403 protein-coding genes, 1 tRNA gene, 2 pseudogenes and 1 riboswitch (2 of these 407 only partly in view) are annotated in these 450,761 nt (G+C 66.4%); of the genes and pseudogenes, 187 read left to right on the top strand and 219 right to left on the bottom strand.

Going from position 1 to position 450,761, the window contains the following annotated elements; translation table 11 throughout:
• From I7X43_RS04170 to I7X43_RS04160, 3 genes are all read left to right on the top strand, one after another.
• On the top strand, positions 1-131 hold the 3' portion of the coding sequence (locus tag I7X43_RS04170) for a hypothetical protein (RefSeq protein ID WP_198099623.1). It extends 646 nt beyond the left edge of the window; only the last 131 of its 777 coding nucleotides appear in the window; the start codon falls outside the window, past its left edge; its stop codon occupies positions 129-131.
• A gap of 17 nt (positions 132-148) precedes the next feature.
• Positions 149-736 (top strand): DUF5655 domain-containing protein, encoded by a 588-nt coding sequence (locus I7X43_RS04165; RefSeq protein ID WP_198099622.1) that lies wholly within the window; start codon positions 149-151, stop codon positions 734-736.
• Positions 737-842: 106 nt separating this feature from the next.
• Entirely contained in the window at positions 843-2,375 is a 1,533-nt protein-coding gene (locus I7X43_RS04160; protein ID WP_198099621.1) for a methyl-accepting chemotaxis protein, read from the top strand.
• Here the strand turns inward: I7X43_RS04160 and mnmH are convergent.
• Positions 2,356-3,411, bottom strand: coding sequence for a tRNA 2-selenouridine(34) synthase MnmH (gene mnmH / locus I7X43_RS04155; RefSeq protein ID WP_198099620.1), 1,056 nt, complete (start codon positions 3,409-3,411; stop codon positions 2,356-2,358). The two genes, I7X43_RS04160 and mnmH, sit on opposite strands and share 20 nt — an antisense overlap.
• Positions 3,412-3,522: 111 nt before the next feature.
• Here mnmH and I7X43_RS04150 point away from each other — a divergent pair, with 111 nt between their 5' ends.
• Positions 3,523-4,314 (top strand): type 2 periplasmic-binding domain-containing protein, encoded by a 792-nt coding sequence (locus I7X43_RS04150; RefSeq protein ID WP_198099619.1) that lies wholly within the window; start codon positions 3,523-3,525, stop codon positions 4,312-4,314.
• Between the two features lie 56 nt (positions 4,315-4,370).
• Positions 4,371-6,602: a TonB-dependent receptor gene (locus tag I7X43_RS04145; protein WP_198099618.1), complete on the top strand. Its 2,232-nt coding sequence runs from the start codon at positions 4,371-4,373 to the stop codon at positions 6,600-6,602.
• 36 nt (positions 6,603-6,638) lie between these two features.
• Here the strand turns inward: I7X43_RS04145 and I7X43_RS04140 are convergent, their stop codons facing one another.
• The 13 genes from I7X43_RS04140 to I7X43_RS04080 all read right to left on the bottom strand — a co-directional run bounded on the left by I7X43_RS04140 (position 6,639) and on the right by I7X43_RS04080 (position 21,435).
• Positions 6,639-7,883: a DUF1501 domain-containing protein gene (locus I7X43_RS04140; RefSeq protein WP_198099617.1), complete on the bottom strand. Its 1,245-nt coding sequence runs from the start codon at positions 7,881-7,883 to the stop codon at positions 6,639-6,641.
• A 12-nt stretch (positions 7,884-7,895) separates the two neighbouring features.
• Complete coding sequence (locus tag I7X43_RS04135; RefSeq protein WP_198099616.1) at positions 7,896-9,350, bottom strand: DUF1800 domain-containing protein; 1,455 nt, start codon at positions 9,348-9,350, stop codon at positions 7,896-7,898.
• An 82-nt stretch (positions 9,351-9,432) separates the two neighbouring features.
• Entirely contained in the window at positions 9,433-10,404 is a 972-nt protein-coding gene (locus tag I7X43_RS04130; protein WP_198099615.1) for a hypothetical protein, read from the bottom strand.
• Positions 10,405-10,427: 23 nt separating this feature from the next.
• On the bottom strand, positions 10,428-11,009 hold the full coding sequence (locus I7X43_RS04125; protein WP_198099614.1) for a TMEM165/GDT1 family protein: 582 nt from the start codon (positions 11,007-11,009) through the stop codon (positions 10,428-10,430).
• A 12-nt stretch (positions 11,010-11,021) separates the two neighbouring features.
• Positions 11,022-11,196: riboswitch (yybP-ykoY riboswitch) on the bottom strand.
• Between the two features lie 32 nt (positions 11,197-11,228).
• Positions 11,229-11,684, bottom strand: a complete 456-nt coding sequence (locus I7X43_RS04120) for a hypothetical protein (RefSeq protein WP_198099613.1) — start codon at positions 11,682-11,684, stop codon at positions 11,229-11,231.
• Complete coding sequence (locus I7X43_RS04115; protein ID WP_198099612.1) at positions 11,681-12,088, bottom strand: alpha/beta hydrolase; 408 nt, start codon at positions 12,086-12,088, stop codon at positions 11,681-11,683. The genes I7X43_RS04120 and I7X43_RS04115 overlap by 4 nt, the downstream gene beginning before the upstream one ends.
• Before the next feature lie 12 nt (positions 12,089-12,100).
• Positions 12,101-13,306, bottom strand: coding sequence for an LTA synthase family protein (locus I7X43_RS04110; protein WP_198099611.1), 1,206 nt, complete (start codon positions 13,304-13,306; stop codon positions 12,101-12,103).
• Positions 13,307-13,831: 525 nt separating this feature from the next.
• On the bottom strand, positions 13,832-14,392 hold the full coding sequence (locus I7X43_RS04105) for a DUF6036 family nucleotidyltransferase (RefSeq protein ID WP_198099610.1): 561 nt from the start codon (positions 14,390-14,392) through the stop codon (positions 13,832-13,834).
• A complete protein-coding gene (locus tag I7X43_RS04100; RefSeq protein ID WP_198099609.1) occupies positions 14,389-15,090 on the bottom strand; it encodes a helix-turn-helix transcriptional regulator in 702 nt (233 codons plus the stop codon). Before I7X43_RS04100 ends, I7X43_RS04105 begins: the two co-directional genes overlap by 4 nt.
• Positions 15,091-15,169: 79 nt before the next feature.
• Positions 15,170-15,673 carry a DUF1697 domain-containing protein gene (locus tag I7X43_RS04095; protein ID WP_198099608.1) on the bottom strand — a complete coding sequence of 168 codons (504 nt, stop codon included), beginning with the start codon at positions 15,671-15,673 and terminating at the stop codon, positions 15,170-15,172.
• 184 nt (positions 15,674-15,857) lie between these two features.
• On the bottom strand, positions 15,858-17,723 hold the full coding sequence (locus tag I7X43_RS04090; RefSeq protein ID WP_198099607.1) for a M3 family oligoendopeptidase: 1,866 nt from the start codon (positions 17,721-17,723) through the stop codon (positions 15,858-15,860).
• A gap of 991 nt (positions 17,724-18,714) precedes the next feature.
• Positions 18,715-20,238 (bottom strand): hypothetical protein, encoded by a 1,524-nt coding sequence (locus tag I7X43_RS04085; RefSeq protein ID WP_198099606.1) that lies wholly within the window; start codon positions 20,236-20,238, stop codon positions 18,715-18,717.
• A gap of 3 nt (positions 20,239-20,241) precedes the next feature.
• Positions 20,242-21,435, bottom strand: coding sequence for an SPFH domain-containing protein (locus tag I7X43_RS04080; RefSeq protein ID WP_246480116.1), 1,194 nt, complete (start codon positions 21,433-21,435; stop codon positions 20,242-20,244).
• 147 nt (positions 21,436-21,582) lie between these two features.
• Between I7X43_RS04080 and I7X43_RS04075 the strand changes: the two genes are divergently transcribed.
• The gene (locus I7X43_RS04075) at positions 21,583-22,437 is read left to right on the top strand and encodes a DUF2071 domain-containing protein (protein WP_198099604.1); all 855 of its coding nucleotides are present in this window, start codon (positions 21,583-21,585) and stop codon (positions 22,435-22,437) included.
• A gap of 35 nt (positions 22,438-22,472) precedes the next feature.
• Here I7X43_RS04075 and I7X43_RS04070 read toward each other — a convergent pair whose 3' ends face one another.
• On the bottom strand, positions 22,473-23,798 hold the full coding sequence (locus I7X43_RS04070; protein ID WP_198099603.1) for an MFS transporter: 1,326 nt from the start codon (positions 23,796-23,798) through the stop codon (positions 22,473-22,475).
• A gap of 136 nt (positions 23,799-23,934) precedes the next feature.
• On the opposite strand from I7X43_RS04070, the gene I7X43_RS04065 reads away from it, so the two are divergent.
• Positions 23,935-24,630, top strand: coding sequence for a response regulator transcription factor (locus I7X43_RS04065; protein WP_198099602.1), 696 nt, complete (start codon positions 23,935-23,937; stop codon positions 24,628-24,630).
• Positions 24,627-26,714, top strand: a complete 2,088-nt coding sequence (locus I7X43_RS04060) for a sensor histidine kinase (RefSeq protein WP_198099601.1) — start codon at positions 24,627-24,629, stop codon at positions 26,712-26,714. Before I7X43_RS04065 ends, I7X43_RS04060 begins: the two co-directional genes overlap by 4 nt.
• Positions 26,715-26,735: 21 nt before the next feature.
• Here the strand turns inward: I7X43_RS04060 and I7X43_RS04055 are convergent, their stop codons facing one another.
• Positions 26,736-27,383 (bottom strand): energy transducer TonB, encoded by a 648-nt coding sequence (locus I7X43_RS04055; protein WP_198099600.1) that lies wholly within the window; start codon positions 27,381-27,383, stop codon positions 26,736-26,738.
• 124 nt (positions 27,384-27,507) lie between these two features.
• On the opposite strand from I7X43_RS04055, the gene I7X43_RS04050 reads away from it, so the two are divergent.
• Positions 27,508-28,275 carry a transporter substrate-binding domain-containing protein gene (locus I7X43_RS04050; RefSeq protein ID WP_198099599.1) on the top strand — a complete coding sequence of 256 codons (768 nt, stop codon included), beginning with the start codon at positions 27,508-27,510 and terminating at the stop codon, positions 28,273-28,275.
• A 107-nt stretch (positions 28,276-28,382) separates the two neighbouring features.
• Positions 28,383-29,198 (top strand): substrate-binding periplasmic protein, encoded by an 816-nt coding sequence (locus I7X43_RS04045; RefSeq protein WP_198099598.1) that lies wholly within the window; start codon positions 28,383-28,385, stop codon positions 29,196-29,198.
• A 16-nt stretch (positions 29,199-29,214) separates the two neighbouring features.
• On the opposite strand, the gene I7X43_RS04040 is transcribed toward I7X43_RS04045, so the two are convergent.
• Positions 29,215-30,273 carry an MBL fold metallo-hydrolase gene (locus tag I7X43_RS04040; protein ID WP_198099798.1) on the bottom strand — a complete coding sequence of 353 codons (1,059 nt, stop codon included), beginning with the start codon at positions 30,271-30,273 and terminating at the stop codon, positions 29,215-29,217.
• 90 nt (positions 30,274-30,363) lie between these two features.
• Between I7X43_RS04040 and I7X43_RS04035 the strand changes: the two genes are divergently transcribed.
• Positions 30,364-30,717: a hypothetical protein gene (locus I7X43_RS04035; protein WP_198099597.1), complete on the top strand. Its 354-nt coding sequence runs from the start codon at positions 30,364-30,366 to the stop codon at positions 30,715-30,717.
• Between the two features lie 7 nt (positions 30,718-30,724).
• On the opposite strand, the gene I7X43_RS04030 is transcribed toward I7X43_RS04035, so the two are convergent.
• The 5 genes from I7X43_RS04030 to I7X43_RS04010 form a co-directional block, all read right to left on the bottom strand.
• Positions 30,725-31,666 carry a hypothetical protein gene (locus I7X43_RS04030; protein ID WP_198099596.1) on the bottom strand — a complete coding sequence of 314 codons (942 nt, stop codon included), beginning with the start codon at positions 31,664-31,666 and terminating at the stop codon, positions 30,725-30,727.
• Positions 31,667-32,446, bottom strand: coding sequence for a hypothetical protein (locus tag I7X43_RS04025; protein WP_216860043.1), 780 nt, complete (start codon positions 32,444-32,446; stop codon positions 31,667-31,669).
• 148 nt (positions 32,447-32,594) lie between these two features.
• Entirely contained in the window at positions 32,595-32,798 is a 204-nt protein-coding gene (locus I7X43_RS16325; RefSeq protein WP_246480111.1) for a hypothetical protein, read from the bottom strand.
• A 149-nt stretch (positions 32,799-32,947) separates the two neighbouring features.
• Positions 32,948-33,994: a selenide, water dikinase SelD gene (selD, locus tag I7X43_RS04015; protein WP_198099594.1), complete on the bottom strand. Its 1,047-nt coding sequence runs from the start codon at positions 33,992-33,994 to the stop codon at positions 32,948-32,950.
• 34 nt (positions 33,995-34,028) lie between these two features.
• On the bottom strand, positions 34,029-35,975 hold the full coding sequence (locus I7X43_RS04010) for an alpha/beta hydrolase family protein (RefSeq protein ID WP_198099593.1): 1,947 nt from the start codon (positions 35,973-35,975) through the stop codon (positions 34,029-34,031).
• Positions 35,976-36,115: 140 nt separating this feature from the next.
• Between I7X43_RS04010 and I7X43_RS04005 the strand changes: the two genes are divergently transcribed.
• Positions 36,116-36,874 carry an MgtC/SapB family protein gene (locus I7X43_RS04005; RefSeq protein ID WP_198099592.1) on the top strand — a complete coding sequence of 253 codons (759 nt, stop codon included), beginning with the start codon at positions 36,116-36,118 and terminating at the stop codon, positions 36,872-36,874.
• Between the two features lie 12 nt (positions 36,875-36,886).
• Entirely contained in the window at positions 36,887-37,687 is an 801-nt protein-coding gene (locus I7X43_RS04000) for a substrate-binding periplasmic protein (RefSeq protein WP_198099591.1), read from the top strand.
• Between the two features lie 19 nt (positions 37,688-37,706).
• On the opposite strand, the gene I7X43_RS03995 is transcribed toward I7X43_RS04000, so the two are convergent.
• A complete protein-coding gene (locus I7X43_RS03995; RefSeq protein ID WP_198099590.1) occupies positions 37,707-38,486 on the bottom strand; it encodes a substrate-binding periplasmic protein in 780 nt (259 codons plus the stop codon).
• A 126-nt stretch (positions 38,487-38,612) separates the two neighbouring features.
• Between I7X43_RS03995 and I7X43_RS03990 the strand changes: the two genes are divergently transcribed.
• The 3 genes from I7X43_RS03990 (at position 38,613) to I7X43_RS03980 (ending at position 47,728) form a co-directional block, all read left to right on the top strand.
• A complete protein-coding gene (locus I7X43_RS03990; protein ID WP_198099589.1) occupies positions 38,613-39,014 on the top strand; it encodes a VOC family protein in 402 nt (133 codons plus the stop codon).
• Positions 39,015-39,605: 591 nt separating this feature from the next.
• Positions 39,606-45,470: a Calx-beta domain-containing protein gene (locus I7X43_RS03985; protein WP_216860042.1), complete on the top strand. Its 5,865-nt coding sequence runs from the start codon at positions 39,606-39,608 to the stop codon at positions 45,468-45,470.
• An 89-nt stretch (positions 45,471-45,559) separates the two neighbouring features.
• Positions 45,560-47,728, top strand: a complete 2,169-nt coding sequence (locus I7X43_RS03980; protein WP_198099587.1) for a S46 family peptidase — start codon at positions 45,560-45,562, stop codon at positions 47,726-47,728.
• Here I7X43_RS03980 and I7X43_RS03975 read toward each other — a convergent pair.
• A complete protein-coding gene (locus tag I7X43_RS03975) occupies positions 47,725-48,285 on the bottom strand; it encodes a HutD/Ves family protein (protein ID WP_198099586.1) in 561 nt (186 codons plus the stop codon). The genes I7X43_RS03980 and I7X43_RS03975 overlap by 4 nt on opposite strands.
• 108 nt (positions 48,286-48,393) lie before the next feature.
• Here I7X43_RS03975 and I7X43_RS03970 point away from each other — a divergent pair, with 108 nt between their 5' ends.
• Genes I7X43_RS03970 through queE form a run of 3 tightly spaced genes read left to right on the top strand, consistent with a single transcriptional unit; the run spans position 48,394 to position 51,217 of the window.
• A complete protein-coding gene (locus tag I7X43_RS03970; protein WP_198099585.1) occupies positions 48,394-49,434 on the top strand; it encodes an N-acetylmuramoyl-L-alanine amidase-like domain-containing protein in 1,041 nt (346 codons plus the stop codon).
• Between the two features lie 38 nt (positions 49,435-49,472).
• Positions 49,473-50,585: a 6-carboxytetrahydropterin synthase gene (locus I7X43_RS03965; RefSeq protein ID WP_198099584.1), complete on the top strand. Its 1,113-nt coding sequence runs from the start codon at positions 49,473-49,475 to the stop codon at positions 50,583-50,585.
• The gene (gene queE, locus I7X43_RS03960) at positions 50,582-51,217 is read left to right on the top strand and encodes a 7-carboxy-7-deazaguanine synthase (RefSeq protein WP_198099583.1); all 636 of its coding nucleotides are present in this window, start codon (positions 50,582-50,584) and stop codon (positions 51,215-51,217) included. Before I7X43_RS03965 ends, queE begins: the two co-directional genes overlap by 4 nt.
• Positions 51,218-51,227: 10 nt before the next feature.
• Here queE and I7X43_RS03955 read toward each other — a convergent pair whose 3' ends face one another.
• From I7X43_RS03955 to I7X43_RS03930, 6 genes are all read right to left on the bottom strand, one after another.
• Positions 51,228-51,530, bottom strand: a complete 303-nt coding sequence (locus I7X43_RS03955; protein WP_198099582.1) for a type II toxin-antitoxin system RelE/ParE family toxin — start codon at positions 51,528-51,530, stop codon at positions 51,228-51,230.
• A gap of 9 nt (positions 51,531-51,539) precedes the next feature.
• On the bottom strand, positions 51,540-51,797 hold the full coding sequence (locus I7X43_RS03950) for a ribbon-helix-helix protein, CopG family (protein ID WP_198099581.1): 258 nt from the start codon (positions 51,795-51,797) through the stop codon (positions 51,540-51,542).
• A 71-nt stretch (positions 51,798-51,868) separates the two neighbouring features.
• Positions 51,869-53,050 carry a DUF4382 domain-containing protein gene (locus I7X43_RS03945; RefSeq protein WP_198099580.1) on the bottom strand — a complete coding sequence of 394 codons (1,182 nt, stop codon included), beginning with the start codon at positions 53,048-53,050 and terminating at the stop codon, positions 51,869-51,871.
• A 116-nt stretch (positions 53,051-53,166) separates the two neighbouring features.
• Positions 53,167-55,209: a S9 family peptidase gene (locus tag I7X43_RS03940; RefSeq protein WP_198099579.1), complete on the bottom strand. Its 2,043-nt coding sequence runs from the start codon at positions 55,207-55,209 to the stop codon at positions 53,167-53,169.
• A 191-nt stretch (positions 55,210-55,400) separates the two neighbouring features.
• Entirely contained in the window at positions 55,401-57,470 is a 2,070-nt protein-coding gene (locus tag I7X43_RS03935; RefSeq protein WP_198099578.1) for a S9 family peptidase, read from the bottom strand.
• A gap of 59 nt (positions 57,471-57,529) precedes the next feature.
• Positions 57,530-58,009, bottom strand: a complete 480-nt coding sequence (locus tag I7X43_RS03930) for an OsmC family protein (RefSeq protein ID WP_198099577.1) — start codon at positions 58,007-58,009, stop codon at positions 57,530-57,532.
• Between the two features lie 148 nt (positions 58,010-58,157).
• On the opposite strand from I7X43_RS03930, the gene I7X43_RS03925 reads away from it, so the two are divergent.
• Positions 58,158-59,126 (top strand): catalase family protein, encoded by a 969-nt coding sequence (locus tag I7X43_RS03925; protein WP_198099576.1) that lies wholly within the window; start codon positions 58,158-58,160, stop codon positions 59,124-59,126.
• Here the strand turns inward: I7X43_RS03925 and I7X43_RS03920 are convergent.
• The 3 genes from I7X43_RS03920 to I7X43_RS03910 form a co-directional block, all read right to left on the bottom strand.
• The gene (locus I7X43_RS03920) at positions 59,123-60,235 is read right to left on the bottom strand and encodes an aromatic ring-hydroxylating oxygenase subunit alpha (RefSeq protein WP_198099575.1); all 1,113 of its coding nucleotides are present in this window, start codon (positions 60,233-60,235) and stop codon (positions 59,123-59,125) included. The two genes, I7X43_RS03925 and I7X43_RS03920, sit on opposite strands and share 4 nt — an antisense overlap.
• A gap of 44 nt (positions 60,236-60,279) precedes the next feature.
• Positions 60,280-60,990, bottom strand: coding sequence for a class I SAM-dependent methyltransferase (locus I7X43_RS03915; RefSeq protein ID WP_198099574.1), 711 nt, complete (start codon positions 60,988-60,990; stop codon positions 60,280-60,282).
• Positions 60,991-61,092: 102 nt separating this feature from the next.
• Positions 61,093-61,695, bottom strand: a complete 603-nt coding sequence (locus I7X43_RS03910; protein WP_198099573.1) for an OmpA family protein — start codon at positions 61,693-61,695, stop codon at positions 61,093-61,095.
• Positions 61,696-61,914: 219 nt separating this feature from the next.
• Between I7X43_RS03910 and udk the strand changes: the two genes are divergently transcribed.
• From udk to I7X43_RS03890, 4 genes are all read left to right on the top strand, one after another.
• Positions 61,915-62,550, top strand: coding sequence for a uridine kinase (gene udk, locus I7X43_RS03905; protein ID WP_198099572.1), 636 nt, complete (start codon positions 61,915-61,917; stop codon positions 62,548-62,550).
• 253 nt (positions 62,551-62,803) lie between these two features.
• Positions 62,804-64,936: a DUF1800 domain-containing protein gene (locus I7X43_RS03900; protein ID WP_198099571.1), complete on the top strand. Its 2,133-nt coding sequence runs from the start codon at positions 62,804-62,806 to the stop codon at positions 64,934-64,936.
• Between the two features lie 12 nt (positions 64,937-64,948).
• Positions 64,949-66,280 carry a DUF1501 domain-containing protein gene (locus I7X43_RS03895; protein ID WP_198099570.1) on the top strand — a complete coding sequence of 444 codons (1,332 nt, stop codon included), beginning with the start codon at positions 64,949-64,951 and terminating at the stop codon, positions 66,278-66,280.
• A gap of 519 nt (positions 66,281-66,799) precedes the next feature.
• Positions 66,800-67,771, top strand: coding sequence for a hypothetical protein (locus I7X43_RS03890; protein WP_198099569.1), 972 nt, complete (start codon positions 66,800-66,802; stop codon positions 67,769-67,771).
• A 199-nt stretch (positions 67,772-67,970) separates the two neighbouring features.
• On the opposite strand, the gene I7X43_RS03885 is transcribed toward I7X43_RS03890, so the two are convergent.
• The 8 genes from I7X43_RS03885 to I7X43_RS03850 form a co-directional block, all read right to left on the bottom strand.
• A complete protein-coding gene (locus tag I7X43_RS03885; protein ID WP_198099568.1) occupies positions 67,971-68,645 on the bottom strand; it encodes a class I SAM-dependent methyltransferase in 675 nt (224 codons plus the stop codon).
• Between the two features lie 95 nt (positions 68,646-68,740).
• Positions 68,741-69,805 (bottom strand): SPM autocatalytic domain-containing protein, encoded by a 1,065-nt coding sequence (locus I7X43_RS03880; protein WP_198099567.1) that lies wholly within the window; start codon positions 69,803-69,805, stop codon positions 68,741-68,743.
• Positions 69,806-69,890: 85 nt separating this feature from the next.
• Positions 69,891-71,036, bottom strand: a complete 1,146-nt coding sequence (locus I7X43_RS03875) for a GGDEF domain-containing protein (protein WP_198099566.1) — start codon at positions 71,034-71,036, stop codon at positions 69,891-69,893.
• 20 nt (positions 71,037-71,056) lie between these two features.
• Positions 71,057-71,443: a VOC family protein gene (locus tag I7X43_RS03870; RefSeq protein WP_198099565.1), complete on the bottom strand. Its 387-nt coding sequence runs from the start codon at positions 71,441-71,443 to the stop codon at positions 71,057-71,059.
• A 150-nt stretch (positions 71,444-71,593) separates the two neighbouring features.
• Positions 71,594-73,060 carry an endonuclease gene (locus I7X43_RS03865; protein ID WP_246480109.1) on the bottom strand — a complete coding sequence of 489 codons (1,467 nt, stop codon included), beginning with the start codon at positions 73,058-73,060 and terminating at the stop codon, positions 71,594-71,596.
• Between the two features lie 147 nt (positions 73,061-73,207).
• Positions 73,208-73,438 carry an RNA-binding S4 domain-containing protein gene (locus tag I7X43_RS03860; protein WP_198099563.1) on the bottom strand — a complete coding sequence of 77 codons (231 nt, stop codon included), beginning with the start codon at positions 73,436-73,438 and terminating at the stop codon, positions 73,208-73,210.
• 49 nt (positions 73,439-73,487) lie between these two features.
• Positions 73,488-73,973 carry a hypothetical protein gene (locus I7X43_RS03855; protein ID WP_198099562.1) on the bottom strand — a complete coding sequence of 162 codons (486 nt, stop codon included), beginning with the start codon at positions 73,971-73,973 and terminating at the stop codon, positions 73,488-73,490.
• Positions 73,974-74,082: 109 nt separating this feature from the next.
• On the bottom strand, positions 74,083-74,433 hold the full coding sequence (locus tag I7X43_RS03850; RefSeq protein ID WP_198099561.1) for a nuclear transport factor 2 family protein: 351 nt from the start codon (positions 74,431-74,433) through the stop codon (positions 74,083-74,085).
• A gap of 262 nt (positions 74,434-74,695) precedes the next feature.
• Between I7X43_RS03850 and I7X43_RS03845 the strand changes: the two genes are divergently transcribed.
• A complete protein-coding gene (locus tag I7X43_RS03845) occupies positions 74,696-76,303 on the top strand; it encodes an EAL domain-containing protein (protein WP_198099560.1) in 1,608 nt (535 codons plus the stop codon).
• Positions 76,290-80,090 (top strand): PAS domain-containing hybrid sensor histidine kinase/response regulator, encoded by a 3,801-nt coding sequence (locus tag I7X43_RS03840; RefSeq protein ID WP_198099559.1) that lies wholly within the window; start codon positions 76,290-76,292, stop codon positions 80,088-80,090. Before I7X43_RS03845 ends, I7X43_RS03840 begins: the two co-directional genes overlap by 14 nt.
• 10 nt (positions 80,091-80,100) lie before the next feature.
• On the opposite strand, the gene I7X43_RS03835 is transcribed toward I7X43_RS03840, so the two are convergent.
• The gene (locus tag I7X43_RS03835; RefSeq protein WP_198099558.1) at positions 80,101-81,252 is read right to left on the bottom strand and encodes a response regulator transcription factor; all 1,152 of its coding nucleotides are present in this window, start codon (positions 81,250-81,252) and stop codon (positions 80,101-80,103) included.
• A 126-nt stretch (positions 81,253-81,378) separates the two neighbouring features.
• Here I7X43_RS03835 and trhO point away from each other — a divergent pair, with 126 nt between their 5' ends.
• Positions 81,379-82,257 carry an oxygen-dependent tRNA uridine(34) hydroxylase TrhO gene (trhO, locus tag I7X43_RS03830; RefSeq protein WP_198099557.1) on the top strand — a complete coding sequence of 293 codons (879 nt, stop codon included), beginning with the start codon at positions 81,379-81,381 and terminating at the stop codon, positions 82,255-82,257.
• Complete coding sequence (locus tag I7X43_RS03825; protein WP_198099556.1) at positions 82,247-83,194, top strand: pseudouridine synthase; 948 nt, start codon at positions 82,247-82,249, stop codon at positions 83,192-83,194. The genes trhO and I7X43_RS03825 overlap by 11 nt, the downstream gene beginning before the upstream one ends.
• Positions 83,195-83,201: 7 nt before the next feature.
• On the opposite strand, the gene fic is transcribed toward I7X43_RS03825, so the two are convergent.
• Positions 83,202-84,296, bottom strand: a complete 1,095-nt coding sequence (fic, locus tag I7X43_RS03820) for a protein adenylyltransferase Fic (protein ID WP_198099555.1) — start codon at positions 84,294-84,296, stop codon at positions 83,202-83,204.
• A 108-nt stretch (positions 84,297-84,404) separates the two neighbouring features.
• On the opposite strand from fic, the gene I7X43_RS03815 reads away from it, so the two are divergent.
• Positions 84,405-84,644, top strand: coding sequence for a hypothetical protein (locus I7X43_RS03815; RefSeq protein WP_198099554.1), 240 nt, complete (start codon positions 84,405-84,407; stop codon positions 84,642-84,644).
• A gap of 1 nt (position 84,645) precedes the next feature.
• Here I7X43_RS03815 and I7X43_RS03810 read toward each other — a convergent pair whose 3' ends face one another.
• The 12 genes from I7X43_RS03810 to I7X43_RS03755 form a co-directional block, all read right to left on the bottom strand.
• Complete coding sequence (locus I7X43_RS03810; RefSeq protein WP_198099553.1) at positions 84,646-85,155, bottom strand: hypothetical protein; 510 nt, start codon at positions 85,153-85,155, stop codon at positions 84,646-84,648.
• A gap of 20 nt (positions 85,156-85,175) precedes the next feature.
• Positions 85,176-87,233, bottom strand: coding sequence for a phenylacetic acid degradation bifunctional protein PaaZ (paaZ, locus tag I7X43_RS03805; protein ID WP_198099552.1), 2,058 nt, complete (start codon positions 87,231-87,233; stop codon positions 85,176-85,178).
• A 589-nt stretch (positions 87,234-87,822) separates the two neighbouring features.
• On the bottom strand, positions 87,823-88,347 hold the full coding sequence (locus I7X43_RS03800; protein ID WP_198099551.1) for a GNAT family N-acetyltransferase: 525 nt from the start codon (positions 88,345-88,347) through the stop codon (positions 87,823-87,825).
• Positions 88,344-88,931 (bottom strand): TetR/AcrR family transcriptional regulator, encoded by a 588-nt coding sequence (locus I7X43_RS03795; RefSeq protein ID WP_198099550.1) that lies wholly within the window; start codon positions 88,929-88,931, stop codon positions 88,344-88,346. The genes I7X43_RS03800 and I7X43_RS03795 overlap by 4 nt, the downstream gene beginning before the upstream one ends.
• Positions 88,928-89,272, bottom strand: coding sequence for a hypothetical protein (locus I7X43_RS03790; RefSeq protein WP_198099549.1), 345 nt, complete (start codon positions 89,270-89,272; stop codon positions 88,928-88,930). Before I7X43_RS03790 ends, I7X43_RS03795 begins: the two co-directional genes overlap by 4 nt.
• Positions 89,273-89,406: 134 nt before the next feature.
• Entirely contained in the window at positions 89,407-90,486 is a 1,080-nt protein-coding gene (paaE, locus tag I7X43_RS03785; protein WP_198099548.1) for a 1,2-phenylacetyl-CoA epoxidase subunit PaaE, read from the bottom strand.
• Positions 90,487-90,503: 17 nt separating this feature from the next.
• The gene (paaD, locus tag I7X43_RS03780; protein WP_198099547.1) at positions 90,504-91,016 is read right to left on the bottom strand and encodes a 1,2-phenylacetyl-CoA epoxidase subunit PaaD; all 513 of its coding nucleotides are present in this window, start codon (positions 91,014-91,016) and stop codon (positions 90,504-90,506) included.
• On the bottom strand, positions 91,016-91,786 hold the full coding sequence (gene paaC, locus I7X43_RS03775; protein ID WP_198099546.1) for a 1,2-phenylacetyl-CoA epoxidase subunit PaaC: 771 nt from the start codon (positions 91,784-91,786) through the stop codon (positions 91,016-91,018). The genes paaD and paaC overlap by 1 nt, the downstream gene beginning before the upstream one ends.
• 11 nt (positions 91,787-91,797) lie before the next feature.
• Complete coding sequence (paaB, locus tag I7X43_RS03770) at positions 91,798-92,082, bottom strand: 1,2-phenylacetyl-CoA epoxidase subunit PaaB (protein ID WP_198099797.1); 285 nt, start codon at positions 92,080-92,082, stop codon at positions 91,798-91,800.
• 5 nt (positions 92,083-92,087) lie between these two features.
• Positions 92,088-93,092: a 1,2-phenylacetyl-CoA epoxidase subunit PaaA gene (gene paaA / locus I7X43_RS03765; protein WP_198099545.1), complete on the bottom strand. Its 1,005-nt coding sequence runs from the start codon at positions 93,090-93,092 to the stop codon at positions 92,088-92,090.
• On the bottom strand, positions 93,092-93,541 hold the full coding sequence (paaI, locus tag I7X43_RS03760; protein WP_198099544.1) for a hydroxyphenylacetyl-CoA thioesterase PaaI: 450 nt from the start codon (positions 93,539-93,541) through the stop codon (positions 93,092-93,094). The genes paaA and paaI overlap by 1 nt, the downstream gene beginning before the upstream one ends.
• A 17-nt stretch (positions 93,542-93,558) precedes the next feature.
• On the bottom strand, positions 93,559-94,362 hold the full coding sequence (locus I7X43_RS03755) for an enoyl-CoA hydratase-related protein (protein ID WP_198099543.1): 804 nt from the start codon (positions 94,360-94,362) through the stop codon (positions 93,559-93,561).
• 135 nt (positions 94,363-94,497) lie between these two features.
• Here I7X43_RS03755 and I7X43_RS03750 point away from each other — a divergent pair, with 135 nt between their 5' ends.
• The 4 genes from I7X43_RS03750 to I7X43_RS03735 all read left to right on the top strand — a co-directional run bounded on the left by I7X43_RS03750 (position 94,498) and on the right by I7X43_RS03735 (position 96,561).
• Positions 94,498-95,109, top strand: a complete 612-nt coding sequence (locus I7X43_RS03750) for a phenylacetic acid degradation protein PaaY (RefSeq protein ID WP_198099542.1) — start codon at positions 94,498-94,500, stop codon at positions 95,107-95,109.
• A gap of 204 nt (positions 95,110-95,313) precedes the next feature.
• Positions 95,314-95,628, top strand: a complete 315-nt coding sequence (locus I7X43_RS03745) for a nucleotide pyrophosphohydrolase (RefSeq protein ID WP_198099541.1) — start codon at positions 95,314-95,316, stop codon at positions 95,626-95,628.
• Complete coding sequence (locus tag I7X43_RS03740) at positions 95,625-96,290, top strand: 3'-5' exonuclease (RefSeq protein ID WP_310737510.1); 666 nt, start codon at positions 95,625-95,627, stop codon at positions 96,288-96,290. Before I7X43_RS03745 ends, I7X43_RS03740 begins: the two co-directional genes overlap by 4 nt.
• An 85-nt stretch (positions 96,291-96,375) precedes the next feature.
• The gene (locus I7X43_RS03735) at positions 96,376-96,561 is read left to right on the top strand and encodes a hypothetical protein (RefSeq protein WP_198099540.1); all 186 of its coding nucleotides are present in this window, start codon (positions 96,376-96,378) and stop codon (positions 96,559-96,561) included.
• A gap of 31 nt (positions 96,562-96,592) precedes the next feature.
• Here the strand turns inward: I7X43_RS03735 and I7X43_RS03730 are convergent, their stop codons facing one another.
• Positions 96,593-97,675 (bottom strand): hypothetical protein, encoded by a 1,083-nt coding sequence (locus tag I7X43_RS03730; RefSeq protein ID WP_198099539.1) that lies wholly within the window; start codon positions 97,673-97,675, stop codon positions 96,593-96,595.
• Between the two features lie 96 nt (positions 97,676-97,771).
• On the opposite strand from I7X43_RS03730, the gene I7X43_RS03725 reads away from it, so the two are divergent.
• Positions 97,772-98,752 (top strand): helix-turn-helix transcriptional regulator, encoded by a 981-nt coding sequence (locus I7X43_RS03725; protein WP_198099538.1) that lies wholly within the window; start codon positions 97,772-97,774, stop codon positions 98,750-98,752.
• On the opposite strand, the gene I7X43_RS03720 is transcribed toward I7X43_RS03725, so the two are convergent.
• Both I7X43_RS03720 and I7X43_RS03715 read right to left on the bottom strand, forming a co-directional pair.
• Positions 98,743-99,972: a DEAD/DEAH box helicase gene (locus I7X43_RS03720; RefSeq protein WP_198099537.1), complete on the bottom strand. Its 1,230-nt coding sequence runs from the start codon at positions 99,970-99,972 to the stop codon at positions 98,743-98,745. The genes I7X43_RS03725 and I7X43_RS03720 overlap by 10 nt on opposite strands.
• Positions 99,969-100,553 (bottom strand): cob(I)yrinic acid a,c-diamide adenosyltransferase, encoded by a 585-nt coding sequence (locus I7X43_RS03715; protein WP_198099536.1) that lies wholly within the window; start codon positions 100,551-100,553, stop codon positions 99,969-99,971. The genes I7X43_RS03720 and I7X43_RS03715 overlap by 4 nt, the downstream gene beginning before the upstream one ends.
• Positions 100,554-100,646: 93 nt before the next feature.
• Here I7X43_RS03715 and I7X43_RS03710 point away from each other — a divergent pair, with 93 nt between their 5' ends.
• Entirely contained in the window at positions 100,647-101,249 is a 603-nt protein-coding gene (locus tag I7X43_RS03710) for a lysophospholipid acyltransferase family protein (RefSeq protein WP_198099535.1), read from the top strand.
• Positions 101,250-101,408: 159 nt separating this feature from the next.
• On the opposite strand, the gene I7X43_RS03705 is transcribed toward I7X43_RS03710, so the two are convergent.
• Positions 101,409-101,780: a hypothetical protein gene (locus I7X43_RS03705; RefSeq protein WP_198099534.1), complete on the bottom strand. Its 372-nt coding sequence runs from the start codon at positions 101,778-101,780 to the stop codon at positions 101,409-101,411.
• A 290-nt stretch (positions 101,781-102,070) separates the two neighbouring features.
• Positions 102,071-102,328: a hypothetical protein gene (locus I7X43_RS03700; protein ID WP_198099533.1), complete on the bottom strand. Its 258-nt coding sequence runs from the start codon at positions 102,326-102,328 to the stop codon at positions 102,071-102,073.
• A gap of 98 nt (positions 102,329-102,426) precedes the next feature.
• Here I7X43_RS03700 and I7X43_RS03695 point away from each other — a divergent pair, with 98 nt between their 5' ends.
• The 4 genes from I7X43_RS03695 to I7X43_RS03680 are packed head-to-tail and all read left to right on the top strand — an operon-like array spanning position 102,427 to position 104,356.
• Entirely contained in the window at positions 102,427-102,594 is a 168-nt protein-coding gene (locus I7X43_RS03695) for a hypothetical protein (protein WP_198099532.1), read from the top strand.
• A 5-nt stretch (positions 102,595-102,599) separates the two neighbouring features.
• Positions 102,600-103,364, top strand: coding sequence for a chromate transporter (locus tag I7X43_RS03690; protein ID WP_198099531.1), 765 nt, complete (start codon positions 102,600-102,602; stop codon positions 103,362-103,364).
• A gap of 6 nt (positions 103,365-103,370) precedes the next feature.
• The gene (locus I7X43_RS03685) at positions 103,371-103,841 is read left to right on the top strand and encodes a chromate transporter (RefSeq protein ID WP_198099530.1); all 471 of its coding nucleotides are present in this window, start codon (positions 103,371-103,373) and stop codon (positions 103,839-103,841) included.
• 53 nt (positions 103,842-103,894) lie between these two features.
• The gene (locus I7X43_RS03680) at positions 103,895-104,356 is read left to right on the top strand and encodes a hypothetical protein (RefSeq protein ID WP_198099529.1); all 462 of its coding nucleotides are present in this window, start codon (positions 103,895-103,897) and stop codon (positions 104,354-104,356) included.
• A gap of 1 nt (position 104,357) precedes the next feature.
• Here I7X43_RS03680 and I7X43_RS03675 read toward each other — a convergent pair whose 3' ends face one another.
• The 7 genes from I7X43_RS03675 to I7X43_RS03645 form a co-directional block, all read right to left on the bottom strand.
• Positions 104,358-105,206 carry a bile acid:sodium symporter family protein gene (locus tag I7X43_RS03675; RefSeq protein WP_198099528.1) on the bottom strand — a complete coding sequence of 283 codons (849 nt, stop codon included), beginning with the start codon at positions 105,204-105,206 and terminating at the stop codon, positions 104,358-104,360.
• A 67-nt stretch (positions 105,207-105,273) separates the two neighbouring features.
• Positions 105,274-106,782 (bottom strand): SpoVR family protein, encoded by a 1,509-nt coding sequence (locus tag I7X43_RS03670; protein WP_246480181.1) that lies wholly within the window; start codon positions 106,780-106,782, stop codon positions 105,274-105,276.
• A 106-nt stretch (positions 106,783-106,888) separates the two neighbouring features.
• A complete protein-coding gene (locus tag I7X43_RS03665) occupies positions 106,889-108,142 on the bottom strand; it encodes a YeaH/YhbH family protein (protein ID WP_198099795.1) in 1,254 nt (417 codons plus the stop codon).
• Positions 108,143-108,165: 23 nt separating this feature from the next.
• Positions 108,166-110,088 (bottom strand): PrkA family serine protein kinase, encoded by a 1,923-nt coding sequence (locus I7X43_RS03660; RefSeq protein WP_198099526.1) that lies wholly within the window; start codon positions 110,086-110,088, stop codon positions 108,166-108,168.
• A 188-nt stretch (positions 110,089-110,276) separates the two neighbouring features.
• Positions 110,277-111,167: a ParB/RepB/Spo0J family partition protein gene (locus I7X43_RS03655; RefSeq protein ID WP_198099525.1), complete on the bottom strand. Its 891-nt coding sequence runs from the start codon at positions 111,165-111,167 to the stop codon at positions 110,277-110,279.
• 14 nt (positions 111,168-111,181) lie between these two features.
• A complete protein-coding gene (locus tag I7X43_RS03650; RefSeq protein ID WP_198099524.1) occupies positions 111,182-111,748 on the bottom strand; it encodes a hypothetical protein in 567 nt (188 codons plus the stop codon).
• Positions 111,745-112,329 (bottom strand): RBBP9/YdeN family alpha/beta hydrolase, encoded by a 585-nt coding sequence (locus tag I7X43_RS03645; protein WP_198099523.1) that lies wholly within the window; start codon positions 112,327-112,329, stop codon positions 111,745-111,747. Before I7X43_RS03645 ends, I7X43_RS03650 begins: the two co-directional genes overlap by 4 nt.
• Between I7X43_RS03645 and argC the strand changes: the two genes are divergently transcribed.
• The gene (gene argC / locus I7X43_RS03640) at positions 112,328-113,272 is read left to right on the top strand and encodes an N-acetyl-gamma-glutamyl-phosphate reductase (RefSeq protein ID WP_198099522.1); all 945 of its coding nucleotides are present in this window, start codon (positions 112,328-112,330) and stop codon (positions 113,270-113,272) included. The two genes, I7X43_RS03645 and argC, sit on opposite strands and share 2 nt — an antisense overlap.
• Before the next feature lie 15 nt (positions 113,273-113,287).
• Here the strand turns inward: argC and I7X43_RS03635 are convergent, their stop codons facing one another.
• The 8 genes from I7X43_RS03635 to mnmG all read right to left on the bottom strand — a co-directional run bounded on the left by I7X43_RS03635 (position 113,288) and on the right by mnmG (position 119,740).
• Entirely contained in the window at positions 113,288-114,082 is a 795-nt protein-coding gene (locus tag I7X43_RS03635) for a GNAT family N-acetyltransferase (protein ID WP_198099521.1), read from the bottom strand.
• Positions 114,082-114,441, bottom strand: a complete 360-nt coding sequence (locus I7X43_RS03630) for a HepT-like ribonuclease domain-containing protein (RefSeq protein ID WP_198099520.1) — start codon at positions 114,439-114,441, stop codon at positions 114,082-114,084. The genes I7X43_RS03635 and I7X43_RS03630 overlap by 1 nt, the downstream gene beginning before the upstream one ends.
• Positions 114,442-114,445: 4 nt before the next feature.
• Positions 114,446-114,736: a nucleotidyltransferase family protein gene (locus tag I7X43_RS03625; protein ID WP_198099519.1), complete on the bottom strand. Its 291-nt coding sequence runs from the start codon at positions 114,734-114,736 to the stop codon at positions 114,446-114,448.
• Between the two features lie 12 nt (positions 114,737-114,748).
• Positions 114,749-115,519 carry a ParA family protein gene (locus I7X43_RS03620; RefSeq protein ID WP_198099518.1) on the bottom strand — a complete coding sequence of 257 codons (771 nt, stop codon included), beginning with the start codon at positions 115,517-115,519 and terminating at the stop codon, positions 114,749-114,751.
• A gap of 52 nt (positions 115,520-115,571) precedes the next feature.
• Entirely contained in the window at positions 115,572-116,216 is a 645-nt protein-coding gene (rsmG, locus tag I7X43_RS03615) for a 16S rRNA (guanine(527)-N(7))-methyltransferase RsmG (protein ID WP_198099517.1), read from the bottom strand.
• Positions 116,213-116,734 carry a cysteine hydrolase family protein gene (locus tag I7X43_RS03610; RefSeq protein WP_198099516.1) on the bottom strand — a complete coding sequence of 174 codons (522 nt, stop codon included), beginning with the start codon at positions 116,732-116,734 and terminating at the stop codon, positions 116,213-116,215. Before I7X43_RS03610 ends, rsmG begins: the two co-directional genes overlap by 4 nt.
• Positions 116,731-117,222, bottom strand: a complete 492-nt coding sequence (locus I7X43_RS03605; protein ID WP_198099515.1) for a GNAT family N-acetyltransferase — start codon at positions 117,220-117,222, stop codon at positions 116,731-116,733. The genes I7X43_RS03610 and I7X43_RS03605 overlap by 4 nt, the downstream gene beginning before the upstream one ends.
• 559 nt (positions 117,223-117,781) lie before the next feature.
• Positions 117,782-119,740, bottom strand: a complete 1,959-nt coding sequence (gene mnmG, locus I7X43_RS03600) for a tRNA uridine-5-carboxymethylaminomethyl(34) synthesis enzyme MnmG (protein WP_198099514.1) — start codon at positions 119,738-119,740, stop codon at positions 117,782-117,784.
• 67 nt (positions 119,741-119,807) lie between these two features.
• On the opposite strand from mnmG, the gene I7X43_RS03595 reads away from it, so the two are divergent.
• The 5 genes from I7X43_RS03595 (at position 119,808) to I7X43_RS03575 (ending at position 122,310) form a co-directional block, all read left to right on the top strand.
• Positions 119,808-120,314 (top strand): DUF1993 domain-containing protein, encoded by a 507-nt coding sequence (locus I7X43_RS03595; RefSeq protein WP_198099513.1) that lies wholly within the window; start codon positions 119,808-119,810, stop codon positions 120,312-120,314.
• Positions 120,311-120,829, top strand: coding sequence for a GFA family protein (locus I7X43_RS03590; protein ID WP_445666938.1), 519 nt, complete (start codon positions 120,311-120,313; stop codon positions 120,827-120,829). Before I7X43_RS03595 ends, I7X43_RS03590 begins: the two co-directional genes overlap by 4 nt.
• A 3-nt stretch (positions 120,830-120,832) precedes the next feature.
• On the top strand, positions 120,833-121,246 hold the full coding sequence (locus I7X43_RS03585) for a PaaI family thioesterase (RefSeq protein ID WP_198099512.1): 414 nt from the start codon (positions 120,833-120,835) through the stop codon (positions 121,244-121,246).
• A gap of 163 nt (positions 121,247-121,409) precedes the next feature.
• The gene (locus I7X43_RS03580) at positions 121,410-122,042 is read left to right on the top strand and encodes a Crp/Fnr family transcriptional regulator (RefSeq protein ID WP_310737509.1); all 633 of its coding nucleotides are present in this window, start codon (positions 121,410-121,412) and stop codon (positions 122,040-122,042) included.
• Positions 122,043-122,115: 73 nt separating this feature from the next.
• A complete protein-coding gene (locus I7X43_RS03575; protein WP_198099510.1) occupies positions 122,116-122,310 on the top strand; it encodes a YgaP family membrane protein in 195 nt (64 codons plus the stop codon).
• Here I7X43_RS03575 and arsA read toward each other — a convergent pair.
• Positions 122,307-124,097, bottom strand: a complete 1,791-nt coding sequence (gene arsA, locus I7X43_RS03570) for an arsenical pump-driving ATPase (protein ID WP_198099509.1) — start codon at positions 124,095-124,097, stop codon at positions 122,307-122,309. The genes I7X43_RS03575 and arsA overlap by 4 nt on opposite strands.
• Positions 124,098-124,213: 116 nt before the next feature.
• Here arsA and I7X43_RS03565 point away from each other — a divergent pair, with 116 nt between their 5' ends.
• Genes I7X43_RS03565 through I7X43_RS03545 form a run of 5 tightly spaced genes read left to right on the top strand, consistent with a single transcriptional unit; the run spans position 124,214 to position 127,153 of the window.
• Positions 124,214-124,543, top strand: a complete 330-nt coding sequence (locus tag I7X43_RS03565; protein ID WP_198099508.1) for an ArsR/SmtB family transcription factor — start codon at positions 124,214-124,216, stop codon at positions 124,541-124,543.
• A 21-nt stretch (positions 124,544-124,564) separates the two neighbouring features.
• Positions 124,565-125,056, top strand: a complete 492-nt coding sequence (locus tag I7X43_RS03560; RefSeq protein WP_198099507.1) for an ArsI/CadI family heavy metal resistance metalloenzyme — start codon at positions 124,565-124,567, stop codon at positions 125,054-125,056.
• Positions 125,008-125,970: a sterol desaturase family protein gene (locus tag I7X43_RS03555; protein ID WP_198099506.1), complete on the top strand. Its 963-nt coding sequence runs from the start codon at positions 125,008-125,010 to the stop codon at positions 125,968-125,970. The genes I7X43_RS03560 and I7X43_RS03555 overlap by 49 nt, the downstream gene beginning before the upstream one ends.
• A 14-nt stretch (positions 125,971-125,984) precedes the next feature.
• Positions 125,985-126,491: an arsenate reductase ArsC gene (locus tag I7X43_RS03550; protein WP_198099505.1), complete on the top strand. Its 507-nt coding sequence runs from the start codon at positions 125,985-125,987 to the stop codon at positions 126,489-126,491.
• Positions 126,488-127,153, top strand: a complete 666-nt coding sequence (locus I7X43_RS03545; protein WP_198099504.1) for an aquaporin — start codon at positions 126,488-126,490, stop codon at positions 127,151-127,153. Before I7X43_RS03550 ends, I7X43_RS03545 begins: the two co-directional genes overlap by 4 nt.
• On the opposite strand, the gene I7X43_RS16495 is transcribed toward I7X43_RS03545, so the two are convergent.
• Positions 127,150-127,278, bottom strand: coding sequence for a hypothetical protein (locus I7X43_RS16495; protein ID WP_259373356.1), 129 nt, complete (start codon positions 127,276-127,278; stop codon positions 127,150-127,152). The genes I7X43_RS03545 and I7X43_RS16495 overlap by 4 nt on opposite strands.
• 180 nt (positions 127,279-127,458) lie before the next feature.
• Between I7X43_RS16495 and modA the strand changes: the two genes are divergently transcribed.
• From modA to I7X43_RS03530, 3 genes are read left to right on the top strand one after another with little or no spacing between them, the layout of a single operon-like run.
• Complete coding sequence (modA, locus tag I7X43_RS03540; protein WP_246480107.1) at positions 127,459-128,223, top strand: molybdate ABC transporter substrate-binding protein; 765 nt, start codon at positions 127,459-127,461, stop codon at positions 128,221-128,223.
• Positions 128,224-128,877, top strand: coding sequence for a molybdate ABC transporter permease subunit (gene modB, locus I7X43_RS03535; RefSeq protein ID WP_198099502.1), 654 nt, complete (start codon positions 128,224-128,226; stop codon positions 128,875-128,877).
• A complete protein-coding gene (locus I7X43_RS03530; protein ID WP_198099501.1) occupies positions 128,870-129,982 on the top strand; it encodes an ABC transporter ATP-binding protein in 1,113 nt (370 codons plus the stop codon). The genes modB and I7X43_RS03530 overlap by 8 nt, the downstream gene beginning before the upstream one ends.
• A 19-nt stretch (positions 129,983-130,001) precedes the next feature.
• On the opposite strand, the gene I7X43_RS03525 is transcribed toward I7X43_RS03530, so the two are convergent.
• The 10 genes from I7X43_RS03525 to I7X43_RS03480 all read right to left on the bottom strand — a co-directional run bounded on the left by I7X43_RS03525 (position 130,002) and on the right by I7X43_RS03480 (position 140,021).
• Positions 130,002-130,496: a GNAT family N-acetyltransferase gene (locus tag I7X43_RS03525; RefSeq protein WP_198099500.1), complete on the bottom strand. Its 495-nt coding sequence runs from the start codon at positions 130,494-130,496 to the stop codon at positions 130,002-130,004.
• Between the two features lie 14 nt (positions 130,497-130,510).
• Entirely contained in the window at positions 130,511-131,182 is a 672-nt protein-coding gene (locus I7X43_RS03520; protein WP_198099499.1) for a hypothetical protein, read from the bottom strand.
• A gap of 53 nt (positions 131,183-131,235) precedes the next feature.
• Positions 131,236-132,573, bottom strand: coding sequence for an ATP-binding protein (locus I7X43_RS03515; protein WP_198099498.1), 1,338 nt, complete (start codon positions 132,571-132,573; stop codon positions 131,236-131,238).
• Between the two features lie 100 nt (positions 132,574-132,673).
• On the bottom strand, positions 132,674-133,333 hold the full coding sequence (locus tag I7X43_RS03510; RefSeq protein WP_198099497.1) for a winged helix-turn-helix domain-containing protein: 660 nt from the start codon (positions 133,331-133,333) through the stop codon (positions 132,674-132,676).
• 13 nt (positions 133,334-133,346) lie between these two features.
• Complete coding sequence (locus I7X43_RS03505) at positions 133,347-134,165, bottom strand: cytochrome b/b6 domain-containing protein (RefSeq protein ID WP_198099496.1); 819 nt, start codon at positions 134,163-134,165, stop codon at positions 133,347-133,349.
• A gap of 39 nt (positions 134,166-134,204) precedes the next feature.
• The gene (locus tag I7X43_RS03500) at positions 134,205-136,175 is read right to left on the bottom strand and encodes a putative bifunctional diguanylate cyclase/phosphodiesterase (RefSeq protein ID WP_198099495.1); all 1,971 of its coding nucleotides are present in this window, start codon (positions 136,173-136,175) and stop codon (positions 134,205-134,207) included.
• A gap of 34 nt (positions 136,176-136,209) precedes the next feature.
• Positions 136,210-138,633, bottom strand: coding sequence for a putative bifunctional diguanylate cyclase/phosphodiesterase (locus tag I7X43_RS03495; RefSeq protein WP_198099494.1), 2,424 nt, complete (start codon positions 138,631-138,633; stop codon positions 136,210-136,212).
• Between the two features lie 3 nt (positions 138,634-138,636).
• Complete coding sequence (locus tag I7X43_RS03490; protein ID WP_198099493.1) at positions 138,637-139,275, bottom strand: methylamine utilization protein; 639 nt, start codon at positions 139,273-139,275, stop codon at positions 138,637-138,639.
• A gap of 102 nt (positions 139,276-139,377) precedes the next feature.
• A complete protein-coding gene (locus I7X43_RS03485; protein ID WP_198099492.1) occupies positions 139,378-139,755 on the bottom strand; it encodes a cupin domain-containing protein in 378 nt (125 codons plus the stop codon).
• A gap of 5 nt (positions 139,756-139,760) precedes the next feature.
• A complete protein-coding gene (locus I7X43_RS03480; protein WP_198099491.1) occupies positions 139,761-140,021 on the bottom strand; it encodes a DUF3297 family protein in 261 nt (86 codons plus the stop codon).
• A gap of 112 nt (positions 140,022-140,133) precedes the next feature.
• Between I7X43_RS03480 and I7X43_RS03475 the strand changes: the two genes are divergently transcribed.
• Genes I7X43_RS03475 through I7X43_RS03465 form a run of 3 tightly spaced genes read left to right on the top strand, consistent with a single transcriptional unit; the run spans position 140,134 to position 141,482 of the window.
• Positions 140,134-140,832: an aspartate/glutamate racemase family protein gene (locus I7X43_RS03475; protein WP_198099490.1), complete on the top strand. Its 699-nt coding sequence runs from the start codon at positions 140,134-140,136 to the stop codon at positions 140,830-140,832.
• A gap of 31 nt (positions 140,833-140,863) precedes the next feature.
• Positions 140,864-141,160: a type II toxin-antitoxin system prevent-host-death family antitoxin gene (locus tag I7X43_RS03470; protein WP_246480105.1), complete on the top strand. Its 297-nt coding sequence runs from the start codon at positions 140,864-140,866 to the stop codon at positions 141,158-141,160.
• A 7-nt stretch (positions 141,161-141,167) separates the two neighbouring features.
• The gene (locus I7X43_RS03465; RefSeq protein ID WP_198099489.1) at positions 141,168-141,482 is read left to right on the top strand and encodes a CcdB family protein; all 315 of its coding nucleotides are present in this window, start codon (positions 141,168-141,170) and stop codon (positions 141,480-141,482) included.
• Positions 141,483-141,705: 223 nt separating this feature from the next.
• Here I7X43_RS03465 and I7X43_RS03455 read toward each other — a convergent pair whose 3' ends face one another.
• Positions 141,706-142,020, bottom strand: coding sequence for a type II toxin-antitoxin system RelE/ParE family toxin (locus I7X43_RS03455; protein ID WP_198099488.1), 315 nt, complete (start codon positions 142,018-142,020; stop codon positions 141,706-141,708).
• On the bottom strand, positions 142,017-142,307 hold the full coding sequence (locus I7X43_RS03450; RefSeq protein ID WP_246480103.1) for a YlcI/YnfO family protein: 291 nt from the start codon (positions 142,305-142,307) through the stop codon (positions 142,017-142,019). Before I7X43_RS03450 ends, I7X43_RS03455 begins: the two co-directional genes overlap by 4 nt.
• Before the next feature lie 205 nt (positions 142,308-142,512).
• Between I7X43_RS03450 and I7X43_RS03445 the strand changes: the two genes are divergently transcribed.
• The 6 genes from I7X43_RS03445 (at position 142,513) to I7X43_RS03420 (ending at position 146,100) form a co-directional block, all read left to right on the top strand.
• A complete protein-coding gene (locus tag I7X43_RS03445) occupies positions 142,513-142,836 on the top strand; it encodes a hypothetical protein (protein WP_198099487.1) in 324 nt (107 codons plus the stop codon).
• A gap of 107 nt (positions 142,837-142,943) precedes the next feature.
• Complete coding sequence (locus tag I7X43_RS03440; RefSeq protein WP_198099486.1) at positions 142,944-143,978, top strand: asparaginase; 1,035 nt, start codon at positions 142,944-142,946, stop codon at positions 143,976-143,978.
• Positions 143,979-143,991: 13 nt separating this feature from the next.
• Entirely contained in the window at positions 143,992-144,471 is a 480-nt protein-coding gene (locus I7X43_RS03435; protein ID WP_198099485.1) for a GNAT family N-acetyltransferase, read from the top strand.
• A complete protein-coding gene (locus I7X43_RS03430) occupies positions 144,468-145,109 on the top strand; it encodes a class I SAM-dependent DNA methyltransferase (RefSeq protein ID WP_198099484.1) in 642 nt (213 codons plus the stop codon). The genes I7X43_RS03435 and I7X43_RS03430 overlap by 4 nt, the downstream gene beginning before the upstream one ends.
• A 42-nt stretch (positions 145,110-145,151) precedes the next feature.
• Positions 145,152-145,667: a GNAT family N-acetyltransferase gene (locus I7X43_RS03425; protein ID WP_198099483.1), complete on the top strand. Its 516-nt coding sequence runs from the start codon at positions 145,152-145,154 to the stop codon at positions 145,665-145,667.
• A 1-nt stretch (position 145,668) separates the two neighbouring features.
• A complete protein-coding gene (locus I7X43_RS03420; RefSeq protein WP_198099482.1) occupies positions 145,669-146,100 on the top strand; it encodes a VOC family protein in 432 nt (143 codons plus the stop codon).
• 80 nt (positions 146,101-146,180) lie between these two features.
• On the opposite strand, the gene I7X43_RS03415 is transcribed toward I7X43_RS03420, so the two are convergent.
• On the bottom strand, positions 146,181-146,462 hold the full coding sequence (locus I7X43_RS03415; RefSeq protein ID WP_198099790.1) for a helix-turn-helix domain-containing protein: 282 nt from the start codon (positions 146,460-146,462) through the stop codon (positions 146,181-146,183).
• Between the two features lie 481 nt (positions 146,463-146,943).
• On the opposite strand from I7X43_RS03415, the gene I7X43_RS03405 reads away from it, so the two are divergent.
• A complete protein-coding gene (locus tag I7X43_RS03405; RefSeq protein WP_198099481.1) occupies positions 146,944-147,429 on the top strand; it encodes a hypothetical protein in 486 nt (161 codons plus the stop codon).
• A gap of 131 nt (positions 147,430-147,560) precedes the next feature.
• Positions 147,561-148,649, top strand: coding sequence for a hypothetical protein (locus tag I7X43_RS03400; RefSeq protein WP_198099480.1), 1,089 nt, complete (start codon positions 147,561-147,563; stop codon positions 148,647-148,649).
• A 157-nt stretch (positions 148,650-148,806) separates the two neighbouring features.
• Here the strand turns inward: I7X43_RS03400 and I7X43_RS03395 are convergent, their stop codons facing one another.
• The gene (locus I7X43_RS03395; protein ID WP_198099479.1) at positions 148,807-149,217 is read right to left on the bottom strand and encodes a putative toxin-antitoxin system toxin component, PIN family; all 411 of its coding nucleotides are present in this window, start codon (positions 149,215-149,217) and stop codon (positions 148,807-148,809) included.
• A gap of 174 nt (positions 149,218-149,391) precedes the next feature.
• Here I7X43_RS03395 and I7X43_RS03390 point away from each other — a divergent pair, with 174 nt between their 5' ends.
• Positions 149,392-150,738 (top strand): IS5 family transposase, encoded by a 1,347-nt coding sequence (locus tag I7X43_RS03390; RefSeq protein WP_198099478.1) that lies wholly within the window; start codon positions 149,392-149,394, stop codon positions 150,736-150,738.
• 5 nt (positions 150,739-150,743) lie between these two features.
• Here I7X43_RS03390 and I7X43_RS03385 read toward each other — a convergent pair whose 3' ends face one another.
• Complete coding sequence (locus tag I7X43_RS03385) at positions 150,744-150,962, bottom strand: ribbon-helix-helix domain-containing protein (RefSeq protein WP_198099477.1); 219 nt, start codon at positions 150,960-150,962, stop codon at positions 150,744-150,746.
• 58 nt (positions 150,963-151,020) lie between these two features.
• Positions 151,021-152,001 carry a DMT family transporter gene (locus I7X43_RS03380; protein WP_198099789.1) on the bottom strand — a complete coding sequence of 327 codons (981 nt, stop codon included), beginning with the start codon at positions 151,999-152,001 and terminating at the stop codon, positions 151,021-151,023.
• Between the two features lies 1 nt (position 152,002).
• Here I7X43_RS03380 and I7X43_RS03375 point away from each other — a divergent pair, with 1 nt between their 5' ends.
• Complete coding sequence (locus tag I7X43_RS03375; RefSeq protein ID WP_246480101.1) at positions 152,003-153,001, top strand: AEC family transporter; 999 nt, start codon at positions 152,003-152,005, stop codon at positions 152,999-153,001.
• On the opposite strand, the gene I7X43_RS03370 is transcribed toward I7X43_RS03375, so the two are convergent.
• The 4 genes and pseudogenes from I7X43_RS03370 to mobB form a co-directional block, all read right to left on the bottom strand.
• Positions 152,969-153,556, bottom strand: a complete 588-nt coding sequence (locus I7X43_RS03370; protein ID WP_198099476.1) for a DUF2087 domain-containing protein — start codon at positions 153,554-153,556, stop codon at positions 152,969-152,971. The two genes, I7X43_RS03375 and I7X43_RS03370, sit on opposite strands and share 33 nt — an antisense overlap.
• Before the next feature lie 207 nt (positions 153,557-153,763).
• Positions 153,764-154,039 (bottom strand): BTH_I0359 family protein, encoded by a 276-nt coding sequence (locus tag I7X43_RS03365; protein ID WP_198099475.1) that lies wholly within the window; start codon positions 154,037-154,039, stop codon positions 153,764-153,766.
• Between the two features lie 152 nt (positions 154,040-154,191).
• Positions 154,192-154,881, bottom strand: a complete 690-nt coding sequence (locus I7X43_RS03360) for a DUF3108 domain-containing protein (protein ID WP_198099474.1) — start codon at positions 154,879-154,881, stop codon at positions 154,192-154,194.
• A 351-nt stretch (positions 154,882-155,232) separates the two neighbouring features.
• Positions 155,233-155,763, bottom strand: a pseudogene (gene mobB / locus I7X43_RS03355) (molybdopterin-guanine dinucleotide biosynthesis protein B); the annotation flags it as partial.
• 91 nt (positions 155,764-155,854) lie between these two features.
• Here mobB and I7X43_RS03350 point away from each other — a divergent pair.
• A complete protein-coding gene (locus I7X43_RS03350) occupies positions 155,855-156,310 on the top strand; it encodes a CBS domain-containing protein (protein WP_198099472.1) in 456 nt (151 codons plus the stop codon).
• A 30-nt stretch (positions 156,311-156,340) separates the two neighbouring features.
• Here the strand turns inward: I7X43_RS03350 and I7X43_RS03345 are convergent, their stop codons facing one another.
• The 3 genes from I7X43_RS03345 to I7X43_RS16535 form a co-directional block, all read right to left on the bottom strand.
• On the bottom strand, positions 156,341-158,317 hold the full coding sequence (locus tag I7X43_RS03345) for a peptidase U32 family protein (RefSeq protein ID WP_198099471.1): 1,977 nt from the start codon (positions 158,315-158,317) through the stop codon (positions 156,341-156,343).
• Between the two features lie 8 nt (positions 158,318-158,325).
• Positions 158,326-161,025, bottom strand: a complete 2,700-nt coding sequence (locus tag I7X43_RS03340; protein ID WP_198099470.1) for a serine/threonine-protein kinase — start codon at positions 161,023-161,025, stop codon at positions 158,326-158,328.
• A gap of 69 nt (positions 161,026-161,094) precedes the next feature.
• Positions 161,095-162,564 (bottom strand): hypothetical protein, encoded by a 1,470-nt coding sequence (locus tag I7X43_RS16535; RefSeq protein ID WP_198099469.1) that lies wholly within the window; start codon positions 162,562-162,564, stop codon positions 161,095-161,097.
• A gap of 115 nt (positions 162,565-162,679) precedes the next feature.
• Between I7X43_RS16535 and I7X43_RS03330 the strand changes: the two genes are divergently transcribed.
• Positions 162,680-163,279, top strand: a complete 600-nt coding sequence (locus I7X43_RS03330) for an ECF-type sigma factor (protein ID WP_198099468.1) — start codon at positions 162,680-162,682, stop codon at positions 163,277-163,279.
• 299 nt (positions 163,280-163,578) lie between these two features.
• On the opposite strand, the gene I7X43_RS03325 is transcribed toward I7X43_RS03330, so the two are convergent.
• Genes I7X43_RS03325 through I7X43_RS03315 form a run of 3 tightly spaced genes read right to left on the bottom strand, consistent with a single transcriptional unit; the run spans position 163,579 to position 167,923 of the window.
• Positions 163,579-167,079: a DUF748 domain-containing protein gene (locus tag I7X43_RS03325; RefSeq protein ID WP_198099467.1), complete on the bottom strand. Its 3,501-nt coding sequence runs from the start codon at positions 167,077-167,079 to the stop codon at positions 163,579-163,581.
• A 46-nt stretch (positions 167,080-167,125) separates the two neighbouring features.
• On the bottom strand, positions 167,126-167,548 hold the full coding sequence (locus tag I7X43_RS03320) for a YkgJ family cysteine cluster protein (RefSeq protein WP_198099466.1): 423 nt from the start codon (positions 167,546-167,548) through the stop codon (positions 167,126-167,128).
• A 9-nt stretch (positions 167,549-167,557) separates the two neighbouring features.
• Positions 167,558-167,923, bottom strand: coding sequence for an ArsR/SmtB family transcription factor (locus I7X43_RS03315; protein ID WP_198099465.1), 366 nt, complete (start codon positions 167,921-167,923; stop codon positions 167,558-167,560).
• 162 nt (positions 167,924-168,085) lie between these two features.
• Between I7X43_RS03315 and I7X43_RS03310 the strand changes: the two genes are divergently transcribed.
• The 7 genes from I7X43_RS03310 to I7X43_RS03280 are packed head-to-tail and all read left to right on the top strand — an operon-like array spanning position 168,086 to position 175,549.
• Positions 168,086-169,117 (top strand): efflux RND transporter periplasmic adaptor subunit, encoded by a 1,032-nt coding sequence (locus tag I7X43_RS03310; RefSeq protein ID WP_198099464.1) that lies wholly within the window; start codon positions 168,086-168,088, stop codon positions 169,115-169,117.
• Positions 169,118-169,119: 2 nt separating this feature from the next.
• Positions 169,120-172,335 (top strand): efflux RND transporter permease subunit, encoded by a 3,216-nt coding sequence (locus tag I7X43_RS03305; RefSeq protein WP_198099463.1) that lies wholly within the window; start codon positions 169,120-169,122, stop codon positions 172,333-172,335.
• A gap of 36 nt (positions 172,336-172,371) precedes the next feature.
• Positions 172,372-172,581 carry a YgaP family membrane protein gene (locus I7X43_RS03300; protein WP_198099462.1) on the top strand — a complete coding sequence of 70 codons (210 nt, stop codon included), beginning with the start codon at positions 172,372-172,374 and terminating at the stop codon, positions 172,579-172,581.
• 24 nt (positions 172,582-172,605) lie between these two features.
• On the top strand, positions 172,606-173,055 hold the full coding sequence (trxC, locus tag I7X43_RS03295) for a thioredoxin TrxC (RefSeq protein ID WP_198099461.1): 450 nt from the start codon (positions 172,606-172,608) through the stop codon (positions 173,053-173,055).
• Complete coding sequence (locus tag I7X43_RS03290; RefSeq protein WP_198099460.1) at positions 173,052-174,440, top strand: TolC family protein; 1,389 nt, start codon at positions 173,052-173,054, stop codon at positions 174,438-174,440. Before trxC ends, I7X43_RS03290 begins: the two co-directional genes overlap by 4 nt.
• Positions 174,441-174,447: 7 nt before the next feature.
• Positions 174,448-174,762: a rhodanese-like domain-containing protein gene (locus tag I7X43_RS03285; protein WP_198099459.1), complete on the top strand. Its 315-nt coding sequence runs from the start codon at positions 174,448-174,450 to the stop codon at positions 174,760-174,762.
• Entirely contained in the window at positions 174,752-175,549 is a 798-nt protein-coding gene (locus tag I7X43_RS03280) for a sulfite exporter TauE/SafE family protein (RefSeq protein WP_198099458.1), read from the top strand. The genes I7X43_RS03285 and I7X43_RS03280 overlap by 11 nt, the downstream gene beginning before the upstream one ends.
• Here the strand turns inward: I7X43_RS03280 and I7X43_RS03275 are convergent.
• The 3 genes from I7X43_RS03275 to I7X43_RS03265 all read right to left on the bottom strand — a co-directional run bounded on the left by I7X43_RS03275 (position 175,546) and on the right by I7X43_RS03265 (position 178,513).
• The gene (locus I7X43_RS03275) at positions 175,546-176,133 is read right to left on the bottom strand and encodes a lipocalin family protein (protein WP_198099457.1); all 588 of its coding nucleotides are present in this window, start codon (positions 176,131-176,133) and stop codon (positions 175,546-175,548) included. The genes I7X43_RS03280 and I7X43_RS03275 overlap by 4 nt on opposite strands.
• Positions 176,133-177,221: a calcium/sodium antiporter gene (locus I7X43_RS03270; protein WP_198099456.1), complete on the bottom strand. Its 1,089-nt coding sequence runs from the start codon at positions 177,219-177,221 to the stop codon at positions 176,133-176,135. The genes I7X43_RS03275 and I7X43_RS03270 overlap by 1 nt, the downstream gene beginning before the upstream one ends.
• A gap of 83 nt (positions 177,222-177,304) precedes the next feature.
• Positions 177,305-178,513: a CaiB/BaiF CoA transferase family protein gene (locus tag I7X43_RS03265; protein ID WP_198099455.1), complete on the bottom strand. Its 1,209-nt coding sequence runs from the start codon at positions 178,511-178,513 to the stop codon at positions 177,305-177,307.
• Between the two features lie 177 nt (positions 178,514-178,690).
• Between I7X43_RS03265 and I7X43_RS03260 the strand changes: the two genes are divergently transcribed.
• Positions 178,691-179,833, top strand: a complete 1,143-nt coding sequence (locus I7X43_RS03260) for an aminotransferase class V-fold PLP-dependent enzyme (protein WP_198099454.1) — start codon at positions 178,691-178,693, stop codon at positions 179,831-179,833.
• A 42-nt stretch (positions 179,834-179,875) separates the two neighbouring features.
• Here the strand turns inward: I7X43_RS03260 and I7X43_RS03255 are convergent, their stop codons facing one another.
• The 12 genes from I7X43_RS03255 to gatC form a co-directional block, all read right to left on the bottom strand.
• On the bottom strand, positions 179,876-181,621 hold the full coding sequence (locus tag I7X43_RS03255; protein ID WP_246480099.1) for a M14 family metallopeptidase: 1,746 nt from the start codon (positions 181,619-181,621) through the stop codon (positions 179,876-179,878).
• On the bottom strand, positions 181,590-182,798 hold the full coding sequence (locus tag I7X43_RS03250) for an alkane 1-monooxygenase (protein ID WP_198099453.1): 1,209 nt from the start codon (positions 182,796-182,798) through the stop codon (positions 181,590-181,592). The genes I7X43_RS03255 and I7X43_RS03250 overlap by 32 nt, the downstream gene beginning before the upstream one ends.
• A gap of 95 nt (positions 182,799-182,893) precedes the next feature.
• Complete coding sequence (locus I7X43_RS03245) at positions 182,894-183,250, bottom strand: 50S ribosome-binding protein YggL (protein WP_198099452.1); 357 nt, start codon at positions 183,248-183,250, stop codon at positions 182,894-182,896.
• A 44-nt stretch (positions 183,251-183,294) separates the two neighbouring features.
• Positions 183,295-185,502, bottom strand: a complete 2,208-nt coding sequence (locus I7X43_RS03240; RefSeq protein ID WP_198099451.1) for a helicase-related protein — start codon at positions 185,500-185,502, stop codon at positions 183,295-183,297.
• Positions 185,499-186,335: a helical backbone metal receptor gene (locus I7X43_RS03235; RefSeq protein WP_198099450.1), complete on the bottom strand. Its 837-nt coding sequence runs from the start codon at positions 186,333-186,335 to the stop codon at positions 185,499-185,501. Before I7X43_RS03235 ends, I7X43_RS03240 begins: the two co-directional genes overlap by 4 nt.
• Positions 186,336-186,348: 13 nt before the next feature.
• Complete coding sequence (locus tag I7X43_RS03230; protein WP_198099449.1) at positions 186,349-187,353, bottom strand: restriction endonuclease; 1,005 nt, start codon at positions 187,351-187,353, stop codon at positions 186,349-186,351.
• A gap of 139 nt (positions 187,354-187,492) precedes the next feature.
• Entirely contained in the window at positions 187,493-188,362 is an 870-nt protein-coding gene (locus I7X43_RS03225) for a DUF3800 domain-containing protein (RefSeq protein WP_198099448.1), read from the bottom strand.
• 22 nt (positions 188,363-188,384) lie between these two features.
• A complete protein-coding gene (gene gyrB, locus I7X43_RS03220; RefSeq protein WP_198099447.1) occupies positions 188,385-190,892 on the bottom strand; it encodes a DNA topoisomerase (ATP-hydrolyzing) subunit B in 2,508 nt (835 codons plus the stop codon).
• 71 nt (positions 190,893-190,963) lie between these two features.
• On the bottom strand, positions 190,964-192,082 hold the full coding sequence (gene dnaN / locus I7X43_RS03215; protein WP_198099446.1) for a DNA polymerase III subunit beta: 1,119 nt from the start codon (positions 192,080-192,082) through the stop codon (positions 190,964-190,966).
• Positions 192,083-192,187: 105 nt separating this feature from the next.
• Positions 192,188-193,636: an Asp-tRNA(Asn)/Glu-tRNA(Gln) amidotransferase subunit GatB gene (gene gatB / locus I7X43_RS03210; RefSeq protein ID WP_198099445.1), complete on the bottom strand. Its 1,449-nt coding sequence runs from the start codon at positions 193,634-193,636 to the stop codon at positions 192,188-192,190.
• Between the two features lie 2 nt (positions 193,637-193,638).
• Complete coding sequence (gene gatA / locus I7X43_RS03205; RefSeq protein WP_198099444.1) at positions 193,639-195,123, bottom strand: Asp-tRNA(Asn)/Glu-tRNA(Gln) amidotransferase subunit GatA; 1,485 nt, start codon at positions 195,121-195,123, stop codon at positions 193,639-193,641.
• Between the two features lie 8 nt (positions 195,124-195,131).
• Positions 195,132-195,431, bottom strand: coding sequence for an Asp-tRNA(Asn)/Glu-tRNA(Gln) amidotransferase subunit GatC (gene gatC, locus I7X43_RS03200; protein ID WP_198099443.1), 300 nt, complete (start codon positions 195,429-195,431; stop codon positions 195,132-195,134).
• A gap of 205 nt (positions 195,432-195,636) precedes the next feature.
• On the opposite strand from gatC, the gene I7X43_RS03195 reads away from it, so the two are divergent.
• Genes I7X43_RS03195 through rodA form a run of 5 tightly spaced genes read left to right on the top strand, consistent with a single transcriptional unit; the run spans position 195,637 to position 201,335 of the window.
• A complete protein-coding gene (locus I7X43_RS03195; RefSeq protein ID WP_198099442.1) occupies positions 195,637-196,680 on the top strand; it encodes a rod shape-determining protein in 1,044 nt (347 codons plus the stop codon).
• 18 nt (positions 196,681-196,698) lie between these two features.
• The gene (gene mreC / locus I7X43_RS03190; RefSeq protein WP_198099441.1) at positions 196,699-197,613 is read left to right on the top strand and encodes a rod shape-determining protein MreC; all 915 of its coding nucleotides are present in this window, start codon (positions 196,699-196,701) and stop codon (positions 197,611-197,613) included.
• On the top strand, positions 197,610-198,131 hold the full coding sequence (gene mreD, locus I7X43_RS03185; RefSeq protein WP_198099440.1) for a rod shape-determining protein MreD: 522 nt from the start codon (positions 197,610-197,612) through the stop codon (positions 198,129-198,131). The genes mreC and mreD overlap by 4 nt, the downstream gene beginning before the upstream one ends.
• 22 nt (positions 198,132-198,153) lie before the next feature.
• Positions 198,154-200,181 (top strand): penicillin-binding protein 2, encoded by a 2,028-nt coding sequence (gene mrdA / locus I7X43_RS03180; protein ID WP_198099439.1) that lies wholly within the window; start codon positions 198,154-198,156, stop codon positions 200,179-200,181.
• A complete protein-coding gene (gene rodA, locus I7X43_RS03175; protein WP_198099438.1) occupies positions 200,178-201,335 on the top strand; it encodes a rod shape-determining protein RodA in 1,158 nt (385 codons plus the stop codon). The genes mrdA and rodA overlap by 4 nt, the downstream gene beginning before the upstream one ends.
• Here the strand turns inward: rodA and I7X43_RS03170 are convergent.
• Entirely contained in the window at positions 201,322-202,773 is a 1,452-nt protein-coding gene (locus I7X43_RS03170) for a sensor histidine kinase (RefSeq protein ID WP_198099437.1), read from the bottom strand. The genes rodA and I7X43_RS03170 overlap by 14 nt on opposite strands.
• A gap of 6 nt (positions 202,774-202,779) precedes the next feature.
• Positions 202,780-203,457 (bottom strand): response regulator, encoded by a 678-nt coding sequence (locus tag I7X43_RS03165; protein WP_198099436.1) that lies wholly within the window; start codon positions 203,455-203,457, stop codon positions 202,780-202,782.
• Positions 203,458-203,692: 235 nt separating this feature from the next.
• Here I7X43_RS03165 and recA point away from each other — a divergent pair, with 235 nt between their 5' ends.
• The 15 genes from recA to I7X43_RS03090 all read left to right on the top strand — a co-directional run bounded on the left by recA (position 203,693) and on the right by I7X43_RS03090 (position 219,546).
• On the top strand, positions 203,693-204,733 hold the full coding sequence (gene recA / locus I7X43_RS03160; protein WP_198099435.1) for a recombinase RecA: 1,041 nt from the start codon (positions 203,693-203,695) through the stop codon (positions 204,731-204,733).
• Entirely contained in the window at positions 204,733-205,140 is a 408-nt protein-coding gene (locus I7X43_RS03155; RefSeq protein ID WP_198099434.1) for a nuclear transport factor 2 family protein, read from the top strand. The genes recA and I7X43_RS03155 overlap by 1 nt, the downstream gene beginning before the upstream one ends.
• Positions 205,141-205,148: 8 nt before the next feature.
• Positions 205,149-205,679: a regulatory protein RecX gene (locus I7X43_RS03150; protein ID WP_198099433.1), complete on the top strand. Its 531-nt coding sequence runs from the start codon at positions 205,149-205,151 to the stop codon at positions 205,677-205,679.
• A gap of 90 nt (positions 205,680-205,769) precedes the next feature.
• The gene (locus I7X43_RS03145; RefSeq protein ID WP_198099432.1) at positions 205,770-206,333 is read left to right on the top strand and encodes a DUF2889 domain-containing protein; all 564 of its coding nucleotides are present in this window, start codon (positions 205,770-205,772) and stop codon (positions 206,331-206,333) included.
• Positions 206,334-206,358: 25 nt separating this feature from the next.
• Complete coding sequence (sucC, locus tag I7X43_RS03140; protein WP_198099431.1) at positions 206,359-207,519, top strand: ADP-forming succinate--CoA ligase subunit beta; 1,161 nt, start codon at positions 206,359-206,361, stop codon at positions 207,517-207,519.
• A gap of 17 nt (positions 207,520-207,536) precedes the next feature.
• Positions 207,537-208,430 carry a succinate--CoA ligase subunit alpha gene (gene sucD / locus I7X43_RS03135; protein WP_198099430.1) on the top strand — a complete coding sequence of 298 codons (894 nt, stop codon included), beginning with the start codon at positions 207,537-207,539 and terminating at the stop codon, positions 208,428-208,430.
• A 66-nt stretch (positions 208,431-208,496) separates the two neighbouring features.
• Positions 208,497-209,198 carry a TerC family protein gene (locus I7X43_RS03130; protein ID WP_198099429.1) on the top strand — a complete coding sequence of 234 codons (702 nt, stop codon included), beginning with the start codon at positions 208,497-208,499 and terminating at the stop codon, positions 209,196-209,198.
• A 105-nt stretch (positions 209,199-209,303) separates the two neighbouring features.
• Positions 209,304-210,266, top strand: a complete 963-nt coding sequence (locus tag I7X43_RS03125; protein WP_246480098.1) for a serine/threonine-protein kinase — start codon at positions 209,304-209,306, stop codon at positions 210,264-210,266.
• Complete coding sequence (locus I7X43_RS03120; RefSeq protein ID WP_198099427.1) at positions 210,263-211,063, top strand: Stp1/IreP family PP2C-type Ser/Thr phosphatase; 801 nt, start codon at positions 210,263-210,265, stop codon at positions 211,061-211,063. Before I7X43_RS03125 ends, I7X43_RS03120 begins: the two co-directional genes overlap by 4 nt.
• Before the next feature lie 37 nt (positions 211,064-211,100).
• Positions 211,101-211,757, top strand: a complete 657-nt coding sequence (locus tag I7X43_RS03115; RefSeq protein WP_198099426.1) for an FHA domain-containing protein — start codon at positions 211,101-211,103, stop codon at positions 211,755-211,757.
• A 113-nt stretch (positions 211,758-211,870) separates the two neighbouring features.
• A complete protein-coding gene (locus tag I7X43_RS03110; protein WP_198099425.1) occupies positions 211,871-212,659 on the top strand; it encodes an MBL fold metallo-hydrolase in 789 nt (262 codons plus the stop codon).
• Positions 212,660-212,812: 153 nt separating this feature from the next.
• Complete coding sequence (locus I7X43_RS16530) at positions 212,813-213,178, top strand: pilin (protein ID WP_198099424.1); 366 nt, start codon at positions 212,813-212,815, stop codon at positions 213,176-213,178.
• A 136-nt stretch (positions 213,179-213,314) separates the two neighbouring features.
• Positions 213,315-217,034, top strand: a complete 3,720-nt coding sequence (locus I7X43_RS03100; RefSeq protein WP_198099423.1) for a phosphatase PAP2 family protein — start codon at positions 213,315-213,317, stop codon at positions 217,032-217,034.
• An 8-nt stretch (positions 217,035-217,042) separates the two neighbouring features.
• A complete protein-coding gene (locus I7X43_RS03095) occupies positions 217,043-217,819 on the top strand; it encodes a type VI secretion system membrane subunit TssM (RefSeq protein WP_198099422.1) in 777 nt (258 codons plus the stop codon).
• 68 nt (positions 217,820-217,887) lie between these two features.
• Positions 217,888-219,546, top strand: coding sequence for a PglL family O-oligosaccharyltransferase (locus I7X43_RS03090; protein ID WP_198099421.1), 1,659 nt, complete (start codon positions 217,888-217,890; stop codon positions 219,544-219,546).
• A 17-nt stretch (positions 219,547-219,563) separates the two neighbouring features.
• Here I7X43_RS03090 and moaC read toward each other — a convergent pair whose 3' ends face one another.
• Positions 219,564-220,046 carry a cyclic pyranopterin monophosphate synthase MoaC gene (moaC, locus tag I7X43_RS03085; RefSeq protein WP_198099420.1) on the bottom strand — a complete coding sequence of 161 codons (483 nt, stop codon included), beginning with the start codon at positions 220,044-220,046 and terminating at the stop codon, positions 219,564-219,566.
• 81 nt (positions 220,047-220,127) lie between these two features.
• On the opposite strand from moaC, the gene I7X43_RS03080 reads away from it, so the two are divergent.
• A complete protein-coding gene (locus I7X43_RS03080; protein WP_198099419.1) occupies positions 220,128-221,720 on the top strand; it encodes a M48 family metalloprotease in 1,593 nt (530 codons plus the stop codon).
• A gap of 3 nt (positions 221,721-221,723) precedes the next feature.
• Here I7X43_RS03080 and I7X43_RS03075 read toward each other — a convergent pair whose 3' ends face one another.
• The gene (locus I7X43_RS03075) at positions 221,724-222,059 is read right to left on the bottom strand and encodes a phage holin family protein (RefSeq protein ID WP_198099418.1); all 336 of its coding nucleotides are present in this window, start codon (positions 222,057-222,059) and stop codon (positions 221,724-221,726) included.
• Positions 222,060-222,305: 246 nt separating this feature from the next.
• On the opposite strand from I7X43_RS03075, the gene I7X43_RS03070 reads away from it, so the two are divergent.
• Both I7X43_RS03070 and I7X43_RS03065 read left to right on the top strand, forming a co-directional pair.
• Positions 222,306-222,731 (top strand): SWIB/MDM2 domain-containing protein, encoded by a 426-nt coding sequence (locus tag I7X43_RS03070; RefSeq protein ID WP_198099417.1) that lies wholly within the window; start codon positions 222,306-222,308, stop codon positions 222,729-222,731.
• Between the two features lie 150 nt (positions 222,732-222,881).
• A complete protein-coding gene (locus I7X43_RS03065; RefSeq protein WP_198099416.1) occupies positions 222,882-224,798 on the top strand; it encodes a TonB-dependent siderophore receptor in 1,917 nt (638 codons plus the stop codon).
• Positions 224,799-224,802: 4 nt separating this feature from the next.
• Here I7X43_RS03065 and I7X43_RS03060 read toward each other — a convergent pair whose 3' ends face one another.
• The 7 genes from I7X43_RS03060 to I7X43_RS03030 all read right to left on the bottom strand — a co-directional run bounded on the left by I7X43_RS03060 (position 224,803) and on the right by I7X43_RS03030 (position 231,061).
• A complete protein-coding gene (locus tag I7X43_RS03060) occupies positions 224,803-225,606 on the bottom strand; it encodes a hypothetical protein (RefSeq protein ID WP_198099415.1) in 804 nt (267 codons plus the stop codon).
• Positions 225,603-226,175 carry a GNAT family N-acetyltransferase gene (locus tag I7X43_RS03055; protein ID WP_198099414.1) on the bottom strand — a complete coding sequence of 191 codons (573 nt, stop codon included), beginning with the start codon at positions 226,173-226,175 and terminating at the stop codon, positions 225,603-225,605. The genes I7X43_RS03060 and I7X43_RS03055 overlap by 4 nt, the downstream gene beginning before the upstream one ends.
• Positions 226,172-228,028, bottom strand: coding sequence for an MFS transporter (locus tag I7X43_RS03050; RefSeq protein WP_198099786.1), 1,857 nt, complete (start codon positions 228,026-228,028; stop codon positions 226,172-226,174). Before I7X43_RS03050 ends, I7X43_RS03055 begins: the two co-directional genes overlap by 4 nt.
• A gap of 69 nt (positions 228,029-228,097) precedes the next feature.
• Positions 228,098-228,889, bottom strand: a complete 792-nt coding sequence (locus tag I7X43_RS03045; RefSeq protein ID WP_198099413.1) for a DUF2145 domain-containing protein — start codon at positions 228,887-228,889, stop codon at positions 228,098-228,100.
• The gene (locus I7X43_RS03040) at positions 228,886-229,308 is read right to left on the bottom strand and encodes a hypothetical protein (RefSeq protein WP_198099412.1); all 423 of its coding nucleotides are present in this window, start codon (positions 229,306-229,308) and stop codon (positions 228,886-228,888) included. The genes I7X43_RS03045 and I7X43_RS03040 overlap by 4 nt, the downstream gene beginning before the upstream one ends.
• A complete protein-coding gene (locus I7X43_RS03035) occupies positions 229,305-229,757 on the bottom strand; it encodes a YiaA/YiaB family inner membrane protein (RefSeq protein ID WP_198099411.1) in 453 nt (150 codons plus the stop codon). The genes I7X43_RS03040 and I7X43_RS03035 overlap by 4 nt, the downstream gene beginning before the upstream one ends.
• A gap of 53 nt (positions 229,758-229,810) precedes the next feature.
• Positions 229,811-231,061, bottom strand: coding sequence for an amidohydrolase family protein (locus I7X43_RS03030; protein ID WP_198099410.1), 1,251 nt, complete (start codon positions 231,059-231,061; stop codon positions 229,811-229,813).
• Between the two features lie 118 nt (positions 231,062-231,179).
• Between I7X43_RS03030 and I7X43_RS03025 the strand changes: the two genes are divergently transcribed.
• Positions 231,180-231,917 carry a helix-turn-helix domain-containing protein gene (locus I7X43_RS03025; protein WP_198099409.1) on the top strand — a complete coding sequence of 246 codons (738 nt, stop codon included), beginning with the start codon at positions 231,180-231,182 and terminating at the stop codon, positions 231,915-231,917.
• Between the two features lie 81 nt (positions 231,918-231,998).
• Positions 231,999-232,973, top strand: coding sequence for a potassium channel beta subunit family protein (locus I7X43_RS03020; RefSeq protein ID WP_198099408.1), 975 nt, complete (start codon positions 231,999-232,001; stop codon positions 232,971-232,973).
• Here the strand turns inward: I7X43_RS03020 and I7X43_RS03015 are convergent, their stop codons facing one another.
• The 3 genes from I7X43_RS03015 to I7X43_RS03005 all read right to left on the bottom strand — a co-directional run bounded on the left by I7X43_RS03015 (position 232,974) and on the right by I7X43_RS03005 (position 237,236).
• Complete coding sequence (locus I7X43_RS03015; RefSeq protein ID WP_198099407.1) at positions 232,974-234,110, bottom strand: GGDEF domain-containing protein; 1,137 nt, start codon at positions 234,108-234,110, stop codon at positions 232,974-232,976.
• Positions 234,111-234,179: 69 nt separating this feature from the next.
• Positions 234,180-236,510, bottom strand: coding sequence for a diguanylate cyclase (locus tag I7X43_RS03010; RefSeq protein WP_198099406.1), 2,331 nt, complete (start codon positions 236,508-236,510; stop codon positions 234,180-234,182).
• Complete coding sequence (locus I7X43_RS03005; protein WP_198099405.1) at positions 236,511-237,236, bottom strand: nucleotidyltransferase family protein; 726 nt, start codon at positions 237,234-237,236, stop codon at positions 236,511-236,513.
• 74 nt (positions 237,237-237,310) lie between these two features.
• On the opposite strand from I7X43_RS03005, the gene tkt reads away from it, so the two are divergent.
• The 3 genes from tkt to I7X43_RS02990 all read left to right on the top strand — a co-directional run bounded on the left by tkt (position 237,311) and on the right by I7X43_RS02990 (position 242,217).
• On the top strand, positions 237,311-239,329 hold the full coding sequence (gene tkt, locus I7X43_RS03000) for a transketolase (protein ID WP_246480097.1): 2,019 nt from the start codon (positions 237,311-237,313) through the stop codon (positions 239,327-239,329).
• A gap of 66 nt (positions 239,330-239,395) precedes the next feature.
• Positions 239,396-240,397, top strand: a complete 1,002-nt coding sequence (gene gap / locus I7X43_RS02995; protein ID WP_198099404.1) for a type I glyceraldehyde-3-phosphate dehydrogenase — start codon at positions 239,396-239,398, stop codon at positions 240,395-240,397.
• Between the two features lie 116 nt (positions 240,398-240,513).
• Complete coding sequence (locus tag I7X43_RS02990; RefSeq protein ID WP_198099403.1) at positions 240,514-242,217, top strand: S8 family peptidase; 1,704 nt, start codon at positions 240,514-240,516, stop codon at positions 242,215-242,217.
• Here the strand turns inward: I7X43_RS02990 and I7X43_RS02985 are convergent.
• Genes I7X43_RS02985 through I7X43_RS02970 form a run of 4 tightly spaced genes read right to left on the bottom strand, consistent with a single transcriptional unit; the run spans position 242,162 to position 244,919 of the window.
• On the bottom strand, positions 242,162-242,929 hold the full coding sequence (locus I7X43_RS02985) for a hypothetical protein (RefSeq protein ID WP_198099402.1): 768 nt from the start codon (positions 242,927-242,929) through the stop codon (positions 242,162-242,164). The genes I7X43_RS02990 and I7X43_RS02985 overlap by 56 nt on opposite strands.
• A 15-nt stretch (positions 242,930-242,944) precedes the next feature.
• A complete protein-coding gene (locus tag I7X43_RS02980) occupies positions 242,945-243,664 on the bottom strand; it encodes a hypothetical protein (RefSeq protein WP_198099401.1) in 720 nt (239 codons plus the stop codon).
• Positions 243,658-244,431, bottom strand: a complete 774-nt coding sequence (locus tag I7X43_RS02975) for a biotin--[acetyl-CoA-carboxylase] ligase (RefSeq protein WP_198099400.1) — start codon at positions 244,429-244,431, stop codon at positions 243,658-243,660. Before I7X43_RS02975 ends, I7X43_RS02980 begins: the two co-directional genes overlap by 7 nt.
• Positions 244,428-244,919 (bottom strand): SET domain-containing protein, encoded by a 492-nt coding sequence (locus tag I7X43_RS02970; protein WP_375140378.1) that lies wholly within the window; start codon positions 244,917-244,919, stop codon positions 244,428-244,430. The genes I7X43_RS02975 and I7X43_RS02970 overlap by 4 nt, the downstream gene beginning before the upstream one ends.
• A gap of 99 nt (positions 244,920-245,018) precedes the next feature.
• Between I7X43_RS02970 and I7X43_RS02965 the strand changes: the two genes are divergently transcribed.
• The 7 genes from I7X43_RS02965 (at position 245,019) to I7X43_RS02935 (ending at position 252,433) form a co-directional block, all read left to right on the top strand.
• Positions 245,019-247,553: a DNA topoisomerase III gene (locus I7X43_RS02965; protein WP_198099398.1), complete on the top strand. Its 2,535-nt coding sequence runs from the start codon at positions 245,019-245,021 to the stop codon at positions 247,551-247,553.
• Positions 247,554-249,398, top strand: a complete 1,845-nt coding sequence (locus I7X43_RS02960; RefSeq protein ID WP_198099397.1) for an ATP-binding protein — start codon at positions 247,554-247,556, stop codon at positions 249,396-249,398.
• A 30-nt stretch (positions 249,399-249,428) separates the two neighbouring features.
• A complete protein-coding gene (locus I7X43_RS02955) occupies positions 249,429-250,700 on the top strand; it encodes a glutamate-5-semialdehyde dehydrogenase (protein ID WP_198099396.1) in 1,272 nt (423 codons plus the stop codon).
• Positions 250,697-251,218, top strand: a complete 522-nt coding sequence (locus tag I7X43_RS02950) for a DUF6265 family protein (protein ID WP_198099395.1) — start codon at positions 250,697-250,699, stop codon at positions 251,216-251,218. Before I7X43_RS02955 ends, I7X43_RS02950 begins: the two co-directional genes overlap by 4 nt.
• A complete protein-coding gene (locus I7X43_RS02945) occupies positions 251,215-251,790 on the top strand; it encodes a GNAT family N-acetyltransferase (RefSeq protein WP_198099394.1) in 576 nt (191 codons plus the stop codon). The genes I7X43_RS02950 and I7X43_RS02945 overlap by 4 nt, the downstream gene beginning before the upstream one ends.
• A 65-nt stretch (positions 251,791-251,855) precedes the next feature.
• Positions 251,856-252,107 carry a type II toxin-antitoxin system ParD family antitoxin gene (locus tag I7X43_RS02940; protein WP_198099393.1) on the top strand — a complete coding sequence of 84 codons (252 nt, stop codon included), beginning with the start codon at positions 251,856-251,858 and terminating at the stop codon, positions 252,105-252,107.
• Positions 252,104-252,433: a type II toxin-antitoxin system RelE/ParE family toxin gene (locus I7X43_RS02935; RefSeq protein WP_198099392.1), complete on the top strand. Its 330-nt coding sequence runs from the start codon at positions 252,104-252,106 to the stop codon at positions 252,431-252,433. Before I7X43_RS02940 ends, I7X43_RS02935 begins: the two co-directional genes overlap by 4 nt.
• 89 nt (positions 252,434-252,522) lie before the next feature.
• Here I7X43_RS02935 and dinG read toward each other — a convergent pair whose 3' ends face one another.
• Positions 252,523-254,679 (bottom strand): ATP-dependent DNA helicase DinG, encoded by a 2,157-nt coding sequence (gene dinG, locus I7X43_RS02930; RefSeq protein WP_198099391.1) that lies wholly within the window; start codon positions 254,677-254,679, stop codon positions 252,523-252,525.
• Between the two features lie 52 nt (positions 254,680-254,731).
• On the opposite strand from dinG, the gene I7X43_RS02925 reads away from it, so the two are divergent.
• The 3 genes from I7X43_RS02925 (at position 254,732) to I7X43_RS02915 (ending at position 257,160) form a co-directional block, all read left to right on the top strand.
• Positions 254,732-255,694 (top strand): alpha/beta hydrolase family protein, encoded by a 963-nt coding sequence (locus I7X43_RS02925; RefSeq protein ID WP_198099390.1) that lies wholly within the window; start codon positions 254,732-254,734, stop codon positions 255,692-255,694.
• A 133-nt stretch (positions 255,695-255,827) separates the two neighbouring features.
• On the top strand, positions 255,828-256,427 hold the full coding sequence (locus I7X43_RS02920) for a DUF7010 family protein (protein ID WP_198099389.1): 600 nt from the start codon (positions 255,828-255,830) through the stop codon (positions 256,425-256,427).
• A gap of 4 nt (positions 256,428-256,431) precedes the next feature.
• Complete coding sequence (locus I7X43_RS02915) at positions 256,432-257,160, top strand: GNAT family N-acetyltransferase (protein ID WP_198099388.1); 729 nt, start codon at positions 256,432-256,434, stop codon at positions 257,158-257,160.
• Positions 257,161-257,185: 25 nt separating this feature from the next.
• Here the strand turns inward: I7X43_RS02915 and I7X43_RS02910 are convergent, their stop codons facing one another.
• From I7X43_RS02910 to I7X43_RS02895, 4 genes are read right to left on the bottom strand one after another with little or no spacing between them, the layout of a single operon-like run.
• Positions 257,186-257,806, bottom strand: coding sequence for a hypothetical protein (locus I7X43_RS02910; protein WP_198099387.1), 621 nt, complete (start codon positions 257,804-257,806; stop codon positions 257,186-257,188).
• Positions 257,803-258,510, bottom strand: coding sequence for an OmpA family protein (locus I7X43_RS02905; RefSeq protein ID WP_310737523.1), 708 nt, complete (start codon positions 258,508-258,510; stop codon positions 257,803-257,805). The genes I7X43_RS02910 and I7X43_RS02905 overlap by 4 nt, the downstream gene beginning before the upstream one ends.
• A gap of 9 nt (positions 258,511-258,519) precedes the next feature.
• Positions 258,520-260,895: a coiled-coil domain-containing protein gene (locus I7X43_RS02900; protein ID WP_198099386.1), complete on the bottom strand. Its 2,376-nt coding sequence runs from the start codon at positions 260,893-260,895 to the stop codon at positions 258,520-258,522.
• Positions 260,892-261,671 carry a DUF3348 family protein gene (locus I7X43_RS02895; protein ID WP_198099385.1) on the bottom strand — a complete coding sequence of 260 codons (780 nt, stop codon included), beginning with the start codon at positions 261,669-261,671 and terminating at the stop codon, positions 260,892-260,894. Before I7X43_RS02895 ends, I7X43_RS02900 begins: the two co-directional genes overlap by 4 nt.
• A gap of 118 nt (positions 261,672-261,789) precedes the next feature.
• On the opposite strand from I7X43_RS02895, the gene I7X43_RS02890 reads away from it, so the two are divergent.
• Both I7X43_RS02890 and I7X43_RS02885 read left to right on the top strand, forming a co-directional pair.
• Positions 261,790-262,920 carry a GNAT family N-acetyltransferase gene (locus I7X43_RS02890; RefSeq protein WP_198099384.1) on the top strand — a complete coding sequence of 377 codons (1,131 nt, stop codon included), beginning with the start codon at positions 261,790-261,792 and terminating at the stop codon, positions 262,918-262,920.
• Between the two features lie 27 nt (positions 262,921-262,947).
• Complete coding sequence (locus tag I7X43_RS02885; RefSeq protein WP_198099383.1) at positions 262,948-264,048, top strand: J domain-containing protein; 1,101 nt, start codon at positions 262,948-262,950, stop codon at positions 264,046-264,048.
• A gap of 13 nt (positions 264,049-264,061) precedes the next feature.
• Here I7X43_RS02885 and I7X43_RS02880 read toward each other — a convergent pair whose 3' ends face one another.
• From I7X43_RS02880 to I7X43_RS02870, 3 genes are all read right to left on the bottom strand, one after another.
• Entirely contained in the window at positions 264,062-265,495 is a 1,434-nt protein-coding gene (locus tag I7X43_RS02880) for a protein adenylyltransferase SelO (RefSeq protein WP_198099382.1), read from the bottom strand.
• 69 nt (positions 265,496-265,564) lie between these two features.
• Entirely contained in the window at positions 265,565-266,380 is an 816-nt protein-coding gene (locus tag I7X43_RS02875; RefSeq protein WP_198099381.1) for a substrate-binding periplasmic protein, read from the bottom strand.
• A complete protein-coding gene (locus I7X43_RS02870; RefSeq protein WP_198099380.1) occupies positions 266,377-268,272 on the bottom strand; it encodes a glucokinase in 1,896 nt (631 codons plus the stop codon). Before I7X43_RS02870 ends, I7X43_RS02875 begins: the two co-directional genes overlap by 4 nt.
• A 230-nt stretch (positions 268,273-268,502) precedes the next feature.
• Between I7X43_RS02870 and glk the strand changes: the two genes are divergently transcribed.
• The 4 genes from glk to I7X43_RS02850 all read left to right on the top strand — a co-directional run bounded on the left by glk (position 268,503) and on the right by I7X43_RS02850 (position 274,627).
• On the top strand, positions 268,503-269,510 hold the full coding sequence (glk, locus tag I7X43_RS02865) for a glucokinase (RefSeq protein ID WP_198099379.1): 1,008 nt from the start codon (positions 268,503-268,505) through the stop codon (positions 269,508-269,510).
• A gap of 232 nt (positions 269,511-269,742) precedes the next feature.
• Positions 269,743-272,469 carry a TonB-dependent receptor gene (locus tag I7X43_RS02860; protein WP_198099378.1) on the top strand — a complete coding sequence of 909 codons (2,727 nt, stop codon included), beginning with the start codon at positions 269,743-269,745 and terminating at the stop codon, positions 272,467-272,469.
• Between the two features lie 126 nt (positions 272,470-272,595).
• Positions 272,596-274,131: a tryptophan halogenase family protein gene (locus I7X43_RS02855; RefSeq protein WP_198099377.1), complete on the top strand. Its 1,536-nt coding sequence runs from the start codon at positions 272,596-272,598 to the stop codon at positions 274,129-274,131.
• A gap of 73 nt (positions 274,132-274,204) precedes the next feature.
• Complete coding sequence (locus I7X43_RS02850) at positions 274,205-274,627, top strand: PaaI family thioesterase (protein ID WP_198099376.1); 423 nt, start codon at positions 274,205-274,207, stop codon at positions 274,625-274,627.
• Between the two features lie 21 nt (positions 274,628-274,648).
• On the opposite strand, the gene I7X43_RS02845 is transcribed toward I7X43_RS02850, so the two are convergent.
• The 7 genes from I7X43_RS02845 to I7X43_RS02815 all read right to left on the bottom strand — a co-directional run bounded on the left by I7X43_RS02845 (position 274,649) and on the right by I7X43_RS02815 (position 284,303).
• The gene (locus I7X43_RS02845; protein ID WP_310737508.1) at positions 274,649-275,881 is read right to left on the bottom strand and encodes a cation:proton antiporter; all 1,233 of its coding nucleotides are present in this window, start codon (positions 275,879-275,881) and stop codon (positions 274,649-274,651) included.
• A gap of 73 nt (positions 275,882-275,954) precedes the next feature.
• The gene (locus I7X43_RS02840) at positions 275,955-276,878 is read right to left on the bottom strand and encodes an aldo/keto reductase (protein WP_198099374.1); all 924 of its coding nucleotides are present in this window, start codon (positions 276,876-276,878) and stop codon (positions 275,955-275,957) included.
• Complete coding sequence (locus I7X43_RS02835; RefSeq protein ID WP_198099373.1) at positions 276,875-279,283, bottom strand: glycoside hydrolase family 13 protein; 2,409 nt, start codon at positions 279,281-279,283, stop codon at positions 276,875-276,877. The genes I7X43_RS02840 and I7X43_RS02835 overlap by 4 nt, the downstream gene beginning before the upstream one ends.
• The gene (malG, locus tag I7X43_RS02830) at positions 279,280-280,170 is read right to left on the bottom strand and encodes a maltose ABC transporter permease MalG (protein ID WP_198099372.1); all 891 of its coding nucleotides are present in this window, start codon (positions 280,168-280,170) and stop codon (positions 279,280-279,282) included. The genes I7X43_RS02835 and malG overlap by 4 nt, the downstream gene beginning before the upstream one ends.
• A gap of 182 nt (positions 280,171-280,352) precedes the next feature.
• Positions 280,353-281,984, bottom strand: a complete 1,632-nt coding sequence (malF, locus tag I7X43_RS02825) for a maltose ABC transporter permease MalF (protein ID WP_246480096.1) — start codon at positions 281,982-281,984, stop codon at positions 280,353-280,355.
• A gap of 4 nt (positions 281,985-281,988) precedes the next feature.
• Complete coding sequence (gene malE, locus I7X43_RS02820; RefSeq protein ID WP_198099371.1) at positions 281,989-283,188, bottom strand: maltose/maltodextrin ABC transporter substrate-binding protein MalE; 1,200 nt, start codon at positions 283,186-283,188, stop codon at positions 281,989-281,991.
• Positions 283,185-284,303: an ABC transporter ATP-binding protein gene (locus tag I7X43_RS02815; protein ID WP_198099370.1), complete on the bottom strand. Its 1,119-nt coding sequence runs from the start codon at positions 284,301-284,303 to the stop codon at positions 283,185-283,187. Before I7X43_RS02815 ends, malE begins: the two co-directional genes overlap by 4 nt.
• A gap of 319 nt (positions 284,304-284,622) precedes the next feature.
• Here I7X43_RS02815 and I7X43_RS02810 point away from each other — a divergent pair, with 319 nt between their 5' ends.
• From I7X43_RS02810 to malQ, 4 genes are read left to right on the top strand one after another with little or no spacing between them, the layout of a single operon-like run.
• On the top strand, positions 284,623-287,100 hold the full coding sequence (locus tag I7X43_RS02810) for a glycogen/starch/alpha-glucan phosphorylase (protein ID WP_198099369.1): 2,478 nt from the start codon (positions 284,623-284,625) through the stop codon (positions 287,098-287,100).
• A gap of 17 nt (positions 287,101-287,117) precedes the next feature.
• Positions 287,118-289,268 carry a 1,4-alpha-glucan branching protein GlgB gene (gene glgB, locus I7X43_RS02805; RefSeq protein ID WP_198099368.1) on the top strand — a complete coding sequence of 717 codons (2,151 nt, stop codon included), beginning with the start codon at positions 287,118-287,120 and terminating at the stop codon, positions 289,266-289,268.
• Entirely contained in the window at positions 289,268-291,358 is a 2,091-nt protein-coding gene (glgX, locus tag I7X43_RS02800) for a glycogen debranching protein GlgX (protein ID WP_198099367.1), read from the top strand. The genes glgB and glgX overlap by 1 nt, the downstream gene beginning before the upstream one ends.
• A 2-nt stretch (positions 291,359-291,360) precedes the next feature.
• A complete protein-coding gene (gene malQ, locus I7X43_RS02795) occupies positions 291,361-292,875 on the top strand; it encodes a 4-alpha-glucanotransferase (RefSeq protein WP_198099366.1) in 1,515 nt (504 codons plus the stop codon).
• Positions 292,876-292,884: 9 nt separating this feature from the next.
• Here malQ and I7X43_RS02790 read toward each other — a convergent pair whose 3' ends face one another.
• The gene (locus I7X43_RS02790) at positions 292,885-294,744 is read right to left on the bottom strand and encodes a sensor histidine kinase (protein ID WP_198099365.1); all 1,860 of its coding nucleotides are present in this window, start codon (positions 294,742-294,744) and stop codon (positions 292,885-292,887) included.
• Between the two features lie 182 nt (positions 294,745-294,926).
• Complete coding sequence (locus tag I7X43_RS02785) at positions 294,927-296,198, bottom strand: Glu/Leu/Phe/Val family dehydrogenase (RefSeq protein ID WP_198099364.1); 1,272 nt, start codon at positions 296,196-296,198, stop codon at positions 294,927-294,929.
• Between the two features lie 204 nt (positions 296,199-296,402).
• Between I7X43_RS02785 and I7X43_RS02780 the strand changes: the two genes are divergently transcribed.
• On the top strand, positions 296,403-297,524 hold the full coding sequence (locus tag I7X43_RS02780; RefSeq protein ID WP_310737507.1) for a PilT/PilU family type 4a pilus ATPase: 1,122 nt from the start codon (positions 296,403-296,405) through the stop codon (positions 297,522-297,524).
• A 40-nt stretch (positions 297,525-297,564) separates the two neighbouring features.
• A complete protein-coding gene (locus I7X43_RS02775) occupies positions 297,565-299,550 on the top strand; it encodes a cation:proton antiporter (protein WP_198099363.1) in 1,986 nt (661 codons plus the stop codon).
• Positions 299,551-299,563: 13 nt separating this feature from the next.
• Here I7X43_RS02775 and I7X43_RS02770 read toward each other — a convergent pair whose 3' ends face one another.
• The 6 genes from I7X43_RS02770 to rpmH all read right to left on the bottom strand — a co-directional run bounded on the left by I7X43_RS02770 (position 299,564) and on the right by rpmH (position 308,383).
• A complete protein-coding gene (locus I7X43_RS02770) occupies positions 299,564-304,249 on the bottom strand; it encodes a PAS-domain containing protein (protein ID WP_198099362.1) in 4,686 nt (1,561 codons plus the stop codon).
• Between the two features lie 84 nt (positions 304,250-304,333).
• Positions 304,334-305,716, bottom strand: coding sequence for a tRNA uridine-5-carboxymethylaminomethyl(34) synthesis GTPase MnmE (gene mnmE / locus I7X43_RS02765; protein ID WP_198099361.1), 1,383 nt, complete (start codon positions 305,714-305,716; stop codon positions 304,334-304,336).
• Between the two features lie 54 nt (positions 305,717-305,770).
• Positions 305,771-307,414: a membrane protein insertase YidC gene (gene yidC / locus I7X43_RS02760; protein WP_198099360.1), complete on the bottom strand. Its 1,644-nt coding sequence runs from the start codon at positions 307,412-307,414 to the stop codon at positions 305,771-305,773.
• The gene (gene yidD / locus I7X43_RS02755) at positions 307,411-307,710 is read right to left on the bottom strand and encodes a membrane protein insertion efficiency factor YidD (RefSeq protein WP_198099359.1); all 300 of its coding nucleotides are present in this window, start codon (positions 307,708-307,710) and stop codon (positions 307,411-307,413) included. Before yidD ends, yidC begins: the two co-directional genes overlap by 4 nt.
• A complete protein-coding gene (locus I7X43_RS02750) occupies positions 307,707-308,204 on the bottom strand; it encodes a ribonuclease P protein component (protein ID WP_198099358.1) in 498 nt (165 codons plus the stop codon). Before I7X43_RS02750 ends, yidD begins: the two co-directional genes overlap by 4 nt.
• Positions 308,205-308,248: 44 nt before the next feature.
• Positions 308,249-308,383 (bottom strand): 50S ribosomal protein L34, encoded by a 135-nt coding sequence (gene rpmH / locus I7X43_RS02745; protein WP_198099357.1) that lies wholly within the window; start codon positions 308,381-308,383, stop codon positions 308,249-308,251.
• A gap of 344 nt (positions 308,384-308,727) precedes the next feature.
• Here rpmH and dnaA point away from each other — a divergent pair, with 344 nt between their 5' ends.
• Positions 308,728-310,215, top strand: a complete 1,488-nt coding sequence (gene dnaA, locus I7X43_RS02740; RefSeq protein WP_198099356.1) for a chromosomal replication initiator protein DnaA — start codon at positions 308,728-308,730, stop codon at positions 310,213-310,215.
• Between the two features lie 6 nt (positions 310,216-310,221).
• On the opposite strand, the gene I7X43_RS02735 is transcribed toward dnaA, so the two are convergent.
• The 3 genes from I7X43_RS02735 to uvrA are packed head-to-tail and all read right to left on the bottom strand — an operon-like array spanning position 310,222 to position 314,574.
• A complete protein-coding gene (locus tag I7X43_RS02735) occupies positions 310,222-310,950 on the bottom strand; it encodes a DUF4124 domain-containing protein (RefSeq protein WP_198099355.1) in 729 nt (242 codons plus the stop codon).
• Between the two features lie 5 nt (positions 310,951-310,955).
• Positions 310,956-311,612: an orotate phosphoribosyltransferase gene (gene pyrE / locus I7X43_RS02730; protein ID WP_198099354.1), complete on the bottom strand. Its 657-nt coding sequence runs from the start codon at positions 311,610-311,612 to the stop codon at positions 310,956-310,958.
• A gap of 46 nt (positions 311,613-311,658) precedes the next feature.
• A complete protein-coding gene (gene uvrA / locus I7X43_RS02725) occupies positions 311,659-314,574 on the bottom strand; it encodes an excinuclease ABC subunit UvrA (RefSeq protein ID WP_198099781.1) in 2,916 nt (971 codons plus the stop codon).
• A gap of 31 nt (positions 314,575-314,605) precedes the next feature.
• Here uvrA and I7X43_RS02720 point away from each other — a divergent pair, with 31 nt between their 5' ends.
• The 5 genes from I7X43_RS02720 to I7X43_RS02700 all read left to right on the top strand — a co-directional run bounded on the left by I7X43_RS02720 (position 314,606) and on the right by I7X43_RS02700 (position 321,668).
• Positions 314,606-316,540 (top strand): hypothetical protein, encoded by a 1,935-nt coding sequence (locus I7X43_RS02720; protein ID WP_198099353.1) that lies wholly within the window; start codon positions 314,606-314,608, stop codon positions 316,538-316,540.
• Positions 316,541-316,622: 82 nt separating this feature from the next.
• On the top strand, positions 316,623-318,617 hold the full coding sequence (locus tag I7X43_RS02715) for a putative bifunctional diguanylate cyclase/phosphodiesterase (protein ID WP_198099352.1): 1,995 nt from the start codon (positions 316,623-316,625) through the stop codon (positions 318,615-318,617).
• Positions 318,618-318,661: 44 nt separating this feature from the next.
• Entirely contained in the window at positions 318,662-319,474 is an 813-nt protein-coding gene (locus tag I7X43_RS02710; RefSeq protein ID WP_198099351.1) for an alpha/beta hydrolase, read from the top strand.
• A complete protein-coding gene (locus I7X43_RS02705) occupies positions 319,471-320,934 on the top strand; it encodes a M20/M25/M40 family metallo-hydrolase (protein ID WP_198099350.1) in 1,464 nt (487 codons plus the stop codon). The genes I7X43_RS02710 and I7X43_RS02705 overlap by 4 nt, the downstream gene beginning before the upstream one ends.
• Positions 320,934-321,668, top strand: coding sequence for an SDR family NAD(P)-dependent oxidoreductase (locus I7X43_RS02700; RefSeq protein WP_198099349.1), 735 nt, complete (start codon positions 320,934-320,936; stop codon positions 321,666-321,668). The genes I7X43_RS02705 and I7X43_RS02700 overlap by 1 nt, the downstream gene beginning before the upstream one ends.
• On the opposite strand, the gene I7X43_RS02695 is transcribed toward I7X43_RS02700, so the two are convergent.
• Positions 321,669-322,709 carry an aminoglycoside phosphotransferase family protein gene (locus tag I7X43_RS02695; RefSeq protein ID WP_198099348.1) on the bottom strand — a complete coding sequence of 347 codons (1,041 nt, stop codon included), beginning with the start codon at positions 322,707-322,709 and terminating at the stop codon, positions 321,669-321,671. It abuts the gene before it with no gap.
• A gap of 51 nt (positions 322,710-322,760) precedes the next feature.
• On the opposite strand from I7X43_RS02695, the gene I7X43_RS02690 reads away from it, so the two are divergent.
• The 3 genes from I7X43_RS02690 to rsmA are packed head-to-tail and all read left to right on the top strand — an operon-like array spanning position 322,761 to position 327,270.
• A complete protein-coding gene (locus tag I7X43_RS02690) occupies positions 322,761-325,109 on the top strand; it encodes an LPS-assembly protein LptD (RefSeq protein WP_198099347.1) in 2,349 nt (782 codons plus the stop codon).
• 8 nt (positions 325,110-325,117) lie between these two features.
• Positions 325,118-326,509 (top strand): peptidylprolyl isomerase, encoded by a 1,392-nt coding sequence (locus I7X43_RS02685; RefSeq protein ID WP_198099346.1) that lies wholly within the window; start codon positions 325,118-325,120, stop codon positions 326,507-326,509.
• 5 nt (positions 326,510-326,514) lie between these two features.
• The gene (gene rsmA / locus I7X43_RS02680) at positions 326,515-327,270 is read left to right on the top strand and encodes a 16S rRNA (adenine(1518)-N(6)/adenine(1519)-N(6))-dimethyltransferase RsmA (protein ID WP_198099345.1); all 756 of its coding nucleotides are present in this window, start codon (positions 326,515-326,517) and stop codon (positions 327,268-327,270) included.
• 249 nt (positions 327,271-327,519) lie between these two features.
• On the opposite strand, the pseudogene I7X43_RS02675 reads toward rsmA, so the two are convergent.
• The 3 genes and pseudogenes from I7X43_RS02675 to I7X43_RS02665 form a co-directional block, all read right to left on the bottom strand.
• Positions 327,520-327,906, bottom strand: a pseudogene (locus tag I7X43_RS02675) (barstar family protein); the annotation flags it as partial.
• Between the two features lie 54 nt (positions 327,907-327,960).
• Positions 327,961-328,377, bottom strand: coding sequence for a guanyl-specific ribonuclease (locus I7X43_RS02670; RefSeq protein ID WP_198099343.1), 417 nt, complete (start codon positions 328,375-328,377; stop codon positions 327,961-327,963).
• 189 nt (positions 328,378-328,566) lie between these two features.
• Positions 328,567-330,861 carry an NADP-dependent malic enzyme gene (locus tag I7X43_RS02665; protein ID WP_198099342.1) on the bottom strand — a complete coding sequence of 765 codons (2,295 nt, stop codon included), beginning with the start codon at positions 330,859-330,861 and terminating at the stop codon, positions 328,567-328,569.
• Positions 330,862-330,941: 80 nt separating this feature from the next.
• On the opposite strand from I7X43_RS02665, the gene thiL reads away from it, so the two are divergent.
• The 3 genes from thiL to I7X43_RS02650 are packed head-to-tail and all read left to right on the top strand — an operon-like array spanning position 330,942 to position 332,935.
• On the top strand, positions 330,942-331,910 hold the full coding sequence (gene thiL, locus I7X43_RS02660; RefSeq protein ID WP_198099341.1) for a thiamine-phosphate kinase: 969 nt from the start codon (positions 330,942-330,944) through the stop codon (positions 331,908-331,910).
• Entirely contained in the window at positions 331,907-332,425 is a 519-nt protein-coding gene (locus I7X43_RS02655) for a phosphatidylglycerophosphatase A family protein (RefSeq protein ID WP_198099340.1), read from the top strand. The genes thiL and I7X43_RS02655 overlap by 4 nt, the downstream gene beginning before the upstream one ends.
• A gap of 12 nt (positions 332,426-332,437) precedes the next feature.
• The gene (locus I7X43_RS02650; protein ID WP_198099339.1) at positions 332,438-332,935 is read left to right on the top strand and encodes a CinA family protein; all 498 of its coding nucleotides are present in this window, start codon (positions 332,438-332,440) and stop codon (positions 332,933-332,935) included.
• Positions 332,936-332,949: 14 nt separating this feature from the next.
• Here the strand turns inward: I7X43_RS02650 and holA are convergent, their stop codons facing one another.
• From holA to I7X43_RS02615, 7 genes are read right to left on the bottom strand one after another with little or no spacing between them, the layout of a single operon-like run.
• Positions 332,950-334,008 (bottom strand): DNA polymerase III subunit delta, encoded by a 1,059-nt coding sequence (gene holA, locus I7X43_RS02645; protein ID WP_198099338.1) that lies wholly within the window; start codon positions 334,006-334,008, stop codon positions 332,950-332,952.
• A 10-nt stretch (positions 334,009-334,018) separates the two neighbouring features.
• Positions 334,019-334,513 carry an LPS-assembly lipoprotein LptE gene (locus I7X43_RS02640; protein WP_198099337.1) on the bottom strand — a complete coding sequence of 165 codons (495 nt, stop codon included), beginning with the start codon at positions 334,511-334,513 and terminating at the stop codon, positions 334,019-334,021.
• On the bottom strand, positions 334,513-337,161 hold the full coding sequence (leuS, locus tag I7X43_RS02635; protein ID WP_198099336.1) for a leucine--tRNA ligase: 2,649 nt from the start codon (positions 337,159-337,161) through the stop codon (positions 334,513-334,515). The genes I7X43_RS02640 and leuS overlap by 1 nt, the downstream gene beginning before the upstream one ends.
• A gap of 31 nt (positions 337,162-337,192) precedes the next feature.
• Complete coding sequence (locus I7X43_RS02630) at positions 337,193-337,627, bottom strand: ExbD/TolR family protein (RefSeq protein ID WP_198099335.1); 435 nt, start codon at positions 337,625-337,627, stop codon at positions 337,193-337,195.
• The gene (locus I7X43_RS02625) at positions 337,624-338,277 is read right to left on the bottom strand and encodes a MotA/TolQ/ExbB proton channel family protein (RefSeq protein ID WP_198099334.1); all 654 of its coding nucleotides are present in this window, start codon (positions 338,275-338,277) and stop codon (positions 337,624-337,626) included. Before I7X43_RS02625 ends, I7X43_RS02630 begins: the two co-directional genes overlap by 4 nt.
• A gap of 3 nt (positions 338,278-338,280) precedes the next feature.
• Positions 338,281-339,081, bottom strand: a complete 801-nt coding sequence (gene dapB / locus I7X43_RS02620) for a 4-hydroxy-tetrahydrodipicolinate reductase (RefSeq protein WP_198099333.1) — start codon at positions 339,079-339,081, stop codon at positions 338,281-338,283.
• The gene (locus I7X43_RS02615; protein ID WP_198099332.1) at positions 339,078-339,614 is read right to left on the bottom strand and encodes an outer membrane protein assembly factor BamE; all 537 of its coding nucleotides are present in this window, start codon (positions 339,612-339,614) and stop codon (positions 339,078-339,080) included. Before I7X43_RS02615 ends, dapB begins: the two co-directional genes overlap by 4 nt.
• Before the next feature lie 113 nt (positions 339,615-339,727).
• On the opposite strand from I7X43_RS02615, the gene fur reads away from it, so the two are divergent.
• On the top strand, positions 339,728-340,156 hold the full coding sequence (gene fur / locus I7X43_RS02610) for a ferric iron uptake transcriptional regulator (RefSeq protein WP_198099331.1): 429 nt from the start codon (positions 339,728-339,730) through the stop codon (positions 340,154-340,156).
• A gap of 24 nt (positions 340,157-340,180) precedes the next feature.
• On the opposite strand, the gene hprK is transcribed toward fur, so the two are convergent.
• The 3 genes from hprK to hpf all read right to left on the bottom strand — a co-directional run bounded on the left by hprK (position 340,181) and on the right by hpf (position 342,098).
• Positions 340,181-341,143 (bottom strand): HPr(Ser) kinase/phosphatase, encoded by a 963-nt coding sequence (hprK, locus tag I7X43_RS02605; protein WP_198099330.1) that lies wholly within the window; start codon positions 341,141-341,143, stop codon positions 340,181-340,183.
• 19 nt (positions 341,144-341,162) lie between these two features.
• The gene (gene ptsN / locus I7X43_RS02600) at positions 341,163-341,633 is read right to left on the bottom strand and encodes a PTS IIA-like nitrogen regulatory protein PtsN (RefSeq protein ID WP_198099329.1); all 471 of its coding nucleotides are present in this window, start codon (positions 341,631-341,633) and stop codon (positions 341,163-341,165) included.
• Between the two features lie 120 nt (positions 341,634-341,753).
• Positions 341,754-342,098, bottom strand: a complete 345-nt coding sequence (gene hpf, locus I7X43_RS02595; protein ID WP_198099328.1) for a ribosome hibernation-promoting factor, HPF/YfiA family — start codon at positions 342,096-342,098, stop codon at positions 341,754-341,756.
• Positions 342,099-342,547: 449 nt separating this feature from the next.
• Between hpf and corA the strand changes: the two genes are divergently transcribed.
• Entirely contained in the window at positions 342,548-343,516 is a 969-nt protein-coding gene (gene corA, locus I7X43_RS02590) for a magnesium/cobalt transporter CorA (RefSeq protein WP_198099327.1), read from the top strand.
• A complete protein-coding gene (locus tag I7X43_RS02585; protein ID WP_198099326.1) occupies positions 343,513-344,214 on the top strand; it encodes an HAD family hydrolase in 702 nt (233 codons plus the stop codon). Before corA ends, I7X43_RS02585 begins: the two co-directional genes overlap by 4 nt.
• On the opposite strand, the gene I7X43_RS02580 is transcribed toward I7X43_RS02585, so the two are convergent.
• Together I7X43_RS02580 and I7X43_RS02575 are read right to left on the bottom strand one after the other, a co-directional pair.
• Positions 344,191-345,087: an EamA family transporter gene (locus I7X43_RS02580; protein ID WP_198099325.1), complete on the bottom strand. Its 897-nt coding sequence runs from the start codon at positions 345,085-345,087 to the stop codon at positions 344,191-344,193. The two genes, I7X43_RS02585 and I7X43_RS02580, sit on opposite strands and share 24 nt — an antisense overlap.
• Positions 345,084-346,007: a LysR family transcriptional regulator gene (locus I7X43_RS02575; RefSeq protein ID WP_198099324.1), complete on the bottom strand. Its 924-nt coding sequence runs from the start codon at positions 346,005-346,007 to the stop codon at positions 345,084-345,086. Before I7X43_RS02575 ends, I7X43_RS02580 begins: the two co-directional genes overlap by 4 nt.
• A 113-nt stretch (positions 346,008-346,120) precedes the next feature.
• Between I7X43_RS02575 and I7X43_RS02570 the strand changes: the two genes are divergently transcribed.
• From I7X43_RS02570 to I7X43_RS02550, 5 genes are read left to right on the top strand one after another with little or no spacing between them, the layout of a single operon-like run.
• Entirely contained in the window at positions 346,121-348,307 is a 2,187-nt protein-coding gene (locus I7X43_RS02570; RefSeq protein ID WP_198099323.1) for a malate synthase G, read from the top strand.
• A gap of 29 nt (positions 348,308-348,336) precedes the next feature.
• Complete coding sequence (locus tag I7X43_RS02565; RefSeq protein WP_198099322.1) at positions 348,337-349,305, top strand: class I SAM-dependent methyltransferase; 969 nt, start codon at positions 348,337-348,339, stop codon at positions 349,303-349,305.
• A gap of 53 nt (positions 349,306-349,358) precedes the next feature.
• Positions 349,359-351,389 (top strand): alpha/beta hydrolase family protein, encoded by a 2,031-nt coding sequence (locus I7X43_RS02560; RefSeq protein WP_198099321.1) that lies wholly within the window; start codon positions 349,359-349,361, stop codon positions 351,387-351,389.
• Between the two features lie 21 nt (positions 351,390-351,410).
• Positions 351,411-352,112 (top strand): hypothetical protein, encoded by a 702-nt coding sequence (locus I7X43_RS02555; protein ID WP_198099320.1) that lies wholly within the window; start codon positions 351,411-351,413, stop codon positions 352,110-352,112.
• Positions 352,113-352,133: 21 nt separating this feature from the next.
• Positions 352,134-353,435 (top strand): aspartyl/asparaginyl beta-hydroxylase domain-containing protein, encoded by a 1,302-nt coding sequence (locus I7X43_RS02550; RefSeq protein ID WP_198099319.1) that lies wholly within the window; start codon positions 352,134-352,136, stop codon positions 353,433-353,435.
• A 193-nt stretch (positions 353,436-353,628) separates the two neighbouring features.
• On the opposite strand, the gene I7X43_RS02545 is transcribed toward I7X43_RS02550, so the two are convergent.
• Entirely contained in the window at positions 353,629-356,145 is a 2,517-nt protein-coding gene (locus I7X43_RS02545; protein WP_198099318.1) for a TonB-dependent receptor plug domain-containing protein, read from the bottom strand.
• A 322-nt stretch (positions 356,146-356,467) separates the two neighbouring features.
• Here I7X43_RS02545 and I7X43_RS02540 point away from each other — a divergent pair, with 322 nt between their 5' ends.
• Positions 356,468-357,223, top strand: a complete 756-nt coding sequence (locus I7X43_RS02540; protein ID WP_198099317.1) for a class II glutamine amidotransferase — start codon at positions 356,468-356,470, stop codon at positions 357,221-357,223.
• Between the two features lie 31 nt (positions 357,224-357,254).
• Here I7X43_RS02540 and I7X43_RS02535 read toward each other — a convergent pair whose 3' ends face one another.
• From I7X43_RS02535 to I7X43_RS02525, 3 genes are all read right to left on the bottom strand, one after another.
• Complete coding sequence (locus I7X43_RS02535; RefSeq protein ID WP_198099316.1) at positions 357,255-357,872, bottom strand: hypothetical protein; 618 nt, start codon at positions 357,870-357,872, stop codon at positions 357,255-357,257.
• An 81-nt stretch (positions 357,873-357,953) separates the two neighbouring features.
• Positions 357,954-358,745 carry a carbon-nitrogen hydrolase family protein gene (locus I7X43_RS02530; RefSeq protein ID WP_198099315.1) on the bottom strand — a complete coding sequence of 264 codons (792 nt, stop codon included), beginning with the start codon at positions 358,743-358,745 and terminating at the stop codon, positions 357,954-357,956.
• Entirely contained in the window at positions 358,742-362,803 is a 4,062-nt protein-coding gene (locus I7X43_RS02525) for a YhdP family protein (protein ID WP_198099314.1), read from the bottom strand. The genes I7X43_RS02530 and I7X43_RS02525 overlap by 4 nt, the downstream gene beginning before the upstream one ends.
• On the opposite strand from I7X43_RS02525, the gene glnE reads away from it, so the two are divergent.
• Both glnE and I7X43_RS02515 read left to right on the top strand, forming a co-directional pair.
• Positions 362,802-365,561 (top strand): bifunctional [glutamate--ammonia ligase]-adenylyl-L-tyrosine phosphorylase/[glutamate--ammonia-ligase] adenylyltransferase, encoded by a 2,760-nt coding sequence (gene glnE, locus I7X43_RS02520; protein WP_198099313.1) that lies wholly within the window; start codon positions 362,802-362,804, stop codon positions 365,559-365,561. The genes I7X43_RS02525 and glnE overlap by 2 nt on opposite strands.
• Positions 365,558-366,154 carry a rhomboid family intramembrane serine protease gene (locus tag I7X43_RS02515; protein WP_198099312.1) on the top strand — a complete coding sequence of 199 codons (597 nt, stop codon included), beginning with the start codon at positions 365,558-365,560 and terminating at the stop codon, positions 366,152-366,154. The genes glnE and I7X43_RS02515 overlap by 4 nt, the downstream gene beginning before the upstream one ends.
• Positions 366,155-366,222: 68 nt before the next feature.
• Here I7X43_RS02515 and I7X43_RS02510 read toward each other — a convergent pair whose 3' ends face one another.
• From I7X43_RS02510 to I7X43_RS02490, 5 genes are read right to left on the bottom strand one after another with little or no spacing between them, the layout of a single operon-like run.
• Complete coding sequence (locus I7X43_RS02510) at positions 366,223-368,370, bottom strand: GH92 family glycosyl hydrolase (RefSeq protein ID WP_198099311.1); 2,148 nt, start codon at positions 368,368-368,370, stop codon at positions 366,223-366,225.
• On the bottom strand, positions 368,370-369,296 hold the full coding sequence (locus I7X43_RS02505; protein WP_198099310.1) for an alpha/beta hydrolase: 927 nt from the start codon (positions 369,294-369,296) through the stop codon (positions 368,370-368,372). Before I7X43_RS02505 ends, I7X43_RS02510 begins: the two co-directional genes overlap by 1 nt.
• Positions 369,293-370,180: an IolE/MocC family protein gene (locus I7X43_RS02500; protein WP_198099309.1), complete on the bottom strand. Its 888-nt coding sequence runs from the start codon at positions 370,178-370,180 to the stop codon at positions 369,293-369,295. Before I7X43_RS02500 ends, I7X43_RS02505 begins: the two co-directional genes overlap by 4 nt.
• 7 nt (positions 370,181-370,187) lie before the next feature.
• Entirely contained in the window at positions 370,188-370,994 is an 807-nt protein-coding gene (locus I7X43_RS02495) for a phytanoyl-CoA dioxygenase family protein (RefSeq protein ID WP_198099308.1), read from the bottom strand.
• A gap of 16 nt (positions 370,995-371,010) precedes the next feature.
• A complete protein-coding gene (locus tag I7X43_RS02490; protein WP_198099307.1) occupies positions 371,011-372,693 on the bottom strand; it encodes an alpha-amylase family glycosyl hydrolase in 1,683 nt (560 codons plus the stop codon).
• A gap of 95 nt (positions 372,694-372,788) precedes the next feature.
• On the opposite strand from I7X43_RS02490, the gene I7X43_RS02485 reads away from it, so the two are divergent.
• Complete coding sequence (locus I7X43_RS02485; protein ID WP_198099306.1) at positions 372,789-373,637, top strand: AraC family transcriptional regulator; 849 nt, start codon at positions 372,789-372,791, stop codon at positions 373,635-373,637.
• A gap of 33 nt (positions 373,638-373,670) precedes the next feature.
• Here I7X43_RS02485 and I7X43_RS02480 read toward each other — a convergent pair whose 3' ends face one another.
• Positions 373,671-374,156 carry a CreA family protein gene (locus I7X43_RS02480; protein ID WP_198099305.1) on the bottom strand — a complete coding sequence of 162 codons (486 nt, stop codon included), beginning with the start codon at positions 374,154-374,156 and terminating at the stop codon, positions 373,671-373,673.
• 27 nt (positions 374,157-374,183) lie between these two features.
• The gene (locus I7X43_RS02475) at positions 374,184-374,453 is read right to left on the bottom strand and encodes a hypothetical protein (protein ID WP_198099304.1); all 270 of its coding nucleotides are present in this window, start codon (positions 374,451-374,453) and stop codon (positions 374,184-374,186) included.
• Between the two features lie 155 nt (positions 374,454-374,608).
• Here I7X43_RS02475 and I7X43_RS02470 point away from each other — a divergent pair, with 155 nt between their 5' ends.
• From I7X43_RS02470 to I7X43_RS02460, 3 genes are read left to right on the top strand one after another with little or no spacing between them, the layout of a single operon-like run.
• Positions 374,609-374,962 (top strand): GntR family transcriptional regulator, encoded by a 354-nt coding sequence (locus tag I7X43_RS02470; protein WP_198099303.1) that lies wholly within the window; start codon positions 374,609-374,611, stop codon positions 374,960-374,962.
• Complete coding sequence (locus I7X43_RS02465) at positions 374,959-375,837, top strand: ABC transporter ATP-binding protein (protein WP_198099302.1); 879 nt, start codon at positions 374,959-374,961, stop codon at positions 375,835-375,837. The genes I7X43_RS02470 and I7X43_RS02465 overlap by 4 nt, the downstream gene beginning before the upstream one ends.
• Positions 375,838-375,854: 17 nt before the next feature.
• On the top strand, positions 375,855-376,736 hold the full coding sequence (locus tag I7X43_RS02460) for a hypothetical protein (protein ID WP_198099301.1): 882 nt from the start codon (positions 375,855-375,857) through the stop codon (positions 376,734-376,736).
• A 42-nt stretch (positions 376,737-376,778) separates the two neighbouring features.
• On the opposite strand, the gene I7X43_RS02455 is transcribed toward I7X43_RS02460, so the two are convergent.
• Positions 376,779-377,753 carry a MerR family transcriptional regulator gene (locus I7X43_RS02455; RefSeq protein WP_198099300.1) on the bottom strand — a complete coding sequence of 325 codons (975 nt, stop codon included), beginning with the start codon at positions 377,751-377,753 and terminating at the stop codon, positions 376,779-376,781.
• A 76-nt stretch (positions 377,754-377,829) separates the two neighbouring features.
• Here I7X43_RS02455 and I7X43_RS02450 point away from each other — a divergent pair, with 76 nt between their 5' ends.
• Genes I7X43_RS02450 through I7X43_RS02410 form a run of 9 tightly spaced genes read left to right on the top strand, consistent with a single transcriptional unit; the run spans position 377,830 to position 386,288 of the window.
• The gene (locus I7X43_RS02450; RefSeq protein WP_198099299.1) at positions 377,830-379,263 is read left to right on the top strand and encodes an NAD(P)/FAD-dependent oxidoreductase; all 1,434 of its coding nucleotides are present in this window, start codon (positions 377,830-377,832) and stop codon (positions 379,261-379,263) included.
• The gene (locus tag I7X43_RS02445) at positions 379,254-380,021 is read left to right on the top strand and encodes a DUF1365 domain-containing protein (protein ID WP_198099298.1); all 768 of its coding nucleotides are present in this window, start codon (positions 379,254-379,256) and stop codon (positions 380,019-380,021) included. Before I7X43_RS02450 ends, I7X43_RS02445 begins: the two co-directional genes overlap by 10 nt.
• Positions 380,021-381,244 (top strand): SAM-dependent methyltransferase, encoded by a 1,224-nt coding sequence (locus I7X43_RS02440; protein ID WP_198099297.1) that lies wholly within the window; start codon positions 380,021-380,023, stop codon positions 381,242-381,244. The genes I7X43_RS02445 and I7X43_RS02440 overlap by 1 nt, the downstream gene beginning before the upstream one ends.
• A gap of 10 nt (positions 381,245-381,254) precedes the next feature.
• Positions 381,255-381,734: a chalcone isomerase family protein gene (locus I7X43_RS02435; RefSeq protein ID WP_310737522.1), complete on the top strand. Its 480-nt coding sequence runs from the start codon at positions 381,255-381,257 to the stop codon at positions 381,732-381,734.
• Positions 381,731-382,960 carry an MFS transporter gene (locus tag I7X43_RS02430; RefSeq protein WP_198099295.1) on the top strand — a complete coding sequence of 410 codons (1,230 nt, stop codon included), beginning with the start codon at positions 381,731-381,733 and terminating at the stop codon, positions 382,958-382,960. The genes I7X43_RS02435 and I7X43_RS02430 overlap by 4 nt, the downstream gene beginning before the upstream one ends.
• Positions 382,957-383,487 carry a DUF3833 domain-containing protein gene (locus tag I7X43_RS02425; protein ID WP_198099294.1) on the top strand — a complete coding sequence of 177 codons (531 nt, stop codon included), beginning with the start codon at positions 382,957-382,959 and terminating at the stop codon, positions 383,485-383,487. Before I7X43_RS02430 ends, I7X43_RS02425 begins: the two co-directional genes overlap by 4 nt.
• A 16-nt stretch (positions 383,488-383,503) precedes the next feature.
• Complete coding sequence (locus tag I7X43_RS16525) at positions 383,504-385,069, top strand: methyl-accepting chemotaxis protein (protein ID WP_198099293.1); 1,566 nt, start codon at positions 383,504-383,506, stop codon at positions 385,067-385,069.
• Positions 385,069-385,854, top strand: a complete 786-nt coding sequence (locus tag I7X43_RS02415) for an SDR family NAD(P)-dependent oxidoreductase (RefSeq protein WP_198099292.1) — start codon at positions 385,069-385,071, stop codon at positions 385,852-385,854. Before I7X43_RS16525 ends, I7X43_RS02415 begins: the two co-directional genes overlap by 1 nt.
• Positions 385,851-386,288 carry a nuclear transport factor 2 family protein gene (locus tag I7X43_RS02410; RefSeq protein ID WP_198099291.1) on the top strand — a complete coding sequence of 146 codons (438 nt, stop codon included), beginning with the start codon at positions 385,851-385,853 and terminating at the stop codon, positions 386,286-386,288. The genes I7X43_RS02415 and I7X43_RS02410 overlap by 4 nt, the downstream gene beginning before the upstream one ends.
• On the opposite strand, the gene I7X43_RS02405 is transcribed toward I7X43_RS02410, so the two are convergent.
• The 4 genes from I7X43_RS02405 to I7X43_RS02390 all read right to left on the bottom strand — a co-directional run bounded on the left by I7X43_RS02405 (position 386,278) and on the right by I7X43_RS02390 (position 393,539).
• Positions 386,278-386,607, bottom strand: coding sequence for a hypothetical protein (locus I7X43_RS02405; RefSeq protein ID WP_198099290.1), 330 nt, complete (start codon positions 386,605-386,607; stop codon positions 386,278-386,280). The two genes, I7X43_RS02410 and I7X43_RS02405, sit on opposite strands and share 11 nt — an antisense overlap.
• Before the next feature lie 16 nt (positions 386,608-386,623).
• On the bottom strand, positions 386,624-389,890 hold the full coding sequence (locus tag I7X43_RS02400) for an ATP-binding protein (RefSeq protein WP_198099289.1): 3,267 nt from the start codon (positions 389,888-389,890) through the stop codon (positions 386,624-386,626).
• A gap of 103 nt (positions 389,891-389,993) precedes the next feature.
• Complete coding sequence (recQ, locus tag I7X43_RS02395; RefSeq protein ID WP_198099288.1) at positions 389,994-391,892, bottom strand: DNA helicase RecQ; 1,899 nt, start codon at positions 391,890-391,892, stop codon at positions 389,994-389,996.
• A 39-nt stretch (positions 391,893-391,931) separates the two neighbouring features.
• Positions 391,932-393,539, bottom strand: coding sequence for a DUF4139 domain-containing protein (locus I7X43_RS02390; RefSeq protein ID WP_198099287.1), 1,608 nt, complete (start codon positions 393,537-393,539; stop codon positions 391,932-391,934).
• A gap of 52 nt (positions 393,540-393,591) precedes the next feature.
• Here I7X43_RS02390 and queC point away from each other — a divergent pair, with 52 nt between their 5' ends.
• Together queC and I7X43_RS02380 are read left to right on the top strand one after the other, a co-directional pair.
• Positions 393,592-394,308 (top strand): 7-cyano-7-deazaguanine synthase QueC, encoded by a 717-nt coding sequence (gene queC, locus I7X43_RS02385; RefSeq protein ID WP_198099286.1) that lies wholly within the window; start codon positions 393,592-393,594, stop codon positions 394,306-394,308.
• Entirely contained in the window at positions 394,305-394,838 is a 534-nt protein-coding gene (locus I7X43_RS02380; RefSeq protein ID WP_198099285.1) for a LemA family protein, read from the top strand. The genes queC and I7X43_RS02380 overlap by 4 nt, the downstream gene beginning before the upstream one ends.
• 28 nt (positions 394,839-394,866) lie before the next feature.
• Here I7X43_RS02380 and I7X43_RS02375 read toward each other — a convergent pair whose 3' ends face one another.
• The 3 genes from I7X43_RS02375 to I7X43_RS02365 are packed head-to-tail and all read right to left on the bottom strand — an operon-like array spanning position 394,867 to position 397,267.
• Positions 394,867-395,283: a BLUF domain-containing protein gene (locus tag I7X43_RS02375; protein WP_198099284.1), complete on the bottom strand. Its 417-nt coding sequence runs from the start codon at positions 395,281-395,283 to the stop codon at positions 394,867-394,869.
• A gap of 26 nt (positions 395,284-395,309) precedes the next feature.
• Positions 395,310-396,020 (bottom strand): GTP cyclohydrolase I, encoded by a 711-nt coding sequence (folE, locus tag I7X43_RS02370; protein WP_198099283.1) that lies wholly within the window; start codon positions 396,018-396,020, stop codon positions 395,310-395,312.
• A gap of 32 nt (positions 396,021-396,052) precedes the next feature.
• Complete coding sequence (locus tag I7X43_RS02365) at positions 396,053-397,267, bottom strand: SLC13 family permease (protein WP_198099282.1); 1,215 nt, start codon at positions 397,265-397,267, stop codon at positions 396,053-396,055.
• A 107-nt stretch (positions 397,268-397,374) separates the two neighbouring features.
• Here I7X43_RS02365 and hemE point away from each other — a divergent pair, with 107 nt between their 5' ends.
• Together hemE and priA are read left to right on the top strand one after the other, a co-directional pair.
• Complete coding sequence (gene hemE, locus I7X43_RS02360) at positions 397,375-398,460, top strand: uroporphyrinogen decarboxylase (protein WP_198099281.1); 1,086 nt, start codon at positions 397,375-397,377, stop codon at positions 398,458-398,460.
• 272 nt (positions 398,461-398,732) lie between these two features.
• Positions 398,733-400,793 (top strand): replication restart helicase PriA, encoded by a 2,061-nt coding sequence (priA, locus tag I7X43_RS02355; protein WP_310737506.1) that lies wholly within the window; start codon positions 398,733-398,735, stop codon positions 400,791-400,793.
• Positions 400,794-400,857: 64 nt separating this feature from the next.
• Here the strand turns inward: priA and I7X43_RS02350 are convergent, their stop codons facing one another.
• On the bottom strand, positions 400,858-401,376 hold the full coding sequence (locus I7X43_RS02350; protein WP_198099279.1) for a c-type cytochrome: 519 nt from the start codon (positions 401,374-401,376) through the stop codon (positions 400,858-400,860).
• Between the two features lie 86 nt (positions 401,377-401,462).
• Between I7X43_RS02350 and I7X43_RS02345 the strand changes: the two genes are divergently transcribed.
• Positions 401,463-401,537: transfer RNA gene (locus I7X43_RS02345), tRNA-Arg, on the top strand.
• A 59-nt stretch (positions 401,538-401,596) separates the two neighbouring features.
• Here I7X43_RS02345 and I7X43_RS02340 read toward each other — a convergent pair.
• The 12 genes from I7X43_RS02340 to I7X43_RS02285 form a co-directional block, all read right to left on the bottom strand.
• Positions 401,597-402,736 carry a porin gene (locus tag I7X43_RS02340; RefSeq protein ID WP_198099278.1) on the bottom strand — a complete coding sequence of 380 codons (1,140 nt, stop codon included), beginning with the start codon at positions 402,734-402,736 and terminating at the stop codon, positions 401,597-401,599.
• A 22-nt stretch (positions 402,737-402,758) separates the two neighbouring features.
• The gene (locus I7X43_RS02335; RefSeq protein WP_198099277.1) at positions 402,759-403,214 is read right to left on the bottom strand and encodes a type 2 periplasmic-binding domain-containing protein; all 456 of its coding nucleotides are present in this window, start codon (positions 403,212-403,214) and stop codon (positions 402,759-402,761) included.
• A gap of 113 nt (positions 403,215-403,327) precedes the next feature.
• The gene (nadC, locus tag I7X43_RS02330; RefSeq protein ID WP_198099276.1) at positions 403,328-404,200 is read right to left on the bottom strand and encodes a carboxylating nicotinate-nucleotide diphosphorylase; all 873 of its coding nucleotides are present in this window, start codon (positions 404,198-404,200) and stop codon (positions 403,328-403,330) included.
• Between the two features lie 17 nt (positions 404,201-404,217).
• A complete protein-coding gene (locus I7X43_RS02325; protein WP_198099275.1) occupies positions 404,218-405,348 on the bottom strand; it encodes a GGDEF domain-containing protein in 1,131 nt (376 codons plus the stop codon).
• Positions 405,349-405,433: 85 nt separating this feature from the next.
• Positions 405,434-406,423, bottom strand: a complete 990-nt coding sequence (locus I7X43_RS02320; protein ID WP_198099274.1) for a sulfate ABC transporter substrate-binding protein — start codon at positions 406,421-406,423, stop codon at positions 405,434-405,436.
• A gap of 60 nt (positions 406,424-406,483) precedes the next feature.
• Positions 406,484-407,542 carry a sulfate/molybdate ABC transporter ATP-binding protein gene (locus I7X43_RS02315; RefSeq protein ID WP_198099273.1) on the bottom strand — a complete coding sequence of 353 codons (1,059 nt, stop codon included), beginning with the start codon at positions 407,540-407,542 and terminating at the stop codon, positions 406,484-406,486.
• Positions 407,539-408,420: a sulfate ABC transporter permease subunit CysW gene (gene cysW, locus I7X43_RS02310; protein ID WP_198099272.1), complete on the bottom strand. Its 882-nt coding sequence runs from the start codon at positions 408,418-408,420 to the stop codon at positions 407,539-407,541. The genes I7X43_RS02315 and cysW overlap by 4 nt, the downstream gene beginning before the upstream one ends.
• On the bottom strand, positions 408,417-409,253 hold the full coding sequence (gene cysT / locus I7X43_RS02305) for a sulfate ABC transporter permease subunit CysT (RefSeq protein ID WP_198099271.1): 837 nt from the start codon (positions 409,251-409,253) through the stop codon (positions 408,417-408,419). The genes cysW and cysT overlap by 4 nt, the downstream gene beginning before the upstream one ends.
• 21 nt (positions 409,254-409,274) lie before the next feature.
• Positions 409,275-410,294 (bottom strand): sulfate ABC transporter substrate-binding protein, encoded by a 1,020-nt coding sequence (locus tag I7X43_RS02300; protein WP_198099270.1) that lies wholly within the window; start codon positions 410,292-410,294, stop codon positions 409,275-409,277.
• 74 nt (positions 410,295-410,368) lie between these two features.
• On the bottom strand, positions 410,369-414,565 hold the full coding sequence (locus tag I7X43_RS02295) for a hypothetical protein (RefSeq protein WP_198099269.1): 4,197 nt from the start codon (positions 414,563-414,565) through the stop codon (positions 410,369-410,371).
• A 90-nt stretch (positions 414,566-414,655) separates the two neighbouring features.
• Positions 414,656-414,982, bottom strand: coding sequence for a PspC domain-containing protein (locus I7X43_RS02290; protein WP_198099268.1), 327 nt, complete (start codon positions 414,980-414,982; stop codon positions 414,656-414,658).
• Between the two features lie 61 nt (positions 414,983-415,043).
• On the bottom strand, positions 415,044-415,376 hold the full coding sequence (locus I7X43_RS02285) for a PspC domain-containing protein (RefSeq protein ID WP_198099267.1): 333 nt from the start codon (positions 415,374-415,376) through the stop codon (positions 415,044-415,046).
• A gap of 198 nt (positions 415,377-415,574) precedes the next feature.
• On the opposite strand from I7X43_RS02285, the gene I7X43_RS02280 reads away from it, so the two are divergent.
• Positions 415,575-416,321 carry a substrate-binding periplasmic protein gene (locus I7X43_RS02280; protein ID WP_198099266.1) on the top strand — a complete coding sequence of 249 codons (747 nt, stop codon included), beginning with the start codon at positions 415,575-415,577 and terminating at the stop codon, positions 416,319-416,321.
• Here the strand turns inward: I7X43_RS02280 and I7X43_RS02275 are convergent.
• Both I7X43_RS02275 and I7X43_RS02270 read right to left on the bottom strand, forming a co-directional pair.
• A complete protein-coding gene (locus I7X43_RS02275; protein ID WP_198099265.1) occupies positions 416,318-416,797 on the bottom strand; it encodes a GrpB family protein in 480 nt (159 codons plus the stop codon). The genes I7X43_RS02280 and I7X43_RS02275 overlap by 4 nt on opposite strands.
• Positions 416,798-416,928: 131 nt before the next feature.
• Positions 416,929-418,545 (bottom strand): peptide chain release factor 3, encoded by a 1,617-nt coding sequence (locus I7X43_RS02270; protein ID WP_198099264.1) that lies wholly within the window; start codon positions 418,543-418,545, stop codon positions 416,929-416,931.
• A 164-nt stretch (positions 418,546-418,709) separates the two neighbouring features.
• On the opposite strand from I7X43_RS02270, the gene I7X43_RS02265 reads away from it, so the two are divergent.
• Genes I7X43_RS02265 through I7X43_RS02230 form a run of 8 tightly spaced genes read left to right on the top strand, consistent with a single transcriptional unit; the run spans position 418,710 to position 427,072 of the window.
• Positions 418,710-420,518, top strand: a complete 1,809-nt coding sequence (locus tag I7X43_RS02265; RefSeq protein ID WP_246480094.1) for an OPT/YSL family transporter — start codon at positions 418,710-418,712, stop codon at positions 420,516-420,518.
• A gap of 2 nt (positions 420,519-420,520) precedes the next feature.
• The gene (locus I7X43_RS02260; RefSeq protein ID WP_198099263.1) at positions 420,521-421,414 is read left to right on the top strand and encodes a transporter substrate-binding domain-containing protein; all 894 of its coding nucleotides are present in this window, start codon (positions 420,521-420,523) and stop codon (positions 421,412-421,414) included.
• A 20-nt stretch (positions 421,415-421,434) separates the two neighbouring features.
• Entirely contained in the window at positions 421,435-422,292 is an 858-nt protein-coding gene (locus I7X43_RS02255) for a type 2 periplasmic-binding domain-containing protein (RefSeq protein WP_198099262.1), read from the top strand.
• Positions 422,293-422,345: 53 nt separating this feature from the next.
• The gene (locus I7X43_RS02250) at positions 422,346-423,134 is read left to right on the top strand and encodes a PhaM family polyhydroxyalkanoate granule multifunctional regulatory protein (protein WP_198099261.1); all 789 of its coding nucleotides are present in this window, start codon (positions 422,346-422,348) and stop codon (positions 423,132-423,134) included.
• Positions 423,135-423,147: 13 nt separating this feature from the next.
• On the top strand, positions 423,148-424,623 hold the full coding sequence (locus I7X43_RS02245) for an FAD-linked oxidase C-terminal domain-containing protein (protein WP_198099260.1): 1,476 nt from the start codon (positions 423,148-423,150) through the stop codon (positions 424,621-424,623).
• Positions 424,620-425,726 (top strand): glycolate oxidase subunit GlcE, encoded by a 1,107-nt coding sequence (glcE, locus tag I7X43_RS02240; protein ID WP_198099259.1) that lies wholly within the window; start codon positions 424,620-424,622, stop codon positions 425,724-425,726. Before I7X43_RS02245 ends, glcE begins: the two co-directional genes overlap by 4 nt.
• Before the next feature lie 24 nt (positions 425,727-425,750).
• Positions 425,751-426,689, top strand: coding sequence for a TraB/GumN family protein (locus I7X43_RS02235; RefSeq protein WP_198099258.1), 939 nt, complete (start codon positions 425,751-425,753; stop codon positions 426,687-426,689).
• Positions 426,689-427,072 (top strand): hypothetical protein, encoded by a 384-nt coding sequence (locus I7X43_RS02230; protein ID WP_198099257.1) that lies wholly within the window; start codon positions 426,689-426,691, stop codon positions 427,070-427,072. The genes I7X43_RS02235 and I7X43_RS02230 overlap by 1 nt, the downstream gene beginning before the upstream one ends.
• 75 nt (positions 427,073-427,147) lie before the next feature.
• Here I7X43_RS02230 and ssb read toward each other — a convergent pair whose 3' ends face one another.
• Both ssb and I7X43_RS02220 read right to left on the bottom strand, forming a co-directional pair.
• Positions 427,148-427,639, bottom strand: coding sequence for a single-stranded DNA-binding protein (gene ssb, locus I7X43_RS02225; RefSeq protein ID WP_198099256.1), 492 nt, complete (start codon positions 427,637-427,639; stop codon positions 427,148-427,150).
• 68 nt (positions 427,640-427,707) lie between these two features.
• Entirely contained in the window at positions 427,708-428,481 is a 774-nt protein-coding gene (locus tag I7X43_RS02220; RefSeq protein WP_198099255.1) for a hypothetical protein, read from the bottom strand.
• An 80-nt stretch (positions 428,482-428,561) separates the two neighbouring features.
• Here I7X43_RS02220 and I7X43_RS02215 point away from each other — a divergent pair, with 80 nt between their 5' ends.
• Entirely contained in the window at positions 428,562-429,464 is a 903-nt protein-coding gene (locus I7X43_RS02215; RefSeq protein ID WP_198099254.1) for a 4-hydroxybenzoate octaprenyltransferase, read from the top strand.
• Positions 429,465-429,468: 4 nt separating this feature from the next.
• On the opposite strand, the gene I7X43_RS02210 is transcribed toward I7X43_RS02215, so the two are convergent.
• Positions 429,469-430,974, bottom strand: a complete 1,506-nt coding sequence (locus I7X43_RS02210; protein WP_198099253.1) for a YifB family Mg chelatase-like AAA ATPase — start codon at positions 430,972-430,974, stop codon at positions 429,469-429,471.
• Positions 430,975-431,179: 205 nt separating this feature from the next.
• Here I7X43_RS02210 and I7X43_RS02205 point away from each other — a divergent pair, with 205 nt between their 5' ends.
• Genes I7X43_RS02205 through amt form a run of 3 tightly spaced genes read left to right on the top strand, consistent with a single transcriptional unit; the run spans position 431,180 to position 433,785 of the window.
• Positions 431,180-431,887: a TorF family putative porin gene (locus I7X43_RS02205; RefSeq protein WP_198099252.1), complete on the top strand. Its 708-nt coding sequence runs from the start codon at positions 431,180-431,182 to the stop codon at positions 431,885-431,887.
• Between the two features lie 18 nt (positions 431,888-431,905).
• Complete coding sequence (gene glnK / locus I7X43_RS02200) at positions 431,906-432,244, top strand: P-II family nitrogen regulator (protein WP_198099251.1); 339 nt, start codon at positions 431,906-431,908, stop codon at positions 432,242-432,244.
• Between the two features lie 14 nt (positions 432,245-432,258).
• Positions 432,259-433,785 (top strand): ammonium transporter, encoded by a 1,527-nt coding sequence (gene amt / locus I7X43_RS02195; RefSeq protein ID WP_198099779.1) that lies wholly within the window; start codon positions 432,259-432,261, stop codon positions 433,783-433,785.
• Positions 433,786-433,818: 33 nt separating this feature from the next.
• On the opposite strand, the gene I7X43_RS02190 is transcribed toward amt, so the two are convergent.
• On the bottom strand, positions 433,819-434,205 hold the full coding sequence (locus I7X43_RS02190) for a response regulator (RefSeq protein ID WP_198099250.1): 387 nt from the start codon (positions 434,203-434,205) through the stop codon (positions 433,819-433,821).
• A 79-nt stretch (positions 434,206-434,284) separates the two neighbouring features.
• On the opposite strand from I7X43_RS02190, the gene gshA reads away from it, so the two are divergent.
• Positions 434,285-435,592 (top strand): glutamate--cysteine ligase, encoded by a 1,308-nt coding sequence (gene gshA, locus I7X43_RS02185; RefSeq protein WP_198099249.1) that lies wholly within the window; start codon positions 434,285-434,287, stop codon positions 435,590-435,592.
• Between the two features lie 662 nt (positions 435,593-436,254).
• On the opposite strand, the gene I7X43_RS02180 is transcribed toward gshA, so the two are convergent.
• Complete coding sequence (locus I7X43_RS02180) at positions 436,255-437,295, bottom strand: LysR family transcriptional regulator (RefSeq protein WP_198099248.1); 1,041 nt, start codon at positions 437,293-437,295, stop codon at positions 436,255-436,257.
• A gap of 114 nt (positions 437,296-437,409) precedes the next feature.
• On the opposite strand from I7X43_RS02180, the gene I7X43_RS02175 reads away from it, so the two are divergent.
• The 6 genes from I7X43_RS02175 to feoB all read left to right on the top strand — a co-directional run bounded on the left by I7X43_RS02175 (position 437,410) and on the right by feoB (position 447,718).
• A complete protein-coding gene (locus I7X43_RS02175) occupies positions 437,410-440,373 on the top strand; it encodes a TonB-dependent receptor plug domain-containing protein (RefSeq protein ID WP_198099247.1) in 2,964 nt (987 codons plus the stop codon).
• An 82-nt stretch (positions 440,374-440,455) separates the two neighbouring features.
• Positions 440,456-442,435 carry a S9 family peptidase gene (locus I7X43_RS02170; protein WP_198099246.1) on the top strand — a complete coding sequence of 660 codons (1,980 nt, stop codon included), beginning with the start codon at positions 440,456-440,458 and terminating at the stop codon, positions 442,433-442,435.
• 73 nt (positions 442,436-442,508) lie between these two features.
• Positions 442,509-444,395 carry a potassium transporter Kup gene (locus I7X43_RS02165; RefSeq protein ID WP_198099245.1) on the top strand — a complete coding sequence of 629 codons (1,887 nt, stop codon included), beginning with the start codon at positions 442,509-442,511 and terminating at the stop codon, positions 444,393-444,395.
• Between the two features lie 4 nt (positions 444,396-444,399).
• Positions 444,400-445,560: a benzoate/H(+) symporter BenE family transporter gene (locus I7X43_RS02160; RefSeq protein WP_198099244.1), complete on the top strand. Its 1,161-nt coding sequence runs from the start codon at positions 444,400-444,402 to the stop codon at positions 445,558-445,560.
• Positions 445,561-445,628: 68 nt separating this feature from the next.
• The gene (locus tag I7X43_RS02155; RefSeq protein WP_198099243.1) at positions 445,629-445,871 is read left to right on the top strand and encodes a FeoA family protein; all 243 of its coding nucleotides are present in this window, start codon (positions 445,629-445,631) and stop codon (positions 445,869-445,871) included.
• Positions 445,871-447,718, top strand: coding sequence for a ferrous iron transporter B (feoB, locus tag I7X43_RS02150; RefSeq protein WP_198099242.1), 1,848 nt, complete (start codon positions 445,871-445,873; stop codon positions 447,716-447,718). Before I7X43_RS02155 ends, feoB begins: the two co-directional genes overlap by 1 nt.
• Positions 447,719-447,768: 50 nt before the next feature.
• Here feoB and I7X43_RS02145 read toward each other — a convergent pair whose 3' ends face one another.
• Both I7X43_RS02145 and I7X43_RS02140 read right to left on the bottom strand, forming a co-directional pair.
• Positions 447,769-450,567 (bottom strand): TonB-dependent receptor, encoded by a 2,799-nt coding sequence (locus tag I7X43_RS02145; protein WP_216860040.1) that lies wholly within the window; start codon positions 450,565-450,567, stop codon positions 447,769-447,771.
• 109 nt (positions 450,568-450,676) lie between these two features.
• A protein-coding gene (locus I7X43_RS02140; protein ID WP_198099240.1) for a phosphatase PAP2 family protein crosses the window boundary here: on the bottom strand, positions 450,677-450,761 show its end. It continues 671 nt past the right edge of the window; 85 of the gene's 756 nt are visible here — the last part of the coding sequence; its start codon lies off the right edge, out of view; its stop codon occupies positions 450,677-450,679.

Below are 450,761 nucleotides of genomic sequence, written 5' to 3'. Positions count from 1 at the left end.
TGGCAACGGTGCACTTTTTCGCGCCCGCCAGCCCTGCTTTGGCCCAGCAGCATCCGGAGTGGCTGCGTCAGTTCTGGCGGTCCTTGTGCGAAGCCGCCCGTGCTCCCCGCACCGTGCCCAGTTGCATGTAATCGTCCCGGAGACCCCCATGGCGGACCCCACAGCAGCCTTGCTCACGCAACTGAAGAACATCCAGACCAAGACCGGCCACAGCCTCGCCCAGTTGCATCAGCAGTTGCAGGGCTGCGGCCTGGCCAAGCACAGCGAAAAGCGCGCGTGGCTGATGGAGCGCTTCAGCCTGGGCTATGGCGATGCCAATACCGTGGTCACGCTGCAGGGCAAGCCGGTCCCGGCCGGCCTGGAGGGGGCGCCGACGTCGGCGCCCGAGACGGTCGCGGACGATCCGCTGGACGCCCTGTACAGCGGCAAAAAAGCGGCCCTGCGCCCCTTGCACGACGCGGTGATGGCCCAGATTCAAACCCTGGGTCCATTTGAAGTGGCACCCAAGAAGGCGTATCTCAGCCTGCGCCGCAGCAAACAGTTCGCCATGGTGGGCCCCGCCACCGTCAGCGAGGTGGAGATCGGTCTGAACTGCAAGACCCTGCCCGAACATCCTCGGCTCAAGGCGTTGCCCCCGGGCGGCATGTGCCAGGCGACCACCCGCATCCGCCACGTCGATGAGGTGGATGCCAACTTGTTGGCATGGATTCGCGCGGCGTTCGACGCCGCCGCCTGATCGGGGGCGATCCGGAGCCTCCACTCCCGGATCGCTGGCTATGCTCTGGCGCTGGCCGTGGACGCCCCCGGTCGTCCGTCTGCGTTGTTGCTCCTGGAGTTTGTGCATGCCCCCCCATTCCGTCACCGGCCGCGAAGCCCCGTACCCGCGTGGCCACACCCTGGTGTCGGTGACCAATCCGGAAGGGCGCATCACCTATGCGAACGCGGCCTTTGTGCAACTCAGTGGCCACGCCCGGAACGATCTGATCGGCCAGACCCATGCCGTTTTGCGCCACCCGGACATGCCCAGCCAGGCGTTTGCAGACCTGTGGCACACCTTGAAAAGTGGCAAGCCTTGGAGCGGCATCGTTAAGAACCGACGGGCCAACGGCGACCATGTGTGGATCCGGCTGAATGCGACGCCCATGCGCGAGGGCGAGCGCATCACCGGCTATTTGGCGGTGGCCACCGAACCCAGCCGCGAGTCCGTGCAGCACGCCGAGCCGCTCTATGCGCAGATGCGCCAGGGCGTCGGTCACCTGGCCTTGGTGGATGGCGAAATTCTGCGCACGGATGCGCTGGGCCGTTTGGGACGCTTGCTGCGCCCTGGTCCCGTGGGCCGGTTGCTGGCCTTGCAATCGCTGGCGTTTTTTCCTGCCCTGAGTGCGGCCCAAACCTGGGGCGTGCTGGCGTGGCCCACGGCCGTTGCCTTGCTGGGTGGTCTGGGCATCAGCACCTGGCTGCTGCAACGCCGCTTGCTGGGCCCCATTGCCCAGGTGGCACGGGACGCCGACCGCATCGCCGCCGGTGACCTCTCCTACAAAGTGGCGGTGAGTGCCGACAGCCCCGCCTTTGAAATCCAACTCGCGCTGCGCCGCGTGTCGGCCAACGTGCGTGCCGTCGTGATGGACACGCGGGCGGGCATCGACCAGGTGCAGCAGGCGGCCCAAGAAATTGCCAGCGGCAACCTGGACCTGTCCGCACGCACCGAGTCGCAGGCCGGCAGCTTGGCGCAAACCACAGCCTCGGTCGAGCACATCCAAGCCCGCGTGCACGAAACCGCCACGACTGCGGAAGCCGGGGCCCAGCGCGCCGACCAGACCGCGCTGCTCGCCGAGCGCAGCGACCACGCGGTGCACGCCGTGGTGGAGTCCGTGGCCCAAATCAACCAGACCTCCAAGCGCATCGCCGACATCATTCAAGTGGTCGAGGGCGTGGCCTTCCAAACCAACATCCTGGCCCTGAACGCTGCCGTTGAGGCCGCCCGGGCGGGCGAAGCCGGCCGCGGCTTTGCCGTGGTGGCCGCCGAAGTGCGGGCGTTGGCGCAGCGCACCACCGCCGCCGCGCGGGAAATCCGCAGCCACATCAACGCCTCGGTGGAGTGCGTGGAAGCCGGAACCTCGCGCACGCAGGATGCCCGCGATCGCATGGAGGAAGTGCTCAGCGCCGTGCGGGCCCTCAAAGCCCTCTTGGGCGACATCCGAACTGCAGCGTTGGAGCAAGAGGGCGGCATCGGCCAAATTCACAGCGCCGTGGCGCAGCTGGATGGCATCACCCAGCAAAACACCGCGATGGTCGAAGAGATCGCCGCCTCGGCGCAGGCGCTGCAGTCGCAGGTCGACGAGGTCAGCGGTTCGCTCAGGTTGTTCCGGCTGTAAATTCAGCGGTCAGCAGCGAGACCGCGGCGGCCTGCAAGCTGGCCGCATCCACCCCCGCCAAACAAAGCACCGTCGACCCCTGGTCGCGCCGCATGGAGCGCGCGTAGCAAGGGTCGTAGTGGCGCTCCATCACGCTGGCAAAGAGAGCCTCGCTCTGGCCCGTCTCGGCCAGCGAGCGCCAGAGCGCCAGGGTTTCGCCGCCGACCAAGGGTTTCAGGGGCTCCAGCCGCTGCACCAGCGCCAAAGGGTCCGCAGCGAAGTGCGCGTAGTCCTCACGGCACACCTGCACGCGGGCTTCGGGCGGGGCCTGCACCTGCCACGTGGGCGCGGCGCGCAGGGCGTCATGCAAGGCTGAAGGCAGCTGAACGTTGCCAATCTTCTTGCTCTCAGCCTCCACCCACACCGGTCGCGCGGGGTCGAACGCCAACAGGGAGCGGAGCAATTCGGAATCAAAGGTCTTTTGCGTCGGCTGAGGCTGCCCCGGTAGCGCCCCGAGCAGCGAGCCGCGGTGCTGAGCCAAACCCTCCAAGTCCAAGACCTGGGCCCCTTGCGCGCGCAGCGCCTGCAGTAACCGCGTCTTGCCACTGGCGGTACTGCCGCCCAGCACCCGCCAGTGAAAGCGCCCCGGCCAGTGAGTCAGCGACTCGCGCACCCAGGCCCGATACGCCTTCCACCCGCCGGGCAGCACATCGACGGCAAACCCAATGTTGCGCAGCGGCTCCGCCCAGGCGCGGCTGCGCTTCCCGCCGCGGAAACAATAGACGAGCAGGCGATCCTTCGGCGAATGGTGAGCCATCACCTCGCCGATGTGCCGCGCCACGTTGCGAAGGGCATATTGCGCGCCCACCACATAGGCCCGGTGGGGGTCCGTTCGGTGCAAGGTGCCCACCTCGGCAAACTCCGCCTGGCTCACGATGGGCAGGTTGGTGGCCCCCGGCACATGGTCTTCAGCAAACTCGCCCGGCGTGCGCGCATCGATGATGCGGGCGTAGTCGACGAAGGGGCGGATGCCGGGAGGGTGGCGGGTGGGCTGCATGGGGCGCGGGGCGGATGGGCTCAGGGATTGTCGGGGGCAAGACAAGCCTCGCCCTTGCTCTCACAATGTCTCGTCATGGCTGACCCCGCCCCGGGGCCGCGGAGAGTCCTGATGCGCTTGCGGTTCCGACACGGATGGGTTCTCTGCCTGAGCTTGATCGGGCTCCTCCTGCCGGTGGCAGCCCAACCTTGCCCCCCGGACCTCCGCATCGGCTTCAACGAAAAGGATTCGCCGCCCTATCTGCTGGGGGTTGGCGCTTCTTTCGCGCAGCCGGCCGGCCTGCTCGTGGAGTGGACCCAACAAGCGCTGCAGGACTTCAAGTGCCAGGGAGCGCGACTCAGTCGCGCGCCGGTGCGGCGTCTGGCTTTGGATGTGGAAACCGGGGCTCTGCACTTCGTGATGGGGTTCGCCCACACGCCAGAGCGGGCGCGGACGATGCGCTTTCCGCTCACGCCGTCAGGCGCCTTGAACGAATTGCGGCTCCTCGGTGAAGTCAATGTGCACCTGTTCGTGCTGCAGCAGGCCCCCGCCGCCCAGTGGGATGGGCGCGCCCTCACACCCCCGACGGCCACCGTGGGGGTGGTGGGGGGCGCCATCGACGAGAACTTGGCCCGTGCGCGCCAGTGGCCCCTGGATGTCGGGCTGAACTACAGCGCCAATTTGAAAAAGCTGCGCCAGGGCCGGGTGGCCGCGCTGCTTGCCCCGGAGCTGACCCTCAGCCCCGCCGATTTGCAAGCCGAACCGAGGGTGGCCCCCGTGGGACCGCCGCTCTGGCGTTCGCTGTATTTCGCCCCCGCGAATGCGGCCTTCTACGCCCAGCACCCGGCCTTTGTCGAGGCCTTCTGGCTGCGCCTGTGCGAGTTGGCGCAGCCTCATCGCCACACACCGTCGGCTTGCGGATAGTCAGGCCGGAACAGGCTGGCTAGAGTTGGCGCTCCCCAAAAATTCCGGAGCGCCCCATGATTCACCGCCCCACCGTCCTGACCTTGGCCCTGGCGGCCGTCCTGCCGGCCTTCGCCCAGCAGGCGTCCACCGACGAGAAGAAGGACAAGACCCAGCTGGAAACCGTGGTCATCACCGCCGAGCGGCGCGTGGAAAACATCCGCGACGTGCCCAACGCAGTGGCCAAGATCAGCGGGGAGAAGCTGGATGTGCTGGCCTCGGGCGGGCAGGACGTGCGGTTTTTGTCGGGCCGCGTGCCCAGCCTGAACATCGAGTCCAGCTACGGGCGGGCTTTTCCGCGCTTTTACATCCGCGGGTACGGCAACACCGACTTCCGCCTGAACGCCTCACAGCCGGTCTCGTTGGTGTACGACGATGTGATTCAGGAGAACCCCATCCTCAAGGGCTTTCCGGTCTTCGATGTGAGCAACGTGGAAGTGATTGCCGGCCCCCAGGGCACTTTGTTCGGGCGCAACACGCCCGCCGGGGTGGTGAAGTTCGAGTCGGTCCGCCCCAGCCACAAGAAAGATGGCTATGTGTCGGTGAGCGCCGGCTCGCAAGGCATGCTGAACCTGGAGGCGGCGGCCAACCTGCCGCTGGAGGGTGACTGGGCAGCCCGCCTCTCGGGGCAGGTGCAGCGCCGCAAAGACTGGGTGACCAACACCTTCGCCAACGCCGTCACGCCCAAGACCGAGGGCTACACCGACATCGGCCTGCGCGCCCAGGTGCTCTACGAGCCGCACAAGCAGTTCAGCGCGCTCTTCAACCTGCACCATCGCGACCTGGACGGCAGCCCGCGCCTCTTTCGCGCCAACATCATGAAGCCCGGCACCAGCGACTTGGTGGACGACTTCGACATCAACAAGGCCAGCTTTGATGGCGTCAACGAGCAAACCATCAAACAGACCGGCGGCAGCGCGCGGCTGAAATGGGCGCTGCCCGGTTTAAACGTCTATTCCATCACCGGCTACGAGTCGATCAAGCCCTTCTCGCGAGGGGACATTGACGGCGGGTATGGAGCGGATTTCGCCCGCCCCATGGGCCCTGGTTTCATCCCCTTCCCGGTCGAAACCTCGGATGGGATCTCAGGGCACCGCCAGCTGTCGCAGGAGGTTCGCCTGGAGTCCAGCGCCGCGGGCCCGATGCGCTGGCAGGCGGGGGTCTACCTGTTCGACGAAAAATTCCGTGTCGAATCCATCGACTACAACGCCTTCACCCACCAGCCGAACACCACGTCGCGCACCGAGCAAACCAACAAGGCCCAAGCGGTCTTCGGCGCGCTGAACTACGACGTCAGCAGCAGCTTCAAGCTGCGCGGGGGCCTGCGGTACACGCAGGACAAGAAGGACCTTTCCACCACCGGCCCGGTGGACACCAGCGCCGGCACCAGCGCCCACACGGACGACAGCAAGTGGAACTGGGACGCCTCCGCCACCTACGCGCTGGACAAGGGCGTCAACCTCTACACCCGCTACGCCACAGGCTTCCGCGCCAGTTCGATCCAGCCGGCCTCGGCCTTCGCACCGCAGAGCCAGGCCAAGCCCGAGGACGTCAAGTCCTTTGAGGTGGGCCTGAAGGGCGACTTCTGGAACCGCAAGGCGCGGCTGTCGGCCTCGCTGTTCCGCTACGAGGTCACCAACCAGCAACTCACGGCCGTGGGCGGCGGGGCCAATGCCAACCGCTTGATCAATGCCTCCAAAACCAACGGTTCCGGCTTTGAGCTCAACCTGGACTTGCTGCCCACCCCGGACCTGCTGATCACCGCCGGGGTCTCGCTGAACAACACGAAGTTCAACGACCCCAACCTCAAGGTCGATGCCTGCGGCTCGGGCTGCACCTTGGTGGACCCGATCCTGGTGCCCGCCAACCCGGCGCAATTCAAGTTCGCGCCCACCGTGGGCATCAACGGCAATCCGCTGCCGCAGGCCCCCAAGTGGACCGTCAACATGACGGCCCGCTGGAGCTTCCCGCTGGACAACGGGGATGAGATCTACGTCTACACCGATTGGGCCTACCGCTCCAAGATCAACTTCTTCCTCTACGAGGCGAAGGAGTACACCGGCAAGGCCCTGACCGAGGGCGGCCTGCGCGTGGGCTACCTGTGGAACGACGGCAAGTACGAGGTGGCGGGCTACGTGCGCAACCTCACGAACCAGATCCGTGCCACCGGTGGCATTGACTTCAACAACCTGACCGGCTTTGTGAACGAGCCGCGCTCCTACGGCGTGGCCTTCAAGGCGCAGTTCTAAAGGCGCAGTTCTAAAGGCGCGGGGATCGCACCCGGTTCAGCCGCGCACCCACGCGGTTTGAACCGGGCCGCGGTAGCCCGGGAAGAGCGCCGTCAGGCGCGCGTCGGCCAGGCCCAAGTGGCGGGCCGCCACGCCGGCCATCACGGCGCGGTAGTCGGTGGTGATGGCCAAGTCCCGCCCCTCAAAGCGGGCGCTGGGCTCCAGGCCCGGCCACTCGCCCCCGACGCGTCCACCCTGCACCGCCCCCCCAAGCAGCCACAGCGCATTGCCGTGGCCGTGGTCCGTGCCGCCGGTGCCGTTCTCGCGCACCGTGCGGCCGAATTCGCTGACCACCGTCACCACGGTGTCGCGCCACAGCGGGCCCAGCTCCCGCGCCAGCACCGCCAAGCCCTCCGCCAGCGCCCCCAACCGACCGGCCAAGGCCCCTTGCGCCGCGCCTTGGCGGGCGTGAGTGTCCCAGCCGCCCAACTCCGCCACGGCGAACTGCACCGAGGCATCGGCCCGCATCACCTGGGCCAGCCGCCGTGCCGTGGCCGGGAAGGTGCCCGCACCCGGGGCGCCGCGGTCGGCGGCCTGCATCTCGGCCGCCATCGCGTTCATGCCGCCCATGCCGGCCTCCAGCGCGGCGTTCACCTGCTCGCGCCCTTGACGGGCTTCAGCCCAGGCCTGGGCGTAGCGGGGGTCTTGCGCGTAGAGAAGGTCCAGCCCCTCGCGCAGGGTCTGGGCGCGCGGGTTGCCCGCTGCGGGCTGGGACGCCGGCCGCGGGCCTGGCAACGCGGCCACGGCACCCGCCCCGCCGGTCAACAACTTGGGGCGGGCCGGCGCGGTGTAGACCGCCCGCACGCGCCCGGCATCGCCCATCAAGCGCGCCATCCAGCCGGTGGCCGTGGTTTTGACCCCGGGCGTTCCAGCCTCCAATTCGTCCTGCGCCTCAAAGTGGCTGCGGCTGCTGGTGGGCGCCCCACAGGCGTGCACAAAACCCAGCTCGCCTTGGGCCCACAGGGGGGCCAGCGGCGCCAGGGCCGGGTGCAGGCCAAAGCGTCCGTCCAAGTCGATCAGCCCTTGGTCCTGACCCGGTGCGGGCAGGGCAATGCTGGGGCGATCGGCCGCGTAATGCGGGTCGCCATAAGGGGCGCAGACCGAGAGCCCATCCACGGCACCCCGCAGCAGCACAACCACCCAGCGCGGGGAAGCGGTCCCGGCCCGGGCCGGCGCGAACCCCGCCCCCAGGCTGCAGGCCGCGAAGCCGGCTCCCAGCCAATCCCGTCGTGTCAATGCCATGGCCGTGTCCTCTTAAGCGTTCTGAAAATCGGGGGACCCCAAAACCAGCGCGGCCTGCAACGGGGCGGGGGCCTTGACCACCGCCGCTCGCGTGGCCGGGCCCAGAGCGGGGCCCAGGGTGTCGAGCAGCGCGCTGGCCGCATCGGCCCCCAATTGCGCGCGCTGGCAGTACCGGGCCGCCAACTCGGCTCGGCGTGCCAGGGCTTCCGGGTCCAGCCAGGCCGCACGGGTGGCCTTGTAGCCATCTGGCGTGATGCACCCAAACAGCGGCTGACCCAGCTGGCGCAGGGCTTGCAGGAACGGCTGCCAGGCGTTGGGCCCCTCCCCGATCGACGCCGCCGTCGCTCCCGTGGCGCGCAGCATTGACAGCAACCAATGCTGCGGTGTCTTGAACTGCCCACCGAACTGCGCCGGGTCGCTGGCGGCGGGGTGCTGCAGGAGCGTCGTAACCGTCACGCGCAAATCGCCCTCGCTGCGCAAATAGGCCTGGGCCGTGGCCTGCACCAGGTCCGCCGGGGGGTCGTCCGCCACAAAGAACTGCGCCAGCTTGAAGGCCAGGCGCTGCGCCGTGCGCGGGTGGCGCGCCAGTTGGTCCAGCACCCACTCGCCCTGAGCCTGGCCACGGCCCGGAACGCGCTCGCCCAACCAGGTCTTGGGCTCGGCATCATGGCGCCGCGCGTCAAACACAAAGCGCCCCTGGCGCGGCACAAAGGTCCAGCCCGTGAGCACGCGCGCCAGCTCGGTGACATCGCGCTGGCTGTAGCCCGCGTCCACGCCCAGCGTGTGCAGCTCCATCAGCTCGCGGGCGTAGTTCTCGTTCAGCCCCCCGCGACGGCCGCCACCGCCCGGCCCCTGGAAGCCCGCGCGCGTGGAGAGATAGTTGTCCAGGTAGAACAACATGGCCGGGTGCTGAGCCACGGCGCCGAGCAGATCCCGGAAGCGGCCCCACACGTGCGGACGAATCGCACGGGCTTCGTAGTCCGCCACCATCATGCGGCACAGGCCCTTGTCCTGGAACACGTTGAAGTGGTTGAACCAAAAGGCCACCAGCCGCTCTTCGAGCTGGCGCGGGCTCTCCAGCGCGCGCACCAGCCGGGCCTCCACCGCATCGCGCTGTGCCTGCACCACCAGCGCCCGGCGCTCGGCGTTGTTCTCCCCCGGGTCGCGCTGCTGCGCCACGCGGTACGCCTCGATGCGCTCGCCCAGCGGCGCCTGCCGGGCCTCAATCGCCGCTAGGCGCGCCTGCAGCGCGGCCGGCACCTCGGGGCCCGCCAGCTGCTGCTCCAGCGCCTCGGCCCAGCCCGGGCCCCGGTTCAGGTCGCCAGGGCGTGGACCAAAGCCCAAGCGGTTGCAGGCGTGCAGGGCTTCGGCTGCGGAACCTGAACCCGCCACAGCCCCGTTCGCCCAACCGGGCAGCACAGTTGCGCCCAGCAGCGCGGGGCTCCAAAGGAGTGAGCGTCGTTTCATGGGGTTCAGCATGCCAGCCCCGCGACGCCACCCGCCTTGCTGGAATGCAAAGAACTTAAAAGACCGCTTGGCGACGGGGCGCTCAGCCACCACCACCGAGTTTGTCCAGAAATCGCTCGCTGCGTGAAACGAATTCCTGCCAATCGGGCAGGCTGCCCTTGAAGCCGAATTTCGGACCCAGGCCTTTATCTTGCTCATAGGATCTTGCAAGCTTGGCGGCAAGGGGCTCGTCGCCGCACAACCCTGTGGACCGACAAACACCCATCTGCCGCGCCTCCTCGTCACAATCCCCCCAGCGACGACAGGCTGCATCGGCCAGTGCACTGCTGATGGCACCGTAGGCGATGGGCCATTTCTTCTGCTCCTCCAGAGACAACAAGCCCGACTCGGCCATGAATTGGTTCTGTTCTTCGATGGTGCCGCCACTGAGGCGACTCATCAGAAGTGGCGAACTCTTTTGTTGCGCCGCATCACGGACGGCCGCAGCCGTGCTTCCCAGGTTGGCGTGCATGGCCCCGTTCTCGCCAAAAACAGCGTGCCGGGCAGCGAAAAAGGAGTGAATCAAGTTGCGGTCAAGACCCGTAATTGGACCGACCATGTGCGCACAGAAAGCGACAAAGCGGTCTCTTGCGCGACCGACCTTCGTCGTCGGATCTACACCAGCCAAGCGCGCCTGACCTTTATCTAGCTGGCCCTGCGTCGCACTAGCCGGCAGGCTTCCACACGATTCCAAGTAAAGCTTGGCCACTTCGAGCTCCAACGGGTCTTTGCTCCAAATGGCATGGTGCAGCAGCGCTGGAAAGCTCTCGCTACGATCGATGTACTTCTTGAAGATCTTGCGTGCGGCACTTTGCTCGGCGATTTGTCCGGTAGGCGCCGCCGTTGACGGGGCGTCATCGGCGCGGACTGCCTGCCAAGTCATTTCCATGGCAGCAGGCTGAGGCGTAGCAGGCGCCTGGGTCAGCTGAGGCTCTGCTGGATAAAACCAAAAGTAAGCGAGAAGGGACAAAGCCCCCATTGCAATCAGCCCATAGAACGTCGTCCGATTGGTCATGATTTAAGTCTTGTCCCCGAGAACTACCCGTCGATCAGTTTGCCCACGTTGAACCACGTCAGCACCGCCAGCAGCGCAAACAAGGCAGCGCTGAGGCCATGCACCAGGGTCATGGGAATGCGGCGGGAGAGGCGGTCGCCCACGAACACGGCGGGTACATTGGCCAGCATCATGCCCAGCGTGGTGCCCATCACCACCGCCACCAGGTCGGGGTAACGGGCCGCCAAGGCCACGGTGGCGATCTGGGTCTTGTCGCCCATCTCGGCCAGAAAGAAGGCCACCACCGTGGTGGCGAACACGCCCAGGCGGCGTTTGCTGCCCTCGGCCTCGTCGTCGTCCAGCCGGTCGGGGATCAGCATCCAGACGGCCATGGCCAGAAACGAGACGGCAATGACGCGCCGCAGCCAATCCGGCCCCAAGAGCGCCGCCACCCAGCTGCCCACGGCCCCGGCCAGGGCATGGTTGGCCACGGTGGCCACAAAGATGCCCGCCACGATGGCCCAGGGCTTGCGAAAGCGCGCGGCCAGCATCATGGCCAAGAGCTGCGTCTTGTCGCCCATTTCGCCGAGCGCGACGACGCCGGTTGAGACCCAGAAAGCTTCCACAGTGTTCACTCCAAGGGCCGGCGGCTGCCAATGACCCGAGCGCCTCCCGGCCCACGGCGGAAGCGCCCGGTCAAAGGTCTTGCCAGACAGGGACTCAACATCCCTCGCTTGCGCCAGGGCCCATCGAACCCAGTGTGTTGACGCAAGCCCCTGCGGCGCAGGGCGGCTACTCCCCCATGACGGGTTGCGGCGTCAGTGTAGCCAGATGGGCCACGGGGCTCAGCCGCGGCGCCATTCGTCTTGCGGACCCAAACCCGCTGGCGGTGCGGACAGCCGCACACGGGCCGCAGCGTCATCCATCAACTGCGCACGCCACCAGTCGGCGCTGACCGTCGAGATGAGGGCATGGTGACGGTCCGCCTGCTGGACCGCCGTGGCTGGGCGGCGGGCCGCCCAGGGACCGGTGATGGGGTTGCCGCCAAAGCTCATGTGGTCGGCCCCGTCCAGCCACAGTTCGGCCTTGTCACCGCTCGGAACCGCGTCATACACCGCACGTCGCCAAGCGCCCGACTGGCCCCGGGGGCTGCCCGGGTTCAGCGGGTCGGTGTCCAAGCTCCCCGTGAGGCACAGCAGCGGACGCCAAAGGTCTGAAAAGGCAGCCGGGCGAGGGCCCAAACGCTCGTCACCCGGCGAGGGACTGAAGGCTGCAAAGGCCCGCACGCGGGGATCGCTCATCTGGGGCGCCCGGCGCCCCGGGCCAGCAGTTGCTCCAAGTTGGCGGCCCGGCGCAGCGCCATGCCTCCTTCGCGGGCAACCGTGGTGTCGCTGCCGGGATGCTGCAGGTTCAAGGTGGCGATGCCCGCCGCCGCCCAGGCCTGCGCCCACAGCCGACCCGCCTCCACCGACCCCCCCAAGCCGTGGCTGAACAGCACCAGCGGGACGGGCTCTGCCGCCTCTGGCCGCCACAACCGCAACGGCAGCGTTCGTTGGCGGGTGTCATCCGTCCAAGCCCAATGGATCGAACCGGGATCGGGGAACGTCCGCCGCAGCGGCGCCACGCGTTCGCGCGGGACCTGGGCCCCCAGGGATGAAGCGGCGAAGGCCGGCGTCAGGGCCAGCAGGGTGCGGCGGTTCAGCATGGCCTCTTCCTTTCAGGATTCGACAAACCCATCTGGCTGCTGCCTCGCAAACCAAAGCTCCATAAATCGTGGCGAAGGGCAGACCAACTGTCGGTTCATTCGATCAAGCCCTTCGCGCTCAAGCAAAGTTGGCTGGGCTCGATCGGGCTGAAGGAGAGATACGCCCATCCCCAGCCTGTAAGCATCTGCACCCCAGGTCAGACCCAAGGCTTGGACCAGCGTCGGCAGGAGATCCAAGTGGCTAATTTGACGCTCTGGAACCGGGCGATCTGCTGGCTTGCGAATCGTGCCATCACCCTCTGCCTGCAGCAGCACGTGGAACAAGTCCCGCTGCTGAGCCTGGTCGAGATCGCCATCAAACAAGAGAGGTAACGGCGCCATGTGATCCCCCATCAGCCAGACCAACTTGGGCCGGCCATTCGTCTGCTGGAGAAACCGGCGGACCAATTGAGCAACGGCTGTATCGGTACAAGCCAGCGCCGCCCGATACAGGTCGTCGCGCTTGAGCGCAGTTTCCGCGGATTGGCCGCAGCCCACATCGGTTGTCCCGGAAGGTCCGTGGGTGTTCACTGTCAGCACGATGGACGCTTGAGGCGTCGCCGGGTCCTTCCGGGGACGCTGCATGTCCTGCCAGGCGCTCTCCACCAACTCCGCATCCAAGACGCCCCAGCCTTGCGCGGGCATGGAAACACCTCGAGCCTCCCACTCCTCGCGCCCAAAACGCCGCTTGACTCCATGCGCTGCAAGGAACTGACCCTTCCCAGCAAATTTCAGAGAAGCGCCGCCGTAGAAACTCAGCTCCCAGCCCTTTTGCGCCAACACATCGGTCAAGCAATGGCCGCCATCAAAGAAGTGGGTGGCGTATTCAAAGGCGTTGTGCCCCACAACCCCTACCGACTGCAAGGGCAATCCGCAAAGGGCGCTGAAAATGCCCCCCATGGTCCAGTTCGCACCTTGCAGGGTTTTGAGGTGACCGTACTGTGTTCCACGGGTTCGCAATTGACTCAATTCGGGCATCCACTGCGATTGCACCAATCGATCGTCCATCGATTCCATAAAGACCAAGAGCAGATCCGGTGCAGGGCCAACCTGCTGAAAGTCTTGCCTTCGAGGGTCGACATATTGCTGCCCCACAAAGTCGGTAGAGGCTGACTCACAGGGATCGTCCACGGTGGCCGCTACCGAAAACGCCGCGCCGGCCAGCAGCGTTCCCCACATTACGACCCTCCATAAGCGTGGCAGTCGGACCAGCATCCAACACAGCGCAGCACTCACAAGCACAACCCCTGCTGCGTAGCGAGCAGCCCGAGAGAGCAGGTGCGGATCTGCGTAGTCGAGCCCACCGTATTGAAGGTGGTACATGACCTGGGGCCAAGAGACCGGGCCGAAGTATTTGCGCAAGAAGAAGCCGGTGGCGATCAAACCCACCGTCGCACAAACTGCAGCCGTCTGCGCCGTCGCGCTTCCGACGTTCAAAAAAGGCTTAGCTGAGGGCAAAACAACGCATCAAGCAGTGAATTCGCCTTGCAGTCTCAAATGCCTCTGTTACTCGCGTTTGTGCTTGTGTGAAGAACTGTGCAACAGCGGTGAGCCCGTGTTGCGCATGGAAGCTTCGGTCAATCGCAACGCGCTTGCGTCAAGCCAGGGCCAGCAGGGTGCGGCGGTTCAGCATGGGGGGAGCTTCGCACGGCGGCGTCCAGGGTGGGTTGCGGGGATGCAAAGAAGGGTTTCGCAGCCCCCGCCCTAACCCTCGGGCACATCGTGACCGGCATCTCGCACGGCCTTGGCCCAGCGCCGGATCACGGCGCGCAAGGCGCGTTGCTGGTGGTCGTCGAGTGGCATGAGGGGCACCAGTTCCAACACACGCGCAGGCGTGAGGTGGCCATATTCGAACAAGGCCATGCAGAACTCACGGTCCTTCTCCCGCCCCGCAGCTGCCTTGGCCAAAAACAGGTCCAGCACATCCAGGCAGTACCCGACCCGATCGTTGGTGTTGGCGTTCTGGATCCGGTGCACGCGCTGCATCCAAGTGCTGGGCAAAAGGGCCGTGTCAGGCCCCACACCCTGGGCGTAATAGCCGTAGGTCTCGTGGAACTGCGACCCCTCACCGATCGCGCCATCGATCTTGTCTGCCAATTCGGGCGCCTGCAGCGGATAGATGTCCGCTTCCATGGACACCGTGAACACCGGCTCAGGATGGGGTACAGCGCCCAGCAGGGACTGGCTACCGACGATCACAAACTCGTATTGATCCGTGACGTCGCTGCTGGCCCGAATGATGTGTTCAAGCTCTTCCCGCGTCATGGCGCCTCCTGCATGGCGCCCGCCTCAGGCCGAGCGCTGTGCGTGCCCTCGATCACGATGCCAGTTTTGAGGTCTCGAACTTGCTTCAAGATGCGCTGGCGAGCCTCTTCGGGCAGGAGGGTGACCAGCGGTGAAGATTGGCGCAGGTGCTGGGCATGTCGCGTTCGACCCAGCACCTTGCGCCAGGTGCCCGTGGTGAGAATGTTTTGCCACTCTCGCCACAGGCTGACGGAGCGCACATCGCCTGTGGCGAGCCAACGCTTCAGGGTCTCCTGCGCGCGCAGCACCAGGGCCGGGTCCGACTTGACCTGCCGCACCGCTTCCTCATGCAAGGCGAGGCTCTGCAGATCTTGCAGCTTGTGATTCGCCGTTTCGGCCGAGACCCGCACCTGCACCACGGGGGCCGCACGATGCGAGCGCGCAGCAGCCGAACCCGGGGGCGGCGCTTGTAGCGTGTCCCCAGCCAAGAGAGCCAAATCGCCCCCAATGCCCAGCACCGACATGACGCGCAGATAGGTCCCGATGGAAGGCCCGGGATCCCCCGACTCGACGGCTCGCAGGGTGTTGCGGGTGATGCCCACACGTGCGGCCATCTCGACCGTGCCGAACCCTTGCGCCTTTCTCAGACGCTTGAGCCGGTCGCCCAGTTGCAGCAACAACTGGCGCTCTAGAACTGGGGTGATTTCCAGGTCGATCATTTGGTCATATTTTTAACCAAATAAAGACCTTTTGGTCAAATAGATGACCAATTGATCAAGCCATATCCAACCCAGAGACTCACCCCTGCGCCAACGCCAACACCGCCCGCAGCGTATTCAAGTTGCGCGCCGTACCGGCTTCAGCCTCGGCGATGCGCAATTTGGAGCGGCCTTGGCCACTGGGGTAGTGCACCCAGAGCTCGCGGCCCAGGAGCTGCCAGGCTTCGTCCTGCTGCCCCTTGGCCACCAGCGCTTGCGTGGGGGCATCGGGCAGCAGGGTGACGAGCAGGCGGTTGCCCTCGGCGGTGGGAAAGGGGTTGCGGGCGAGCAACTCCCGCAGCTCGGTGGCGCTGCGCATCAGCACCCCCACGGGCTGGCCCATCAGGCGGGCCAAGCCGGCATGCAGCTGCGCTTTCGCCTCGTCCGGCGCCAGCGACGACTCAAACACCAGGTTACCGCTGGCAATGTAGGTGCGCGGGCTTTGAAACCCCAGCTCGCTGGCCAAGGCCTTGAGATCGGCCATGGCCAGCTTGCCCGTGCCGCCGACGTTGACGGCCCGCAAGAAGGCGATATGAGTAGCCACTGTGCGAAGGAGTCTGATCAAGCAGACGCCGCGGAACCGGCTTTGCCGGGCCGCTGGCGGCGCCCCCTTGAGGGGCCGAGGTCGGACACAAATGGCCCTGTGGGCCGTATGTGCCGATCCGAGGAATCGAGGCTCTGGCTCGATGCGGCCTGCAAGGAGGCGCCGAAGGCGCTTCGGGGGTGGGTCATTTCGCGGCGAGCAGAACTTCCATCTCGTCCATGATGCTGTTCATCTTCGCCACCAGGGTTTGGTAGGGCGCGGGGCTGGCCATGTCCAGGCCGGCGCGCTTCAAAGCCTCGTACGGGGGCACGGACGAACCCAGGCGCAGCGTGTCCAGGAAGACCTTGGCGCTGGCCCCACTCGGGTCGGCCTGCACGCGCTCGGCGAAGTGCAGTGCAGCCGTGATGGAGGTGGCGTACTGGTAGACGTAGAACGGCCGGTAGAAGTGCGGGATGAAGGCCCACTCCTGGCAGTAGGCCGGGTCGATCTTCATCACCCCCTCGGCGTCACCGTGGTACTGCTTGAGCAGCTTGCAATACAGCTCGGTGAAGCGCTTGCCGTTCAGCGCCTCACCGCGCGCCGCCGCATCGTGCGTCTGCAGTTCGAACTCGCCAAACATGGCCTGGCGGAAGAAGGTGCCGCGCAGACGCTCCAGCGCGTAGCCCAGTTGGTAGAGCTTTTCTTCTTTGGTTTTGGCTTGCCGCTGCATGTGCTGCGAGAGCAGCAGCTCGTTAGCGGTGGAGGCGATCTCGGCCACAAAGAGCGCGTAGTTAGCCGTCTCGTACGGCTGGCCTTCGTTCACCAGCGCGGTGTGAATGCCATGGCCCCACTCGTGGGCAAAGGTGCTCACCGACTCGAAGTCGTCCTGGTGGTTCAGGAAGACGTAGGGCGTCTTGCCATACACACCCCACTGATACGCCCCGCCGCTCTTGCCCTCGGCCGGCTTCGCGTGCATGGTGTTGGCACCCAGCGCCGCCTTGAGCAGGCGCTGGTAGTCCGGGCCCAGCGGCTGGGTGGCCTCGAAAGTCAGCCGGGCCGCTTCATCCAGGCTGTAGGTTTTCTTCTGCTCGACCAGGGCCGGGTAGATGTCGTAGTAATGCAGGTCTGGCAGACCCAGCATTTTTTGGCGCAGCTTGAAGTAGCGGTGCAGCGTGGGCAGGCCCTTGTGCACCTCGGCCACCAGGGTGCGGTACACGGCCTCGGGCACTTCCTCTTGGCCCACGCTGGCGCCCACGGCGCTGGGCTGCTTGCGCAGGCGGGCCATCACCGTGCCGTCCTGCACGGTGTTGGCCAGGGTCACCCCAAAGGTGCTCTCGTATTGGCCCAGCGCGCCGAAGAACTTGTCAAACACCTGCTTGCGCACCGCCCGGTCGGGGTGTTGGCGCAAGAGGCCGTAGCGGGTGTCGTCCACGCGTTCGGTTTTGCCGTCCACCACGATCTCGGGCCAGCGCATGTCGGCGTTGACCAAGAGCGTGCGCACATCGCCCGTGGCGCCACGGATCGGGGCCAAGGCGGCGATGGCCGCCTCACTCTCCGCGCTGAGCGTGTGGGGCGCACGGCGCAGCACATTGCGCAGGCGCTCGGCATGCTTTTTTAGGCCCGGCTCGGCCTTGATGAAGGCCTGCACCTTGGCGGCGCCCAAGGCTTGAATCTCCGGGTCCACCCAGGCCACAGCGGCGGCGTACTGCCCCCCCAGCTGACCCACCAGGCCCGCGCGCTGCTGGAACTCGGCCTTGCGGTTGTCCGTGCTTTGCTGCAGGTACGCGTAGACCTGCACCTTTTCCCAAGCCTGGGCGGCTTGGCTCAAACGGTCCAAGCCCGCGCGCAAGCTCGCGGCGTTTTTTCCCAGCGTCCCCTTTAGGGCTTGCAGTTTGGGCAGGTCCGCCTGAACGGCTTGACGGGCGGCGTCCCAGTCGGCATCGCTGGCGAAGATGGGCTTCAGGTCCCACACCTCGGACAGCGGCGCAGCCAAAGCCGAGGGGGTGAAGGAAACACTGGCGGCCAGCGCAAGGGCCAGCGAGAGTGCGAGGGCGCGGGGTTTGGCAATCATGGTGGGGTTGAAGGCGAAGGCCGCGGTGCGGCAAAGGCCGGCAGTGTCCCCGAGTCCAACCGCCGTGCCGCTGGACACCCCGGGCAAACCCGGGGGGCAATCCGAAGCGGCCGGTCGACTGGGTTCACCGACTCGCTGGGAAGCCGTCGTTCAACGGCTGAGCTGAGCGCGCCACGCGCTATGAACAGGGCTTGGCACTTTATGGGTCACGGCTACGCGCGAGCGATGTGTCTGGCGACTTGCCCGCTGGGCTAACAGCGAAGCGCAGATCCTTACGGTAAATATCGAGCGTCAGATCACTGAAGGTGACTTCGCAGCGACGCCTCATGAGCAATCGCTGCGGAATGGAAGCAGTAAACATGCACTTGTGCTGAGTCTTCTGGCCCTCCGCAACCCAAGCAATTCCTGACACCTCGATGCCATCGCGCGTATCTCTAGCGTTCTCTGGGATGAATCCATCGCACCAAAACCCGGCCATCGATTTGTCTCCGCAAGTAGGGAACCAGCCAGACATGCCGAACTCGAGCATGAGCCAGAAATCCTTGTCTTGAAGAATCTCGTGCCGATTGTTCACAAGTCGCCTACCGAATGAAAGGGACTTCCCCGTCCCGAGCTAGCCGCCGTGAGCGGCAGACGGCAACAGGTGCCACGGTGGGGTAACGGAATCTCATCAACTCAATCTAAAAAAGAGAAGCCCATGGCCATTGTTATCGAACTGCCCTGGGACTTAATGACACGGTTCGCGGAACAGGTCGTTGGCGAACACGCCGATTCTGGCCGGCGTGGCCGCTTCACAGGCGCATGGCAGTGGCAGCAATCGCTGCAAAGCAAACTGACGGCGCGTGATGCGCGTGCGGCCAGCGCTCACCGCTTCCGTCGGACCCATTCGTTCAGTTTTCGACTGTGCAGTGCCTTGCGGCCGGGCGAGCGCTCTGCAAATCCTTGCCAGCCCATGACGCGAGTTTGCAGCTCCCTTTGCGCAGAACCGGCTTCACCGCGCCAGCGGGCTGCCGGCCTTCCACGCCGGGTCCGCGCCACGCTGAAAGGCGCCGAGCAGCTGGGCCTCGGGGCTCCAGCGCAGCGGCTGGAGCAAGTCGGCGCCCAGCACCTCAAAGCGGCGCAGCGCGCGCCCCTCGGCCCAGGCCTCACGCGCCACCAGCAACTGGCTGCCGCTCCAGCCCGCCCATTCCGCCACCCCCAGGCCGGGCTGGGCAGCGGCGGGGGGCAACACCTGCACGCTGCCGTCCGCCACTTGGATGCGCCAGAGTTCGGTCCAACCCTCCAGCGGCTGCACTGCCATCACCAGGCTTTGCCCATCGGGGCTGCGGCGCACGCTGTTGAGCCAGAAGCGGCCCTGGGTGCAACGGCGCAGGCGCTCCCCTTGGGCCGTTTGCAGCGCCACGCATTGCTGCCCGGCTAGTCCTGCCTCGCCTGCCACCCGGCGCAGGCGCAGCGCGCCCCAGCTCAGGCCCTCGGCAGGCTCGGGTTGCAAGGCCCAGCGCAGCGGGGCGATGCGCAGGGCCGCCTCGCGCTGGGCGGCGCTGTCGTCCTCACTCAACGCAGCCGGCACCAGGGCCATCCACGCGGCCCAGGCTTGCTCGGCTGCCGCCTGGGTGGCCGCGGTATCGGCGCGGCGCGCAAAGGCCAGGCTGGCCTGCACGCTGGCGCGGCGCAGCAAGAGGCGGTTGCGCACGTGGGGCGGCAGGGCGCTGGCCTCCACCTGCGCCAGCACCTCGACGCGCCAGGTGTCGTGTTGCAGGCGGGCGCTGGGCAGCAGGGTGGCTTCCACGCAATCGCCCTCGGTCAGGCGCAGCGCGGCATGGGCCCGCTGGGTGGGGCTGGCGGCCTTCAGGCCCAGCAGTTGGCGGTCGGCCTCGGGCTGGGCGCACAGGCGCTGGCTGCCATCGGGCTGGGCCAGGGCTTGCGGGGCCCAGCCATAGCGGCGGGCCAGCTCCAGTTGCGCCGCCAGCTGGCTTTGTTGCGCCGGCGTGCCCGCCGGGCGGTTGGCGCGCTCGGCCAAGCGGGCTTGGAGCTCCCCCAGCGTGTCCAACACCTCAGCCCCGGCGCTGCTGGCCAACCAATCGCCGTCGGCGCGTTCAATCAGGGCTGCCGCCAAGCCCAGGCCCAGGCCTTCGGCGCCGGGTTGCTGACGCACCAGTTGCAATTGCGCCCGCAAGCCCTCCAGCGCAGCCGCACCGTTGGGCAGCGGCAGCAGCGTGGCGGCCCGCACAAAGCCGCCGCGCTCGGCCGCGTGGTCCCACACCTGCCACCAATCGCCCTGGGCGCCGCGCAACTCCAGCGCCGCGCCGCGCGCCAACTGGGCGTGCAGGGGCGCGGCCTCGCGCGGGGCGGCGCGCAGGGCGGTGGCGTCTTGCACCACCAAGGCCGTGGGCAGCGGGGCTGCCGTTGGCGTGGCGGCGGGTGCGCTGTGCGTCAGACTCAGGGCGCTCAGCAGGGCCACGGCCATCAGGCTCAGCACGTGGGTGGCTTCTTTGACGTTCGTGAGGCTGCGCATGGCTTACTCCTGGCCCTCACCGCCAGTCACACCACTCAGCAGCTGACCCTTGGTTCCGGGGGGGGCCACGATGACGCGCACCTTGTCCCCGAGCTTGTCGGCCAGGGTCTTTTGGATCAGCAGCGGGTGCTTGCTGATCAAGGCGCCTTCGCGCGCCATCTGCTCGGCCTGCACCTTGCCGATCTCGCTCACGCGGTAGGCCTCGGCGTCGGCCAGCTTTTGGCGCGCCTTGGCTTCGCCTTCGGCCTCGATCTGGCGCGCTTGGGCCGCGCCCTCGGCCAGGCGCACGCGGGCTTGGCGCTCGGCCTCGGCTTCCAGTTGGCGCTGCTCGATTTGGCGCTGCTTGTACGGCAGCACGTGCTTCATCGCTTCTTCTTGGGCGCGGGCGGCGATGACCTGCTCGCGGGCGCTAGCCTCGGCCGCGATTTCGCGCTTCTCGCGCTCGGCCTGGGCCTCCAATGCCCCCTCTTTGACTTGCTTCTCGCGCAGCTCCAGCGTGTAGCGCATCTTCTCGGCGGCCAGGCCTTCGGCCAGCAGCGACTCCATGCCGCGGCGGTAGTCCTCCGGCAGGGTCAGGGCACCGAAGGACAGGCCTTTGAGGATCAGGCCATCTTGGGCCAGACGTTGGCGCAGTTGCAACAGCACCGCCTGTTCGATTTCGCGGCGCTGGCTGGAGAAGAGTTCACGCACCGTGCGCTGGGCGACCACCGGCAGCAGCACGGCGTCGAGTGCGGGTTGCACCAACTCGCGTTCAAAAGCCTCGGGCAGCTCGCGAGCCAGTTGCGGGTAACGCTGCGGGTCCAGTTGCACACGCAGCTGCACCTCCAAGCCCACGGCCAGGCCTTCCACGGTTTGCACTGGGCGCTTGGCGTCGCGCTGCAACAAGAGATCCCGCGCCGGCAGCCAGCGGGCCTCGTGCACCGCCGGCACGATCCAGACGCGGCCTTCGCGCAGCACCTGGGTGCCGCCCAAGCCCTGGCGCACCAGCACTTGCCCCGCCGGCACGCTGTGAATCTGGCTGGCCGCCCAGTGGGCCGCACCCGCCAGCGCCAGCAGGGCGGCGGCCGGCACCCACGCGCGGCGCAGCGGGGGCAGAAGCGTCTGGGCGGCTTGGCCCAGGGCACCCCAGACGCGCTCGCGGCGGGCGGCGTTCAGGGCTTGGGCATCGGTCGAGAGGGGGGCGGTGGTGTCGTTCATGGCGTTCTCCTGATGAGGTGTCGCCATGGTTCCGCCACACCCCAAGAGCGCGCCATGCCGGCGGCGGGAGGCTGTGCTCCGGGGGGCGGAAGAAACCTTCCGCGGGAACAGAAACAATGGCCACCATTCGAACCCCAATGTGTCGCTGTGGACCCCAATCGCTACCGCCACCCATTCCAAGGTCCTCTGGCATGTGTTGCAGACGCCGCCGCCAATAGCGTGCGCTGGGCCCGTCTGCGCCGGCTGGTATTTGGTCGATTGCCTTTCCCGGTTCTCGCCAGCGACGTGACGGACGTGGTGTACGTCACGTGGCTCGTGGACGTCACACAGGTTCGGTCCTTTGTGCCGCCTGAAGCGGTTCTCTGGGAACGGGAGGGCCTAACGCCCTTCACCGTACTGACCTATCGGCACGGACACTTCGGCCCGCGCGCATTGGGGCCGCTTCGGTGGTTGTGTCCTTCACCACAGCAGAGCAATTGGCGCCTCTATTTGGAAGCACCCCTACCCGGTGCGCCAAAGAGTCCCACAGTGGTGTTTGTCAAAAACATCTTGGACAGCACGATCTATGCACTGGGCACACGCCTGTTCAGCGATGCCCTTCCATCCCATCGGGCCGCAGCGATCTCGCTGACCGATCAGGAGCAGGTCATCGGTCTCCGCATCGATCCTGGCACAGGCAGTGCCCCCTCTCTCGCGGCGCAATTTGATCGCCACGCCGCCCCTGAACTTCCCGATACCTTCCGGCCATTTGCGAACTCTTGGGAACAGGCGATCGAACGACTTGCGACGCAAGAAGCGGCCGTCGCGCCAGTACCGTCCATCCAACGCACCGCCGTGGCGACCATCGACCTGCCGGTCGACATGCCATCCATTGAACCGCTCCGGCTGCAAACGGATTCACTGAGCTGTCCGTTTTTGAATCAACTCGGGGCCAGCAGCCCTGCGCTCGCATTTAGGCTGCCTCGGGTTCACTTTCAGGCGCTATCCGAACGACTGCTGTAACAGAAGGAAGTGAGCGCGCCGATACGGCGCACTTCTCAGCCGCGCACCCGCGCCACCGTCACCCACAAGCCCACTGCGGCCAGTGCCACCGTCCAAGCCAGCACCGCGCCATAGGCGTGCTGCTGCGCGAAGAAGGCGCCGGCCGCCGCCAGGGCGACGGTGGTGGTGAGGGCATCGGCCAACTGCAGCGCCGAGCTGTTGCGGCCTTGTTCGGCGGGCGCCGAGAGCGCCAGCGTCAGCACCGACAGCATGGGCCAGGCCAAGCCCACGCCCAGGCCCGCCACGGCCCAACCGACGACCACCCAGCCCGCAGGCCCACCCGCCAGCAGCGGCCCAGCGAGCAGCGCTTGGCCCGCCACCAGGAGCGCGAGCCCCACGCGCAGGCCGGTGCGGCGGGCAGGCTCGCCGTGCAAGCGGGCCTGGATGGCACTGCCGGTGCTCCAGGTCACCGCGGCCGCGCTGAGGGCGAGACCCCCTTCGGCCAGGCTCCAGCCCGCTTCTTGATTCAAGAACAGGGGGATGAAGGCCTCGGCACTGAAGAACGAGGCGGCCATCACGCCGCGCAGTGCAATGACGGCCGGTAAGCCGGGCTGGGCCGTCAAGCTGCCGGCGGGCAGCAAGCGTGCCGCCGCGGGCACCAAGGCCAAGAGGCCGAGCCAGGCCCAGGGCCCGATCTGCTCCATGCCATGCAGGGCCAGCGCGGAAAGGGCGGCCACCACGGCCCAGGGCAGGGCCACCGCCGCCCGCGCGCCTTCTTGCAGCACCGGGACGCGGCGCAGCGCGGGCAACAGCATCCAGGCCGTGGGCAGCAGCAGCAGCGCCACCCCCAGGAACACCGAACGCCAGCCCCAGAGCGACACCATCTGCGCCGCCACCCAGGGGCCGATCAGCCCTGGCACCACCCAGGCGGCCGCCAGTGCCGCGAAGAGCTTGGGGTGCAGCGCCGCCGGCAGCACCCGCCCCATGCCGGCATAAAGCGCCACGGCCAGCATGCCCACGCCCAAACCCTGCACCGCGCGCCCGGCGCTGAGCCAACCCATCTGCGGCGCCAGCCCAGCCACCAGCAGCCCGAGCGCGAACACCCCCAGGCCCACGCTGCACGCACGCCAGGGGCCATGGCGGTCACAGGCCGGCCCGGCCCACACCATGCCCAGGACCGACAAGGCCAGCGTGCCGCCGAAGGCCAGCGCGTATTGCGACAAACCGTCCAGCGCCGTGGCAATGGCCGGCATGGCCGCGGCGACGGCCACCGCCTCGAAGGCCAGCATCGACACGAGGGCCAGAGCGCCAACGGTGGCGGCACGCACGCCGGGGGCCCAGAGCGAGGTGGGCGCGGCGGTGGCGGAAGCAGGCTGGAGCATGAATGGGGTCAATGGAAGGGAACAGGGGCTGCACGGTACAAGCTCAAGTGCCCTTGAGGTCAAGCACCCCACGGCCCGCGCGCGGAAGAAAGCTTCCGCTGACCGTGGCCAGAGGGGCTTTCACAATGCGGCCATCATGACCGCACCCCACGCCCCCCACATCGCCGTCGTCGAAGACGATGGCCCGACCAGCCAGCAGCTGCAGCAGTGGTTGCGCGCTGCGCGCCCCGAGGCGCGGATCGACGCGTTTCAAACCCGCGAGGCGGCCGAGCAGGCGCTGACCACCCAGCGCTACGACCTGGTGACGCTGGACCTGGAGTTGGGGCGCGAGCGGCACGCCGGCATCGCCTTGATCAACGCGCTGAACAAGCGCGGCCTGGGCACGCCGGTGCTGGTGGTGAGCGCCATGCCCGCTGCGGTGTACCGCTCCATCATGAAGGCCCTGGACGCCTGGGACTATTTGCAGAAAACCCAGTTCGACGAGGCCGAGTTTATCGAGACCGTGCTGGCCCTGCTGCGCGCCAGCAAACCCACACCGACCCCGGCGGACGATGCGCCGACGCTGGACCCGCTGTGGCAGCGCAGCCCGCTGTGGCGCGGCCAGAAGCTCAACCTGCCGCTGACGGCGCAGCGCATCTTGGCGACCCTGCTGGAGCGGCGCGGCGAGGTGGTCAGCTACGAGGAGCTGTTTGAGGTGGTCAAGACCGGACGCAGCAAGGACAACGTGCGCAAGCACGTGGCCACGATCCGCGACGCGCTGCGCGAGGTCGACCCCGGCTTTGAGGGCCTGGAGAACGTGCCCATGCGCGGCTTTCGCTGGGCAGCGCGGTGAGCCTGCGTCCCCGCGTCATGGAGGGCAGGGTGGGCGACGTGGTTGGCGGGGTGATGGATCGCCTGCCGCGCCTGCCCTTGGCAGCTTTTGCGCGCCGGGTGCTGCTGCGCGCCGTCTTCCTGGCCTTGCTGGCCGGCAGTGCCGCCCTGGCGCTGCAGTTGCTGACCGAAGAAAAGCAGCGCCAGCGCGACGCCTATGAGGCCGGGTTTCGGGGGCAGCTGGAGGTCCTGGCCGAGCGGCTGCGGCACCCCAGCGGCCAACTGGCGCTACTGAACCCGAGCCCGCCCGCACCGGACGCCCAGGGCTGGGCCCCGCTGCGGCTGCCAGTCGGGGCCATCGACTTCGACGACGCCAGCAAGGCCGAACGCGTGATGGAGCTCAGCGGTTGTGCCACGCAGTGGGACGGCGGCCAGGCCCTGTGCCTGGGTGTGGGTCGGCGCGCCAGCGCCGGGGCCTTTGTGTACGCCATCGCGCGTGTGCCCAAGGTCGGTGAGCTCCGGGGCCGGGGGCGCGGCCAGCGTGACCTGACCGGCTTGCACCATGTGCAGCTGACTGTGCGTTCGACCGCAGGCGTGCAGGCCTGGCTGGCCCCGCTGGAGCTGCGCGACAGAACCCAAGGTCAGCTGCCCGGATTCGAGCGGCCTGCGGGCGACACGGAGCAAGGCCTGTTGTCGCCTCTGGCGCGCCCCGACCGCGACTTCCGCGGCTGGCTGTGGCGGCCCGCGTGTGGGCCCGACAGCGGGGGCGAACTGCAGGCTGATTGCCCCGCGCTCTTGAGCCTGCGCGTGCCCGTGGCCGCCTGGCGTGACACCGCCCGCAGCGGCCCCTGGCCGCCATCCGATCTGGACGCCGTGCGGGTGCAACTGCGCCTGCTGGGCCCCGAGGGTCAGACCCTGCTGGACACCCAGCAGCCCGACGCCCACGCCCCGCCCGACCTGCACAGCCTGCGCACCGCGCTGCGCCCGGGCGAGGTGCTGACGCTCACCCGAGCGGGTGCGGCACCCACGGTGCTGCGCGCTTCCGTGGGCGAGGAGCCCGCCTACCCCTGGCTCACGCGCCTGATCCGCCGGCTGCCTGCGGCACGCCTAGAAGGCCCACTGCAGGCCGAGCGCGAACTCCTCGCCAGCGAGGGGCGGCTGCACCTGCGGCTCACCGGCGACCTGCGCGCGCTCGACCGCGAACTGGCCGCCACGGCCACCCGCTATTTGCTGTATTTCGCACTGCTGGCCGGCGCCATTGCCCTGGCCTGGCTGATCGTGGAGCTGGGCTTGCTGCGCCGCATGGCGCTGCTCACGCGGCGCGCCAATGCGCTGACGCGCAGCCTGCAAGCCCAGCCCGACGAACTGCCCGCGCTCGACGTGGCCGACCTGCGCGGGCGTGACGAATTGGGGATCTTGGCCGGCTCCTTGTCCGAGCTGTTGGCGCGTTCTCGCGAGCACCTGCGCGGCGAGCAACGCCGCGCCGAGCAAGCGCATGAACAGTGGCACGCCGTGGGGCACGAGATCATGTCGCCCCTGCAATCGCTGCTGGCCTTGCATGCCGCGGCGGACGACCCCAGCCGCCGCTACCTGCTGCGCATGCAAGCGGCGCTCAACCTGTTGTACGGCCAAGCCTCGGTCGGCGAAGCGCTGGATCGCGCCAGCGCCCAGCGCGAGCGCCTCGACCTTGCCGCCTTTGCGCGCGAGGTGGCCGCCAATGCGCCCTATGCCGGCATCGCCGACGTGCACACGGAGGGGGCCACCGAGCCGCTCTGGGTCTGGGCCGACCCGCTGAAGCTGGAAGACGCGCTCACGCATGTGCTCACCAACGCCCAGCGCTACCGCACGCCGGGCAGCCCGATCACGCTGCGCCTGACGCACGGAGAGGAGGAGGCCACGCTGGCTGTGCACAACCACGGCCCGCTGATCGACGCGGAGCGCCTGCCCACCCTGTTTGAACTGGGCGCGGGCGATGCCGAAGGGCCCAGCCACCGCGGACAGGGCCTTTTCGTCGCGCGCAGCTATTTGGCCAAGATGGGCGGGCGCATCGGCGTGCACAACGAGGCCGATGGGCCCTGTTTCACGCTGGGGCTGGCGCGGGTGTGAAGCGCAGCGGAACCCACGGACTCAGCGCCGGCGCGGCATCTCAACCCCCTCGCGCCGAAGCAGCACGAAGGGCACCAAAGCGTCCAGCGCGATCGGCTGGCCGTTGATCCGAATCGGTTTGAACACCCAGCGCTTGCTGCTGTCGATGATGTAGCGCTGGAACGCCTCGGGCATGTCTTGCACACCCTCCACGGCGGGCTGCTCACACTCGCCGGCCGCCCCAACGCGACAGCGAACCAGTGCCCGCCCTTCCCACTCGGCGAAGTTGAGGTGGCGGACCGAAGGCGGATACGGTCGCATCGGCCGGTCCAGCACCACGGGCATCACGGCCAATCCGGTGATGCGGACCTGGGCCGCGCCCTCGGCACCCGCCGGATGCACCTGCACCCGCACCCGCAGCCCCGCTTCCATTTCCCCCGGCTGGCCATTGGCATCTCGCCCGGGATCCAGCTGACGGCCCAGGAGGTTGGCGCGCAGGGCCTGCAGGAACGCCGGGGGTTGCTTCTCGTCCGGTAGCGGCTGCCAGTCCAGCACCAGGCCTTGGGAATCCACGCGGGCCTCGCCCATCACGGTGACCGTGTAGGGCGCAGGTGCTTCGATCGCGTGCACACCCCACGCAGCAGCCCCCAAGGCCAGCGCCGCCCCAAACCGTTGAAACCCCTTCACCATGGAGACCTCCCGAAGATGCGAGCGGGGACTGTACCCACGCGAGCCTCGCTGCTCGTCGTTCACACGGGGCCTTGCAGTCGGCCGCCCTTCGTGGCAGCGTGCAGGGGTTCAACGCAGGGTGGTCATGAGCTCAATGTCTCGCCTATGGATGGCCTTTCGAGGGGTGTGCGGCCTGCTGCTGGCCAGCACCGGCCTGGGCGTGGGCCTCAGCGCGGCCGCCCCCGCCCCCACCCCTGAAACGCCGCCCCTGCGCGTGTGTTTGAACGAGCAGCCCCATTTGCCCTGGCGGTTCCCGGATGCCGATGGTCGGGTTCGAAAAGACGGCTTGGATTTCTTTGTGCTGGACGCACTGAGCCAGCGCGCCGCCGTGCCCATCACGGTGCACCTTAAGCCCTGGAAGCGCTGCTTGGCCGAGCTCAAAGTGGGCGAGCAAGACTTCATCCTGGGCATCAGCCACCTGCCCGAACGCGAGGAGTTTGCGGTGTACCCCGAACGCCAAGGGCGTCCCGACGAGAGCTTGGCCCTGCGCCACGAGCGTTACCACTGGTACGCGATGCGCGCCCTGCCCATTCAATGGGATGGCAAGCAGCTCAGTAGCGTGGCCACCGAGGCCTTGGTGGGGGTCCAGACCGGCTATTCCATCGCCAATGCGGTGCGCGAGCTGGGCCTCAAGATCGACGAGGGTGCGCGCACCGCCGAATCCAACTTGGAGAAGCTGGTACGCGGCCGGGTGGCCGTGGCGGCGTTGCAATCGAAGGAAGCGGATCGGGTGCTACTCGCCCGCCGGGACTTGAGCAGCCACGTACAGCGACTGGAGCCCCCCTGCAGGAACGCGCCTACTACGCGGCGTTTTCGCGCCCCTTCTGGAACGCCCACCCCACCCGGGTGCTGAAGCTGTGGCGCGAACTGGCCCGCATTCGCGACTCCGCGCCCTACAAACAAGCTGAAGCCGCCGCCCTGGCCCGCATGGCGGCCCCCTCACCCTGACCGGTTCGTTCCATGCACCGTTTGCGCTGTTCCTGGGTTCTCAGTCTGTGGCTCGTCATCGGGAGTGCCGTTCAGGCGGCCGAGCCCCCCTTGCGGGTGTGCCTGAATGACGTGCCCCACCCCCCCTGGCGCATGGCCAGCCCCGATGGACGCATTCAGCGCCAGGGCTTGGATTTCCTTTTCCTGGATCGGTTGGCACAGCGCAGTGGCCTGGCCATTGAAATCAGTCTGCTGCCCTGGAAACGGTGCCTGGCGGACCTCAAAAGCGGCGCCCAAGACGCCGTGCTCAGCTTGAGCTACCTGGCCGAGCGCGAAGAGTTTGTGGTCTACCCCACGCGCAAGGGCGAGCCCGACACGAGCATGGCCCTGCGACACAACCGCTACCACTGGTACGCCGCCCGCCCGCTGTCGCTGCGGTGGGACGGTGAAAAGCTCCGCGGCCTGCCCGCGGGCGCCGTGGTCGGGGTGCAAACCGGGTACTCCATCGGGACGGTGGTGCGTGACTTGGGCTTTACCGTCGACGAGGCGGCCCGCACCACGACGGCCAACCTTGAAAAGCTGGCGCGCGGTCGCGTCCAAGTCGTCGCCCTACAGGCCAAGGAGGCCGACGAGGTGTTGCGCCACCGCCCCGATCTGGGCCGGCGCATTCAACGCGTGGAGCCGGTGTTGCAGGAACGGGCTTACTACACCGCCTTCACGCGCAGCTACTGGAGCCAAAACCCGCAGCGGGTGCTCGGCTTGTGGCGCGACGTGGCGGCGATTCGCGACTCGGCCGAGTACCGGCAGGCCGAGGCCAAGGCCCTGGCCCAGACCCCCGCCGCGCCTTGATTCGCGGGCGGCGGCCTCAGTCCTCGCCGCCCTCGACCGCACCACCCTGGGCCCGCCAGCGCAGCAAGCCACCGGTGAGGTTGGCCACGCGGCCCCAGCCCGCGTTCATCAACTGCAAGGTTGCCTGGGCCGAACGCGCGCCCGAGCGGCACACCAGCACCACGGGGCGGTTCGGATCCAGCTCGTCCAGGCGGTTGCGCAGCTCCCCCAGCGGCACAAGCCGCGAGCCTGCCAAATGCCCCAGCGGGCCATTGAACTCGTGCGGCTCGCGCACATCCACGAGCTGCGGCCGTGTGGCCAGCTCTTCCAGCGCCTGCGGTTCGATCTCCCACAGGCCCGCAAAGGCCCAGGTCAGCGGAGCCCAGTCCGGCTCGGGCGGCGGCTCCGACTCGGGCTCCCCACAGCGCAGGTTGGCCGGCACGGCTTCCATCATGCGCTTGGGGTGGGGCAGGGCCAGGGCCGCCATGTGGCCGCAGAAATCTTCTGGGCTGCTGGCACCGCCAAAGCGTGGGTTGTAGCGGCGCTCCTCGCCCACGCTGGTCACGGTGAGGCCGCGGTAGTCGTGCCCGGGGTAGAGCAGCGTGGCGTCCGGCAGCGTCAACAGCTGCTCATGCACCGACTGGTACAGCCGCCGGGCATTGCCCTGCTGGAAGTCCGTGCGGCCACAGCCGCGGATGAGCAGGGCATCGCCCGTGAAGGCCAGGGTTTCGTCGTCCAGCACCAGGGTGATGCAGCCATCCGTGTGGCCGGGCGTGGCCCGCACGCTCAAGAATCGACCGCCAAAGGCGATGCGGTCGCCCGGCACCAGCGCGCGGTCCAGGCCTTGGGCCCCACCGGCCGCCGCGCCCATCACCTGGCAGCCCAGGCGACGGCGCAGCAGCGCCGCGCCGGTGATGTGGTCGGCGTGCACATGGGTCTCGACCGTCGCCACCAGGCGCAAGCCCAGCTCTCGCAGCAAGGCGGCGTCGCGCCGCACCTGCTCAAACACCGGGTCGATCAGCACCGCCTCTCCGCCTTCCGCCAGCAGGTAGGTGTAGGTGGACGACGCGGGGTCAAAGAGTTGGCGAAAGATCAGTGCACGGGAGACGGTCGATGCGGCAGTCATGGTGGCGTTCCTCTGCGGGCCCACTTGGCGTGGCTGGGGCCGGAATGCTAAGGTCAAGCCATGCGCTCGTCTCGCGTTCTCGCTGTCCTGTGGCTGGGCTTGCCCACCGCCGCCCTGGCTCATGGCGGGTCGGACTGGATGCTGGCCGTCACCGCCAGCTACTCCTCGGTGCTGCTCGGTGGCGCGGCCGGCGTGCTGGCCGCTTGGAAGCCCGCCCTCACCCTGCCCCGCTGGGTGCTGGTCTACGGCCTGCTGCTGGGGGCGCTAACTTGGGCCTGGCAGGTCACCGACACCGGCCTCGCCCTCACCGTGCTGGCCCTGGCCTGTGTACTCACCGCTGGCGCGTTTGGGGTGCTGCGCTGGGTGGCGCGGCGGGTGCGGAGCAGCCGAGCCCCCACACCGCCCGAATCCTAAATCGCGCTCAGTCTCGGAACGCCGCGCAATTCCCTGCAGCAACGGCGCTGGCCACCTGGCGGCTCACCGCCTCGATCACTGGCTGCCGCGCTGGATCGATCCCAGGGGTCAGCTTGACCAGCCCCTTCCAGACTGCTGACTTGCTGTCACCATCGCATTCCCCGCTTGATGCGCAAACACTCAATTGCGTCAGCGAAAGGCTTGCCCCTGTTCGGTCTTCCGGAGCAAGATACACGATGGCATAGGTCGACGCCATCTCCCACTCAGCCTTGGATTGGAGCCCGCCCCAAGGTTTAGCCTCAAACGCCTGTCCGCCGCGCGTATCCGACAACTGCATCAAGAAACGGTCCAGCCCCAAGCGCCCACCTTGGTAGAAGCTGCACCACTCATGTGCGGTGTACTCCGTCGGGTGGCTTGCCATCCGCGCAATCGCCTCGGCATCGGCATCGCCGGGTCGGGGCCCCGCCAAACGATGGTCCTGGAAAACCGGCTCACACCGGCGGCGTATTTCCTGTCGCGCCCCCTCGGGGGTTAGCCCTGCGATCGTGGGCGTCCGAGAGTCAGCCACACCTGCGCGCTCACCCTCCCACACGTTCATTATTGCACCACGACACATATTGACAGCCTCAATAACATTGGCGTGAGCATTAGGGCGGCCAGATTGCATAAGTTGAATCAACATTGGATAAAGATTAGGCGCAGATCCCAACCTATCACGTTGATTTTTTAAGGCCGTTTCGCGAATGTTATCTGCACCAAATTCAGATTTGGCCATCGCTCCATTTGTAGAATAATTTCTGGCAACCTCACGAGGTTCTTGACGTCGCCCTGATAAATCAACCCGCTCTAGCTCCTGATTTTGCCGAGAGGCTCTATTCGCAAGCGACACCAGACCAAGCAGGCCCAGCGTCGCCGCAAAAAATACAAGCAGCCTTTTCACCAAATGCAATCAACCAGCAACTGAACATTGGGGCTGATCCCCGCCGCCAGAATACTTATAATTCAAGAGAAACTGACTGGAGCCGACGCCAAGTTTTTCAACGCTAAACGTATGCACCCCATCACGATAGGAGATCTCAACCTCATCCTTGGCAACCAATGAAACCCCAGAATCCTTTACCGCCTGCACTGCCGCCAGATTAAATGGGTCATTTTTCATATTCAAATTCACTGTGAAACACCGCTTTATTTTCATGGCAACCAATTGGTCGACTTGCTCCTGGAACTCTTGGCGCTTGTCTGGGGAAAGGCCGTCCATCCTTTTATCAAGCAACGACCCATCAGCCACGGAGTAAATATTGCAGTCCTCCACCCAAGTCTCTTCCCCCTCCGCGCCAACCCAGAACCCACAGGAACGTTGTCCAAAGAGGACCACTTTCTCCAGGTGGACCTCAGTCACGAAATCAGTAAAAGTCCAGTTGAAATAGAAATCCTCGATTTCCACCTCAACTGCTCCACATTGATCCCAGGTCTCGCCATCCGACAAATTGCAACTGCCTGATAGAAGTGACATCGAAGTGGTTCGATTTTTCTTACCAAACGCCTTAAGAATTCTTCGTTTTTGCTCGACATTTGCTTTGGACAGCTGAATCTTCGATGACGACTTGGTGATGTTTTTCTGAGCAGCGGACAAATTCGCCGCCTGATTAACAGTACCAAGGCTAGTTGGCGATGCCTGCGCGCCAGCCGCCGCAATAAGACCCACTGTCAAAACATTGATCAATTTCACTGTCATTCCTCCCGATTGATTATTCCGAGACTTCGGAGCGGACAGCGTATCTCGATCAATTTACCCCCCCCCCATCAGCAATAACCCGAAAGTTTCAACGTAACCCACCTATCTGCGGGGGAACAAGGGCCTGTCCTGGCCTGCGTGCTCACCGCTGGGACATTTGGGGTGGTGCGGCGGGTGCGGAGCAGCCTAGCCCCCACGCCGCCCGAGCTTTGAGGCACTGCGAGTCGCCCGGGAGCACGCTGCGGCACGTGCTGGAGCGCTGGGCATAGAGGGTGCAAGCCACTTGCTCCCCCACGCGCCCCTGCAGCGCCACACAGCGAACGGGCTTGACTTTGGTGCCCGCCATGCAGCGATGCAAGGGGCCCAGGGGTCGCGACAGGGCGACCGGCACCGTGCCCCCGGGGGGCGTCGTCGGCCTCGGCCCAGTAAAAAGACACACGGTAGTGCGCGCAACAGGCGCCGCAAGTCTGGCAATCCCACACGGCAGGACCCCGATCAGCCGCCTTGCACCACCCGCAGCCCGCGGCCCGCGACCACCCGCCCGACCACCGCGGCGTCGGCAAAGCCGTGGGCGGCAAACACCGCCTGAACGGCCCCCAAGGCCTCGGGGGCGCAGCTGACCAGGAGGCCGCCGCTGGTTTGCGGATCGGTGAGCAGGGCGCGGTCGACGGTGGCGAAGCCCTCGGGCAGCTGCACCTCGGCGCCATAGGCGGCCCAGTTGCGGCCGCTGGCGCCAGTGACGCAGCCTTGCGCCGCCAGCTCGCGAACGCCGGGCAACAGGGGCACGGCGGGCCAGTCGATCTCCACGGCCGCCCCTGCGCCGCGCGCCAGCTCCAGGCCGTGGCCGGCGAGGCCGAAGCCGGTGACATCGGTCAGCGCATGCACACCCGCCACGGCCGCCAAATCGGGCCCGGGGGTGTTGAGCTGGGTGGTCGCGCCGATCAGGTGGGCATAGCCCTCGGCACCCAGTTGCTCCTTCTTGAGCGCCGCCGAGTACACGCCCACGCCCAGCGGCTTGCCCAGCACCAGCAAGTCACCCACGCGGGCGTCGGCATTGCGCTTGACCCGGCTGGGGTGCACCAGGCCCAGGGCCACCAGACCGTAGATGGGCTCGACCGAATCGATGGTGTGGCCACCGGCGATGGGGATGCCCGCCGCACGGCACACGCTGGCACCGCCCTCCAGGATGCGGCCGATGGTGGCGGTGGAGAGCTGAGCAACGGGCATGCCCACCAGGGCCAACGCCAGGATGGGCTTGCCGCCCATGGCGTAGACATCGCTGATGGCGTTGGTCGCCGCGATGCGCCCAAAGTCGAACGGGTCGTCAACGATGGGCATAAAAAAGTCGGTCGTCGCGATCAGCGCCTGCTCGTCGTTCAGGCGGTAGACCGCGGCGTCGTCCGAGGTCTCGATGCCCACGAGCAGTTCCGGCGGGATCGGGAAGCCCGTGCTGCCGCGCAGGATTTCGGACAGCAGGCCGGGAGCGATCTTGCAGCCGCAGCCACCGCCGTGGCTGAGGGCGGTGAGTCGGGGTTCGGTCATGGCGGGGGCTCCAGGGTGCGCCTCTTGTGCGACTTCAGCCCGCCGCACGCGGGGCCATGTGTTCGGCCAGGAATTTCTCGATGCGGGTCCAAAAGTCCCTCTTCGCGGCGGGGGCGTTGAAGCCGTGACCCTCGTCCGGGTAGAGCACCCATTCGTGCGGCTTGCCGGCGGCAGCCAGTGCGTCGCGCATGGCCAAACCGTTGACCAGAGGCACGCGCCGGTCGGTCCCACCGTAGGCCAACAACACCGGAGCTTGAATTTCAGCCACACGGCGCACGGGCGAGGTACGGCGCAATTGCTCCAAGTCCTTCACCGGGTCGCCCACCATGTGGGGCATGAGGTGCTCGGCAAAGTCACTGCCGGCGTAATCCACCCAACTGAAGAACTTGTGCTCGATGTCCGTTACGCCCACCCAATTGATGCCGCAGCGCCATAGCTCCGGGTTCTTGGCCAGCCCCATCATGGTCAGGTAGCCGCCGTAGCTAGCACCCATGATCGCCAAACGGTCGCGATCGGCCACGCCTTCTTTCACAAGCTGAAGAACGCCGTCGGTCACGTCGTCCTGCATGCCCAGGCCCCACTGCTTCCAGCCCGCCTTGTGGTGACGCCACCCCCAGCCCGTACTCATGCGAGGGGCCGGCATGAAGACGGCGTAGCCCCGGCTGGCCAGGAACTGCACCATGGGGTCAAAACCCCAAGCGATGGCGCGCACGTGCGGCCCGCCGTAGTGCAACACCAGCAGCGGGTGCTTCTCACCCGGCTTCGCGCCCGGCGGCAGCGTCAGCTGGGCCGGGATGGAGAGGCCATCGCGAGCGGTGTAGCGGAAGAAGCGGGTCTTGGCCAGGCGCTTGGGGTCCAGCCAGGGGCGGGAGGTGCCCACCAACTTGAGCGGCGCCCCCTCTTCGTAGAGGAAGTAGCGTCCTGGGTCGACATCGCTGCTCACGCTCACCAAGACGCGGCGCAGGGCCGCATCGGGGGAAAGGGTCACGGTGCTGTCCGGAAATTCCTTCTCCATGGCCGTTTGCAGGGCATCGAGCTTGGCATCGGCGTGCATCACCCGCGGGCGGTCGGCCTGAAAGAAGACCGAGCGGAGGTTCCCCTGGGTATCAAAACGCACCGCACCAGCGGTGACGTCGTAGCCTTGCAACGCGACCAGGGGCTCCGTCGCCCATTCCGCTTTACGCAGGTCGATACGGCCAAGCACCTGCTCATCCCGTCCCGCAGGGGTGTGCAGCACATAGAGCTGCTCATCGGCATCAATGCCCTCCAGGTCCACCCCCGGGTCGTGCACAGTCCAGTTGTGCAAGGCCTTCCATTCGCCATTGGGCTCGGGACGGATCCAGAACGTGGCGTTCATGTCTTTGGTCCGCGTGATGCAGGCGCGAGGCTGATCCTGGCGGTCCAGCGCCCAGGCTTCGACATGGCCTGGGGCCCCCGTGGAAAGCCGCTGGCGACGGCTGGTGAGCAGGTCCATGCGGAACAAGGCCTGGTGCCGCCCATCGCCCTCGGTCTCGGCCACGATGACCAGGTTCTTGTCAGCCTGGGCGCCGCGCGCCACAAACTGGACGCCGCTGTCAGTGTCCTTGGGGTCGCGCGGGTCGCTGCCGTCCTTGTTGACGGAGAAAAAGCCCCGGCGGGCAAATCCCACATCCGTGTTGCGAGAACCCAAGGTGTACAGGATGCGACTGTTGTTGATCCACCGCGCACCCGACACATCGACCTGGCGATAGCCCGTCAGCAATTTACTGGTTTGAGTTTGCAGGTCGATCACCACCAGGTTGCTGCGCCCTTCGACCGAACGCAGGGCCAGCAGGGCTGTGCCATCGGGAGAAAGCTGCACATTACCCAACTGACCGGGGCGCAAAAACAACTCCATTGCCAAGGGCCGGCTGTCCTGCGCTTGGGCGGAGAACGGCCAGGCGACCATGGCCGAAGCGGCCACCAAGCCCTGCAGCCCTTGACGGCGGGAAAGCTGAACCATGAAATGCCTCCGAAATTTGATGTAACCCGCGAGTCTAGGGGGCGCCCGCCTTCGGGTTTCAGCGGGGGCCGCGCCCTCTTGTCTGCAGGCATTTCCAAGGCAGGATGGGGGCCTGAATGATCCGCGCTCGCGGAGGCCGCATGAACACCCTGACCGACCTGCTGTACCGCTACTGGAATGTGAACGAGGTGCAATTGAACCTCGTCATCTTTGCCAACATCTTCGGCGCGCTGCTGTTGGGGCTGGTCGCCGGCTACGAGCGCACCTTCCACGGGCGGGCGGCGGGCATGCGCACCTATGGGCTGGTGTGCATGGCCAGTTGTGCGCTGACGGTGCTGGCCGGCTATCCCATGAACTGGTTTGGCGGGCAAACGGTGACGCACTTCACCACCGTCATGCCGGCCGACCCAACACGCGTGATTCAGGGCATCGTCACCGGCATCGGCTTCCTGGGTGCCGGCATGATCATGAAGGACGGCCTGAACATCACCGGGCTGACCTCGGCCGCCTCGCTGTGGTCCTCATCGGCCATTGGCATCCTGGTAGGCGTGGGCTTTTACGCGGCGGCGATTTTGCTGACCGTGCTCAGCGCCTCGCTAATGATGTTTGCGCAACGCTTGGAGCGCATGTTGCCGGCGCGGCCGGCCATCGCGCTGTCCCTGACCTATCGCCCAGGTTTTGAACCCAGCCGCTCGGCTTTGGATCGGGCAGCACGCGAACGGGGCTACCAAGTCGCTGGAGGGTCGTTCAACGTGCGCTACTCCGAGGGTCGACACATCTGGCGCTTCGTGTGCATTGAGGTGGACCGCAGCAAGGCCTTGCCCATCACGGGGCTCGGCAGCGAGCTCGCGCACCTCGAAGGCATTGAGGCCTTTGAAATCGGCCACGCTCGGAACTGATCGAGACGAGCGATGGTCCCTTTCTGGATTCGTTGGAGCGCGGCCCTGGCGTTGACGTTCGGTGCGGTGCCCGCGGTCCTGGCGGCGCGCGTGCCCGCAGGGCAAGAAGTCCGGGTCTGCGATGACGCCAACGAGTGGCCACCGTACACCGAAGCGCAGCGCCGGAACGGACAAATCACCGGCGAGGTGGGAGGGCGCTCCGTTGTCCTCCTGCAGCGCTTGGCGGCGCTGTATGGCTGGCGACTCCAAATCAAGCTGCTGCCGTGGAATCGCTGCCTGGCCCTGGTGCGGTCGGGCGAGCACTTCCACATGCTGCTGAATGCGCTGCCCACACCCGAGCGCGAGCGCAACTTCCTGTTCAGCGACGTGGTGCATGAAATCCACACCGACGTGTTGTGGAGCCGCCGGGTCCATCCGCAGGGCCTGAAGCTCAAACGCGCCGAAGACTTGCGCCCCTACCGGATGGGCGGCAACCTGGGCTACACCTATCCCACCCTCCAGCGCCTCAACATCCCCTTGAGCGCGGAGGCCCCGCACCCGGGCAGCTTGGTCCAGATGATGCACAGGAACCGAATCGACGCGGTCTTGGTGGCGCGCGAGGTGATGCCGACGCTGCGCGACTTGGAAGGGCGCCCGTTGCGCGACGACCCCGATTTGGGCCAGGCCCCCATGCCCGAGGCAGAGGTGTCTCGCTTTCGCATGATGTTCACGCGGGCAACGCCCCTGGGCGCGGCGCTGCAAGCGGATGTCAATGCGGGTTTGGCGCGCCTGCGGGCTTCGGGTGACCTGAGCCGCATCCTGGGCGGGGGTTGAACGGCCACGGGCGCGCGTCTCAGTTGCGCGTCGGGGGCAGCCAATTGCGACGACGGTAGTCGTCCACGATCGCCTGGGTGCTGCCGTCTCGCTTCATCGCTTCAAACTCGCGATCCAGGCGCTCACGCAGGCCCTGCCGGGCACGGCCCTTGGCCAGCGCCAGGAAGAAATCCTGTGTGTGAACCGGCGGCTGCAGGGCCACGACCTCACGACCGAGCCCTTCGCTCGCAATGACTTGCAGGCCGCCCAGGTGCGGCACGGCCGCCAAGTCGGCCCGTTTGGCCTGGACCATGCGAATCGCCGAGGCAAAACTGGTGGTTTCTTCACACTGCAGCCGGCCCTCCTGCACCGCGCGGTCGAACTCCGGTGCAAACAAGGCGCCGCGGAGCTTCACAAACTTCAGCGCGGCCACGTCCGCCAGGTGTCCGCGCCAGGGGATGTGGGCGTCGGCCCGCGCGAAAAACACCATGTCCGAGCGAAACACGGGCTGGGTCGGGAAGTCCAGCAGCGTCTCGCGCTCGGCACTGCGAATGGTGGGGATGAGGCCATCGGCACGACCTTCGGTGACTTCGGCATAGGCACGGGCCCAGGGCACGACCTTGATCACCACGGGGCGGTTCAGCCGTTGAAAAGCTTGCTGAACGGTTTCCACCACCACGCCCGCGGCCCCGTAGGGCGTGGCCATGATCAGCGGGGGCAGTTCCACCCCCAACACCGTGACCGGGGGTTCGCCTTTGGCCCAAACGCGCGGCCCCACAGCGGCCAGTGCAGCGGCGACGAGCTGTCGACGGTCGATCATGGGAGCCCCTGGTGAGCGCGGGATTCATTCATCCTAGGCCGCGGTGGGGCCGACAACAAGCCCACGCCCTGGGGAGAACCCCGCGAATGAAGGGGCATCATGCCCCTTTCGTCAGGACCCTCCACGATGGCCGCCACGCATTGCATCCTCTTCGTTGCCGACCCCGCCGCCGCGCGGGACTTTTACGCTGCGGTGCTGGCCCGCCCACCGCGACTGGACGTGCCGGGCATGTGCGAGTTCGACCTACCCGGCGGCGCCGTGCTGGGGCTGATGCCCGAGGCCGGCATCCGGCGCCTGCTCGGGGACGCCCTGCCGGACTCGGCTGCGGCCCGGGGGGCCTGCCGCAGCGAGCTCTACTGCCTGCTGGACGAGGACCCCGCACCCTGGGTTGAGCGCGCCGTGGCGGCGGGGGCACGCCTGCTCAGCCCCTTGAGCGTGCGCAACTGGGGCCACCGCGCCGCCTACCTGTTGGACCCCGAGGGGCATTTGCTGGCGCTGGCGCAGGCCACAACCGGGCGCCCCAAATAATCTTCGACCGCCTCAAGAGCTGCAATCCGCCTGGGATAAACCCCTGGATCGCATTCAAATAAAATCGGCGCAAAGGTTTTTCAGGCCTTGCGCGCAAAACATGATTTTCTGAATCGAGAAATTAAAATGCCTCTTTCCGGCTTCTACAAAGTTGATGGACTTCTCAGTCAGTACGATGCAATACATGCTGCATCGAGTAATGTGATTCGATTCTCCTTTGCGGCTCGAGCGGTACCGGATTCAACAAATATTACGAACCTCAATGAGCCTCAGCGAGAAATGGTTCGTCAGTTGCTTGCATACATCACACAGGTAACGGGTGTTCAATTCGTAGAAACAACTGACACGTTGTCTTCTAGGGTCATTTACTTCGGCGGCGGAAACCTTGGGGCCTTCTATGGAGGGCGGATCGAATTCAATGGAAATGCCAATTTCGACCTCGTTATAAATACGGTCGGACTTCCTGAACTGCTATCTGATTTCTCTCCTGGTGGATCCGCGTGGCAAGTGCTCCTGCATGAGATGGGACATGCGCTTGGCTTGGATCACCCCAATCTACCCGTGGATGAGAACAACACTGATTACACAGTGATGTCATATAACGCAGGCTTCAATGGCTATGCAACAACGTATGCACCCTACGATTTGCTTGCCCTCCAATGGATCTACGGCGGCGACGGTGTGGGCGGCACCCACGGCTACAACTCGACCAACGGGCCCTCGCTGCCGGCCGATGCCTGGCCGCCCGTCACCCACACCATTTCGGGCGGTCTGAGCGCTGCGGAATCCATCGGCTCTCTGACCTTCACCGTCACCCGTGAAGGCAACACCAACGTTGCTACGAGCGTTGCCTGGGCCCTCTCTGGCGCCGTCGATGGCGCGGACTTTGGGGGCAGCCTGCCGAGTGGCAGCGTCAGCTTTGCTGCCGGCGAAACCAGCAAGACCGTCACCCTGAGCCCATTTGATGACAGCGTCATCGAAGCCAATGAGGCCTTCACCGTCACCCTTGGGGCGGTCACTGGCAATGGCGCGCAGCTGGGGGCCACCACGAGCACCAGCTTCACCCTGATTGACGATGACACCCCGCCCGTCTTGGCGCTGCAAGCCGCGGCGACGGTGACCGAAGGCAACTTGGGCAGCACGGATCTGGTGTTCACCGTCACCCGCACCGGCTTGCTCTCCAAGGTCTCCACGGCAACCTGGGCCTTTGATGCAGGAACAACGGCGGCGAACGACTTCCTGGGCGGCGCCTTGCCCAGCGGCGGGCTGTTGACCTTCACCGCCGGTCAAACCACTGCCGAGATCCGGATCAGCGTCGCGGGCGACCTGACGCCCGAGCTGACCGAGACCTTCACCCTCACCCTGACGCCCGGCACCTTTGCGAGCATCGCCGGTGGCAGCGCCCAGGCTGTAGGCACACTCGCCAACGACGACATCAGCAACACCATCAGCGTGGCCGCCAATGCTGCCACCCTGCCCGAGGGACATTCAGGCACCGCGCAAACCGCGACCTTCACCATCACCCGCACCGGGGATGTGGCCCAAGCCGCGTCGGTCGATTGGACGCTGGGCGGGACCATTGACGTTTTGGACGTTGCCTTTGGGCCGGCCTGGACGGGCACCACCAGCTTTGCTGCCGGTGAAGCCAGCAAAACCATCAGCGTGCCGGTTCAGGGTGATTTGCGATATGAGGCAGACGAACTCATCAGTCTGACCCTCAGCAATGTTCAAGGTTTCACCGCGGCCCTGGGGGCCACGACTGTGGCCACGACCACGATCCAGAATGACGACAGCAAGGGCGTTGTCACCATCATGGTCGCGAGCGCCGCCCAGGTGAATGAGGGGGCCGCTGGAACCTCGCTGACGCACCGCTTCACCCTGAGCCGCACCGGTGACCTCACCGACCCGGCCACCCTGCCGTGGCAAGTCCAGGGCACGGTCAATCCCGCTGATTTCGGGACGGGCGGCTTCCTCACCCCGAACGGCTCGGTGACCTTTGCCGCCGGATCGGCCACTGCAACCCTGGAAATCCAGTCCACCGGCGACAACACGGCCGAATCCAACGAAACCCTAATCGTCCTGCTGGACGAAGGGGACCGGGTGACCCCGCATCCCACCCAAGGCACCGCCCAGGTGCTGCTGCTGAACGACGACATCTCCAACTGGTTCACCGTCCAGGCCGCTGCGGCTCAGGTTGCGGAAGGCAGCGACGGGGCCCCCAGCACGCTGCAGTTCACGATTTCCCGCACGGGTGACGCCAGCCTTGCGGCCACCGTGGACTGGGCTGTTGCGGGCTCGGTCAATGCCGCCGACTTCCAAGACGGTGTGGCCATTGCAGGCACCCTCAGCTTCGCCGCCGGCCAGACCTCCAAGACGGTCAGCTTGGCCCTGAACCCAGACGCCCGGTACGAGGCTGACGAAACCGCCACCCTGACCCTGAGCAACCCGCAGGGCGGCAATGCGGGGCTGAGCGGCACCGTCAATGCGACCATGACCGTCAGCAACGACGACGCCAAAGGCCTTGTGTCGGTTGCCCTCCAGACGCCGGAGGCCGTGGCGGAAGGCGCCGCTGGCAGCACCGTCACCCATCGCTTTGTGCTGACCCGCGGCGGTGACCTCAGCGACAGCGCCACGATGACCTGGAGCATTCAGGGCACGGTAGACGCAGCAGACTTTGCGGGCGGCACCCTGCCGAGCGGCACTGTGACCTTCGAGGCTGGTGCGGCCACGGCCACCGTCGAGGTTCAGTCCGCAGGCGACGCGGCCATTGAACCCAACGAATCCCTCAGTTTGGTTCTGGCCGAAGGGGACCGCGTGGGCCCGCACCCCTCCTTGGGCACGGCCACGGTGACGCTCCTGAGCGATGACACCAGCAACACCCTCAGCATTCAGGCCAATGAATTGCTGGTCAGTGAAGGCGATGCCTTTAGCGAGCGCACCATCCAATTCACCGTGACCCGCACTGGTGAGTTGACCGAGAGTGCAGCCGCGGACTGGGCCCTCTCCGGCACCGTGGACGCCTCCGATCTGGCCGCCGGCACCCCCATGTCAGGCACGGTCAACTTCACGGTCGGACAAGCCTCTCAAGTCATCAGCCTCGTGGTGCGTGGCGACACGCGCATTGAAGCCAACGAATCGGCCACCATCACCCTGAGCAATCCGCAAGGCCTCACCGTTGCTCTGGGGGCGGCCACCGCAGCCACGACCGTCATCACCAATGACGACGCCAAGGGGCTTGTGACGGTGGCCCTGGAAACCCCCGCCACCGTGGTCGAGGGCGCAGCCGGCGCCGTTACGCTCCACCGCTTTGTCCTGACCCGCAGCGGTGACTTGTCGGACGAGGCGACACAGCCCTGGTCCCTGATGGGGACGGCCGATGGCGCCGACTTTGACGCCGGCGACCTCCCCAGCGGCACGGTGACCTTTGCAGCGGGCTCGCCCACAGTCATCCTGGAAGTCCAGACCCACGACGATTCCCAGGCTGAGGCCGCCGAATCCTTCACCCTGGTGCTGGCCGAAGGCGATCGCGTCATCCCGCACGCCACACTGGCCACCGCAACGGTCACCGTTCAGGATGACGACATCACCAATTGGGTGGGCGTGAGCGCCGACACCGAGTTCCAGCCCGAGGGCGAGGCCGGATCGACGCAACTGGTGCAATTCACCCTCACCCGCTCTGGGGATCTGACGCAAGCCGCCAGCGTGCAATGGCATGTGTCGGGCGACGTGGACGCCGGTGACTGGGCGGAAGGGACCGCCTCTTCCGGCACCGTGACCTTTGCGGCGCATGAAGCCAGCCAGGTCATCACCCTGGTGCTGCATGGGGACTCGCGTTTCGAGGGCGATGAGGTGGCCACGCTGACCTTGAGCCAGCCCAGCGGCCTGGGTACAGCATTGGCCGAGACTGCGGCCGCCTCGACCCTGATCACCAACGACGACAGCAAGGGCTGGGTGTCGGTCGCGGTGCAATCCCCTGAGGCCATTGAAGAGGGGGTTGCCGGCTCGTTCCTCACGCACCGTTTCGTGCTGACCCGCTCGGGCGATCTGACGGATGGCGCCACACTGAGCTGGCGCCTGGCCGGCACCGTGGATGCCCAGGACTTTGGCGCGCAGCAGACCGAGTTGCCCAGCGGCAGTGTCAGCTTTGCGCCGGGTTCGGACACCGCCGTGGTGGAGGTGCAGACGGCGGGCGACCGCGTCATCGAGTCGAATGAAACGTTCACGCTGGTGTTGATCGAGGGGGATCGCGTGATGCCCCATCCGAGCACCGGCACGGCCAGCGTTCAACTCCTGAACGATGACCGCAAGAGTGAGGTGACCGTCAGCTTGATCACCCCGACCCAAGTGATCGAAGGGGCAGCGGGCACCATGACCACCCACCGCTTCCTGCTGACCCGGGTTGGCGAGACCACCGACAGCGCTTCTATGCCCTGGATCCTTCAAGGCACGGCCGATGGCTTTGACCTGGGCCTGGGCATCACCCAACTGCCCACGGGGACGGTGACCTTCGAGGCCGGCTCGGCCACGGCCGTGGTGGAAATCCAGACGCTGGGCGACAGCGCCATGGAAGGCGACGAGAGTCTGACCTTGGTCTTGAGCGCCGGCGACGCTGTCGTGCCGCATGCCAGCGGGGGCAGCGCCACCGTCACCCTCCAGAACGACGACCTCAAGGGCGTGGTTTCGGTGGCTGTAGTGACGCCGACCTCGGTGTCCGAGGGCAATGACGGGGATGTCAAATCCCATCGCTTCTTACTGACCCGCACCGGCGACCTGGCCCAAAGCGCGGACATCGCCTGGAGCCTCCAAGGAACGGTGGACGCCCAGGACTTTGGCGCCTCGGCTAAGGCCCTTCCTACGGGGACGGCCACCTTCGTGGCCGGCGCAGCAACGGTCGAAATCGAAATCGGCACCACGGGCGATGCGGTCCTGGAGAGCAACGAGGCCCTGGTCTTGACCCTGACCGAGTCCGACCACCTGGTGCCGAGCCTCACGCAAGGCACAGGCCAGGTCGTGCTGATCAATGACGACGTTCGCCCCGAAGTCAGCCTTCGCACGCTGACCCCGGCCCTGAACGAAGGTTCCGCGCCGAACGGCTCCACCCTGTTTCAGTTCGAGCTGCTGCGCGTGGGCGACCTGTCCGGTGTTGCGACGGTGTGGGTTCAAGTCCAGGGCAGCGGAAGCCAGCCGGCCGACAGCGCGGACTTTGTGGGCGGGCAGTTCCCCACATTGACCGTGACGCTGCCCGCGGGCCAGTCAAGCGCGGTGTTCAACATCCCCGTAATCCACGACAGCACGGTGGAAGGCCATGAGCAGTTCACGGTGAGCCTGAGCAACCCGCAGGGCATCGCCCTGTCTCCATCGCAAACCACGGCGGATGCCACCATCCTGACCGACGAAACCGCGCCCAAGGTGGCCTTCCAGACGGTGGCTTCGGCCCTGCTGACGCTGTCTGAAGGGCAGTTCGGCCTCAAGACCTACTCCTACACCCTGATCCGCACGGGCGACCTGAGCACCAACCTGGGTCAGGCCTTCTCGGTCGAGGTCAAGTTGTCGGGCACTGCGAATGCCAGCGATTTTTCTGCCGCTCAGCCCGCAAGCACGGTCATCAACTTTGCGGCCAACGAGACCAGCAAGGTCTTCACCTTGCAGGTGCAGGGCGATCTGGCAGTCGAGGCCGATGAGTCCATCCATCTGGAGTTGGTCAATCCCGTGGGTGCGACCCTGGACCTGAGTGGCCTCACAGCCCTGGACCTGATGCTGGCCAACGATGACCGGGCGGATCGGGTGGTGAACGGCACGGCCGCGCTGAACGAGAAGGCGATGCTCACGGGCCCGCGCTCGGAGTACCTCATCAACTTCGAGCCCGCGAGCGGTCTTGTGACGCTGATCGACACGATGGGCAACCGGGATGGACAAATCACGCTGTCCAACATCGAGGCCATCGAGTTCCAAGGGGGCCAACGCATCAAGGCGGCACCATCGGAAGCCGATCTGCAAATCCTGCGCCTGGGCCAAGCTTGCTTGGGAGCTCAGGGCTTGGATGTAGAGCAGTACCTGTTGTGCAAGACCTGGGTGGACAACAACGGCATGGCCAGCCTGGCGTCTTTCGCGGTGGACCTGCTGTTTGCCGGTCAAAGCCCGCAGCAAATGGCCCGCTCGGTGCTGGCCAACCTCAATCTGTCGGCCAGCACCCTGACCGGCTCTGATCCCGGTGCCAGCTATCAGGCCGTACTGGACTACCTGAGCATTTTGTTCACGGGGGACTCGATGGTGCGCGGTCAGAACCTCATCAATGTCACGGCCATCCTCGGGATGTTGGAAGGCATCGAGGTGTGGGGCGATGTGGCCGCCGATTTCAACGACCGCATCGGTGACGAGTGGCTGCAGGAGTTCGCAAACCTGGAAGTCTCCTTGACCGGTCTGACCGGCCCGTTGGTAGTGGTGCCGGCGATCTGATCGCTTGCGGGGGACGCCCCGTGACCATTGGCCGGCGGCAGGCGCTCAGCGAGACTGCGCGGTTTTGCTTTTCCAAGGCCGGTTTTTCCATGACGCTACGCCTCTCTCCCCTGGCCGCCGCCTTGGCGCTGGCCGCGCTCCCCGCCGCCCACGCCCTGGAGGGCATGTGGTTGCCCGAGCAACTGCCGCAGCTGCGCAAGGCCTTGCAGCCCGAGGGCTGGGCGGGGGCGAATTTGGCCGCGCTGGGCAACCGGGCCCAGGCGCCGGTGGCGGCCGTCGTCAGTTTGGGCGGTTGCTCCGCCTCCTTTGTGTCTCCGCAGGGGCTCGTGGTCACCAACCACCACTGCGCCTACGGCAGCATCCAGCACAACTCCACCCCGCAGCGCGACCTGCTGCGCAACGGCTTCCTGGCCGAACGCTTCGAGGACGAGCTGCCCGCCTCGCCCACGGCCCGCATCTACGTCAACGTGGAAGCGCGTGAGGTCACCGGCGAGGTGCTCACGCCCGCCACGCAAGCCTTGAGCGGCGCGGCGCGGCTGAAGGCCATCGAAGCGGCGCACAAGCACCTGGTCGCCGGCTGCGAGCAAGACGCCGGCCACCGCTGCCAAGTCGCTGTGAGCTACGGCGGCGCCCGCCATGAGCTGGTGAAGATGCTGGAGATCCGCGACGTGCGCCTGGTCCATGCCCCGGCCGACATGGTGGGGCGCTTCGGCGGTGACACCGACAACTGGATCTGGCCGCGCCACACGGGGGACTACAGCTTCTACCGCGCCTATGTGGGGCCGGACGGCAAGCCGGCGGACTTCAACCCCGCCAACAAGCCTTACCAACCCGCGCACCACTTGAAGCTGGCCCAGCAGCCGCTGAAAGAGGGCGACCCGGTGATGGTGGCCGGCTACCCGGGGCGCACCTCGCGCCTGCGCTTGCCCAGCGAAATGGCCTTCGCCTTCGATGTGCAACGCCCTCAGCAAATCGCCGCCTATGGCGCGCGGATTGACCTGTTGCAGCGCCTGACCCGCGGTCAACGCGAAGCTGAACTGCGCGTGGCGCCCACGGTGGCGGGCCTGTCCAACGCGCACAAGAACTGGGAAGGTCAGCAGGCGAGCTTTGAGCGCAGCGGCGACCTCGTCGCGCGAAAAACGGCCGAGTGGGCACCTGTGCGGGCCTGGGTAGAGGCGGACCCACAACGCCAAGCCCGCTGGAGTTCGGCCTTTTCGGCCATCGACGAGCTGCTTCAGATGCAGCACCTTCACGATCTCCAGTCGTTTTGGATGGAGCAAACCACACCTGCCGTCCTGAACCAGGCGCGTACCCTTTACCGCGCCGCCCAGCAACGCGCCTTGCCCGATGCGGAGCGCGAGCCCGGATTCCAGGCCCGCGACGCAGCACGCCATCAAGCCGCGCTGCGCACCTTTGAGCGCCGCTACGACGCAGCCACTGACTTGGCTGTGGCCCGCCAGTTCCTAGAGGGCGCCCTGGCCAATCCATCGGAGCTCCTACCCGCCCCCTTCATCGCGGCGCTCGGCTTGGAGCCTGGAACCAAAGGCCCCGCCATCCAGGCCCGCCTGCAGGCGCTGAACGAGAGCAGCGCGCTGGCGCGCGGCGGCAACCGCGAAGCCTGGCTCACCCGCCCGGCGGCGGACTTTGAAGCCAGCGACGACCCCTGGATTCGCGCCGCCGTGGCCCTGGCCCCGTTCGACGCCGAACGCCGCCGCAGCCAGCGCGAGCGCGCTGGCGCCATCGACCAGGCCCGCACCCAGGTCATGCAAGCGCGCCTGGCCCACGCCCAGGCCACCGGCCAGGCCCTGGCGCCGGACGCCAACGGCACGCTGCGCCTGAGTTTTGGTCAGGTCAAAGGCCGCCCCGGTGTCGACGGCAGCCGCTGGGAGGCCTTCACCACGCTGCGCGGCATCCTCGACAAGCACCAGGGCAAGGGGGATTTCGATGCCCCGGCGGCGCAGCGCGAAGCCATCCGCGCCGGCCGCTTCGACCGCTTTGCCGCGCCCGAACTCAGGTCGGTTCCCGTGAACTTCCTCGCCACCTTGGACACCACCGGGGGCAACTCCGGTTCCGCCGTGCTGAACGCCAAGGGCGAGCTGGTGGGCCTGCTGTTTGACGGCACGCTGGACGGCGTGATTGCCGAGTGGTCGTTCGACCCCACGCGCGTGCGCAGCATCTGCGTGGATGCCCGCTACATGCTGTGGCAGATGACGGTGGTGGACAAGGCGCAGCGCCTGCTGCGCGAAATGGGCGTTTAAGCGCCCATTTCCACGGCCTGCGCGGCGCCGAGCCAAAACGCTAGGCCGGTGCTCTGCACGCGCACAGGGCCCGGGGGCAGCGCCACCACGGCGCTGCGCGCGGGCAGCTCCAGCCTCTGGCCGTCGGCGGTGCTGAGGCGGGCAGCGTCCCAGGCCACCAGGGCACGCCACGGCCAGTCGGCCGCCCAGGGCTGGTCATCGGCCTGCAGCAAACAGCCTGCCACGCCGCGCAACATCAGGTTCAGGTCGCGCGTAGGGCCGGCCAGCAACCGGCAGTCTGGGCCTTCAGCCCCATCGAACACGCAAGGCGCCTGACCCACCTGTTGCGGCCGCCAGGGCCCGTCCGCCCAGCGCAGCGCCACGCCGCCCCCGGACAACACCGCGAAGTGGCGCTGCACGCCAGGGAAGGGTGAGAACGGCCCATCGCGGTCGATGTCGGCCACGCTCAGGCGCACGCGCCAGTCCGGCCCGGCAGGCCAGGCCAGCACTTCACGCGTGGCGCCGCCGCCGTTGCGCCAGGCTTGGGCGGGGAGGGAGTCGATGTCAAGGCACTGCATGGCACGAGCCTAACGCAGCCCGTCCGCCGCGGACCGCATGAGCGTGCGTTACCCGTGGCGCTTGAAACAGCATGCCCCACGCGCGCTGACCCTGACCACAATCCCACGATGGCCGCCTCCCGACTCCCTTCGCTGCACCCGTTCCGCTGGAGGCACTGCGCGGTGCTGCTCCTGATCGGGCTCTCTGGCTGCGTGCACGCACCCAAGCCCTGGACCGCCGACGAAACCCGTGCCTTGATGGCGAGCGGTCAATCGGCAGACCACATCGCGCCCCTGCGCGAGCGGCCCCTGCATCAAATGGACCCCACCGAGCTGGACCGCTACCTCGGTTACCTGCACGCTTGGCAGCCTCAGCTTCGCGACCGCATCGCCCACCTGGCGCGCAAGGCCATCGGTCAACCCTACGAGCTGTACCTGCTGGGCGAGTTTCCCTACGAGCTGCACGACCGTCAGCCGCTGTTCAACCTGGGGCAGAGCGACTGTGTGGTCTTCGCGGAGCACATCTACGCCATGGCGCTGAGCCAGTCGTGGGCCGAGTTTTTCTGGATGCTGCAGCGCCTTCGCTATCGCGATGGCGTCATTGGCGTCACCACCCGCAACCATTACACCGAGGCCGACTGGAACCCGAGCAACGCGTGGTTAGTGCACGACGTGACGCTGGAGCTGGGCGGAGCCGCCGTACGCCGCTACGAGCAAACCATCAACCGCGCCCGCTTCTTCCAGGACCGCTACCGCTTGGCCCACGCGGCCCCCGTTCAGCGCTGGGTGGACCACTACCTGCCCCTGGAGGCACTGCCCGCCGCCCTGGACCACCTGAAGACTGGTGACTTTGTCAACGTCATCACCGGGCGCGGCGACGCGGCCTGGGCCTCCCACGTGGGCCTGGTGATTCGGGATGGGGAAGACCCACCGCGCCTGATTCACTCCGCTGCACCCCAGGTGCGGGAAGAGAGCTTTGAGTCATTCATTCACACCCGCCAGTCCCGCGAAACGCCCTCTGACCCGCAGCGCCCGCGCCTCTTGGGGTTCAAGTTCCTGCGGCTGAACGAGCAGCCCATGCCGCCGCCCATGGCCCCCCAGCCTCGGCCCCCAGCGCCCTTGCGATTGCCCCCACCTGAGGCGCGACTCGCGCCCAGCGACAACCGCTAAGCACCCGCGGGCTTGCGGCGCGTCCGACAATCGCGCCCATGCTTCTGACCCTCCACAGCGCCGGCACCGGCTTCGAGTCGGCCTGCCACATCCCCGCCCTGCCCGAAGGCCACCGCGCCCGCGGTTTGCATGGGCACAGCTACTTCGCCCAGGCTCGCTGTGCCTTGCCCTCCGGCTGGGCGCCGTTTGCGGGGGGCGAAGTCAGCCGCCTGCGGGAGCGCCTGGAGCACGCGGCGGCACCGCTGGACCACGCACTGCTGAACGACCACCTGCCCAACCCCACGGACGAGAACCTGGCCCGCTGGCTGCAAAAGCGCCTGGCCGGTGGGGATGGTCAGCCGCCGCTGCCCGGGCTGCAGCAGCTCTCGGTCTACAGCACGGCCCACAGCGGCGTGGACTTGGACGGGCGCGGCCACGCCCATGTGTGGCGGCGCTATCGCTTTCAGAGCGCGCACTGGCTACCCCACGTGCCCGCCGGCCACAAGTGCGGGCGCCTGCACGGGCACGGCTTCGAGGTCATCCTGCACGCCAACCAGGACTTGGGGGAGCGCGACTACGCACTCGATTACGACCAGCTCGATGCGCTCTGGGCGCCGCTGCACTTCGAGCTCAACTACCGCTGCCTGAACGAACTGCCGGGGCTGGAGAACCCCACGAGCGAGATGCTCTCGCGCTGGATCTGGCAGCGCCTCAAACCCGAATTGCCCGAACTGAGCTGGGTCACCGTCTACGAGACGGGCTCCAGCGGCGCCAACTACGACGGCGCCCGCTTTCGCATCTGGAAAGAGTTCAAGCTCGACTCCGCCGTGCAGCTCAAGCGCGCCCCGCAGGACCACCCGCTCGCTGGCGTGCACGGCCACACCTTCACGCTGCGCCTGCACCTGCAGGCCGAACTGCACCAGCTTCTGGGCTGGGCGGTGGACTTTGGCGACGTCAAAGACCGCTTCAACCCCGTCTTCAAACGCCTGGACCACCACCCGCTGCACCTGGACCCGGCGCTGTCAGACGGCGACTGCGCCACGCTGGCCGCCCACCTCCTGCGCGAAGCCCGCGCCGTGCTGCCCGAGACCGACCGCGTGGACCTCTTTGAAACCCGCGGCTGCGGGGCCCTCGTCACCCTGGGCGACACGCAGGAGTTGATTCCGGTATGACCTACGCCGTCAAAGAATGCTTCTACACGCTGCAGGGCGAAGGGGCGCAAGCCGGCCGCGCGGCCGTCTTTCTGCGCTTTGCCGGCTGCAACCTCTGGAGCGGTCGTGAACAAGACCGCGCCCAGGCGGTCTGCAACTTTTGCGACACCGATTTCGTCGGGACCGACGGCGAAGGCGGCGGCAAGTTTGCGACGGCTGAGCTGCTCGCCGCGCATGTGGCGGCGCGCTGGCCCGATCTCCAACAGGGCCGTCCCTACGTCGTCTGCACGGGCGGCGAGCCGCTGCTGCAACTGGACGAACCCGCCATTCAAGCCCTGCACGCACAGGGCTTTGAGGTCGCGGTCGAAACCAACGGCACGCAGCCCGCACCCGCCGGGCTGGACTGGATCTGCGTCAGCCCCAAGGCCGATGCCGAGGTCGTGCTGACCCAGGGCCACGAGCTCAAGCTCGTCTACCCCCAGCCCCTGGCGCCCCCCGAGCGCTTTGCGAGCCTCGCCTTCGAGCACTTTTTCCTGCAGCCGATGGATGGCGTGTTCAAGACCCAAAACACCCGCGCCGCCATCGACTACTGCCTGCAGCACCCGCAGTGGCGGCTGAGCTTGCAGCAGCACAAGGTGCTCGGGATTCCCTGAGCGAGCTGGGCTACCGCCGGTAGCCCAGCTCCCGTTGGCTGCGGACCGCCAGCACCACCGCCACGTCCACTTCCGGCAGATACCGGTAGCGCGCCACATAGCCATTAGCCCCTCGGCCGATCACCAACTCGCGCTGCCCGTCTTGGACCGGACGGCCAATTTCGGGGCTGTGCGTCAGGATCCGCAAGCCCTCCAGAATGAACGCAACGCGCGGCTCGGCAGCGGTCGGGTCATACCCCGCCACGTGATCAAAGATGCGATCGAGGTCTTCGAGTATTTCGGGGGCCAGTTCGACCCGGGTTGCCCTGGTCATGCAAGCGCATCAGCCCTTGGTTTGAGCGCGGACCCGCTGCGCCAGATGCGCCTCGGCATCCGCCAAACTCAGCGAGGGCCCGCCCGCCACCAACGTGGCCCAACGCTGTTGCGCAACGTGGTGGAACGCAGCCTCCTGCTCGCAGCGCTCCACTTGCTGAGCCACCGCCTCCAGGATGAAGGCGTGCGCGGTTCGGCCGGTGCGCGCTGCGGCCGCGGTCAATCGCTGTTTGAAATCGTCGTCGAGACGAATCGTGGTGGTGGACATGGAGTCTCCTTGCGAAATCCCAATGTAGCGCTTTTGTGCTACATCCGCCTGCCGCAAATCACCCCTCGCGGTCAGAAGGTCCAATCCTTCGTCAGGTACCCCGTGAGGTTGATGTCGGCGGTTTGCGGTGTCGTCACGCCCAGCACGCTGGCCTCCAGGCGGAACTTGCCGGCTTCGCTGGGGCGCGGGGTCCAGGTGAAGGCGGTGGCATTGGCCAGGTAGGTCGTGCGCACGGGCGTGCCGGTGGGCAGGGTGAGGCGGTAGCGGCCCGTGGTGGCATCCGCCGCGCCGTAGCCGGCCTCGACGTTGGGGCCGCCGTTGAAGGTCAGCAGGGCGCGCACGGCGCCGCCGGTGTTGGCCACGCTGCCGCCCTTGCTGACGGTGCCCGAGACCTCGGCGCTCGCGCTGGTGGGGGGCACCAGGCGCAGGGTGTCGCTGCCCACGGTGGTGACGCTGGTGGCGGCCACGGGCACGCCCGTCATCACGGCCGTGGCGCGGCCGGTGGCGCTGAGGACCAGGTCGTACTCCCCCGCGGGCACGGGGTAGAGCACGAACTTGCCGGTGGCATCGGTGGGCGTGGTGCGCACCGGCTTGCCGGCCTGCTGGACCGACACCGTGGCCGCGCCATTGGCCAGGGCGGCATCCAAATAACCCACGACGCGCTGGCCGGTCTCACTCAGCAGCGGCAGCGCCTGCAGCACCGGCTTGAGCTGGTAGCGGCCCGAGTGGCCCGCCTGGACGATGGACTTGCAGGCGTCAAAGTCGATCGCCCAGTCCACGCGCTGCGTGGCGGTGACCGTGATGCCGGCGTTGATCTTGAGGCCGGACTGCAGCCCGCTCGGGGTCTCCAGCGCCACATCGGCCGTGGCACCGCTGGGCCGCACGGCATTGGCCATGGGATTGGCGCCGGTGCTCTCAGCCAGCACCAGGCGCAGCTGCTGGTAGCTGCCTGCGGGCAGCGTGGCTTGGCCCAGCGCCGCGAGCGTGCCGTTGGTCAGCGTCAGCAAGTCCACGCGCACCGGTGCCGGCGGGGTGATGTCCACCCACCCGGTGTCGGCATCACCCGCCGTGCTGCTGGTGTGCACCCGCACCTTCTCCACCGTCACAAAGACCTTGTCCATGCCACAGGCCGGCGCGTCGGCCAACCACAGGTTCAAGGTACCCAGGCCCAGCACGGGAGGGCCGCTGTCGCCCCCACCGCCGCCGCAGGCAGCCAAGGCAAGTGCGGACAGCAGGGCAAAGCGGGTGCGCATGGAAATCTCCTTCAGCGGGGGCTGAAGTCAGTTTAGGCAGCCCACCCAGAAGCCGCGTAAGCAATTGAAAAAAAGAGGCCCCGAAGGGCCCCAAGAAGCGCATTCAAAGGTACGGATCAGGGCTGCTTCGCCAGCGCGTCCTTCAAGCCCGGAACGTGCTCGGCACCCTGCATCACTTTGGCGGTAGACGCGCGCTGGGTGGCGCCCAAGGGCTCCACTCGGCCACCCAGGCATTGGCCCAGGAAGCTTTCAGCCACGGCGTTGAAGCCAATGCGGTTTTCCGGCTTGCGGAAGCCATGCCCCTCATCGGGGTAGAGCACATAGGTCACCGGGATGTTCTTGGCTTTCATGGCGTCGACGATCTGGTCGCTCTCGGCCTGCTTGACCCGCGGGTCGTTGGCGCCTTGGCCGATGAGCAGCGGGCGCACGATCTGGTCGGCCTTGTACAGCGGCGATGCGGCGCGCAGGATGGCCTTGCCCTCGTCCGTCGTCGGGTCGCCCATGCGGCTGTACATCTGCTTCTTGCCGGCCTCCCAGTACGGGGGAATGGTGCCCAGCAGGGTCTCCAAGTTGGAGGGGCCCACGATGTCCACCGCGCAGGCGAAGGTGGTGGGCGTGAAGGTCACGCCAGCCAGCGCGGCGTAGCCCCCGTAGCTGCCGCCCATGATGGCGACCTTGTCCTGGGTGGTCACCCCTTGCTTGACGGCCCACTCGACGGCGTCGAGCAAGTCGTTGTGCATGGCCAGGCCCCACTGCTTGTTGCCGGCATTGAGGAACTTCTTGCCAAAGCCCGTGGACGCGCGGAAGTTCACCGACAGCACGGCGTAGCCGCGGTTGGCCAACCACTGGTGATAGCTGTGGAAGCCATGCGTGTCCCGCGCCCACGGCCCGCCGTGCACAAAGAGCACCAGCGGCACGGCACGGTCGGCCTTGCCGTCGCCGTTGGCGTCGGCGGCCTGCGGCAGGCTGAGGTAGCTGGGCAGGGTCAGGCCATCGCGGGCCTTGATCTCGACCGGGTGCATGGGCACCAGGGGCGCGCCCTGCAGGGCCGGGCGGGCGGTGTACATCTCGGTCAGGCGCTTGGCCGTGCGGTCGTACAGGTAGGCCGTGGCCGGCTTGACCACCGGGTCCACCACCAACACCCATTTGTCGTCGGCCTGGGTGCGGCTGTTGACGTGGATTTCGCTTGGCCCGAATTGCTGGCGCAGCCAATCAAAGTCGGCCTTGAGCTTCTTGTCCAAGAAGTGCCATTCGGTGGTCAGGTAGTTGACGGCGTAGGCCTGGACCTTGCCCGTCTGCGGGTGGCGCAAGGTGGCCCCCAAATCGGCCCTTGCGTCTTCGGCCAGCAGCGTGCGCTGGCCCGTGGTGGTGTCTTCGGCAAACACCGCAGCGGTGTCGCGGTTGCGCGTGTCCAGCCAATAGAGCGTGCGGCCGTCGGCGCTAAAGCCCAGCGATCGGGTGGTGGTGTCTTCCAAGCCGGTGGTGAGCAGGGGCTTCTCGGCCACCACCCCGTTGTGGATGGCGTGGTAGTCGGTGCCGCCAGCCGCGTTGGGTTTGAACGCCAGGCGCAAGCGCAGGTCTTCGTCGGCTTCGAACTCCCCGATGCCGTCGCCCTTCATCACCAGCTTGAGCGCGCCGGTGCGCAGGTTCAGGCGGTGCACATCGTGCCAACGCGGGTCGCGGTTGTTGATGCCCACCAGCACCTCGTCGGGGTGCTTCATGGAGGTTGCGATCAGCTGCACCGCCACCTTGTCGAAGGGCGTGTAGTCGCGGGGCGCGCCCCCTTGGACGTTCACGCCGTAGAAGTGGTAGTTCTCGTCCCCGCCGTTGTCCTTGACGAACAGGATCTGCTCGCTGTTGCTGGCCCACGAGTAGAGCGGAATCGGGCGGTCCTTGGCGTCGGTGACGGGGCGGGCGGCCTCGGGCTTGTCCACGGGCGCCACCCACACATTCATCACGCCGTTGACGGGCGCCATCCAGGACAGCCATTTCCCGTTGGGACTGATCTGACCGGACACCTTGACCGGGTTGCCAAACAAGGCCTCGCGGGCAATCAGCGGAGTTTCAGCCGGCGCCGACACCGCAGCGTTGGCCGCGGCCGCCGTGGCAGTCCAAGCGAGGGTGAGTGCGGCGCCAACAACAAAAAGTGAACGGGTCATGACGGTCCCAGCGGTTGAAAAGCTGCGCAGCGTAGGCGCCTCCGTGCGCAGTCGCGTGCCCGTTTTGACAAGCCGTCGTTTTCTCTGGTTGAACTGCAGCCTCGTTCGACAGTCCGGCCGCCCGGCGTCGAGCGCCGATCAAAAAAAGAGGCCCCGAAGGGCCCCAAGAAGCGCATTCAAAAACGGACCGGTCAGGGCTTCTTGGCCACCGCGTCCTTCAGGCCCGGCACGTGCTCGGCACCGTGCACCACTTGCACGGTGGAGGCCCGCTGCGTCTCGCCCAGGGGTTCGACACGGCCACCCAGGCATTGGCCCAAGAAGGCTTCGGCCATGGCGTTGAAGCCAATGCGGTTGTTGGGCTTGGCGAAGCCGTGGCCTTCATCCGGGTACAGCGCATAGGTCACCGGGATGTTCTTGGCCTGCATGGCCGTCACGATCTGGTCGCTCTCGGCCTGCTTGACCCGCGGGTCGTTGGCACCTTGGCCAATGAGCAGCGGGCGCACGATCTGGTCGGCCTTGTACAGCGGCGAGGCGGCGCGCAGGATGGCCTTGCCCTCGTCCGTCGTCGGGTCGCCCATACGGCTGTACATCTGCTTCTTGCCGGCCTCCCAGTACGGGGGAATGGTGCCCAGCAGGGTCTCCAAGTTGGAGGGGCCCACGATGTCCACCGCGCAGGCGAAGGTGGTGGGCGTGAAGGTCACACCGGCCAGCGCGGCGTAGCCCCCGTAGCTGCCGCCCATGATGGCGACCTTGTCCTTGGTGGTGACGCCTTGCTTGACGGCCCACTCGACGGCGTCGAGCAAGTCGTTGTGCATGGCCAGACCCCACTGCTTGTTGCCAGCATTGAGGAACTTCTTGCCAAAGCCCGTGGAGGCGCGGAAGTTCACCGACAGCACGGCGTAGCCGCGGTTGGCCAGCCACTGGTGCTGCGAGTTGTAACCGTAGCCGTCGCGGGCCCAGGGTCCGCCGTGCACCAGCAGCACCAGGGGCGCGGCCTTCTCAGGCTTGCCGTCGCCGTTGGCATCGGCGGCCTTGGGCAGGGTCAAGTAGCTGGGCAGGGTCAGGCCGTCGCGGGCCTTGATCTCGACCGGGTGCATGGGCACCAAGGGCGCGCCTTCCAGGGCCGGGCGAGCGGTGTAGAGCGCGCGCAGCTTTTTGGCCTTGCGGTCATACAGGTAGGTGGCGGCGACCTTGGAGACGGGGTCGATGCCCACGATCCACTTGTCGTCATCGCGCGTGCGGCTGGCGACATAGATCTCGCCCTTGCCCAGTTGCTTCTGCAGCCAATCGAAGTCAGCCTTGAGCTTCTTGTCCAAGAAGTGCCATTCGTTGGTCAGGTAGTCCACCGAGTAGGCTTGCACCACACCAGTGGCCGGGTCGCGCAGCGTGCTGCCCAGGTCGGCGCGGGCATCTTCGGCCAGCAGGGTGCGCTTGCCGGTGGCCACGTCCTCGGCGTAGACCGCCGTGGTGTCACGGTCGCGCGCATCCATCCAGTACAGGGTCTTGCCATCCAGCGTGTAGCCCAGCGGCGAGGTTGAGCTGTCTTCCAGATTGGTGGAGAGGAAGGGCTTGTCCTCGGCCTTACCCTCCTTGACCTGGAAGAAGTCCATGCCGCCGGCTGCATTCGGGCGCATGGCCATGCGCACCGCCAGGGAGTCATCGGGCATGAGGCCGGCATAGCCCGTGCCTTCCATCACCAGCTTGAGCTCACCGGTCTTGAGGTTCAGCAGGTGGGCGTCGTGCCAGCGCGGGTCGCGGTTGTTGATGCCCACCAGCACCTCGTCCGGACGGGCGCGCGAGCCACCCATCATGCGCACGCGCACTTTTTCAAACGGCGTGTAGTCGCGCTGCTGGCCCGTCTTCACGTCCACACCGTAGAGGCGGAAGTTCTCGTCGCCCGCGTTGTCTTTGACGAACAGGATTTGCTCGCTGTTGCCCGACCAGAAGGCGCCGGGAATGGGGCGGTCCTTGGAGTCCGTCACGGCCTTGGCGGCCTCGGGCTTGTCCACCGGCGCAACCCAGACGTTCATCACGCCGTTCACCGGCGCCAGCCACGACAGCCACTGGCCGTTGGGGCTGAGTTGGGCGCCCGCCTTGACCGGGTTGCCAAACAGGGCGGCGCGCGGAATCAGCGGCGTCTCGCCGTCATGACCCATGGCCTTGCCATGGTTGTGGGCCAGGGCCGTGAGCGGCAGGGTGGCGGCCAGCGCCAACACCAGCGCCACGGGTCGCGGAGAACGAAGCAAACGAACGGCGTGCATGAACGCTCCAAATTTTGAAAAAGAGGCAGCATAGGCACGCCCAGCCCGGAGACCGTTGGTCATACCGCCGGTTCAGCCCCCGCATCTGAGGGGGCGGCTTTCAGGACCCCGCCCTGCGAATCCAAAACGGTGACCGCCACTGGAATGGCCCCCGCCACACTGGCGGTGACGGTGCAGTACGCCTCAAAGCTGCTGAGTACGCGCTCCAAGTGAGAGAAGGCTTCGGCGGGTTGGCCCAGCCGCAACTGCACCTCCAGGCCCACAACGCGCAAACGGTTTTGCGCATTGCGCCCCGTGTGAACGCTCACCGTGGTCTCTATGGGGTGCGGTTCTTGTTTGAACTTGCGAAGGGCGAACAACAACGAGGCGGACAGGCAATTTCCCACCGCAGCGCCCAACAAGTCCAAGGGCGTCGGGCCAGCACCCGCGCCCAAGGGCGGGGGTTCGTCCACCTGGAGGTGGGGCCCGACGCCAAAGTCCACGTCGAATTGGTAGTCGTGCTGCTGGGTCAAACGAACAAGGGGAGAACGGGTCGACATGCGGCGCTCCGGGTGGTGCAGGAAGGCCTGGATCTTCGCGAAGGGCGCCTGGATGTGCTCTGCGCTGGGTCAATCAACGGGGACCGTACCGATAGCGCCCTGGCGCACTTGCGGGCAGGATGCGGCGATCCTTTTCGCGGAGCCCCCCATGCCCAGCACCCAATGGAAAGAAGCCATTCAAGGCGACGAAGCCGCGCGCCATGCCGCGGCAGCCCAAGCCATAGCCGCCCTGCAGGCGCGCAAGAACGCCCGCTTTGGCACCGGCCGGGCCCTACACCGCAAAGGCTTGATCGTGGCGCCTGCGACGCTAACCGTGGCCAGCGGACTGCCACCGCATGCCGCCCAAGGGTGGTTTGCCCAGCCCGGCACCTACACAGCCTGCGTGCGGCTCAGCAATGGCGGGGTGGACGTGCAAAGCAACAAGCGCCCGGACATCCGGGGTTTTGCCTTCCGGGTCTGGGGCCCTGAAGGAGAGAGCGCCCTGGGCGGGCGCACGGACCACCAGGACTTCAGCCTGATCAACCAGGTGGCCTTTGCCTTCCCCACCAGCCATTTGTTCTTTGGATTGGTGCTCGCCGCCGGCGAGAGCCCGGCAGCCTTGCTGAAGTGGGTGTTCAAGACGTTTGGGCCCCTCGGCGCCCTCCGACAGCTCAAGAAGATGGCCGCAACGTTCAAGCGCCCCTTCCCGGGCTTTGCGGCCGGTACCTTTGGCAGCACCCTGCCGCTGCGCTGGGGGCCCTATGCAGCCAAGCTGCGTTTGTTGCCCTTGAATGGGCAAGCCATCGCCGCAGGCGACAGCGATTTCGCGGGCGACTTCACGCGTCAGGCCCAGCGCGGGCCGCTGCGGTATGCCTTGCAGGCGCAGTTTTTCGAAGACGAGGCGCGCACGCCCATCGAGGACGCCAGCGTAGAGTGGCCCGAAGCCGTGGCACCCTTCATCACCGTGGCCGAATTGGCAGTCAGCGCCCCGCCGCAAGACCCAGCGTGGTCGCAGCAGGCCGAAGCCGGCGTTTACGACCCTTGGCAGGCCCTGGCGGTGCACCAACCGCTGGGGGAGGTCATGCGGGCGCGCAAGGTCGTGTATTTCGCCAGTCAGCAGGGGCGAGGGGTCGCCTAAACGCAGGCCCCCATCGCCTGAGCAATCAGGCGATGGAACTGGTGCACGCCCTGCTCGCGCGTGGGCGAGTAGCGGCCGTGGCGGTAAAAGCGCGAGCGCAGGCCGCGCTGCACCGTCATCACCACAGCCTCGTCCTCTAGCTCCACCTCGTCCAGCGCGCCACCGGCGCCCTGGCCCCGCAGCTCGGGCTTCCAGACGTAGGAGCGGAAGCTCACCCGCGTGCGCGCTGCGCCCACCGGTTGCACCAGGTTCAATGACAGCCCCCAGGGGTAGAAGTTCAGCATCAGGTTGGGGAAGACCCAGTAGTAGTAGGCGGCAATGCGCTGCCCGAACTCGGCACTGCTGGGCGGCAGCTCGAAGGCGACTTCACCGTCCCGTGCCGTGGCCAGCTGCAGGTTGCCCCAGTCCTGCAGCTCGTAGCGGTAGTTCGCCAGGTCCAGGGTCTGGGTCAGACCCGGGTGCACGAAGGGGATGTGCAGGCCCTCCAGGTAGTTCTCGACGTAGAGCGCCCAATGGGCGTCGAACTCGTAGTCACGGCTGGCGGCCGGGTCGGGCTGGAAGTCCTGCACTGGCAGCCAGTGCAGGCGCTCCCGCAGCGGGCCAAAGAAGGCGTCGAAGGCGTCCAGCGGCGGCTCCAGCGCCACGTAGCCGTGGCCGCCCCACTGCTGCAGGTCCAGGCGCGGCAGGTCGTCGCAGGGGCGGGGGAAATCCAGCGCCTGTTCAAAGGCAGGCATGAAGACCATGCGCCCATCCAGCTCAAAGCGGCGCGAGTGGTAGCCGCAGCGAATCTGCTTCGCGCCCTGGCAGGGCTCGTGCACCAGCAGGTTGCCGCGGTGGGTGCAGACATTGCTCAGGCAGCGCAAGGCACCTGCGCCGTCTCGTGCCAAGAGCAGGGGTTCGTCCAAACTGCCCGGCAGCAACGTGCGCGGCGCCAAGCTGGCGGGCGCGGCCACATCGGTCAAGTCCCCCAGCCACTGCCAGCTGCGCGCAAACAGGCGCTCGTGCTGCAGCGTTTGCAATGCGGGGTCTAAGTAAAACGCTTTGTCCAGCGTTTCAGCCCGGGCCACATCGGGATGGACCGGCCCAAGGGGGGAGGGAGAGTTCGTCATGGCATGCGGTGGTCGATGCAAAGGCCCCGGGGTGGGACCAAGCACTATGCCTCGTCTACCGGTGGGCAGGCGGCTGCAATGCGCCCACCCCGCTGGTAACGCAGCAAGCGGGCCGCAGCGGCCCCACTCACGAGCGGGGGCACGCGGATTTCTGTGCGGTCGTAGCCTTGCGAGGCCATGGCCCGATGAAAGGCCGCACGATTGCCGCGGTTCGGATCCAGGATCAAAACCTCGCCGCGGGCCGCCGCATGTTTTCGAATAAAGGCCGGCAAGGTACCCGCGTCGTCGCGTTCATAGAGGACATCGCTGCCCATGATGAGCTCAAACCGCCCCTGCAGTCGAGGCGCCTGGGGAACGCCCCCATCCAATCCCCACGCTCCATGACAGTACCGCATGGGCGCCAAGCCATTGAGCCGCAAGTTTTCGAGCAGAAAAGCCCCCACCAACGGATGGCAGTCACTGGCGGTCACCAATGCCCCTCGGCGATGACAAACCAAACTGGCCAGTGCCAGGCCGCAGCCAATCTCCAGGATGTTCTCGTCCGCCACCAAGGGGCGCGTCGCCATGTAGGCCGCCAACTGCTGCCCAGCCGGCCACAGCTGGCCAAACAACGACCACTGCGCGGTGCTGATGCCCGCCGCAGCCGCCAAGCCGTCGGGGTCCGCGTGCTGCTGTTTGTCCTGCAACGATCGGATGGTGAGGTCAGCCCCCCCCGAAACCGTGACCACATGGTGAGACACCAGATAACCCGGCATAGAAGGGCCTTCGCGCGCACTGGCTCCGAGGCCCGCCCGAACTGGGCGTGCTGCCCGGGCAGAAGACACCAGTGTGCCCGTTTCCGCCCGGGTGCGGGAGATTCAGCGCATCACCACCACCTGAACGCGCCGGTTTTGGCTCCGTCCCTGCGCCGTGGCGTTGTCCGCCATCGGGGCGGATTCGCCATACGAGATGGTGGCCATGCGGTGTAGCGGCACGCCGGCGCGGGCCAAATGCTGCCGCACCATTTCCGCACGGGCCAGGCCCAGTCGCTGATTGGCGTCTGCACTGCCGGTGCTGTCGGTGTGACCCTGGATTTCCAGCACCACCGGCTGGTTGTCCGCCTTGAGCTTGGCCACCAGCTCATCCAACACCGCGGCCGCCTCCGCACTGAGCTGCGCGTGGCCCAGCTTGAACTTGAAGCGGTCGTCGGTGAGCACGGTGCTCATCAGAAACCCGGGGGCGCGGATCTTTCCGGCTTCAAGGGCCCGCGCTTGGGCTTCCAGTTGCAAGGCCTTGATGCGCTCCTCTTGTCCCGACACGCGCCCATCCAAAGACTTCAAACCCTCGCCTTGCGCCTGAACCCGCTGATTCAAGCCCTGCACATCCGATCGAACCGGCGCCACGGATTCGTTGACATAGTCCTTGGTGGCACACCCGGTCAAGGCCAAGGTGCCGAGGACCAGGATTCCGACTGCTTTCATGGGGAACTCCGAAGGTTGAGATCTGAAACTCCGACCGACTCACGCCGTCGCGAGTGCCCCACTAACGCAGCCCGACAGGCGGGCGCTGACACAGAGGTGAAACAAAACGTTCCAAGCTTGTTCGTGCGGCCCCATCGACCGGATGGCCCGGTAGACCGGGGGTCCATGATCTGCTCACCCGACAATCCGCAGGTTCCGTCCCACCCTGCGCCGACTGCCATGCCCAAGTCCCATCACAAACCATTCGTCATCGGAGTCGCCGGGGGCAGCGGCAGCGGCAAATCCACCGTGACGCGCGAGGTGCTCGCCGCCATCGGGCCAGAGAAGGTGGCGGTGGTGATGCAAGACGACTACTACCGCGACCAGTCCCACATGCCGCCCGAGGCCCGGCGCCAGCAGAACTACGACCACCCGGACGCCTTTGACTGGCCGCTGATGGCCCAGCACCTGGCCGCGCTGCGCAAGGGCGAGGCCATCGAGATGCCCGTCTACGACTTTGCGGCCGACAACCGCTCGCACGAGACCATCACCGTCAAGCCCGCACCCATCATCGTGGTCGAAGGCCTGTTCGCCCTCTATGACGCCAAGCTGCGCAACATGATGTCGCTGAAGATCTACGTGGACACAGCCTCGGACGTGCGCTTCATCCGCCGCCTGCAGCGCGACATCTCAGAGCGCGGCCGCAACACCGAGAGCGTGGTGAACCAGTACCTGGAGACCGTGCGGCCGATGCACAAGCAGTTCATCGAGCCCACCAAGCGCAACGCCGATGTGATCCTCCCCCACGGCGCCAACGGCCCGGCGGTGGAGCTCATCACCACCAAGGTGATGAGTTTGTTGCGGGAGATGGGTTGATCGGTTCCCGCTCCGTAGCGACGGGGCTTTGCCGCCGCTTCAAGGTCTTGTAGACAAGCCGTGTAACCCGCGGCAAGCCTTTGCAACACCTCCTCACACTTCGCTGTCACCCGCCCCGCCCGAACTGACCGTTCGCGTCAGCGGGTCCGACGGTTTGCGTCACTTTTGACCCAGCTCGCTGCGCTGCGTGGCTTGGCACGACCTTTGCGGTGAAGAGGGCCTCGCCCCGCCTCCGGGGCTTCGGAGACGCCGTATGAACGTTCCCACCTTCGCCTGGTCCCGCCCGCTCGGGCTGGCCGTGGCGGCCCTGGCCTTGCCGGCCTTCGCCAGCACCATCACGGTCTACAGCAATGGGCAGCTGCCCATCGGCAGCACGCGCCAGCTCACGGCCTATGTGCCGCTCTCGCCCAACACCGTAGTGTGGTCCGTCAATGGCATTGCCGGCGGCAACGCCACAGTGGGCACCATCAGCAGCACGGGCCTCTACACCGCGCCCCTGCTGGTGCCGCAGCCCAGCAACGTGGTGGCGGTCACGGCGCGCAGCACCGCTTATCCGACCATCGTCGGCTCCGCCAGCCTGTCCGTCACCCAAGTCCAGCCGCGGCTCTGGGGCACCCGGCCCAGCAGCGTGCCCGTGGGGGCCTACAGCCTGACCTTGAATGGCGCCGCCTTTGGCACGGACCTCAAGGTGCTGGTGGCGGGGCAGCCGGTGTCCAGCACGCGAATCTCCTCCAGCCAGATCGTCGCCACCGGCATGGCGCCATCCACCTGGGCCGGCACCAGCCAGACCGTGCAGGTCTTGGCGTTGGGGCCGGGCTCGATCGGCTCCGACATCGTCCGGGTCAGCTTCACCAGCAGCAGCACGGCCCCTGCCCCTGCGCCCGCTCCAGCCCCCGCGCCCAGTCCTGCACCTGCACCCGCGCCGGCCCCCGCACCCGCCCCGGCGCCCATCCCGCCCGGCCTGGGCACGCCCAACCTTGCGGCCTCGCGCCTGCTTGATCAGGCGGCTTTTGGCCCCAACGCGCCCAGCGTCGCGCGGGTCAAGCAGCTGGGGGTGGAGGCCTGGCTCAACGAGCAGTTCCTGATGCCCGAAACCCCTGTCACCACCGGCACGGACCGGCGCGTGGTGGCCCAGGGCTATCTGCACCGACTCACCGAAGCCCCCGACCAACTGCGGCAGCGCGTGGCCTATGCGCTGGCGCAGCTGCTGGTCATCAGCTTCAACAAGAACATCTACCCCGACGAGGTGGTGCCGCACCTGCGCCTGCTCAGCCAGCAAGCCTTCGGCAACTACCGCACGCTCTTGGAGCAGGTCACCCGCAGCGCGCAGATGGGCAAGTACCTGGACCTGGCCAACAGCAACGCGCCGCGCAATGGCTCGGCCGCGAACGAGAACTTCGCGCGCGAGCTGTTGCAGCTGTTCACCATCGGTCTGGTCCGGCTCAACCCCGATGGCACACCGCAGCTGGACGCCAGCGGCCGGCCCGTGCCCACCTATGACCAGGCCACCATTCAGCAGGTGGCGCTGGCGCTCACCGGCTGGACCTACCAGGGCGCCGGCACCAACAACTGGGAGAACTTCACCGGCCCCCTGGTGTTCCGAGAGATCAACCACGACCCGCGCGAGAAGCGCTTTCTGGGCTGTGTGCTGCCCCCCGGTCAAGGGGCCGAGGCCGACCTGCGCGCCACGCTGGACTGCGTGTTCAACCACCCCAACACGGGCCCCTTCATCGCGCAGCGTTTGATCCGCCAGTTGGTCAAGAGCAACCCCAGCCCCGACTACGTGCGGCGCGTGGCCCAGGTCTTTGCCAACAACGGCAGCGGCGTGCGTGGCGACCTGCGCGCCACGGTGCGCGCGGTGCTGGTGGATGCCGAGGCCCGCAACGACAGCGCGGGCCTGAACGACGGCCGCTTGCGCGACGCCATCCAGCATGTGGCCGCCACAGCGCGGGCCTTGGGCGGCGGTTTTCTGCCCACCAATGCCGTGACCTGGGAGTTCAGCCTGATGGCCCAGGAGCCGCTGACCCCGCCCTCGGTGTTCGGCTTCTACTCACCGCTGTTCCGGCTGCCGCAGACGACGCTCGCCGCACCGGAGTTCCAGATCTACACACCCACCGAAGCGGTGCTGCGCGGCAACATGCTGTGGCAGATGCTGGTGCAGCCGGGTGCGAACTGGCGCGTCGACCTGACGCCCTATCAAAGCGTCGCCGGCAACACCACGGCCTTGGTGGACGCGGTGGACCAGAACCTGCTCTATGGCCGCATGCCCCAAGCCCTGCGCCAGAGCCTGGCCAACGCCATCAACGCCCAGCCCGATGCGCAGCAGCGCGTGCTCACCGCCCTCTACCTCACGCTGCTCTCCGGCCAACACGCCGTCCAGCATTAAGGAGCCCCGGCCATGAAACCCACCACCACCCGCCGCGCACTGCTCCGCGCCGCCTGTGCGCTCACCGCAGCGGGCAGCTGGCCCACCGCCCGCGCGCAAACGCAAACCGACTACAAGGCCTTGGTCTGCATTTATCTGGCCGGCGGCTGCGACGGCCACAACGTCCTCATCCCCATGGAGGCCACGGCCCATGCCGCCTACCGCCAAGCGCGGGGCGCCCTGGCCCTGCCGGACAACAGCGCCACGCTGTTGCCCATCAGCACGCCGCAGGGCCCCTTCGCCCTGCACTCGGGGCTGCAAGCCATTCACCCGCTCTGGGCCCAGGGGCAGCTCGCGGCCGTCGCCAATGTGGGGCCACTGGCCGCGCCCACCACGCGGGCGCAGCTGCTGGCAAGCAGCGTGCCCTTGCCGAGCAACCTGTACTCCCACTCCGACCAAATGCAGATCGCCCAGGCCGGCAATGCCACGGGCGGCGGCACGGGCTGGGGCGGGCGCGTGGCGGACGCCGTCAACAGCCGCAATGGCACGGCACGCTTCCCCGCTTCGGTGTCCCTCTCCGGCAATGCGCTCTTTGCTGCCGGCACCCAGGTGCAAAGCGCCAGCCTGCTGCCCGACAACAACCTGGACATGAGCGGCATGGCCGTCTGGCCCGACAGCGCAGCCGCCGCGCGGCGCCAGGCGCTGAACGACATTCTGATGCTCGACAGCGGCGTGCGCCTGGTGCAAGGGGCCAACCAGGTGCGGCGAGATGCCATCGCCCTGAACACCCTGCTGCGCAGCAGCGGCAGCGCCACCGTCAACACCGTGTTCCCCGGTACGAATCTGGGCCGCCAGTTGCGCCAGGTGGCGCGCGTCATCGCCCTGCGCAACACCGTGGGCATGCGGCGCCAGGTGTTCTTCTGCCAGCTGGGCGGGTTTGACACGCACTCCAACCAGAGCTGGACCTTCTGGGACCTGCAGCGCCAAGTGGCGGAGGGCTTGGCGGCCTTCCACACGGCGATGCAGGAGCTGGGCACCGCAACCCAAGTCACCGCCTTCACGCAAAGCGAGTTCGGCCGCACGCTGCAGCCCAGCGGCAGTGGATGCGACCACGGCTGGGGCAACCACCTGCTGGTGCTGGGCGGTGCCGTGCGCGGGGGCCAGGTGTACGGCCGCTTCCCCTACCCCGCGCTGGGTGGGGCGGATGACGCCAACGGCCGCGGTGCCCTCATCCCCAGCACCTCGCTGGAGCAGTTCGGCGCCACGCTGGCCCGCTGGTTTGGCGCCGACGCCACCGCGCTCGCCACTGCCTTCCCCAACCTGGCGGCGTTCGCGCCGCAGGACTTGGGGTTCATGCTCGCCTAAACCTGCAAATCCACCTACTGCTGCAGCCCGAGGGGAGTAGCCCCACCAGCACCAGGCCCGGGCGCTCGACCAGGACCTGCGCCTTGCCGTGTTGGGGGTAAAAGGCGATGCCAAGCATCGCGGCGCGAAGCCTTTGCAGCGCCTACCCTTCGCAACACGGCGGGATTGCGGCAGTAGCGCGGTGATCCCCTTTTCTAAAATGCCCCGATGCAAGAACAAAAAAGGAAGCCCGGCCGACGGTGGGCCGTGGGAGGCCTGATCTTGACCTTAGCCCTACTGGGTGGGGTCGGGCTGTGGCACAGAGCGGGCGAAGCGCCAACCCCGGTGCATTCAACGCCACTCTCAACGGCCTCCCTGGCCCAACCCATGGGCGGGGGCGTGCCGAGGTCAGGCAGCGCGCCGGCCTCGGGGCCGGCGCCTGCCACCTCCGGCGCGGTCGTAGCTCCGCCCGGCGCCTCGCGCCCGAACCTCAACCCCACGCAGCTTACGCAGATCGAAGCCCAGTGGTGCTCACACGGCATGCAGGCGCACCGGCAGTCGGAAGAGTCGGTGTTCCAAGGCACAGGCGGTGTCGTGAACACCGGCGACCCGCAGGCCATGGACCACATGGTGAATGCGTTGAGTGCGCTACCCACCACCCAGGCCCAGCAGGCCGTGCGCCGGCGCATGCTCGCCGGGTGGATCGAACGCCTGGAACGCCAGGGCGATCCTCGCAGCCTGGCCACCGCGCTTTACCTGCGGGCCGAGCACACGGCGGGCTGGAGCGAGGGCGCGGAAGCCGCCTTCCGGCAGCAGGCCGCCGCCGCCACCGACCCCTACGTGCTGCACCTGTGGCAGCAGCACGACCGCGCTTGCTCGATGCGCGGCGATTGCCGCGCCGTGCCAGCCGATCGTTGGTCGCTCATCGAACCCGACAACCTGCTGGCCTGGCTACCCCCCGGCTGGGGGCCCTTGACGTTAACGGACGCGCAATGGGCGGGCGTCGCTCGCGCCAAATACGTACGGGCCTACCACCGCGATTTGCAGCTGACCCTGCTGCCCTTGGCGCGCGAGCTACCGGTTGGCCTGGAACTGGATGTGGCGCTGACCTTCATCACCCAACTCGCCGCCATGCCCGCCGTCGCGCCCGAGCGCATCTTCACGGTCTGTTCGCCCGAGGCCGTGCGCCATGGGCACCGCCAGGCCTGCCTACACGGGGCCGAGCTGCTCTGGCGCCAGCCCCAGGCGAGCTTGATGGACATCGCCAAGGCCCTGGCCATGGCTAAAGGGCTGAGCGCTGAAGCCGAGGGCCCTTGGCCAGGGCGCATGGCCGAAGCGTTGGCCCTGGGCAACTTCAACACCACCGTGTTCCACATGATTGAGATGGGCGCTCCGCCCAAGGTGACCTCATGTGACAGGCTGTCGGCGCAACGTGAGCGCCTGACCGAGATCACCCAGCAAGGCAGCTGGCGGGTGGCCCAACGCGAGCGCGCGACGCCGGGCGGGCACTGACCGACCTGCGCGGCAGCAACCTGCTGGTTCTGGGCGGGGCGGATGACGCCAATGGCCGCGGCGCCCTCATCCCCAGCACCTCGCTGGAGCAGTTCGGCGCCACGCTGGCCCGATGGTTTGGCGCCGACGCCACCGCCCTGGCCACCGCCTTCCCCAACCTGGCGGCGTTTGCGCCGCAGGACTTGGGGTTCACGGCCGGCTAAGCCGCGCGCTGGTAGCGCAACAACCGCGCCTCGGCGGCCCCGGTCTGTATCGGCGGCACACGCAACTCCGAGCGCTCGTAGCCCTGCAGGGCCATGGCCCGATGGAAGGCCGCGCGGTTGCCGCGGTTGGGGTCCAAGATCAAGATCTCGCCCCGCGCCGCAGCATGCTGGCGGATGAAGGCTGGCAAAGTGCCCGCGTCGTCGCGCTCATACAGCACGTCGCTGCCCATGATGAGCTCAAAGCGACCCTGCACCCGCGGCGCCTGTGGCACCCCGGTGTCAACGCCCCAAGCGCCGTGGCAATAGCGCATCGGGGCCAGGCCATTCAAGCGCAGGTTCTCCAACAAGAAGGCGCCGGCCAAGGGATGACAGTCGCTGGCCGTCACCAAGGCGCCGCGGCGGTGGCAGACCAGGCTGGCCAAGGCCAGCCCGCAGCCGATCTCCAAGATGTTCTCCCCCACCGACAAGGGGCGGGTGGCCATGTAAGCCGCCAGCTGCTGACCCGCGGGCCACAGTTGACCGAAGAGAGACCACTGCGCACTGCTGATGCGGGCGGCGGCGGCCAAGCCACTGGGGTCAGCATGCTGCTGTTTGTCTTGCAACGATCGGATCGTGAGGTCGGCACCTCCCGATACGGCAACCACGTGGTGGGAGACCAGATAACCCGGCATGAAAAAGCCTTCGCTCACGCTGAACCGGGGCCCGCCCGGACTGGGCGCGCTGCCCGGGCAGATGCCGCGAGTGTGCCGGCTTTCCCGGCCGCCTGTCACACCCGCACATCCACCTGCTGCAACAGCCCGGGGCGGCCGTCCTCTCGGAGGTAGAAGCCGCTGCGGCTGAGCTGGCCTTGGGCGCTGCCATCGGCGCCGCTGAGGCCGAAGGGCGTGGCCAAGCGCGCGAGGTTGAGTGCGCCCACGCCCACCTCGCTCAGTGACTGCAGGCCGCCGCCGGGGCGCCAGACCTTGAGGTCGGCCCAGGCCGGGTCGGCCTCGTCGATCCACCCATTGCCGTCAGCGTCCAGCTGCGCCAAGTCGGCAAAGGCGTCGCCGCTGTGGGGGCCAAAGAGCTCCGTGCCGTCGTTGGCCTGACCGTCGTGGTTGCGGTCAAACACCAACCAGCCACTGCCCGCGCCCAAACCGGGCAGGCTTTCTTTGATGCCATCCGCATCCAGGTCAAAGTCCCAGCGCGGGCCGAGCAAGTTGGCGGCGGGGCCGTCGAAGGTCAGCACCAACGGGTCTTTCACCGGGCCGGCGCGCAGCGTCTCGCGGCTGTGTTCGATGTGCAGCTGGCTGAGCTCCAGCTCCAGTTCAAAGCGCAGCTCGCGCCCGTCCGCCGTGCGCACCACCCCCTGCGCGGAGAAGTGCGTGCTTTCAAAGGCCACGCGGGTCTCCTCCACCGTGCGCTCCACGCCCCAGTCTTCGGGCGGTGGTTGGGTAGGCGCCGGCGCCGCCTCGGGTGGCACCTCGGCGTCCTCGGGGCCGCGCAGCTCTTGCGCGTCCACGGCCGCCTGCGGGTCTTCCAGGTCGGCCACCGGGTCGGGCAGGCGCTCGCCAAACATCAGCCACAGCATGGTGCGCAGCAGCTGCAGCTTGGGGTCGTGACGCACCGCTTCGGCACTGGCCTTGGCCGGGTCCGCCGCCTCGGCCGCACGGGCGGGGGCCGGCTCTTGCGCAGCCCGACGACCCGCCTCGGACACCTGCACCCGCGTCGGTCGGCCGTCGAAGTCCGGGCGGCGCGTGGCCAGCCACGCGCGCTCGTGTTCGCGCCGCTCCAGGCGCTGGAAAGAAGCATGGCTCGACGCCAGCTCCACGCTTGAGGAACCGATCTTCATAACTGCCTCCGCATAGGCGCTACGAGACTGTTCTATCGACGCTTTCCCCGCTGCTCTTGAGCCCCTGTTTGAGGGAGGGGTGCGCTCAAGCCCGAACCACTTGATTGCGGCCGGCTGCTTTGGCGCGGTAAAGGCCGGCATCCAAAGCGGTGACGTCCATGGCTTCGCGCCGGAAGCTGCCCACCGAAAAGCTGGCCGTCAAATGCAGCGGGGCACCCTGCCAGAGCAGGGGCTCGGCCTCCAGCGCTGCCCGCAGCCGCTCGGCGGCCTGCAAGGTCTCCGTCACCGTGGCACCGGGAAGAATCAACAGAAACTCCTCACCGCCCCACCGGGCCAGCAAGTCCTCTTCGCGCAAGCCGGCTTGCAGCACCGCCACCACATGGCGCAAGGCCGCATCACCGGCGTTGTGGCCATACCGATCATTGACCTGCTTGAAGTGGTCCAGGTCCAGCAAGATCACGCCATACCCACCCGCCTGCAGTTCCGCCGTCAAGTGGTGGTCCACCGCACGGCGGTTCAAGCAACCGGTCAGCGGGTCATGACGGGCTAGGTGGTGAATACGCTGAACCAGGCGCGACAGCACCAGGCCCACCAGGGCCAGGTTCATCACCATCAGCTGCACCAGCACGGTCCACAGCATGGGCAGGGACGTGCCCACAGCCGTGGCCTCGGCCTTCAAGGCCCACTCCGGGCCCCAGGCCAGCAACAGCGCACGCACCGCCATGCTCAGCGCAATAGCGCCGAACACCAGGATGATGGGGCCGACCACCAGTTGCTCTTGCCGGCGGCGATGCGCGGCGCGGGCACGCCATGCCAAGCTGCCACACAGGCCCGCCGCCGTGACACCAAACAGAAAGCCCCGCCAGCGCAACTCGGGGCCGGGGAGCAGCGCCATCAGCAGCGCTGCGCCCACGACTGCGGCCCCCAAGCGCCGTGGCCAGCGGTTCAGCCCCAGCACCCCGAAGACGCCGTAAGCAAAGCTGGCCATGCCCGAGAGTGCGCACACATCGGCCAGCCAGTAGTGCAGCGTTCGCTCCAAGGCGGTGGCGTCGGGGCTTCGGCCCAAGGTGAGCAGCACGCCGGCCAACACCAACAAATTACCGGCCGCAAACGGATGCAGCAGCAAGCGGTCGTCTCGACCCATGCCCGATGCCCAGGACCACCCCCCCGCCGCCAACGCCGCGACCAGGGCAATGACCTGCGCCAGAGTGAGAGAGACCGCTGCGTCCATGGAGTTCGAGAGAGCGCCTGTCACTGCCCGGCAGGCGGCTCCCAGAGCTCCAGTTTGTTGCCCTCCGGGTCGAGCACCCAGCCGAACTTGCCGTACTCCGATTCTTCGACTTTGTCCTGCACTTGGACACCTTCCGCGCGCAGCGCTGCCAGCAGCGCGTGCAGGTCCGCGACGCGGTAATTGACCATGAAGGGCGCGGTGCTGGGGGCGAAGTAGCCGGTGTCCGCCGCAAAGGGGCTCCACACCGTGGTGCCCACGCCTTGCGGGTTGTCCGGGTTTTGCCAGGTGAAGGCGGCACCGCCCCAGGGCTGGACATCAATGCCCAAATGCCGGGCGTACCACTCGCCCAACGCCTTGGGGTCTTGGGCCTTGAAGAAAATGCCGCCGATGCCGGTGACGCGTTTCATGTGCGGGCTCCTGCAAGAGGTGATGTACGCAGTCTAGGCGTGGGGCCTCAGCGCCGTGGACCGGGAAACTGCGGGCCCCTGTACGCAAAAGGGCGGGCCTCTCGGCCCGCCCTTTTTCATTCGTCAGCTTGACTGGCTGCCGCTGCCCACTCAGGGGCAGCCGGCGCCAAACAACTCTTCCACCCAGTTCGGGTAGTCCACAAACGGGTTGCGGTTGCCCTGGACCTCGACGATGCGCGCGTGGCGGCGGATCTCGTCGGCGCTCACCGGGTCCTGGCGGTGCCAGCTCACCAGCGTGCAGCGCTTGCCCAGGAAGTTGCCGCTGGTGCCGGTGGTGTCCGCCAGCTCCAGGTTGGGCACGCCCGTCAGGTCGTTGCCCTCGTAGCGGATGGCCATGTAGAACATCATGCGGGCGATGTCGCCCTTCACCGCGGCGCGGGGCTCAAAGCTGTCGGCATCGGTCAGGTTGCCCGGGGCTTCGGTGATGGCGGTGCCACCCCAGTCGAAGTCCTTGTTGCCGCGCGTGCTGTTGACCGACACATCGGCCGGGCGCAGGTGGTGAATGTCCGTGTGGGCCCACTGCGCTTCGTCCGGGAAGCCATGGCTCTTGGGCCAGACGTGTTCGCGGTTCCAGGCGTCCTGATCGGTCGGGAAGCTGGACGCGTTGTAGGTCTTGGCTTGCGAGCGTCCGGTGTAGATCAGGATCACGTTGGCCGTGTTGGCCGGGTCTTCGTCCGTGTACTTCAGGGCGTCCCACACCTCGGCGTAGGTTTTGCGCACATGGCCTTGGGCGGAGATGGTGTTGAGCGAGGTGCGCAGCGCCACGCCCGTCTTGCCGATGGCTTGGACGTAGTAGCTGTCAAAGCCCGACCAGGTCGAACCCCCGCTCGGCGGCGGCGGCGCCACGGTGTAGCCCGCCGTGACGGTGACGCCCGAGAACGCCTGATAGCCGTAGAGGCCGATGTAGTACGTCGTGGCCTGCGGCTGGGCAAAGCTGCAGCTCTCGTTGTTGCCGTTCAGCAGCGGCCGGCAGTTCCAGGTGCTGCTGGTGGGCTCGGCCCCGGCGCGCACATACAGGTCGGCCGCGCCCGTGCCGCCGCTGATGCTGATGGCCAGGTTGGTCGCGCCCGCCGGCACGTCGATCTTGTAGCGCGTCCAGCCGCCGGCCGTGCCGCTCTGGCCCGTCAGCGCCACGCCGTTTTGCAGCGTGACGGTCGGCGCCGGCGTCGTGGCCGCCGTGTAGTTGGCGACGAGGCTGGCCCCGCTGTAGCTGGTGTAGCCCAGCACGCGGACGTAGTAGGTCGCGGCCGTGGGCGTGGCGAAGCTGCAGGTTTCGGCGTTGGTGGTGCCGGTGGACGCGCAGTCGTAGGTGCTGGTGGTCGGGATGGCGGCGCGGCGCACGTACAAGTCCGCATCGCCCGAACCGCCGCTGAGCTTGAAGCTCAGGCCGGTGGCGCCGGTGGGCACGACCAGGCTGTAGTCCTTGGTGCTGCCCTTGGCGCCCGACAGGCTGGACACCGTCACGCCCTTGGTCAACGCCGTTTGCGCCCACACCACCTGGGGCGCCAGTGTGGCGCCGGCCATTACGGCCAGGGCCATCGCCCATTTCGAAACCATCACCCGCATCGCAAGCCTCTGCTAGTTGGCAAAGCTGCGCACGTTAACGGTCAAGGGTGACAGTTCCATGACCATCCCCTGGAAAGCCCCCTCCATTCGAAGGAAGGGGTTTCCCTTGGTTTGTCGTTATCTCAAACGAGGGCGACTTTATTGTTCCGGGTCACTCTCCACCACCCGCACGCGGTCTCGGCTCAGCAGCACCTCGTCGCCCAGGCGCAGCTTGCGCCCGCGCCGCGTCTCCACCTCGCCGTTGACCTGCACCTCGCCGTTGGCGATGACGGCCCGCGCGAAGTCCCGCTGCTCGTTCAGGTCCGCGGCCTTGATCAGGGCTTCAAGGGTGATGTGGTCGCCGCGCAGGGCGAAGGGGCGGTAGCTCATGGGGGGAGTATCGCGGGGATGGGCGCCACCCAGCGGCCAGCCCGCGGGCTCACCCCAGCGCTTGGCCTCGCACCATTTCGTGATGCCGGCCATTGATCGCCATGACCGACTCGTTGCCATGGGCCATGTGGCTCAGCACGATCTCGCTGGACTTCGTGAAGCGATGGGCAATGCGCATGCGGTAGGACTTGAACAGCCAGCTCCAAAACGTTTGGAAGTAAACCGCCTCGTCCAGATCCCGCCACTTGACGCCGGCCACCCCGCGGTTCCACGGCAGCACCCCGGAGTACACCCAAACGCCCACATCGTCGTAGTACAGGCGAAAGCTGCGCAGCGTCAGAACCTTGTAGACCACCCACGCCAGCACGAGGGCCAGCACCCCCAGGCCCACGGCCCAGTGCGCTTGCCAGGCCGGCCACACCGCAATGGGCAGCAACACCAGCGCGAGCAGCACGGTGCCGACATAGGCCGTCCAGGACTTACCACCCAGGCGGGTCACGCTGCCGGTCATGGCCGGCGCATTGTCTTGATCCATAGGTCCCTGATGAATAGTGTGGTTTGAGCGCGGGGATGGCAACGGCGGCCGGAGGCCACGGCGGGGTGCCAAACCGCAAATTCTGACGCCCACCACCACAGGGATCGGGCTAGGTCGCCCCCACAAACCAGACCTTGCTGATGCCGGCGGGGGTGACCTCGTAGATGGCAGCCACCTCCATCGGCGCCCCCGGCACGCCCGTGACGAACTCCTGGTCAATGACCTTGTTCCCAAAGACCATGCGGTTGACCAACTTCGCGTGCAACTCGGGCAGGTGGAACCGGTTCTTCGCGTAATGCTCAGCCAGTTGGGCCTTGCCCTGCAGGATCGGCTCGGCGCCCGGCAGGCGGTACACCACCACTTCGTCGCAGTACTCCGCCACAAAACGTTCCAAGTCGCGGGCGTTGTAGGCGTCCAGCTGGCGTTGGGCGAAGGCGGCGGGGTCGAAGGGTGGGGTCATGACTAAAAAGCGCCGAACGGGAGGAAAAGTTGGCGGCTGCAACTACGGAACCTTAACCCAGGGATACAGCCCGCTGAGACTTGGCAAAGTTATCCACCTGCGCCAGGGAAGTGGGCTGCTTGGTTCTTGTGCGCGGTTGGCCATGTTGACGACGAAGGATCCTCACTAGCCTGTGTGATTCAACCGGCATTGCTGGCCCAGCTTCGCAACGCCGAGAACAACCGTATTAGGCTATATATCTAGGCGAGCGAAAGGATTTGAGATGTCTCTGGAGCAGCGTGTTGTACTGGCATTGGACGATGACCCGCTTTATCTCGACATCTTGGTCGAGCAGTTACAGGCGATCGGAGTGGGCTCGGTGCTGCCCCACACACGGGCAGTTTCGGCATTACATGACCTCACGCAGCAACACGTCGATGTCGTAATCAGTGACCTGGACATGCCGGAAACTGATGGGCCTCGTTTCTTGCACCAGTTGGCGGACCTGAGGCTTCCAATACAGGTTCTGCTAATCAGTGGCACTCGACCGGATCTACTTGCCAGTGTCGTTGAATTTGGTCGTTCGCTCGGCCTGCACATGGCAGGGAGCCTACCCAAGCCCGCTGAGTTGGACCCACTAGAAGCCATTCTGCTGCAGTGCGACGCGACCAAGCCACGTCCAGCACAGACCCTGCGCCAAGCAGTCGATAACCACACGGATTTGGATAAATCTGCGCTGGAGCGTGCGCTCCAAGACGGCTCAATTCGCCCCTGGTATCAACCCAAATTGGATGCCAATGGATTGCAGGTCATCGGTGTGGAGGCGCTGGCGCGCTGGCTACCTCATGAAGGACCAGCCATCAGCCCGGCACGCTTCGTGCCTGCCATGGAAGCGGCAGGCCTGTCTTGGAATCTCTTCACATGCATGTTGACTCACGTATTGCGTGACCTGGCCGCCTGGAAATTGGCAGGATGGCCTATGCGAGCCGCAGTCAATTTGTCGATGGATTGCACAGATCGCCTCGACCTCCCTGAGGAGGTCTTCAGCCGATCTCGCGCAGCAGGAGTGGCACTGGAAGACCTGACGATTGAGGTGACCGAATCTCGTCTCATGGCCAACCGATCTGCTGCGTTAGAGACACTGAACCGACTCGCGCTGATGCGCGTCAAGTTGTCGATCGACGACTTTGGGACCGGCTATTCCAGCCTCTCGCAACTTGCGGACTTGCCATTCAGCGAGTTGAAGATCGATGGGAGCTTTGTCAAAAGGCTTGGTACGGATCAAAAGATTGATCGCATCGTGCAGGCTACTGCTTCATTTGGAGCGGGACTCGGAATGGACTTGGTGGCTGAGGGAGTAGAAGAACACAGCCAATTGCGTGCGCTTCGCCGTTTGGGCGTTGACCAGATTCAAGGCTACCTTTTCGCACGACCAATGCCTGAGCCGGAGTTTCGTCATTGGCTGAGTCGCTGGCGCCCTGGACACATGAGCGGTTCACTCAACAAATCCCCACCGCAAGTTTTGGCCGTCGGCCCTGGTGAATCTATCCTCAGGGGCTGGTTGGACACCCTGGCACGCCACCTTCCACACCTTCAGGGGCAGTGGGCAACGACCGAGCCCGAGGCGATTCGTCTCATGGCACTTGCTTCGCCAGACCTACTGATGGTCGATGCTCGCGATCACCCAGAACAGGCGTGGTCGCTCGCTGAACGCCTTCGGCAGCGTTGCCCCGCAACACGGCTCGTCATCGTGACGCCGGCGCTGGACGAAGTGCAGATTGCACGCGCAAACGAGGCCGACGCCACACTAGCTTCGCACCCCATGGGCGACGTCCAGGTTGAACATTGGGTGCACCGTGTTTTGGAGGGCCTGCACCTTGCACAACGCTGATTCAATTTCAAAGGGCTGGCGGCTTCGGCTACGAGAGGCCAGCGCTGACCTCCGCTATGCCTGGGTGGCATCGCTCGTCATTCTGGCCCTTGCACTTTTTGGCATATACCAGGCACTCGTCTATGCAGAGGATGCGGCCAAGATCGAATTGCAGATCGAGAGGGTCAACAAGCGCGTCCAAGTTGAACGGTGGATTGCCGAACGACTCATCGACCTGAAGAACCTCTCTGAGAGTGTGAACGCGATCTTGCGCCATGACGCTCATTGCCGCTCCGGTGAGAACGAATGCGACCAGCACATCTCAGACTTGGTCGACATATTCAAGTCGACTGGACGCTTTCAGGTCATCACCCTACAAGCTTCCCATGAAGACATCGGCCATGCGGCTTGGCCAAGAGGCCTGCCAGCGCTCGACGGTGAGGCCCTCAAACGCATCCACAACTTGCGCAGCGGTGCCGGCGAGGCGATTGGATTTTTTGAGAACGGGAGCGGCAAGGCTTGCTTGGTGCTCGTACAAAGGCTTGAAAGATGGGATTTGGGCTTCCTCTTGGCCGCCATTGAGCCTTCGGCTGCCCTTCGTCCTGTTCTCCAAAGCAACAACGAAACTCAAGGGGCCCTCTTACGATTGACGCCAGACCGAATCCTTCGTATTTCGGCGTCAGATGCACCCGACGACAGCCTTGTTTTTGGGCACCGTCCCCTTCCTCCGCAATCGGTGCTGGACCACTTTTTATCAGGAAAGGCTCGCGCTGGAGAACCGTTCAGGGCTCTGGACAAGAACAACAAACCCATCCTGGCCTATTCAGATGCAGTGCTTCGCACGGACTGGTGGATCGGTGTCTGGAAGACCTACGAAGATATCTTGCCGACCGCGTTCCCGGCCATGCTTGCTGTGGTCCTGGTGGCTTTCTTTGCCCTGGCGGGTATATGGTTTTTGTTGATTTTTCAAAAGCAGCGTTTGCGCCTACAAGCAAGCCGTGACCTCTCCAATGAGCGGCAAGAGCGACTGCGTGCTGTGGAGCTCTTGCGCAACATGGCTGAGCACTCCGATGACATCATTTTTGTAAAGGATAAAGAGCTTCGGTATGTCCTGTTCAATCCTGCCGCACAACGCAGAAGCTCCCAGCCACTAGCTAGCGTCTTAGGTCAACGGGATCGAGACATCTTGCCTCCAGATCAGGCGGTCATTTTTGAGGCCCATGACGAGGAAGTCTTCAAGACCGGCGCGCCCGTAGCTCGCGAACTTCAGGTCCAGGAAGGTGAGCCGCGAACCCTCTCAATCGTTAAGTCCCCCCTGAAGGATGAACACGGCAATATCTACGGCCTCGTTGGTATCGCCCGCGACATTACAGAAGCCAAGCTAGCGGAAGCCCGACTGAGGGCCAGTGAGGCAGAGTTTCGTGCATTGTTCGATGCCTCTTCGGTCTCGTTCTTCATTCAAGACCTGGAAACTGGAGCACCACTGGCGGTCAACCAGCAGCTATTGCGAGAAACCGGCTGCACCTGCATGGAGGAGCTCGAAACCTGTTTTGCAGAGGCCCCGTTTTCAAAAGAGGACATGCTTCGAGAACTTAATGGCCTTCGCGAGGCATGGGTTGCCGGCATTCAGGATGTGAATAAGCGGTTGGAGTGGCGCGGGGCCCGACTCGATGGGTCCGAATACTGGCAAGACCTTCAGCTCAAGGTCATCATTTGGCGGGGGCGGCCTTGCTTATTGGGCGCTTCTTTCAACGTCGACGAGCGAAAGCGGTTTGAGCAGGAGTTGCTGAAGCTCTCCCTGGCCTTGGAACAAAGTCCCATCAGCGTCATCATCACTGACACGCAAAGTGTCATCACCTACGTTAACGGAGCCTTTGTAGACGCCAGCGGCTACACCCGTGAGGAGGCCGTAGGTTCAAGGGCCCGCTTGATTGCTTCTGGGCAAACGCCGGCGGCGGTTTACGTCGACATGTGGAGGACGCTGCGAAGAGGCGAATCTTGGAGCGGCCAGATCGTCAATCGTCGCAAAAGCGGCAAGTTCTATACCGACCAAGTTTCGATTTATCCCCTGAGGCAGGCGAACGGGGTTGTTACACACTATGTGGGCCTACAAAAAGATGTAACCGAGCAAATTTCCCTGCAGCAAGAACTGGATAAACACCGTAGCGATCTCGAGAGTCTTGTAGTGAAGCGAACCCTTGATCTTGAAGCCGCGACCGCACGCGCCGAGCAGGCCAATGCCAGCAAGAGTTCTTTTCTGGCCAATATGAGCCACGAAATTCGGACCCCCATGAGCGCCGTACTGGGCTCCACTGGTTTGATCTTGCGCGACTTGCGAGCCCTAGAAAATCTAGTTTCGCGCGAGGCTTTGGAGCCCATCGTTCGGCGGGTCCGACAGGTTGAAGATTCCGGGCGACATCTGTTGGCCCTGCTCAACGATTTGCTGGACCTTTCCAAGATTGAAGCCAACAAGCTGCAACTTTCATTCAGCGATTTCGAATTGCGACCATTGGTCAATCAGCTCACGGACATGGTGAGCGAAAAAGTAGCAGCGAACGAAATTCAATTAGTTATTGATTTGGATGAGGCTCCAGCGGTCCTTCACGGGGACGCCATGCGGGTAAGTCAAATCCTGCTGAATCTTTTGTCCAACGCCATCCGTTTCACTCGGCGGGGCGCTGTGACTGTGCGTGCTAAGGCCCTGAGGAGTCACCCCCCATCAATTCGATTTGAAGTGCAAGACCAAGGAATTGGTATTAGCGAAGAGCACCAAGCTCGCCTCTTTCAGGCATTTCATCAAGCTGAGACCACCACCGCGCACCGATTTGGCGGTACTGGACTCGGGCTTGCAATCACCAAGCGCTTGGCTGAACTCATGGGGGGATCGGTTGGGGTGCGCAGTCGTGTAGGCGAGGGAAGCTGCTTTTGGGTCGAATTACCCTTTGAAGCCGCCAGAGCGGCTCCGCCACCCGCACCCGCCCTTCAGGCCGACATCGCTCTACAACGGCTTCAAAAGATGGGCGCCCGTCACATCCTCTTGGTCGACGACATGGAGATCAATCGGGAAATTGCTCATGACCTGCTGATTGAAGCTGGCCTCAGAGTGACTACCGCAGAAGACGGAGAACAGGCTCTTGAGTTGTGTCGGCATCAAGCCTTTGACCTCATCTTGATGGACATGCGAATGCCCAAGCTGGGAGGGATCGAAGCCACAAAGATGATTCGCGAGTTGCCACTTCATGCGCAAACGCCAGTGATCGCACTCACTGCCCAGGCATTTGACGAAGACCGAGAAGCCTGTGTGCAGGCCGGCATGAACGACCATGTGAGCAAACCCATTCTCCCGGAGCATTTGTTTGCAACCCTTTTACGTTGGCTTCACCCGGTCGCGACATCAACGCCACAAGTTCCGAGGCCCGCTGAGTCGACAACCACACCCGCGATTCCGACTTCGCACTCCGAGCTTCCACAAGCATTACTAGACCTAAAGGGCTTCGACCTCTCGATTGCTCAACGACTGCTTGGCAAGCGCCTCGGACGCCTCCCCACCCTGCTCGCAAGATTTGGACGTGAACAAGCCGATGCGGCGGAGCGAATAGACAATGCCTTGGGTCAAGGGGAGCATGAACTCGCCCTGCGTACGGCTCATTCGCTCAAAGGGACTTCCGCGTCCCTCGGTTTACGGGCGATTAGCGAATTGGCCGCGAAGGTCGAATTTGCGATCGGCGCAAACCAATCGCCCGACCTTCAGGCCTTGCGAACGCAGTTGTCGGCGGACACCGCGGTCCTTTCATCTCTCGATCAATGATTAACCCCTTTCATCCTTGCACTCTTAGGTCGCTGATCACTCGCTGCAAGCTGCCCTCAGTTTCGCGGCTGCGTTCAAGGACACCCAATACGCGCTCGGCGTGAGACTTGACAAGGTCGGTTAAGAGATCTTCTTGGCGAGAGGTCAATCCGAGATGAATATATAGAACATCAAGTTCTGCCTGCAGGTGGGCAAAAGCTTCACGAGCCTCGAGCGTCATCGCCTCATTACGGGCCACCACATCGCGAAGCGTTTCGCTGGCCACATCGATAAGGCTACGTGTTGCACCGAGGGCCCGAACAGCCCCTTCTCCTTCAATGCCCTGAAGGCGCGAGACCGCGGCTTCTAATAGCAATGCAATGTTGTCGATGGCCCGTCCATGTCGCTCCTGAGACTCTTGATCCATCTCCACACCGCGAACCATTGCCAATTGACGAACGAAAAGGACTACAGCTCCAAAGTTGAAGCTGGTGTTGCTTTGGAACGGCCGAATGCGCGGTCCAGACTTTTGCGCTTCCAGGGCATTCAGGATGGAGTGCTCAAGCGCCGTGCACGGCCCTCCGCTCGACTTTGAAATCATCCGGCCGCGACTGTGAATGCGGACACAGGCTTCAAATCCATACCGGCCGAGCGCGGCGAAGAGCTGGCTGGCTAGCGCGACTGCATCAGGACATGCGTTTAATTCGCGCTGAAAGTCCAGGACCACACCCAACTCTCCCGCCATGTCAGCACTGCTAAGCACGGCTTGCATAGCTTCGTCGCGCTCCGCATGCAACGCTCGCCGCTGCGTGTCTGCTTGAATCTGAAGCCGTATCTTCGTCAGCAGTTCAACCGTATCAAACGGCTTGCAAACATAGTCACTGCCGCCGGCGTCATAGCCGCGCATTCGGTCTTCTAGCTGGTCATTGGACGAAACAAACAGGACTGGTGGAGCCTCCGCATCTCGTTGGCGAATACGCCGACAGGTTTCGTACCCATCCAATTCCGGCATCGAAACATCCATGACGATTGCCTCTGGTCGAAACCCGTCTGCCAACAGCTTCAGTGCATCGAGTCCATCAACAGCAAAGGAAATCTCGAAACAGTCAGACAACGCATCGCTGTAGAGCTCGCGCATCAGTGGCTCATCATCTACAACCAAGATTTTGCTTTTTGCGTTCATGCTTTCAGCCGACCGTTAGTTGATACTTTGCTGAGTGTTGCACCATGGTTGCCCGGATTCAACTAGGTGCAGGTCTCATTGACCTGCACCAGCCAGTCCCGCGGGGGCCCCGAGACAATCGGCCCCATGCCTGCAACCTCTCCGGCCTCAGCCCCCTTGCTGCACAGCAGCTTTTACCGCTTCACCCCGTTGGCCGACCCGTTGGCCGCAGCGGCGCGGGTGCGGGAGTGGGCGCAGGGGTTGAACGGGCTCGTCGTGCTGGCGCCCGAGGGCATCAGTGCGGCGGTGGCCGGTGAGCCGGCGGCGGTGCGGGCGTTTGAGGCCCGGTTGCTGGCTTCTAGCCTGCTGGGGCCAGCCGCCGAGTTGGCGACGGGCGGGGCGCGGCCGCTGCTGTTCAAGCACAGCGCCTGCCAGACCGCGCCGTTCGGGCGGCTCAAGGTGACGGTCAAGCCGGAGATCGTGGCGCTGGGCCTGCCCGGGTTTGCCACGCTGCCACCTCCCGACGAGCACGACGCCAGCCACCTCAGCCCCGCCGCCTGGCGCCAGCTGATGGCGCGCGGCGATGCCGTGCTGCTGGACAACCGCAACCACTTCGAGTGGCGGCTGGGGCGCTTCCGGGGCGCGGTGGACCCTGGCGTGCAGCACTTCCGGGATTTCGTGGCCTATGTAGAGCAGCACGCGGGCGCTTGGCGGGCTGCGGGCCGGCCGGTGGCCATGTACTGCACCGGGGGCGTGCGCTGCGACAAAACCGCCCCCTGGATGCGCAGCCTGGGCTTGACCGTCTACCAACTGGAGGGCGGCATCGTGAACTACCTGGCCACGTTGCCAGCCCCCGAAAACGGCGCAGCGCATGAATGGGAGGGCGAGTGCTTCGTGTTTGACAACCGCATCGCCCTGGACGCGCAGCTGCGCGAGACCGGCACCCATGCAACGGACGTGTTCGACCCGGCGCGGCCCGATGAGGCGTGGCGCCTGGCACGGGCCCACCGGCTGAATGAAGCCTGAACCCCCCTTTCAGCCCCCGCCCCGCAATGGTGTTAGCGCCAGCCGCGTGCGCGCGGGGGTGGGCCATGCGCATGTGCTGGGCTTCTTGCATGCACGCTTTCCGCACATCAACGGCTGGCGCGCGCGCCTGCTGGCGGGCGAGGTGCTGGACGCCCAGGGCCAAGCCGTGGGGCCGGACAGCCCCTGCCCCGCCGGCACGCTGCTTTGGTATTGGCGCGGCTCGGCGCCCGAGGTGCGCGTGCCCTTTGAAGTGGCGGTATTGCACCAGTGCGAGCGCCTGCTGGTGGTGGACAAGCCGCCCTTCCTGGCCGTGGCGCCGGTGGGCCGCCATGTGCAAGAAACGGTGCTCGTGCGCCTGCAGCAGCAGCTCGGCCTGCCGCACCTGGCCCCGCTGCACCGGCTGGACCGCGACACCGCCGGTGTGCTGGCGTTTGCCGTGCAGCCCGAGTCGCGCGGCGCCTATCAAGCCCTGTGGCGCGAGCGCCGGGTCACCAAGGTCTACGAGGCCATCGCCCCCTGGGCCGAGCACCTGAGCTTCCCGCTCACAGCCCGCCACCGCCTCGTGGAGCCCCAGGACGAGACCTTCCATCAAATGCAGGTGCAGGCCGGTGAGCCCAATTGCGAGACCCGGGTCGAGCGCCTGCACGAGGTGGACCCGGCCCAAGTACCCGGCGCCGCGCCCGGTCAGCGCCTGGCGCTCTACCGCCTCACGCCCCACACCGGTCGCAAGCACCAGCTGCGCTGCCAGATGGCCGCCCTGGGCCTGCCCTTGGTGAACGACCGCGTCTACCCGGTGCTGCAGCCCGAAGGGCCCGATGACTTCAGCCGGCCCTTGATGCTGCTGGCGCGGCGGCTGGAGTTTGTCGATCCGCTGGAGGGGCAAGCAAGGGGGTTTGAGAGCCTTTTACGGCTGCCGCGCCTCGGCTTGGCGACATGAAGTCGCGTCAGTCCTTCTGCAGCAGGGCCAAAAATTCGGGGTTAAGAAAGAGCTTTTCGCGCCCCAGCTTGTGCTCCCGCAACAGCCCAATTTCGACCAGCTGCTTGAGATAGAGGCTGGCCGTTTGCCGCTTGGCCAGGCCGACGTCCACCACGTGGGCGATGCGGCAATAAGGCCGCACGAAAATCAGTTCGGCCAGCTCACGGGAGTAGATAGCAGGGGCATCCCGGCGCATGCGTTCGGTGCAGTCTTCCACCAACTGCCGGATGGCCAGGATCTTTTCCATAGTCCAGCGCGCGGTTTCGGTCACCGCCGTCAGCATGTACAACACCCAGGCTTCCCATGCAGCGTCACGGGTCACCGACTGTAGGCCTTGGTAATAGGCCTCGCGGTGCCGCAGGATGTAACGACTCAGGTACAGAACCGGAATATCCAGGAGTCCTTGCTCGACCAGGTGAAGCAGGTTAATCACCCGACCGGTTCGGCCATTGCCATCAGTGAAGGGATGGATGGCCTCGAACTGGTAATGGCCCACGGCCATGCGCACCAAGGGATCAATGTCCCCGCTGCCCGGTAGTGCACCATGCATCCACTGCTCCCAGTTCGCCAGCCGCTCGCGCAACAGGGCCTGGCCCTCTGGCGGGGTGTAGATGACCTCGCGCGTGCGGGAGTAGCTCAGCGTGGTGCCAGGTGTGGCCCGGATGTCCATGTCCACTCCCTTGACCACTCGGCAGATCTGAACTGCGGTGTTGGTGGAGAGCGGGCGCACCCTCAAGGCCTGAAAACCCTCCCAAAGGGCGCGCCGGTAGCGCAGAGCCTCCTTGGTAGCAGGGTCCGCCTCGCCCTCACCCGCGCCGTCGAACAGAAACATCTGATCGGAGGTGGTCACGATGTGTTCGATCTCGCTGCTGGCCTGGGCCTCCAGCAGAGGGATGGTGTTGATCAACACCCCCTGATTCGGGATCAGGCGGCCGGCGGCCTTCAGTTCAGCCACCGCCGCCCGTGCGGCGATGCAGGCCTTGAGGACCGCGCGTGTCTCCAGCTCCGGCCCAGGTGGGAGGGTTGGCAGATCGTTGTAGGGGCGCCGAGGGTCAAAACTCATGGATTTACTGGCGAAGAAAAAATCGACATGTTCCTGGCACATGTCGATTCGATCAGCATGTGCCAATTTCGTGTTTAAAACTGGTGTTTACATAAACACATAGTAGCCATGCCGCGACAATACGTCGATTTTATTGACGATGTTCAACTTATCTTCGGCTGGTCAATCCGCTTTCAGGCGCCCGCCCTTCAGGCCCTCATGCGCCACCGCTGCATCACGATCGGCAACATGCCCAGTACGGCCATGGTGCCCTCTCGATTTGTTGCAACCTTCCGCATGTTCGGCGATTACAGGCAACCAGAAAAGGCCACGGTGAGACTGCGTTTTGCCGATGGTTTGGACAGGTAGCCTAAGCGGGCAGCGCCCAAACCAACGTCATCGCCGTGGCGTTGACCAGCGCATGCGGAAACATGGCGGCAAAAAGCCCTTGTTCAAAGCTAACCGCTCCGTATCGCCAATAGCCCACCGAAAACAGGTAGAAGCTGCAGACGGTGCCGAAGAACCAAACGGGCGCGACCAGCCCGTGCAGCAAGCCCCAGCTGATGGCGCCAACGACGGCGGCCCATCGCCCTGGCACGCCCAGCTTGCGCAGCAATTCCAACTCAGCCGCTAGCAGCATCGACTCCAGCAGGGGTGCCAGGCCCACCGTGCCCAGCCACTCCGACAGTTTGAGGGGCTGAAGTTGCGGGGGGCGCTCAAAACTTTCCAAAGGAATGCCCAGCGCATAGGCGACCCCGTACACGGACAGCATGAGCGCGAAGGATGCCCCCAAGGCCAATGGCCACATGCACAGCGCCCAGGCCGCCACGTGGAGCGGCCGCTCCCAGATCAAGGCAACCAGCCACCTCAGGGCAGGCATGCGATGCGGCCTGCGAGCGCTCAACTGGGCTCGCCCTTCTTCGCCACCAAGGTCAGGATCTCGTAGCTCGCGCACAGCTCGCCGCGCTGGTTGGTCACCGCGACGTCCCAGCCGACCACGCCGGCGTTGGGCTGGCCTTCGCGCGGGGGGCGGTCGATCTTGCGCTTGGCCGTCAGGCGGGCCTGGATGGTGTCGCCAATCGCCACCGGGGTGATGAAGCGCAGGTTCTCCAAACCGTAGTTGGCCAGCACGGGCCCAGGGGCGGGGCTGACGAAGAGGCCCGCCGCGGCGGAGAGCACAAAGTAGCCGTGCGCAATGCGCTTGCCAAAGGCCGACTCCTTGGCGGCGACCTCGTCAAAGTGCATGTAGAAATAGTCGCCCGACAGGCCACCGAAGGCCACGATATCGGCCTCGCCCACGGTGCGGCGATGGGTCAAGAGCGACATGCCCACTTCCACGTCCTCGAAGTGGCGGCGGAAGGGGTGGATCTCGCTCTCGGTGACGGCGCCCCCACGCTGGTACTCACCGGTCACGGCTGTCATCATGGTGGGCGAACCCTGCACGGCGCAGCGCTGCAGGTAGTGCTTGACCGAACGCAGGCCGCCCAGCTCCTCGCCGCCGCCCGCGCGGCCGGGGCCGCCGTGCTTGAGCTTGGGCAGGGGCGAGCCGTGACCGGTGCTCTCCAGCGCGGCCTCGCGGTCCAGCACCAGCAAGCGACCGTGCCAGGCGGCAAAGCTGGGCACGGCCTGCGCGGCCAAGGCCGGAGTCTTGGTGACCAAGCTGCCCACCAGGCTGCCGCGGCCCAGCGTGGCCAGGTGCAAGCCTTCTTCGTAGTCGTCGTAGGCCATCAGCGTGCTGACGGGGCCGAAGGCCTCCACGTTGTGCACGTGGGCGTGCTCCAGCGGGCGGTCGCAACGCAAGAGCGTGGGCGCAAAGAAGGCGCCGTTTTGCGTGCCCTCGCCCTTGGGCGCAAAGCCTTGGCTGCCGTCCAGCAGCACCTGATTGCCTTGGCGCAGCAGGGCGACCTTTTCGCCCACATCGGCTTGCTGGGCGTGGCTGGCCAGAGCGCCCATGCGCACGCCTTCCACGGCCGGGTCGCCGACGACGATCTTCTTCAAACGTGCGGCCAGGGCCTCGCCCACGGCATCGATCAAATGGCGGGGCACGATGGCGCGGCGGATCGCCGTGCACTTCTGGCCGGCCTTGGCGCTCATCTCGCGTGCCACTTCCTTCACGTAGAGGTCGAACTCGGGGTCGTCCGGCGTCACGTCCGGCGCCAGGATGGCGCAATTCAGGCTGTCCGCCTCGGCGTTGAAGGGGATGGCGCGGCGCAGCAGGTTGGGGTGCGCCTTGAGCATCAACGCGGTGTCGGCGCTGCCGGTGAAGGTGACCACATCGGGTTCTTCCAAGCGGTCAAACAGATCGCCCGTGCCGCCGACGATGAGCTGCAAGCAGCCCGCGGGCAAGAGGCCGGATTCCATCATCACGCGCACGGCCTTTTCGGCCACATAGCTGGTCGCGCTGGCCGGTTTGACCAGGCAGGGCATGCCGGCGAGGTAGGAGGGCGCGAATTTCTCCAACATGCCCCAGATGGGGAAGTTGAAGGCGTTGATGTGCAGCGCAATGCCGCGGCGCGGCACCAGCACGTGGCTGCCAATGAAGTGGTTGTTGGCGCCCAGGCGCATGGGCGGGCCTTCGTGCAGCACGTTGCTGCTGGGCAGGTCCTTGCCGCCGATGCTGGCGTAGGCGAACAGGGTGCCAATGCCGCCCTCGACGTCGATCCAGTTGTCGCTGCGCGTGCCGCCGGTGTAGCTTGAAACAGCGTAGAGCTCTTCCTTGCGCTCCATCAGGTAGGCCGCCAGGGCCTTGAGGGTGCGGGCGCGGTCTTGGAAGTGCGTCTTGAGCAGGGTTTGCAGGCCGGTGCTGCGCGCATAGGCCACCATCTCCTCGAAGTTCAGCGTCTCTTCGTGGGTGTGGGCGATGACGTGGCCATTGATGGCGGAGCGCAGGGCCTGTTTGGGCTGCGTGCCGACCCAGCGGCCGGCGGTGAAGCTTTGGAGGGTGTGAGGGGTGGTCATGGTCGTCATCCTTGGCTTGAATTCTGGTATCGGCTCACTGCGTGAGAGCCCGCCGGGTTTGCGCCCCGGCTGGCGCCCTTCTTTTCTTTGCGGCGCCAAAGAAAAGAAGGCAAAAGAAAAGCGCTTGGTTTGGGCCACGCGGGTTCCAAGGTGTCGCCCAAGGCTTCTCTGCCTACCTCGGCCTGCGCCTCGAAGGCGCCGGACTTCGCCGTCGTCCTTGACCACCGAGAACCATCACCGCCAAGCTCCGAAGGACAGAGCCCGAATGCGGCATGGGTTGATGGCGGCCAGTTTGGCGTTTGGGTGTCGGGCCCCCCATGCCCAGCCGAGGAGCACAGAAGAGCGGGCCCGCGCGCAAAGCGCGCTTCGTGATCTGACTCGGCGCAATTGTTAGAGCGCAGTGAGCGGAGCGAACGCAGCGAGTTTTGCGCCGGGGCCCGCTCTTCGCGCACCGCAGGGAACCCCTGGCTCAGCCAGGGGCGCCGGCATCGGGGGTCGCCTTTCTTTTGCCTACTTTTCTTTGGCGAAGCAAAGAAAACGTAGGTCGGGGTTTGGGGCAGAAGGCCCCAAGGGCTGCAACGAGCACCACTCACAGCACACACCCCATGTGCACCTTGGCCAAAAACCCGCCGCGCACCACATCGAGCATGGCCAGCGGCTCCACGCCAAAGCGCTCAAACCCGCAGCGGGTGTAGAGCGCTTCGGCGGATGCGTTGCCCTCGGTCACGGTCAGCTTGATGAAGCGCACCCCAGGGCGGGCACGGGCTGCTGCCAATACGGCCTGCACCAGGGCATCACCCGCGCGGCGCCCGCGCTGGTCGGGGCGCACGTACATGCCAAAGAGCCCGGCCTTGTGACGAGTCTTGGGGCGGGATTCAAACTCCAAGCCCGCAAAGCCCACCAACTCGCCCTCGGCAAGGGCGCCGAACACGCACTCATCGGCATCCGCCGCGTCGTTGACGCGCGAGAGCCAGAAACCCATCGGCTTGGCCGCCCGCTCGTCCACCGTGGCGGTGAAGGCATCCGGGTGTTCGGCGTAGGCGCGCAGGCAGAGCGCGCGGTAGGCCTCGGCATCCGCCGGGCCCAAGCGCCGCACGGTCAGAAGCCCGCTCATGCCGCCACCGCCGGCAGGCCGCCCAGCAGCAACTGCGCCACCACCTCGGCCAGTTGCGCATCGCTCACTGCGCCATCCGGCCGGTGCCAGGTGTAGGTCCAATTGATCATGCCGAACAGCAACATCGTCACGGGCTTGGCCAGGCCCGCGGCCTCCAGCCCCGGCTTCAGCGCGGAGAGGGCCGCCACAAAGCCGGCCACCACCTCGCGCTCCAGCTCGCGGATGCGCTGCTGGCGCGGTTCGGGCAGGAACTTCAGGTCTTCGGTCAGCACGCGGTGCTCGTGGCGGGCGCCGCTGTACACGGCCAGAAAGCGCGCCACCAGGGCGCGCAGCTGGGCCTCGGGTGCCAGCCCCTCGGCGCGCGTTTCACGCACCAGCTGCGCCAGCTTCTCGATGTGGGTCTCGCAGATGCGCGCCAAGAGCTCGGCCTTGTCCGGCACGTAGTGATACAGCGCCGGCTTGCTGAGGCCACAGGCCTCGGCCAACTGGCTCATCGCCGTGCCGGGGTAGCCGTTCTGGGCGAACAGGCGGGCGGAAACGGCGAGGATGTCTTGTTCGCGTGTCGTGAGTTCTTCGCGGCTCATAGTCGCCACCAATCCAGCGATCCCTGCTGTGGATCCCAGTAGATATGGAGCGGGTCGCAATCTCCGCCAATCACGACAAGCTCCTGGGCCCTCTGATTCAGCGTGCATCCTGCAATCGGACCCTGATCTCGCTCACAGGTTGCGGGCATCACTTCCAGATGGATGGGCCGCGCGCAGACACCCAATGAGCTGCTGCCCGAAATGGCGAACGGGAAATAGAGCACCTTGCCCGCTTCCGCTTTCTTGCCACGAACGATTGCCAGGACGCCTTCTTTCGCTCCCTGGTAGCCCAACAACGCGGTGTCCTTGGTGCCAATGCCCTGGAGGTCAAAGCGAACCATCGTGCGCGTCAACCAGCGAACTTTTGGCCGTTCCCTTTTGACTGTGGCCAGCGCCGCTCGGTCAACGGGTGCCGGTGCAGCACTCGTCGAACTTGCACACAACGCTGCGGCCAAAAGGCCAAGAAATCGCGCCTTCACCGTTCGTCAAAACTCAAGGTGACGGTGGGCGTCAACGCATGCGCCTGGCAGGCGAGCACAAACCCGGCCTCGACTTCATGCTTCTCCAGCGCGAAGTTGCGGTCCATGCGCACCTGGCCTTCCAGCACCTTGCAGCGGCAGGTGGAGCACACGCCGCTCTTGCAGGAGTAGGGCACGTCCATGCCGGCGCGGGCGGCGGCGTCGAGCAAGCTGGGGTCGGAGCCCAGCACTTCGATCAAGCGCGTGAAGCCGTCGCGGATCACCGTGACCTTGGCGACTTCGGCGTCACCGGCCTTGGCTTCGTGCGGCGCGGGCTTGCCTTCTTGCATTTCGGGCGTACCGAAGCGCTCGACGTGGATGCGTTCCTTCTCCACACCGGCGTCCAGCAGCGCGGCCTCGGCTTCGTCGTTCATCTGGTACGGGCCGCAGATGAAGGCGTGGCTGATGCTGGCCGGCGGCACCAAGGTCTTGAGGAAGTCGGCGACCTTGGCGCGGTTCATCACCCCGGCGAAGAGGTCGGATTCCACCGCCTCGTCGCTGAACACCGCGTGGATGGCCAGGCGGCCGGTGTAGCGGTCTTTGAGGTCGGAGATCTCGTCCTTGAACATGGTGGAGAGCACGCGGCGGTTGCCGTAGAGCAGGGTGAAGCGGCTCTTGGGCTCGGCGGCCAACACGGTCTTCATGATGGACAGGATGGGCGTGATGCCCGAGCCGCCGGCGATGCCGACGTAGTGGCGTGCCTCCTCCGGCGCCACGGGCACAAAGAAGCGGCCCTGGGGCGGGAAGACTTGCACGGTGTCGCCCACCTTCAGCTCGGTGTTCACCCAGTTGGAGAAGCGGCCGCCCGCGACCTTGCGCACGCCCACGCGCAGCATCTGCTCCTCCACGCCGGCGCAGATGGAGTAAGAGCGGCGCAGGTCTTCGCCGTTGACCTGCGCGCGCAGGGTCAGGTATTGGCCTTGGGTGTAGCGGAAGGTGTCGCGCAGCTCGGTCGGGAGTTCGAAGCGGACGACCACGGCTTCGTCGGTCTCGGGCTCCACGGCGGCGACCTTCAGGTCATGGAAATGCAGACTCATGATTTCGACTCACCCTCTCAGATGGGTTTGAAGTATTCAAAAGGCTCACGACAGGCGGTGCAGCGGTACAGCGCCTTGCACGCGGTGGAGCCGAAGGCCGAGAGGCGCTCGCTCTTGGGCGAGCCGCAACGCGGGCAGGGGATGGATTCGTGCAGGCGCAGGGGCTGCACGTTGGCGCCCACCACCGGGGCGAGACAGCTCGGCGGGGCAATGCCGTACTGGCGCAGTTTTTCGCGCGCCTCGGGGCCGATCCAGTCCGTCGTCCAAGCCGGCGTGCGGCGCTGCTCCACCCGCAGCGGCTGGTAGGCCGCGAGCGCGGTCTTGACCTCGGTCTCGATCAGCTCGGTGGCCGGGCAGCCGCTGTAGGTGGGGGTGAGCACCACGGTGAAACCGCCATCCGCGTCCTCGCGCAGTTCGCGCACGATGCCCAGGTCCACCAGCGTCAGCGCCGGGACTTCGGGATCGAGCACGGTGGCGAGCTGGGCCCAAGCCTGCTGCCAGCGCGCGGAGGGGGTGGCGGTCTCGGCCATCACCAGGTGCCGCCCGGATAGGCGCGCTGCAGGTATTGCAGCTCGCTCAGCAGGTGGCCCAGGTGCTCGCTGTGCTGACCGTGGCGGCCGCGGTGCGCGTTGGGTCGGTCTTTGGGGATCTGCAGCGTGGCGGCGGTGAGCACGGACTCCATCTGGGCGCGCCAGTCCGCCTGGAGCGAGTCCCAGCTCGGGCCGAGGCCGCTGGCTTGCGCTTCGGCATCGATGGCATCGGCTTCAAACAGCTCGCCCACATAGGGCCAAAGGCGCTCCAGCGCGGCTTGCATCTTGGCCTTGGAGACCTCGGTGCCGTCGCCCAGGCGCAGCGTCCAGTCGGTGGCGTGCTGCAGGTGGTAGCGGCACTCCTTGGCGGACTTTTCGGCAATCGCGGCGAGCTCGGCGTCGCTGCTGTGCAGCAGGCGCTGCCACAGCAGACCGAACCAGACCGAGGCGGCCAGATTGCGCAGCACGGTGAAGGCGAAATCGCGCTCGCCGTGTGCGCCATGCGGCAACTCGAACAGCACCGGGTTCAGGAACTGGTGCTCCAGGCGCAGCATGGCGAGTTGGTCTTCGTCCAGACCGTCCAGCTTGCCGGCCAGCGTCAGCAGTGCGCGGGCTTGGCCCAAGTGGTCCAGGGCCAGGTTGGTCAGGGCCAGGTCTTCTTCCAGGATGGGGCCATGACCGCACCACTCCGCGTTGCGCTGGGAGAGGATCAGGGCCGCATCGGCAATGCGCAGCACGTAGCGCTGCGCCGGGGTGTTGGAGAGTTTCATCGCCACGTTCCTTACATGTGGTCCACGCTGTCGGGCAGCTTGTAGAACGTGGGGTGGCGGTAGATCTTGTCGTCGGCCGGCTCAAACAGCGCGCCTTTTTCGGCGGGGTCGCTGGCCACGATGTGGCGGCTCTCCACCACCCAAATGCTCACGCCTTCTTGGCGGCGGGTGTAGACGTCACGCGCCATTTGCACGGCGTGTGCGGCGTCGCAAGCGTGCAGGCTGCCGCAGTGTTTGTGATCCAAACCGCTCTTGCTGCGGATGAAGACTTCCCACAGGGGCCATTCGTTTTGCATCGTGCTCATGCCGCTTCCTTAGTCTGTTGCTGTTGCTGCTTGTGCGTATGGGCCAGCGCGGCTTCGCGCACCCACTCGCCGTCATCCCACGCCTTGACGCGCGTGGCCAGGCGTTCGCGGTTGCAGGGGCCGTCGCCACCCACCACGCGCCAGAACTCGTCCCAATCGATGCGGCCAAAGTCGTAATGGCCGCGCGCCTCGTTCCACTTCATGTCGGGGTCCGGCAGGGTGACCCCCAGCACGTTGGCCTGCTCGACGGTGGCGTCCACGAACTTTTGACGCAGCTCGTCGTTGGAGATGCGCTTGATGCCCCAGCGCATGCTCTGCTCGCTGTGCAGGCTGTCGCTGTCGTGCGGGCCGAACATCATGATGCTGGGCCACCACCAGCGGTTGACGGCGTCTTGCACCATGGCTTTTTGCGCCTCGGTGCCGGACTGCATCATGACGAGCAAGGACTCATAGCCCTGGCGCTGGTGGAAGCTCTCTTCACGGCAGACGCGGATCATGGCGCGGGCGTAGGGCCCGTACGAGCAGCGGCACAGTGGCACCTGGTTCATGATGGCCGCGCCATCCACGAGCCAACCGATCACACCCACGTCCGCCCAGGTCAGGGTGGGGTAGTTGAAGATGGAGCTGTACTTGGCTTTGCCGGTGTGCAGGGCATCGAGCATCTGGTCGCGCGAGGTGCCCAGGGTTTCGGCAGCGGCGTACAGGTAAAGGCCGTGGCCGCCTTCGTCTTGCACCTTGGCCAGCAAGATGGCCTTGCGCTTTAGGCTGGGGGCGCGGGTGATCCAGTTGCCCTCGGGCAGCATGCCGACAATCTCGGAGTGCGCGTGTTGGCTGATCTGGCGCACAAGCGTCTTGCGGTAGTGCGCGGGCATCCAGTCCTTGGGTTCGATGTAGTCGCCCGCGTCGATCCGCGCTTGGAAGGCCGCCTCGCGGCTTTGCTCCTCGGCGGTGTCGGCGGCCAGTTTCTTTTCCTGGTCCAGGCTCAGGGATTGGGTGTACATCAAAGCTCTCCTGCGAGCGGAAGGTCGGGAACCACCCGACGGTCTTTCAGGCGGGTGGCTCGCCCACGAAATTCAGCCACCAGTTCATCGCGCTGGTTGCGCACTTGCACGTCGTACAGGCCCGTGCGGCCCGTGGCCGCCACGCGGCGGCCGGTGGCCGTCAACACGTCGCCTTCGCGAGCGCCCATCACGATGTCGATGCTGTAGCCCGAAGCGACGGTCAGTTGATTGCCGCTGTTGCACGCAAAGGCAAAGGCGGAGTCCGCCAAGGTGCCGATCAGGCCGCCGTGAGCCAGGGCAAAGCCATTGAGCATGTCGGCCCGGATGCTCATGCTCAGGCGTGCGGTTTCTGCGGCCACGTGCTCCAGGCGCATGCCCAAGGCTTGGGATGCACGGTCTTGGGCCCACATGGCCTCGGCCACGGCTTGGGCGAGTTGGTCGGGGGTCATGTGACGGGGCTCTGCATTCAACGGTCGGTGTAGCGCGGTGCGCGTTTTTGCATGAAGGCTTCGACGCCTTCGCGGTAGTCGTGCGCAAACCCGAGCTCGCTTTGGGCCACGCCCTCGGCCTTCAAGGCCTCGCCAAAGGAGAGGGTCTGAGCCTCGTCCAGAAGCTGGCGGGTGCGCACCAAGGCCCGGGTGGGCAGCACGGCCAGGCGGACCGCCAATGCCTTGGCTTCCTCCAACAAGGCGTCCGGGGCAACGCAGCGGTTGATCAGGCCCCAGGCCAAGGCGTCGGTGGCGCTGAGTTTGTCGCCCAGCAGAGCCAGTTCCATTGCCCGCGCGCGGCCCACCAGGCGGGGCAGCAGCCAAGTCGAGCCCGCATCGGGCACCAGGCCAATTTTGTTGAACCCCAGAACGAACGAGGCCTTTTCGCTGGCCACGACCAAGTCACAGCCCAGGGCCAGGCTGAGGCCCGCGCCCGCCGCCACACCATTGACCGCACAGACCGTGGGCACACGGCAAGCGCGCAGCGCCCGGGCCATGGGCGCGTAGAAGTGCTCAATCAGGTAGCCAATGTCCTTGGGCGCTTCACCCGGCACGGGCGCGACATGGGGGTCCGACAGGTCTTGACCCGCACAGAACGCCCGGCCCTCGCCCGTGATCACCACGGCCCGCACCGACTCTTCCGCGCCCAGGCGGTCCAGCGTCTCACGAAGGGTCGCCAACAGTTCGGCGGTAAAGGCATTCAGCGCCTGGGGGCGGTTCAGCCGCAGCACCGCCACGCCATCGGCGCAGTCCATCAACAAAGCAGGGTCTGTGGAGCTCATCTGGGGATAAGTTTGGGGATAAAGCGGGTGCAAGCTGCGAACAGCCGGTGGAAACTTCGGGATAAATCCTCGATGCCATTCCCGACCGACCGGTCGGTCGATGATAACGAGGTTTGCTTTTAATCAGGATCGGAAATGCCCTGCTATGCCATTGACGGCGTGATTCCCGTCATCCATCCCACTGCCCATGTACACCCCACCGCCGTGTTGATTGGCGACGTGCACATCGGCCCCAAGGCTTACGTCGGCCCGAACGCCAGCCTGCGCGGCGACTTCGGCCGCATCGTGATCGAGGAGGGTGCCAACGTGCAGGACTGCTGTGTGCTGCACGGCTTTCCCGGCAAGGTGTGCCGGGTGGGGCCGGACGGCCACATCGGCCACGGCGCCATCCTGCACGGTTGTGAAGTGGAGCGGGGCGCCCTGGTGGGCATGAACGCCGTCTTGATGGATGAGGTGGTGCTGGGCGAATACGCCATCGTGGCCGCCCATGCCTTTGTGCCCGCGGGTCGGTGCTTGCCGGCCCGTCACCTGATTGTGGGCAGCCCCGCCAAGGCCTTGCGCGAGCTGACAGAGCAAGAAATCGCCTGGAAGGCCGAGGGCACGGCCACCTACCAGCAGCTCACCCGCCGCTGCCTGGACAGCTTGAAGGAAGTGACGCCATTGCCGGCGATTGAGCCCCATCGCCCTGAACTGCCTCTGTTTGAGGTTCGGCCCAAAGTCGAGATGAACAAGCCTGTGGATGGCTAGCGAACAAGCTTGCACTTATCCACAGCCGAGCAGCATTTTGGGAAGTTGTTGTCGGTTCGTCCCGGCCCGATTAGGCCATTCACCCACAAGTCAAATGAGCATCTAAAGGATTGTTGGCCTTGATGTTTTTGACTTATCCACAGCGGCGGGCGTCCTCTACTACGACCACCAATTTAAAACCTTTAATTGCATTGTGAATACCGTATGGACCTCTTGGCTTGGCAAAACCGACTCGCGGGCTTCGCCCAGGACCGTCAATGGTTGCCGTACTTGAACCCCAAGAACCTCACGATGGCCTTGTCCGTGGAGGCGGCGGAGCTGGTGGAGTGCTACCAATGGTTGTCTGCGGATGAGGCTCAGGCCTTGACGGCGTCAGAGCCCGGACGAACCCAAGTGGCCGATGAAATGGCGGATGTCTTGCTGTACTTGCTGCATTTGGCGCGTGAAACCGGCATTGACCTGGAAGCGGCCTGCGTCGCCAAAATGGCCAAAAACGCCGCGAAGTACCCCCCGCCGTGATCTTGGATACGCAATTGCTGGCCGTGGTGGACTTTGAAACCACCGGGGTTTCACCACAAAAGGGCGCTCGGGCCACGGAAGTGGCGGTGGTTTGGGTACGGGGTGGCGAGGTGGTCGACCGCTACGACAGCCTCATGTACACGGGCGTTGTCATTCCGCCCTTCATTGAGCAACTGACCGGCATTAGCAATCGCTTGCTAGAAACGGCCACGCCCGCGGCGACCGTCATGCGGGAACTGGCTGAGCGGCACCCGCCCTGTCCGATGATTGCTCATAACGTTGGCTTTGATGCGCTCTTCTGGCGTGAAGAGATGCTAAAAGCGGACTGTGAGGCCCATGCCAACCCCGAGCGGCTGTGCACCGTGAAGCTTGCGCGCAAGCTCTATCCGCAGGCGCCCAACTGCAAGTTGGGAACCTTGGCTGCGTTTCATGAACTGCCCAGCCAGGGCCGGGCGCACCGGGCCTTGGCTGACGCCCTCACCACGGCGCACTTGTGGATGCAAATGCGACTGGACATCGCCCATCACTTGGCCGGTGATCTGGAGGGTTTGCCGGTGACGTTTGAGTTGGCCCAACGGTTGCAAGCCCTGGCCTTCGCCCAATGGCCCAAGGCGGCGGGCGCCTATGTGAAAGCCTTCGCGAAAGGTCCTCGTTTGTGTTGAGCTCGCCCGCTGGCCTCTGGTAAATTTTTAGCCCTCAACCAGAAAAACTATGGGCAATCGACTGGGTACTGCACGTCCCGATGGGATGTGGAAATTGGTGTTTTACGAGCGCAATGGCCTGCGCATGCGGGTTGAAAAGAGCGCTCCGTGGTTACCCAACCGGGCTGCCGCCGAACAGTGGGCCCAGTTCTACATGCGTCAAGGCTATTGCGTGGGCCTGCAGTCACAAGACGGGCGCGTCGAACGCTTGAGCAAGGGGTTACCGGCTTAAGTCACCGGTTTTGACGCGTTTAGCGTCCTTTTCAATGCAGTTCGGTCCAGCCTTCGGTGGCGCCGGCTTCGGCATGGTGTTCCAGATGACAGCCGGTCGGTGCAGGCAGACGCAGCAGCAGCGTTTCCAAATCGACCCCCCGCGTTGCGACCCTCAGCCCCACCCAACGGCGTTGGACACGGGGATCGCGCCACAGGTCCTCCAGCAGCCATTGCAATTCTTTGCCCTCGTGTTGCGGTAGACGCAGCGCATGCGGGGCCAGGGCGGCGACCAAGCCTTGCGCGGCGGTTCGAGCGGTTTCTGTGGGCAGGGCCTGGGCCAGCACATTGCCGCGGGCGGCCCAGCCGGGCAAAGCCAGTTGGCGGGTGATCCAGGCTTGCAGGGCATGGTGGGGGTTCAACAAGCGCAACCGGTTGGGCGGCAGCACCGGCAAGGGGTCTGGGTTGTCGTCGTGCGCTTGGACCATGCGAGCCAGCGCTGCCAAACGCGCCCAGGAGGCGGCATCCAAGCCCTCGACCGTGGCGCATTCGGGTGCCAAGTGGTCGGCCACGTGTTGCAAGTCAGTGGCGGTGCGGTTTTTGAGGGCTTGTGCGGCGGTCCGGCTCAGTTGAACGAGATGACCCGCGGCGTAGCCGTGGTCTTGACGCAGGCGTGCCCAGGTTCGTTGTTGGGGGTGGCCCTGCTCGTCGTGAAGGGATTGACGGGTGACAGGGCAGGTGGTGCGGCGCAGTTGGCGCAGGTAATGGGGGGTGAGTAATTGCTCTTCGTAGGGCAGGCCTTCCGTCCAAGCCTGCAAGCGAAGGGACAGCCACACGCGCGTGCCGGCTGCAACATCGCGTTGCTGCGAGGACAAACCGGCTTGCAGGGCGGCGTGAAAGCCTTGAAAGAGCGGTGAGGCCGGATGCAAGTGGGCAGCGGGCAGGGGAACATGGCAGCGGGCATGGTCGTAACCCAACTGCCAGCCGAGCGGGTCCCGTTCGCTGCCCGGGATGCCGGGTGCCACCGCCGGCGTGGACAAGGACTCGTGAACCGCTTGGACTCCGGGATCTTCAAAGTGCAAGTCCGATTGGCGGTCCAGGGTATTCAGGCGGCGCAGTGCATGGGGCTTGTGCATGACGGTCTCCAACAAGATGTTGATTAGTCTGCAAGCCAGATGGCTCAAGGCGTGAGCCACCTGCAATACTCGGGTACTCCCTGACCTGACTGAACAATGGACCGAACCGAACGCTTTTACAAGATCGAAATGCTCATCCGTTCGCGCGGTTGTGTGCATATCGACACACTCTTGGCCGAACTGGAGGTTTCGCGGGCCACCTTCAAACGCGACTTGGCTTACTTGAGAGACCGGTTGGGCGCGCCGATTGAGTACGACGCGCTGACCAACGGCTATCGCTTTGGGGAGGAGCATTGGCGCGCCGTCAAACACGAATTGCCGGGGCTGTGGCTCAGCGAGCATGAACTGCACGCCCTGTTGACCCTGCACCAAATGCTCGAAGGTCTGGATGAAGGCGAACTGCTGGGCCGGCACCTGGCGCCGATGTTTGAGCGCATCCACACCATGCTGGGGTTGGACGAGGGGGCAGCGAAGGACTTGCAGCGGCGCGTCAAGCTCATCAGCACCGCACGCCGCCGGGCCAACACCGCACACTTTGAGAAGGTGTGCAGCGGGGTGCTGAGTGGCCAACGCTTGGTCTTGGATTACCGCAAACGCAGCGGGGGAGCCACCCCGTCGATCGAGGCGCGGGAGGTGTCACCGCAGCGCTTGGTGCACTACCGCCACGCTTGGTATTTGGATGCCTGGTGCCACAAAAATGAGGGTTTGCGTCGCTTTGCGCTGGATGCTGTGCAAGCGGCGCGTCTCTTGGACGCCAAGGCCAAGCGCTTGCCTCTCAAGACCGTGGAGGCCGACATGGACCGGGGCTACGGCATTTTCGCGGGCGGGGCGGAGCAATGGGCCGAGCTGCTGTTTAAACCCGAAGCTGCCGCTTGGGTGGCCCACGAGGAGTGGCACCCCGCGCAACAGGTGCAAGCGCAGAGCGATGGCAGTCTGTTGATGCGCCTGCCCTATGTGGACCCCACGGAGCTGCTGATGGACCTGCTGCGACACGCCGGGCAAGTCACCGTCCGGGCGCCAGACTCACTGAGGCATGCCTTTGCGGACCGCCTGCGGGCTGCCGTGGATCAGCTTTGACCCGCTTTAAGCGCGGCGCGGGCCTTGTCCTTCTTATTGGGGCGCTTGCCTTTGATGCCCCCCGTCGCCTGCTGTTCGCTGGCAAGGGACTGGGGCTCAAAACCCGCCACTTGTTCGCGCGCAATGCGTTGACCTTGCCGCTTTTCAATCAAGCGGAAATGCGATTCGGCATTGGTGGGGCTGTCCGCGCAAATGAAGCTCACGGCCACGCCTGCTTGCCCCATGCGTCCGGTGCGGCCAATTCGATGCAAGTGGTCGGCGGCTGAACGGGGCAGGTCGTGGTTGATCACGGCTGCCAGATCGGGAATGTGCACGCCACGGGCGGCCAGGTCCGTGCACACCAGCACTTGAAGCTGGCCTTTTTTGAGCGCCGAAAGAACGTCCCGCCGGGCCCCTTGGCTTTGGTCACCATGCAGCGCGGCAGCGGCGAGACCGTGCTGGTTGAGTTTGTCCGCAACGTGATCGGCGGCATAACGCGTGGCCACAAAGACCAGCGTACGGGGCCAGGATGCGCTACGAATCAGGTGGCGCAGCAGGGGACCGCGTTGCGCAGCATCCACTTGAATGGCTCGCTGTGTCAGCAGGGACGGGAGGGCCTCCAATTCGAGCCGGACCGGGTCCTTCAGCAAGGCGCTCGTCAGCTGCTCAAGGGAGGTCGGCAGGGTGGCGCTGACGACCAGGTTTTGGCGCTGAGGCGGCAGCATGCGAGCAATGGCGTGCCATTCCTCTTCAAACCCGGCGCTGAGCAAGCGATCGCCCTCGTCGAGCACCAAGGTTTGTACGGCCTGCAGGTGAACGCCGTTGTGTTGAATCACATCCAGCAAACGACCGGGTGTGGCCACGATGGCATCGGCCCCACCACGCAGCCCCATGAGCTGCGGGTTAATGGAAACGCCGCCAAAAAGCGCCGCAACTTTGATGCGCCGGGGCAGCGGGCCAGCCAGCGCCCGAAAGGTTTCGGCCACTTGAAGGGCCAACTCACGGGTGGGTACCAGGACCAACACGCGCGGATCTGGCGTGGGACTGGGCTCCAGCAGGCGTTGCAGCAAAGGCAGGGCGTATGCGGCTGTCTTGCCCGAGCCCGTTTCGGCCAGGGCCAAGACGTCTCGACCCGCCAGGACGGCGGGCAGTGTCAGGGCCTGAATGGGGGTCGGGTGGTCATACCCGGCCTGGCTCGCTGCGTGCTGAAGCGCGGCACTGAGCGCTTGAAAGCCGGTCACGAAGCGTCTGCCTCAGAGCGGGCCAAGCGCTCACTCTTCCAGTACACGTCGTCCCCGCCCAATCCATCCAAGTTGGCGCGGTTCAGAACCCGAGCCAAAACGAACAGGAGATCCGACAGTCGATTGAGGTAATGCCTCGGCGTGGCGCGAACGGTCTCGGCTTCACTCAGGGTCACCACGGCCCGTTCGGAGCGGCGAGCCACAGTGCGGGCAACATGCGCCAGCGCGGCACTGCGCGTTCCAGCGGGAAGGATGAATTCTTGGAGGCGCGGCAGGTCGGCATTGAAATCGGCCAGGGCCTGATCCAGGTGCAGGACGGCCTCGTCTTTGAGCAGGGCATAGCCGGGCATGCACAGCTCGCCCCCCAGGTTGAAGAGCTCGTGCTGAACCACGACCAGCAAATCGCGCACCGAAGTGGGGAGCGGCTCGGCCAGCAGCACGCCCAAGTGGGAATTGAGTTCGTCCACATCGCCCATGGCCGCAATGCGCAGGCTGGACTTGGAAACTCGCTGGCCATCGCCCAAGCCGGTGGTGCCATCGTCGCCCGTGCGGGTGGCTATTTGAGTGAGGCGGTTGCCCATAGTGAGAGGCCGGTGGGGAATCGGCAGGCTGGCAAAACCAGCATCTTGCCAGCGCAGCGCAAAAAAGGGGGCTCACCCCCGACACTAGGGCCCATGAAGCACCAGGCCACGCTCTTCACCACCCCTGTTTTGCGCCCCGCCATGCGATGGTTGTCCCGCGGCTACTTGCGGCTGTGCGGCTGGAAGCTTGAAGGTAGCTTGCCCCCCGAAGCCCAGCGCTGCGTGATGATCGCCGCGCCGCACACCAGCAACTGGGACATGCCGTACATGCTGATGGCGGGCTTTGCCTTCAAGCTGCAGGTGCGCTGGATGGGCAAGGCCAGCATTTTTCGCTGGCCCTGGGGCCCGCTGATGCGCTGGCTGGGCGGCATTGCCGTGCACCGGGACGCGCGGAGCAACCTGGTGGCCTCCTCTGTCGAAGCCCTGAAGAACGCGCCTGGGCCCTTGCAACTGCTGATTGCGCCCGAAGGCACGCGCGGCCTGGTGCGCGAGTGGAAGACGGGCTTTTATCGAATCGCCCAGGGCGCGGGCCTGCCCATCGTGCCCACTTACCTGGACTTTGGCGGCAAGCGCATCGGCCTGGGGCCAGTGTTCTGGCCCTCGGGTGACCTGGAGGCCGATATCGCCCAACTGCGGGCCTTTTATGCGCCGTACAAGGGCTTGCGTGAGGCGCTGTTCCACCAGGATGGGGCGTGATGGCCATCGCGGCCCGCCGCCACTGCGCTGCCGCGTCGAGCTAGGACGCTTTCGCCGCTCATGCGGCGGCTTGGCAGTGCTTTGGTTTATTCATCCTGAGCTACTCGGGGTCGCCTCGAGCGAAGGGTCGGCTTCACCCCACACGGCGCGTGATGTGCACTACCTGCTTGAGCGAGGTTTCACAAGCACTTTGAGTTCTGAGTTGGGAATCTGGTACTCGAAGGACGGAGTCTGACGAAGATCCATTTCAGCAGACATCTGCTTGACTAAAGTTCTTGGTCCGGCGCCAGCGCGCCAGATGCGGAGGTTTGTCTTCGACATGCCAGATGATGCCGGCAACTCAGCCACCACCTCGACTTGAACCGACTCCGGCAATGAAAGACTGACAGGAGTTCCGTAAGAGCCGGACACTCGCTCGCGCGCAGCAACCTTGCCATTCTTCAGAAGAACGGCCTCATAGATTGGGACCAACGCATCTGCTGCGGCAGAACCGCACATGACTGAGATCAAGAGAGAAATGAGAGCCTTCATGAAACACCTCCCAGGTGAAAAGTGAAGCCTACGTGTTATCAAGAGACTGCGCAATGACAGACCGTGCTGCGTAATGCAGCAGGTAAAAACGCTCGCAAGTGTTTGTCGCACATGGAGAGTCATTCAGGTTGGTGTGCCATTCAGCAGGCCAAAACTGAGGCCTAAAGCAGCTGCCAGGTGGTGTTTGGCACAGGCTGTACCCATTGTCGAATGGCCATCATGGCATCGGTCGTCACGCGAGCCGTCGGTTCTCACGCAGCAGCGGCCACACTGCGTGGCTGCGGGGTGCCTCAGTGGTGGCGCTGGCCGCTGCGATGCGGTGCATCGTGCGGGTGGTTTGAGGCCATAGTCCGTGGGTGCTCACCGGGCCGGGCATGGGCGCGGTGCACCTCGGGCGGTTCCACGACCGCCTGTTCTTGTTGGAACTGCTGGGCGGCTCGCAGGCTTCGCTCTTGCATCCAGCGCTTGAAGGCGCCGCCGCCCCAAACGGTCCACAGCGCCCACGCCACCAACAAACCCATGGCCAGGGCCACCATCCATTCGCTCATTCCCGCGTCTCCATTGGCTGTTGCAGACCCCGATACTGGCACTGCCGATGCGGCCCCGCAAGCCTTTTGCTTGCCGCGGATCAACTGGAGGTTCTGAAATGACGATTTGCCCCATTGCCGTCGTGGCCGGCTGTGCCAAGTGCCCAGCATTCAAGGTGTGCCCCCTCAAGGGTGTTTTGGGCGATCAAGGCGACAACAAAGGCAAGACGGAAGTGCAAAGCCCCCCGCCGGCGCCCACCCCGTCGAAATCACGCAAGAAAACCTGAGTTCTGTGTCGCCCAGTTGTGCGCAGGCGCTGCGCTTTTGGGTGCTCTTGGGCTGGGTGTCATTTGGAGGGCCTGCCGCTCAAATCGCGCTGATGCACCGCGAGTTGGTCGAGCGACGTCGCTGGGTTGACGAAGCGCGGTTTCAGCACGCGCTGGCTTATTGCATGACCTTGCCTGGGCCAGAAGCCCAGCAGCTGGCGACCTACCTGGGTTGGGCCCTGCACGGCCGATGGATGGGGTTGGCCGCGGGATTGCTCTTCATCCTGCCCGGGTGGGGGCTGATGATGGCCCTGGGCTGGCTTTACATGACGCAGGGGCAAGAACCCCTGTGGCAAGCCCTGCTGGCAGGCCTCAAGCCTGCTATCGTCGCGTTGGTGGCCTGGGCTGCTTGGCGGATGGCCCGCCGAAGCTTGACGCACCCGGGTGCCTGGGGGGTCGCTGGTTTGAGCGCGGGTGCCCTGGCCTTGGGGGCCCCCTACCCGCTCATCTTGGTGGGGGCCATCGCGTATGCGCTGCTTCGACCCGCGGGCTGGCAGAGCGCGCCGGCTGACCCGCGTGAGATCCCGGGCGGTGTGACGGCACCCGAAGCACTGTTGCGGCGGACGGCCTTGGGTTTGGTGGTGGCACTGGGGCTCTGGGGTTTGCCCCTGGTGGGTTTGATGTGGCTCTACGGGGCCGATGGCTTTTTGGTGCAAAGCGCGGTGTTCTTTACGCAGGCCGCGCTGGTGACCTTTGGGGGCGCGTACGCCGTGCTGCCCTATGTCATGTAAGCCCTGGTGCAGCAGTACGCGTGGGTGAGCATTGGGCAGGTGATGGATGCGTTGGCCCTGGGCGAAACCACGCCGGGGCCCTTGTTGATGGTGCTGGTGTTTCTGGGCTGGGTGGCTGGCTGGCAGCAATCTGTGCCGGGACTCCCACCGGTCGCTGCAGCGGCCCTGTCCGCCTGCGTGGTGGCGTACTTCAGTTTCCTGCCGTCCTTTGCGCTGATTTTGCTGGGCGCGCCGTGGGTCGAACGCACCCGCCGTCTGCCGCGCTGGGAGGCACCGCTCAAAGCCGTGGCTGCGGCCGTCGTCGGCGTGATCGTCCATTTGGCGGCCGTCTTGGCGATGCATGCTTGGGTGGCCGACGGCCGCGTCAACGGCCATGCGGTCTTGCTGAGTGCCCTGACCCTTGTGGGCTTGTGGCGCTGGCCGCGCTGGGGACTGGCCTGGGTGGCGGGTGCTGCGGTGTTGGGTGCGGCCCTGTAAACCGGGGTGCTCAGCCTCCCGTTGAGCTGGCTTCAATCCGTTGGGAGACCGGCATGAACACGTGGAAACGGCGCACCCTCATGGGTGCGGGCATGGTGACCTTGGTTGGCTGCGGGGGCGGGTCAGAGGACGAGCCGGTGCTGCTGGCGTTGGACCGCATCGTGCAACCCTGGTCCCTGACGACGCTGCAAGAGAGCTATGTGTTGCGCACGGAGGCGGATTGGCAGCGGGTCTGGAACCTGCACCAACCCGCCACGTTCGCCCCGGTCCCTTTGCCGCGCGTGGACTTCAATCAGTTCATGGTGCTGGGCCTGACCTTGGGCACGGGGGCCAACGGCTGTTACGGCCTGAGCATTCAACGGGTGTTGGCCACCAGCAGTCAGGCGGTGGTGGAGTACCGGTTCATGGAGCCGGGTCCCAATTCGGCGTGCACGCTGGCCTTGGTGCCGTTGACGGACTTTGCCGTGGTGCGTCGCATTGATGGGCCCGTGCTGTACCGGCGCGTCACAAGCTAGGTCAGGCGGGCAGACGCCGCAGCAGCAGGCCGAAGAGCAGGCCCAGCACGTACATGCTGATGGAGTAGGCCGCGGCGGGCAATGCCATGGTGAAGTTGCTCAGCACCGACAGGGCGATGTAAAGCGACAACGTTGAGTTGTGGATGCCGATCTCGAAGCCGATGGCGGTGGCCATGGGTTTGTCCAGACCGGCCCAGCGGCTGGCGCCATAGCCCAGCCCCAGGCTCAGCAGGTTGAACAGCACCACGGCAGAGCCAATGCTGGCGGCGGCTTCGCTGAGGGCGGTCCATTCCTTGACGATGGCACCCAGGGCCAGCAGGGCCAGCACCAAGGCACTGAAGATCTTGAATGGCTTTTGCAAGCCTGGGGCCGCGCGCGGGCTCTGTTTGGCCAGCAACATGCCCAGGGCGACCGGAACCAGGACAACGGCCATGACCTCGGCCACCTTGCGGGTCTGCAGCGGCACCACCCCTTCGCCGATGAAGTGCTGCAGCGCCAGGTTGGCGATCAAGGGCATGCTGACCACGCTCAGCAGGGTGTTGATGGCGGTGATGGACAGGTTGAGCGCCACATGACCACCGAACAGGTGGGAGAACAGGTTGGCGGTGACGCCCCCCGGGCTGGCGGCCAGCAGCATCAGACCGACGGCGAACACGGGGCTCAAGCCAAACCCGACGGCCAGGGCCCAGGCCAGGGCCGGCAGCACCAGCATTTGCAGGCCCAAGGCCAGCAGCACCGCGCGGGGGTGTTGGCGCAGGCGCTGGAAGTCGGCCCAGGTCAACGACAGGCCGACGCCGAACATGACCAAGGCCAGGGCGATCAGCAGCAGGTTGGGAAGCAGGGCCGTCATGGGGGGGTCCGGGCAGGGAAGAACAAGGGGGCGATCTTGGCTCGCCAGGCCTGTCTTGGCATGCGCCCTAGGGAATGTCCGGGGCGGGCACGGTGAAGCGCTGAACCACGTCGTCCTGCGCGTTCACCGACTCCAGGTGCACGCCAAAGCCCCAGAGCCGGGCCACGTGCTTGAGCACCTCTTGCGCGCTCTTGTCCAGCGGACGGCCTTGGTGCTGGGTGTGGCGCAGGGTGAGGCTGCGGTCGCCGCGCAGGTTGACGTTCCAGACCTGGATGTTCGGTTCGCGGGTGCCCAGGTCGTAGTTGGCGGCCAGGGTCTGGCGCAGGTGGCGGTAACCGCTTTCGTCGTGAATGGCGCTGATCAAGTAGTCCTTCTGCGCCTCGTCGTCCAGGATGCTGAAGAGGCGGAAGTCGCGCATCACCTTGGGCGAGAGGTACTGGCCGATGAAGCTCTCGTCCTTGAAGTTGCGCATGGCGTGCTGCAGGGCGGGCAGCCAGGGGCTGCCCGCCAGGTCGGGGAACCAGCGCCGGTCTTCCTCGGTCGGCGCCTCGCAGATGCGCTTGAGGTCCGTGTACATCGCGAACCCGAGCGCATAGGGGTTGAGCGGCTGCATGGGACGCTGCAAGACCACATTGGTGTGCGAGCTCAGCCACTCCATCATCAAACCGTCGGCCAGGTAGCCGTCGTCGTACATCTGGTTGAGCAGGCGGTGGTGCCAGAACGTGGCCCAGCCCTCGTTCATCACCTGGGTCTGACGCTGGGGGTAGAAGTATTGCGCCACCTTGCGCACGATGCGCACGATCTCGCGTTGCCAGGGCTCCAGCAGCGGCGCGTTCTTCTCGATGAAGTACAGCAGGTTTTCCTGTGGCTCGGCGGGGAAGCGCTGGGCGGTGCGCTCGGCCTCCTCGCTGCTTCTGCGCGGCAGGGTGCGCCAGAGGTCGTTGATCTGGCGCTGCATGTAGTCTTCGCGCTCGGCCTGCAGCGCGCGTTCTTGCGCTAGTGACAGCTTGGTGGGCCGGCGGTAGCGGTCCACGCCATGGCTCATCAGCGCGTGGCAGCTGTCCAGCACGGCCTCCACGGCCTCAATGCCGTGGCGCTCTTCGCACTGGGCGACGTACTTCTTGGCGTAGACCAGGTAATCGATGATGGACGAGGCATCCGTCCACATGCGGAACAGGTAGTTGCCCTTGAAGAAGCTGTTGTGGCCGTAGGCCGCGTGGGCGATCACCAGGGCCTGCATGGCCAAGGTGTTTTCCTCCATCAGGTAGCTGATGCAGGGGTCGGAGTTGATGACGATCTCGTAGGCCAAGCCCATCTGGCCGCGCTTGTAGTTGCGCTCGGTGGCGATGAACTCCTTGCCGTAGCTCCAGTGGCGGTAATTCACCGGCATGCCCACGCTGGCGTAGGCGTCCATCATCTGTTCGGCGGTGATGATTTCGAGCTGGTTGGCGTAGGTGTCCAGGCCGTAGCGCTCGGCGGTCTGGCGGATGACCTCGTGGTAGCGCTCGATCAGCTCAAAAGTCCAGTCACTGGGGCTGGGCAAGGGTGCGCTGGGGCGCTCGGCCAGGGGCTTCATCTGCTGCAGCGGCGCGGGTGCTCGGCGGCCCCCCCACTCGTGGCGGTCGGGCCCGAGGCGGGGGTGGCGGCGGTTTTCCAGCGTGCCCATGGTGCCGGCTTTCGGGTCAGGCCGCGGCCCGCCCTTCTTTGCGGAAGAGCTCGCGGAACACGGGGTAAATCTGGTTCGCCGCCGTGGCCTTTTTCATCGCGAAGTGCGGCACTTCGTCGGCCAGGTTGCAGTACTCCTCCCACAGGTTTTGCTCGGCCTCGGCCACTTGCACGTAGGCAAAGTAGCGGCAGGCCGGCAAGATCTGTTGCTGCAGGATTTCCTTGCAGCGGCTGCTGTCGTGGTGCCAGTTGTCGCCATCGCTGGCCTGGGCACCGTAGATGTTCCACTGGCTGGTGGGGTAGCGCGCCTTCTGGATTTCATCCATCAACACCAGGGCGCTGCTGACCACGGTGCCGCCGGTCTCGGTGGCATGGAAGAAGTTCTGCTCGTCCACTTCCTGCGCCTGCGTGTGGTGGCGGATGAAGACCAGCTCGACCTTCTCGTAATGGCGGGTCAAGAACAGGTAGAGCAGGATGAAAAAGCGCTTGGCCAGGTCTTTGCGGCCCTCGTCCATGCTGCCGCTGACGTCCATCAGGCAGAACATCACGGCATTGGTGCTGGGCACGGGCACGCGCACGCGGTTGCGAAAGCGCAGGTCAATCGGGTCCAGGTAGGGAATGGCCTCGATGCGGCGCTTGAGCTCGGCGATCTCCGCAAGCACTACGGTGCGGCGCGGCTCCAGCGCCCGCTCCAGCTCCTCTTCCAGCTCGTGCAGGCGGCGGCGTTTGTCCATGCCCAGCGCGATGCGCCGGGACAGGGCGCCGCGCATGCTCCGCACCACGTGCAGGTTGGTGGGGGAGCCGTCGCTGACAAAGCCGGCGCGGTGGGTCTTCCACTCGGGCTGTTCGGTGAGCTCGGTGCGCACCAGGTGCGGCAGGGCCAGGTCCTCGAAGAAGACCTCCATGAACTCTTCGCGGCTGAGGTGAAAGACGAAGTCGTCCTCGCCCTCCCCCGAGTCGCTGGCCTCGGAGCCCCCGCCTTGCCCTTGCCCGCCTTGGGGCTTGGGGCTGCGGTCGCCCTTGACGAATTCCTTGTTGCCGGGCCGCACGATCTCGCGCGTGCCGCCGTCGCCGTGGTGGAAGGTGGGCTCGCTCAGGTCCTTCTTGGGGATGCGGATGTCCTCGCCCTTGTCGATGTCCTTGATCGAGCGGCCGTCGATGGCGCGGCGCACCGCCTCCTTTACCTGGTCCTTGACCCGGCGCAGGAAGCGCTCGCGGTTGCCGATGGATTTGTTTTTCCCCGACAGCCGCCGATCGATGATGGACTGCAGCAAGAGGCCCTCCTCCGTTCAGCTCAGGACGACTTGCGGACGCGCAGGTACCACTCGCACAGCAGGCGCACCTGCTTGGCGGTGTAGCCCTTGTCCACCATGCGCTGCACGAAGTTCTCGTGCTTCTTGGCGTCCTCGGCGCTGGCCTTGGCGTTGAAGCTGATGACGGGCAGCAGGTCCTCCGTGTTGCTGAACATCTTCTTTTCGATCACGGCGCGCAGCTTTTCGTAGCTGGTCCAGCTCGGGTTCTTGCCGCCGTTGTTGGCGCGCGCGCGCAGCACGAAGTTGACGATCTCGTTACGGAAGTCCTTCGGGTTGGCGATGCCCGCGGGCTTCTCCATCTTCTCGAGCTCTGCATTGAGCGCACCGCGGTCGAAGACCTCGCCCGTGTCGGTGTCGCGGTACTCGCTGTCCTGGATCCAGTAGTCGGCGTAGGTAACGTAGCGGTCGAACAGGTTCTGGCCGTACTCGCTGTAGCTCTCCAGGTAGGCGGTCTGGATCTCCTTGCCGATGAACTCGGCGTAGCGCGGGGCCAGGATCTCCTTGATCAGGGCGACGTATTTTTCCTCGGTCTCCTTGGGGAACTGCTCGCGCTCGATTTGCTGTTCCAGCACGTACATCAGGTGCACCGGGTTGGCGGCGACCTCTTGGCTGTCGAAGTTGAAGACCTTGGAGAGGATCTTGTAGGCAAAGCGCGTGCTGATGCCGGCCATGCCCTCATCCACACCGGCGTAGTCGCGGTACTCCTGGATGGACTTGGCCTTGGGGTCGGTGTCCTTGAGGTTCTCGCCGTCGTAGATCAGGGCCTTGCTGTAGAGCGAGCTGTTCTCGGGCTCCTTGAGGCGCGTGAGCACGGCGAACTGGGCCATCATCTTCAGCGTGCCCGGTGCGCAGGGCGCACCGCCCAGCGAGGAGTTGCGGATCAACTTCTCGTAGATCTTCACCTCCTCGGCGATGCGCAGGCAGTACGGCACCTTCACGATGTAGATGCGGTCCAGGAAGGCTTCGTTGTTCTTGTTGTTGCGGAAGCTCTTCCACTCGCTCTCGTTGCTGTGCGCCAGGATGATCCCGTCGAAGGGAATCGCGCCAAAGCCCTCCGTGCCCTTGAAGTTGCCCTCTTGCGTGGCGGTCAGGAGCGGGTGCAGCACCTTGATGGGCGCCTTGAACATCTCGACGAACTCCAGCAGGCCCTGGTTGGCCAGGCACAGGCCGCCGCTGAAGCTGTAGGCGTCGGGGTCGTCCTGGGCAAAGGTCTCCAGCTTGCGGATGTCAACCTTGCCGACCAGGGAGCTGATGTCCTGGTTGTTCTCATCGCCGGGCTCGGTCTTGGCCACGCCCACTTGTTTGAGCACACTGGGGTAGCGCTTGACGACCTTGAACTGGCGGATGTCGCCGCCGAAGTCCTCCAGGCGCTTGACGGCCCACGGGCTCATGATGCGGTTGAGATACCGGCGGGGGATGCCGTACTCCTGCTCCAGCACCGGGCCGTCCTCCACCGGGTCGAACAGGCCCAGCGGGCTCTCGTTCACCGGGCTGCCCTTGATGGCATAGAACGGCACCTGCTCCATCAGGCTTTTGAGTCGCTCGGCAATCGAGCTTTTGCCGCCGCCCACAGGCCCCAGCAGGTAGAGGATTTGCTTCTTCTCTTCCAGGCCTTGCGCAGCGTGGCGGAAGTAGGCCACGACCTGCTCGATGGCGTCTTCCAACCCATAGAACTCGGCGAAGGCCGGGTAGATCTTGATGAGCTTGTTTTGGAAGATGCGGGACAGGCGCGGGTCGTTGCGCGTGTCCACCATCTTGGGTTCCCCAATCGCTTTGAGCATGCGCTCGGGGGCTGTGGCGTAGGCCAGGGGCTCACGCTTGCATTCGGCCAGGTACTCCTCGATCGTGAGTTCCTCGACCTTGGTGCGCTCGTAGCGCGCGGCGAAGTGGCTGATCACATTCATCGCATCCTCCTGCGTCTGCCGACGGGGGGTGCGACCTGGATCAGGGCGCGGGCCCCACGCCGGCGTTTAGCCGACGGTCGAGGGGATCATGCCCCAAATGCGATGACCGTGCTTGCCTCAATGAAAGGGGGCAAACCCCGGCCGTTACGGGGATGACAAAGCGCCCGCAGGTGCCTCTAATGGCGCATTCAGTCTTGCGGGCCGCGCAGGCGGTCGATGACACCCTGCAGGGCGTCCAGCGAGCCAAAGGCGATCGCCATCTCACCGCTTTGGCCCTTTTTGCTGCGTTTGAGCACCCGAATCTCGACCGTCGTGGCCAGGGCGTCCGAGAGCTCTTCTTCCAGGCGCAGCAGGTCGCGGGACTTTTCGTTCTTGACGCGCAACAGGGGTTGCTGGCGCCCTGCCGCATGGCGGGCCACGAGCTTCTCGGTGTCGCGCACGTTGAGCTTCTTGGCGGCCACCTCGTGCGCAGTCGTGATTTGCAGGGCGCCGTCCAGCGCCAAGAGCGCTCGGGCGTGGCCCATGTCCAGGTCTCCCGTCATCAGCAACTGCTGCACGGGTTCTGCCAGCTGCAGCAAGCGCAGCAGGTTGCTGGCCGCGCTGCGCGAGCGGCCCACGGCCTGGGCGGCTTGCTCGTGGGTGAGGCCGAATTCGTCCACCAGGCGCTTGAGGCCCTGGGCTTCTTCCAGCGGGTTCAGGTCTTCGCGCTGAATGTTTTCAATCAGCGCCATCACGGCTGCGGCCTCGTCCGGCACCGCCTTGACCAGCACTGGCACCTCGGTCAGCCCAGCGAGCTGGCTGGCGCGGAAGCGGCGCTCGCCGGCGATGATTTCGTAGCGGTCGCCGCCTACCGGCCTCACCAAGATCGGTTGCATCACGCCCTGGGACTTGATGCTCTCCGCCAACTCGTACAGCGAACCCTCGTCCATGCGCGTGCGTGGCTGGTACTTGCCCGCTTGCAGGCGGCCCACGGGCAGGCGGCTGGGGGCGCCTTCAACGGCAGCTGGGGTGTCGGAGACCTTGGGGCCCAGGAGCGCGTCCAGACCCAGGCCCAATCCTTTGGGGCGTTTCGTAACCATGGGGCGGGATTGTCTCAGCCTGCCCGCTCCCGCCGTTTCGCAGCCGGCTGCAGGATGTCCCGATCCAGGTAAGCGCGCAGGCGCACACGGGTGGGGTCCATGCGCTCCGGGGCGTCGGCCAGGTGTTGGTGCAGGGCGCTGACCTTGATCCACAGCCCCTTGCCTTGAAGCCCCAACTCCGCACTGTCGCGCCATTGATTGGAAAAGCGTGCTTTGAGCGCGGGGTCGTGCTGCCGTTTGAGCAAACGCCGCACGCTGGCTTCGGCGATCCAGCAGTCGCGCCCGTCGTCGTGGATCTGTAGCGGGTGGCCCGCGAAGCTGTAGTGGCGGCCTTGGCGGTGTTTCAGTGCATGAAAGCGAGCATCGCCCCAGAGACGCAACACCAGGCGCTCGACGCCGCCGGCGGCCGTGGCCATGATGAACAGCCAAGGCACGAACCCGAGCGGCCCCATGACCAAGCACAGCAGCCCGAGCACGGCCAAGTAAAAACCGATGCGAATGGCGCGCTCATGCAGGGGCCGACGCAGCCACAGCGGGTCGTTCTCGGCGTTGGGCGGGTCGTCGAAAGGATCGGGTTTCATGGGGCGAGCGTTCGCAGCCAAGCGCGCCCTTGGGGCCAGAGCCCCAGGCCGGAGTCGGCGTTCAGGTGCCCCAACGCCCCCAGGTTGACGGCCTCGGCGCCCCAGGCCTGGGCAAAGGCCGGCGCGCGGCCCGCGCGGTCAAAGGGGTCATTGGTGCTGAAGAGCACCGTGGCGGCAAAGGGCAGCGTTTGCTGCACCGGCGTGGCCCAACTGGGCCGCAGGGCGGCCGGCCAATCGTCTTGCGAAGGGTCCGGGGGCGCCACCAAGAGGGCGCCAGCGATGCGGGCCGTGTGCTGCGAATGCGCGGCCCATGCGGCCACGAGGTGACAGCCCAGGCTGTGCGCGGCCAGCAGCAACTGCGGCGCCGGGTGGGTTTGCACCACCTCGTCCAGACGGGCCATCCAGTCCCCCCGCCGGGGGTTTTGCCAGTCGTGCTGGTCCACCCACTGGTCGCCAAAAAACTGCGCCCACAGCGTCTGCCAATGCCCTTCGCCAGAGTTCAACCATCCGGGCAGCAGCAGCACGGGCAGGGTGTCAGGCGACGGAGAATCCGCAGCTTCGGAACGAGGAAGAACAGCCATGGCAAGCACGCGCGTTTTTGTGGACGGTCATGAAGGCACGACAGGCCTTCGCATCCATGAGTATCTGGCCGCCCGCCCCGACATTGAACTGCTGGTGATCGACAGCAGCAAGCGCAAAGACGTGGACGAGCGCCGCCGTCTGCTCAATGCGGCCGATGTGGCCTTTCTGTGCCTGCCCGACGCCGCTGCGGTCGAGGCCGTGGCGCTGATCGACAACCCGAACACCTGCGTCATCGACGCCAGCACCGCGCACCGCACCCAAGCGGGCTGGGCCTTTGGCCTGCCCGAGCTGGCGCCGGGCCAGCGCGCCCAGCTGCGCCAGGCCAAGCGCATCGCCAACCCCGGTTGCCATGCCAGCGCCTTCATTCTGGCCGTGCGCCCCTTGGTCGATGCGGGCTTGCTGCCGGCCGATGCGCGCGTGACGGCCAACTCCATCACCGGCTATTCGGGGGGCGGCAAGAGCATGATTGCCCAGTACGAGACTGGGGGCGACGCCAAGCTCTTGAGCCCCCGCCCCTACGCCCTGAGCCTGACCCACAAGCACCAGCCGGAGATGGCGGCCCACACGGGTTTGCGCACGCCGCCCCTGTTCCAGCCCATCGTGGGCCCCTTCTACAAGGGCCTGACGGTGAGCGTGCCCTTGCACCTGGTCGACCTGAAGCCGGGTACCACGCCCGAGCTGCTGCACGCCGCCCTGGCCGCACGCTACAGCGGCGAGCCCTTTGTGCGCGTGCTGCCACTGCGCGACGCGGATGCGCTAAAAGACGGCTTCTTCGATGTTCAAGGCTGCAACGACACCAATCGTGTCGATATCTTCGTGTTTGCCAGCGAGCGCCATGCGATGGTCATGGCCCGCCTCGACAACCTGGGCAAGGGCGCCAGCGGCGCGGCGGTGCAAAGCATGAACGTGCACCTGGGGTGCGAGGAAGGGCTGGGGCTTTGACAGCCCTGTGTTGGCTTAAGCCGGCAGCGGCCGCTCGCTGCGGTAGTGGTAGCCGTAGGCCGGCTGAAAGCCCAGACCGGCATAGAGTGCCAGCGCCGGCTGGTTGTCGGCGCTGACCTGCAGGTACGCATGCAGCGCCCCCTGGGCGGCGGCTCGCGTCAGCAGCGCTTGGCACAGCAGTCGCGCAAACCCGCGTCGCCGCGCTTCGGGCGGGGTGAAGATGTCGTAAAGCCCCGCCAGGCCCTCTTCCAGCGCCAGCTGTCCGCAGGCCAGCAGGCGTTCGCTGCGGTCCAACAGCACATGGCCCTGGTAGGGCACGGGGCTGGCGGCCAAGCGTTCAAAGTGGGCGGCAATTTCTTCCGGGCGGTTGCCGCGCAAGTGCCCCACGACCTCGGCGTAACGGGCCGGGCCGACGGGCAGCAGGTGCATGCCGGCGGGCAAGGGCGCCGCTGCGGCGCCGCTCAGATCCTGCCGAATCAACACCTGGGTTTCGTCGAAGCGGTGCCAGCCGCGCAAGGCCAATTCGTCATCCAGGTTGTGGGGCTGAGTGAAGGGGGTGATGCGCACGATCAGCGGCAGGCCCGAGGCCTCGAACACCGCGCGGCAGCGCGCCAGCAGGATGTCCAGCGGCAGCTGCCCGCGCTGCAGCGCGTTGATGCAGCGCGAGCGCTTGGCGTGGCCGGGCGAGAGCCGCAAGAGCCAGCCATCCACCAAGGCTTGTTGCGGGGGGGCGCTGGCGTTGAGCCCGGCGTCTTCCACCCGGCGCATCAAGCTGGCCGACGGGGGGGCGTTGGGCGGGCGAATGGGCATCAGGCGCGGCTGACTAGCAACGCCTGGACTTGTCGGCGCAAAGCCGGGATGTCGCGCACAACCGTGGTCCACACCTGCGGCCAGTCGACCTCAAAGTAACCGTGGATGAGGGCATTGCGCATCCCGGCAGCCGCACGCAGCGGCAGGTTCGGGTGCAATTCAACAAATTCGGGGTGGTGGCGCTGGAGATTTCGTGCCGCCTCGCCAATCACTTCCAGAGATCGAACGGCCGCGTTTCGCGTTTTCCGGTCGGCCTCGAAGGCCTTGGCATCCATGCCCTGAACGAAGGCGATGATCTCGTCGGCGGCCTCCAACATGTGGCGGAGGACCTCGTCAACGGAATGAGGGGTGCCTTTCATGCGCTCAAACGGGACGGGCCTCGGCCACGATGGCATCGCGCCACTGTACAGGCAGGGCGCGGGGGGTGAGGACATCGACCGTGACGCCCAGGAGGTCTTGCAAGTCAGACGACAGGGCGCCCAGATCGAACAGGGACATGTCCGGATCGGGGTCGATCAACAAGTCCAAATCGCTGTCTTCCCCATCTTGGCCCCGCATCACCGAGCCAAACACCCGCGGGTTCCGGGCGCGATGGGTGGTCACGAGGCGTCGGACGGCATCGCGGTGGTGGTTCAAGGCGTCGGAGGGGCGCATGCCGCCATTGAATCAGAGATTGCGCACGCGCTCCACCATTTCGCGCGCGCACTCCACATAGGCCTGGGCGCCTTTGGCGTGCGGGTCGAACACCACGCCCGGCTGGCCGTAGCTGGGGGCCTCGGCCAGGCGCACGTTGCGCGGGATGATGGTGTTGAAGACCTTGTCGCCAAAGTGCGCCTTGAGCTGCTCGGCCACCTGGTTTTGCAGGGTGATGCGAGGGTCGAACATCACGCGCAGCAGGCCGATCACCTGCAGGTCGCGGTTCTTGTTGGCGTGCACCTGCTTGATGGTGTTGACCAAGTCGGTCAAGCCTTCGAGCGCGTAGTACTCGCACTGCATGGGCACCAACACACCGTGGGCGCTGCACAGACCGTTGAGGGTCAACATCGACAGCGACGGGGGGCAGTCAATCAGCACCAGGTCGTAATCGGCGTCGACCAGCGCCAGCGCATCTTTCAGGCGCCGCTCGCGGTGTTCCATGCCGACCAACTCCACCTCGGCCCCCGCCAGGTCGCGGTTGGCGCCCAGCACGTCATAGCCCCCGAGTTCACTCTTGCGTCGCGCCTCGGCCACGGAGGCATTGCCCAGCAGCACGTCGTAGACCGAAGGGTCCAGGCTGCGCTTGTCCACCCCCGAGCCCATGGTGGCATTGCCTTGTGGATCGAGGTCAACCAGCAGCACGCGCTGGCCAATCTGGGCCAAGCCGGCCGCCACATTGACGCAGGTGGTGGTCTTGCCCACGCCGCCCTTTTGGTTGGCGATGCAAAAGATCTTGGCCATGATGTGTTGTTGCAGGAGAGGGCGGGAGCTTAGCCGTGAATCGCGTTGGGAATCAGGTTTTGGGCCGCATCCAGACGATGCAACGCTGCGCATCCAGCCCCGGAACGTTCAGTTGTTCCACGTGAAACACTTCTACGTCGGCGGGCAGGGCGGCGATTTCATCGGCTGGGTGCTGGCCCTTGAGCGCCATCCAGACGCCGCCCGGTGCCAGCAGGTGGCGGGTGAGCTGAACGAAGTCGACCAGCGAAGCAAAGGCGCGGCTGGTGATGACGGGAAAGGGCTCGGCCTGCAACTGTTCGACCCGGGCGTGTTCGGCTCGCAGGTTTTTGAGGCCCAGCTCGGCCCCCACCTGGGCAATGAACCGCACTTTCTTTTCCACCGTGTCCACGCAGGTGATGCGCAGCTGCTCGGGTGCCGCAATCGCGAAGGCGATGCCGGGCAATCCGCCGCCGCTGCCCACATCCAGCACGCGCGTGGGTTGGCCCTGGGTTTGGCGCATCAGGGCGGGCAGCGCGGCCAGGCTGTCGACCAAGTGCAGGGTCAACATGCTTTCCGGTGTGCGCACGGCAGTTAGGTTGTAGACCTTCGTCCATTTGGCCAGCAGGGCCAGGTAGTCCAGCAGCTGCTGTTCGCGGGCGGCGTCCAGGCCGAGTTGCAGGGTGGTGGTGGCTTGGTGGAGATCGTGGTGCAGGTTCATGCGGTGGGCAGGTCGGCCAGCGGAAGGACGGCAATGCCGGCTTGGGCCAGCTCTTGGTTGATGCGGCTGCGGATCGCGTCGGCGCTGTGCTCCCCGTTGGGCCAGGTGTGATGGGCATCGGCCACGACGATGGGGTTTAGGCCCCGCGCCTGCGCCGCTTGGGCGGTGGCCCGGACGCAGCAGTCGGACTGCAAGCCGACCAGCACGGGGTGGGTGACGCCCAACGCGACCAAATTGTCCCCCAGCGCGGTGCCCTCGAAGGCGCTGGGTTGCCGCTTGGTGACGCGCTTTTCGTGGGCCAGGGGCTGCAGCCGTGCATCGATCTCGAAGCCCATCCCATCCATGGCGCCCCCTGGCTCGTGGTGTTGAATCCAAATGACCGGCAGGGCTTGCTGCCGTGCCCACGCGATCGCGCGTTGGCAGGCTCGGATCAGCTCGGGGCCGCCGGGCATGGGGGCGCAATGGAGGCCGTCGAAGGTGCCGGTCTGGACGTCGATGACCAGCAGCGCTTGGGTCACAGCAGCAAACCCATGGCGATGGTGTCGTAGTAGATGCCCTCCACCCGCATGCCGCGCGGCTTGGTGCCTTCGACCTGAAAGCCCAAACGGCGGTACAGGCGCAGGGCGGCTTCGTTGTCTGCTCGCGCTTCGAGTTCAATGCGTGTGATGCCGGCGTCCGCGGCGCGAGCCAAGCAGGCTTTGAACAAGGCCTCACCCAGTCCACGGCCGCGGTAGGTGGGCAGCAAGCCCATGCCCAGAGACGCGCAATGGCGCAGTGTGTGGTGCCAGCCGGGGATCAGGTCACACCAGCCCACCACCTGATCGCCGTCGCGGACCACCACATGCGGAATACCTCGGGCAATGTTGTCGCTGACAAAGCCCTGCATGTGCTCTAGCGGCGGTGCTTCCAGCAAGGCCAGGAAGCGCTGCTCGCGGGCGACGGCGTCTAGGCAGGCGTGGAAGGAGGGGATGTCGGCGGGGGTGATGGGGTGGAGGGTGAGGGGCATGGTGTTGATTGGACTCGAGCCCGCCGGGAATCCGCCCCGGCCGGCGGGTGACTTTCTTTGCTGCGCCAAAGAAAGTCACCAAAGAAAGGCGCTCAATACCGCCTTCGGTCTCGGACCTTCAGGCGATGGTACGGCTGGCTCATACTGACACCAGCCCTCCACTGCCTGCCCAAGGCAGGACTCCGAAGGCGCCGGACTTCGCCGTCGTCCTGACCACTGAGAACCATCCTGGTCAAGCGACGAAGGACAGACCCCGAAGCGTACGCGCCCATGCGAAACGAGAGCTTGGGGTTCTCCGCCATCGCAGCAAGGCCGTGATGGTTCTCAGTGGTCTAGACGGCCGGTACCCCGGCCGCTTAGCGGGCTGGTTTTCGCAGGCTCTGGAGGGCTGGTGGAGGCCTGTGAGCCAGCCGTGCAATCGCCCGACGCCCGTAGCGGCGGGCGTGCATTGGGCCTTCGGGCGCCTTTCTTTTGCCTTCTTTTCTTTGGCGCCGCAAAGAAAAGAAGGGCGCCAGCCGGGGCGCATTCCCGGCGGGCTCTGGGCCACAGCCCAAACAAATCAGGCAGACACCTCAGCTCCCTCTCCCCCAAACCCCTTAAATCGCCCCTTCCGCAAATGGATCAGCAGCAGGGAAATGGCCGCTGGCGTGATGCCGGAAATCCGCGACGCCTGCCCCAAGGTCTCGGGCCGATGCGCGGCCAGCTTTTGCCGTGCCTCGATCGACAGCGCGGTCACTTGCGCGTAGTCCAGCTCGGTCGGGAGCTTCAGGTGTTCAAAGGCGGCGGCGCGGGCGACGTCGTCTTGTTGCTTGTCGATGTAGCCGGCGTACTTGGTGGCGATTTCCAACTGTTCGATCACCGCATCAGCCAGCTCGGCGCCCAATTCGGCCCGGAGTGTTTCACGTGAAACATCGAACCCCGGTTTGCCGATACGCCCCGCTTCGGCCACGGCGTCAAAGCCCACGCCCGGGCGGCGCAGCAGGTCGGCGAGGTTGTATTCGCGCTCAAGCGCCTTGCCGATCAGGCGCTCGGCCTCGGGCGCCGGCAGGCTGTTCGGGTTGACCCAACTGGCTTTGAACCGCTCTTGCTCGCGGGCCAGGGCGTCGCGCTTGCGGCAGAAGGCATTCCAGCGGGCGTCGTCCACCAGCCCCAAGCGGCGGCCGGTTTCGGTCAGGCGCAGGTCGGCGTTGTCCTCGCGCAGCTGCAGGCGGAACTCGGCGCGGCTGGTGAACATGCGGTAGGGCTCGGTCACGCCCTTGGTGATCAGGTCGTCCACCAACACGCCCAGGTAGGCCTCGTGCCGCTCGGGCACCCAGGCCTCTTGGCCCTGCACCTGCAAAGCGGCATTGGCGCCGGCGAACAGGCCTTGCGCAGCGGCTTCCTCGTAGCCGGTGGTGCCGTTGATCTGCCCGGCGAAGAACAGGCCGTGAATCTGCTTGGTCTCGAACGTGCTCTTGAGCGAGCGTGGGTCGAAGTAGTCGTATTCGATGGCGTAGCCCGGGCGCAGGATGTGGGCGTTTTCCAGGCCGACCATGGAGCGCACGGCGGCGAGCTGGATGTCAAAGGGCAGGGAGGTGGAGATGCCGTTCGGGTAGAACTCGTGCGTGGTCAGGCCCTCGGGCTCCAGGAAGATCTGGTGGCTGTCCTTGCCGGCGAAGCGGTTGATCTTGTCCTCGATGCTGGGGCAGTAGCGCGGGCCCACGCCTTCGATGACGCCGGTGAACATGGGGCTGCGGTCAAAGCCGCTGCGGATGATTTCGTGCGTGCGTTCGTTGGTGTGGGTGATCCAGCAGGGCAATTGCTGGGGGTGCATGGCGGTGCTGCCCATGAAACTGAACACCGGCACTGGGTCCAAGTCGCCCGGCTGCTCATCGCACTTGGAAAAGTCGATCGTCTTGCCGTCGATGCGCGGCGGCGTGCCGGTCTTGAGCCGCCCTTGCGGCAGCTTGAGCTCCTTCAGTCGGGCTGAGAGCGACACGGCCGGGGGGTCGCCGGCGCGCCCAGCCGGGTAGTTCTGCAGACCGATGTGGATGCGGCCGTCCAAGAAGGTGCCGGCCGTCAGCACCACGGCGCGGGCGCGAAACTGAATGCCGCTTTGGGTGACGGCGCCCACCACCCGGTCGCCCTCCACCATCAGGTCGTCCACCGCCTGCTGGAACAGCGTCAGGTTGGGCTGGTTCTCCAGTCTGCGCCGGATGGCGGCCTTGTAGAGGATGCGGTCCGCTTGCGCGCGGGTGGCGCGCACGGCCGGGCCTTTCGAGCCGTTGAGGATGCGGAACTGGATGCCGCCTTCGTCGGTGGCCAGCGCCATCGCACCGCCCAGGGCATCGACTTCCTTGACCAGGTGGCCCTTGCCGATGCCGCCAATCGACGGGTTGCAGCTCATCTGCCCCAGGGTTTCGATGTTGTGCGTCAGCAGCAGGGTGGCCGCGCCCATGCGGGCGGACGCCAGGGCGGCTTCGGTGCCTGCGTGGCCGCCGCCAACCACGATGACATCAAATTCAGTGGGGTAGAGCATGGGCCGAATTGTCGCCGTCGAGGTCCCGTGCTTGAATCCGAAACCCGACTCCACTTAGGGATTTGTCATGTCGATTTCCATGGTCCAGGCGACCAGCCCCCGCTTCATCAATGGGCTTCGCAACCTTAGCAATATCCTCAAGAAAGCTGCGGCCCACGCCGAGGCCCACAAGATCGACCCTGCTGTGCTGCTGCAGTCCCGCCTCTACCCGGACATGTTTGCGCTCACCCGCCAGGTGCAAATTGCCTGCGACCAAGCCAAGGGCGCCGTGGCGCGGCTGGCCGGGATGGAGCCGCCCAAGCACGAGGACACCGAGCAGAGCTTCGGCGACCTGCAAGCGCGCATTCAAAAGACGATGGCATTCATCGAGTCCGTGGACTGCACCAAACTCGATGGCAGCGAGACCCGCGGCATCCACCTCAAAGTCGCGGGCAAGGAGTTGACCTTTGTCGGCAGCCAGTACCTGATGGGCTGGGCCTGGCCCAACTTCCACTTCCACAGCAGCATGACCTACGCGATCTTGCGCCACAACGGGGTGCCGCTGGGCAAGGCGGACTACCTGGGCGAGGTGTGAGCGCTGTGGCTGCGCTCACCGGCCGCTGCACCTGTGGTCAGGTGCGCTACGAAATGACGGCGCCGCCCATGGTGGTGCACTGCTGCCACTGCACCTGGTGCCAGCGCGAAACGGGCTCGGCCTTTGTCTTGAACGCCATGATCGAGACGGAGCGCCTGCACCGACTGCAAGGTCAGACGGTGGAGGTGCTGACGCCCAGCGCCAGCGGGTTTGGGCAGCGCATCCACCGCTGCCCCAGCTGTCACGTGGCGCTGTGGAGCCACTACGCCGGGGCGGGCCCCGTGCTCGCCTTTGTCCGCGTGGGCACCCTGGACGACCCTGGCCAGTGCCCACCGGACGTCCACATCTTCACCGCTAGCAAGCAGCCGTGGTTGAACCTTCCGCCCGAGGCCAAGGTCTTCCGTGAGTACTACGACGACCGCGCGGCCGTCTGGCCTGCCCAAGGCTTGGCGCGGCGTGAGGCGCTGTTGCCGGCGATTGAGGCGTGGCAGCGCCAGCGCACTTCAGGGGGCTAGCCCATGCCCGCATCCTTGACCGAAATCCAAGCCTTCCTGGCTGCCGAATTCCCGCAAAACCGCTGCCAGGTCGTGGCTGTGGGCGAGCGCGCGTCCACCGTGCGGCAACCCATTGGCCCGGGGGAGTTGCGCCCGGGTGGCACCGTTTCAGGGCCGGTGCTGATGACGGTGGCGGACGTGGCGCTGTACGTGGCCATCCTGGGCGAAATCGGCATCGTCCCCCTGGCGGTTACCACCAGCTTGAACGTCAACTTCCTGCGCAAACCCCGTGCCCAAGCCGACATCCGTGGCGAATGCCGGCTGATGAAGCTGGGGCGCCGGCTGGCGGTGGGCGAGGTCTGGCTCTACTCAGAAGGCTTGGCCGAGCCCGTCGCCCATGCGGTCGGCACCTATGCGCTGCCGGCGGATCGGCCGTGAAGGGCCCTCAATGCCAGAGCGCCATCGTGGTCAACACGGTGAGCCAGCCACTGGTGAGCAGCGAGAGGGCTTGGATGGACTGGGTCAGGCGGTGCGAAGGGGCTTTGAACATGAACATCTCCCGTGAAGTGCCGCCAGCATGGCGGAGATTGGTGAAAACCCTGTGACAACGTCGCTCCCCCTGGAGGGTTTGCAACCGTGGCTGGCTCAGGCCCAGCGGCTGCGGGTGCCAGCGGGCACCCGGCTGTTTGATGCCGGCCAGCCCTGCCCGGGATTTCCCATCGTGGAATCGGGCTCGGTGCGTGTGAGCTTGGCGTCCCCGGATGGGCGTCTGCTGGAGCTGTACCGGGTGGAACCCGGCGACCTGTGCGTGGTGTCCACGACCTGCCTTTTTGCCGGCCGGGTGGCCACCGCCCAGGGGGACGCGGTGAGCGAAACCGAGCTGGTGCTGATTCGCCCCGCTGACTTTGATGAAGCCTGTCAGGCCGACCCGGCCCTGCGCCGGCAGGTCATGGGCGTGATGGCGGAGCGCATGGCGGACCTGATGGCGGTGGTGGAGGCGGTGGCCTTTCAGCGGCTGGATCAACGCCTGGCGGCTGTGCTGGTGGCGCGGGGCCCGGTCCTGGCCATCACGCATCAACAGTTGGCGGATGAGCTGGGCACGGTGCGCGAGATCGTCAGCCGCTTGCTGGGGCGCTTTGAGCGGGCGGGCTGGGTGAGCCTGGCGCGCGAACGCATTGAGCTGCGGGACCCCGCCGCACTGCGAGCCCTTTGCGCCGGCGCAAACCCTGTGTGACTGCAGTCACCGACAGGGGGTGGAGGCGGCGGCGATGCTGGGCTCCTTCATTGATTGCGAAGGAGTTATTGCCATGCTTGCCAACGTTGGATCGCTGGATCGTGTTGCCCGTGTTGTGATCGGCTTGGTGCTGATCGCCTTGGCGTTTCTGGGTGTGATCGGGGTCTGGGGTTACATCGGCGTGGTGCCGGTGGTGACGGCAGCCCTTGGCTTTTGCCCGCTGTACACCGTGCTGGGCATCCGCACCTGCCCGGCCCCGCGGGACTAAACCGGCAGATCGGGTTCCGCGCCCACGCGTGGCTCCAGCAGGGCGCTCAGCCCTGCGGAACCAACAGGCGGTACCGCTTGCCATGGGACCAAAGCGCGCCGGTTGGCCATCCCTTTGGCCACCCGTTCCAGTTGCTGCACCTCGTGGTGCTGCCGGCGCTGGAGCAGTGGGTCGCGGGTGCCACTGCCGCTCAGCGTGCGATTGACCACCCAGGCCCAAGGCTCAATCTTGGCGCGCCGCAGGTCGTCTTGCAGTGCGCAGGCCTCACTGATGGGGGTGGTTTCCGCCAGCGTGACCAAAATGACCTGGGTGTGCTGCGGGTCCTGCAGCCGCATCAAGGGCGTGACGAAGCGTGTTGCGCCGAGCTCCTTTGCCATCTGGCGGTGGTAAGCGCCGGTGGCGTCCATGAGCAATAAGGTGTGGCCGGTCGGCGCGGTGTCCATCACCACGAAGGTGTGGCGAGCTTCTGCCACGGTGCGCGAGAACGCGTGGAACACGGCGACTTCTTCCGTGCAGGGGCTGCGCAAGTCTTCCTCCATGAAAGCCAAGGCCTCCGCACTCAAGCCTTGGCCCTTGGTGCTGAGCACTTTGTGTATGTAAGCCTCCGTTTCGGCTTTGGGGTCGATGCGATCCACTCGCAGTCCTGCCGGTGGCGCTTCCCCCAAGGTGTCCTTGACGTGGGCGGCGGGGTCTGTGGTGGTCAAGTGCACGGCGTGGCCCCGCTGCACCAGCCCCAACGCCAACGCTGCCGCAACGGTGGTTTTTCCAACCCCGCCTTTGCCCATCACCATGATCAAACCGTGACCCTGCTGGGCCAATTCGTCGACCAGCGTGCTCAGGGGTGGCCAGCGCTCGGCATCGAGCGTGTTCAGCAACGGGCCATCGGGTGCTGGGGCCAAAAAAGGGGGCTGGGGTTCCAGCAAGGCCCGCAGGGCTGGTAAGCCCACCATGTCGTAATCCCGCAGTTCCACTTGGTCCTGCGGGAGTCGTGCCAAGGGTGCAGGCATGTCGCGCAGCGCGGCCTGTTCCTTCTGCCTCAAGGCTTGCGCCACGGGGTCACCGGGATCTTCGGCCCGGAAAACGCCGTTGACGACCAGGTGTTGTTGGGCAAGCCCCAATGCAACCAACTCCGAGTGGCTCCGCGAGGCTTCGAGCAAGGCGGAAAGGTCCGCTCGGGTCACCAGCACCACCACGGTTTGCGCGGGGTCGGTGAGGCGTCTGAACGCGGCTCGGAAGCGCTGCTCTTGCATCTTCAAGCCGGAGTGCGGCCCCAGGCAGGATGCTCCCCCTTCATGCTCAGCCAAAAATCCGGACCACGCTTGGGGCAGGCTGAGCAATCTCAGGGTGTGACCCGTTGGTGCGGTGTCAAAGACCACTCGATCGAAGGCGGCATGGTCATCGGCCAGCAGGCCCACGAACTCATCAAAAGCAGCGATTTCCGTGGTGCAGGCGCCGGAGAGTTGCTCCCGCACGCGCAACTGATCGGCGGGGTCGTCCAGCTTGCCCAGTACGCGCTGGCGGTACTGTTCGGCTGCAGTTTCTGGGTTGATGTTGAGGGCCCAGAGGCCTGGAGCGTCGGGAATGGATTGAGCACGATCGCAGAGTTCAATCCCCAGCATTTCGTCCAAATTCGAAGCCGGATCGGTGCTCACGAGAAGGACCTTCTGCCCCTGAGTCGCCCAGTGCAAAGCGCTGGCGCAGGCCAGTGACGTCTTGCCGACGCCCCCCTTTCCGGTGAAGAAAACCAAGCGCTGGGGGTTCTGCAGCCAGTCGAGAGTTGAGGCCATGCGGTCGCCTTGCGGAATTGAGAGGGACAGGCTACCCCTGGACCGCTTGAGCCGCTTTGCGCCATCCCAAAGAGATTTGATTTGACAATTCTAGAAAAATGGAAATAATTGGTCGCATGAACGATGAAACCGTCATTCAAGCGCTCGCTGCATTGGCTCACCCAGTGCGATTGGCGGTCTTCCGCGCCCTGGTGGTGGCTGGGCCGCAAGGATTGCGGCCGGGTGAGATGCAAGAGGCTCTGGGCATTCCAGCGGCGACCCTGTCGTTTCACCTGAAAGAGCTGAGCCACGCCGGCTTGGTGGGGGTGGAGCGGGAAGGGCGGCACCTGACCTATCGCGCCCAGTTTGAACGGATGAGCGCTCTGGTCGGTTACCTAACCGCCAACTGCTGTCAGGGGCGTGCTGTCTGCGAGACCCCGGCAGCGGGTGTGTGCTGTCCTCAGTGAATGAACTCCAAGGAGAAACCCATGAAACGATTCCATGTGCACGTTCACGTCCGCGATCTGCAAGCCAGCATCGCCTTCTACGCCAAGCTGTTCGGCGCCGCGCCCACGCGGGTTGAGAGTGACTATGCCAAGTGGATGCTGGAGGACCCGCGCCTGAATTTCGCCATCTCGCAGCGCGGGGGGGAGCCGGGGGTGGACCACCTGGGCTTCCAGACGGACACCGAAGCGGAGCTCACCGAGCTGCGGGCGCAAGCCGAGTCTGCCGATCTGGCCCTGGCGGACGTGGGCACGGCCGACTGCTGCTACGCCCGCAGCGACAAGCATTGGGTGACCGACCCTCAGGGTTTGGCCTGGGAGCACTTCCACACGCTGGAAAACATCCCAACCTTTGGCAAGGCGCCGCAATCGGGCTCGGCTTGCTGTCCCGGTGAGCGCCCAGCTCCGCAGCCCGAGCCGAAATCAACGTGTTGCGCTCCCGCGTCGTCGGGCGCAGCCCGCACAGGCTGCTGCTGATCGAGGCCGCCGACATGCCCAGCCTGTTGCAACGCCACCTTTATCCCTTGGTCGCCCTGATGGGGCTGCTGCTCTGGGCCCTGGCGCCACGCGCGGGCCTGCACACCGAGGCCCTGGTGATGGGCTGGAGCTTGACCGTTCTGGCCTTGGGCTGGGCGCTGGAACGGCGCTGGCCCTTCGAGGCCTGTTGGCGCACGCCCGTGGAGCGGGACACCCGCATCGACGCCCCCAGTGCGCTGCTGGTGATGGCTGCCGTGGACCCCTTGTTGAAGGCGGGCCTACCGCTGCTGGCCGCGGCCGGTATCGCCGCCTTGCCCGTGCTGGGCACCCTTTGGCCGCACAGTTGGCCACTCGCCCTCCAGTGGGTGGTGGCCTTGCTCTGGGTGGAGCTGGCCAAGTACGCCACGCACCGCGCCCATCATGAATGGTCGCCGCTGTGGCGCCTGCACGCGCTGCACCATGGCAGTGAGCGGCTCTATTGGCTGAACAACTTCCGCGTGCATCCGCTGAACTTCGTGCTGGTCACCGCGGCCGCACTGTTGCCGCTGCAGCTACTGGGTGCTCCGGCCGATCTGCTGCTGGGCGTATTGGCCTTCACCCAGCCGGTGATGCTGCTTCAGCACAGCAACGCGGATTTGCGCAATGGCTTTTGGAACGCACTGTTCAGCACCAACGAGGCGCACCGCTGGCATCACAGCGCCGAAGCTCATGAAGCCAACCGAAACTACGGGGCCGCGCTGCTGATTTGGGACCATGTGTTCGGCACTTACCTGGCTGCTCCCGCGGGCCATCGCCCCGAACGCGTGGGCCTGTTTGGCGACGGCGACGGCTACCCCTCGCGCGCTAGCTTCTGGTGCCAGCTCCTGGGCGGCCGTTCGTGTCGCCCGCTCTGTTCTCCAGTTTGTTGCGTCTGATTTCCTATTGCCCCATGCAAGACCTTCACCACATCCTCATCCTGTGCACCCACAACTCGGCCCGCAGCGCGTTGGCCGAGGCCCTGCTCAACCACTGGGCCCAGCGGCTCGGCCGACCCATTCGAGCCCACAGCGCCGGCAGCGCGCCGAGTGGAAGGACGAATCCCCATGCGATCTCCGTGCTGCAAAGGGCGGGCATCGACACGTCGGCGCTGCGCAGCAAGAGCTGGGATGAATTCACGCTCGAAACGGCGCCGCGCTTGGATGCGGTGATCACCGTCTGCGGCAGTGCTGCCGCCGAAACCTGCCCGATCTGGCCGGCGGGCGTGGGCGGCGCGCCGGTGCAGGTGCACTGGGGCTACCCCGACCCATCGAGCGCCCCGGAGGCGGAGCGCGAACAAGCGTTTGAGCTCACCCGCCAAGCCTTGGGCTACCGCCTGCTGCAGTTGCTGGCCCTGCCCTGGCAGCGGATGGATGCTGCGGCCCGGCGCCAAGCTTTGCTGGACATTGCGGCGCGATGAAGGCCGGGGCTTCGGTGCGCCAGCGCGTGCTGGCGGAGGGCTTGGGAACGGCCGCGCTGCTCGCGGTGGTGGTGGGTTCGGGGGTGATGGCGGAGCGATTGGCGGGCGGCCATGTCGCCGTGGCCTTGCTGGCCAACACCGGGGCCACGGTGCTTGGCCTGTGGGTGCTGATCGAACTCCTGGGCCCCATCAGCGGGGCCCATTTCAACCCGGCTGTGACGCTCACATTGGCGGGGCTGAGGCGTTTTGAGGGCCCGGTGGCCGGCTATGTGCTGGCGCAGCTCATCGGTGCGGCTCTGGGGGTGGTGCTGGTGCACGCCATGTTCGAGCTGCCCTTGGCGCAGCTGGGCAGCAAAGCGCGCTGGGGTGTCGGGGCGGGGATCAGCGAATGCATCGCCACCCTGTGCCTGCTGGCCGTGGTGTTGCGCGCCCCGGCGGGCAAGGCACCGGCCCTGGTGGCGGCCACCGTGGGGGCGGGCTATTGGTTCACCGCCTCGACCTTCTTTGCCAATCCGGCCGCCGTGTTCGGGCGCATGCTCAGCGACAGCTTTGCGGGCATCGCACCGGCCAGCGCGCCGGGCTTTGTGCTGGCGCAGCTGGCGGCTGCCGGGCTCACCGTTGGGGTGGTGCGGTTGGCCGGGCGCGCAGCGGGGCGGGCTTAGGCCAGCAGCTCAACCACGGTCAGCACGGTCAGGGCCAGGGTGCTGAGCATGGCCGTGGCGTGCAGGGCGATGTACAGCGGGCGCAGGGTGCTCAGGCGGGCGGTGGTGGTGTTGGCGAGGTTCATCAGGGTTCTCCCTAGTTCGTTGGGGGCGAATCATGCCGGGAATTCCGGGAAAACCCTATACGTTTTTGTCATGACCCCCTTACATGGGTGACAAAGCATCCGGCGGCTGGCGACGTCTCCGGTTTCCCCGAGGGCAGCCGCCGCGCTGCACCGTATGCTCCCTGCCCCATGAGCCCTTGCTTGCCCCGACCCCGCGACCGCCGCACCCTGCTGCTGGCGGGGGTGGGCGCCATCTTTGGGGGCCGGGCGGGCGCACAACCGGCTGGCCCGCGCGTGGCGGCCGCCTCCGATCTGCAGGTCGCGCTGGAAGAAATCGCCGATGGCTTTGCCGCCCGAGGCGGCGCGCGGCCGCGGCTGAGCTACGGCTCGTCCGGGCAACTGCAGCAGCAAATCCGGCAGGGCGCGCCGTTTGACTTGTTTTTCTCCGCCGACGAGACGCTGGTACTGACGCTGGCGCGTGAAGGTTGGTCGGCGGACGAGGGCTGGGTCTATGGCCGGGGCCGCCTGGCGCTCTATGTGCCCCAGGGTTCGGCGCTGGCGGGCCTGCCGCCCCAGCAAGCCCTTGCGGCGCCAGAGTTGAAACGACTGGCCTTGGCCAACCCCGACCACGCGCCCTATGGTCGCGCGGCGCAGCAAGCCTTGCAGCACCTCGGCCTGTGGGCCACGTGGGCGCCCCGCGTGGTGCGGGCGGAAAACGTCGCCCAGGCGGCGCAGTTCGTGGCGACGGGCAATGCCGATGCCGGGCTGGTGGCGCTGGCACTGGTGCTGGCTCCCCGCTATGCGGGCCGGGGCGTGCACCAAGCGCTGCCCGAGGCCTGGCATGTCCCCTTGCGCCAGCGCCTGGTGCGCCGCAAAGGCAGCGGCGAGCCCGCGCGGGCGTTTGACGAGTACCTGCGCAGCGCGGAAGCCCGCGCGGTGCTGCGCCGCTATGGGTTCGAGGCCTGAATGGACTGGGGTGCGCTCAAACTGTCCCTCCTGCTGGCGCTGGCCTGCGTGGCGGTGCTGCTGCCCACGGGCTTGCTGTTGATGCGACGCTTGGCGGCCAGTCGGCACCGGAGCAAGCCCTGGCTGGAGGCGGCGATGGCCCTGCCCCTGGTGCTGCCGCCCACCGTGCTGGGTTTCTATTTGCTCGTGGCGTTTGGCGCGCTGCAACCCACCTGGACCGCCTGGTTCGGCCACGGTCTGGCCTTCTCCTTTGAGGGGCTCTTGGTGGCCAGCGTGTTGGCCAACATCCCGTTCGCTTGGTTGCCGCTGCAACGCGCGTTCGAGGCCATCCCCACGGAATTGGTGGATGCCGCGCGCACCTGCGGGCTCAGCCCCTGGCAACGGCTGTGGCGCTTGGAGTTGCCCCTGGCCTGGCCCGGCGTGGCCAGCAGCGCCGTGATGACCTTTGCCCACACGCTGGGCGAATTCGGCGTGGTGCTGATGGTGGGGGGCAACCTGCCGGGTGAGACGCGCACGCTCTCCATCGCCCTCTACGACCGGGTTCAGGCCTTTGATCTGCAGGCTGCGGGGCAGATGGCGGCCTTGCTGTTGCTGCTTGCCCTGGCCACGGGGGTGCTCAGCGCCTGGCTGAACCGGAGGCGCGCCCATGCTTGAGCTGCGTCTGCGACGGGCGGGCCCCGAGATTCCGCTGGATGTGGCACTGAGCTGCGCCCAAGGGGAGCTCTTGGCGCTGGTCGGGCCGTCCGGCAGTGGCAAGACCTCGGTGCTGCGCGCCATCGCCGGTTTGTTGCCTGTTGAATCCGGCCGCGTGGTCGTGGCGGGGCAGGTGTGGACGGACAGCGCCACCGGCCTGCACCGCCCGCCCGAGGCCCGGCGCGTGGGCATGGTGTTTCAACACTACGCCCTCTTCCCGCACCTGGATGCTGTGGACAACGTGGCCCTGGGCTTGCCCACCCGCCTGAGCCGGGCGCTCGCCCGGGAGCACGCCCAAAGCCTGCTTGCCGACATGCGCCTGGCGGATTTGGGCCACCGGCGCCCGCACGAGCTGTCGGGCGGCCAGCGCCAACGCGTGGCGCTGGCGCGCGCTCTGGCGCGCGCCACGGGGGATGGCGAGCCGGGCGTGCTCTTGCTGGACGAGGCCTTTGCGGCGGTGGACCAACCCACCCGCCACGCCCTGTGGGACGAGCTGATGCGCCTGCGCGAGCGCCACCCCTTGCCGGTGGTGATGGTTACGCACGACCTGCACGAAGCCCGCTTGCTCGCCGATCAGCTCTGCATCGTGGATGGTGGTCAGGCCCTGCAATGTGGCGCTCCGGAGCGCGTGCTGGCCGGCCCGCGCAACGCCCGCGTGGCGGAACTGGTGGGGCTGCGGGACGTGTTCAGCGCCCGGTTTGAGAAGGCCGCCCCGGGCGAGGCCTGTCTGCACTGGGGCACCGAACGCCTGAGCACGCGGGACAAGAACCGCATCGACGAGGGCACGCTCGTCCACTGGGTCGTGTCGGGGGAATTTGTCCACCTGCACCGCGAGCCCCTGGTCGGGCCCAACGTCCTGCGGGCCCGGGTGGAACGCCTGCGCCGCCTGGGTGACAGCGCCCACCTGCTCTTGCACCTGCCGGGCCCGGAGGCCCGCTTGCACCAAACCCTGTCTGCACGCGAAGTGGCGGCGCTGCGCTTGGAGGAAGGTGCCCAGATTTGGGTCCACTTGGACCCGCGTGGGCTGCATGTCATGCCGGTCAAGACCGGTGAACCCGCGCCCTGAACGTGATTGAAGATGAGCGCTACCCAGCCACCATGGCCACGGCGTTCGCGCCGTAGCTGAGCAGGCTGGCGTCCTGCACCCCGCAGGGCTCAAACCCCATCCGCTGCCAAAACCCAGCGCTGTTTTGCACCGCCACCAGCGTCAGCGTCGTGAGTCCCAAACCCTGCGCATGGGCCCGCGCGCCGTCCACCAAGCGGCGGGCCAGGCCTTGGCCGCGAGCCTCGGGCGCCAGCGCCAAGTCGTGCAGGGCGTAGCAATCGGGGTGCGAGGGCAACTGCGTGAGTTCGCCGTGCAGCGCGGGAGCGGTGCCCCGCCGCCACGGGTGGCTGAACAGGTAGGCCAGTAGGCGATCTTGCGCATCCACTGCCGCCCAACAGCCGGCCGGGTACAGCGCCTGCTTGGCGCCCAGCACCGCCCATCGCTCCCAATGCGTGGGCGGGTAGACGCGCTGCTGCAGCGCGAGCACCGCTTCGGCGTCGGCGGGGGTGAGAAGGCGAAGGGTCAGCGATGACACGTCAGGAGAACACTTCAGGACACCCCGCACCGAGGCGGCACCGCCGGCGTGGGGGTGACAAAGCGCCACGTCGTCCCCTGTCGGCGCAGCAGCACCTCGGTGGACATCAGGTCGTCGTGCGGGCAGGCGGCCGTCGAGCGGGCCAGTCGTCTCAGGCGCACGGTCTGCTCGTCTTCCCAGCGAACGGTGGCGTACAGCGCGTAGTCCTTGGGTCGCAGGGCAAAGCGCGGCACCAGTCGGTCTTCCTGCTGCTCCCAAATGAAGACGCCGTTTTCCTCACAGCAGTCCGCTCCGTTGGCCACCACCAGGTACCGCCCGCTGGGCGAGGCCACCGGGTCCGCAAAGACTTCGGTTTGGCGGCCCGTGTTGCGGTTGATCCAAAGCTGACTGCCCCACTCGTAGCCGTGAACATCGACTCTGGCGTATTGGCCATTGGGTGAGAGGCCCTTGAAGCGATAGCGGGTGCAAGCGTCGGGGGTGCTGCAGTCGCCCCGGTCGCTGAGCGTCAGCGCGGGCGCCGGGGCTTTTAGGGACAGGGTCAGGTGGGCCCCGTCGCGCCGGGCAGCCCCGGTGCTGGCAGTGACAGCCGCCAGATCATCGGCCGGTGCTGCGGCCTGAATTGTCCCAACGCTGCAGGCCAGCAGCAGTGCCCCCGCCCCACGCAGGGCGCGAAATGGAAAGATCATGGTCAGAGCTCCCGTGAAGCGGCGCATTGTCCGAGCGCTGTCGACCGCTCCCCTCACCGCGGTGGTGCAAAACCCACGCGCACCCCAAGCCCGCCCAGTGGGGACTGATCTACCTCTACGGCCCACCCCACGTGATGGGCGCAGCGGCGCACGATGGCCCAGCCCAAACCGGTGCCGCTGCCGGTGGCGGCGCTGCCGCGCCAAAAGCGTTGTTGGCCCAGTTCGGTCCAGGTGTCGGGGGGCAGGCCGGGGCCGCCATCGTCGACCCGCAGCCCAGTCGGGTTGACGGTGAGGTGCACGGGGGCGCCCGGTGGGCTGTAGCGCAGGGCGTTGTCCAGCAGATTGCGCAGCAGCAGGCGGGCCCACAGGGGATCGGTCGTCACCGGGACGCCACCCTCGGGGGCGTTCAGTTGCACATCGTCGGCGCGCTGGGGGTGCACGCTGAGCAGCTCGGCCAGCACGTCCCGCGCCAGGGCTGCCACGTCGACCAGGGGCAGTGCAACCGCCGGCTCGGCCGGGTCTTCATCCAGCCTCGCCAGGGCCAGCAACTGGTCGACCAAATGCGCAGCGCGCTCACAGCCGGCGAGCACCGCGTTCAGGGCTTCGCTGCGCTCGGCGTCGTCGGTGGCGCCTTGGGCCACCTGGGCTTGCACGCGCAAGGCGGCAATCGGGGTGCGCAACTCGTGCGCCGCATCGGCGGTGAACTGGCGCTCGCGGCTCAGCGTCTGGTGGACCCGCGCCAGCAGGGCATTGAGCGCTTGCACCAAGGGTTCCAGTTCGCGCGGCAAGGGGTCTGTTTGCAGCGGCTGGAGCGAGCCGGGTTGGCGCCGAGCCACCTCGGCCTCCACGGCGCGCAAGGGTTCCAAGACCCGGCGCAAACCCAGCACCAACAGCCCACACAGCACAGCGAAGGCCGTGGGCCAGATGACGGGCCAGGACTCGAAAGCTTCGGCCAGCCAGTGCAGGCGCTGGGCTTGGGTATCGGCCACCCACACGGACAGCCCCTCGCCGTGGACGGTGTACACCCGCCAGTCGCTGCCGTTCCAGGTGCGGGCTGAAAAGCCCGGGGGCGCGGACGGCCACAGGGCCTCGTGGGGCGCGTGAGCGCTGCGAATCAGCACCTGGCCTTGCCGCACGACTTGAAAGAGTTGGGCGTGGGCCTCTTCGCGGGGGGCGCCAATCTGCAGGCTGGGGCCGCTGACCTGCGCACCAATTTGCAGCAGCAGGTCGGCGGTTTGCACCAGTTGTTCATCCAACTGTTCGTCCAACTCGCCCCACATCGTTCCGGCGGAGAGCAAGCCCAGCACCACCACGGTTGTGACCAGGCCACCCAGCAGGCTGAGCAGCAAGCGGCGTTGCAGCGACGGTGCACGCGGGGCTGGGGCCGTCACGGGATGAATCTCCACGTCGAGCGAGGGGCTGCTCCCGAGCGGGCGGCACCCCCTTGGGCGGGGGCGGGGGCCGAAGCGGCCGAAGACTGGGGGCTCCTCCTCATGCGGCGGGCACGCGGTAGCCGACACCGCGCACGGTTTGGATCACCTCGGCCCCCAGCTTGCGGCGCAGGTGGTGCACATGGACTTCGACCGCGTTGCTTTCGACTTCTTGGCCCCAGCCGTACAGCCGCGATTCGATTTGGTCCCGGCTCAGCACCTGGCCGGGGTGTCGCATCAACAGGGCCAACAGGTCGAACTCACGGGTGGCCAGTGGCACCTCGGCGTCTTCCAAGTGGACGGTGCGCGTGGCGGGGTCCAAGCTCAGGCCGCGCCAGCGCAACGCGGGTTCGGCGTGACCGCCCGAGCGGCGGGCCAGGGCCCGCAGGCGAGCGCCGAGTTCCAGCAGGTCCACCGGCTTGACCACGTAGTCATCCGCGCCCGCATCCAACCCCTGAATGCGGTCCGGCACGGCGTCTCGCGCGGTCAGCACCAGCACCGGGGTCTTACAGCCGGCGGCGCGGATTTCCGCCAAGACGCGCAAGCCATCTTGCCGCGGCAGCCCCAGGTCCAGCACGGCCGCGGCATAGGGCGCTGCGCGCAGTTCGCGGGCCGCGGCTTCGCCATCGCGCACCCAGTCGACCAAAAACCCCTGCTGGCGCAGGCCCGCGCGCAGGCCATCGCCCAGCAAAGGGTCATCTTCTGCGAGCAAGATGCGCATGGAGCCTCCGTCTTCAGTCGTCGTCATCATGCCGCACCGACCGCGGCGCGGTTGCCGAAGCGGGCGACGCCGGGGGCATCGCGGCGCCGCTCATCAGCCGCGGGGCCTCGTCTTCGTCCTCATCGTCAGGTTCCTGTCCGCGCTCCCGATGGTGCTGGGTCTCAGCGGTTTCGTTGGCGCCCGGGGCGCGCAAGGGGGAATTGGGGGCTAGGCCCCAGGCCACAAACCCCACCGTGGCGACCAGAATCAGCGCCGCCAACCCGGTGTGGTTGCGGGGAATGCCCTCGGACGGGGGCACCTCCGCGCGGCCATGAACCATGCTGGCCACCAGGTTCCGTTGGCTCAAGTGGCTGGTGAGCGCCACGGCCGCCAGGTGCAGCCCCACCAAGGCGAGGGCGGCGGTGGCCACGCCCTCGTGCAAGTCCTCAAAGGTCTCGCCCCCGGTCCAGGTGAGCCAGCCCGTGGCGGCGCTGGCCAACGAGAGGCCGATCAGGCCGACCACCGCCCAGCCGCCGGCGGGGTTGTGCCCGGCATGCGCTTGCAGTCGCCCTTGGGTCAGCTCCGTGAAGTGCTTCACCACGGCGGTGGGGCCTTTCAGAAAGTGGCTGAACCGAGCGGTGGGGCTGCCCACCAGGCCCCACAGCACCCGCAGCGCCATCAAGGCGGCCAAACACAGGCCCAGACTGATGTGCAGCGGGCGCAGTCGGTCGACTTCGGCCGTCAGCCAGGCTCCCGCAAAACACAGGGCAGAGAGGCCATGCAGAACGCGCACGGGGGCATCCCAAACGCGGGGGGCGGGCTGAACGGTGAGGGACGACGGGGTGGGATTCATGGTGCCTCCTGGAATGGGCACCATGCTCGCGCGCCCAGCTTAGGCGGGTCTGAACGGCGGGGAGGATGGGTGAGATGGGGCCTGGGCCTGCGCCTGCTCCCAAATGGCCTCGCACTCGGCGGGCCGCAGGGCCGGGTGCCACAGCCACCCCTGACCGTGATCGCAACCCAGGGCTTGCAGTTGCTGCTGTTGCGCGTCGGTTTCCACCCCCTCGGCCACGGTGACCAGCCCCAGCCCGTGGGCCATGTGGACGATGGCGCGCACCAGCGCCAGATCCTGCGGGCTTTGACTCAGGTTGTGGACGAAGGAGCGGTCAATCTTCAGGCGGTGAACCTGGAAACGACTCAAGTAACCGAGGTTCGAATAGCCGGTTCCAAAGTCATCGATGGCCAGCGCAATGCCGCGTTCGCCCAGCGCGGTCAGGCTGGCCGCCGCGGGGCTGTCGTCCTGCATCAGCACACCCTCCGTGATTTCCAACTCCAGCGCGTCGGCGGGCAGGCCGCATGCGGCCAAGGCGGCGTCCACGCTGGGCAAGAAATCGCTGCGGCGCATTTGCAAAGGCGAGACGTTGACGGACATGCGCACCGCGGGCCAGCCGCGGGCGCGCCAAGCCTGCGCCTGCTGGCAGGCTGCCCGCAGCACCCACTGGCCGAGTGCCAGGATCAACCCACTGCGTTCTGCGATGGGGATGAACTCGGCCGGCGACAGGGCACCCAGTGTGGGGTGCTGCCAGCGCAGCAGGGCTTCCCAGCCGACCAAGGCGCCGGTGCGCAGGTCGAACTGGGGCTGGTAGGCCAAATGCAGGCCCTCGTTGCGCGCCAGTGCGTCGCGCAAGGCGGCGTCCAAGGCCATTTGGTGCTCGACGCGCGCGTGCAGCGAGGGGTCGAAAAAATGGAAACCGTTGCGCCCTTCCTCTTTGACGCGGTACATGGCCAGGTCGGCGCGCTTGACCAGTTCATCAAAGTCCTCGGCGTCTTGTGGGTAGATCACCACCCCCAACGAGCACCCGCAGACCATGCTTTGGCCCTGCAGTTCGAACGGCTGGCTCAACACCTCAACAATTTGCCCGGCCACGCGCGAGGCTTGATCTCCGCTGTCCAAGGCGGGCAGCAGCACCAGGAACTCATCGCCCCCGAACCGGCACACGGTGTCGGTTTCGCGAACCACGGCATTCACCCGGTGCGCCACGCTGCGCAGCATTTGGTCCCCCACGGGGTGCCCCAAGGTGTCGTTGACGAGCTTGAAGTGGTCCAGGTCGAAATACAGCAGCGCCACTTGTTGGCCGTGGCGGCGGGCGTGTGCCGCGGCCGTGCTGAAGCGCTCTTGGGCCAAGAGGCGGTTGCCGAGTTCCGTGACCCCGTCGTGACGCGACAGGTATTCGATGTGCGCCAGGCTGTCTTTCACGCGCAGGGTCTCGGCATCCGCATCGCGAACCGCCCGGTGCAGGTCGCGCGAAATCCACCACACCGCAAACCCTGAGGCCGTCAGTAGCAGCACGTGATCCAGGATCAGGCTCCAATTCACCGGGCGGGGGGCGCGCTGCACCCAACCCAGCAAGTCGGCCATGCCCACGCCCACGACGTTCAACACCATGATCAGCAGCAGGCCGCCAAACAGACGGCGGTTGCCGAGTTGGGCGGCAAACAACAAGATGGCGGGAAAGGTGGAAATGGCGGGGTCGGCCAGCCCCCGGTTGACCCACATCAGCAACGAAAAGGCCCCGGTGAGGGAGCCCATCAGCACGGTCACGGCCACGTCGGAATGACCGCGCCGGCTCAAGCCATAGGCCACCAAGGCGCCGGCCGTGGCCAGCAGCAGCAGCGCCACGGTGAGCAGGCTGGAATGCAGCGCCGTGCCCACGGCGCTGGCGCACAGGGCCCCGGCACTGAGCAGGCTGACCGCCCGCACCCGCTGGGCCCGGATGGCATAGCGCCGCGTGGCGTGCGGCTGCTCCGGCCCCCCGGGCGGGGCGGTCGAGGGCGGCGGGGCGGAAGCGAGGGCCCGGCTCATGGCGTGGTGCTCATGGGTTCGGGGCCCGCTGGCGTTAGGGGCGACCCGGCCCAGCCGGCAACGGGGCCACCGGGGCTTTCCAGTCGCGCAGCCACTGCAGGAACTGCTCCTGCGGCATGGGTTTGCCGATGAAATAGCCTTGGCCCTCGTCACAGCCCAGGTCGCGCAGCAATTCCCAAGCTCGGGCGGTTTCCACCCCCTCGGCCACCACGCTCAGCCCCAGGTTGTGGGCCAATTCGATGGTCGAGTGCACGATCTTGGCGTCGTCGGCGTCGGTCTCCATGGCCATCACAAAGCTGCGGTCGATTTTGAGCTCATCCACCGGCAAGCGTTTCAGATAGGCCAGCGAGGAATAACCGGTTCCGAAATCGTCGATGGACAGTTTGAAGCCCTGCGACGACAGGGCATCCAGCGTCAGCTGCGCCCGTTGCGGGTCGTCCATGATGGCGCTTTCGGTAATTTCCAGACACAGGTGTTCGGTGCTGGCGTGCACCTCTGCCAACTGCGCCATGATCTTGTGCGGCAGCTCGTGATCCAGCAGATCCCGGGTGGACAGGTTGACACTGATGCGCAGCGGCAGGCCCGCCAACTGCGCTTGGGCCGCCGCCTGGGCCGAGGCCGCCATGACCCAGGTCGTCAGGCTGCGGATGAAGCCCGTTTGCTCAGCGAACGGAATGAACTGCATCGGGGGCACGAGGCCGCGCGTCGGGTGCTGCCAGCGCACCAGGGCTTCGGCGGCCTTCACCTGACCGGTGCGGAAATCCACCTTGGGCTGCAGGAAGAGGCGCAGCTCGTTGTGTTCGACGGCGTGGCGCAACTCGCTGAGCAAGGACAACGAATCCTGGCTGCCCGCGTCCAACGAGGTGTCGTACACCACACAGCCGTTTTGCCGGCGCTTGGCGGCATACATGGCCAGTTCGGCGTTGGCCATCAAGGTGTTGGCGTCGGGACCGTGTTCGGGTGCCAGCGCCAGACCCACACCGGCCCCCAAGTCCACGGTTTGGTCATCCAGCGTGAGCGGGGTCTCAAAGTCTTTCAAGAGCTGCTGCGCCTTGGCCAAGGCCTGCTCGGCATCCAGCCCCGGCAACCACAGGGCGAATTCGTCGCCGCTGAGCCGCGCCTGCACGGCCCCCTCCCCCCAGTTCAGCGCCTTCAAGCGTTCGGCGATGCCGCAGAGCATGCGGTCGCCAAAAGCGTGCCCCAGCACGTCATTGACCGTTTTGAAACGGTCCATGTCCAGCATCAGCAAGGCCCCCGTGGCGCCGAGGGCCCCGCCTCCCGACGAGGTCAAGGCGGCTTGCAGCCGCTGAGAGAACTGCTCGCGATTGGGCAAGCCGGTCAACGGGTCCCAGTAGGCGAGGCGGTGCACCTCGGCTTCTCGCGCCTGGATGCCCACGCGCATGGACTCAAACGCCTGCGCCAGGTCGCGCACTTCGCCCAGTGATTTGGCGTTCATCGACACGGGGGTTGAATAGTCGCCGCGCCCCAGCCGCTCCGCGGCCACTGCCAGGTCTTGAATGGGCGTGCTGATGCGACGTGCGGTGAAGACGCTGCCCAAGGCAAAGGCGGCAACTCCGGCCAGCGTCAAGCCCAGCAGCACCCATTGGAGCTGTCGATAGGGAGCGACTTCTTCGTCGAACGAGGCCCACAGCGTGGCGGCCAGTACGGGCGCGTCGCCGGGCCCCACATGGCGCAGGGGCAGGGCAATCAACTGCGCACGCCACTGCTGATCGCCCCACGTGCGGCGAGCGACGCGCCCGCCTTGGAGGTCGGCCAGGGCGGTGCCCATGCGCTGACGGTCCTCATCCTCCAGCAAGGACACCAATTCTTTCCAGGGGGAAGCGCCCTGCCGAAGCACGAACATCGCGTCCACATTGGTCAACCGCTTGAGGTCCGACAGCGGCTCGTTGTCCAGCGCAAACCCCATCAGCACATGACCCATTCGTGTGGGGGCGTTGACGGGGACGCGGGTGAGCTTCAACACCTGGGGGCCCAGGGGCACCAGGGCCGGCCACTCCGGGTCGGTTTGCAGGTCCACCAAGGCCAGCACGGGCGCAGCGTCGGCACGGGTGCTGGCCACCAGGGCTTGCTCCGTGTCGGTGAAGGCCGCCCAGGCCGCACCCACCCGTTCCCCGTTGTTGGTCAGGGCGGAGGTCAGGGTCTCGCGGTCCACCTGTTCGTGCAGTCCGGTGGCGAGGGTGGAGCGAAAGCCGTAGTCCGCGGCCAGCAACTCGGCTGCGCTTTGCTCATGAATGCTTTGCTGCATCAACAGCCGCTGCAGCATCCGACCCGCAGTGCCCAGCCGGGCCTCAATGGCTTGTTCCGCCCGGGCTTCGATGCTCTGGCGGATCATTGAAAAACTGGCCAATTGCACGGCCATCAGCAGGGCCAGGAACAGCAGCACGATCCGGCCTTCGATGCGGCGCGGGTTCAAAAAGGCAGGCAAAGCGAGGGGCATGAATCAGGGCCGTGCGGGCAGTTGCAGGCGCAGGTTGGGGGGGGCGTCGGCCCGCACCACGAGGGCGTGGCTCCACCAGCGCTGATCCCAGGCGCTGCGCCACACGCGCACCGTGTGCTCCCCCGGGGGCAGTTCCAGTGTGACGCGGCCTTGGGCGTCCGTTTGCCCGAACACCGGGGTGTCTACCACCACGATGTGGGCGGCCATGCGGTCATGAATGTTGCAACCCAGCACGGCCACCCCGGCGCGATCAAAACGCACTGGCTCGGCCGGCGTGCCGTGGTAGAGCTTCAGGTCAAAAGGCTTGATGGGCGAAAACGAGTACACGTGATGTCGCACAGTGTCCAAGTTCGGAAACGACACCGCGGTGCCGGTTTGCACCACCAGCACCCGTGGCAGAAATTGCCGGTCCTTCTGAACCATCTCCGCCCGTGCATTGCGCGCCACTTTGGGCAGCCCGCGCACTTCGATGGCCACCACGGCATCCGCCGCTGGGGCGCCGTCTGCGTCTCGCAGCTCCAACTGCCAATCGGTGGCTGAGCTGGCGGCCGCCACCCCCCACCCGATCATCCCCAGGGCGAACGGGCGCCAGCGATTGGGGAGACGGGGCAGGGCTGCGGCAGAGCCGGTTGGCGGCGTCATGGGGGGCGATCGGGGGCGCGAACAGCGGCGGGGCGTCCAATCTAGCGCGATCCGGGCCCCAGGCGTGTGCTGGGAAACGCCAAACCCCCCCAGGTCAGCGGGTCAAGCACGGGGACCCGGGGCGGCCAGGTCCACCACCACAAAGTGCTTGCGCACGGGGCTCAGCACCTCAAACTCGCCCTCAAACCCCGGGGGAATGACGGCGGCCTCACCCGGGCCCACGTCCGTCACCGCGCCGGCTGGCCCGTGCAGCCGCACCTGGCCTTCGAGTACAAAAAAGTACTCTTGCTTGGTGGCGGGGAAGGCAATGCGCCACCGCCCCACCTCGCAGGCCCAGATGCCGGCGCTCACGGGGCCGGCTTCGTGCTGCGTCCAGGTCTGGCGCCAGGGCGCACCTTGCACTCGCCGGTCGACGCGCGGCTGATCGAGCGAGGGGGTTTGGCCCTCGGTATGACCGAGGCGCTGAATGGCCGGGGCCATGGGGCTCAGCGGTAGAAGGCCTCGACCGTGCCCTTGAGCTTGATCGTCAGCGGCTGACCGCGACGGTCGACCTTGCGGCCCACGGGCACGCGGATCCACCCTTCACTGACGCAATACTCTTCGACGTCCTGACGCTCTTTGCCGTTGAAGCGGATCCCCACTTCAAACTCAAAAACGGCGGCCACGTGAAAAGGGCTGCGCGGGTCCACGCTGAGGCGGTCGGGCAGGTCGGGGCGGTTGACGGGGGTCGCGGGCGTGTCGCTCATGGTGGCCGGGGGGATGAGGGTTGTGGGGACAAAACAAAGGTCGGCATTTTCCCGTGTTCAGGTGCGCGGCCTTGGCGGATGATTGAAAGATCCCCGCTGCCCTGCCCGCGCCATGCACGCACTCAAAGCCATTGGGATCGTGGCCTGCTCCTCGGAAGGGGCAGCCCTCTGCTACCGCACGCTATGCCTGGAGGCCGCCGAGCGCATGGGCGCCCACGCCCACCCCGAGGTGGTGATGCACGGCCACTCGTTGCACCGCTACTTGGCGGCGCTGGACGCCGGGGACTGGCCCGAGGTCGCGGCGCTGATGCTCGACTCCGCGCGCAAGCTGGCCAAGGCCGGCGCGGGCTTTTTGATTTGCCCGGACAACACCTTGCACCAGGCCCTGCCCTGGGTGCAGCCCAAGTCCCCCCTGCCTTGGATCTCGATTGCCGATGCCGTGACCAAGGCCGCGCACCAACGGGGGCTCAAGCGGGTGGGGCTGCTTGGCACCCGCTGGCTGGTGGAGAGCGAGGTCTACCCCCAGGCGATGGCCGTGCGCGGCATCCACTGTGTGCGCCCACCCGAGGCCGACCGAGAGGCCGTGTCGCGCCACATCCTGGACGACATGGTCAGTGGCCGCTTCACTGACGAGGCTCTGGCCTGCTGCCAGGCCGTCATCCAGCGCTTGAAGGACGAGCAGCGCTGCGATGCCGTCGTGCTGGGCTGCACCGAACTGCCCCTGGTGCTGAACGAGGGCAACAGCCCCCTGCCCACGCTGGACTCGACGCGCTTGCTGGCGCGGGCGGCGCTGACGCGGGCGTTGGAGTGAGGCCCTGCGGCCCCAGATCACGATGGCTAAAATGGCCATTCGATCTTTGGAGGCCCGCATGCGTGTAACCGCAACCGAAGCCAAGAACCGTTTCGGCAGCCTCTGCGCGCAGGCCAAGCGCGAGCCTGTATTCGTGGAAAAGGCGGGGCAGGTCGACACCGTCATCCTGTCGGTGGAGCAGTACGAAAAGCTCAGCGCCGCACACGACAAGGCCGGCCTGGCGGCTCGCAAAAAAGCGTTCGAAGTGGAATATCGCGATTGGATCGCCGCGCAGAACCGGCGTTTTGAGACGCAGGACATCCCCGGCGCCGACTTGCGCCCTTGGTGAGCAGCGCTTGGCTCAGTACGACGTTTTCATCAATCCCAGCCGCAGCGGGGCCGACGGCATTCCTTACGTGGTCGTGATCCAAAGCGACCTATTGGATGCATTGCCCACCCGGTTGACCATTCCGCTCGCAGCATTGGATCTGGCAACCAAGGTGCCCAGCGCGCTCTGCCCGGTGATCACGGTCAAGGGCCAGCGCTTGCACGCGCTGGCGCACTACGCCGCACCGCTGCCCGCCAAGTCATTAAAGGGCGCAGTGAGCAACGTCACCGCGCAAGCCAGTGCACTCGTGTCGGCCTTGGACGCGGTGTTGTCCGGTATCTAGGGGGCCATCTCAATCCCCCCGTGAGCAATCCCATCCTGGTTGATGGCGCGGCGTGGCGGCGCCGTTGAGTCCTGGCGGTTTCACCGCGACGCTGTGGCTGTGGTCGACGCCCGGGGGCCGAGCGGCTCAGCCTGGGGGACGGGGATCGGCCCATCTTCCGGCGCATGGCGGTCAAGGCTTTGCAGGCCTTGCCCCTGGTGGCCAGCGGCGCGGCGGAGAGCCCTCAGTGGAAGTCTTCCTCTCGCTGATGGCGCACGCCAACGACCAGGACCCGCTCGGGCGAGCGAATATCAAAGCGCAGCACGTACCCCGTCGAACCAAAGGGCACGATGAGCTCGCGCAGCGTTGGGCGGTGGCCCACCCGGCGGTAGCTGTAGGGCGTGGTTGACAGGTGGCTGGTGGCGACGGTGCGTAAAACCTCGAGCGCTTCGTAGGCACGCATCGCGTCCTCCACGGTCTCGGCCCGCTCGAGCAGGAAGTCGAAGAGGCGATCCAGGTCGGCTTCCGCCTCTGGGGTGAACTCGACCCTGAACGTCATTCGCTCAGCTGTTTCACCCGTGCTGCAATCTTGGCCTCCAGCTTCGACAAGACCTGCTCGGCCGGAACGGAAACGCCGGTTCGCTCGTAGGTGGCCAATGAAGCGTCGCAGCGTTCCGCGAAGTCCGTTTGCACACGCCGAAACTCGACCGCGCGCCGCACCGAGGCTTCGACGAACTCGGTCAGCGTCTCACCGGGGAGCAGCACCGAGTCGAGATCCGCCCGCAGCTCGGGCTCAACGCGGACTTGGGGGATGACAGCCGTCTTCATGGCACGAATGTAGTGCATGTGCACTACATCAACAAGGGCAGTGACGAAGGCCGCACCAGGTTAGCGGCCCTCGTCCGAGCGATCCCGACGCAGACAATGGCCATGGACCTCCCCATTCAGAGTGAGTCGATGAGAATTCGCAACCCCATCGTGGTACTTGTTGCCGTTTGCTGCGCACCGCAGGCAGTTCGGCACAAGGAAGTCCTTTCATTGGTTGGGTCTCATGGCTAAGCTCGTCGCAAGCGCATTTCTCCTGATCGCCTCGGCCACCGGGGCGCACGGCACTCCCGCTTGTCCGGTGGGAGGAAAGATGGAGCACTGGCGGGCTGACTTCTGCATGTGGAAGGTTGGGACGGATGACATCATTGCCGCTCAACCATGCCTGGAGCGCGAGGAGAAGGTATCGTTCCGCAGCAGTTGCACCGCCAAGCAGCACTACAAGCGCAAGATCTGCGGGCTAAACGTTTTGAACGGCGGCCCGAGCATCGAGAAGTGCATGGCTGATCCGGGTTTCATGGGCCCTACTGTCCGCAACGGTGGGGCATGAGGCCAACAATTCATTCAAGCCGCTAGCGCCCAGGCCCCAGCGGTTCAGAGTTGAACGAAGAAAAGTCGGAAGTCCCCAACAACTTGCGCCGCGATGAAAATCAGCGCATGAACAACCCCATCCTCGTGCAAGCCTGGCGCGGCGGCGCCGTTGAATCCTTCCACCGCGGTGCAGTGGCCGTGGTTGATGCCCGGGGGGCGGTGCGGCTCAGCCTGGGCGATGTGGACCGGCCCATCTTCCCGCGTTCGGCCGTCAAGGCTTTGCAGGCCCTGCCCTTGGTGTCCAGCGGCGCGGCAGAGCGCTGGGGCCTGACCGACGCCGAGCTGGCCCAGGCCTGTGCCTCGCACAGCGGGGAGCCGTTGCACGTCGCCACCAGTGCCGCCATGCTGGCCAAGGCGGGCCTCACGCCTGACGCGCTGGAGTGCGGCACGCACTGGCCTTCGCTGGACACGGCCACGCGCGCCTTGGCGGCCAGCGGGCAGTCGCCCAATGCGCTGCACAACAACTGTTCGGGCAAACACGCCGGCTTTTGCTGCCTGGGCGCCTGGATGGCCCGCGTGCAGGGGCAGGAGGCCGCGGGGTTCTTGCGCGGCTACATCGAGCCCGAGCATCCGGTGATGCGCGAGATCACCGCCGCGCTGGAGACTGCCACCGGAACTCGCTTGGCTGACGCCCCGCGGGGCACCGATGGTTGCTCCATCCCCACCTTCGGCATCCCGCTGCGTGCGCTGGCTCAGGCCTTCGCCCGCTTCGGCACCGGGCAGGGGCTGAGCCCAGAGCACGCCCGCGCCGCCCAGCGTCTGAGGCAAGCCGTGGCGGCGGCGCCCTTCCACGTCGCCGGCACGGGCCGGTTTGACACCCGCGTGATGGAGCGGCTGGGCGAGCGCCTGTTCTGCAAGGTCGGGGCCGAGGGGGTTTACTGCGCCGCCCTGCCCGAGCTGGGCCTGGGCGTGGCCATCAAGATGGACGACGGCAACACCGCCCGCGCCGTGGAAGTGGCCATGGCCGCTGTGGCCCGCGCCCTGCTGCCCCTCGATGACGCCGACCATGCCTTCTTGGACGGCCTGGCGAGCGTGACGCTGAAGAATTGGAACGGGCGCGAGGTGGGGCAGTTGGCGGCGACGGACTTTGTGCCGGGGTGATGGCCGGGCCGTGATGCGCGTCGAAGCCCACCTCCTGCACGCCGATCCCGCCCTCATCCCCACCGTCTGCCACTGGCTGACTGCCGAGTGGCCCGCCTACTACGGCCCCGGAGGGCCTGGGGATGTGGCGGCCGATGTTCGCGGGTATGCCCAGCACGCGGACCGCGTGCCGTTGGCGCGGGTGGCGTCGGTGCGGGGCGTGCCGTGTGGCTTTGGCGCCCTGAAGGCGGAACCCTTCGCCACCCATCCCCATCTGGGCCCGTGGCTGGGGGCGCTGGTCGTGCAACCGGTTTGGCGCGGGCAGGGCGTGGGGGCGTTTTTGATTGCCCAGCTGGAGGCGGACGCGTGCCGCCTGGGCTTTGCGGCGCTCTACACCGCCACGGCCACAGCCGATCGACTGTTTGTGCGCGGCGGGTGGTCGCTGCTGGCCGAGGCCGAGCACCAAGGCGCTCCGATCCGCATTTACGAGAAGAGCCTGGAGCGCGATCGGTGAGCGCCGCCGACTACAGCGCCGAATCCGTGGCCACCTTTGACCGCCACGCCGCTCGCTACGCCGAGAAGTACTTCGGCCTGACGGACTACGACGCGCACTACGCCCACTTTGTGGCGAGCCTGCCGCCGGGCCCCTGCACCGTGCTGGACCTTGCGTGTGGGCCGGGCGCCGTGGCGGGCTATGTGCGCCGAGTACGCCCGGAGGTGCACCTCGTGTGCGTGGACCGCTCGCCGCAAATGCTGGTGGAGGTGCAGCGCCGGGTGCCCGGCGCGCAGCGCATCGAAGCCGACCTGCGCGACCTGCACCGCGTGCCGCTGAACCTTGATGGCGCCGCCTTTTGCTTTGGGCTGAGCTACCTGGACGACCGCGATGCCGCCACCGCGTTGGCGGAACTGCACCGCGTGCTGCGGCCTGGGGCCCCGCTGCTGTTGACCACCGTGGCCGGTGACCCCGCCCAGAGCGGCGTGCAAACCACGGCCAATGGGGACCGCGTGCACAGTTTCTACCGCGAACGGCCCGACATCGAGGCCCGGGTGCGGGCCGCAGGCTTTGTGTTGGAGCACAGCGCCCTGCTGCCCAGCCCAGCCAACGCCAGCGTGGTGAGCACGGACGTCGTGCTGCACGCCCGCCGGGTTTGATGCCTGCCGGTTCGGACGCCTGCTTAAGCCGACACTGCCACCATGAACACCGTCATCGAAACCGAGCGCCTGATCTTGCGCGCCTTCACCCCGGACGACCTGCAGGCCTTCATCCGCATGAATTCCGACCCGGACATGATTCGCTATGCCCAGCCGCACCCCATCACCACCGAGGCGGCGGCGCGCGAGGCGATGGACAAGGGGCCCTTCCATGACTACGAGCACGTGGGCTACGGGCGCTTTGCCTGTGTGTGGAAGGCCACCGGCGAGGTGATTGGCTTCAGTGGGCTCAAATTTCTGCCCGAATTGAACGAAACGGAACTGGGCTACCGCTTTTGGCCCGTGCATTGGGGCAAGGGCCTGGCCACCGAGGCGGGGCAGGCGTCGCTGGACTTCGCCCGCCAAACGCTGGGCCTGAAGCGCTTGATTGGCTTGGTGCACCCGGACAACCCGGCCTCCAGCCGGGTGCTGCAAAAGCTGGGGTTTGCGGTCGAGAAGCAAGTCGGGTTCGCGCACTTCCCCGGCGTGCCGTTCAACTGCTTTGCGCGGGCGCTTTGATATGACGGTTCTGAGCTTCGCCCACCTCAACCTGCGCGCCTCCCGCCCGGACTTGGATGCCCTGCGGGATTTCTACTGTGAGGTCGTGGGCCTCACCCTGGGCCCGCGCCCAGCGTTTCGCAGCTTTGGCTATTGGCTGTATGCCGGTGGGCAAGACGTGCTGCACCTGAGCGAAGCGGGGCCCGACGAGCACCCCGCCTCGTCGGCCGGTACGCATTTCAACCATGTGTCGTTCCGGGCGACGGAGCGGGCCGCGACCGAGGCCCGCTTGCGTGCGCACGGCGTGGCCTTTCGGGCCGCCGAGGTGCCCGGCACGGGCCAGGGGCAGCTCTTTTTCAGCGACCCCTGTGGCAATGGGGTGGAGCTGATTTTTGACCCGGTGGCTAGCCCGTCCCTCAATCCATCCGAACGACCTGCTCACGCGCCTGGTTGAGCCGCTGCTCACTGGCTTGAACGCAGGGCCGGAAGACGTCGACAGGGTGCCGTTAGCCAGGGCAGCTCGCCGCTGAGGGTTCAGGCGGGCTGCAGCACGCGCAATTCGATCCGCAACCCGGCCGCGGTTGCCATGTTTACCAAGGCGTCCAGGCCGAATAGGTTGATCTTGCCGCGCATCAAGTCGGAGACACGCGGCTGCGTTACCCCGAAAAGTTTGGCGGCTTGGGCTTGGCTCATTTCGGCGTGAGTCAGGTGGTTCTTCAACGCGGTCATCAGCAGGGACCGCAGTTTCATGTTTTCCGCTTCTTCCGGGGTGTCCTCAATGGCGTCCCAGACGCTGGCAAATCGGTTCTCGCTCATGGGCTTCCAGTCGTCTGGTGCCTGGCCGTTCTGCACTTGGTCGATCTGGTGGCCGGCCTCCCGCCGGGCGGCAAGTGGAAATGCGCGCAGGTCTTCCAATGAACTGCCGCAAAAGGCGACGGGTTTCGGTTCAACCATGGCCAATGATACAAATTTTTGTATTTTCCGCCACCACCGGCCGCACCCGCAGCGCCCAAATCACCCCGCCGATGAGCAGGGCGATGCCGGTAGTGGCAAGCGTGCTGGGCCACTGGCCGCGCCAGAGGTAGCCGTAGGCCGAGAGGGTTTCTGGGAGCCCAGCGCTGCGTACTTGCTGCGACTACTTGTTCCTTCATTGGAAGGAGGTCCTTCACCGTCTCCCTGGGGCGGTTGATGCGCGTCAGTCGTTTTTACCAAACAACTAGGGTAAACGTGCAGGCGCGGGCTTCAGAGCAACGGGGTAACTTGCCGGACAACCAAAACATTTGGGAGTGAAGCCGCCATGTTCCAAGACCTGTTCCCCAGTCGCCACGGCCAACCCGGCCTTAGTCTGGCCGAAGTCAACGAGGTGATCCGCCGCGCCGGCTCTACACGTGGGCTGGAGGTGATCGGTGGCACCGGCCCTGCTGGGGTGATGGAGGTGATTGCCGAATACCCACTCCTAGTTGACGGGCACAGCCGCAAAGTGGACTGGGTCTGGCGCAATGCCGAGAGGCAGGTGGTGCGCGCTTTTGAGGTCGAGGGGGCCAATGTGCCGCGGGATAGCCTGGTCGGTGACATCGCCAAGTTCAAAACGCTCCAAGAACAGCACAAGCGCCAGAAAGTTGAATGCTGGGTGGTTACTTATTCCGCTCGCTTTACCCAGGCTGCCGGCTGGATCACCCTAAGGACAGGCCAGGCTGCGCAAGGCCGGCTACAGGCTTTGCGCCCGATGGCGCGCTGGGTCCGGGACACCGATCTGATCCAAACGCTTGCCGCTGAGGTTTGAGAAGGGCTCGAATTGCCCTAGCTCGAGTGCCGAGCGGTCGTAGTAGTAACGGCATGGGGCTCTAAATTTCCAACAGCACACCATCATTTGGTGGTGGTCGAAAATTCGCAACACTACATCAGGGGTTAAAAGTGAGCGCCAAGGGACGTTTAAATGCACTGCTGGCAGATCGAGCGGCAGGAAAGAATGTTAGTGACCTTGAAGTTATTCGCGCAACGAACAGCGCAGATCAGGAGGCGATGTATTTGCAGGGAATGCGAGATAAAGCTGATAAATTTGTAGAGGATACTGAGAGGAAATTCGCGGTTCAACGTGAGCTGGCGGAACAGCGACGCACTGAGTTCCTTCAAAAAAATGAGCGAAGGGACAATGATACAATTAGATTGTTAATGGTTAAGTTGCTTGCTGCAGTGATGGAGCCGACAGATGATGCACAGCAAGAGGTTTGTAGGTCATTCGAGGAATTTGTTAAATCGGAAGAACGAAGCAACGAAGAAAAGCTTTCCATCCTTGAGCGCACAAAGCACAAGCTCGCGGAAATGGCCCTCGAATTTCCAGACATGCTGCCGACTATTAGCGGTCTAATTAAAGTTGTTGATAAATATGTAGAGCCGATTTTAATGCTCATTGAAGAGCGGAAGTCAAGGGAGGCTGCTAAAGCCAAAGAAAGAGAGCTGGAGCGAATTCAGGAAAATGAGATTTATAAAAAAGAGCAGCTGGCAAAGAAAGAGCAACTTGAAAGGCAAAGACAATTGATTGCGCAGCAGCTTGCCAAATTTCCAATGGTTTCAGCATGGGTCGCAAAATGTGATGCGTGCGGATATGAGGGGAAGGTTGGTTTGAGTGCTGGGGCAAAGAGACCGTGGTTTTTGCATTTCCTGTCTGGTGTCTTTTTTATTCCGGTACTTCTTTTTATCGGCATTCCAGGCGACGGCGATTCAATTTTTTATAAAGCTTTTAAGTTAATAATCATTTTGGGCCTTTATGCCTTTTTCTTGGCAGAATTTATAGCGGAATCAGCTAAGAGATTTTACAAAAAACGAGGCATGTATCTTCACCTTGGGAGCACAGGGGATAAATCAATCGACAAAATGTGGGTGGGCGAAATAAAATGCCCCAGATGCGAAGCCATGACGGCTGGTGACTGGGATCACGCAACTGCCCCCCAGGCTGATCCAGTGGTCGCGTTACATGGTGGTGGCTCCGGGGTCCATACTTGAACTATTCGGCCCTGAACAACACGTCGATCTGGACTGCCCGCGGTTTTCGCGGAGGCCCCTTGGTTTAAGGCCCGCGGGCGCGGCCAAACCCGCCCCGAGTTCACCATCGCACCACGGAGCATTGGTGGTCAGATCTTTAGCTGTCCCCCTTTCCCGATCACCCGCAAAACCCCGCCGGTGTGACGATCCGTGTGCGGCCGATGTGGCCAAGCTGTAGCAGTCCAGCGCGGCGGTCGCCCGTGATGAGGTAATCGGCCTCGCTGGCGATCGCCAAGGCCACAAGAAAGGCATCGTTGGGATCCGCGATCTCCATTCCATGCGGGAGTGGGGGCAAGGTGTTCAGCACGATGGCCCGCTGCAGGTTGTTGATCATGGTGCCGATGCGGTGGGCGGGGAGGACGGCTTTGATTTTTGGGTACCGGCTCACTCGGCGCAATTCGTCGAGTTGTGCGGCACCGGTCACCAACTCAAAGCGGCCGGCCATCCACGCCCGGTAGAGGGTGTCGGGCGGGCTGTGTGGCGAAATCAACGCCGCAAGAAGCACGTTGGTGTCGAGCACGACACGCATCAGTGCTCACGCGCCCACTGCACCGCCTCGTCAATTAGTCGGCCCTGAACAACCCGCCGGCCGCGTTGTTTTCATAGGAGCGAGGAGCCACTGGACGGGCTAATGCCGATGGCGTGGTTTGCAAGAAATCAATCCAATGCCCTTTGATTTCTTGCAATTCCGGCCGGGGACTTGATGCGCGCCAAGCCAGCTGCCAACGCCAACGATCACGACCTGTTCCGGCTGGAATTGGTCAATCTCATCGATCAACGTCACGAGCTCGTGCGCTTGGGTGGCTTGATCGACTGGCACGCCTTCGAGACTCAGTGGGGCCCGCAGTTCGCCGGCACCACCGGTCGACCCGCGCTGCCCACGCGGCTGATGGCCGCGCTGCTGTACCTCAAGCACGTCTACGCGATCAGCGACGAGGGCCTGGTCGAGCGCTGGTGCGAGAACCCCTACTGGCAGCACTTCAGCGGGGAGCGCTACTTCCAGCACGAACTGCCCTGCGATGCCTCCAGCCTGACGCGCTGGCGCGTGCGCATCGGCGAGGAGGGTTGCGAGTGGCTGCTGGCGCAAAGCATCGCCGCGGCAGGCAAGGCTGGCGTGCTCCGGCGCAACAGCTTGGCCACCGTCGTTATCGACACCACCGTACAAGACAAGGCCATCGCCCACCCCACCGACAGCCGTTTGCTCAATCGCGCCCGCGAACAACTCGTGCGGGCGGCCCAGGCCGACGGATTGCCGCTGCGCCAGAGCTACACCCGCGTGGGCAAGGCGGCTGAGTTGCAGGCCGGGCGCTATGCGCATGCCAAACGGTTCCGCCGCATGCGCGGCCAGGTCAAGAAGCTGCGCACGCTGCTGGGGCGCGTCATCCGCGACGTGCAAAGGAAGGGCGGGGAGATGAGCACTGCGCTCCAGGCCAAGCTGGCCACGGCGCAGCGCCTGCACGCCCAACGCCGCGACAGCAAGAACAAGCTCTACGCGCTGCATGCCCCTGAGGTCGAGTGCATCGCCAAGGGCAAGGCCAGAACGCCGTACGAGTTCGGCGTCAAAGTCAGCCTGGCGGTGACGGCAAGAGAAGGCGTGGTGGTGGGCATGCGCTCGATGCCCGGCAACCCGTACGACGGGCACACGGCGGCCGAGCAGATCGAGCAGGTGGAGATCCTCACGGGCGAGCGACCCAAGATCGTGCTGGCCGACCGCGGCTACAAGGGCGCACAGATCCCGGGCTGCCGCCTCCTGCTGGCGCACACGCGCAAGCTGCCGGACAAGCTCAAGCGGTTGCTCAAAAGGCGAAACGCCATCGAACCGACCATCGGGCACATGAAGAACGACGGGTTGCTGCACCGGAACTGGCTCAAGGGCAGCCTGGGCGACGCGATGCACGCGCTGTTGTGCGGTGCCGGGCACAACCTGCGGTTGATCCTGGCGCACCTGCGGGTGCTTTTGCTCGCCCTGTTCAGGCAGGTGCTACTGGCCGAGTTGCTGCTCAGCTGGCGCTCAACGCGCCATGCATCCGTTCCGATGGGCGCGAACTGAGTTGTTCAGGGCCGACCAATTAGGTCGTTGAGCTCGGCTTCGTCCAGATCCGCCGCTGAGGCTTTGGCTTGCTCAACTGCGCGTTCAAAGAGGTAGGCGCGCACCGCCTCCTCGATAAAACGGGACAGGTCGCCCTTGCGCCCACCGCCTTGGGCGGTGATGAACATGCGGACGGATTGATCCACTTCCGACGATACAGCGATGTTCCAGCGCACGGTACTCATGTGATCCTCACACCACGATGTTTGTGTGTATAGGTGTTTATACACATAAATCGCGCCCTCAGGAATGAACCTGTGAATAGACCCTGTCGTCCGCCGGTACCGGTTTGACCCGCAGCGCCCAAATCACCCCGCCGATCAGCAGGGCGATGCCGGTGGCGGCAAGCGCGCTGGGCCACTGGCCGCGCCAGAGGTAGCCGTAGGCCAGGGCGGAGAGGGTTTCAAAGACGATCAGCTGCCCAGCCAACGCGGTGGGCAGGCGCTGGGAGGCCTCGTTCCAGCACAGCGTGCCGCCCCAACTGGCGGCGAGGCCAATGAGCAGCATCAGGCCCACAAAGCCAGCGGGGTTGGGCCCGAGGGGGCTGTCAAACGGTGACGCGACCGGGGCCCAACCCAGGGCCGCGCCCGCCGCCAGCGCGGCCATGCCGAGCAGGGCAAGGGGCAGGGACACCAAACCTTGCGCCGTGGCCCAGGCGCGCGGGCTGCGGTCGGGGTGCTCGCGCAGCCAGTCGGCGTTGCGGATGGGGTACCAGGTCCAGGCCGCCAAGGCCACGAGGGCCAGCAGGGCGCCGCTGCCGTAACGGCTGGCGTCGGTCTGCGCGTGGGTTTGCCATTCGGTCTGGTTGATGCAGGCCAGCCCTGCGGCGATGGCCACCAAGGATGGGGCCAGGCGGCGCCAAGGCAGGTGCCCATCGCGCAGGGCATTGCGCCGGTTGGACACCACGGCGATGACCACTGGCAGGGTGCCGATGAGGGCGCTCACCAGGGGGTTGCCCGCGCGTTGAATCGCAGCAGCCAAGGCAAGGTAGTAGAGAAAGTTGCCGACCAACGAGAGGCGCACGGCCATGCGCCAATCGGCGGCCTGGAGCTGGCGCAGCGCCCGGCGGTCCACCCAGGCCAGCGGCAGGCAAATCAACCCAAAGGCCAGATACCGGCCGAGCGTCAGCCAGCTGGCTGGGTACTCGGGGAGCATCAAGGGGGCGACGAACACCAGGCCCCACATCAGCCCGGCGGCCAATGCAAACAGGGTGCCGGACCACAACATGCGTCCATCATGGCATGCGAAGGGCGAGGGTCAGGGTGGCGTCAAGGGGTCGGTGTACAACGCCGCCATGCTGAACGTGTTGGCCGTGTGCCTGCCCTTCTTCCTATTGGTGGCCTGCGGCTATGCGGCGGGCCGTGGGCGCTGGGTGCCGCTGGATGCGCTGCCGGGTTTGAACCGCTGGGTGCTGTTCTTCGCGCTGCCGGCGCTGCTGTTCCAGCTCGGGCGTCGCCTGGCCGTCCAGGGCGGCACCGGGGGCGTGGCCACGGTCTACGCCCTGTGCGCAGCCGGGCTGGTGGCCCTGACCTGGTGGCTGGCGCGCCGCGCCGGGCGCGACCGCCGTGATGCGGGCTTTGCGGCGCTGGTCACCAGCTTTCCCAACACCGGCTTCATGGGCGTGCCGCTCATCAGCTCCCTGCTGGGCCCGGACGCCGCCGCACCGGTGGCGGCCACCATCGTGATCGACCTGTGCCTGACCAGCACCTTGTGTCTGGCGCTGGCGGGCTCGGGCTCGTGGCGGCAGGCGATGCGCGGCAGCCTGACCAACCCGCTGCCCTGGGCGGTGGCGGCGGGCTGGCTGTGGGGTTGGGCCAGCGGCGGTGCGCCGCTGCCGGGGGTGCTGGAATCCAGCGTGAACTTGCTGGGCCAAGCCGCCTCGCCCACGGCGCTGTTTGCCCTGGGCTTGATGCTGTGGCGGGTGCACCAGGAGGAAGGCGCCATCGTGGGCGCGCTGCCCTTGCGCTTGGCGGCGCTCAAATTGGTGCTGCACCCGGTCTGGGTGGGGGCTGTGGCCTGGGCCTGGGCCAGTGCCGTGGGCGGGCCGAGCCCGCTCACCGTGCTGGTGCTGGTGGCCGCCCTGCCCTGCGCCGCCAACGTGGCACTCTTGGCCGAGGTGCGCGGCGCGGACACGCACCTGGTGTCCCGCGCCATCTTGCTCAGCACCGCGCTGGCACCGCTGACGCTGCCCTTATGGGCTTGGGGCCTGGGCCTCGGGGCTTGATGCGGCGCGCCGCTGCAACCGCCAGGCGCGCAGCAGAGCCCGCACCTCGTCCGGCGGCCGGGGCGTGCGTTTGCGGTACTCGCGGCAGTCGGGCGTGCGCTCCATCAGCTTGTGGTTGATGAGCTCGCGACGCAGCGTGGCCGGGTCCCCAAACACGTGCAGGCGGTTGAGTTGCTCGTTCACCTCGCGCTCGCTGTAGACGCGCTGCGATTCAAAGTGCTGCCACAGCAGCCACATGACCAAGACCTGGACGCTGAACTTGGTCGGCCAGCGCAGCAAGCGGCCGCGGCTGTCGAACTGCATCAGCGCCTTGCGCGCGGTGTCGCTCAGCGGCAGGGGCAGGGGCGCGTCCTCGGTGGCGAGCGGGGCGTCGGGCAGCGGGGCGTGCGCCGCCTGCAAGGCTTGCCAATTGCGCAAACCCTGGGCGCGCGCCAACAGGTTCAAGAGTTCAACGTGGGAGGGCGGCTCGGGCCGCTCCCGCAGGGCTTTGCCCAAGGTGCGGGCGAACTGGTGGGCATCGGCCACCACAAAAGAAAGAGGCAAGCTTCGGCTCATGGGCGTCTCCAACGCACACGCCACACCCCGGGCAAACGGGGGCTGGGGGTTGCCGACTTCCAGCGGGCACATGCAGGGACATGAACCAGCAGGGATCCAAAAAACGGGGCAGGTTTAGCTTGTGGACGAGCCACACGGCAACGCCTGGGTGAACTGCCGACCCGGGCGTCCATCATACGCAGGGCCCGCAGCGCGGGCCCTTGGACCTCAGTGCATCATCACCGGCGTCTGCGACAAATTGGCGAAACGTTCGATGAAGTCGTCGTAATCCTCTTCGGTGGGCTCGCCCTCCGACAAGGCCTCGACACCTTCTTGAAACTGCTGGGCCAGCGCGCCTTCGATAAAAATTTCCTTGCGCGCGAACTTGTCGACGATTTCAAAACCGCCGCGCGACAGGCTGAGCTCTTCAGCGCCGGTCGTCGAAGCCACGGGTACATCGAACTGCACGACGATGTAGCTGTCGGATTGATAGAGCAGGTGCATACGTTCCTCCACAGTCCGAATTGGGGGGGCTTCCCCGTTCTTCAAGGGCGATTGACCCTAGAAGGCGAGCTCATGATGACATGGGGATCGGCCGTGTGGGGCGCGGCTTGAGCCCTTTATCGAGCGCCGTTGGCCTTTTGTCACGTTTTGGGTCAAGGGGCCCTGGGATCCAGATCCGCGGGGCCCGCTTGCAACACCCACTCACTGCGGGGTTCGCCCTCGAAGCGTTGACGCAGCCGGCGCGGCCAGTGGCCACGTTGCGGGTCCAGCCACGCCTCGATCTCAAACCCGCCCCCCTCTCGCAGTTCTCCCCGCCACAGCACCGTCCCTGGCGGATCTTCCGCTTGGGGCGGCTGGCGCCGAAAGACCAACTGCTGGGTGTTGCCGCGCCAGCCCACCCGGGTGACGGGCAACTCCGTGGTTTCCGGCGCCGCTGCCTGGGTCAAGGCCACCAGTTGCACCAGCCAGCTCAATCGGTCTTGGGTCAGCGCGGCGACGGGCTGGGTGGCATTCAGCGCACTGAAGTGGGCTTGTCCTTCCTCGGGCAGGAAGGTCATTCGCTCGCGTGGGCGCGGGCCGCGCTGCGCGCGGAAGTGCAAAGGCTGCAAGCCCTCGGCACTCAGCTGCCCTTCGCTGTGCCAGGTGGGCAGGGCCCGGCTGGCCAGGCTGCGCTCCAAGCTCAGGGTGTAGCGGTCGCCCTCGGGGCGCCAGTGCAAGATGGCCACTCCTTCTTCGCCGGCCATCGTCAGGGTGTAACGGGCCTCCCAGGCGGTGGGGGGGAGGGCCTTGAGCCCCCGGCCCGTTCGCTCCTCCGGGGGCTCGACCGCTGCGGCAGGGCTCACAGACGGGTCAATGGGGCCTGGAGGGGGCGTGTCCGCGACTGCCTGTTGGGCGTCTATGGGTGGGGCGGCGTGGCGCGGCGGCACGGGCCATGTGGGGTTGGGCTCAGGCGCGCGGACCCCACGGGGCGCGGGCGCTGCGTGAGCCTGTAGGCGGACCTCCACTGCGCGGGGGCGCTGAGGCGCCGACGCGGGCACGGAGATGCTGCGGGGCCACAGCCACAGGGCGTGCAGCACACTGCTCACGGCCACGGCCCAACCGACGCTTCGCCAGTGGCGGGCCGTTGGGGAGGGGCTGTAACAAGCGGCGCCTGTCATGGCTGCAACTTTGCCCATCCTGCTGCGCCGCCCGGTTCAAACAGCGGTTTGAGGTCTGCGATCGTCCAGCGACACCGCCTCTTGCAGCACCCAATCCGCCAGCCGTCCCAGATCCTCAAGTGGCAGCCAGGGGATGGGAGCGTTGACTGGCGGTGGGCCATCGCTGGCCACCGCGGTAATTCCGGGCCACTCGGGCCACAGCAGTGGCTTGCCAACTTCCGCCCGCCAGACCTCCAGCTTGGGAAAGTCGCCACTCTTGAACCCTTCGACCAACACCAGATCGCAGGCTTGGATGCGACTGAGTAGATAGTCCAGTGACGGCTCGGCGTTGCCGCGCAGCTCGTGCATCAAAGCCCAGCGAGAGGCGCCCAAGAGCAGCACTTCTTGACAACCGGCCTCGCGCAGGCGGAAGCTGTCCTTTCCCGGGCGATCGATCTCAATGTCCTTGTGGCTGTGCTTGATGAGGGAAACTTTGAGGCCGCGTTGCCCCAACTCCGCCACCAAATGTTCGAGCAAGGTGGTCTTGCCCATGCCGGAATGACCGGCGATGCCAAACACTTTCATGTGCCCATTGTCAGGCTCTGACCTGGGTCAAAGCGCCCGGGTCGGGTTTGCGCGGCAATGGGCGTTGTGCCCAGAATGATGCGCAGGAGCAGCCATGTCTCGAACCCTTAAAGACCTCAGCAGCGGCATTGTGATGAGTGCCGTTCCCGAAACCTCGGCCAGCCAGGCGGCGCAGTTGATGCGTCAGCAGCATGTGGGCTCCCTGGTGGTGGTGGACCCCGCATCGCCGGATGGCCGCGCGCTGGGGGTGCTGACCGACCGGGACTTGGTGCTGGCCGTGCTCGCGGAGGAGTTGGACCCCAAGGTCATGACCGTGGGCGACCTGATGTCCACCGAGGTGGTGTCGCTGCCGCAGGCCTGCGGTTTGCTGGATGCGATTGCCGCCATGCGGGCCCACAAGCTGCGCCGCGTGCTGGTGGAGGACGACGCCGGCCGCGTGGTGGGCGTGGTCAGCCTGGAGGATGTGATCGAAGGCCTGGCCAGCGAGCTCACGCAGCTGGCGCTGGCGTTGCGCGAGTCCCGCGACCGCGAACGCGCGCTGAGGCAATGACCGCCCTGCGGCGCCAAGCGGCGCGTCCGCTCAGGTGCGCGGGGCTGTTGGCCGCTGGCGGTAGAAGGTCATCGGCTCGCTTTTGAGCTGCTGCAGCACGTTCTTGCGCATCTTGCCCACCACGTGCATTTCGCAGGGTTTGCAGTCAAAGCGAAGGGTGAGCGTGTCCTCGCCGTGCTGGATCGTCAGCGGCTCGGCCCGCACCGTGCCCTGCACGCCGGTCACGCCCTTGGCCTGCTTGGGGCACAGGCTCAAGCTGAAGCGCACGCAGTGCTTGGTGATCATGAGGCTGGCTTCGCCCAGCTCCTCGTGGCTCTCGTAGGCCGCGCCGATCACCTTGACGCCATGGCGCGCGTAAAAGGCCGCGGCCTGGCTGTTGTAGACGTTGGCCAGGTAGCTCAGGGCGTCCTCGGGGTAGGGCACGGGCGGCTCGACGGCGGCGTCGCGGGGCAGTCGCGGTAGCGCGGCCGCGCGGGCGGCCTCCAGGGCGGCCACGCCGTCGCGGCGCAGCGCATTGAGCTTGCTGGTCGGCACAAACAGCGGCTCGCGCAGGGCCAGGCGCACGCGCCGGGCTTCGAACATCGTGTCGCCCAGCTTGGCCAAGCCTTCTTTGAGCTGGGTTTCGGCCTGCTTGGCGTCGCGCGCGGCTTCCAGCGGCAGCGCGAGGCGCACAGCCGTCTTCACCCCGGTCTCGTCCTTCAGGCTCAGCTCCAGACCGTCGGCCGTTTGCGCCAAGTTCAGGTCCACGCGCACGCGGCGCTCGCTGCTGGGTTTGGCCAGCAGGCGCTCCCAGGCCATGTCCCGGTTGCGGCTGATCGCGGTGTTGGGGAACAGGTCCTTCAACACCCGCAGCGCGGGGTCGCGCGGCAGATTGGGTTCGACGCGCCAGCGCTGGCCCGCAATGGCTGTGGCAGTTTGCACCGGCACGCCTTGCAGCTCGCCCTGGCGGTCCCACCAGGTCAGGGCGTCGCCGTTGTTGAGTTGCAGGCCCTCGTTCAGCACCACCTCGAATTCCTCCGCGCCCACGCGGCCCACGTGGCCGATGGCGATGCCGGCGTGCTTGGGCGTGTCAAAGGCGCCGATGTCTTCCTTGCGGCCGTTGACGAAGTAGTCCGTCCCGCCGCGGTTGAAGCCCTGCTCGGGTTCGGGCGTGAAGGTGAAGCGGCAATGGCCGTCGCTGCTGGCGCTGAATTGCGGGTGCCGGTCCATCAGCCGGTCCAGCAAGAGTCGGTAGTGGGCGGTCACGTTCTTGACCGTGGCCATGTCCTTGTAACGGCCTTCGATCTTGAAGCTCTGAATGCCGGCCAGGGCCAGCGCCTCCAGGTTGGCGCTCTGGTCGTTGTCCTTGAGGCTCAGCACGTGCTTGTCATGCGCCACGATGCGGCCTTGCGCATCCTTCACCGTGTAGGGCTGGCGGCACTCCTGGCTGCAGGAGCCGCGGTTGGCGCTGCGCCCGGTCAGCGCATGGCTGATGAAGCACTGCCCGCTGTAAGCCACGCACAGCGCGCCGTGCACGAAGAACTCCAGCTTGGCCCGCTGAACCTGGGCGCGGATGGCCTGGATCTGTGCGAGGTCCAGCTCGCGCGCCAGCACCATTTGGCTGAACCCCACGTCTTGCAGGAAGCGCGCCTTTTCGGGGGTGCGGATGTCGGTCTGCGTGCTGGCGTGCAGCTGGATGGGCGGCAGGTCCAGCTCCAGGAGGCCCATGTCTTGCACGATCAGCGCGTCCACGCCCGCGTCGTACAGCTGGTGGATGAGTTGCCGTGCACCTTCGAGCTCGTCGTCACGCAGGATGGTGTTCAGCGTGACAAAGATGCGCGCATGGAAGCGGTGCGCGTGCCGCACCAGGCGGGCGATCTCGCTGACAGGGTTGCCGGCTTTGTCCCGCGCCCCGAACCCGGGCCCGCCGATGTAAACGGCATCGGCCCCGTGGTTGATGGCCTCGATGCCGATGTCGGCGTCGCGGGCGGGGGCAAGCAGTTCCAAGCGGGGGTCAGCGGCGGTCATGCACCATTTTAAGAAGCCGGCCCCTTCAGCCGCTCGCGCAGGGCTTCATGGTCGCGGGCCAGCGGCTGCACTTTGGCCGCTTGCTCCAGCGCGGTGAGCCCTTCTTCGCGCCACGCTGCGGCGCGCTCCGGCTGCAAGCTCAGGCCCAGGGCCGCGGCCTCGGCCAGCAGCAGCTGGGCGTCGCGGGTTTCGCCGGGCTCGCTGTCGCGCAGCTCGATGAGCAGCGTCCGCGCGGACTGGAGCTCTTGCAAGGCCGGCGCGCGCTGCCCCAGCGCCAGCAAAGCGGCCACCCGGGCCAGGAGCAAGCCACCCAGCCGCCGCCGGTGCACGGGCAGCGGGGTTTTTTCCACCTGGGCCTTGAGCAGGGGCAAACCCCGGTCCAGGATGGGCAGGGCTTCCCGGGCGCGCCCATTGGCCACCAGGGCCCGCCCCATTTGCGCGGCCAGATACCGCGGGGCGCCCGCCCATTTGCTCTGCGGCCCCTGCTCGGCGGCCAGTTGCGCAGCCGTGTCCCAGGCGCGTTGGGCGGCGCTGAGGGCGCCGGCCCAGTCCCCCTCGCGCAGCGCCACCACGGCTTCGGTGTTGGACTCAACCATGAGCCCATCGCGCCAAATCAGGTTGCGGGGCTCGGCCTGCACATTGGCGCGCCGCAGCGCCAGCGCCGCTTGGATGGCGGCGCGGGCTTCGGGCAGCCGGTCCAGGCGCAGGTAGGCCAATGCGTTGGCGCCATACACGGTGCCCAGTTGGTGGGCCAGATACACGGCCGTGGCCGGGTCGCCCGGAACGCCATTGCGGTCCAGCACCTCCAGCATGGCCCGGTCCTTCAACAGGGCTTGGAAGTCGGGTTCCGCCTTGGCATACCAGCGCAGCGCCTCCTCGGGTTGATTGAGGCTGGGCAAATTGGGCTGGCTGTGCAACTGCCCCACTTCAAGAACCGACAACGCGCGCTGCGCGAGCAAACTGGCGCGGCCCAGGACATCCAGCGGGGCGAGTCCGCTCGGCACAAAGGGCAAAGCCTGATCGATGAGTTGAATGCACTCTTTCTGCGCCGCCAGGCCACGGTCGATCTGGCCCTGCGCCCGCCAGAGCTGGGCCTGAATGCGCAGGGCCCGGCTGTACCAGAGCGCAAAGCGCCAGTCGCGGTGCTGTTCCGCCCACAAGGGCTGGCCCACGCTCAGGGCTTCGGCGGTGTAGCGCTGGGCTTCGTCGGCCCGTTCGGGGTTGGCTGCCGTCTGATTGCCCAGCAACTCCGCCAGCCGAGCCAGGGTCTGCGCCCGCAAGCCTTGCAGGAGTCCGTTTTGCGGCATTTCGCGGGCCAGCGGGTCCAGCTGGGCCAGGGTTTCCTTCAGCAAGGCCTCCTGAGCCTGCGGGCCACCGGGCAGGGTGGTGGCGGTGTCGCCGTAGCGGAACACCAGGTCCGCCGTGATGCGCTGCACCGCTTGCAGCTGGCGCTGCGCCTGGTCGCGGGCTTGCCCCGCCACATGGGCCTGCCAGGCCGTGGCGCCGCCGCCCGCCGCCAGGGCCAGCACCGCTGCTCCACCGAGGCTCACGGCCAGGCGGTGCCGGCGCACGAACTTGCCCAGCAAGTAGCCGCGGCTGGGCGCGTGGGCGCTGACCGGGTAACCGCCCAGGTAAGCCCGCAGGTCGCGCGCCAGTGCGTCCACCGTGGCGTAGCGGCGCTGCGGTTCCTTTTCCAGGGCTTTGAGCAGGATGTTGTCCAGGTCGCCGCGCAGGCGCTCGCGCGTGCGCAGCCAGTCGCTGTCGCCCGCGGGCGCCTGCAGCGCCGAAGGGCGGGTGGGCGCCTCGTCGAGCACGGCGCGGGCTGCCTCTTGAGGGGTACGGGCCTCGCGGCCATACGGGCGCTGGCCGGTCAACACTTGGTAGAGCAGCACGCCCAGCGAGTAGATGTCGGTGGCCGTGCTCACGGGCTCGCCGCGCACCTGCTCAGGGCTGGCGTGGCTGGGCGTGAAGGGGCGCGGCCCGGCGACGGTGACCTCGGCGTCGCCGCCTTCGGCCAGCGGGTCCAGCGCCTTGGCGATGCCGAAGTCCAGCAGCTTGACCTGACCCTCGCCCGTCACCAGCACGTTGCTGGGCTTGAGGTCGCGGTGCACCAGCAGGTTGCGGTGGGCGTGCGCGACCGCATCGGCCAGCTGCAGCACCAGGTCCAGGCGTTCAGGCAGGCTGCGGGGGCGAGCGGCTTGGTCCAGCGGCTCACCCTTGACGCGCTCCATCACAAAGTAGGGCAGGCCTTGGGGGCTCAGGCCGGCGTCATACAGGCGGGCAATGTGGGGGTGGTCCAGCCGCGCCAGCGCCTGGCGCTCCTGCGCAAAACGCTGCAGCACGGCGGCCGAATCCATGCCGCGCTTGAGCAGCTTGACGGCGGCCTCGCCCTCGTAGGCCCCGTCCGCGCGGCGGGCCAGCCAGACCTCGCCCATGCCGCCGCTGCCCAGGGGCTCCACCAGCTTCCAAGCGCCCAGGCGTTGGTTGGCCTCGGCAGCCGGGCCGTCAACGCCCACCGTCGCGGGCGTGGCCAGAAAGCCCGCCTCGTCCCGCTCGCCCCCCGTGCTGTGGGCCAACAGGCTGAGCACCTCGCTGCGCACGGCCTCGGACACCGCGGCGGCCTGCACGTAGGCCAGACGCTCGTTCGAGGGCAGGGCCAGTGCGGCGTCGAAAAGGGCCTTCACGGCCGACCAGTGAGAAGCGTTCATGCGCTCAGTTTGCAACAGGGGTTGGGGGCGGCCGCCCGAGTGGCCGGCCGCCCAGGGCACCGAGGGGCTTCAGTTCGGGAAGTAGCAGGCGTCCAGCTGCTTGGGCAGGCCCCCGACCGCCGCGCCGATCTGGGCTTGCGCAAAGCTCACCTGCGAGCGCTCGCCGGTGTGGGCCAACTCCACCTGCACCTGCACCATGTCGCCGCCCGAGGCGGGACTTTGCGCCGTCAGGTTCCACACCCAATCCCGGGCGCCGGTGAGCGCTTGGTAGGCCGACAGGCGCCCGGCCTCGCTGCTGTCGCGGTCGCCCTGCGTGGTGCCGCCACTGAGTTGTGCCGCGTAGGTGCGTCCGTTGGCGGTCAGCAGCAGGCTCCCGTCCGCGCTGACCTGCAGGCTGCAGGCGGCGGTGGCCGTTTGCGGGAACAGCATGTTGCCCGCCACGTGGCCGTGGTGGGTGCGCACCAGCCAGCTCGGCAGGTCGGCGGCGGTCAGGCCCGAGCTCTTTACCGGCAGCGGCGCAGTTGTCGTGGTGGCCATGGTGAGCGGGGTGGCGGACTTGAACGCCAACGCACACTTGTCCAGCACACCGCCCACCTCCAAGAGGGCCAAGCGGCCGGCGTAGCCGTACAGGGCCACGCCCTTGCCGGGCTCGACCACCTCGACGCCAAAGCTCATGCTGTTCGAGGCCAGCTGCACCCACTTGTCGCCGTTGCCGTTCAGCGCCGCGCTGACGGAGGTGCCATTCATCGTGGCCTGTACGTTGCCATCGGCCTGGATGCTGACGCTGCAAGGCCCGGCCGTGCTGCGTCCGTAGTACGTGCCGGCGGCCCAGGTCAACACGTCGTTCGGTGCGGGCTGGCGGGTGGCCGGCGCAGCGGCAGAGAAGCGCGGGTAGGTGTCATAGGCGCTGACGGGGGTGGGCGTCGGGGTCGGCGTGGGCGCCGGGCTGGTGGTGTTCTTGGGCAAGGTGCCCTGCAAGTAGCGCTGGGCGTTGCTGCTACCCAGGTCCGATCCGGACACGTACAGCCCGCTGAAGGCCGGGCTGAAGAAGTCGATGTGACGCTGCGCGTCGATCACCGCCACCACACCGATGGCATTGCCGCTGCTGTCCTTGTTCTGACACACGGCGGTGACGGCGGCGGTGGCGGCGGTGGAGCCCGTCAGGCCGGCGGCCGGGGTGAACTGCAGCGCGCTGCCGTTCAAGGCGAGTGTGGCCTTGCCCTGGGCGGCGGGGCTGCCGCTGCTGCCGTCGTAGACCGTGACCTCGTACTGGCCGTCAAACGGCTGCAGGGCGGCCAGGGTCAGCTCGGTCTGCGTGCCGCAGGCTGAGGGCGCCGGGGCGGGTGCAGGCGCGGGGGCCGGAGCGGGCGCGGGGGTCGGTGCCGGCGCCGGGCTGCTGGCCGGTGGCGCCGGGGGCGAGGGCGTGGGGCTGGCGGGCTCGCTGCTGCCGCCCCCGCAGGCGGTCAGCGCGGAGGCGCTCAGCACCAGCGTCAGCGAGGCGAGGGTGGAACGGGGCGACGGGGGGGTAAAACGCGACATGGCATGCTCCAGGGTGGGTGGTGGACCGCAGCTCGGCCCAAATTCAGGTCTGACACCCGCTTACGCAGGCCCCCACCCCCAAAAGGCTCATGCCCCTAAAAAAACTTTTTTTGCCGTGACCGCCCACCCTGCCCCCGCCGTCCCCGCGCCTTTTGACGCCGCGGAGATCACCCAGTGGCTGCAAAACCTCGACCCCGCGGCCGAGCCGGCGGTGGGCAATGCCCTCTTTGTGGCGCTTTACAACGAGCTGCGCCGCCTGGCGCGCGGCCACCTGCGGCACGAGGGCAGCGACCACACGCTCTCGGCCACGGCGCTGTCGCACGAGGCCTGGTTCCGCCTGAGCGAGCAAACCCGCACCGATTGGCGCAACCGCAGCCACTTCCTGGCTGTGGCCTCGATCATGATGCGGCGCATCCTCGTCAACCACGAGATGGCCCGCCGCGCCGCCAAGCGCGAGGCCGACCTGGTGCCGCTGACCCTCGGCGGCCTGGAGCAACTCGGCGCCGCTCCGGATCGCGATGTGGTTGCCGTGCACGAGGCGCTGCTCGCCCTCGAAGCCTTTGACCCCCGCGCCGCCAAGATCGTCGAACTGCGCTTTTTCGGCGGCCTGGAAAACGAAGAAATTGCCGAGGTGCTGGGCATCTCCCTCGCCACCGTCAAACGCGACTGGACCCTGGCGCGGGCGTGGTTGCATCGGGAGTTGGCGGGGGGGTAGCCGGCGCGCCTGGTCAGCTTGGCATGACGCCACCTACAGATTTCAGCCGGATTTTTGTTCAGCGATCACGGCGATTACTTCGGCGTAGCACCTGGTATCCAGCTCCGAATATCGCTACTGAAAGCAAGGGCCAGGCAACTATCCACGATCCGTGGGCAAGCACCCATAGATGGAATATTGGCAATCCCAAAGAGGCAAAGAGCTAGGCGAGGGGCCACACCAGCAGAAAACCTACAAGAAGGGCCACAGCTACGAGTGGACCGGCTGGCGTTGTCGGTTGAGTGCTCAAGCCAGTCACCTCACGGCAAGCTCAACCCCAGCTCCACCTGCGCCTGCCCGGCCGGGGCCTCGGGGCCGCGGAGTTTGGGGGCGGCGAGGAACAGGCGGGCCACGGGCACCTGTTGGGCGACAAGGGCGTCGCGGACGGTGCTGGCGCGGGCCACGGCCAGGGCGCGCAGGTCGTCGTCGCTGACGGTCTCGGCCGCCAGCAGGCGCTCCAGCATGTCGGCCTCGGGCAGGGTCTTCAGCAGGCCCAGCACGTTGCGCGGGCGATTGGGCAGGGGGCGGCTTTCGTAGAGGCGGCGCAGCAGGCGCTCGCGCTGCTCGGGCGGCACGGCCACCTGGGTTTGGTCGGCTTGGCCGCGGTCGCGCGCCCAGGCTTGGCGCAAGGCGGTGTCGATCCGGCCGAGGGCCACGGCGCGGCGCTCGTGGGTGTCCACGGCGCCGGTCAGCGTCAGCTGCAGCTGGGGGCGGTCCAGCAGCGCCTGCGCGACGGTTTGCAGCGGGGCGGGGTCCAGCACCTGGGCTTGGCCCGGGGCGAAGCGCAGCTCCACCGGCTTGCCCTCGGGCCCGCCCCCGGACATCCAGGCAAAGGGCGAGGTGATGACCTTGGTGATCAGGCCGCCGATCAGCTTCCAGACCACGGGGCCGATGCGGAATTCCGGGTCCTGCAGCGAGCCCTCCACGGGCAGGTTCAGGTCGATCACGCCGTGGCGGTCGGACAGCAGGGCCAGGGCCAGCTTGACGGGCAGGCCGGTGGCCTCAGGGCTCTCAACGGCCTCGCCCAGGGTGAGCTGGTTGAGCACCACGCGGTTGTCGGCCTGCAGGCGGCCGTCGGCGCCGACCTGGTAGCGCAAGGTGCTGCCCAGCTTGCCGCGGTCGATGCCGTAGCCCAAGTACTTGCCGGAATAGGGCGTGAAGGGGGCCAGTTCCACGTCGCTGGCCTGGGCACGGATGTCCAACTGCGGGGGCTGCAGCAAAGGGTTGACCGAGCCTTCGACCTGCAGCGTGCCGGTGCCGGCCACGGTGCCGGTCAGCTGCAGCGGGGCTTGCGCGGGCTGTTCGCTGTGGAAGCGCCCGAGCGAGCCGGTGAGGCGGCCCAGTTGCGCGCGGTAGTTGGGTTTGACGAAGCGGTCCTCAAAGTCCACGGCGGCGTTGTCCAGTTGGATGCGGCCGACTTCGATGACGGGGCGGGGCATCGGGGCACTGGCGGTTGCGGTTGCGGAGGCTGAGGCGGCGGGCGTTGCCGGGCTCGCCGGGCCGGCGGCGCTCTCCCCGCCCGGCCCTTCCAGCCCGCGCAGGTTGAGGCGCCCTTGGGCGTCGACCATCAAACGGGCTTGCAGGCCTTGCACGGTCAGCAGGTCGAGCTGGAGGCGGGGGGCGGCGTGGCCCTGCAGCGGCCACGCCAGGTTCAGGCCCTCGGCGCCCACCCGTTGCCAGGCGAGCAGGGGCTGGTCGACAAAGCGCACGCCGGCGTCGTGGCGCACGGTCACCAAGTCCAAGGCTTGCAGCTCGGCCTGCCCGCGCAGGCCCAGGCGTTCGGGCTGAAGGTCGATCTGACTGTCCAGGCCCAAGAGCGCGTCGCGCAGGCCCAGGCCCGTGTGGGCCAGGCCGTAGGCGTCCGCCAGGGCCAGCGGCCAGCGTTGCAGGCGCAGCCGGCCTTTGGCCTGCCAGGGCGCGCCGCGCAGCTCGCCCTCCCAGCGCAGGGTGGCCGGGGTTTGGCGCGGCCCGGTGGCCAGTTGCACGCGGGTTTGCGTGGGGGTCAGGCGCCCGGCCTCCCAATTGAGGGGCTGGGCTTCGAGTTGCAGGCCGCGGCCGGCCCATTGCACCTGGGCCCGTTCGGCTTCCAGGCCGTAGAGGCCGGCAGCGCGCTCGTCCGCCCACTGCAGCTGGTCCACGGCCAGGGCCAAGCGGCCCAGGCGCAGGGCGAAGGGCGGCGGGGTGTCAGGTGCGGGGGTTGTGCCGTCGCCCGTGGGCGCTGGGGGACCGCCGGCCAGCAAGCCTTGCGCGCGGCGGCGCAGGCGCAGCTCGGCTGCCTTGAGCTGGAGGGATTGCACCGTGACCGTGGGCGCAGCAGCCTGCCACTGCAGGCCTTGCAGCTGCAGCTGGCCGCCGCGTAGGGCAACGTCGTCGCCATGGCGCGCCTGGGCCTCGGCCCATTCCAGGGCGTTCACGGTGGCTTGTACGCGCTCAGCGGCGGCCGGGTCGAGCGGGTCGGCCAGGCTCAGGCTGCCGTCGGCCTTCACGCGGCCTTGCACGCGCCAGGGCTGCAGCGCGGGGACGCGGGCCCAGGCCAGCAGGGGGTCCAAGCGGGCCTCGTCCACGCGCCAGCTGGCGCTCAGTTCGGCCGCGCGCAACTGGCCTTCGGCCTGGAGCTGCAGCAACGGCGCGGCGTCCTTGGCCTTCTCGCCCGCCGGGCTGCGCGGGGCGGTGGCGAGCGACCAGCGCGCCGGCGCCTCGGCCAGCGGCCAGCGCAGGGCGTTCAGCTCCAGGCGGGTGTCGGACAGGGTGAGGCTGCGGCCCTCGGGGCCGCGCAGCTGCAGCGTGCCTGGGGCCACGCGCAGCGCCTGCACGTGGAACTGTTGGCGCAGCGGCTGGCTGGGGCCGAGGTTCAGTTGGGCCTGGGGCAGGTCCAGGCGGGCCAGCGGGCCGCGCGGCCACTGGGCCTGCAGCTTCTGCAGATCCAGCTGCCCCGACACCACAAGCTCGGGCGCCTTCTTGGGCGGTAGGCGGAAGGCGAGCTTCAGGTCGCCCCCCAGCTGGGCGGCTTCAAGTTCCAGGCCTTGCAGGGCGGGCAGCTTGGGGAGCCAGCGCAGCAGGGCCGCCACATCCAGCCCCTGCCACTGCAGCGCGAGTTCGGTTTCCAGGGCATCGGCAAAGGGTTTGCTGCGGCCGCTGAGCGCAAAGGGCTGGCCCTGCCAGCGCCCGGCCAGGCGGGGTTCGACCCACACCGCTTCATCGACCTCGGCGGTGGAGACAAAGGGCAGGCCCAGTTCCAGGGCGTCCACCAGACCGGTCTGCTCGCTTTGCTTCAGGTGCACCTGCCCTTGCGTCAGCGTCAGGTTGTAGAGCGCCACGCTGGGGCCCTCGCCCGACGGCGCGGCAGGCGCGCTGGCGAAGCGCTGCAGCACGTCGTCCACATTGCTGCGCCCGTCGGGTGTGCGGGCCAGGCGCAGCACCGGGGCGTCCAGCGTGAGGTGGCGCAGCACGAGTTGGCCGCGCCACAGGCTCTTCCAGGCCAGGGCGGTGTCCAGGCGCGCCAGCGTCAGCAACGGGGGCTCGCCCTCGCGTCCGGCAATGCTCAGGCCTTGCAAGGAAACGCCCAGCCGCCAGGGGGCCAACGCCAGCCGCTCCAGCGTGACCGTGCGCCCGAGCTGGGCCGTGCCCTCGGCCTCCAGCCGGCCCTTGAGCCAGGGTGGCAGGGCAAAGGTCAGCAGGGCGGTGAGGGTGACGGTGCCAGCCAGGGTCCAGGCCAGACGGCGAACCCAGGGGCGGGCCCACAGAGAAGAAAAAGCGCGCATCCGGCCATGCTAGACCCGGATGGGGCGGGATGGCGCCAGCCGGTCTTCAGGCGTCGGGGTCAGCGCGGTTGGCTTGGGCCCGGGGCCCGTAGGGGCAGAAGCCGGGCCGTGGGCCCACCTGGGGGTGCTTGCGGCAGGTGGTGGGCCGGGTCTCGTAGGTGGTGCAGCGGCGGGTCTGCGGGTCCAGGTAGAGGCAGTCGCCGTTGGCGCGGCGGGCCAGGGTGAAGATCCCGTCCTTGTGGTTGAAGCGGGCCACAACGCGGGCCTGGATCAAGCGCTTGGCCAGGTGGCGCACCTCCACGTGTTCGGCCTCAAAGGCGTCGACCAGCCCCAGGCGCACCAAATCGGGCAGCCGCACCTCGACGGGCATGGTGCAGCAGTGGGCGTGGCAGCGGTCGCACAGGCCGGCGCGGTAGCGGGTCCAGGTGTCGAGCCGGTCCACATCGACCCGGTGCAGGGGAAGGCTCACCGTCGAGTCTCAGCGGGGGCGGCTGCGCGGGGCCTTGGGGGTGGCCTGCACAAAGGCCTGGCGCCCGGCGGCCTGTCGTTCCAGCTGGCGGGCGATGTTGCCGCACACGAGGTCGCACAGCGCGTAGATCGACTCGTCGGCAATGCGGTAGTACGCCGCCGTGCCGCGGCTCTCGCGCGCCACCAGGCCGTGCTGGGTCAGGAGCGACAGGTGCCGCGAGACATTGGCCGCCGTGAAGCCACAGGCCTGGGCGATCTCGCCCACGTTGCGCTCGCCCGTGCGCAGCAGGTTCAGGATCTGCAGACGCGTGGGTTCGGACAGCACTTGGAAGTAGGCCGCCACCTGCGTCAGCGCTTCGGGAGGCAGGCCTTCCATGCGGGGACAGGGGTTGGGTAGGGGTTCGGGATGATGCCTCATGGCTCCGGCCTTGTCAGAATGGGTGGGTACTTGACTGTTTAACTGATTAGCTAAATAATAAATCCATTGACTCGCCAATGGAAGCCTCGGAGACACCGAATGCATCAAAACAGCTGGGGAATGACGCGCCGGGCCGCGGCCTGGGTTGGATTCAGCCTCGTTAGCAGCGTGGCCCTGGCCGCGCCGACGCCGGCCGCCCCCGAGACCTTGGTCGTGGCGGCGCGCAGCGAGGGGCCGGTCACGGCTTACACCGGGGTGGTGGAGGCCGTGCGGCAAACGGTGCTGGCCGCCCAGGTGCCCGGCGCCGTGGTGCAGCTGGCTGTGAAGGCGGGTGACCGCGTGCGCGCGGGCCAGGTGCTGCTGCGCCTGGACGCCCGTTCGGCCGAGCAGCAAGCCGGTGCAGCGGCGGCGCAGGTGGGTGCCGCGCGTGCGGCGCAAGAGGCCGCCACCAAAGAATTCGAGCGCCAAAAGCAGCTGTTCCAGAAGCAGTACATCAGCCAGGCCGCGCTGGAGCGGGCCGAGTCGCAGTTCAAGCAGGCGCAGGCCCAGGCGCAGGCCCAACTGGCTGCGGCCGGCGCGGCACGCTCTGAGACCGACCATTTCACGCTCAAGGCGCCGTATGACGGCGTGGTGGCCGATGTGGCGGTGGTGCAAGGCGATATGGCCCTGCCGGGCCGCCCCTTGCTGACCGTGTACGACCCCGCGGTGCTGCGGGTGACGGCAGCGGTGCCGCAAACGGCCGCGCCGCGCACCGAAGCGCCGCTGCAGCTCGAAATTCCCGGCCTGAACAGCGCCCGCCTCAGCCCCAGCCGCTGGCAGCTGCTGCCGGCCGTGGACGCCGCGACCCACACCCAGACCTTGCGCTTGGAACTGCCCGCGGGCACGGCGGCCACGCCGGGCCAGTTTGCGCGCGTGTGGCTGCCCGGCGCGGTGCAGGGCGCGCCGCGCTTGGCCATCCCGACCCAAGCCGTGCTGCGCCGTGCCGAGTTGACTGCGGTGTATGTGCTGGGGGCTGAAGGGCGCCCGCTGTTGCGTCAGGTGCGCTTGGGCCCTGTGAGTGGCGATTGGGTGGAGGTCCTGTCGGGTCTGAGCGCCGGTGAGCGCGTGGTGCTCAAGCCGCAGGCCGTCTCCCTGGGCGCGAAGGGCCGCTGATCATGGACTCGAAGACCCCCCCCGCCCTGGGCATATCCGGCCGCATCGCCGGCTTCTTCCAAACCGCGCAAATCACCCCGCTGCTGGCCTTGGTGGCCCTGCTGCTGGGGGTGTTTGCTGTCGCGGTGACGCCGCGCGAGGAAGAGCCGCAAATCAACGTCACCATGGCCAATGTGCTGGTGCCCTTCCCTGGGGCGTCGGTGCAGGACGTGGAGCACATGGTGGCCGGGCCGGCCGAGCAGGTGCTGTCGCAGATTGCCGGCACGGAACACGTGATGAGCGTGTCGCGTCCCGGCCTGGCCATCCTCACCGTGCAATTCAAGGTGGGGGTGCCGCGCACCGAGGCCTTGGTGCGCCTGCACGACACCGTCAAGGCCAATGCCGACTGGTTGCCGCAGGGTCTGGGCGTGGGCGAGCCGCTGATCAAGCCCAAGGGCATCGATGACGTGCCCATCGTCACGCTGACCCTGCACGGCGCGGCCGACACCGGGGCCTTTGATCTGGAGCGCGTGGCCCACTCGCTCGAAGCCGAACTCAAGCGCGTGCCGGGCACCCGCGAGGTGACGACGGTCGGCGGCCCGGGCCGGGCCATCCGGGTGGAGATCGACCCCAACCGCCTGGCCCAAACCGGCGTGACGGTGGCCGATGTGCGCCAAGCCCTGCAGTCGGCCAATGCGGGCGCCCCGGTGGGCGACCTGCTCAGCGGCGACCGCGCGGTGCAGCTGGAGGCCGGCCCCTTCCTGCGCGACGCCCGCGAGGTGGGTGAGCTGCTCGTGGCCGTGCGCCAGGGCAAGCCCGTGGCCTTGCAGGACGTGGCGCGCGTGGTGGACGGCCCGCTGCCGCCACAGCGCTATGTGTGGCACGGCACCGCGGCGGGTGAGGCCCCCGCGGTGACGCTCTCGGTGACCAAGAAGCCGGGCGAGAACGCCATTGCCGTGGCCGAGGGGGTAATGGCCCGGGTGGAAGCCTTGCGCAACACCGTGATCCCCGAAGGCGTGAGCGTGGTCGAGACGCGCAACTACGGCGAAACGGCCAACGACAAGGCGATGAAGCTGATTCAGAAGCTGCTCTTCGCCACCGCCTCGGTCGTCGCTTTGGTCTTCCTGGCCCTGGGCCGGCGCGAAGCCGCCATCGTGGGCAGCGCAGTGATCCTCACGCTGACGGTGACGCTCTTTGCTTCCTGGGCCTGGGGCTTCACGCTCAACCGCGTCTCGCTGTTTGCGCTGATCTTCTCGATCGGGATCTTGGTGGACGACGCCATCGTCGTGGTGGAGAACATCCACCGCCACATGGCGCTGTATCCGCACAAGACGCTGCGCGAGTTGATCCCCGGCGCGGTGGACGAAGTGGGCGGACCGACCATCCTGGCCACGCTGACGGTGATTGCGGCCCTGCTGCCCATGGCCTTTGTGTCGGGCTTGATGGGGCCCTACATGAGCCCCATCCCCATCAACGCCAGCATGGGCATGTTGCTGTCGTTGGCCATCGCTTTTGTGGTCACGCCGTGGATGGCGCGCTTGTGGATGAAGCACACCGGCCACGCCCATGCCGCGCCCCAAGGCCTGGCCGCCAAGCTCGGGCCGCTGTTCGAGCGCGTGTTCCGCCCCTTGTTGGACACCCAAAAGGGCAGCCGCAACCGCCGCTTGCTTGCGGTGGGCGTGGCGGGCTTGATCGGCCTGTCGCTGGCGCTACCGGTCTTCGGGCTGGTGGTGCTCAAGATGCTGCCCTTCGACAACAAGTCGGAGTTCCAGGTGGTGGTGGACATGCCCGCTGGCACGCCGGTGGAGCGCACCGCCGCAGCGCTGCGCGAAATGGGCGCCTACCTGACGCAGCAGCCCGAGGTCACGCACATCCAGGCCTATGCCGGCACCTCGGCGCCCATCAACTTCAACGGCTTGGTGCGGCAGTACTACCTGCGCGCGGGCGGCGAGGTGGGGGACTTGCAGGTCAACCTGGTGGACAAACACCACCGCAGCGAGCAAAGCCATGCCATCGCCACGCGCCTGCGCCCCGCGCTGCAAAAGATTGGCCGCCGCCACGGCGCCAATGTGAAGGTCGTGGAAGTGCCGCCGGGCCCGCCCGTGCTCTCGCCCCTGGTGGCCGAAATCTACGGCCCGGAGGCCGAAGGCCGCCGCGCCCTGGCCCAGGCGGTGCGCAAGGTGTTTGAGGCCACGCCCGGCGTGGTCGATGTGGACGACTCGGGCATCGTGGACGCACCGCGCAAGCTGTTGCTGGTCGACCGTCGTAAGGCCGCCTTGCTGGGCGTGCCGCAGGCCGCCATCGTGAGCACACTCCGAGCGGGCCTGGCGGGCGAGGCCACCACCTACCTGCACGACCAGAGCAAGTTCCCCGCGGCGGCCACGATTCAACTGCCGGCCGAGTTGCAGGGTGACCTGGATGCCCTCTTGCAACTGGGCGTGCGCGGCGCGGGTGGGCAGGTGGTGCCCATTCGCGAATTGGTCACCGTGAGCGACAGCCTGCGCGAGCAGCCGATCTTTCACAAAGACGGCCTGCCCGTGCACTTCGTGGTGGGCGACATGGCGGGCAAGCTGGACAGTCCGCTCTACGCCATGTTTGGCATGCGCAGCCAACTGGCCACCCTGCCCACGCCGACCGGCGCGCCGATGGCGGAGTACTTCATCCGCCAGCCGGAAGAAGCCTGGCGCGGCTACGCCCTCAAGTGGGATGGCGAGTGGCAGATCACCTACGAGACCTTCCGCGACATGGGCGCGGCCTATGCGGTGGGGTTGATCTTGATCTACCTGCTGGTGGTGGCGCAGTTTGGGTCGTATCTGACGCCGCTGATCATCATGGCGCCGATCCCGTTGACGGTGGTGGGCGTGATGCCGGGCCACGCCCTGCTGGGCGCGCAGTTCACGGCGACCAGCATGATCGGCATGATTGCGCTGGCCGGCATCATCGTGCGCAATTCCATCTTGCTGGTGGACTTCATCCGGCTGGAGGTCGCGGGCGGCATGGCGCTCAAGGACGCCGTGGTGCACTCGGCCGCGACGCGCGCCCAGCCCATTTTGCTCACCGGTCTGGCGGCCATGCTGGGGGCCTTCTTCATCCTGGACGACCCCATCTTCAACGGCCTGGCCATCTCGCTGATCTTCGGCATCCTGGTCAGCACCCTGCTGACGCTGGTGGTGATCCCCCTGCTCTATTACGTGGCCTACCGCCGCACCGCCCCGACGGCGCCGGCTGCACCGGTTTGATTGTTGGAATGCTTGTTCAAGCCCTAGGAGACTGACATGACCTCTTGGCAAATCGTTCGCGCCGTGGCCGGCGCCTTCATCCTGCTGTCGCTGGCGCTGGGCATTCCCGGCAGCCCGCTTTTCATGAGCCACTGGTGGCTGGCCTTCACGGCGTTTGTGGGCGCCAACCTGCTGCAAAGCGCTTTCACGCGCTGGTGCTTGATGGAAACCATCCTGCGCAAGCTGGGCGCCAAGCCTGGCTGCTGAAGCCCTTCAACCGGAGGCTGCGCCATGCACCCCCTTCAATTGGTGTGCCCGTCTTGCGGCACCAAGAACCGCGTGCCCGAGGAGCGCTTGGGCGATGAGCCCGTTTGCGGCCGCTGCGGCGCCGCGCTGATGGCCGGCGCGCCCGTGGCCCTGACGGACGAAAACTTTGAGTCCTTCCTGGAGGGCACGGAGTTGCCGGTGCTGGTGGACTACTGGGCGGCTTGGTGCGGGCCCTGCCGCATGATGGCGCCGCACTTCGAGGCCGCTGCGGCCGAGCAGCCGCGCGTGCGCTTCGCCAAGGTCGACACCGAGGCCTCGCCCAAAGCCAGCGTGCGCGCGCGCATCCGCAGCATCCCCACCCTGGTGCTGTACCAGGGCGGGCAGGAGGTGGCGCGCCGCTCGGGAGCCCTGCCCAGTGCGGAGATCCTGCGCTGGGTGGCCGAGCACACGGGCGATGCCGGGGGCCGTCGATGAATCGCAGCCTGTTGACCCTGGCCCTGGCGGCGCTGCTGGTGCCCGCCCAAGCCCAGACCCAGGCCCTGGACCTGCTGGAGGCCTGGCAGCGGGCCGAGCAGCGCGCGCCCGAGGCTGCGCAAGCCCGCGCCGCGCGAGAAGCCGGTGTGGCCCGTGGCGAGCAGGCCAAGGCCCTGTGGCGCCCCCAGCTGCTGGTCGAGGCCGGGGCCTCCAAGGCCACACACGAAACGGCCATGCGCGGCGCCCAATTCAGTGCGCCGGGCTTTGGGCAATCTCAGGGCGTGGCCTTTGACACCTCGGTGACCGGCGGCACGGGCACGCGGACCGCGCTGATGCTGCGCCAGCCCCTGTTCAGCCGCGAGCGCGACGCCCAAGCCCAGGCCCTGGGCTTGAGCCAGTCGATGGCCGAGGCCGAGTGGACCCAGGCCCGGCAGGCGCTGATGCTGCAGGTGGTGGAGGCCTACTTTGCCGTCGGTCTGGCCCACGAGCGCCTGCGCCTGGTGGCCCAGCAGCAAACGGCGGTGGACCGCGCCGCGGCCGAGGCGCGCGACCGCTTTCAGCTTGGCGACCGCCCCATCACGGATGTGCATGAGGCCACGGCCCGTGCAGCGGCCCTGCAGGCTGAACGCCTGGCGGCCGACTCTCAGATCCAAGTGGTGCGTGCGGCGCTGGCCGACCTGATGGGGGCGCTGCCGGCGGATGCTGCCCCGCGTCTGCCCGCCGCCAACCCCCGCGTTCCGGCGGGTGCGCTGGCCACCTGGTTGCAAGACGCGGACCAGGGCAACCCTGGCCTGCAACGCGCCGAGTTGGGCGTTCAGGTGCTGCAAGCCCAGGCGCGCGCCGTGGCGGGTGCAGCCCTGCCCACGGTGGACTTGGTGGCGCAGGCCGCGCGCGAGCGGCTCAGCGGTTCGGGCGATTTCGGCGCCGCCCGCAACAGCGCCACCCAAGGCGCCATTGGCGTGCAAGTGGTGCTGCCGCTCTACACCGGCGGCATGCGCCCAGCGCTTGCCCACGAGGCACAGGCCCGCGTGAGCCGAGCCCAGGCTGAGCGCGATCGGGCCCGACAGCAGGTGGCCCAGCAGACCCGCGCCGCCTGGTTGGACTTGGCCGTGGGGGAGCGTCAGCTCGCCGCCCTCAGCGCCGCCCTGGAAGCCAGCCGGGCGCGGCTGGACGCCACCCGGCTTGGGCTGCAGGCGGGGGACCGCACCCTGCTGGACCTGCTGCGCGCGGAGAATGACGCCGCCGCCGCAGAACTGGCTTTGCTGGAGGCCCGCACCCGATTGATCACTAGCCGTCTGCACCTGTCGGCGCTGGCGGGTCAGTTGGACGAGGGCGCGCTGCAGCAGGCCCGTGCCCTCCTGCCCCCCGTTCCCCAACCGCAGTGACCTCCCTATGCAGATGCAAACCCTGGATTGCGCCCAAGCCCTCGCCGAGGGGGCCTGGCTGGTGGATGTGCGTGAGCCGCACGAAACCGAGCGCCTGGCCTTTGACCACCCGCAGTGCGTGCAGCTGCCGCTGAGCCGCTTCCAGCAGCAGTTCCACGAGCTGCCGCGCGACCGCCTGTTGGTGCTCGCCTGCGCAGCCGGGGGGCGGAGCCTGCAGGCGATGCAGTTCCTGGTGCACCACGGCTTCACCCAAGTGGCCAACTTGACGGGCGGCGTGGGTGCCTGGGCCGCGCACGGCCTGCCGGTGCGGCATGGCGGTTGAACCGGCGCTGCTGGTTGGCCTGGGCGGCGTGGTCGGGCTGATCATGGCGCTCACGGGCGCGGGCGGGGGGGCCCTGGCCGTGCCGCTGCTGATTTTTGGCGCTGGCCTGAGCCTGCAGCAGGCGGCGCCCATTTCGCTCACGGCGGTCGGCCTGTCGGCGCTCTTGGGCGCGGGCCTGGGGCTGCGCGAGGGCGTGGTGCGTTACCGCGCCGCCCTGCTCATTGGGGGCGTGGGCGTGCTGGCGGCACCGCTGGGCGTGACCCTGGCCCAGCGCTTGCCCCCGACGCCGCTGCTGCTGGCCTTTGCTGCCTTTTTGCTGCTCACGGCCTGGCGCATGACGCGCCCGGCGGGCAGCAGCCCGCGCCCGGCGCAGCCGGTTTGCTTCCGGCCCGACGGGGAGCGCCAACTGCGCTGGACGCCGCGCTGTGCGGCGGTGATGGGCAGCCTGGGCGCGGGCGCGGGCCTGCTCAGCGGGCTGCTGGGTGTGGGCGGTGGCTTCCTCATCGTGCCCACGCTGGAGCGCCGCACCAACCTGGACTTCGCCAACATCCAGGCCACATCCCTGGGCGTGATGGCCTTGGTGGCCAGCAGTGGGTTGGCCAGCGCCGCCTTGCACGGCAGCCTGGCCGGCGCCATGGCTTTGCCATTTGCGGCCGGGGCGGTGGGGGGCTTGCTGCTGGGCCGCCGGCTCAGCCGTCACGTGCCCGCGGCGCGCTTGCGGCAGGTATTTGCTGTCGTGGCTGTGGCGGTGGCGGGCTTGATGCTGGAGCGGGCGAGCCGCCTTTAAGGCGTGATGCGGGCCGGGGGCTGGGGCTCGCGCCGCATGCGGCCCCAGTCCAAGCCCTGGGCGCGGGCTTCGGCTTCCACCGCCGCCCACTGCGCATCCTCCAGCTGCGGCTTGCGTGCGAGCACCCAGGCGTACTGCCGCGACGGCTCGCTCACCAAGGCCCACTCCTGCTGCGCACCCAGTCGCAGCACGTCGTAGTTGCCCCAGCCCACCCCGAGCCAGCGCAGGGCGGCCGGCAAGAAGCTCACTTCCAGCGAGGCGGGCGACAGGCGGCCGCCCTCGCGCTTGACGCCTTCCCGCGGCCGGGCGACGCCGGTGGTCTCGTCCCAACCGTCTTTCGTTCGGCAGCGGTTCACCACCTGCACCCGGCCGTCGTCCAGCAGCGTGTAGGTGGCGGTGGTGCTGTCCAGACACTGGGCCTGGAATCGGTTGGGGAACAGCGCCACCTGGTGCCAGCGGCCCATGTACGCCACGGTGTCCAGCTCCGGCAAGGGGGTTGGGGGTGCCGCGCCTGCGTTGGAGGCAGCCAGCAGCAGGCCGGAAAGCCACCCCGTCAGTGTTTTGTGGGAATTCCAGGTTTTCATCAGGGGTTGGCTCCAGAGGGGCTCTTGTGTCGAATCAGGGCGACGACCAGGGTGACGACGGTCAGGGGCAGCACAAAACCCATCATCACGGTCGAGAAACGGGGCAGCAGGTCGTGCTGCTGGGCGGCCAGGACGAGGTAAAGCACATAGGCGATGTAGTAGAGGACGAACACGCCGCCCTCCCACCGCGCAATCTCTCGTCCGGTCAGGAACACCGGCAGGCAGGCGAGCGCCACGGCCAACATGACCCAGATGTCGAAGTTCACCACCGCAGCCGACACCAGCAGCCCGTTGTCGCCCGCTGCCAAGCTGGACACACCGACACAGCCCAAGATGTTGAAGGTGTTGCTGCCCACCACATTGCCCACCGCGATGTCGCGCTCGCCCTTGATGGCTGCCGTGATGGACGCGGCCACTTCGGGCATCGAGGTGCCGGCCGCCACGATGGTCAAGCCGATCACCAGATCGCTCACCCCTAACGCCTTAGCGAAGGCGATGGAGGCGGTTACCAGCCATTGCGAGCCCAGCACCAGAGCGACGAGACCCACCGCGATGAGCCCGATCTGCACGGGCAAGCGGCTGTCCCAAGCGCCGGGTGCTGCGGGTTCAATCTCCTGCGCGAATTCTTCTTGAGCGGCTTGGGTTTCCTGGCGCGACTGCACGATCAGGAACACGGTGTAGGCCAGCAGCAGCACCACCAAGCTGCCCCCTTCCAGCAGGCTGACCCGGCCATCCAGACCCATCAAGAGCAGCAGCAAACTCGCGCCGATCATGATGGGGACCTCTTGGCGAATGAGTTGCACATTCACCACCAGGGGCACGATGAGGGCGCTCAGACCCAAGATGAACAGCACGTTGAAGATGTTGCTGCCCACCACGTTGCCGATGGCGAGGTTGGTCTGGCCCCCCAGCACCGCACCGACGGAAACCGCCATCTCGGGGGCGCTGGTGCCGAATGCCACGATGGTCAGGCCAATCACCAAGGGTGAGATTCCGAGGCGCAGCGCCAGTTTGGAGGCACCGCGCACCAACCAGTCGGCGCCCAGCACCAAGGCGGCGAGGCCGGCCAAGAAAAGCAAAAGGTTCATGCGCACTCCTGAGCAACGGCCTGGACTCTAGCCAGACGTGCCAAACCCCAGGAAGCATCAGGTCGTTTTGCACGCGGGGCCCGTCAGCGGACCACACCCCGCTCGCGCAGCGCGGCCACTTGCTCGGGCGTGAGGCCCAGCCCCGCCAGCACGCTGTCGGTGTCGTCGCCCAGGCGCGGGGCGGGGCTGCGAATGCCGCCAGGTGTACCCATGAGCTTGGGCACCACGCCGGGTACGGTGAGGGTCCGACCCTCGCGCGTGGTGTGGGCCAGCAGCATGTCGCGAGCTTGGTAGTGCGGGTCGGTCGCGATGTCCGCTGCGGTGTAGACCTTGCCCACGGGCACCTGGGCGGCGGTCAAGTGGGTCAGCACCTCTTCCACTCGGCGCTGGGCCGTCCAGGCGCCAATGGCGGCATCGATCTCGGTCACCCGCGCGACGCGGCCGGCGTTGTGCGCCAGGTCGGGGTCCTCGCCCAGGTCCTCGCGGGCGATGGCCCTCATGAGGCGCTTGAAGATCGAGTCGCCATTGCCGGCCACCAGCACCACGCCATCCAAGCAGCGGTAGGCGTTGCTGGGCGCGATGCCGGGCAGGGCCGAGCCGCCGGGTTCGCGCACCACACCCGCGGCGCTGTACTCGGGGATCAGGCTCTCCATGCAATTGAAAACCGCCTCGTGCAGCGCCACGTCAATCACCTGCCCCGGGCCGCCATGCACCTTGTGGTGGTACAGCGCCAGCAGCACGCCAATGACACCATGCAGCGCCGCCAGCGTGTCGCCGATCGACACCCCGCAGCGGACGGGCACGCGACCCGGTTCGGCTGTCAGGTGGCGCAGCCCACCCATGGCTTCGCCAATCAGGCCAAAGCCGGGGCGGTCGCGGTAGGGGCCGGTTTGCCCGTAGCCCGAGATGCGCAGCATCACCAAGCGAGGGTTGAGCGCATGCAGGGTCTCCCATCCCAGGCCCCACCCTTCCAGCGCGCCCGGGCGAAAGTTCTCCACCAGCACATCGGCCTCGGTGATCAGGCGCCGGGCGATGTCCTGCCCCTCGGGGGAGCGTAAATCCAGGGCGATCGAACGCTTGTTGCGCGACTGCACCTGCCACCACACCGAGGTGCCGTCCTGCAGGAGTCGCCAGCCGCGCAGCGGGTCCCCGCCGTCGGGGGCTTCGATCTTCAGCACATCCGCACCAAAGTCCCCCAGCGTCTTGCCCACAAACGGGCCGGCAATGAGCTGGCCCATTTCGATCACACGCAGGCCAGCCAGAGCTTGAGCGGGAAGAGGAGCGTGGGTCATGGGGCGAAACGGGGGCGCTGGGGACCCTCATTTTCAAAACCCCGGCCTTCGCGCGGATCCGTCAGCCATGGGGGTTGCCTTCTTGGGGCGTGAAGTGGCGGGGGCCCAAACGGACCGCCGACGCGCGCGCTTCCTACACTCGGGCGTCCCCAAGACTCTTCTTCAAGGCGGAACCCCATGCCTGGCCTGCTGCCCCACATTGACCCCGACGGTTTGCTGGAGTACTCGGTGGTCTACACCGACCGCTCGCTGAACCACCTCTCCCAGCGCTTTGCCCGGGTCATGCAGGACCTATCGGCGGGCCTCAAGGCGGTTTACAACGCCGCTGCGGTGGTGGTGGTGCCGGGCGGCGGGAGTTATGGCATGGAGGCCGTGGCGCGGCAGTTTGCGGGCGGCCAGGACGTGCTCATCGTGCGCAACGGCTGGTTCAGCTACCGCTGGACGCAGATCTTCGAGATGGCGGGCGTGGCGGCATCAAACACCGTGCTCAAGGCGCGCCGGCTGCAGCCGGGCGACACGGCGCCGTTCGCGCCCGCGCCGCTCGACGAGATCGTTAGCACCATCCACCGAACCCGCCCCGCCGTCGTGTTCGCCCCGCACGTCGAGACCTCCGCCGGCCTGATGCTGCCGGATGACCACCTGAAGGCCATCGCCGACGCCGTACACGCCCACGACGGTCTGTTCGTGCTGGACTGCGTGGCCTCCGGTGCCATGTGGGTGGACATGGTCCAAACCGGTGTGGACGTGCTGATCAGCGCGCCACAAAAGGGCTGGAGCAGCACCCCCTGCGCGGGCTTGGTGATGCTCTCGCCGCGCGCCGTGGCACGCCTGGCCGAAACCACCAGCAGCAGCTTTGCGCTCGATCTGAAGAAGTGGGCCGCCATCATGGCCGCGCACGAACAAGGGCAGATGGCTTATCACGCCACCTACCCGACCGACGGCTTGGCGCAGCTGCGGGATGCCGTGCAGGAGACCCGAGCTTTCGGCTTCGAGCCGGCCAAAGCCGCGCAGGTGGAGCTGGGTCGCCGGGTGCGCGGCCTGCTGGAGGCGCGCGGCATTTCCAGCGTGGCGGCTCCGGGCTTCCAAGCGCCTTGCGTGGTGGTGAGCTATACCCCTCACGCCGAGTGGCAGAACACCCGCGCGTGGGCCAATCAGGGCCTGCAAATTGCGGCGGGTGTGCCCTTGGCCTGCGACGAAGGGGCGGACTTCCGCAGCTTCCGCATCGGCCTCTTCGGGCTGGACAAGTTGCAGAACATCGACCGTACCGTGGGCTCGTTCGAGCATGCGCTCAACTCGCTGCTGGCCCGGGCCCGCGATTGATCGGGTTTTCCGGGGGCGGCCCAGCCGCCCCGTTGCTGCGATTTAGTCCAGCACCAGCTCGGTTCGCACCACGCCCGCGCGTTCGTGTCGCGCCGTCAGCACCACGCGGGTGCCGCGCGGCGCCCGCACCAGCCACTCGGTCACGGCGCGATCGGCGGTGACGTCGCGGCTCGGTAGAAAGTGGTGGGGGCTGGCCTTGGGGGCGTGGCCCTCCAGCTGCGGGCCCACCACCCGGGCGGTGCCACTGATGAGCTCGATGTGAGGGTCACCCGGTGGCAGGGTGATCTCGAACACCACGCCCCGCACCACTTCGCGGGTCAGCGCTCGCCGCGTCACGTAACTGGGCAAGAAGCCACTGTTGCACACGGCCAGGCGGATGCGCCACGTCTCGTCACCGAGCGCCTGCGCGCGCGCTTGCAACAGCTCCAGCCGCGGCAGCGAGAGCGCCAGCTGGTTCATCCACAAGGGGAAGCGCTCGACCTCCTGCTCGCGGAACTGCGGCGGCGGGTTGCGCCAGAAGTTCATCAGGTCCCAGCCCCCGATTTCAACCTCACCCAGCTGCGGGTGCTGGTACGGACGCCAGTTGACGAAGGCGGCATCGGGCCCCAGGGATTCGCTCCAGCGCAGCAGCTTGAGATCGTCTGCGGCCGGGTGCTCGCGGTACCAGTCCACCCACTTGTAGTCGGTGATGCCGGCAGCCTTGTTCGGGGACCACAGCTCCACCACCCAAAAGAGCGCGCCCAGGTGCTCGTAAAACCACTGCTGGGTGCCGGTGATGACCTCCTTGGGGTGGTACTTGAATTCGTGAAAGCTGCTGATGCTGGGGTAGCCGGTGTGCTGCGTGGCCAGCTCGCTGAAGCGTTTGATGGACCACAGGTCTTCCGGGATCATGTCGTCGTCGCTGCGGGTGCCGCAGCAGCGCAGGATCACGCCGGAGTGCGTGTGGTAGCTGATGGCCGCGCCGATGTTGGGGTGCTGGGTCACAAAGTCCACCACGGCACGCACCTCGGGCTCGCTGGTGGGGTAGGGGCCCGCGCCAGTCTGCTGGAACTCCTGCCGCCACTCGCTGGGGAAGTTGCGGTTCAGGTCCAGCCCCTCAACGTCTTTGTTGACGCGCACCTGGAGGCCGTCAAAGCCCTGAATCAAGCCCTCGGGCATCACGCGGTAATAGGTGCCGCCGAACTCGCCCGGTGCGCGCGGGATCAAGAGGCGCGGGTCGTCCGGGTGCTGGCGCCAGCCGCCGTTGGGGTCCTGGACCCGCATGCTCAGGATGCGGCCGTCGCCGTCGATGTCCTCGGGCGTCAAGCCGTCCACCGGCGCTTCGTCGTAAGGGTAGCGGCGCGTGGCCGAGCGGATGTGGCGCGGGCGGGACGACAGCGCCAGCTCGGCCCCGTCGGGGCACAGCCGCGGCGCCAGGTAGACCGTGCGCGTGTCCAGCAGGCGGGTGATGGCGGCGTCCGTGCCGTGGCCGCGCAGCAGCTGGTCCAGGTAGTAGAGGCAGGCGGTGGAGGCCAGCAGTTCGGCCGCGTGGATGTTGCCGTCCACCCAAAGTGCGGGCTTTTCGGCGTGGGTGCCGGTGTCGGTATGGGTCAGCGCCAGCACCCAGATGTCACGCCCCTCTTGGCTTTTCCCGATCGAGAACTTTTCCACCAAACGCGGCTTGGCGGCCGCGTAACCGTCCAGCAAGTCCGTCAACTCGGCGTGGTTGTAGAAGCGATCAAAGTGCGGTTGGGGCAAGGTGGGCATGGGTGGGGGGTCAAGGGTGGGCAGGGGGGCTTGCAGGGGCATCAGGGGCATCGGGGGTCTGGGTCTGAGTGGCCCAGGCCGTGCCGGGCTGCACGTTGGCACGGCGCAAGTCCCCGCCGTAGTGGGCCAGCACCCGGGGGTCCATCACTTTGAACCACAGCCAGGGCACATAGGCCAGCAGCACCATGCCGGCATAGCCGCTCGGTAACTGAGGGGCTTCGGGGAAGTGGCGCAGCGCGGGGTAGCGGCGCGTGGGGTGGGCGTGGTGGTCGCTGTGCCGCTGCAGGTGGTAGAGGAACACATTGCTGGCGACATGGTTGCTGTTCCAGCTGTGCTCGGGGCGGCACCGCTCGGGCTTGCCGTTCGGGCCCGTGGCGCGCTTGAGCCCGTAGTGCTCCAGGTAGTTCACCACCTCCAAGAGGCTGAAGCCATACCCCGCTTGCAGCACCAAGAAGAGCAGCGCCCAGGGCCCCAACGCGGCGGTGAGCGCACCGAACAGCCCCACCGTCAGGGCCCAGCTCTGCAGGCATTGATTGCGCCAGTGCCAGGGCCCGAGGTTGCGTCCGGCCAGGCGGGCGCGCTCCAGCCGCCAGGCGCTGCGCACGCTGCCCAGCACCGTGCGCGGCAAAAAGGCCCAGAAGGATTCGCCCAGCCGCGCGCTCGCCGGGTCTTCAAACGTGGCCACGCGCTGGTGGTGGCCGCGGTTGTGTTCCACAAAGAAGTGCCCGTAGGCGACCGGCGCCAGGGCCACGCGCGCCATCCAGCGTTCCCAGGCCGGGTGCTTGTGGCCCAGCTCGTGCGCCGTGTTGATGGCCGCTCCGCTCAGGGCCCCCACGCTGAGCACCAAGCCCAGCCACACCCCCGGCTCGCCCGCGTGCGCCACCGCCACCGCCGTGCCCTGCAGCACCAGGCCGAAATACAGCGGCACGAAGAGGGCCGTCAGCAGGGGGTACCACGGGTCCCCCTCCAGCTGGCGCACCGCCGCCTCTGGTGGGTTGCGCTCGTCCAGTGGGATCAGTGCATCCAGCAGGGGCAACACGCCGTAAATCACCAAGGGCGTGATGAACAACCAGCCCAGCCACCCCGTCTGCTCAAAGCGCAGCAAATGCCACACCACGGTCAACGGAAACAAGGCCGACAGCAGCCAGGCGTAACGCTTGGGGTCGCGGTAAGGGGCGCAGCCAGGGTCGCGATCCGGGGCAGGGGCAGCAGGGCTCATGCCCGAATGGTCGGGGCTGCCGGGCGCGGCGGCAAGCGGGCGAGTACGGAGCGGGTGCGTCCCGCCACGGCGGGCCGTACAGGGCTTCTGGCGCCTCAGTCGTACCAGAGGTCGTGCAGCGGGCCCACGTCGACGGCGGTCAGCAAGGGCTGGCCCCTCAACCAGGCCTCGATTTGAGCGCGCTCTTCGGCGCTGACGCTGCCCGAGGGGTAGCGCGACACGAAGGCGCCGCCCACGCCGCCGCCCATGCCCAGTCCCAGGGGCTCCAGCAGGGCGATCAAAGCATCCAGCAGTGCCTCTTCTTGTTCGGCGGTGGCTGAACTGGCCAACGTGGCCGACCACTCAAAGCCCATTTCCTGGAATTCGGCAATGCGCAGTTTTTTGCGCAAGCGGCGGCTGCGGCGTTTGGCCAGACCGGGGGCGCGGCGCAGGGGAAGATCGACGAAGTTCATGGGCAGATGCGACAGTCAAAACCCGCGATTCTCCAGGCTGACGCTCAGCGCCCGCGCCGCTGCCACAGCGGGCGCTTGCCCTTGAGCTGGCGCTCAATGCCGTCGTTGAGCCGGGCGCGCAGGTCCAGCACGGCGTCCACATGGCCGTAGACGCCGGGGAAGCGCAGGTCCAGCCAGAGCCAGAGCGTGCACTGGCGCAGCGCCTGCTCCATGCGGTCCAGGCGGGCGTGTTCATCCACGTCGTCCACAAACTCCGGCTCACCCGCGCTGCCCATGCGGGCGTGGCGCGCGGCCCAGCCTTGAAACTGCTCGATCAGCTGCGGCAGGCGGGAGTCCACCGGCGCCTGCGCGTAGCGGAATCGCTCTTGCAGGCTTAAAGAACCCGCGTTGCGATCCAGCATCTCGGCCAGCTCCAGCATCTGCTCCAGTTCGGCCACGGCAAAGTGGGCGTCGTCCAGGCGCAGCTGCTGCATGAAGATGCTCAGCACCGCATAGAGCTTCTTCACTCCCATGCGCTCGGCGATGGTGGAGACATGCGTCCAATTCGGCGCCACCGGGGCCTTGAAGTCGCGCGGGGCGCGCGGCTCCTTGGGCAAGAGCTCGCGCAGGATCTTCAAGGCGCTGGCCTCGCTCTCCTTGAGCACGCTGACAAAGCCTTCGTCGTGCAGGCCGTAGCGCCCGGCGCGACCGGCAATTTGGTGCACCTCGCTCACGCTGAGCTTGCGGTCGCCCACGCCGTCGAACTTCTCCAATGTGGAGAAGAGCACGCGGCGGATCGGCAGGTTCAGTCCCATGCCGATGGCGTCCGTGGCCACCAGCACGTCGCTCGCACCCACCGCAAAGCGCTCGGCCTCGCGGCGGCGCACCTCGGGCGGCAGGGCGCCGTAGATCACGCTCACGCGGTGGCCGTCTTGGGCAATCTGGTCGCGCAGCATCAGCACGTCGCGGCGGCTGAAGGCCACCACCGCGTCACCGGCCTGCAGCTGCGTCATCGGTACCGGGGCCTTCATCAGCTGCACCTGCTGCTTGCGCTCGAACACCCGGCGCTGCGCGCGCTCGCCGCACAGGGCCAGCAGGCGCTCGATGGCGGGTGCGGCATAGGCGGAGGCAATGATGATCAGCTCCCGCGCCGGCACGCCGCAGATGGCCTGCGTCCAGGCCCAGCCGCGGGAGTCGTCGAACAGCATCTGCGCTTCGTCGATCACCGCCACGTCCACGATCTCGCGCGTGTTGGCCATCTCGATGGTGCTGCTGATGACGCGGGCGTTGTCCGCCGGCACGCTCTCCTCGCCCGTCAGCAGCGAGCACGGCACGCCGCGGCCCACCAGGCGGTCGCGGCCCTCCAGGGCCAGCAAGCGCAAGGGCGCCAGGTACGCACCATCTCTTGCGTCAGCGAGCTTTTCAAACGCTGCGTGCGTCTTGCCGCTGTTGGGCGGGCCGAGGTACAGCGTCACTTGGCGGCCCAGGCGGCGCGCCACCTCAAAGCTGTCCGGGTAGCCGCGAAACGCCAGCTCGCGGCCCAGGCTGGCCAGGCGGTCTTGCTCGTTGACGGCGTTTTCCCAGCGGTCCTGGGCGCGGGTCAGCGCGGCCTTCAGGTCCTCAAAGGGCATGGGCACACTGCACTCGGCCTGCAGGCGCGCCAGCAGCGCGCCCATCATGCTGGGGTGGCCCATGGCTTCGCTGCGGGCCACCAGGTGGTTCAGGTGCAATGTCAGTTCAGCCGGGTGCGAGTAGGCCGGCATCTGCCCCAGCGCTTTGCGCAGGGCTGGCAGATCGCCATCGCGCACAAAGGCCCAGATGGGCGCCTCGTCCACCGGCACGCGGTGCGCGAGGTCGATGCGCCAGCCCTCGTGCGCTAGGGGCAGGGCCTGCATGCACAAGCGGGTGAACAGCAGCCCTTCGCGCTGCAGACCCAGGGATTCCAGCTGCTGCATGCGGCCCACCAGGAGCGGGCGCAATTCGTTGCTGAGTGGCGTGGCCGCCAGCTGGGCCAGCGCCACGGGGATGTGCTGCGGCAGGATCCAGCGGCTGGGCCGGCCGCCCGCAGCGGCCTTGGCAATCTGGATGGCCCCCAGGCGCTCTAGAAACTCGTCACCCGCATCGTCGAAGTCGGCCGGGGTCAGCACCTGGGGCAGGGCGTGCGCGGCTTGGCGGATGCGCTGCCAGTCTTCGGGCTTCAGGTCTTTGGGCAGGCGGGCCGCGTGGCGCGGCTGCGGCAGGGGGAATGCGGGGGCGGGGAGATCAGGCTTCACCCCGAGAGTGGAACAGATGTCACCCGCTCCGCCCAGCGCCGAATGATCCCGTGCAGTGCCGCCAGCCCGTCCGTCAGCGCGGCGGGGCCGGGTTGCAGGATCAGCGGGCTCTTCACCTCGTGCAGCTCGCCGTCGCGCACCGCGGGCAGCTCCGCCCAGCCCGGCCGCGCGGCCACCTGCTCGGGGCGGAACTTCTTGCCGCACCAGGAGCCAATGATGATGTCCGGTGAGCGCGCCAGGATCTCCGCGCGGTCCCCCACGATGCGGTCCCGCGCCAGGCTGGCCGCCGCCCGCTCGGGGAAGATGTCATCCCCTCCGGCGATGGTGATCAGCTCGCTCACCCAGCGGATGGCGCTGATGCTCGGCTCGTCCCATTCCTCAAAGTACACCTTGGGCCGCCGGGGCAGCAGCGCCGCCGCCTGCCGCACCTGCTCCACCTGCGCCGCCAGCTCGTCCGCGTAAGCCGCCGCCCGCTCCGCCGCGCCCACCATCGCCCCCAGCCGCCGCACATAGCCCAGGATGCCCTCCACCGAGCGGTGGTTGGTGATCCACACCTCCACCCCGGCCTGGATCAGCGTCTTGGCGATGTCCGCCTGCATGTCCGAAAACCCAATCGCCAGATCCGGCTTCAGCTCCAGGATGCGCTCGATCTTGGCGCTGGTGAACGCCGACACCCGCGGCTTCTCCTGCCGCGCCCGCGCCGGCCGCACCGTGAAGCCCGAAATGCCCACGATGCGGTGCTCCTCGCCCAGCGCGTAGAGCACCTCGGTGGGTTCTTCGGTGAGGCAGACGATGCGGGTGGGGAACAGGGAAGAGCTGGGAGAAATAGACATCGAAAACGATCCGTCACGCCGGCCAGTACAACTTGCGCAATGGCACCAGACGCTGCGTGTCGATGTCCATGCGCTCGTAGTGCTCCAAGACCGACTTCACCAGGTCGTCGATATCCATCAGGGTGACCGGAATGCGCGCGCGCTCGGCCTCATACCGTGCGTCTTTGCTGAAGCCGCCGGTGCTGACATACAAGCCCTTGTCGTTGTCGTGGCGCCCGCCCAGAAAGCTGCGAATCTCCTGTGAGCCCATCGCCGCTGTGCGGTGCTTGACCTCCACCACGATGCGCGGATCCTCGAAGCCCAGCCCGTCGGGGGAGGCCACGATGTCCTTGCCGCGGTCCGAGCCGCTGGGCGACACACGCGTCTTGTAGCCCATCGCCCGCAGCAGCCCGGCCACCAGCTCCTGCATGTCTTCCCAATCGAGCTGGCTGACCCTGTCCTTGATGAACTCGAAGGCCTTGCCTTGCAAGTCCTTGTACAGGTCATCGACTTGATCCTGCGCGCCAACCGCCTGCACCGCTTCGACGGGCTCGGCGGGCGCCCGGCTCAGCATGCGTTCAATTTCCGCGGCCGCCTCCGGAGGCACCATGAACAACGTGGAGATCGAGCCCAGGCTGTTGCGCGTCGCCACGGAAAGGCTGTCGCGCGACACCCGGCCACGCCACCGCACCTTGCGTTGGTTCGGCTGCTCAGGCGAAGCCTTGGGTGCGTACTCGTAGGCGCTCAACACCTCGCCAACCAGGTAGGAGCGCTCCGAAGGGCTGTAAGTCAGCATGCCGTCGCCGGCCTTGATCTCGCGCACAAATCGGTAAACCTGTCCGGCCGCGCTGGGGTACCAAGTGGGCTTGGCCTCGGGGTAAGCGGCTTCAACGCGGCGCATGAAATCTTCGCGCGCGACCAAACCCGCAAGGTCGCCCATTTCATGCCAGCCAATGCTGACCAAGCCTTGGCGTTCAAACTCCTCAAAGCGCCAGCCGGCCTCGCCGGCACGCACCATCCACAAAGTCTTGCTGCTCATAGGCTCCAATTAACTCCTGGAATTCGATGAGATCTCGCGCCCCGACTTGGCGCCCGGGAACGGGATCGTTAACTTGCGCCTATACTCTGTACCCAAGTGGACTGGGAGAACCCGGTCGGCGCTGCGGCCTCGGTGAGATTCATCGGGGCCTTTCGCTTTCTGGGGCCGGAAATACCTTCAGCCCCCAGCCCTCGTAGCCAGCTCCGACCGCCTGGCGGCCGCCGCTACAGAAGAACTTATTCTTCAAAACCTCGAAGGCGCGATTGGCCTGCAGCGGGCGCAGCACGCTCAAGCCCACGGGGCGGGCGACCAGATCGGCCAATTGGAGCCCCGCCGAATTGGTTTGCTTGCTGGCGAACTTCACTTCGAAGGGCAGGTGCTTGCCCATGCGGTTCGCACCGTCACAGATGCGGCGGAACTCAAGTTCAAGCTCATTGTCTTCCTTGCTGCCACGGCATTCAAAAACGACGTGGGTGAGTGCATCGTCCTGCTGCTTTTCTTGGAGCAATTCGTAAAGCGTCTCCAGGCAGAAACCCAAGGCGACGTGGTACGGATTCGGTGCAGGATCAGGCAGCTTGGCCCGTAGCTTTGCTTTGTCGATGACGCAGGCGATCAGGATGAAGTTGCTGGCCTCGATCATCGAGGTCAATTCGTCCTGGAACTCCAGCCTTTTGTCGCGATTGGGAAAACGAAAGTCGCCCTTCTCTTTGCGGATCTCGTGCTCATGCAAGACCACAAGATCATGTCCAAAGTGGTTGAACTTGAGCTTGTGGAGTGCTGGGACGACCTTCTCGCTGTAGTGGCCCTTGTAGAAAACACAGAAGGCCAGCACGAACACCGGATAGTTAGGATCGATCGAGACCAAGCCGTGGTCGCCGCTCTCGTCCACATAGACGATGAAGTTACTGAACTCGCCAAGTGGTGGCACAGCGCCTTGCTGTGCCGCCTGCTCCGGAGTCTCCGCATCGAACAGGGAGAACTGCTGGTGAGTCCCCGGTGGCTGGTTCATGGGCCGAAGTGGTGTCGATTGATCACGCGTCGATATTCGCCGCCCTCAGCGCATTCGCCTCGATGAAGTTCCGGCGCGGCTCCACCTCGTCGCCCATGAGCATGGTGAACACGCGGTCGGCTTCGATGGCGTCTTCGATCTGCACGCGCAGCAGGCGGCGCACGGTCGGGTCCATGGTGGTTTCCCACAGCTGCTCGGGGTTCATTTCGCCCAGGCCTTTGTAGCGCTGGCGGCCCACGGAGTTTTCGGCTTGCAGCATGAGCCAGGCCATGGCCGCGCGGAAGTCGTCGACCTTGGCTTCCTTGGCCTTTTCGCCTTCGCCCTTGCGCACGATGGCGCCGGGTTGGATCAGGCCCTGGAAGCTGACGCCGGCGTCGGCCAGCACTTCGTAGTCGGCCCCGTGCACGAAGTCGGCATGGATGACCGAGGCGCGCACGTTGCCGTGGTGCATGCGGGCGATCTTGAGGAAGAACTTGTCGGTGCGCGGGTCGGTCTCGGCGGTGACTTCGGCGTCGTGCAGCAGGCCCTTGAGTTGGGCGGCGCTGGCTTCGGCGGCCTCTTTGCTGTCCAGGTTGATGGCCAAGCCACCGGCCAGCACGTGCAGGGCTTCGCCATCCATCCAGTTGGAGAGGCGCTCGATCACGCTTTGCGCGGTGACATATTTGCGGGCCAGAACGTCCAGTGCTTCGCCGGTCAGGGTTTGGCCGGTGCCGGTGTCCAGATGCGCGTCTTGCAGCGCCACCTTGAGCAGGAAGCCGTCCAGCTCATGGCCGTCCTTCAGGTACTGCTCGTGCTTGCCGACCTTGACCTTGTAGAGCGGGGGCTGGGCGATGTAGATGTGGCCGCGCTCCACGAGCTCGGGCATCTGGCGGTAGAAGAAGGTGAGCAGCAGGGTGCGGATGTGGGCGCCGTCCACGTCCGCGTCGGTCATGACGATGATGCGGTGGTAGCGCAGCTTGTCCGGGTTGAAATCGTCATTGCCGCCGGTGCGGCCGATGCCGGTGCCCAGCGCCGTGATCAAGGTGATGATTTCGTTGGAGCTGAGCAGCTTTTCGTAGCGGGCCTTCTCGACGTTCAGGATCTTGCCGCGCAGGGGCAGGATGGCCTGGAACTTGCGGTCGCGGCCTTGCTTGGCCGAGCCGCCGGCGGAGTCGCCCTCCACGATGTAGATCTCGCAGCCGGCGGGGTCTTTTTCCTGGCAGTCGGCCAGCTTGCCGGGCAGGCCAAAGCCGTCGAGCACACCCTTGCGGCGCGTCATTTCACGGGCCTTGCGGGCGGCGTCACGGGCGCGCGCGGCCTCGACGATCTTGCTGCAAACGGCCTTGGCGTCGTTGGGGTTCTCCAGCAGCCAGTCGTTGAGCAGGCGGCTGACGATGTCTTCCACCGGCGCGCGCACTTCGCTGGAGACGAGCTTGTCCTTGGTCTGGCTGCTGAACTTGGGTTCGGGCACCTTGACGGAAACCACGCAGGCCAGGCCTTCGCGCATGTCATCGCCGCTGATTTCGACTTTGGCCTTCTTGGCCAGGTCGTTGTCGTCGATGTACTTGTTGATGATGCGGGTCATCGCGGCGCGCAGGCCGGTCAAGTGGGTGCCGCCGTCGCGCTGGGGGATGTTGTTGGTGAAGCAGAGGACGGACTCGTTGTAGCCGTCGTTCCACTGCATCGCTACTTCCACGCCGATGGTGGTGTTTTGCTCGCTCATCTTCTCGCCGATGGCGTGGAAGATGTTGGGGTGCAGGGTCTTCTTGCCCTGGTTGATGAACTCCACAAAGCCTTTGACGCCGCCGGCATAGGCGAACAGGTCTTCCTTCTGGTTGCGCTCATCGACCAAGCGGATCTTGACGCCGTTGTTCAGGAAGGAGAGCTCGCGCAGGCGCTTGGCCAGGATGTCGTAGTGGAACTCGTTGTTCTGCTGAAAGATCTCGGTGTCGGGCAGGAAGTGCACTTCGGTGCCGCGCTTGTCGGTCTCACCGATGACCTTCATGGGGCTGGTCTCGAAGCCGTCCACCACTTCGATCAGGCGGTCTTGCGGCACGCCTTGCTTGAACTCGATCTGGTGCACCTTGCCGTCGCGGCGCACCGTCAGGCGTAGCCACTTGCTGAGGCCGTTCACGCAGGAGACGCCCACGCCGTGCAAACCGCCCGACACCTTGTAGCTGTTCTGGTTGAACTTGCCACCGGCGTGCAGCTCGGTCAGGGCAATCTCGGCGGCGGAGCGCTTGGGCTCGTGCTTGTCGTCCATCTTGACGCCGGTGGGGATGCCGCGGCCGTTGTCGATGACGGAGATGGAGTTGTCCGAGTGGATGGTGACGGTGATGTCGTCGCAATGGCCGGCCAGGGCTTCGTCGATGGAGTTGTCCACCACTTCGAAGACGAGGTGGTGCAGGCCGGTGCCGTCGCTGGTGTCACCGATGTACATGCCGGGGCGCTTGCGCACCGCCTCCAGGCCTTCCAGGATCTGGATCGAATCCGCGCCGTAGCCCGGTTGGGGCGCTGCGGGTGGGTTCTCAGGGGTGGCTTGGTCGCTCATGACGGGAACTTTCGGGGAACTCTAGAAACACAGAAGCGGGCCGAGGCCCGCTGAATTGAAATCGGGGACCGTCAGATCCGCATTGGCATGACCACGTACTTGAAGTCGCTGCGCTCGGGCACGGTGAACAGCGCGGAGCTGGCGGAGTCGTTCAGGTCCAGCCCCACCATTTCTTGGGGCATGTTGGCCAGCACGTCGGTCAGGTAGGTGACGTTGAAGCCGGTCTCGATGGGGTCGCCCCCGTAGTCGATTTCGATCTCTTCCTTGGCCTCTTCTTGCTCGGCGTTGCTGGCGGCAATGGTCAGCAGGTTGTCGGCGAAGGAGAGGCGCACGGCCTTGAACTTGTCGCTGGTCAGGATGGCGGCGCGGTTCAGTGCGGCCAGCAGCGGTTGGCGGCCCAGCACCAGCTTGTGCTTGTGGCCCTTGGGGATGACGCGGTTGTAGTCGGGGAACTTGCCCTCGACCAGCTTGGTCACGAACTCCATGCCGCTGAAGCTGAAGCGGGCCTGGTTGCTGGAGAAGCGCATCTCGATGGCGGCGTTCTCGTCTTTGCTGCTGTCCTTCAGCAGGCGCTGCAGCTCCAGCACGGTTTTGCGCGGCAGGATGACTTCCTGCTTGGGCATTTCCACTTCCAGCTCGGCCTGGGCCAGGGCCAGGCGGTGGCCGTCGGTGGCGACAAGGGTGAGCGTCTTGCCTTCGGCGACGAAGAGGATGCCGTTCAGGTAGAAGCGGATGTCGTGCACGGCCATGGCGAAGTGCACCTGGTTGATCAGGTGCTTGAGCGTGGCCTGCGGCACGGCAAAGGCGGGGCCGAAGTCGGGGGCCTCTTGGACGAGCGGGAAGTCCTCCGCCGGCAGGGTCTGCAGGGTGAAGCGACTCTTGCCCGCCTGCAGCGTGAGCTTGCTCTGGCTGCTGGAGAGGCTGCAGATCTGGTCGCTGGGCAGGCTTTTGAGAATGTCGATCAGCTTGCGCGCGCCCACGGTGGTGGCGAACGGCTCGTTGCTGCCGTCAAACGGCGCGCGCGTGCGGATCTGGATCTCCAGGTCGGAGGAGATGAATTCCACCTCGTCGCCCTCGCGCTTCATCAGCACATTGGCCAGGATGGGCAGGGTGTGGCGGCGCTCCACGATGCCGGCCACCGACTGCAGGGCGGCAAGCAATTGGTCCTGGGGGCCTTTCAACACGATCATGCGGTTCTCTCCTGATACCGAATACGGGGCCAGCAGCCGTCAGTGCGGCCGGCGCGGGATTGTCGCCCAGCGCCGGCCGCCCGCTGTCCAGCAGGCGGCTGGGGTTTAGCCCAGCTTCTTCTTCAGCAACTCGTTCACCAAAGCGGGGTTGGCCTTGCCCTTGGTGGCTTTCATGGCCTGGCCGACCAGGGCGTTGAAGGCTTTGTCCTTGCCGGCGCGGAATTCCTCGACGGATTTGGCGTTGGCGGCCAGCACCTCGTCCAGGATGCGCTCCAGCTCGCCGGTGTCGCTCATCTGCTTGAGGCCCTTGGCCTCAATGACGGCGTCCACATCGGCCGATTCACCGGCCCACAGCGCTTCAAACACCTGGCGGGCGGCGTTGTTGCTGATGGTGCCGTCTGCAATGCGGGCGATCAGCGCGGCCAGCAGCTGCGGGCCCACGGGCGCAGCGTCGATGCCCTTTTCTTCGGCATTGAGGCGGCGCGAGATCTCGCCCATCACCCAGTTGGCCACCAGCTTGGGCGCCGCGCCCGCGGCCTTGGCGGCCTCGTAGTAGCGCGCCACGGCAAGGCTGGCGGTCATCATCTGGGCGTCGTAGGTGGGCAAGCCGTCTTGGCTCTCAAAGCGGGCGGCCATCACGGCGGGCAGTTCGGGCAGGTCGGCCTTCACGCGCTCCACCCAGTCGGCACCGATCATCAGCGGCGGCAGGTCGGGATCCGGGAAGTAGCGGTAGTCGGCCGCATCTTCCTTGCTGCGCATGGCGCGGGTCTCGCCCGTGTCGGGGTTGAAGAGCACGGTGGCCTGCTGGATCTCAAAGCCGTCTTCGATCTGGTCGATCTGCCAGTTGACCTCGTAGTTCACGGCCTGGATCAGGAACTTGAAGCTGTTCAGGTTCTTGATTTCGCGGCGCGTACCGAAAGGCTGGCCGGGCTTGCGCACGGAGACGTTGACGTCGCAGCGGAAGCTGCCTTCTTGCATGTTGCCGTCGCAAATGCCCAGCCACATGACCAAGGCGTGCAGGGTCTTGGCGTACTCGCAGGCTTCTTCGGCGCTGCGCATTTCGGGCTCGGAGACGATCTCCAACAGTGGCGTGCCGGCACGGTTCAAGTCGATGCCCGACATGCCGTGGTAGTCCTCGTGCAGGCTTTTGCCGGCGTCTTCCTCGAGGTGGGCGCGGGTCAGGTTGATGACCTTTTCTTGGTCGCCCACGAAGAAGCGCACCTGCCCGCCTTGCACCACGGGGATCTCGTACTGGCTGATTTGGTAGCCCTTGGGCAGGTCCGGGTAGAAGTAGTTCTTGCGCGCAAAGATGGAGAGCGGCGCAATGTGGGCGCCCACGGCCAAGCCGAAGCGGATGGCGCGCTCCACGGCACCGCGGTTCAGCACGGGCAGGGTGCCGGGCAGCGCCAGGTCCACGGCCGAGGCCTGGGTGTTGGGCGCCGCACCAAAGGCGGTGCTGCTGCCGCTGAAGATCTTGGAGACGGTGGAGAGCTGGACGTGGTTTTCCAGGCCGATCACGACCTCGTAGCCGCGGATGAGTTTGGAAGTTGTCATGTTCAGAAGCCCTTGGGCACGGCGCGGTGCCAATCGGTGGCGAGTTGCAGCGCGTGTGCGGTGTGCAGCAGTTGGCCCTCTTGGAAGTAGTTGCCGAGCAACTGCAAGCCCACGGGCATGCCGTGCGCGCCCAGGCCCACCGGCACGCTCATGCCGGGCAGGCCGGCCAGGCTGCCGGGCAGGGTGAAGATGTCGGCCAGGTAGGCCTTGACCGGGTCGTCGCCTTGCTCGCCCAGCTTCCAGGCCACGCTGGGGGCCACGGGGCCGGCGATCAGGTCGCACTGGGTGAAGGCCTGTTGGAAGTCGTCCGCAATCATGCGGCGCAGCTTCTGGGCTTGCAGGTAGTAGGCGTCGTAATAGCCGTGGCTCAGCACGTAGCTGCCGATCAAGATGCGGCGCTGCACTTCGGGACCAAAGCCCTCGCTGCGGCTGCGCTTGTAGAGATCCAGCAGGTCCTTCGGGTCTTCGCAGCGGTGGCCGTAGCGCACGCCGTCAAAGCGCGAGAGGTTCGAGCTCGCCTCGGCCGGGGCAATGATGTAGTACACCGGGATGGCCAGTTCGGTGCGCGGCAGGCTCACCTCAACCAGCGTGGCGCCGAGCTTTTCCAGCTCGGCCAGGCCGGCGCGCACGGCGGTGTTGACGTCGGCATCCAGCTGTGCGGGGAAGAACTCCTTGGGCAGGCCGATGCGCAGGCCTTCCAGCGGACGCGCGCTGCTCGCGCCGGCGCGGGCCTTGAGCATCTCGGCGTGGAAGTCCGGCGCGGGCTGCTGCAGGCTGGTGGCGTCGCGCTCGTCAAAGCCGCTCATGGCGGAGAGCAGCAGGGCGCAGTCTTCGGCACTGCGGGCCATCGGGCCGGCTTGGTCCAGGCTGGAGGCGAAGGCGATCATGCCGTAGCGGCTGCAGCGCCCGTAGGTGGGCTTGATGCCGGTGATGCCGGTGAAGCTGGCCGGCTGGCGGATGGAGCCGCCGGTGTCGGTGCCCGTCGCAGCGGGCACCAGACCCGCCGACACGGCCACGGCCGAGCCCCCCGAGCTGCCGCCCGGCACGCGCGTGGCATCCCAGGGGTTGTGGGCCTTGGCGTAGGCACTGTTCTCGTTGGCCGAGCCCATGGCGAACTCGTCGCAGTTGAGTTTGCCCAGACTGAACGTGCCGGCGGCATTGAGCTTGGCCACCACGGTGGCGTCAAACGGGCTCTTGTATCCGGCCAGGATCTTGGAGCCCGCGGTGGTGGGGTGCTGCGTGGTGACAAAGATGTCTTTGTGCGCCATCGGTACGCCCAGCAGCGGCGCGGTGTCGCCGGCTGCGCGGCGGGCGTCGGCTTGCGCGGCCGCGGCCAGGGCGCCCGCGCCGTCCAGGTGCAGGTAAGCGCCGAGGTCGGCGTGGGCTTCAGCGCGGCTGAGCAGGGCTTGCGTCCATTCGACGCTGCTGATCTTTTTGTCGGCCAGGGCCTTCAGGCCATCGGCGACGCCATACAGGGGTGCACTCATTCGATCACTCACTCGATGACTTTGGGCACAAGGAACAGCCCGTCTTCGACCGCGGGGCTGCTGGCCTGGTTGGCTTCGCGCTGGTTGGTTTCCGTTACCGCGTCCTCACGCAGGCGCAGGGCCACTTCTTGCACGGCCGAGAGCGGCGTGTAGAGCGGCTGCACGCCCGTGGTGTCCACGGCGCGCATGGTTTCCACGATGTCAAAAAAGCCGTTGAGTTGGCTCAGCAGTTGTTCCGCCTGGGCGGGTGGGCAGTCGAGCCGGGCCAAGTGGGCGATGCGGCTCACGTCTTGAAGGGTCAGTGCCATAGCAAGTCCTCGGTCAGCGCGTCAAAAAAAGCCAGCAGAACCAAGACCTTAGGGTCTGGCTCCTAGCAAACGCGCGGGGGGCTGCTGGTATTATCTCTGGCCCCAAATTTGCGAGGCCGCCAGGGCGCATCCGTGCTGGCGGCCTTTCCGTATTCCTGCCGCGTTGGCGCCTTGGCGCTGACGGGCTACCCCGCTTGCCCCTGCCATGTTTGGTTCTCTGCGCCGCTATTTTTCGACCGACCTTGCCATTGACCTGGGCACGGCCAACACCCTGATCTACGTTCGTGACAAGGGCATCGTCCTCGACGAGCCCTCCGTGGTGGCCATCCGCCACGAAGGCGGCACCAACGGAAAGAAGACCATTCAGGCCGTGGGCCGCGAAGCCAAGGCCATGCTGGGCAAGGTGCCCGGCAACATCGAGGCAATCCGCCCGATGAAGGACGGCGTGATCGCCGATTTCGTGATCACCGAGCAGATGATCAAGCAGTTCATCCGCATGGTGCATCCCCAGTCCATGATGCGCCCCAGCCCCTGCATCATCATTTGCGTGCCCTGCGGTTCGACCCAGGTGGAGCGTCGCGCCATCCGCGATGCCGCGCTGGGCGCCGGCGCCTCGCGCGTGGAGTTGATCGAAGAGCCAATGGCCGCCGCGATTGGCGCCGGCCTGCCGGTCAGCGAAGCCGCGGGTTCCATGGTGATCGACATCGGCGGCGGCACGACGGAAGTCGGTGTCGTCTCGCTGGGTGGCATGGTCTACAAGGGCAGCGTGCGCGTGGGCGGCGACAAGTTCGACGAGGCCATCATCAACTACATCCGCCGCAACTACGGCATGTTGATTGGCGAGCCGACGGCGGAGTTGATCAAGAAGACCATTGGCTCGGCCTTCCCGGGCAGTGAAGTGCGCGAGATGGAAGTCAAGGGCCGCAACCTCAGCGAGGGCGTGCCGCGCAGCTTTGCCATCAGCAGCAACGAAATCCTGGAAGCGCTGACCGACCCGCTGAACCAAATCGTGTCGGCCGTGAAGAACGCGCTGGAGCAGACCCCGCCCGAGCTGGGCGCCGACATTGCCGACCGCGGCATGATGCTCACGGGCGGTGGCGCCCTCTTGCGCGACCTGGACCGCCTGCTGCGCGAAGAGACCGGTCTGCCCGTGTTGGTGGCCGAAGACCCGCTGACCTGCGTGGTGCGGGGTTGCGGGATGGCGCTGGACCACCTGGACCGCACCGGCTCCATCTTCACCAGCGATTGATCTAGGCGGGGCTAAACCATGGCCCTGGCCACGCTGGATCGCAGTCCCCCCCCGCTGTTTCGGCAGGGGACGAGCGCGCTGAACAAGTTGCTGGTGTGTGCCGCGCTGTCGGTATTGCTGATGGCGGCCGACACGCGCTGGGGGGTGACCGCGCCTTTGCGTTCGGTGCTGGCGACGGTGCTGAACCCTGTGCAACGCGCCTTGTTGGCCCCGGTGGATGCGTACGACGAATTGCGCGACCGCCTTCGGGGTGCGCGCGCGGCGATGGCCGCGGAACAAGCGGCGCGGGCGCAGTTGGCACAGCAGGCGTTGGTGCTCGCCCAGACTCGGACCCTGCAACTGGAAAACGAGCGCCTGCGCAAGCAACTGGGTCTGCGGGAGGCGGTGCCGGTGCCAGCCCACGCGGCCGATGTGCTCTTCCAGGCCGGCGACCTTTTTTCGCAGCGACTGATCATTGATCGCGGCCGTGCCGATGGCGTCAGGCCGGGAGCCGCCGCCATCGACGAGCGGGGGGTCTTGGGTCAGGTGACGCGGGTGCACCTGCAGTCGGCTGAGGTGACGCTGCTGGCCGACAAAGAGGCCAGCATCCCGGTACTCAATGTCCGCACGCAGGCCCTGATGGTGGCGTTTGGCGGGGAGCGCGAAGCGGGCATGGAACTTCGCTTCGTGGCGGCCAACGCGGACATCAATGTCGGGGACGAATTGGTGACGTCGGGCCTGGACGGGGTGTACCCGCCCGGTTTGCCCGTGGCGCGGGTGGTGGAGGTTCAGCGGCGGGGTCAGACCAGTTTTGCGCGGGTGCGGGCTCAGCCTCACGCCCGAGCGGATGGTGCGCGTCAGGTGTTGGTGCTGGGCCAGATGCCGGGGGTTGAGGCCGCCCAACAAGAAGCGCAATCGGCGACGGACCGCCCCAAGACCGGAGGTCGCCCATGATCATGCCGCGCGGCACCGGGCAGTTGCTGCTGCCGGCCAAGCCCTGGTTTATTGCCCTCACGCTGCTGATGGCCCTGCTGCTGGACATGCTGCCAGTGGGGCCGCAACCGGCAGCGCCGAGCGCCCTGGCGGTGGTGCTGGTGTTCTGGAACGTTCACCAAGCCCGCCGAATTGGCGTGGGCTGGGCCTTCTTTTTGGGGCTGCTGATGGATGTCCACCACGGCGCCATCTTGGGCCAACACGCGCTGGCCTATAGCGGGCTGGCTTTCTTGGCCGTGACCCTGCACCGTCGGCTGCTGTGGTTTGGCGTGTGGCAGCAGGCACTCCAAGTGCTGCCCCTTTTTGTAGCGGCCCACGTGGTGCAGGTCTCCGTGCGACTGATGGCGGGCGGCATGAGCCCCAGCCCCTGGATGCTGCTCGCGCCGGTGTTCGAGGCCTTGCTCTGGCCGTTGGCCTGGGTGTTGTTGCTGGCCCCGCAACGCCGAGCGCCCGAGCGCGACGAACACCGTCCGCTGTGATCCCGAAGGTGACGGCAACGGCATGGCGCTGATTCGCGATTCGGTTCAGGAGCTCGCCCGCTTTCGCCTGCGGGTCTGGGTGGCCCTTGGGTTTGTGGCGGTGTGCTTTGCGCTCTTGCTCGCGCGCCTGTTCACGCTCCAAGTGTTGCGCCACGACGAGCTGCACGCGGCGGGCGAAGCCAACCGGGTGACGGTGGTGCCCATCGCCCCGAATCGAGGACTCATCAAGGATCGCAATGGGGTGGTGCTGGCCAGCAACTACTCGGCCTACACGCTCGAAATCACACCCACCAAGGCCGACCGCGATTTGAACGCCTTGATTGATGAGTTGGCCACCGTGGTGGACATCCAGCCCCGAGACCGCCGGCGGTTTTTTCGTCTCTTGGCGGACGGCAAACGATTCGACTCCCTGCCCATTCGGAATCGCCTGAGTGACGCCGAGGTGGCCATGTTTGTGGCCCAGCGGTGGCGCTTTCCTGGGGTGGATGTGCAGGCGCGCTTGTTCCGCCAATATCCGCTGGGTGAAGTGGGCAGCCATTTGCTTGGCTACATCGGCCGCATCAGCCCCAAGGATCGCGAGCAAATGGAGGTCTGGGACGAGGAGCGCTTGGCGAATTACAAGGGCACGGACTACATCGGAAAACTCGGCCTGGAGCAGAGCTACGAGTCCGAACTGCACGGCACCACCGGGTACCAGCAGGTCGAGACCAGTGCGGGCGGGCGGGCCGTGCGCAGCTTGGGGCACCGCCCCCCCACGCCAGGGAATAGTCTGCAGCTGTCCGTCGACATCAAGTTGCAGCACCTGGTCGAGGAAATGTTTGGCGACCGTCGAGGAGCGCTCGTGGCTTTGGACCCCCGCAATGGGGAGGTCTTGGCCTTCGTCTCCAAACCCGGGTTTGATCCCAACCTGTTCGTGGACGGCATCGATGTCGAAAACTGGAAGCTGCTGAACGAGTCCATCGACAAGCCGCTGCTCAATCGCGCGTTGCGCGGCACCTACCCGCCCGGCTCGACTTACAAGCCGTTCATGGCACTGGCGCTGCTCAACACCGGTGTACGGCGCCCGGACACCATCATCAACGACACCCTGGTCTACCACTTCGGGGGCCGCGCCTTTGGCAGCCCGGAGAACGAACGGGGCGGGGCGATGGACATGCGCCGCTCCATCGTGGAGTCCAGCAACGTCTATTACTACTCGGCGGCCAATGAGCTGGGGGTAGACCGCATCCACGACCAAATGGAGCCCCTGGGGTTCGGCCGGCGCACCGACATTGACCTGGAGGGCGAGGTGACGGGCATCCTGCCCAACCAGGATTGGAAGCGGCGGGTGCTCAAACAGAAGTGGTTCCCGGGCGAAACCATCAGTCTGGGGATTGGGCAGGGCTACAACGCCTTTACGGTGCTGCAAATGGCCACGGCCACGGCCACGTTGGCCAGCGGCGGGCAACGCTTCAAGCCGCGTTTGGTGCGGGAGGTTGAAGATGTGGTGCATCACACGCGCCGCCGGGTGTCCGGGGAGGCCCTGCCGCCCCTGAACATCAAAGCCGAGCACGTGGCGGTCCTGAAGGAGGCCCTGCATGGTGTGACCTATCAAGGCACCAGTACGCGCTCGTTTGCCGGGGCGCCTTACCCAAGCGGTGGCAAGACCGGTACGGCGCAAGCCGTGGGGATGAAGGCGGGGCAGAAGTACAACGCGGCGCAAATGGAGGAGCGGCGCCGTGACCACGCTTGGTACATGGCCTTTGCGCCGGTCGATCAGCCGCAGGTTGCCCTGGCCCTCATCGTGGAGAACTCGGGATTTGGTGGGCAGAACGCCGCCCCCATCGCCCGACGGGTGTTCGATTACCTTCTGCTGGGTCAAGTGCCCAGCGAAGAGGATCTGGCGCTGGTTCGTGAGGGCAAGGCGTTGGCGCCGATGGGTAAGCCCAGGCTGGCCGCCGACTGGCGTCTGCCCGGCGAGGCGGGGTTTGTGCCCCCCCCGGCGTCGGCTGCGACGAATGGTTCAGCGGCCCCTGCGCCGCGGCCGTCCGCGTCAGGAGGAGTGCCATGAGTACCGTGATCCAGCGGCCCACTTGGGTGCAGCGCCTGCGTCCGCTCTGGAAAGACTTGGATGCCGGATTGCTGCTGGCCTGCCTGTGGCTGATGGTCTGGGGTTTGGTGGCCATGTACTCGATCGGGCATGACCATGGAACCCGGTTTGTGGATCACGCGCGCAACTTCGTCATCGGGGCGGGCGTGATGCTGCTGGTGGCGCAGGTGCCGGCCCCCAAGCTGACGCGTATCGCGGTTCCGCTTTATGCCGTGGGGGTGGCGCTGCTGATCGCCGTGGCCCTGTTTGGCATCACCAAAAAAGGCGCGACCCGGTGGCTCAACCTGGGCGTAACCGTCATTCAGCCCAGTGAGCTGCTGAAGATCGCCACGCCCCTGATGTTGGCCTATTGGTTTCAGCTTCGCGAGGGTCAGCTGAAGCTGCTGGACTTTGTGATTGCTTTTGTGCTGTTGGGAGTGCCGTTTGGTTTGATCGCCAAACAGCCGGATCTGGGCACGGGCCTTCTGGTCTTGTTCGCGGGCCTATATGTGATCTATTTCGCCGGGCTGAGTTGGAAGCTCATCATTCCGTTGGTGGCGGCGGGGGTCATCGCCATTGGTAGTTTGATTGCCTTTGAATCGCAAATCTGTGTGGACGAGGTGAAGTGGCCGCTGCTCAAGGACTATCAAAAGACGCGGGTGTGCACGCTGCTGGACCCCCACAAGGATCCGTTGGGCAAGGGCTTCCACGTGCTGCAGGGGGGCATTGCCATCGGGAGTGGCGGGGTGACGGGCAAGGGCTTCATGCAGGGATCGCAGACCCACCTGGAGTTCATACCGGAACGCACGACGGATTTTTTGTTTGCCGCCTTCGCCGAGGAGTTTGGGTTGTTGGGCGCGCTGGCCCTGTTGCTGGGATTTGGGCTGTTGCTCTTTCGGGGGCTGTCCATTGCGGCGAATGCCCCCTCGCTGTTTGAGCGGCTGTTGGGCGGCGCGGTCACGCTGTCCCTGTTCACCTATGTATTTGTGAACATGGGCATGGTGATCGGTATCCTGCCCGTGGTGGGGGTTCCGCTGCCCTTCATGAGCTACGGCGGGACCGCCATGGTTATGTTGGGCCTGTCGCTCGGCATCTTGCTGGCCATTGGCCGCAGCCGCGCATTCATTCAGCGTTGAACCGCAGGGTGAAGAGCGCGCCGGGCCCCTCCGTACCCCGGCGCGGACGGGCCTCGCTGAGTTCAATGGTGGTGCCGTGTTGGCGCGCAATCTGAAGGGCAATGGCCAGCCCCAGCCCTGAGCCCTCCACCCCCGTGCCCAGTTGGCGGTAGAACGGTTCGAACACGCGGTCGCGGGTCGACTCGGGAATGCCGGGGCCGTTGTCCTCCACCTGCAGCACCACGACGCGCCCAAAGGGGTCCTCGGTCACGCGCACGGTGACCGTGCCGCCATCGGGGGTGTAGAGCAGGGCGTTATCAACCAGATTGCGGATCAGCTCGACCAGCATCCACGGCAGCCCTGTCACCCGCAACTCGCAGTGGTCGGGACCGTCGTAGCCCAGGTCGATGCGCTGGTTGAGGGCGCGGGGTACGAAGTCCTGCATGGTGTCACGAGCCAGCGCGGCGAGATCCATGGGCTCACGGGGCATCACATCCGCACCGGACTCGCTCCGGGCCAAGGCCAGCAGTTGGCTGACCGTGTGGGCGGCGGCCTGGCTGGACTGGGCGATGTGGTCGAGCGACCGCTTGAGCTCTTCGGGCGAGGATTCCCCCCGCTGCAGGGCGCGTGCGGCCAATTCGGCTTGCGTCCTCAAACCGGCCAGGGGCGTTTTGAGTTGATGCGCTGCATCGGCCAAGAACTGCTTCTGGGTGCGCAAGGCCCGCTCCCGGCGCGCCAGCAAATCATTGATGGCCTGCACCAAGGGTGCGACTTCTTCCGGTGCCTGGCTCACGTCGATGGGGCTGAGGTCATCCGCGGCTCGGCTGCGAATGCGGCGCTGCAGGGCTTCCAGCGGTCGGAACCCTTGGGTCAGCGCCAGCCAAGCCATCAGCGCGGCCAGGGGCAACAGCAGAAACTGGGGCAGAAGCACCCCTTTGATGATGTCGCTGGCCAAGGACTCGCGACGGCTCATCCCTTCGGCCAACTGCAGAATCAGGTGCCGCTCGGGGGTGCCCGGTACGGTCACCGGCAAACGCACCCAAACGGCAGCTACCCGCAGCGACTCGCCCTCCAGTTCGTCCTCTCGCAATTGCACCTGTCCCGCGGCCTGGCGCCCGAGTTGCGGCACCGGCAAGCGGCCGTCGCCCGCAACCAGTTCCCCTTTCGGTCCCAAGACTTGATACAGAACGGTGTCTGCGGGGTCGTTGCGCAACAGCGCCAAGGTCTGGGCATTCAAGTGCAAGCGCCCCTCCTGCAGGGCGGCCTGCTCCGCCAGGGCCCGGGCGGTTTCGGTCAATTCCCGGTCATAGGGCTGGTTGGCGATGGACTGGGCGACTGCCCACGTCAGCACCACACTGGTCGGCCACAGCACCAACAAAGGGGCCAACATCCAGTCCAGCAGTTCGCCGAACAGGGAGCGCGGCCCACGGCGAGAAAAACGCGCCGGTGGCGGGCTCATTCGCGCTCAGGCCTCACCGGCAATGCGCTCCAGGCAGTACCCCAACCCCCGAACCGTGGCGATCCGGACGGGCCCTTGTTCGATCTTCTTGCGCAGTCGGTGAACGTAGACCTCGATGGCGTTGTTGCTCACCTCGTCACCCCAATTGCAGAGATGCTGCACGAGCTGGTCTTTGCTGACCAATCGCCCCGCCCGTTGCAACAAGATCTCCAGGAGCGACAACTCACGAGCCGACAACTCCACCATTTGGTCATTGAGGTAAGCCACCCGGCCTGTGGAATCGAAGCTCAGGGGCCCGTGCTTGATCAGATTCCCCGTGGACCCCAGGCCGCGCCGGGTGAGCGCGCGCACGCGCGCCTCCAATTCGGCCAGCGCAAAGGGCTTGGCCATGTAGTCATCGGCGCCCAGGTCCAGGCCTTGCACGCGCTGCTCCACGCTGTCGGCAGCGGTCAGGACGAGCACGGGCAAATGCTGGCCGCGCCCCCGCAAGCGCCGGAGCACTTCCAAGCCGCTGAGCTTGGGCAAACCGATATCCAAAATCAACAGGTCGAACTCGTGAACCGCCAGTGCCGCGTCGGCTTCGGAGCCAGTAGCCACGTGGTCGGCGGCATAGCCCGCGCTGCGCAAGGCGCGCATCAGGCCGTCGGCCAAGACACGGTCATCTTCTGCAATCAGGACTCTCATGCGGGTATCTTAGGCACCCGAACTTGACCTGTACCTGACGGCCCGCGCGAAAATTCTGCTGAATGGCTCATCCTGTGAGCCACATCGGCTCTACGCTGACCGGGTGATTTCAGCGGCCTCTCGCCGTCTGATCACCACACCGCGGCTGGATTCCGCAGCACGAATCGACGTTGTTCGGGCGCGCCGAGTCTGGCTATACTGCTGTACACATATCCAGTTATTCAACGGAGCCCACATGAACGCGCCTGCTGTCACCGAAAAGCAAAAAGCCCTTGCTGCCGCCCTGGCCCAAATCGAAAAGCAGTTCGGCAAGGGCTCCATCATGCGCCTGGGCGAAGGCGATGTCATTGAAGACATTCAGGTCGTTTCGACGGGCTCGCTGGGCTTGGATATTGCGCTGGGCGTGGGCGGTTTGCCCCGCGGCCGTGTGATTGAGATTTACGGTCCCGAAAGCTCCGGCAAGACCACGTTGACGCTGCAAGTCATTGCCCAAATGCAAAAGCTGGGCGGGGTCTGCGCCTTCATTGACGCTGAGCATGCGCTGGATGTGCAGTACGCACAAAAGCTGGGTGTCAACCTGACCGACATGCTGATCAGCCAACCCGACACGGGTGAGCAGGCGCTGGAAATCGTCGACGCTTTGGTGCGCTCCGGTTCGGTGGACTTGGTGGTGATCGACTCGGTGGCGGCCCTGACACCGCGGGCGGAAATCGAAGGTGAAATGGGCGACCAGCTGCCCGGCCTTCAGGCCCGGTTGATGAGCCAGGCCCTGCGCAAGCTCACCGCCACCATCAAGAAGACCAATTGCACGGTGGTTTTCATCAACCAGATCCGCATGAAGATCGGCGTCATGTTTGGCAGCCCGGAAACCACGACCGGGGGCAATGCGCTCAAGTTTTACGCCTCGGTGCGCCTGGACATTCGCCGAATCGGCTCGATTAAGAAGGGCGAAGAGGTCATTGGCTCTGAGACCAAGGTCAAAGTGGTCAAAAACAAGGTGTCGCCGCCCTTCAAGACGGCCGAGTTCGACATTCTTTACGGCGAGGGCATCAGCCGCCAAGGCGAGGTCATCGATCTGGGCGTTCTCCACAAAATCATCGACAAGAGTGGCGCTTGGTATGCCTACAAGGGCGAGAAGATCGGCCAAGGCAAGGACAACGCCCGCGAGTTTCTGCGCGAGAACCCCGACTTGGCGGTGGAAATTGAGAACAGGATCCGCGAAGCGGTCGGCGTCGCCCCAATGGGCGGCGACGACGGCACGAGCGTGAGCGAGTGATGGGAATTCGGGACGTCGCGTGCGCTTCCAGCGAGGCGGCAGACTTGGTGCAGCATTTTTGGGCCCTGGCCAACGGGCAGCAGTGGGCGGGCCTGGCGCGTCTGCTCGCGCCGGATTTCCGCTACGAGGTGCCGCAAACCCGTGAATTCATCGAGGGCCCTGACGGACTGGTGGACTTTTTCGCGACCTGGCCGCAGCCTTGGCGCGTGGACCTCCAGCGCTGCCTTGCCCAAGGGGACCAGGTGGCGGTCCAGATGAGTTTTCACGATGACACCCCAGAGGTTCAAACCTGCGTGGGCTTTTATGAATTGGATCGGGGGCAGATTCGTCGCATCGTCGAGTACTGGCCGGCCGCCTATGAGCCGCCGCCGCGCCACAGTCCCCACGTCCAGCGTGCCGTTGAATAACCCCAGGCATGGATGCCAAAGTTCTGCGAGCCCGTGCTTTGGCGTTGTTGGCCCAGCGCGAGTACAGCCGCATGGAGTTGCGACGCAAGCTGCTGCGGCTGGTCCAGACGCGCCGCGCGGCAGAGCTGCAGAACGCTGAGGAGCAGGGCTGGGCGGCTGAGGCGGGAGGCGATGCCGAGGCCGGACAACAGCTGGCGGCGGTGGAAGCCGTACTCGACGCGCTCGAATTGGCCGGCTGGCAAAGCGACCAACGGGCCGCCGAAAGTCGACTCCGGACGGGGGCCTCCCGCTCGGGGGTCCGCAAGCTGGCCGCCGACCTTCAGCAGCGGGGGCTGAGCCCGACCGGCGAGATCTGGGCTCAGCTACAAGCGACTGAGGCCGACCGGGCGAGGGCCTTGCTCCACAAGCGCTTTGGTACGACCGCACCGGTCGACCGGGCGGATTGGGCGCGTCGGGTCCGATTCCTGGTCTATCGCGGCTTTGACGCCGCGCTCGCCAGTCGCCTGTGCCGCGAAGCTCCCGACTCTGACCCCTCTTGAGGTGCGTCAGGGCGCAGCAAGCCCGCACTGATATATTGCGGGTTTCCCCGGCGTTCGGAAGAAGTGCCGGTTTTTTGCTGCCCGAAATCCATGTCTGCCTCCGCCAACCCCGCCGAGCGCCAGTTGCTGCACCGCCGCAACCTGGTGCTAGAGGTGTTTGAGCGCGCGGATGGTCTGTTCGATGTGGAAGCGCGCTTGTTGGATGTCAAGGCGCGTGACATGGAGTTGGCCAGTGGACGCCGGCCAGCGGGTGAGCCCATCCACGACATGCGCCTGGTGCTGCTCATCGACCGGCAGATGAACGTGCTGTCCGCGCGGTCGGACACGAGTGCCATGCCATACCCGGGTGCCTGTGACGCGCATTCGAACGCCTACGCGAAACTTGAAGGCTTGAACCTCTTCAAAGGGTTTCGCGCGGGAGTCAAGGAGCGACTCTCGGGTGTGCAAGGGTGCACGCACCTGACTGAATTGGCCGCCCAAATCCCGACAGCGGTCCTGCAAGCGTTTGCGGGCACCGTTATTGATGTCCGTGAAGGCGATGCCGACGGCTCGCCGCCCTATCAAATTGACCGGTGTCACGCCCTGAGTAGCGATGGCGCCACGGTTCAAGCCTATTACCCCCGTTGGTACCGACCTGCTCGGTCCACGGCCTGATTCACCAACCCCCCCAACCGAAGCCATGAAGATTCACGAATACCAAGGCAAGGAAATCCTGCGCCAGTTTGGCGTGCCGGTGCCGCGCGGCATCCCCGCGTTCACCGTGCAAGAAGCCGTTGAAGCGGCGCAGAAGCTGGGCGGCCCCGTGTGGGTCGTGAAGGCTCAGATCCACGCCGGTGGCCGTGGCAAGGGCGGCGGCGTCAAGGTGGCCAAGAGCATCGACGAGGTCAAGGAGAAGTCCGAAGCCATCCTGGGCATGCAACTGATCACGCACCAAACCGGCCCTGAAGGCCAGAAGGTGCGCCGCCTCTACATCGAAGAGGGCGCGGACATCCAGAAGGAGTACTACCTCTCCTGCGTGACCGACCGTGGCACCCAGCGCGTGGCCTTCATCGCCTCGTCCGAAGGCGGCATGGACATCGAGGAAGTGGCCCACAGCCACCCCGAGAAGATCATCAAGGTGTTTGTGGATCCGGCCACCGGCCTGACCCAGGCTCAAGGCGAAGAGCTGGCCGCTGGCGTGGGCATGCCCGCCGACAGCCAAGCCCAGTTCATCGATGTCTGCCAGAAGCTCTACACCTGCTACATGGACACCGACGCCTCGCTGGTGGAAATCAACCCGCTGAACCGCGACGGCAAAGGCAACATCATTGCCCTGGACGCCAAGTTCAACTTTGACGCCAACGCGCTATTCCGCCACCCCGAAATCGTGGCCTACCGCGACCTGGATGAAGAAGATCCGGCCGAAATTGAAGCGTCGAAATTCGACCTGGCCTACATCAGCCTGGATGGCAACATCGGTTGCCTGGTGAACGGTGCCGGTCTGGCCATGGCCACCATGGACACGATCAAGTTGTTCGGCGGCGAGCCGGCCAACTTCCTGGACGTGGGCGGCGGCGCCACGGCCGAGAAGGTCACCGAGGCCTTCAAGATCATGCTGAAGAACAAGAGCGTCAAGGGCATCTTGGTCAACATCTTCGGCGGCATCATGAAGTGCGACACCATCGCCGAGGGCGTGATCACCGCTTGCAAGGCGGTGAACCTGTCCGTGCCGCTGGTCGTGCGCATGAAGGGCACGAACGAAGATCTGGGCAAGAAGATGCTGGCCGAATCGGGCCTGCCCATCATCAGCGCCGACACCATGGCCGAAGCTGCGACCAAGATCGTCGCCGCCGTGAAGTAAGCCCAGGAGCACCAAACATGTCGATCTACATCAACAAAGACACCCGCGTCATCACCCAGGGCATCACCGGCAAGACCGGCCAGTTCCACACCTTGGGCTGCCAGGCCTATGCCAACGGCAAGAACTGCTTTGTCGCCGGCGTGAACCCCAAGAAAGCCGGTGAGTCGTTCAGCGACATCCCCATCTACGCGTCGGTCCAAGAGGCCAAGGTCGCCCAGGGCGCCAATGCCAGCGTGATCTATGTGCCGCCCGCCGGCGCGGCTGCCGCGATCTGGGAGGCCGTGGAGGCCGACCTGGACCTGGTCATCTGCATCACCGAAGGCATTCCCGTGCGCGACATGCTGGAAGTGCGCAACAAGATGAAGGCCAAGGAAGCGGCCGGTGGCAAGAAGACCTTGCTGCTGGGCCCCAACTGCCCGGGCCTGATCACGCCGGAAGAAATCAAGATCGGCATCATGCCGGGCCACATTCACCGCAAGGGCCGTATTGGCGTGGTGTCGCGTTCGGGCACGCTGACCTATGAAGCGGTGGCGCAGTTGACCGAAATCGGTCTGGGTCAGTCGTCGGCCGTTGGCATCGGGGGCGACCCCATCAACGGCTTGAAGCACATCGACGTGATGCAAGCCTTCAACGACGACCCCGACACCGACGCCGTCATCATGATTGGCGAAATCGGTGGTCCGGACGAAGCCGAAGCCGCCCGCTGGTGCAAGGCCAACATGAAGAAGCCCATCGTCGGCTTCATCGCTGGCGTCACCGCCCCTCCGGGCAAGCGCATGGGCCACGCGGGCGCACTGATCTCTGGTGGTGCCGACACCGCCGACGCCAAGCTGGCCATCATGGAAGAGTGTGGCTTCAAGGTCACGCGCAACCCCAGCGAAATGGGCCGCCTGCTGAAGGCCTTGCTGTAACCTAGTCGTCCTGAACGACGCCAGGGGGCCTGTGGGCCCCCTTTTTACATCCTGAGATTTGAAACGATGGACTGGTTGACCGACCCTGCTTTCTGGCTCGCCGTGGGCCAGATCATCATGATCGACATCTTGTTGGGTGGCGATAACGCGGTGGTGATTGCGCTCGCGTGCCGGAAGCTGCCGCCCGACCTGCGCGTGAAAGGCATCATGTGGGGCACGGCGGGCGCCATCGTTTTGCGCGTCGTGCTGATCTTCTTTGCGCTGACCTTGTTAAAGCTTCCTGCACTGAAGCTCATCGGCGCGGCACTCTTGATTTGGATCGGCGTCAAGTTGATGTTGCCCGAGGCCGAAGAAGGGCATGGGGACATCCATGCCAGTGACAAGCTCTGGGCTGCGGTAAAAACGGTCATCGTTGCGGACTTGGTGATGAGCGTCGACAACGTCATCGCCATCGCCGGTGCGGCGCAAAATGCGGGTCAAGGCCATCAGATGAGCCTGGTGGTCTTTGGGCTGTTGGTTTCAATTCCCATCATCGTTTGGGGGAGCCAGTTGGTGATCAAGTTGATGGACCGCTTTCCCGTGGTCATCACCCTGGGCGCGATGCTGCTGGGTTGGATTGCCGGCGGCTTGGCCCTGGGCGATCCACTGCTGGCGTCTTGGACCCAGGCGTGGCCCCGCTGGAGTCCTTATGCTGCTTCCGCCGTGGGTGCCGCGGTCGTGTGGCTCTCAGGCAAAGCCTTGGACGCCGCCCCCAAGCCCGTTAGCTGAGGCTGCGCCATGGGACTGCTCGACAAACTCAAGGGGTGGCTGGGCGCAACGAAGTCCAGTGAGCCGGGGCGGTCGCCTCGGACCCTGAGTGGGGCAACGCAGCCCATGAGCACCCTTACCATGGGCAGCACCTTGCCCGCCGGAGGTGAGGATGTTCCCGCGCAAGTGCCGCCGCACATTCAGGTTGGACCTGAGCTGGGCCGGGGGGCCATGGCCGTGGTCCATCGGGCTTACGACGCCCACCGCGGCTGCGAAATTGCCATCAAGCGCCTGCTGCTGTCGGTGGAGTTCAGTCCTTCGGACCTGCGCGAGGCGCGCACGCGGTTTCTCCGGGAAGCGCGCGCCGCGCAGGCCTTGAATCACCCCGACATCCTGCACGTGTACGAGATCGGGGAGATTGAAGGCGACGCTTGGATGTCCATGGAATTGGTGCGTGGCCGCGATCTCAGCCACCACACACACCTGACCGCCCTGCTGCCCGTGCGCGAAGTGTTGCGCATTGCGGTTCGGGTCGCTCGGGCCCTGCACTACGCGCACCGCCAAGGGGTGATTCACCGAGACATCAAGCCGGCGAACATCATGTACGACCGCGCCTCCGGCGCGGTCAAGATCATGGACTTCGGCATCGCTCGCATGTCGGATGGCAGCCGCACGCGCACGGGTTTGGTGTTGGGAACGCCCAGCTACATGGCGCCGGAGCAGTTGGCCGGCCTCAATGTGGACGGGCGCAGTGACCTGTACGCACTGGGGGCGGTCATTTACCAATTGCTTTCGGGGCGCTTGCCGCATGAAAGTGGCTCCATGGCGCGCTTGATGTACGAAATTGCCAACGAGCAGGTGACCGACGTGCGTGAATTGCGCTCCGGCCTGCCCGAGGCTTTGGCCATGGTCCTGGCTCTGGCGCTGGAGAAGCGCCCGGAGTTGCGCTATTCCACCGGCGAGGACATGGCGCAAGACCTTGAAACGGTGCTGAATCAGCTGGATGCACCGGACCCGATGGGCGGACCGCCCCAGGGGCCCGGGGCCGATGCGCAGCACATTGACCTGAACTTGCCGTCGACCCTATGAGCTTGCCCTACCCCTTGGAACTGGCGGGCCTGACCGATGTGGGCCGCGCTCGCAACAACAACGAGGACGCCTTCGCGGTGGACCCCGACACGGCTTTAGCGGTGCTGGCCGATGGCATGGGGGGCTACAACGCGGGCGAAGTGGCCTCACAAATGCTCGTCGGTTTCCTGCAGTCGGAACTCGGGCGGTGGCTGCGAGAAGTAAAAGGGCATGCCCCTCCCGAGGCGGTTCGGCGCGCCATCGAGATCTGTGTCGACAACGCCAATCGCGCGATTTTTTCAGCGGCGCACAGCAATCCCCGCTACTCGGGTATGGGCACCACCCTGGTGATGGCCGTGTTTCGGCCTGAAGGCTTGTGCGTGGCTCACGTGGGCGACTCGCGGCTGTATCGCCTGCGTGGGGACCGCATCGAGCGGGTCACCAAAGACCATTCGCTCTTGCAAGAGCAGTTGGATGCGGGCCTCATCACCCCGGAACAAGCCGCTGTGGCCGCCCATAAAAACCTGGTGACGCGGGCGGTCGGGGTGGCAGAGCAAGTACAAGTCGATATCGCTTTTCACCCAATCCAGCCGGGTGACCAATACCTGTTGTGCTCTGATGGCTTGTCTGACATGCTGGACGATGAGCGCCTGTTGGCCCTGTGCCAGCGCAGTCCTAACCTGACAGAAGCGGCTCGTCAACTGATCGCCGGTGCCAATGACCAGGGCGGCCGGGATAACATCACGGCCGTTTTGGCGCGTGTTGGCCCTCCAATGCGGACCGAGTCCAAGTCCTGGTGGAACTTGGCGCGCCGTTGAGTTTGCGTTCGATTCAACCCAACCCTTCGAGGTTCTGATGGCCAAATTGGTGTTGTCGCTAGACGGCGTCGTGATCAAGGAAATTCCCTTGACCAAAGATCGCACCACGCTGGGGCGTCGCCCATACAACGACATCGTGATCGACAACTTGGCGGTTAGCGGCGAGCACGCCGTGCTGCAGCTGGTTGGCGCCGATGTGTTGATTGAGGACTTGAACTCCACCAACGGCACCTACTTGAATGGCAAGGCCATCAAGAAGCAGCAGTTGCGCGCCAACGATGTCGTCGAAATCGGCAAATACAAACTGAAGTACCTGGCCGAGGAGCAAGGCGACTACGACAAAACCATGATCCTCAAGCCCGGCGAGCTGCCGCCCGTCATGGCGCCGCGCCCGGCCAGCCCCAGCGGTTTTGGCGGCTTGGGCCCAGCCGTGGGGCCGGCGAGCATCAAGGTCATGAGTGGTGCCGCAGCGGGTCGTGAGGTTCAGCTCACCAAAGTGGTGACCACCGTGGGCAAGCCGGGTGTGCAAGTGGCTTCGATCACCAAGCGCCCCACGGGCTACGTGTTCTCGCATGTTGAGGGCCCGCAGCGCCCGCTGATCAATGGTTCCCCCATCTTGACGGACGGTGTGCCGCTCAAAAATGGCGACACCATTGAGCTGGCCGGCACCAAGATGCAGTTCGTCCAAGCGTGAAACGCGTCACGGGGGTCTGGGCTTCGCGCTGATGCCCCCACGTTGGCCCGCTCGACGGGCACAAGCTGAGCGCCCTACCATGGGCGCTTTGTGCTTTCAGGGGCGATCCATTCATGAGCCTGCGGGTGTTGGGCTGCAGCGGAGCCATCGCGGCCGGTTTCCGGACGACCTCGTTCCTGTTGGACGAGCGCGTTCTGATGGACGCGGGCACGGGCGTGGGCGATCTCACGCTGGAGCAACTGGAGCGCATTGACCAGGTGCTGCTCACCCACTCGCACCTGGACCACATCCTGAGTTTGCCCTTGCTGGCGGACAGCGTGATGCGCCGACGCCGCGCGCAGGGGCGGCCCCCCATTGAAGTGATGGCGCTGCCGCAAACGGTCCAAGCCCTGCGAGAGCACCTTTTCAACAACCAGATTTGGCCGGACTTCACGCGCCTGCCCACGCCCGAGGCGCCAGTCCTGTGCCTGCGGCCCATTGAACTGGGACAGCGGCTGACCTTGTGCACGGGCCGTGGCGTTGAAGTGCTCCCGGCCGCGCACACCGTGCCGGGCTGCGGCTACGCCCTGCGGTCTCTGACTCACGATCACTGGTTGGTCTTTACCGGAGACACCGGTCCCTGCCCCGCGTTTTGGGAACGGCTTCACAGCCTGACCGTGAGCCACCTGATCATCGAAGTGGCTTTTGGCGACGACGAGTGCTGGTTGGCGTCGGTCAGCGGCCATCACTGCCCAACGACGCTGACAGCCGAGTTGCGCCACCTTCGGTACTGGCCCGAGGTGTGGCTCACCCACATGAAACCCGGCGAAGCCCCGGCCGTATTGGCCCAACTGGCCGCCCAACCGGCAGTCAGTTCACGCCCCCGGGTGCTCGAAGTCGGTCAGACCTTGCATTGGGATTGACCGATTGCGTCGGGCACCTGACAAGAAGTGTCACTAGTGGGGCCCCATGCCCTAGGGAAAGCGTGAAAAACCACACCCTTCGGGCCTACTTACACTTGGCACGACCCCTGCATAGATCAGGTTGTCCTCAACCCACCTCCCGAAGGAGTTTGTATGAAGCGCGTTCAACAGGGTTTCACCCTTATCGAATTGATGATCGTTGTGGCGATCATTGGTATCTTGGCGGCCATCGCGCTGCCGGCTTATCAAGACTACACAAAGAAGGCCAAAGTTGGTCAAGCCATGGGCGCGGCACAAGGCGCCAAGACGTTGGTGGCCGAAAATTGGAGCAATGAGGTGGCTGATTACTGCACCGGAGTAAGTGGCGTTACCTGCGCGTCCGGCGTCTTGACTGGGCAATCAAAGGACGCCACGATCTCGGCTACGTTGACCCCAACATTCCCTTCTGCGGGTGGCTCCAACGTCATCACCTGGACCTGCTCGCACACCGCTGGTATTACGGTTAAAGGTTGCCCTTAATTTTTTTCGTGCCAGCAGTCGATTCTACTCCCTGGTGTGAATCGGTTTGGGCTGTTCAGGCGCATTGAATCGCACCTGAAGTTAAATCAAGAAATCCCGCAGCAACCGGCTGCGGGATTTTTTTTCCCCGAATGAAATGAACGACCTCGATCGCAGCCTCCCCGTTATTCGTGCCTGGGCGCAAGCTTTGTTGGTTTGTGCCCTTCTCCTGAAGGTGGCGCAATGGGTGGTCTTTGGCGTTAATTCCTTAGTTGATCTTGGCGACTTTGATGCAGAACGCTGGATCGTGCACTTTGGAACAGTCTTCGTCTTTCCTGTGCTCTTCCTATTGATTGCGGGGTGGCTGCCGTTCTCGCGTAGATTATTGATTGGGCTCGTGGTGGCGGGACTGCCAGTAGTGGCACTATTGTTTATATTTGGAAGCGGCCGGTATATTGGGTTCTTGGCGTATCAATTTGCGCTCTTGCCGCTTATTTATTTTCTTCTTGCGCGGGCAATTTGGGCGTGGTGGGAGAGTCGGCGCACGGTGAGTGCTTTGCCTGGCTGGTTGATCGCATTTTTCTGGTTGACGGTTCTTATTAAATCGTTCGACACGGTCGCCCTCGCCTGGCTGAAATTGAGCGGTGTATTGTTTCCGGCTACTTATGACGTGCATTTGTATAAACTTGAGTTGGCCTATGACAATTTGGCCGCCCGGGTGGCTGCGGTGCATTTGAGTTTGCCCGTCTGGATGCGTGAATCCACGGTATTTATCTATGCGGTACTGAACTCGTTGTTCCTGCCGCTTCTGGCTTTGCTTCACCGGGAGCGTAAGGCGACTCCCCTTCATGGCTGGGTGATGCTCCTCACCCCATTTTTGGTGGCTTGGTGTTGCTACGCATGGCTCCCCGCTTCGGGGCCCAGCTACCTTTTCCAGATGAAGTACCCCGTAGGCGTTCCCTCGCCTGCCGATGTAACGGCCGCGTTGTCGACGGTGATCCCAGCGCCACGGAACGCCATGCCGTCGATGCATTTTTCGGGCGCTATTTTTGTGTTCATGATTGCGGCCGCCTTGCGGCGCAAGGGGTTCATGCTCCCTGCCACGGTGCTGGTGCTGGGCACCGCTTGGGCCACTTTGGCGCTGGGTGAACACTACGTGATCGATCTGGTGGTAGCCCTTCCCTTCGCGCCAGCGCTGGCCATTCTGCTCATGAGAGCTCCGCTTTGGCGGGTGGCGCCGCGCTGGCAGAAGGGGGTGGTCTGGAGCGCGGGTGCGACCTTTGTCGTTTGGATGCTCCTGCTGCGGTTGGCTCCCGCTTGGCTACAGGCGAACTTGGGCTGGGTGCAGGTTTTCTCTGTTTGGAGTGTTGGCGTCGGCCTCTACTTGATGGGGCTTCATGTGACCAAGGTTTGGAGCGAGGCGAGCACGCAGGAGGCGTTGTTGGCGCCTTCTTTACACGTCAAAGCTTTTACCCCTCCGCACTTCTTGCCCCATGAACTTCAGGGCAAGAAGTGGCTGGTGGGTATCTTCTTCTTCTCGGGTTTCGCTGGTCTGGTTTACGAAGTGGTTTACGCCAAAGCGCTGGGGGTGACCTTCGGCGGTACGGCGTTGGCGGCGAACACGGTGCTGATGACTTACATGGGGGGCATGGCGTTGGGCGCGTGGTTGGGCGGGGGACTGGCCGCACGGTCACGCCAGCCCTTGATGCTTTACGCCTTCTTCGAGGCGGCGATCGGTATTTATGCCGCCGTGACCCCCCAGCTCTTTCATGGCGTTCAACAGATTTACGTGGCCTTGGCGCTGGATGCTGCCCCCGACGCTGGCTGGCTGACTGCTTTGCGCATGGGCTTGGGGGCCGCGGTGCTTGGTGTTCCCACGGTCTTGATGGGCGCCACCCTGCCGCTGGTTTTCCAATGCCTGCGGGGGATGGGGATTCCAACCGGGCGGGCGATTGCCCCGCTGTATGCGGCCAACGTTTTGGGCGCGGCTGTGGGGGCCCTAGTGGCGGGCTATGCCCTGCTGCCGGCGGTGGGGCGTACGGGCAGTACGTTGATCGCTGCGGTCCTGAGCCTGATGGTGGCTTTGTATGTCATCGACAAAATCAAGCGAGGCGTGCTTGAGGCCCCAGTGGGCGCACAGGAAAGTGGCCTGCGCCCCGGCTCTCAGGGGGCACCTGCCTTGACGGTGGGACCGCGCGAAGGGCTTTCCGCGTTGGCGGTGTTGACGATTGGCGGCGTGGTCACGCTGGCACTGGAGGTGGTGTTCATGCACTTGTTGGCTGTGGTGGCCGGCAATAGCGTGTACGCCTTTGGACTGATGCTGTCGACGTTCTTGCTTGGCCTGGGCTTGGGATCGACGGTCGGTGAGGGTTTGATGCGCCGCTGGAGTCGATCTACCTTGGTGCTGACGGCTCAGTGTGGCATTGCGCTTTGCATCTTTCTAACGGCCTTTGTTTGGGATGGCCTGGCCAGCTATATGGGCAGCTTCGGCCCAGCGCAACAGTGGGTGTGGCTTGGTTTTGGCGCGCGCGAACTGGTGCGGGCCTTGGTGTGTACCTTGGCGATGCTGCCGCCGGCTTTCTTTATCGGGCTGAGTTATCCGGCAGCGATGGGGCTGGCGGCAGATTGGCTGGCTCAGCGTCGCTATGCCGGCGAGGCCGTACGCGGTGTGGGCTTGGCCAGCGCGCTCAACACGATGGGGAATATTGGTGGGGTGCTGCTGGCGGGCTTTTGGTGGTTGCCTGAGTTCGGCTCCCGCAACGTCTTGTTGGGTCTCGCTGTCACAGCGGTCGTGCTGGCGGGGCTGGTGGCTTGGTCCGCACAAACCACCGAACCGAGGCGAGTTCACCGCCGGTGGTTACCTGTTGGCGCAGCAGCCGGGCTCTTGACGTTTTTCCCTGCCCATTGGAACCACACGGCCCTTTCCACAGGCGGCAATGTTTACTTCCAAACGCAAAGGTGGGGGGAAGTCATCGACTATGCGGAGAGTGTCGAGGGGGGGTTGACATCGGTGGCGCGTGCGCCGGACTCCACGGGTGGCAGTCAGCTGACCTTGCTCACCAATGGCAAGTTTCAGGGTAATAACGCGCAGGGGGGCGAGATGGTGGCGCAGGAGTCCTTTGCGCTGATTCCGCTCATGCATACGGCCCAACGCGGCGCGGCTCTGGTGATTGGCTATGGCACGGGCATGACCGCCCGTGTTCTGCAGGACCAGGGGTTTGCACAACTGGAGATTGCCGAAACCTCGAGGGATATTGTTTCGTTGGCTGACAGACACTTCGAAAGCATCAATGCGGGCATTTCAAGGCATCCTGTCGTGAAAATGCACTACACAGACGGCCGGAATTTTTTGCTGACCCAATCTAAGCAATTTGACCTCATCAGCCTCGAGATAAGTAGCATTTGGTTTGCGGGCGCAGCTAATTTATATAATCGCGAGTTCTATGAGTTGGCCAATGCCAGACTGCGTCCGCAGGGCGTTCTGCAGCAATGGGTGCAACTCCACCACATGAGACCCTTGGATTTCTTGCATGTTTTGGGATCGGTACGCTCTGTATTCAAATATGTCTGGGTGTATGTGAGCGGGGGGCAGGGCATTCTCGTTGCAAGCAATGATGATGCTGCTTTTATAAATGAAAAGGCGCTCGATAAGCTAATGAAGGGCCATACTATTTCGGCCATGAATCTATCTGACTTGCCACGGAAACTGGTGGCATCTCCAGGCCGCGTGGATGCCATTATTCGGCGCCTCGATCCCGAATTGAATAATCTTGTTTCAACGGATAATAATCTTTATCTTGAGTATTCGACGCCCAAAGGGAATGCCGTTCGAGAGGACACGATTGGTCAGATTTTGGAGATGCTGACAAAACGGTGAGGTGCCAGGTGAAGAGACGATTGGTCGCGGCAGGAAGGGCCGCTTTGATTCATTTTTGTGGCGGACTCGTAGTTGCCGCATTGATGGCATTTCTCATATTTTTTGTTTGGTTTCCATTTCCCTACTACTTGATCTCCGGTGGCGGGGCGTTATTCTTGATGCTGTGCGCTGCGGATGTGGTGTGTGGACCGTTGCTCACTTTGGTGCTCTTCAACCCGGCGAAAACCAAGAAAAAATGGCTGGTTGACATCGCTTTGATATTGGTCATTCAGATTGCGGCCTTGGCGTACGGTGTCTATACCGTTGCTTTAACCCGTCCAGTCCGTTTGGCTTTCGAAGGGGATCGTTTCAGAATCGTTCGGGCGGTCGACGTTAATGACGAAGCTTTGAAAAAGGTGAGTGGCGACCATAAAAACCTGGGATGGATGGGTCCGAAATTGATTTCTATTCACATGATAGAGAGAGGCGAACCGGGATTCTTCGAGCGCGTTCTGAAAACGCTATCCGGCGAGCCGCCTTCGTTTGATCCCAGCAATTGGCAGCCCTATGAAGAACACACCCAGGATGTGAAAACAGCCTTGTTGCCCGTTTCTAAACTGAAGGGACGCGAAGGATTCGATTCGCTCAGTACGGAGTTGCAGAAGGTGACCAAGATGACGCCGCCAGAGTTTGATGACGGTTTGGGCTACTTGCCGCTTGAGCAGCAGGCTGTGGTGAATTGGGTGATCGTGCTCGACCGAAAAACGGTTAAACCCATTGCCTTTGCTCCGGTGAGCGGTTGGTGAGGTGATGGCTGTTGACTTGATGGTCTCGTTCTTGTTTTCTTCTGTGTGACCGCAGGACAACCTGACCTTTGAACTCCCGCCTTTATCTTGTGGCCCTCGCCACTGCCCTCCCCACGCTTCTGGCCTTCAACACCAGTCCGTCTTCGACGATTTACAACCAATTGTTGGCACTGGGGGCTTGGGGTTTTGCGCTGCTGGTGGGTCAGGCCTCATTGACATCGCGCACGGGGGGCGGGCCGGTTTCGGTGGTCTTGCTGCTGTTGGCGGCCGTGGCGCTGGCGCAGGGGGGCTGGACCGGGGGGGCGCTGGCCAGCTTCAGCTTGATGGCCGCCTGGGTGTGTTTTCATGCCGGCCGTTGCGGTGCGTGGGACGACGCGCCCCGTGGCTTGGCCCTGGGTCTTGTGATCGCGGGTGGTGCCGGCGTCGTGATAGGCGCCATTCAGGTTTACGCCCCGCAGTGGGTGGATGGGATTTGGATCGCCCGCTCGGGCTACGAAGGCCGGGCGGTGGGCAATCTGCGTCAGCCGAACCATTTGGCCACCTGGCTGCTCTGGGCCGCGGTGGGCTGGGTTTGGTGGGGCGTACGGGCCCGCTGGTCGGCCCCCAAGGTGGCCGCAGGGTTGGCCCTCTTCACGGCGGGGGTCGTGCTCACTGCCTCACGAACCGGGCTCTATTTGGGGGTTCCGCTGCTGCTGCTGTGGGGGCTCTTCGATCGGCAGTTGCCCCGCGGCGCGCGCTGGGCGTTGGCGGCCACCCCGCTCTACGCCCTGGGGGCATGGCTTCTGTTCCATGGCCTGTCGGCCGCGGGCTTGGGCGCCTTTGGTGCGGAGATCCGTTTGGACGAAGAAGGGGCCGGCAGCCCGTCGCGCATCAAGATTCTGCTCAACACCTGGACCCTGCTGCAGACCCACCCCTGGACGGGCGTGGGTTGGGGGGAGTTCAACCGGGCGTGGACCTTGAGTGTCTTTCCGGACCGTCCGATCGCCTTCTTTGACCACAGCCACAACCTGCCCCTGCAACTGCTGGTGGAACTGGGGTGGCCGCTGGGCCTGTTGGTCTTGGGGCTGTTGGCCTGGGGCCTGCTGCTGGCGGTTCGGGCGGCTGGGCGGGCCCAAGGCGAGGGGGCGGTGGACCGTCGGGCGCCCTTGATGGTGATTCTGATCGTGGGCGTACACAGCATGCTGGAGTACCCACTGTGGTACCTCTACTTCTTGCTGCCCACAGCCTTTGCCTGGGGCCTGTGTGTGACGCCGACTGAGCATTCGTTCGGCCCGACAAGTTCGGGTGGGGCCGCCCTGCGCAAGGGCTTGGGACTGGCGCTGTTGTTGGGCAGTGCGTTTGCGCTCTGGGAGTACCAGCAAGTGGCGGCCATTTATGCCCCGGCCGAGGACGGCCGCTCCCTGCGCGAACGCATTCAGGCCGGGCAAAGGACGCGCCTCTTTTCAGCCCAGGCTGACTACGCCGCAGCCACCACCTTGGTCAGTGATGAAGGGGCGTTGCAAGCCGCGCAGCGCACGGCCCACCACTTCATTGATGCGCGTCTGCTCATGGCCTGGGCCAAGCAGCTGCACGCTCGGGGCGAGGCGGATCCGGCGCGCTACCTCGTGGCACGGCTGCGGGAATTCCGCAGCCGCGAAGGCAGTGCATGGCTGAGCGAATGTGAAACGGATGCGGGGCTCTGGTTTTGCCAGTCCCCCGAGCGGGCGCACGATTGGCGCGGGTTCTAGCCCGGCCGGGGCTGGGGTTAAGGCGCGACCCAGTCGCCAGACTTTCCGCCGCGTTTTTCCAGCACACGGATGCCTTCCATGACCATGTGCTTGTCGGCGGCTTTGCACATGTCGTAGATGGTCAGCAGGCCCACTTGCACCGCGGTCAACGCTTCCATTTCCACCCCGGTGACGCCCACGGTCTCCGCCTGGGCTTCACAGATCACGCGGGAGTGTTCGGCGTCGAGTTGGAACTCCACGCTCACCCGCGTCAGGGGCAAGGGGTGACACAGCGGAATCAGGTCGGCACAGCGCTTGGCACCTTGAATAGCGGCAATGCGGGCTACGCCCAACACGTCACCCTTGGCGGCTTGGCCTTGCGAGACCAGTTGCAGCGTGGCCGGCGCCATGCGAATGGCGCCCTGGGCCCGAGCGACGCGATGGGTGGGCGCCTTGCCACCCACGTCCACCATGTGCGCCTGCCCTTGGGCATCGAAATGGGTCAAGGGAGAAGTGGACATGGGCACAGAAACCTTCGAGCAATGAAACGCGGCGATGATAGGCCGCTGCCCTGCGCGTCGAGGGCGCTTGAGTGAGATCCGATGAAGCTGCGTCCGATGGCCTTGCGCCGCATCAACCTTCGTCCCTGGGTGCTGTGTCTGAGCCTGGCCGCTGCCAGCCCCATGGCCCAACCCCCCAGCGGCGCGCAACTGCCGGACCTGGGCGACTCCATCTCCGATACGGTCAGTTTGAGCGACGAGCGCCGCTATGGGGATTACATCGCGGCAGAGATCCGCGGTGACCCCGCGTCCCTGGACGACCCCTTGTTGCTGCAGTACGTGCGAGGCTTGTGGCGGCCACTGGTGGAAGCGGCGCGGGCGCAGGGCAATCTCACAGAGGAGCTCTGGGACCGCTTTGCCTGGGAACCTCTGCTGATCAAAGAGCGCGCGGTGAATGCGGCGGCGTTTCCCGGCGGCTACTTCATCTTCAATTTGGGATTGATTTCACTCAGTGGCTCGCGGGATGAATTGGCTGCAGTGATGGCGCACGAACTGGCCCACGCTACGCAGCGACACATTGCACGCGGGGTCGCGGATGAAGGCAAGGGAACGGCGATTCGCTTGCTGGGTGTGTTGCTCGGGGCTTTGGCAATGGCCAAGACGGGGGACGCCGGGGTGGGCTACGGCGTGATGTCCATCGCCGAAACCGAGGCCATGCGGCGGCGCCTCAGCTTTTCGCGCGAACTGGAGCGCGAAGCTGATCGGGTCGGCCATGGTTTTTTGGTACGGGCCGGCTTCCGCTCCGAGGGCATGGCGCGCATGTTTGAGCGCATGGAGCAGGCCACGCACCTGATGGACAACGGCGCGTTTCCGTACCTGCGCACCCATCCCCTGACCCGTGAGCGGATCGCAGATGCCCGCGTGCGGGTGGAGCAAGACGAACCGCAGCCGCTGCCGCAAGGCGCCGTGGAGCATGCGCTGATGGCGGCGCGGGCCCGGGTGTTGGCCGACTCGCGCGCTGAAGCCTTGCAGGCGGCGGCCCAGTTCGAAGCGGGGGGGCGTGACCCCGACCCCCTGGCGCAAATTGCGGCCCGGTACGGTGCGGCACTGGCGGCCTTCAAGCTCCGTCAGCGCGATCGCGCCGAGGCGTCATTGCAGGTCGCCGCTCGACTCAGCCACGCGTTGGCCGTTGCGGAGCGCCAGCAAGTCACCCGCTACTTGGCCTGGCTGCGTGCCGAAGGGCTGGCGGACCTGGGGGACGGCGCGGGCAGCTGGCAGGCGCTGAGCGCGTATGCCGAGGACCGGACCTACGCGGCCTTGATGCTGCGCGCGCAAGCGGTGGCGGCTGACGGGGTGACTGCTGCGCAACGTGAATCGGTGCTCGACGCCCTGCAAACTCACTTGGCCCTCAACCCCAAAGATGCACTGGCTTGGGAGCGGGCCGGCCGTCTCTGGGCCGTGCAAGGGCAAGCTCTGCGCAGTCTGCGTGCGCAGGCCGAAGCGCATGTGGCCCGGGGGGACACGCGCGGGGGATTGGAGCGCCTGCGTTCAGCCTTGCGCTTGTCCCGTCAGGCGGGGGCTGATCCGATCGAGGCCTCGGTGATCGACGCCCGATTGCGGGCGGTCCTGTACGAGCGCCGTCGTCTATGGTCGGATCTGTACCCGAATCGCCCCATGCCGCCGGAGTTCGAATAAGCCTCAGGGGGTGACGGCGTCGATGAGCAGCCCCAGCACGCTGTACATCAGCGAGCCCAGCAGGGCTGCGCCAAAGTTCGCCACACTGAAGCCATCCAACACCGATGCGGTGGCCCAAAACAGCAGGGCATTGATCACGAAAAGGAACAAGCCCAGCGTGACGATGGTGATGGGCAATGTGAGCACGACCAGCACGGGCCGCAGCAAGGTGTTGAACAGCCCCAGCACAGCCGCAGCCACCAGGGCCGCGCCCAAATGGTTGACTTCGATGCCGGGGGCCACGTGGGCAACCAGCAAGAGGGCGAGGGCCAAGAGCAACCAGCGCAGCAGCAATTTCATGGTGTGAAGCATAGAGCGAGGACGGTGTGAGGACTCCTCGCGAGTGCTGTGCTTGGGGGGTTTTGTCTCCCCTGCCGCACATCGAGGGGGTTTTTCAGGGTTTGGGAGCATGATTTCCCTCTGAAACGGCTTCTTTTTCATAGAGGGCGGCAGTACCATTGCGGGCGCTCGGTGCTCGAGAGAATTTGAAGGCGATGTCGACCTTCACCCAGCCCGGCAATCACCTCAACGCACGGAGAGATTCACATGGCAACTGCGAAGAAGGCGGCTCCGGCCAAGAAGGCCGCGCCCGCGAAGAAGGCGGCCCCGGCCAAGAAGGCTGCAGCCCCCGCGAAGAAGGCAGCGGCTCCGGCCAAGAAGGCCGCGGCCCCCGCGAAGAAAGCGGCAGCTCCGGCCACCAAGGCCGCAGCCCCCGCGAAAAAGCGCACCCCCAACGCCGCCTTCATGAAGGCCCTGACCCCCAGCGCTGCGCTGGCCGCCATCATTGGCGACAAGGCCCTGCCCCGCACCGAAGTCACCAAGAAGGTGTGGGAGTACATCAAGAAGAACAAGCTGCAAGACGCAGTCAACAAGCGCATGATCAATGCCGACGCCAAGCTGAAGGAAATCTTCAAGAAGGCGCAAGTCTCGATGTTCGAGATGACCAAGCTGATCAGCAGCCACCTGAAGTGATGGTGACGAGCTGACACACCGTCGGCTTGCTCAACCCCCGCAAACCCGGCCTTTGGCCGGGTTTGCTTTTTGGGGTGATCGCAGCTCGCTTGCTTTTGGCACCGGGGAACGGCCTGCCTACACTGCGCGGCCGTTTTAGAGACCCGCCCCGTGACTGCCCTGCGCCGCCTTCCCCTTGCCCTTGCAGCCGCCTGTGTGCTGACCGAGCCTGCCCAGGCCAACGACAACGCCGTTAAAGCCGCCAGTGACGCTTTTGGCACCAGCGTGGGTCGCGAGTCGATTGGGCTGTACACCACCGGCAGCGTGCGGGGTTTTTCGCCCACCGCCGCGGGCAATGTGCGCATTGACGGGCTGTACTTTGACCAGGTCTGGGGCGTGAGCGCCCGCCTGCGCACCGCCAGCCAGGTGAGAGTGGGTTTGAGCGCGCAGGGCTTCGTGTTTCCGTCGCCCACCGGCATCGTGGACCACCAGTTGCGTCGCCCCGGTGCGCAAGGGGAGGGGCAGGTCAGTTTGACGTCCGACCACTGGGGCGGGCGTTACCTGGATGTCGATTTTTCGCAGCCGATCAAGGGTACGGCTTGGGGCGTGACGGGGGGCTTGTCGGCGCAGCGCATTCGCTACGGCAACGGCACGCACGCACAAGGCGCGAATGGCAGCCTGGCGCTGTGGTGGCGCCCCAGCCCCGAGCGGGAGGCCATGGTGTTCCTCTCGCAACACAACACCCCATTCGACCAAATTGCGGCCTTGGTCAGCCCCGCCGCAGCGGCCTTGCCGCAGTTCGACACGCAGCGGCGCTTCCAGGGGCCGGATTGGTCCTACTACCGCGGGACCGCGCGCAACCGCGGGGCCTTGTGGCGCGAGACCCTGGCGCCGGAGTGGCAGCTGCGCGCCGGCTTGTTCCACTCCGAATTTGACGATGAGCGCGGCGCCAGCCACCTGATTGTTCAGGCCGATGCGACTGGCTTGGGCCAGCGTCAGCTCACCATCGACCCCGCGAGCCGCAACGCCTCAGACAGCGGTGAGCTGCGACTGAGCCATACGCGGCGCGGAGCGCAGTGGCATCAGCGTTGGCACCTGCAGTGGGCTGGGCGGGAACGTTTGCGGCAGTATGGCGGCTCGGCTCGGGTGGACCTGGGCCCCGGCCGGGTGGAGGACCCGGTGAGCGCCCCCGAGCCGGCTTTCGCCTTCGGGCCGCTCAGCCAGGACCGCATCCGCCAGCAGTGGCTGGGCCTGGCCTACGAATTGCGCGATGGTCGTGAGTGGGAGCTCAACGCCGGCGTGCAGCGCACCACCTACCGCAAGCGCCTGGAGCGTCCGGGCCTGGCCGCGGTGGAAGACCGCTCTCAGCCGGTGCTGGGCAACCTCAGCGGGGCTTGGCATTGGAGCCCTCACCTGGTGGCCTATGCGGGCCTGACCCGGGGTCTGGAGGAAAGCGGCATCGCCCCGCCCAACGCCAGCAACCGCAACCAGGCGGTGCCCGCCATCCTCACCACGCAGCGTGATGCAGGCCTCCGTTGGCAGCTGGCGCCGCGTTTGCGGTGGGTGGCCGGGGTGTTTGAGGTCCAGAAGCCCTACTTCAATCTCGACGCCGCCAACCTCTACACGCAACTGGGTGAGGTGCGCCACCGCGGGTTCGAAACCTCGCTCGCGGGCCATCCCATGCCGGAGCTGCGCCTGCTCGTGGGGGCCTTGTGGATGCAGCCGCGCGTGCGCGGCGAGGCCGTCACCCTGGGCCGCGTGGGCGAGCGCCCGCTGGGTCAACCCGAGCGACAGCTCAAGCTCAACGCCGTGTGGTCGCCCGCGGCCTTGCAGGGGGTGAGTCTGGACGCTGGTGTCTCGCACACCGGGCCGATGGCCGCCACGCGGGACAACCGGGTGGAATTGCCCGCCGTCACCTTGCTGGACCTGGGCTTGCGCGCCCCGCTGCACGTCGGCGCCCAGCCGCTGAGCCTGCGCCTGCGCGTGGCCAATGCGACTGACCGGCACTATTACGAATTGCGCGGTGCGGGGCTCTATGCCGAAGCGCCGCGCCGACTGGTGGAGCTGACGGTGTCGGGGAGTTGGTGAGAACCTAAAAGTGTCGGCGGCGCCAAGCGACGAAGCCGCAGCAAGCGATTTGCAGTGCAGTCACCAGGACGGCGAAAGGCACCCCCAACGCCGCCCACCCCGTGACGGGCGAATGCGAGCCGACTTCAAACAGACCCCAAACCAAGCCCCCCGCGACACAGAACTGTGTCAAGGCAATGCCTGCCAAGTGCCGCACCGGCCCCTTGCGTTGGCGAATGAACCGCCATGTGCCGCCCATGAGCGTCAGTGCCATCGCTGCCAGAAGCGCCCATTGGATGATGTCGTGCCACCGATCGTGGCTGAGCAGGGTGCGGGCGCGTGCATCCGCTCCTTGTTTCAATGTGGCTAGACGCTCTGGCGAGGGGGATTCACTTCGCTCTTCAAACCAAAACGATGTAGGCCCGTGATGCACTTCACGCCAGCCCACCTCCCTTCGCTCATGGGCACGCAGCATCTCTCCGTAATTCAACGTGCCACCGGGATGATTGAAGGCAGCCTCCCAATAAGGTGAGGTCAGATGGGCCACCACCAGGCGCGGTTCCGAAAAAGACTTGCCCGTGCGCCGCACCTCAGCCTGCAGTTGAGCGCTCAGGCCGGGTTCGGTCGGAACGATGAGGGGATGGCGCCGGCAATAAAAGTCGGGCACTTCCAGAATCACGAACTGCGCCGTGCAGTGGGCGGGTGAGCCCTCGCAGACCAGCACGGCTTGGTGGGTCAAGGGAACGCAACTCAGGGCCCAGCTGGCGCTGGGGGCGACCATCCCCAGAAGCATGAACCCTTGCACGATCAAGAGCCGCCACGGGTTCATGCACCCCACCCCACCGGCGCTGTCCACTGCGGGTTGATCAGCTCCACCAGCCGATGGTCGCGCCAGGCGCCGTCGATGAAGAGGTAATCCCGCGCCAGGCCGATCTCGCGAAAGCCCAACCGGTCCAGCACGCGGCCGCTGCGCTGGTTCTCGGGGCGGTAGCCGGCTTGCAAGCGGTGCAGGGCGATGCCGGGGCCGAAGGCGGCAGCCACGATGGTGGTGAGGGCCTCGGTCATCAGACCCTGGCCTTGGGCCTGGGCATCGAGGGCGTAGCCCAGGTTGGCGCTGTGGTGCGGGCCGCGGACGATGCTGCTCAGTTCGGCCTTGCCGATCACGCGATCGGGCGCCTCGGGTCTCACCAAGAACCAGCGCCAGCCCTCGCCGCGGTCTTGCACCGCCTGCTGGGCCGGCAGCTTCTCTGCCCAATAGGCCTCGGTCTCAACCGCCGCCGGGCGGGGTGGGTCCCAAGGGGCGAAGTGCACGGCGTTGCGGCGGGTGAAATCCGCCACCGCGGCGGCGCTCACCGCCGCCGGGGGCAGCAGGGCCAGCCGCTCGGTCGTCAGTTTCACGCCAGCAGCTCCTGCACGCGGGCCTGCAGGGTCTCAGGGGTGACCGAACTGGGCGCTACCGCTTCCCCCACCACCACCTCGACCGGGCTGAACAGCCCGCGACGGAAGGGCTTGACCATGGCCTGGCCGCCTTCGATGCGGCTGAAGAACGAGCCCCACAGGTTCTTCAGCGCCATAGGCACCACGGGCACGGGCTGGGCGTCCAGAATCTTCATCAGCCCGCCCTTGAAGGGCTGCAGCGTGCCGTCGCGTGTGATGCCGCCTTCCGGGAAGATGGCCAGCAAGTCGCCCTCGCGCAGCACCTGCTCGGCCGCGGCAAACGCCCGCTCGTAAGCCTGGGGGTCTTCCTTCTGCGGGGCGATGGGGATGGCCTTGGCGAGGCGGAACAGCCAGCCCAGCACGGGTGTCTTGAAGATGCGGTGATCCATCAAAAAACGCACGGGACGCGGGCTCACCCCCATCAACAGCACGGCGTCGATGAAGCTCACGTGGTTGCACACCAGGAGCGCCGCACCCTCGGTGGGAATGCGCTCGGCCCCGTGCAGGCGCAGCCGGTACACCGTGTGAGAGAGCACGAAGGCGACGAAGCGCAGCAGGTACTCGGGCACGACCAGAAAGATGTAGGCGCCGACCACGGCGTTGGCCAGGCCGACGAACAGGAAGAGCTCCGGCACGCTGGCGCCCTGGCTCAGCAGCAGGCCGGCGCTCAAGGAGGCGCCAATCATGAACAGCGCGTTCAAGATGTTGTTAGCCGCAATGATGCGGGCGCGGTGCGTGGCCTGCGCGCGCAGCTGGATCAGGGCGTACATGGGCACGCTGTAGAGGCCCGCGCAGGCCGCCAGCAAGGCCAGGTCGGCCATGACGCGCAGGTGGCCCGGCGCGGCCACGAAGGCCCCGAGCCCGTAGGCCGCAGCGGGGGCGGGCGGCAGACCCTGGCAGGCGAAATACAGATCCACCGCAAACACCGTCATGCCGATGGCGCCCAGCGGCACCAGACCAATCTCCACCATGCGGCGCGAGAGCATCTCGCAGGCCAGTGAGCCCAGCGCGATGCCGACCGAGAACACCGCCAGCAGGAGGGAGGCCACTTGCTCGTTGCCGTGCAGCACGTCCTTGGCGAACGCCGGGAAGTTGCCCAGGAAGACAGCGCCCACAAACCACATCCAGGAGATGCCCAGCAACGAGCGGAACACCACCAGGCTTTGGTGGGCGATGTGGAGGTTGCGCCATGTCTCCGAGACGGGGTTCCAGTTCACCGTCAAGCCGGCGTCACTGGCCGGCGTGGGCGGCAGGGCCTGCGCCGCCAAGCGCCCGGCGACCGCCAAGGCCAAGCCTGCCCAGGCGACGTAGTGGGGGCCATCGCCGGGAATGGCGATCAAGGCCCCTCCCACCAAGTTGCCGGCCAGGATGGCAACGAAGGTGCCCATCTCCACCATGCCATTGCCGCCGGTCAGCTCCTCCGCGGCCAGGTGCTGCGGCATGTAGGCGTACTTGACCGGGCCAAAGAAGGTGGAGTGCAGGCCCAGCAGGAAGATGCAGGCCAGCAGTACCGCGACCTGCTGGGTATAGAGCCCCCAGGCGGCCAGCGCCATGATGAAGACCTCCAGGTTCTTGATGGCGCGCATCAAGCCGCGCTTGTCCAGCTTGTCCGCCAACTGCCCGGCCGTGGCGCTGAACAGCACGAAGGGCAGGATGAAGACGGCGCCGATCACCAAGCCCGCCTGAGCCGGCGGCATCCAGCTCACGCTGAGCTGGAAGGTCACGATCATCGTGAACGCAAACTTGAACAGGTTGTCGTTGGCCGCGCCCAGGAATTGGGTCCAAAAGAACGGGGCAAAACGACGCTGGCCCATCAGGGCGAACTGGTTGGAATGGGCGGCACTCACGGGGCGTGTCCTCCGGTGACAAGGGGGCGATGGTAGTCAGCGCACGGTCAGCACGGGCCCGGAAATGCCCGCAGCCGGCGCCCAGCGCAGCACCGAGTCCGCCCCCACGGTGGCGATGCGGTCGGAAAAGCGTTCGCTGTTCGGATGGTCGTCAAAGGCGACGTTGGCCCGGCTCATGCGCCCGCCGAGTCGGGTCCAGGCGCTGATGCGCAACACCGTGGGCTCGTATCCCCGCAGGCGCAACCAGGCCTGCGCCCGCTCACGCGTGGTGGCCTGCGGCTCCAGCGCGCCGGCCAAGGTCTCAACCACCCACTGGTTGCTTTGCTGATAGCGCTGGCCCCAGGCATAGCTGACCACGCTGTAGCGGCGTTCGTGCCAGGCGCGCAGCCGGGTGGGGTCCTCCAGCACCGCGCGCACGCGGCTGGCTGCCTCGGGTGTCAGCACCACGAAGGCGGCTTCGAAGCGGTGCGGGTCGTCGAGGAAGAAGTCCCCCACGCCCTGGCGGAACAAGCCGGCGCGGTCGCTGTCGCAGTGGTTCAGCTTGTGCAGCACGCGCCAGGTGCCGGGTGCATCGTCCGTGGAGGGCGCGACGCGGTAGACAAAGGCCAGGTGCGACCACTGCAAGCGGTACTGGCGCAGGTCCTGTCCGGCCCGTGCCAGCAGGGCCACGTCGCCGCCCGTGGCATCCAGCGCCCGGGCTGTGCGCTCCGCCAGGGCCAGGCCCTGGGCCACGCGGTCGGCTTGGGGCACTTGCTCGTCGCAGCGGCGGCCGGCCTGCGCCACGCCCAGCACGGCGATCAGGCCCAGGGCCAGCAACCAGCGCTTCACCGCGCCACCTCTTCGTGGTGCAGCAGCGCCTGGCCGATGGCATTGGGCACGAAAGCGATGGCCTGGCCGGCGATCGACAGCAAATGCCCGGCGGACAGCACGGTCACCGTGACGAGGGTGCCGGCGGCGTGCACGCTGGCGTGTGCCAGACGCCCCGCAAAGCGCAGGCTGATGCGGGCCCCGTCACTGGCGCGCTCCAGCACCCACACCGTGCCCTCGGCGCTGACTTCCAGCGCCACCACACTCAGCGTGGCCCCGGCCGACAGCACCAGCACCGGCGCCGCAACCGAGATCGCCACGGGCAGGGCGGACAGGGCACTGAGTTCGGAGGCGTCCCCATGGGCGTGCGCCGCAGGGCCGGTCAGGCTCAGCAGGGCGCTGAGGGCGAAGCAGGGAGCGTGTTTCACAAGGGCTTTCATACGGACTCCGACGGGGTGGGGGTGGGGCGGTTGAAACCAAGGGCCAGGCGGTCTTCATGGGCGTCGCGCAGGGTCTTGGCCAGCGTGAAGGCCGCCGAGATCAGGAACAGCCAGGCCACCAGCAAGTAGGCGGCGAAGGCGGAGGGGATCTCCAACACCCACAGGCCCCAGCCGGTCAGGGCCATGGCCGCCCCGAAGCCGCCCCAGACCACCAAGCCCCAGGCCGGCGTTTCGGGCAGGTTGGCATGGCGGTCGCGCACGAACTTGGCCAGGGCAAACACCGTGCACAGGCAGAACACATAGGCCATCACCAGAAAGGCGCGCTCGATGGGGCTGACCGGCAGGTAGGCCAGCCCCGAGCCGCAGAGCAGCACGGCCACACCAAAGGACACCCAGACCTGGATTTGCCAGGCGCGGGTGTCGTGTCGGGGGGCAAGGGGGCGGGGCATGTCGGGGCTCCAGAGTTGAGGTGGGGCGATGGTGTCCAGGCGAAGGCCGGCAGTCAAAGCCTTTGCCCGGGGTGGCGGGTGCTGAGGCCGGCGGTATCGCGGGGCGAGACCGCAAAGTGCCGCGCGGTCGCAAAGGCGCTGGCCGCCAGGGCTTGGCCCTGCCAGCGCAGACGGCGCTTGAGCACCAAGTCGAACAGCAGCGGGTTGTGGCGGCGCAGACTTGTGAGCCCGGGGCGTTCGGCGGCGTCGATCAGGCCCGCGCGCGCCAGGGCCCCGAGCTGCACCATCGGGGCCAAACCGGGCAAGGGGTGGTCGGACCCGTGCAGCAGGCGCCCGTGCCAGTCCTCCCGTCGAATGAGGGTGCGCAGCACCTCCGGCGAGCGGTTGAACTGCGCCACCGCCGACAGGTCCCCGAGCAGGCGCTCATGGCCCTCGTCCATCAGACGGGCGAAGAGTTCAAACGCCGGCCGCGGCGGGGCGCTGCGGCGATCCCAGTCGGGCGCCTGACCGAGGGAGGCGCAGTGCGCCACGATGACCGTGACACCCGCCTCCAACGCCACGCGCAGCCGCAGCGGGTTGCCCAGCGCCTGCAGGCCCAGGCCGGGCACGGCGTGCTCGTCCCCGCAATGGACGATGAGCGGAAGCCCGTGCTGCACCAGCGCGTCGTAAAACGGCCGGCAGCGCCGATCGGCCGGGTCCATGCCCATGCTGGCGGGCAACCACTTCACGGCTTTCGCCCCCTGGGCGGCGGCCTGCGCCAGGGCCGCGAGGGCGTCGGGCCGATAGGGGTGGATCGAGGCCACCCAGCCAAATCGTTCGGGGTGCTGTGCGGCCACCTGGGCGGCATAGGCATTGGGCACGTGAAAGGTGCTGGCCTCCGGCAGCGCCCGCCCGCGCGCGTCATGGGCCTGTTCGAAGGCGAACAGCAACCAGCGCGCGCCGGGGGGGAAGTCGTGGGTGAGGGTGACGAGCTGCTGGACAAAGCTGCGGTCGACGTCCGGCGACCCCGGCGCCACCCCGGCGCCGTGCAGGATGGCGCGCTTGCGCCCGTACTCCAGGGGGTGCCACCACTGGTCCAGCGAGGGGTGCAGCGTGCAACCGGACCCGCTGTCGCCAGTGCCCAGCAGGTGGCAGTGGCTATCCCAGAGCTGGGTGGCGTCCAGGCCGTGCAGGCTGTCGTGGATCCAGTCCTGCAGGCGCGGGTCGACGCGGGGCTGGGCGGGCGCCTCCAGGGCGGTGAACAGGCCGGCGGCGGCCAGGGCGCCGCAACACAGCAGGCGGCGGCGGGTGAGGGGGTGGGGCATGTCGCGGCTCCGGTTGAAACGGCCGCGATGGTGGCCGCCCGTTGGCCACGAGGCCAGCGGTTTGCCTCAGGGGTCGTCCCGGCGCGCCGGGCGGGCGCATCTGGCGATACTCGTGCCCATGTCAAGCACCCGTGACCTCATCGCTGCCCTGAAGAGTGAGCTCAAGCTGGCGGGCATCACTTACGCCGAACTGGCCCAGCACCTGGGGCTGGCCGAGAGCAGCGTCAAGCGCATGTTTGCGAGTGAGGGCGATTTGCCCTTGTCACGGATTGACGAAGTGCTGCGGGTGCTGAAGATGGACTTCGCCGATTTGGCGCGCCGCGTGGCCGACGCCCAGCCGCTGCGGCACGAACTGAGTGCCGCCCAAGAGCAAGCGGTCGTGGGCGACCCCAAGTTGCTTCTGATGGCGCTGTGCTGTCTGTCGCAATGGTCTTTTGATCAGATCGTGGGCACCTACCGCCTGGACGAACCGGAGGCGATTCGGTATTTGGCCCAACTGGATCGGCTCGGGGTCATTGAATTGCGTCCGCTGAACCGTTACCGGCTGCTGGTGTCCAAGACTTTCCGGTGGCGTCCCGGCGGGCCGGTCATGCGATTCTTCCGCGACCATGCAGCGCAAGAATTTTTTGAGGCGGACTTCGATGGCGAGGGCGAACGCCTGCTCTTGGTGCACGGCCAGCTCAGCCCCGCCCGCATGGTGGCGTTTAACGAACGCTTGGAGCGTGTTGCGCAAGACTTCGCGCAGCAGCACCTGACGGACCAGCGCCTCCCGCCCGATCAAAAGCGGCCTTACACCATGGTGGTGGCTGCGCGCAGTTGGCTCTTTGGGCCCTTTGCTTCGTTGCGTCGTCAGTAACTGCGGGGCTGTCAGGTCTCTATCTGACCTGAACGCGATCTAGCCGCTAAATTCCGAGGCTTCGTTTCACTTTTTGTTGCCATGCACTACAACCGTCTCGGCCGTTCGGGCCTGCAGGTCTCCGCCCTTTCGCTGGGCTCGTGGATCACGTATCACAACCAGGTCAACGCCAGCGGCGCGGCCGAGCTCATGGCCCAGGCTTTCGATGCGGGCGTGAACTTCTTTGACAACGCCGAGGTCTATGCCAAGGGCGAGAGCGAGCGGGTGATGGGCGAGGCGCTCAAAAAGCTCAAGTGGCCGCGCCTGAACTACATCGTTTCCAGCAAATTCTTCTGGGGCCTGGACCGGGATAGTGCGGGCATCAACCGCAAGGACACGCTGAACCGCAAGTACCTGATGCAGGCGCTGGACGGCTCCCTGCAGCGCATGCAGCTGGATTTCATTGACTTGATCTACTGCCACCGGCCGGACCCGCACACGCCCATTGAGGAGACCGTGTGGGCCATGCACAACCTCATTGAGCAGGGCAAGGCGCTGTATTGGGGCACGAGCGAATGGGCGGCGGACGAGATCCGGGCCGCCTATGAAATTGCCGAGCGGCATCACTTGCACAAGCCCTTGATGGAGCAGCCGCAGTACCACCTGTTCCACCGCAAGCGGGTCGAGCAAGAGTACGCCCGCCTGTACCGGGAGATCGGTCTGGGGCTGACGACGTGGAGCCCGCTGGCGTCGGGGCTGCTGACGGGCAAGTACCGGCAAGGCATTCCGGCGGGGAGTCGGGCTGACACCCAAGAGTGGCTGCGGGCGCAACTCATCGATCCCGCCCGCAATGCCGCCGTGGCGGCCTTGGAACCGATGGCCCTGGAACTGGGCGGTAGCCTGGCGCAACTGGCCATTGCGTGGATCACCCAGAACCCCAATGTATCCACGGTGATCCTGGGCGCCAGCAATGCCCGGCAGTTGAGCGACAACCTGGGGGCCCTCGCGCTGCGGGAGAAGCTCACGCCCGAGGTTATGGCGCGGCTGGAGGCCTTGACCGCGCCGCACGCCCAGTAACTACCCGGCCACCACCCGGTCCCGCCCTTCGCCTTTGGCGCGGTAGAGGGCGGCATCGGCGGCTTGGAGCAAGCCCTCGGCACTGCTGTTACCTTGGGCCTGCACCACGCCGCCACTCACGGTGACGACGAGGGCCTGCCCATCCCATTGCGGTGGGGTGGCACGCAAGGTCTGTCGCAGGCGCTGGGCCACCTCCAGCGCCTGGGCAAGCGGCGTGTCCGGGAGCAGCAAGGCGAACTCCTCGCCCCCAATCCGCGCGGCCAGATCCACCTCCCGCAGGCTGGCCTTGAGCCGTTGGGCGACCTGCACCAAGGCCGCATCACCGGCGGCGTGTCCATGGCGATCATTGAGCGGTTTGAAGTGGTCCAAGTCGAGCAGCATCAGACACAAAGGCTGTCCATTGCGCCGCTGGCGGGCCAAGGCCAGGGCCAGTTGCTCGTTGAAGTGGCGCCGATTGGCCACGCCGGTCAGGGGGTCGATCAAGGCTTGCCGGCGGATGATTTGCAGCAGACGGGCGACGACGCAGGTGGCCAGGCTTACGTTCAAAAAGATCACCAAACACACAAAGGCCCACAGCGGCGCTAAAGGGTCGGGGGTCGCGGTCGCCTCCGGGTCCAGCAGCCAGCCGGTGCGTGCCAGCATCACGGCGGCGGCCAGCGCAAAGGGCGCAGCCAGGGGCAGACCCAGGGCTCGGGGTTCTTGCGCCTGCAGCGCCCGGCCCAGCTCCCACGCCAGGGCGCCGAGCCAGAACGCCGCGGGCAGGGAGTACAGCAGCGTGTACCCGCGCACCGACACGCTGCCCAGCGGTAGCACGGCATAGCCCAACGCCACAGCACTCCACACCATGAGGTCGATGCGTGTGCTGTGGGGCAATTTGAACAAGTGCTGCACGCCACGGCGGGACAGGGCGTACGCGCTCAAACCCAAGAGGTCGGCCACCGGCCAGACCACCCAGTCAGGCGCGGTATCGCGCTGCAGCGTGAGCAACAGGCTCAGGCCCAGCAGGCCATTGGCGGCGCTGAACAGCCCACTGGCGCGGGGGGATACCCGCATCCCCCCGGCCAGGACCGCCCACAGCACGGCCGCGACGCTGCTGAGCAGCGCCAAGACCTGTGTCAGCAGCCCTTCCAAGCCCATGCCAGGCCCTTGCCGAAGTTCAACCTGTAGGCGTTGTATCCCATACCCGAGAGGCCGTCGACCCCGGGGTTAAGCAGGGGTTGCGGGTGACGCGGCGGGTTGCCGAACCTCGACGCGGTCGCGTCCGCGCTTCTTGGCTTCATACAGCGCGGCATCGGCCCGGGCAAGCCACTCGCTGGCGCGCATGCCCCGTCCAGGAATGCCGCCGCACAAGCCGATGGACAGGGTGATGCGCCCCTCGGGTGCTGCCGCATGCGGCAGGTTCAGTTCGGCCAATTCCGCTCGGATGCTGGCGGCTCGTTCCAGTGCGGCCTCGGGGGCGCAGTGGTCCAGCACCAGCACGAACTCCTCGCCGCCGTAGCGGGCCACCACGTCGGTCCCCCGCCGAGCGGCAGCTTGCAGCACGCGGGCGATTTGGCGCAGTGCCCCATCGCCCGCCGCATGGCCGTGGGCGTCGTTGTAGGGTTTGAAGTGATCCACGTCGACCATCAGGATGGAGATCGGGTGTTGCAGGCGCAGCGCATGGGCCCACACCTGCCGCAAGCCCTCCTCCAGGCTGCGACGGTTGGCCAACTGGGTCAAGTCGTCTTGGCTGGACAGACGGGCTAAGCGCTCATTCGCCGCCAACAGGTCGCGCTCCAGGCGCTTGGCTGCAGAGATGTCGGTGACCACCGACACGAAGAAATGATCCGTGCCGCTGTGCACTTCCGAAATGGCAGCATGGATGGCGCGTTCCGAGCCGTGGGGGCACCGGGCTTGCAATTCGCGCCGGGGGCCGATGAGGCCCACGTTTTGACCCGCCAGGTGCCGACGGAAGAGCTCTCGCAGGGGTTGCCGTTCGTGTCGCTGCAACAGCTTGAGCACCCGTCGCCCCACGAGACTGCCCGGACCGTGACCCCACAGCGACTCGGCCGCTGGGTTGGCGAATCGCACGCGACCATTGGCGCCCACGGTCAGGATGGCCGCGCCAGCGGTGCGGATGATGGCGTCAATTTGGGCCTGGCTGGACTGCAGGGCCTGTTCCTGCTGCATCAGCTGCGTCAGGTCCTGGCGCACAGTGAACGTGAACCCGTCTGGTGTTCGGCTTTCGCGGGTGAGGATCCAACGCCCATCCGGCAAATGCGCCAGCATTTCGGGCCGTTGGCCGTGGGTCAGGACCCGTTCGGCGATCCAGGCTTCCTCGTTGGCTCGGGCTTCGACGGGCAGCATGCCTTGGCGCTGGGCCACGCGGATGGCATCCTCAAACGTCTTACCGATCAGGGCGTCGTAATCCACGTCCGGGTACCACTGGCGGTACTGCTGATTGACCAGCAGCAGCTTGCCGCTGGGCTCCCAGATTTCCAAGGCAATGGGCAGGGCGTTGATGGCCTGATTCAGCAAGTGCAAGCGCTGTTCGGCCAGCTCACGCGCTTGGGTGATGGCGTTGCGCGCTTGCACCAATTCCGTGACGTCTTGTCGCACCGATACCAGGCGACCCGAAGGCATGCGCCGTTCGGCGATGGACATCCAGTGGCCTTGGTAATCCAGCAGGAAAGGACGCACTGAACGCCCGCGCTGACTCAGGCGCTCCAGCAGCCACGTGCGCTCCCGGCCGCGGGCGGAGGGAATGGCTCCGGCCTCAAGGAGGCTTCGAACCACGGACTCAAACGGCACGCCGGGTTTGAGCAATTCGCCGGCCACCGGGTATTGGTCCCGCACATGCTGGTTGCACAGGATCAACCGATCATCTGCCCCCCAAATTTCAAACCCGGCCGGCAGCGCTTCCACGGCCTCATCCAACATCTCGCGGGCTTCGCGCAATTGCTGGTTGGTGCGCTTCAGCTCCGATTGCACCGCCACCAGTTCGGTGACGTCAAAGCGCAGGCTGGCCCAGCCGCCCAACGCGGTGGGGCGTTCCACCATCTGAAGTCGGCGGCCATCGCGGGTGCTCAACATCCAATCCAGCCGGTGCTGCTGGTGGGTTTGCGCGCGCCGTTGCAACCAACTGTCGCGTTCCTGGGCACTCAGCTGCAAATCGCCACTGCCCAAAACCCGGGCGGCGAGATCGCTGTACGGCGTGCCGAGGTCGACGTGCCCCTGTGCGCTGGGGTAGAGCCTCAAGAAGGCTTGACTGCACCACTGCAGGCGATCGTCGCGATCCAGAATCAAGAGCGGCAGGTCCAGCGCCTCGATGGCCTCCGTCCGGTGGGCGAGTTGGTCCCGCAGGCGCTGCTCGCGCACCCGCGCTCTGCCCAGGGCGGCCCCCAGCGCCAGGCTCCCCAGCCCCCACGCCCAAGCCCAGGCCCCGGTCCAAACGGCCCCGGTCAACAACAACACAGCCCCGAGGCCGGCCAGCCACCCCCCCGCTTGCCGTCCCGACCGGGACGGAACCCGGTTGGACGGGGGCCTGGGCTCCGACATTCAAACCTCCTGGGGCTGCTCATTGAGCGCTTGCAAGCGCTCGGGGCTTCCCACGTCCACCCAGGGGCTGCTCAGCCGCTGGGCGCTCACCCGGTCGGCTGCGATGCCGCGCTCCAGCCACGGGCGCAGCGCTTGCTTCTCCCCGGCCTTCAGGCTCGCAATGAGGGCGGGCCGCATCAAGCCCACACTCGCCCAGGTGAGACAGGGCCCGCCATAGCCTTGCAGACGCGAACGCACGCGCCCCCTGCTGTCCAGTCCAAAGTCACCCTGGGGGTGATGAGGGGCGTTCTCGGTCAACCACAGATGGGCCCAATCCTGCGTGCTTGAAAACTCCGCAACCGCTTCGGCGTCGAAGGCGAAGCCGGGCAGGAACACATCGCCGGAAACAAACCAAAAAGGGTCATCCGGTTCGCGCGCCAGTTGTGGCAGGGCATTGGCCATGCCGCCCGCCGTCTCCAGGGCGCCGCCCCATGCTCGGCCCTCCATCGCGTAATGCAGGCGCAACCCCCAGCGGCTCCCGTTGCCCAGAGCGGCTGGGAATTGGTCTTCGAGCCAGGCGGTGTTGATGACCACGTCGCGGATTCCGGCCCGTGCCAGGGCTTCCAAGTGCCACACCACCAGCGGCTTGCCGCGCACGGGGAGCAGGGGTTTGGGCGTGTGGTCCGAGAGCGGGCGCATGCGCTCTCCGCGTCCGGCACAGGCGATCAAGGCGTGAGGAATGAACATGTCGTTTAGTTTCGCAGCGGGGGGGTGAGCGGGGTTCCCTAAAATCTCACGTTTTCCCCAATTCAATCTCGACCATGCCGCAGAACACCGCCTCGATGGCCAACGCAATCCGTGCGCTGACGATGGACGCCGTCCAAGCCGCCAACTCCGGCCACCCCGGCGCCCCCATGGGCATGGCCGAATGCGCGGTGGCGCTGTGGGGCGGGATGCTCCAGCACAACCCGGCGGACCCGAAGTGGAGCAACCGCGACCGCTTCGTGCTCTCCAACGGGCATGGCTCCATGCTCATCTACTCGTTGCTGCACCTGACGGGTTATCCACTGTCCATCGACGACCTGAAAGGCTTCCGCCAACTGCACAGCAAGACGCCGGGCCACCCCGAGGTGGACATCACCCCGGGCGTGGAAACCACCACCGGCCCGCTGGGCCAGGGCATTGCCAATGCCGTGGGCATGGCGCTGGCCGAGAAGCTGCTGGCGCAGGAGTTCAACCGCGGCAACCAGGCCATCGTGGACCACCACACCTATGTGTTCCTGGGCGATGGCTGCATGATGGAAGGCGTCAGCCACGAGGCTTGCGCCCTCGCCGGGGCCTGGAAGCTGAACAAGCTGATCTGCGTGTACGACGACAACGGCATCAGCATCGACGGCCAGGTTGCGCCCTGGTACATCGACGACGTCAACCAGCGCTTTGCGGCCTACGGTTGGAACGTCATCGGTCCGGTTGATGGCCATGACGTGGCCGCGATGCAGGCTGCCCTGGCCCAGGCCCAGGCCAGCACCGAGAAGCCCACGCTGATCCGCGCCAAGACCGTCATCGGCCAAGGCAGCCCGAACCGCGCCGGCACGGCCAAGGCGCACGGCGAGGCCCTGGGCGCGGAGGAGATCAAGCTGACCCGCGAGCAGCTCGGCTGGACCCACGAGCCCTTCGTCATCCCCGCCAGCGTGTATGCCGACTGGGACGCGAAGAAAGCCGGTGCCAAGGCCCAGGAAAAGTGGCAAAAGCTGTTTGACGCCTACGCCAAAAAGCACCCCGAGCTGGCCGCCGCCTACCAGCGCCGCATGGCCGGTGAGCTGCCCGAAACCTATGCCAAGCTGGTGGCTGACCTGCTGGCCGACACCGACGCAAAGGCCGAGACCGTGGCCACGCGCAAGGCCAGCCAGCAGGCGCTGGAAGCCTTCACCGCAGCCCTGCCGGAACTGCTCGGCGGCAGCGCTGACCTGACGGGCTCCAACCTCACCAACACCAAGAGCACGCCCGCACTGCGCTTTGATGGCGCCGCCCCCAACGGCGGCCGTCACATCAACTACGGCGTGCGCGAGTTTGGCATGGCCGCCATCATGAACGGCGTGGCCCTGCACGGCGGCTACATCCCCTACGGCGGCACCTTCCTGACCTTCAGCGACTACTCGCGCAACGCCATTCGGATGGCCGCGCTGATGAAGCGCCGCGTGGTGCACGTGTTCACGCACGACTCCATCGGCCTCGGGGAAGACGGCCCCACGCACCAGTCCATCGAGCACGCCGCCAGCCTGCGTCTGATCCCGAACCTGGACGTCTGGCGCCCGGCCGACACCGCCGAAACGGCCATGGCCTGGGCGGCGGCGATCGCCCGCCAGGACGGCCCGGCGGCGCTGTTGCTCTCGCGCCAGAACCTGCCCTATGCGCCGAAGGCCGACCTGTCGGTCATCGCGCGCGGGGCCTACGTGCTGGCCGAGCCCAAGGAAGTCGGCCTGAGGAAAAAGGCCCAGGCGGTGATCGTCGCTACCGGCTCCGAGGTGCAATGGGCGCTGCACGCGCAGCAGCAGTTGGCCACCGAGGGCATCGCCGTGCGCGTGGTCTCCATGCCTTCGACCTCGGTCTTTGACCGCCAAGACGCCAAGTACAAGGCCGCTGTGCTGCCCAAGGGCTTGCCGCGGGTGGCCATCGAAGCGGGCGTGACCGAGGGCTGGTGGAAGTACGGCGTCGACGCCGTCATTGGCCTGGACCGCTACGGCGAATCCGCCCCCGGCGGCGTGCTCTTCAAGCACTTCGGCTTCACGGCGGAAAACGTCGCCGCCACGGTCAAGGCCGTGCTGAAGCAAAAGCGCTGATCAATCTCGCGGGACGCCATCGGGCGTCCCGTTTTGTTTTGTTTTCACTTTTTTCTGGAGATAGCAATGACCATCAAGGTTGGCATCAACGGCTTTGGCCGCATCGGTCGCATGGTGTTCCGCGCCGCGGTGCAGAACTTCGGCAGCGACATCGAGATCGTCGGCATCAACGACCTGCTCGAGCCCGACTACCTCGCCTACATGCTGAAGTACGACAGCGTGCACGGCCGCTTCAAGGGTGAGGTCAGCGTGGACGGCGGCCAACTGGTGGTCAATGGCAAGAAGATCCGCCTCACCCAAGAGCGTGATCCCGCAGCCTTGAAGTGGAATGAAGTCGGCGCCGACGTGGTGATCGAGGCCACCGGCCTGTTCCTGGACAAGGCCACGGCCGAGAAGCACCTGGCTGCGGGCGCCAAAAAGGTGCTGCTTTCGGCCCCCAGCAAGGACGACACGCCCATGTTCGTCTATGGCGTAAACCACACCACTTACGCTGGCCAGGCCATCATCTCCAACGCCTCGTGCACCACCAACTGCCTGGCCCCTGTGGCCAAGGTGTTGAACGACAAGTGGGGCATCAAGCGCGGCCTGATGACCACCGTGCACGCCGCCACCGCCACGCAAAAGACCGTGGACGGCCCGAGCAACAAGGACTGGCGCGGTGGCCGCGGCATCCTGGAAAACATCATCCCCAGCAGCACGGGCGCGGCCAAGGCCGTGGGCGTGGTGATCCCCGAGCTGAACAAGAAGCTGACCGGCATGAGCTTCCGCGTACCCACCAGCGACGTGTCGGTGGTGGACCTGACGGTGGAGTTGAACAGCCCCGCCAGCTACGCCGAAATCTGCGCCGAAATGAAGGCGCAGAGCGAGGGCGCGCTCAAGGGCGTGCTGGGCTACACCGCCGATAAGGTGGTGGCCACCGACTTCCGCGGCGAGCCCTGCACGTCGGTGTTCGACGCCGAGGCCGGCATTGCGCTGGACAGCACCTTCGTCAAGGTGGTGAGCTGGTACGACAACGAGTGGGGCTACTCCAACAAGTGCTTAGAGATGGTGCGCGTGATGGCGGCCTGATCGGCCACTGTGGATGGATTGGCGCGCCGCTGAACGCGCGGCGCCCGACTCGAAACCCCGCTTTGGCGGGGTTTTTTCTTGCACACTGGCGGGTCCAACGTTCTTGCTGTGCTGCCATGAACACCCGCCCTGCCCTTCGTCCTTTGCTTATCGCCCTGACTGCGGCGCTTGGGGGCGCGCTGGCCCTGCCGGCCGGTGCGCAAGCCAGCCTGGAGGGGCGCGTCATCGTGCGCCTCAAGGGAGACTCGCCCACGGTACGGATCAAGGCCTGGCGTGAAGGCGCGGCCGAGTTGGAAGTGCGCGATGCGGCTCAGCGCCGCGTGGATCGTCTGGCCCAGCGCAGCAGCTTGCGATTGAATGCGGGCCGGAGTTTGGACGACCGAACTCATGTGGTGATCGGGGCAGGGCTGGACTCCAGAACCCTGCGCCAGCGTTTGGCCCAGGACCCGGACGTGGAAGCGGTGGTCGTCGATGGCATTCGCCGTCACAGCGCCGTGCCCAACGACGCCCTCTACGCCAGTGGCGGCACCGGCCAGGGTCAGTGGTACCTGAAGGCCCCGGCCGCGCCCGTGGTCTCGTCCATCAATGCCGAAGGGGCGTGGGATTTGACGACCGGCTCGGCCAGCGTGGTGGTGGCCGTGCTGGACACCGGGGTTCGCTACGACCACCCGGACCTGGCGGCCAACCTGCTGCCGGGGTACGACATGATTGGTGCGGGGGGTGGCGGGTCGGTGCGCTTGGCGGTGGCGAATGATGGCGACCTGGCCGACGCCGATGCCAGCGATCCGGGTGACTGGGTCAATCAGGCCGATGTGGACAGCGGCCGCTTGGGTTCGTGCTCCAAAGACGACATCGGCAGCAGCAGTTGGCATGGCACCCATGTGTCGGGTCTGATTGCCGGTGTGGGCAACAACGGCATTGGCATCGCCGGAACCAGCTGGAGCAGCAAGATCCTGCCGGTTCGGGTGTTGGGCAAGTGCGGCGGCTACGACAGCGACATCCTCGCCGGCATGAAATGGGCGGTGGGCACGGCGGTGCCTGGGCTGCCCACCAACCCCAACCCTGCGCGGGTGCTGAACATGAGTTTGGGCGGCGTGGGTGCCTGTGACACCTCCTTTTATGCCCAGGCGATTGCCGAAGCCAATGCCAAGGGTGCGGTGGTGGTCGTGGCCGCAGGCAACTCGGCGGGCGAGCCGGTGGACAACCCGGCCAATTGCCCGGGGGCCATTGCGGTGACGGGTTTGCGGCACATCGGGACCAAGGTGGGTTTTTCCAGCATGGGCCCCGAAGTCACGCTGGGTGCCCCGGGGGGCAACTGCGTGAACCTGTCGGGCGATTGCCTTTATCCCATGCTCAGCACGACCAACAAGGGCTCAGAAGGTCCGGGGGCCAACGGCTACAGCGACAAGGAGGCCTCGGTGGGCACCAGCTTTGCGACCCCGTTGGTTGCAGGGGTGGCGGCGTTGATGCTGTCTCGCAATGCGGCCTTGACCCCATCGGAAATCATGGCCGCGCTGCGCTCGACGGCCCGCCCCTATCCCACCACAGGCAGTGATGCGGGCACCTTGCAGTGCCCTGCCCCCAAGAGCGGGGTGGAGGTGCTGGAGTGCTACTGCACCACCACCACCTGCGGCGCCGGCATGTTGGATGCGCGGGCGGCGGTGGCGGCGGTTCCGGCCGCTCCAGCCCCAGCGCCCGCTCCAGCCCCCGCCCCTGCCCCTGCGCCAGCACCTTCTGGTGGAGGCGGTGGCTTCACCGGGCCGCTCAGCCTGCTAGGCCTGGTGGCGGCGTTGGCTGCACTGGGGCGACGCCGTCCCTGAGGGGTTGGGCTGCACCGGGTGTTGCTGAGCTCGGCTTCTTCTGGGCGGGAATGGCGTGCGGGGCGGAATTGCGCTCTGCAATCAACTTGAGCTGCAGGTCGATGACCAGCAGCTCGGGCGCGTCGGGCGGCAGCTCCTGTTTCAGCTTGGAAAAGCGGGTCTGGGCGTCGTCGTAGCGGGCCAATCGACGCTCCAACTCGCCGGCAACCAAGCTGTCACGAAGCCGCGCCTTGGGGCTCAGCTCGGCCTGGCGGAGCACGAGCTTGTATTGCTCCAAGGCTGCGAGCGCGTAGCTTGAATACTGCTGGGCGTTGGCCTGCCAGGTGGCCTGCAGCAGCGTCGAAGCGATCAAGGCGGGCGATTCGTCCAAGTGGCGTTGCAGCCAAGCCGCGAGGTAGTACTGCGTGTGCGGGACTCGCAGCGCCTGGTAGTCCGCGGAGGGAACCAGGACCTGCAGTTTCTCAAGCTCACGCTCGCTGAACTTGTCTTTGTAGAGCACCAGCCCATTGGTGAGGCACTGGGGGAGGGGCCAAGGTGCGGGGCCGCCCCCGATGGGGCGGAGATCCAAGCCACGCGAGAAGTAATGGCTCGAGCCGATCAGGTTGGCGGTGAATTGCTCGCCGCCAACGGGGCAGGTGATCTGTGCTTGGAAGGGTCGGGTGGCGTGCGCCGAGGCCGTCAGGCACGCCAGCAGCACGATCAGAACGCGCATGTCGGGCTCCCTGCTTCAAGGTGCTGAGGCGGCCGAAGCTGCCGACGCCGGTGATGCCGCGGAGGCCGCTGATGCGGCGTCCTGCGCGGGCTTGGCGCGGCAGGGCTGCGGGCCACCCCCCCAGGCCTCGTGCTTGGCTTGCAGTTTGTTGGCGGGCCAGGCGAGCACGCGCAGCCAGTGCTGGGTCTGCGGCCCGCGCAGTTGCAGCACACGCAGACCGCGCAAGTTACGGGTGTCGCGCAGGCGAGCGAGTTCGGTGTCTGCTGCTGCCTCGCTATCGTGCCGGCTCAGCAGCAGGCTGGTGCTCTGTTCCTGGGGCGCGACAAAGTTCTGCGGCTTTAGCAAGGCCCGCTCCACCACAGTGCGCTTGCGCTCCAGATCCGCCGGATTGGTGGCCGCGCGGGTCAGCAGGCCCCATTGAGCGGGCAGTTCATGGGTTTCGTGGGCCCACTGACCTGCGGGCAAGTTCAATTCGGCGGTGAGCGTGGCTTCGGCCGCTTGCCAGGCCGTGTCGTCCGCGAACGGGCCGAGCAGCCGGCACAGGGGGGGGGCCTTGCGCAGGGCTTCGGCCTTTTTGGGCTCGATGAGCTTGAGGCGTTCGGGATGGAGCTGGGCGGCGAGTCGCTCGGGTTCCCGCTGCCCCTCACCGGGCGCCGGTCCCCAAAAGCCTTGGCCCCAGGCCCACATCCAGCCATTGGCCGCCACCAGGGCGAGGAGAAGCAAGATTCTCAGCACGGAACCTCCGAAGGGGGCGGGGCAAGGCGCACCTGGGCTTCACCCGAGGCGACGGTGTGGAGGCGATTGTGGGCGTCCCGCAAGCGCAGAGCGCCCGAGGCGTCCACACCTTCGGCCTGGCCTTCCAAGGTGCCGCAGCGCACGGCGGCGCCTCGCAGCCCATCCACCGCCTCAAACTGCGGCAGCCAGTGCGCCCAGCCCTGGGCGGGCCAGCAGTCCAACAGGCGTGTGAGGGCTGGGGTGGCGGCGGCCAGGGCGCGGGGGGCGGTCCAGGTGGGGTCCAGCTCCTGAAGGCCGGCGGCCGGTTGCCCAGGGTCGGATTCGGGGGGGACGACGTTCAGACCCACGCCGATCACCACACCGCGCGGCAAGCCGCCCTGGCCCACGGTCTCAATCAGGATGCCGCCCAGCTTGCGCTGCTGCCACCACAGGTCGTTGGGCCATTTCAAACGCAACCGGGGGTCCAGGGCCTGAACCAGGGCCACCCCCACCGCGAGGGAAAGGCCGTCCAGCGGGGCGCCCGTCCAAGGCCAGGCAACAGAAAACGTCAGCGAATGGCCCGGCCAGCTTTGCCAGGCGCGGCCCAGCCGGCCCCGACCCGCGTCTTGTTGCTCGGCCACCAGCAGGCGCGGGTGGGCGAGGCCTGCACGCAGGGCGTCCAGTAGTTCGGTGTTGGTTGAGCCGCAACGCGGCTGCCAGTGCAGCTCCACCGCGGGGCCCAGGGCCCGGGCCAGGGCCGGCAGGGCCCAATCCAGTGCGGGCGTCATCGGCGCTTCTTGGGGTAGAGCAAGGTGCCGCGGCACTCGGTGGCCCCACAGCAGCAGGCGTACTCGCGCTTGAGTCGTGCGGTTTGGCGTTCTTCCACGCTCAGGTGGTAGTCGTAGAACAGCTCTTCACCAGGTTCGAGGTTGCGCAGCGCAAAGATGTAAACGCGGCCGCGGACTTCTTCGGCCTCGCAATTGGGGGCGCAGCTGTGGTTGATCCACTTGGCGCTGTTGCCCTGAATGCGGCCGTCGATCACGTCGCCGGATTCCAGCGAGAAATAAAAGGTGTGGTTGGGGTCGTTGGGGTTGGCGGGGTGGCGCCGGGCGGCCTCGTCGTTGCTGATGCGCTCGCCCCGGTACTCGAGGATGCGCTCTCCAGCGCCAATGGGCTGGGTCACAAACACCCCACGCCCATGCACGCCGGAGCGGCGAACCTGAACGCGGCGTGAAGACGAGACGGCGCGAGGGGACATCGGCGAGATTCGTATCATGAATATTCGAGGGCGCGCGCGTGCACATACGTGTGGGTGCGCGCGTACGCGAGGCGGCGCGCATTGTGCACCCGCCTTTTGATCACCCAAGAAGAATCCATGACGTTAAAAACCCTGGTCATTGCCGAGAAGCCTTCTGTTGCGCTGGACATCGTGCGGGCCCTGACGCCCGTGTCGGGCAAATTTGAGAAGCACGATGAGTTCCACGAGAACGAGCGTTACATCGTGTCGTCCGCCGTGGGTCACTTGGTGGAGATCGCCGCGCCGGAGGGCGTGGACCCCAAGCGCGGCAAGTGGAGCTTTGCCAACCTGCCGGTGATTCCGTCGCACTTTGACCTGCAGCCCATCGACAAGAGCAAGAGCCGGCTCAATGCGCTGGTCAAGCTGATTCGCCGCAAAGACGTCGACACCTTGATCAACGCCTGTGACGCGGGCCGCGAAGGGGAGCTGATCTTTCGCTTGATCGTGCAGTACGCGCAACCCGCACGCGGCAAGTTTGAAAAGTCTGTGCAGCGGCTGTGGCTGCAGAGCATGACGCCCGAAGCCATCCGTCAGGGTTTTTCCAAGCTGCGCTCGGATGCGGAACTGCTGCCGCTGGCCGACGCCGCCCGCTGCCGCTCCGAGGCCGATTGGCTGGTGGGCATCAACGGCACGCGCGCCATGACGGCCTTCAATTCGCGCGACGGTGGCTTCTTCCTCACCACCGTGGGCCGGGTGCAAACGCCGACGCTCTCTATCGTGGTGGAGCGCGAAGAAAAAATCCGCAAGCACGTGGCCCGCGACTACTGGGAGGTGCGCGCCACCTTCGATGCCATCGCCGGCCAATACGAAGGCAAGTGGATCGACCCCCACTTCAAGAAGGGCGAGGACGGGGATGCGCGGGCCGACCGGCTCTGGAACCGCACCATGGCCGAGTCCATCGCGGCGGCCGTCAAGGGCCAGCCCGCCACGGTGACGGAAGAGAGCAAACCCACCACCCAAGCCAGCCCGGGCCTGTTCGACCTGACCAGCCTGCAGCGCGAAGCCAACGGGCGCTTTGGTTTCTCGGCCAAAACCACGCTGGCCCTGGCGCAGGCGCTCTACGAAAAACACAAGGCCCTGACCTACCCGCGGACCGACAGCCGCCATTTGCCGGAGGACTACCTGCAGGTGGCCCAGCAAACGGCCGAGATGCTGCGCGATGCCAACCCCGCCGGTCTGGGCGTGCACGCCGCCACGCTGCTGAAGAACGGCTGGATCAAACCCACCAAGAAGGTCTTTGACAACAGCAAGGTCAGCGACCACTTTGCCATCATCCCCACGCTGCAAGCGCCAGGCAGTTTGAGCGAGGCCGAGGCCAAGCTCTACGAGTTGGTGGTCAAGCGCTTCCTCGCCGTGTTCTTTCCGCCGGCCGAGTACCAAGTCACCACGCGCATTTCGCAGGTCGGGCTGCACAGCTTCCAAACCACGGGCAAGGTGTTGGTCAATCCGGGTTGGCAGGCGGTGTTCGGCAAAGAAGCCCAAGACGACGAAGCCCTGCTCACGGCGGTGCGTGCGGGCGAGAAAGTGCGCACCGAGTCGGTGGACGTCAAGGGCCTGCAAACCAAGCCCCCGGCGCGTTACAACGAAGCCACCTTGCTGGCCGCGATGGAAGGCGCGGGCAAGCTGGTGGACGACGATGAGCTCCGCGATGCCATGGCCGAGCGTGGCCTGGGGACGCCGGCGACGCGCGCCAGCATCATCGAAGGCCTGCTGACCGAGAAATACATGCTGCGCGAGGGGCGCGACCTCATCCCCACCGCCAAGGCCTTCCAGCTCATGACGCTCTTGCGCGGCCTGGAGGTGGAGGAACTGACCCAGCCCGAGCTCACCGGCCAGTGGGAGTACGAGCTCTCACAAATGGAGAAGGGCAAGCTCAGCCGCGAAGACTTCATGGCGGCCATTGCCAAGATGGCCGAGCGGGTGGTGGCCAAGGCCAAGAGCTACGACCGCGACACCATCCCGGGCGACTACGCCACCCTCACCACGCCCTGCCCGAACTGTGGCGGCGTGGTGAAGGAAAACTACCGTCGCTTTGCGTGTACGGCCTGTGAGTTCTCCATCACCAAGATCCCGGGCGGACGCAGCTTTGAGCTGGCCGAGGTGGAACAGTTCATCCAGGACAAGCACATCGGCCCGCTCGAAGGCTTCCGCTCACGCATGGGGCGCCCGTTCACGGCCGAGCTGCAACTGATCTTTGACGAGGAGATCAAAAACTGGCGCCTCGAGTTCGACTTTGGTGATGACAAGAGCCAAGACGACGGCACGCCGGTGGATTTCAGTGCCCAGACGGCCCTGGGCGCCTGCCCCAAGTGCAAGGGCCACGTTTACGAACACGGCAGCAACTATGTGTGCGAGCATTCGGTCGGTCAGCATGTCACTTGTGACTTCAAGAGTGGCAAGATCATCCTGACGCAGCCCATCGAGCCCACGCAGATGGGCAAGTTGCTGCACGAGGGGGGGACCGACTTCTTGGAAAACTTTGTTTCCAACCGCACGCGACGCAAGTTCAAAGCCAAACTCGTCTGGGATGCCAAGGCGGGCAAGGTGAACTTTGAGTTCGAACCCCGTGCGCCGAGGGCCCCGCGCAAGACGGCGGCCAAAAAGAGTGCCTGAGTGATCGGCAAGAGCCTTCGCTTCCGGCTGGCGCTGGGCTTGACCCTGGCGGCGGCTGTCATCGGTCTGGTGGGGCTGGGCCTGTGGTCCAGCGGTGAGGCGCGCAAGCTGCGCCAGGGCCTGGAGGCGCGGCAGATGCGCTTGGCAGCGGTGGCGGCCAATGGCTTGGCCACCCCGCTGTGGAACCTTGACCTGCTGGTGGCTGGGGCGTTGCTGGACACCTTGATGAGTGACCCCGAGGTGCACAGCGTGGAGGTGCAGCCGGTGGGCTTGGGGTCCAAGCCCCTGCGCCGCCTGCGCGAAGGCGCGACACAAGGCACGCTGATTGAGCGGCGGTTTGACATCGTGCACGGGCAGGCGCCGGACAGCAGCATCGTCGGGCAGGCCCGCTTGGTGGTGAGCACTGCCGCCATTGACGCTGAATTGCAGGCCAATCAGCGCTTTTTCACGGGGGTGTTGACCGCCGTGCTGACCACCCTGGTGGTCGGGTGCTACGGCTGGGTCACCTTGCTGGTACGCGGCCCCGTGGTCCGCCTCGGGGAAATGGCGCGGCGCGTCGCCCAGGGTGAACTGGGCATTCGGGTGGAGCCTCCGGGGGAAGGCGAGCTCGGGGAGTTGACGGGTCAGTTCAACCGCATGAGCGAGCAGCTCGCGGGCGCCACCGACCGCCTCCGGCAAAGCGAGGCCCGCTATCGCAGCCTGTTTGAAAACGCCAGCGAGGGCATTTTTCAGATGGACTCGCGCGGTCGTCTGCTCGATCTGAACAAGGCGCTGGCCCACATGCTGGGGTTTGCGTCGTCGGAGGCTGCGTTGGCGCGCACGCGCTCAGTGTTCCGCCTGATGCACCTGAACCGCGACGATTGGCCGCCCCTGATTGAAGCGCTGGCGGTTCAGCCCCAAGGCGTGCAACGCTGGCCGATTCAGATCCGCACCCTGGCGGGCAAGCCGCTGTGGTTGGAGCTCTCGTTGCACCGGGTGCGGGGGGACCAAGGCTTGCTCCGTGTGGAAGGGCTGGCCATCGACATCACCGAGCGCCGCCGGGCTGAACAAGAACTCAGCGCGCACCGCGAACAGTTGGAGGAACTGGTGGCCGCCCGTACGGCGGAACTGGTGGAAGCCAAGCAACGGGCTGAGGCCGCCAGCCTGGCCAAGAGCCGCTTCTTGGCCACCATGAGTCACGAGTTCCGTACCCCCTTGAATGCGATCCTCGGGTTTTCGCAACTGTTGAACCTGGATCTCAGCCTCAGCCCTGAGGTGCGCCGCAAGCTGGCCCTGATCCAGGAGAGCGGTGAACACCTGCTGGCTCTGATCAACGACCTGTTGGACATGGCGGCCGTCGAGGCCGGTCGGGTGCAGTTGCAGCCGCAGGTGGTGCAGATGCGCTCGCTGTTGGAGCTCTCCAGCGCCATCGTGCGCCCCCGCGCCGAGCAAAAAGGCTTGCACTACAGCCTGGTGCTGGACGAGCACCTGCCCGATCGCGTCATGGTGGACGGGCAGCGCTTGCGGCAGGTGCTGCTCAACCTGCTCTCCAACGCCGTGAAGTTCACCGATCGGGGCTTTGTGCGCTTGTCCGTGAGAAATTTGCCCTCCACTGCACACTCGGCGCGCTTCGCCATCGAGGTCGAGGACAGTGGCCCGGGCATGGACGAAGTGCAGCGCGAGCGCTTGTTCAAGCCGTTTGAGCAGGTCGGGGAGGGGCCCCGCCGGCGCGAAGGCAGCGGCCTGGGACTGTCCATCAGCCAGCAGTTGGTGCGTTTGATGGGCGGCCAGATCCAGGTGTCCAGCACGCCGGGAGAGGGCAGCCGGTTCTTCTTCGAACTCGAGTTGCCCATCGTCGAAGGCTGAGGGCCTGCTGGCTCCCCGGACAATCGGCCCATGACCGCCTTGTTCGTCGATTTGTTTGCCGAATTGGAGACGCTGGGCCAAGCGTCGCGTGCCGCCAGCCGCGTGCTGGCCGCATCGTCCACCGCCGCCCGCAACCAAGCCCTGCTGGCCCTGGCCCGCCGCTTGCGCCAGCCGCAGCCCCAGGTGACCGAGGCCAATGCCCAGGATGTGGCGCAAGCCCAAGCCCGCGGGCTGGAGGCCCCGCTGGTGGACCGGCTGCGCCTCACGCCCGCCATCCTCGAAACCTTGGCCCAGGGCTGTGAGCAAATCGCCGCCCTGCCCGACCCCGTGGGCGAAATCAGTCAGCTGGCGCGCCGCGAGAGCGGCATCCAGGTCGGCCGCATGCGCGTGCCACTCGGGGTGTTCGGCATGGTGTTCGAGAGCCGGCCCAACGTCAGCATCGAGGTCGCCAGTCTCGGCATCAAGAGCGGCAACGCCTGCATCTTGCGCGGCGGCTCCGAGGCCCTGGCCAGCAACCGCGCCCTGGTGGCGCTGGTGCAGGCGGCGCTCGAGGAGGCAGGCCTGCCGCCTGCGGCCGTGCAACTGGTGCCGCATGCCGACCGCGCTGCCGTGAGCTGGATGTGCACCGCGACCGAGCACCTGGACCTACTCATCCCGCGCGGCGGCAAGGGCTTGATTGAGCGGGTGGCTGCGGAGGCCAAGGTGCCCGTGCTCAAACACCTGGATGGCAACTGCCACTGCTACGTCGACGAGCACGCCGATCTGGCCATGGCCCTGACCGTGGTGGACAACGCCAAGACGCAAAAGGTCAGCCCCTGCAATGCCACCGAGAGCCTCTTGGTGCACCGTGCCGTGGCGGCGGCTTTTCTTCCGCGCCTGGCCGAACGCTGGGCGCCCAAAGGCGTCGAGTTCCGCGCCTGCCCCGAGAGCCTGCCGCTGCTGCCCGGGGCGCTCCCTGCCACCGAGGCGGACTGGGCCGCCGAGTACCTGGACACCAAGATCAGCGTCAAGCTGGTGGGCGGACTGGACGAAGCCATCGCCCACATCAACCGCTACGGCTCGCACCACACCGACACCATCCTGACCCAGCACCATGGCCATGCGATGCGCTTCCTGCGCGAGGTCGACTCGGCCTCGGTCATGGTCAACGCCAGCACCCGCTTTGCCGATGGCTTCGAGTACGGCCTGGGGGCCGAGATCGGCATCAGCACCGACAAACTGCATGCCCGCGGCCCGGTCGGGCTGGAGGGCTTGACCAGCCAAAAATGGATCGTGCTGGGCGAGGGGCAGGTGCGGACATGAAACACTTTTCTCCCCCTGGCCTGGCCCTGATCCTGGCCCTGCTTTTGGCGGGCCCCGCATCGGGTCAGAGCGGGCCCGGTGACGACGAGGTCGCCCGCGCCCTGGCGGACCTGCAATGGCTGGCCGGCTGCTGGCAGCGCGAGGGCGGCGAGGCCGGCAGCCAAGAGCAGTGGATGCCGGTGGCCGGGCGCACCCTGCTGGGCATGAGCCGCACCGTGCGCAATGGCTGTACCGCGGACCACGAATACCTGCAAATCCGCCCCGCCGCGGGCGGGGGCCTGGAGTACTGGGCCCTGCCGGCGCGGCAGCCGGCTGCGGCCTTCCGGCTGGTGCAGCAGACCGCACAGTCCGTGCTGTTCGAGAACCCACAGCACGACTTCCCCCAGCGCATCGGCTACACCTTGGCGCGCGGCGCGGGCGGGGATCGCTTGCTGGCCCACATCGAGGGCCAGCGTCAGGATCAGCTCAAGCGCATCGAATTCCCCTTCCGCCGCGTGCGCTGCGAGGCCGAAAGGTGACGGAAGCGGCCGTCGCGTCGTGCCGCTTTGTGCCGGCCACCGAGGCCCCCTGGGCCGATCTGGAAACCCTTTTTGGGGCGCGCGGCGCCTGCGGCGGCTGTTGGTGCATGACCTGGCGCCGCCCGCGTGCCGCATTCGAAGCCGACAAGGGCGAGGGCAACCGCGCCGCCCTGCAGTCGCTCTGGGCCGAACAGGCACCGCTGGGCGTGCTGGCCTACCAAGGCGACCAAGCCGTGGGCTGGTGCGCCGTGGCCCCGCGCGAGGCCTACGACTACTTCCGCCGCAGCCGCGTGCTCAAGCCCGCACCCGGTGAAGCCGGCGTCTGGTCCATCACCTGCCTTTTCATCGCCAAGCCCTGGCGCCGTCAGGGCCTGTCCGGCCGCCTGGTGGCTGCGGCGGCCGACTGGGCCTGCTCCCAAGGTGCCCGCGTCGTCGAGGGCTACCCCGTCCAGCCCCACCAAGCCCAAGCCGCGCCGGTGTTCCTCTGGACCGGCACCCCGTCCGCCTTCGAGTCCGCCGGCTTCACCGCCCAGCCGGGGCGTGAAGGGATGCGGCCGGTGTACCGGCGGTGATCCTGTGGCTTGCGCGTGGTTTGCCAAAATTTGCCAAACCGACTCGGGTGCCCTAGGCTGACGCAATGAGCACGATGAACATTTCTCTCCCTGATCGCCTGAAGTCCTTTGTGGACGAGCAGGTTCGTCAGCGCGGCTATGGCACGAGCAGCGAATACGTGCGCGAATTGATCCGCCAGGACCAGGACCGGCAACACCTGCGCAGCCTGCTGGTGGCCGGCGCTGCCTCGGCGGCGGCGGCCCCCGCCGATGGAGCCTATTTCGAAGGCTTGCGAGAGCGGGTGCGCAAGCTGGCCAAAGCCGGTCCTCAAGAGTGAAGGCCAAGCCCGTCATCCCGCGTGAGCAGGCCAACCGGGACGTTGACGAGGCGCTTGCCCACTACCTACAGGAGGCAGGCGAAGCGGTGGCGCTGGGCTTTGTCGACGCACTGGAGGCGGCCTTTGCCCACATCGCCCGTCATGGCGCCACGGGCTCGCCGCGCTACGCCCACGAACTCAACCTGCCTGGCCTGCGCACCTGGCCCTTGACCCGCTACCCCTACTTGGTTTTTTACGTCGAGCAGGCGGAGCACCTGGATGTGTGGCGTGTGCTGCACGCCCAGCGGGACATTCCGACGTGGATGCAGGAGCCCGAGGGGATGTGAGGCTCCTACGGGCTGGCGAACGGGACTGAAGTTTTCGGTAGAACCAGCGGTTTCGGAAAACATGCCGAAACACAAGCAGAAACAACCACTTAGAGCGCCTGCTCACTCCCATCCGCCCGCCGCAGCACCTTGGTGAAGCCGGGAAGGCCGGCCATCAGTTGTTTGCCGAAGGGCGTGGTGGCCAGGCGGGGGTCGTAGCAGACGATGTGGGCGTGGTCGGCCTCGCTGCGGATGCCGCGGCCGGCCCACTGGTTCAGGCGCACGCCGGTGGCGGGCACGACCAGTTCCACAAAGCTGCTGCGGCCGTGGCCGTCCAGCCACTCGGCACGGGCCTCCTGCACCGGGTCGTCCGGCGTCATGAAGGGCAGCTTGGGCATGAAGACCCACTCGCACAAGCTGCCGGGCAGGTCCAAGCCCTCACCGAAGCTTTGCAGGCCCACGAGGATGCTGCGCTCGCCACGCTCCACGGCCGCGCGGTGCTCGCGCAGCTGGGTCTCCCGGGCCAGTTCGCCCTGCACTTTGCATTGGCGTTTGAGGCTGGCCGGCAGGGCCGCCATCAGCGTGTGCAGTTGCGCCCAACTGGCGCACAGCAGGAGCGCGCCGGCCTCGACTTGCTTCAGGTCCTCGGCCAGGAGTCGTGCCACCTCGGCGTTGTGCTCGGCAGGCTGCTTGGGGCTGGCGCGCGTTTGCACCACGGTGAAGCGACCCTGGGCGGCGTAGTTGAAGGGGCTGGCCACGCTGAGGGCCTGCACATGCGGGCGGCCGTGCAGGCCGCTGTCGCGCAGGAAGAAGTCGAAGTTGCCCAGGGCGCGCAGCGTGGCCGAGGTCAGCACCACGGCGCTCATGCGCGGCCACAGCTCGCGCCGCAGCACCCCGCTGGCGAAGAGCGGGCAGGCGCGCGCCACCACGCGCAGGCTGCCGCCCCCCACGCTGAAGTCCAGCCACTTGGCGGCGGGCGGGTCGCCGTTGTCCAGCATCAGCTCTGCGGTCTCCAGCAGGTCGCTCAGGCGCTTGAACGGCCCGCCGATCTCGGTGACGTGCAGGGCGATGACCGGGGCCAGGGCCTCGTCCTCGCCGCGCAGTTCCTTCATCCACGCGCTCAGCTCCGTGGCCTTGGCGTGCAGGCGCTGCGCCTGCTGCTCCACGGCCTGCCACAGCGGCACCAGCTCGTCCGGCAGCACACCTTGTGGGAAGCGGATGCGCGTGCTGGGCTGGCCGGGGGCCGAAGCCGCTCCCAGGTCCTTGGATTCGGCCGCCTCGGCCGCTTCGTGCAATTGGCCGATGGCCTCGTTGCCCTGAGTGGCCATCACGCCGCGCAGCAGGTCGTCCAGGCTCTGGTTCAAGAGGCTGGTGCTGCCCTCCAGGGGCAGCGGGTAGCGCAGGCTGCGCGCCGCCTGATCCAGCGCCTTGTCCAGCCGCTGCAGCCAGCGGCGGTCGCTCAAAGACGCTTCACAGGCGAAGTGCGAAAGCGCCGTCGCGGGCAGGTGATGGGCTTCGTCGAAGATGTAAATCGCGCGCTCGCCATTGGGCAGGGCGGAGGCATCCGAGCGCAGGCTGGCCAGCACCAGGTCGTGGTTGGCCACCAGGATGTCGGCGCGGCTGGCGGCGCGCTTGGCGTCGAAGTAAGGGCAGTGGTTGAACTGCGGGCAGTGGCGGCTGGTGCAGGCGTGGCGGTCGGCCGCCAGGTGGCTCCACAGCTTCAGGTCCTCGGGGCCCAGGCTGTCGCGCTCGCCGTTCCAACTGCCACTGGCCCAGCGCGTGGCCAGGGCCTGAAAGCGCTCCAGCGGCGGGGCCTGCAGGGCACTGCCGTCTTCCAGCGTCATGGGGGTCTGCTCGCCGCTGCAGGCTTGGTCCAGCTTGACGGGGCACAGGTAGCGCCCGCGGCCCTTGAGCAGGGCGATGGTGGGCGGCACCTCCAGCGCCCGCGCCAGCTCGGGCAGGTCTTTGTTCAACACCTGCTCTTGCAGCGCGATGGTGGAGGTGGAGACCACCAGCTTCACGCTGGCGCGTCGGGCGAGCGTGATGCCGGCGGCCAGGTAGGCCCGCGTCTTGCCCACGCCCGTGCCGGCTTCCACCACGCAGACGCGCGGCTCCACGTCGGGCTCGAACTTGGCATCGGCCAGGTGCGCGCCGATGGCGTGCAGCATCTCGCGCTGCCCGGCCCGCGCCACCGAGCCCGCAGCCGTGCCCAGCAGGGTCTCGTACAGGGCTTCGAGTTCGTCGGGGAGGTCGGGGAGCGCGGGCATGGGGGGCGGATTGTCTGTGCTGAAATGCCCTGCGCCAATTCGCGGAGCCGCCATGATTCGCCCCCTTCTCGCCCTGTTGCTACTGGGCTTCAGCCTGACCGCCCAGGCGCAGGACCGCGCGCCCCTGCCGGCCCTGCAGACCGAAGGCCCGGCTTCGGTGTCGGGCGTCTCGTCGGGGGCCTACATGGCGGTGCAGTTGTGGCTGGCGCAGGCGCCGCGGTTTGAGGGCGGGCTGGCCACGGTGGCCGGCGGGCCCTATGCCTGTGCGCAATCCGTGTTTGAGGCCCTGGGGCCCTGCCTCGGCCGCCAGGCGCTGGACGAGGCCACGCTGGCGCAGCGCGCGCAAGCGGCGATCACGGCGGGCGCGCTGCCCGCCCAGCCGCGCCAGGGGCGGGCCTATTTGTTTGCGGGGGCCAAGGATGCGGTCGTGGCGCCCCGCACCACGGCGGCTTTGGCCACCCAGTTGCAAGGCCTGCGGCCCGAGTTGGCCCTGCAGGTGCAGACCCAGGTGCCCGCCGGCCATGGCTGGGTGACCGTGGGCACGGGCAGTGCTTGCGACCAGATGCAGCCGCCCTACCTGCTGGCCTGTGGCTTTGACCTGGCCGGCAGCCTGCTGCAACACCTTCTGGGGCCGCTGCAGGCGCCCACAGAAGGGGCATCCGGCCGCTTGCTGGCCTTTGACCAGCGCCCCTTCCACGCGGGCGCCGATCTGGCGGACACCGGCTACCTCTTCATTCCCAGCGCTTGCGAGGCGGGGGGCTGTCGCGTCCACGTGGCCCTGCACGGTTGCCGCATGAATGGGGCGGCGGTGGGCGACGCCTTTGCCCGCGGCAGCGGCCTCAACGCCTGGGCGGCGGCCAACCGGCTGGTGGTGCTCTACCCGCAGACGGGCACGGGCGCCGTCAATGGCTGTTGGGACTGGTGGGGCTATGCCGACGCCCGTTTTGCCGGCCGCGAAGGGCCGCAGCAGCAGGCCATCGTGGGCATGCTGGACCGGCTGGCGGCCCGACGCTGAGGGGCTCGGCCCCCCGGGCCTTTCCGTAGACCCCCTGGCCCGCGCGTCATGCATGATCCGGCCCGCTTTGCGGGGCCGGCTGGGCCGACCCGTTTCGTGAAGCCATGAATCATCACGACTTCGGGAGAACGGCATGAACCTGACCCTTACCCACACCCACCAGGCGGACATGCGTGCAGCGCACGGGGACGGCGCCGCGGGCGTCTTGGTCTCCGGCCTTGTCTGGCTGTTGGCGGCGCTGGTGTGCTTTCAGTGGGGCGTCAGCCAGGGCGTGTGGACGCTGCTCATCGGCGGCGCGCAGATCTACCCCCTGAGCTTGGTGGTTTTGAAGCTGCTGGGACGTTCGGGGAAGGCGGGGGTCGACAACGGACTCAACGCGCTCGCCCTGGCCTCGACCGTTTGGCTGATCCTCGGGTGCGCCATGGCCTATGGGCTCTACCGCTTGAAGCCCGAACTCTTCTTCCCCGCCATGATGGCGACGATTGCGTGCCGCTACCTGGTCTTCGCCAGCCTGTACGGCCTGCGGGTTTATTGGGCCCTCGGAGCGGCGCTGTGGGGCGCGGCGGCACTCGCGTTCTTCGTGGGCCTGGCGCCCGCCTGGGCCGCTGCGCTGGGCGGGGCGGTGGAGGTGGCGTTTGGCCTTGTGCTGGGGGAGGCCGTGGTGCGGCCGGGGCGTGCCGAGCCGCGTGCCCATGGGGGCGTGGACGAGGCCCGCACGGCAGCCCGAGTTTGACGCGATGGCGCCGCAGCTTCGGGTCCACACCCTGGCCGAGCGCCCCGACCGGCTGGCCGACATCGACCGGCTGAGCGTTCAATCCTGGCCGCGCTTCTTGATGAATGGCGTGCCGGGCTGGGACCGCTTGTTCGGCGAATTCGCCCACCATCAGGTGCTGCTGTGCGACACGGCGGACCGGCTGCTGGCGGTGGGCCACCTGGTGCCGCTGGTGTGGGACGGCTCGGTGGCGGACTTGCCGCCGACCATCGAGGCCATCCTGGCGCGGTCGCGGGAGGACGGCGCCACGGCGTTCTCGGCGCTGGCCGCGATGGTGGACCCCGAGCAGCGCGGGCAGGGCTTGAGCCGTGCGGTGCTGCTGGCCATGAAGGCCGTGGCGCGCCGTCACGGCTACGCTCATCTGATCGCCCCGGTGCGCCCCACCTGGAAGGCCCGCTACCCCCTCGCCCCGATGGACCGATACGTCACTTGGCGGCGGGCCGATGGCGACCTGCTCGACCCCTGGCTGCGCGTGCACCAGAAGCTGGGAGCCCAGGGGCTGGCCGTGGCGCCGAGCACCCTGACGGTGCAGGGCCGCGTGGCGGACTGGGAGGCGTGGACGGGCCTGACCTTCCCCGAGACCGGCCCCTATGTCGTGCCCGGCGCCTTGCAGCCGGTCCACATCGACTGCGAGCGCGATACCGGCCGGTACGAAGACCCCAATTACTGGATGCGTCACCCGGTCGAAGCGTGAGTGAGGCCCCACCGCAGCAGTGGGCTCAGCGGGTGGGTTTGCGGGTGGGTTTGCTGGAGGACGGGCTGGAGGCTGCAGGCTTCCGGGTCGGGCTGCGGGCCGCTTTGGGCGCCCTAGGCGCCTCGGGCGCGATGTCACTGCCCAGTGCGGCCAGTTGATCCCATTGCGCCAGCAGCCGGGCGAGGTACTCGGGCGATAGGGCGGCGAGTTCGGCCAGCGCGGCGGGCACCAGCACTTGCGCGTGCAGCGGGCCGAGTTGCGGGGCGTCGGCGGCCGGGGGGGCCGGCGCTTGCAGGCGCTGCGCAAGGCGCAGGCGGGTCCAGCGGCGCCGGTCGGTCTGCAGCACCAGGGGCTCGGCAGCGGGGTCGCGCTGCGGCAGGGCAGCGCGCAGGGCGGCCAGCGGATGGGCGCGCGCGGTGGGCACCGGCACGACAGGCGGAACTGCGGCCACGGGCACCGGCGGGGGCATTTGTCGCAGCGCGGTGAGCCGCCGAACCAGCCAGGCCTGCAAGGTGCTCCCGGCGGGCGCGGCGGCGGCGCGCTGCGCCAAGCCCAACAGGCGGGCCCGGTGCGCGGCGGGGGCCGGGGCCAGTTCAGCGTGCAGGGCGTCCAGATCCAGTTCCATGGCGGGCGGCTGAGCGCTCAAGGGGTGGAGGCGGCGCGGGCGGCCGCACCAGGGGCGACGCCCGATGCCGCGGTCTCGCCGGCACGGCCGCTTTCGGCGCGGGCCCGCTTGGGCATCGGCGCCAACTCCACGCGGCGATTCAGCGCCCGGCCGGCCGCGTCGTCGTTCGAGGCCACGGGTTGTTCCGGCCCGAAAGCGGCCGCAAACACCGCGCCGGACGGCAGGCCATCGGCCAGCAGGGTACGGGTGACGGTGAGGGCTCGCAAGGCCGAGAGTTCCCAGTTGTCGGCATACCGGCCATTGCCGCTGCGCACCGGCCGGTCGTCGGTGAAGCCGCTGACCATCAGCACCTCGTCGCGGGCCGCCAAATAGCCGGCCAGCGGTTCGGCCAGGCTGCGCAAAAGCGCGCGCCCCTCGGTGTGCAACTGGTCCGAGCCGGGCGCGAACAGCACATTGCCGCTGATGCCGATGCGGCCTTCATTCAGCTGGATCAAGCCGCTCGCCAGGGGGCCGGCCAGGGCGCGCTCCAAGAGCTCGCGCCGCTGGGCTTCGAGCTGGCGCTGGCGGGTTTCTTCTTCGAGCCGGCTGGCCAGGTCCATTTGGGTGACCAAGGCCAGGGCCAAGATCAGCACAAAGGCGCCGAGCACGCCCACCATCAGGTCGGCAAAAGCCGCCCAGACCGAGGCGGGTTGGCCGCCGCTGCTGTCGTCGCTGAGCAGGTCCAGGGCCACGGCTTAAGCCCCCTCTGCGGCGGCGCCCTGCAGCGCGTCCAGCACCTGCTTTTGCTGGAGCAGGCAGAGCTCGATCAGCTCGCGCGCCTGGGCCACGGTGTAGGCCAATTGGTCGTCGCTGCGGGCCTGCGCCTGTGTCAGCCCCTCGTGCAAGCGGGCCAGCTGCGCGCTCAAGGTTTCGCTGACGCCCTGGAACTGCGTGACGGCGGCCGCAAAGCCCTCGCCCAAGCTGCCCAGCTCGGCGGCGCTGCCCGCCAGTTGAACGCTGGCCTCGGCGAGGTGTTCGCGGGTGGCGCCCAGGTCCTGGCTGAAGCGCTCGCTCAGGGCGGCGAGCTGGGTGGCCGCACCTTGGACCAGGTGATCGATGGCCTGGCGCTGCTCGCCGGCGGCCTGTTGCAGCGCGGTGGTGAGCGTGTGCAGGGTTTGCATCAGCTCGGCCCGTTCGGCCAGCTGCGCCGTGTCTTGCGCCAGGCTGCGCGAGAGCTGCTCGCGCAAGCTGCTGACCACCTCGGCCGCGGCGCGCGGGGCCTCAGCGGCCTGTTGCAGCAGGGCACTGACCTCTTGCACCGTGTGGCGCGCCTGGGCTTCGGCCTGGGCCACGACGGTTTGCGCCGTCCGGGCCACTGCCTCGCTTTGCGCTTGCTGGGCGTCTTGCAGGGCCTGGCTGCTGGCTTGCCACGCCGCTTGCAGGCTGGCCCCTTGCTGGGCCAGGGCCTGGGCCCAGGCTTGAAGCCGCTCGCCATCGTGGGTGGCGGCCTGGGCTTGGAGCGCGTGCTGCTGGGCCTCCAGGCGCTGGAGCAAGCTGTCGCTCTGCTGCTGCAACTGCACGGCCATGTGTTCGGCGCCGCTGCGGCTGAGGGCCAGGCTGGTGGCCTGGGTTTCGCGCCATTGCGCGGCGACGTCCGCGAGGGCCTGCGTCAAGGCGTGCTGGGCCTGTCCGAGGGTGTGGGTCAGGGCCTCCTGCTGCTGCGCCGTGCTGGCCTGCAGGCTGGCCTGCACCTGGGCTGCGCCGTCGCGCAGGGCGGCTTGGGCGGTGAGCGCGCTGGTGCTCAGTTGCTCGCAGTGGTGTTGAACCTGGGTGCTGAGCTGCTGGCTGGCCGTGTGGGCCGCATGGGTGAGCGCCGTCTGCAGGGCCTGGGCCTGCTCGCGAGCGCCTTCGGTCTGCTGCGCCAGGGTCTGCTGCACCTGCGCCGCCAAGGCCTGGGTGTGCGTGGCCATCTGCGCCGCCTGCGCTTCCAGCTGGCGCGCCTGGCCCGCGGCGCTGGCCGTGAGGCTTTGCTCCACGCGGGCCGCACTGGCCGTCAAGGCCTGATCCAGCCCCTGGAGCTGCTGCTGCAACTGCGCCGCCAACTGGTGCTGCACTTGGGCGGCTTGAGCCCCGAGCGCATCCAGCGTCTGCAGCACGGCGGGGCGCAGGGTGTCAGCCGCGTGCTGGGCGCTGGCCGTCAGGGCTTGCTGCAGGGCGCTGCTCAGGCTGTGCTCTACCGCCGCGGCCAGGGCGCCAAAGCGCTGGTCGGCCGACGTGTGAAAGCGCTGCTGCTCGGCCAGCCATTCGGCGCTGAACTGCCGTTTGAAGTCGGCCTGGTCGCGGGCTTGTTGGTCGGCGAGGGCGCGCAGCTGGGCGATCAAGGCGCTGTGCTCCTCGGCCCGCTGCTGCTGGCGCGCCTGGGTGGCCTCCTGCACCTTCAGCATGGCATGCAGCTGCTCCTGGGCCTGCGCCGCCTGCTGGGCCGCTTCGCGCGCGGCGGCGGTCCAGGGCTGCAGCGGGCCGTGGGCCAGGGCCGTGTCAAGCTGCTGCGCCACGGCCAGGCGTTCCCGCCGCGCCAGGGCGGCCATCAGGCCCAGCATGGCCGAGCTGGCCACACCCGCGACGGAACAGCCAAAGGCCAGGCCCAGGCCCTGCACGGGCGTGGTCAGGGCCGCGCGCATGGCGACCAGGTCCGCCGTCGCGCGCAGGGCTTGGGCCGTGCCGCCCAGCGTCTGCACCAGGCCGATGAAGGTCCCCAGCATGCCCAGCAGCACCAGGAGCGCGGCCAGCGCGGGCGCCAGGGCCGGGGCTGGCAGCGGCGCGGGCAGGCCGGCCAAGCGCAAGCGCAGGCTGCTGCGGAAGGTCTCCGGCAGGGCCTGCGTCAGCCACGTCTCAGCGGCATCGCCGCCGCCGCCCTGGGCGTGGGCCAGTGCATGAGCCAGTGCGTGCGCCAGGCCCTGGCTGTCGCGTCGGTAGCCGCGCAACTCCCAGGCACCGAGGCTGTAGAACGCGGCAATCAAGCCCGTCATGGCCAGGGCCAAGCCTTGGGGCTGCGCCGTTGCGGCCCAGATCAGGGCCACCACGCCGGCCCCAAAGGCCGCAGGGAAGAGCAGGTTCAGCAATCGGTTCATGGCGTCTCAATGCGGATCGGTCCGCAGGGGTCGTCGTGCTGCAGGGCTTCGATCAGGCCGAGCACGGGTTGCAGGCGCAGGGCCAACTCGGCGTGCAGCACGTCTTGCAATTCAGTCCAGAGCTGGCCTCGCCAACCGGTGGGGGGCCAGGCCCTTGCGTCCTGAGCGGCTTCCGGCGCCGCCGCCTGCAGCCGCAGGCCGCGCTGAACCGTCATGGAAGGCAGGCCCGCCAGGGCCGGCTGCTCGCGCGCGGCCCAAGCCGGTTCGAACACGGCATCCAGCTGGGCCAGTCGCGCCAAGCGCGGGGTGGTGCCCGCCAGCTGGGTGCGCAGCCGCCCGCGCAGGGTCGCCATGCGGGCGGCCATGCTGCGCTGCTGGCTGCTGTGGTGCAGCTTGAAGGGGGCAACGGCCTCCAGCCCCTGGGCGGCGCGGGCCGGCGCTTCGGGGCCGTCCTGCACCAGCACGGGGTCGGCAAACCCGGCTTGCAGCTCGGCCACCAGGCGCTCCCGCGCGGCCTCGGCCCATTCGCGCGCTGCCAGCCGGCGGTGGGCGGCGTCGGGGGCCGGTTCGGCCGACGGTGTTTTGAGCACTTGGGCCAGGGCGACGGCATCGCGCCAGGAGAGGGCTTCCGCCAGTTGCGGGCCGACTGGTCCTCGCGCCGGCAGCGGCAGGCGCAAGCCCCAGCGCTGGAGCACATGCGGCAGCGCCGGGCTGGCGGTCCAACCCGGCGAGCCGCTGCCGATGTGCGGCGCCCCTTGCTGGTGCCTTGCTTGCATGCTGCCGAACGAAAAAAGGGGCGGATTTTAGGGGCGTGGTCCCGCGGGCTGCCCCCGCGCCCTCTGGGGCTGTTGCGGCCGATGGCAGGATGGCGCGCGCTGCTGACCCCGACCCGACATGCACCTAGAGCTCCACCCCGAACCGCCCGAAGCCGCTGCCTGGGATGCCCTGCTGGCGGCCAGTGACGCCCCGACGCCCTTCATGCGCCACGCCTATCTGCAGGCGCTCGTGCACTCGGGGGCCGCCAGCGCCCGCACCGGCTGGACGCCGCAGTTTGCGAGCCTGATGGCGGGCGACGAGCTGCTGGCCGCCTGCCCCTTGTGGATCAAGAGCCACTCCTGGGGGGAGTTCGTGTTCGACCAGGCCTGGGCGCGGGCCTACGCCCAGCACGGGCTGCCCTACTACCCCAAGGGCGTGGTGGCCGTGCCCTTCACCCCGGTGCGCGGAAGCCGTCTGCTGGCCCGCGACGACGCCAACCGGGCCTTGCTGGCCGGCGCACTGATGCAGGCAGCGGGTGAGTTGGGGCTCTCGGGCCTGCACCTGCTCTTTGGCAGCGCCGCGGACGAAGCTGCCGTCGCAAGCTTGGGTTGGGCCTACCGGGAGCAGCCTCAGTTCCACTGGCAGCGCGCGCCGCATTGGCGCACGTTTGAGGACTTTCTGGCCGACCTCAAGCGCGACAAGCGGAAGAAGATCCAGCAAGAGCGGCGCCACGTCCGCGAGGCAGGAGTGACGGTCCGCGTCCGCGTGGGCGAGGCCATCGACGCGGCGGATTGGTCTTTCTTTGACCGCTGCTATGCCCGCACCTATGCGCTGCGCGGCAACCCGCCTTACTTGCCAGAAGGCTTTTTTCAAGGTGCGCTGGGCCCGGGGGACCGCTGGGTCTTGGTGCTGGCGGAGCGCGCGGGCGAGCCCCTGGGGGCGGCCTTGTTGGCCATGGACGCGGCGGGGACCACGGTCTATGGCCGCCACTGGGGCGCGGTGGTGGACTTGCCCTTCTTGCACTTCGAGCTGTGCTACTACGCACCCTTGGCCTGGTGTCTGGAGCAGGGCGTGCAGCGGTTTGAGGGGGGCGCGCAGGGCGAGCACAAGATGGCGCGCGGCCTGTTGCCCGTGCCCACGCGCAGCCACCACTGGCTGGTGGACGAGCGCTTTGCCGACGCGGTGGCGCGCTTTGCCGAAGCAGAGCAAGCCGCTGTTGCCCAGTACGAGGCGGACTTGGCGGCGCGCACGCCCTTTAAGGGGGCGTGAAGTCACCGGCCCGGACAATCACCAGCCATGGCCCGCCTTCTCACCATCCCCCAGCCGCACAACGCGGTGCTGACCCCCGCACAGCGCAAGTTCAACCAACTGCAAAAGCAAATCGACAGCGCGCGCCAGAAGCTCGCCGCCTGGGATGCGGCTGTGCCACCCTTTGCCGCGGCCTTTGCCCAGCAGGTGCTGCCGCTGCGTGCCGAGGCTCTGCAGCTGCGGCGCGAGGTGGCCTTGCAACTCGATGCCTGGCTGGCCGAGCCCAAGGCCTGGACTCAGGGTGAGCGCGAAGTGATGCGCGACATCGCCTGCGACATTGCGTTCGAAGCGTTGGAGGGCCACGACCTGCCCGAGGCCGAGCGCGCGCGCTGGACTGCGCTGCACGACCGCCATGCCGATCGCGAGCTGGAGGCCGAGCAGGCTGCGCACCTGGAAGCGCTGAAGGCCATGTTGGCCGAGCAAACGGGGCTGGACCTGGAGGGCGAAGCCTTTGCTGACCCGCAGGAGCTGTTTCAGCACGTCCGCGCCCGGTTGCAGGACGAACGTGATGAAGAAGAAGCGCTTGCGGCCGAACGCAAGGCCAAGCGCAAACCCACCGCCGCCCAGGCGCGGCGCGCGGCCGAGCAAGAGGCCATCAAGACCCAGGCGCAAAAAAGCCTGCGCGAGGTCTTCCGCAAACTGGCCAGCGCCCTGCACCCCGACCGGGCGCCCGATGAGGAGGAGGCCACACGCCGCACCGCCCTGATGCAGCGCGTGAACGCCGCCTACGCCGCCGAGGATTTGCTGGCGCTTCTCAGCCTGCAACTCGAAGTCGAGCAAATCGACGCCCAGCACCTGAAGGGCGCCAGCGAAGCGCAGCTCAAGCACTTCAACGCCGTGCTGCAGGAGCAATTGGAGGAGCTGCAGGGCGAGGTGCACCAGCGTGCCGTGCAGTTTTGCGCCCAGTTCCAACTCAACCCGGAACGCCAACCCGACCCTGCGCGGCTCAGCCCCCTGATGAACCAGGCCCAAGCGGCTTGGCGCGCGGAGGTCTACCTCGCCAACCGCGACCTGCAATCGCTTTACGACCGGGCGCTGACCAAGCGCTGGATCAAGCGCGTTCGGGCCGAGGCGCGGCCACAGGGGTGAGGGGCACCCGCGCTCAGGTCCCGCAAAACGTCCGGTAGCGCGCCGCTTGCGCCGCGGGGGGCGGCTCGGCGAAGCGGGCCAGGGCGGGGTCGTCGTCAAAGGGCCGGCGCACCGCGACGAGCAGGGCGTTGAAGGGCGCCCAGTCGCCGGCTTCACTGGCGGCCATCAGCGCCTCCTCCACGCGGTGATTGCGGGGGATCACGCGGGGGTTCACGGCGCGCAGCTCGGTGGGCCCGGCCGCGCACACGGCCTGCCAGCGCGCCAGCCAGGGGGCCACGTCGGCTGGGTCGGGGAAGAGGTCGAGCAGCCGACGGGCCTGCTGGTCGCGGGCGTCGGCCAGGGCGCGCCAGGCGGCCGTGTGGTCCACGCCGTGTTCGTGCAAGAGCGCCAGCCAGTCGTGGGCCAGCCCCGCGTCGGGCGTGCTGAGGCCCAGCTTGCGCGCTTGCAGGGCTTGCCAGTGCGCTTCAAAGCGCGTCGCAAAGTCCTGCAGCACGGTGGTGGCGGCCTCGGCCACACGCTCGTGCTCGGCTTCGTCCCACAGGGGCAGGAGCGCTTCGGCCAAGCGGGCGAGGTTCCACTGGGCGATGGCGGGCTGGTTGCCGAAGGCGTAGCGGCCGTGGGTGTCGATGGAGCTGAACACGCGCGCCGGGTCGTAGGCGTCCAGAAAGGCGCAGGGGCCGAAGTCGATGCTTTCGCCCGACAGCGCCATGTTGTCGGTGTTCATCACGCCGTGCACAAAGCCCACGCCCATCCACTGGGCGATGAGCCGGGCCTGACGCTCCGCCACAGCAGCGAGCAGGTGCAGGCCGGCATCGGCGCGGCCCAGCTGCTGCGGGTCGTGGCGGGCCAGGGTGTGCTCCAGCAGCGCCTGCAGCGTGGGCCGGTCGGTGTGCGCCGCGGCGTACTGGAAGCTGCCCACGCGCAGGTGGCTGGCGGCCACGCGGGTCAGCACCGCGCCGGGCAGTTCGGCGTCGCGGTAGACCGGGGCGCCCGTGGTCGCGACGGCCAGCGCCCGGGTGGCCGGAATGCCCAAGGCGTGCAGGCCTTCGCCGATCAGCACCTCGCGCAGCATGGGCCCCAGGGCGGCTAGCCCATCCCCCCGGCGCGAAAACGGAGTGCGCCCCGAGCCCTTGAAGGCGAGGTCACGGCGTTGGCCGTCGTGGTCTTGCCGCTCCCCGAGCAAGAGCGCGCGCCCATCGCCCAACACCGGCGAGAAGTGGCCGAACTGGTGGCCCGAATAGGCCTGGGCCACAGGGGTGATGCCGGGCGGCAGGGCGTTGCCACTCCACAGGGCCGCGCCGGCTGCTGGGTCTTGCGGCAGGGGAAGCCCCAGGTCGGCCGCGAGCGCCGTGTTGAAAAACACCAGCTGTGGCGCCGGCGCGGCCACGGGATTGCAGGGCACGCACAGGGTCGGCAGGTCGCGGGCGAATCGGTTGTCCAACAGCATGGGCGCAGCTTGCCTGAAAGTGGGGCGCTTGTGGCGCGCGAGGCCTTTGTCGGTCGCGGCTTGCGTCCGTCAGGGTTTCAAGTCGCCGCGCTGGCCCGCGCTCAGCGAGTGGGAGTAGGCCTGGGCAAAGGCAGGCGTGCGCCGCACCCGCTCCACGGCCGTCCAGAGGGTTTCAGCCAGGGCCGGTTCTCGGGTCGCCCAAGCGCTGTTCAGCGGCAGAAAGTAGGGGCGCACGGCCAAGGCCGGCCCCCCAAGCTCCAACTGCCCGGCCCACTCGGGTTGGGCCAGCAATTGGGCGGCGAATTCCTGGTTGACCAAGATGCCCTGAACCCGTCGCAGCCGCAGCCCTTCCAGCAGATTGCCCATCAGGCTGCGTTCTTCGACATGAGCGCCGCGCTCGCGGGCGAACTGGGCGATGGCGAACCCGCGCTCGGCCCCCAGGGCGTCGCCGGCTTTGGGGGTGGTACCCGTGAAGTGGGTGCCATCCCAGTGGGCAGCGGCGCCGCGCAGTCGCACCAGGGCGTAGCCGAGTTGGAACATGCGCTTGCTGTCGTCCAGCGTGCCCGCCGCTGTGGCGGGGTAGCGCAGGGTTTGGGCGCGCTCGGGCGTGTGGCTCGCGGACAGCACGCCGTCAAACCGGCCCTGAGCCGCTTCTTGCAGGCAGCGGTTCCAGGGCAAGGGCGTGACCTGGAGGCGCAGAAAGGGCAGCTCGTCCTGCAGGCGTCGCAGCATCAGGTACGGGGTGGCCTCGCTGTCCGGCGCGCCCAGGGCCGCGTTGGCGCACAACTTCACAACCTTGGGTTCCGCCTGGGCGATCGGACTGAACCCCGTGGCCCAGGCGCCCAGGGCGAGCAGGCTGCGGCGGTGAAGCAGATCCGGCCTCATCGCTCGTGGCTGTGCGTTGTCAAAGACGCGATGGGCCCAGCCAGGCTGACCCCCGGGGCCGTTGGGCGGGCGCGCACCGGCTGCGCTTCGGGTTCGTCCAGGGGGTCCAGGGCCTCGGGCTGGGCACCGCGGCGCAGGGCCAAGCCCACAGCCAGGATGTCAATCACCAGCAAATGCAAGATGCGACCCACCATCGGGAGTTGAATGGACGGATCTTCGGCAGATTCCACCAGCAGTGCCACGTCCGCTTTGCGGGCCAAGGGGCTTTGGTGGGCCGTGATCGCGACCACCTTCGCACCACGCTGGCGCGCTTGGTCGGCCACATCCAGCAGCTCGGGCAGGCGGCCACCGGGGCTGACGATCAGGGCCACATCACCGGGGCCCAGCACGCGGGCGGCCAGGTGCTGCAGGCGGGGCTCGGTGTGGCTGCTGGCGGGCACGCCGACGCGCAGGAATTTGAGCTGCGCATCCTGGGCCACCACCGCGTAGTGGCCGCTGCCAAAACACTCGATGCGGCGCGCGCGGGTGAGGCAGTCGGTGGCGCGGTCGATGGTGTCGCGGTTGAGCTGGTTGCGCACCTGCAGGATGGCCGAAGCCGTGTTGCCCAGCACCTTGCTGCCCAGCTCCACCATGCTGTCGTCCACCGTCACCTGGGTGTGGGTGACGGGCACGGTGCCGGTGAGGCTGGAGGCCAAGCGCAGTTTGAAGTCGGAGAGGCCCTCGCTGCCCAGCGAGCGGCAGAAACGAATGACGGTGGGCTGGCTGACGCCGGCCAGCCGCGCAATTTCGCCGATCGGGTCGGTCAGCAGGGCGCGTGGGCGCGCCAGCACCTGCTCGGCCACGCGCTGTTCGGCGGGCGTGAGCTGCGCCTTGGCGCGGCGCACCTGGGCCAGCAGCGTGTCCGCGTTGCCGTGCAGCTTCTTGAGCTGGGCCTCCAGGATGGCCGAGGCGCCCTGGAAGGTCGCGTCCTCTGCGGTGATCACGTAGGTGGGGATGGCCGCCACATAGCGGCTGAAGCGCCCGCGCTCCTCAAAACGCTGCCGGAAGGGCGAGCGCTCAAAGTACGCACCCAGCCGCGGCACGATGCCACCGCCGATGTAAATGCCGCCGGTGGCCCCCAGGGTCACGGCCAAATTGCCCGCGGCCGTGCCCAGCAAGGCACAGAACACTTCCAGGGTTTCCAGCGCCAAGGCGTCACCGTCTTCCAGGGCGGCCTGGGTGATCTCCGGGGCTTGCCGCGGCGGCGCCGTGATCCCGTGCAGGTCGGCCAGGGCGCGGTAAATCAGGGCCATGCCCGCCCCCGAGCACAGGCGCTCAAACGAGACGTGGGCGTGTTCGCGCCAGGCGTAGCGCAGGATGGCGATTTCCCGTTCATCCCGGGGCGAGAAGCTCGTGTGCCCCCCCTCAGTGCCCAAAGCCACCCAGCCGCCGCCGGAGGGAATCAAGCCGGACACCCCCAAGCCCGTCCCCGAGCCCAGCAGCCCCACCACACTGTTGGGCACGGCCTGCCCCTGGCCCACGGCCTGACGGTGTTCGCCGCCCAAGCGGGGCAAGGCCATGGCCAGGGCAGTGAAGTCATTCACCACGACCAGGGTGTCCAGCCCCAGGCGTTGGCGCATGGCCTCGATTGAGAACTCCCAGTGGTAATTGGTCATCCGCACCTGATCGCCTTCGACCGGGTTGGCGATGGCCACCGCCGCATGCTGGGGCGGCAGTACGTCCTGGGGCAGGGCATCCAGATAGGCGCGCACCGCGGCGTGGAAGTCGTCGTGATCGGCGCAGCGCAGCGACACCGCACGCTCCAACACGCCTGGCGCGGTTTCCAGGGCGAAACGGGCAAAGGTGCCGCCGACATCGGCCAGCAGACGGGGGCGATCAAAGGGAGCGGACATGGGCAAACCAAAGAAGCAGCGTCCGGATTATCAAAGCACTCCCCGGCTCCGCGCCCAGGGTTTTTCTGCCCAAAGAGTAGGGAAACTACATTCAAAGACCATCGATATAAGGGGGAATTGTCGGGGTTTACGCTTGGTTTTAACTGGGAATGACGGGTTTGCTTGCTGTTGCGCTGTAGTTTTGCTACCGTTTTGACTTTGCAGTTGCCCTCCATTTGTGCGCCGCGTCCATGTCCCCTGTGTTCGATTCCGCCTCCATTGCGCCCTACCCCTGGTTGCTGGCTGACCTGGGGGGCAGCAATGCCCGCTTCGCCTGGGTCGCCGGGCCGGGGCAGGAGCTCAGTGCGGTGCGCACGCTGGCTGTGGCCGACCACGCCAGCCTGGAAGATGCCATTCGCGCCTACTTGCGGGGTCTTGGGCCGGTGGAGGCGCCGCGCAGTGCCGCCATCGCGGTGGCCACGGCGGTGACGGGGGATGCGGTGGTGTTCCGCAACAACCCCTGGAGCTTTTCGCAGCAGCAGTTGCAGGCGGTGTTGGGTCTGCGGCAGTTGTGTGTGCTGAATGACTTTGAGGCCCTGGCGCTGTCCTTGCCTCGCTTGCGCGCTGCGCAGTGGCGCCCGCTGGGCGAGGGTGTGCCGCGCTTTGATGTGCCGGTGGCGGTGATTGGGCCGGGTACGGGATTGGGCGTGGCGGGTCTGATGCCGGTCCCTGGGGGGTGGTTGCCCGTGGCGGGCGAGGGCGGGCATGCCACGCTGGCGCCGGCTGACGACTATGAGAGCGAGTTGCTGCGGGTGGTGCGGCGCGAGTTCCCCCACGTGTCCGGTGAGCGCCTGTTGTCGGGCTTGGGGTTGCCGACCCTGTACGCCGCGGTGGCGGCGGTCGAGGGTCAGCGCGCGGCTGTGGGGGTGGATGCGCCCTGGATCGTCGAGCGCGGCCTGGGCGAGGGGGCTGAGGAGTCGGACGCCGTCGCCAGTCGCACCCTGGAGGTGTTCTGCGCCATGTTGGGCGGTTTTGCGGGTTCGGTGGCCTTGAGTTTCGGGGCGCGCGGCGGGGTGTTCATCGGCGGCGGCATCGTGCCGCGCCTGGGGGCCCGCTTGGACCGTTCGGCCTTCCGGGCGCGTTTTGAGGCCAAGGGTCGATGCCAAGGCTATCTGGCGGCCATCCCGACGGCGGTTGTGACCGACGGGTTGGCGGCGCTCGATGGCGCCGCGCAGGCCTTGAGCCATGTTCAGAATTGAATGTAGTTTGGCTACGTTTTGTGAGAAGCCTCTCGCCAGTCTGCGAGTCGAATGTCGCAAAAATGCCAAAAAACAAGACGAATCAAGGGTTTGACCTAGTGAATGCCGAGCAACGAGGGTCTTTCCAAAATCTAGTTTTAGTACAGAATCGATTGTTGAAGGCAGTTGATGGGCGCAGCGTCAAGGTGGGCTTGGTCGCAGCGCATTTCTTTTCCCGCGAGGAGTGCAGAGCATGAAGAAGTTGAACGGCCGGCGTGAGCCCTTCCAGGTGCGCGCCATCACCCTGGGCTGCGTCGCAGCCCTGATGAGCATGGGCGCCCAGGCGCAAGAAGCGCAAAAACAGCAAGAGCCGGCTAAGCTGGACACCATCGTGGTGACCGGCATCCGCAAGGGCATTGAAGACGCCATTTCGGTCAAGAAGAACAAGGACAACATCGTCGAAGCCATCTCGGCTGAAGACATCGGCAAGTTGCCGGACTCGTCCATCGCTGAGTCCATCGCTCGCCTGCCGGGCTTGGCCGCCCAACGTGTGGCCGGCCGCGCCTCGAACATCAGCATCCGCGGCATGTCGGGTGACTTCGCCACCGCGCTGCTGAACGGCCGCGAGCAGGTTTCGACCGGCGACAACCGGGGCGTCGAGTTCGACCAGTACCCGTCGGAGCTGCTGGCGTCGGTGGTGGTCTACAAGACCCCGGATGGTGAGCTGGTGGGCCAGGGCCTCTCCGGCACCATCGACCTGCAGACCGTGCGTCCCTTGAACTTCAAGAAGTCCGTGCTGGCGGCCAACGCCCGCAAAGAGAAGTCGGGCGTGGGCACGGAATTCACGGGCAATGGTTCGCGCGTCAACTTCAGCTACATCGACCAGTTCGCCGACCGCACCCTGGGTGTGGCCTTTGGTGTGGCGCAGCTCAAGTCCGATGTGACCACGGGTCGCACCGAGACCTACAACAACAACAACACGTTCAAGTGGACCGGCTCCAAGGTCTATCCGGGTTGGGACGGCGGCGCCCCCGGCTCGGTGGTGCAGTACACCGGTGGCTTCAAGTACTTCAACGACAGCACCGAAACCACCCGCACGGGTGCCATGGGTGTGGTGGAGTACAAGCCCAGCAAGGACTTCAGCAGCACGCTGGATCTCTACTACTCGAAGTTCGACCGTGAAACCGTCAAGCGCGGTTTGGAAATCCAGCCGGAAGACAGCTGGAAGAACGCCAGCAGCCCCCAGTACCCCGGCTTGCTGAACCCTGTCATCACCAACGGGCGCTTGATCAGCGGCACCTGGACCAATGTCAACCCGCTGTCGCGGACCATTTGGGAGCCGCGCCGTGACGACCTGCGCTCCTTCGGCTGGAATACCAAGTTCGGCGAAAAGACGGGCTGGAACCTGGAAACCGACCTGTCGTACTCCAACGCCAAGCGGGACGAGCGCATCATTGAGATGGAGGCCTCCATCCCGACGCCGGGCAATGTGACGGTAGGGAACTACAACGAAGTCACGGCGCTGCAGTACAACTACGGCGACCCGACCAAGGTCAAGCTGATGGACCCGGAATCCTGGGGCCAGAACGGCTACGACAAGACCATCAAGACCAACGACACCATCAAGGCCGGCCGCCTGACCCTGGGCACGCCGGTGGGCGGCGGTGTCTTTGACTACCTGAGCTTTGGCCTGAACCAAGCCAATCGCGAGAAGACCAAGTCGGCCGACGAGTACAAGCTGATCCTCAAGGAAGGCGTTGGCGCCTTCAAGGATCTGCCGGCCGGAACGGGCACCGTCAACGTGGGCGGCGGCAACCAGTTCCAAGCCGTGGCCTTTGACCCGGCCCAAGTGCACCCGAGCTACTACAACCTCGTGCCCAACGTTCACCGCGACATCGCCCTGAAGAGCTGGGAAGTTCGCGAAAAGGTGACGACCTTGTTCAGCAAGGCCAACCTGGACACGGAGTTCAACGGCATGCCGCTGCGCGGCAATCTGGGCCTGCAGGTGGTGCGGACGGACCAGGAATCGTCGGCTGCCCAAGTGGCGCTGAACAACAACGGCGACTACGCTGGCGTGACCCCGTACACCCTGGGCAAGACGTACAACGACGTGCTGCCCAGCCTGAACCTGAACCTGGACCTGGGTGACGACCAAGCTCTGCGCCTGGGTGTGGCCAAGGTGCTGGCCCGTGCGCGAATGGACCAAATGAGCGCCGCCCGCACGGTGACCGTAAACCAGGGCAAGTGGTCGGGTGGCGGTGGCAACCCCCTGCTGGATCCGTTCCGCGCCAAGGCCTTCGACCTAAGCTTCGAGAAGTACTGGGGCACCAAGGCTTACTTCAGCGCTGCCGCGTTCTACAAGGACCTGGAAAGCTACATCTTTGACTACACCGATACGCAGTACAACTTCAGCGGTGCCGTCAACAGCACGACCAACCCAACGCCGACCAACCCGCTGGGCAACTTCACCCAGCCGCGCAACGGCAAGGGTGGCTCGATTGAAGGCTTCGAGCTGGCGGCTTCTTTGCCCCTGGACAAGCTGGCGGATGCGCTGAGTGGCTTTGGTGTGGTGGCCAGCTTTGCCGACACCAAGAGCCGCGTAAACCCCTTCGGTGACAGCGACACGCGCTCGATGCCGGGTCTGTCGCGCCAAGTGGCCAACCTGACCTTCTATTACGAGAACGCCGGTTTCCAGGCGCGGGTTTCGAACCGCTACCGCTCGAACTTCTTGGGTGAAGTCCAGGGCTTCGGCGCCAACCGCGAGTACACCTACATCAAGGCGGAAAGCATCATCGACGCCCAGATCGGTTACGAGTTCCAGTCGGGGCCGCTGAAGGGGCTGTCGGCGCTCTTGCAAGTCAACAACCTGAACAACGCCAAGTACCAGCGCTACAACGGCACGCTGGACAAGGTGGATCAGATCATTGACACCATCAAGTACGGCAAAACCTACCTGCTGGGCGTGACCTACAAGCTGTAAGCCCTCGCGCTTTCTGCTCCCATAAGCCCCGGGCCGGCTCACGCTGACCGGGGCTTTTCCCATTCAACGGGGCCCCCGACTCCTCTACCCTGGAGCCCCGTTCCTTGTACCGCTGTTAGGTTTGCCATGGAAGTTCGCCAGCACCCCGATCACATTCGCAACATCGTCGTCGTGGGCGGCGGCACCGCCGGTTGGATGAGCGCCGCAGCCCTGGCCCGCATGTGCACCGGCCCGTGGAAGATCACCCTGGTCGAGTCCGACGAGATCGGAACCGTGGGGGTGGGCGAGGCCACCATTCCGCTGATCCAGATCTACAACAACGCGCTGGAGCTCAACGAAGACGAGTTCATGCGCGAAACCCAGGCCACGTTCAAGCTGGGCATCGAGTTTGTGAACTGGGGCCGCTTGGGCGACAGCTACATCCACGGCTTCGGCCCTCTGGGTCCGGACCTGGGAGCCACCAAGTTCCACCACTACTGGCTCAAGGGGCGTCGCAGTGGCTACGCCGCGCCGCTGGAGCGCTACTCCATCAACACGGCGGCCAGCCGCGCCCACCGCTTTGTGCGCGCGCAACCCAACATGCCCAACTCGCCCATGGGCGAGATTGCCCACGCCTTCCACTTCGACGCCCACCTGTACGCCAAGTTCCTGCGCCGCTATGCCGAGGCCCGGGGCGTGGAGCGCGTGGAAGGCAAGATCGCCGGCGCCACTCAGCACCCGGAAACGGGCTTTGTTCAGGACTTGGTGCTCTCCGACGGTCGCCGCGTGGAGGGTGACCTCTTCATCGACTGCTCGGGCTTTCGCGGCCTGCTGATTGAAGAGGTGCTCAAGACCGGCTACGAAGACTGGAGCCACTACCTGCCCTGTAACCGCGCCTGGGCCGTGCCCTGTGCCTCCGTCGAGCCCCTGCTGCCCTACACCCGCGCCACCGCGCGCGATGCCGGCTGGCAGTGGCGCATTCCGCTGCAGCACCGCATCGGCAATGGCCACGTCTTCTGCGACAGCTTCATCTCCGAGCAGGCGGCGGTGGACGTGCTGACCGCCAACCTGGACGGCCGCATCATGGCCGAGCCGCGCCTGCTCAAGTTCGTCACTGGCAAGCGCAAGAAGCTGTGGAACAAGAACGTGGTGGCCAACGGCTTGGCCAGCGGCTTCATGGAGCCGCTGGAGTCCACCAGCCTCCACCTGGTTCAAGCCACCATCGCGCGCCTGACCAGTCTGTTCCCCGACAAAGGCTTCAACCCGGCCGATATCGACGAGTTCAACCGCCAGTCGGAGTTCGAGTTCATCAAGATCCGCGACTTCTTGATCCTGCACTACAAGGCCACCGAGCGCGACGACACTGCCTTCTGGCGCCACTGCCGCAACATGGCCATCCCCGAGTCGCTGCAGCACAAGATGGATGTCTTCAAGGCCCACGGCCGCGTGTTCCGCGAGGGCTCAGAAATGTTCTCGGAGATCTCTTGGCTCGAAGTCATGCTCGGCCAGCGCGTCTACCCGCAGAGCTACCACCCGCTGGTGGACGCCCTGCCCGAGCAAAAGGTGCGCGACTTCCTCGAAAACATCGAGAACACCATTGATCGCTGCGTGCAGCACATGCCCAGCCACCGCGACTACATCCGCCAGCATTGCGCGAGTGCGGAGTTTTTGGGGCGCGCCTAAAAAATCAAGCGCGGCGTGTACGCGTGCTTCTCGGGGTGATTGAGCGGCCCCGCTTTGACTTTGCGGAGCATCCATGAGCCCAATGAAAGACCGGATCAGTTCCAGCTTCCAGGCCCAAGGCCTGATGCAGGTACTGGGGGCCACCCTGCAGCATGTCCAGGATGGAGAGGTTCATATCGCCCTGCCGTTTTCGCAGCACCTGTCCCAGCAACATGGGTTCGTGCACGCCGGCGCGATCACGAGCATTCTGGACAGCGCCTGTGGCTACGCGGCGCTCACGCGGGCGCCGCACGGTCGGGAAGTCGTAACAGCCGAGTTCAAGATCAATCTGCTCCGCCCGGCGATTGGCAGCCACTTCTTGGCAATCGGCCGCGTTCAGAACGCTGGGCGCCAATTGACGGTTTGCACCGGTGAGGTTCGTGCCTTCTCATCGACGGATGACGCGTACAAGGTCGTTGCCCTCATGCAGGCGACCATCGCCAACGTGTCCCCGTGAGATTGAACCCAATCGTCCGACTCACACCACCAACCCCGCCCCCTTCAAGCGGCTCGCGTACACGCGGTTGAAGAGAGGGGTGGCCATCAGCGTGGTGACGATGGCCATGATGACCATGACGGTGAACAGTGTGGGCGTGATCAGCCCGGCCTGCAGGCCGATGTTCAGGATGATGAGTTCCATCAGGCCGCGGGCGTTCATCAGGCTGCCCACGGCGGCGGCTTCGGGGTGGCTCATGCCCTGCCAGCGGGCCACGGCGTAGCAGGCGCCGCCCTTGCCCAGCACGGCGGCGGCCAGCACCACGGCGGCCAAGCCCCAGAGGCCGGGCTCGGTCAGCAGGTTGATCTGCGTGTTCAGGCCCGAGTAGGTGAAAAAGCAGGGCAGCAAGAGGCTGGTGGTCAGCGGCATGAGCTGGCGCTCCAGCGCCTTGGGGACCCCGCCGTTGTCGCCGCGCGGCATGGCCAGGCCGAGCAGGAAGGCGCCGAACACGGCGTAGATGCCGATCATGTCCGTGCACCACGCCGCCAGCATCAAGAGGGCCAGCACCAACACGAGCTGGCCGCTGTTCAAGTCGCCCTGCACCTTGCCGATCCAGCGCGGCAGCACCCAGCGCAGGGGGCCCATGACGAAGGCGGCAAACAGCACCGAGCCGCCAATCGCCAGCACGGCGATGCTGGCCTGCCCCTTGAAGCTGGCCAGCACCACGGCCAGCACGCACCAGGCAGCGGCATCGTCCACGGCGCCAGCGGCCAGGGTCAGCGTGCCCAGCGGGGTGCCGGTGAGGCCGCGCTCGTAAATGATGCGCGCCAGCATGGGGAAGGCGGTGATGGACATGGCCGCACCCAGGAAGAGCATGGCCTGGAAGGGCTCGGTGGCGGCGGGGAAGAGGTCTTGCCGATCGGCCAGGAACCAAGCCAGGCCCGCGCCCAAGGCAAAGGGCGCGGCGATGCCGGCCAGGGACACCGAGGCCGCCTTGCCGACGCGGCCCTTCATCAGCTCCAGATCAAATTCGCAGCCGACCAGGAACATGTAGAGCGCCAGCGCAATCTGGGCCAGCGCGAAGAGGATGGGCTTGCTGGCCGCGGGGAAGAGCGAGGCGCTCAGCTCGGGCGCGAGCAGCCCCAGCAAAGAGGGCCCGAGCAGCACGCCGGCCACCATCTCGGCCACCACGGGCGATTGGCCGATGCGCACAAACACCCAACTCACGGCGCGGCAGGCCAGCAGGATCACGGCGAGCTGCATAAACAGAAGCACGGAGAGCTCGAAGGGGGTCATTGCGCGGTGAGGGCGGGTTGGAAGCGGGCAGTCTGCCCGAAAAGCGGGGCGGTTAGACGAGGCCGGGCCAGTGAGGGCCGCCGGCCGACCGCCAGCGGGCCTCCGAGTCCTGCAGCCAGGCCGCAGGCAACGGCCCCTGGGCCCAGGCGGCCTGCAGCGCGCGCAGGTTGTCCAGGCGCTGGCTGCCCACCAGCACGCTGCTGACGCCCGGCGCGAAGGCTGCAAAGCGCAGGGCCAGCGCGGGCCAATCCGCCTTCAGATCAGCATCCAGATCAGCCGCCTGACCCGCGCTCAGCCCCAAGGCCTGCCAGCGGTCCCAGTACTGGCCTTCGCAAAAGTCCTCCGGGCGCTGGGGCCGGGCCCAGGCGCGGCCTGCCAGGGCGCGTTTGACCAGCACACCCTTGGGCGTGGCGGCCACCTGCGGGGCGTTGGCCCGGTCCACCAGGCTCAGGCTGCACTGCACGGCGGCGAAGCGGTCGTCCGCCAGCGCGTGGGCCAGCTCGGCGTTCTCGCCGGAGTAAGCCGCCACCCGCAGTTTGCCGGCGCGAACGCAGTCGGCCAGGGCTTGGCTCACCTCACCCCGCTGCAGCACGTCCAGCGGGCAGGAGTGCAGGTGGCCGACGTCGATGACCTCGGTGCGCATCAGGCGTAGCGCGCGCTCCACGCCCTGCACGATGCAGTCATAGGTCCAATCCGGCACGCCCTCGACGCCGTAGCCAAACTTGGTGCTCAGCACAAAGTCCCGGCGGCGATGGGCCAGGTGCTGGCCGATGCGCGCCTCGCTGCGGCCGTAGCCGCGCGCGGTGTCGATGAGCGTGAGCCCGGCGTCCAGCACGCCGTTGAGCAGGCGGCCGACGGCGGTTTCGTCCTCCAGGCCGTCGAAGTGCATGGCGCCAAAGCCCAGGGCGCTGACGCTCAGACCGGTGGCGCCGAAGGGACGAATCCAGTCCGGCTGCAGCTCATCCCTTGCGTTCATGGCGCCTCTGTCTGGAGCAGTACACGCCCGAACAGCGGCGGCAGCGTCAGCGTGAGCTGACCGTCGGCGTGGGCCTGGGCGGCTGCCTTGGGCGTCAGCAGGTCGGCCCAGCGGCCCGGGGCGTCCACCGTCACGGTGCGGGCGCTGCGCGCGTTGTTGAGCGCAATGAGGGCGGTTTGCGCGCCGAGGCGGCGGCGCAGCACGATGACCTCATCCGTCACCAAGACTGGCGCCTCCAACACGCCCCGGCGCAGCACGGCGTGGGCCGCGCGCAGCTGGAGCAGGCGGCGGAAGTCGGCCCGCAGCCCGGTGTCGGGCTGGCCGCCCGCATCGGCCCAGGGGTAGGGCGCGCGGTTGTAGGGGTCGTCGCCGCCGCCCACGCCCACCTCGTCGCCGTAGTACACCGTGGGCGCGCCGGGGAAGCCGACTTGAAAGAGCAGTGCCAGCCGCAGGCGCTGCTTGGCCTCCCGCAACCGGGCGGGGTCGGTGCCGGGGTCCGTGTGCGGGTTGCCGGCAATGCCGAAGTGGTGCAGCGCACGGGCCTGGTCATGCGTGGAGAGCAGGTTCATGTTGGCGTGCAACATGGGCGCCGGGTAGGCCTCGCGGGTCAACTCCAGGCTGGGCATGATTTGCGTGGCCCGGCCCCCTGCCGCGTAGTCCAGCACCGCGTTGCGGAAGATGTAGTTCATCGTGGAGTCGAACTGGTCGCCCAGGAAGAACTTGCTGGCGTCAAACCAGGTCTCGGCCACGGTCAGGGCATCGGGCTTCTCCGCTTTGACCACGGCCGACCACTCGCGCCAGAAATCGTCGCTCACCCAGGGGGCCACGTCCATGCGCCAGCCGGCCGCGCCCTCGCGCAGCCAGTGGCGGGTGACCGAGTCGGCGTCGCGGTAGGCGAAGCGGCGCCAGCTCTCGCTGGCTTTGTTCAGTTCGGGCAGGTCCTTGATGCCCACCCAGCCCTGGTATTGATCGTTCGGGTTGGTCTTGCTGGTGTCGAACAGGAACCAGTCGGTGTAGGGGCTCTGGGGGTTGGGCTTGCCGTTCGCGAAAGCCCCTTCTTTCCCCCCGAAGTTGCCGAACCGATCGAAATATGGCGAGTCGGAGCCGACGTGGTTGAGCGAGGTGTCCAGGATGACGCGCAGCCCGTGCTTTTGCGCTTCGCGCGTGAGCCGGCGGAAGTCGGCGTTGCTGCCAAAGCCTGGGTCGATGCGCTTGTAGTCACCGGTGTCGTACTTGTGGTTGCTGGCCGCCTGGAAGATGGGCGTCAGGTACAGGGTGTTGGCGCCCAGGTCGCGGATCTCCCCCAGCTTGTCGATCAGGCCCTGCAGGTCCCCGCCGAAGAAGTCGTTGTTGTGGACGGCATCCCCCCCTTCTCCGGGGCGCCAGGGCCTCTCCAACCAGCGCGTGTGGCGCTCGATCGGGTGGTCCTGATAGCGCTGGCGCTTGGGGTCCGGGTCGTTGGCGGGGTTGCCGTTGCGAAAGCGCTCGGGGAAGACGTAGTAGTAGATGGTGTCCGCGGCCCAGTCCGGCACTCGCAACTGGGCTAGGTGCACAGTCTGGCGGTAGCGACGAATGCGCGAAGTATTGGCGGGCAGAGCCTCCACCAAGCCCGGCCCCATGGAGCCGAGCTCGCGCGTCCAGTACACGCTGTCCTTGTTGTTCTGCAGGGCGTACCGTCCCTGCTCGGTCTCAACCTCAAACCAATAGCCGTAGACGCCGATAGCCTCGAAGCGGTACTCGCCCTCAAAGCGGGTGCCCAGCCCATGGGGGCCAGGCGTGAGGGGCACGCGTGCCAGCGGCTCGTAGCGCAGGCGCTCCTGGTTGCCCTCCAGGTGGCGCCGCTCCACCACCAGGGTCACGGCGCGCACGCCGGGGCGGTTGGCGTGCACGGTGAAGCGGATCGTGCCGCCCACGGGCTGGGCGCCGAAGGGCTCCTTGTGCTGCAGCGCCCGCGAGTCGAACACCAGCGACAAGGCGGCCGGGTCGGTCACGCGCGCCGCTTGCGCGTCGGGGGCGGTCTTGGGGCCCAACTGCAATTGCGGGCGGCCGGCACCGTCAAACCGCAGGCTCAGCGTGTGCTCGCCCTCGAAGACCCGCACCAAGTTGGCATGGCCCCCCTGCGCCACGGTGGCAGGCTGGCCTTGGTGGTTCGCGGCCACGACGCTGGCGGGACTCCAGTCGGCATCGGCAATCTTGAATTCGTGCCGGTTCTTGAGGCTGAGGTTGAGCACCCAGGCGTTGCACAGCCAGCGGAACTGGTAGTCCTCCAGCGCGGCCCAGTTGTTCATGCTGCCGCGCAAGAACAGCTCTTGCGTGGGCTCGGGCGCGGGGCGGCAGGCGGCGTGGGCGGACATGCTGGAGACGATGGCGAGCAACAGGCCGCCCAGCGCCCGCAGGCCCCTCACCCTTTGACCCCACCGGCGGTAAGCCCCGAGACGATCCAGCGTTGCGCCAGCAGGAAGACCAGGGTGATGGGCAGGCCGGAGAGCACGGCGGCGGCGGCAAAGTCGCCCCACAAAAAGCGTTGGTCGTGCAGGAAGTATTTGGAACCCACGGCCAGAGTGAGGTTGCCCTCCTCGCGCAGCAGCACGCTGGCGACGGGGTACTCAATGATGGTGCCGATGAAGGCCAGCACGAAGACCACCATCAGAATGGGCACGGCCATGGGCAGCAGCACGCGCGAGAAGGCCTGCCAGTGGGTGGCCCCGTCCACCTTGGCGTTCTCTTCGATCTCGACGGGAATGGTCTCGAAGTAGCCCTTGATGGTCCAAACGTGGGTGGCGATGCCGCCCAGATAAGCCAGCACCAGCCCCGCATGGGTTTCGACGCCCAGCGCGGGGATGTAGGTGCCGAGGGTTTCAAAGATGGCAAAGATAGCCACCAGTGCCAGCACGGGCGGGAACATTTGCAGCAGCAGCATGCTGTTCAGAATGCTCTTCTGAAAGCGGAACTTCAGGCGCGCAAAGGCGTAAGCCGCCGTGGTGGAGATGGCCACGATCAAGAATGCCGAGAGCGTGGCGACCTTGATCGAGTTCCACAGCCAGGTCAGCACCGGGAAGGGTGGCGTGACCAAGGTGCCGTCTGCGGCTTGGTAAGGGATGCCCAGGGCGAGCTTCCAGTGCTCCAGGCTGATCTCGGTCGGGATCAATTGCCCGGTGGCGAAGTTGCCGGGCCGCAGCGAAATGGACACCACGGCCAGCAGCGGAAAGAGCGTGAGCGCCAGGAACACCCACAGCGTGGCATGGGCCGCCACGCTGCGCCAGCGAGCTAGTTTGCCGAGGACGATGGCCATGGTTCAGGACTCCAGATTCGTATGCGGGTGGGGGGCACGAGCAGGCCGGGCAGGCGTTCTGCTCCGTGTCCCTTCTTTGTCACCCCTGCGGGGCGACAAATTCATTCCTTGACCTCCGCAGAACACCCACCCGACCCGCCCAGGGGCCTGTGGTTTCCTTCGTCGAAGTAATGCGGTGACCATCATTTCTGCGCCCTCGCCGACATCCGCAGGTTGATCAACGACATCGCGGCCACGAGGATGAAGATCAGCGTGGAGATGGCGGCGGCCAAGCCGAAGTCCGAGCCCGAGTCGCGGAAGGCGATGCGGTAGGTGTAGCTGACCAGGATGTCCGTCTGCCCCGCGGGCAGTTTGGTGGAGAGGAAGTCGGGCCGCCCGTCCGTCAACAGCGCGATCAGCACAAAGTTGTTGAAGTTGAAGGCGAACGCGCTCACCAAGAGCGGCGCCAGCGGCTTGATGATCAAGGGCGCCGTGATCTTGAAGAAGTTGGTCGCCGGGCTGGCGCCGGCCAGGGCCGAGGCCTCGTACAGGTCCGAGGGAATGGCTTTGAGCAGGCCAGAGCACAGGATCATGATGTACGGGTAGCCCAGCCACACGTTCACGATGAGCAGCATCACCTTGGCCAAGAACGGGTCCGCGAACCACGCGGGTTTCACGCCGAACAGGGCGTCGAGGATGGCGTTGATCTCGCCAAAGTTCTGATTGAACAGCCCCTTGAACACCAGGATGGAGATGAAGCCCGGCACCGCGTAGGGCAAGAACAAGAGTGTGCGGTAGGTGGTACGAAAGCGCAGGCCTTCCCAGTTCAGCAGCACGGCCAGGAACATGCCGATGGCGGTGGCGAACAGCACCGTCAGCGCGGAGAACACCACCGTCCACGAGAAGATGGCCAAGAAGGGGCCGCGGAACTCGGCGTCCAACAGCATGCGGCTGTAGTTGGCCCAGCCCACGCCGGACTTGAACCCGGGCGCCAGCGTTTCGCCCTGCGCCGATTGGAAGAAGCCAGAGTCAGCGCTGGGGTGAAACACCACGCCATCGGCGCGGCGCGTCAGGCTGCCGTCGGGGTTCGCCGCCCAATGGGGGGTGATGGGGCCGAACTCGCGCAGGCCCAGGTACCGCAGTTCGGGGTGGCCGGGTAGGGCCAGCACGAGTTGGCGCAGGGCATCGCGGTGTTTCACCACCTCAGCCAAAGGCAGGGCCGCTTGCAGGGGCCCGTTCAGGGGCAAGGGCTCCTCGGTTGCTGGACGCAGGTCGACCCGCAGCAGCTCAGCCGTTGGGCGCAAGGCCAGCGAGGGGGACACCCACGCGGGTGCGGCACCTTCACCGTCGGGGCCAGGGGCGCCGCGCAGCACCAATCGGTAGGCCCCGCCATCGGCATGCAGCGTGAAGGCTTGAACCTGCTCCTCCACGGCGTCGTGTTGGTCCAGCAGGTAGGCCCGCACCCGCTCCTCGCTCAGCAAGTGCGTGGAGGAGTAGTTGGTGAAGCCGATCTGTGCCGTGTAGACCAGGGGGAAGGCGATGAACACCAGCATGCCGGCCACGCCGGGAAACAGGTAACGGTATGCGAATCCAGAGCCGGAGAGGTAGACATAGAACCCGGCGGTGAAGAGCACCAACGCGCCCACCGCCCAACTGGACTGGCCGGCGGCGTGGATGGCAAAGACCAGCGCCAAGGCGGCCAACAGGCCGGCCAGAACCAGGGGCCATTTCAGCCAGCGCGCCAACCGTTCAAGCACGCTCGGCGGCGCCATGGAATAACGCTGGCCCAGCGGAGAGAGCGAAGCGGGTGCAGAAGAAGCAGTGGGGGCCGTCATGGTGTCACTTCCTCAGCAGCATGCGCGCTGCAGCGCCGTCCAGCGCGTCCTTGGGCGATTGCAGGCCATTGGTGATGGCTTCCAGCGCCGCGTCCATGGCGGTCCAGAAGCGGCCCACTTCAGGGATGTTGGGGATGGGCTGGCCGGTCTGGGCGTTCACCATGCTGGCGCGGATCAGCGGGTTGACCGAGAGCTCGGCGTAGAACGCCTTGTTGGCCGGCACGCCCAGGGGCACGTCAGCGTCGAGGATCTTCAGTGCCTCGGGCCGCATCAGGTGGTTCTCGATGAACTCCTTGGCCAGGTCCTTGTTGCGACTGGGCGCGGCAATCATGCAACCCAGCACCCCCACAAAGCTGCGGCTGGGCTGGCCGGCCTCGACCGCGGGGATGGGCGCAATGGCAAAGTCAATCTTGGCCTTTTTGGCGTTGTCCCAGGCCCAGGGGCCGGAGATCATCATTGCCACCTCGCCGCGTGCAAAACCCGATTCCATTTCGGCGTAGTTCGCGCCTTTGGGCATGTAGCCCTCTTTGACCAGGCGCTCCAGCACGTGGCCGGCCTGCACCGCCCCCGGCGTGTTGACGCCGACCTGGCGCGGGTCGAAGTCGCCCTGGGCATCGCGGCCGAAGATCACACCGCCCGCACCGGCAAACATCGGCCAGCTGAAGAAGCTCTTGCTGTAGTGCCACAGGATGGCGCGCTTGCCCTGGGGCTTGAGGGCGGCGTCCAAGCGCATCACCTCGTCCCAGGTCGTGGGGATGTCCTTGACCAGGTTCTTGTTGACGATCAGCCCCAGGGTCTCGATGGCGATGGGGTAGCCCCAGACGCGCCCGCGGTAGCTCAGCGCCTGCCAGGCTTGCTCTTCGTTTTCGGCGCGCAAGCGGGCCGAGGGGCGAATCGGCGTCAGAAGGCCCGCCTTGGCCCACTCGCCCACGCGGTCGTGCGGCCAGCAAAAGACGTCCGGCCCTTTGCCGGCGCCAACGGCCTGCTGAAATTTGTCGGTGGCGTCCACAGGGTGCTCGACGACGACGGGCACGCCCGAGACCTTGGCAAAGGCATCGCCCACCTTTTGCAGGCCGTTGTAGGCCTTGTCGCCATTGATCCAGACGAGCAGCTTGGGGGCCTTTTCGGCGCGGGCGGGCGCGTGGGTCAGGCTCAGTGCGCCCCCCACCAGCGCCGTGATCAGCAACAGTGGCGCGGCCCTCATGCCGCCAGCTCCGGTGCGCCCAGGCGGCGGAAGGCCTGGCCTTGGGCGTCGAACAGGTAAATCGCCTCGGCGGGGAAGTGCAGGTCCAGCGTGTCGCCCGCGCGCACGCGGTCCGCGCCATTGCGGCCCTCGAACTGACAGGTCAGGGCCTCTTCCACGCCGGGGAAGGGGCAGTAGGCGAAGGTGGTGCCGCCCAACGACTCCACAAAGGCCACCGTGCCCTGCAGCAGGTTGTCCGGGCCGCCGATGCGGATGTGCTCGGGGCGAATGCCCAATGTGACGGGCTCGCCAACGCGGGCGCGCCGCGCATCCACGCGCACCCGCAGTCGGAGCCCGCTGGCCAGCTTGACTTCGACCTGGTCATCTTTGATCAAGGCCAGCTCGCCCTCAATGAAGTTCATCTTGGGGCTGCCGATGAAGCCGGCCACGAACAGATTGCAAGGGTGTTCGTACAACTCCAGCGGGCTGCCCACCTGCTCGATCTTGCCGCTTGATAGCACCACGATGCGGTCGGCCAGCGTCATGGCCTCGACCTGGTCGTGCGTCACATAGACCATGGTGGTTTTGAGCTCGTCGTGCAGCTTGGCGAACTCGTAGCGCATGCGCACGCGCAGCGCGGCGTCCAGGTTAGAGAGCGGTTCGTCGAACAGGAAGACCTCGGGCTTGCGCACGATGGCGCGGCCGATGGCCACGCGCTGGCGCTGGCCGCCCGAGAGGTCCTTGGGCTTGCGGTCCAGCAGGTGGTCGATGTGCAGGATCTTGGCCGCGTGCTGCACGGCGCGCTCAATCTCGTCCTTGGGCACCTTGGCCAGCTTGAGCCCGAACGCCATGTTGTCGAACAGGTTCATGTGCGGGTACAGCGCATAGCTCTGGAACACCATGGCAATGCCCCGCTCGGCGGGAGGCACCTCGTTGACCAAGCGGCCACCGATGCGCAATTCACCGCCGGTAATGTCTTCCAGGCCGGCAATCGTGCGCAGAAGCGTGCTCTTGCCGCAGCCCGAGGGGCCGACGAAGACCATGAACTCGCCGTCGCGGATCTCCAGGTCAATGCCGTGCAGGATGCGCACATCCCCATAGGCCTTGGTCACGCCGCTGAACTGAACATCCGCCATCAAGCTCTCCGAGTGGGGCGGCCGCGCCGCCCGATTGGGTGGACTGAATATACCGATCAAAATGTAGTTTCACAACAAGACGAACCCTTGGGTGCTTCGTGCAGCAAGGAGAAAGCCTCCCAATGTGCGGCAAAATGCGGGTTATCCCGATGTAGTCAAACTACACAACCAGAGGCAGGTGGGCGATACTGACTCCGCAACGACGTGTCGCGGGGGGCAGTCTCCCGGTTGCGTCGATCTTGCCCTGGCCCCGGTCGATGGTGATCGGGACCTTCACGCCCCCAAACGGATGACCCGAATGAGCGTTACTACGGCCCCCATGACCACGACTTCCCGCCCCCGACTGCAAACCGCCTTCAAGGCGGCCCTGGCTCGCGAATTGGGCCAAACCCCTGGCGTTCCCCCCACCAAGGAGGCGGTGTTTCGCGCGGCGGCGCAGGCCTGCCGCGAATTGCTGGCGGACCGCTGGGTGGCCACCCAGGCTGCCGACAATCAGCGCGGCGCCACCGGCGCGCGCCGCGTGCATTACCTCAGCATGGAATTCCTGATGGGCCGCGCCTTGGGCAATGCCCTGGCGGCCCTGGGGCTGGACAAACTGATGCAAGAACAGCTGGAGCCGCTGGGCTTGGAGCTGTCCGACGTGTTGGAGCGTGAGCCCGACGCGGCGCTGGGCAACGGCGGCCTCGGCCGCTTGGCCGCATGCTTCTTGGACAGCTTTGCGGAGCTGGGGCTGCCCAGCTTTGGCTACGGACTGCGCTACCAGTACGGCATGTTTGCCCAAGGCATCGAGGGCGGCCGCCAGGTGGAGAGCCCGGACGACTGGATGAAGCTGGGTGCCCCCTGGGAGGTGATCCGCCGCGAGCGCCGCTACCCCGTGCGCTTTGGCGGGCGCGTGGTGAGCGAGAGCTCGACCATGGGCAGCGTGGGCGGCCGGCGTTGGATCGGTGGCGAGGTGGTCATGGCCCAGGCCTACGACTTCATCGTGCCAGCGCACCACAGCGAGCGGGTGTCAACCCTGCGCCAGTGGCAGGCCGAGGCCAGCAGCCCCATCGACTTTTCCGCCTTCTGCCGCGGGGAATACCTGGAGGCCGCGCGCCACCGCGTGCTAGCCGACGCGCTGAACTGGGTGCTGTACCCCGATGACAGCACCGAGGCCGGCCGCGAACTGCGCTTGAAGCAAGAGGCCTTCCTGGTCAGCGCCAGCCTGCAGGACTTGGTGGCGCGCCACCAGCGCGAGTTTGGCAACTTGGACGATCTGGGGCGCCTGAATGCCATCCACCTGAACGACACGCACCCGGCGCTGGCCCCGGCCGAACTGATGCGCATCCTGGTGGACGAGCACGCCTACACCTGGGAACAGGCCTGGACCATCACCCGTCAAGCGGTGAGCTACACCAACCACACGTTGATGCCCGAGGCGCTGGAAACCTGGCCCGTGCGCATGTTTGAGCAACTGCTGCCGCGCCACCTCGAAATCATTTACGAGATCAACCACCACTTCCTGGAGGCGGTGGCTCGCGCCGTGCCGGGCGACACCGAACTGCTGCGCCGCGTCTCCATCATTGACGAGGGCTCGCCGCACACCGGCTATGAGCGCCGGGTGCGCATGGCGGCGCTGTCCATCGTGGCTTCGCACCGCGTCAATGGCGTGGCCCAGTTGCACTCCGACCTGTGCGTGCAAACCATCTTTGCCGACTACGCCCGGCTCTACCCCGAGCGCTTCCACAACGTCACGAATGGCGTGACGCCGCGCCGCTGGCTGCAACAGGCCAACCCGGGTCTGTCCGGCTTGCTGGACGGCCACATTGGCAAGGGCTGGCGCAAGAACCTGGCGGAGTTGGCCAAGCTCGGCAAAAAGGCCGGAGATGCGGGGCTGCAAAAAGAGTTCTTGGCGGTCAAGCGTGCCAACAAAGAGCGCCTAGCGGCCTTGATCCGCAAGCAGCTCGGGCCGGTCGTCAACCCCGACAGCTTGTTCGACATCCAGATCAAGCGCATCCACGAATACAAGCGCCAGCTGCTGAACATCCTGCACGTCATCGCGCGCTATCAGGCCATCGTCGCCAGCCCGGACCGGGCGCCGGACGGCAAGGCCTGGGTGCCGCGCACCGTGATCATCGCGGGCAAGGCGGCCTCGGCGTATCACATGGCCAAGCTCATCATCCAGCTCGCGCACGACGTGGCCCGGGTGGTGAACAGTGACCCGCGGGTCGGCGGCAAGCTCAAGCTGGTCTTCCTGCCCAACTACGGCGTGAGCCTGGCCGAGACCATCATCCCGGCGGCCGACCTGTCCGAGCAAATCTCCACGGCCGGCACCGAGGCCAGTGGCACGGGCAATATGAAGTTCGCCATGAACGGCGCCCTGACCATTGGCACCTGGGACGGCGCCAACATCGAGATGGCGCAGGCCATGGGTGAGGAGAACATGTTCGTCTTCGGGCTGCGCGCCGAGGACGTGCAGCGCATCAAGGACCTGGGCTACGACCCGCGCCTTTACCAAGAAGAGAACCACCAGCTCAAGGCTGTGGTGCACGCCATTGCGGATGGCAGCTTCAGCGGCGGGGACGCCGAGCGCTACCGGGCGATCGTCGACAACCTCACGTATCGTGACGGCTATCTGCTCATGGCCGACTTTGCCGACTACGTGGCCAAGCAGTTGGAGGTCGATGCCCTGTACCGCAAGAAGGCGGCCTGGGCCGAACGGGCGCTGCGCAACGTGGCCGGCATGGGCTGGTTCTCGTCGGACCGCACCATTGCGGAGTACGTGGAGCGGGTCTGGTCGGCGGAGTCGCTGGGCTAAGAAGCCAAGGAGAGTCGATGCTGGACGCCGCAACGCTGGAGGCCTTGCAAGGCGGTCGCCATGGCGACCCCTTCGCGGTGCTCGGGCCGCACCCGGATGGCCAGGGCGGCCTGTGGCTGCGCGCGTTTCTGCCCGGGGCGGAGGCCGTCAGTGCCGTATTCGCCACGGGCGCGGGGGTGGAGTTGCCGCGACGGGCCGGCTCCGACCTTTTTGAGGCGCACCTGGGCACCCATCCGGGCGCTTACCGCTTGCGCGTGCGCTGGGCCGGTGGCGTCACCACCGAGCAAGCCGACACCTACGCCTTTGGCGCGCTGTTCAGTGACGCGGAGCTGCGGCGCCTGCGCGATGGCAACGAGCCGCGTCTGCACGAACTGCTGGGGGCGCACCCGCAGGTCATCGCGGGCGAAGCCGGGGTTCGCTTTGCGCTCTGGGCCCCCAATGCCCAGCGGGTCTCGGTGGTCGGGGGGTTCAACGGTTGGGACGGCCGTCGTCACCCCATGCGGCTGCGCCACGACGCCGGGGTGTGGGAGCTGTTCATTCCCGGGTTGCAAGTTGGGGAGCTTTACAAGTACGAGCTGCGCACCCCTGACGGCGTGGTGCTGCCGCTCAAGGCGGACCCGGTGGCCTTCGCCGCCGAGCTGCGCCCGGCGACCGCCTCGCGCGTGGTGGGCTTGCCGCCGCGCCGCGCCGTGCCCGCCGAGCGGGCGGCCGCCAACCGGCGCGACGCCCCCATTTCGGTCTACGAGGTGCACCCGGCGAGCTGGCGCCGGCCCGAGGGGCGGTTTCCCACCTGGGACGAGCTGGCCGCCGAGCTGATTCCCTATGTGCAGGGCTTGGGCTTCACGCACCTGGAGCTCCTGCCCATCAGCGAGCATCCGTTTGACGGCTCCTGGGGTTATCAGACGCTGGGCCTCTTCGCTCCCACCGCTCGCTTTGGCGAGCCGGAAGGCTTTGCCCGTTTTGTGCAGGCTTGCCATGCCGCCGGGCTGGGCTTGCTGCTGGACTGGGTGCCGGCCCACTTCCCCATGGATGCCCACGGACTGGCGCGCTTTGATGGCACGGCCCTCTACGAATACGCCGACCCGAAGGAGGGCTTCCACCGCGACTGGAACACGCTGATCTACAACTTCGGCCGTAGCGAGGTGCGCAGCTTTCTGGCCAGCAGCGCGCTCTACTGGGTCGAGCATTTCGGTGTGGACGGCTTGCGGGTCGACGCCGTGGCCTCCATGCTCTACCGCGACTACTCCCGCCCCTACGGTGAGTGGGTGCCCAACCACCAGGGCGGGCGCGAGAACCTGGAAGCCATTGCCCTGCTCAAGCACGTCAACGAGCAAGTCAGCCTGGCCGGGGGGTTCACGGTGGCCGAGGAGAGCACAGCTTTTCCGGGGGTCAGCCAGCCCACCTACGCTGGCGGCCTGGGCTTTCACTTCAAGTGGAACATGGGGTGGATGAACGACACCCTGCGCACGATGCACCAGGACCCCGTGCACCGGCGCTGGCACCACAACGGGCTGACCTTCGGCCTCGTTTATGCGTTCAGCGAGAACTTCATGCTGCCGCTCTCGCACGACGAGGTCGTGCACGGCAAGGGCTCGCTGCTGGACAAGATGCCGGGCGATGCCTGGCAGCAGTTTGCCAACCTGCGCGCCTACTACGGCTTTATGTGGGGCCACCCCGGCAAGAAGCTGCTCTTCATGGGGCAGGAGTGGGGCCAGCGCGGCGAATGGAATTTTGAAAAGAACCTGCCCTGGGCCCAGGCCGAGGAGGCACCCCATACAGGCGTACGCCGGCTGGTGGCGGACCTGAATCATCTGTACCGTCGCGAGAGCGCCCTGCACCGGCTGGACTGCGAGGCCGCGGGCTTCGAATGGCTGGTGGCGGACGATGCGGAGCAATCGGTGCTGGCCTGGCTGCGCCACGACGGCCAGGGGCGCAGCGTGATGGTGGTGTGCAACCTCACCCCCCAGCCGCGCCGCGCGTACCGCATTGGCTGCCCCGGCGCTGCGTGGCGCGAGGCCCTGAACACCGACAGCACCCACTACGGCGGCAGCAATGTGGGCAATGGCTCGGGTCCCGTCACGGTCGAGCCGATTGCAGCGCACGGCCGCAGCCACAGCGTGGCGCTCACCCTGCCGCCCTTGGCCACCCTGTTCCTCACCCCCTGCTGATGCGCCTTCCTGACTCCCTCCAGCCCGGCCGTGTGAGCCCGCTGGGCAGCAGCCTGCAAACCCACGGCGAGACGGCGGGTGTCAACTTCGCCGTGTTCTCCGAACATGCCGTGCGGGTGGAGGTTTGTGTGTTCGATGCGGCGGGGCAGCGCGAACTGCGCCGATTGGCCTTGCACGGCCCGGACGATGGCATTTGGCACGGCTTTCTGCCGGGCGCTCAAGCGGGCTTGGTCTACGGCCTGCGGGCCCATGGCCCTTATGCGCCGGAGCAGGGTCACCGCTTCAACGCCAACAAGCTGCTGCTGGACCCGCATGCCCGTGAGATCGTGGGCCACTTCGGCTGGCGGGCCGAGCACCACGGCTACGTGCTGGGGGACCCCGAAGGCCCGCGCAGCTTTGATGTGCGGGACAACGCGTTGCACGCGCTCAAAGCCCGTGTGGCCGCGCCGCTGGCCGGGCCCGACCCCCGCGCCAATGCGCCGCACCATGCGGTGGAATCGCTGGTTATTTACGAAGCCCACGTCAAGGGCTTCACGCGCCGGCTTGCAGCCGTGCCGGAATCGCTGCGCGGCACCTACGCGGGCCTCGGCCATCCGGCCGCCGTGGCCCACCTCAAGCGCTTGGGCGTCAACGCCATTGAGCTGCTGCCCATCCACTACACGGTGGACGAGCCGCATCTGACCGACAAGGGGCTGCCCAATTACTGGGGCTACAACTCGCTGGGCTTCTTTTGCCCCGACCCGCGCTGGGCGCGGGCCAAGGACCCAACCCGCATTCGCGATGAGTTCCGCGCCATGGTGCAGGCCCTGCACGCGGCGGGGATCGAGGTGCTGCTGGATGTGGTTTACAACCACACGCCCGAGGGCAATGAGTTCGGCCCCACGCTGCACCTGCGCGGCCTGGATAACCGCAGTCACTACCACCTGCACCCCGACGACGCGAGCCACAACGAAAACTGGACCGGCTGCGGCAACACCCTCAACTGCGCCCACCCGCGGGTGACGCAGCTGGTGCTGGATTCGCTGCGCTGCTGGGTGCAGGAGTACGGGGTCGACGGCTTCCGCTTTGACCTGGCGCCCGTGCTGGGGCGCACGCGCGGCGGCTACTCGTCCCAAGCGGCCTTCTTCACGGCTTTGCGTCAGGACCCGGTGCTGGCCGGCGTCCACCTGATTGCCGAGCCCTGGGATGCAGGCCCCGGGGGCTACCAGGTCGGCCACTTCCCGGGGCGCTTCCTGGAGTGGAACGACAAGTACCGCGACGCCGCGCGTGGCTACTGGCTGGCGCCCTGGGTGGGCGGCGGGGTCAGCCGCGGCGAGTTCGCGCGGCGATTGGCGGGCTCCAGCGACGTCTTCCACCACGGGGGCCGCCAGCCCACGGCCAGCGTCAACTTCGTCACCTGTCACGACGGCTTCACCCTGTGGGACTTGCTCAGCCACAGCCGCAAGCACAACCACGCCAATGGCGAGGACAACCGCGACGGCCGTGACAACGAACTGTGCGCCAACTTGGGGGTTGAAGGGCCGACGGCCGACCCGGCCGTCACCCTCACGCGGCAGCGGGTGCAGCGGGCCCTGCTGGCAACCCTGGCGTTTTCGCAGGGCACCCCCATGCTCAATGCGGGAGACGAGCTGGGCCACAGCCAAGGCGGCAACAACAACGCCTACTGCCAGGACAACGGCACCACTTGGTTGGACTGGACCCAGGCCGACACCCAGCTCTTGGACTTTGTGACGCGCTGTTTTGCGCTGCGGGCCAAGCACCCCCTGCTGCGCCACCCGCGCTGGTTCGCTGGCCCGGGCTCGGGCTTGGCCCATGTGCACTGGCTGCGCCCGGACGGCGGCGAGATGCAGCCCTGCGATTGGCAGGTGGGTGGCGAAGCGGCCTTCGCCTGCGCCCTGCACGACGGCCCGGCACCGCAGCAGCGCCTGCTGCTGCTCTTCAACCCCGAGACCGGCCCGCGGCGCTTTGCGCTGCCCGCCGGGCCCTGGACTTGTTTGCTGGACTCCGACCCCACGACGGCGCGGCCCGAGGCGCCCTGCAGCGGGGCGGTGGAGCTGGCCCCCCACACGCTCTTGCTTTTGAAAGCCTGACCATGAATTTGAATCAACGCGCCAGCGGCGTGCTGCTGCACATCACCTCCCTGCCCGGGCCCCATGGCATCGGGGATCTCGGCCCGTCCGCGTTTCATTTCGTCGATTGGCTGGAGGCGGCAGGTCAGCGCGTGTGGCAGCTGCTGCCCACCACGCCCATTGGCCCCGGCGATTCGCCCTACCAGTCCGTGTCGGCCTTCGCGGGCAGCCCGCTGATGGTGGCGCTGGAGCCTCTGGTGGAGGCCGGCTGGTTGGCGGCTCCCGAGGTGCCCGCCTTTGGCGCGAATGCGGTCGACTTTGCCGCCGTCGTGCCCTGGCGCATGCAGCAACTGCGGGCCGCCGCCGCGGGCTTTTTTGCCCGCGCCACGGCCGCGCAGCGCCAGGCCTATGCGGCCTGGGCTCAAGCGCAGGCCAGCTGGCTCGACGACTACAGCCTCTTCATGGCGCTGGAATCGGCCCACGGCGGCGCCTGCTGGTGGGACTGGGCGCCCGATCTGCGCAGCCGCAAGAAAGCCGCGCTCACCAAGGCTCGCAAGGAGCATGCCGACGAGATCGCCTTCTGGTGCTTTGTGCAGTGGCAGTTCGACAACCAGCTGGCCGCCGTGAAGGCCTACGCCAATGGCAAGGGCATTGCGCTCATGGGCGACCTGCCCATCTTCATTGCGCACCACAGCGCCGACTGCTGGGCCGCGCCTGAGTTTTACTTCCTGGACGATCGCTACCAGCCCACCGTCGTGGCCGGTGTGCCCCCCGATGCTTTGAGCGCGGACGGCCAGCGCTGGGGCAACCCGCTGTACCGCTGGGACGCCATGGCCAAAACCGGCTACGCCTGGTGGACCGAGCGCGTGCGCCGCGCCCTTGCCCAAGCCGATGTGTTCCGCATTGACCACTTCAGGGGCTTTGCCGGCTATTACGAAATTCCGGCCTCCTGCCCCACCGCCCACGAAGGCCGCTGGGTGCCCGGCCCCGGCCAGGCGCTGTTCGATGCGATTGCCAAAGCCCTGGGCCCGCTGCCCATCGTGGCGGAGGACTTGGGGCTCATCACCCCCGATGTGATCGCGCTGCGAGAGGGCTGCGGCTTCCCGGGCATGAAGATCCTGCAGTTCGGCTTTGGCGCCGAGGGGGATCACGAGTTCCTGCCCCACAACTACGAGCGCGAGACCATCGTCTACACCGGCACGCACGACAACGACACCGCCCGCGGCTGGTGGAACGCCGCCCCGGCCCGCGAACGCGAGTACGCCGCCTGTTATTTGGCCTGCGGCGCCCACGACGTGCACTGGGCCATGATCCGCGCGGCGGCCAACTCCGTGGCCAATCTGGCCATCTTCCCGCTGCAAGATGTGCTCGGCCTGGACAGCAGCCACCGCATGAACACCCCCGGCACCCTGGGCGGCGGCAACTGGGCTTGGCGCTTCACCTGGGATCAAGTGGGCAGCGAACCCGGCCGCGTGCTGGGCCTCATCACCGCCGCCAGTGGGCGGGGGCCGTTTGATCGGATGAAGCTGCCGGCCTAAACCGCTGAATCAGCCCACCTGCGGTGCTTGAACCGGCAGGGTCACGGTGAGGGTGGTGCCCTGGAGTTGGGCGCTGGTGGCGCGGGGGATGCTGGTGACGTTGACCCTGCCGCCCAAGGTGCGCTCCACCACAGAGCGCACGATGTGCAGTCCCAGCCCAGGGTTGCCCTGACCCTGTTTGGTGGAGAAGAAGGGTTCGAACAGGCGGTTGCGTACCTCTTCGCTCATACCAATGCCGTTGTCGGCAAACTGCAGCCGTATTTGGTCGTCCACTCGGTCGGCCGAGATCTTGAGCACGCCGGTGCTCATGCCTTCAAAGGCATGCAAGAAGGCGTTGTTCACCAGATTGACCACCACTTGCCCAAGGGCGCCTGGGTAGCTATCCAGCAGCACACGCTCCGGGAGGTTGACTTCAACCCGGTGGGGGCCCTTCAGACTCGGGGTCAGGGTTGCCAGCACCTCGCGCACGGCGATCCCAAGATCGAACGAGCGTCGGTTCTCGCTGACCTGGTCATTGGCTACTTGCTGGAACTGTCGCACCAGGGCGGCGGCATGCTCGATGTTGCGCTCCAGCAGTGTGAGGGCACTTTGCTGACGGGCCACGGTAGCGACCAGGAGCGGGCGCTGGAGATCCGTCGCCTCGAGCTGGATCTGTAGGTCTGTGAGTACGCTGCCCAGCGCACTGACTGTCGCCCCGCTGTTGCTCAACGGGGCGTCTAGTTCGTGGGCCAGGCTGGCGGCCAGCATCGAGAGCGTGGCCTTGGCGCCGCTGCGGCCGAGCTCGTCCTGTGAGTGCTGGAGTTTTTCCACGGTGGCTTGAAGTTCCCGGGTGCGGCTGAGCACCTTTTCCTCGAGCGAGGCATTCAATTGCCGGATCGCGGCCTCGGTTTCTACCTGGTGGGTAACGTCCGTGGCCAGAGTAAAGACGCCTGTGACAGTGCCGTTCACCCACTGCGGAACCAGTACGACATCCAGAACCTGGACTTTGCTCTTTCGCGGGTCTTGCGGCGTGTGGCGGTAGGTGGCGGTTTGACCGGCGTAGGCCTGGCGCCAGTGGGGCTCAATGATTGGCCAGTCGGCGGGCCCGAGGAGTTGCTCCATGGTCTGGCCGACAAGTTCGGAGCCGTCAGCAAAGCCAAACAATTGTGCCAACCCCAGGTTGCAGCGGCGAAGACGCTTGGAGGCGTCAAAGGCCGCAATGAAGGCGGGCACTGAGTCCATCAGCAGTTGAATGTCCTGCTCGCTCCGCTGAAGGGCCGTGTTGCGCTGTTCGAGTTCGGCCGCCGTGCCGTTGGCACGTCGGACGGCCGCCTGAAAACTGCTCCAGGCGGCGTAGACCAAGACGCTTGTGATGAGAAGGGTGACGCAATACATCACCGTGCGGGGGAGCATGCCGACGGCTGGAATCGGCTCCCAACCACCAAAGGTTTGGATCAGGCCTTGAGCCAACACCACCAGCAGACTGGAGAGGGTCAAACCCAGCAACCACCGGGGCCCGAGGACGGAACCGCCCAGCGCGATCAAAAACGGATACAGCATCACGTTGGGGCTCTGCAAGCCAGCAACCAAGCTGTTGTTCACGGAGATGGACAGCCACATGCCGATGAGAAAGAGCTTCACGGCGCCTTGGGGGCGCTTCTTGCTGAGACCCCAACAAATGGCGATCAACACCCCCATGACCCCTGTGATGGCGTACCGATGGAGTTCCCGATAACCGGCGGCGAACATTCCCAAGATGGCTAAACCCAGCGCAAGGGTTGAGCAGGCCAGCAGGCCACGGAAGAACGCCAGCAGCGCGGTTTCCGACTGCAGGTAGTCCCCCCAATTGCGAAGCATGCGGGCGCCGAAAGAAAGGGAATGGGGGGTCATGGCTTGGAGCATGACCAACGTGCGCTCCTTCAGAAATCAGGGAATGCACTATCCGCACCGGTGCGGAAGGGCTGAATGGCGGTTGGCCAACAAAAAAGCCCGCTGTGAAGCGGGCCTTTTGCTTGGGTGCCACCGCGGCGAGCCGTGAGGCTCGAGGCTCGGGCGGGGTGACGGGCCAGCGGTCAGGGGTACAGGCCGCGCTCTTCACGGGCTTGCAGCACGCGGGTGCAGGCCACGGTAAAGGCGGCGGTGCGCAGCGGGATCTTGTGTTGCTCGCTGGTTTCCCAAATGCCTTTGAAGGCTCCGATCAGGATCTTGTCCAGGCGCAGGTTGATTTCGTCCTCGGTCCAGAAGAAGGAGGAGAAGTCTTGCACCCACTCGAAGTACGAGACCGTCACGCCGCCGGCGTTGGCGATCACGTCCGGCACCACCACGATGCCGCGGTCAGCCAGCACGGCCTCACCGTCCGGCGTGGTCGGGCCGTTGGCGCCTTCCAGCACCAGGCGGGTGGAGATGCGCTGGGCGCGGGCGTCGGTGATCTGGCCTTCCAGCGCGGCCGGGATCAGCACGTCGGTCTTGACGTCCCAGAAGTTCTCGTTGGCGATGGTCTCGGCACCCTTGAAGCCTTCGACGCCGCCACGCAGCGCGACGTACTGCAGCAGGTCGGCCATGTCCAGGCCGTTGTCGTTGTGGATGGTGCCGGTGTGGTCTTGCACGGTCACGATCTTGGCGCCGTTGGCGGCGAACATCTTGGCGGCGATGGAGCCCACGTTGCCAAAGCCCTGGACGGCGACGCGCGCGCCTTCCATGTCGATGCCCAGACGGCGCATGGCTTCCCGGCCGACCACGAACACGCCGCGGCCGGTGGCGGCCACGCGGCCCAGCGAGCCGCCCAGCGGGATGGGCTTGCCGGTGACGACGCCCGTGGCGGTGGCGCCGACGTTCATCGAGTAGGTGTCCATCATCCAGGCCATGATTTGGCCGTTGGTGTTGACGTCCGGGGCCGGGATGTCCTGGGTCGGGCCAATGATGATGCCGATCTCACTGGTGTAACGGCGCGTAACCTTCTCCAGTTCTTTCATCGACAGGGTCTTGGGGTCCAGGCGGATGCCGCCCTTGGCGCCGCCGTAGGGCAGGTTGACCGCGGCGTTTTTGATGGTCATCCAGGCCGACAGAGCCATCACTTCTTCCAGCGTGACGTCCGGGTGGTAACGCACGCCGCCCTTGCCGGGGCCGCGCGTCAAGCTGTGCTGCACGCGGTAGCCCTCGTAGTGGGCGACGGTGCCGTTGTCGAGCTCGATGGGGATGTCGACGATCAGTGCGCGCTTGGGGCGGCGCAGGGTTTCGACCCAGCGGCTCAGGTGGCCCAGGTAGGGCTCGACCGCGTCGATTTGGGAGAGGTAAGTGCCCCAGGGCGAATTGCGCGTGGGCGAGACAAAGGACAAATTGGGCATGACGCCTCCGATGAATTTTTAGCGGGGCGAACGGTAACTGCAAGAAACCTTGTATGGACAAGTTTGGCAACGCCGCTTGAGCATTCCCTTATGCGGGCGGTGCATTGAGCGCTGTCCGCTTGATGTGCGTCAAGTGGGGAAAGGCAGCCCCCGGTTCATCGGCGCTCCAATCGAAACTGCAGAAAAGACAAAAGAGGTTTCTCAGTGGATGCCCACGAATTCGGCGACCCGCGCAATTTGGGCCCCTACCTGCGTTTCATGGTGGAGCAGGGGGCGTCTGACTTGTTTCTGTCGGTGGGAGCGCCGCCGTCGTTGAAGATCCAAGGCGTGGTTCGGCCCCTGAAGCTGCCCCCGCTGACTCCCATGAGTGCGAAGGCGCTGGCGTACTCGATGATGCGCGAGGCCCAGATCCGCGAGTTCGAGGACACGCTGGAGTGCGACCTGGCCACGAACATCGAAGGCCTGGGGCGCTTTCGCTTCAACGTCTACCTGCAGCGGGGCGAAGTGGCGATGGTGGTGCGCTACATCAGTGCGGAAATTCCCAGCTTGGAAGCCCTGCACTTGCCTGCCCATTTGAAGGACTTGGCCCTGCTCAAGCGCGGGCTGGTGCTGGTCGTGGGGGCGGCGGGTTCGGGAAAGTCCACCACGCTGGCGGCGCTGGTGGACTACCGCAACCGCACGGAGTCAGGTCATATCTTGACCGTGGAAGACCCGATCGAATTCGTGCACACCCACAAGGCCTCGGTCGTGGACCAGCGCGAGGTGGGCTTGGATACCCGCTCGTTCGAAAGCGCGCTGCTGCATGCCATGCGCGAGGCACCGGATGTGATCGTGATTGGCGAGATCCGCGACGCCATGACCATGCGGCAGGCGCTGGCTTATGCGGAGACCGGGCATCTGTGCATGTCCACGCTGCATGCCAACAACGCCAACCAGGCGATCGACCGCATCCTGAACTTTTTTCCGGAGGGGGCGCGCCATCAGGCCCTGGTGGACTTGTCGCTGAACTTGCGGGGGGTGATTGGCCAACGCTTAATTCCTGGCGCGTCAGGGGACCGGGTGCCGGCGGTCGAAATCTTGTTGCAGTCCCCGTACGTGTCGGACCTGATTCTGAAAGGCGAGATTGATCTGCTCAAAGACGCCATGGCCCACAGCAACGAGATGGGGATGCAGACGTTTGATCAAGCCTTGTTTGAGTTGATCCGCTCGGGCCAGATCACCCAGCAGCAGGGGTTGGATCACGCCGACTCGCGCACGGACTTGTCCCTTCGGTTGCGGCTGACCGAGGGCTTGATGCCCGACTCCTCCGGATTGCAGATGGGCTGAGCGGCGCGTTGCGCCCTCGCTGCTCTACCATCGGGCGCCCATGACCTCGCTGGACCTCGCCCTTTTGTATTTGGTGGCCGCCGTGCTCGGCGTGGTGGCCTGCCGCAGCCTCAAGCTGCCGCCCATCCTTGGGTATCTGGTGGTGGGCGTGCTGATTGGCCCGAATGCCTTGGCGCTGACGGGGGACTCGGCCAGTCTGCGCTACCTGGCCGAGTTCGGCGTCGTCTTCCTGATGTTCGCCATTGGCTTGGAGTTCAACCTGCCCAAGCTGCGGGCCATGCGCGTGGTGGTGTTTGGACTGGGCCTGTTGCAGGTGCTGCTGACGCTGCTGGGCGCGGTGCTCGGGAACTGGATCCTGGACTGGGCCTTTGATCTCATGGGCGTGCACTGGGAGCTGGGGTGGCAGGGCGCCTTGGTCTTGGGCGCTGCCATGGCCATGAGCTCGACCGCCATCGTGGTCAAACTGATGGCGGAGCGCCTGGAGCTAGAGAGCGAGCATGGCCGCCGGGTGATGGGGGTGCTGCTGTTTCAAGATTTGGCCGTCGTGCCGCTGCTGGTGCTGATCCCCACCCTGGGGGCCAGCACCAGTGACTTGATGCAAGACCTGGCCTGGGCCGGGCTCAAAGCGGTGGTGGTGTTGGGTCTGCTGTTCTGGGGCGGGCAGCGGGCCATGCGCTGGTGGTTGACCCTGGTGGCGCGGCGCAAGAGCGAGGAGCTCTTCATCCTGAACCTGCTGCTGGTGACCCTGGGCTTGGCCTGGCTCACCGAGCACGCGGGCCTGTCACTGGCCCTGGGGGCCTTCGTGGCCGGCATGCTGATCTCCGAAACGGAATTCAAGCACCAAGTCGAAACGGACATTCGCCCCTTCCATGACGTCTTGCTGGGGCTGTTCTTCATCACCATCGGCATGAAGTTGGATGCGCAGTTGGTGATTCAGCAATGGCCTTTGGTGCTCCTGCTGCTGCTGGGGCCGACGGTGATCAAGTTCGCCTTGGTGGCCGCGCTGGCCAAGGGGTTGGGCGCGCCATCGGGCGTCTCCCTGCGGACCGGTTTGTATTTGGCTCAGGCGGGGGAGTTTGGTTTCGTGCTCTTGGGCTTGGGGGCCAGTCAAGGTTTGGTGGCCAAGCAGTGGGAGTCCCCCGTGCTGGCGGCGATGGTGCTGTCGATGCTGCTGACGCCCCTGATCGTGCTGTACAGCAACCGCATCGTGATGAAGCTCTCCAGCAGCGACTGGCTGCTGCAGTCGGTGCAGCTCACCACCATTGCCAAAAAAGCTTTCAAGGCCGACGCCCACATCATCATTTGCGGCTATGGCCGCAGCGGACAAAACCTGGCCCGCTTGCTGGAGGCCGAGCGCATCCCGTACATGGCGTTGGATTTGGACCCGGACCGCGTTCGCCAAGCGGCCGCAGCCGGCCAGTCGGTGGTGTTTGGTGACGCGGCCCGGCTTCAAGCCCTGATGGCGGCGGGCTTGAGCCGTGCCAACGCGGTCGTGATCAGCTATCACGACACGCCATCGGCCCTCAAGGTGCTGCACCAAGTGCGGCAGCACGCGCCCCAGGTGCCTGTGGTGGTGCGCACCGTGGACGACGCGGACCTGGACAAACTCAAGGCGGCCGGCGCCACCGAAGTGGTGCCTGAGGCCATCGAGGGCAGTTTGATGCTGGCCAGCCATGCCTTGGCTTTGGTGGGTGTGCCGATGCGCCGCGTGCTGCGCATCACCCGTGAAGCCCGCGACGCCCGGTACGGCTTGCTGCGGGGCTATTTCCATGGGGCCGATGACGACGGACTGGAAGAACGCGAGCAAACGCGCCTGCGTTCGTTCAGCCTGCCCCAGGCCACGATTTGGCAGGGCAAATCCCCAGACGCACTTCAGCTCGACGACTTGGGCGTCGCCCTGGTGAACCTGCGCCGCGCCCACGGGCAGGCTGTGCCGCTCCAATCTGAACTGCAAGGCGGCGACACCCTGGTGCTGTCTGGGACTGCGGAAGCGCTGGCGCGCGCGGAAGAGCGACTGATTCGCTGATTCGGTGGGGGGCTCAGGCCGGGGCCCCGGGTTCCGGCGGCACGGCGGCATCGAGCGCGTCTGCCGCCCGGGACAGGTTGAGTTCCGCCAGGGCTTCGTCGAAGGTGTGCAGCACGTCGTCGGCCGAACTGGGCTGCAGGGCGCGCCATTCGGCGTGGGCCTCCAACGCCTCCAGGTCACCGGCGCGCAGCAAGCGACGCAGGGATTCAACGCCCTGGCGGTTCCAGGCAATCGCTTCGTCCTGGTCGGGTGCCAGCGCCCGCATCAAGTCACGCAGCGTTGGATCCAGTCGGGCTTGGAGCTGGGCCAAACCCTGAACGCAACCCGGGGGCGTGGGAAGGCCCTCTCGGGCCGCCTGCTCGCCCTCAAAGGCCAAGTCGGCGAGGGCGCTCAAGCCCACGGTGGCCGCCATGCCTTTGAGGCTGTGCAGGGCGTGGCGTCGGGCGTCGGCGTCGGTGTCCGGTTCATTCAGCAGGTGCAGGACATCCCCCAGGCTGTCCAACACGCCCTCGCAGCTGCGGCGCAGCAGCCGGGCTTGGCCCATGAACCGAGCCCAAGCCAGGCGCAGGTCCAGGCCCAAAGCCTGAGCTCGCGGCACCCATTCGGCGGGGAGCTCGGGCATTGCGGGTGGGTCGGCCGCCGGTGCGTCGGGGAGTTCCAGCCGCGTGCGCAAGGCCGCCACCAGCTGGTCAATTTCAAAGGGCTTGCCGATGTGACCATCCATACCGGCGGCCAAGCAGGCTTCGCGGTCGCTGCGCAAGGCGTTGGCGGTCATGGCCAAGATGAACAAGTCCCGCAAACCCAACGCTTCTCGAATGGTTCGCGTGGCGGTGTAACCGTCCATGACCGGCATTTGCACATCCATCAGCACCGCGTCGAACGCTCCGGGCGTGCGCCGCAGCGCCTCAACGGCTTCGAGGCCGTGCATGGCCAATTCCACCTGGGCCCCCTCTAGGCGGAGCAACTCCAAGGCCACTTGCTGGTTGACGGGGTTGTCCTCGACCAAGAGCAGGCGCAAGCCCCCCAAACGACCGGGTGCCGCGATGGGGGCCGAGGCGGGCGACAGGTGGTCGCCCCACAAGGCCTGCGCCAACTGCTCCGGGGTGAAGGGTTTGGTGAGCAGCCGGATGGGTTCGGCCACCTGTTCATCCAGTGCAAGGCGGTGCGCACTGGAGCACAAGATGACCACGGGAGCGTGACCCTGTGCGACGCGGGCGCGGGCCTCGGCCAGGGTTTGGCGTTCGTCGCTGCCGATGTCCAAGAGGCAGGGGGCGGAGGCGGCGTGGGGCTCCGTCGCCGGGGTATAGCGGGCCAGCACCTGGTCAACGGCCCGCTGCTGCACCGGGGGCAGAGGGGGCACAACGACGGGCGTTGAGGCGGCGAAGGCCCGCGTCGGCCCCGGGCTGAGCGGCAGCGGCACTTCGAAGAAGAAACAACTGCCGGCGCCGAGCGTGCTGCGCAGTTGCAGCTCACCGGCCATCAGCGTGACCAAGCGCTGGCTGATCGCCACGCCCAGGCCCGTACCGCCAAATCGCCGGGTGATGGACGCCTCGGCCTGACTGAAGCCGCTGAAGATGCGGGCATGGTGTTCCGGTGCGATCCCAACACCCGTGTCGTGAACCTCGACACGCAACCGGGCTTGGCTGTCGCTGTGTTGCGGACAGGTGACCCGCAACACCACCTCGCCCGCGGCCGTGAACTTCACCGCGTTGCTGCCCAAGTTGATCAACACTTGACGCAACCGCAGGGCATCACCGACCCAGTGGGTGGGCACGTCAGGGGCGACGTCAAACACCAGTTCCACGGGCTTGGCGCCCAGCTGGGCGGCCAGCACCACGCCGACCTCCTTGAGCAACTCCTCAAGGGCAAAGGGCTGCGGATCGAGTTCGAGTTTGCCGGCCTCGGCCTTGGAGAAGTCCAGGATGTCGTTGAGCAGGCCGAGCAGTGAGCGTGCGGCCCCGGCCGCCTTCCCGGTGTAGTCCACCTGCCGTGGTGTGAGCGGCGTGCGTTCCAGCAGGGCCAGCAGCCCCAGAATGGCATTCATCGGGGTGCGAATTTCGTGGCTCATGTTGGCCACGAACTGGCTCTTGGCCTGAGACGCCGCTTGGGCCGCCTCGGTGGCTCGCATCAGTTCGGTGATGTCGATGCGAAAGCCCACGATGTGTCCATCGGGCAGCTTGCGCTCGACGATGCGCAGCCAGCGGCCGTCACTGAGGGGCTGGGTGACGGTGCTGTTGGCCGCCTGGTGGGCCGTGACCCGTTCGCGCACCCATGCGTCGACCCGCCCAATCGCCTCGGCGTATTCGCCGCGCTCGGCCCCGGCGCGGACCAAGGACTCAAACGCCACGCCAGGGTGAATCAAGTCGGCGATGACTGGGTAAGTTTGCCGGTAGCGTTCGTTGCAGAAGACAAGGCGGTCGTCCGGGTCATAGAGCACAAAGGCTTCGTCCAGGGCGTCAATGGCGTGGCGCAGCAGGTCGCCGGCCCGCTGGGCTTCACTCTCGGCTTGGCGGCGGCTGGTGATGTCCGTGTAGGTGGTGACGAAGCCGCCGCCCGGCAGCGGGCCGCCCCGAACTTCCAGGATCTTGCCGTTGGGGCGCGTCCGCTCAAACTGGTGGGGGCTGGCGGGGCCCCGTGCGCGCTCAACAATGGCCTGCACCTGGGCGTCAACGTCACCGGGCCCGTACTCCCCGCGTTCGGCGTTGAAGCGAATGAAGCGTTCGAACGGAATGGGTTCGCCGTCGAAGAGGTGGTCGGGAAATTCCAGCAGGTCTCGGTAGGCCTGATTGCCCAGCACGAGTTCGAGCTGGCCATCAAACACGCTCAGACCGCACGGCAGGTGCTCCAGCACGGTGTTCAGCAGCTCGGTCTTGCCGCGCAACTCGGCTGCCAGGGCATGCTGTGCGGTGATGTCTTGGTGCGTACCGGCCATCCATTCGGGTGCGTGATCGGCGGTGCGGCTGAACAATTTGCCCCGCGACAACACCCAAACCCAGCTACCCTTTTGGTGCTGCATGCGCAGTTCGCAGTCAAAGCTGTCGCTGCGACCCTCGAAGTGCGCGCGCAAGCGGATTTCGGCCTCGCGCAGGTCGTCGGGGTGAACCAGGCGGCGCCAGGTTTGAATGCTGAGTGGCTCCAATTCGGCCAAGCTGTACCCCAGCATGTTGGCCCACCGTTCGTTGAAGCGGACGGCTCCCGTTTGGATGTTCCACTCCCAGGTGCCGGCGCTGGTGCCCTCCAGGATGTTGGCCAAGCTGTGCCGTTCGCGCTCCAGGGCGTGCTCCACGCGTTTGAGCGCGTTGATGTCGTTTTGAACGGTGGTGAACCCCCGCAATCGACCTTTCTCGTCGTGCAAAGCCTGGATGTCGACGCCCACCCATACCTCTTCGCCATCCTTTCGGAAGATGCGCAACTCCCCACGGTAGCTTTGACCGGTGCGCAGGGCCTCGTCCAAGCGTTGCAGGCCCAAGGGGCTGTCGGTGTGCGTGCGCAGCAGCTCGCGGGCGGTGCGCCCCACGGTTTCCGCCGCCGAAAACCCCGTCAACCGTTCAAAGCCCTGGTTGACCCAGAGGATGCGCCGCTGGGCGTCGGTGATGTGAACGGCATTGGTGGTTCGGCTGGCGACCAAGGCCAGGCGCTCCAAGTCCACGGTCATGGACTGGGCCAAACGCTCAGCCTGCTGGCGGCTGCGAATTTGTAGGCGCAAGATGACGCCCAGCAAGAGGCTGACGAAGGCCGTTCCCGCCAAGAAGAGCCACGGCGCCGGGCTAACTTGCGCAGCCTCGAACTCGGGCGTGCTGCGGGCGACCAGCCAGAGCTTGCGTCCCGGCAGGTAGAGCAGTTGTTCGACCTGGTGCCGGGGCTGCCAGCCGGCTGGGGCCGCCACCTGATCGCTGAACACGGCAGCGCCCACGGCGGCTTCCTCGCCCGTGCTGTCGTGGACGGAGATGGACAACAAACCCGTCCGGACTTCGGTGATGTCGGCCAGTACGTCGCCGTACACGATGGGGGCAGAGGCCAAACCGCGCAGCGGTCGTCGCATGGGCGGTTCGTGCTCAAAACCCGGGGTGTACATCGGAACCAGCAACAAGGCCCCCCGGCGTGGCGTGCGGTCCTGCGCCAGTGCAATGGCCTCGGTCAGTACCGGTTCGCCGGTTTGAATGGCCCGCTCAATGGCCTCACGGCGGCGGCGCTCCGACCCAATGTTCAGCCCCACCGCGGCCAGGTTCTCTGAGATCGGGGCGATGTACCGCACCACGTAGGCGGGGTCGTTGGCCTGGGGCAGCACCTCGCCGTCCTTGGTCGGCTGAATGGTGAAAAAGGGCGCCTCCGTCTCGCGAATGGCGGCCACATAGCGGTCCTGTTCCCCTTGGGGGACCGCTTCGACAAAGCTCATGCCCCGCACCCCGGGAAATTCCTCTTTCAGGTTGCGGGCAGCCCAGAACGCCTGAAAGGCGTCCTGCGAAATGGGCAGCGGCGTACTGAACAAGGCCCGCATGCCTTTGAGCCCATACAGCGGCCTTTGCAGTCGGTTCAGCACATCCTCGCTGACGCGGTCCACGCTGCGCTGAAAGTCTTGGCCAGCGTTCGTTTCCACCTGATGCTGCAGCCACAGCGCTCCGGCAATGGCCACGGCCACGCCACCGGTTGCAACCGCAACCGGCCACAGCCAGCCCTTGAGTGCGCGGGAGAGTTTCACCACCTCATCTTCACCGAAGCCGTCCTGTGCGGGTCACGGCGAAAGCACGGAAAAACCCGCAGGTCGGTGCGGTGAGTTCGCTGCTTATTTGCCGATGCAAAAGCGGCTGAAGATCTCGCCCAGCAAATCGTCGGCGGTGAACTGACCGGTGATGGCGCCCAGGGCCTCATGGGCCAGTCGCAGCTCCTCGGCCACGAGATCCAGCGCGGGGGTTGGGATGCGGATCTGTTCGAGCGCGGACTCCAGGTGTTGCAGGGCGTGGCGCAGGGCCTGCACATGCCGTTCCCGTGCGATGAACAGCCCCTCGGGCACGGATTGCCAGCCCGCGCGCTGCAGCAGCTCAGCGCGCAGCCGCTCCAGCCCCTCGCCGGTTTTGGCGGACAAGGCCAGGCCGCTCGATGGGGCGTTCGCGCCCGCATCGGCCTTGTTGTAGACATGCAGCAGGCGAGCCGCCAGGTGGTCGGCGTCATCGTGCGCGGCCAACTGTGCACGGATGCGCTCGTCCTCGCGCTGGTACTCGGCGTCCTCCAGCCGGGTAAGGTCGTGCAGGAAGAGCACCACGTCAGCCTCGGCGATGGACTCCCAACTCCGGGCCACGCCGATGCGCTCCACCTCGTCGGTGGACTCGCGCAGCCCCGCGGTGTCGATGATGTGCAGGGGCACACCTTCGATCTGAATCTGCTCACTGACCCGGTCGCGCGTGGTGCCAGCAATCGGGGTGACGATGGCCAACTCGGCGCCCGCCAAGGCGTTCAGCAGGGAGCTCTTGCCCACGTTGGGTTGACCGGCCAACACCACGCGCAACCCATCGCGCAGCAGCGCCCCTTGACGTGTACGCGCCAAGATGCGCTGTACCCGCTCCTGCAAGCCGCCCAGCTGCCCGAGCACGTCGGCCTGCTGAACAAATTCCACGTCCTCTTCTTCGGGGAAATCCAACGTGGCTTCGACGAACATGCGCAAATGAATCAGGGCGTCGCTGAGCGCCCCAACCTCGCGTGAGAGGGCGCCGTCTAGCGCCCGCGCGGCACTGCGGGCCGCGGTCTCGGTGCTGGCGTCGATGAGGTCGGCCACGGCCTCGGCCTGGGCCAGGTCGAGCTTGCCGTTCAGAAACGCCCGCTGGGTGAATTCGCCCGGCTCGGCCAAGCGGCAGCCAGGCAGCGCCTCCAAGCAACGCGCCAGCAGCAACTGCATCACCACGGGGCCGCCGTGCGCCTGCAACTCCAGCACGTGTTCGCCGGTGTAGCTGTGGGGGGCGGGGAAGTGCAGGGCCAGGCCGTGGTCGATGGGCGTGCCATCGGCGGCCCGCAGCGCCAGGTAATGCGCATGGCGGGGGGTCAGAGCCTGGCCGTACAGAGCGGCCATCAGCGCATCCAGCGGCGTGCGGGAGGACACGCGCACGATGCCCACGGCGCCGCGTCCGGGGGCGGTGGCAATGGCGGCGATGGGGTCCTGGTGGCGCGCGAGCATGGTTCGAATGGACAAACGCCGCACAGGGTGCGGCGTTGTGGGGTCAGGTCCGACTCAGTGGGTCACGCCGAGCTGTTTGTTGATCATCCATTGCTGGGCGATGGACAGCAGGTTGTTGACCAACCAGTACAGCACCAAGCCAGCCGGGAAGAAGAAGAACATGAAGCTGAACATCAGCGGCATGATCCACATCAGCTTGGCCTGCATGGGGTCCGGGGGCGCCGGTTGCAGCCACACCTGGAGCAGGCTGGAGGCCGTCATCAGGGCGGGCAGCACATACCAGGGGTCCTTGGCGGAGAGGTCGGTGATCCAGCCCAGCCAGGGCGCGTGGCGCATTTCCACGCTGGAGAGCAACACCCAGTACAGCGCGATGAAGAAGGGGATCTGCAGCAGCATGGGCAGGCAGCTGCCCAGCGGGTTGACCTTCTCCTCTTTGTAGAGGCGCATCATTTCCTGTTGCATTTGCTGCGGGTTGTCTTTGAGGCGCTCGCGCAGTTCCATGATGCGCGGGTTGACCTTCTTCATCTTGGCCATGCTCTTGTAAGCGCTGGCGTTCAGGCCGTAGAAGGCGATCTTCAGCAGCACCACCAGCAGCACGATGGCCCAGCCCCAGTTGCCCACCATCTTGTGGATTTGGTCGAGCAGCCAGAACAGGGGCTTGGCCAGGATGTGGAACCAGCCGTAGTCCTTGACCAGATCAAAACCGTGGGCCAATTGCGCCAGGTTCTTTTCTTCTTGCGGGCCGACGAAGAGCACGTCATCGGCCACCGCGGTGGCACCCGGTGCGATTTGGTTCAGGGGCACCAGCATGCCCACCGTGTACAGCCCGGGGGCAATGCGACGCGCGAAGAATTCCCGCGGCCCCGCGGTTTCACGCAGCCAGGCGCTGACGAAGAAGTGCTGGGCCATGGCCACCCAGCCGTCTTGGGCTTGGCGCTCGCCGTCGAAGGCCTTCTTGTCCAGGTCGCCGAACTCGACCTTGGTGTACTTAATCTTGTCGTGGTAAATCGCTGGGCCGGTGAAGGTGGCTGCGCCAAAGGACTGGGCCACGCCGCCGTCGAACTTGCTGCCATCGCGCTGCAATTGCAGGTAGAGACGGGGTTGCAGGGCCGTTTCGCTGACGTTTTGAACTTCGTGCCGAACCTTGATGGCATAGCTGCCGCGTTCCAGCGTGTAGGTCTTGACCAGTTTGAGACCACCCTGGGGCTCGGACTCAAAACGCAGGTTCAGTTGCTGCGCCCCCTCGGCCAGCTTGCGCTCGGTGGAGACCAAACGCAGGGCTGTCGTGTGGTTCGGCGCGCCGGCCACTTCCACCAGGCCGGTCTGGGCGGCGTAGTGGCGGCTGCGTTCCAGCACCTTCATGGGCGCACGCTCGGCGCTGTCATCGGCGTGCCCGAGCAACTCCACCTGCACCAAGCTGCCACCCAAGGTGTCGAACTGGGCGCGAACCCGGTCGGTCTCGATGGTCACGATGTCGCCGGCGACGGGGGCCGTGGGGGCGGGCGCGACAGAAGCTCCGGGGCCTGCTGCCGGATGGGTCGCTGGGTGGTTGGGCGGGGCCGAGGCCGGGGCGGCCGACGTGGCCACAGCCCCCCCAAACATCGAGGGGCGTCCGTTGTGGCGTTGCCAAGCATCCCACAGCAGAAGCAGGGAGAAGGTGAACACCACCCAAAGCACGGTGCGGCGAATGTCGGTCATGGTGAGGGGGGAGAGGAAAGCGTGGAAGAAGTCGGCTTGCCGAGGCGGCTGAACAGGCGAGGCGCCTGGTCCGGGACGGGGTCGTGCCCGCCCAAGCAAAAGGGATGGCAGCGCAAGATGCGCCGGGTGGCCAGATAAGTGCCAGCCAGCCCGCCGTGGCGGTCCAGGGCCTCGAGGGCGTAATGCGAACAGCTCGGGTGGTAACGGCAGCCCGCATTCACCCAGTGGCTAAACAGCAACTGATAGCCGCGCACCAAGGCGCGCAGCCCTTGTTTCAGCCAGCTGCCGGGGGTCATGACGGGCTCTCTGACGGCTGCGCGCGACGGCCTGTCTGCGCGCGGCGCCACAACGATAGCAAGTCGGCGTGCAGCGCCTGGCGCAACGCCTGGGAGTCGGCGCTGACAAACTGTTGGCGGTCGATGGGCGCCTTCAGACGCAACACCCAGAGCCCATGGGGAAGCGGGTCGGCGCCCGGCTCCGCAGGGGGGGGGGGCGCCAGCCAGTGTGCGAAGTCCTGCCGCCCCATCCGACGAATCAGATTGCGGGTAACCGCCCGTCGGGCCAGCCGTTTGGGGATCACAAAGCCCAACCAGTGCGTCGTGCCCGTGGACTCATCCACAACCCTGTGTGAATCCTGGGCGCAATCTGTGGATAAGTTGCGGGGGCCGGGTGCGGTGGGGCGCCCCAGGCAATGATGGAGCGCGAACCAATGCGAACGAGCGCGGCTGCGCTGTTGCAGCACGCGCTCGAAATCGACCGCTCGTTGCAGGCGGCCCAAGCGGGCGTCCATGGGTGATTCAGCGGCGTTGGCCGCTGGATCCAGTGTGGACGGGATTAGACGGCCAGACGCTTGCGGCCTTTGGCGCGGCGCGCGTTCAGCACGGCGCGACCGCCGCGGGACTTCATGCGCACCAAGAAGCCATGCGTACGGGCGCGACGGACTTTGGAGCCTTGATAAGTGCGTTTCATGGTGAATCACCTTCTGCGTCGTGGTCTGCACGCTGAAAACAGGGCACGGACGACGGGTTTGGGGGCGGCTCGGGGTGGGCCAGAACTCTCTGGCGCCCGGCAAGGCGGTCGATCAGCTTGCGCAAGGATCCGTCCGGATTTCAGAAGGTGCGCAGGCTAATCGGTCGCGTGTGGAGCCGACGAAAAGCCTGGGATTACACCAAGATTTGAACTGCCAGTCAAGTCTTGTGCTGGGGCCGGGCCCAGGGGTGGCTGTTTGGGTTTGCCTGTAAATTTGTGGATAACACTTGCCGATTGGGTCCCAAGGCCTAAAATCCAGGCTCGTAAAAAGAGACTTGTCCACAATGTCCGTTCAAGAATCGCCGATCCCGCTGGGTTCGGCTGCGGCTTCGTTGCCGCCAAGGTCTGCAGGGGAGAGCGGCGCGTCATCGACGTTGTGGCCGCAGGTCTGTGAACGTTTGGCCACTGAACTGCCCGAGCAGCAGTTCAACACCTGGATTCGTCCGTTAACACCCGCGGTGGCGGTGCGCGAGGACGCCGGCCTGAAATTGCGCCTGGCGGTGCCCAATCGATTCAAGTTGGACTGGATTCGGGCGCAGTACGCCCACCGAATTGAATCCTTGGCCGGTGAACTGGCCGCTGAGCCGGTGCGATTGGACTTGCATGTGGTGCTGGTGCGTGACACCCCCATTACTCGCCCGCCGGTGCCTGGAGCGGTGGGAGTGCCCGTGCCGGCTGCCGTAACGGTCACGCCCACGGGCGTCAAAGCGGTGCCCACCGGAACCTGGGCGGGCGGCGCTGCGACGGCGGCGTCCAATCGTCTGAACCCCGCCTTGACGTTTGACACCTTGGTCCCCGGCCGGGCCAACCAGATGGCCCGCACGGCGGCCCTGCATGTCGCGGGCGCTCCGGGGGCGATGTACAACCCGCTCTTCATCTATGGCGGTGTGGGTCTGGGGAAGACCCATTTGATGAATGCGGTGGGCAATCAGCTTTTGCAGGACAAACCGGACGCGCGGGTGCTCTACTTGCACGCGGAGCAGTTCATCACCGACGTGGTGAAAAACTATCAGCGCAAGACCTTTGATGAGCTCAAAGCCAAATACCACTCGCTGGACCTGCTGCTGATCGACGACGTGCAGTTCTTTGCAGGCAAGGAGCGCACCCAGGAAGAGTTTTTCAACGCTTTCGAGGCGCTGCTGGCCAAGAAGGCCCACATCATCATGACCTCGGACACCTACCCCAAGGGGCTGGTGGACATTGACGAGCGCTTGACCTCCCGCTTTGACTCGGGTCTGACCGTGGCGATTGAGCCGCCCGAGTTGGAAATGCGTGTGGCCATCTTGATGCGCAAGGCGGAGCAAGAAGGCACGCCCATGCCGGAAGACGTGGCGTTCTTCGTCGCCAAGAATGTGCGGGCAAACGTGCGAGAACTGGAAGGAGCGCTGCGCAAGGTGCTGGCCTATTCGCGCTTCAGTGGTAAAGACATCAACATCCAGTTGGCGCGCGAGGCGCTGAAGGATTTGCTGTCGATCCAGAACCGCCAGATCGGGGTCGAGAACATCCAGAAGACCGTGGCCGACTTCTACAAGATCAAGGTCGCGGACATGTACTCCAAGAAGCGCCCGGCCTCGATTGCCCGGCCGCGTCAGATTGCGATGTACTTGGCCAAGGAGCTGACCCAGAAGAGCCTGCCGGAGATTGGCGACCTCTTTGGGGGACGGGACCACACCACGGTCCTGCATGCCGTGCGCAAGATTGGCGGCGAACGCCAGAAGGACACCGAGCTGAACCAGCAGCTCCACGTGTTGGAGCAAACGCTCAAGGGTTGATCCGACCTAGCGCCGGGCCCCCGACACGCTGGCGGCCGAGGGCGGCGGTTCTGATTCGTGAGCACTGGGCGGAGGGCCCAGTGAGCCCGGGGGGGCGCCGGCCCACAGCTTTTGCAAGCGCGTCAACTCCAGGTCGTACCGCCGGTTCACGCGCCCCCGTTCGGCCGACTGCTGTTCCAAGAAGAGCTTCTGGGCCTCCGTGGCGGCGTCATTGGCGTCGAGCGCTTGCTTCAGTTTGGGGGGCAAGGTCTTTTTCTTGTAGAACTCGGCCTCGTCATCCAGACCTTTGCGCTCTTTGGCCAGCGAGGCCAGGCGTCGCTGGGTCACACCGGTGGCGGCGTCCAAGTCATCCAGCGCGGCGGCCCGCGCCAGATCGTGGGCTGCGCGATTCTTGAAACGGGCCATCAGGTTTCGGTCGTGACGAATGGCGTCGTCCAACGCGGCCTTCTTGGCCAAGAGTTCGCGCTGCAGAACTTCATCCGCCGCTTTTTCTTCCGGTGACTTGGCCGGGGCCACTTTGGCGCGCACGGTGCCGTCGCTGCGGTGCAGGGTCTGTTCGCGGCCTTGGCACTCGGGGATGGGGCGGTCTGAGGTCAGGCGCCGCCCGTCCGCGGTGACACAGCTGTAAATCTTGGGCCCCGCAGGCGTTGGGCTCGCGCTTTGGCCCCAGGCCGCCGTGCTGATCGCGGTCAGTGCCAGCGAAGCCTTCCACATCCATGCGAGGCGGCGGATCACGGCGGTCACACTCCGTAGCGCGCTCGGTAGGCCGCCACCTGCGTGGCATGTTCCGCCCAGTCCCCGCTGCTCTGCAAGAACCCGAGCAGATCCGACAAGCCGGCGATGGCCCAGACGGGCAGACCGAGTTCGCGCTGAACCCATTGCACGGCCGAGTGGGGCAGATCGACGCCGTTCTCAGCCGCCTTCTCTTGGCGGTCCAGCGCAATCACGACGGCCGCGGGGGTTGCGCCGGCCGTTTCAATCAATGCAATGGACTCGCGCACCGAGGTGCCGGCGCTGATGACGTCGTCAATGATCAGGACCCGCCCTCGCAACGGGGCGCCCACCAAGGTGCCGCCTTCGCCGTGGTCCTTGGCTTCCTTGCGGTTGTAGGCAAAGGGCTTGTTGTGACCCAGGCGCGCCAGTTCCATGGCCACCGCGGCCGCCAAGGTGATGCCCTTGTAGGCCGGTCCGAAGATCACATCGAACTCGTCCACATGGGGCAGCAGGCGCTGGGCATAGGCCGCGGCCAGGCGGCCAAGCTTGGCCCCGTCGTCAAACAGGCCTGCGTTGAAAAAATAGGGGCTCAGACGCCCGGCTTTGGTCTTGAATTCGCCAAAACGGAGCACACCGGCTTCGACGGCAAAGGCAACAAATTGTTGTGCGGAGGTGGTGGTCATGGCGTGAACGATTCTAGGCAGGGTCAAAGCGGCATCAATGAGGGGCTCACCCGGGGCCTGCAGCCCCGGGCAGCAAGCGTGCCAAATACCGCCCCGTGTGACTGTCGGGATGCAGGGCCACGGTTTCGGGCGGCCCGCAAACCAGCATCCGGCCGCCGCCGGCCCCGCCTTCGGGGCCCATGTCGATGATCCAGTCGGCCGTCTTGATGACGTCCAAATTGTGCTCAATCACCACGATGGTGTTGCCGGCGTCGCGCAATTGGTGCAACACCTTGAGCAGCAATTCAATGTCGGCAAAGTGCAGGCCGGTGGTGGGCTCGTCCAGGATGTACAAGGTGCGGCCCGTGTCGCGCTTGGACAGTTCGAGAGCCAACTTCACCCTTTGGGCTTCACCGCCTGACAGTGTGGTGGCGCTTTGGCCCAACTTGACGTAGCCCAAGCCCACATCCATCAAGGTTTGGAGCTTGCGTGCCAAGGCCGGCACCGCTTGGAAGTGGTGCAGGGCGGCCTCGACGGTCAATTCGAGGACGTCGGCAATCGAGAGCCCTTTGTAGAGCACCTCCAACGTTTCGCGGTTGTAGCGGCGGCCCTGGCAGGCGTCGCAGGGCACGTACACGTCGGGTAGAAAGTGCATCTCGACCTTCAGCACCCCATCACCTTGGCAACTCTCGCACCGCCCGCCCGCTACGTTGAAGCTGAAGCGCCCCGCCCCGTAGCCGCGCTCGCGGGCGGTGGGCACTTCGGCGAAGAGTTCACGCATGGGCGTGAACAGGCCGGTGTAGGTGGCCGGATTGCTGCGTGGGGTCCGGCCGATGGGGCTTTGATCGACGTTGATGACCTTGTCGAACAACTCCATCCCTTCGAGCAAATCAAAGGGGGCGGGCTCGGCGTGCGCCCCATACAGCTTTTTGGCGACGGCGGCATACAGCGTGTCATTCACCAAGGTGCTTTTGCCGGAGCCGGAGACACCGGTCACACAAGTCAGCAGGCCGACTGGGAATTCGGCGGTCACGCCCTGCAAATTGTTGCCACGGGCGTTGTTCACCACCAGTTTGTCGGGGCCGAAGGGTCGGCGCTCTTTGGGCACGGCAATGCGGCGTGCTCCGCTGAGAAACTGCCCCGTGACCGAGTCCGGATGGGCGGCTACGACGGCGGGCGAGCCCTGAGCCAGCACGCGACCACCATGGACCCCTGCGCCGGGTCCCAAATCGAGCACGTGGTCAGCAGCCAGGATGGCGTCTTCGTCATGCTCCACGACGATCACCGTGTTGCCCAAGTCGCGCAGGCGCTTGAGCGTCGCAATGAGGCGGTCGTTGTCGCGCTGATGCAGGCCGATGCTGGGCTCATCCAGCACATACATCACGCCCGTTAGCCCCGAGCCAATTTGGGACGCGAGGCGGATGCGTTGGGCTTCGCCGCCGGACAGTGTTTCGGCGCTGCGCTCCAAATTCAAGTACGACAAGCCCACATCATTCAAGAAACGCAAGCGGGAGTGAATTTCCCGCAGTACTTTGGCGCCAATCTCCGCCTTGGCCCCCTTCAGGCGCAGGCCCTCGATGTAGGTCTGCGCATCCGCCAGGGTGAGGCGTTCGATTTCTGTAATCGTGAGCCCTTTGTCCTCGGGGCGGTCGGCGCAGTGCAAGTGGACGTTGCGGGCTTCTCGACGCAGTCGCGTCCCCCGGCAATCGGGACAGGGCTGGGCGCATTGGTAGCGAGCCAAGTCTTCGCGAACGGCTGTGCTGTCGGTCTCTTTGTAGCGACGTTGCAGGTTGGTCAAGATGCCTTCGAATGGATGGCTGCGCTTGACGGTGCGTTTGCGCCCCGTGGCCGATTCACTGACGTAGCTGAACTCAATGTCTTGATCCCCGGAGCCGTGGAGCAGCACGGCTCGATGATCGGGCGCCAAGTCCTCAAAGGCGGTCTCAATGTCAAAACCGTAGTGCTGGGCCACGCCCTCCAGCAGACCGAACGTGTAGGGGTTGCGTCGATCCCACCCTTTGATGGCGCCGCTGGCCAAACTGAGCGAGGGAAAGGCCACGACCCGTGCGGCGTCGAAGCCCAAAACATGGCCGATGCCTTCGCACGCCGGGCAGGCGCCCACAGGCGAATTGAAGCTAAACAGGCGGGGCTCCAACTCGGCCAGCGCATAACTGCACACCGGACAGGCGAATTTGCTGGAAAACAGCAACTCTTCGCCCGAGTCCATGTCCAACGCCAGCGCCCGCCCGTCGGCCAGGCGCAGGGCGGTTTCAAAGCTTTCGGCCAAACGCTGACGCAGGCTACCGGGTTCGGCTGGGAGCTTGACCCGATCCACCACGACGTCGATGTCGTGCTTCTCGGTCTTTTTGAGTGCGGGCAATTCGGTTGATTCCAGCACCTGCCCATCGATCCGAAAGCGCACAAAGCCTTGCGCCACGAGGCCTTGCAAGTCTTGTGCGAACTCCCCCTTCTTTTCCCGCGCCAGCGGTGCCATCAGCATGAACTTGCTGCCTTGGGGGCGGGTCAGCAAGGTGTCGACCATTTGACTGATGGGCTGGGCCTCCAGCGCCAACCCGTGATCGGGGCAATACGGGGTGCCTGCCCGTGCGAACAGCAACCGCAAATGGTCATGGATCTCGGTGACCGTGCCCACGGTGGATCGCGGGTTGTGGCTGGTCGCCTTTTGCTCGATGGCAATGGCGGGCGAGAGACCCTCGATCACATCGACCTCGGGCTTGTCCATCAACTGCAGGAACTGGCGGGCGTAAGCAGACAGGGACTCGACGTAGCGCCGCTGCCCTTCTGCATAGAGCGTGTCAAAGGCGAGGCTGGACTTGCCTGAACCCGACAGCCCGGTGATGACCACCAAGCTGTTTTTGGGCAGGTCCACATCGATGGCCTTGAGGTTGTGAGTGCGCGCGCCGCGCACGCGGATCCAAGCCGAATCGCTGGTCATCGCCGTGCTCTCCCGAGAACCGGGCATCATAGAGGGCTGAGCAATGCGGGAGACTTGCATGGGCAAGCGTGGTTTGTGGGGCAGCGCAACGGTTTTGGCTCTGGTGGCCTGCGGGGGCGGGGGGAGCAGCACCCCACCCGCCCCACCTCCGCCGCCGCCGCCCACCGTGGGCAGCAGCTGTGATGGCACCGTGCAGGCGCGGTGGGATGCCGAACCGCTGGTGGTGGGCCGCAGCACGGAAGTTCACTTGGTGTCCTGCGGGGCGGTTCTGGATCAAATCCAGTGGACGCAGACCGCTGGAGCGACGCTGGATTTGATTTCGTCCCGTTCGCAGTCGCTCAGTGTGACGCCGACGACCGCGGGCAGCGTGGGCCTGCAGGTCCGATTCCGCACGCCCGATGGAACGGTTCGAACGGGGACGACCACGCTTGCGATCGCGCCAAATGACCTGCCGCGCGGGGTGTTGACGCGGGGTGACCCGAGCGTGTGGTCCGGCGTGCAGTTTTCGGTGCGGGCGTGGGCGCAGGGGTACACCAGCAGCGAACTCGCCGGCAGCACGATTCGGTGGAGTCAGGTCAGTGGTCCCACGGTGGACCTGTCCACCGGCAATGATCTGGTGCGTGTGGTCTTGAAAGCTCCGGAAGTGGCACAGGACTCCCTGCTGGTGCTGCGTGCCACCATCAAGCTCGCCAGCGGAGCAGAGGTCAGTGATGACTTCCGCATGCTGGTTCAGCCCCAGCCCAACCGGGCGGCCGCGCCCTTGTTTGATACCGGGACCCCGTCTTCGCGCGTGGTCCCGTACCTTGAAAGCGGGCCCCATGCGGCGGCGCTCTCGCGGTGCATCTACAACCCCAGCCTCAGCGCCAACCCCAACAACCTGTGTGCCCTGCGCGACTTGCCGCTGCTCGGCCAGGCGGGGGCAGTCCCCACGATTGAGCAGGTGATGCAGCGGGTGTTGGTGTCCCATGATTGGATGGGCCAGGTGTTTGAGCGCTTTTTGCGGGAGCAAGACCCGCAAGGGGATGTGCGGCGCATGTTGGCCTCCACCACGGCGGTGGTGCTGGGCAACCGCGTGCGGCCTTCGTTTTACTGGAGTGCCACGGGCGCGATTTACATCGATGCTGCCTATTTGTGGATGACGCCCGAGCAGCGGGATACGCTGAGCGAAGCGGCGGATCCGCGGGCTGCCAATGGCCCCAACCTGCAGTACACCGTGCCGTGGCGCTATGTCCTGAACAACGATTACCCGACGCCCTCCCGCCCGATCAGTGCCCGGGGCAGCCGCCCGCTGGAGGAAATGCGCTACGACCTCTCGCGGCTGATGTACCACGAGTTGGCCCATGCGGGCGACTTCTTACCGCCGCGAACGCACACCAGTCTGGACAGCAGCTTGCTGGTCTACCAAGCGGTGACCAGTCAGACTGCGTCCGTCAAGTTGCAAGCGCAGTTGCCCTTCTTCTCGCAGGTCATGGTGGACTTGGGGCGGGTGCTCTTTTACGGTGTTACGGCTACCGCGCAACAAAACGCGATGACACCGGGTGACGTGGCGGCCCTTTTTGCTGCGGATCGCGTGACGTCGGATTACAGCTACTCGCTGGCTCCGGGCCAGACCGTGCCGCGCGAGGATGCGGCCATGCTGGTTGAAGAGGCCTTGATGCAATTGCGCTACGGGGTGCTGCGGGATGTGGCCATCACGAACAAGTTCCGCGACGGCATGTCCTCAGCCGACCTCATCGTGACCTGGGGTCAACGGGGTCGTATTGGGGAGGCCAGCATTCGCCCCCGGTTGAAGTTGGTGCTGGATGACATCATGCCCTGGATCACCCAGGCGGACATCGACCGGCTGGCCACGCCTCTTCCCATGCGAGCGGGGCAGAGTTGGGGGGCCAATTTGGTGCTGAGCGGACCCAGCATGGGGGTGATGAGCGCGGCGCAGCGGGCCCGGGAAGATGAGCTGCAAGTGGAGCGGCTGCGCCGACCGGCGTTGCACTGACCCCCTGGGGTGGACCCGCAGTGCGCGGGTCCCCACTTGACGCAGAATCAGATGGTGATTCGCCCTGGAGCGGAATGACCGCATGCTCAAGCGATATTCGCTTTCACTTCGACAGCTGATCTTGATCGCCGTGGCGGTGGGCATCGCCACGCCTGCGATCCTGGTACTGATGTTTTCCGACACCATCGTGCGGCGGAGCGTGGAGCCGATCTTGGATGGTCAGCGGCGCGCGGTGTTGAACCTCGGGGTGATTTCTTTGATCGACCCGCTGTGGGTGTTGGACCCGCAGGCGACAGAACGCGCCCTGGATCAGCTGTTGTCGGATGAGAGCGTCTGCGCGGTCACGATGCTGGAAGACCGTCCGGGGGCCAAACCCGTGCGGCGGGCGGACAAGAGCACGGAGTGTGACGACGGCAAACACATGCGGCAGATGTCGGTCCCGATCAAGCGCGAGGGGGTGGCGCTGGGCACGCTGACCGTTGACTTTGACGACGGCGAAACGGATCGCTTGCTGCGCGAGCGGCAGCAGCAAATCGCCTTCATCGTCGGGCTGCAGGTCGTGTTGGGCGGCGCGGTCATCCTGCTGGTGCTGTACTGGCGCTTGGTTCGGCCCATTGAAGCGCTCAAGCGCCATGCCAGTGCCATCGCTTCGCGCGAACCCCACCTGGTGGTGGACTGGCACCGTGGCGACGAGCTGGGGGAATTGGGGGAGCACCTGAACCACGCGGGGCAGCAGATCGATGGGCTTTTGGCCGACATGGAGGCCAAGAACACGCAGTTGCGCCAAATGGCGATGTACGACCATCTGACCCAGCTGCCCAACCGCACGCTGTTCCGAGAGGTTTTCACCCACGAAGCGGCCTTTGCTCGACGCAATCAGCAGCGGTTGGCCCTGCTGTTTGTGGATCTGGATCGCTTCAAAAACATCAACGACACGCTGGGCCACGCGGCTGGCGACCGGCTCTTGCTTGCGGTGAGCGAGCGGCTGCGTGCCGCGGTTCGGGGCTCGGATTTGGTCTGCCGAATCAGTGGTGACGAATTCCTGCTGCTGCTTCGCGAGGCGTCGTCTGTGGAATCGGTCCAACTCGTCGCGCAGCGTCTGTTGGCCTCACTGTCTGAAGGACAGGAGGTCGCGGAAGGCCAGTTGGCCGCCGTGTCCGCCAGTGTGGGCATCGCCTTGTTCCCTGAGGACGGGGAGAATTTTGACGAACTGGTTCGCCATGCCGATATGGCGATGTACCGGGCCAAGCAGACCGGGCGCGCCAGCTACAGCTTTTACCAAGCGGACATGGACGTGGAACTGGCGGCGCGCTTGGAAATGGAGCGCGAGTTGGTGGAAGCCATCCGCAGTGGCCAGTTGGTGTTGCACTATCAGCCCATCGTCGACGGACGCACCGGCGCGGTTGCCTCGGTCGAGTCGCTGGTGCGCTGGCAGCACCCGCAGCGGGGTCTGCAGTATCCGGGCTCGTTTATTCCCGTGGCTGAGGACAGCGGGTTGATCCGCGAGATCGGCCTGTGGACGCTGGAGGCGGCATGCCAGCAGTTGGCCCGTTGGAAGACGCTGGGCCGCCACCCGGGCTCCATCGCCGTCAACCTGTCGGCCATCAATTTCAAAGACAGTGCGCTGATTGATCAACTCACGGAGCTGATCCAAGCCTATGGCGTGGGCAAAGGCGAGCTCACCATTGAGCTCACCGAAAGTACGGTGATGACCGACACGGAGGCGTCGCTGAAGACCATTCAGGCGCTGCGAGGGTTGGGGGTTTCGCTGGCGGTGGACGATTTCGGCACGGGGTACTCGTCCCTGGCCTATCTGAAGGTGTTGCGGCCCCGCCGGCTCAAGATCGACCGCAGCTTTGTGCGTGATTTGCCGGACGATCCCGACGACTGCGTGCTGGTCAAAGCGGTGCTCGGTTTGGCCGAGGCGTTGGACATTGATGTGGTGGCCGAGGGGGTGGAAACCGAGGCGCAGCGAGACTTCTTGCTGCAGGCCAAATGTGTGCAGCAGCAGGGGTACTTGCACGCCAAGCCCATGCCGCCCGAGCAGATCGGCGGCTTGCTGCGCACCTGGCCCTAATGGATGCGGCCCCGGCCCGGGGCCCGCCGCCTACACTTCCCGCCATGGACTTGCCCCTTCTCCACAACCCCGCAACGGGGGCCTCTCGTGCGCACATCTTGCTGGTGCACGGGTTGGGAGAGCACCAAGGGCGTTACGACGAAGTGGTCCGGCGCCTGAACTTCTGGGGGTTTGGTTGCTGGCGGTATGACCAGCGGGGCCATGGCCAGGCCCCCGGACGGCGCGGCGACGCACCTCAGGTTCACACCTTGCTTGCGGATTTGGCTCAAGCGATTGATCGCGTGCGCGCTCAAACCCTGGGCCTGCCCCTGGTGCTGCTGGGCCACAGCCTGGGAGGCCTGGTGGCGGCCCGAACGGTGGCCGGTGCGTTGCGCGGTGAACCCTTTGGTCGGGTCCCGGACGCGTTGGTATTGAGCTCGCCAGCCTTGGATCCCGGCATGACGAGCGGCCAGCGGGCCTTGTTGGCACTGGGCCGACGCTTGTTTCCGCACTTGGCGGTGAGCAATGGATTGCAGCCGGCTTGGATCAGCCGGGATCCGGCGGTGGTTCAGGCTTACGTCCAGGACCCGCAGGTTCACGATCGCGTCACCGCCACGGTGGCGGCCCTTGTGGCCGATGGTGGGGCCGAGGTGATCGACGACGCCGCGCGCTGGCAGGTGCCGACGCTGCTGATGTGGGCGGGGGCGGACCGCTGCGTGACCCCGCAAGGCAGCGCCCGCTTCGCCGCCGCCGCACCCTCCGATCGAGTGACCCAGCGCTGCTTTGATGGCCTGTTTCACGAACTTTTCAATGAACCCGAGCACGAGCAGGTTTTTGCTTTGCTGCGCGACTGGTTAAACGAACGCTTTCCATCATGAACACTGAGACCTTGGCGACCAGTGCCGATTTGGCCCAAACCTGTAACGAAATGTGGGATGCCCACATCCTGCCGGCCCTGCAGGACTACATCGCCATCCCGGCCAAGAGTCCCATGTTCGACAGCGCATGGGCGGACAACGGCCACATCGAACGTGTGGTTCGCGACGCCGCGGCTTGGGTGGAGCGCCAAGGGGCCGTGCTGCAGGGGCTGACCTTGGAGGTGGTGCGTGCGCCTGGCCGCACGCCCGTCATCGTGTTTGAATTGCCGGCCACCAAGCCGGGCTCCACCGACACGGTGCTGCTGTATGGCCATTTGGACAAACAGCCGGAGTTCAGCGGCTGGCGCAATGATCTCGGCCCGTGGACCCCCAAGTTGGTGGACGGCAAGCTCTACGGGCGCGGAGGGGCGGACGACGGCTATGCCATCTATGCCAGCCTGACGGCGCTGATTGCGTTGGACAAGGCCGGCATTCCGCGACCACGCTGTGTGGGGTTGATCGAAACCTGTGAAGAGAGCGGTAGCTTTGACTTGCCCGCTTACATCGACCTCCTCAAGCCCCGCATGGGCAATGTGAGTCTGGTGGTCTGCCTGGACAGCGGCGCGGGTGACTACGAGCAACTCTGGCTCACCACGTCCCTGCGTGGCAATGTCACCGGGACGCTCAAGGTTGAGGTGCTGGCCGAGGGCGTTCACAGCGGGGATGCCAGCGGCATCGTGCCCTCGAGTTTCCGCATCATGCGCCAACTCTTGGATCGCCTGGAAGATGCCCGGACTGGCGCGCTGCTTCCCGAAGACTTCCACTGCCCCATTCCCGAGGTGCGTGTTCAGCAGGCGCGCGATACCGCGGCGGTCTTGGGTGAAGCCGTGTACAAGCGGCTCCCCTGGGCGTGTGGGGCGGACGGGGGGGCGGTGCTGCCCATGAGCGAGGATCCGGCCCAGGTCCTCATCAATGGCACGTGGAAGCCCACGCTCAGTGTGACGGGGGTGGATGGCATGCCGCCGTTGGCCAACGCGGGCAATGTGCTGCGTCCATACACCTCGTTCAAATTGAGTTTGCGCCTGCCGCCGCTGGTCGATGGCAATGCAGCCGCCTTGCGTCTCAAGGCCCTGCTGGAGGACAACGCCCCCTACAACGCCCGGGTCACATTCGAACCGGATGGACGTATGGGCGCGTATGGCGCGACGGGCTGGAACACGCCGGATCTCCAGCCGTGGCTGACCCAGGCGCTGGACGCGGCCAGCCGGGCCCAGTTTGGTCGCCCGGTGGGATTCGTCGGGCAAGGCGGCACCATCCCCCTCATGAATCTGCTGCAACAAGGTTTTCCGGCGGCCCAAATGATGGTGTGTGGTGTGTTGGGGCCCAAGAGCAATGCCCACGGTCCCAATGAGTTCCTGCACGTGGATTACGCCAAACGCTTGACCGCCACGGTGGCGCAAGTGATCGCGGCCCACCCCTGATGAAGCTGTGTATCGTCACTGGCGCGTCGCGCGGCCTGGGAGCCGCGCTGGCGGAGCAGTTGATGAACCGGGGTGACCGCGTCCTGGGCATCGCGCGGCACCACAACCTGGCGCTGGCGATGGGCGGTCACGAGTCCTGGACGGCTGACTTGGCCCAGCCGCAGCCCGTGGCGGAGCGACTGCAGTCCTGGCTCAGCCGCCAAGGCCCGGGGGCCTTTGAGGGGGCGCTGCTCATCAACAATGTGGGCGTCATCACGCCGCCCGGTCCGGTTCAGGCGGTCGGACTGGGCGCGCTCAGCAGCGCGTTGCGAGTGGGGTTGGAGTCCACGTTGTTGCTGTCGGCAGCCTTCTTGGCGGCCACCGACAGTTGGTGCTTGCCCCGGCAGATCCTCAATATCTCGTCGGGGTTGGGTCGCCGGGCCATGGCGGGCGCCGCGCCCTACTGTGCGGCAAAGGCGGGCATGGATCACCTCAGTCGAGCCATGGCGCTGGACGAAGCCAACAAGTCCCATGGTGCCCGCATCTGTTCGATCGCGCCGGGCATCATCGATACCGACATGCAAGGTCAACTGCGCAGCGGAGACCCGAGCCAGTTTCCCGATCAACCGCGCTTTGCGGCTTTCAAGTCGGAAGGACAGTTGGACAGCCCTGCCGACTGCGCTGCCAAATTGCTGGCATTTCTGGCGCGGCCCGAATTTGGCGTGGAGCCGGTCGCCGATATCCGCTCGGTTTGATCAGCGCAAGGTGAAGCCGTCGGTGGTGAGCCCGGGGCGCAGGGCGTCCAGCAGGGGCACCAGGGGGGCGAGCTCACGGTAGCGGGTGGCCGTCTTGATGGCGTAGGCGAAGAACCGGGGCAAATCCTGGGCGTACTGCGCCTTGCCATCGCGAATCTTCAGGCGATTGAAGAGGCCCAAGATCTTGAGGTGACGCTGCAAGCCGCACCATTCCATGGCGCGCCAGCACAAGCCAAAGTCGTCATCCCAAGGCAGGCCAGCTTTTCGCGCACGTTCCCAATACCGAATCGCCCAGTCCAGTTCCTGCTCTTCGTCCCAGCTGTGAAAAGCATCGCGGAGCAAGGAGATCACGTCGTAGGCCAGGGGGCCGTGCACGGCATCTTGGAAGTCCAGCAGGCCCAGGGCCCCGCCGGGTGTCGCTGGCGCCATCAAATTGCGGGGCATGAAGTCCCGATAGACAAAGCCTTGCGGTAGCGCCGCAAATGCACCCACCAAGGCGTCGCACACGCGCGCCCAGAGTTGGCTCTCCCGTGGGCCCCAGGTGACCCCGTGCGCTGCCTGCACGCACCATTGTGGAAACAGCGCCAGCTCGCGCCGCACCGTGGCCTCGTCGTAGGCCGGCAGCTCTGCGCTCGGAACCCGGGTTTGCAATTCCACCAAGGTGGCGAGCGCGTCGCGCATCAAGCCATCCGCTTCGGCTGCTGAGGCAGTTTGCAAGACGGGCAGACAGGTGGTGGGCCCCAAGTCCTCCAACAACAAGAAGCCCTGTGCCAGGTTCTGGGCATGGCGCTGCGGCGCGCGCAGGCCTGCGCCCAGCAGCCGGTCTTGAATGTCAATAAACGCGGGCAACTGGTTGTGCTCGGGGGGGGCATCCATCACGATGCGACTGCCTGTGTTCCCTTGAAGGCGCCAGTACCGGCGCGGGCTGGCATCGGACGCCGCGACGGTGAGGGAGTCGAGATGGAGGCCGGCATCCAAGGCGGACAACCACTCGCGCAACTCGGTTTCGCGGGCGGGAGAGAACCAAACAGTGGCGGTCATGAAGTGGGGACAAACGGCCCCGAAGTGGGGCTGGAATAATCCATTCTAGAAATGCCTTCCACTTTGACTTTGCAGCGCGGCCCAGACCGACGCCCCGTGCCTGTGCCGCGAACCCTTTCCCTCCTTTGCGCCGTGTTCGTGTTCGCCGCCCCCGAGGGCCAGGCTGCGCGACTCTCACCCATCAAGACCCTGGCCGAGCGAGAGGGGGGCCGGGGACCGGTCGTCTTGCGCGCCCAGCGCATCGATGGCGCACTGGGCAAGATCCTCAAGGCTGAGGGTGAGGTGGAACTGCGTCACCTGGAAACCCTGTTGCGAGCCCCGAGTCTGCAGTACGACGAGACTCGAGATGAGGTCCGCAGTCCGGGGCCAGTGGAGTTGGAGCACCAGGGCAGTCGCCTCAAAGGGGTCCAACTGCGCCTGGAGCTCGAGAAATTTCTGGGTGAGTTGATTGACCCCAGCTATTTCATTGCCCAAACGGGGGGCAGCGGCGTGGCCAAGCGCATGGACTTTCTGGGGGAGCAGCGCATGCGGGCTCAGGACGCCCGCTATTCGAGCTGCCCTCGGGAGGACAACCCGAGCCCCGCTTGGGAGTTGCACACCGAGCGTTTGGATTTGGATTTTCAAGCGCACGAGGGGCGGGCCCAGGGGGCCGTGCTGCGCTTTCAGGGCATCCCCATATTGGCGGCGCCGGCCTTGAGTTTCCCCTTGGGGGATGAGCGCAAGTCGGGTTGGCTGCCCCCGCACTTTGGCGCGGATAGCCGCGGGGGGGTGGAACTCTCGGTCCCCTACTACTTCAATTTGGCCCCCCACTATGACGCCACGGTCACGCCCTTTGTGATGACGCGGCGCGGGATGGGGGCTGATGTGGAAGGGCGTTGGCGAGGGCGCAGCCTACAAGCCGAATGGGTCAACAGTTGGTTGCCGAATGACCGGGTGGCAGGTACCACACGGTGGTCCACGCGGGCGCTGGTGCACGGCGAGGTGGGCGCAGGGTGGTACACGCAAGGGGCGCTGGAGCGCGTCAGCGATGATGACTACTGGAAAGATCTGCGCCGGCGCGTCACCAGTTTGACCCCGCGGCTTCTGGCGCGCGATGTCCAGGCCGAACGCCAGTGGGGCTGGGGTGAAACCCAGTTGCAAGCCTATGGCCGTGTCCAGGGCTGGCAGGTGGCCCAGACCGCCGATGTGTCTACCCGCATCGTGGCCCCCTACCAACGCGAACCGCAGGTGGGGCTGCGATTGCGGAGCCACGCGGAGGTCAATCTGTTGTCCGGTTTTGTGTTGCCGCAACAGCGGCCTCACCTGGAATCGGTTCTGGAGTTGGAGTACAACCGATTCACGCTGCCGAGCCGGGCGCTGGCGACGCAGCAGCCCGGTGGCGAGCGTTTGCATGCGGTGGGTGATTTGAGTGTGCCCTTCGGTGATGCGGGGTGGTGGTTGGTTCCACGCCTGCGCGTGAATGCGGCGCAATACCGCATGCTTCAGCCCTTGGCGGATGGTCGCAAGAAAGCCAGTCAGGTGATTCCCAGTTTTTCGGTGGATACCGGATGGGTGCTGGAGCGCGACAGCTCCTTGCTCGGTGAAGCGATGCGCCAAAGCTTGGAGCCGCGTCTGTTGTATGTCGATACGCCCTACCGGGCGCAGGACACCTTGCCAAATTTTGATTCGGCACCCCGTGACTTCAATGTGGACTCGATCTACCACGTCAATGAGTTCACCGGCATTGACCGCGTTGCGGATGCGCGCCAGCTCGCCTTTGGCGCGGTGAGTCGCTGGACGGACCCTCGCGACGGGGAGGAGCGATTGCGGCTGGGGGTCGTCCAGCGGTATCAGTTTCGAACCCAGCGCATCACCGGGGAAGTGGATGGCGTGAATCGGAATTTGTCCGACGTCCTTGTGGCCGGGAGCGCCCACTTGGCGGCGCCATGGTGGGTCGATGCAGCGATGCAGTTTGACCCCGACAAACGGCGCAACGTGCTCTCCGTGGTCTCGGGTCGCTACCAGCCGGGCCCATTCCGCACCGTGAGTTTGGCTTACCGACTCAATCGCGGCCTGAGCGAACAGCTGGATCTGGCTTGGCAGTGGCCGCTGTGGGGCCGCGGGGCGACCGCCGCGTCAGGGAGCTCTTGCAGCGGGGCTTGGTACAGCGCGGGTCGTGTGCAGTACAGCTTGCGTGATCGCCGCATCACCGATTCGCTGGTGGGCGTGGAATACGACGCTGGCTGTTGGGTGCTGCGCATGGGGGTGGAGCGGCTCTCTACCGGTCTGGCCGAAGCCAACACGCGTTTGCTGCTGCAGTTGGAACTGGTGGGCCTGTCGCGATTTGGGTCCAACGCTCTCAAGGTCCTGAGGGACAATGTGCCCGGTTACCGCCCTTTGGCCAGCGACAACACGCCCTGATCCTTCCCATGACTGTGTTTCCTTTGCGCGCGCTTGTGATGGCGCTGTCCCTGGTTTTTGCTGGTGCCGCACACGCTCAGCCGGCCAATGCCAAACCTCCCCTGGATAGTCGCGCAGGCCCCACGCCTTCGGCGGCGGCGGCGGAGGACGCGGCCGCTCGGGCCCGGCGTCAACCCGGTGATCACATCGCGGTTGTTGTGAACCAGGACGTGGTGACCGCCGGCGAAATCACGGTGCGCGCGGAGCGCGCGCGCGAAGAGGCGCGGATGCGGGGAGACGCCTCGCTCGATGCCCTGACAGCGCGCGAGCAAGCCAAAGAAGCCCTGATTGAAGATCGGGTGCTGGTGACCTATGCCCGCGACTCGGGGGCTCGGGTGGACGAGGCCGAGTTGGACCGCGTGGTGGCGAACGTGGCGGCGCAGAACCGGCTGAGCCTGGATCAGCTGAAGCAGCGCCTTCAAGAGGATGGCATTGACTTCAAGCGTTTCCGCGAGAACATGCGGGATCAGATGCTGATCGAGCGCATTCGTGAGCGCGAAGTGATTGGTCGCATTCGGGTGACGGACGGTGAGATTGATCAGCTGTTGGCGGACCGTGCCGCCCAGGCGGCGCGCAATGCGCCCCTGAATGTGGCCCAAATCTTGGTGACCGTGCCAGCGGACGCCACAGAGCCTGACCGGCAGGCCCGTCGTCAGCGGGCGGAGCAAGCCCTGGCGCGGGTGCGGTCCGGTGAAGACTTTGCCAAGGTGGCGGCCGAGATCAGTGAGGACGCGAACCGAACCAAGGGCGGTGAAGTCGGCCTGCGGCCGGCGGACCGGCTTCCGGATCTCTTTGTGCAGGGCGCGGAGGGGTTGAAGTCCGGTGAGGTCTTGGGTCGTTTGTTGATCTCTGAGGCGGGCTATCACGTGCTCAAGTTGGTTGAGCGCAAAGAAGCGGGTTCGTCCCCCAATCAAATCACCGAAACGCGGGCCCGTCACATCCTGCTGCGCCCGTCGGAGAAGCTGTCACCGGAACTGGCCCTGCAACGCCTGAAAGAATTCAAACGTGCGATCGAAAGCGGCCGCGCAACGTTTGAGGATTTGGCAAAGCAGCACTCAGAAGACGGCAGTGCCCCGCAGGGCGGCGATTTGGGGTGGGCGGCACCGGGCATGTTTGTGCCCGAGTTCGAAGAAGTGATGAATCGGCTGGATGCCAACATGCTGTCGGAGCCGCTGCAATCGCGATTCGGTATGCACTTGATTCAAGTGCTGGAGCGGCGCACCAAAGAGGTGGATGCCCGCCAGCTGCGCGACCAAGCGCGGGGGCAGTTGCGCGAGCGCAAGTTCGAGGAGGCCTACAAGGAGTGGGTCAAGGACCTGCGGGCACGCGCATTCATTGAGATGCGCGATGGCGCCAACTGAGCGCCGTGGCTGAACATCAAGCCCGAAAGCGATTTGGTCAGCACTTTCTGACCGATACGGCCGTCATTGACGCCATTGTTCGGGCCATTGCCCCCAAAGCCGGTGAGCCCATGGTCGAAATTGGGCCCGGTTTGGCGGCGATGACCCAGCCCCTGGTCGAGCGCCTGGGGCACCTGACGGTGATCGAATTGGATCGCGACTTGGCGGCACGCTTGCGCCAACATCCGCATTTGACCGTAGTGGAAAGCGACGTGCTGAAGGTGGACTTCGCCCAGTTCCCCGCCGGCGTGCGGGTGGTCGGCAACCTGCCCTACAACATCAGCTCACCCATCCTGTTTCATCTCCTTCCCTTTGCTCACCATGTGGGGGATCAGCACTTCATGCTGCAAAAGGAGGTGATCGATCGCATGGCGGCCGAGCCCGGCCATAAGGACTATGGACGCCTGTCGGTGATGCTGCAGTGGCGCTATGACGTCGAAGCCCTCTTTGATGTGCCGCCGGAAGCTTTTGATCCGCCGCCCCGGGTGATGTCGGCCATCGTTCGCATGACGCCATGGAAGCGGCCCGCGGTCTTGGATCCGAAGGTCTTGGAAGAACTCGTGGCGGTGGCCTTTTCGCAGCGCCGCAAACTGTTGCGTCACACGCTGGGGCGCTGGTTGACCGAGCAGGACTATTCGGGCGACTTTGATGTGCAACGCCGGGCTGAAGAGGTGCCCGTTGCCGAGTTCGTGGCGCTGGCGCAGGCCTTGAGCGCCCACTAAGGCGCGCCACGCGCCAAAAACAAAGGCGCCGGAGGGCGCCTTTGTTTTTGGGTCAAACCGGCCTCAAGCCGCGTTCAACCAAGCCGAGGTGTCGAATGCCGAACACATCAGGGGCAGGTTCAGCCCGAAATTCGGGTTGCCCCCCGCCTTGTTGGCGGCGCTCTTGGGCAGGGGTTTTTCAATGGCAGGAGAGGCAGGCTCCAGGCTGCGCGACTCCCAAATGCCGGCCTCCTGTGCCGGGTACTGGCAGGAGTAGAAGCAGCGGAACTGGATGCGGCGGTCCGACCAATAATCGGCGGCCTCACGGAACACGTCGAGCAATTGCTCCCGGGACTCCCGGTCAAATTTGGCGTTGTCGGGCAGCAATTCCAGCACGACCACAAAGCCCGGCTGGGGGCCGGACTTGTGCACCAAGTCGGTCATGCAGTCGTACAGGGCATCCAAATTCTTGCCGAAATGCTCGGGGAACATGAACTGTTCGGCGATGCGCTCGACCACCTCCTGTTTGGAGCCGGCGTCGGCCAGGTGAGCGTACAGAAAGTGCTGGCCGGCTTGCGCCGCCGCCTGCTGCAAATCCTCCGGGCGGTAGGCGCGAATGGCCTGCACCACATTGGGACGGATGTTCTGCAACAACATGCTCAATTCCTCGACGTATCTACAAAGAACAGGTGGGGGATCTCACTGCGGCTTTCAAGGCACGATACGCCGAAAGCTGCTGTAGTGATCCTCGGTGTAATAGCAGACTTCAGGTCTAACTGGAACTTCACCGCCGCACACCAATCGCCGCGCCCCTCGACCTCGGGTCTTGGGTGTTTTGACCGTGTATTCGCGGTAATGCCCGCGTGATTTTTTTGGGAGCAAGCGTTCGCGATTGCCAAACACGGTGCCGTCCTTGGCAAAGGGAAAGGGCCCCCCTGCCAAGACCAGTTCATGCGTTCGACGCGCTTGAACCGGAAGCTCCGACAACGCCACATCCGGTGTGGAGCCTGCCGCTGCCTCGCGGGCCTGCGCCGGCGAACCGGCCAGCAGGGCCCCAAGCAGCAGGCTTTGTGCAATGCACGATCCCCACCACCGCCATGGACGTTGCGTTTCCGTCCTCGTTCCCATCAATACCACGGGTTTGCCCTGAATTCAGCCCTAAATGGTAGCGAATTGAGGCTAAAAGCTCAAGCCTGCGGATGCTCGTGCGGCCTGGGGGCATCCCCAGTTGCGCGGCTCTGGAGGGTGGGCATCGCTTTTTAAATCAACAACTTGCGTCGAATTGCTGAATTTCGCTGCAGTGCAAAAAAATTGAAATTAACGGCCCGCGTTGGCATCCGCGACCGTCAAAGCCGTCAAGTTCACGATGCGGCGCACCGTGGCCGAAGGGGTCAGGATGTGCACCGGCTTGGCGGCCCCCAGGAGGACCGGGCCGATCGCGATGCCGCTGCCGGCCGTGGTTTTCAGCAGGTTGTAGGCAATGTTGGCGGCATCGATGTTGGGCATCACCAGCAGGTTTGCCTCGCCGTTGAGGGTCGAGCGGGGCATGAGTTTGGTGCGGTACGCCGCGTCCAGGGCGGTGTCGCCGTGCATTTCACCGTCCACCTCCAGCCAAGGCGCTTGGTCGCGCAGCAGCCCCAGGGTTTCTCGCATCTTCAGGGCTGAGGGCTGGTTGCTGGAGCCAAAGTTGGAGTGGCTCAGCAGAGCGGCCTTGGGGCGCAGGCCGAAGCGGCGCATTTCCTCGGCGGCCAGGATGGTGATTTCCGCCAACTGCTCGGCCGAAGGGTCGTAGTTGACGTGGGTGTCCACCAGCATGACCTGCCGCCCGGGCAGGATCAGGCCATTCATGCAGGCATAGGTTTTGACACCCGGTCGCTTGCCGATGATCTGGTCGATGTAGTGCAGGTGCGAGGCCGTGGTGTTCCAGGTGCCGCACAGCATGCCGTCGGCATCGCCTTTGTGCAGCAACATGGCGCTGACCAGGGTCAGTCGACGGCGCATCTCGATCTTGGCGAGTTGCTCGGTGACACCCTTGCGTTCCCCCATCTGGTGGTAGGTCTGCCAGAAGTCGCGGTAGCGCGGATCGTCCTCGATGTTGCAGACCTCGAAGTCCTGGCCCGGACGCACGCGCAGGCCGAAGCGCTCACAGCGTCGCGCGATCACGGCGGGTCGACCCACGAGGATGGGTCGTGCCAGACCCTCGTCCACCACGACCTGAACCGCGCGCATCACGCGCTCGTCCTCGCCCTCGGCAAACACCACCCGTTTGGCTTTGGCCTTCTTGGCGATGTTGAAAATGGGCTTCATCGTTGTGCCACTGGCGTAGACGAAGCTCTGCAGCTTTTCGCGATAGGCCGCGAAGTCTTGAATGGGGCGTTGGGCGACCCCGCTGTCCATCGCGGCCTTGGCCACGGCGGGGGCGATGCGCTCCATCAGCCGCGGATCAAAAGGCTTGGGGATCAGATAGTCCGGCCCGAAGCTCAGCTTGGCGCCGGCGTAGGCGGCGGCCACCACCTCGCTTTGCTCCGCTTGCGCCAGTTCCGCGATGGCGTGCACGGCCGCCACTTCCATCTCATCGGTGATCGTGGTGGCGCCGCAGTCCAGCGCCCCCCGGAAGATGTAGGGGAAGCACAGGACGTTGTTGACTTGGTTGGGGTAGTCGCTGCGACCGGTGGCCATGATGGCGTCGTCGCGCACCGCTTGCACCTCTTCCGGCAGGATTTCCGGGGTCGGGTTGGCCAGGGCCAGGATCAAGGGGCGCTGTGCCATCGCCTTGACCATATCCGGCTTGAGCACGCCGCCGGCCGACAGGCCCAGAAACACATCGGCGCCGGCAATCACCTCGGCGAGCTTGCGAGCGTCGGTCTTTTGAGCGAACTGAATCTTGTCCGGGTCCATCAGCTCGGTGCGGCCCTCATAGACCACCCCGGCCAGGTCCGTCACCCAGATGTTTTTGCGCGGGACCCCCAGCTTGACCAGCAGGTTCAAGCAGGCCAGCGCAGCGGCGCCGGCGCCGCTGGTCACGAGTTTGATCTCGTCCAGCTTCTTGCCCAGGACCTTGAGGCCATTGATCAAAGCGGCGCCGACGACGATGGCCGTGCCGTGCTGGTCGTCGTGGAAGACCGGAATCTTCATGCGCTCGCGCAAGCGGCGTTCGACCTCGAAGCAGTCCGGGGCCTTGATGTCTTCCAGGTTGATGCCGCCAAAGGTGGGCTCCATGGCGGCGATGATTTCGACGAGCTTGGCCGGGTCCTTCTCGCGCAGCTCGATGTCAAAGACGTCGATGCCGGCGAACTTTTTGAACAGCACCGCCTTGCCTTCCATCACGGGCTTGGCGGCTTCAGGGCCGATGTCGCCCAGGCCCAGCACGGCCGTGCCATTGGTGACCACGGCCACCAAGTTGCCGCGGGCGGTGTAGCGAAAGATCGAGGCCGGGTCTTCGACGATGGCCTCGCAGGCGGCCGCCACGCCGGGCGAGTAGGCGAGCGCCAAGTCCCGCTGGTTCACCAGCCCTTTGGTGGCGGTGATGGCGAGCTTGCCCGGCGTCGGGAACTCGTGATATTCGAGGGCGGCTTGGCGCAACTGGGCGCGTTGTTCTTCGGTCGTCGGCATGGCGGGGAGTGAAGGCTCCAAAGGAGCCGAGTGTGCCGCAGCCCCTACGATCCAAGCTTCTGCTTTTATGCGAACCCTGCATGTCGCTTGGTGAGTTTGAATTGATCCACCGCTGCTTCCAACGCGCCACCCCCAAGGGCGTGGTGGCGGTGGGCATTGGGGACGACTGTGCGGTGCTGCAACCCACCCCTGGCTGCCAGTGGTTGGTGTCGACCGACATGCTGGTGGAGGGGCGGCACTTCTTGTCCACGGTCGAACCGGATCGACTGGGCCATAAGGCCCTGGCCGTCAACCTGTCAGACCTCGCCGCTTGTGGTGCGACCCCCAAGGCGTTCTTTTTGGCCTTGGCCTTGCCGCGCGCCGATGCGGCTTGGTGCGACGCTTTCGCTCAGGGACTGTTTGCGCTGGCGGATGCCCACGGCATCGTGCTGGCTGGGGGGGACACGACCGCTGGCCCCCTCAACGTGAGCGTAACCGTGATGGGGGAGGTGCCGACGGGGCAAGCCCTGCTGCGCAGCGGCGCCCGTGTGGGGGACGAGGTGTGGGTCAGCGGCAGTTTGGGCGATGCCCGTTTGGCGCTGGAGGTGTTTCGTGGCCGTCTGGCGCTGCCTGGGGAGGCTTTTGCGCAGGTGCGTCGTGCCATGGAATGCCCTCAGCCGCGGGTGGCCTTGGGGCTGGCGCTGAGGCGGCTGGCGACCAGCGCGATTGACGTGTCGGATGGCTTCCTGGGGGATCTGGGCCATGTGCTGAAGTCCTCGAACGTCGGGGCGACGATTCGTGCCGATGCCCTGCCGCGAAGCGCCTTGTTGGCCGCGCAGAGTACTGGGGTGCAGCGGCTCTGTACGCTCACCGGAGGGGACGATTACGAACTGGTGTTCACCGCCCCGAGCCAGGACCACGCGGCGGTGGTCGCGCTGGGGCAATCGCTGGGCGTGCGCTTGACGGCGGTCGGGCAGATTGACCCCGAGCCCGGGCTGCGGCTCACCGATGCGCAAGGCCGGCTTTTTGACTCGGGCCTGCAAAGCTTTGACCACTTCAAGAGCCCATGAGTACCCACCCCAGCTTTCGTTTCATGGTGGCGCATCCTGCGCGCTGGATTGCGTTGGGCCTGGGCTCTGGCCTTTCGCCCAAGGCACCGGGTACGGCCGGCACGCTGGCGGCCTGGGTCGGTTATGCGCTCTTGAGTCGTTGGTTCGGTCCTGCGGAGTGGCTGATGCTGCTGGTGTTGGGCGCGGCGGTGGGCGTCTGGGCCTGTACGCGCTGTGCTCAGCACCTGGGGATGGCGGACCCCGGCGCCATCGTGTGGGATGAGGTACTGGCGTTTTGGGGGGTGCTGTGGGCGGTCGGCCCCGTCGATTTTTGGCAGCAGGCCGTGCTGTTCGGCCTGTTCCGGCTATTCGATGCCGCCAAGCCGGGCCCGGTGCGCTGGGCGGACCAGGCCTTCAAGCTCCGGCCGGGCGAGGCCATTGGTTGGCGCCAGGGATTGGGGATCATGCTGGATGACTTTGTTGCGGCGGCCTGTACGCTGGGGGTCTGGTTTGCGGCCGTGGCCCTGTTGCGCTGAGAGGAGACGACCATGTTTGCCGAAGAAGCCGAACTGATTGAACGCATCGCGGTGGCCCTGATTCGCCGCAAGGAGCGCATGGGGGTGGCGGAGAGTTGCACGGGCGGTTTGATTGGGGCGGCCTGCACCTCGCTGGCCGGCTCCAGTCAATGGTTTGAGCGAGGCGTCGTCAGTTACTCCGATCAGTCCAAGACGGAGCTGCTGGGCGTGCCGGCGGCCGTGATCAGCCTGAATGGGTCGGTCAGCGAGGCGGTGGCAGGGCACATGGCCCGGGGTTTGCTGGCCCATGCGCCACTGGACTGGGCGCTGGCGGTTACGGGCATTGCCGGCCCCAGCGGGGGCTCGGAGGGCAAGCCGGTGGGCACCGTGTGTTTGGCAATCGCGCACGATGGGCGTCTGGTGCGGGTGTGGCGTGAGCAGTTTGGCGGCAACCGCCATGCGGTTCGCGTGGCCACGGTGATGGCCGGGCTCGGCGCCCTGTGCGAATTGCTGGAAGACGGCGACGCGTGAATCGCTGTGCGGCCTCAGGCTCGTAAGCGCTGATGGGTCAGGGCTTCGCAGCCCATCAACGTCCATTGGCGCAATGCGGCCCAGGGGTCCAGCGGCCAGCCGGGTTCCCGCAACCCTTTGCAAATGCCCTCGACCTGGTGGGCGGCGATAAGCAGCTGATCCAGCTGAACCAGGCTCAAGCGGGGCAGGGCGCGCTCAAACCATTTTTCTTTTGGGCCCCACACCCGGGCCTCTCGCATCGCCAGCGGCTGCGGTTGCCCCGCAGCCAGCGCCCGTTTGAGGCGACGCAGCGCCCGGATGTCGTCGGCCAACAACCAGTGCAGGCGAACGACGGCCTCGCCCTCGGCCTCCAGGGCATCGAGCAGGTGCAGGCAGCGCCCCACGTCCCCGGCCCACAGGGCTTCGGAGAGCTGCCCAGCCTCGAAACGGGCCACGTCGGTGACGGCCGACTCGATCCCCTCCGCGGTCAGGGGGGTGTCGGGGAACAGCAGGGCCAGCTTTTCCAGTTCTTGTTGGGCGGCCAGCAAATTGCCTTCCACGCGATCGGCCAGCACGGTCAGGGCTTCCTGGCCCGCAGGGCCGTCGGCCAAACGAAGCCCCAGGCGGCGGGCGCGTCCGGCCAGCCATGCCGGCAGGGCGCGGCGCTCAATGGGGTCGGCCCGCAGGTTCACGCCTGCGCCATCCAGGGCGGCGAACCAGGCGCTGGTCTGCTGGGTGCGGTCCAGACGGGGCAGGCTGACCAAGACCAACAAGTCCGGTCCAGCTTGGGTTGCGAGTTGCTGCAGCGCCTCGCTGCCTTCTTTGCCGGGCTTTCCGCTGGGGATGCGAATTTCGACAATGCGCCGGCTGGCGAACAGCGAGAGGGCGGCGGACTCGCCCAGCACCCCGCTCCAGTCGAAGTGCGCGCCCGCGACGGTGAACACTTGGCGCTCGTCAAATCCCTGTTGCCGGGCCGTGCGACGAACGGTATCCAACGCTTCATTGGCGAGCAGGGTTTCGTCCCCGTGCACCGTGTACACCGCCCGCAAGCCCTTGCCGAGGTGGGTGTCCAGGTCGTCCAGCTTGACTTGCACGGCGCAGCGCTTACTTCAAGCGAATCGCGGCCAGCCGCCGCAGGAGCAACGAGACGGCCTCGGCATGCATGGCCCGTCGCAGGTCGGCCTCTTCGGCTTCTTTGGCCAGCGCCAAGGACTCGGTGGTGCTGAGGTCGCGGGTCAAGTGCAACTCGGACGTGGGCAGCAAGACTTCATCCTGTGGGGTGGTCAAGCGATAGCTGAGCACCAAATGCAGCTGCCAGGCGCGCACTTGGCCCGCCGCCGTGCTGGCCACCGCCACCCGATGGTGAGACTCCCTCAAGACCTCCAGCACGACCTGGGCCTGCGAGCGCTGCGGAACCACTTGCACGGGCGTGCGGGCCAGCTGGCGCTCTAAGGCGAGGCGCAGCGGTGAGCGCTCGCCAAACCCGCTGAGGTGGAGGCGCTCCATGGGCAGCTGCGGCGCCTGCCGCAGCTGAAAGCCGCAGCCGGCCAGCAGCGCCGCCGGCAGCAGGCCCAGGGCTGTGCGTCGGTGAACGGCCATCAGAGGACCACGTTCACCAAACGGCCCGGCACGATCACGACCTTTTTGGGCACCGCGCCATTGCTGAACTTGGCGAACTCTTCTGTGGCCAGGGCGGCGGCCTCGATGGCGGCCTTGTCGGCACCAGCGGGCACTTTGATCGAGCCGCGCAGCTTGCCGCTGATCTGCAGCATCAGTTCAATTTCATCTTGAACCAGCGCTGCGTCGTCGACCTTGGGCCAGGGCGCATCGAGCAGGTCACCCAGATCGCCGGCAAAGCCCAGGTCTTCCCACATCACATGGGTGAGGTGCGGGCAGGCCGGGTACAGCGCGCGCAGCAGCACCGAGACGCCCTCGCGTAGCGCGGCGGCGTCGCCGGCGGCCGGGCTCTTGAAGCCTTCGAGCGCGTTCAGCAGCTTCATTGCGCCGCTGACCACGGTGTTGTATTGCAGGCGCTCGTAGTCGTGGCTGATCTGCTTGAGCACCAAGTGCACCTCGCGGCGCAGGGCCTTGGCGTCGGCGCTCAGGGCGTTGAAGTCGCGGCCCGCCGCCTTCAGCAACTCGGCCTGCTTTTGGCCAAAGTTCCACACCCGCTTCAGGAAGCGGTGCGCGCCTTCGACGCCGGCGTCGTTCCACTCCAGCGTCTGCTCGGGCGGGCTGGCGAACATCACAAAGAGGCGGGCGGTGTCGGCACCGTACTGGTCGATCAGCGCCTGCGGGTCCACGCCGTTGTTCTTCGACTTGGACATCGTGCCGATGCCGTTGTACTCAACCATCGAGCCATCGGATTTCAGCTTGGCGCCGGTGACACGGCCGTCCTCGCCGAACACGTTCTCAACCTCATGCGGCCAGAAGTACTCAATGCCACCCTTCTCGCCCTTGCGGCTGTAGATGTGGTTGAGCACCATGCCTTGCGTGAGCAGCTTTTTGAAAGGCTCGCTGACCTTGACCAGGCCCAGGTCGCGCATCACCTTGGTCCAGAAGCGTGCGTACAGCAGGTGCAGGATGGCGTGTTCGATGCCGCCGATGTACTGGTCCATCGGCATCCAATATTGCGTGCCGCCCGCCACCATGGCCTCGGTGTTGGTCGGGTCGCAATAGCGCATGAAGTACCAGGACGAATCCACGAAGGTGTCCATGGTGTCGGTCTCGCGCGTCGCCGGCTTGCCGCACTTGGGGCAGTCGACGTGCAGGAAGTCCGCGCGGTGTTTCAGCGGGTTGCCGCTGCCGTCGGGGATGCAGTCCTCAGGCAGCACCACGGGCAGGTCTTTTTCGGGCACGGGCACCGGGCCGCAATCCTCGCAATGGATGATGGGGATCGGCGTGCCCCAATAGCGCTGGCGGCTGATGCCCCAGTCGCGCAGGCGGAAGGTGGTCTTCTTTTCGCCCAAGCCCTTGGCGGCGACCAAGTCAGCCACCTTGCTCACGGCCTCGGCGAAGCCCAGGCCGTTCAGCACGCCCGATTCGATGCAGCGGCCGTTCTGCTTGTCGGCGTACCACTCCTGCCAGGTGGTGGTGTCATAGGCGTGGCCGTTGACGTCAATGACCTGCTTGATCGGCAGCCCGTACTTGTTGGCAAAGGCGAAGTCGCGCTCGTCGTGCGCAGGCACCCCCATCACGGCGCCGTCGCCATAGCTCATCAGCACGTAGTTGCCGATCCACACCTCGACCTGCGCGCCGGTCAGCGGGTGGGTCACGAACAGGCCCGTGGGCTGGCCCTTCTTTTCCTGCGTGGCCAACTCGGCCTCGGTGGTGCCCCCGGCCTTGCATTCCTCGATGAAGGCGGCGAGCTTGGGGTTTGTGGCGGCAGCATGCGCGGCCAGCGGGTGCTCGGGCGCCACGGCGCAGAAGGTCACGCCCATGATCGTGTCGGCGCGCGTGGTGAAGACGTAGAGCTTGCCGTCCTGAATCAGCTGGCCGTCAACGCCGCGGATCTCGTGCGGGAAGGCGAAACGAACGCCCACGCTCTTGCCGATCCAGTTCTCCTGCATCAGGCGCACGCGTTCGGGCCAGCCGCTGAGGTAGTTCGGGTCCTCGGGGTTGGCCACCGCGCTCAAGAGCTCATCGGCGTACTTGACGATGTTCAGGTAGTAGCCCGGGATCTCGCGCTTTTCCACCGGGGCACCGCTGCGCCAGCCTTTGCCATCAATGACCTGCTCGTTGGCCAACACGGTCTGGTCCACCGGGTCCCAATTGACGATCTGGGTGCGACGCTCGGCAATGCCGGCTTCCAGCATCTTCAGGAACAGCCACTGGTTCCACTTGTAGTACGTGGGGTCGCAGGTGGCGACTTCGCGGCTCCAGTCGATGGCCAGGCCCATGGCCTGCATCTGGCTCTTCATCACCGCGATGTTGGAGTAGGTCCACTGCGCGGGCGGCACCTTGCCCTTGAGTGCGGCGTTCTCGGCCGGCAGGCCGAAGGCGTCCCAGCCCATGGGCATCAGGACGTTGTAGCCCTGCATGCGCAGCTGGCGCGCCAGCATGTCGTTGATGGTGTAGTTGCGCACATGGCCCATGTGCAGCTTGCCCGAGGGGTAGGGCAGCATGGAGCAGGCGTAGTACTTGGGCTTGCTGGCGTCCTCGACGACCTTGTAAGCGTCGATGGCGGACCAATGGGCGTGGGCGCGCGCTTCGATGGTGCGCGGCGAGAACTCGATGGGGGTACTCATGCCCCCATTGTCCTATGAGGCCGGCGTCGCCTTACCGGGGCGCGGAGGCTGGTGCGGCGGTCACGAAAGCCAGCCGGGTCAGCTTCAGTGACTGCAGCTGGTCCAGCAAGGTCGCCACACGACCGTAGGGCACGGTTTGATCGATGGCCAGCTGAATCTCGGCTTCGGGATCGGCCTGCGCCAAGGCGGTCAAGCGGGCTTGCAGCGTTGCGGCGTCGACGGCCTGATCGTTCCAAAACGCCTGACCCCGGGCATCCAACGAGACTCGTGCGGGTTCTGCCGCGCTGCTGGGCAGGGGCTGGGCGGCCATGGCTTTGGGCAGGTCCAGCTGCAGGGCCGCCGTCATCAGCGGTGCGGCCACCATGAAGATGACCAGCAACACCAGCATCACGTCGATCAGCGGCGTCATGTTGATGTCGCTCATCGGCGGCGCGGCTTCCCGCCGCTCCAGGCGCCCAAAACTCATCGTGCGGCCCGCGCGGCCTGCCACTCGCGCAAATCGTGCGCAAACCCTTCCAGCTCGGCTTCCAGTGCGGCGACACGTTTGCCGAAGATGTTGTAGGCCAGCACGGCGGGAATCGCGACCGCCAAGCCGGCGGCCGTCATCACCAGGGCCTCCCCCACCGGCCCCGCGATGCGGTCCATGCTCAGGGCGCCCCCGCCGCCCAGGTCCAACAGCGCTTGGTAAATCCCCCACACCGTACCGAAGAGCCCCACAAAGGGCGCAGTCGCGCCAATCGACGCCAGCGCGACCTGACCGAAGCTCAGCCGGCGCAGACTGAGGTGCAAGGCATCCCGCAGTTGGCGGGTCAATCGGGCGTCGACCGGCCCTTGCTCGGCCAGCGAGCCCTGCACCTGAGGTGCGGTGCTGGCTTGAAGCAGCGGTGCCAGCAGCCCTTCGCGGTCCAGCTGGGCCGCCTGGGTGCTGCCCTGCTCCCACGTGGGGGCGGCCCAGAAGGCCGCCAGGGCAGGGGGCAAGCCAGACTGCGCGCGCCAGAGCGTGAGGCTGCGCCAAAAAATCAGGGACCAGCTCAGCACCGACATGGCCAATAGCAGCAAAGCCACGGTGCGGCCAATGACATCGGTGGCGGACCAAACATGAATGAAGTCGGGCATGGCTTACAGGCAGTCGCGCATGGCGTACAGACCCGGCGCTTGGTTGGCGAGCCAGCGCGCAGCATGGAGCGCACCTTGTGCGTAATGCACCCGACTGCTGGACTTGTGCGCGATTTCAATGCGTTCGCCCTCGCCGCAGAACATCACCGTGTGGTCGCCGACGATGTCCCCGCCGCGCACGGTCGAGAAGCCGATGCGGCCCGCCTCGCGGGGCCCGGTGTGGCCCTCCCGCGTGTAGGTCGCCACCTCGGCCAGGCTGTGACCCTGGGCGCGGGCCATCACCTCGCCCATCTGCAGCGCCGTCCCGCTTGGGGCGTCGACCTTGTGGCGGTGGTGGGCTTCGACGATTTCGATGTCATAGCCTGCGTTCAACTGTCGCGCCGCCTGCTCCAGCAGCGCCATGACCACGTTGACGCCAATGCTGGTGTTGGGGGCCCACAGCACAGGGATCCGCTGGCCCGCTTGAGCCAGTCGCTCACGCTCACCGGGCCCAAACCCCGTGGTGCCGATCACCAGCGGCAGCCCCAAGGTTTCGCAAGCCACCAGGCTGCGAAGACTGCTCTCGACCCGAGAGTAATCAATCAGTACTTGGGCATCGGCCAGGACTTCGTTCAAGTCGGCGCTGAAACGCACCCCGCAGGTTTGACCCAGGCCTTGAGCGGCGTCCTGTCCCAGCTGGCCGGACTGCGGGCTCACCCCAGCGCCCACCAAGAGGCAGTCGCTGGAGGCGAGGATTTGCTGCACCAGCATTTGACCCATGCGGCCGCTGGCACCGGCCAGGGCGATACGCAAGCGCGGGCTCACTTTTCCAGCGGCGGGAACGCGCGGGTGGCCCCCGTGGGCTCCGCCGTTTTGGCCTCGGGTCGAACGGGTTTGGGCAGCGCCGCGCGCTCGGCGTCGCTCAGTTCCAACTTGGGCGTTCCGCCCTTGCCCTTGAAGGTGTTGATTGAGGCCACGAATTCGCTTTCCGTCGGCAGGTCGGCGGGGACCTCCAGATTCTTGAGCCTGTCGCCTTCAAACCAGGCCACCACACGGCGCGCCTGGGGCGCGGCACCTTGACGGCGAATGCTGAAGGCGTAATCCCAGCGCTGGGTGTGGAAGACATCGGCCACCATCGGAGAGCCCAGGACATCGCGCACCTGCTCCCGCGTCATGTCCGGTTTGACCTGAGCGGCCATCTCCTTGGTGACCACATTGCCTTGCACGATTTCGACTCGATAGAGCGGCACCACGCCCATGAAACGGTCGCCATGGTTCACCCAGGACGAGCAGCCGGCCAGGGCCAACAAGGCCACAGGCACCAGGCCGCGGCAGAACAATCGCGTCGAATCAAACATGCTCAAGCATCCAATCCCGGGGGGCTGCCCCTTTGCGCCGCAGGCCGAATCGCCTGCTGGCTATGATCGAACGATTCTAGGTAAGTTGTTCAACCCGCCTTGGGCAGGCCGGCATGACGCACAGCGAAGAGATCAAAAACAGCGGCCTCAAGGCCACCCTGCCGCGCATCAAAGTGCTGGAAGTCTTTCAGCGCTCTTCGCGCCGTCACCTCAGCGCCGAGGATGTTTACAAAATCTTGTTGGCAGAGGACGCGGACATAGGATTGGCCACCGTGTATCGGGTCCTGACCCAGTTTGAGCAGGCGGGACTTTTGCATCGCAACCACTTTGAGTCGGGCAAGGCCGTCTTTGAACTCAATGAAGGCCATCATCACGATCACCTGGTCTGCCTGACCTGCGGGAAGGTCGAAGAATTTTTCGACGAAGCGATTGAGCAGCGGCAGCAGGCCATTGCCCGCGAACGCGGCTTTGCGCTGCAAGAGCACTCCCTGTCGCTCTACGCCGACTGCATCAAGAAAGACTGCCCGAGTCGCAAGGGCTAAGCCCTGCCGCCACGGCGCGCGTGGTCAGAGGGGCTCGTCGCCCCCGCGCTCCAGCGCCCGTTGGTGGCGCTGGACGAACTCTTGGTAGGTGTCGATGCCGCGCAACTGCAGGATGGTGTTGCGCACGGCGGCCTCGACCAACACCGCCAAGTTGCGGCCGGCATCCACGGCGATCACCACTTTGCGGGTCGGCACATTGAGCACGTCTTCATACAGCGGCTCGTAGGGGATGCGCTCGAAATCGCGTTCCAGGGTTTCGCGACGCACCAAGTGCACGATGAGCTTGAGGCGCATCTTGCGGCGTACGGCGGTCTCGCCAAAGATGGCTTTGATGTCCAGCAGGCCAATGCCCCGCACCTCCAGCAAATTGGCCAGCAGTTCCGGGCAGCGCCCCACGATCACGTCCTGGGCGATGCGAAAAAAATCGACGGCATCGTCGGCAACCAAGCCGTGGCCGCGGGAAATCAGTTCCAGGCCCAGTTCGCTCTTGCCGAGCCCCGACTCGCCCGTAACGAGCACGCCCAACCCAAGAATGTCCAAGAACACCCCATGGCGAGAGGTGCGGATGGCGCACAACTGCGCCAAATAGGAGCGCACCACGTCGATCACATAACCCGCCGAGGCGTCGGTGCGGAACAGCGGAATATCGGCCCGGTCGCACATGGCGACCAACTTGGGTGGGGGCTCGGAGGCATCGGCAATGATGATGACCGGCGGCTCCAATGTGACGATGCGGGAAACCCGCCGATCCAGCACCTCGTCACTGGCCTGGGTCAAATAAGCGACCTCACGGTGGCCGACGATTTGCACCCGGTAGGGATGGATGTAGTTCAGGTATCCGACCAAATCGGCGGCCGACTGGGCGTCGCGGAGTGCGGCCTCGTCAAATCGACGCTCCGGGTGGGCATGGCCAGCGATCCAGTGCCAGCGCAAAGATTCGCGGTGTTCTTCAAAAAGCCGATCCGCGCTGATCGAAACCGCCTTCATGCGCGCACCCTCTGCGCGATCATGCGGTCGACGGGGCCGGTTGCCATTGCGTGATCAAGCGATGCAGGGCCCCGGTGTCCGTGTCGGTTTTCAAGCGCTCGCGCAACTCCCGGTCACTGAGCATTTCCGCAATCTCAGAGAGGATTTCAAGGTGCCGCTGGGTCGCCGCTTCGGGGACCAGCAGCACGATGAGCAAAGTCACGGGCTCTTCATCCGGGGCGTCAAACCCAATCGGCTGCTGCAGGCGCAGCACGGCCGCCAAAGGGTTCTTGAGTCCCTTGATCCGCCCATGGGGAATCGCCACGCCATGGCCCAAGCCGGTGGACCCCAGGCGCTCGCGGGCAAACAGGTTGTCCGTGACCGACGCGCGGGCGATGCCTTGATGGTTTTCAAACAGCAAGCCCGCCTGTTCAAAGGCGCGCTTCTTGCTGGTGGCGTCCACGCCCACTTGCACGTTTTGTGCAGGCAGGATGGCGGCGAGTCGGTTCATGGGGTGAAAAGGGCGGCGGGCGTGAACCCGGGAGGAGGCAAATTATAGAAATCAGGTGAAATCGCCGCAGACATCAGCAAAAAGGCGGCGCGAGGCCGCCTTTTTGCTGAGCCCAGTCGCTCAAGACGCGGCTTCGATGTCCAACCTCTTGGCGGGGGTATGGCTGTGGGCCTGCGTCATTTCCTTGTGACGGCACACGGCCCGATCCAACTTGTCCATCAACTGATCGATGGCGGCATACAGGTCCTCGTTCGCCTGTTCCACGAAGATGTCCTTGCCCTTGACCCGCACGGTCACTTCCGCGCGCTGTCGACGTTCTTTCTCCTTTTGCTTTTCTACGGTGAGCAGCACGTTGACGTCCACGACTTGGTCGAAATGGCGCGTCACGCGATCCAGCTTCGTCACCACGTATTCACGCAGAGCCGGGGTCACTTCCAGGTGGTGTCCGCTGATCGTCAGATTCATAAAGGAGCCTCCTTTCAAGGCAGCGCAACAAAAACGCGCTGGCTCTCGACTCGGCCATTCAGGCCGTCGGAAACCAGCGCGGGTCGGTCGAGGAGGGGGTTGCTCTTGGCCGCTGACCCGGCGCCTTGCGGGGCCAGGTGAAACAGCGCGGGCGCTGTGAGAAGCAGACGGGCGAGCAACAAATCAACTCCAGTGACGAGTCCAGTGTGCCCCGTCCCACCGCACTCCGCAAGCCCCTGAAGCTCCTTAAAAAACCCGAGAAAAACCGTGCGCCCGAGGCACGATTCGACGGCCATAATGATTCGTTTTCTCCCTTGGAGCCCCCTCTTGGACAGTGATCACCCTCGGTGACCGTCCACCGCACGCAGGCGCGTCGGTGTGACGGTGACGACCCCAAGCACCTTTCCCCGACCTGAGGCCCATCCGCCTCGCTAAAGCCCGCAGCGCCGATGCTCAACATCTTCACGCTCGAAAACGGCCGCTTGGCCGGTTTACCTCTGACGGACTTCGATGGTCCTCAGGCCGCCCAGATTCGACCGACTTGGGTGGATCTCGAAGACCCCAGCGAGGAGGAAAAGCAGTGGGTCACCACCCACTTTGGGCTCAGCATTCCCGACGATGCAGTGGACGATGACCTGGAGGAGTCGGCCCGCTTTTACGAAGAGGACGATGGCCAACTGCACATCCGTTCGGACTTCTTGCGCTTGGACGAAGAGGGGGCATCCCGCAACGTGCGCGTGGCGTTCATCCTCTTTCGCAACACCTTGTTCTCGGTGCGCAAAGAAGATCTGCCGGTGTTCCGCCTGCTGCGACTGCGGGCGCGGCGCACCCCGGCGTTGATTGACGACGCCAAGGATGTGCTGCTCAAACTGTATGACGTGGACGCGGAGTACAGCGCCGATGCGCTGGAGGGGATCTACGACGCCTTGAACGCCATCAGTGCACGGGTGCTGCGCGAGCAGGTGGACGACCAGACCGCCAGTGAGGTCCTGACGGCCATTGCCCGTGAAGAAGACTTGAACGGCCGTATTCGCCGCAACGTGATGGACACCCGGCGCGCGCTGAGCTTCATGATGCGCAGTCGCATGCTCACGGCCGAGCAGTTCGAAGACTCGCGCCAGATTCTTCGCGACATCGACTCGCTGGACAGTCACACCGCCTTCCTGTTCGACAAGATCAACTTCTTGATGGATGCGACCGTCGGTTTCATCAACATCAACCAGAACAAGATCATCAAGATCTTCTCGGTGGCGTCGGTGGCACTGCTGCCCCCGACTCTGATTGCCAGTGTTTACGGCATGAACTTCAAGTTCATGCCCGAACTGGATCAACCCTGGGGGTACCCCATGGCGTTGGGCTTGATGGCGATCTCGGTGGTCGCTCCCTTCACGTACTTCCGTCGCAAGGGTTGGCTGTGACCAAACCGTCGAGCGTGCGGGCGCTGACGCTGGATCTGGACGAAACGCTGTGGCCTATTGCGCCGGTGATCGAACGCGCCGAGGCCGCGTTGCACGTCTGGCTGGCGCAGAACGCACCGGCCACTGCCGCCCGCTTTGATGTGGCGGCTCTGCGCGAGTTACGCGACACCGTGGCATTGGAGTTCCCAGATCGCGCGCACGACTTCACTTGGGCGCGCAAGGTCTCGATTGAGCGGGCGTTGGTTGCGGCCGGTGACGATGCCGCCTGGGCCGAGCCTGCGTTTGAGCATTTTTTTGAATGGCGCCATCGCGTCACGCTGTTCCCGGATGCGTTGCCCGCGCTCACGCGTTTGGCCGCACGGTTTCCGCTTCTGGCGCTGACCAATGGCAATGCGGAACTGCACCGCATGGGCTTGGCCCATTTCTTTGTCGGACGCCTGAGCGCGCGCGATCATGGCCGGGGCAAGCCCCACGCCGATTTCTTTCAGGCAGGCTGTGAGCGCCTGGGTGTGTCGCCGGGCCAGGCCCTCCATGTGGGGGATGACGCCGCACTGGACATTGAAGGCGCGCATGCGGCGGGTCAGCCCAGTGCGTGGATTGTTCGCCCGCATCATGGGATGCCGCCCGCCCCCCTGCACGCGAAGCCGGTGTTTGTGGGGGCCGATCTGTTGCAGCTAGCCGACTGGCTGGGGGCTTGAGGCGAGCAGCGCCACCCCGAGCCCCATGCACACGGTGCCAGCCAACCGCAGGCCGCGATCCTGCTCCTGCAACAGATGCCCACCCAGTAGCGCGGCGAAGAGCATGGAGCACTCACGCAGGGGGGCCACGACCGACAGCGGGGCGGTTTGAAGCGACCACAACATCAAGGTGTAGGCCAGGGGCGAAAACAAGCCAATGATCCCGATCGCGCGGCGGTCTGCCTGCCAGCTGGTGCGCAAGTGGTGGGTGGAGCGCCCCCAAAGGAGCGGCACGATCAGCACCAGGCGCAGGACATTGCACAGGTAATCAAACAGCAGGGGGTGGACACCGGCGTTCTTGATCGCCCAGGCGTCCACCACGGTGTAGCTGGCAATGAGCGCACCCGTCAACGCGCCCCAGCGCAAGCCCGCCAGAACCGCGGGGGTGACCCGCCGGCGGTGGGTGAGACCGGAAATCATCAGTACCCCGAGGATCAGCACTGCGATACCCAGCCATCCGCTGGGGCCGGGTTGCTCCCCAAGGAGCAAGACGGCGGCAAGACTGGACACCAGCGGTCCGGTTCCACGGGCGACCGGGTACACCACGGTCAGGTCGGCGCGTTGGTAGCCCGTCAGCAAGGCGCTGAAATAGGCCAGGTGAATGACTGCACTGGCCAGGGTCAGTAGCCACGCTTGGGCGCTCCAGTGCGCCAAGTCCCGCCAGGCCAGCCACAGCCCCGCAGGCGCCCACAGCACCAGCACGGCCGCACCGCACAGGAATTGGAAGACCAGCGGGTCCCCCGCCGTTCCACTGCGGGCGCGCTTGGCGGCGATGTTCCAACCCGCATGCAGCAGGGCGGCCACCAGCACCAAGACCAATTGATCGGCGTTCAAGCCCCGGCCCCCGTCCGCAACCAGTACTCGGTGCGGGCATAGTGGGCGCGCAGGTGCTCCACCCAAAGCCGCACGCGCAGGGGCTGCAAGGAGCGCTCGGGGGTAACGGCGTAAATGCCATTCGGGGGGGCGGCAAAGGCGTCCAGCACGCTGACGAGGCGACCGGCTTCCAGGTCCCCGGCGACTTCCCAGGTGCTGCGCCAGGCGAGCCCCAGGCCGCGCAAGCACCAGTCGTGCAGCACCTGGCCGTCCGTGCACTCCAGACGGCTGTTGGGCGCGCGGTGGTGCAGGAGGTGACCCTCCACTTGAAAGGCCCATCCACGCGACTGGCTGGCTTCGCTGCTCAGCATCAAGCAATCGTGCCCCAGCAAATCTCGCGGGTGTTCCGGCGTTCCGTTTTGGCGCAAGTAGGCGGGACTTGCGACCACCAGTCGGCGGTTGTCGGCCAGACGCTGACTGACCAAGCTGGAGTCGGGCAGGTCGCCCACCCGCACCGCGCAGTCGTAGCCTTCATTCACCAAGTCCACCACCCTGTCGGCAAGGTTTAGCGACACCCTGAGCTGCGGGTGGGCAGACAAAAAAGCGGGAATGAGGGGGGCCACGTGCCGCCGGCCGAAGCCCGCGGGCGCCGTCACGCGCAAGGTGCCTTGGGCTTGGGCGCCACCGGCGCTGACTTGGGCTTCTGCACCGTGCCAGTCTGCCAAGATGCGCTGACAGTCCTCCAAGAAGCTCTGCCCCTCGGGGGTCAAGCTCAGCTTGCGCGTGGTCCGGTGCATCAGGCGAACGCCGAGGCGGGCTTCGAGCGCATCCATGCGGCGGCCAATGACCGCTGGCGTAACGCCCTCGGCCTCGGCCACCGCCGTAAAGCTCCCACGGGCTGCGACCGCGGCGAAGGTTTCGATTTGGGTGAGCCGGTCCACCCTTTGATTATGCTTATTTGGGTATTGAATGAATGGATGAATCGGTTGTTTATTGATTAAAAGGCGCGCGATAAATTGGGCCCCGTTGTTGTTTCGCCGCTGGAACTCTTGCCATGGTCCCCATTCATCGTTTGCATGTCGCCCCGGTCCTGAAGCGCTTTATTGACGAGGAGGTGCTGCCTGGGACGGGCATTCCTTCTGATCGCTACTGGGCGGGTTTTGATGCGATCGCGCACGAGTTGGCCCCCAAGAATGCCGCTTTGTTGGCTGAGCGCGATCGCTTGCAACTGGCGCTGGACGGTTGGCACCGCGCGCATCCAGGGCCCATCGCCGACATGGCGGCGTACCGGGCGTTTCTGCAGGAGATCGGTTACTTGGTGCCGGTGCCGGCTGCTGTGCAGGCGCAGACCGCTCAGGTTGACGACGAACTGGCGCGGCAGGCGGGGCCCCAGTTGGTGGTGCCCGTCATGAATGCCCGCTACGCCTTGAATGCCGCCAACGCCCGCTGGGGCAGTTTGTACGACGCGCTTTACGGTACCGATGCGATTCCCGAGACGGAGGGGCGAGAGCGGGCGGGTGCCTACAACCCTGTGCGCGGCGCGGCGGTGATCGCCTTCGCCCGCCAGTTCTTGGATCAGGCGGCGCCGCTGGTGCACGGCAGTCACAAGGATGCGCAAGGCTACCGGGTCGAGCAGGGTCAGTTGTTGGTCGTGGGCGTGGGCGTGGGGGCGCTCCAGGATCCGGAGCAGTTTGTGGGGTATCGGGGGGAGCCGACGGCCCCGACCGCCATCCTGCTGTGCCACCACGGGTTGCATCTGGAAATTGCGATCGACCGCGCTCACACCATCGGGCGGCAAGATCGGGCGGGGGTGGCGGACGTGGTGTTGGAGGCGGCCCTGTCCACCATCCTCGACCTGGAAGACTCGGTGGCCGCTGTGGACGCTGAGGACAAGGTGCTCGCCTACCGCAACTACCTGGGCATCTTGCAAGGCACGCTAAAAGAGAGCGTGACGAAGGGGGCGCAGACCCTGGAGCGTCGGCTCAACCCCGATCGCAGCTATCGAAGCCCTCAAGGCGGTGAGTTGACTTTGCCCGGCCGTTCGCTGCTGTTCGTCCGCAATGTTGGCCATTTGATGACCAATCCCGCGGTTTTGCTGGAGGGCGGGCGTGAAATCCCCGAGGGCTTGTTGGACGCCTTGGTCACGGTGGCGATCGCGCTGCACGATGGCAAAGGGCCGGTGCGCAATTCGCGGACGGGGTCGGTCTACATCGTGAAGCCCAAGATGCACGGTCCGGCCGAGGTGGCCTTCGCGTGTGAAGTGTTCGACCGCGTCGAGTCGATGCTGGGTTTGGCTCCCAACACCGTCAAACTCGGCATCATGGACGAAGAGCGGCGAACGTCCGTCAACTTGGCGGCTTGTATCGCCGCGGCCCAGAACCGGGTGGCGTTTATCAACACCGGTTTCCTGGATCGCACGGGCGACGAGATGCACACGGCCATGCACGCGGGGCCCATGCGCCGCAAGGCGGACATGAAGAGCTCCGAGTGGATTCAGGCCTACGAAAAACTCAACGTTAAAGTCGGCCTGGCCTGCGGGCTGCGGGGCCGGGCTCAAATCGGCAAGGGCATGTGGGCCATGCCTGACTTGATGGCCGCCATGCTGGAGCAAAAGATTGCCCATGCCAAAAGCGGCGCCAACACCGCATGGGTGCCTAGCCCCACGGCGGCGACGCTGCACGCGCTGCACTACCACCGGGTGGATGTGGCGGCCTTGCAGGCGCAGATGGAGGCCGAGGGGCTGTCCGCCGCCGAGGCGCAGACCCTGCAAGATGGGTTGCTCACCGTGCCCGTGGCCGAAAGCCCTCGGTGGAGCGCCGCCGAGCGTCAGCAGGAACTTGACAACAACGTGCAGGGCATTTTGGGCTACGTGGTCCGCTGGGTAGAGCAAGGAGTAGGCTGCTCCAAAGTGCCGGATATCCACGGGATCGGTTTGATGGAGGATCGCGCAACCTTGCGCATCTCCAGCCAACACATCGCCAACTGGCTGCATCATGGCGTTGTTTCCGAGGCTCAGGTGCGCGAAACCTTTGCCCGAATGGCCCAAGTGGTGGACGGGCAAAACGTCGGCGACCCGGCCTACGTGCCCATGGCGCCGCGCATCGGTACCCCCTCTCCTTCAGCGGCGTACCAAGCCGCGCTGGATTTGGTGTTCCAAGGCTTGGCGCAGCCCAGTGGTTACACCGAGCCCTTGCTGCATGCGTGGCGGTTGCGGGTTAAAGGGGCCCCTTCGCGGTCGTGAAGCCCTGAGAATCCGACCCTTGCACCCAGATGGGTCGGGGGATTCAAGTGGATCGAGCGGCGGTATGGAGTCGGTATTGGGCGACGGGGGCCCAGCACTCATGTGCGGGTAGTTTTGGTGCCCGGTACGACGGCGCTTTTGAACGGTTTTGGCGTGCGGCGCTCGAGAGCGTGTCGGGGGAGCGACGCGTGCTGGATCTGTGCACCGGCAGCGGCGCCATACCGCGGCTGATTGCGGCCGTGTGGGCGGATGACGGCCCGTGGCATGTGGACGGCGTGGACCTGGCCGATGTGCCGTCGGTCGCCGAACTGGCGCTGCCTGAGGCCAGGATTCGCTTGTGGCCCCGAACCAGCATCACGCAGCTGCCCTTTGCTACTGCGAGCATGGACCTCATCACCAGCCAGTACGGCGTCGAATATGGGGACTGGGCGCAGACTCTGCCCGAAGTGTTCCGTGTTCTGAAACCGCAGGGGCAAGTTTGCTGGGCCTTGCACGCCCAGCCAGCGCGCCCCGTTCAGCTGGCGCGGTCTGAGCTGATGCATCAGGACGCCTTGCTGGCGCCGGACGGACTCTTGGCGTGTGCCGAACGCATGCTGCCCCTGTTGGCGCGCGCGCAAACTGCAAAAGGGCGCGCGCAACTGGATCGAGATCCTGCGGCCCTGAATACTCGCGACCTGTTCAATGCCGCCCAAGAGGCGCTGGCCGCCGCCCTGGCCTCCAGTTCTTGCCCCGATGTGGTGCACGAGGCGCGGGCCGTTGTCAACCAAGCGCTGCAAACCGGCAGTGCCGCGGCTTTGGTGAAGTTCCGGACTCAGGTGTTGGATGCGCAGCTGCGGCTGCGCGAGTTGTGTGAGGCCGCCGTCTCCGATGAAACCCTCCGAAATTTGGAGCATGCATTTGTCGACCGCGGATTTGAGGTCCGATTGACGCCGATCCAGGAACGGGGCCATTTGATGGCGCTCGGGTTCCAAGCCCGCGGACCGGGGGGCGTCGTGTAAGGGGCTGAAACCTATACTGTCCGGCTTGATCTTTCTCAGTCGACGGGTGGGTTATGTTGATTCGTTTTGCGCGGCCCTTGGGGCTGCTCGCCGCGGGTTTGACGCTGGTGGCTTCTGGCGTTTGGGCGCAGTCCGCCAAGACGCCGCCCGCCCCAGCGAGTATTCCGTTGAGCGATTTTTTCAGGACGCCTCAAGTGTTTGGCGTCTCCATGTCGCCCGATGGCCGCAAGATCGCGGCCGTTGTCACTTCGTCCACAGGTCGCCGGGGCCTTGCCGTGGCGGACGTCGATCAGCCGCGCAAATTCAAGGGCATTGCGCAATATGACAACGCGGACATCATCAATGTTCAGTGGGTGAACAATGATCGGTTGGCGTTCGGCCTGGCGGATTTCCGCGCGGCGGCCGCGGATCAGGACGACCAGGGCCTTTTTGCCATCAACGCGGATGGTAGCGAGTTGACTTGGGTGATCGACCGGGGCTTTGCACCTCGCTCATTCGGCGGTTCGGCCAAACCGCCACTGGCCAGCAACTTCATCTTCCGCGGACCGATTCGCGATGGTTCTGTCGATGTCTTGGCGCTGCGCATCGTGAAGGGGTCGGGCGATGACCGGATCCCACCCAGCACGGAGTTGGTGCGCATCAATACGGAAACCTTGGGCTTCAAGTCCTTGCCCGCCGGCGATATTCCGCGTGCGTCCTACAGCTTCCTGGTGGACCGCAAAGGTGCCGTCCGCTTGGCCACGTCGGGGGATGCGCGCAGTCGCGCGACCTACCACTGGCGGGATGAGGACGGCAACTGGAAGGCGTTGGGGACTTTCGACCAGATGGACCCGGAGCCCAACGCCTTCACGCCATTGCAATTCGATTTCGATGGCAGTCTCTTGGTGACGGCTTTGGATGGCAGTCCGGCCCGTACCGCTGCGCTGTACCGATACGACCCCGCCACGGGCAAGCGGGCGGACCAACCCCTGGTGTCCATCAAGGGGTTTGACTTCGAAGGGCGGGTCATCATTGACCAAGTCAAACGCAAAACCCTGGGCGTGAGTTTTCTCTCGGATGCGCAAGGGCAGGTGTGGTTTGAGCCGACGATGAAGGCCAATCAGGCCGCCATCGACAAGCTGCTGCCTTCGACCAACAACCTGATTCAATGCAGTTACAACTGTTTGAGCACTCGCCACCTGGTGGTGACGTCCTATTCGGACCGTCAGCCGGCGGTGTACAGCCTGTTCGATCGCGAAACGGGCTCCTTGGTTCCGGTGGCAGAGACGCGCCCCTGGTTGGACCCGCGCAGCCTGGCGACGCAGGAATTCTTGCGCGTGAAGGCGCGGGATGGCCGCGAGTTGCCGCTGTACTACACCAAGCCGCAGGGCAAGGGCCCGTTCCCGACGGTGGCCTTGGTCCATGGCGGACCCTTCGTGCGGGGTCATGAGTGGGGGTTTGATTCGGAAGCCCAGTTCCTGGCCTCGCGCGGCTATCTGGTGCTGGAAGTCGAGTTCCGGGGCAGCAAGGGTTATGGCGATGAGCACCTGCGTGCCGGCTGGCGCCAGTGGGGTCAGGCCATGCAAGATGACGTGACCGACGTGACCCGCTGGGCCATCGCCCAAGGTTTGGCCGATGCCAAGCGCGTCGCGATCGCCGGCGCCAGCTACGGCGGCTACGCGACCATGATGGGTCTGGTCCGTGAGCCCGAGCTCTACAAGGCCGGGATCAACTGGGTTGGGGTGACCGATATTGAGCTGATGTACTCGGTGGGCTGGAGCGATTTCATGGGGGGGGCGTGGATGCGCTATGGCATGCCCAAGCTCATCGGTGACGCCGAGAAAGACCGCGACATGCTGCGCCGGAACTCACCGCTGCTGCGCGCTTCGGAGATCAAGCAGCCCGTGTTGCTGGCCTATGGTGAGAAAGACTTCCGGGTGCCGCTGCCCCATGGAACCAAGATGCGTGATGCCCTGATCCAATCGGGTAACAAACAGGTGGAGTGGGTGGAGTACGAGGGTGAGGGGCACGGCTTCATGCTGCCCAAGAATCGGGATGATTTCTATACCCGCGTCGAGCGCTTCCTGGCGCGGCACCTGCAATAAGTTCGATGGAAAGGAATGCCCATGTCTTCACTTCGTAAAACGGCGCTCGGCGTCGCTGTGGCTGCGGCCCTGATTAGCAGCTCGGTGAGCGCGCAAAACACCAAGAAGCCGGCGCAGCCCGCTCCGGCGGCCAAGCCCACGGTTTCGGCCGCATCCAAGGTCATGACGCGCGATGAATTGCGCCGGTGCATCAAGATTCAGGATGACACCAAGGCCTTGTCGGTTGAGTTGGAACGCTATCAGGCTGAAGCGGCACCGGAGAAGGCCCGCATCGCGCAGATGTCTGAAGACCTGAAGGCTCAGCGCCAAGCCTTGGATGGCCCGGGCGCCCGGCTCAAGGATTTGCAGGCCGCCTTCAAAGAGCAAAAAGAAAAGGCCGATGACTGGAAGCGCCGGTACGAAGAGCTGGAGGACCAAAAGGGCTCCCGCACTTACGAAAAGCGCAAGATGGAGTTGGCGGCCGAGCAGAAGGCGTTGAGCAAGCGTGCGGATGAACTGGAGGCACAACGCAAGGAGCTGTACGGCCCTTACGAGGCTGCCGCAGCGGCTTACAACGAGAAGGCGGCCGCCTATGACGCGGCGGCCAATGCGTGGAACGCGCGCAATGACAAGGCGGCGCAGCTGGACGACAAGATTCACGAACTGAAGGCCGATTACGCCGCGGAGTGCGCGAATCGCAAGTTCGACGAAAACGACGAAAAAGCCATTCGTCAGGGCAAGTAAAGCCCGTTAGAAAGGTCCAACATGAGTGCGTTGAACGCCGGCTTGCAGCGGGCCCGGGCGCTGCTGGAGGACCGCCAGGCCCTGGCGGCCGAGCTGCAATTGCGGCGGCTGGTGCAAGAGCATCCGGGCAGCCCGGTGCCGCGGGCGTGGCTCGGGGCGCTGGCCCTGCAGCGGGAGGATGCCGAGCAGGCCATTGAGTGGTTCGAGGGGGCCCGCACCCTGCTGCCCGACGATGCTGACCTGGTGGCGCAGTTGGCTCAGGCCCACTGCGAGGCCCAGGCTGCGGACAAGGCTTTGGTGCTGCTGCGGGAATTCGTGGCCGGCCATCCGGCGGCCTACGAAACCCAACTTGTGTTGGCCAATCTGCTGGACGAAATGGGGCAGAGTGCAGCCAGCGTGGCTGTGGGCTTGCGAGCGCTCACGGCCGCACAGGCGCGAGGGCAATGGATGGACGTAACCACCACCCCGCCGCATCTGCACGATGGCGTGGCCTGGTGGTCCGAGCGGGTTCGCAAAGAACGCAAGGCTTTGGCGCAATCCGTACTGGACGAGCAAGTGGCGCGTTTCGGGCGCTCAGAGATGCGCCGATTCGAAGACTGTGTGCGCTACTTTCTGGGCGAGGCGCCGGAGTTGGCACCGCCGCAGTCGCGGCAACAACCCAAGTTCCTGTATTTCCCCGGATTGCCTGAGGGGCCTTATCACGACCCCGCCTTGCAACCCTGGTTACCCGAGTTGCTGGCGGCCTACCCCCAAATTCGGGCCGAAGGTTTGGCGATGTTGGGAGGGGATGGGACCGGCCGCGAGGACTTCTTGGGCTTCAAGCCGGGCGATGATCGATCGAAATACGTGGGCGGTGATGGGGCCAACCCCGCCTGGGACGCTTGGTTTTTCTACCGACACGGACAACGCTACGAGGCCAATCACCGCCTGGCCCCGGCCACCAGCGCGGCTTTGTCGCGCATCGAGCTGTGTGAGGTGGAAGGACAAGCCCCGGAAATCTGTTTCTCCCTGCTGGCTCCGGGTTCGTTGATCAAGCGCCACTTTGGTGTGACCAACACCCGCTTGGTGTTCCACCTGCCGCTTCGGGTGCCCTCCGGCTGTGCCCTGCACGTGTTTGGCGATGCGCCGCACGAGTGGCAAGAAGGCCGCCCCATGATGTTCGATGACACCTTCGAGCACGAGGCATGGAACCGGTCCGACGCCCCGCGCTTGATTTTGCTGATGGATTGCTGGAATCCGCACTTGACCCTGCCCGAACGCCATGCCGTGCGCCAGTTCGCTGAGCGCATGACGCGGTTTGAAAACGCGGACAGCCTGAGCTGAGTCGGCGTGACCGCCCTGGTGCGGTGGACGCCGAGCGGGTAACAAGTAGAAACGGGGCTACGAGCCCCGTTTTTTATGCGCCGTCCCGGCGGAGAAGCCCGCGCAACCGGGCATGAAAAAGGGGCCCCAGTGGGGCCCCCTGCTTCAGGCTGGTACGAAGGCAGGCCAGGCCTGCCCCCTCCCGCAGTTCTGATTAGAACTTGGCCTTCAGGGTCAGCTGCACTTGACGGCCGTAGGCGTCGTACAGGCTGTAGTTGAACGGCTTCGAGCTGGTCGAGATGCGCTGGGGTTGCTTGTTCTCGACGTTGATCACGCCCAGCGTCAGCGAGGTGCCCTTCAGCGGGGTGTTCCAGGTGCCTTGCAGGTCGTGGGTGATGTACTCGTTCACGTCCAGTGCGCCCGAACCGTTTTGGCCAATCATGTTGATGTTCCAAACGGCCGAGAAGGCACCCATCGACCAGCCGTTGGCCAGGGCCACGCGGGTGCTCGGCAAGCCGAACACGCCGACGTAGTCGGTGCCATCTTGATCGGCTTCGATCAGGTGCGAAACACCCAGACGGTGGAAGAACTTGCCGATGCCTGCGTACTTGTGCTGCAGCAGGACCGAGAGGTCAACGCCGGAGTACGTGATTTCGCCTTCGTTCGCGTAACCGGACACGATCTGACCGATGGCGCCCGTGACCGGGTCACGACGGATCGACAGCCCGCTCGGGATCGGACGGGGATCGGCGCCGTTGTTGCGGTCCACGATGGTCTGCGCGTCGATGAACGAGATCGTGTTGGTGATCGTCGTGTTCCAGTAGTCGGCCGTGATGGACATCCAGTTCGTGGCATCCCACACCGCGCCCAACGAGAACTGCTTCGACTTTTCCGACTTCAGGGTCGGATTGGCGATGCGCAGGCCGTTGATTTGGAACGAATTTTCTGCGCAGTCGGCGTCCGTGAACGTCGGCTCGTTGACCTTGCAGTGACGCAGGTCAATGATCGAGTCGGCGCTGAAGGCCGGCTTCTGGGTCGTGATGTCCAGGGTCGGGGCACGGAAGCCACGGCCCACGGAGCCACGCAGCGTCAGGCTGCGCATCGGCTGGTAACGGATCGAAGCCTTGGGCGAGAAGTCATTGCCGTAGTCGGAGTACTTCTCGTAACGGGCGGCGAAGCTGGCTTCCAGGCCCTTGGCGATGGGCATGAACAGTTCGGTCGACACGGCGTCGACATTGCGGCCACCGCCCGACGAATTGCCCGAGCTGCCCAGCACCTGACCGGCTTCGCTCAGCGAGTCGTAGATGTCGGCGTAGTCTTCGGTGCGGTGCTCAGCGCCCACGTACAAACGGGCCATGCCGCCACCCATCTTGAACAGGTCGGTGGTCACGTTGCCGTAGATTTCGGTCTGACGGTACTGGCTGTCACGGTTCGTGGTCGTGGTGAACGACTTGAGCAGCGAATCCGGGTTGTTGAACGGATTGATCAGGTCGTAGCTCAGGTTGTTGATGGCTTCCTGAGCCAGGTTCTTGACGATGAAGCCGCGGCCCAGTTCGATGAACTTGGAGGTGGTGCGGCGCACGCCGAAGTCCACATCCATGCCACCGATGGTGCCTTGGAAGCCCACGCTGGCGTCGAACAGGTTGTTGTTCGTGGTGGTGTCGCGATTGCCGGCGGCGGCAAAGCGGTGCCACACGAAGAAGGGGCTGGTTTCGCCGTACTTGGCCAGGGCGGCGGGCGAGCTGACCAGCAGCGAGTCCGGCACCGGGGCGTAACGGCCGAAGCTGTTGCTCTCGCTGTTGGAGACGGCCATGTAGGCGCTCCAGTCCTTGTTGATGCGCACTTCACCGCGGGCGAACACCGAGCGGGCGTCCGTGGCGGCTTCGTCGGCAGCAACCAGGTTGAAGTCGTAGCGGCAGCGGCCGCCCGACACGAAGAAGCCCTTTTCAGGGTTGTTACATTCGCCAACCCAACGGCCCAGGTACACGCCGAAGTCTTCGTAGCCGCCATGGCCGTCCGGATAGGCGCGGAACTTGTTGTTCGAGAACGACGAACGGCCTTGGGTGTAGCCCCAGGGGTAGTCGCGCACGAAGATGATGTCGCGCGTGGACTTGGAGACGCCGGCAATCATGCGGCCCTTCTCGCCCACCACGCCCATGATGGCCGAGGCTTCTTCGCGATCGCCACCCTTGATGTCCGTCTGGGTCTTGCCCATCTTGACTTCCAGGCCTTCGAAGTCCTTGCGCAGGATGATGTTGATCACGCCACCGATGGCGTCAGAGCCGTAAATGGCCGATGCGCCGTCGGTCAGGATTTCGATGCGCTCCACCGCAGCAAGGGGCACGGTGTTCATGTCAGCGGCTTGGCCGGTGGCGGGCGACTTGGCGACACGGCGGCCGTCAATCAGCACCAGGGTGCGGGCCGAACCCAGACCGCGCAGGTCCACTTCGGCCACGGCTTGGGCGCTGCTGCCCGACTGGGGACGCAGGTTACCGCCGCTCGAGAACGTCAGGTTACGGACGAATTCAGCAACGGTCGTGGCGCCGCTGTTGTCCAGGTCTTCACGCTTGAACGAGGTCACGGGCAGGGCGCCCTCGGATTCGGCGCGCTTGATGCGCGAACCGGTGACTTCGATGCGTTCCAGCTGTTGCGGCTGGGATTCTTGGGCGGTCACAGCCAGGCTGCTCACCAGCAGGGCGGCGGCGACGGCGACGCTATTGCGCTTCAACATGCATGCTCCTAAATGGGATAGGGTTCACCCCGGAGCGCCCAGAGAAGTCCGAGCGCCCTCAAAATGGGGATCGGCGGATTTTCCGGGAAAGGCTTGTCGGGCGTTCGGTTCTGTGAACAGGATTGGGTGGTGATTTGCGGCAACGCTTTTTTTGTTGACGGCAAAGGTATGTAAATGACTCGAAAATGCAGCAACGTCATGACAAATGCCGGCAAAAAATTGGTTTTCTGGCGGCTAGTGGTTAACGCGCGGGTTGTTGTTGATGTGCCACAAGTCACCGTGGCCTTTGACTGTCGCGTCCAGAAACAGCTTTGAGGTCAAGATGTGCCAACTCCTCGGAATGAACGCCAACATCCCCACGGATGTGATGTTCAGTTTTGCTGGTTTGGCCCGGCGTGCCGAAGAGCACAAAGATGGTTTTGGCATCGCCTTCTTTGAAGGCAAGGGGCTGCGGCTGTTTGTGGACCCTCACAGTGCCCGCGAGTCGGCCCTGGCCGAGTGGATTCAGCGCTACCCGATTCGCAGCGAGGTGGTGATTGCCCACATCCGCAAGGCCACGCAAGGGCGGGTGGTGCTCGAGAACACGCACCCGTTCCAGCGCGAGTTGTGGGGGCGGTACTGGGTGGCGGCGCACAACGGCAACCTCGTGGGTTACGCACCGAACCTACATGGGGCCTTTCGCCCGGTTGGCGATACCGACAGCGAGCGGGCGTTTTGCTGGGTGATGCAGGAGCTGGCCAAGGCGCACTGTCAGGTGCCTTCCCTCACGGAGTTGACGCTGACGCTTCGGGAGTTGTTGCCGGTGATTGCGCGTCACGGCACGTTTAACTTCTTGCTCTCCAATGGTCAGGCGCTGTGGGCTTTTGCCACCACCCGCTTGCACAGTTTGGAGCGCCGTCACCCGTTTGGAATGACCCACCTGGCCGACGCCGATGTCAGTGTCGATTTTTCAGCGCACACGAACCCTTCGGACCGGGTGGCCTTGATCGCCACGGAACCCCTGACCACCGGAGAGGCGTGGCAGGCCCTGCCGTCGGGGGAGTTGTCGCTGTGGGTGGGGGGCGAGCGGGTGGCCTAAAAGCCCCTGGCTCCGAACGCCGCGGTTGGCGTCAAACCCGCAGCTGCACCAAATCCTGGGCCAAGACCACCAAGCCGGCGCGCAGGGCGGCTTGCTTGGCCAGCCGCTGGCGGTCACCGCTCATCAGGTGGCTGAGCCACGCAGCCTCGCCCTGGCTGCGAACCTGGCGTTGGTACAGGATGCGGCCGGGTCCGTCCGCCGCCCCCGGAGCGGCCTGGGCCTCGGGCAGGTTTTCACGGACGGTGTACTCTACCCGCGCCGTGGCTTCGGCGCCGCCCAGCAGTCCGCTGGCTTCCAGGCTGATGATGCGCGCGTCCAGTCGGTAACGCCCGGGGTGCGGCGCCGCGGCCAGGAGTTGTAAGGCCCGCAACTGATCTTCCAGGGCGTCTTGCACCACCGCGTTGGGCGTGTGGGTGCCCCAGAGCCAGCGCAGCGTTTGGCCCAGGAAGTCTGCCGCCCCGGCGTCACCGCCCTGAACGTCTCCGAGGCCGATTTGTTGGCGCAGTTGGGGGTCCACAAAACTGCGCCACTGCAGCACTTGCAGCGGTTTGAGGGCCAGCGGGGGCGATTGCACGGTGCTGCCGCAGCCGACCAGTGCGGTCAGGGCAAGGGCCACGATCGGGGCAAGGGCAAAGCGCACGGCGGACATGCGGGGGAGTCTAGGCAGGCCTGCGGAGCGCAATCGGCTCAACAGCGGGGTGCTAGCGCGCTTGTTCCCCGCGCCAGCGGCTCAGAGGCGTCGGTGCTGCAGCGCGGGCAGCGCCTTGCGCACGGCCGCCAAGCGCTGCCGCTCCACCGTGGCCAGGGCCAGACCTTCTCCCTCGGGAACGCAGGCCAGCACCTCGCCCCAGGGGTCGACGATCAGGCTGTGGCCCCAGGTGCGCCGCCCGTTTTTGTGCAGTCCACCTTGGGCCGGGGCGATCACGTAGGACAGGTTCTCCACGGCGCGGGCGCGCAACAGCAATTCCCAATGGGCCTTGCCGGTGGTGTGAGTAAAGGCCGATGGGGCGCAGATCAAGTCCGGAGACAAGGCCCGATACAGCTCGGGGAAGCGCAGGTCATAGCAAATGGAGAGTGCGGTGCGCAGCCCCTCGCAGTCAAACGCGGTGGGGTGGGCGCCCGCTTCTTGCACGCGCCCCTCGTCATAGCTCTCACCAAACCCACTGTGAAAACTGAAGAGGTGAATCTTGTCGTACCGGGCGACCGGCTGACCTTGCGGGTCGAACACCCAGCTGCTGTTGCGCACCTTGCCGCCCTCGCCCCTGAGGGGCAAGGTGCCGCCCAGCAACCAGACCCCGTGCTGGCGCGCCAGATCTTGAAGGAAGGATTGAATGGGGCCGCTGCCCTCGGCCTCGGCAATCGCCAGCTTGTCTTCGTCCCGCTGACCCATCAGGCAGAAGTATTCGGGCAGGGCGATGAACTGGGCACCTTGGGCTGCTGCCTCGCGCACCCAGTGGGCGGCGCGGGCCAGGTTGTCGTCCACCCGGGGCGTGGAGACGAGTTGGATGGCAGCAAGCTTCATGGAGCGGAGGCGGGCGAGGATGGGGCGTTGGACGGAGTGGAGGCGGCTGCCTTGGGGGCATTTGCGTCGGGGATCTCCGGCTTCTCAATTTTGTCCACCTTGGGATCCGCCCAGGGGCCGTGCACATGGAACTGCTGGGCCGCTGCGGCTGCCAAGGGTTTGCGCAGGATGAGCTGAGCCAAGAAGGTCGCCAGCCCCACGGCGGGGTTGATGGTCGCGTAGGCCAGCGAGGCGCCGCCGGCATTGACGTCGGGCAGCACCAACACCTTGAGGTCGGCGGTTTCCGCCCCCAAATCGGCGCTGCCATCCATCAGGACACTGGCCTGCGGGCCCTTCATGCGCAAGTTGCTGGAGCGGGCCACGCCGCGCTCTATTTGTACTTCGCCAGCGAAGTCATCAAAGACAAAGCCATCTGAAAACACATCGCGCCAATCAAAGAGCAGGCGCCGCGGCAGCGATTGCAGGCTCAGCACGCCCAAAAGACGCGCAGCGCCTGGGTCCGCTTTGAGAAACTGACCGGAACCCAGTTGAACGGTGAACTGGCCGTCCAGGCCGCGCGCCTCCATGGACAGCGGCGAGCCCCGCCAACCCAGCTTACCGGCCAGTTCGCCTTTGCCGCCGCGCACGGTATTGGGCAGGCCCAAGGCTGCCAGCCAGTCGCCGCTGTTCTCCAGCTTGAGTGTCCAGTTCAACTCGGTGCGCCGGGTGCTCGGGCTCCAGGCGCCGCGGGCCTGAACGTGGGCCGCCGGGTGCACCAGGGCCAGATGCGACAGCGCCCAGGGCTGGCTTTCAGTGGTGCCTTCAGAGCGCAGCTCCAGGCGCCCGAGCTTCATGCCCCGCAACTCGAAGTCCTCGACGCGGATGTCCAGGCCGGGGAGGCCCCGGCTGGCTTCATCGAGGGCTTGTTCCACTTGCTCGACTTCACTCTTGGGCAGCGACACGCGCGCCAAGCGGGCGGTCAGCTGGCCGGGGATCTTGCCGCGGCCCTCTTGCCATTCCGCGGACCCACTCAGGTGCTGGGACTGCAGGCTGACGCGCCAAATGCCGCGCCCACCCGCACTCATGTCGCGCTGCGCGCCGGCCACCAAATCGCGCAGGGTGCGGCCGCCAATCTTGAGCTGGGGGGTTTGGAGGACGATTTGGCTCGGGCTGGGCGTGCCGCCCGATTCGGCGCTGCGCAGGGCTCGCAACTGCTGCCCCCACGCATCGAGGTCCAAGCTGGGCACGTTCAGCACCACGGCGATGCCTTGCTCGGGCACCGCCAGCGGGCCGCCCGGGCCGACGCGCAACACGCCCCGCAGGGCCTGACCGGGTGCGCGTTGCAGCAGGCCTTGAGCCTGGGGACCCAGCTCGATGCGGACGGTGTCCAGGCGCTGGGCATCGGTGAGCCATTGCAGCTTGAGCGGCCAGGCTGCGTCCGCTGATTTGACAAAGGGCTCCGGCAATTCGCTACCCAGGCCCGTGAGCGGACTTTGCAGGCTCAGCTCTGAGCCTTGGGCTTTCCACACGCCCCGGAACTGGAACGGGGTTTGCCCGTTGAGCTTGGCGGACAGGCCCGTGACCAAGTCGCCCCACTCTTTGGCCTGGCGCAAGCCCTCGGCGGTGGCTTGACCTTGTGCGCTCAAGACCAAGCTCTGATCGGGCTGGCTCCCGCCCTCCAATTTAAGGTCTCCACCCAGCCAGCGGGCTGTCGCAGCGGGAATGCGCAAGCTGTGCTCGGTGTACTCGGCCCGGCCCTTGACTTGAGCGAATGGCGGCAAGTCCGGGCGCAAGCGCAACTCATTGCCGGCCATTTGAACGCTGCCCTGCACGGTGGTTTTTTCCGGGTGCATCAATGGAATTTGCAAGGCCAGCTTGCCGGTGACACCGCCACTGGCTTGGGCCAGATCCAGCGCATGACCGGTCCAGCCGCCGATGGGTGTGGCGCGCATGAACTGCAGGGCGTCTTGCGCGGGACCCTTCCATTGCCCCTCGATCTTCATCAGCGGGTCTTTGGCCAGATGGGCGACGCTGGCTTGAACCGCCGTGGCCTCCAGGGCCCCGACACGGGTGCGGGCTTTGCGGATGAACATGCCGGGCCCCTCGAACAGCAGCTCACCCTGCAAGTCCTCCAAGGCGGGCCACGGCGAGGTGTAAGTTGGGCCCCGCTCGTCGGCCTCGTGGCTCGGAACAAAGGCATAGCGCAGGTCTTCCGCCCGGGCTCGCACGCGGAATTGCCCGCCGCCCGCCTCAAATGGAAATTGGTCCAGGGGGCCTTTGAGTTTGAGTTCGACGTCCCGCACTTGCCCCGACTGCAGCGATTCGGCCAAGTAGCGACGGACCCCGCCATGCAACGCCAAAGGCAAGTACCGGGGCAGGGCCTGGACCGCCAGGCGGGGCAATTCCGCGTGGAGGGTGAGGTGCCCGTGACGCGCGGCCGACTCGGTGCCGCGTCGCCATTCCCCATCCAGACTTAATTGCCCATCGGGCGTTGTGACCCGGGCCTGCTTGAGGTGGACGGCCCAGCCCTTGAGGGGGTCCTGGGTCCATTGGATCTGCACCTGGGCTTGGCTGATCGGCGTCTGGTCTTGGGGCAGCAGGCCGGGCCAGTCCAACTGCCCTTCATGGACACTGATTTGAGCCTGCCCCCCCTGTTCGCTGGCGTTCACGGTCAGCGCGGCGCCCCGCAGCCCGGGCTGCCCCAATTGGTGCTCTGCTGCGGGCTGCAGCCCGGCCCAGGCCAAGCCCTCGGCTGTGGCGTCGACGCGCCACTGCTGGGGCGCATCCAACGAGCCCTTCCACTGCGCCACGATCTGCTGTACATGGCCTTGGGGCTGTCGCGCCTGCAGGGCATGTTGTAGCGCCTCGCCCACGGGCAAGCGGCCGGCGAGATCGGCCAAAAGGCCCAGATCCAGGTGGTCGGCTTGCAACTGGCCGCCCTTGAGGGCCACGGCGCCCGGCGCGGAGGCGGGCGCCCGAAGCCAGGGCAGGGGCACCTCGGCGTGGTCCAAACTGAGCGTGAGCTGCTTGGAGGCCCAGTTTCGCGGCGGTTTGCCTTCATCCTGCAAGGCAAATTGCAGACCGCGGGCCATCCAGCGGGTACCCTGGGCCACTTGTTGCCAGCTCAAGCGGGTCTGCAAATCGCGCAGGTGCAGCGGGTCGACTTTGGGGCTGAGCCGCAGGTGGGCGGCTCGTAGCGCCACATCCAGGTCCACCCCCACCCAATGGCCTTGGCGCATTTCGGCCCAGGCCCGGAAGGCGCCCTCGCCCTCGCGCAGATCAAAGGGCAGGTCGATGTGGCGGCGCAGCTCGGCGGCTGAGGCGTGGGGCAAGTCGGCGTAGAAGAGCCCACTCCAGCGCCGCCAGTCACTCGGGCGGGCCAGCAGCGGCTGGGAAATGCGGGCCCGCAAGCTCAGACGCTGGCCCCAGCCGGCCGGGGGCGTGGCATCCAGCCGCAGTTCATGGCGACGCAGACCATTGCGCCAGACCAGGTCGACCCCGGTCAGACTCAAGGGCTCGGCGCCCCGCATCTCATCAATCCAGTGCACCTGGCCCCCGCGCAGCGCCAGTTCATGCTGGCGCATGAGCCAATCGAGCAAGGCATTGTTCTCACTGCCCCCGTTGCGCATCAATTGCCCGGCGACCCACAGCCGGCCTTGCGCATCCCGGCGCAGGGCCAGTTGTGGTTCATGCAGGAAGAGTTGTTCCAGCCGCGGGGTCAGGGTCAGCAAGGAGCGCGCAGAAAGCGCAGCCGTGACGCGGGGCAATTGCAGGGCCGGCCGCCCTTGCGGGTCCAGAAGCTGCACATCCCGCACTTCCACCACGGGAATCCAACCGCCGGTGCGGACTTCGATGGCGCCCAGCTTGAGCGGAGCCCCCAGCCACTGTGTGCCTTGTGCTTCGATCTGCGGGCGCCAGCGATCGAGGTTGGGCAGAATCCACCAGTGCAACAGCAGCCACAAACCGAGCACAACAAACCACAGCCCGAGCACCATCCACAGCAGGGCGCGCAGGCCGCGGCGCAGCCAACGGGCCGGGCGGTGCGAGGCGGCAACGATCTTGGAAACGAGTGAAGACATGGGCTCAGGTGTCGAAGTGTCGCCTCTGGCGCAGAACTTTGAACGCACGGCGGACGCCGCGGCGCACAGCCGCTTCGTGCAGCGCATTCGCCGGCGCTATGCGGCAGAGCTTGAGCGGTTGCCGGCGGGCCCCTTGACGGAGCCGGTGCTGCGCCACTTGATCGACGGCCTTCAAGCGGCGGGCCGCCCGCTGCCGGCGGCCCTGCGCGTGGCCCGGCAGTTGTGGCTGGAGCGTCTGGCGACGGAAGACTGCGCCCAGCGGCTGCCGGTCGCGGCGGTGACGGCGGCCATGACGCTGCTGGCTGAGGTGACGCTGGACATCGCGGTGCAGACGGCCCGCTCGGAACTCTCGGAGCGTCACGGCCAGTTGCTGGGGACGGACGGCCAAGAGGTGGCGTTTTGGGTGGTCGGCATGGGCAAGCTGGGCGCCCGCGAACTGAACGTCAGCTCCGACATCGATCTGATCTACATCTACGAAGAGGAAGTGGAGAGCACGGGGCCGGTGCCCTTGTCCTCCTCGGACTATTTCGCAAGAGTGGCCAAACGGCTGACCGCCCTCATCGGGGATGTCACCGAGGACGGCCAAGTGTTCCGCATGGACTTGGCGCTGCGCCCCAATGGCAACAGCGGGCCACCCGCCTGCAGCTTGGCGGCGCTGGAGACCTATTTCTATGCCCAAGGCCGAGAGTGGGAGCGGCTGGCCTGGCTCAAGAGCCGGGTGGTTGCCCCCCGCGACCCTGAAACCCTCCAGCGCGCGCAGCAACTTCGTCAACTGGTGACGCCTTTTGTCTACCGGCGCTACCTGGACTATTCGGTGTTTGAAGGCCTACGCCAGATTCATCGCATGATCCGCGAGGAAGCGCAACGCCGCGCGGCCGGGCGACCGGAGCGGGCCAACGACGTCAAGCTCAGCCGCGGTGGCATTCGCGAGATCGAGTTCATCGTCCAGCTCTTGCAGGTGGTGCGCGGCGGCCAGTTCCCGGAGATCCGCACCCGCTCCACCGTCAAGGCGCTCGACCGTTTGGCCGCAGCCGGTTTGATGAACCCGGTGGCCGCGCAGGCGCTGGCGGCCGACTATGCCTTGTTGCGCCAAGTCGAGCACCGCATCCAGTATCTGGACGACCAGCAAACCCATTGCCTGCCCAGCGACGACGCCGACCTGCGCTGGATTGCCGAAACCCTGGGCTTGGTGTGCAAACCCGAGGCTTGCGAGCTGTTTGAACGCCTGTGCGAGACCCGCGAGCGGGTGGCGGCGGAGTTTGATGCGCTCTTGCACGATGGCCGATCGGGGCCAAGCGGCGCTTGCAAAGGCTGCGGCAGTGCCCCCGAGCTGACCAGTGAAGACTTTTTGGCGCGGCTCCCTGAGCCCCTGCAAGCGGGTGTGCGGCGCTTTGTGGAGCAGCCGCGAGTGCAAGCCCTCAAAGACAGTGCGCGTCAGCGCCTGGCCCAGCTTTTCCAACGCGCCGGCCAATTGGTGGTGGAGGGCGGTTGTGAGGAGCAGGCTGCCGCCCGGTTTGTCGATTGGGTGGAGCCGCTGCTGCGGCGCGAGGCCTACCTGGCCATGCTGGTCGAGCGGCCGGCGGTGTTGAGCCGTTTGCTGCGCCTGCTGGGTCTGGCCCGCTGGCCCATGCGCTACCTGATGCAGCACCCGGGGGTCATCGACGAGCTGGCCGATGCGCGCCTGTTGCACGAACGCTTTGACGCGGAGGCGTTCAAGGCCGAGCTGGCGGAACGTCACGATGCCTGGGTGCGCGCCGGCGAGGCCGACGAAGAGGCGCTCTTGGACGCGCTGCGCCGCGCCCACCACGCCGAGGTGTTTCGCACCCTGGTGCGAGATGTCGAGGGCCGCATCACCGTCGAGCAGGTGGCCGACGACCTGAGTGCCCTGGCCGACGCCGTGCTGCAGGTGGCGATCGACTGGTGCTGGGCGCGCCTGGCCAAGGCGCACCAAAGCCGTCCGCAGTTCGCCGTCATCGCCTACGGCAAGCTCGGGGGCAAGGAGCTGGGCTATGGCTCGGACCTGGATGTCGTCTTTCTTTACGACGACCCGCATGAAGATGCGGCCGAGGTTTACGCGGCCTTTGTGCGCAAGCTCGTGCCTTGGTTGACCCTGCAGACGCGGGCCGGCGGGCTGTTTGACATTGACACCGCGCTGCGCCCCAACGGCCACAGCGGCTTGCTGGTCAGCTCGCTGCGCAGCTTTGCGGCCTACCAAGAAGGTCGTGGCAGCAACACCGCCTGGACCTGGGAGCATCAAGCCATCACCCGCGCCCGCTGGTGCGCGGGGGACGCTGCCTTGCAGGCGCCGTTTGAGGCGGTGCGCGAGGGCGTGATGCGGGCCCCGCGCGAGGCGGCGGCCCTCAAGGGCGAGGTGCACGCCATGCGCGACAAGATGCGCCAGGCCAATCCGGTCCGCGCCGGGCGTTTTGATCTCAAGCACAGCGCGGGCGGCATGCTCGACGTGGAGTTTGCGCTGCAGGCGCTGCAGCTGCTGCAGAGCGATGCGCACCCCGAGTTGATTCCGAATCTGGGCGTGATCGCCTTGCTGCGGCGGGCGGAGGCTGCGGCCTTGCTGGCGCCGGGCCTCGGCCAGGCCGCGTCAGATGCCTACCGCGAGCTGCGCCGGGCCCAGCACCGCCTGCGGTTGGACGAGCAGCCCACCCACCTTGACGAAGCCGAGCTGGGTCCACTGGGCGCGCACCGCGCCGCGGTGCACGCGCTGTGGGCGGCCGTGTTCCCGCCCGAGCCGGCGGCGTGAGGCCCGGCGCCGCGCCCGGCCGCCTCTGGGCCTGGGGCCTGGTTGGGCTGGAGGGCGCCCTGCTGGCCGGGGCGCTGCTGGGCCTGCCCGCGGCGCGCTGGGGCCTGACCCAACCGCTGCTGCTCACCGAGGGCTGGCGCTTGGTCAGCTGCGTGTTCGTTCACGGCCCGCCGCTGCACCTCTTGGGCAATGGCGTGGGCTTGGTCTTGCTGGCGGCCCTGGGCTGGCGCGCGGCGCTCACCGGCCGCGACCTGCTGGCCTTTGCGCTGGCGGCCCCGCTGGGCCATGCGCTGCTGCTGGTGCGGGACGACTGGTCGCTGTACTTTGGCGCCTCGGGGGCCTTGCACGCCGCCGCCGCGCTCGTGGGCCTGGGCCTGCTGCGGGCGGCAGCGCCGCGCGAGCGCCGCATCGGCCAGGTCTTCTTGGCGGTGCTGGGACTCAAGCTGCTGCTCGAAGCCCCCTGGGGCCCGAGCCTGCGTCAAGAGGCCCTTTGGGGCGGCTTCAGCACCCTGCCGCTGGCGCACAGCACGGGCGCTGTGGCCGGCTTGGCTCTCGGGCTGTTGTTCTCAGCGCTTGACCGGAAGCGCCAGTAGGCGGATTGGGTGGCACTGGTGCAAAGCGGAAAGGGTTGGCTTTCGGAGAGCAGGACTCCTCAAGCGAGTCACTGCCCCCACCGCAGCCTGCCGCCTTGGAGAAGGTCCGCATGTGCCAGCGCCGTGGGTTCAATGGGCCGACCGTTCAGGCGTGCCACGGGACCGCGGCCACTCAGCCGCAGGCGTCGCCCGTCGTCCAGCTGCAAGGTGGCGCTACGCAACAGGGGCTGGCCCAGCACGTACTGACCCGAGGCCGGCTGCGCGGGGTAAAAGCCCAGCATCGCGAAGACCAGCCAGGCGCTCATCTGGCCCGCGTCGTCGTTGCCGACGATGCCGTCAGGGCGCGTGCTGTAGAAGCGGCGCACCACCTCGGCCACGCGGGCGTGGCCTTGTTTGGGCCGGTCGCTGAAGGCGTAGAGCCAGGCGATGTGGTGGCTGGGCTCGTTGCCGTGCGCGTACTGGCCGATCAGTGCCTCCTGGCCCAGGTGCTTGTCGGGGTTGGGCACGGGCAGGGTGAAGAAGCGGTCCAGCCAACGGCCCAGGCCCTCGGGCCCGCCCAGGCGCTCGCGAAAGCCCTCGGGGTCGTGCAGGGCCGGGGTGGCGGTGTACTGGTAGGCGTTGGCCTCGGTGTAGTCGCCCGGGTTGTTCATCGGGCTGGTGGCCACCACGGGGTCGAAGGGCTCGCGCCAGCGGCCGGCGCTGTCTTTGCCGCGCAGGGTTTGGGTGCCTTCGTCAAACAGGTTGCGCCAGCTGCCGGCGCGCCGCGCGAAGCGCTCGGCCAGTTCGCTGCGACCCATCAGGCGCGCCACCTGGGCCAGCGCGGCGTCGCCGTAGCCGTACTCGGCCGTCTTGCTGACCGCCTCGCCCGGCGCTTTGTCAAACGGCAGGTAGCCGTACTGGTCCAGCCACTGCCAACTGCGCTGCGCCCAGGCGGGTGCGTCGGGCCGGTCCTGCGTGCTGGTGGCCAGCATGGCCTGCAGCGCGGCCTCGCGGTCCACGGCAAAACCCTTGGCGATGGCGTCGGCGATGACGGGCATGGCGGGGTTGCCGATCATGGTGTGCGTCTCGCGGCCCATCACCGTCCACAGCGGCAGGTAGCCCATTTGCTGCTGGTGGGCGACGAGGGTGCTGACGAAGCCGGGCACGCGCTCGGGCACGATCAGCGTGTACAGCGGATGGATGGCGCGGAAGGTGTCCCACAGGCTCAGCGTCGAGTAGTACACGCCACCGGGGGCCTGGATCACCCCGCCCTTGGGGCCGCGCACGCGGCCGTCCACGTCGGCGATGTTGCTGGGGTGCAGCAGGGTGCGGTAGAGGGCCGAGTAGAAGAGCCGCTTCGTGCGGGCGTCGGCGTCGATCTGGATGCGCGACAGCAGGCGGTTCCAGGTGGCGTCGGCCTGCTGGCGGGCGGTGTCGAAGCCCAGCGGGCCGATGGCGTCGAGGTTGGCGCGCGCGCCGGCCTCGTCCACGGTGGACACGGCCACGCGGGCTTCCAGCTGTTGGGCCCGGCCGAGATCGAACGCCAGCAGCAAGCGCGGCGCCTTGTCGCCCTCGCGCGGCGCCACCACGGCCTGCGCGGCGATGGGCCGGTTGAAGCGCACGATGAAGCTGGTTTGCCGCTCGACCCAGTTCTTCGCGTGCACCGTGCCCGTGACCTCGCCGCGCGCAGCGTCCACCGCGTGCTGGCTTTGGGTGACGCGCGGGCCGTCGCCGAACAGCAGGCCGTGCTGCAGGTCCACCAGCACCTGAACGCGGCCGGGCCGGGCAAAGGTGTAGCGCTGGAAGGCCACGCGCTCGGTGGCGGTGAGGTCGACGCGCACGCCCAGGTCTTTGAGCGTGACGGCGTAGTGGCCCGGGCGGGCACGCTCGCTCGCCTTGTCGTAGGTGCTGCTGAAGTCGGTGGTCTGGGCCGTCCAGCGCTGGCCTTGCCCCGGCTGCAGCAGCACGTCGCCCAGGTCGCCGATGCCGACGCCGCTCATGTGCGTGTTCGAAAAACCCAGGATGCGCGGCGCGCGGTACTGGTAGCCGCCGCTGAAGCTCCAGCCCCGGTCGGCGTTATCGGGGCTGGGGAAGACCATGCCGAAAGGCACCGTGGCGCCGGGCGTCACGTGCCCCGTGCCGTCGGTGCCGATGAAGGGGTCGACGTGGCGGGTGAGGCTTTGCGCGTGCGCCCCTCCCAGGGCGGCCAGCAGCAGGGCGGCCAGGGTTGTGCGCATCAGCGTCCCAGCAAGAAGGTCAAGGGTTCGTGAAGGCGCTTGGCCCAGTCCCCCTCGTTGTGCCCCGTGCCCTCGTACACGCGGGTTTGGTAGCGCGGCCCCGGCGCGAAGCCCTTCTCGGCCATCAGCGCGTCGATACGCGGCTGGGCTTGGTCGTACATCGCGTCCAGCTCGGTGGTGCCGCGGTCCATCCACCACTTGACGGACGCCGGGTCGGGCAGCGCACCGCGCAGGTAGGCGATGGCGGCGCTGGGCACCTCGTCGTTGCGCTGGAAAGTGCCGATCCAGTGCGTGCTCAGGCAGGCCGCGCCGCCGAACACCTTGGGGTGCTCGCACAGCGCGTAGGCACTGATCAACCCGCCCATGCTGGAGCCCATCAAGAACGTGGCCTCGCGCTCGGGCCGAGTGGCGTACCTCGCGTCGATCGCGGGCTTGAGCTCTTCCACCAGAAACCGCAGGTAGGCGTCGCTTTGCGAGCGGCCTTGCAGGCCCTGCGCGATGAGCCCTTGGCGCAGCGGCTCGGGCAGGTGCGGCAAGAACTTGGCGGGGAAGTACTCGGCGTGGCGGAACTTGCCGTTGTTCCAGGGGCCGACCACGATGAAGTCCTGCACCTGGCCCGCGGCCATCAGGCGCGCGGCCGCCTCGTCCACGTGCCAGGCCTTTTTGTTCCAGGTGGTGCTGGGGTCGAACAGCATTTGGCCGTCGTGCATGTAAAGCACGGCGTAGCGCTTGGCCTGCGGGTCGTAGCCCGGCGGGAGCCAAACCTCGACGTGGCGGGGGTCGACGAACTTCGACGGGAAGTTCGCCAGGCGCTCGACGCGCCCCGCGCGGGGGCTTTGCAAGGCCTGGGCCGGGGCGGCGGTGGGCGTCCACAGCGGGGCGGCGATCAGCGCGGGCGCCATCGCCAAAAAGGTGCGTCGGGTCATGGGGTGGGGGTCTCCGTGGCGGTGTCGTGGCAGGCCTGGTGGAAGCAGGCGCAGATGATGGCCCACAGGGCTTCGGCGTCGGCGAATCGGTCGCAGGGCTCGCCCTGCCAGGGGTCGGTGGGCGCGGCCTGGGTGGCCTGTTGGTAGTGCAGCCACATCGCGTGGGCGCCCTCGCCCACCGCCATGGGCAGCAGCTCGGCGTTGAAGCTCAAGGCGCTGCCGGGCTCGGCGTGGCGCAAGAAACCGGCGCAGCAGGCCGTCCACATCGCGCGGTAGTGGTCCAGGTACAGGCCCGGGCGGTCCAGCGGCGTTTGCAGGCAGCCGCTGTTGCCAATGCGGCCGTGAAAGGCGCGCACCCGCTCGAACACCGGCTGCAGGCGGGCCATGCGCTCGGCGAACTCGCCGCCGTAGGTCAGCTCGTGGCCGGTGTACCAGTGGCTCAGGTCGGCGGTGAAGCGCAGGTCGGGGAAGCGCTCCACCCAGCGCAGCGTGCGCCAGATGTCTTGCGTGGCCGTGGCGCGGTGCGTCTCCACAAGCAACCGGTGCCCGTGGCGGGCCTGGGCTTCCAGCAGCGCGGCGGCCAGCGCGTCCATCTCGGCGTCGCTGTCGAAGCCCGTGCCCAGGTGCAGGTTCGTGTAGAGCAGGCCCTCGGCGCGGTGCTGGCGGGCCAGGGGGTCGAGCTGCTCGGGCCGGGTCACGCGGGCGATGCCGCTGGCGTCCAGGCCAGCGCGCTGGATGGCACCCCACCCATCCCAAGCCTGGGCGCCTTCGTAGCCCTCGGCCTTCAGCAACTGCAGCTGCTCGTCCAGGCTGGCGCGCCAACCGCGCGAGGCCGGCGGCAGCGCCAGCAAGGTGCCCAGGTGAATGTCTTTGCGCAGGCGCATGGCGGCCTCAAGCCCGTTGCCAAACCACGGGGTTCTTGCGCGTGGCGATGACCTCGCCCTCGCGCGCCCCGGGGCACCACTGGTCGCGGTCGTTGGCCTGCACGGGGTTGAGCGCCGGCACCAGGCGCATCGCGGCGTCCATGTAGATGACGGTCATGACCGAGCGAGGGCGATCGCTGACGTTGGCGCCGGCCTTGTGGAAGGTCCAGCCCAGGTGGAAGCTGACCTCGCCGAGCTCGAAAGCGCCGCTGACGAACTCGAAGCCGTGGCGGGCCATGTTGGCGCTGATCTTGTCCTCGCTTTCGTCGCTGATGCCAAGGTCGCGCCCGAACTCGACCGACTGGCTGCGCGCGTAGAACCCCAGCGGCCCCATGGCCTCGGGCACCGCCTGCAGCGGGATCCAGGCGGTGACGGTGCGGTCGCTGGCCAAGGGCCAGTAGTACTGGTCGGCGTGCGCGGGGGTGATGCCACCGCCCGGCTCTTTGTAGAGCGACTGGTCGTGGTACAGGCGCACGCCGCCCACCTGCAGCAGCTCGGCGGCAATGCGCCCCAGGCGTTGGCCCATCACGAAGCGGCCCACCAGCGGGCTTTGCTCCCACAGGTTCATCACCTGCAAAAAGGCTTTGTCGTAGGTGCTGCGTTCTTCGAGCGGACGCTGCTCGGTGTTGAGCGCGATGGTCAGGCGCGTGATCTCGGCACCGTAGTGCGCCAAGGTCTCGGGCGAAAGCACGTCTTTGAGCTTGATGAAACCGTCGCGGCGGAACTGCGCGATGTGGGCGGCGCTCAGGGCGTAGGGGGTGTCGAGGTCGGTCATGGTGGGGTGGAGGAGCTCAGGCATCGAGGCCCAGAAACACGGCCGCGCCGCCGGCGAGCCCGGCGTCGGCGGAGGTGGCGAACTGGGCCCACAGCAAGCGCGCGCCGGCCCAGGCCGCGGCCAGGGGCGCCGGCGTGGGCAGGGCCTGCGCGCCCAGGTTGAAGGCGCACAGCACGGCCTCGCCTTGCCATTCGCGGCGCAGCACCAACAGCGGCCCGTCGGCCACCAGCGCCGTCAGCGTGCCCAGGCGCAAGGCCGGGTGGCGGCGCCGCAGGGCGATCAGGGCGCGCGTGGTGTTCAGCATCGAGCCCGGGTCGGCGGCTTGGCGGTCCACCGCCAGCGGGGCGTGGGCCGGGTCGGCCGGCAGCCAGGGCGGGGCGGAGCTGAAGCCGGCGTGCAGCGCCTCGGCCACCCAGGGCATGGGCGTGCGGCAGCCGTCGCGGCCTTCGCTCAAAGGCCAGTTGGCGATGCCATAAGGGTCTTGCAGTTGCTCGAAGGCGAGCCGGCTTTGCGGCAGGCCCAGCTCCTCGCCTTGGTAGACGAACAGCGTGCCGCGCAAGGCCATGAGCAGGGCCATCCAGGTGCTGGGCGGCAAGGCGGCCTGGGCGGCTTCGCTCGGGGCCCCTGCGCTGAGCGCGAACGAGCCGCCGGCGCCGGCGCCCCAGCGGCTGGCCACGCGCACCGCGTCGTGGTTCGAAAACGCCCAGGCCGGCCAACCGCTGTGATCGGCCCAGGGGGCCAGGCGCTCCATCACGGCGGCGGCGTCGGGCCGCGGGCCCAGGAAGGCGAAGGAGTAGGCCGTGTGCAGGCGCTGGGTGCCCTCGGTGTAGGCCTGCATGGCGCGCACCGGCTCGGGCCCGCCGAGCTCGCCCACGCTTAAGCGGTCAAGGTACGCGTCCAGCAGCGCGCGCAAGCGCTGCATGAAGGCCAGGCTCTCGGGCTGGTCGGCGTTGAACTGGTGGCGCTGCATCAGCACCGGGCTGTCGCCGCGCTCGCCCGGCGGCAGCGGCGGGTTGTCGCGCAGCAGGGGGTCGTGGGCGTAGAGGTTGGCGGTGTCGAGCCGGAATCCGTCCACGCCGCGGTCCAGCCAAAAGCGGCCCACGTCCAGCACGGCGTCTTGCACGGCCGGGCAGTGGAAGTTCAGGTCCGGCATCTGCGGCAAAAAGTTGTGCAGGTGGTACTGCTTTCGGCGCGGCTCCCATCGCCAAGCCGGGCCGCCCATCCAGCTTTGCCAGTTGTTGGGCGGGCTGCCATCTTCTCTTGCGTCGGCCCACACGTACCAGTCGGCCTTGGGGTTGTCGCGGCTGCTGCGGCTTTCCACGAACCACGGGTGCTCGGCCGCCGTGTGGCTCCACACCTGGTCGATCACCACCTTCAGGCCCAGCGCGTGCGCACGCGCCACCAGCGCGTCGAAGTCGGCCAGCGTGCCAAAGCGCGGGTCGACGCCGCAGTAATCGCTCACGTCGTAGCCGAAGTCGCGCATCGGGCTGGGGAAGAAGGGGCTGATCCACAGCCCGTCCACGCCCAGCGCGGCGATGTGGTCCAGGCGTGCGGTGATGCCCGGCAGGTCGCCCACGCCGTCGCCGTTGGTGTCGGCGTAAGAGCGGGGGTAGACCTGGTACAGCACCGCGCCCCGCCACCACGGGTGGGCCGAGGGGGCGGGGGCGGCGTTGGCAGCAGAGGGGACGGGCAGCGTCATGGCGGCGTCAGTGTGCGCAAACGCCCCCGCGCCAACTGCCTGCAAGGCCACCGATACTGACACTCATTCAACACTCAAGATGGATCAGACCCGCCATGAAGGTCAGCTGGGAGTCATCCGTCGCCGGCCCGCAGCACAGCGTGCGCTTGCTGCGCCTGCACCTCGCCGCCTTTGCCGCGCCGCTACACGCGCACGACGCGCTGGAGCTGACCTGGATCGAACGCGGCGCGGGCCTGCGCTTCGTGGGCGGCGACGTGGCGCCCTTTGACGACGGCGACCTGGTGCTGCTGGCCCCGGGCCTGCCGCACACCTGGCACACCCGCGGCGAGCCCCCCGAGGGCGTGCGCGCCACTGTGCTGCAGCTGGACCTGACGGCCGCCGCCGCCCTGCTGCCCGAGTGGCGCCAGCAGGCCCTGCCCCTGCTGCAGCGCGCCGGCCAGGGCCTGCGCGTGCGCGGGGCCCTGCACGCGCGCACCAGCGCCGCGCTGGCCGCCCTGCCCCACGCCCCAGGCCTGGCCTTGCTGGGCGGCGCGCTGGCGCTGCTGGGCACGCTGGCCGACGCCCCGGACGACGCGCTGGCCCCCATCGACCGCAGCGCCCCCCGCGTGGCGCGCCCCAAGGCCACCGTGCAGCGCCGGCTGGACGGCCTGCTGGCCTGGGTGCAGGCCAACCTCGGCGCGCCCTTGAGCGCGCAGGAGGCCGCGGCCCACCTGCACGTCACCCCCGGCGCCTTCGCGCGCAGCTTCCAGCGCCTGGTGGGCAAGCCCTTCAGCGCCTACGTGAACGACCTGAGGATCGGAGAGGCTTGCCTACTTCTCCGTCAGACGGATCGGCCAGTGGCCGAAATCGCGCTGATGTCTGGGTTCTCGACACTGTCGCACTTCAATGCCGAGTTTCGGCGACGAACTCGAGTAAGTCCGCGACAGTACCGAAAGGGCGCCTGATTGCTATTCGGGCGTAGTGGGCGTTTGATTGAATCAGCGCTTGACCGGAATCGCTAGCTCGCGGTTCACGGGCACGGCCGTCACGCTGTTTTGTGGGGAGCCGTCGATCAGGCGGTCGGTGTAGGTCAGGTAGACCAAGGTGTTGCGCGCCGCGTCCACCATGCGCACCACGCGCACCCGCTTGAAGAGGATCGAGGCCCGCTCGCTGAACACCTCCTCTTGCTGCGGCAACGGGCCCTTGGGGAAGGCGATGTCGCCCACCTGCCGGCAGGCGATCGAGGCCTCGGCCTTGTCTTCGGCGAGCCCAAAGGCACCGCTGAGCCCGCCCGTCTTCGCGCGCGACACGTAGCAGGCCACGCCCTGAACCCGCGGGTCGTCGTAAGCCTCGACCACCACTTTGTGGTTGGGGCCGATGAGCTTGAAGGCGGTCGAAACTTCGCCCACGGGTTCGGCCTGGAGGGCGGGGGCCAGCAGCAGAGACGCGACGAGCGCTAGGGGGTGGGACAGCAGGGGTTTCATGGGAAGTTGCCGGTGGAGGTGGGGGGCTTAGGCGGTCATGCGCACCAATGCAGTCAAGAGAAACAGCACGCCAAAAAGCGCGAACCCCCAACCCACGAAGTTGGGGTTCCCGATCCAGTGCTGGCGCTCAAAAGCCTGAAGTTCCTGTTGCTTCTGCGGTGACAAGGCAGTTGGATCTTGCCCGCGCATCTTCATCACCTCGGAGTGGGGCAGTCGGGCGGGCCCGCGCAGCCGCAGGGCGTCCCAAGCGAGCGCGCCGCACAAGGCGGCCAAAACCAGTAGGGTGAGTGTGAGCATGGGTCGGAGCAAGGGTTTCAAGAGCTGCAGCGTTTCATCCTACCCATCTGCAGTTCGTCGCCCGCCGCCTGCAGCGCATCGCCCCCCGCTTGGGGTCCATCGGCGTCGGCGGCATAGTGTGCTACATCAGCAACACACCCCTTGTGGAGGGCTCGATGCTCAACAACTGGAATGACACGGCGCCGATCTACCGGCAACTGGCCCAGCAACTGGCCGGGCAACTGCTGGACGGCGAGCCGCCCGAGGGGCAGCCCATGCCCTCGGTGCGCCAACTGGCGCAGCAATACCTGATCAACCCGCTCACCGTGAGCCGTGCGCTGCAGTCGTTGGTGGACGAGGGCTTTCTGGAACCGCGGCGCGGTTTGGGCATGTATGTGACCGAAGGGGCGCGAGATCGGCTGCTGCACACCGAGCGAGAGGCCTTTTTGCGCGAAGAATGGCCGGTTCTGCGCGAGCGCCTGCGCCGCCTCGGCCTGTCGGCCAAAGACCTGAACTGGGAGCATGCATGATGAGTCAGAACCTGATCGAAGCCCGCGGCGTGACGATGCGCTACGGCAAGAAGACGGCGGTGGACGAGGTGTCCTTCAGCCTGCCCAAGGGCCGGGTGGTGGGCCTCTTGGGGCACAACGGCGCGGGGAAGACCACGCTGATGAAGGCGCTGGTCGGCCTCAAGGGGGTGGAGGGCGAACTCTCGGTGCTGGGCCTGGACCCGGTGCGGGAGCGCAGTGCCCTGTTGACCGAGCTGAGCTACATCCCCGACGTGGCCGTGTTGCCGCGCTGGGCCCGGGTGCACGAGCTGATCACGCTGATGACGGGCCTGCAGCCCAAATTCAGCGCCGCGCGGGCCAAACAGCTGCTCGCGCGCACCTCGGTGGGGCTCAAGGACAAAGTCAGCAGCCTCTCCAAAGGGATGGTGGTGCAGGTGCATCTGGCGCTGATTGCGGCCATCGATGCCAAGCTGATGATCCTGGACGAACCCACGCTGGGGCTGGACGTGATCTCGCGCAAGTCGTTTTACGAGATGCTGATTGACGAGTGGTGCGACGGCGAACGCAGCGTGCTGATCTCGACCCATCAGGTGGAAGAAATCGAAGCCCTGCTCACCGACGTGCTGATGATGGATGAGGGCAAGCTGGTGCTGAACCTGAGCCTGGAAGCCATGGAAAGCCGCTTTGTCGCCCTGGCCCACGATGCCGAGGCCGCCGATGCGGTGGCGGCTGCGCACCCGCTGTTGCGTTACCGCGCGATGGGGGGCAAGAGCGCCGCGCTGTTTGACGGCGCGCCGCCGCCGCACCTGGAGCAGCTGGGCCAGCGCTTCCGTCCCAGCTTGGTGGATCTGTTTGTGGCACTGACGCGCAAACCCGAACTGGCGCCGCGCGCCTGAGCCAGTAGGAGACTCACATGAACTTCAGTACAACCCGTTTCAAGACCCTGGTGTTGCGCGAATGGCTGCAACACCGCTGGATCTGGCTGATCATGGTCGGCCTGATTCCCGCTCTGGTGTTGGTTAGCCTGCCGTTTGGCGAGGTCAAGTTTCCCAAGGAATTGCCGCTGCACATTGTTGCTGGCATGCCGCTGCTGATTGGTGCCATCACCTGCGCCACCATTGCGTGGGTGACCGTGCTGTTCAAGGCTCCCGGCCTGGGACGTCGTGACGTGCAGGATCGTTCCATCGAGTTCTGGCTCTCGCTGCCCAGCACGCACACGGAGTCCTTGGGGGCGACCTATGTGGCACATGCGCTCCTGTTCCCGCTGGGTGCCTTGGTGCTGGGACTGGGCGCGGGTGCGCTCATCTCGCCCCTGCTGGTTGCCAAATGGGCGGGCTTGGACGCACTGGGCCAAGTGGCCTGGGGGCAGGCGCTGGCTCCGGCGGTCTCGGGCTTTTTGCCCGCGGTGACGGCCCTCTTCTTTGAGACGCTGTGGTTGGCGCCCGTGGTCCTGCTGCTGATGGCGGCTTCGGCCTGGCTCAAGCGCCTGGCCCTGCCGCTCCTTGCCGTGGTGGCCACTTTCTTAGCCAACTACCCCGCCACTGAGAAGACGTTCCGCGGCGCCTGGAACAGCTTCATTGAGCATGCGCTGACGCCCACGCAAAACCTGGCGCGGGTGATGCTCAACAGCATCAATGCCCGCCATATGGACGATGGCGAACTCACCCCGATGACCCAGGCGGAGTTCTACCAATCGGTGTTCACCGGACTGGCCACGCCCGAGTTTGTGGCCGGTACCGCAGTGGCCCTGCTGTGCGGCTACGCCTGGATCGTCAAGCGCCGCCAAGCGGGCTGACCGGCTCCACCCCATTGCAAACCCGGCCGCGCGCCGGGTTTTTTATTGGGTCGGGCTGGGGAGTGGGTGATGGGCGCGCCAAGCTTGGACGGCGACCACCAAATCGCCCAGTTCCGCCGTCACTTGAACGGTTGGCAGGCGCCGAACCAGGGGCCGGCTCAGCCCCGCAGCCCGGCCTCCGCACCAGATCAAAGTGCGATCGCCCAAGCCAGCTGCCAGAGCGGTCATGCCGGACTCAATCAGTGCGGCGCTGGCGTAGCTTGAAAAACTCAGAGCCAGCACGTCGGCTTGGTGGCGCTGGCAGGCTTCCAGCACCTCGGGGATGGGGGTCTCCAGCCCGAGCGAGCGGCACTCGGCGCCTTCAGCTGCCAGCAGGCACTGCGCCATCATCAAGCCCAATCCGTGGGACTCACCGGGCAGCGTGGTCAGCAAGATGCGCGGCCGGTGGTGGGGGCTGGGCGAACCCAGCTGCGCCATGGCGCGGTGCAATTGCTGCTGCACCACTTCGGAAAACAGGTGCTCCTCGTGGATTTGCACGCGCCCTTCAGCCCACAGCTGCCCGACCCTCTCAATCAGCGGGGCCAACCGGTCGGTGATGTAGGCCTTCAGGCCCAATCGCAACAACTCGGCCTGTAGGCGATCCATCAACTCATGCGGCTGATGGCGCAGCAGGGGTGCCAGCAGGACATCCAGGTCGGTCACGCTGGCCTCCGCGGCGGCCGTGCGCGGTTCCTTGGGGTCTCGTGAGAGGGGCGGTAGCGCCTGCAGCCGAGCGGCCAGCGCTTCTTCGGGCAGGGCCACCACTTGATGTGGGCGGTGGCCGGCATCCAACAGGCGTTTGATCAGGCGCAGTCGTTGAACCTGCTCCAGCGGATACAGGCGGTCTCCCACCGCGTCTCGGTGGGGCTGGGGGAATCCATAGCGCCGCTCCCACACACGGAGCAAGTCTTTTGACAGGCCGGTATCCCGCTCAACGGCGGCGATGCCCATGCCGGAAGGGGTGAGGTCGACTTCCATTTGTCCTGGACAAAGTTGCTTTGTTTGAATTTGTATGCTGCAATTGTGACCAACATAGTCAATTTGACCAAGACAAATGTTGAACACTCTGCAAACAACGGGTGCTTGGGGCTCGGGGCAAGGTCGGGTGACGCGCGGTGCGGAGTCGCCATTGTCGGGAGTGGGGGCGCAGGCGGTGGGACATGCCTTGCACCTGCTGCCCTGGCTGAGGCTGCGCGGGCCTGCGGTGCCGTCAGCCGGCCCACGACCCCAAAGGGTGGCCATCGTGGGCGGCGGCATTTCAGGGCTGGGGGCGGCTTGGGCCCTGAGGGGCCGGTTTGAGCTGACGCTGTTTGAGGCCGAGCCCCGATTGGGCGGGCACGCGCACACCGTGGACTGGACACAAGCGGGGCACTCCCACGGGGTCGATACCGGATTCTTGGTGTTCAACGAGCGCACCTATCCCCTGCTGCAGGAGTTGTTCCGTCAGCTGGCGGTTCCGATGGCCCGCAGCGACATGAGCTTCTCCGTTCAGGCGCAGGGTTTGGAGTGGTGCGGATCCGATCTGAACAGCGTGTTTGCCCAGCGAAGCAACCTGCTCCGCCCTCGCTTTTGGTCCATGTTGACGGAGCTGTTGCGGTTCAACCGCGAATGCACCGCTTTGGCGGAACGCGGGGACGACCAGGCCCTGGCCGAGCCCGTGGGCGCTTTCCTGGATCGGCGCCAATTTGGGGCGGCCTTTCGCGAGCTCTATTTGCTGCCCATGGTTGCGTGCATCTGGTCCTGCCCGGTCCAGCAAATGCTGGCGTTCCCCATCGGCACCTTGATTCGCTTCTGCCACAACCACGGGCTCTTGCAAGTTGAAAACCGGCCCCAGTGGTTCACGGTTCAAGGGGGCTCGCGCGAATACGTTCGTCGATTGCAAGTGGCTTTGCCGCAAACGGTGTGCGTGCGTTCGGCGGAACCCGTTCTGGCCGTGCGGCGCGCTTCAGAAGGCGTTTGGTTACAGAGCCCCTCTGGAGAACAGCACTTTGATGCGGTGATCTTGGCTTGTCACAGTGACCAAGCCTTGGCGTTGTTGGGCGACCAAGCCCGCCCGGCCGAGCGCGCGGTTCTCGGCGCCATTCGCTATCAAAAGAACCGGGCCGTTTTGCATGGCGATGCTGATGTGCTGCCAAGCCGCACTCAGGCCTGGGCGGCCTGGAATTTTGAAGCGGGGCCGGGCGATCAACCGGTGTGCTTGCACTACCTGATTAACAAGCTCCAGCCTTTGCCCTGGCAGGCGCCCGTGGTGGTCAGCTTGAACCCCCGGCGGGAACCCCAAGGCCCAGCGCGCGAGTTTGAATACGCTCATCCGGTGTTTGACGAAGGCGCGGTGCGGGCGCAATCCCGCTTACCCGAACTGCAAGGCCACCACCGGGTTTGGTTCGCCGGCGCCTGGGCCCGCTACGGGTTCCATGAGGACGGCCTGTGGTCGGGCTTGCAAGCGGCCCACGCGCTGGAAAACGCGTTGGAGCGGGTATGGGCTTGAACCGTGCCCATGTGGGTCGTGGCCCGGTCCGTCATCGGCGGATGGCCCCGCACCCCCATGCGTTCGAAGTGGACAGTTTCTTTTTGATGCTGCCCATGCGGAGCCTCCGAATCCGCCCCGAGCCGGCGCTGCACCGCAACCGTCGGGCCTGGGTATCGTTTCACGACGCCGACCATGGCGAGGGCGGCGAGGACGCCCTGGCTTGGTGCGAAGCCTTGTTGGAGCGCGAGGGCATTGACGGCGTGGACGGAGAAATCTGGCTGCAATGTTTCCCCCGAGTGGCGGGCCATGCCTTCAAGCCGGTGAGTTTTTGGTACTGCGAGCGTCGTGACGGCACCGTACGGGCCGTACTGGCTGAGGTGCACAACACCTTTGGCGAGCGGCATGTCTACCTGCTGGAAGGCGAGGGCCTGGCCTACGGCGCCGAGGTGCAGGCGCGCAAGGTCTTCCACGTCTCGCCCTTTGCAAAAGTGCAGGGCCAATACCGCTTCCGATTCCACCGCCGCACCGGCAGCGATGCCCGCTGCATCGCCCGCATCGACCTCGACGACGACAGCGGCCGCGCCTTGCTGCAAACCAGCATCGCCGGCCAGTTGGAGCCGTTGAGCGCCGCGGCCCTGCGCCGCGCCGCCCTGGCCCAGCCCCTGCACAGCTGGATGCTGGTGGCGCGCATCCACTGGCACGCGTTGCGCCTGTGGCTCAAAGGCGTGCCCTGGTTCAGCAAACCCCTTCCTCCAACCGAACTCGTGAGCCGCTGATGGACACCACGCTCGTCAAAACCCTGACCCCGCCGTCCGACGCGCCGGCGGCGGTGCGCACCGTCTTCAAACTGCTGCAGCGGTTGCAGTACGGGAGCCTGGATTTGCAACTGCCAGACGGCAGCACGCTGCACGCCGGTCAGCCCCTGCACCCCCGCGCCGCTATGGGCATCCACGATTGGGCGCTGGCGCAGGCCACGCTGCAGCGCGGCGACATCGGCTTTGCCGAGAGTTACGTCGAGGGCCACTGGAGTAGCCCCGATCTGGCCGCCCTGCTCACGCTCTTCCTGCGCAACCGCAACGCGCTGGAATCCGCCATTTACGGCCGGTGGTGGGGCGCGCTGGCCTACCGCATCAAGCACTGGCTGAACCGTAACAACAAGGCTGGGAGCCGCCGCAACATCGTGGCGCACTACGACCTGGGCAATGCGTTCTACAAGCTCTGGCTGGACCCGAGCATGAACTACAGCAGCGCCTGGTTTGAAGGCGGCCGTGGCATGAGCTTGCAGGCGGCTCAACACGCCAAGATGGACCGGGCCCTGCAGGAGCTGCGCTTGGCGCCGGGTCAGCGCCTGCTGGAGATTGGCTGCGGCTGGGGCGCCATTGCCGAGCGCGCCACGCGCCACTACGGTCTCCAGGTCACCGGCATCACGCTCTCGGACGAGCAGCTCGCTTATGCACGCGAGCGCTTGGGTCAAGCCGGGCTGAAGGCCGATCTGCGCCTGCAGGACTACCGCGACCTCACCGATGGCCCTGATGTCGGCCGCTATGACGGCATCGTCTCCATCGAAATGATCGAGGCCGTGGGCGAGGCCTACTGGCCGACCTATTTCCAAACGGTGGCGCGCATGCTCAAACCCGGCGGCCGGGCCTGTGTTCAGAGCATCGTGATTCGGGATGACCTGTTTGAACGTTACCGACGGGGCACGGACTTCATTCAGCAGTACATCTTCCCAGGCGGCATGTTGCCGTGCCCGCGCGTGCTGCGCGAACAAGCCCATGCGGCCGGCCTGCGGATCGAAACCAGCTTCTCTTTTGGTCTGGACTACGCCGAAACCCTCAAGCGTTGGCGCGCTGATTTCATGGCCCGCTTGACGGAGGTTCACTCACAGGGCTTCGACACGCGCTTCCAGCGCCTGTGGGAGTTCTACCTGGCGTACTGCGAGGCTGCTTTTGAAACGGGCAACACCGATGTGGTTCAGGTCACCTTGGTCAAGGCGTGAGGCCTTGCTGGTGGGCCTGGGCGGCCTCCTGGGGGCTGCCGCGCAGGCCCACGAGGACTGGCCACTGCGCAGCGAGGGGCGCTTTCGCTACTTCGGCCTGCACGTCTACGACGCGCGCCTGCTGGCGCCGCAGCCTTTGAACGCTGAGCGCTGGGCCGAGCAGGCTTTCGCATTGGAGTTGGTCTATGCGCGCGAGCTGAAGGGGCAGCGAATCGCCGAACGATCCCTCGATGAAATGCGCCGACAGGGCGAGTTGGCCCCCGAACAGGCCGAGCGCTGGCTGGCGGCGCTGAAGACCGCCTTCCCCGATGTGCGGGAAGGCGACCGGCTGCGTGGCGTGCACGAGCCTCAGCAGGGCGCGCGCTTCTGGCACAACGGTCAGCCCCGCCCTGGGCAACTGGACCGGGAGGCGGCGGCGCGATTTTTTGGCATCTGGCTGCACCCGGCCACTTCGGAGCCGGGCCTGCGCAAGCGCCTGTTGGGCCTGTGAGCACGGCCCCCTGGCACTACGGCTTGCTGGGTCTGCCGTTGGCTTTCGTGGCCCTGCCGCTCTATGTGAGCTTGCCCGCGCACTACGCGCGGGAGTACGGCCTGCCACTGGCTCAGCTGGGGGCGCTGCTGCTGGCGGCGCGCTGCGTCGATGCGGTGGCTGACCCGTGGATTGGCCGTCAAGCCGACCGCTGGCTGCGCCCGGGCCGCTGGCTGGGCGTGATGGGCGGCGCTGCCACGCTGATGGCGCTGTGCTTTGCCGGCCTGTTCTTCCCCCTGCCTCAGGGGGGTGACCCCTTGCTGGTCTGGGCGGGTGGGCTGCTGGTGCTGGGCTACTTGGCCTACAGCGTGCTGGCGGTGACGCATCAGGCCTGGGGGGCCCGCTTAGGGGGCGCAGCCGTCCAGCAAACCCGGCTGGTGGCCTGGCGCGAAGGTCTGGGCTTGATCGGCGTGCTGGCCGCCAGCGTGCTGATGAGTCAGGCCGGCTGGGGCTGGACCACGGCTCTGCTGGTGATTGGGCTGCTGCTGAGTCTGCTGGCCTTGCGGCGCGTGGCCCTGCCCGGGCCCGAGCAGGCCTCAGCGCCGCAGGCTTTGGCCCTGGCCTGGCGCACCCCCACCTTTCGCCGCTTGCTGGGGGTGTACGCCCTCAACGGTATCGCCGCCGCCATTCCGGCCACCTTGCTGCTTTTCTTCGTGCGCGACCGCCTGCAGGCGCCTGAATGGGAGGCGGGCTTCCTGCTCACCTACTTCGCCTCTGCTGCGCTGGCGCTGCCGCTGTGGCTGCGCGCGGTGGCGCGCTTCGGCCAGGCGCGCGCCTGGGCGCTGGGCATGCTGCTGGCCATCGCCGGGTTCATTGGCGTGCTGGGCCTGGAGGCGGGCGACCGCGCGCTGTTCCTCCTGGTCTGCGCGGTGACGGGTGCCGCCGCTGGTGCGGACTTGGCCATCCCCGGCGCCATGCTCACCCGCGTGGTGCAGCGCAGCGGCTTGGCCGGCCAGGCCGAGGGCAGCTTCTTCGGCTGGTGGACGGCCACCACCAAACTCAACCTGGCCCTGGCCGCTGGCTTGGCCCTGCCCCTGCTTCAAGGCCTGGGCTACCGCGAGGGCGCGCGCGACGCCGCCTCTCTGCAGGCCCTCACCCTCTGTTATGCCCTGCTGCCCTGCCTGCTGAAGGCCCTGGCGCTGGGCTTGTTGTGGCGCAGCTTCGGGCGCAACAAGGAGTTCCTATGAAACGACGCCTCCTGCTGGCTGCCTTGCCGGCTCCTTTCTTGCTTAGCGCCTGCGCCGGCCCGGAGGTGCGGGAATACGCCCAGGAGCGCCCACAGCTGGATCTGCGCCAGTACTTCAACGGGCCGCTGGTGGGCCACGGCGTGTTCACCGATCGAAGCGGTCGCGTCAAGGCGCGCTTTGTGGTGCGCATGGTGGGCCGATGGCAGGGCGAACAGGGCGTTCTGGAGGAAGACTTTGAGTACAGCGACGGTCGCAAGGAGCGCCGCGTGTGGCGCCTTACGCACCAGGGTGACGGCCGCTACAGCGGCCGCGCTGACGACGTGGTGGGCGAGGCCCAGGGCCAGGCCGCAGGCAACGCGCTGCGCTGGGGCTACACGCTCAAGCTGCCCGTAGACGGCAAGGTTTACGAAGTGCAGTTCGACGACTGGATGTGGCTCGTGGATGAGCGCGTGATGTTGAACAAGGCGCGTATGAGCAAATTCGGATTTGACCTCGGTGAGGTCACCCTCAGCTTTACGCGTCAGTGAGCCCCGCGGAGGAACCATGCAAAGCTTAAAGACGCTCATGCGGCTGCAATTGGCCGCCGGCTGTGGGGCATGTGCGGTGTTGGTCGCCATAGGCCTTTACAACGCTTCGCAGGCGGAGGGCACTGTGCAGCGAGCCGTGGTGGCCAAGGACGTTACGGCCGACATCTTGCCCCCGCCCCTTTACCTGGTGGAGGCGCGCTTGGTTCTTTCGCAGGCGGTGGAGGGAAGTCTGTCGCTGGATCAAGCACAGGGCGAGTGGAGCCGCTTGGCTTCGGAGTACCGGGCACGCATTGACCATTGGCGAAAAAACCCCCCGTATGGGCTGGAGCGTGAATTGCTCGGTGAGCAGCATCGTCAGGGTGAGGTGTTTCTGGAAGAAGGCCAGGCTCGCGTGCTGGCGCCGTTGACCCGTGGGGAGGTCGAAGCCGCCAAGGCCGCCTTGCCCGCGGTGCACACAAGCTTTGTGAACCACCGTCAAGCGGTGGACCGTACCGTCCAAGCTGCCAACGCGTTCGCGACTACGAGCTTGGAGTCGTTATCGGCTGGCTTGCGTTGGGCTGTCATTCTGCAGTTGGCGGGCCTCTTGGCGGCCGGTGCCTTGGTGGTCGCGCTATACGCCTGGGTGCGTCGGCATGTTTGGTCCAGCGTGGGGGCGGAGCCCGTCCGGATTGCGGCGGTCGCGCAGCGCGCAGCTGAAGGGGATTTGAGCGAGCCCATCAACACCGCACACACGAGCAGCGTGGCGGGTGCGCTGGAGCGGATGCGGGTTCACCTGGCGGGGGTCGTGGCCGGTGTTCGGGAGGGGAGCGAGAGCGTGGCGACAGCCAGCGCCCAGATTGCCCAGGGCAATCAAGATCTCTCCGAGCGCACGGAGCGCCAAGCCAGCGCCTTGCAGCAAACCGCGGCGTCGATGCTGGAGCTCAAAGAAACGGTTCGGGCCAATGCGGCCAGTGCCACCGAGGCTGACGCCCTGGCCCAGCAGGCGGCTCAGGTGGCCCAACAGGGTGGGGCGGTGGTGGAGCAGGTGGTGGGCACCATGCAGGCCATCCATCAAAGCAGCGCCCAGGTCAACGACATCTTGAGTGTGATCGATGGCATTGCCTTTCAGACCAACATCTTGGCGCTGAATGCCGCAGTGGAAGCCGCCCGGGCCGGTGAGCAAGGCAAGGGCTTTGCGGTGGTGGCCAGCGAGGTGCGCAGCTTGGCGCAGCGCAGTGCCGAGGCCGCTCGGGAGATCAAGCGGCTCTTGGCCACCAGCAGCGAGCGGGTGGAGAGCGGTACGGAATTGGTCGGGCAGGCCGGGCAGACGATGCAAGAGATCGTGCGCGCCGTGGGACGGGTGCGCGATGTCGTGGCCGAGATACGTCAGTCCAGCGTCCTCCAAGCCAATGGGATCGACGAAGTCACGCTGGCTGTGTCCCAGATGGATCAGGGCACGCAGCAAAACGCAGCCCTGGTGGAGGAGAGTGCGGCGGCCGCGGAGAGCCTGCGGCAGCAGGCGCAGCAGCTGGTTGATGCGGTTGCAGTCTTCCGGGTGATGGCCGGCGCCCGGGCTGGTGCCTCAGTCACAGGAGGGTGGTGATGTCGCTCAATCCGCGCTTTTTGACCTGGACCGGCCGGACCGTTTGGCTGCTCGGCGCCAGCACCGGTATCGGCGCGGCCCTGGCCCACGCCCTGCACGCTGCTGGCGCCACCGTGGCTGTGAGTGCCCGCGGCGCGGAAAAACTTCAGGCTTTCGCTGACGCCCACCCCGGCAGCCTGGCCTTGCCGGCTGACGTGCTCGACCCTGCGGCGCTGAAGAGCGCGCTGCGCACCCTCGTGGCCAGGACCGGCCGCGTGGACTTGGCGGTCTATTGCGCTGGAACCTACACCCCGATGCGGGCGGACGGCTTTGATCTGGCCAGCGCCACCGCCCAGTGGCAGACCAACTACCAGGGGGCGCTCAACACCCTGGACGCCCTGCTGCCCCAGTTGCTGGCGCAGGCCCAAGCGGGCCAGGGCGGGCACCTGAGCCTGGTGAGCAGTGTGGCCGGTTACCGCGGCCTGCCCAAAGCTCTGGGCTATGGGCCAGCCAAGGCCGCGCTTATCCACTTGGCCGAAACCTTGTACTTGGACCTGGCGCCCAAGGGCTTGGGCGTCTCGGTCGTCAACCCCGGCTTTGTGGCCACGCCCATGACGGCGCAGAACGACTTCAAAATGCCCGCGCTACAGACGCCCGAACAGGCGGCTGCGGCCATCCTGGAGGGTTGGCAGCAGGGCGACTTTGAGATCCACTTCCCCAAGCGTTTCACTCGGTTTGTGAAACTGCTGCGTCACCTTCCCGCACGCCCCTACTTTTGGCTGGTTCGCAAGGGGACGAAGCTGTGAGTGCCGAAACCCACGCCGCGCGTCTGGCGGAACTGCGCCAGTTCTTTGAAACCCTAGAGCCGCAAGCCTTGATGCGCCTGGGTGAGCTCTATGGTGAGCACGCTTATTTCCGGGACCCCTTCAACGAAGTGCGCGGACTCCCGGCGATCCGGCGCATCTTTGCCCACATGTTTGACACCCTAGACCGACCGCGTTTTGTGGTGCGTGATGCGTTCTCCCAGGGCGAGCAGGCCTTCCTGACTTGGGATTTCTGCTTCCACCGGCCCGGGCAGCCAGAGGAGTGGCGCATTCACGGCAGCAGCCACCTGCGCTTCGCGCCCGATGGTCGGGTGATGTACCACCGCGACTACTGGGACGCCGCCGAAGAGCTGTGGGAACGGGTGCCGGTGCTCGGCTGGGTGCTCAGACGGCTCAAGCGCCGACTCAAAGCCTAGGCGGTTCGCGCCGCTCGGGGGCTTGTGCGTCCATCCGGTAGGCATCGGCCGGCGGGGGCGAAGGACCCTTCATGCGCCGCACCAAGCCAGCTGCCGCCATCAGGACGCCCAGCAGGCTCACGCCCGCAAATGCCGCACCCCAGCCGGCGAACTCCCAGAGCATCAGCTCGGTTTCTGGTGCGGGCGCAAAGCCCGCGTGGGCCAGCCAAGCGCGCAGCACCGGCAGCCCCAGCGCCGCGACGAGGACCCCAGCCAGCCAGCGAGGCCAGCGGCGGGCGACGACGTGTTCCCAGGGGGCGTTCGAGTCTTGGAGAGTCATGGCTCACCGAAGCGGTTTAAGGCGCCGGGCGCCGCGTTGCGTCCCTCGGTAAAGGGAGGATCGTTCGCACTTCCAGCCACGCCAAGAGGGTGCGGTAGAGGTTTTCCTCATCGACGGGCTTGCAGATGTGCTCGTTCATCCCGGCATCCAAACAGACTTGGCGATCCTCATCAAAGGCGTTGGCGGTTAGCGCCAAGATGGGCGTGTCACGATTGAGCGAATCGGCTCGAATGGCACGAGCGGCGGCCGGTCCATCCAGGAGCGGCATTTGCATGTCCATCAGGATGACCGCGTACGCACGCTGCCGCGCCAGTTCGACGGCCTGCTGCCCGTTCTCGGCAATATCCACCTGCAGCCCGACCTCGGCCAACATTCCCATGGCAATGTCGCGGTTGATGGGTTCGTCTTCCGCGAGCAACAAGCGGGTTCCTGAGAAGTGGCCACGCAGACGTGACGCTGGTGCTTCACCGACGACGAAGGAGCTTGGGGGCGTGCTCTCCTCGTCACCCTTGTGAAGGGTGACGGTGAACCAGAACGTGCTGCCCTGGCCGGGTGTGCTCGCAACGCCCACGTTGCCACCCATCATCTGAACCAGACGCTTGCAGATGGAGAGCCCAAGACCGGTCCCGCCATAGGCGCGCGCCATGCTGTTGTCGGCTTGTTCAAATGACTGGAACAGCCGCGGCAGCACGGCGGGGTCGATGCCGACGCCCGTGTCCGACACCTCGAAGCGAATCTCCAGCGCCGTTGCGCTTTCGCTCAGCGCTTGGGCTCGAAGGCAGACTTCGCCTTCTGCCGTGAACTTGATGGCGTTACCGACCAAGTTGAAGAGGACTTGGCTCAGCCGCAGCGGGTCACCCCGAAGGGGGCGCTGCAGCAGGGCGCTCGGCATCTCGATCCGCAAGGGGAGGTCCTTCGCCGCGGCAGACGGGCCGAGTGTGGCCACCAGCTGGTCTGTGATGCATCGCAAGCGCAGTGGCGCCTCTTCCAGCGTCAGGCGGTCGGCCTCGATTTTCGACAGATCGAGGATGTCGTTGATGATGCCGAGCAAGCGCTCGGCCGCCTGTTTGGCTTTGTCCAGTTGCGATGTGCCGACTGGGTCCTGCATGTGCTTTTTGGCCATGTCGATCATGCCCATCACCCCATGCATGGGTGTGCGCAGCTCGTGACTCATGTTGGCCAAGAAGGCGCTCTTGGCCCGATTGGCGGCCTTTGCAGCCTGGGCAGCCGCTGCCAGTTCGGCCGTTCGGGCGAGCACCTCCCTTTCCAGATGCGCTTGCTGCGCACGCAACTCGTCGTCCAAGGCTTGGCGCTCGGTGATGTCCAGGGCCAATACCAAGCGAGCGGCCACCCCCCCAAAATCGATCGAGTGCGCGGTGATTTCAACCGGGAAGACGGTTCCATTCTTGCGGCGGTGTCGCCACTGCCCCAGTTGATTGGTCTTTTGACCGAGGGTGGCCTGAACGGTTTGCACGAGGGTGGCGACATCTTCTGGCGGTCGGATGTCCGCCAGCGACATGCGGAGGAATTCCGCGCGGCTGTAGCCATAGAGGCGAACGGCAGCTTCGTTCACGTCCAGGAAACGCAGGTCATCCAGCGCGAAGACCCACATTGGGGTGGGGTTGTCATCGAACAAGCGACGGTTGCGCTCGTTGAGGTCGGTTAGCTCTTGTTCAGCATGCTTGCGTGCGTCGATGTCTTGCAGCGTGTAGAGCCCACTTTGATCGGCGCTGGAGGTGAGTTGAACCCAGCGCCCCTTGCCCTCAGCGCCAGAGGTGATTCGGAGCTCGATCTCATGTCGCCACCCGCCATGGCCCAGCGCACCGAACCAGGCGCGCAGCCGGGGTTGATCTTCGATCTGGACTTGGGCGCACAGACTTTCAAGGTCCAGGTCGCTGGTGGGTGAGAGCCCGAGCAACTGGAGGCAGCTGGGTGACGCCTCCCATTTCGCGCGGTCCGGCAGCGTGCGGAAGTGGCCCATGCGAGCCAGCGACTGCGCTTCCGCCAAGACTTCCCGGTTGGCCGCCAGGGCGTTTTGGACCGCCATGCGCGAGGTGATGTCGCGTGACAGCACCACGAAGTGCGGGGGGCCGCTGGGACGGGATTTGCGCGCCACCGAAAGCTCAAACCAACGGGATCCTTCGGGCACTTGAAGGTGGATGCAGCGCCCCTGTGACCGCCCTGTGCGTTGCGCTTCTGCCAGGGTTTCCATGACTTTTTGGGCGGCGGAGGGGGGAAGCACCTCCCGAACCGTACGGCCCAGGAAGTGTTCGGGCGGCACGGCCAGCAGTTCGGGTTGCTGGGCCCGGAAATCCAGATACCGGCCCTCCAAATCCACTTCAAAGAGAAGATCGGGGACGGCATCCAGGGTGGCGTTCAAGTCGGATGTGAGCTCCTGAACGCGTTGATGGAGCTCCAGTTCCCACGCGTTCTTGCGTCGCCAGTGACGCAATCCCAGCCAAGTTAGCAGCCCGAAGCCCATGCTGCCCAGCAACCCCAAGATGGCCAGCCAGTGGGTGTCCGGGTCCGGTTGCCGCGGTAGTGCCCACACCCGGAGGTTCCAGTGGTGACCACCGTGGTCCAGGATGCGAAGCGCTTCGGGTCCCGGTGGGCCCTGGGTCTGAGGGGTGGCCCTGGTTAGCGGTGTTAATTCAAAGCGCTCGTGCGGAGTCAGGCGTTCCGCCAATGACTTCATCAGCGGCTTGGCATCCACATAAATGGCCGCGAACCCCGTGGCATGGGCCGAGGCGCCGCCTCGCGGGGCCGGGATTCTGACGGGGAGCAGCATGTACAAGCCCTGGGTGTTCACACCCTCCAGTCGCACTTCACCGGGCATTCCCAGGCCGATCTGCAACACCGGGATCTCGGGCAACTGCGCTTCATGACGGTGCTGATTCGTGGTCGCATCCTGTCGGGCGCGCACCCGCAGCCAGCGCGGATGTTCCCCTTCCAAGACCAGGACGCCCAGGGTGGTGACATAGGGATTGGTGCGATCCAAACGCAAGGTTTCAACGTACTGGCTGAACTCTTCTGGGGTCACCTCGGCCGAGGCATCCCAAAAGCTTTTGAGCCCCCGCAACAACAATTCAGCCTTGGCCAATTTGGTGCGCCACAACTCTTCGAGGTCGCGGGACTTGGCGAGCAGTTCGTTAGCCTGGGCTTCCGCGTGAGAGAGCTGACTGCGCTGCCACAGCGATAGGCTGCCGGCCGCCAGCACCGCCGAGACCAAAAGAGCCAGCCAGAACTCCCGCTGCGTGAGCTGGGACCGCACGTGTGTGATCAATTTCCCCATTGGTCGCGCCGCCCAATCGATGACTTGGCGCAAAGCCTACATTCAACTTCCGGTGGCCTGAGAGCACCGATGGCGGCAAGGCAGCGCGTTGCGGCTAATTGGCGACAGACTCCAACACCCGCAGAATCTCCCGCCCATAGGCTTCGAGTTTCTTGGCGCCCACGCCGCTGACGCGGCCCACGTCGTCGAGGGAGCCAGGGGCGCGTGCGGCCAGTTCGGCCAGCGTGGTGTTGGGGAAGATCAGGTAGGCGGGCAGATCGTGCTCGCGGGCCACTTCGCTGCGCCAGGCGCGCAGGGCCTCCAGGCGGGCCTGGGCGGCGGCATCCAGGTTCAGGGGTTCGCTGCTCGTTTTCTTGGCCGTGCGCACGCGGCCCTCGCCCGTGCCTTCGCGCACGCGAACGGCGTGCTCACCGCGCAGGATGGCGCGGGCCCCCTCGCCCAGGCTCAGGGTTTGGTATTCGCCATCCACTTCCAGGGCGCCGAGTGCGATGAGTTGGCGCAGCACGGCGCGCCACTGGGTGTCGGTCACCCCCTTGCCAATGCCCCAGGTGCTGAGGTCTTGGTGGCGGTGGGATCGCGTCTTGTCGGTCTCCTTGCCGCGCAGCACGTCGATCAGGTGGCCGGCGCCGAAGCGCTGGTTGCGCTCCTTTTGAAAGCGGTAGATGCAGGAGAGCGCCATGCGGGCGGGCTCCGTAGCGTCCCACACCTGCGGCGGCTGCAGGCAGTTGTCGCAATTCAAGCAACGGTAGCCTGGCTTGGTGTCCTCACCAAAGTAGTTCAGCAGGCGCACCCGCCGGCAGTCGGTGCTCTCGGCCAGGGCCAGCAGGGCGTCGAGCTTTTGGCGCTGGATCTGCTTGAAGCCTTCGTGCGCCGGGCTCTCGTCAATCATGCGGCGCTGCTGCACCACGTCGGCGAGGCCGTAGGCCATCCAGGCGTTGGCGGCCTCGCCGTCGCGGCCGGCGCGGCCGGTCTCCTGGTAATAGCCCTCGATGTTCTTGGGCAGGTCCAGGTGGGCCACAAAGCGCACGTCGGGCTTGTCGATGCCCATGCCAAAGGCAATGGTGGCGACCATCACGATGCCGTCCTCGCGCAAGAAGCGGTCTTGGTTTTGTGCGCGGGTGGCAGCGTCCAGCCCCGCGTGATAGGGCAGGGCCTTGATGCCTTGCTCTTGCAGCCAGGCCGCGGTGTCGTCCACCTTCTTGCGGCTGCCGCAGTAGACGATGCCGGCGTCAAAGCGGTGGCCATTTCGGCCGTCCTCGCGGTGCTCGTCGTAGAGAAACCGCAGGAACTGGGCGCGCGGCTCCTTCTTTTCCACCACCCGATAGCGGATGTTGGGGCGGTCAAAGCTGCTGATGAAAACGCGTGCGTCCTGCAACTGCAGGCGCTCCAGCATGTCGGCGCGGGTGTGGGTGTCGGCCGTGGCAGTCAGCGCCAGGCGCGGCACCGAGGGGTAACGCTCGTGCAGCAGGCTGAGCTGCAGGTAGTCCTCGCGGAAGTCGTGGCCCCATTGGCTGACGCAATGCGCTTCGTCGATGGCAAAGAGGCTGAGCCGACCGCGCTCGTCCAGCGTGCTGAGTAAGCCCAGGAAGCGCGGGTTGACGAAGCGCTCGGGTGCCACGTAGAGCAGGGTCAGCTCGCCGGCCAGGGCCTGCTGCTCGATGCGGCGGGTGGCCTCCGCATCCAGCGTGGAGTTCAAAAACGCGGCGGCGACGCCCAGTTCCTCCATCGCCCCGACTTGGTCGTGCATCAGCGCAATCAAGGGGCTGATGACCACGGTGAGCCCGAGCCCCTGACGCTGGCGCACGATGGCGGGCAACTGGTAGCAGAGCGACTTGCCCGCGCCCGTGGGCATGAGCACCAGGGCATCCTGTCCGTTCAGTACATGACCGATGACCTCAGCCTGCAGGCCGCGAAAGTCACCATAGCCGAACACCTGCTGCAGCAGGGCGCGGGCTGAATCCAGCGGGGAGACGGACGGGGCAGCGGTCGGCATGGGGGCGCGATTGTCGTCCCCCGGGCCTTGGCGCTGGCCTCAGGGCCAGCCGGTGACGCGCAAGTCCTTGGGGGCGCTGATCTGGTAGTCCGCCGTGAAGCGCTGGCTTTGCTTGGGTGCGAGCGTGGCGCGCCACAGCACCACACCGTCGAGTTCGCGCCAGCGCAGCTCGGTGGGCGGCGGGTTGAACTGGCGCTGCACCTCGATGTCCTGGTGCTGCGGGTGCGGGCTGGCCTCGACCAGTTGCACATCCAGCGGTTTGCCGGCCAGGTTCTCCAACACCCAGGCGCGGCCCAGGGTGGCCACGCGGCGCGAGCCAATAAAGCCCTTTTCGCCCGCATCGCGGCGCTCGGGCTCGATGCGCACGCGCACCCGGTCCTCAGGGCCGAAGAACTGGCTTTGTTCGGTCTCGTCCGTCACCACCCACTGCGACTTGCCCACCCACTGGCCGTCGCGCATCAGCTGCAGCGCGCCGCGCGGGAAAAAGCCCTCGGGGCGCTTGAACAGGGCCAGGGTGTAGGCCTGGGCCCCGTGCGCCGGCTGCACGTGGGCGCGCACCTGCGCGGGCCAGCTCAGGGTTTCGAGCGAGAAGCTGCGCAGCTCGGAATCGCCCGCGAGCGAGACCCGGCCGGGCACGGTGAACTGGGCATCCACGTCGCTGTCCACGCGCAGTGGGGTGAAGGTTTCTTCGGCCACGCGGCTGCCGGTGACGCTCAACTTTTCCAACGAGCGCGGCGCGATGGCCATGGGAGCCGGAGCCGGTCGGGTGTCGTACATCGGTGGTGGCGGGGATTCGACGGGTTCGGCTTTGACAAGTGTCCAAGGCTGCACCGGCCGCAAGCCGGTGGCCCGCTGCGGCTGTCGCGTGCTGAGGGTCAGCGTCACGCCGTCCCAGGCTTCGCCCGTGGCCTGCTTGACCTCGGCCAGTCGCTCCAGACGGAGCTGGTTCTGCTGCGTGCGCAGGTCGGCCCGGTACTGGGGCTGCCAACTGGCGAAGCGCGTCTGGTAACGCAGCTCCAGTTGCCCTGCCTGCGAAGCGGCCACGCGCACGGTGACGCGCAGCCAGCTCGGCACGCGCTTGCGCTCCTGCTCGCGCTGGGCCTGCAGCGGGGCCAGCTCGCGCTCCAGCGCGTCCAGCGCCTGCTTGAATTTGGCCTGGGCCTTGAGGGCTTGGGCGCCTTGTCGGCGCAGGGCTTCCACCCCGTCGGCGGCGACGGCCTTGCCTTCACTAGGTTCGGCTTTGCGCAGATAGGTCAAAGCCAGGTCCAGCGCATCGCGGTCGGCCTGTAGCAGGGCGCGCTGTTCTTCCAGCGCCGCAATGCGCGCGTCCAGCGGTGCGTTGGCGCTGCAGCCGGTGGCGTGTTCCGGGCTCAGCGTTTCCACGCGCAGGTCGCCCACCACCAAGCCGCTGCTCGCGGCGCTGGGCGTGGCCTGCAGGGTGTCGACCTCCAGGCGCGCGGGTAGGCAGTTCAGCACCACCTCGCCGGCACCCGCGGCCACTGGGACGACCCGCAGCAGCTCCGCGCCGCCGGGGAAGACCACGGCTTGGATCACGGGGTGGGGGGCCGGTGCGGCCATGCCGCCCTGTGCCCCGCTTAAGGCCAGGACCCCCAAAACGGTGCGGATTGGTGTGTGTGAGCGCGGCATCTCAGCCCTCCCGAAAATAGGCGCTGGATCATCACATGACACACTCGCACCCATGCTGAGCACGACCGACCCCCGCACCGCCCTGGTGCTGTTTTCGGGTGGACAAGACTCCACCGTTTGCCTAGCTTGGGCGCTGAGCCGTTTTGCGCGGGTGGAGACGCTGGGCTTTGACTACCGCCAGCGCCACCGCATCGAGCTGGACTGCCGCCAGACCGTGCGAGCCGAGATCCAGCGCCAGTTTCCCGAGTGGGCGGCGCGTTTGGGCGAGGACCATGTGCTCGATCTGGGGCTGTTGGCCCAGATCAGCGACTGCGCCCTGACGCAAGAGCGCGCCATTGAGTTGCAGGCCAACGGCTTGCCCAATACCTTTGTGCCGGGCCGCAATCTGCTCTTCCTGACGCTGGCCGCCACCGTGGCCTACCGCCGCGGGGCCACGGTGCTCGTTGGGGGCATGTGCGAGACCGATTTTTCGGGCTATCCGGACTGCCGGGACAACACGATCAAGGCGCAGCAGGTCGCGCTCTCGCTGGGGTTGGACAGTGCCATGACGATCGAAACGCCGCTGATGTTTCTCACCAAAGCGCAGACCTGGGGCTTGAGCGAGTCGTTGGGCGGGGGGGCGCTAAACGACTTGATCATCGAGCACACCCACACCTGCTACCTGGGCGAGCGCGGCACCCTGCACGCCTGGGGCCACGGGTGTGGCCACTGCCCGGCTTGCGAGCTGCGCGCGGCCGGCCATGCGCGCTTTCTGGCGGGGGCGGCGTGAGCCTGACCACCGCACTCTTGTGGGCCGCCGTGGCGGTGCTCGTCCTGTGGGGCGTGGGCGCTTACAACCGCCTGAGCCGGCTGCGCGGCTCCATCGCGTCGGCCTGGGCCCAACTTGAAGCCAGCTTGAATGAGCTGGCCCAGCAGGGCCTGAAACTGGCCGAGGAGGGGCCGCAATGGTTGCCGCAGGAGGGGGCGGCGTTTGAAGCGCTCCGCACCCACAGTCAGGAACTGGCGGCGGCCGTGCTGGCCGTTAAGCCCAAGCCCCATGCGGCCGCGCCCGTGGCCCAGTTGGCGGTGGTGCATGCCCTGCACGCGGCAGCCCTGCAGCGCGTGCTCGCGCTCTTGACCTACGAAGAGGACGCCGTGTGCCAGGCCCTGCTGGACCGCCTCAAACAGGCGCGGCAGCAGCGCAGCTTTGGGCAGCAGCTGTTCAACCAGCGGGTGGATGCCTTCAACACGGCGATTGACGAGTTGCCCACGCGCTTGCTGGCTGGGCTCTACGGACTGCACGACGCCGGCCGTTTCTGACCGCGGGCGAACACGACGCCGGCGGCGTTCAGCTGCAGACGATGGCGCCGGTCGCTGTGAGTTCTTTGAACAGCGACTCCAAGGATTCGCCGCACAGCTCAAACGGGTCCAGCCGCGTGGTGGTGGCGTAGCGCAGCACCAAGGCCGGGTTCAGCCGTGCGAGGTTGACCTGGCCCATGGCCCAGCCGGCGAAACGGCGTTCTTTGATTTCTTGGTAGGCCAGCAGTGTCACGTCGCGGTGGCGCGGGTCGCGCACGATGGTGTTGTAAAGCACATTGACGGCCTCACGGCCCCCTTCGAGCACTTGCACGAACCAGTCGTCGTTGTGGCACAGCAGCCCGGTGATGCCATGGGCCGTGTTGTGGGCGCGGCTGGCGCGCAGGATGGCGGCGAGGTCGGCCTCGCTGGCGTCGGTGTGGCTGGCGTAGATCAGGCGAACGAGCATGGCGGGGCCTTCAACGGCAATCTGGGTTAGCGGGCAATCAGCGTCAGGAACTCGCGGCGCAGGTTGGGGTCTTTCAGGAAGGCCCCGCGCATGACGGAGTTGGTCATCTTGGTCTCGGTGTCCTTGACGCCGCGCCAGTGCATGCAGAAGTGGTCGGCCTCCATCACGATGGCCAGGCCGTCGGGCTGCACGCGCTCTTGGAGCTCGTTGGCGAGTTGGGTGACGGCTTCTTCCTGGATCTGCGGGCGGCTCATGATCCAGTCGGTGATGCGCGCGTACTTGGAGAGGCCGATGAGGTTGGAGTGCTCGTTGGGCAGGAGCCCAATCCACACGCGGCCCAGAATCGGGCACAGGTGGTGCGAGCAGGCACTGCGCACGCGAATGGGCCCGACGATCATCAGCTCGTTGAGCCGCTCGACGTTCGGGAACTCGGTGACCGAGGGCATGGGCTGGTAGCGCCCGGCAAAGACCTCGCGCACAAACATCTTGGCGACGCGCTTGGCGGTCTCCTGCGTGTTGTGGTCACTGTCCGTGTCGATCACCAGCGCGCGCAGCACCTCCTGCAGCTTGGCCTGCACTTCCCCTTGCAGCGCGTCCAGTTCGCCGGGTTCGATGAAGGCGGCGATGTTGTCGTTGGCGTGGTGGCGGCAACCGGCCGAGACCAGCCGGTAGCGGATGCGCTCGCTGACGGGGGCGTCGTTCTGGGGTTCGGCGGGAAGGGTGGGGGGCGTGCTCATGGCTGAATTGTCGACCGACCCCAAAGGCCTTGTCAGCCCAGGGCCACCGCGAGGGCGAGACTGGCCAGTGCCACCGGGGCAGCCAACTTCAGGTGCGCCCAGGGGGTCAAGGCGACCCCTTGGCGTTCCGCGCCGTCCGCCACGATCAGGTTGGCGATCGATCCCACCAACAACAGATTGCCGGCCAGGGTGCTGACCAAGGCCAGCAGGCTGCCCGCAGCTTCTCGGGCCTCACCCAGGTGGGGCAACAGCAGCATGACGGCTGGCACGTTGGAGACGACATTGCTCAGCGCCACGCTGACGCCCACCAGCGTCGGCCCGTCGTGCAGGCTCAAACCCCAGCCGCGCAATGCCGCCACAGCTTGTTCGGGCAGCCCTGTGCGGGCGAAGGCGTGGTTGACGATGAAGAGACCGATGAACAGCACCAAGAGCGGCCAGTCCACAAAGCCCATGACCTCGCGGCTGTGCAAGCGGCGGCTGACCAAGAGCACGCCCGCCCCCACGAGGGCCACTGCCTCGCGCGGCCAGTCGGTCCACAAAAATGCGACCAAGAGCGCCGCGGCCACGGCCAGACCCTTGGTGGACTGCCAGGCGTCGAAGGCGGGCTCGGGCGCCATGGGGAGTGGCTTGGCTTCGGAGGGGGCCTCGCGCAACCTCAGGGCCAGCCAGGCCCAAAGCAGCCCAAGACTCAGGACCACGGGCAGGGCGGCGCGCTGCAAATAGGCGCCAAAGTCCAGGTTCAGCACGGCGCCGATCAGCATGTTCTGCGGATTGCCGATCAAAGTGGCCGCCGAGCCGATGTTGGCCGCGCAGGCCAGCGCCACCAGCCAGGGCAGCGGCTCCTGCAGCCGTTGCTGGGCCACGCGCAGCACCAGTGGCGTCAGGGCCAGGCACACGACGTCGTTGCTAAACACGGCGGAGAGCGCCGCAATGACAGCAATTAGCGCCGCCAGCAGGGCCCGGGGGCCCAGCGCATGCGCGGCCACCCGGCGGGTCACTGCGCCATAAAAACCGCCCAGGCTCATCTGGGCCGAAACCACCATGAAAGCGAAGAGCAGGGCCAGCGTCGGCCAGTCCACCGCTTGCGCCACCTGCGCCAGCGGCTCCCCCGTGAGGGCCAGCGCCGCGATGGCCCCGAGCAGGGCAATGCCCGTGCGGTCGATCTTCAGCCGCGGCAGCCCGCCCAGGAACATGCCCAGGTAGACCACGGCAAAAACGGCGGTGAGGCTCCAGTCGGTGGGCGACATGTGAAACGGGGGTGGAAGGGCGCAGTGTCGCGGAACGTGGCGGGCCCAGCGCGAGCCGTCTTGCCCCGCATCAAGGATCGCTCGCGGGCGGCCGGGATAATCGCCGGATGGCTTACGCACCCCTACAAAACGACGTCTTCCTGCGCGCAGCCCTGCGCCAGCCCACGCCTTACACGCCCGTTTGGCTGATGCGCCAGGCCGGGCGCTACCTGCCCGAATACAAGGCCACGCGGGCCAAGGCGGGCAGCTTCATGGGCCTGGCCCAGTCGCCCGACTACGCGACCGAGGTGACCCTGCAGCCGCTGGAGCGCTTCCCGCTCGACGCGGCGATTCTGTTCAGTGACATCCTGACCGTGCCCGATGCCATGGGCTTGGGTCTGAGCTTTGGCGAGGGCGAAGGCCCGCGCTTTGCCAAGACCGTGCGCGACGAGGCCTCGCTGGCCGAGGCGCAGTTCGATTTGAACCGTCTGCGCTATGTGATCGATGCCGTGGCCTCCATTCGCCAAGCCCTGCGCGGCCGGGTGCCGCTGATCGGGTTTGGCGGCAGCCCCTGGACGCTGGCCTGCTACATGGTCGAAGGCCGGGGCAGCGACGACTACCGTCAGGTCAAGACCCTGATGTACAGCCGCCCCGACCTGATGCAAGGCCTGCTGGACAAACTGGTGGACGCGACCATCCAGTACCTGAACGCGCAGATCGACGCCGGTGCGCAAGCGGTGATGCTGTTTGACTCCTGGGGCGGCGTGCTCAGCCACGATGCCTACCTGCGCTTTGCCCTGCCGGCCTCGCAGCGCGTGCTGGCCGGCCTCAAGCGCACGGGGGCTGACGGCCAACGCGTGCCGCACATTCTTTTCACCAAGGGTGGGGGCTTGTGGTTGCCTGAGCAGGTCGAAACCGGGGCCGACATGCTGGGTGTGGACTGGACGATGGACCTGGGCCGGGCCCGCGCCATCACCCAAGACCGCGTGGCCCTGCAAGGCAATCTGGACCCGATGACGCTCTTTGCGCCGCCCGAGGTGGTGCAGGCCGAGGCGATCAAACTGCTCGACTCCTTTGGCCGGCCGAAGCGCGCGGACGGCAGCTGGGGGGGGCATGTGTTCAACCTGGGCCATGGCATCAACCAGCATGCGCCCATTGAGTGTGTGTCGGCCTTGGTGGAGGCGGTGCACCGCCACTCCAAGACCCTGCGCTGACCGCCGTCAACTCGGGTTGTCCCCAGAACGGTCGGTGCGAGTGCGCGGGCCGTGGACGCCGCGGCGGTGTTGTCGGTTCGCTTGTAAATATTTGATGTGATTGAATAATTTCGACCGCATCAGGCTTTGCGACGGGGTTGGCACCGCGAACCGCGGGCGGGGATACTGCGCCTGACCTTGTTTTTTGCACAAAGTTATCCACAGCCTGTGGATCATCGAAGAAAAGCCAAGCCGGACGCGAACTTGTGAACGAATGCTCAGATTCCGCTGGAGTGCGGCTGCGTGTGGCGGTGCCCACACCCCAGCACAGCGGGCTGGGTTCGCCGCTGGACTACCGGCATCCTGAGGGGGTGCCACCCGGGTCACTGGTGCGGGTGCCGCTGGGGCGGCGCGAGGTCTTGGGCGTGGTGTGGGACCCGACCGATGACGACACGGAAGGGGTGCCGCCAGCGGCCTTAAAGCCCGTCCAAGCCGCGTTGAATCTGCCGCCGCTCAGCGAAGAGTGGCGCCGTTTGGTGGCGTTTACGGCGGCGTACTACCAGCGGGGCTTGGGCGAGATGGCGGCCTCGGCCTTGCCGGCGCCGTTGGCCAACTTGACCCCGGAGCAACTGGCCCGCCGCCTCAAGAAGCTCCGTCCGGTGGGTGCGGCAGAACCGGCTTCAGGCCTGGCGCCCACTCTGCAGGCCGACCAAGCCGTGGCCGTGGACGCCCTCAAACAGCAGCTCGTGGGGGTGGCCCCGGTCAAGCCCAGCTTGCTCTGGGGCCTCACCGGCAGCGGCAAGACCGAGGTCTACCTGCAAGCGGCGGCCACCGCCCTGGCCCAAGGGCGCCAGGTGCTGGTGTTGGTGCCCGAGATCAACCTCACGCCCCAATTGGTGGCGCGTTTTGCGGCGCGTTTCGGGGCGGAGCGCGTGGCCTGCCTGCACTCGGGGCTGACGCCGGCGCAGCGGCTGCGGGATTGGTTGCGGGCCCACCTCGGTCAGGCGGATGTGGTGTTGGGCACGCGACTGGCGGTGCTGGCGTCTCTGCCACGCCTGGGCCTGGTGGTGGTGGACGAAGAGCACGATCCGAGCTTCAAGGCCCAAGACGGGGCGCGCCAATCCGCGCGGGACTTGGCGGTCTGGCGTGCGGCCCGGTTGGGGGTTCCGGTGGTGCTGGGCTCGGCCACGCCATCCTTGGAAACCTGGCACAACGCCCAGTCGGGCCGGTATCAGCGCCTGGACTTGCGCAGCCGCATTGACGCCGCCCCCCTGCCCGACGTTCGCTTGGTGGACATGAAGCGGTTGCCGGCGCGCGCGGGCGAGCTGAACCGAGCGTCCCCCGTGCTGGCGCCGACCTTGCAACACGCCATCGAGGCCCGTCTGGCCCGCGGCGAGCAATCGCTCCTGTTGCTCAACCGGCGCGGTTACGCCCCCGTGCTGCATTGCGGTCAGTGCAGCTGGCGCAGCGGGTGCCCGCACTGCAGTGCTTGGCGCGTGTTTCACAAAGGGGACCGCAGCCTGCGCTGTCACCACTGCGGTTTTTCGGAGCGCGTACCGGTGGCTTGTCCGGACTGTGGTAACCCGGACATTGATGCCATTGGGCGGGGCACCGAGCGCCTGGAGGAGCAGTTGCAGGCCTTGCTGCCGCAGGCGCGCATTGCCCGCTTGGATGCCGACACCACCCAGCGCGCCGGCAGCCTGGAGGCCCAATTGGCTGCCGTGCATGCCGGCGAGGTGGACGTGCTGGTGGGCACTCAAATGATCGCCAAGGGGCATGACTTTCGCCGTGTCACCTTGGTGGCGGCCCTCAGCCCCGACAACCTGCTGTACTCCAGCGATTTCCGCGCCCCAGAGCGGTTGTTTGCGCTCTTGATTCAGGCCGCGGGGCGCGCCGGCCGGGCGGGCAGTGCCAGCGGCCACCCGGCCGAAATGTGGGTTCAAAGCCACCAGGTCGAGCACCCCCTGTATCAGGCCTTGAAGCGGCACGATTACCCGGCCTTTGCCCAAGCCCAGCTCGACGAGCGGCGCAGTGCGGGTCTGCCGCCCTTTATGCATTTGGCTTTGCTGCGGGCCGACAGTCGGGATGAGACCGGGGCGCAGGCCTTTCTCATGGCGGCGGCGGCGGCGGGGCGGGCGCTGTCGGGCGAGTCGGATCTCTTTTGGTACCCCGCCGTGCCCCACCCCGTGGCCAAGGTGGCCAACCAATGGCGGTGGCAGATGCTGGTGGAAGCGTCACACCGCGGCGTTTTGCAGCGGGTGCTCGCGCAGTGGCTGCCCGCCCTGCATGCGCTGCGTCCCCAGCATCGCAGCGTCACCCGCTGGGCCATCGACGTGGACCCGCAGGCCATCTGACGTGCAAGCTGCGTGACCATGAAAAAACCCCGCCGTAGCGGGGTTCTGTCGAAGCGAAGGCCGTTTACTGCGCCGGGGCCGCCGGCACCTTGGGCTCGTCGAATTTGGCCCCGCCTTGGTTGGCCATGTACACCACCGCACGGGCAATTTCCACGTCGCTGAAGTCGCCACCGCCTTGGGCACCCATGGCACCCTTGCCTTTTAGCGCGGAGTTCAGCAGGGCGTCCAAGCCGGACTTCACGCGCGGGCCCCAGGCCGCGGCATCCGCCAGCTTCGGAGCCCCTGCGGCGCCCGTGCCGTGGCAAGCCGCGCATTGGGCCTGATACACCTGTTCACCGCTCTTGAGGGCGCTGGCGTCGCCAGCCGCTTTGACGACCACGTCGCCCACCGGCTTGATGCGCGCCGCCACGGCTTCGGCGCTGAGGCCATCACTGCCTGCGCTCGGCTTGGCTTGGCCGGAAACATAGTTGGCCAGCAGGATGATCAGCACAATGGGAATGGCGAACGAAAAGAAGACCGCCCACGCCAGCTGCTTGGGGGTCTTGATCGGGCCTTCGTGGGCGTCGTGAGAGTCGTGGCTCATGCGGGTCCTCTTGTCGTTGATGCCCCTCAAGAAAGGGCGCGGCAGTATACCGGGCTCAGACTGCGCTTAGAATGGTGGGCTTCGCTGCGACCGTGGTGAAGTGGATATCATGCAGCCCTCCGAAGGCTGCGTCGCAAGTTCGATTCTTGCCGGTCGCGCCAAACCCCCAAATGAAAACCCGCCCAGCTCGCGCTGCGCGGGTTTTTTGTTGCCGGTTCGCCTAGAAGCTGGCTTGGGCCGAGAGGGTCAATAGTTTGTGGTCGCCAAAGAAGTCGTACCAGGTGGTCTTGTCTTTGGAGATGTCGTACTGCGCTTTGAGGGCCCAGTTCTTGTTCAGGTCGTAGCGCAGTGAGACATTGCGGGTTGTCCGCCCCTCAATGCCACTGCCCAGGTCTTTGGTCTTGTAGTTCGACATCGTCACCATGGGCGTCCAGTCACCCATCTTGTAGCCCACACCCAACAGGTAGTAGTCGTACTGGAACTGCGACGTGCTTTGTTTGAAGCGGTTGAGCTCGCTGCGAACCAACCAGTGGCTACCGTCGTAATTCAAGGACAGCGCGACGATGGTGGTGGGGTAGCCCGGGGTCCAGGTCACGCGGGGCTGCCCCGGGGCCTCGGACCAGATGGTGTCCTTCTGCCTCATCACCATCACCCGGCCATTCCAATCGCCGCGCGTCAGGGTGATGTAGCCCCCCACCATGTTGGACCACTTTTCGTGCGTGTGATCGCCCCAGTAAAGCTCCGTGTTGTAGGGCGCATTTTTGTGCGTAAAACCGCCCGTCCACAGGTTGGCGTCCACCGTGAAGCTGCCCCATTGGCCGGTATAGGCGGCGTTGACGCCGTCGTAGGCGTAAATGGGCCAGCCGTATACGTCTTGGGGTGGGCGGACCCAGGGGTAGGCGTTGCCGATGTACAGGAAGTCGCTGTAGTAATAGAGCGGGATGCGCTTGCGCCCGGCTTGCAGCGTCCAGTTGTCGTTCACATTCCAGGAGGCGTAACCCCAGTCGAGGGTGGGGCGGTAACTCTTGTTGTTGGGGCGCGAGAGAACCTGTGCCGTGGCGGAGAACGAATCACCGAATCGCACCGTGCCCTGCAAGCCGATTAGCGACTCCTGATCGGCTTGCCAGCCTTTGGATTTCTCATAGACGCCCACGTATTCCCAATTGGCAATCGCGCAGGGGCAGGCACGGGGGCGTCCGCTCGGCAGGGTCAGGTTTTTGGTGTCACCGGACAGCACTTTGCCGACCGTGAATTGGCCAAATCCACTGAATTGGAAACTGATGCCCTCGGCCTGGCTGGCGGGGGCCACCAGCAGGCCGCAGGCCAGGGCGACGCCCGAAAGGATGGTCACATCACGCATGGGGAGGCTCCTTGGCGGGGGGTCACTTGACTTCGGCCACGACGCGCACGCTGGCATCCACCAGCGAGGCTTCGATGTAGCCGAGCATGTTGGGGTTTGCAGCGATCAGTTTTTTGACCGCCCCACCGTCGCCGGCCTCCTGCGGCGGTTGCCCTTTGCCGGTGAACATGATGCGAGACCAGTAGGCCTTCATCTGGGCTTCGGTCTTGCCGTTGAGCTTTTGGTAAAACGTGGCGTAGCCCTCGGTCCCCGCTTTGTGGTCAATGGGGACGGCCTTTTCGCCATTGGGGAAGCTCTTGGCCGTTCCCATGAACAGGGCGACGACTTCGTCGTTGCTCAGTTTGGGCGGCGCCTTGCTGTCCTTGGCGACCACCACCACAAAGGCCGACTCGGCGTAAACCGCAACACCCGTGAGCAAGCCCAGCATCAAGGGGGCGAGCCCGCGGGTCCAGGCTCGACGTGAAAACCAAGCATTCAAGGCAGTCTCCTGTTGGATCACCCCAGGAGCCGGCTGACCGATTCAGGCCAGGGGCCCCGCGAACGTCTGCAGGGCCATCACACCGCGTTGTGTGCCTGACTGATATCGGGGTTTCACCCGATGGATCCGGCCGTCACGCGCAGCGAGTAATCGGTGGCTCGGACGTCCTTGGTCAGCTTGCCAATGCTGATCCGGTCGACCCCGGTGGCGGCGATGGCGCGCAGTTGGTCCAGGGTGATGCCACCGCTGGCTTCGAGTAGCGCGCGGCCTTGGGTGCGTTGAACCGCTTCGCGCATGGCCTCGAGGCTGAAGTTGTCCAGCAGCACGCTGGTGGCGCCAGCCTGCAGGGCTTCGTCCAGTTGCGACAGGGTCTCGACCTCGATCTGAATGCCCACACCGCTGTTGAGCGCGCGAGCGGCCTGCAGTGCCGCGCCCACGCCCCCTGTGGCGGCGATGTGGTTCTCTTTGATCAGGATGCCGTCATACAACGCCAGGCGCTGGTTGGCCCCGCCCCCCACCCGCACGGCGTACTTTTGCGCCAGACGCAGACCCGGCAGGGTTTTGCGCGTGTCCAGCACCTGGCAGCCCCGCGGGTTGGGGCTGGCACCTTCGATGGCGCGCACGTGCTCACGCGTGAGCGTGGCGACGGCCGACAGCGTTTGCAAGAAGTTCAGCGCGGGCCGCTCGGCGCTCAGCAGGGCACGGCCCTCGGCTTGGATTTGCACCACTGTTTGGCCGGCCGTGAGGTCCGCCCCCTCGGGCACCTGCCAATCCACCTGTGCCTGGGGGTCTAGCGTTTTGAAGATGCCTTCAAACCACGGCTGTCCACAGCACACGGCGGCTTCGCGCACCATGACTTGGGCCCGAATGCGTTGGCCCGCGGGTGTGAGGCGGGCGGTCCAATCGGCCACACCGATGTCTTCCATCAGCGCATCACGGATGTTGCGGGCGCGGGCTTCGTCCAGGGTTTCGTTGTGATCAAACATGGGAAATAAAGACAGAGTCAAGCGACGGGCGGCGCGGCAGCGGGGTCCGAACAGACCCGATTGCGGCCGTCGGACTTGGCACGATACAGCGCTTCATCCGCCCGTTTGAGCAAGGACTGGGGCGTATCGGACTCCAGCGCCGTGCTCACGCCAATCGAAACGGTGTTGTCCACCAACGGGTCGGACAGCAAGGGAGTCGCCTGGACGGATTGGCGCAATCGTTCGGCCACTTCACAGGCCACCGCGAGTGTGGCACCCGGCAGCAACACGGCAAACTCCTCGCCCCCGTAGCGCGCGCACAGATCGCCCGTGCGCAGTTGCTGCTGAATGCGTTGGGCAAAGGCTTGCAGCGTGCGGTCGCCCACCGGATGGCCCAGGGTGTCGTTCACGCGTTTGAAGTGGTCGATGTCCAGCATCAACACCGCCAACCGGCGCGGCGGGCCCTCAACCCCGCGAACCTGTTGGGCCAGCAGATGGTCCAGCGACCGGCGGTTGAGCAGCCCCGTCAGCCCATCGGTGGCGGCCTCGTGCTCTTTTTGAACCAAGGAGGCCTGCAAGCGTTCGGCCAAGCGGTCGTGGGCGATTTCATGCAGGCGGCCTTCTTCCAGGCGTCGGGCCACCGGACGCAGCGCCAGCACCAAGAGCACAAAAAACAGGGCCGCGCCGATAAGCAAGCGGGCGTCTGGCGTGCCGCGCAGGATCGTGCTGCTGGCCACCCCCAGCCACAGGGCCCCCAAGTAGCTGTAGAAGGCCTTCAGAAACGGCAGATAGACCACACCGCTGAGCGTCGCAAGGCCGCACACCAGGGTGATCATCCAGGCGTCAATCACGGGGCTTTGCCCCGCCAGCACCCAAGCGCTCAGGCCCCACAGTCCGGCATCCACGACCGTGATGGCGTGGGCCCAGCGCTCGTCTTGGCGCAGGAGCCCACCCCGACGTGCCAAACGGTGGGCCTGCCACCAGAAGGGCAGGCCTACTGCCAACGCACTGCCCATCCACACCAAGACGGGCGGGGTGGCCACTTGGTTCCAACTCAGGCCCAGCACCAAGAGCCAGCCCAGTGGCGCATTGTTCAGATGGCGCGGCAGCGCATCAATGAACTGGGCAAAGCCTTGTTGTTGAGCGAGTGCGCGGTCATCGGGTGGCATGCCCCAAGTATTCAGCACGCACGAGTTTTGGTCACGGGGGGCGGGATGCAGGATTCCCCGCCCCCTGGACGCCGTCTGGGGCCGCTCAGGGACGGCTCATGAACTGGTCGAAGACGCCGCCATCGTCGAAATGGCGCTTCTGGGCCTGGCGCCACCCGCCGAACAGCTCATCCACGGTCACCAATTCCAGGCGTGCAAATTGATGCGCGGTTTGCGCCGCCACCTTAGGGTCGCGCGGGCGGTAAAAGTGCCGGGCGACCAGCTGCTGGGCTTGGGGCGTGTAGAGAAACTGCAGGTAGGCCTCGGCCTGTTTGCGGGTGCCGCGCGCGTCCACCACTTTGTCGACCACGGCGACCGGGGGCTCGGCCAGGATGCTCAGCCGGGGGGTGACGATCTCAAAACGATCCGCGCCGAATTCCTTGATCGCCAGGTGCGCTTCGTTCTCCCAGGAAATCAGCACATCGCCCACGCCGCGTTGCGTGAAGGTGCTCAGCGAGCCGCGCGCGCCGGTGTCCAGCACCTTGGTGTTGGCGTAGATGCGTTTGACAAAGTCGCGCGCACTGGCCTCGGTGGCGCCGGGCTGACGGGCGGCATAGGCCCACGCCGCCAGGTAATTCCAGCGGGCGCCCCCACTGGTCTTCGGGTTGGGGGTCACCACCTCGATGCCACTGCGCGCCAAGTCGGGCCAGTTGGTGATGCGCTTGGGGTTGCCCTTGCGCACCAGGAAGACGATGGTCGAGGTGTAGGGGCTGGCGTTGTGCGGCAGGCGCTTTTGCCACTCGGCGGGGAGCAGTTGCGCCTTGTCGTGCAGCACGTCGATGTCGTAGGCCAGGGCCAGGGTCACCACGTCGGCCTGCAAGCCGTCGATCACCGAGCGCGCCTGCTTGCCCGAGCCTCCGTGGCTTTGGCGGACCGTCAGTGCTTCGCCGGTCTGGGCCTTCCAGTGCGCGGCGAAGGCCTGGTTCAACTCTTGGTACAGCTCCCGCGTGGGGTCGTAAGAGACGTTGAGCAACGTGGTCTGGCTCCAGCTTAGCGTGGGAGCCAGAAGGGCCAGGGCGAGGAGGAGTCGGCGCATGGGGATCGAGGCGGTTGTTTCCGGGGGGGCAAGCGGCGGAGTAAGCGGCGGGTCTAGGACTTAAGCGGCGGCCTGGGCGGGGAACAAGCTCAAGCGGCTGGCTTGGACGCGCACCGTTTGGCCGGGCTGCAGGGCCAGGCGATCGGCTTCTTCGCGGCTGAGTTCGGCCTCCAGGTGCTCGCCCTGCAAGCCGGCCAACTCCACCCGCGTGGCGGCGCCAAAGCTCAGCAGGCGTTGCACCGTGGCCGGCAAGCCGGTGGCGGCGGGGTCGGTGTGCAGCAGCAGTTCGTGCGGGCGGGCGTAGGCCTGCACGGCCCCGTCGGCGTGGTCGCTCGCCGCCGCCAGGGCTTGTTCACCGATTTGGACCGTGCCGCCCTGCACGCGGCCGTCAAAGCGATTCACAGCCCCCAGGAAGCCGTACACAAAGGCGTTGGCCGGGTGGCTGTAGACGGCTTGCGGCGCGCCCACTTGCTCGACGCGGCCATGGTCCATCAGCACCACGCGGTCGGCTACTTCGAGTGCTTCTTCTTGGTCGTGCGTGACGAAGATGCTGGTGATGTGCAGCTCGTCGTGCAGCCGACGCAGCCAGCGGCGCAGTTCCTTGCGCACCTTGGCGTCCAGCGCGCCAAAGGGTTCATCCAGCAGCAGCACGCGCGGCTCCACCGCCAGGGCGCGGGCCAGGGCAATGCGCTGGCGCTGGCCCCCGCTGAGCTGGGGCGGGTAGCGGTCGGCCAGCCAGTCCAGCTGCACCAGGCTCAAGAGCTCGTGCACCTTCTTCTGAATCTGGGCCTCGCTCGGGCGCTCTTTGCGCGGTTTGACGCGCAGGCCGAAGGCCACGTTGTCGGCCACGGTCATGTGGCGAAAGAGCGCGTAATGCTGGAACACAAAACCGACTTGACGCTCGCGCACATGGGTGTCGCTGGCGTCCTCGCCGTCCAGCAGGACCTGGCCGCGGTCGGGGGTTTCCAATCCGGCAATGATGCGCAAAAGCGTGGTCTTGCCGCAGCCGCTGGGGCCGAGCAGCGCGGTGAGTTCGCCCTCCGGAAAGGCCAGGGAAACATCACCCAGCGCCGTGAAAGCGCCGAAGGACTTGTGGATGTTGCGGACTTCGATGCTCATGATTTGCTCGCGCGCCACTCGACAAACTGTTTCAGCCCCAGCGTCACCAAGGCCAGCAAGGCCAGCAGCGAGGCCACCGCGAAGGCGGCCGCGAACTGGTACTCGTTGTAAAGAATTTCCACGTGCAGCGGCAGGGTGTTGGTTTGGCCGCGGATGTGGCCACTGACCACCGAGACCGCGCCGAACTCCCCCATCGCCCGGGCGTTGCAGAGGATCACGCCGTACAGCAGGCCCCACTTGATGTTGGGCAGGGTGACGTACCAGAACACCTTCCAGCCGCTGGCCCCGAGCACCACTGCGGCTTCCTCTTCGTCACGCCCCTGGGCCTGCATCAGCGGGATCAGTTCGCGCGCCACGAACGGCACCGTCACGAAGAGCGTGGCCAGCACGATGCCGGGCACGGCAAAGACGATCTTCAGGTCATGGGCCTGCAGCCAAGCCCCCAGCCAGCCCTGGGCGCCGAACAGCAACACGTAGATCAGGCCGGCCACCACGGGCGAGACCGAGAACGGCAAGTCGATCAGCGTGACCAGCAATTGCTTGCCGCGGAAGCTGTGTTTGGCCACCGCCCAGGCCGCGGCCACGCCGAAGACCAGGTTCAGCGGCACGGCGATGGCGGCAGCGGTGAGCGTCAGCAGCAAGGCGGACAGCGCGTCCGCTTCGAACAGGGCGGCCAGGTAAACCGCCCAGCCTTTGCGCAAGGCCTCGGCGAATACCGTCACCAGGGGCAGCACCAGGAAGAGGAAGAAGAAGCCCAGCGCCAGGCCCAGCACCAGGCGGCGCACCCAGGGCTGCTCGCGCGTGGCGGGGTTGTTTTGATAGCGAGCGTGCGAGGACGGGCGCGGGGCCAGGCTCAAGGACGATGCCGCGGCGCTCATGCGGTCTTCTCCAGTCCGTTGCGGCGCGCACTCCAGGCCTGCAGGCCATTGATGCCCAGCAGCAGGGTGAAGGAGATGATCAGCATCACCACGGCGATGGCGGTGGCGCCCACGTGGTCGTATTGCTCCAGCTTGCTGATGATCATCAGCGGCGTGATCTCACTGACCATGGGGATGTTGCCGGCGATGAAGATCACCGAGCCGTACTCGCCCACGGCGCGGGCGAAGGAAAGGGCAAAGCCGGTCAGCAAGGCTGGGGCCAGCATGGGCAAGAGCACCAGCCGGAAGGTTTGCCAGCGCTGGGCGCCCAAGGCGGCGGCGGCCTCTTCGAGTTCGGTTTCCAAATCTTCCAGCACCGGTTGCACGGTGCGAACCACAAAGGGCAGGCCGATGAAGATCAGCGCCACCAGAATGCCCAGCGGCGTGAAGGCCACTTTGAGGCCCCAAGCCGCGAGCGGCTCCCCCAACCAGCCGTTGGGGGCGTAGAGGGCGGTGAGCGCGATGCCGGCCACCGCGGTGGGCAGGGCAAAGGGCAGGTCCACCAGGGCGTCGATCAGTTTCTTGCCGGGGAACTCATAGCGCACCAGGCTCCAGGCCAGCAGGAAGCCAAAGATGGCGTTGATGCTGGCCGCCAGCAGCGCGGCGCCAAAGCTCAGCCGGTAGCTGGCCAGCACGCGGGGGCTGCTGGCAGCGGTCCAAAAGGCCTCCCAGCCGTGCGTGGCCGACTTCAGAAACACCGCCGCCAGCGGAATCAGCACCACCAGCGACAGGTAGAACAGGGTGAAGCCCAGCGTCGGCGCGAAGCCGGGCAGCACACGACGCTTCTTGGCCATGGGGAGTCCTGCGCGGGGCGCTCAGCGTTTGATGCCGGCTTGGATCTGGTCGTACACCCCGCCGTCGGCAAAGTGCGTCTTGGCCACTTGCGCCCAGCCCCCCAGCAGCGCGTCGACCGTGAAGGTCTTCAGGTCGGGGAATCGGGCCGCGTGCTTCTTGGCCACGTCCGGCAGGCGCGGACGCAGGTTGTGGCGGGCGATGATCTCTTGCGCTTCAGGGCTGTAGAGGAAGTCCAGGTAAGCCTTGGCCAGGGCTTGGCTGCCCCGCTTGGCGGTGACCTTTTCATTCAAGGCCACGGGCATCTCGGCTTCAATGGTGACCGAGGGGTAGACCACGTCAAAGAGGCCCTTGCCAAATTCGTTCTCGATCAGTTCGGCTTCGTTTTCAAACGTGACCAGCACGTCGCCAATGCCGCGTTGGGTGAAGGTGGTGGTGGCGCCGCGGCCGCCGCCGTCCAGCACCGGCACGTTGGCAAACAGCTTGCTGACGCGCTCCCGGGCCTGGGCCTCGGTGCCGCCAGCGGCGATCACGCTGCCCCATGCTGCCAAGTACGTGTAGCGGCCATTGCCCGTGACCTTGGGGTTGGGCACGATGACCTGCAGGCCGGGGCGGGTCAGATCGGCCCAGTCCTTGACCGCCTTGGGGTTGCCCTTGCGCACCAGAAACACCGTGACCGAGGTGTAGGGCGCGGCGCCATGGGCAAAGCGCTTGCGCCAGTCGGAGGCCACGATGCCCTGGCTCGCCAGCATGTCCACGTCCGTGGCCTGGTTCATGGTCACCACATCGGCCTCCAGGCCACCGGCCACGGCCAACGCCTGCTTGCTGGAGCCGCCGTGGCTCTGGTTGACCGCCACGCTGCGGCCCGTCTTGGCTTGCCAGTTCTTGGCGAAGGCGGGGTTGAGGTCCTTGTACAGCTCGCGCGCCACGTCATAGGAGACGTTCAGCAGCGTGTCCTGCGCCTGGGCAGGGGCGGTCAGGCCGGTGAGGCCCGTGGCCAGGGCCAAAAACGCAGTGGCGAGGGGGCGGCGCAGCAGCTTCATGGTCGTCCTTTTTGATCGAGGACCGGATCGTGCCGGCCCTCGATCAGATTTGGAACGAATAAGAAGTGCTTTGTTTATTCGTTATTGGAATTAATGAGGGTTTCAGCTGCGGGGGGCTGGGCGGCAACCGCGGCGGGCGCGGGCGCTGTCACCGGCTTGCCCCGCCACAGTCCGCCCGCGCTGAAGGCGCCCCAGGCCCAGCGCACCCAGCCCAGCAGGGCTGCCGCCAGCCACAGCGCCCACAGCAACATGGCCACGCGGTAGGCCCAGATGGGCAGGCTGATCAGCCAGGCGCTGCGGGCCTCGCCCGCCACACGGTCGGCGTACCAGGCCAGGTGATGGGCGTGCGAGCCATTGCCCTGGATCAGCAAGTTGGGATGGCCCAGGAGGCCGACCGAGAGCGCGTGCGTCAGCGCCGAGAGGGTCGCCACCGTCCACAGCAGCACCAGCAGCTGCAGGCCGTTGAACTGCCACCGCGGCAGGTCCGCCCCCGCCAGGCGCTCGCGGGCGCGCAGCAGGAGGAACCAGCCCAGGATCACCGCCAAGCCCTGCAGGCTGGCCGGCGCCACGCCGAGGCCCAACAGCAGCCAGCCCCAGCCCTGGAGCGGCAGGCCTTCGAGCTTGCGCAGGCCGAAGGCCACGGCTGCCGCCAGCACCAACAGCACGCCCCAGAACAACACGGCCGGACCGAGGGTCGGGCCTTGGCTGATGCCCATGGCCAGCGCCACCCGGTCCTGTGGCACGCTCAGCTCCAGTCGCTCGTTGACGCCCTGCAGTGGGCCCAGGCCCAGCGCCGGGCTGCGGAACCAAGTCGCCAGGCCCTCGGGTTGGCGCCAACGCAGCTTGAGCTCGTGCCGCCCCGGGGTCAGCGGCACAGTTAGCGCACCGTCGCGGGCCTGCACCGGCAGCGGGGCGTCGTTCAGGCGCAGTTCCAACAGTTCGGCCCCGGGCGGGAGCTGCAGCCGGTGGTCCTGCCCCAGGCTGGCGCGCAGGCTCAGGTGCGCCGTGACGCTGCTGGCTTGGCGCCCCGGCGCCACCTCGGTGCGCAGGGTATCCAGCGTCAGCGTCTGGCCCTCAGCGCCAGCCGGCTTGGCGATGCGCAATTGCAGGCGATCGCCCGGCCAGGGTTGCCACTGCGGGGACCAGCGGCCCTCGCGCTGGTGCCAGATCGGCGCCAGGCCCTGCATCTGCACCTGCCAGGCCGGGCTGGCGGCCAGGCTCCAGACCTCGATTTGCTGCGGCTGCTGCCCCGCCTGGAAATCGAGCTGCGGCAGGGGCTTGAGCATGCTGGTCAGCACCACCTCGTCCTCGCCGCCGAGCTGCAGGTGCAGCACGCCCTCGCGGACTTGGGCGCCGGCCTCGGTGATCGCCTCACCGGGCAGCAGGGCCACCTGCACGCCGACCGGGGCCCGGCTGGGGCTGACGCGCTGGACCCGGGTCGTCACCGACCACTGCAGGCCCAGTTGCAACTGGCGCTCCACCCGCACCAGGGGCGGCAGGGCGTCGCGTGGCGTGCCGGTGTCGGGGCTCTTGCTTTGCTTGGCGGCTTGCACATCGCCCAGCTCGCGCGCCAGGCGCAGGGCGCCACTGGGCAGGCCGCGGGCGTCCAGCCCGCTCAGGGCCCAGCCGTCGAGTTGGGTCTTGAGTTCGCGCAGCGGCAGGGGCAGGTTGATGCCCACGTCCTGCGCACTGCCGGCGTCCATTTCCAGCAGCACCTGGCTGACGCCGGCCGGTGCCAGCAGCCAGAGCTGACCCTGTTCGTCGCGCCGCGTGGGGGCGGGCTGCCCGTCCAGGCTGATGCGCTCGGGCCGCCAGTTCGTGCCCTCGCCCGGCAGCGGCAAAGCCACCGCGGCTTGCGCATGCACCTCCAGTCGCAGCTGGATGCGCCCGCCCTGGACCACAAGCAGGCCGCGCGCCAGCTCGGCACAGCGGGGCAGGCAGGGCGGCGGTGGGTTCACGCGGGCGCGCAGCTCGGTCAGCAGCGCGTCGCTGGGCTGCGGGAAGACGCCCTCCTGGGCCTTGGGATTGGCAAACGCTGCGGGCACGGCGGCCAGCAGCAGGGCCAGCGGCCCCAGCAGGTCCCAGTGCAGGCCGCCCCGCTGGCGGCGCCGGCGCCACCCGCTCAAGCGGACCTCCGCCTGCGGCCAGGCGCCCCGTGCCAGCGGCAGCGCCGCCGCCACCAGCAGCAGCACGGCCAGCACGCGCAGCAGGCTCAGGGCCCCGGGTGGCAGCAGCCACAGCGACAGCGTCTGCCCCGCCTGCACGGGGCCTTGCCAGTTCAGCGCATGGGCCGTCCACGACCAGTTCGGCAGCCCGGGGCCGGTTTGCACGCGGGCGCGGGGGTCTTGCTGGCGGAGTTCGTCCAGCAGTTGCTGGGCGCGCTGATTGTTTTCATCAATCACCTTCATTCTGGAGCCGGTGACTGAAATCTCTGGCACCGGCACAAAGGCGGGGGCGGGCATCTTGAGGTCAACTCGGCCCACTTGGCGGCGAGCTTCTTCCTGCTGCCGATGGGCCGCCCAATCGGTGCTCTGCGTTTCCAGTTGTGGATGCAAGGCGAAATGCACTTGGTCCACCCCAAAGCGCAGCATCCCCAAGGCCAACACCACCCAAGCCACTCGCTGCGCCCGCGCCACCCAAACGCCCAAGCCATGACCGGCCGGCAGCACCTGACGCAGGGCCAGCAGGCCCATCAAGGCCAGCCACAGGGCCTGGGGGGGGGAGCCCGGCAGGTGCCAGGCCAGGCCCAGCGCCGCGCCCGTGAGCAGGCCCACGCGCCAGCCCAGCAGCTTGCCCGCGGCCAGCGCACCCAGCAGCCAGAAGAACAAGTCCCACAGCGTCCAGCGTTCGATCCAGCTGCCCTCGGCGCGATCCACTCCGCTGGCGTGCAGCAAGAACCAACCGGGCGGCAAGCGCAGTTCGGTTTGTAGCGATTCAAAGTCCTGCGCCCAACCGCTGGCGGGCAAGGGGCCGCTGCGGCTGCTGATGCGACTGTCGGCCTGTATCGCCAAGTGCTCGTCCCGCAAGGCAAAGCCCACGTGGCCCGCGCCGCCCTGGGTGAGGGTCTGTTCGGCGCCGTTGACGCTGGCGCGGCCCAGCAGGCCGGGGCTGGGCATGTCCAGCCGGGTGGCGCGGTGCACCTGGCCCTCGATGCGGTCTTGCACCGAGAAGCCGCCGCCGTCAAAGTCCAGCCAAAGCGTGCGGTGGAGATTGAGCGCATCGGCCTCGGGCTGCTCGGTGCCGCGCCGGGTCTGGGCCAGCTGCAGCGCCTCACCGGGCCGCAAACGGTAGGCGGGCAGGCGGCGCCAGTCCTCGGGCATCTCCACTTGGCGCGGGTCCACGCTCGTGCCGCCGCTGACCGACACCACACGCAGCGCGTTCTGTGCCGCAAAGCTCCACACCTCCTCGGCACTGGCGCCGCCGGCGGGCAGCGCCAACTGGGCGAGCGGCGCCATGTGGCGTGCTTCGAGTTCCAACTGCCACTGGCCCGGCCTCGCCTGCACGCGCAGGCTGCCATCGCTTTGCAAGCGGGCTGGCAGCGGGCTGCGGATCTCCTGCGCCTGCCAACCGGGCAGCAGGGCCAGGGGCAGGGTGATCTCCCGTGAGGGCCCCGAGACCGTGAGACCAAACTGCGTGATCAAGCGCGCGGGAATGTCATCGTCCAACTGGCGCACGGTGCGCACGCTTTCGCTGACTTCCGCCTGCGCCTGGGCGGCGGCTCCCGGGGAGAGCAGCAGGCGGTCGTTGGCGTCCACGCGCTGGCGCAGCGGCTGGCCGCTCAGGCTGGCCTCCAGGCTGCCCAGGCCGGCGGGAAGCTGCAGGTCCTGCGGTGGGGTGCGCCAGGTGAGGCGTCCTTCCACCGTGTGTCGACCCGGTGTGAGCCACACGGCCGGGCGGCCGTCGATCTCCGTCACCGCCAAGGCTTCGCCGCTCGACTTGACGTCCTGCGGCCAAGCACCCGCCTCGCCCGGAAGTGCCACATGGGCGGGCTTTCCGAGTACCTGAAGCTCCATGCGGAAACTGGCACCGCTGGCCTCAGCCTTGAGGCTGAGGTGGCCGGGCCAGACGCAGGGCTGCTCGGCTTGGCCGTCAAACGCCTTGGGGCAGCGTTCGGCCAGGTGGCCGTGCCAAGCCCAGGGCAGCCAGTCTTGCAAGGCCTTGGGCAGCTCTTCGGGTTTGAGAGGCTGGGCCATGCCCAGCAGCGGCAGCAGCGCGAGCCCCCATGCGGCGAGCCTGCTGCCCCGCGTCGTTCCGGTGGATGTGGTTGTCATGGGGTCTCCCGCTGCCTGGTTGGTGCGGCGGGTTTGTACCCCTCAAGCCCGGCGTGCGCTCAGGCGAACGGCTCAGGGTTTTCTAGCGCTTCACTCGCTGGGCACGAAGATCCACAGCAGGATGTAGATCAGCAGGCCGGTCCCGAAGAACAGCATGGCCAGCACGAACAGCAGGCGCCAGACCCAGGATTCGGACCCGGTCGCGCGGCCGATACCGGCGCAGACGCCGCCAAACCAGCGGTCGGTGGCGCTGCGGCGCAAGGTGTTGATGCCGGCCGCGGCTGCAGATGGGGCTGCGGCCGGGGCGCCGGCCGGCTCATTCAACAGGCGGGCTTTGGCTTGAGCGAACTCGGCATCGGTGAGTGCCCCCTGACGGTGCAGGTCGGCGAGGCGTTGCAGTTCTTCGGCAGCGGACATGGATCAACTCCTGGTGGAAGCAAAAGCGCGCAGGTGGCGCGCCGATGGGCGGATGCGGTTCTTAGGCCTCTTCGGGAACAAAGATCCACAGCCCCAAGTAGACCAGCAGGCTACAACCGCTGAGGGTCAGGCCCAGCACAAAAAGGATGCGCCAGCCCCAGGAGGCCAAGCCCGTCATGCGCTCCAGCCCGCCGCAGACGCCGCCCAGCCAGCGGTCGCTGCGGCTGCGGCGGAACTGGTTGAGCGCGGCGATGGGCGCCGGCCAGGGGGCCGTGGCGGCCGCGGCGCCGTCGTCATTCAGCACACGCGCCTTGGCGCGGCCGAATTCGTCGTCGTTCAGGTGACCGTCGCGGTGCAGGTCAGCCAGGCGTTGCAGGTCGTTGGCGGAGAACATGGTGCGGCTCCTTTTTGTTCGGTGTGGGTGAACGATAGGCGCGAGCCCCGTGCGGGGCCAGGCGCTTGCGATGGGCCGTCGCTGGCGGGGGATGGAGCTCCGATTGCCCGGGTTGGGCGGGAGCAAGCCCTATCCCCTGCGGCAACCGGTGTCAGGGGGCTGTGGCATTCTTTGGCGATGGATGCGAGCCGGCGACGGGTGAGTGTTGGGCTCACCGCACTGGGGTGGACGGGCGGGGCCGTGGGCCAGGCGCCGGTGCCTCTGCGTCTGGTCGCCGACGTGGACCCTCCGTTTGTGATGCCGGCTGGGCATGCGCTCGGGCCGGGGATCGACATCGACATCGCACAGACCGCGCTGCGCCTGGGGGGTGGCCCGCCGATCAGCGTCGAAATCCTGCCCTTTCGGCGCACGCTCCTGATGCTGGAGCGTGGCGAGGCGGACTTCACCGTGGGCTTGCGTCGCACACCCGAGCGGGAGCAACTGCTGTCCTTCAGCCGTGCCTATGGCACCGAGGTGCGACACCAATTTCTGGTCCGGGGGGCCAGTGGGGTGCGGGTTCGCACCCTGCAGGAGCTGCAGGGGCGACAGGTGGGCCTGGTTCGCGGCTTTGCCTACCCGCCGGCCTTGCTGGCAGCTGTGGGCAGCGGGGCGACCTGGGGGCCCAACCGGCCCGCGCTGTTGCGCATGTTGGAAGCCGGTCACGTCGAGGTCGTCGCGATGACGGCCGTGGTGGCGACGTGGCTGCTGCAAGAGCTCTCCCTGACCGAAGCGCTGCGTATCGAACGCTTTGAACTGCCCAGTGGCACGGGGACGCACATGGCCTTTGCCCGCACACCGGCCGCCGTGTCAGGTCTGGAAGCGCTGAACCGTGGCTTGGAGGCCCTGCACAAGCGCGGGTGGGAGCGTTTCCACGCCCCCTACCTGAACCGTCATCCGGCCCGCTAGGTCATGGCCTCCAGCACGGATTCGATGAAGCGGCTCTTGGCCGCCCGGTACTCCGCATCGCTCTGGCCCGCATGGGCCTGCTTGAGCGCGTTGTAGGCGGCGACACGTTCGGGTGCTGCGCGCAGGCGGTCGCGGAAGCCGAGGAAGTTGCGTTCGAACCCCGAACCCCGGGCGACCAGCTGCAGCGCATGCTCGGGCTGGTCGACGGCGGATTCCAGCATGCACAGCTCGGGCGTGCGCAGGGTGTCAAGCTTTTCGACGTAGCCCTGGGCCACCAGCACGGCGCGGGCCGCTTCCAGCTGCGCGCCGTCCACCGCGACCAGCACATCCAGATCGCCCTTGGAGCAGGCGCCCGAAATGCTGGACGCGCCGATGTGCTCAATACGGGCCTGTGGCAGCCAAGCCTGCAGCCGCGGCGCCAGGGCGTCGAACCGCGCTTGTTGGAGAGGCTGGTAGGCCGCCGGGGCGTGGAGCATGGGCATCGGGAGGCACTCATAGACGAGTCGAGACTGTGCGCCTGCCATCAGCTCCCCAGCCTGCGCCCGCGTGACGGGCGCAGTCCTTCGGTCGGGGTCGGCCAGTCCTCAGGACTGTCCTCGCTCCGACCTCAGCCATCCAGCTTCTTCTGGAACACCAGCCCCGCGTGCTCGCGCAGCGCGTGGAAGTGGATCTTGGGCCAGTTCTCTTGAATGGCGCGCAGCTCGGGGGCGTACTCGACCAGGATGGTCGGGGCGTCGACGGCGTCGTAGGCCATGCGGTGGTCGTTTGCGGCGATGAACTTCTTGAGCTCGGCCTCGTCGTCCGCCGTGACCCAGCGCGCCACCTGGAAGCGGCAGGGCTGGATGCGCGCCTTGACGCCGTACTCGTGCTCCAAGCGGTGCGCCACCACCTCAAACTGCAGTTGGCCCACGGCGCCCAGCATCAGTACCGAGCCTGCCATCGGGCGGAAGACCTGGATTGCCCCTTCTTCGCCCAACTGCTGCAGGCCGGCGCGCAGCTGCTTGGTCTTGAGCGGATCGGCCACTTCGACATTGCGGAACATTTCCGGCGCAAAGAAGGGCAGGCCGGTGAACTGCAAGGCCTCGCCCTCGGTCAGCGTGTCGCCCAGGTGCAGCACGCCGTGGTTCGGGATGCCGATGATGTCGCCGGCGAAAGCCTCCTCGACCAGCTCGCGCCGCTGCGAGAGGAAACTCACCACGGTGTTGGGGCGGAAATCCTTGCCAGTGCGCGTGACCTTGAGGCGCATGCCGCGCTCAAAGTGGCCCGAGGCGCAGCGCACAAAGGCGATGCGGTCGCGGTGCGCTGGGTCCATATTGGCCTGGATCTTGAACACCACGCCGCTGAACTTCTTCTCGGTGGGCTCCACCGTGCGCTGCAGTGCGGGGCGCGAGCCGGGCGGGGGCGCCAGTTCCACCAGGGCATCGAGCACCTCGCGCACACCGAAGTTGTTGATGGCCGAACCGAAGAACATGGGCGTCTGGTGACCGGCCAGGAACTCCGCGTGGTCGAACGGCGTGGCCGCTTCGCGCACCAGTTCCAGCTCGCCCTGGGCCGTGCCCCAGGCCATGCCGAAGCGGGCCTCGTGCGCCGGGTTGCCCAGGTCGGTGATCAGTTCCTCGTCGCCGCCGGCGCGGTCTTCGCCTGGGGCGAACACGCGCATGGTGGAGGCCCGCAGGTCCATCACGCCGCCAAACTGCTTGCCCATGCCCACCGGCCACGTGAAGGGGCAGACGGTCATCCCGAGCTCTTGCTCCAACTCATCCATCAGGGCCAGCGGGTCCTTGACCTCGCGGTCCATCTTGTTGACGAAGGTGAGGATGGGCGTGTTGCGCGCGCGGCAGACCTGGAGCAGACGGCGGGTCTGCGGTTCCACACCGTTGGCGGCGTCGATCACCATCAGCGCCGCGTCCACGGCCGTGAGCACGCGGTAGGTGTCTTCGGAGAAGTCTTGGTGGCCCGGGGTGTCGAGCAGGTTGATCACGCAGTCGCGGTATTCCATCTGCATCACCGACGACGCCACCGAGATGCCGCGCTGCTTCTCGATCTCCATCCAGTCCGAGGTGGCGTGGCGGGCGGCCTTGCGTGCCTTCACCGAGCCAGCGATCTGGATCGCGCCCGAGAACAGCAGCAGCTTTTCGGTCAGCGTGGTCTTGCCCGCGTCGGGGTGGGAAATGATCGCGAAGGTGCGGCGGCGGCGCACTTCGGCTTCGATGCGTTCGGACATGGCGGGCGCGGGAGGGAGGTTTTTGGGCGGAACCCGCCATTATCGGCTGGGGTTAACCCGTGGCATTGGCCCCACTTGGGGGTAAGCCGGCTGGCGCTGGGGGTCGGGCGCCGCCAGACTACGCGGTTCAATCGATTTGGCTGGCGGTGACCGGCCTGAACAACATGTCTGCTGCTGTTTCGGGGTTGGATGAGCGTCGTTGGGGCTGGCTGCCGGCCATCGGCTCGCCGGGGTATTACGGCCTGTTGGTCGCGGTGGGCATGTTGGTGCTGGGGCCGCTCGGCGGCATCGCCGCCTCGTACATGAACTTTTCGCTGGGCTTTTATGTCAATGCCCAGGTGATGGCGGGCATCCTTGGCTCCATCGTGACCCTGGGCTATGGCCCGGCGGGCCGCCACGGGGCCAACTACATGCAGACCATGGCTGCCAGCGTGGCCGGCATGATGGCCATGAGCTGTTTGCTGCAGGCGCGCGTCTGGATGGGGCTGCCGCCGGTGCCGACCTGGCAGCTGGTGATCTACATGCTGGCCATCGGCATGCTGGGCGCGGGCGTGGGCATGCTGTACACGCCGACCCTGGTGGAGCGCATGAAGCTCACCTACCCCTCGGGCTTGGCCGTGGCCAACATCCTGCGCGCATTGACCGACCCGGCCCTGCTCAAGCGCTCGGTGGCGCGCCTCTTCGGCGGCATCGGCACGGGGGTGCTGGGCGGCCTGGCCTCGGCCAAGGTGGCAGCCTTGGGGGCGATTGAACTGAGCCTGTCGACCTTCGGCGCGGGGCTGATCGTGGGGGCCCGCATCACCATTCCCGCCATCACCTCGGGCTTGCTTTTCTGGGCGCTGACGCCGACCTTTGTCAGCATGGGCTGGCTGAAGGAGGGGGACCCGTTTCGCAAGATTGCCTTCCTGATCGCCCTGGGCATGATCCTGGGCGCCACGGTGATCGACATCGCCCTCATCGTCTGGCAGGCTCAGCGTCGCTGGCGCGGGCTGGATGGCCCTTCGCAGGCGGACGCTGGGGGCAGCGCCGAGGAAAGCACCGGGCCGCGCTACAACCTGCCGCGCCTGCTGGCCTTTGTGGGGGTCTCGGCGCTGGCCGTGGTGGTGTCGGGCATGCAGTTTTTCGGCATCCCGTTCTGGATGATGGCGCTGGCCTTGGTGCTGGTGGCCATCTTTGTGATGGGCAATGGCATCTCGGTCGGGCTGACCGACAGCAACCCCATCAGCTCGGCCTTTGTGCTCAGCGTGATCCTCTTCGGCCTGGCCGGCCTGACCGACCCCATGGTCGGCCTGATGGCGGCGACCGTGCTGCTCATCGCCACCAGCATCGGCTGCGACATGCAGCAGGACCGCAGCACCGGCTGGCGCTTGGGCTCCAACCGCGCGCTGCAGTTCCGCTTCCAGGTGGGCGGCATCTTGGTGGGCGCGCTGATGGCCGTGGGCATCGCCGAGCTCTTCATGGCCGCCTACCCCGTGCTGCGCCTGGACCAGACGGTGATGACAGCCGACCAGCAGCCCGCGCAGTGGGCCTCGGCCATGACCTACAAGTTTGTGGGCGTGCTGCGCGGTCTCTCGGAGCCCAACCCGGCCCAGACGGCTGCCATCGTGATGGGCGTGCTGTTTGGGGTCGTCGTCGAAGGGGCCCGCAAGCTGATCAAGCGCAGCGCGCGCTACCAGGCCTTTGTGGCCTCGGGGCGCACGGGCTTCGCCACGGATTTCTGCCTGGACGCCTTCTTTCTGCCCAGCCCCTATGCCTTCAGCTTTGGTGGCTTTGTGAACCTGCCGACCTCGCTGTGGTTTGGGGCGGGGGGCGTGGCCTCCAGCCTGTTCAATACCCTGGCGCGGCGGCCGCGCGAGGACAACGACCTACCCAGCGATATGAGTACGACGTCACTGGTGGGGGGCGGCCTGATTGCGGGCGATGCGCTGGCCGCCCTGGGCCTCGGTGTGGTGGGCCTGTTGGCCCTCGTCTGAGCATGAGCGGCTTGGCCTTCGCCATCCCGCGTCGCGCCCTGCTGGCTGGGGCGGCGGCGGGGGGCTGGCGGCCGGCCGGGGCGGCCGAGGCGCTGCGCATGGCGGGGCCGCGGGACGAAAACGACCACCGCCACGAATACCCGATGGCGCTGGCGCGGTTGGCGTTGGAGGCCGGGGGCCTGCCGCTTCCTATGGAGCCCGTGGCCGGCTTGACCCAACCCCGCATTGCCGACGAGCTGCGCGGCGGCGCATTGGACGTGGCCGTGCTCGCCACAGCGGGGCAGGACGCCAGCGGCCTGGCGGTGGTGCGACAGCCCGTGCGCCGGGGCTTGTTGGGCGTTCGCCTGTTGCTGGCGCGCCGAGAGCTGGCGGAGACGCTGTCGCGTGTGCGTTCGCTGCGGGAGTTGCAGCGCTACCGCCTGGGGTATGGCGCCGATTGGGCTGATTTGGAGCGCATGCGTCAAGTGGGCTTCCGGGTGGAGCCGAGCACCAGCTACACCGGGCTCTTTCGAATGTTGGCGCTGGGGCGTTTTGATTTTTTGAGTCGTGGGGTCAATGAGGTGTGGGCGGAGGTGGACCACCCGTTGCTGGTGCCGCATGGCATCGTGGTGGTGCCCCGCATCGCCCTCTTCTATCCCCTGGACGATTACTTCTACGTGAACCCCCAGCGGACCGATGTCGCGGCGGCGCTGGAGACGGGGCTGCGCCGCATTCGGCGGGATGGTCGCTTCACCCGGCTTTTCATGAGTTTCTTTGGGCGGGGCTTGGAGCGTGCCGATTTGAAACGGCGCCAGGTCTATGCCGTGCATGGGTATGGGGTTGAGCCCCAGACACCGCTAGAAGACTTTGATGTGTTGCAACTGGAACCCAGCCAAGGGCGCTTCCAAACGCCTTGAATCGGGAAGGAGGCCGGAGCATGGATCGTCGATCACTGTTGAGCCTGGGGCTCCTGAGCCCGGGGCTGGCGGTCGCGGCCGGGGGGACGGTGCGCATTCCCGGCCCCCCTTACTTTGTGGCCGGTCAGCCGTTCTTCCAGGGCGAGTTGGCCCAGCTGGGTTTGCGCAAGGCCGGCTGGGGGGATGCCTTGCATTTGCTGCCCAGTCAAACCTGGCTGCGGCAGGTGCGCGAGCTGCGCGATGGGCATGCCGACATGGCCCCGTTGCCCGCGCACGAGGCGGTCTACCAGGACTACGGACTGCGGCGGGTGGACTTCCCCTTGCGCCGGGGGCTGCTGGGCTTGCGGCGACTGGTGGCGCGTGCCGACCGGCTGGACAAGCTGCGCCAACTCAAAGATCTCAAGGCGCTCAAGGCCTTGCGTCTGGGCTACGGCGCGGAATGGGCCGACGCCCCCATCTTGCAGCGGTTGGGCTTCACGCTGCAGCTGGCCCGCAGCACCGAGCAGCTCTATGAAGACCTGAGGGCCGGCCGCAGCGACTACTTGAGTCGCGGCTTGAACGAAGTGCCCTCGGAGATGGTGCACTTTGGTGGTTTGGGCGATCCGATTGGGGTGGTGCCGGACCTGCTGCTTTTTTATCCGCTGGACGACTGCTTCTTTGTGGCGCCGCAGCGGGCCGATTTGCAGTCGGCACTGCACACCGGGCTGGACCGGGCTTGGCAGGACGGCAGCTATGCCACGCTGTTTCGTCACCATTACGGGGGCTTGATCAAGGGCTTGGCCCAGGCGCGCGTCTTCACCCTGAACGATTACCCGCTGCCGCCCGGGCTGCCCCTGTCGCGGTTCGATGTCCTCAGCCTGCGCGGACGCGGCGAGTAAGGGCCGTGGCCCCGTCGTAGGATATTTCTTTCTCGACTCTGGAGTGTGCGGCCATGTCGGATGCCAATTTCAGCAAGTTCGTCCCGGGTTTTGAATTTCTCCAGGGGCTGGTCAAAAACGCCGGCACGGCGCTGCCGGGGATCGGTCAATGGGTAGCCCCCACACTGAACCCGGAAGAGCTGGGCAAGCGGATTGAAGAGTTGCGCACGGTGCAGTTTTGGCTGGAGCAAAACGCCCGCATGCTGGCCGCCACCATTCAGGCGCTGGAAGTGCAGCGCATGACGCTGTCCACGCTCAAAACCATGAATGTGCCGCTGCAGGAGTTGAAAGAAGTTCTGAAGGTGCCCACGCCCATGGTGGACGGGCTGCCCGGCATGCCGGGGCTTCCGGGCGTGCCGCCGGGGCTCAAACCAGCCAAGCCGCGCCGCGCCGCCAAGCCGGCGGCTGCGGCGGCGACGCCAGAGAAGCCCGCGGTGGACCCGATGCAGTGGTGGTCGGCCTTGTCCCAGCAGTTCAGTCAGGTGGCGGCCCAAGCCATGAAGGACAGTGCGACCGAGGCCGCCAAGGGCTTGGCCACCAGCCTGGTCAAGCACAGCATCGACGCGGCGGGCGACACCTTGCGCAAGGCGGCCTCGGTGCCGCAGGCCGTGATGGGCGGCGTGACCGGCAGCATGGCCAAGAGCTTGAGCGCGCAACGTGCGGCGGCCGAGTCGGCGGGAAGCGCGTCGGCCGGGCCCGACGACCGCGCGCCCGTCAAGCGAAAGGCCGCTGCCAAACCCCCCACAAAACCGGCAACGAAGACGCCGGCTCGCCCAGCCCCCAAGCGGGTGCGCAAGGCGTGAACGGACGCAGGGGATGACCGAACGGGAGGCGCGCCGGCAGGCGCTGTGGCAGCGCCTGGGCCCGGTTTTGGGGGCGGAGGGGTGGGTGGCCCGCGAGGGGGGCTTTGGCCCCTACGAAGCGGATGGGTTTACCGCGGTGCGACAGCGCCCGCTGGCGGTCGCCATTCCCCGGGATGCGGAGCAGGTCGCCGCGGTGCTGCGGGCCTGCCATGAGCAGGGCGTTCCGATCGTGGCGCGTGGCGCGGGCACGGGTTTGTCTGGCGGGGCGACCCCCCACCCCGACGGGTTGACGCTGAGCCTGGCGCGGCTGAATCAAATTCTGGAAATCGACCCCCTCGCGCGCACGGCACGGGTGCAATGTGGCGTGCGCAATCTGGCCATCAGTCAGGCGGCGGCGGCCCATGGGTTGTATTACGCCCCCGACCCGAGCAGCCAAATCGCCTGCACGATCGGCGGCAATGTGGCGGAAAACGCCGGGGGGGTGCACTGCCTGAAATACGGACTCACCCTGCACAACGTCTTGGGCGTGCGGGGCTTTACGGTCGAAGGGGAGCCCTTGGAGTTGGGGTCCATGAGCGGCGCCTTGGAATCTGCGGGCCCGGACTGGCTGGCGCTGGCCGTGGGGAGCGAGGGTCTGCTGTGCGTCGTGACCGAAGTGCTGGTTCGCTTGACGCCCAAGCCGCCCGTGGCGCGGTGTTTGCTGGCCAGCTTTGCCGACGTGTCGCAAGCGGGGCAGGCCGTGGCGGCGTTGATGGCAGGGGCCATTACGCCCGCCGGCTTGGAGTTGATGGATGGCCCCATGACGGCGGCCGTCGAGGACTATGTCCACGCGGGCTATGACTTGTCCGCGGCGGCCTTGCTGCTGTGCGAGTCCGATGGTGATGCCCAGACCGTTGAGGCGGAGATCGCGCTGATGCGGGCCACGCTGCAGGCCAGCGGCGCCACCCGCATTGACGAAAGCCGCACCGAAGCGGAGCGCCTGCGCTTTTGGAGCGGGCGCAAGAACGCCTTTCCAGCCAGCGGCCGCATCAGTCCGGATTACCTCTGCATGGATGCGTCGATTCCGCGCAGTCAACTCGCGCCCATGCTGCAGCGCATTACCGCCATGCAGTCCGAGTGGGGCTTGCGCTGCTTTAACGTCTTCCATGCGGGGGATGGCAATTTGCATCCGCTGATCTTGTTTGATGCGAAAGATCCGGAGCAACTGCGCCGGGCCGAGGGCTTTGGGGCGGCCATCTTGGCCCATGCCGTGGCGCTGGGGGGATCGATCACCGGTGAACACGGCGTGGGCTTGGAAAAGCTGGACAGCATGTGCACGCAGTTCAGTGCCGACGAGTTGGCCGCTTTTCATGCCCTCAAAGCGGCGTGGGACCCGGCGGGCTTGCTGAACCCGGGCAAGGCGATCCCCCAACTGCGGCGCTGCGCCGAAGGGGGCGCGCTGTGGGTGCGGAACGGGCAATTGCCGCACCCGGAGTTGGAGCGATTTTGAGTTCATCGCCGCCCTATCAATCCCTGTCCGAGCGCATTCAAGCGGCCGCTGCCGCAGGGGCGCAGTTGGAGTTGGTGGGTCACGCCAGCAAACGTTTTTATGGCGAGACGCCCCAAGGAACCCCTTGGATATTGAGCCGCGAACCCGAGCTGCTGGGGATTCGCGCCTATGCGCCGGCCGAACGTGTGGTGACGGTGGGGGCGGCCACGCCCCTGTCGGAACTCGAAGCCCTGCTGGCGCAGCAGGGGCAGGGCCTGGGTTTTGAACCGCCCCGGTTCGGCGGCGAGGGCACCGTCGGGGGGTGTATCGCGACGGGCTTGGCAGGCCCCGGTCGGGCCTATGCCGGGGGCGTGCGGGACGCACTGCTCGGGGTGACGCTGATCGATGGCCGTGGCGGTGTGCTCCGCATGGGGGGCACGGTGATGAAGAACGTGGCGGGTTTTGACGTGGCGCGCCTGATGGTGGGCGCCATGGGGACGCTGGGCCTGATCGCCGAGGCCAGCTTCAAACTCAACCCCTTGCCACCCGCCCAGGTGACCGTGCGGTTTGACGTGCCCCATGCCGCCGATGCATTGCATGCCATGCAGCAGGCGGCGGTTCAAGGCTTTCCCTTGAGTGCCAGTGCGTGGTGGAGTGGGCAATGGTTGCTTCGTCTGAGCGGCCCCGCCTCGGCGTTGCAGCGGGCCGTTCAGCGGTTGGGCGGGGAGGTCTTGGAGGCATCAGTGGCCGCTGCGTTTTGGGACGGTCTGCGGCACCAGAGCGACGACTTCTTTGCGGGCGCGGTTCGTGCGCTGCAGGCAGGCAGCGGCGTCTGCGTGTGGCGCCTCAGCGTGCCAGCCACGGCCCCGGTGATGGACGTGCCGGGTGAGCAGCTGATCGAGTGGGGCGGTGCACTGCGCTGGCTCGTCACGCCGTTGAAGGCCGCTGTCGTCCGCGAGTGGGCGACCCGCGTGGGGGGCGAGGCCACGTTGTATGCCGCCCTGAACAAAGAGGGGCCCGTGTTTACCCCCCGACGCGGGGCGCTGCGGGCGGTCGCGCAGCGAGTGAAAGTGCAGCTGGACCCCGAGGGTCTGTTCAACCCAGGTCGGCTGGGTTCAGACTAAGCAAACCCCATGAGAGGACTTGAGATGAAACGCATGCAGTGGATCTTGCCGGTGGTGCTGCTGGGCTGGACGCTCAGCGGCCGGGCGGCCGACAACTGTCCGCCCGTGGCGGCGCCGCCGACCGCTGAGCAGGTTCAGCAAGGTCAAGCCCAGGCCAAGGACCGGGGGGCGTTGTGGCGCCTGCGCAAGGACGGCCGAACGGCGTACCTGTATGGCACGGCCCATGTCGGACAGTTGGCATGGGTCTTCCCGGGGCCCAAACTGGTGCAAGCGCTTCGGGAGAGCGATGGCGTGGCGGTCGAAGTGGATGTGACGGACCCGACGGCGCAAGCCGAGGTGCGGCGCGCCAACGCCGAGGCGACGCCGTTGAAGCTCAGTAGCGAAGAGCAAGCGCGGCTGGATCGTCAGGCGGACGCCGCGTGTGTTCCGCGAGGGGCTTTTGCGGCTTTCCACCCGGTGATGCAGGCCTTTCAGTACGTGGCGCTTTCCGGGCGCTGGGTGGGGTTGGATCCCGCCTATGGGCAAGAACTGATGCTGATCGGCGCCGCGCGGGCTTTGGGCCGGCCGGTGATGTCGCTCGAATCCATTGCCCTGCAACTGGGGTTGCTGCTGCCCAAGGATGCGGACAAGTCGCGACGCTTGCTGCACATGTCGCTGGAGAGCCTCGAAAAAGGGGAGGCCAACAAAACCTTGGCTCGGCTTGGCCAAGCCTGGGAGCGGGGGGATCTGGCGACCTTGGAAAACATGGAGGCGCTGTGCCAGTGCCAGCCGACGGCTGAAGAAAAGGCGTTCCACACGGAGCTCAATGACGGGCGCAACCCACACTTGGCGCAGCGCATGGCCGAGGCGCATGGGCAAGGCAAGTCGTGGTTGTTTGCCGTTGGCTTTCTTCACATGACCGGCCCCAAAGCATTGCCCAAGTTGCTGGAGCAGCAGGGCTTCTCGGTGGAGCGGGTGTACTGATGAGCGCCCCTCGCATGACCCTGGTGCGCGGACTGATGGCTGGGTTGCTGACGGCATGCGCCGTCGCGCAGACCGGCTCTGCTGCGCTGCGCGCCCAACTGGACCGTGCCGTGGCCGACCCGCGCTGTGACGCGGATGCGCAATGCCGCAGCGTTGCCATGGGGCATCGTGCCTGCGGGGGACCGGAGTCCTACGGTGTGTACTCCCTCAAGGTCCACAACGAGGCCGAGGTGTTGAGGCTGGCCCAGCAATACCGGGAGACGCGCCGCGCTGAAAACCAAGCCAGCGGCCGGGTCAGCACGTGCGTGGCGCTGCCGGACCCGGGGGCGCGGTGCGAAGCGGTGACCCAGCGCTGTGTGCTGGGCACCCGGCCGGCGCAATAAGGCCGGCCCGCGAGCGTAAAAAAGGGACCGGCGAGGTCCCTTGTGCGTTGGGCCGCGCGGCGCCCGAGAGGACGGTCAGAACGGGATATCGTCGTCCAGGTCGTCGAAATTGCTCGATGGCTTGGGGGCCGGCGCGGGGCGCTGGGGTGCGGCCTGACGCGGCGCGGGCGCGCGAGGGGCCGGGGCTTCTTGGCTGTAATCGTCACTGCCCCCGCGGTCAAAACCGCCTTCTTCGCGACCGCCGAGCAATTGCATCTGCTCAGCGATGATTTCCGTCGTGTACTGGTCACGGCCTTCTTTGTCTTGCCACTTGCGGGTCTTCAGGCGACCTTCCACGTACACGGGGCGCCCCTTCTTGAGGTACTGGCCGGCGATTTCCGCCAAGCGGTCGTAAAAGACCACGCGGTGCCATTCGGTCTCTTCCTGGCGCTCGCCACTGTCTTTGCTTTTCCAATTGCGCGTGGTGGCAATGGACACATTGCAGACCGGCGCGCCGGAGGGCGTGTAGCGCAGTTCCGGGTCGCGGCCCAAATTACCCAAAACAATGACTTTGTTGACCGAGGCCATATCGAGCTCCGCACAGGGGCGTAAATGAAGGGAGCGGAATGATAGGGCCGATGCGCGTCGGCAGCCGGTTAGGCCTGCGTCAAGCGAATGGCGAGTTGGCCCAGGGATTGCGCGATGCGGTCGGTGGTGGTGGCAACGTCGCCCAGGCGATCGGCGGATTTCACCAACCCATTCACCCCCAAGCTGGCGCGGAACAGGACCCACTGGGTTTGCGCCTGGGCCAACTCGTGGGTTGCGCCGGCGGACAGTGTGTGTTGGCCGATGACGTTCAAGGCCGTTTGAAACTCGACCAAGGCTTGGCTGGCCGGAACGGCCATTTCAGCGCTGCGTTGCTGATAGGCGGCAAAGTTGAGCTTGCCCACCCGCAGGGCGGTGCTGCCCGCCCGGCTCAGCAAGTCCAGCTGCTGGGCCAGGTCCGGGTCGGCGGCCTCCGTGGAGAGCGCCAGGGTGACAAAGCCCATGCGGGCGGCCAGGGCCTCGCTGCGTCCCAACAAGGCATCGGCCGGCAAGGCCAGACGCTGCAGCAAGTCTTCGGCTTCTTCCAGCAAGCGATTGACTTGCTGGCGGCGCCGGGTGCCGAGATCCGTCAGCGCCCCGGAGAGTTCGACGAGGCGCTGCTCGGTACGAAGCCGCTCTTTGGCGAGTTCTTGTCCGGGCCGGGGGCTGTGGGGCAGGGCGCGGCGCTCAAGCTCCAATTTGACGAGTCGCTCCAGGCAGACGCGCAGTTGGGTGCAGGACCAAAGGGCAGTGACGCGGCGGGGTGACGCGCAAAGGCTGGGCGGGGTGCCAGCCAACACAGTGAGGGCCAGCACGGCGCGACGCGACAAACGGGAGGTGTCCATGGGTGCGGCATGCTGCCGCGTCGAGATGACAGCCGTGTGACGGAACGGGCCCGGGCGGTCCACCTTTCGATAATGCGCCCATGCTGCTCTCCCCTGCCCGCTGGCGCCTTTACCTTGATTTGATCCGCTGGGACCGCCCGGCGGGCTGGCTGCTGCTGCTGTGGCCCACGCTGTCTGCGCTGTGGTTGGCGGCGGATGGCTTTCCAGGGTGGCACCTGATTGCCGTGTTTGTCGGGGGCACGGTCTTGATGCGGTCCGCGGGTTGCTGCGTCAACGACGTGGCCGATCGGGAGTTCGACCGCCATGTGGCCCGCACGGCCCAGCGCCCGGTCACCACGGGGGCCATTCCGGTTGCGGAAGCCCTGGCGTTGGGTGCGGTATTGGCCATGCTTGCCTTTGGCTTGGCCCTGACCACCAACCCGCCCACGATTCTGTGGTCGTTTCCGGCCTTGGCGGTGGCCGTGGCCTACCCGTTCGCGAAGCGCTGGGTTTCCATGCCGCAGGCGGTGCTGGGCGTGGCGTTCAGCCTGGGCATCCCCATGGCCTTTGCCGCGGTGCTCGGTTCGCAAGCCTGGAGTCTTTCATCCCTGGTGGATCCGGTGCCCAAGGCGGCGTGGGGCCTGGTGGTGGCCAATCTGTTCTGGGTCCTGGCCTACGACACCGAGTACGCGATGGTCGACCGGGAAGACGATCTCAAGATCGGGATCCGCACCAGCGCCATCACCCTGGGGCGTTGGGACGTTCTGGGGGTCGCCGCGTTTTATGCCGCCTTCTTGGGGCTGTGGGCGTGGTTGGGGCTGGGCTTCTTTGGTCTGGGCTCGGGGTTCGGTCTGGGTCTGGGCTTGGCACTCGGTCAGGTGCTGATGCACCTGCGCTGGATTGCGGATCGATCCCGGGCTGGGTGCTTCCGTGCGTTTCGCCTCAACCATTGGGTCGGGGCGGCTCTGTTCGCCGGGGTGGTGTTGGACTTGGGGCTGCGCTGAGCACTCACGCCCCCGGCAAAGCCCTTCGCAGTTGAATCGCCTCGGCGACCTGAGCGGGACCAACGGTCGCGACATCGGCCAGGTCCGCCAAGGTGCGGGCAACGCGCTGCACGCGGTGTTGGGCACGGGCGGACCAGGCCAATCGGGTCGCCGCCTGCTGCAGCAGTTGGGCGGCGGCCGGCTCCAGGCGTGCCGACTGGTCGAGGCGGCCAGCGCCCAAGTCGGCATTGGCGCAGCCTTGTCGCTGGTGAGCGCGGAGCCGCGCCTGGGAGACGCGGTCCGCGACTTGGGCGGTGGATTCGCCCGTGGGCGCCGCCGCCAGTTCGGCGGGTGGAATCAGGGGGACCTCCACCAGCAGATCGATGCGATCGAGCAAGGGACCGGACAGGCGCGACTGGTAGCGACTGACTTGGTCGGGGGTGCAGCGGCAAGCCCGCTGCGGATTGCCCAGGTGCCCGCAGGGACACGGGTTCATCGCGGCAATGAGTTGAAATTTGGCCGGAAACTCGCTGCTGCGGGCGGCGCGGGCAATGTGGACGCGGCCCGTTTCCAGGGGTTCGCGCAGGGCTTCCAGGGCGTTGCGCGGGAATTCGGGCAGCTCGTCCAAAAACAACACGCCTTGGTGGGCGAGGGAAATTTCGCCCGGGCGCGGTGGGGAGGCACCGCCCACCAGAGCCACCGCCGACGCACTGTGGTGGGGCGAACGAAAAGGGCGCCGGGTGAGGTGCTCGGGTGCCACATGGCCGACCAGGGATTGCAGGGCTGCGGATTCCAGGGCATCGCTCAAGTCCATGGGCGGCAGCAAGCCGGGTAAGCGCTGAGCGAGCATGGACTTGCCGGTTCCAGGGGGGCCCACCAGCAACAGGTGGTGTCCCCCGGCGGCCGCCACTTCGAGCGCACGTTTGGCGCTGGCTTGACCTCGAACATCCCGCAAATCGCACTCCGGTCGGGCGGGGGTGGCCAGTGGCGGGGCACTGGCGCGGGGCGGGGGGCCGTCGCGCAGCGCGGCCACCAAGTCCAGCAAGTGACTGGCTTGGTGCAAGGTCACGCCTGCCACCCAAGCCGCTTCGGCCGCACTGGCGGGCGGCAACACCAGGCCCCTCGGCGCGCCATCGCGTTGCAGGGCCAGGGCGTGGGCCAGGGCGCCGCGAACGGCGCGCAGTTCCCCGCTGAGTGACAACTCCCCGGCCCACTCATAGGCTGCCAGCGGGGCGGCGTCCAGTTGACCGCTGGCCGCCAACAGGCCCAGGGCAATGGGCAGATCGAAGCGGGCCCCTTCCTTGGGCAGGTCGGCTGGCGCCAGGTTGACCGTGATACGGCGGTCATGAGGGAACTTCAGGCCGGCACTGGTGAGGGCGGCGCGCACACGCTCGCGCGCCTCTTTGACCTCGGTATCGGCCAGGCCCACCAGGGTGAAGCTGGGCAGGCCCGGCGCCAAATGCACCTCGACGGTCACGGGCACGGCTTGCCAGCCGGCCAGGGCGCGACTGTGCAACAAAGCAAGACTCATTCGGTGGGCTCCCTGTTAATGGCGCACAAAAACGGTGCATGCGAGCGGGTGGGCTCTGCGGCTGTGCGCTGTTTCGGGGCATTCTGGGCAGGTCCGGGCGTCCGCGCAGCGCCCCCAAACGGGGGACGGGGCTGGATGGGGCGTGCATTCAGGGTTGGCACAGAAGCTGCATTGACTGGGTCGATGTCTTGACCTGGAGGATGCGATGTCCCGTTTGAATCAATTGGTGGTGGCCAGCGTGCTGGCGGTTTCGAGTGCGGCGTGGGCGGACGGCCCAGTGAGCTTCAACGCCAGCGCGGTGAGTGACTACCGCTACCGCGGCATTTCCCAAACGCGGCTGCAGCCGGCGCTACAGGCGGGCGCCGACTTTGCGCACGCCAGTGGCTTTTATTTGGGCGCCTGGGGCTCGACGATTCGCTGGGTCAAAGATGGAGGCGGCCAAGCCAACACGGAGCTGGATTTGTACGGCGGCTACAAGACCGATATCGGGAGTGGATTGACCCTGGATGTCGGGGTGTTGAAGTACCTCTACGCCGACCACAAACTGACCATCAGCCCCAATACGCTGGAGATTTATGGAGCGCTGAGCGCTGGTCCGGCCACCTTGAAACTGTCGCGCAGCACCAGCAATCTGTTTGGCTTCGGTGACAGCAAGGGTTCGTTGTACGCGGACTTGTCGGCCACTTTTGACGTGGGCGGCGGCTACACGGTCACCCCCCATGTCGGGCGTCAAACGGTCAAGCGCAATGGCGCGTTTTCGTACACCGACTACTCGCTGACGGTGAACAAAGAAGCTGCTGGGGTGGTGTGGGGGTTGGCGGTGGTTGGCACCAACACCGAGGCCTACGTTGGAGCCAAAGGCAAAGACCTGGGCAAGTCGGGCTTGGTCCTGAGTGCCAAGCTGAACTTTTGATTGCGAGGACTTTCCATCATGAAACTGATTACTGCAGTGATCAAGCCGTTCAAACTCGATGAGGTTCGGGAGGCTTTGTCCACCATCGGCATTCAAGGCCTGACGGTGACCGAGGTGAAGGGCTTTGGGCGACAGAAGGGCCACACGGAGCTGTATCGCGGCGCGGAGTACGTCGTCGACTTCCTGCCCAAGGTGAAGATCGAGGCCGCCGTGTCTGAATCGGTGGTGGATCAGGTGGTCGAGGCGATCGAGCAGGCCGCCCGCACCGGAAAGATTGGCGACGGCAAGATCTTTGTGCAGTCGCTCGAGCAAGTCATTCGCATCCGCACCGGTGAAACCGGTGACGCGGCGCTGTGAAGGAGTCTGGCATGTTGAAGAAATTTTTGGGGGCGCTGGTCGCCTTGGGCTTGAGTGGAGCGCTGTGGGCACAAGAAGCCAGCGCGCCGGCCATGGCAGACGCGGCGTCGGCGGTGGCCGCCGTCGTGGCCGCATCGGAGCCGGCGATGGCCGTGCCCGCTCCCGCCGCCGCCTCAGAAGCGGCGGCCGCAGCCCCTGTGGCCCCGAAGTTTGACAAGGGCGATACGGCCTGGATGATGGTGGCCACACTCCTGGTCATTCTGATGACCGTGCCGGGCTTGGCGTTGTTTTACGGGGGCTTGGTTCGGGCCAAGAACATGCTGAGCGTGCTCATGCAGGTGCTGGTGACCTTCTCGCTGATCGTGGTGCTGTGGGTGCTTTACGGGTACAGCCTGGCCTTCACCGAAGGCAATGCCTTCATTGGCGGTACGGACCGGCTGATGCTCAAGGGCATCTGGGACTCCGTGGCGGGAACCTTTGCCCCGGCGGCGACCTTTAGCAAGGGCGTGGTCATTCCCGAAATCGTGTTCGCGGCCTTCCAAGCCACGTTCGCGGGGATTACTTGCTGCCTGATCGTGGGCGCCTTTGCCGAGCGCATCAAGTTCAGCGCCGTCTTGGCGTTCAGTGCGATTTGGTTCACGTTCAGCTACCTGCCGGTTGCGCACATGGTGTGGTTCTGGATGGGCCCCGACGCCTACACCAGTGCGGCGGGCGCGGATGCCTTGACGCAAAAGGCGGGCTTGATTTGGCAATGGGGCGCCCTGGACTTCGCCGGCGGCACCGTGGTGCACATCAACGCCGCAGTGGCGGGTTTGGTGGGGGCCTACATGGTGGGCAAACGGGTGGGTTATGGCCGCGACGCCATCGTGCCGCACAGCCTGCCACTCACCATGACGGGGGCCGCCCTGCTGTGGGTGGGTTGGTTTGGCTTCAACGCCGGTTCGGCCTTGGAGGCAAACGGCTTTGCGGCACTGGCCTTCATCAACACCTTCGTGGCGACCGCTGCGGCGGTGCTGGCATGGTGCGCGGGGGAGGCGCTGCATCGGGGCAAGGCTTCGATGCTGGGCGCGGCCTCGGGTGCTGTCGCGGGTTTGGTGGCCATCACGCCGGCGTGCGGCAACGTGGGCCTGGGCGGCGCGCTGGTGATCGGCGTGCTGGCGGGCCTGGCGGGTCTCTGGGGCGTGACGGTGCTGAAGAAGTGGCTGGGCGCGGACGATTCGCTCGATGTGTTTGGCGTGCACGGCGTGTGCGGCATCTTGGGCGCACTCTTGACGGGCGTGTTCAACAGCCCCGCATTGGGGGGGCCCAGCGCCATGGGCGACTGGGTGACGGCCAGCATGATCGCGCCGGACGCCTACTCCATCGGGACCCAATTCTTGGCGCAAGCCAAGGCCGTGGCCCTGACCGTGGTCTGGAGTGCTGTGGTGTCTTACGTCGCGTTCAAACTGGTCGACCTGACGCTGGGCCTGCGCGTGACGGAAGAAGAAGAGCGTGAGGGCCTGGACATCGCCAGCCACGGTGAGACGGCATACAGCCGCTAACTGAAACGCTGAAACCCCAAGGACCGGCTGCGCTTATTGCGCGGCCGGTCTTGCTTTGAGCATCACCTGAACCAAATCGCCGAGACGGGCGGGGGTGAACGGTTTGGTGAGGAAGTAATTCGCACCGGCTTCCAGCGCGGCCCGCTTGTCTTGTTCCCCTTGGTTGCCCGTGAGCATGACCACCAGCACGTGGTTGAGCTGGGGGTCGGCCCGCAATGCTTGCAAGACCGCAAGGCCATCCAAGCCGCCCGGCATGCTTTGATCCAGCAAGATCAGGTCCGGCTGAATGACTTTGGCCACCTGCAAGGCGGTTGCGCCATTGGCGGCTTCGAAGAGCGCGTGGCCGCCCCCATCCAGGGCGTAGCGCACCAGTCGTCGAATTTCGGCCTGGTCGTCAACGATGAGGATCTTCGTTTTCATGGAGCAAGGAAGTCTGCAGGTGCCATGATCCCATGGCTTGCGTTCCTAGAATGCCTTCACAAGGAGGAGTGTGCACGGCATGGTTCCCCATCTCATCACGGCCCTGACTGGTCCCATCAACGAACTGGAGCAGCGCATCCTGGAGTCCATGCCAGCGATTGAGCGCTGGTTCCGACTCGAATGGATGGAGCACACCCCACCCTTTTATTGCTCGGTGGACCTGCGCAATGCGGGCTTCAAGCTGGCGCCGGTGGACACCAATTTGTTTCCGGGGGGCTTCAACAACCTGGCCGAGCCGCTGCTGCCCTTGGCGGTCCAAGCCGCCATGGCGGCGGTGGAAAAGTTCTGCCCCGAGGCGAAAAATCTGCTGCTGGTGCCGGAGTTGCACACGCGCAACAGCTTTTACCTGGCCAATGTCAGCACGCTGATGCGCATCTTCCGCCAGGCCGGTTTGCACGTGCGGCTGGGCAGTTTGGATCCTGAACTCAAAGAGCCCAAGACGGTGACCCTGCCGGATGGCCAGTCGCTGGTCCTGGAGCCCATGATGCGCAAGCGCGGGCGTTTGGTGCTCAAAGACTTTGATCCCTGCACCATCCTGCTGAACAACGACCTCTCCGCCGGCACGCCGGCGGTGTTGAAGAATCTGGATCAGCAAATCTTGCTGCCTCCGCTGCATGCAGGTTGGACCCAGCGACGCAAGAGCGTGCATTTCGCGGCCTATGACGAATTGGCCAAGCGGTTTGGCAAGCTCCTCGGCATGGACCCGTGGCTGGTCAACCCGCTGTTTGGACGCTGCGGCGATGTGGACTTCCAAGCCGGGACAGGGTTGGCGTGCGTCCAAGCGCAGGCGGATGCGGTGCTCACCAAGATCCGCCGCAAGTACAAGGATTACGGGATTCAGGACAAGCCGTTTGTCATCGTCAAGGCCGACAACGGCACCTACGGCATGGGCATCATGACGGTGCGCGATCCGAAGGAGCTGGAAGCGCTCAGCCGGCGCACCAAGAACAAGATGGCAGTGGTCAAAGAGGGGCAGGTGGTGACCGATGTGCTCATTCAGGAGGGTGTGCCCACCCACGAACGGGTGCAAGATGCGGTGGCCGAGCCGGTGGTCTACATGATGGATCGCTACGTGGTGGGGGGCTTCTACCGCGTGCATGCTGATCGCGCGCTGGATGAGAACTTGAATGCGCCCGGCGCACACTTCGTTCCGCTGGCGTTCGCGGAATCGGCGCACCTGGCGCGCCCCGGTGTGGCGCCTGGCGCCAGCACCCCGAATCGGTTCTACATGTACGGGGTGGTCGCGCGCTTGGCCTTGCTGGCCGCCAGCTATGAGTTGGAGCAGACCGACCCCGAACGGGAGTCCGCCGATGCGGTGGTGGCGTAAAGCCCCGACGCTCGGGGCGCTGGGTTCGCTGAGCCTGATCGGCCTCTGGGTGCTGGTGTCGCCAGCTCGGGCCTTCGCGGCCCCGGTGTTGCGGGTGTGCGTGGCCAATATCGCTTACCCGCCGTCGATCAACCTGGATCCGCGCAATCCAGGTTTGCGGGAGCGTCAGTTCCTTGAAGCCGGGCGCGCCGCGGGGGTGTCGGTTTCGCTGAATTACGCGCCCATCCGACGCTGCCACCGTCAGGTGCAAGATGGCGAATTGGATGCGGTCTACATGGCGGCGACGAGCGAGAGCTTGCCGCTGTATCGCTTCCCGCTCACGGCGCGGGGCGACGTGGATCGCGCGCTGCGTTTGAAGGAAGAAACAGTCTTGCTGGTGGGGCGCAGTGGCCAGCGCTTGCGCTGGGATGGTCACCAGTTCTCCGGTTCGGTACGGCTCGGCTCCCGGGCCGGTTTGCGCATGGCCCATGAAGCGGCCCGGCTGCGGCAGCTGGCGTTGGCCGATGACTCGGCCGCAGACGCCGACCAGGTGCTGCGCATGGTGGCGGCAGGCCGCTACGACTTTGGCCTGCTATTGGAAGTGGATTTGCGCACACAGGCTGGCACGCTGCGGCAACTGGGGCTGGAGGTGGTGCCCCAGCCCCTGGCGCGATTTGATGGGTTTATGGTGGGGAGCTTGCGCGCCACGCCGGAGCAGCAGGCGGTTCTGAAGGCTTGGTGGCAGGCCTTGCCGCAGTCGGCCCCTCCTCCGGAGCGTCGCTCATCTGCGCCACGTCCTGCAACACCGCCTTGAATTGCTCGGCCAAAGGGGAAAGTCGTTCTCGGTGCCACCACACCGAGAGGTCGGGAAGCCCCAGGTCGGCCTGCAAGGGCAGAATTTTGGCGATGCCCAGCCGGGCCGCGAGTTCGGCTTGTTGCAAGGCCATGAAGGCCAGCATGGGCATGCGCCGCAGCAAACTGAAAGTCAACGCCAAATCGCCCGTGGCGATCTGATTGCTGGGCGGGGTCAAGCCGCGCCGTTGCCAGGAGCGCTCCAGCAACGTTCGGGACTGCGTGCCTTCGAATGGAATGATCCACGCCTGATCTTGAAGTTGCTCCCAGCGCCAGGACCGTTGAAGGGCGAGCGGGTGGTGGGCACTGATCACCACCACTTCCCGCTGCCCCATCAAACGCTGGCCGATCAAATCGGGCGGCAAATCGTCCCCGCGCAAACGAGCGACCACCAGGTCCAGGCGGCCGCTGCGCAGGTCGTCCACCATGTCGGGGACGGCGTGGGTGTGCACATGCAAGGCCGCATTCGGCTGCTCGGCCTTGAGCTGCGCCATGGCTTGGGGCAGCAGGTGCGCCAGGGCGGCATTGGTGGCGCCCACGTGCAGCGCCCCTTGCGTTCCCCGGCACAGGGCGTCCACTTCCTGGCCGCAACGATCCAGTTCGTTTTGGAGGCGTTGGGCCAGCTCCACGAGGGGTTGGCCCAGGGCTGTTGCGTGAAAGCTGCGATTTCGCCGATCAACCAGGGTTTGTCCGAGGAGGGCTTCCAGCTCCGCCACGGTCTTGCTGACAGCCGACTGCGTGACGTGCAAGCGCTCGGCCGCCAAGCTGGCGCTACCGGTCTCCACGACGGCAGCCAAGGCGCGCAGCTGGCGCAGGCTGACCTGACGGCTGAGCAGGCTGCCGACCGTCGGCGGACTGTTTCGCAGTGGCATATGAGGAAAAGGAATGAATGAATTCCATTTTCTCACGTAATTGGGTTTGCAGTTCTTTACTGTTCCGCGCGGCGGCCCGTTGGAGCGGGCTTTTCGTTTTGATTGGAGTTCCCGATGCGATTCCGTATGAATGTGATCCCGCTGGCCGTGATGGCGCTGGCATCCCAAGGTGTGCTGGCCCAACAGGCCCCGGCCCCGAAACCAGCTGAAGAGCCCAAGCTTGAAAAGGTGGTGGTGACCGGCTCGCTGATCAAGCGAACCGACAAGGAAACTCCGGCGGTGGTGCAAACCATCACGCGGGATGACATTCAGAAGTCAGGCTACTCGACCGTCGAGGACATGCTTCGTGCGTCGAGTGCCGTTGACAGTGGCTCCATTTCGGACGGTGCTGCCTCGGGGTTCGTGGGCGGTCTGGCAACCGTGTCCTTGCGCGGGTTTGGTTCGCAGGGTACCTTGGTGTTGATTAACGGCCGTCGAATCGCGCCGGTTGCGGCTGTCGACATCAACTTTGGCCGCGGTTCGCTGATCAGCGTCAACACGATCCCGCGCGACGCCATCGAACGTATTGAAATTCTGAAAGATGGCGCTTCGGCCCTCTATGGCTCCGATGCCATGGCGGGCGTGGTGAACTATGTGCTGCGTAAGGATTACGAAGGCATTTCGGGGTCCGCTAACTACGGCGCGAATGACCAGGGCGTTGGCGTCACGAAGGGTGCGACCCTGAGTTTTGGCATGGGGAACATCGACACCAAAGGGTTCAACCTCTTTGGTGGACTGGAGGTCTTCAAGCGTGACTCGGTGATGCATGCGGATCTGCGCGATCGCGGGAACCTCAGTGCTTACGACGACTATCTTTTGGCGCTGGGGAGCTTGAGAAACTTCACGCCCTGGAGCAGCGCTTCGACCACCGCCAACTACTACCGTGTGCCTACCAGCTTGGCTGGCAGCACCACAATCAATGGCATTTCGGTGGCGAACAACAGCCTCTCCGGGATTAACTACCTGGGCACCATGGCGGGTTGCCCGGCCGAAGCCAAGGTGGGGCAAGGCTATCCTCAGCGCCCTGAAGGTTACACAGCAACGACCCCCTCGCTGCCCAACGGGCTGTGCCGCTTCGATCCGGACTCGAATGACGAAGCCATTGCTGCGCAAGAACGTGTGAACGCCATGCTGCGCGGCACGCTCGCTCTGAACAGCGACTTGAACCTGTATGCGGATTTGATGGTTTCGACCACCAAGACGACCGAATTGGGTGCGCATCGTGCGCTCACCAGTGCTCTGGTGTCGTCGGCCAATCCCGTGGCCACTTCTTGGACGCGTCTGGATGGAACGATCGGCCGCCAAAATGCCATCATCTTGCCGGTTGGGCATCCCGACAACCCCACCAACGGCACGGCCACCGCACAGCCCGTGCAACTGATCTATCGTTTCCCTGATTTGGGCCGCAATGACATCAACGACTTGAAGTCCATCCGGGCCACCGTGGGCCTGCAGGGCGTGATTGGCGAATGGGATATCGACAGTGCGTTGCTCTATACGCGCATGGATAACAAACGTACCCAAGAGGACCGTCTGCGCAGCAGTTTGCTGACTGCGGCAATTGCTTCGGGTAGTTACCGTTTCAACGGTAGCCCCAACAGCGAGGCGGCCATCGCCTCGGTGGCCTCGGATGCGGTGAACGAAGGGGAGTCCACCATCTTGGCCCTGGACATGCGGGCCTCCCGTGACCTTTTCAAGATGCAAGGGGGCATGGCGGCCGTCGCGCTGGGCGGGGAGGTTCGCAGGGAGGAATTGACGTCGACCCCGGATGCGAACTACCAGTCCGGGGACTACATTGGTTTGGTGGCCAACGGTGCCAAGGGCAGTCGCAACTCGGTAGCTGCATTCGGTGAATTCCGCCTACCGCTGGCCAAGACTCTGGAAGCACAAACGGCCCTTCGCTTTGAGAAGTACAGCGACTTTGGTAACGCCACCACCGGTAAGCTGGGCTTCAAGTGGTCGGTACTGCCCTCCACGCTGGCCCTGCGGGGGACGGTGGCGTCGGGCTTCCGGGCGCCCTCGATCACGCAAATCGGGGACTCGTTCGCCTTGTCTTTCCACAACTCGCAAACGGCCCGTGTCTTTGACAGTCTGCGGTGCAATTCGAGCGACCCCGCAGCACCTAAGAGTTTGGCCAACCCCTCCAATGTGCGGGATTGCAACGTTCTGGGCTACACCGCTGTGCCGGCCGCAGAGCGCTCGGGTAGCTTGGCGACCTTCGTGGGGGCCAACGCTGACCTGAAGCCAGAAACGTCACGTTCTGCGACCGCCGGTTTGATCTTCTCGCCGACCAAGCACGTTGACCTCTCGCTGGACTACTGGTACTTTGAGCGCCGCAACGAAATCCGGGCTGGTTTGGGGGCGGACATCATGGCGATGTACAACGCCAACCCAAGCGCCAATGCACACCTCGTCTTGCGGGACCCCAACCCCGCCACTTGGCTGCCGGGCGTTCCCAACAGTGGCCCCATCTTGGCGCTGATGCGGCGTTATGACAATTTCAATTTCAGCAAGACGTCAGGGCTTGATTACGACCTGAATGTTCGATTCCCGGTTTCCGAGTTGGGTAAGGTCAAGCTCAAAGTGACGGGCACTTGGACCCACCGGTTTGATCGCAAGATTTTGTCCACTTCGCCAACTGAATACCTGGTGGGGACGACCACATCTGACATTCCGAAGAGCCGAAACACAGCAACGCTGAGTTGGGAACGGGATGCCTGGGGCGCATGGGCCCGTGTGAACCATACGGATCAGGTGCTTCGTGCCAGTGGCGTGACGACGAGTTGCCTGGCTTCGACGACGGCGGCAAACAAGATTCGTCAAACCCAGACGGGCTGCTACCTGACCGAGGACTTCACTCATGATCTGGGGTTCAGCTACACGGGCTTCAAAGGCTGGACGATTGCGGGCACGGTGCTGAATGTGGGCAATACCTATGGGCGCACCATTGACGTTCCGGCCAGCTTCAATCATTGGGATGGCGGATCGGCCATGTTGGGTCGCCGCTATTCGCTCAATGTGAGTTACGAATTGAAGTGATCCCGGCCTTGACCGGATCTTGATTCGGTCAATCAGCCAAGCACCGCCTTCGGGCGGTGCTTTTTTTTGAGGAGGGGCATTTATGCGTAAGGCGGTGAGCGGAATGTGGCGCTGGGGCGCTTGGCTGGCGCTGGCCAGTCTGTCGGTTGCGCAGGCCAGGGAGCTGGTGCCCGGACCGGGCCTGAAGCCGGAGGGGATCCCGCCCCTGATCGCCGAAGCCGCTTCGGAGCCGGCCGACCCCACCAGCCCGCGGGTTTTCGATTGGCACCCCTTGGAGCCCAAGTTACTGGTGGCGGCGCGGCGTGGCGGCGCGACCCAGGTGCATGTGCTGGAGCGCGCCGGTGCTCCGTTGCGGGCCCTGACCGAAGGCAAGGAAGCCGTGCAGTCCGCGCGCTACGAGCCCGAGGCGGGCCGCTACATCGTGTTCGCGCGGGACACGGGCGGTGACGAGGCGTATCGGCTGTACCGCTTGACCGAGGGCCAAGCGGTTCAAGCCATCACGCCCAGTGACGGGCGGGTATCCGAGTGGCGCTTCTTGCCATCGGGGCAGGGTTTGGTTTACCTGCGGGAACGGCTGGATCGGGAGGGCGGAGAGCGGCAGGCGCAGAGTCGCCTGGTCTGGGTCGACCCGGAGGATCCCCAGCGCACGCGGGACCTGCTGAAAACCGAGGGCGCGCGTTTGACGCAGTTGCGGCTGAGCGAGCAGGGGGTGGTGCTGGTGAGCCGCTCGCAGGGCGGGCGCAGCCAGTGGTTGCGGGTATCGGTCGCGGACGGTGCCGTGGTGCCCTTGGGCTCGGCCCGACGCCAAGACGACGCGGACTCCAACCGTGAGGCCTCAGAGACCGGCCCCGCGGACGATGGGCTGTGGTTGCGGCAAGCCGCACGCAGCGACTTTCGACATCCGGTCCGGCTCCTCGCCGAGCACGGTCGGCTCCAGTCGCATTTGACGCAGGAGGCCGCGGATGTGGAGGCCATGGCGGAGCCTCAGGGCGCTCCCGGCCGGCCGCTGGCCCTGGTCTACAACGTGCAGGGCCGCTCCGAGTTGCGGTTCTGGCAGCCGGGCCAGGCGCTGCAGACCCCGAACCTGGATCTGCCCGCTGGCGTGATCCAAGACGTTCAGTGGCACCCCAAGCTGCCGCTGCTGGTGTTTCACCAGGCCAGTGCGACCTCCGCCGGTCGACTCTGGGTTTGGGATCACGAGCATCGCCGCTTGGAAGCGTGGGCGGGGGGGGAATCCCGCCGAGAGCCGCTGGAGTGGCGCCTGGTGCAGTGGCGGGCGACGGACGGCGAAGTCATCAGTGGATGGCACCTGCGGCCTCCCGCATCGTTTGCGGGGCCCCGGCCCGTGTATGTGCACTTTCATGGCGGGCCGTCGTCCCAGTCGCGCCCGGGCTTTCCCTCGCCGACGCTGCGCGCCCTCGTGATGCAGTTGGGGATGCACGTGCTGCTGCCCAATGTGCGGGGCTCCGATGGTCAAGGCAAACGGTTCTTGAACCTGGACAACGGACGCCGGCGGCTCGATGCCGTGCGGGACGTCAGTGCGCTGCTGGACTGGGTGGCGGTCCAACCAGACATGAACGCCCAGCAAGTGGTGGTGGGCGGGGGCAGCTACGGGGGCTACATGGCCCTGGCCGTCGCCGTGGCCGAGTCCGACCGCATCGCGGGCAGCATTTGTCGGGTGGGCATTGCCAATTTCGTGAGCTTTTTGGAGAACACCGAGAGCTACCGGCGGGACAACCGGCGGGCGGAGTATGGGGATGAGCGGGACCCGGGGATGCGGGCGTTTTTGACGGAGATTTCGCCGCTGACGCACGCGCAGCGCGTGCGCAAGCCGCTCTTTGTGGTGCACGGGCGGAACGACCCCCGGGTGCCCTACTCCGAGGCCCAGGCCATGGTGGCGGCTGTACGGGCGCACGGTACGCCCGTTTGGTTCTTGACGGCGGAAAACGAGGGCCACAGCTTCACCAAAAGCGAGAACCGCGACTACTTGCACCACGCGACACTGGCCTTTGTGCGCCAGGCCTTGCTGCAACCCCTGACCGAGAGCTCGCCCGGGAAGTAATGGTGCACCGCACAACGAAAGTCGGCACAATGGCCGGTTTTGATTGCGGCGGCTGCTGGGCCGCCCCCTGCATGTGAGCACCCACTCCGAGTCCCGTTCAGCGGGCGCAACCGCCGCCTTGGCCTTGGGCGCCTTGGGCGTTGTCTATGGCGACATTGGGACCAGCCCGCTGTACGCGCTGCGCGAAGTGTTTCACTCCGCGCATTTGCCGGTGGACGAAGCCAACGTGCTCGGGGTCTTGTCGCTGCTCTTTTGGACGATGACCGTGGTCGTCTCGTTCAAGTACGTGCTGCTGATCCTGCGCGCGGACAACAACGGTGAGGGCGGCCTGATCGCCATGCTGGCCCTGGCCACGCAGGCGGTGAAACACAAGCCGGCGCTGCGCGCCCGCTTGATGCTCTTGGGCTTGTTCGGTACGGCCATCTTCTTTGGCGATGCGGTCATCACCCCGGCCATGACCGTGCTCGGTGCGGTCGAAGGTTTGGATGTCTATGCGCCGCAGTACCACGGCGTGGTGCTGCCGGTCACGCTCATCATCCTGGCGGGTTTGTTTGCGTTTCAGCGCTTCGGCACCGGCACGGTGGGCAAGTCCTTCGGCCCCATCATGCTGCTGTGGTTTGCCAGCCTGGTGGCCCTGGGCCTGCCCCACATCCTGGCGCGGCCCGGTGTGTTGGCCGCCTTGAATCCGGCCTATGCGCTGGGCTTTGCCTTGCAGCATCAGGTGATCGCTTTCATCGCCCTCGGGGCTGTGGTGCTGGTGGTGACCGGCGGTGAAGCGCTGTACGCCGACATGGGCCACTTCGGCAAGCGCCCCATCCGCTGGGCTTGGTATGGCGTGGTGATGCCGGCATTGGCCATCAACTACTTTGGTCAGGGTGCGTTGCTGTTGGCCGACCCCGAGGCCATCAAGAACCCGTTCTTTTTGCTCGCGCCCGATTGGGCTGAGATTCCGCTGTTCATTCTTGCGACGCTGGCGGCCGCCGTGGCGTCTCAAGCCTTGATCACGGCCAGTTTCTCGGTGGCCAAGCAGGCCATGCAGTTGGGCATCCTTCCTCGCATGCGGCTGCTGCACACCTCGGTGAAAGAGGTGGGGCAGGTCTACGTGCCGGCGGTGAATTGGACGCTGTTCGTGTTTGTGGTGGTGGCCGTCGTGTTCTTCGGGTCCTCCAGCAAGATGGCCGGTGCCTATGGCGTGGCGGTGACGCTGGACATGACCATCACGACCATCCTGACCTTCTTCGTCATTCGCTATGGCTGGAAGTACCCGCTGGTGCTGTGCTTTGCCGCCACCGGAGCCTTTTTCGTCATCGACTTCTTGTTCCTGGCGTCCAACCTGCTCAAGGTGCCCAGCGGCGGCTGGTTCCCGCTGGCCATTGGCATCTGGATGTTCACGCTGATGCTGACCTGGAAGCAGGGGCGGCGGCTGTTGTCCGAAAAGCTGCGCGAGGATTCCATCGACCTCAAGAGCTTCTTGGATGCGGTGTTCATCAGCCCGCCGGTGCGTGTGCCGGGGACGGCGGTGTTCTTGTCCGGTGAACAGGGGGTCACGCCCAATGCGCTGCTGCACAACCTCAAGCACAACAAGGTGCTGCACGAGCAAAACCTGTTCGTCACCGTGCGCCACCACGAGCGCCCCTGGATCGGCTTTGACCGCCGCTTGGAGGTGGAGGCGCTGGGCAACAACTGCTGGCAATGCACGCTGCACTTTGGCTTCAAGAACGAGCCCGACGTGCCCGAGGCGCTGACGCTCTTGCGTCAACATGGGTTGCAGGTGGACGACATGGACACCAGCTACTTCCTCAGCCGCGACATCGTCATCCCGACCCGACTGAATGGCGGCATGGCGCTGTGGCGCGAGAAGCTGTTTGCCAGCATGCACCGCAACGCATCGGGCATCGCGGACTTCCTGCACCTGCCGGCCAACCGGGTGGTGGAGCTGGGCTCGAAAGTCGAGATCTGACCCCGTGCGCTTGACCCGCCACGATCTCCCGGCTCTGGTGGCGGGTTTCGTGGCCGTGCTGGTGGGTTTCACCAGTTCCGTGGCCCTCGTGTTCCAGGCGGCGCAGAGCCTGAATGCCTCGGCGGCCCAGACCGCGTCCTGGATCTGGGCCTTGGGCCTGGGCACCGGGCTGACCTCGCTCTTCCTGTCTTGGCGCTACCGCCAGCCCGTGCTCACCGCCTGGAGTACGCCGGGCTCGGCGCTGATCGCCGCGGCCCCGGGGTTGACGCTGGCCGAGGGCGTGGGCGCCTTTGTGGTGTGCGGCGGCTTGATCCTGCTGGCGGGCGTGACGCGCGGCTTTGAGCGCTTGATGAACCGCATCCCGGCCAGCATTGCCGCCAGCCTGTTGGCGGGCGTGCTGGCGCGCTTTGGCCTGGACGCGGTCACCCACGCGCCCGGCAGCTTTCCGCTGGTGTTGGCCATGTTGCTGGCCTATTTGTTGGGCCGGCGTTGGTGGCCGCGCTACGCGGTGCCGGGCGTGCTGGCGGTGGGTGTGGGCGTGGCCTTGGCGCTGGGCCGCTTGGACCTGGGCGGCGTGCTGGCCGGCGGGTGGGCGGCGCCGGTTTGGGTTACCCCGGTGTTCAGCTTGAATGCGCTGATCGGCCTTGCCCTGCCCCTGTTCGTGGTGACCATGGCCTCGCAAAACCTGCCGGGTGTGGCCGCGCAGCGCGCAGCCGGCGTGGCGGCGCCGATTTCACCCGTCATCAGCGCCACGGGGCTGGCCACACTGCTGTTGGCGCCGTTCGGGGCGTTTGCCATCAACCTGGCCGCGATCACGGCCGCCATTTGCATGGGGCCCGAGGCCCACGAAGACCCGCGCCGTCGCTGGCTGGCCTCGGCAGCAGCCGGCGGGTTCTACATCCTCGTCGGCTTGTCGGGCGGGGCGGTGGTGGCGCTCTTTGCCGCCTTTCCCAAGGCCCTGGTGCTGGCGGTGGCCGGTTTGGCGCTCTTGGGCGCGATCGGCAACGGGCTGGCGTCTGGCCTGCGCAACGAGGCGGAGCGGGATGCCGCGGTGCTGACCTTTCTCGTCACCCTCTCCGGTCTTCAGGTGGCCGGCATTGGCGCGCCATTCTGGGCGGTGCTGGTGGGCTTGTTGGCTTTGGCCCTGAAACAGCGGGGCCCTTGATCCATCGCAAATGCGAGTCATTCGCATTGACTGGACAATGGGCGCCTCCCATCGCCTCAGGGCCCGCCATGACGCTTGACCGCCTGCCCTTGCTGCACCCCGCCACCGTCAAAGGGCTGCGAGCCGACCAACCCGAGTGGCCGCGCCAATTGGAGGAGTTGGGCTTCGCCCCGGGCGAGACGGTGCGCGTGCTGCGCCGAGCGGCGCTGGGCGGCGACCCGCTGGTCGTGCAGGTCGGTGGCAGCCGCTTCGCCCTGCGCCGCGCCGAGGCGGCCTGCGTGGTTTTGCAGGCCGAATTGGAGCCGCGCTGATGCAAGAAGCGGTGGTCCATGTGCACCCAGCGGGCCGGCTGCTGGCCCTGCTGGGCAACCCGAACTGCGGCAAGACGGCCCTGTTCAACCGCCTGACCGGTAGCCGCCAAAAGGTGGCCAACTACGCCGGGGTGACGGTGGAGCGCAAGGAGGGGCGGCTGACCAGCGCGGCGGGCGAAAGGCTGCGCCTGCTGGACTTGCCTGGCACCTACAGCCTGCACCCGCGCAGCCCGGACGAGCGGGTGACGCGCGACGTGCTGGCCGGCCAAGCCCGCGGCGAGAAACGCCCCGACCTGCTGCTGTGCGTGGTCGATGCGAGCAACTTGCGCCGCCACTTGCGCCTGGTGTTGGCGGCCCAGCGCCAGGGCTTGCCCTGCGTGCTGGTGCTGAACATGGCCGATGTGGCCGAGCGCCGCGGCTTGCAGATCGACCCCCAGGCCCTGAGCCGCGAGTTGGGACTGCCCGTGGTACGCAGCGTGGCCGTGGAGGGCCAGGGCGTGGCCGAGTTGCGCGCGCTCTTGGACGACCCGACCACCTGGCAAGTCAGGCCCCACCGGCCGGATGAGGCCGAGGATGGCGCGCGCATTACCGCCCTGCTACAGCGCCTGGGCCTGGATCAGGCTTTGCCGCCCGGCCGCACCGAGCGCATCGACCGCTGGCTGTTGCATCCGGTGTTCGGCCCGATCTTCATGGCCGTGCTGATGTTCGGCATGTTCCAGGCCGTCTTTGCCTGGGCCGAGGCGCCGATGGGTTGGATTGAGGCTGCTGCGGCTTGGGCCGGCGGGGGCCTGGGCGCCCACCTGGCCGAGGGCTGGCTGCGCAGTCTCTTGGTGGATGGCCTGATCGCTGGGGTGGGTGGGGTGCTGGTCTTCCTGCCGCAGATCCTGATCCTGTTTGCCTTCATCCTGGTGCTGGAGGAAAGCGGCTACTTGCCGCGTGCGGCCTACCTGCTGGATCGCTGGATGGGTCACCTGGGCCTGTCGGGGCGCAGTTTCATCCCGCTGCTGTCCAGCTTCGCCTGCGCCATCCCCGGCATTCTGGCCACGCGCTCGATCGCCAACCCGCGCGACCGCTGGGTGACCATGGCCCTGGCCCCGCTGATGACCTGCTCGGCGCGGTTGCCGGTGTATGCCCTCTTGATCGGCGCCTTCATTCCGCAGCGCCAGCTCTGGGGCTTTGTCGAGTTGCAGGGCTTGGTGCTGTTCGCGCTCTACGCCGCGGGCATTGCCAGCGCCGCCGCCGTGGCCTGGCTGCTCAAGCACTTCACGGCGCGCGGCCAGGTGCGCACGCTGATGATGGAACTGCCCGAGTACCACTGGCCGCGCTTGCGCAACTTGGCCATTGGCCTGGCGCAGCGGGCGGGCATCTTCATCCGCCGCGTGGGCGGCATCATTCTGGTGATGACGCTGGTGATCTGGCTGCTTTCCAGCTTCCCGGCCGCGCCCGCCGACTCCGCGCGGCCCGTCATCGAGTACAGCCTGGCCGGCCAGCTTGGCCTGCTGCTGGCGCCGCTGTTCGCCCCCATCGGTTTTAACTGGCAAATCGTGATTGCGCTGATCCCCGGCCTGGCCGCGCGCGAGGTCGCGGTGGGGGCGTTGGCCACGGTCTACGCCGTCTCCAGCGAGGGCGACGCGCTTGCCGGTTTGATCGCCCAGCAGTGGAGCCTGCCCACCGCCCTGGCGCTGCTGGCCTGGTACGTGGTGGCGCCGCAGTGCCTGAGCACCCTGGCCACCCTCAAGCGCGAGAGCGGCGGCTGGGCCCTGCCCGTGGGCGTGGCGGGCGTGTTGTTTGCGCTGGCCTACGCGGCGGCGGGGGCCACCTATCAAGTGGCCCGGGCCCTGTCCTGATTGAGGCCCCGGCACCGGCAGCCCGCGGGGCGGCCGGTGCTTCGGGACGGTCAGAACTCGTAAGACGCACTCAGCGAGAAGTAGCGCCCGTACGCATTGCCATCGGAGCTGCCGACGCCGATCTCGGTTTCGTTCGGGTTCAGCGCCGGCCGCTTGTCCGCAAGGTTGCGCACCGTGCCCGAGAGCTTCAGGCCGCGAAAGCCCTTGTAGCTCAGCGAGAGGTCGGCCGTGGTCCAGGCCGGCATGCGGCACAGGTCGGTGCGGCCGGCGGTGGTCAGTGTCTTGTCGCAGCTCGACCCGGCGCTGAAGCTCTCCATGCTGCTGCGGTAGTCGCCGCTTAGAGAAGCTGACCAGTCCCCCTTGGACCAGCTGGCGCTGATCCCCAGTTTGTTGCGGGGCACGCGGTAGTAGCCCAGGGTGTCCACGACCGGCAAGCCTTCTTGAGCCTGCTGCTCGCGCTCCAGCAGGTGGGTGCCGCGCAGGCTCAGCCGCAGGCGGCCGAAGCGGTCCAGGCTGAAGCGCTGTGCAAACTCGTAGTCCACCCCCGCAGTGCGGCTCATGGCCAAGTTCTGGTAGGGCCGGCGCACCTGGTAGACGCTGCCCAGCGGCCCGTCCGTGGGCGGCAGACGCATCACCATGCCAGGGAATTCATCCTCGCGATTCAGGATCTCCTGGGCGCTCAGGCGGTCGACCTCGCCGCGCCGCTCGATGGCCCAGGCGTCCAGCACGATCTCGGTGCCGCGCAGCGGTTCGAAGATCAGGCCCAGGGTGAAGGAGTCGGACTTCTCGGGTTGCAGCGCCGGGTTGGCCAGCGAGACGGTCGAGAGGCTCATCGAGCAGTTGGGGTTGGTGCTGGCCACGACCGGGCAGAGTTTGGGGTCGCGGTAGCCGGAGCTGAAGGCAAACACGGCGGACTTGCTGTTCTGCGACAGCGACGGCGCCCGGAAGCCATCGGCCCAGCTGCCGCGCACGGTGAGGTGGCGGCTCAGGGCGTACTTGAAGCCGAGCTTGGCGGTCAGCGCGCGGCCAAAGTCGGTGTAGCGCTCCGCACGCACGGCGGTCTGCGTTTCCAGGCCCTTTAGCAAGGGCAGCTGCAGCTCGGCATAGGCGGCGGCCACATTGCGGGCATTGGTGGCCTCGCCGATGCCGCGGCCGATGATGTCACCCGCAGCGGTGCGCGGGTCGGCGCTGACGTCGAAGCGTTCGTGGCGGAATTCACCGCCCAGGCCCAGCATGGCCGTGCCACCGGCCAGGTGGCCGATTTCGCGCGAGCCGCGCAGGTCCATCGAACTGGTGGCGGACTCTCCGCGGTCGTTGATCTGCGGGGACAGCAAGGCCAGCACTGCGGGGCTGTTCACGCCGCCAAAGCGGTAGCTGCCATCGGCCAGCACCTGGTTCAGGCCGGAGAGGCTCAGGCGGCCATTGAGCGTCGTGCGGTTCTGCTGCCAGTGGTGCATCAGGCCGGCGTCCAGGTCCCAGCCCTTCCAGGTGGTGCTCAGGCTCAGCACGCCGCGCAGGTTGTCGGCCTGGGTTTCCCGGTCATAGGGCAGGTCGGCGAAGCGGTAGCGCAGGCCCAGCACCATGGGCGCGCGGTAGGTGGTGAAGCCGCCACTGCTGTTGGGCAACAGAACGGGGTTGCTGGTGCTGGCCAGGCGGGTGGGGTTGTCCGGGTGGGTGGCGGGCAAGGCCAGCCCCTTGAACTGGACCGTGTGGCCTTGGGCGTCGCCCCAGACGGTCAGGGTTTCGGTGCGGCCGGTGGGGGAGTCGGTGTAGGCGTTGGTCACCCGCGAGCCCAGCAGCTCGGCATTCAGCGCCGTGTCGGCCCCGAGGTTCAGGCTGCCGCGCAGGAACACGGAGCCTCGGCGCTGGTCGCCCGTGTACTGGGCGAAGCGGGTCGAGTCCCAGAGGCAGCGCGGTGTGGCCAGCGTGGCGGAGTAGGGTGCTTGGGTTTCACAAGCCGGCGAGAGCATGCCGCGCCAACTGCCCGAGGCACCATTGGCGTAGGTGTACAGGTTGCCCGGGTAGGACGTCGTGGAGCTGGGCTGCAGGCGGCCGTAGAGCGTGCTCAGCAGCTCGCCCTGCACGAGGTTGGGGGCCTCGGCAATGCCCACACCATCGCGGATGAACAGGTCCACCCCGGCCAGCAGGTTGTAGCCGCGTTTGTGGAAGTCCCCAAAGCCGGCGGTGAGGTTGACCGAATGGCTTTTGAACAGGCCATCCCCCCGCTGCTTGTGGTTGAGCTCGATCAGCCGGCCCTGGTAGTCGCTGCGCAGGATGACATTGACCACGCCGGCCAGTGCGTCTGAGCCGTAGAGCGACGAAGCGCCGGACTTCAGGATCTCGATGCGCTCGATGGCCGACATCGGAATGGTGTTGACGTTGAACACGGTGGACTGGCCGCTGTTTGGGTCCACTACCCCGGCCGGAGCCATGCGCCGGCCGTTGATCAGCACCAAGGTGGCGGCCGAGCCCAGGCCGCGCAGGGAGATGGTGGCCGTGCCGGGCGAGAAGCCGCTGCCCGAGCTCATGTCATTCAGGCTGCCCGCGCCGGTGGCCGGGTCCATGCGCAGCAGTTCGTCCAAGGTGGTGGCGCCGGAGCGCACGATGTCCTCGCGTTTGAGGATGCTCACCGGCGTGGCGGTCTCGGCATTGGTGCGTTTGATCATGGTCCCGGTGACCTCCACTTTCTCCAGCTTGGCCGGCTCCGAGGCGGGCGGCGGGGCGGGTTTCGGCGCGGGAGCGGGAGTGGGAGAGGGTGCTGGGGCCGGAGTTTGGGCGGCCACCGGCGTGAGCACGGCAGCGGCGGCAAGGGCGACGAGGGTCAGGTGGACGTTCATGGGGACGTTCATGGCGTTCAGGGCAAGGAGGGGTCGGAAAACGGCGGGCAAAGCTCCGCCTGACGCGCCACCCTTTGGGGTTGGCGCGCGGCGTGGCGTCGGGTGATTTAGGGGGGTGGGCTTAGCGCGGGGCCGCCCACTCGGCGCGGGCGCGCTGCAGGTCCTGCTGGAACTCGGGGTGCAGGTCCAGGCGGGTCACGACGGCG

Source organism: Inhella gelatinilytica (genome assembly GCF_016093295.1).
Classification (GTDB): Bacteria; Pseudomonadota; Gammaproteobacteria; order Burkholderiales; family Burkholderiaceae_C; genus Inhella; species Inhella gelatinilytica.
The sequence above is the reverse complement of the archived record's forward strand: the minus strand, read 5'-3'. Positions and strand labels throughout refer to the sequence as shown.

Bases quoted from the DNA above. Each gene is read 5' to 3' on its own strand.
- I7X43_RS03915 (WP_198099574.1), bottom strand. From the start codon at position 60,990: ATGCCGGGTTATCTGGTGTCTCACCATGTGGTCACGGTTTCGGGGGGG.
- fur (WP_198099331.1), top strand. From the start codon at position 339,728: ATGACGCACAGCGAAGAGATCAAAAACAGCGGCCTCAAGGCCACCCTG.
- I7X43_RS03110 (WP_198099425.1), top strand. From the start codon at position 211,871: ATGAGCCTGCGGGTGTTGGGCTGCAGCGGAGCCATCGCGGCCGGTTTC.
- I7X43_RS02650 (WP_198099339.1), top strand. From the start codon at position 332,438: ATGTTTGCCGAAGAAGCCGAACTGATTGAACGCATCGCGGTGGCCCTG.
- I7X43_RS16530 (WP_198099424.1), top strand. From the start codon at position 212,813: ATGAAGCGCGTTCAACAGGGTTTCACCCTTATCGAATTGATGATCGTT.
- I7X43_RS03625 (WP_198099519.1), bottom strand. From the start codon at position 114,736: ATGCGCCCCTCCGACGCCTTGAACCACCACCGCGATGCCGTCCGACGC.
- I7X43_RS04010 (WP_198099593.1), bottom strand. From the start codon at position 35,975: ATGGTTCAGCTTTCCCGCCGTCAAGGGCTGCAGGGCTTGGTGGCCGCT.
- I7X43_RS02775 (WP_198099363.1), top strand. From the start codon at position 297,565: ATGACCTCGCTGGACCTCGCCCTTTTGTATTTGGTGGCCGCCGTGCTC.
- I7X43_RS04110 (WP_198099611.1), bottom strand. From the start codon at position 13,306: ATGTGGGGAACGCTGCTGGCCGGCGCGGCGTTTTCGGTAGCGGCCACC.
- I7X43_RS02540 (WP_198099317.1), top strand. From the start codon at position 356,468: ATGTGCCAACTCCTCGGAATGAACGCCAACATCCCCACGGATGTGATG.
- I7X43_RS02220 (WP_198099255.1), bottom strand. From the start codon at position 428,481: ATGGACACCTCCCGTTTGTCGCGTCGCGCCGTGCTGGCCCTCACTGTG.
- I7X43_RS03745 (WP_198099541.1), top strand. From the start codon at position 95,314: ATGGACCTCTTGGCTTGGCAAAACCGACTCGCGGGCTTCGCCCAGGAC.
- I7X43_RS03025 (WP_198099409.1), top strand. From the start codon at position 231,180: ATGTCAAGCACCCGTGACCTCATCGCTGCCCTGAAGAGTGAGCTCAAG.
- paaA (WP_198099545.1), bottom strand. From the start codon at position 93,092: ATGTACACCCAATCCCTGAGCCTGGACCAGGAAAAGAAACTGGCCGCC.
- I7X43_RS03290 (WP_198099460.1), top strand. From the start codon at position 173,052: ATGAATCGCAGCCTGTTGACCCTGGCCCTGGCGGCGCTGCTGGTGCCC.
- I7X43_RS02390 (WP_198099287.1), bottom strand. From the start codon at position 393,539: ATGCCGCGCTCACACACACCAATCCGCACCGTTTTGGGGGTCCTGGCC.
- cysT (WP_198099271.1), bottom strand. From the start codon at position 409,253: ATGGCCAAGAAGCGTCGTGTGCTGCCCGGCTTCGCGCCGACGCTGGGC.
- I7X43_RS03545 (WP_198099504.1), top strand. From the start codon at position 126,488: ATGAAGGCCGGGGCTTCGGTGCGCCAGCGCGTGCTGGCGGAGGGCTTG.
- I7X43_RS03310 (WP_198099464.1), top strand. From the start codon at position 168,086: ATGACGCGCCGGGCCGCGGCCTGGGTTGGATTCAGCCTCGTTAGCAGC.
- I7X43_RS02615 (WP_198099332.1), bottom strand. From the start codon at position 339,614: ATGTTTGATTCGACGCGATTGTTCTGCCGCGGCCTGGTGCCTGTGGCC.
- hpf (WP_198099328.1), bottom strand. From the start codon at position 342,098: ATGAATCTGACGATCAGCGGACACCACCTGGAAGTGACCCCGGCTCTG.
- I7X43_RS03485 (WP_198099492.1), bottom strand. From the start codon at position 139,755: ATGGCCCCGGCCATTCAGCGCCTCGGTCATACCGAGGGCCAAACCCCC.
- I7X43_RS04100 (WP_198099609.1), bottom strand. From the start codon at position 15,090: ATGATCGACCTGGAAATCACCCCAGTTCTAGAGCGCCAGTTGTTGCTG.
- I7X43_RS02670 (WP_198099343.1), bottom strand. From the start codon at position 328,377: ATGGGAACGAGGACGGAAACGCAACGTCCATGGCGGTGGTGGGGATCG.
- I7X43_RS02570 (WP_198099323.1), top strand. From the start codon at position 346,121: ATGGTCCCCATTCATCGTTTGCATGTCGCCCCGGTCCTGAAGCGCTTT.
- I7X43_RS02550 (WP_198099319.1), top strand. From the start codon at position 352,134: ATGAGTGCGTTGAACGCCGGCTTGCAGCGGGCCCGGGCGCTGCTGGAG.
- I7X43_RS03710 (WP_198099535.1), top strand. From the start codon at position 100,647: ATGAAGCACCAGGCCACGCTCTTCACCACCCCTGTTTTGCGCCCCGCC.
- I7X43_RS03920 (WP_198099575.1), bottom strand. From the start codon at position 60,235: ATGACGAACTCTCCCTCCCCCCTTGGGCCGGTCCATCCCGATGTGGCC.
- glgB (WP_198099368.1), top strand. From the start codon at position 287,118: ATGCTGGACGCCGCAACGCTGGAGGCCTTGCAAGGCGGTCGCCATGGC.
- I7X43_RS03910 (WP_198099573.1), bottom strand. From the start codon at position 61,695: ATGAAAGCAGTCGGAATCCTGGTCCTCGGCACCTTGGCCTTGACCGGG.
- I7X43_RS03440 (WP_198099486.1), top strand. From the start codon at position 142,944: ATGAACAACCCCATCCTCGTGCAAGCCTGGCGCGGCGGCGCCGTTGAA.
- I7X43_RS03755 (WP_198099543.1), bottom strand. From the start codon at position 94,362: ATGAGCTCCACAGACCCTGCTTTGTTGATGGACTGCGCCGATGGCGTG.
- trhO (WP_198099557.1), top strand. From the start codon at position 81,379: ATGCCTGCAACCTCTCCGGCCTCAGCCCCCTTGCTGCACAGCAGCTTT.
- I7X43_RS03300 (WP_198099462.1), top strand. From the start codon at position 172,372: ATGACCTCTTGGCAAATCGTTCGCGCCGTGGCCGGCGCCTTCATCCTG.
- I7X43_RS02895 (WP_198099385.1), bottom strand. From the start codon at position 261,671: ATGCAAGCAAGGCACCAGCAAGGGGCGCCGCACATCGGCAGCGGCTCG.
- I7X43_RS02270 (WP_198099264.1), bottom strand. From the start codon at position 418,545: ATGTCCGAACGCATCGAAGCCGAAGTGCGCCGCCGCCGCACCTTCGCG.
- I7X43_RS03195 (WP_198099442.1), top strand. From the start codon at position 195,637: ATGTTTGGTTCTCTGCGCCGCTATTTTTCGACCGACCTTGCCATTGAC.
- I7X43_RS03035 (WP_198099411.1), bottom strand. From the start codon at position 229,757: ATGCCCCGCCCCCTTGCCCCCCGACACGACACCCGCGCCTGGCAAATC.
- I7X43_RS02690 (WP_198099347.1), top strand. From the start codon at position 322,761: ATGCCTTCCACTTTGACTTTGCAGCGCGGCCCAGACCGACGCCCCGTG.
- I7X43_RS02535 (WP_198099316.1), bottom strand. From the start codon at position 357,872: ATGTCCGCCGTGCGCTTTGCCCTTGCCCCGATCGTGGCCCTTGCCCTG.
- I7X43_RS03395 (WP_198099479.1), bottom strand. From the start codon at position 149,217: ATGCGTGTCGTGCTCGACACCAACGTGCTTCTTGCGGCGTTGATTTCG.
- I7X43_RS03415 (WP_198099790.1), bottom strand. From the start codon at position 146,462: ATGAGCGAGAACCGATTTGCCAGCGTCTGGGACGCCATTGAGGACACC.
- mrdA (WP_198099439.1), top strand. From the start codon at position 198,154: ATGGCGCTGATTCGCGATTCGGTTCAGGAGCTCGCCCGCTTTCGCCTG.
- I7X43_RS02695 (WP_198099348.1), bottom strand. From the start codon at position 322,709: ATGACCGCCACTGTTTGGTTCTCTCCCGCCCGCGAAACCGAGTTGCGC.
- I7X43_RS03030 (WP_198099410.1), bottom strand. From the start codon at position 231,061: ATGCCCCACCCCCTCACCCGCCGCCGCCTGCTGTGTTGCGGCGCCCTG.
- I7X43_RS03935 (WP_198099578.1), bottom strand. From the start codon at position 57,470: ATGCACGCCGTTCGTTTGCTTCGTTCTCCGCGACCCGTGGCGCTGGTG.
- nadC (WP_198099276.1), bottom strand. From the start codon at position 404,200: ATGTTTGATCACAACGAAACCCTGGACGAAGCCCGCGCCCGCAACATC.
- I7X43_RS02655 (WP_198099340.1), top strand. From the start codon at position 331,907: ATGAGTACCCACCCCAGCTTTCGTTTCATGGTGGCGCATCCTGCGCGC.
- I7X43_RS03040 (WP_198099412.1), bottom strand. From the start codon at position 229,308: ATGAAAGCCCTTGTGAAACACGCTCCCTGCTTCGCCCTCAGCGCCCTG.
- I7X43_RS03675 (WP_198099528.1), bottom strand. From the start codon at position 105,206: ATGACGGCCCTGCTTCCCAACCTGCTGCTGATCGCCCTGGCCTTGGTC.
- gshA (WP_198099249.1), top strand. From the start codon at position 434,285: ATGGTTCCCCATCTCATCACGGCCCTGACTGGTCCCATCAACGAACTG.
- mnmH (WP_198099620.1), bottom strand. From the start codon at position 3,411: ATGCAGCCCACCCGCCACCCTCCCGGCATCCGCCCCTTCGTCGACTAC.
- I7X43_RS02275 (WP_198099265.1), bottom strand. From the start codon at position 416,797: ATGCTCCACGCCCCGGCGGCCTACCAGCCTCTCCAACAAGCGCGGTTC.
- I7X43_RS02790 (WP_198099365.1), bottom strand. From the start codon at position 294,744: ATGACCCCCCATTCCCTTTCTTTCGGCGCCCGCATGCTTCGCAATTGG.
- paaI (WP_198099544.1), bottom strand. From the start codon at position 93,541: ATGACCCCCGACCAACTCGCCCAAGCCGTGGCCGAGGCCATGTGGGCC.
- I7X43_RS02950 (WP_198099395.1), top strand. From the start codon at position 250,697: ATGAAACACTTTTCTCCCCCTGGCCTGGCCCTGATCCTGGCCCTGCTT.
- I7X43_RS02315 (WP_198099273.1), bottom strand. From the start codon at position 407,542: ATGAGCATCGAAGTCCGCAACATCCACAAGTCCTTCGGCGCTTTCACG.
- I7X43_RS04160 (WP_198099621.1), top strand. From the start codon at position 843: ATGCCCCCCCATTCCGTCACCGGCCGCGAAGCCCCGTACCCGCGTGGC.
- I7X43_RS02875 (WP_198099381.1), bottom strand. From the start codon at position 266,380: ATGAGGCCGGATCTGCTTCACCGCCGCAGCCTGCTCGCCCTGGGCGCC.
- I7X43_RS02450 (WP_198099299.1), top strand. From the start codon at position 377,830: ATGTTGAACACTCTGCAAACAACGGGTGCTTGGGGCTCGGGGCAAGGT.
- corA (WP_198099327.1), top strand. From the start codon at position 342,548: ATGCTCAACATCTTCACGCTCGAAAACGGCCGCTTGGCCGGTTTACCT.
- I7X43_RS02470 (WP_198099303.1), top strand. From the start codon at position 374,609: ATGCTCAACAACTGGAATGACACGGCGCCGATCTACCGGCAACTGGCC.
- feoB (WP_198099242.1), top strand. From the start codon at position 445,871: ATGCAAGAAGCGGTGGTCCATGTGCACCCAGCGGGCCGGCTGCTGGCC.
- I7X43_RS03930 (WP_198099577.1), bottom strand. From the start codon at position 58,009: ATGTCGACCCGTTCTCCCCTTGTTCGTTTGACCCAGCAGCACGACTAC.
- I7X43_RS02890 (WP_198099384.1), top strand. From the start codon at position 261,790: ATGCACCTAGAGCTCCACCCCGAACCGCCCGAAGCCGCTGCCTGGGAT.
- I7X43_RS02715 (WP_198099352.1), top strand. From the start codon at position 316,623: ATGCTCAAGCGATATTCGCTTTCACTTCGACAGCTGATCTTGATCGCC.
- I7X43_RS02565 (WP_198099322.1), top strand. From the start codon at position 348,337: ATGGGTCGGGGGATTCAAGTGGATCGAGCGGCGGTATGGAGTCGGTAT.
- I7X43_RS03225 (WP_198099448.1), bottom strand. From the start codon at position 188,362: ATGAACCAGCCACCGGGGACTCACCAGCAGTTCTCCCTGTTCGATGCG.
- I7X43_RS03705 (WP_198099534.1), bottom strand. From the start codon at position 101,780: ATGAAGGCTCTCATTTCTCTCTTGATCTCAGTCATGTGCGGTTCTGCC.
- I7X43_RS03145 (WP_198099432.1), top strand. From the start codon at position 205,770: ATGTCTGCCTCCGCCAACCCCGCCGAGCGCCAGTTGCTGCACCGCCGC.
- I7X43_RS02920 (WP_198099389.1), top strand. From the start codon at position 255,828: ATGAACCTGACCCTTACCCACACCCACCAGGCGGACATGCGTGCAGCG.
- I7X43_RS16495 (WP_259373356.1), bottom strand. From the start codon at position 127,278: ATGAACCTCGCCAACACCACCACCGCCCGCCTGAGCACCCTGCGCCCG.
- I7X43_RS03650 (WP_198099524.1), bottom strand. From the start codon at position 111,748: ATGAAACCCGATCCTTTCGACGACCCGCCCAACGCCGAGAACGACCCG.
- thiL (WP_198099341.1), top strand. From the start codon at position 330,942: ATGTCGCTTGGTGAGTTTGAATTGATCCACCGCTGCTTCCAACGCGCC.
- I7X43_RS02700 (WP_198099349.1), top strand. From the start codon at position 320,934: ATGAAGCTGTGTATCGTCACTGGCGCGTCGCGCGGCCTGGGAGCCGCG.
- I7X43_RS03050 (WP_198099786.1), bottom strand. From the start codon at position 228,028: ATGGGCCAGCGTCGTTTTGCCCCGTTCTTTTGGACCCAATTCCTGGGC.
- I7X43_RS02465 (WP_198099302.1), top strand. From the start codon at position 374,959: ATGATGAGTCAGAACCTGATCGAAGCCCGCGGCGTGACGATGCGCTAC.
- I7X43_RS02300 (WP_198099270.1), bottom strand. From the start codon at position 410,294: ATGAAGCTGCTGCGCCGCCCCCTCGCCACTGCGTTTTTGGCCCTGGCC.
- I7X43_RS03985 (WP_216860042.1), top strand. From the start codon at position 39,606: ATGTCATATAACGCAGGCTTCAATGGCTATGCAACAACGTATGCACCC.
- I7X43_RS03695 (WP_198099532.1), top strand. From the start codon at position 102,427: ATGACGATTTGCCCCATTGCCGTCGTGGCCGGCTGTGCCAAGTGCCCA.
- I7X43_RS02840 (WP_198099374.1), bottom strand. From the start codon at position 276,878: ATGAACGCAAGGGATGAGCTGCAGCCGGACTGGATTCGTCCCTTCGGC.
- I7X43_RS03500 (WP_198099495.1), bottom strand. From the start codon at position 136,175: ATGAGCCGGGCCCTCGCTTCCGCCCCGCCGCCCTCGACCGCCCCGCCC.
- I7X43_RS03015 (WP_198099407.1), bottom strand. From the start codon at position 234,110: ATGGGCTTGGAAGGGCTGCTGACACAGGTCTTGGCGCTGCTCAGCAGC.
- I7X43_RS03575 (WP_198099510.1), top strand. From the start codon at position 122,116: ATGCTTGCCAACGTTGGATCGCTGGATCGTGTTGCCCGTGTTGTGATC.
- I7X43_RS02265 (WP_246480094.1), top strand. From the start codon at position 418,710: ATGTCTGCTGCTGTTTCGGGGTTGGATGAGCGTCGTTGGGGCTGGCTG.
- I7X43_RS16535 (WP_198099469.1), bottom strand. From the start codon at position 162,564: ATGTCGCGTTTTACCCCCCCGTCGCCCCGTTCCACCCTCGCCTCGCTG.
- I7X43_RS02685 (WP_198099346.1), top strand. From the start codon at position 325,118: ATGACTGTGTTTCCTTTGCGCGCGCTTGTGATGGCGCTGTCCCTGGTT.
- I7X43_RS02255 (WP_198099262.1), top strand. From the start codon at position 421,435: ATGGATCGTCGATCACTGTTGAGCCTGGGGCTCCTGAGCCCGGGGCTG.
- I7X43_RS03260 (WP_198099454.1), top strand. From the start codon at position 178,691: ATGCCTGGCCTGCTGCCCCACATTGACCCCGACGGTTTGCTGGAGTAC.
- I7X43_RS04150 (WP_198099619.1), top strand. From the start codon at position 3,523: ATGCGCTTGCGGTTCCGACACGGATGGGTTCTCTGCCTGAGCTTGATC.
- udk (WP_198099572.1), top strand. From the start codon at position 61,915: ATGCCCAAGTCCCATCACAAACCATTCGTCATCGGAGTCGCCGGGGGC.
- I7X43_RS03520 (WP_198099499.1), bottom strand. From the start codon at position 131,182: ATGATCTTTCCATTTCGCGCCCTGCGTGGGGCGGGGGCACTGCTGCTG.
- I7X43_RS02855 (WP_198099377.1), top strand. From the start codon at position 272,596: ATGGAAGTTCGCCAGCACCCCGATCACATTCGCAACATCGTCGTCGTG.
- queC (WP_198099286.1), top strand. From the start codon at position 393,592: ATGCTGAGCACGACCGACCCCCGCACCGCCCTGGTGCTGTTTTCGGGT.
- I7X43_RS03895 (WP_198099570.1), top strand. From the start codon at position 64,949: ATGAAACCCACCACCACCCGCCGCGCACTGCTCCGCGCCGCCTGTGCG.
- I7X43_RS02250 (WP_198099261.1), top strand. From the start codon at position 422,346: ATGTCGGATGCCAATTTCAGCAAGTTCGTCCCGGGTTTTGAATTTCTC.
- I7X43_RS03945 (WP_198099580.1), bottom strand. From the start codon at position 53,050: ATGCGCACCCGCTTTGCCCTGCTGTCCGCACTTGCCTTGGCTGCCTGC.
- I7X43_RS03630 (WP_198099520.1), bottom strand. From the start codon at position 114,441: ATGAAAGGCACCCCTCATTCCGTTGACGAGGTCCTCCGCCACATGTTG.
- I7X43_RS03075 (WP_198099418.1), bottom strand. From the start codon at position 222,059: ATGAAATTGCTGCTGCGCTGGTTGCTCTTGGCCCTCGCCCTCTTGCTG.
- I7X43_RS02880 (WP_198099382.1), bottom strand. From the start codon at position 265,495: ATGCTGTTGGACAACCGATTCGCCCGCGACCTGCCGACCCTGTGCGTG.
- I7X43_RS04055 (WP_198099600.1), bottom strand. From the start codon at position 27,383: ATGGTGAAGGGGTTTCAACGGTTTGGGGCGGCGCTGGCCTTGGGGGCT.
- I7X43_RS02175 (WP_198099247.1), top strand. From the start codon at position 437,410: ATGCGATTCCGTATGAATGTGATCCCGCTGGCCGTGATGGCGCTGGCA.
- I7X43_RS03940 (WP_198099579.1), bottom strand. From the start codon at position 55,209: ATGACCCGTTCACTTTTTGTTGTTGGCGCCGCACTCACCCTCGCTTGG.
- I7X43_RS03850 (WP_198099561.1), bottom strand. From the start codon at position 74,433: ATGACCCCACCCTTCGACCCCGCCGCCTTCGCCCAACGCCAGCTGGAC.
- I7X43_RS03980 (WP_198099587.1), top strand. From the start codon at position 45,560: ATGACGCTACGCCTCTCTCCCCTGGCCGCCGCCTTGGCGCTGGCCGCG.
- I7X43_RS03420 (WP_198099482.1), top strand. From the start codon at position 145,669: ATGACGGTTCTGAGCTTCGCCCACCTCAACCTGCGCGCCTCCCGCCCG.
- I7X43_RS02170 (WP_198099246.1), top strand. From the start codon at position 440,456: ATGCGTAAGGCGGTGAGCGGAATGTGGCGCTGGGGCGCTTGGCTGGCG.
- I7X43_RS02415 (WP_198099292.1), top strand. From the start codon at position 385,069: ATGTCGCTCAATCCGCGCTTTTTGACCTGGACCGGCCGGACCGTTTGG.
- I7X43_RS03375 (WP_246480101.1), top strand. From the start codon at position 152,003: ATGCGTCCATCATGGCATGCGAAGGGCGAGGGTCAGGGTGGCGTCAAG.
- I7X43_RS03800 (WP_198099551.1), bottom strand. From the start codon at position 88,347: ATGAGCGGGCTTCTGACCGTGCGGCGCTTGGGCCCGGCGGATGCCGAG.
- I7X43_RS04115 (WP_198099612.1), bottom strand. From the start codon at position 12,088: ATGCTGAACCGCCGCACCCTGCTGGCCCTGACGCCGGCCTTCGCCGCT.
- malQ (WP_198099366.1), top strand. From the start codon at position 291,361: ATGAATTTGAATCAACGCGCCAGCGGCGTGCTGCTGCACATCACCTCC.
- I7X43_RS03385 (WP_198099477.1), bottom strand. From the start codon at position 150,962: ATGAGTACCGTGCGCTGGAACATCGCTGTATCGTCGGAAGTGGATCAA.
- I7X43_RS02525 (WP_198099314.1), bottom strand. From the start codon at position 362,803: ATGTCTTCACTCGTTTCCAAGATCGTTGCCGCCTCGCACCGCCCGGCC.
- I7X43_RS03875 (WP_198099566.1), bottom strand. From the start codon at position 71,036: ATGGACGCAGCGGTCTCTCTCACTCTGGCGCAGGTCATTGCCCTGGTC.
- rsmG (WP_198099517.1), bottom strand. From the start codon at position 116,216: ATGAACCTGCACCACGATCTCCACCAAGCCACCACCACCCTGCAACTC.
- I7X43_RS03970 (WP_198099585.1), top strand. From the start codon at position 48,394: ATGGCCGCCTCCCGACTCCCTTCGCTGCACCCGTTCCGCTGGAGGCAC.
- I7X43_RS03680 (WP_198099529.1), top strand. From the start codon at position 103,895: ATGAACACGTGGAAACGGCGCACCCTCATGGGTGCGGGCATGGTGACC.
- I7X43_RS16525 (WP_198099293.1), top strand. From the start codon at position 383,504: ATGCAAAGCTTAAAGACGCTCATGCGGCTGCAATTGGCCGCCGGCTGT.
- I7X43_RS02710 (WP_198099351.1), top strand. From the start codon at position 318,662: ATGGACTTGCCCCTTCTCCACAACCCCGCAACGGGGGCCTCTCGTGCG.
- I7X43_RS03365 (WP_198099475.1), bottom strand. From the start codon at position 154,039: ATGCACCTGCTCTATCAATCCGACAGCTACATCGTCGTGCAGTTCGAT.
- I7X43_RS03250 (WP_198099453.1), bottom strand. From the start codon at position 182,798: ATGAGCCCTGCTGCCCCTGCCCCGGATCGCGACCCTGGCTGCGCCCCT.
- I7X43_RS03325 (WP_198099467.1), bottom strand. From the start codon at position 167,079: ATGCGCGCTTTTTCTTCTCTGTGGGCCCGCCCCTGGGTTCGCCGTCTG.
- I7X43_RS03750 (WP_198099542.1), top strand. From the start codon at position 94,498: ATGCCCTGCTATGCCATTGACGGCGTGATTCCCGTCATCCATCCCACT.
- I7X43_RS03700 (WP_198099533.1), bottom strand. From the start codon at position 102,328: ATGAGCGAATGGATGGTGGCCCTGGCCATGGGTTTGTTGGTGGCGTGG.
- I7X43_RS03340 (WP_198099470.1), bottom strand. From the start codon at position 161,025: ATGAACGCTTCTCACTGGTCGGCCGTGAAGGCCCTTTTCGACGCCGCA.
- I7X43_RS03715 (WP_198099536.1), bottom strand. From the start codon at position 100,553: ATGGGCAACCGCCTCACTCAAATAGCCACCCGCACGGGCGACGATGGC.
- I7X43_RS03835 (WP_198099558.1), bottom strand. From the start codon at position 81,252: ATGAACGCAAAAAGCAAAATCTTGGTTGTAGATGATGAGCCACTGATG.
- I7X43_RS02915 (WP_198099388.1), top strand. From the start codon at position 256,432: ATGGCGCCGCAGCTTCGGGTCCACACCCTGGCCGAGCGCCCCGACCGG.
- gatC (WP_198099443.1), bottom strand. From the start codon at position 195,431: ATGGCACTGACCCTTCAAGACGTGAGCCGCATCGCCCACTTGGCCCGG.
- mnmE (WP_198099361.1), bottom strand. From the start codon at position 305,716: ATGCTCGCGCGCCACCAGGACCCCATCGCCGCCATTGCCACCGCCCCC.
- leuS (WP_198099336.1), bottom strand. From the start codon at position 337,161: ATGAGTACCCCCATCGAGTTCTCGCCGCGCACCATCGAAGCGCGCGCC.
- I7X43_RS03660 (WP_198099526.1), bottom strand. From the start codon at position 110,088: ATGAATGTGATCAGCCACTTCGCCGCGCGCTACGAGCGCACCAAGGTC.
- I7X43_RS04165 (WP_198099622.1), top strand. From the start codon at position 149: ATGGCGGACCCCACAGCAGCCTTGCTCACGCAACTGAAGAACATCCAG.
- I7X43_RS02545 (WP_198099318.1), bottom strand. From the start codon at position 356,145: ATGTTGAAGCGCAATAGCGTCGCCGTCGCCGCCGCCCTGCTGGTGAGC.
- cysW (WP_198099272.1), bottom strand. From the start codon at position 408,420: ATGAGCGCCGCGGCATCGTCCTTGAGCCTGGCCCCGCGCCCGTCCTCG.
- I7X43_RS03955 (WP_198099582.1), bottom strand. From the start codon at position 51,530: ATGACCAGGGCAACCCGGGTCGAACTGGCCCCCGAAATACTCGAAGAC.
- I7X43_RS02215 (WP_198099254.1), top strand. From the start codon at position 428,562: ATGCTGCTCTCCCCTGCCCGCTGGCGCCTTTACCTTGATTTGATCCGC.
- sucD (WP_198099430.1), top strand. From the start codon at position 207,537: ATGTCGATCTACATCAACAAAGACACCCGCGTCATCACCCAGGGCATC.
- I7X43_RS02965 (WP_198099398.1), top strand. From the start codon at position 245,019: ATGACGTTAAAAACCCTGGTCATTGCCGAGAAGCCTTCTGTTGCGCTG.
- I7X43_RS04065 (WP_198099602.1), top strand. From the start codon at position 23,935: ATGACCGCACCCCACGCCCCCCACATCGCCGTCGTCGAAGACGATGGC.
- I7X43_RS02785 (WP_198099364.1), bottom strand. From the start codon at position 296,198: ATGCCCAATTTGTCCTTTGTCTCGCCCACGCGCAATTCGCCCTGGGGC.
- I7X43_RS02145 (WP_216860040.1), bottom strand. From the start codon at position 450,567: ATGAACGTCCCCATGAACGTCCACCTGACCCTCGTCGCCCTTGCCGCC.
- I7X43_RS03595 (WP_198099513.1), top strand. From the start codon at position 119,808: ATGTCGATTTCCATGGTCCAGGCGACCAGCCCCCGCTTCATCAATGGG.
- I7X43_RS03455 (WP_198099488.1), bottom strand. From the start codon at position 142,020: ATGACGTTCAGGGTCGAGTTCACCCCAGAGGCGGAAGCCGACCTGGAT.
- trxC (WP_198099461.1), top strand. From the start codon at position 172,606: ATGCACCCCCTTCAATTGGTGTGCCCGTCTTGCGGCACCAAGAACCGC.
- gatA (WP_198099444.1), bottom strand. From the start codon at position 195,123: ATGAGTGCACCCCTGTATGGCGTCGCCGATGGCCTGAAGGCCCTGGCC.
- I7X43_RS04070 (WP_198099603.1), bottom strand. From the start codon at position 23,798: ATGCTCCAGCCTGCTTCCGCCACCGCCGCGCCCACCTCGCTCTGGGCC.
- I7X43_RS03855 (WP_198099562.1), bottom strand. From the start codon at position 73,973: ATGGATCAAGACAATGCGCCGGCCATGACCGGCAGCGTGACCCGCCTG.
- I7X43_RS04135 (WP_198099616.1), bottom strand. From the start codon at position 9,350: ATGAAACGACGCTCACTCCTTTGGAGCCCCGCGCTGCTGGGCGCAACT.
- I7X43_RS03810 (WP_198099553.1), bottom strand. From the start codon at position 85,155: ATGCCTGCCCTGAGGTGGCTGGTTGCCTTGATCTGGGAGCGGCCGCTC.
- I7X43_RS03125 (WP_246480098.1), top strand. From the start codon at position 209,304: ATGAGCACCCTTACCATGGGCAGCACCTTGCCCGCCGGAGGTGAGGAT.
- malF (WP_246480096.1), bottom strand. From the start codon at position 281,984: ATGACGGCCCCCACTGCTTCTTCTGCACCCGCTTCGCTCTCTCCGCTG.
- I7X43_RS03345 (WP_198099471.1), bottom strand. From the start codon at position 158,317: ATGACCGCCGCTGACCCCCGCTTGGAACTGCTTGCCCCCGCCCGCGAC.
- I7X43_RS02860 (WP_198099378.1), top strand. From the start codon at position 269,743: ATGAAGAAGTTGAACGGCCGGCGTGAGCCCTTCCAGGTGCGCGCCATC.
- I7X43_RS04080 (WP_246480116.1), bottom strand. From the start codon at position 21,435: ATGAACGACACCACCGCCCCCCTCTCGACCGATGCCCAAGCCCTGAAC.
- I7X43_RS02460 (WP_198099301.1), top strand. From the start codon at position 375,855: ATGAACTTCAGTACAACCCGTTTCAAGACCCTGGTGTTGCGCGAATGG.
- I7X43_RS02285 (WP_198099267.1), bottom strand. From the start codon at position 415,376: ATGTTCTCCGCCAACGACCTGCAACGCCTGGCTGACCTGCACCGCGAC.
- I7X43_RS03635 (WP_198099521.1), bottom strand. From the start codon at position 114,082: ATGCCCATTCGCCCGCCCAACGCCCCCCCGTCGGCCAGCTTGATGCGC.
- I7X43_RS02990 (WP_198099403.1), top strand. From the start codon at position 240,514: ATGAACACCCGCCCTGCCCTTCGTCCTTTGCTTATCGCCCTGACTGCG.
- I7X43_RS03020 (WP_198099408.1), top strand. From the start codon at position 231,999: ATGCACTACAACCGTCTCGGCCGTTCGGGCCTGCAGGTCTCCGCCCTT.
- I7X43_RS03965 (WP_198099584.1), top strand. From the start codon at position 49,473: ATGCTTCTGACCCTCCACAGCGCCGGCACCGGCTTCGAGTCGGCCTGC.
- I7X43_RS02900 (WP_198099386.1), bottom strand. From the start codon at position 260,895: ATGAACCGATTGCTGAACCTGCTCTTCCCTGCGGCCTTTGGGGCCGGC.
- I7X43_RS03885 (WP_198099568.1), bottom strand. From the start codon at position 68,645: ATGCCGGGTTATCTGGTCTCCCACCACGTGGTTGCCGTATCGGGAGGT.
- I7X43_RS03825 (WP_198099556.1), top strand. From the start codon at position 82,247: ATGAAGCCTGAACCCCCCTTTCAGCCCCCGCCCCGCAATGGTGTTAGC.
- I7X43_RS02810 (WP_198099369.1), top strand. From the start codon at position 284,623: ATGACCACGACTTCCCGCCCCCGACTGCAAACCGCCTTCAAGGCGGCC.
- I7X43_RS03305 (WP_198099463.1), top strand. From the start codon at position 169,120: ATGGACTCGAAGACCCCCCCCGCCCTGGGCATATCCGGCCGCATCGCC.
- I7X43_RS02155 (WP_198099243.1), top strand. From the start codon at position 445,629: ATGACGCTTGACCGCCTGCCCTTGCTGCACCCCGCCACCGTCAAAGGG.
- I7X43_RS02295 (WP_198099269.1), bottom strand. From the start codon at position 414,565: ATGACAACCACATCCACCGGAACGACGCGGGGCAGCAGGCTCGCCGCA.
- I7X43_RS03235 (WP_198099450.1), bottom strand. From the start codon at position 186,335: ATGTCTATTTCTCCCAGCTCTTCCCTGTTCCCCACCCGCATCGTCTGC.
- I7X43_RS03795 (WP_198099550.1), bottom strand. From the start codon at position 88,931: ATGAGCCGCGAAGAACTCACGACACGCGAACAAGACATCCTCGCCGTT.
- I7X43_RS03480 (WP_198099491.1), bottom strand. From the start codon at position 140,021: ATGAGCGACACGCCCGCGACCCCCGTCAACCGCCCCGACCTGCCCGAC.
- I7X43_RS04145 (WP_198099618.1), top strand. From the start codon at position 4,371: ATGATTCACCGCCCCACCGTCCTGACCTTGGCCCTGGCGGCCGTCCTG.
- I7X43_RS02925 (WP_198099390.1), top strand. From the start codon at position 254,732: ATGATTCGCCCCCTTCTCGCCCTGTTGCTACTGGGCTTCAGCCTGACC.
- argC (WP_198099522.1), top strand. From the start codon at position 112,328: ATGGCAAGCACGCGCGTTTTTGTGGACGGTCATGAAGGCACGACAGGC.
- mreC (WP_198099441.1), top strand. From the start codon at position 196,699: ATGGCCCTGGCCACGCTGGATCGCAGTCCCCCCCCGCTGTTTCGGCAG.
- I7X43_RS02495 (WP_198099308.1), bottom strand. From the start codon at position 370,994: ATGACCGACCTCGACACCCCCTACGCCCTGAGCGCCGCCCACATCGCG.
- I7X43_RS03070 (WP_198099417.1), top strand. From the start codon at position 222,306: ATGGCAACTGCGAAGAAGGCGGCTCCGGCCAAGAAGGCCGCGCCCGCG.
- I7X43_RS02205 (WP_198099252.1), top strand. From the start codon at position 431,180: ATGTCCCGTTTGAATCAATTGGTGGTGGCCAGCGTGCTGGCGGTTTCG.
- I7X43_RS03990 (WP_198099589.1), top strand. From the start codon at position 38,613: ATGGCCGCCACGCATTGCATCCTCTTCGTTGCCGACCCCGCCGCCGCG.
- dnaA (WP_198099356.1), top strand. From the start codon at position 308,728: ATGTCCGTTCAAGAATCGCCGATCCCGCTGGGTTCGGCTGCGGCTTCG.
- I7X43_RS02955 (WP_198099396.1), top strand. From the start codon at position 249,429: ATGACCGCCTTGTTCGTCGATTTGTTTGCCGAATTGGAGACGCTGGGC.
- I7X43_RS02365 (WP_198099282.1), bottom strand. From the start codon at position 397,267: ATGTCGCCCACCGACTGGAGCCTCACCGCCGTTTTTGCCGTGGTCTAC.
- I7X43_RS02510 (WP_198099311.1), bottom strand. From the start codon at position 368,370: ATGCGCACAACCCTGGCCGCCCTGCTGCTGGCCGCCCTGGGAGGGGCG.
- I7X43_RS02425 (WP_198099294.1), top strand. From the start codon at position 382,957: ATGAAACGACGCCTCCTGCTGGCTGCCTTGCCGGCTCCTTTCTTGCTT.
- I7X43_RS03005 (WP_198099405.1), bottom strand. From the start codon at position 237,236: ATGTTCATTCCTCACGCCTTGATCGCCTGTGCCGGACGCGGAGAGCGC.
- I7X43_RS02985 (WP_198099402.1), bottom strand. From the start codon at position 242,929: ATGCGCGTTCTGATCGTGCTGCTGGCGTGCCTGACGGCCTCGGCGCAC.
- recA (WP_198099435.1), top strand. From the start codon at position 203,693: ATGAACGCGCCTGCTGTCACCGAAAAGCAAAAAGCCCTTGCTGCCGCC.
- I7X43_RS02290 (WP_198099268.1), bottom strand. From the start codon at position 414,982: ATGTCCGCTGCCGAAGAACTGCAACGCCTCGCCGACCTGCACCGTCAG.
- hemE (WP_198099281.1), top strand. From the start codon at position 397,375: ATGGCTTACGCACCCCTACAAAACGACGTCTTCCTGCGCGCAGCCCTG.
- I7X43_RS03265 (WP_198099455.1), bottom strand. From the start codon at position 178,513: ATGACCCACGCTCCTCTTCCCGCTCAAGCTCTGGCTGGCCTGCGTGTG.
- paaD (WP_198099547.1), bottom strand. From the start codon at position 91,016: ATGGCCGAGACCGCCACCCCCTCCGCGCGCTGGCAGCAGGCTTGGGCC.
- I7X43_RS04120 (WP_198099613.1), bottom strand. From the start codon at position 11,684: ATGAGCGATCCCCGCGTGCGGGCCTTTGCAGCCTTCAGTCCCTCGCCG.
- I7X43_RS16325 (WP_246480111.1), bottom strand. From the start codon at position 32,798: ATGGCGGGCACCAAAGTCAAGCCCGTTCGCTGTGTGGCGCTGCAGGGG.
- I7X43_RS03860 (WP_198099563.1), bottom strand. From the start codon at position 73,438: ATGAGCTACCGCCCCTTCGCCCTGCGCGGCGACCACATCACCCTTGAA.
- I7X43_RS02560 (WP_198099321.1), top strand. From the start codon at position 349,359: ATGTTGATTCGTTTTGCGCGGCCCTTGGGGCTGCTCGCCGCGGGTTTG.
- folE (WP_198099283.1), bottom strand. From the start codon at position 396,020: ATGAGCACGCCCCCCACCCTTCCCGCCGAACCCCAGAACGACGCCCCC.
- ptsN (WP_198099329.1), bottom strand. From the start codon at position 341,633: ATGAACCGACTCGCCGCCATCCTGCCTGCACAAAACGTGCAAGTGGGC.
- I7X43_RS02870 (WP_198099380.1), bottom strand. From the start codon at position 268,272: ATGTCCGCTCCCTTTGATCGCCCCCGTCTGCTGGCCGATGTCGGCGGC.
- dinG (WP_198099391.1), bottom strand. From the start codon at position 254,679: ATGCCCGCGCTCCCCGACCTCCCCGACGAACTCGAAGCCCTGTACGAG.
- hprK (WP_198099330.1), bottom strand. From the start codon at position 341,143: ATGAAGGCGGTTTCGATCAGCGCGGATCGGCTTTTTGAAGAACACCGC.
- I7X43_RS03010 (WP_198099406.1), bottom strand. From the start codon at position 236,510: ATGTCGGAGCCCAGGCCCCCGTCCAACCGGGTTCCGTCCCGGTCGGGA.
- I7X43_RS03120 (WP_198099427.1), top strand. From the start codon at position 210,263: ATGAGCTTGCCCTACCCCTTGGAACTGGCGGGCCTGACCGATGTGGGC.
- I7X43_RS03475 (WP_198099490.1), top strand. From the start codon at position 140,134: ATGCACGCACTCAAAGCCATTGGGATCGTGGCCTGCTCCTCGGAAGGG.
- I7X43_RS03080 (WP_198099419.1), top strand. From the start codon at position 220,128: ATGAAGCTGCGTCCGATGGCCTTGCGCCGCATCAACCTTCGTCCCTGG.
- I7X43_RS02940 (WP_198099393.1), top strand. From the start codon at position 251,856: ATGAGCACGATGAACATTTCTCTCCCTGATCGCCTGAAGTCCTTTGTG.
- I7X43_RS02555 (WP_198099320.1), top strand. From the start codon at position 351,411: ATGTCTTCACTTCGTAAAACGGCGCTCGGCGTCGCTGTGGCTGCGGCC.
- I7X43_RS03060 (WP_198099415.1), bottom strand. From the start codon at position 225,606: ATGAACCCGTGGCGGCTCTTGATCGTGCAAGGGTTCATGCTTCTGGGG.
- I7X43_RS03405 (WP_198099481.1), top strand. From the start codon at position 146,944: ATGTTCCAAGACCTGTTCCCCAGTCGCCACGGCCAACCCGGCCTTAGT.
- I7X43_RS02705 (WP_198099350.1), top strand. From the start codon at position 319,471: ATGAACACTGAGACCTTGGCGACCAGTGCCGATTTGGCCCAAACCTGT.
- glnE (WP_198099313.1), top strand. From the start codon at position 362,802: ATGGGCTCAGGTGTCGAAGTGTCGCCTCTGGCGCAGAACTTTGAACGC.
- I7X43_RS03275 (WP_198099457.1), bottom strand. From the start codon at position 176,133: ATGAAAACCTGGAATTCCCACAAAACACTGACGGGGTGGCTTTCCGGC.
- mreD (WP_198099440.1), top strand. From the start codon at position 197,610: ATGATCATGCCGCGCGGCACCGGGCAGTTGCTGCTGCCGGCCAAGCCC.
- glnK (WP_198099251.1), top strand. From the start codon at position 431,906: ATGAAACTGATTACTGCAGTGATCAAGCCGTTCAAACTCGATGAGGTT.
- paaZ (WP_198099552.1), bottom strand. From the start codon at position 87,233: ATGACCACCCCTCACACCCTCCAAAGCTTCACCGCCGGCCGCTGGGTC.
- I7X43_RS02885 (WP_198099383.1), top strand. From the start codon at position 262,948: ATGGCCCGCCTTCTCACCATCCCCCAGCCGCACAACGCGGTGCTGACC.
- I7X43_RS02530 (WP_198099315.1), bottom strand. From the start codon at position 358,745: ATGAAGCTTGCTGCCATCCAACTCGTCTCCACGCCCCGGGTGGACGAC.
- I7X43_RS03655 (WP_198099525.1), bottom strand. From the start codon at position 111,167: ATGGTTACGAAACGCCCCAAAGGATTGGGCCTGGGTCTGGACGCGCTC.
- I7X43_RS03880 (WP_198099567.1), bottom strand. From the start codon at position 69,805: ATGAAGATCGGTTCCTCAAGCGTGGAGCTGGCGTCGAGCCATGCTTCT.
- I7X43_RS03425 (WP_198099483.1), top strand. From the start codon at position 145,152: ATGAACACCGTCATCGAAACCGAGCGCCTGATCTTGCGCGCCTTCACC.
- I7X43_RS02325 (WP_198099275.1), bottom strand. From the start codon at position 405,348: ATGCCACCCGATGACCGCGCACTCGCTCAACAACAAGGCTTTGCCCAG.
- moaC (WP_198099420.1), bottom strand. From the start codon at position 220,046: ATGTCCACTTCTCCCTTGACCCATTTCGATGCCCAAGGGCAGGCGCAC.
- I7X43_RS03900 (WP_198099571.1), top strand. From the start codon at position 62,804: ATGAACGTTCCCACCTTCGCCTGGTCCCGCCCGCTCGGGCTGGCCGTG.
- I7X43_RS02815 (WP_198099370.1), bottom strand. From the start codon at position 284,303: ATGGCGGATGTTCAGTTCAGCGGCGTGACCAAGGCCTATGGGGATGTG.
- I7X43_RS03370 (WP_198099476.1), bottom strand. From the start codon at position 153,556: ATGAGCCGAAGCTTGCCTCTTTCTTTTGTGGTGGCCGATGCCCACCAG.
- I7X43_RS03605 (WP_198099515.1), bottom strand. From the start codon at position 117,222: ATGCCCCTCACCCTCCACCCCATCACCCCCGCCGACATCCCCTCCTTC.
- I7X43_RS03670 (WP_246480181.1), bottom strand. From the start codon at position 106,782: ATGAAGCCCCTGGCCGAGCGCCCCAGCGCACCCTTGCCCAGCCCCAGT.
- I7X43_RS02750 (WP_198099358.1), bottom strand. From the start codon at position 308,204: ATGGACGCCCGCTTGGGCCGCCTGCAACGAGCGGTCGATTTCGAGCGC.
- gap (WP_198099404.1), top strand. From the start codon at position 239,396: ATGACCATCAAGGTTGGCATCAACGGCTTTGGCCGCATCGGTCGCATG.
- I7X43_RS03510 (WP_198099497.1), bottom strand. From the start codon at position 133,333: ATGCGCATCTTGCTCGCAGAAGATGACCCTTTGCTGGGCGATGGCCTG.
- I7X43_RS02455 (WP_198099300.1), bottom strand. From the start codon at position 377,753: ATGGAAGTCGACCTCACCCCTTCCGGCATGGGCATCGCCGCCGTTGAG.
- ssb (WP_198099256.1), bottom strand. From the start codon at position 427,639: ATGGCCTCGGTCAACAAAGTCATTGTTTTGGGTAATTTGGGCCGCGAC.
- I7X43_RS03725 (WP_198099538.1), top strand. From the start codon at position 97,772: ATGGACCGAACCGAACGCTTTTACAAGATCGAAATGCTCATCCGTTCG.
- yidD (WP_198099359.1), bottom strand. From the start codon at position 307,710: ATGACCCCCGGCAGCTGGCTGAAACAAGGGCTGCGCGCCTTGGTGCGC.
- I7X43_RS03565 (WP_198099508.1), top strand. From the start codon at position 124,214: ATGAACGATGAAACCGTCATTCAAGCGCTCGCTGCATTGGCTCACCCA.
- I7X43_RS02180 (WP_198099248.1), bottom strand. From the start codon at position 437,295: ATGCCACTGCGAAACAGTCCGCCGACGGTCGGCAGCCTGCTCAGCCGT.
- I7X43_RS02975 (WP_198099400.1), bottom strand. From the start codon at position 244,431: ATGACGCCCGCACTGGATTGGGCCCTGCCGGCCCTGGCCCGGGCCCTG.
- glk (WP_198099379.1), top strand. From the start codon at position 268,503: ATGTCCCCTGTGTTCGATTCCGCCTCCATTGCGCCCTACCCCTGGTTG.
- I7X43_RS02445 (WP_198099298.1), top strand. From the start codon at position 379,254: ATGGGCTTGAACCGTGCCCATGTGGGTCGTGGCCCGGTCCGTCATCGG.
- I7X43_RS03165 (WP_198099436.1), bottom strand. From the start codon at position 203,457: ATGAGAGTCCTGATTGCAGAAGATGACCGTGTCTTGGCCGACGGCCTG.
- paaC (WP_198099546.1), bottom strand. From the start codon at position 91,786: ATGAAACTCTCCAACACCCCGGCGCAGCGCTACGTGCTGCGCATTGCC.
- I7X43_RS03735 (WP_198099540.1), top strand. From the start codon at position 96,376: ATGTGGAAATTGGTGTTTTACGAGCGCAATGGCCTGCGCATGCGGGTT.
- I7X43_RS03390 (WP_198099478.1), top strand. From the start codon at position 149,392: ATGCGCGCCAAGCCAGCTGCCAACGCCAACGATCACGACCTGTTCCGG.
- I7X43_RS03560 (WP_198099507.1), top strand. From the start codon at position 124,565: ATGAAACGATTCCATGTGCACGTTCACGTCCGCGATCTGCAAGCCAGC.
- I7X43_RS04090 (WP_198099607.1), bottom strand. From the start codon at position 17,723: ATGATTGCCAAACCCCGCGCCCTCGCACTCTCGCTGGCCCTTGCGCTG.
- I7X43_RS03490 (WP_198099493.1), bottom strand. From the start codon at position 139,275: ATGACGCCGCCAACCGGCTCTGCCGCAGCCCTGCCCCGTCTCCCCAAT.
- I7X43_RS03645 (WP_198099523.1), bottom strand. From the start codon at position 112,329: ATGGCTGTTCTTCCTCGTTCCGAAGCTGCGGATTCTCCGTCGCCTGAC.
- uvrA (WP_198099781.1), bottom strand. From the start codon at position 314,574: ATGCCCGGTTCTCGGGAGAGCACGGCGATGACCAGCGATTCGGCTTGG.
- fic (WP_198099555.1), bottom strand. From the start codon at position 84,296: ATGAGTTTTGACCCTCGGCGCCCCTACAACGATCTGCCAACCCTCCCA.
- modB (WP_198099502.1), top strand. From the start codon at position 128,224: ATGGACTGGGGTGCGCTCAAACTGTCCCTCCTGCTGGCGCTGGCCTGC.
- I7X43_RS02235 (WP_198099258.1), top strand. From the start codon at position 425,751: ATGAAACGCATGCAGTGGATCTTGCCGGTGGTGCTGCTGGGCTGGACG.
- I7X43_RS03890 (WP_198099569.1), top strand. From the start codon at position 66,800: ATGCAGGCGCACCGGCAGTCGGAAGAGTCGGTGTTCCAAGGCACAGGC.
- I7X43_RS03470 (WP_246480105.1), top strand. From the start codon at position 140,864: ATGGCCATTCGATCTTTGGAGGCCCGCATGCGTGTAACCGCAACCGAA.
- I7X43_RS02505 (WP_198099310.1), bottom strand. From the start codon at position 369,296: ATGACCCGACGCACCTTTTTGGCGATGGCGCCCGCGCTGATCGCCGCC.
- I7X43_RS02625 (WP_198099334.1), bottom strand. From the start codon at position 338,277: ATGCCCGACTTCATTCATGTTTGGTCCGCCACCGATGTCATTGGCCGC.
- I7X43_RS03350 (WP_198099472.1), top strand. From the start codon at position 155,855: ATGTCTCGAACCCTTAAAGACCTCAGCAGCGGCATTGTGATGAGTGCC.
- I7X43_RS02630 (WP_198099335.1), bottom strand. From the start codon at position 337,627: ATGAGTTTTGGGCGCCTGGAGCGGCGGGAAGCCGCGCCGCCGATGAGC.
- I7X43_RS02350 (WP_198099279.1), bottom strand. From the start codon at position 401,376: ATGAGCCACGACTCTCACGACGCCCACGAAGGCCCGATCAAGACCCCC.
- I7X43_RS03585 (WP_198099512.1), top strand. From the start codon at position 120,833: ATGCCCGCATCCTTGACCGAAATCCAAGCCTTCCTGGCTGCCGAATTC.
- I7X43_RS03445 (WP_198099487.1), top strand. From the start codon at position 142,513: ATGGCTAAGCTCGTCGCAAGCGCATTTCTCCTGATCGCCTCGGCCACC.
- I7X43_RS02665 (WP_198099342.1), bottom strand. From the start codon at position 330,861: ATGCCGACGACCGAAGAACAACGCGCCCAGTTGCGCCAAGCCGCCCTC.
- I7X43_RS03730 (WP_198099539.1), bottom strand. From the start codon at position 97,675: ATGCACAAGCCCCATGCACTGCGCCGCCTGAATACCCTGGACCGCCAA.
- I7X43_RS02245 (WP_198099260.1), top strand. From the start codon at position 423,148: ATGACCGAACGGGAGGCGCGCCGGCAGGCGCTGTGGCAGCGCCTGGGC.
- I7X43_RS02405 (WP_198099290.1), bottom strand. From the start codon at position 386,607: ATGACTCTCCAAGACTCGAACGCCCCCTGGGAACACGTCGTCGCCCGC.
- selD (WP_198099594.1), bottom strand. From the start codon at position 33,994: ATGACCGAACCCCGACTCACCGCCCTCAGCCACGGCGGTGGCTGCGGC.
- I7X43_RS03285 (WP_198099459.1), top strand. From the start codon at position 174,448: ATGCAGATGCAAACCCTGGATTGCGCCCAAGCCCTCGCCGAGGGGGCC.
- tkt (WP_246480097.1), top strand. From the start codon at position 237,311: ATGCCGCAGAACACCGCCTCGATGGCCAACGCAATCCGTGCGCTGACG.
- I7X43_RS02440 (WP_198099297.1), top strand. From the start codon at position 380,021: ATGGACACCACGCTCGTCAAAACCCTGACCCCGCCGTCCGACGCGCCG.
- I7X43_RS04000 (WP_198099591.1), top strand. From the start codon at position 36,887: ATGGTCCCTTTCTGGATTCGTTGGAGCGCGGCCCTGGCGTTGACGTTC.
- malE (WP_198099371.1), bottom strand. From the start codon at position 283,188: ATGAGGGCCGCGCCACTGTTGCTGATCACGGCGCTGGTGGGGGGCGCA.
- I7X43_RS03620 (WP_198099518.1), bottom strand. From the start codon at position 115,519: ATGGCCAAGATCTTTTGCATCGCCAACCAAAAGGGCGGCGTGGGCAAG.
- I7X43_RS02720 (WP_198099353.1), top strand. From the start codon at position 314,606: ATGGGCAAGCGTGGTTTGTGGGGCAGCGCAACGGTTTTGGCTCTGGTG.
- I7X43_RS04105 (WP_198099610.1), bottom strand. From the start codon at position 14,392: ATGACGCGGGAAGAGCTTGAACACATCATTCGGGCCAGCAGCGACGTC.
- I7X43_RS03790 (WP_198099549.1), bottom strand. From the start codon at position 89,272: ATGGTTCGCTTTGACCTCCAGGGCATTGGCACCAAGGACACCGCGTTG.
- I7X43_RS03975 (WP_198099586.1), bottom strand. From the start codon at position 48,285: ATGCAGTGCCTTGACATCGACTCCCTCCCCGCCCAAGCCTGGCGCAAC.
- I7X43_RS02340 (WP_198099278.1), bottom strand. From the start codon at position 402,736: ATGCGTGATGTGACCATCCTTTCGGGCGTCGCCCTGGCCTGCGGCCTG.
- malG (WP_198099372.1), bottom strand. From the start codon at position 280,170: ATGGCCATCGTCCTCGGCAAACTAGCTCGCTGGCGCAGCGTGGCGGCC.
- I7X43_RS02640 (WP_198099337.1), bottom strand. From the start codon at position 334,513: ATGGCCGTTCACCGACGCACAGCCCTGGGCCTGCTGCCGGCGGCGCTG.
- I7X43_RS03100 (WP_198099423.1), top strand. From the start codon at position 213,315: ATGAACGACCTCGATCGCAGCCTCCCCGTTATTCGTGCCTGGGCGCAA.
- I7X43_RS03230 (WP_198099449.1), bottom strand. From the start codon at position 187,353: ATGAGCAGCAAGACTTTGTGGATGGTGCGTGCCGGCGAGGCCGGCTGG.
- I7X43_RS04130 (WP_198099615.1), bottom strand. From the start codon at position 10,404: ATGACCAATCGGACGACGTTCTATGGGCTGATTGCAATGGGGGCTTTG.
- I7X43_RS03845 (WP_198099560.1), top strand. From the start codon at position 74,696: ATGTCTCTGGAGCAGCGTGTTGTACTGGCATTGGACGATGACCCGCTT.
- recQ (WP_198099288.1), bottom strand. From the start codon at position 391,892: ATGCCGACCGCTGCCCCGTCCGTCTCCCCGCTGGATTCAGCCCGCGCC.
- I7X43_RS03995 (WP_198099590.1), bottom strand. From the start codon at position 38,486: ATGATCGACCGTCGACAGCTCGTCGCCGCTGCACTGGCCGCTGTGGGG.
- rpmH (WP_198099357.1), bottom strand. From the start codon at position 308,383: ATGAAACGCACTTATCAAGGCTCCAAAGTCCGTCGCGCCCGTACGCAT.
- I7X43_RS03505 (WP_198099496.1), bottom strand. From the start codon at position 134,165: ATGAATCCCACCCCGTCGTCCCTCACCGTTCAGCCCGCCCCCCGCGTT.
- I7X43_RS03435 (WP_198099485.1), top strand. From the start codon at position 143,992: ATGCGCGTCGAAGCCCACCTCCTGCACGCCGATCCCGCCCTCATCCCC.
- I7X43_RS04045 (WP_198099598.1), top strand. From the start codon at position 28,383: ATGCACCGTTTGCGCTGTTCCTGGGTTCTCAGTCTGTGGCTCGTCATC.
- I7X43_RS02260 (WP_198099263.1), top strand. From the start codon at position 420,521: ATGAGCGGCTTGGCCTTCGCCATCCCGCGTCGCGCCCTGCTGGCTGGG.
- arsA (WP_198099509.1), bottom strand. From the start codon at position 124,097: ATGGCCTCAACTCTCGACTGGCTGCAGAACCCCCAGCGCTTGGTTTTC.
- rodA (WP_198099438.1), top strand. From the start codon at position 200,178: ATGAGTACCGTGATCCAGCGGCCCACTTGGGTGCAGCGCCTGCGTCCG.
- I7X43_RS03870 (WP_198099565.1), bottom strand. From the start codon at position 71,443: ATGAAACGCGTCACCGGCATCGGCGGCATTTTCTTCAAGGCCCAAGAC.
- I7X43_RS02485 (WP_198099306.1), top strand. From the start codon at position 372,789: ATGAAGGTCAGCTGGGAGTCATCCGTCGCCGGCCCGCAGCACAGCGTG.
- dnaN (WP_198099446.1), bottom strand. From the start codon at position 192,082: ATGATCGTGTTGAAAGGCCCCCAGGACCAATTGCTTGCCGCCCTGCAG.
- pyrE (WP_198099354.1), bottom strand. From the start codon at position 311,612: ATGACCACCACCTCCGCACAACAATTTGTTGCCTTTGCCGTCGAAGCC.
- I7X43_RS04085 (WP_198099606.1), bottom strand. From the start codon at position 20,238: ATGCGCAGCCTCACGAACGTCAAAGAAGCCACCCACGTGCTGAGCCTG.
- paaE (WP_198099548.1), bottom strand. From the start codon at position 90,486: ATGAGTCTGCATTTCCATGACCTGAAGGTCGCCGCCGTGGAGCCCGAG.
- I7X43_RS02490 (WP_198099307.1), bottom strand. From the start codon at position 372,693: ATGACGCTGCCCGTCCCCTCTGCTGCCAACGCCGCCCCCGCCCCCTCG.
- I7X43_RS03495 (WP_198099494.1), bottom strand. From the start codon at position 138,633: ATGCCCCTCGCTTTGCCTGCCTTTTTGAACCCGCGCCGCATCGAAGGC.
- I7X43_RS03865 (WP_246480109.1), bottom strand. From the start codon at position 73,060: ATGGTTTCGAAATGGGCGATGGCCCTGGCCGTAATGGCCGGCGCCACA.
- I7X43_RS02475 (WP_198099304.1), bottom strand. From the start codon at position 374,453: ATGCTCACACTCACCCTACTGGTTTTGGCCGCCTTGTGCGGCGCGCTC.
- glgX (WP_198099367.1), top strand. From the start codon at position 289,268: ATGCGCCTTCCTGACTCCCTCCAGCCCGGCCGTGTGAGCCCGCTGGGC.
- I7X43_RS03130 (WP_198099429.1), top strand. From the start codon at position 208,497: ATGGACTGGTTGACCGACCCTGCTTTCTGGCTCGCCGTGGGCCAGATC.
- I7X43_RS04005 (WP_198099592.1), top strand. From the start codon at position 36,116: ATGAACACCCTGACCGACCTGCTGTACCGCTACTGGAATGTGAACGAG.
- I7X43_RS02970 (WP_375140378.1), bottom strand. From the start codon at position 244,919: ATGATACGAATCTCGCCGATGTCCCCTCGCGCCGTCTCGTCTTCACGC.
- I7X43_RS04035 (WP_198099597.1), top strand. From the start codon at position 30,364: ATGCGCTCGTCTCGCGTTCTCGCTGTCCTGTGGCTGGGCTTGCCCACC.
- I7X43_RS03150 (WP_198099433.1), top strand. From the start codon at position 205,149: ATGGATGCCAAAGTTCTGCGAGCCCGTGCTTTGGCGTTGTTGGCCCAG.
- I7X43_RS03170 (WP_198099437.1), bottom strand. From the start codon at position 202,773: ATGAGCCCGCCACCGGCGCGTTTTTCTCGCCGTGGGCCGCGCTCCCTG.
- I7X43_RS02480 (WP_198099305.1), bottom strand. From the start codon at position 374,156: ATGAAACCCCTGCTGTCCCACCCCCTAGCGCTCGTCGCGTCTCTGCTG.
- gyrB (WP_198099447.1), bottom strand. From the start codon at position 190,892: ATGAGCGACCAAGCCACCCCTGAGAACCCACCCGCAGCGCCCCAACCG.
- gatB (WP_198099445.1), bottom strand. From the start codon at position 193,636: ATGACAACTTCCAAACTCATCCGCGGCTACGAGGTCGTGATCGGCCTG.
- I7X43_RS02190 (WP_198099250.1), bottom strand. From the start codon at position 434,205: ATGAAAACGAAGATCCTCATCGTTGACGACCAGGCCGAAATTCGACGA.
- I7X43_RS03115 (WP_198099426.1), top strand. From the start codon at position 211,101: ATGGCCAAATTGGTGTTGTCGCTAGACGGCGTCGTGATCAAGGAAATT.
- mnmG (WP_198099514.1), bottom strand. From the start codon at position 119,740: ATGCTCTACCCCACTGAATTTGATGTCATCGTGGTTGGCGGCGGCCAC.
- I7X43_RS03950 (WP_198099581.1), bottom strand. From the start codon at position 51,797: ATGTCCACCACCACGATTCGTCTCGACGACGATTTCAAACAGCGATTG.
- yidC (WP_198099360.1), bottom strand. From the start codon at position 307,414: ATGACCGACATTCGCCGCACCGTGCTTTGGGTGGTGTTCACCTTCTCC.
- I7X43_RS03315 (WP_198099465.1), bottom strand. From the start codon at position 167,923: ATGGAAGGCCTGCCTCCCGAAGCGCTGACGCAGGTGGCGGCCTACTTC.
- I7X43_RS02210 (WP_198099253.1), bottom strand. From the start codon at position 430,974: ATGAGTCTTGCTTTGTTGCACAGTCGCGCCCTGGCCGGCTGGCAAGCC.
- I7X43_RS04140 (WP_198099617.1), bottom strand. From the start codon at position 7,883: ATGGCATTGACACGACGGGATTGGCTGGGAGCCGGCTTCGCGGCCTGC.
- I7X43_RS03815 (WP_198099554.1), top strand. From the start codon at position 84,405: ATGCCGCGACAATACGTCGATTTTATTGACGATGTTCAACTTATCTTC.
- I7X43_RS03255 (WP_246480099.1), bottom strand. From the start codon at position 181,621: ATGCCCCTGCAAGCCCCCCTGCCCACCCTTGACCCCCCACCCATGCCC.
- I7X43_RS02850 (WP_198099376.1), top strand. From the start codon at position 274,205: ATGAGCCCAATGAAAGACCGGATCAGTTCCAGCTTCCAGGCCCAAGGC.
- I7X43_RS03155 (WP_198099434.1), top strand. From the start codon at position 204,733: ATGGGAATTCGGGACGTCGCGTGCGCTTCCAGCGAGGCGGCAGACTTG.
- I7X43_RS03550 (WP_198099505.1), top strand. From the start codon at position 125,985: ATGCAAGACCTTCACCACATCCTCATCCTGTGCACCCACAACTCGGCC.
- I7X43_RS04050 (WP_198099599.1), top strand. From the start codon at position 27,508: ATGAGCTCAATGTCTCGCCTATGGATGGCCTTTCGAGGGGTGTGCGGC.
- I7X43_RS03450 (WP_246480103.1), bottom strand. From the start codon at position 142,307: ATGCACTACATTCGTGCCATGAAGACGGCTGTCATCCCCCAAGTCCGC.
- I7X43_RS03280 (WP_198099458.1), top strand. From the start codon at position 174,752: ATGGCGGTTGAACCGGCGCTGCTGGTTGGCCTGGGCGGCGTGGTCGGG.
- I7X43_RS02320 (WP_198099274.1), bottom strand. From the start codon at position 406,423: ATGCGCCGACTCCTCCTCGCCCTGGCCCTTCTGGCTCCCACGCTAAGC.
- I7X43_RS02230 (WP_198099257.1), top strand. From the start codon at position 426,689: ATGAGCGCCCCTCGCATGACCCTGGTGCGCGGACTGATGGCTGGGTTG.
- I7X43_RS03925 (WP_198099576.1), top strand. From the start codon at position 58,158: ATGCCCAGCACCCAATGGAAAGAAGCCATTCAAGGCGACGAAGCCGCG.
- I7X43_RS03530 (WP_198099501.1), top strand. From the start codon at position 128,870: ATGCTTGAGCTGCGTCTGCGACGGGCGGGCCCCGAGATTCCGCTGGAT.
- I7X43_RS02375 (WP_198099284.1), bottom strand. From the start codon at position 395,283: ATGCTCGTTCGCCTGATCTACGCCAGCCACACCGACGCCAGCGAGGCC.
- I7X43_RS03270 (WP_198099456.1), bottom strand. From the start codon at position 177,221: ATGAACCTTTTGCTTTTCTTGGCCGGCCTCGCCGCCTTGGTGCTGGGC.
- sucC (WP_198099431.1), top strand. From the start codon at position 206,359: ATGAAGATTCACGAATACCAAGGCAAGGAAATCCTGCGCCAGTTTGGC.
- queE (WP_198099583.1), top strand. From the start codon at position 50,582: ATGACCTACGCCGTCAAAGAATGCTTCTACACGCTGCAGGGCGAAGGG.
- I7X43_RS02500 (WP_198099309.1), bottom strand. From the start codon at position 370,180: ATGCGCCTGCGCAAAGACATTCACCTGGGCACCTTGCTGGCGCTGCCG.
- paaB (WP_198099797.1), bottom strand. From the start codon at position 92,082: ATGCAAAACGAATGGCCCCTGTGGGAAGTCTTCATCCGCAGCAAGAGC.
- I7X43_RS03245 (WP_198099452.1), bottom strand. From the start codon at position 183,250: ATGAACTTCGTCGATCTTCCCCTGCGCCGCGCCCCCGGTCTGGCCAAA.